429 protein-coding genes, 5 tRNA genes, 1 pseudogene and 2 riboswitches (2 of these 437 only partly in view) are annotated in these 455,510 nt (G+C 71.3%); of the genes and pseudogenes, 275 read left to right on the top strand and 160 right to left on the bottom strand.

From position 1 onward, the window contains the following. The 3 genes in view from bagB to EV382_RS24105 are tightly spaced (at most 53 nt apart) and all read right to left on the bottom strand, a layout consistent with a single transcriptional unit that may run on beyond the window. Nucleotides 1-772 carry the 5' portion of an ArsA family ATPase gene (bagB, locus tag EV382_RS24115; protein ID WP_130405435.1) on the bottom strand. 380 nt of this gene lie to the left of the window's left edge, so 772 of the gene's 1,152 nt are visible here — the first part of the coding sequence; its start codon is at nt 770-772; the stop codon falls past the left edge of the window. Between the two features lie 53 nt (nt 773-825). Then, nucleotides 826-1,803 (bottom strand): ATPase BagA, encoded by a 978-nt coding sequence (gene bagA / locus EV382_RS24110; RefSeq protein ID WP_130405433.1) that lies wholly within the window; start codon nt 1,801-1,803, stop codon nt 826-828. Between the two features lie 26 nt (nt 1,804-1,829). Continuing rightward, nucleotides 1,830-2,468: an Rv0361 family membrane protein gene (locus EV382_RS24105; RefSeq protein ID WP_130409146.1), complete on the bottom strand. Its 639-nt coding sequence runs from the start codon at nt 2,466-2,468 to the stop codon at nt 1,830-1,832. Between the two features lie 434 nt (nt 2,469-2,902). On the opposite strand from EV382_RS24105, the gene EV382_RS24100 reads away from it, so the two are divergent. The 7 genes from EV382_RS24100 (at nt 2,903) to EV382_RS24075 (ending at nt 10,858) form a co-directional block, all read left to right on the top strand. Continuing rightward, nucleotides 2,903-3,385: a hypothetical protein gene (locus EV382_RS24100; RefSeq protein WP_130405431.1), complete on the top strand. Its 483-nt coding sequence runs from the start codon at nt 2,903-2,905 to the stop codon at nt 3,383-3,385. Nucleotides 3,386-3,429: 44 nt separating this feature from the next. Beyond that, nucleotides 3,430-3,585 carry a Sp36 family protein gene (sp36, locus tag EV382_RS32890; RefSeq protein ID WP_165435850.1) on the top strand — a complete coding sequence of 52 codons (156 nt, stop codon included), beginning with the start codon at nt 3,430-3,432 and terminating at the stop codon, nt 3,583-3,585. Next, nucleotides 3,582-4,043 carry a RidA family protein gene (locus tag EV382_RS24095; RefSeq protein WP_130405429.1) on the top strand — a complete coding sequence of 154 codons (462 nt, stop codon included), beginning with the start codon at nt 3,582-3,584 and terminating at the stop codon, nt 4,041-4,043. The genes sp36 and EV382_RS24095 overlap by 4 nt, the downstream gene beginning before the upstream one ends. Nucleotides 4,044-4,165: 122 nt before the next feature. Continuing rightward, nucleotides 4,166-5,002 carry an MBL fold metallo-hydrolase gene (locus tag EV382_RS24090; RefSeq protein ID WP_130405427.1) on the top strand — a complete coding sequence of 279 codons (837 nt, stop codon included), beginning with the start codon at nt 4,166-4,168 and terminating at the stop codon, nt 5,000-5,002. After that, nucleotides 4,999-8,631, top strand: a complete 3,633-nt coding sequence (locus tag EV382_RS24085) for an adenylate/guanylate cyclase domain-containing protein (RefSeq protein ID WP_130405425.1) — start codon at nt 4,999-5,001, stop codon at nt 8,629-8,631. Before EV382_RS24090 ends, EV382_RS24085 begins: the two co-directional genes overlap by 4 nt. A gap of 199 nt (nt 8,632-8,830) precedes the next feature. After that, nucleotides 8,831-9,334, top strand: a complete 504-nt coding sequence (locus tag EV382_RS24080; RefSeq protein WP_130405423.1) for a hypothetical protein — start codon at nt 8,831-8,833, stop codon at nt 9,332-9,334. A 30-nt stretch (nt 9,335-9,364) separates the two neighbouring features. Beyond that, nucleotides 9,365-10,858, top strand: a complete 1,494-nt coding sequence (locus EV382_RS24075) for a serine/threonine-protein kinase (RefSeq protein WP_130405421.1) — start codon at nt 9,365-9,367, stop codon at nt 10,856-10,858. On the opposite strand, the gene EV382_RS24070 is transcribed toward EV382_RS24075, so the two are convergent. After that, the gene (locus EV382_RS24070) at nt 10,845-11,177 is read right to left on the bottom strand and encodes a hypothetical protein (RefSeq protein ID WP_130405419.1); all 333 of its coding nucleotides are present in this window, start codon (nt 11,175-11,177) and stop codon (nt 10,845-10,847) included. The genes EV382_RS24075 and EV382_RS24070 overlap by 14 nt on opposite strands. A gap of 177 nt (nt 11,178-11,354) precedes the next feature. Between EV382_RS24070 and EV382_RS24065 the strand changes: the two genes are divergently transcribed. Further along, a complete protein-coding gene (locus EV382_RS24065; RefSeq protein WP_130405417.1) occupies nt 11,355-12,296 on the top strand; it encodes a transporter substrate-binding domain-containing protein in 942 nt (313 codons plus the stop codon). Continuing rightward, entirely contained in the window at nt 12,293-13,498 is a 1,206-nt protein-coding gene (locus tag EV382_RS24060) for a hypothetical protein (RefSeq protein WP_130405415.1), read from the top strand. Before EV382_RS24065 ends, EV382_RS24060 begins: the two co-directional genes overlap by 4 nt. Before the next feature lie 119 nt (nt 13,499-13,617). Here EV382_RS24060 and EV382_RS24055 read toward each other — a convergent pair whose 3' ends face one another. The 9 genes from EV382_RS24055 to EV382_RS24015 all read right to left on the bottom strand — a co-directional run bounded on the left by EV382_RS24055 (nt 13,618) and on the right by EV382_RS24015 (nt 24,727). After that, the gene (locus EV382_RS24055) at nt 13,618-14,781 is read right to left on the bottom strand and encodes an acyl-CoA dehydrogenase family protein (protein WP_130405413.1); all 1,164 of its coding nucleotides are present in this window, start codon (nt 14,779-14,781) and stop codon (nt 13,618-13,620) included. Further along, entirely contained in the window at nt 14,778-16,814 is a 2,037-nt protein-coding gene (locus EV382_RS24050; protein WP_130405411.1) for an ATP-binding protein, read from the bottom strand. Before EV382_RS24050 ends, EV382_RS24055 begins: the two co-directional genes overlap by 4 nt. An 11-nt stretch (nt 16,815-16,825) precedes the next feature. Continuing rightward, a complete protein-coding gene (locus EV382_RS24045) occupies nt 16,826-18,427 on the bottom strand; it encodes an acyl-CoA carboxylase subunit beta (RefSeq protein WP_130405409.1) in 1,602 nt (533 codons plus the stop codon). Beyond that, nucleotides 18,424-19,620: an acyl-CoA dehydrogenase family protein gene (locus EV382_RS24040; protein ID WP_130405407.1), complete on the bottom strand. Its 1,197-nt coding sequence runs from the start codon at nt 19,618-19,620 to the stop codon at nt 18,424-18,426. Before EV382_RS24040 ends, EV382_RS24045 begins: the two co-directional genes overlap by 4 nt. 55 nt (nt 19,621-19,675) lie before the next feature. Further along, entirely contained in the window at nt 19,676-21,340 is a 1,665-nt protein-coding gene (locus EV382_RS24035; protein WP_130405405.1) for an acyclic terpene utilization AtuA family protein, read from the bottom strand. Continuing rightward, the gene (locus EV382_RS24030; RefSeq protein WP_130405403.1) at nt 21,337-22,134 is read right to left on the bottom strand and encodes a TIGR03084 family metal-binding protein; all 798 of its coding nucleotides are present in this window, start codon (nt 22,132-22,134) and stop codon (nt 21,337-21,339) included. Before EV382_RS24030 ends, EV382_RS24035 begins: the two co-directional genes overlap by 4 nt. Before the next feature lie 37 nt (nt 22,135-22,171). Further along, nucleotides 22,172-22,777 carry a TetR/AcrR family transcriptional regulator gene (locus EV382_RS24025; RefSeq protein ID WP_130405401.1) on the bottom strand — a complete coding sequence of 202 codons (606 nt, stop codon included), beginning with the start codon at nt 22,775-22,777 and terminating at the stop codon, nt 22,172-22,174. A gap of 415 nt (nt 22,778-23,192) precedes the next feature. Next, nucleotides 23,193-23,936, bottom strand: a complete 744-nt coding sequence (locus tag EV382_RS24020) for a metallophosphoesterase family protein (RefSeq protein ID WP_130405399.1) — start codon at nt 23,934-23,936, stop codon at nt 23,193-23,195. A gap of 113 nt (nt 23,937-24,049) precedes the next feature. Further along, nucleotides 24,050-24,727: a Crp/Fnr family transcriptional regulator gene (locus EV382_RS24015; RefSeq protein ID WP_007073398.1), complete on the bottom strand. Its 678-nt coding sequence runs from the start codon at nt 24,725-24,727 to the stop codon at nt 24,050-24,052. A 143-nt stretch (nt 24,728-24,870) separates the two neighbouring features. Here EV382_RS24015 and EV382_RS24010 point away from each other — a divergent pair, with 143 nt between their 5' ends. From EV382_RS24010 to EV382_RS23985, 6 genes are all read left to right on the top strand, one after another. Next, on the top strand, nt 24,871-25,533 hold the full coding sequence (locus EV382_RS24010) for an adenosylcobinamide amidohydrolase (protein ID WP_130405397.1): 663 nt from the start codon (nt 24,871-24,873) through the stop codon (nt 25,531-25,533). Between the two features lie 56 nt (nt 25,534-25,589). Then, nucleotides 25,590-26,768, top strand: coding sequence for a CapA family protein (locus EV382_RS24005; protein ID WP_130405395.1), 1,179 nt, complete (start codon nt 25,590-25,592; stop codon nt 26,766-26,768). 41 nt (nt 26,769-26,809) lie between these two features. After that, nucleotides 26,810-27,598 carry an endonuclease III gene (gene nth, locus EV382_RS24000; RefSeq protein ID WP_130405393.1) on the top strand — a complete coding sequence of 263 codons (789 nt, stop codon included), beginning with the start codon at nt 26,810-26,812 and terminating at the stop codon, nt 27,596-27,598. Further along, entirely contained in the window at nt 27,595-28,272 is a 678-nt protein-coding gene (locus EV382_RS23995) for a TlpA family protein disulfide reductase (RefSeq protein ID WP_130405391.1), read from the top strand. The genes nth and EV382_RS23995 overlap by 4 nt, the downstream gene beginning before the upstream one ends. Continuing rightward, entirely contained in the window at nt 28,269-28,961 is a 693-nt protein-coding gene (locus EV382_RS23990; protein ID WP_130405389.1) for an NUDIX hydrolase, read from the top strand. The genes EV382_RS23995 and EV382_RS23990 overlap by 4 nt, the downstream gene beginning before the upstream one ends. Nucleotides 28,962-29,024: 63 nt before the next feature. Further along, on the top strand, nt 29,025-30,203 hold the full coding sequence (locus EV382_RS23985) for a MarP family serine protease (protein WP_130405387.1): 1,179 nt from the start codon (nt 29,025-29,027) through the stop codon (nt 30,201-30,203). A 12-nt stretch (nt 30,204-30,215) separates the two neighbouring features. On the opposite strand, the gene EV382_RS23980 is transcribed toward EV382_RS23985, so the two are convergent. The 3 genes from EV382_RS23980 to eccCa form a co-directional block, all read right to left on the bottom strand. Next, nucleotides 30,216-31,007: a phosphatase PAP2 family protein gene (locus tag EV382_RS23980; protein ID WP_130405385.1), complete on the bottom strand. Its 792-nt coding sequence runs from the start codon at nt 31,005-31,007 to the stop codon at nt 30,216-30,218. A 52-nt stretch (nt 31,008-31,059) separates the two neighbouring features. Next, entirely contained in the window at nt 31,060-32,400 is a 1,341-nt protein-coding gene (gene mycP / locus EV382_RS23975) for a type VII secretion-associated serine protease mycosin (protein ID WP_165435849.1), read from the bottom strand. A 74-nt stretch (nt 32,401-32,474) separates the two neighbouring features. After that, nucleotides 32,475-36,455 (bottom strand): type VII secretion protein EccCa, encoded by a 3,981-nt coding sequence (gene eccCa, locus EV382_RS23970; protein ID WP_130405383.1) that lies wholly within the window; start codon nt 36,453-36,455, stop codon nt 32,475-32,477. A 101-nt stretch (nt 36,456-36,556) separates the two neighbouring features. Here eccCa and eccD point away from each other — a divergent pair, with 101 nt between their 5' ends. Continuing rightward, a complete protein-coding gene (eccD, locus tag EV382_RS23965; RefSeq protein ID WP_130405381.1) occupies nt 36,557-37,960 on the top strand; it encodes a type VII secretion integral membrane protein EccD in 1,404 nt (467 codons plus the stop codon). Nucleotides 37,961-37,991: 31 nt separating this feature from the next. On the opposite strand, the gene EV382_RS23960 is transcribed toward eccD, so the two are convergent. Continuing rightward, entirely contained in the window at nt 37,992-38,498 is a 507-nt protein-coding gene (locus EV382_RS23960; RefSeq protein ID WP_130405379.1) for an inorganic diphosphatase, read from the bottom strand. A gap of 542 nt (nt 38,499-39,040) precedes the next feature. Between EV382_RS23960 and dacB the strand changes: the two genes are divergently transcribed. The 3 genes from dacB (at nt 39,041) to tilS (ending at nt 42,675) form a co-directional block, all read left to right on the top strand. After that, entirely contained in the window at nt 39,041-40,516 is a 1,476-nt protein-coding gene (dacB, locus tag EV382_RS23955) for a D-alanyl-D-alanine carboxypeptidase/D-alanyl-D-alanine endopeptidase (protein ID WP_208758649.1), read from the top strand. Between the two features lie 94 nt (nt 40,517-40,610). Further along, nucleotides 40,611-41,681 (top strand): zinc-dependent metalloprotease, encoded by a 1,071-nt coding sequence (locus EV382_RS23950; RefSeq protein ID WP_130405375.1) that lies wholly within the window; start codon nt 40,611-40,613, stop codon nt 41,679-41,681. A gap of 10 nt (nt 41,682-41,691) precedes the next feature. Next, nucleotides 41,692-42,675 (top strand): tRNA lysidine(34) synthetase TilS, encoded by a 984-nt coding sequence (tilS, locus tag EV382_RS23945; protein WP_130405373.1) that lies wholly within the window; start codon nt 41,692-41,694, stop codon nt 42,673-42,675. 9 nt (nt 42,676-42,684) lie between these two features. Here tilS and EV382_RS23940 read toward each other — a convergent pair whose 3' ends face one another. Continuing rightward, nucleotides 42,685-43,647 carry a GlxA family transcriptional regulator gene (locus EV382_RS23940; RefSeq protein ID WP_130405371.1) on the bottom strand — a complete coding sequence of 321 codons (963 nt, stop codon included), beginning with the start codon at nt 43,645-43,647 and terminating at the stop codon, nt 42,685-42,687. Between the two features lie 150 nt (nt 43,648-43,797). Between EV382_RS23940 and EV382_RS32885 the strand changes: the two genes are divergently transcribed. The 4 genes from EV382_RS32885 to folE all read left to right on the top strand — a co-directional run bounded on the left by EV382_RS32885 (nt 43,798) and on the right by folE (nt 47,861). Next, nucleotides 43,798-43,935, top strand: a complete 138-nt coding sequence (locus EV382_RS32885; protein WP_165435848.1) for a hypothetical protein — start codon at nt 43,798-43,800, stop codon at nt 43,933-43,935. 100 nt (nt 43,936-44,035) lie between these two features. After that, nucleotides 44,036-44,611: a hypoxanthine phosphoribosyltransferase gene (gene hpt, locus EV382_RS23935; RefSeq protein WP_030328005.1), complete on the top strand. Its 576-nt coding sequence runs from the start codon at nt 44,036-44,038 to the stop codon at nt 44,609-44,611. 530 nt (nt 44,612-45,141) lie between these two features. Then, nucleotides 45,142-47,160, top strand: coding sequence for an ATP-dependent zinc metalloprotease FtsH (gene ftsH, locus EV382_RS23930; RefSeq protein ID WP_130405369.1), 2,019 nt, complete (start codon nt 45,142-45,144; stop codon nt 47,158-47,160). A 35-nt stretch (nt 47,161-47,195) separates the two neighbouring features. Beyond that, nucleotides 47,196-47,861 carry a GTP cyclohydrolase I FolE gene (gene folE / locus EV382_RS23925; protein WP_030328001.1) on the top strand — a complete coding sequence of 222 codons (666 nt, stop codon included), beginning with the start codon at nt 47,196-47,198 and terminating at the stop codon, nt 47,859-47,861. Between the two features lie 80 nt (nt 47,862-47,941). Here folE and EV382_RS23920 read toward each other — a convergent pair whose 3' ends face one another. Both EV382_RS23920 and EV382_RS23915 read right to left on the bottom strand, forming a co-directional pair. Further along, complete coding sequence (locus EV382_RS23920; protein ID WP_130405367.1) at nt 47,942-48,655, bottom strand: hypothetical protein; 714 nt, start codon at nt 48,653-48,655, stop codon at nt 47,942-47,944. A 19-nt stretch (nt 48,656-48,674) separates the two neighbouring features. Then, a complete protein-coding gene (locus tag EV382_RS23915; protein WP_130405365.1) occupies nt 48,675-51,236 on the bottom strand; it encodes an FtsK/SpoIIIE domain-containing protein in 2,562 nt (853 codons plus the stop codon). A gap of 195 nt (nt 51,237-51,431) precedes the next feature. Here EV382_RS23915 and EV382_RS23910 point away from each other — a divergent pair, with 195 nt between their 5' ends. After that, nucleotides 51,432-51,995 (top strand): hypothetical protein, encoded by a 564-nt coding sequence (locus EV382_RS23910; protein WP_130405363.1) that lies wholly within the window; start codon nt 51,432-51,434, stop codon nt 51,993-51,995. A 2-nt stretch (nt 51,996-51,997) separates the two neighbouring features. Here the strand turns inward: EV382_RS23910 and EV382_RS23905 are convergent, their stop codons facing one another. The 7 genes from EV382_RS23905 to EV382_RS23875 all read right to left on the bottom strand — a co-directional run bounded on the left by EV382_RS23905 (nt 51,998) and on the right by EV382_RS23875 (nt 60,513). Continuing rightward, entirely contained in the window at nt 51,998-52,597 is a 600-nt protein-coding gene (locus EV382_RS23905) for a hypothetical protein (protein ID WP_130405361.1), read from the bottom strand. A gap of 13 nt (nt 52,598-52,610) precedes the next feature. Next, on the bottom strand, nt 52,611-53,786 hold the full coding sequence (locus tag EV382_RS23900) for a M23 family metallopeptidase (RefSeq protein WP_130405359.1): 1,176 nt from the start codon (nt 53,784-53,786) through the stop codon (nt 52,611-52,613). Next, nucleotides 53,783-54,340 (bottom strand): hypothetical protein, encoded by a 558-nt coding sequence (locus EV382_RS23895; RefSeq protein ID WP_130405357.1) that lies wholly within the window; start codon nt 54,338-54,340, stop codon nt 53,783-53,785. Before EV382_RS23895 ends, EV382_RS23900 begins: the two co-directional genes overlap by 4 nt. Then, complete coding sequence (locus tag EV382_RS23890; RefSeq protein WP_244236801.1) at nt 54,337-56,343, bottom strand: MFS transporter; 2,007 nt, start codon at nt 56,341-56,343, stop codon at nt 54,337-54,339. The genes EV382_RS23895 and EV382_RS23890 overlap by 4 nt, the downstream gene beginning before the upstream one ends. Before the next feature lies 1 nt (nt 56,344). Then, nucleotides 56,345-59,752 carry an ATP-binding protein gene (locus EV382_RS23885; protein ID WP_130405355.1) on the bottom strand — a complete coding sequence of 1,136 codons (3,408 nt, stop codon included), beginning with the start codon at nt 59,750-59,752 and terminating at the stop codon, nt 56,345-56,347. 70 nt (nt 59,753-59,822) lie between these two features. Next, nucleotides 59,823-60,185: a hypothetical protein gene (locus EV382_RS23880; protein ID WP_053654782.1), complete on the bottom strand. Its 363-nt coding sequence runs from the start codon at nt 60,183-60,185 to the stop codon at nt 59,823-59,825. 13 nt (nt 60,186-60,198) lie between these two features. Beyond that, entirely contained in the window at nt 60,199-60,513 is a 315-nt protein-coding gene (locus tag EV382_RS23875) for a hypothetical protein (protein WP_053654780.1), read from the bottom strand. Between the two features lie 345 nt (nt 60,514-60,858). On the opposite strand from EV382_RS23875, the gene folP reads away from it, so the two are divergent. The 7 genes from folP to EV382_RS23840 all read left to right on the top strand — a co-directional run bounded on the left by folP (nt 60,859) and on the right by EV382_RS23840 (nt 65,452). Then, nucleotides 60,859-61,755 carry a dihydropteroate synthase gene (gene folP / locus EV382_RS23870; protein ID WP_130405353.1) on the top strand — a complete coding sequence of 299 codons (897 nt, stop codon included), beginning with the start codon at nt 60,859-60,861 and terminating at the stop codon, nt 61,753-61,755. After that, nucleotides 61,752-62,120 (top strand): dihydroneopterin aldolase, encoded by a 369-nt coding sequence (gene folB, locus EV382_RS23865; RefSeq protein ID WP_130405351.1) that lies wholly within the window; start codon nt 61,752-61,754, stop codon nt 62,118-62,120. Before folP ends, folB begins: the two co-directional genes overlap by 4 nt. After that, nucleotides 62,117-62,644, top strand: coding sequence for a 2-amino-4-hydroxy-6-hydroxymethyldihydropteridine diphosphokinase (folK, locus tag EV382_RS23860; RefSeq protein ID WP_130405349.1), 528 nt, complete (start codon nt 62,117-62,119; stop codon nt 62,642-62,644). The genes folB and folK overlap by 4 nt, the downstream gene beginning before the upstream one ends. Before the next feature lie 19 nt (nt 62,645-62,663). Beyond that, a complete protein-coding gene (locus EV382_RS23855) occupies nt 62,664-63,200 on the top strand; it encodes a DUF3180 domain-containing protein (protein ID WP_130405347.1) in 537 nt (178 codons plus the stop codon). Between the two features lie 118 nt (nt 63,201-63,318). After that, entirely contained in the window at nt 63,319-64,533 is a 1,215-nt protein-coding gene (locus tag EV382_RS23850) for an ABC transporter permease (protein ID WP_130405345.1), read from the top strand. A gap of 53 nt (nt 64,534-64,586) precedes the next feature. Beyond that, on the top strand, nt 64,587-64,895 hold the full coding sequence (locus EV382_RS23845) for a hypothetical protein (RefSeq protein ID WP_130405343.1): 309 nt from the start codon (nt 64,587-64,589) through the stop codon (nt 64,893-64,895). 125 nt (nt 64,896-65,020) lie between these two features. Further along, nucleotides 65,021-65,452: a hypothetical protein gene (locus EV382_RS23840; protein ID WP_341870173.1), complete on the top strand. Its 432-nt coding sequence runs from the start codon at nt 65,021-65,023 to the stop codon at nt 65,450-65,452. A 37-nt stretch (nt 65,453-65,489) separates the two neighbouring features. On the opposite strand, the gene EV382_RS23835 is transcribed toward EV382_RS23840, so the two are convergent. Beyond that, a complete protein-coding gene (locus EV382_RS23835) occupies nt 65,490-66,494 on the bottom strand; it encodes an ABC transporter ATP-binding protein (protein ID WP_425271926.1) in 1,005 nt (334 codons plus the stop codon). 2 nt (nt 66,495-66,496) lie between these two features. Between EV382_RS23835 and EV382_RS23830 the strand changes: the two genes are divergently transcribed. From EV382_RS23830 to EV382_RS23815, 4 genes are all read left to right on the top strand, one after another. Continuing rightward, nucleotides 66,497-67,183, top strand: a complete 687-nt coding sequence (locus EV382_RS23830; protein ID WP_130405339.1) for an ABC transporter permease — start codon at nt 66,497-66,499, stop codon at nt 67,181-67,183. After that, nucleotides 67,180-67,920: an ABC transporter permease gene (locus EV382_RS23825; protein ID WP_130405337.1), complete on the top strand. Its 741-nt coding sequence runs from the start codon at nt 67,180-67,182 to the stop codon at nt 67,918-67,920. The genes EV382_RS23830 and EV382_RS23825 overlap by 4 nt, the downstream gene beginning before the upstream one ends. Before the next feature lie 201 nt (nt 67,921-68,121). Further along, on the top strand, nt 68,122-69,126 hold the full coding sequence (locus EV382_RS23820) for a glycine betaine ABC transporter substrate-binding protein (protein ID WP_130405335.1): 1,005 nt from the start codon (nt 68,122-68,124) through the stop codon (nt 69,124-69,126). Nucleotides 69,127-69,235: 109 nt separating this feature from the next. After that, nucleotides 69,236-70,741, top strand: coding sequence for a hypothetical protein (locus tag EV382_RS23815; protein WP_208758487.1), 1,506 nt, complete (start codon nt 69,236-69,238; stop codon nt 70,739-70,741). Nucleotides 70,742-70,759: 18 nt separating this feature from the next. Here EV382_RS23815 and EV382_RS23810 read toward each other — a convergent pair whose 3' ends face one another. The 3 genes from EV382_RS23810 to EV382_RS23795 form a co-directional block, all read right to left on the bottom strand. Continuing rightward, a complete protein-coding gene (locus tag EV382_RS23810; RefSeq protein WP_208758486.1) occupies nt 70,760-71,947 on the bottom strand; it encodes an NADH-quinone oxidoreductase subunit D in 1,188 nt (395 codons plus the stop codon). Then, on the bottom strand, nt 71,944-73,227 hold the full coding sequence (locus tag EV382_RS23805; RefSeq protein WP_425271999.1) for an SAM-dependent methyltransferase: 1,284 nt from the start codon (nt 73,225-73,227) through the stop codon (nt 71,944-71,946). Before EV382_RS23805 ends, EV382_RS23810 begins: the two co-directional genes overlap by 4 nt. A gap of 101 nt (nt 73,228-73,328) precedes the next feature. Further along, nucleotides 73,329-74,240 carry an SDR family oxidoreductase gene (locus tag EV382_RS23795; protein WP_130405331.1) on the bottom strand — a complete coding sequence of 304 codons (912 nt, stop codon included), beginning with the start codon at nt 74,238-74,240 and terminating at the stop codon, nt 73,329-73,331. Nucleotides 74,241-74,361: 121 nt separating this feature from the next. Here EV382_RS23795 and EV382_RS23790 point away from each other — a divergent pair, with 121 nt between their 5' ends. From EV382_RS23790 to EV382_RS23755, 8 genes are all read left to right on the top strand, one after another. After that, the gene (locus tag EV382_RS23790) at nt 74,362-74,928 is read left to right on the top strand and encodes a TetR family transcriptional regulator (RefSeq protein ID WP_130405329.1); all 567 of its coding nucleotides are present in this window, start codon (nt 74,362-74,364) and stop codon (nt 74,926-74,928) included. Between the two features lie 175 nt (nt 74,929-75,103). After that, nucleotides 75,104-76,069 (top strand): Rossmann-like and DUF2520 domain-containing protein, encoded by a 966-nt coding sequence (locus tag EV382_RS23785; protein WP_130405327.1) that lies wholly within the window; start codon nt 75,104-75,106, stop codon nt 76,067-76,069. Beyond that, on the top strand, nt 76,066-76,929 hold the full coding sequence (gene panC / locus EV382_RS23780) for a pantoate--beta-alanine ligase (protein ID WP_130405325.1): 864 nt from the start codon (nt 76,066-76,068) through the stop codon (nt 76,927-76,929). Before EV382_RS23785 ends, panC begins: the two co-directional genes overlap by 4 nt. Before the next feature lie 44 nt (nt 76,930-76,973). Further along, nucleotides 76,974-77,402 (top strand): aspartate 1-decarboxylase, encoded by a 429-nt coding sequence (panD, locus tag EV382_RS23775; protein ID WP_030327945.1) that lies wholly within the window; start codon nt 76,974-76,976, stop codon nt 77,400-77,402. Between the two features lie 96 nt (nt 77,403-77,498). Beyond that, complete coding sequence (locus EV382_RS23770) at nt 77,499-78,395, top strand: septum formation family protein (RefSeq protein WP_130405323.1); 897 nt, start codon at nt 77,499-77,501, stop codon at nt 78,393-78,395. 108 nt (nt 78,396-78,503) lie between these two features. After that, the gene (locus EV382_RS23765) at nt 78,504-80,201 is read left to right on the top strand and encodes an L-aspartate oxidase (RefSeq protein WP_130405321.1); all 1,698 of its coding nucleotides are present in this window, start codon (nt 78,504-78,506) and stop codon (nt 80,199-80,201) included. A gap of 53 nt (nt 80,202-80,254) precedes the next feature. Then, nucleotides 80,255-81,151 carry a carboxylating nicotinate-nucleotide diphosphorylase gene (gene nadC, locus EV382_RS23760; RefSeq protein ID WP_130409136.1) on the top strand — a complete coding sequence of 299 codons (897 nt, stop codon included), beginning with the start codon at nt 80,255-80,257 and terminating at the stop codon, nt 81,149-81,151. A 17-nt stretch (nt 81,152-81,168) separates the two neighbouring features. After that, nucleotides 81,169-81,927, top strand: a complete 759-nt coding sequence (locus EV382_RS23755) for a type III pantothenate kinase (RefSeq protein ID WP_130405319.1) — start codon at nt 81,169-81,171, stop codon at nt 81,925-81,927. A gap of 35 nt (nt 81,928-81,962) precedes the next feature. On the opposite strand, the gene EV382_RS23750 is transcribed toward EV382_RS23755, so the two are convergent. Then, a complete protein-coding gene (locus EV382_RS23750) occupies nt 81,963-82,703 on the bottom strand; it encodes a class I SAM-dependent methyltransferase (protein ID WP_130405317.1) in 741 nt (246 codons plus the stop codon). An 87-nt stretch (nt 82,704-82,790) separates the two neighbouring features. Between EV382_RS23750 and lysS the strand changes: the two genes are divergently transcribed. From lysS to EV382_RS23735, 3 genes are all read left to right on the top strand, one after another. Then, the gene (gene lysS / locus EV382_RS23745) at nt 82,791-84,299 is read left to right on the top strand and encodes a lysine--tRNA ligase (RefSeq protein ID WP_130405315.1); all 1,509 of its coding nucleotides are present in this window, start codon (nt 82,791-82,793) and stop codon (nt 84,297-84,299) included. A 111-nt stretch (nt 84,300-84,410) separates the two neighbouring features. Further along, nucleotides 84,411-84,755 (top strand): histone-like nucleoid-structuring protein Lsr2, encoded by a 345-nt coding sequence (locus tag EV382_RS23740; RefSeq protein ID WP_036392792.1) that lies wholly within the window; start codon nt 84,411-84,413, stop codon nt 84,753-84,755. Nucleotides 84,756-85,316: 561 nt separating this feature from the next. Next, nucleotides 85,317-87,860, top strand: coding sequence for an ATP-dependent Clp protease ATP-binding subunit (locus EV382_RS23735; protein WP_130405313.1), 2,544 nt, complete (start codon nt 85,317-85,319; stop codon nt 87,858-87,860). Between the two features lie 95 nt (nt 87,861-87,955). Here the strand turns inward: EV382_RS23735 and EV382_RS23730 are convergent, their stop codons facing one another. Then, the gene (locus EV382_RS23730; protein ID WP_130409134.1) at nt 87,956-88,867 is read right to left on the bottom strand and encodes an HhH-GPD family protein; all 912 of its coding nucleotides are present in this window, start codon (nt 88,865-88,867) and stop codon (nt 87,956-87,958) included. Between the two features lie 96 nt (nt 88,868-88,963). Here EV382_RS23730 and EV382_RS23725 point away from each other — a divergent pair, with 96 nt between their 5' ends. The 3 genes from EV382_RS23725 to EV382_RS23715 all read left to right on the top strand — a co-directional run bounded on the left by EV382_RS23725 (nt 88,964) and on the right by EV382_RS23715 (nt 90,868). After that, nucleotides 88,964-89,476, top strand: coding sequence for a glycine cleavage system transcriptional repressor (locus EV382_RS23725; RefSeq protein ID WP_130405311.1), 513 nt, complete (start codon nt 88,964-88,966; stop codon nt 89,474-89,476). Next, on the top strand, nt 89,473-90,045 hold the full coding sequence (locus EV382_RS23720) for a peptide deformylase (RefSeq protein ID WP_130405309.1): 573 nt from the start codon (nt 89,473-89,475) through the stop codon (nt 90,043-90,045). Before EV382_RS23725 ends, EV382_RS23720 begins: the two co-directional genes overlap by 4 nt. Nucleotides 90,046-90,151: 106 nt before the next feature. Further along, complete coding sequence (locus tag EV382_RS23715; RefSeq protein ID WP_130405307.1) at nt 90,152-90,868, top strand: hypothetical protein; 717 nt, start codon at nt 90,152-90,154, stop codon at nt 90,866-90,868. 27 nt (nt 90,869-90,895) lie between these two features. Here EV382_RS23715 and disA read toward each other — a convergent pair whose 3' ends face one another. From disA to EV382_RS23695, 4 genes are all read right to left on the bottom strand, one after another. Beyond that, nucleotides 90,896-92,080, bottom strand: a complete 1,185-nt coding sequence (gene disA, locus EV382_RS23710) for a DNA integrity scanning diadenylate cyclase DisA (RefSeq protein ID WP_130405305.1) — start codon at nt 92,078-92,080, stop codon at nt 90,896-90,898. Nucleotides 92,081-92,211: 131 nt separating this feature from the next. Beyond that, on the bottom strand, nt 92,212-93,669 hold the full coding sequence (radA, locus tag EV382_RS23705; RefSeq protein WP_130405303.1) for a DNA repair protein RadA: 1,458 nt from the start codon (nt 93,667-93,669) through the stop codon (nt 92,212-92,214). An 85-nt stretch (nt 93,670-93,754) separates the two neighbouring features. After that, the gene (locus tag EV382_RS23700) at nt 93,755-94,510 is read right to left on the bottom strand and encodes a hypothetical protein (RefSeq protein WP_130405301.1); all 756 of its coding nucleotides are present in this window, start codon (nt 94,508-94,510) and stop codon (nt 93,755-93,757) included. Between the two features lie 140 nt (nt 94,511-94,650). Next, complete coding sequence (locus tag EV382_RS23695) at nt 94,651-95,490, bottom strand: UbiA family prenyltransferase (protein ID WP_244236799.1); 840 nt, start codon at nt 95,488-95,490, stop codon at nt 94,651-94,653. A 46-nt stretch (nt 95,491-95,536) separates the two neighbouring features. On the opposite strand from EV382_RS23695, the gene EV382_RS23690 reads away from it, so the two are divergent. The 4 genes from EV382_RS23690 to EV382_RS23675 all read left to right on the top strand — a co-directional run bounded on the left by EV382_RS23690 (nt 95,537) and on the right by EV382_RS23675 (nt 99,333). Then, the gene (locus tag EV382_RS23690) at nt 95,537-96,310 is read left to right on the top strand and encodes a methyltransferase domain-containing protein (RefSeq protein WP_130405297.1); all 774 of its coding nucleotides are present in this window, start codon (nt 95,537-95,539) and stop codon (nt 96,308-96,310) included. A 40-nt stretch (nt 96,311-96,350) separates the two neighbouring features. Further along, entirely contained in the window at nt 96,351-97,517 is a 1,167-nt protein-coding gene (locus EV382_RS23685; RefSeq protein WP_130405295.1) for an acyl-CoA dehydrogenase family protein, read from the top strand. 94 nt (nt 97,518-97,611) lie between these two features. Then, nucleotides 97,612-98,661, top strand: a complete 1,050-nt coding sequence (locus EV382_RS23680; RefSeq protein WP_130405293.1) for a type III polyketide synthase — start codon at nt 97,612-97,614, stop codon at nt 98,659-98,661. A gap of 33 nt (nt 98,662-98,694) precedes the next feature. After that, entirely contained in the window at nt 98,695-99,333 is a 639-nt protein-coding gene (locus tag EV382_RS23675; RefSeq protein ID WP_130405291.1) for a hypothetical protein, read from the top strand. A gap of 9 nt (nt 99,334-99,342) precedes the next feature. On the opposite strand, the gene EV382_RS23670 is transcribed toward EV382_RS23675, so the two are convergent. Beyond that, nucleotides 99,343-100,035, bottom strand: a complete 693-nt coding sequence (locus EV382_RS23670) for a hypothetical protein (protein WP_130405289.1) — start codon at nt 100,033-100,035, stop codon at nt 99,343-99,345. Nucleotides 100,036-100,363: 328 nt separating this feature from the next. On the opposite strand from EV382_RS23670, the gene EV382_RS23665 reads away from it, so the two are divergent. The 4 genes from EV382_RS23665 to EV382_RS23650 are packed head-to-tail and all read left to right on the top strand — an operon-like array spanning nt 100,364 to nt 103,142. Next, a complete protein-coding gene (locus EV382_RS23665) occupies nt 100,364-100,849 on the top strand; it encodes a CarD family transcriptional regulator (RefSeq protein ID WP_007073334.1) in 486 nt (161 codons plus the stop codon). A gap of 56 nt (nt 100,850-100,905) precedes the next feature. Then, a complete protein-coding gene (gene ispD, locus EV382_RS23660) occupies nt 100,906-101,601 on the top strand; it encodes a 2-C-methyl-D-erythritol 4-phosphate cytidylyltransferase (RefSeq protein ID WP_130405287.1) in 696 nt (231 codons plus the stop codon). A 16-nt stretch (nt 101,602-101,617) separates the two neighbouring features. Beyond that, nucleotides 101,618-102,100 carry a 2-C-methyl-D-erythritol 2,4-cyclodiphosphate synthase gene (ispF, locus tag EV382_RS23655; RefSeq protein ID WP_130405285.1) on the top strand — a complete coding sequence of 161 codons (483 nt, stop codon included), beginning with the start codon at nt 101,618-101,620 and terminating at the stop codon, nt 102,098-102,100. A gap of 10 nt (nt 102,101-102,110) precedes the next feature. Further along, the gene (locus EV382_RS23650; protein WP_130405283.1) at nt 102,111-103,142 is read left to right on the top strand and encodes a tetratricopeptide repeat protein; all 1,032 of its coding nucleotides are present in this window, start codon (nt 102,111-102,113) and stop codon (nt 103,140-103,142) included. Between the two features lie 123 nt (nt 103,143-103,265). Here the strand turns inward: EV382_RS23650 and EV382_RS23645 are convergent, their stop codons facing one another. Beyond that, a complete protein-coding gene (locus tag EV382_RS23645; protein ID WP_130405281.1) occupies nt 103,266-104,432 on the bottom strand; it encodes a homogentisate 1,2-dioxygenase in 1,167 nt (388 codons plus the stop codon). Between the two features lie 94 nt (nt 104,433-104,526). Between EV382_RS23645 and EV382_RS23640 the strand changes: the two genes are divergently transcribed. From EV382_RS23640 to EV382_RS23615, 6 genes are all read left to right on the top strand, one after another. Continuing rightward, complete coding sequence (locus EV382_RS23640; protein ID WP_130405279.1) at nt 104,527-105,396, top strand: hypothetical protein; 870 nt, start codon at nt 104,527-104,529, stop codon at nt 105,394-105,396. After that, entirely contained in the window at nt 105,393-106,589 is a 1,197-nt protein-coding gene (fahA, locus tag EV382_RS23635) for a fumarylacetoacetase (RefSeq protein ID WP_130405277.1), read from the top strand. Before EV382_RS23640 ends, fahA begins: the two co-directional genes overlap by 4 nt. Before the next feature lie 176 nt (nt 106,590-106,765). Then, nucleotides 106,766-106,975, top strand: a complete 210-nt coding sequence (locus tag EV382_RS23630; protein WP_130405275.1) for a DUF397 domain-containing protein — start codon at nt 106,766-106,768, stop codon at nt 106,973-106,975. 144 nt (nt 106,976-107,119) lie between these two features. Beyond that, nucleotides 107,120-107,602 carry an SRPBCC family protein gene (locus tag EV382_RS23625; RefSeq protein WP_130405273.1) on the top strand — a complete coding sequence of 161 codons (483 nt, stop codon included), beginning with the start codon at nt 107,120-107,122 and terminating at the stop codon, nt 107,600-107,602. An 81-nt stretch (nt 107,603-107,683) separates the two neighbouring features. Continuing rightward, on the top strand, nt 107,684-108,940 hold the full coding sequence (locus EV382_RS23620; RefSeq protein WP_130405271.1) for an outer membrane protein assembly factor BamB family protein: 1,257 nt from the start codon (nt 107,684-107,686) through the stop codon (nt 108,938-108,940). A gap of 99 nt (nt 108,941-109,039) precedes the next feature. Beyond that, nucleotides 109,040-109,402 carry an LPXTG cell wall anchor domain-containing protein gene (locus EV382_RS23615; protein ID WP_165435847.1) on the top strand — a complete coding sequence of 121 codons (363 nt, stop codon included), beginning with the start codon at nt 109,040-109,042 and terminating at the stop codon, nt 109,400-109,402. Between the two features lie 122 nt (nt 109,403-109,524). Here the strand turns inward: EV382_RS23615 and EV382_RS23610 are convergent, their stop codons facing one another. The 6 genes from EV382_RS23610 to hppD all read right to left on the bottom strand — a co-directional run bounded on the left by EV382_RS23610 (nt 109,525) and on the right by hppD (nt 115,400). Further along, nucleotides 109,525-110,313 (bottom strand): hypothetical protein, encoded by a 789-nt coding sequence (locus tag EV382_RS23610; protein WP_208758485.1) that lies wholly within the window; start codon nt 110,311-110,313, stop codon nt 109,525-109,527. Nucleotides 110,314-110,575: 262 nt separating this feature from the next. Further along, entirely contained in the window at nt 110,576-111,130 is a 555-nt protein-coding gene (locus EV382_RS23605; RefSeq protein WP_244236798.1) for a hypothetical protein, read from the bottom strand. Between the two features lie 140 nt (nt 111,131-111,270). Further along, nucleotides 111,271-112,374, bottom strand: a complete 1,104-nt coding sequence (hisC, locus tag EV382_RS23600; protein WP_130405265.1) for a histidinol-phosphate transaminase — start codon at nt 112,372-112,374, stop codon at nt 111,271-111,273. After that, the gene (locus tag EV382_RS23595) at nt 112,371-113,390 is read right to left on the bottom strand and encodes an RDD family protein (protein WP_130405263.1); all 1,020 of its coding nucleotides are present in this window, start codon (nt 113,388-113,390) and stop codon (nt 112,371-112,373) included. Before EV382_RS23595 ends, hisC begins: the two co-directional genes overlap by 4 nt. A 76-nt stretch (nt 113,391-113,466) precedes the next feature. After that, complete coding sequence (locus EV382_RS23590; protein ID WP_130405261.1) at nt 113,467-114,183, bottom strand: RDD family protein; 717 nt, start codon at nt 114,181-114,183, stop codon at nt 113,467-113,469. Nucleotides 114,184-114,194: 11 nt separating this feature from the next. Next, nucleotides 114,195-115,400 (bottom strand): 4-hydroxyphenylpyruvate dioxygenase, encoded by a 1,206-nt coding sequence (gene hppD / locus EV382_RS23585; protein ID WP_130405259.1) that lies wholly within the window; start codon nt 115,398-115,400, stop codon nt 114,195-114,197. Nucleotides 115,401-115,540: 140 nt separating this feature from the next. Between hppD and EV382_RS23580 the strand changes: the two genes are divergently transcribed. The 5 genes from EV382_RS23580 to EV382_RS23560 all read left to right on the top strand — a co-directional run bounded on the left by EV382_RS23580 (nt 115,541) and on the right by EV382_RS23560 (nt 124,044). After that, nucleotides 115,541-116,044 carry an Lrp/AsnC family transcriptional regulator gene (locus tag EV382_RS23580; protein WP_130405257.1) on the top strand — a complete coding sequence of 168 codons (504 nt, stop codon included), beginning with the start codon at nt 115,541-115,543 and terminating at the stop codon, nt 116,042-116,044. A 73-nt stretch (nt 116,045-116,117) separates the two neighbouring features. Further along, the gene (locus EV382_RS23575; RefSeq protein ID WP_425271925.1) at nt 116,118-117,563 is read left to right on the top strand and encodes an outer membrane protein assembly factor BamB family protein; all 1,446 of its coding nucleotides are present in this window, start codon (nt 116,118-116,120) and stop codon (nt 117,561-117,563) included. Between the two features lie 127 nt (nt 117,564-117,690). Continuing rightward, complete coding sequence (locus tag EV382_RS23570) at nt 117,691-119,358, top strand: fumarate hydratase (RefSeq protein WP_130405255.1); 1,668 nt, start codon at nt 117,691-117,693, stop codon at nt 119,356-119,358. Nucleotides 119,359-119,617: 259 nt separating this feature from the next. Next, complete coding sequence (locus EV382_RS23565) at nt 119,618-122,599, top strand: AfsR/SARP family transcriptional regulator (RefSeq protein ID WP_130405253.1); 2,982 nt, start codon at nt 119,618-119,620, stop codon at nt 122,597-122,599. Between the two features lie 35 nt (nt 122,600-122,634). After that, nucleotides 122,635-124,044 (top strand): class II fumarate hydratase, encoded by a 1,410-nt coding sequence (locus EV382_RS23560; RefSeq protein ID WP_208758484.1) that lies wholly within the window; start codon nt 122,635-122,637, stop codon nt 124,042-124,044. Nucleotides 124,045-124,069: 25 nt separating this feature from the next. Here the strand turns inward: EV382_RS23560 and EV382_RS23555 are convergent, their stop codons facing one another. After that, nucleotides 124,070-124,360, bottom strand: coding sequence for a hypothetical protein (locus tag EV382_RS23555; protein WP_130405249.1), 291 nt, complete (start codon nt 124,358-124,360; stop codon nt 124,070-124,072). 552 nt (nt 124,361-124,912) lie between these two features. Between EV382_RS23555 and EV382_RS23550 the strand changes: the two genes are divergently transcribed. The 3 genes from EV382_RS23550 (at nt 124,913) to EV382_RS23540 (ending at nt 126,562) form a co-directional block, all read left to right on the top strand. Further along, nucleotides 124,913-125,725 (top strand): helix-turn-helix domain-containing protein, encoded by an 813-nt coding sequence (locus EV382_RS23550; RefSeq protein WP_130405247.1) that lies wholly within the window; start codon nt 124,913-124,915, stop codon nt 125,723-125,725. Continuing rightward, nucleotides 125,716-125,898 (top strand): DUF397 domain-containing protein, encoded by a 183-nt coding sequence (locus EV382_RS23545; protein ID WP_130405245.1) that lies wholly within the window; start codon nt 125,716-125,718, stop codon nt 125,896-125,898. Before EV382_RS23550 ends, EV382_RS23545 begins: the two co-directional genes overlap by 10 nt. A 64-nt stretch (nt 125,899-125,962) precedes the next feature. Then, nucleotides 125,963-126,562: a GNAT family N-acetyltransferase gene (locus EV382_RS23540; RefSeq protein ID WP_130405243.1), complete on the top strand. Its 600-nt coding sequence runs from the start codon at nt 125,963-125,965 to the stop codon at nt 126,560-126,562. Here the strand turns inward: EV382_RS23540 and EV382_RS23535 are convergent. Then, the gene (locus EV382_RS23535) at nt 126,529-127,074 is read right to left on the bottom strand and encodes a CGNR zinc finger domain-containing protein (RefSeq protein ID WP_208758483.1); all 546 of its coding nucleotides are present in this window, start codon (nt 127,072-127,074) and stop codon (nt 126,529-126,531) included. The two genes, EV382_RS23540 and EV382_RS23535, sit on opposite strands and share 34 nt — an antisense overlap. 86 nt (nt 127,075-127,160) lie before the next feature. On the opposite strand from EV382_RS23535, the gene EV382_RS23530 reads away from it, so the two are divergent. Both EV382_RS23530 and EV382_RS23525 read left to right on the top strand, forming a co-directional pair. Then, nucleotides 127,161-128,132, top strand: coding sequence for an EamA family transporter (locus EV382_RS23530; protein WP_130405239.1), 972 nt, complete (start codon nt 127,161-127,163; stop codon nt 128,130-128,132). A gap of 100 nt (nt 128,133-128,232) precedes the next feature. Further along, nucleotides 128,233-129,933: a S8 family serine peptidase gene (locus EV382_RS23525; RefSeq protein WP_130405237.1), complete on the top strand. Its 1,701-nt coding sequence runs from the start codon at nt 128,233-128,235 to the stop codon at nt 129,931-129,933. 262 nt (nt 129,934-130,195) lie between these two features. Here the strand turns inward: EV382_RS23525 and EV382_RS33580 are convergent, their stop codons facing one another. After that, nucleotides 130,196-130,774: an endonuclease domain-containing protein gene (locus EV382_RS33580; protein ID WP_244236797.1), complete on the bottom strand. Its 579-nt coding sequence runs from the start codon at nt 130,772-130,774 to the stop codon at nt 130,196-130,198. 878 nt (nt 130,775-131,652) lie between these two features. Next, the gene (locus EV382_RS23515; protein ID WP_244236796.1) at nt 131,653-132,261 is read right to left on the bottom strand and encodes an IclR family transcriptional regulator; all 609 of its coding nucleotides are present in this window, start codon (nt 132,259-132,261) and stop codon (nt 131,653-131,655) included. Nucleotides 132,262-132,663: 402 nt separating this feature from the next. Between EV382_RS23515 and cysS the strand changes: the two genes are divergently transcribed. Continuing rightward, nucleotides 132,664-134,079 (top strand): cysteine--tRNA ligase, encoded by a 1,416-nt coding sequence (gene cysS / locus EV382_RS23505; protein ID WP_130405229.1) that lies wholly within the window; start codon nt 132,664-132,666, stop codon nt 134,077-134,079. Continuing rightward, entirely contained in the window at nt 134,079-135,209 is a 1,131-nt protein-coding gene (gene rlmB, locus EV382_RS23500) for a 23S rRNA (guanosine(2251)-2'-O)-methyltransferase RlmB (protein ID WP_130405227.1), read from the top strand. Before cysS ends, rlmB begins: the two co-directional genes overlap by 1 nt. A 54-nt stretch (nt 135,210-135,263) precedes the next feature. Here the strand turns inward: rlmB and EV382_RS23495 are convergent, their stop codons facing one another. Beyond that, a complete protein-coding gene (locus EV382_RS23495) occupies nt 135,264-135,863 on the bottom strand; it encodes a hypothetical protein (protein ID WP_130405225.1) in 600 nt (199 codons plus the stop codon). A gap of 169 nt (nt 135,864-136,032) precedes the next feature. Beyond that, the gene (locus tag EV382_RS23490; protein WP_130405223.1) at nt 136,033-137,124 is read right to left on the bottom strand and encodes an ABC transporter ATP-binding protein; all 1,092 of its coding nucleotides are present in this window, start codon (nt 137,122-137,124) and stop codon (nt 136,033-136,035) included. A gap of 337 nt (nt 137,125-137,461) precedes the next feature. On the opposite strand from EV382_RS23490, the gene EV382_RS23485 reads away from it, so the two are divergent. Then, nucleotides 137,462-137,538 (top strand) — tRNA-Thr (locus EV382_RS23485). Nucleotides 137,539-137,723: 185 nt separating this feature from the next. On the opposite strand, the gene EV382_RS23480 is transcribed toward EV382_RS23485, so the two are convergent. After that, nucleotides 137,724-138,179: a hypothetical protein gene (locus EV382_RS23480; RefSeq protein WP_130405221.1), complete on the bottom strand. Its 456-nt coding sequence runs from the start codon at nt 138,177-138,179 to the stop codon at nt 137,724-137,726. 110 nt (nt 138,180-138,289) lie between these two features. On the opposite strand from EV382_RS23480, the gene EV382_RS23475 reads away from it, so the two are divergent. The 4 genes from EV382_RS23475 to EV382_RS23460 all read left to right on the top strand — a co-directional run bounded on the left by EV382_RS23475 (nt 138,290) and on the right by EV382_RS23460 (nt 140,101). Further along, nucleotides 138,290-138,514, top strand: coding sequence for a hypothetical protein (locus tag EV382_RS23475; protein ID WP_130405219.1), 225 nt, complete (start codon nt 138,290-138,292; stop codon nt 138,512-138,514). A gap of 17 nt (nt 138,515-138,531) precedes the next feature. Continuing rightward, entirely contained in the window at nt 138,532-138,933 is a 402-nt protein-coding gene (locus tag EV382_RS23470; RefSeq protein WP_130405217.1) for a helix-turn-helix domain-containing protein, read from the top strand. 35 nt (nt 138,934-138,968) lie between these two features. Further along, complete coding sequence (locus tag EV382_RS23465; protein ID WP_130405215.1) at nt 138,969-139,388, top strand: VOC family protein; 420 nt, start codon at nt 138,969-138,971, stop codon at nt 139,386-139,388. Nucleotides 139,389-139,456: 68 nt separating this feature from the next. Continuing rightward, nucleotides 139,457-140,101, top strand: coding sequence for a histidine phosphatase family protein (locus EV382_RS23460; protein WP_130405213.1), 645 nt, complete (start codon nt 139,457-139,459; stop codon nt 140,099-140,101). Here EV382_RS23460 and EV382_RS23455 read toward each other — a convergent pair. Continuing rightward, the gene (locus EV382_RS23455; RefSeq protein WP_130405211.1) at nt 140,089-140,622 is read right to left on the bottom strand and encodes a hypothetical protein; all 534 of its coding nucleotides are present in this window, start codon (nt 140,620-140,622) and stop codon (nt 140,089-140,091) included. The two genes, EV382_RS23460 and EV382_RS23455, sit on opposite strands and share 13 nt — an antisense overlap. Before the next feature lie 191 nt (nt 140,623-140,813). On the opposite strand from EV382_RS23455, the gene EV382_RS23450 reads away from it, so the two are divergent. Together EV382_RS23450 and EV382_RS23445 are read left to right on the top strand one after the other, a co-directional pair. Further along, complete coding sequence (locus tag EV382_RS23450; RefSeq protein ID WP_130405209.1) at nt 140,814-141,581, top strand: enoyl-CoA hydratase/isomerase family protein; 768 nt, start codon at nt 140,814-140,816, stop codon at nt 141,579-141,581. Nucleotides 141,582-141,691: 110 nt separating this feature from the next. After that, nucleotides 141,692-143,293, top strand: a complete 1,602-nt coding sequence (locus tag EV382_RS23445) for a serine/threonine-protein kinase (protein WP_244236795.1) — start codon at nt 141,692-141,694, stop codon at nt 143,291-143,293. A gap of 68 nt (nt 143,294-143,361) precedes the next feature. Here EV382_RS23445 and EV382_RS23440 read toward each other — a convergent pair whose 3' ends face one another. From EV382_RS23440 to EV382_RS23425, 4 genes are all read right to left on the bottom strand, one after another. Further along, the gene (locus EV382_RS23440) at nt 143,362-143,805 is read right to left on the bottom strand and encodes an HNH endonuclease (protein ID WP_124818902.1); all 444 of its coding nucleotides are present in this window, start codon (nt 143,803-143,805) and stop codon (nt 143,362-143,364) included. Nucleotides 143,806-144,048: 243 nt separating this feature from the next. Further along, entirely contained in the window at nt 144,049-145,257 is a 1,209-nt protein-coding gene (locus EV382_RS23435) for a hypothetical protein (protein ID WP_130405207.1), read from the bottom strand. A gap of 67 nt (nt 145,258-145,324) precedes the next feature. Beyond that, nucleotides 145,325-146,878, bottom strand: coding sequence for an FAD-dependent oxidoreductase (locus EV382_RS23430; protein WP_130405205.1), 1,554 nt, complete (start codon nt 146,876-146,878; stop codon nt 145,325-145,327). A 24-nt stretch (nt 146,879-146,902) separates the two neighbouring features. Next, nucleotides 146,903-147,391: an MSMEG_6728 family protein gene (locus EV382_RS23425; protein ID WP_130405203.1), complete on the bottom strand. Its 489-nt coding sequence runs from the start codon at nt 147,389-147,391 to the stop codon at nt 146,903-146,905. A 95-nt stretch (nt 147,392-147,486) separates the two neighbouring features. Between EV382_RS23425 and EV382_RS23420 the strand changes: the two genes are divergently transcribed. From EV382_RS23420 to EV382_RS23365, 12 genes and pseudogenes are all read left to right on the top strand, one after another. Next, entirely contained in the window at nt 147,487-149,457 is a 1,971-nt protein-coding gene (locus EV382_RS23420; protein ID WP_130405200.1) for a potassium channel family protein, read from the top strand. Nucleotides 149,458-149,517: 60 nt separating this feature from the next. Next, nucleotides 149,518-150,093 carry a type 1 periplasmic-binding domain-containing protein gene (locus EV382_RS23415; RefSeq protein WP_130405198.1) on the top strand — a complete coding sequence of 192 codons (576 nt, stop codon included), beginning with the start codon at nt 149,518-149,520 and terminating at the stop codon, nt 150,091-150,093. A gap of 109 nt (nt 150,094-150,202) precedes the next feature. Beyond that, nucleotides 150,203-161,773 (top strand): LamG-like jellyroll fold domain-containing protein, encoded by an 11,571-nt coding sequence (locus tag EV382_RS23410; protein WP_130405196.1) that lies wholly within the window; start codon nt 150,203-150,205, stop codon nt 161,771-161,773. Beyond that, nucleotides 161,751-162,269: an Imm21 family immunity protein gene (locus tag EV382_RS23405; protein ID WP_130405194.1), complete on the top strand. Its 519-nt coding sequence runs from the start codon at nt 161,751-161,753 to the stop codon at nt 162,267-162,269. The genes EV382_RS23410 and EV382_RS23405 overlap by 23 nt, the downstream gene beginning before the upstream one ends. Before the next feature lie 234 nt (nt 162,270-162,503). Continuing rightward, a pseudogene (locus EV382_RS23400) lies at nt 162,504-162,629 on the top strand (NUDIX hydrolase); the annotation flags it as partial. A 186-nt stretch (nt 162,630-162,815) separates the two neighbouring features. Next, a complete protein-coding gene (locus EV382_RS23395; protein ID WP_130405192.1) occupies nt 162,816-163,262 on the top strand; it encodes a NucA/NucB deoxyribonuclease domain-containing protein in 447 nt (148 codons plus the stop codon). Then, complete coding sequence (locus tag EV382_RS23390) at nt 163,243-163,926, top strand: SMI1/KNR4 family protein (RefSeq protein ID WP_130405190.1); 684 nt, start codon at nt 163,243-163,245, stop codon at nt 163,924-163,926. Before EV382_RS23395 ends, EV382_RS23390 begins: the two co-directional genes overlap by 20 nt. Nucleotides 163,927-164,138: 212 nt before the next feature. Continuing rightward, nucleotides 164,139-164,429, top strand: a complete 291-nt coding sequence (locus EV382_RS23385; RefSeq protein ID WP_130405188.1) for a type II toxin-antitoxin system TacA family antitoxin — start codon at nt 164,139-164,141, stop codon at nt 164,427-164,429. After that, nucleotides 164,426-164,947 carry a GNAT family N-acetyltransferase gene (locus tag EV382_RS23380; protein ID WP_130405186.1) on the top strand — a complete coding sequence of 174 codons (522 nt, stop codon included), beginning with the start codon at nt 164,426-164,428 and terminating at the stop codon, nt 164,945-164,947. The genes EV382_RS23385 and EV382_RS23380 overlap by 4 nt, the downstream gene beginning before the upstream one ends. A gap of 68 nt (nt 164,948-165,015) precedes the next feature. Then, nucleotides 165,016-167,859 carry an AfsR/SARP family transcriptional regulator gene (locus EV382_RS23375; RefSeq protein WP_130405184.1) on the top strand — a complete coding sequence of 948 codons (2,844 nt, stop codon included), beginning with the start codon at nt 165,016-165,018 and terminating at the stop codon, nt 167,857-167,859. Nucleotides 167,860-167,889: 30 nt separating this feature from the next. Beyond that, a complete protein-coding gene (locus EV382_RS23370; RefSeq protein WP_130405182.1) occupies nt 167,890-168,879 on the top strand; it encodes an ATP-binding cassette domain-containing protein in 990 nt (329 codons plus the stop codon). After that, nucleotides 168,876-169,661 carry an ABC transporter permease gene (locus EV382_RS23365; protein WP_130405180.1) on the top strand — a complete coding sequence of 262 codons (786 nt, stop codon included), beginning with the start codon at nt 168,876-168,878 and terminating at the stop codon, nt 169,659-169,661. The genes EV382_RS23370 and EV382_RS23365 overlap by 4 nt, the downstream gene beginning before the upstream one ends. Here the strand turns inward: EV382_RS23365 and EV382_RS23360 are convergent. Next, a complete protein-coding gene (locus EV382_RS23360; RefSeq protein WP_130405178.1) occupies nt 169,651-170,904 on the bottom strand; it encodes an APC family permease in 1,254 nt (417 codons plus the stop codon). The genes EV382_RS23365 and EV382_RS23360 overlap by 11 nt on opposite strands. 9 nt (nt 170,905-170,913) lie before the next feature. Continuing rightward, the gene (locus tag EV382_RS23355; RefSeq protein ID WP_130409126.1) at nt 170,914-171,651 is read right to left on the bottom strand and encodes a phosphatase PAP2 family protein; all 738 of its coding nucleotides are present in this window, start codon (nt 171,649-171,651) and stop codon (nt 170,914-170,916) included. Between the two features lie 119 nt (nt 171,652-171,770). Here EV382_RS23355 and EV382_RS23350 point away from each other — a divergent pair, with 119 nt between their 5' ends. Continuing rightward, nucleotides 171,771-172,994 carry a DUF4032 domain-containing protein gene (locus EV382_RS23350; RefSeq protein ID WP_130405176.1) on the top strand — a complete coding sequence of 408 codons (1,224 nt, stop codon included), beginning with the start codon at nt 171,771-171,773 and terminating at the stop codon, nt 172,992-172,994. Nucleotides 172,995-173,016: 22 nt separating this feature from the next. Here EV382_RS23350 and nagA read toward each other — a convergent pair whose 3' ends face one another. From nagA to EV382_RS23335, 3 genes are read right to left on the bottom strand one after another with little or no spacing between them, the layout of a single operon-like run. Then, nucleotides 173,017-174,126: an N-acetylglucosamine-6-phosphate deacetylase gene (gene nagA, locus EV382_RS23345; protein ID WP_130405174.1), complete on the bottom strand. Its 1,110-nt coding sequence runs from the start codon at nt 174,124-174,126 to the stop codon at nt 173,017-173,019. Beyond that, nucleotides 174,123-175,076 (bottom strand): ROK family protein, encoded by a 954-nt coding sequence (locus EV382_RS23340; protein WP_130405172.1) that lies wholly within the window; start codon nt 175,074-175,076, stop codon nt 174,123-174,125. The genes nagA and EV382_RS23340 overlap by 4 nt, the downstream gene beginning before the upstream one ends. After that, a complete protein-coding gene (locus EV382_RS23335; RefSeq protein ID WP_130405170.1) occupies nt 175,073-176,005 on the bottom strand; it encodes an SIS domain-containing protein in 933 nt (310 codons plus the stop codon). The genes EV382_RS23340 and EV382_RS23335 overlap by 4 nt, the downstream gene beginning before the upstream one ends. Before the next feature lie 199 nt (nt 176,006-176,204). Between EV382_RS23335 and EV382_RS23330 the strand changes: the two genes are divergently transcribed. The 9 genes from EV382_RS23330 (at nt 176,205) to EV382_RS23290 (ending at nt 183,037) form a co-directional block, all read left to right on the top strand. Next, nucleotides 176,205-176,990, top strand: a complete 786-nt coding sequence (locus EV382_RS23330; RefSeq protein WP_130405168.1) for a DeoR/GlpR family DNA-binding transcription regulator — start codon at nt 176,205-176,207, stop codon at nt 176,988-176,990. A 122-nt stretch (nt 176,991-177,112) separates the two neighbouring features. Then, entirely contained in the window at nt 177,113-178,123 is a 1,011-nt protein-coding gene (locus EV382_RS23325) for an ATP-binding cassette domain-containing protein (protein ID WP_130405166.1), read from the top strand. Further along, a complete protein-coding gene (locus tag EV382_RS23320) occupies nt 178,120-179,136 on the top strand; it encodes an ABC transporter permease subunit (RefSeq protein ID WP_130405164.1) in 1,017 nt (338 codons plus the stop codon). The genes EV382_RS23325 and EV382_RS23320 overlap by 4 nt, the downstream gene beginning before the upstream one ends. 111 nt (nt 179,137-179,247) lie before the next feature. Continuing rightward, on the top strand, nt 179,248-179,652 hold the full coding sequence (locus EV382_RS23315) for a DUF3263 domain-containing protein (protein ID WP_130405162.1): 405 nt from the start codon (nt 179,248-179,250) through the stop codon (nt 179,650-179,652). A 216-nt stretch (nt 179,653-179,868) separates the two neighbouring features. Further along, nucleotides 179,869-180,507 carry a hypothetical protein gene (locus EV382_RS23310; protein ID WP_130405160.1) on the top strand — a complete coding sequence of 213 codons (639 nt, stop codon included), beginning with the start codon at nt 179,869-179,871 and terminating at the stop codon, nt 180,505-180,507. After that, on the top strand, nt 180,504-180,899 hold the full coding sequence (locus EV382_RS23305; RefSeq protein WP_130405158.1) for a phage holin family protein: 396 nt from the start codon (nt 180,504-180,506) through the stop codon (nt 180,897-180,899). Before EV382_RS23310 ends, EV382_RS23305 begins: the two co-directional genes overlap by 4 nt. 22 nt (nt 180,900-180,921) lie before the next feature. After that, nucleotides 180,922-181,521, top strand: coding sequence for a DUF3618 domain-containing protein (locus EV382_RS23300; RefSeq protein WP_130405156.1), 600 nt, complete (start codon nt 180,922-180,924; stop codon nt 181,519-181,521). Next, nucleotides 181,490-182,410 (top strand): hypothetical protein, encoded by a 921-nt coding sequence (locus EV382_RS23295; RefSeq protein WP_130405154.1) that lies wholly within the window; start codon nt 181,490-181,492, stop codon nt 182,408-182,410. Before EV382_RS23300 ends, EV382_RS23295 begins: the two co-directional genes overlap by 32 nt. A gap of 117 nt (nt 182,411-182,527) precedes the next feature. Then, nucleotides 182,528-183,037 (top strand): GNAT family N-acetyltransferase, encoded by a 510-nt coding sequence (locus EV382_RS23290; protein WP_130405152.1) that lies wholly within the window; start codon nt 182,528-182,530, stop codon nt 183,035-183,037. A gap of 74 nt (nt 183,038-183,111) precedes the next feature. Here the strand turns inward: EV382_RS23290 and EV382_RS23285 are convergent, their stop codons facing one another. From EV382_RS23285 to EV382_RS23250, 8 genes are all read right to left on the bottom strand, one after another. Further along, nucleotides 183,112-184,044 (bottom strand): NHL repeat-containing protein, encoded by a 933-nt coding sequence (locus EV382_RS23285; protein ID WP_130405150.1) that lies wholly within the window; start codon nt 184,042-184,044, stop codon nt 183,112-183,114. A gap of 93 nt (nt 184,045-184,137) precedes the next feature. After that, nucleotides 184,138-186,351, bottom strand: a complete 2,214-nt coding sequence (locus EV382_RS23280) for an AAA family ATPase (RefSeq protein WP_130405148.1) — start codon at nt 186,349-186,351, stop codon at nt 184,138-184,140. A 36-nt stretch (nt 186,352-186,387) separates the two neighbouring features. Continuing rightward, the gene (locus tag EV382_RS23275) at nt 186,388-186,900 is read right to left on the bottom strand and encodes a hypothetical protein (protein ID WP_130405146.1); all 513 of its coding nucleotides are present in this window, start codon (nt 186,898-186,900) and stop codon (nt 186,388-186,390) included. Nucleotides 186,901-186,938: 38 nt separating this feature from the next. Continuing rightward, complete coding sequence (locus EV382_RS23270) at nt 186,939-187,697, bottom strand: GTP-binding protein (protein WP_208758482.1); 759 nt, start codon at nt 187,695-187,697, stop codon at nt 186,939-186,941. Continuing rightward, nucleotides 187,675-188,163, bottom strand: a complete 489-nt coding sequence (locus EV382_RS23265) for a DUF742 domain-containing protein (protein ID WP_130405144.1) — start codon at nt 188,161-188,163, stop codon at nt 187,675-187,677. Before EV382_RS23265 ends, EV382_RS23270 begins: the two co-directional genes overlap by 23 nt. Continuing rightward, nucleotides 188,160-188,636 (bottom strand): roadblock/LC7 domain-containing protein, encoded by a 477-nt coding sequence (locus EV382_RS23260; RefSeq protein WP_208758481.1) that lies wholly within the window; start codon nt 188,634-188,636, stop codon nt 188,160-188,162. Before EV382_RS23260 ends, EV382_RS23265 begins: the two co-directional genes overlap by 4 nt. Further along, the gene (locus tag EV382_RS23255) at nt 188,633-191,113 is read right to left on the bottom strand and encodes a sensor histidine kinase (protein ID WP_130405142.1); all 2,481 of its coding nucleotides are present in this window, start codon (nt 191,111-191,113) and stop codon (nt 188,633-188,635) included. Before EV382_RS23255 ends, EV382_RS23260 begins: the two co-directional genes overlap by 4 nt. Next, a complete protein-coding gene (locus EV382_RS23250; RefSeq protein ID WP_130405140.1) occupies nt 191,100-192,278 on the bottom strand; it encodes a hypothetical protein in 1,179 nt (392 codons plus the stop codon). The genes EV382_RS23255 and EV382_RS23250 overlap by 14 nt, the downstream gene beginning before the upstream one ends. 367 nt (nt 192,279-192,645) lie before the next feature. Between EV382_RS23250 and EV382_RS23245 the strand changes: the two genes are divergently transcribed. Together EV382_RS23245 and EV382_RS23240 are read left to right on the top strand one after the other, a co-directional pair. After that, nucleotides 192,646-195,510 carry an alpha/beta fold hydrolase gene (locus tag EV382_RS23245; RefSeq protein ID WP_130405138.1) on the top strand — a complete coding sequence of 955 codons (2,865 nt, stop codon included), beginning with the start codon at nt 192,646-192,648 and terminating at the stop codon, nt 195,508-195,510. Then, on the top strand, nt 195,510-196,376 hold the full coding sequence (locus EV382_RS23240; protein WP_130405136.1) for an ABC transporter permease: 867 nt from the start codon (nt 195,510-195,512) through the stop codon (nt 196,374-196,376). Before EV382_RS23245 ends, EV382_RS23240 begins: the two co-directional genes overlap by 1 nt. Here the strand turns inward: EV382_RS23240 and EV382_RS23235 are convergent. The 5 genes from EV382_RS23235 to EV382_RS23215 form a co-directional block, all read right to left on the bottom strand. After that, nucleotides 196,366-196,959, bottom strand: coding sequence for a DUF4232 domain-containing protein (locus EV382_RS23235; RefSeq protein ID WP_279636539.1), 594 nt, complete (start codon nt 196,957-196,959; stop codon nt 196,366-196,368). The genes EV382_RS23240 and EV382_RS23235 overlap by 11 nt on opposite strands. Before the next feature lie 292 nt (nt 196,960-197,251). Further along, a complete protein-coding gene (locus tag EV382_RS23230; protein WP_130405132.1) occupies nt 197,252-198,724 on the bottom strand; it encodes a plasmid pRiA4b ORF-3 family protein in 1,473 nt (490 codons plus the stop codon). A 55-nt stretch (nt 198,725-198,779) separates the two neighbouring features. Further along, the gene (locus EV382_RS23225; protein ID WP_208758480.1) at nt 198,780-199,034 is read right to left on the bottom strand and encodes a hypothetical protein; all 255 of its coding nucleotides are present in this window, start codon (nt 199,032-199,034) and stop codon (nt 198,780-198,782) included. Continuing rightward, on the bottom strand, nt 199,022-199,285 hold the full coding sequence (locus tag EV382_RS23220) for a DivIVA domain-containing protein (RefSeq protein ID WP_130405128.1): 264 nt from the start codon (nt 199,283-199,285) through the stop codon (nt 199,022-199,024). The genes EV382_RS23225 and EV382_RS23220 overlap by 13 nt, the downstream gene beginning before the upstream one ends. A 144-nt stretch (nt 199,286-199,429) precedes the next feature. After that, nucleotides 199,430-199,984: a hypothetical protein gene (locus EV382_RS23215; RefSeq protein ID WP_130405126.1), complete on the bottom strand. Its 555-nt coding sequence runs from the start codon at nt 199,982-199,984 to the stop codon at nt 199,430-199,432. A gap of 229 nt (nt 199,985-200,213) precedes the next feature. On the opposite strand from EV382_RS23215, the gene EV382_RS23210 reads away from it, so the two are divergent. Then, the gene (locus tag EV382_RS23210; RefSeq protein ID WP_130405124.1) at nt 200,214-200,447 is read left to right on the top strand and encodes a winged helix-turn-helix domain-containing protein; all 234 of its coding nucleotides are present in this window, start codon (nt 200,214-200,216) and stop codon (nt 200,445-200,447) included. Nucleotides 200,448-200,638: 191 nt separating this feature from the next. Here EV382_RS23210 and EV382_RS33575 read toward each other — a convergent pair whose 3' ends face one another. Further along, the gene (locus tag EV382_RS33575) at nt 200,639-201,214 is read right to left on the bottom strand and encodes a hypothetical protein (protein ID WP_244236793.1); all 576 of its coding nucleotides are present in this window, start codon (nt 201,212-201,214) and stop codon (nt 200,639-200,641) included. Further along, a complete protein-coding gene (locus tag EV382_RS23200) occupies nt 201,211-201,852 on the bottom strand; it encodes a hypothetical protein (protein WP_130405122.1) in 642 nt (213 codons plus the stop codon). The genes EV382_RS33575 and EV382_RS23200 overlap by 4 nt, the downstream gene beginning before the upstream one ends. A gap of 138 nt (nt 201,853-201,990) precedes the next feature. Between EV382_RS23200 and EV382_RS23195 the strand changes: the two genes are divergently transcribed. Then, nucleotides 201,991-202,413: a hypothetical protein gene (locus EV382_RS23195; RefSeq protein ID WP_130409118.1), complete on the top strand. Its 423-nt coding sequence runs from the start codon at nt 201,991-201,993 to the stop codon at nt 202,411-202,413. Nucleotides 202,414-202,468: 55 nt separating this feature from the next. Here EV382_RS23195 and EV382_RS23190 read toward each other — a convergent pair whose 3' ends face one another. The 3 genes from EV382_RS23190 to EV382_RS23180 all read right to left on the bottom strand — a co-directional run bounded on the left by EV382_RS23190 (nt 202,469) and on the right by EV382_RS23180 (nt 204,052). Further along, a complete protein-coding gene (locus EV382_RS23190) occupies nt 202,469-203,269 on the bottom strand; it encodes a hypothetical protein (protein WP_130405120.1) in 801 nt (266 codons plus the stop codon). Between the two features lie 5 nt (nt 203,270-203,274). Next, nucleotides 203,275-203,727 carry a hypothetical protein gene (locus EV382_RS23185; protein WP_130405118.1) on the bottom strand — a complete coding sequence of 151 codons (453 nt, stop codon included), beginning with the start codon at nt 203,725-203,727 and terminating at the stop codon, nt 203,275-203,277. Between the two features lie 61 nt (nt 203,728-203,788). After that, complete coding sequence (locus EV382_RS23180; protein ID WP_130405116.1) at nt 203,789-204,052, bottom strand: hypothetical protein; 264 nt, start codon at nt 204,050-204,052, stop codon at nt 203,789-203,791. Nucleotides 204,053-204,484: 432 nt separating this feature from the next. Here EV382_RS23180 and EV382_RS23175 point away from each other — a divergent pair, with 432 nt between their 5' ends. Continuing rightward, nucleotides 204,485-204,940 (top strand): DoxX family protein, encoded by a 456-nt coding sequence (locus tag EV382_RS23175; RefSeq protein ID WP_130405114.1) that lies wholly within the window; start codon nt 204,485-204,487, stop codon nt 204,938-204,940. Nucleotides 204,941-205,143: 203 nt separating this feature from the next. On the opposite strand, the gene EV382_RS23170 is transcribed toward EV382_RS23175, so the two are convergent. Continuing rightward, complete coding sequence (locus EV382_RS23170) at nt 205,144-205,449, bottom strand: ArsR/SmtB family transcription factor (RefSeq protein WP_130405112.1); 306 nt, start codon at nt 205,447-205,449, stop codon at nt 205,144-205,146. A 91-nt stretch (nt 205,450-205,540) separates the two neighbouring features. Here EV382_RS23170 and EV382_RS23165 point away from each other — a divergent pair, with 91 nt between their 5' ends. The 4 genes from EV382_RS23165 to paaN all read left to right on the top strand — a co-directional run bounded on the left by EV382_RS23165 (nt 205,541) and on the right by paaN (nt 211,033). After that, complete coding sequence (locus EV382_RS23165; protein ID WP_130405110.1) at nt 205,541-206,503, top strand: DMT family transporter; 963 nt, start codon at nt 205,541-205,543, stop codon at nt 206,501-206,503. A gap of 67 nt (nt 206,504-206,570) precedes the next feature. After that, nucleotides 206,571-206,706: riboswitch (SAM riboswitch) on the top strand. Nucleotides 206,707-206,716: 10 nt separating this feature from the next. Next, a complete protein-coding gene (gene thrC, locus EV382_RS23160) occupies nt 206,717-208,003 on the top strand; it encodes a threonine synthase (protein ID WP_130405108.1) in 1,287 nt (428 codons plus the stop codon). Between the two features lie 236 nt (nt 208,004-208,239). Next, on the top strand, nt 208,240-209,259 hold the full coding sequence (locus EV382_RS23155) for a GNAT family N-acetyltransferase (RefSeq protein ID WP_130405106.1): 1,020 nt from the start codon (nt 208,240-208,242) through the stop codon (nt 209,257-209,259). 100 nt (nt 209,260-209,359) lie between these two features. Continuing rightward, nucleotides 209,360-211,033, top strand: a complete 1,674-nt coding sequence (gene paaN / locus EV382_RS23150) for a phenylacetic acid degradation protein PaaN (protein ID WP_208758479.1) — start codon at nt 209,360-209,362, stop codon at nt 211,031-211,033. 165 nt (nt 211,034-211,198) lie between these two features. Here paaN and EV382_RS23145 read toward each other — a convergent pair whose 3' ends face one another. Next, nucleotides 211,199-211,729 (bottom strand): GNAT family N-acetyltransferase, encoded by a 531-nt coding sequence (locus EV382_RS23145; RefSeq protein WP_130405102.1) that lies wholly within the window; start codon nt 211,727-211,729, stop codon nt 211,199-211,201. 201 nt (nt 211,730-211,930) lie between these two features. On the opposite strand from EV382_RS23145, the gene EV382_RS23140 reads away from it, so the two are divergent. The 3 genes from EV382_RS23140 to groL all read left to right on the top strand — a co-directional run bounded on the left by EV382_RS23140 (nt 211,931) and on the right by groL (nt 215,083). Beyond that, entirely contained in the window at nt 211,931-212,134 is a 204-nt protein-coding gene (locus tag EV382_RS23140; RefSeq protein ID WP_130405100.1) for a cold-shock protein, read from the top strand. Between the two features lie 94 nt (nt 212,135-212,228). Then, nucleotides 212,229-213,188 (top strand): hypothetical protein, encoded by a 960-nt coding sequence (locus tag EV382_RS23135; protein ID WP_130405098.1) that lies wholly within the window; start codon nt 212,229-212,231, stop codon nt 213,186-213,188. 272 nt (nt 213,189-213,460) lie between these two features. Further along, on the top strand, nt 213,461-215,083 hold the full coding sequence (gene groL, locus EV382_RS23130; protein ID WP_124860372.1) for a chaperonin GroEL: 1,623 nt from the start codon (nt 213,461-213,463) through the stop codon (nt 215,081-215,083). 58 nt (nt 215,084-215,141) lie between these two features. On the opposite strand, the gene EV382_RS23125 is transcribed toward groL, so the two are convergent. From EV382_RS23125 to EV382_RS23115, 3 genes are all read right to left on the bottom strand, one after another. Next, a complete protein-coding gene (locus tag EV382_RS23125; RefSeq protein WP_130405096.1) occupies nt 215,142-215,390 on the bottom strand; it encodes a hypothetical protein in 249 nt (82 codons plus the stop codon). 78 nt (nt 215,391-215,468) lie between these two features. Further along, nucleotides 215,469-216,407, bottom strand: coding sequence for a GNAT family N-acetyltransferase (locus tag EV382_RS23120; RefSeq protein ID WP_130405094.1), 939 nt, complete (start codon nt 216,405-216,407; stop codon nt 215,469-215,471). Between the two features lie 78 nt (nt 216,408-216,485). Further along, nucleotides 216,486-219,140, bottom strand: coding sequence for a S8 family serine peptidase (locus tag EV382_RS23115; protein WP_130405092.1), 2,655 nt, complete (start codon nt 219,138-219,140; stop codon nt 216,486-216,488). 141 nt (nt 219,141-219,281) lie between these two features. On the opposite strand from EV382_RS23115, the gene EV382_RS23110 reads away from it, so the two are divergent. The 3 genes from EV382_RS23110 (at nt 219,282) to EV382_RS23100 (ending at nt 222,889) form a co-directional block, all read left to right on the top strand. Continuing rightward, a complete protein-coding gene (locus EV382_RS23110) occupies nt 219,282-220,307 on the top strand; it encodes an IS30 family transposase (protein WP_130399851.1) in 1,026 nt (341 codons plus the stop codon). Between the two features lie 139 nt (nt 220,308-220,446). Beyond that, a complete protein-coding gene (locus EV382_RS23105) occupies nt 220,447-222,264 on the top strand; it encodes a glycerol-3-phosphate dehydrogenase/oxidase (RefSeq protein WP_130409116.1) in 1,818 nt (605 codons plus the stop codon). A gap of 88 nt (nt 222,265-222,352) precedes the next feature. Further along, the gene (locus EV382_RS23100; RefSeq protein WP_130405090.1) at nt 222,353-222,889 is read left to right on the top strand and encodes a hypothetical protein; all 537 of its coding nucleotides are present in this window, start codon (nt 222,353-222,355) and stop codon (nt 222,887-222,889) included. A gap of 10 nt (nt 222,890-222,899) precedes the next feature. On the opposite strand, the gene EV382_RS23095 is transcribed toward EV382_RS23100, so the two are convergent. After that, a complete protein-coding gene (locus EV382_RS23095) occupies nt 222,900-224,300 on the bottom strand; it encodes an FAD-binding oxidoreductase (protein WP_130405088.1) in 1,401 nt (466 codons plus the stop codon). Nucleotides 224,301-224,368: 68 nt separating this feature from the next. On the opposite strand from EV382_RS23095, the gene EV382_RS23090 reads away from it, so the two are divergent. Next, nucleotides 224,369-224,653 (top strand): DUF4031 domain-containing protein, encoded by a 285-nt coding sequence (locus EV382_RS23090; RefSeq protein WP_130405086.1) that lies wholly within the window; start codon nt 224,369-224,371, stop codon nt 224,651-224,653. Here the strand turns inward: EV382_RS23090 and EV382_RS23085 are convergent. Then, nucleotides 224,625-225,281 (bottom strand): HD domain-containing protein, encoded by a 657-nt coding sequence (locus EV382_RS23085; RefSeq protein ID WP_244236791.1) that lies wholly within the window; start codon nt 225,279-225,281, stop codon nt 224,625-224,627. The genes EV382_RS23090 and EV382_RS23085 overlap by 29 nt on opposite strands. A gap of 104 nt (nt 225,282-225,385) precedes the next feature. Here EV382_RS23085 and EV382_RS23080 point away from each other — a divergent pair, with 104 nt between their 5' ends. After that, entirely contained in the window at nt 225,386-226,621 is a 1,236-nt protein-coding gene (locus EV382_RS23080) for an FUSC family protein (RefSeq protein WP_130405081.1), read from the top strand. 25 nt (nt 226,622-226,646) lie between these two features. Here the strand turns inward: EV382_RS23080 and EV382_RS23075 are convergent, their stop codons facing one another. Continuing rightward, entirely contained in the window at nt 226,647-227,915 is a 1,269-nt protein-coding gene (locus EV382_RS23075; protein WP_425271922.1) for an aminotransferase class V-fold PLP-dependent enzyme, read from the bottom strand. A 46-nt stretch (nt 227,916-227,961) separates the two neighbouring features. Then, nucleotides 227,962-228,082, bottom strand: a riboswitch (SAM riboswitch). Nucleotides 228,083-228,105: 23 nt separating this feature from the next. Here EV382_RS23075 and EV382_RS23070 point away from each other — a divergent pair. After that, entirely contained in the window at nt 228,106-229,596 is a 1,491-nt protein-coding gene (locus EV382_RS23070) for a PrsW family intramembrane metalloprotease (RefSeq protein WP_130405079.1), read from the top strand. An 11-nt stretch (nt 229,597-229,607) separates the two neighbouring features. On the opposite strand, the gene EV382_RS32880 is transcribed toward EV382_RS23070, so the two are convergent. Both EV382_RS32880 and EV382_RS23065 read right to left on the bottom strand, forming a co-directional pair. Next, nucleotides 229,608-229,775, bottom strand: a complete 168-nt coding sequence (locus tag EV382_RS32880) for a hypothetical protein (RefSeq protein ID WP_165435845.1) — start codon at nt 229,773-229,775, stop codon at nt 229,608-229,610. Nucleotides 229,776-229,868: 93 nt separating this feature from the next. Beyond that, entirely contained in the window at nt 229,869-230,207 is a 339-nt protein-coding gene (locus EV382_RS23065) for a GroES family chaperonin (RefSeq protein WP_130405077.1), read from the bottom strand. 108 nt (nt 230,208-230,315) lie between these two features. Here EV382_RS23065 and EV382_RS23060 point away from each other — a divergent pair, with 108 nt between their 5' ends. After that, complete coding sequence (locus EV382_RS23060) at nt 230,316-231,677, top strand: AI-2E family transporter (protein ID WP_244236987.1); 1,362 nt, start codon at nt 230,316-230,318, stop codon at nt 231,675-231,677. Nucleotides 231,678-231,684: 7 nt separating this feature from the next. Here EV382_RS23060 and EV382_RS23055 read toward each other — a convergent pair whose 3' ends face one another. After that, nucleotides 231,685-233,889, bottom strand: coding sequence for an ATP-dependent DNA helicase (locus tag EV382_RS23055; RefSeq protein WP_208758478.1), 2,205 nt, complete (start codon nt 233,887-233,889; stop codon nt 231,685-231,687). A gap of 101 nt (nt 233,890-233,990) precedes the next feature. Between EV382_RS23055 and EV382_RS23050 the strand changes: the two genes are divergently transcribed. The 4 genes from EV382_RS23050 to EV382_RS23035 all read left to right on the top strand — a co-directional run bounded on the left by EV382_RS23050 (nt 233,991) and on the right by EV382_RS23035 (nt 237,270). Further along, nucleotides 233,991-234,497: a DUF402 domain-containing protein gene (locus EV382_RS23050; RefSeq protein ID WP_130405071.1), complete on the top strand. Its 507-nt coding sequence runs from the start codon at nt 233,991-233,993 to the stop codon at nt 234,495-234,497. 53 nt (nt 234,498-234,550) lie between these two features. After that, nucleotides 234,551-235,492: a PPK2 family polyphosphate kinase gene (locus EV382_RS23045; protein WP_130405069.1), complete on the top strand. Its 942-nt coding sequence runs from the start codon at nt 234,551-234,553 to the stop codon at nt 235,490-235,492. 139 nt (nt 235,493-235,631) lie between these two features. Then, entirely contained in the window at nt 235,632-236,258 is a 627-nt protein-coding gene (locus tag EV382_RS23040; RefSeq protein ID WP_130405067.1) for a DUF47 domain-containing protein, read from the top strand. A gap of 4 nt (nt 236,259-236,262) precedes the next feature. Then, entirely contained in the window at nt 236,263-237,270 is a 1,008-nt protein-coding gene (locus EV382_RS23035; RefSeq protein WP_130405065.1) for an inorganic phosphate transporter, read from the top strand. 57 nt (nt 237,271-237,327) lie between these two features. On the opposite strand, the gene EV382_RS23030 is transcribed toward EV382_RS23035, so the two are convergent. Further along, entirely contained in the window at nt 237,328-238,296 is a 969-nt protein-coding gene (locus EV382_RS23030; RefSeq protein WP_130405063.1) for a Gfo/Idh/MocA family protein, read from the bottom strand. Between the two features lie 219 nt (nt 238,297-238,515). On the opposite strand from EV382_RS23030, the gene EV382_RS23025 reads away from it, so the two are divergent. Further along, nucleotides 238,516-239,349: an NUDIX hydrolase gene (locus tag EV382_RS23025; protein WP_130405061.1), complete on the top strand. Its 834-nt coding sequence runs from the start codon at nt 238,516-238,518 to the stop codon at nt 239,347-239,349. A gap of 107 nt (nt 239,350-239,456) precedes the next feature. Here the strand turns inward: EV382_RS23025 and pstB are convergent, their stop codons facing one another. From pstB to EV382_RS22990, 7 genes are all read right to left on the bottom strand, one after another. After that, nucleotides 239,457-240,233: a phosphate ABC transporter ATP-binding protein PstB gene (gene pstB, locus EV382_RS23020; protein ID WP_112584183.1), complete on the bottom strand. Its 777-nt coding sequence runs from the start codon at nt 240,231-240,233 to the stop codon at nt 239,457-239,459. A 17-nt stretch (nt 240,234-240,250) separates the two neighbouring features. Beyond that, entirely contained in the window at nt 240,251-241,339 is a 1,089-nt protein-coding gene (gene pstA, locus EV382_RS23015) for a phosphate ABC transporter permease PstA (RefSeq protein WP_130405059.1), read from the bottom strand. Next, a complete protein-coding gene (gene pstC / locus EV382_RS23010; RefSeq protein ID WP_030327778.1) occupies nt 241,336-242,427 on the bottom strand; it encodes a phosphate ABC transporter permease subunit PstC in 1,092 nt (363 codons plus the stop codon). Before pstC ends, pstA begins: the two co-directional genes overlap by 4 nt. 34 nt (nt 242,428-242,461) lie before the next feature. Next, on the bottom strand, nt 242,462-243,568 hold the full coding sequence (pstS, locus tag EV382_RS23005; RefSeq protein WP_130405057.1) for a phosphate ABC transporter substrate-binding protein PstS: 1,107 nt from the start codon (nt 243,566-243,568) through the stop codon (nt 242,462-242,464). A 298-nt stretch (nt 243,569-243,866) separates the two neighbouring features. Further along, nucleotides 243,867-244,793, bottom strand: a complete 927-nt coding sequence (gene mshD / locus EV382_RS23000; RefSeq protein WP_130405055.1) for a mycothiol synthase — start codon at nt 244,791-244,793, stop codon at nt 243,867-243,869. 55 nt (nt 244,794-244,848) lie between these two features. After that, the gene (locus EV382_RS22995) at nt 244,849-245,718 is read right to left on the bottom strand and encodes a polysaccharide deacetylase family protein (protein ID WP_130405053.1); all 870 of its coding nucleotides are present in this window, start codon (nt 245,716-245,718) and stop codon (nt 244,849-244,851) included. A 154-nt stretch (nt 245,719-245,872) separates the two neighbouring features. Then, nucleotides 245,873-246,592 (bottom strand): winged helix-turn-helix transcriptional regulator, encoded by a 720-nt coding sequence (locus EV382_RS22990; RefSeq protein WP_208758645.1) that lies wholly within the window; start codon nt 246,590-246,592, stop codon nt 245,873-245,875. Between the two features lie 242 nt (nt 246,593-246,834). On the opposite strand from EV382_RS22990, the gene EV382_RS22985 reads away from it, so the two are divergent. From EV382_RS22985 to EV382_RS22960, 7 genes are all read left to right on the top strand, one after another. Further along, a complete protein-coding gene (locus EV382_RS22985) occupies nt 246,835-247,893 on the top strand; it encodes a hypothetical protein (protein WP_130405049.1) in 1,059 nt (352 codons plus the stop codon). 105 nt (nt 247,894-247,998) lie between these two features. Then, nucleotides 247,999-248,787 carry an LmeA family phospholipid-binding protein gene (locus EV382_RS22980; protein WP_130405047.1) on the top strand — a complete coding sequence of 263 codons (789 nt, stop codon included), beginning with the start codon at nt 247,999-248,001 and terminating at the stop codon, nt 248,785-248,787. A gap of 105 nt (nt 248,788-248,892) precedes the next feature. After that, a complete protein-coding gene (locus EV382_RS33995; RefSeq protein ID WP_310503780.1) occupies nt 248,893-248,970 on the top strand; it encodes an Ms5788A family Cys-rich leader peptide in 78 nt (25 codons plus the stop codon). 206 nt (nt 248,971-249,176) lie between these two features. Then, complete coding sequence (locus tag EV382_RS22975) at nt 249,177-250,025, top strand: sulfurtransferase (RefSeq protein WP_130405045.1); 849 nt, start codon at nt 249,177-249,179, stop codon at nt 250,023-250,025. 2 nt (nt 250,026-250,027) lie between these two features. Then, nucleotides 250,028-250,348, top strand: coding sequence for a DUF1416 domain-containing protein (locus EV382_RS22970; RefSeq protein ID WP_130405043.1), 321 nt, complete (start codon nt 250,028-250,030; stop codon nt 250,346-250,348). 196 nt (nt 250,349-250,544) lie between these two features. Beyond that, nucleotides 250,545-250,997, top strand: a complete 453-nt coding sequence (locus EV382_RS22965; RefSeq protein WP_244236986.1) for a winged helix-turn-helix domain-containing protein — start codon at nt 250,545-250,547, stop codon at nt 250,995-250,997. 72 nt (nt 250,998-251,069) lie between these two features. Next, the gene (locus EV382_RS22960) at nt 251,070-251,933 is read left to right on the top strand and encodes a hypothetical protein (RefSeq protein ID WP_130405039.1); all 864 of its coding nucleotides are present in this window, start codon (nt 251,070-251,072) and stop codon (nt 251,931-251,933) included. A gap of 19 nt (nt 251,934-251,952) precedes the next feature. Here the strand turns inward: EV382_RS22960 and EV382_RS22955 are convergent, their stop codons facing one another. From EV382_RS22955 to EV382_RS22945, 3 genes are all read right to left on the bottom strand, one after another. Next, nucleotides 251,953-254,007: an amylo-alpha-1,6-glucosidase gene (locus tag EV382_RS22955; protein ID WP_130405037.1), complete on the bottom strand. Its 2,055-nt coding sequence runs from the start codon at nt 254,005-254,007 to the stop codon at nt 251,953-251,955. Next, on the bottom strand, nt 254,004-254,384 hold the full coding sequence (locus EV382_RS22950; RefSeq protein WP_130405035.1) for an SCP2 sterol-binding domain-containing protein: 381 nt from the start codon (nt 254,382-254,384) through the stop codon (nt 254,004-254,006). The genes EV382_RS22955 and EV382_RS22950 overlap by 4 nt, the downstream gene beginning before the upstream one ends. A 79-nt stretch (nt 254,385-254,463) precedes the next feature. Beyond that, nucleotides 254,464-254,838 (bottom strand): DsrE family protein, encoded by a 375-nt coding sequence (locus EV382_RS22945; protein ID WP_130405033.1) that lies wholly within the window; start codon nt 254,836-254,838, stop codon nt 254,464-254,466. A 12-nt stretch (nt 254,839-254,850) separates the two neighbouring features. On the opposite strand from EV382_RS22945, the gene mtfM reads away from it, so the two are divergent. Beyond that, on the top strand, nt 254,851-254,955 hold the full coding sequence (mtfM, locus tag EV382_RS33845) for a small membrane protein MtfM (RefSeq protein ID WP_279636498.1): 105 nt from the start codon (nt 254,851-254,853) through the stop codon (nt 254,953-254,955). Between the two features lie 114 nt (nt 254,956-255,069). After that, nucleotides 255,070-255,657 carry a heme-binding beta-barrel domain-containing protein gene (locus EV382_RS22940; protein WP_130405031.1) on the top strand — a complete coding sequence of 196 codons (588 nt, stop codon included), beginning with the start codon at nt 255,070-255,072 and terminating at the stop codon, nt 255,655-255,657. Nucleotides 255,658-255,660: 3 nt separating this feature from the next. On the opposite strand, the gene EV382_RS22935 is transcribed toward EV382_RS22940, so the two are convergent. Then, nucleotides 255,661-256,542 (bottom strand): aminotransferase class IV, encoded by an 882-nt coding sequence (locus EV382_RS22935; RefSeq protein WP_130405029.1) that lies wholly within the window; start codon nt 256,540-256,542, stop codon nt 255,661-255,663. Between the two features lie 93 nt (nt 256,543-256,635). On the opposite strand from EV382_RS22935, the gene EV382_RS22930 reads away from it, so the two are divergent. The 4 genes from EV382_RS22930 (at nt 256,636) to EV382_RS22915 (ending at nt 260,054) form a co-directional block, all read left to right on the top strand. Further along, a complete protein-coding gene (locus tag EV382_RS22930; RefSeq protein WP_130409112.1) occupies nt 256,636-257,040 on the top strand; it encodes a Fur family transcriptional regulator in 405 nt (134 codons plus the stop codon). Then, complete coding sequence (gene ygfZ, locus EV382_RS22925; RefSeq protein WP_130405027.1) at nt 257,037-258,149, top strand: CAF17-like 4Fe-4S cluster assembly/insertion protein YgfZ; 1,113 nt, start codon at nt 257,037-257,039, stop codon at nt 258,147-258,149. The genes EV382_RS22930 and ygfZ overlap by 4 nt, the downstream gene beginning before the upstream one ends. A 23-nt stretch (nt 258,150-258,172) precedes the next feature. After that, entirely contained in the window at nt 258,173-259,000 is an 828-nt protein-coding gene (locus EV382_RS22920) for a beta-keto acid cleavage family enzyme (protein WP_130405025.1), read from the top strand. Nucleotides 259,001-259,094: 94 nt separating this feature from the next. Further along, nucleotides 259,095-260,054 (top strand): asparaginase, encoded by a 960-nt coding sequence (locus EV382_RS22915; protein WP_130405023.1) that lies wholly within the window; start codon nt 259,095-259,097, stop codon nt 260,052-260,054. Nucleotides 260,055-260,057: 3 nt separating this feature from the next. Here EV382_RS22915 and EV382_RS22910 read toward each other — a convergent pair whose 3' ends face one another. Continuing rightward, the gene (locus EV382_RS22910; protein WP_130405021.1) at nt 260,058-260,855 is read right to left on the bottom strand and encodes an alpha/beta fold hydrolase; all 798 of its coding nucleotides are present in this window, start codon (nt 260,853-260,855) and stop codon (nt 260,058-260,060) included. A 112-nt stretch (nt 260,856-260,967) separates the two neighbouring features. On the opposite strand from EV382_RS22910, the gene EV382_RS22905 reads away from it, so the two are divergent. The 6 genes from EV382_RS22905 to EV382_RS22880 all read left to right on the top strand — a co-directional run bounded on the left by EV382_RS22905 (nt 260,968) and on the right by EV382_RS22880 (nt 265,185). Beyond that, nucleotides 260,968-261,567: a helix-turn-helix domain-containing protein gene (locus EV382_RS22905; protein WP_130405019.1), complete on the top strand. Its 600-nt coding sequence runs from the start codon at nt 260,968-260,970 to the stop codon at nt 261,565-261,567. Beyond that, the gene (locus tag EV382_RS22900; RefSeq protein ID WP_130405017.1) at nt 261,564-262,196 is read left to right on the top strand and encodes a hypothetical protein; all 633 of its coding nucleotides are present in this window, start codon (nt 261,564-261,566) and stop codon (nt 262,194-262,196) included. The genes EV382_RS22905 and EV382_RS22900 overlap by 4 nt, the downstream gene beginning before the upstream one ends. A 71-nt stretch (nt 262,197-262,267) precedes the next feature. Next, nucleotides 262,268-262,582 (top strand): DUF2516 family protein, encoded by a 315-nt coding sequence (locus EV382_RS22895; protein ID WP_130405015.1) that lies wholly within the window; start codon nt 262,268-262,270, stop codon nt 262,580-262,582. Beyond that, a complete protein-coding gene (locus EV382_RS22890; protein ID WP_130405013.1) occupies nt 262,579-263,466 on the top strand; it encodes an alpha/beta fold hydrolase in 888 nt (295 codons plus the stop codon). Before EV382_RS22895 ends, EV382_RS22890 begins: the two co-directional genes overlap by 4 nt. Nucleotides 263,467-263,477: 11 nt before the next feature. Beyond that, nucleotides 263,478-264,215 carry an alanyl-tRNA editing protein gene (locus tag EV382_RS22885; RefSeq protein ID WP_130405011.1) on the top strand — a complete coding sequence of 246 codons (738 nt, stop codon included), beginning with the start codon at nt 263,478-263,480 and terminating at the stop codon, nt 264,213-264,215. 55 nt (nt 264,216-264,270) lie between these two features. Further along, nucleotides 264,271-265,185: an SDR family oxidoreductase gene (locus EV382_RS22880; RefSeq protein ID WP_130405009.1), complete on the top strand. Its 915-nt coding sequence runs from the start codon at nt 264,271-264,273 to the stop codon at nt 265,183-265,185. Here the strand turns inward: EV382_RS22880 and EV382_RS22875 are convergent. Continuing rightward, the gene (locus EV382_RS22875) at nt 265,176-266,144 is read right to left on the bottom strand and encodes a helix-turn-helix transcriptional regulator (protein WP_130405007.1); all 969 of its coding nucleotides are present in this window, start codon (nt 266,142-266,144) and stop codon (nt 265,176-265,178) included. The genes EV382_RS22880 and EV382_RS22875 overlap by 10 nt on opposite strands. A gap of 68 nt (nt 266,145-266,212) precedes the next feature. Here EV382_RS22875 and EV382_RS22870 point away from each other — a divergent pair, with 68 nt between their 5' ends. Beyond that, a complete protein-coding gene (locus EV382_RS22870) occupies nt 266,213-267,043 on the top strand; it encodes an EI24 domain-containing protein (RefSeq protein ID WP_130405005.1) in 831 nt (276 codons plus the stop codon). A 2-nt stretch (nt 267,044-267,045) separates the two neighbouring features. Then, a complete protein-coding gene (locus EV382_RS22865; protein WP_130405003.1) occupies nt 267,046-267,570 on the top strand; it encodes an O-acetyl-ADP-ribose deacetylase in 525 nt (174 codons plus the stop codon). A gap of 199 nt (nt 267,571-267,769) precedes the next feature. On the opposite strand, the gene EV382_RS22860 is transcribed toward EV382_RS22865, so the two are convergent. Then, nucleotides 267,770-268,501: a helix-turn-helix domain-containing protein gene (locus tag EV382_RS22860; protein WP_244236790.1), complete on the bottom strand. Its 732-nt coding sequence runs from the start codon at nt 268,499-268,501 to the stop codon at nt 267,770-267,772. A 193-nt stretch (nt 268,502-268,694) separates the two neighbouring features. Here EV382_RS22860 and EV382_RS22855 point away from each other — a divergent pair, with 193 nt between their 5' ends. Further along, nucleotides 268,695-269,003 carry a hypothetical protein gene (locus tag EV382_RS22855; protein ID WP_130405001.1) on the top strand — a complete coding sequence of 103 codons (309 nt, stop codon included), beginning with the start codon at nt 268,695-268,697 and terminating at the stop codon, nt 269,001-269,003. 296 nt (nt 269,004-269,299) lie between these two features. Here EV382_RS22855 and EV382_RS22850 read toward each other — a convergent pair whose 3' ends face one another. Together EV382_RS22850 and EV382_RS33840 are read right to left on the bottom strand one after the other, a co-directional pair. Then, a complete protein-coding gene (locus EV382_RS22850) occupies nt 269,300-270,196 on the bottom strand; it encodes a GNAT family N-acetyltransferase (protein ID WP_130404999.1) in 897 nt (298 codons plus the stop codon). Nucleotide 270,197: 1 nt separating this feature from the next. Then, nucleotides 270,198-270,326 (bottom strand): hypothetical protein, encoded by a 129-nt coding sequence (locus EV382_RS33840; protein WP_279636496.1) that lies wholly within the window; start codon nt 270,324-270,326, stop codon nt 270,198-270,200. A gap of 122 nt (nt 270,327-270,448) precedes the next feature. On the opposite strand from EV382_RS33840, the gene EV382_RS22840 reads away from it, so the two are divergent. Beyond that, the gene (locus EV382_RS22840) at nt 270,449-270,739 is read left to right on the top strand and encodes a contact-dependent growth inhibition system immunity protein (RefSeq protein WP_130404997.1); all 291 of its coding nucleotides are present in this window, start codon (nt 270,449-270,451) and stop codon (nt 270,737-270,739) included. A gap of 42 nt (nt 270,740-270,781) precedes the next feature. Here the strand turns inward: EV382_RS22840 and EV382_RS22835 are convergent, their stop codons facing one another. The 6 genes from EV382_RS22835 to EV382_RS22810 all read right to left on the bottom strand — a co-directional run bounded on the left by EV382_RS22835 (nt 270,782) and on the right by EV382_RS22810 (nt 277,352). After that, on the bottom strand, nt 270,782-271,789 hold the full coding sequence (locus EV382_RS22835) for a LacI family DNA-binding transcriptional regulator (RefSeq protein WP_130404995.1): 1,008 nt from the start codon (nt 271,787-271,789) through the stop codon (nt 270,782-270,784). A gap of 19 nt (nt 271,790-271,808) precedes the next feature. Continuing rightward, complete coding sequence (locus EV382_RS22830) at nt 271,809-273,188, bottom strand: GH1 family beta-glucosidase (protein ID WP_130404993.1); 1,380 nt, start codon at nt 273,186-273,188, stop codon at nt 271,809-271,811. After that, entirely contained in the window at nt 273,185-274,018 is an 834-nt protein-coding gene (locus EV382_RS22825) for a carbohydrate ABC transporter permease (protein ID WP_130404991.1), read from the bottom strand. Before EV382_RS22825 ends, EV382_RS22830 begins: the two co-directional genes overlap by 4 nt. After that, nucleotides 274,015-275,007: a carbohydrate ABC transporter permease gene (locus EV382_RS22820; protein WP_130404989.1), complete on the bottom strand. Its 993-nt coding sequence runs from the start codon at nt 275,005-275,007 to the stop codon at nt 274,015-274,017. The genes EV382_RS22825 and EV382_RS22820 overlap by 4 nt, the downstream gene beginning before the upstream one ends. Nucleotides 275,008-275,076: 69 nt before the next feature. Next, nucleotides 275,077-276,381, bottom strand: a complete 1,305-nt coding sequence (locus EV382_RS22815) for an ABC transporter substrate-binding protein (RefSeq protein WP_130404987.1) — start codon at nt 276,379-276,381, stop codon at nt 275,077-275,079. Between the two features lie 218 nt (nt 276,382-276,599). After that, a complete protein-coding gene (locus EV382_RS22810) occupies nt 276,600-277,352 on the bottom strand; it encodes a maleylpyruvate isomerase family mycothiol-dependent enzyme (protein WP_130404985.1) in 753 nt (250 codons plus the stop codon). 69 nt (nt 277,353-277,421) lie between these two features. On the opposite strand from EV382_RS22810, the gene EV382_RS22805 reads away from it, so the two are divergent. Beyond that, on the top strand, nt 277,422-278,504 hold the full coding sequence (locus EV382_RS22805; protein WP_208758477.1) for a UDP-N-acetylmuramate dehydrogenase: 1,083 nt from the start codon (nt 277,422-277,424) through the stop codon (nt 278,502-278,504). Nucleotides 278,505-278,794: 290 nt separating this feature from the next. On the opposite strand, the gene EV382_RS22795 is transcribed toward EV382_RS22805, so the two are convergent. Together EV382_RS22795 and EV382_RS22790 are read right to left on the bottom strand one after the other, a co-directional pair. Continuing rightward, complete coding sequence (locus tag EV382_RS22795; protein WP_130404981.1) at nt 278,795-279,583, bottom strand: class I SAM-dependent methyltransferase; 789 nt, start codon at nt 279,581-279,583, stop codon at nt 278,795-278,797. Nucleotide 279,584: 1 nt separating this feature from the next. Next, entirely contained in the window at nt 279,585-280,349 is a 765-nt protein-coding gene (locus EV382_RS22790; protein ID WP_130404979.1) for an SDR family oxidoreductase, read from the bottom strand. A gap of 205 nt (nt 280,350-280,554) precedes the next feature. Here EV382_RS22790 and mshA point away from each other — a divergent pair, with 205 nt between their 5' ends. From mshA to EV382_RS33890, 3 genes are all read left to right on the top strand, one after another. Next, nucleotides 280,555-281,919, top strand: a complete 1,365-nt coding sequence (gene mshA, locus EV382_RS22785) for a D-inositol-3-phosphate glycosyltransferase (protein WP_130404977.1) — start codon at nt 280,555-280,557, stop codon at nt 281,917-281,919. 87 nt (nt 281,920-282,006) lie between these two features. Beyond that, nucleotides 282,007-282,522 (top strand): type III secretion system chaperone family protein, encoded by a 516-nt coding sequence (locus EV382_RS22780; protein WP_130404975.1) that lies wholly within the window; start codon nt 282,007-282,009, stop codon nt 282,520-282,522. Nucleotides 282,523-282,772: 250 nt separating this feature from the next. Further along, nucleotides 282,773-283,672, top strand: a complete 900-nt coding sequence (locus tag EV382_RS33890; RefSeq protein ID WP_341870188.1) for a hypothetical protein — start codon at nt 282,773-282,775, stop codon at nt 283,670-283,672. 364 nt (nt 283,673-284,036) lie between these two features. Here the strand turns inward: EV382_RS33890 and EV382_RS22770 are convergent, their stop codons facing one another. Together EV382_RS22770 and EV382_RS22765 are read right to left on the bottom strand one after the other, a co-directional pair. After that, on the bottom strand, nt 284,037-285,332 hold the full coding sequence (locus tag EV382_RS22770; RefSeq protein WP_130404971.1) for an MFS transporter: 1,296 nt from the start codon (nt 285,330-285,332) through the stop codon (nt 284,037-284,039). 76 nt (nt 285,333-285,408) lie between these two features. Further along, nucleotides 285,409-286,683 carry an MDR family MFS transporter gene (locus EV382_RS22765; protein ID WP_130404969.1) on the bottom strand — a complete coding sequence of 425 codons (1,275 nt, stop codon included), beginning with the start codon at nt 286,681-286,683 and terminating at the stop codon, nt 285,409-285,411. Between the two features lie 152 nt (nt 286,684-286,835). On the opposite strand from EV382_RS22765, the gene EV382_RS22760 reads away from it, so the two are divergent. Continuing rightward, nucleotides 286,836-287,603 carry a phosphoglyceromutase gene (locus EV382_RS22760; RefSeq protein WP_130404967.1) on the top strand — a complete coding sequence of 256 codons (768 nt, stop codon included), beginning with the start codon at nt 286,836-286,838 and terminating at the stop codon, nt 287,601-287,603. Between the two features lie 84 nt (nt 287,604-287,687). Here EV382_RS22760 and phoU read toward each other — a convergent pair whose 3' ends face one another. Continuing rightward, nucleotides 287,688-288,341, bottom strand: coding sequence for a phosphate signaling complex protein PhoU (gene phoU / locus EV382_RS22755; protein ID WP_130404965.1), 654 nt, complete (start codon nt 288,339-288,341; stop codon nt 287,688-287,690). 205 nt (nt 288,342-288,546) lie between these two features. On the opposite strand from phoU, the gene EV382_RS22750 reads away from it, so the two are divergent. After that, nucleotides 288,547-289,827, top strand: a complete 1,281-nt coding sequence (locus EV382_RS22750; protein WP_130404963.1) for a sensor histidine kinase — start codon at nt 288,547-288,549, stop codon at nt 289,825-289,827. A 24-nt stretch (nt 289,828-289,851) separates the two neighbouring features. Continuing rightward, nucleotides 289,852-290,535 (top strand): response regulator transcription factor, encoded by a 684-nt coding sequence (locus tag EV382_RS22745; protein WP_130404961.1) that lies wholly within the window; start codon nt 289,852-289,854, stop codon nt 290,533-290,535. Nucleotides 290,536-290,597: 62 nt separating this feature from the next. Here EV382_RS22745 and EV382_RS22740 read toward each other — a convergent pair whose 3' ends face one another. Genes EV382_RS22740 through EV382_RS22730 form a run of 3 tightly spaced genes read right to left on the bottom strand, consistent with a single transcriptional unit; the run spans nt 290,598 to nt 292,018 of the window. Continuing rightward, nucleotides 290,598-290,984 (bottom strand): type II toxin-antitoxin system death-on-curing family toxin, encoded by a 387-nt coding sequence (locus EV382_RS22740; RefSeq protein WP_130404959.1) that lies wholly within the window; start codon nt 290,982-290,984, stop codon nt 290,598-290,600. Beyond that, a complete protein-coding gene (locus tag EV382_RS22735) occupies nt 290,981-291,181 on the bottom strand; it encodes a ribbon-helix-helix domain-containing protein (RefSeq protein WP_208758475.1) in 201 nt (66 codons plus the stop codon). The genes EV382_RS22740 and EV382_RS22735 overlap by 4 nt, the downstream gene beginning before the upstream one ends. A gap of 30 nt (nt 291,182-291,211) precedes the next feature. Beyond that, nucleotides 291,212-292,018 (bottom strand): DUF3109 family protein, encoded by an 807-nt coding sequence (locus tag EV382_RS22730; RefSeq protein WP_130409106.1) that lies wholly within the window; start codon nt 292,016-292,018, stop codon nt 291,212-291,214. An 80-nt stretch (nt 292,019-292,098) separates the two neighbouring features. Between EV382_RS22730 and EV382_RS22725 the strand changes: the two genes are divergently transcribed. Both EV382_RS22725 and EV382_RS22720 read left to right on the top strand, forming a co-directional pair. Next, nucleotides 292,099-293,043, top strand: a complete 945-nt coding sequence (locus tag EV382_RS22725) for a Ppx/GppA phosphatase family protein (RefSeq protein WP_130404957.1) — start codon at nt 292,099-292,101, stop codon at nt 293,041-293,043. A 75-nt stretch (nt 293,044-293,118) separates the two neighbouring features. Further along, a complete protein-coding gene (locus EV382_RS22720; protein ID WP_208758474.1) occupies nt 293,119-293,925 on the top strand; it encodes a sugar phosphate isomerase/epimerase family protein in 807 nt (268 codons plus the stop codon). 32 nt (nt 293,926-293,957) lie between these two features. Here the strand turns inward: EV382_RS22720 and EV382_RS22715 are convergent, their stop codons facing one another. The 3 genes from EV382_RS22715 to EV382_RS22705 are packed head-to-tail and all read right to left on the bottom strand — an operon-like array spanning nt 293,958 to nt 296,016. Further along, nucleotides 293,958-294,545, bottom strand: a complete 588-nt coding sequence (locus EV382_RS22715) for a CGNR zinc finger domain-containing protein (protein WP_130404955.1) — start codon at nt 294,543-294,545, stop codon at nt 293,958-293,960. An 18-nt stretch (nt 294,546-294,563) separates the two neighbouring features. Continuing rightward, the gene (locus EV382_RS22710; protein WP_130404953.1) at nt 294,564-295,730 is read right to left on the bottom strand and encodes a glutathionylspermidine synthase family protein; all 1,167 of its coding nucleotides are present in this window, start codon (nt 295,728-295,730) and stop codon (nt 294,564-294,566) included. 1 nt (nt 295,731) lies between these two features. After that, entirely contained in the window at nt 295,732-296,016 is a 285-nt protein-coding gene (locus tag EV382_RS22705; RefSeq protein ID WP_244236789.1) for a hypothetical protein, read from the bottom strand. A gap of 106 nt (nt 296,017-296,122) precedes the next feature. Here EV382_RS22705 and EV382_RS22700 point away from each other — a divergent pair, with 106 nt between their 5' ends. From EV382_RS22700 to EV382_RS22660, 9 genes are all read left to right on the top strand, one after another. Further along, nucleotides 296,123-297,043: a proline dehydrogenase family protein gene (locus EV382_RS22700; RefSeq protein WP_130404951.1), complete on the top strand. Its 921-nt coding sequence runs from the start codon at nt 296,123-296,125 to the stop codon at nt 297,041-297,043. A 159-nt stretch (nt 297,044-297,202) separates the two neighbouring features. Beyond that, nucleotides 297,203-298,492, top strand: a complete 1,290-nt coding sequence (locus EV382_RS22695) for a hypothetical protein (protein WP_130404949.1) — start codon at nt 297,203-297,205, stop codon at nt 298,490-298,492. A 44-nt stretch (nt 298,493-298,536) separates the two neighbouring features. Beyond that, nucleotides 298,537-299,913 (top strand): efflux RND transporter periplasmic adaptor subunit, encoded by a 1,377-nt coding sequence (locus EV382_RS22690; RefSeq protein WP_130404947.1) that lies wholly within the window; start codon nt 298,537-298,539, stop codon nt 299,911-299,913. Beyond that, entirely contained in the window at nt 299,910-300,929 is a 1,020-nt protein-coding gene (locus tag EV382_RS22685) for an ABC transporter ATP-binding protein (RefSeq protein WP_244236788.1), read from the top strand. The genes EV382_RS22690 and EV382_RS22685 overlap by 4 nt, the downstream gene beginning before the upstream one ends. After that, on the top strand, nt 300,926-302,110 hold the full coding sequence (locus tag EV382_RS22680; RefSeq protein ID WP_130404945.1) for an ABC transporter permease: 1,185 nt from the start codon (nt 300,926-300,928) through the stop codon (nt 302,108-302,110). The genes EV382_RS22685 and EV382_RS22680 overlap by 4 nt, the downstream gene beginning before the upstream one ends. Before the next feature lie 212 nt (nt 302,111-302,322). Beyond that, a complete protein-coding gene (locus EV382_RS22675; protein WP_007465625.1) occupies nt 302,323-302,532 on the top strand; it encodes a helix-turn-helix domain-containing protein in 210 nt (69 codons plus the stop codon). A gap of 270 nt (nt 302,533-302,802) precedes the next feature. Next, the gene (locus EV382_RS22670) at nt 302,803-302,904 is read left to right on the top strand and encodes a 30S ribosomal protein bS22 (protein WP_007465623.1); all 102 of its coding nucleotides are present in this window, start codon (nt 302,803-302,805) and stop codon (nt 302,902-302,904) included. 122 nt (nt 302,905-303,026) lie between these two features. Next, nucleotides 303,027-304,103 (top strand): NAD-dependent epimerase/dehydratase family protein, encoded by a 1,077-nt coding sequence (locus EV382_RS22665; RefSeq protein WP_130404943.1) that lies wholly within the window; start codon nt 303,027-303,029, stop codon nt 304,101-304,103. A gap of 253 nt (nt 304,104-304,356) precedes the next feature. Continuing rightward, nucleotides 304,357-305,238 (top strand): lysophospholipid acyltransferase family protein, encoded by an 882-nt coding sequence (locus EV382_RS22660; RefSeq protein WP_130409100.1) that lies wholly within the window; start codon nt 304,357-304,359, stop codon nt 305,236-305,238. 87 nt (nt 305,239-305,325) lie between these two features. Here EV382_RS22660 and EV382_RS22655 read toward each other — a convergent pair whose 3' ends face one another. From EV382_RS22655 to EV382_RS22645, 3 genes are all read right to left on the bottom strand, one after another. Next, nucleotides 305,326-306,195, bottom strand: coding sequence for an HAD family hydrolase (locus tag EV382_RS22655; RefSeq protein WP_130404941.1), 870 nt, complete (start codon nt 306,193-306,195; stop codon nt 305,326-305,328). 127 nt (nt 306,196-306,322) lie between these two features. Beyond that, nucleotides 306,323-307,201 carry a DUF5667 domain-containing protein gene (locus EV382_RS22650; protein ID WP_425271921.1) on the bottom strand — a complete coding sequence of 293 codons (879 nt, stop codon included), beginning with the start codon at nt 307,199-307,201 and terminating at the stop codon, nt 306,323-306,325. Nucleotides 307,202-307,481: 280 nt separating this feature from the next. Then, on the bottom strand, nt 307,482-308,438 hold the full coding sequence (locus tag EV382_RS22645; RefSeq protein WP_130404937.1) for an ECF subfamily RNA polymerase sigma factor, BldN family: 957 nt from the start codon (nt 308,436-308,438) through the stop codon (nt 307,482-307,484). Between the two features lie 586 nt (nt 308,439-309,024). Here EV382_RS22645 and EV382_RS22640 point away from each other — a divergent pair. The 3 genes from EV382_RS22640 to EV382_RS22630 are packed head-to-tail and all read left to right on the top strand — an operon-like array spanning nt 309,025 to nt 311,559. Beyond that, complete coding sequence (locus EV382_RS22640; protein ID WP_130404935.1) at nt 309,025-310,632, top strand: AMP-binding protein; 1,608 nt, start codon at nt 309,025-309,027, stop codon at nt 310,630-310,632. Then, nucleotides 310,622-310,876, top strand: a complete 255-nt coding sequence (locus EV382_RS22635; RefSeq protein ID WP_130404933.1) for a glutaredoxin family protein — start codon at nt 310,622-310,624, stop codon at nt 310,874-310,876. Before EV382_RS22640 ends, EV382_RS22635 begins: the two co-directional genes overlap by 11 nt. Before the next feature lie 20 nt (nt 310,877-310,896). Continuing rightward, nucleotides 310,897-311,559: an HAD family hydrolase gene (locus tag EV382_RS22630; protein WP_130404931.1), complete on the top strand. Its 663-nt coding sequence runs from the start codon at nt 310,897-310,899 to the stop codon at nt 311,557-311,559. Here the strand turns inward: EV382_RS22630 and EV382_RS22625 are convergent. Beyond that, a complete protein-coding gene (locus tag EV382_RS22625) occupies nt 311,540-312,196 on the bottom strand; it encodes a response regulator (protein ID WP_130404929.1) in 657 nt (218 codons plus the stop codon). The genes EV382_RS22630 and EV382_RS22625 overlap by 20 nt on opposite strands. A gap of 117 nt (nt 312,197-312,313) precedes the next feature. After that, nucleotides 312,314-313,618 carry a sensor histidine kinase gene (locus EV382_RS22620; protein WP_130404927.1) on the bottom strand — a complete coding sequence of 435 codons (1,305 nt, stop codon included), beginning with the start codon at nt 313,616-313,618 and terminating at the stop codon, nt 312,314-312,316. Nucleotides 313,619-313,988: 370 nt separating this feature from the next. On the opposite strand from EV382_RS22620, the gene EV382_RS22615 reads away from it, so the two are divergent. The 6 genes from EV382_RS22615 to EV382_RS22590 all read left to right on the top strand — a co-directional run bounded on the left by EV382_RS22615 (nt 313,989) and on the right by EV382_RS22590 (nt 320,696). After that, complete coding sequence (locus EV382_RS22615; RefSeq protein WP_130404925.1) at nt 313,989-314,759, top strand: redox-sensing transcriptional repressor Rex; 771 nt, start codon at nt 313,989-313,991, stop codon at nt 314,757-314,759. Beyond that, the gene (locus tag EV382_RS22610) at nt 314,756-316,135 is read left to right on the top strand and encodes a glutamyl-tRNA reductase (RefSeq protein ID WP_130404923.1); all 1,380 of its coding nucleotides are present in this window, start codon (nt 314,756-314,758) and stop codon (nt 316,133-316,135) included. Before EV382_RS22615 ends, EV382_RS22610 begins: the two co-directional genes overlap by 4 nt. After that, nucleotides 316,132-317,100: a hydroxymethylbilane synthase gene (gene hemC, locus EV382_RS22605; protein ID WP_130404921.1), complete on the top strand. Its 969-nt coding sequence runs from the start codon at nt 316,132-316,134 to the stop codon at nt 317,098-317,100. Before EV382_RS22610 ends, hemC begins: the two co-directional genes overlap by 4 nt. Further along, nucleotides 317,097-318,677 carry a bifunctional uroporphyrinogen-III C-methyltransferase/uroporphyrinogen-III synthase gene (locus EV382_RS22600; protein ID WP_130404919.1) on the top strand — a complete coding sequence of 527 codons (1,581 nt, stop codon included), beginning with the start codon at nt 317,097-317,099 and terminating at the stop codon, nt 318,675-318,677. Before hemC ends, EV382_RS22600 begins: the two co-directional genes overlap by 4 nt. Nucleotides 318,678-318,697: 20 nt before the next feature. Next, the gene (hemB, locus tag EV382_RS22595; RefSeq protein WP_130404917.1) at nt 318,698-319,681 is read left to right on the top strand and encodes a porphobilinogen synthase; all 984 of its coding nucleotides are present in this window, start codon (nt 318,698-318,700) and stop codon (nt 319,679-319,681) included. A gap of 469 nt (nt 319,682-320,150) precedes the next feature. Further along, a complete protein-coding gene (locus EV382_RS22590) occupies nt 320,151-320,696 on the top strand; it encodes a helix-turn-helix transcriptional regulator (protein WP_130404915.1) in 546 nt (181 codons plus the stop codon). Between the two features lie 67 nt (nt 320,697-320,763). Here the strand turns inward: EV382_RS22590 and EV382_RS22585 are convergent, their stop codons facing one another. From EV382_RS22585 to EV382_RS22575, 3 genes are all read right to left on the bottom strand, one after another. After that, a complete protein-coding gene (locus tag EV382_RS22585) occupies nt 320,764-324,042 on the bottom strand; it encodes a lamin tail domain-containing protein (RefSeq protein ID WP_130404913.1) in 3,279 nt (1,092 codons plus the stop codon). Between the two features lie 91 nt (nt 324,043-324,133). Then, on the bottom strand, nt 324,134-325,150 hold the full coding sequence (locus EV382_RS22580) for a GNAT family N-acetyltransferase (RefSeq protein ID WP_130409098.1): 1,017 nt from the start codon (nt 325,148-325,150) through the stop codon (nt 324,134-324,136). 72 nt (nt 325,151-325,222) lie between these two features. Continuing rightward, complete coding sequence (locus EV382_RS22575; protein ID WP_130409096.1) at nt 325,223-326,587, bottom strand: lytic transglycosylase domain-containing protein; 1,365 nt, start codon at nt 326,585-326,587, stop codon at nt 325,223-325,225. 54 nt (nt 326,588-326,641) lie between these two features. Here EV382_RS22575 and EV382_RS22570 point away from each other — a divergent pair, with 54 nt between their 5' ends. Further along, nucleotides 326,642-326,845 carry an FmdB family zinc ribbon protein gene (locus tag EV382_RS22570; RefSeq protein WP_130404911.1) on the top strand — a complete coding sequence of 68 codons (204 nt, stop codon included), beginning with the start codon at nt 326,642-326,644 and terminating at the stop codon, nt 326,843-326,845. 153 nt (nt 326,846-326,998) lie between these two features. Beyond that, complete coding sequence (locus EV382_RS22565) at nt 326,999-329,839, top strand: ATP-binding protein (protein ID WP_130404909.1); 2,841 nt, start codon at nt 326,999-327,001, stop codon at nt 329,837-329,839. A gap of 162 nt (nt 329,840-330,001) precedes the next feature. On the opposite strand, the gene EV382_RS22555 is transcribed toward EV382_RS22565, so the two are convergent. Together EV382_RS22555 and EV382_RS22550 are read right to left on the bottom strand one after the other, a co-directional pair. Then, a complete protein-coding gene (locus EV382_RS22555; RefSeq protein WP_130404907.1) occupies nt 330,002-330,535 on the bottom strand; it encodes a phospholipase in 534 nt (177 codons plus the stop codon). Between the two features lie 180 nt (nt 330,536-330,715). Further along, entirely contained in the window at nt 330,716-332,371 is a 1,656-nt protein-coding gene (locus tag EV382_RS22550) for a glycoside hydrolase family 10-like protein (protein WP_130404905.1), read from the bottom strand. Between the two features lie 202 nt (nt 332,372-332,573). On the opposite strand from EV382_RS22550, the gene EV382_RS22545 reads away from it, so the two are divergent. Next, nucleotides 332,574-334,034, top strand: coding sequence for an amino acid permease (locus tag EV382_RS22545; RefSeq protein WP_130404903.1), 1,461 nt, complete (start codon nt 332,574-332,576; stop codon nt 334,032-334,034). On the opposite strand, the gene EV382_RS22540 is transcribed toward EV382_RS22545, so the two are convergent. The 3 genes from EV382_RS22540 to EV382_RS22530 all read right to left on the bottom strand — a co-directional run bounded on the left by EV382_RS22540 (nt 334,031) and on the right by EV382_RS22530 (nt 336,989). Continuing rightward, nucleotides 334,031-334,756: a methyltransferase domain-containing protein gene (locus EV382_RS22540; protein WP_130404901.1), complete on the bottom strand. Its 726-nt coding sequence runs from the start codon at nt 334,754-334,756 to the stop codon at nt 334,031-334,033. The two genes, EV382_RS22545 and EV382_RS22540, sit on opposite strands and share 4 nt — an antisense overlap. 248 nt (nt 334,757-335,004) lie before the next feature. Then, entirely contained in the window at nt 335,005-335,313 is a 309-nt protein-coding gene (locus EV382_RS22535) for a hypothetical protein (RefSeq protein ID WP_130404899.1), read from the bottom strand. 38 nt (nt 335,314-335,351) lie between these two features. Then, nucleotides 335,352-336,989 carry an ABC-F family ATP-binding cassette domain-containing protein gene (locus EV382_RS22530; RefSeq protein ID WP_130404897.1) on the bottom strand — a complete coding sequence of 546 codons (1,638 nt, stop codon included), beginning with the start codon at nt 336,987-336,989 and terminating at the stop codon, nt 335,352-335,354. 62 nt (nt 336,990-337,051) lie between these two features. On the opposite strand from EV382_RS22530, the gene EV382_RS22525 reads away from it, so the two are divergent. The 4 genes from EV382_RS22525 to EV382_RS22510 all read left to right on the top strand — a co-directional run bounded on the left by EV382_RS22525 (nt 337,052) and on the right by EV382_RS22510 (nt 340,415). Further along, the gene (locus EV382_RS22525) at nt 337,052-337,822 is read left to right on the top strand and encodes an ROK family protein (protein WP_130404895.1); all 771 of its coding nucleotides are present in this window, start codon (nt 337,052-337,054) and stop codon (nt 337,820-337,822) included. A 149-nt stretch (nt 337,823-337,971) separates the two neighbouring features. After that, nucleotides 337,972-338,340 (top strand): tetratricopeptide repeat protein, encoded by a 369-nt coding sequence (locus EV382_RS22520; protein WP_130404893.1) that lies wholly within the window; start codon nt 337,972-337,974, stop codon nt 338,338-338,340. 182 nt (nt 338,341-338,522) lie between these two features. Further along, on the top strand, nt 338,523-338,777 hold the full coding sequence (locus EV382_RS22515; RefSeq protein WP_030329768.1) for a Smr/MutS family protein: 255 nt from the start codon (nt 338,523-338,525) through the stop codon (nt 338,775-338,777). A 189-nt stretch (nt 338,778-338,966) separates the two neighbouring features. Then, nucleotides 338,967-340,415 (top strand): ATP-binding protein, encoded by a 1,449-nt coding sequence (locus EV382_RS22510; protein WP_130404891.1) that lies wholly within the window; start codon nt 338,967-338,969, stop codon nt 340,413-340,415. 171 nt (nt 340,416-340,586) lie between these two features. Here EV382_RS22510 and EV382_RS22505 read toward each other — a convergent pair whose 3' ends face one another. Further along, complete coding sequence (locus tag EV382_RS22505) at nt 340,587-342,959, bottom strand: M28 family peptidase (RefSeq protein ID WP_130409094.1); 2,373 nt, start codon at nt 342,957-342,959, stop codon at nt 340,587-340,589. A gap of 321 nt (nt 342,960-343,280) precedes the next feature. Here EV382_RS22505 and EV382_RS22500 point away from each other — a divergent pair, with 321 nt between their 5' ends. From EV382_RS22500 to EV382_RS22470, 7 genes are all read left to right on the top strand, one after another. Next, nucleotides 343,281-344,498 carry a PP2C family protein-serine/threonine phosphatase gene (locus EV382_RS22500; protein ID WP_130404889.1) on the top strand — a complete coding sequence of 406 codons (1,218 nt, stop codon included), beginning with the start codon at nt 343,281-343,283 and terminating at the stop codon, nt 344,496-344,498. Continuing rightward, nucleotides 344,495-346,228, top strand: coding sequence for a sensor histidine kinase (locus EV382_RS22495; RefSeq protein ID WP_130404887.1), 1,734 nt, complete (start codon nt 344,495-344,497; stop codon nt 346,226-346,228). The genes EV382_RS22500 and EV382_RS22495 overlap by 4 nt, the downstream gene beginning before the upstream one ends. Then, a complete protein-coding gene (locus EV382_RS22490; RefSeq protein WP_030329776.1) occupies nt 346,225-346,677 on the top strand; it encodes a response regulator in 453 nt (150 codons plus the stop codon). The genes EV382_RS22495 and EV382_RS22490 overlap by 4 nt, the downstream gene beginning before the upstream one ends. Then, on the top strand, nt 346,670-347,476 hold the full coding sequence (locus EV382_RS22485) for an inositol monophosphatase family protein (RefSeq protein ID WP_130404885.1): 807 nt from the start codon (nt 346,670-346,672) through the stop codon (nt 347,474-347,476). The genes EV382_RS22490 and EV382_RS22485 overlap by 8 nt, the downstream gene beginning before the upstream one ends. Nucleotides 347,477-347,670: 194 nt before the next feature. Next, a complete protein-coding gene (locus tag EV382_RS22480) occupies nt 347,671-348,687 on the top strand; it encodes a coiled-coil domain-containing protein (RefSeq protein WP_130404883.1) in 1,017 nt (338 codons plus the stop codon). Between the two features lie 36 nt (nt 348,688-348,723). After that, on the top strand, nt 348,724-350,286 hold the full coding sequence (locus EV382_RS22475) for a fused MFS/spermidine synthase (protein ID WP_244236787.1): 1,563 nt from the start codon (nt 348,724-348,726) through the stop codon (nt 350,284-350,286). Nucleotides 350,287-350,357: 71 nt separating this feature from the next. After that, nucleotides 350,358-352,013: a serine/threonine-protein kinase gene (locus tag EV382_RS22470; RefSeq protein ID WP_130404881.1), complete on the top strand. Its 1,656-nt coding sequence runs from the start codon at nt 350,358-350,360 to the stop codon at nt 352,011-352,013. A gap of 51 nt (nt 352,014-352,064) precedes the next feature. Here the strand turns inward: EV382_RS22470 and EV382_RS22465 are convergent, their stop codons facing one another. Together EV382_RS22465 and EV382_RS22460 are read right to left on the bottom strand one after the other, a co-directional pair. Then, complete coding sequence (locus tag EV382_RS22465) at nt 352,065-352,733, bottom strand: potassium channel family protein (RefSeq protein WP_130404879.1); 669 nt, start codon at nt 352,731-352,733, stop codon at nt 352,065-352,067. A 17-nt stretch (nt 352,734-352,750) separates the two neighbouring features. Next, nucleotides 352,751-354,085, bottom strand: coding sequence for a TrkH family potassium uptake protein (locus EV382_RS22460; protein ID WP_130404877.1), 1,335 nt, complete (start codon nt 354,083-354,085; stop codon nt 352,751-352,753). 572 nt (nt 354,086-354,657) lie between these two features. Here EV382_RS22460 and EV382_RS22450 point away from each other — a divergent pair. Continuing rightward, nucleotides 354,658-355,413 (top strand): DUF5131 family protein, encoded by a 756-nt coding sequence (locus EV382_RS22450; RefSeq protein ID WP_130404873.1) that lies wholly within the window; start codon nt 354,658-354,660, stop codon nt 355,411-355,413. A 24-nt stretch (nt 355,414-355,437) separates the two neighbouring features. Here the strand turns inward: EV382_RS22450 and tcmP are convergent, their stop codons facing one another. Together tcmP and EV382_RS22440 are read right to left on the bottom strand one after the other, a co-directional pair. Next, on the bottom strand, nt 355,438-356,613 hold the full coding sequence (gene tcmP / locus EV382_RS22445; RefSeq protein WP_130404871.1) for a three-Cys-motif partner protein TcmP: 1,176 nt from the start codon (nt 356,611-356,613) through the stop codon (nt 355,438-355,440). A gap of 247 nt (nt 356,614-356,860) precedes the next feature. Further along, nucleotides 356,861-357,091 carry a GntR family transcriptional regulator gene (locus tag EV382_RS22440; protein WP_130404869.1) on the bottom strand — a complete coding sequence of 77 codons (231 nt, stop codon included), beginning with the start codon at nt 357,089-357,091 and terminating at the stop codon, nt 356,861-356,863. Nucleotides 357,092-357,378: 287 nt separating this feature from the next. On the opposite strand from EV382_RS22440, the gene EV382_RS22435 reads away from it, so the two are divergent. The 10 genes from EV382_RS22435 to EV382_RS22395 all read left to right on the top strand — a co-directional run bounded on the left by EV382_RS22435 (nt 357,379) and on the right by EV382_RS22395 (nt 367,073). Further along, a complete protein-coding gene (locus EV382_RS22435) occupies nt 357,379-357,618 on the top strand; it encodes a hypothetical protein (protein ID WP_130409090.1) in 240 nt (79 codons plus the stop codon). 217 nt (nt 357,619-357,835) lie between these two features. Beyond that, nucleotides 357,836-359,032: a substrate-binding domain-containing protein gene (locus EV382_RS22430; protein WP_130404867.1), complete on the top strand. Its 1,197-nt coding sequence runs from the start codon at nt 357,836-357,838 to the stop codon at nt 359,030-359,032. Nucleotides 359,033-359,034: 2 nt separating this feature from the next. Next, complete coding sequence (locus EV382_RS22425) at nt 359,035-359,778, top strand: ABC transporter ATP-binding protein (protein WP_130404865.1); 744 nt, start codon at nt 359,035-359,037, stop codon at nt 359,776-359,778. Further along, on the top strand, nt 359,778-360,506 hold the full coding sequence (locus tag EV382_RS22420; RefSeq protein WP_130404863.1) for an ABC transporter ATP-binding protein: 729 nt from the start codon (nt 359,778-359,780) through the stop codon (nt 360,504-360,506). Before EV382_RS22425 ends, EV382_RS22420 begins: the two co-directional genes overlap by 1 nt. After that, the gene (locus EV382_RS22415) at nt 360,506-361,396 is read left to right on the top strand and encodes a branched-chain amino acid ABC transporter permease (protein WP_124815814.1); all 891 of its coding nucleotides are present in this window, start codon (nt 360,506-360,508) and stop codon (nt 361,394-361,396) included. The genes EV382_RS22420 and EV382_RS22415 overlap by 1 nt, the downstream gene beginning before the upstream one ends. Next, a complete protein-coding gene (locus tag EV382_RS22410; protein WP_130404861.1) occupies nt 361,393-362,490 on the top strand; it encodes a branched-chain amino acid ABC transporter permease in 1,098 nt (365 codons plus the stop codon). The genes EV382_RS22415 and EV382_RS22410 overlap by 4 nt, the downstream gene beginning before the upstream one ends. 104 nt (nt 362,491-362,594) lie before the next feature. After that, entirely contained in the window at nt 362,595-363,341 is a 747-nt protein-coding gene (locus tag EV382_RS22405) for an SDR family NAD(P)-dependent oxidoreductase (RefSeq protein ID WP_130404859.1), read from the top strand. A 109-nt stretch (nt 363,342-363,450) separates the two neighbouring features. Beyond that, nucleotides 363,451-365,607: a RecQ family ATP-dependent DNA helicase gene (locus EV382_RS22400; RefSeq protein ID WP_130404857.1), complete on the top strand. Its 2,157-nt coding sequence runs from the start codon at nt 363,451-363,453 to the stop codon at nt 365,605-365,607. Between the two features lie 229 nt (nt 365,608-365,836). Continuing rightward, a complete protein-coding gene (locus tag EV382_RS32875; RefSeq protein ID WP_165435844.1) occupies nt 365,837-365,995 on the top strand; it encodes a hypothetical protein in 159 nt (52 codons plus the stop codon). Between the two features lie 4 nt (nt 365,996-365,999). Beyond that, nucleotides 366,000-367,073 carry a hypothetical protein gene (locus EV382_RS22395; protein WP_244236786.1) on the top strand — a complete coding sequence of 358 codons (1,074 nt, stop codon included), beginning with the start codon at nt 366,000-366,002 and terminating at the stop codon, nt 367,071-367,073. A 217-nt stretch (nt 367,074-367,290) separates the two neighbouring features. Here EV382_RS22395 and EV382_RS22390 read toward each other — a convergent pair whose 3' ends face one another. Further along, nucleotides 367,291-367,707 (bottom strand): helix-turn-helix domain-containing protein, encoded by a 417-nt coding sequence (locus EV382_RS22390; RefSeq protein ID WP_130404855.1) that lies wholly within the window; start codon nt 367,705-367,707, stop codon nt 367,291-367,293. A 248-nt stretch (nt 367,708-367,955) separates the two neighbouring features. On the opposite strand from EV382_RS22390, the gene EV382_RS22385 reads away from it, so the two are divergent. Further along, on the top strand, nt 367,956-368,405 hold the full coding sequence (locus EV382_RS22385; RefSeq protein ID WP_130404853.1) for a hypothetical protein: 450 nt from the start codon (nt 367,956-367,958) through the stop codon (nt 368,403-368,405). A 20-nt stretch (nt 368,406-368,425) separates the two neighbouring features. Here EV382_RS22385 and EV382_RS22380 read toward each other — a convergent pair whose 3' ends face one another. Further along, on the bottom strand, nt 368,426-369,574 hold the full coding sequence (locus EV382_RS22380) for a class I SAM-dependent methyltransferase (protein ID WP_130404851.1): 1,149 nt from the start codon (nt 369,572-369,574) through the stop codon (nt 368,426-368,428). A 128-nt stretch (nt 369,575-369,702) separates the two neighbouring features. Then, nucleotides 369,703-371,379, bottom strand: coding sequence for a DEAD/DEAH box helicase (locus EV382_RS22375; RefSeq protein ID WP_130404849.1), 1,677 nt, complete (start codon nt 371,377-371,379; stop codon nt 369,703-369,705). 394 nt (nt 371,380-371,773) lie between these two features. Between EV382_RS22375 and EV382_RS22370 the strand changes: the two genes are divergently transcribed. Next, a complete protein-coding gene (locus EV382_RS22370) occupies nt 371,774-372,409 on the top strand; it encodes a ferritin-like fold-containing protein (RefSeq protein ID WP_244236785.1) in 636 nt (211 codons plus the stop codon). A 104-nt stretch (nt 372,410-372,513) separates the two neighbouring features. Here EV382_RS22370 and EV382_RS22365 read toward each other — a convergent pair whose 3' ends face one another. Both EV382_RS22365 and EV382_RS22360 read right to left on the bottom strand, forming a co-directional pair. Continuing rightward, nucleotides 372,514-372,741 (bottom strand): DUF3107 domain-containing protein, encoded by a 228-nt coding sequence (locus tag EV382_RS22365; protein ID WP_030329796.1) that lies wholly within the window; start codon nt 372,739-372,741, stop codon nt 372,514-372,516. Nucleotides 372,742-372,805: 64 nt separating this feature from the next. Further along, nucleotides 372,806-373,444, bottom strand: a complete 639-nt coding sequence (locus EV382_RS22360; protein WP_130404847.1) for a TetR/AcrR family transcriptional regulator — start codon at nt 373,442-373,444, stop codon at nt 372,806-372,808. Between the two features lie 1,565 nt (nt 373,445-375,009). Between EV382_RS22360 and EV382_RS22355 the strand changes: the two genes are divergently transcribed. The 6 genes from EV382_RS22355 (at nt 375,010) to EV382_RS22330 (ending at nt 381,860) form a co-directional block, all read left to right on the top strand. Then, the gene (locus EV382_RS22355) at nt 375,010-376,794 is read left to right on the top strand and encodes a hypothetical protein (RefSeq protein ID WP_425271998.1); all 1,785 of its coding nucleotides are present in this window, start codon (nt 375,010-375,012) and stop codon (nt 376,792-376,794) included. A 23-nt stretch (nt 376,795-376,817) separates the two neighbouring features. Continuing rightward, the gene (locus EV382_RS22350) at nt 376,818-377,792 is read left to right on the top strand and encodes an alpha/beta fold hydrolase (protein WP_130404845.1); all 975 of its coding nucleotides are present in this window, start codon (nt 376,818-376,820) and stop codon (nt 377,790-377,792) included. A 5-nt stretch (nt 377,793-377,797) separates the two neighbouring features. Continuing rightward, nucleotides 377,798-378,649 (top strand): DUF3152 domain-containing protein, encoded by an 852-nt coding sequence (locus EV382_RS22345; RefSeq protein WP_130404843.1) that lies wholly within the window; start codon nt 377,798-377,800, stop codon nt 378,647-378,649. 102 nt (nt 378,650-378,751) lie between these two features. Continuing rightward, the gene (locus EV382_RS22340) at nt 378,752-379,573 is read left to right on the top strand and encodes a DUF3152 domain-containing protein (RefSeq protein WP_130404841.1); all 822 of its coding nucleotides are present in this window, start codon (nt 378,752-378,754) and stop codon (nt 379,571-379,573) included. A gap of 123 nt (nt 379,574-379,696) precedes the next feature. Next, a complete protein-coding gene (gene moeZ / locus EV382_RS22335; RefSeq protein ID WP_130404839.1) occupies nt 379,697-380,878 on the top strand; it encodes an adenylyltransferase/sulfurtransferase MoeZ in 1,182 nt (393 codons plus the stop codon). 145 nt (nt 380,879-381,023) lie between these two features. Next, complete coding sequence (locus tag EV382_RS22330; protein WP_244236784.1) at nt 381,024-381,860, top strand: prenyltransferase/squalene oxidase repeat-containing protein; 837 nt, start codon at nt 381,024-381,026, stop codon at nt 381,858-381,860. A 9-nt stretch (nt 381,861-381,869) separates the two neighbouring features. On the opposite strand, the gene EV382_RS22325 is transcribed toward EV382_RS22330, so the two are convergent. After that, entirely contained in the window at nt 381,870-383,111 is a 1,242-nt protein-coding gene (locus EV382_RS22325) for a glutamate-5-semialdehyde dehydrogenase (protein ID WP_130404836.1), read from the bottom strand. A 36-nt stretch (nt 383,112-383,147) separates the two neighbouring features. After that, nucleotides 383,148-384,305, bottom strand: a complete 1,158-nt coding sequence (proB, locus tag EV382_RS22320; RefSeq protein ID WP_130404834.1) for a glutamate 5-kinase — start codon at nt 384,303-384,305, stop codon at nt 383,148-383,150. 13 nt (nt 384,306-384,318) lie between these two features. On the opposite strand from proB, the gene EV382_RS22315 reads away from it, so the two are divergent. From EV382_RS22315 to EV382_RS22305, 3 genes are read left to right on the top strand one after another with little or no spacing between them, the layout of a single operon-like run. Continuing rightward, on the top strand, nt 384,319-384,633 hold the full coding sequence (locus tag EV382_RS22315; RefSeq protein WP_130404832.1) for an MGMT family protein: 315 nt from the start codon (nt 384,319-384,321) through the stop codon (nt 384,631-384,633). 32 nt (nt 384,634-384,665) lie between these two features. Then, a complete protein-coding gene (locus EV382_RS22310; RefSeq protein ID WP_130404830.1) occupies nt 384,666-386,051 on the top strand; it encodes an MFS transporter in 1,386 nt (461 codons plus the stop codon). Between the two features lie 27 nt (nt 386,052-386,078). Then, nucleotides 386,079-387,575, top strand: coding sequence for a pyridoxal phosphate-dependent decarboxylase family protein (locus EV382_RS22305; protein ID WP_130404828.1), 1,497 nt, complete (start codon nt 386,079-386,081; stop codon nt 387,573-387,575). A gap of 59 nt (nt 387,576-387,634) precedes the next feature. On the opposite strand, the gene EV382_RS22300 is transcribed toward EV382_RS22305, so the two are convergent. Beyond that, entirely contained in the window at nt 387,635-388,840 is a 1,206-nt protein-coding gene (locus tag EV382_RS22300) for a hypothetical protein (protein ID WP_130404826.1), read from the bottom strand. Next, on the bottom strand, nt 388,833-389,399 hold the full coding sequence (locus EV382_RS22295; RefSeq protein WP_208758471.1) for a SigE family RNA polymerase sigma factor: 567 nt from the start codon (nt 389,397-389,399) through the stop codon (nt 388,833-388,835). Before EV382_RS22295 ends, EV382_RS22300 begins: the two co-directional genes overlap by 8 nt. 209 nt (nt 389,400-389,608) lie before the next feature. Here EV382_RS22295 and EV382_RS22290 point away from each other — a divergent pair, with 209 nt between their 5' ends. Continuing rightward, a complete protein-coding gene (locus EV382_RS22290) occupies nt 389,609-390,190 on the top strand; it encodes an NADH-quinone oxidoreductase subunit B (protein ID WP_130404824.1) in 582 nt (193 codons plus the stop codon). Nucleotides 390,191-390,244: 54 nt separating this feature from the next. Here EV382_RS22290 and EV382_RS22285 read toward each other — a convergent pair whose 3' ends face one another. Next, nucleotides 390,245-391,171 carry a hypothetical protein gene (locus EV382_RS22285; protein WP_130404822.1) on the bottom strand — a complete coding sequence of 309 codons (927 nt, stop codon included), beginning with the start codon at nt 391,169-391,171 and terminating at the stop codon, nt 390,245-390,247. A gap of 177 nt (nt 391,172-391,348) precedes the next feature. Between EV382_RS22285 and EV382_RS22280 the strand changes: the two genes are divergently transcribed. Continuing rightward, entirely contained in the window at nt 391,349-392,665 is a 1,317-nt protein-coding gene (locus EV382_RS22280; RefSeq protein ID WP_130404820.1) for a DUF2252 domain-containing protein, read from the top strand. 16 nt (nt 392,666-392,681) lie between these two features. Here EV382_RS22280 and EV382_RS22275 read toward each other — a convergent pair whose 3' ends face one another. Beyond that, entirely contained in the window at nt 392,682-393,728 is a 1,047-nt protein-coding gene (locus EV382_RS22275) for a glucose 1-dehydrogenase (RefSeq protein WP_130404818.1), read from the bottom strand. Nucleotides 393,729-393,833: 105 nt separating this feature from the next. Between EV382_RS22275 and EV382_RS22270 the strand changes: the two genes are divergently transcribed. Then, complete coding sequence (locus EV382_RS22270; protein WP_130404816.1) at nt 393,834-394,577, top strand: NADH-quinone oxidoreductase subunit C; 744 nt, start codon at nt 393,834-393,836, stop codon at nt 394,575-394,577. Beyond that, the gene (locus EV382_RS22265; RefSeq protein ID WP_130404814.1) at nt 394,577-395,539 is read left to right on the top strand and encodes a complex I subunit 1/NuoH family protein; all 963 of its coding nucleotides are present in this window, start codon (nt 394,577-394,579) and stop codon (nt 395,537-395,539) included. The genes EV382_RS22270 and EV382_RS22265 overlap by 1 nt, the downstream gene beginning before the upstream one ends. A 216-nt stretch (nt 395,540-395,755) precedes the next feature. Here the strand turns inward: EV382_RS22265 and EV382_RS22260 are convergent, their stop codons facing one another. Further along, nucleotides 395,756-396,775 carry a glutathione S-transferase family protein gene (locus EV382_RS22260; protein ID WP_130404812.1) on the bottom strand — a complete coding sequence of 340 codons (1,020 nt, stop codon included), beginning with the start codon at nt 396,773-396,775 and terminating at the stop codon, nt 395,756-395,758. 81 nt (nt 396,776-396,856) lie between these two features. Between EV382_RS22260 and EV382_RS22255 the strand changes: the two genes are divergently transcribed. Next, the gene (locus EV382_RS22255; RefSeq protein ID WP_130404810.1) at nt 396,857-397,285 is read left to right on the top strand and encodes an ester cyclase; all 429 of its coding nucleotides are present in this window, start codon (nt 396,857-396,859) and stop codon (nt 397,283-397,285) included. Here the strand turns inward: EV382_RS22255 and EV382_RS22250 are convergent. Then, entirely contained in the window at nt 397,266-397,841 is a 576-nt protein-coding gene (locus EV382_RS22250) for a Uma2 family endonuclease (protein WP_130404808.1), read from the bottom strand. The genes EV382_RS22255 and EV382_RS22250 overlap by 20 nt on opposite strands. Before the next feature lie 103 nt (nt 397,842-397,944). Between EV382_RS22250 and EV382_RS22245 the strand changes: the two genes are divergently transcribed. From EV382_RS22245 to EV382_RS22210, 8 genes are all read left to right on the top strand, one after another. Continuing rightward, nucleotides 397,945-398,541, top strand: a complete 597-nt coding sequence (locus tag EV382_RS22245; protein ID WP_425271920.1) for a NuoI/complex I 23 kDa subunit family protein — start codon at nt 397,945-397,947, stop codon at nt 398,539-398,541. A gap of 25 nt (nt 398,542-398,566) precedes the next feature. Next, nucleotides 398,567-399,127 carry an NADH-quinone oxidoreductase subunit J family protein gene (locus tag EV382_RS22240; RefSeq protein WP_130404804.1) on the top strand — a complete coding sequence of 187 codons (561 nt, stop codon included), beginning with the start codon at nt 398,567-398,569 and terminating at the stop codon, nt 399,125-399,127. Beyond that, a complete protein-coding gene (gene nuoK / locus EV382_RS22235; protein ID WP_130404802.1) occupies nt 399,124-399,486 on the top strand; it encodes an NADH-quinone oxidoreductase subunit NuoK in 363 nt (120 codons plus the stop codon). Before EV382_RS22240 ends, nuoK begins: the two co-directional genes overlap by 4 nt. Then, entirely contained in the window at nt 399,483-401,414 is a 1,932-nt protein-coding gene (locus EV382_RS22230; RefSeq protein ID WP_130404800.1) for an NADH-quinone oxidoreductase subunit 5 family protein, read from the top strand. Before nuoK ends, EV382_RS22230 begins: the two co-directional genes overlap by 4 nt. A 55-nt stretch (nt 401,415-401,469) precedes the next feature. Next, nucleotides 401,470-402,978: a complex I subunit 4 family protein gene (locus EV382_RS22225; RefSeq protein WP_130404797.1), complete on the top strand. Its 1,509-nt coding sequence runs from the start codon at nt 401,470-401,472 to the stop codon at nt 402,976-402,978. Next, nucleotides 402,975-404,462: an NADH-quinone oxidoreductase subunit N gene (locus EV382_RS22220; RefSeq protein WP_130404795.1), complete on the top strand. Its 1,488-nt coding sequence runs from the start codon at nt 402,975-402,977 to the stop codon at nt 404,460-404,462. Before EV382_RS22225 ends, EV382_RS22220 begins: the two co-directional genes overlap by 4 nt. A 103-nt stretch (nt 404,463-404,565) precedes the next feature. Continuing rightward, nucleotides 404,566-405,441 (top strand): zinc metalloprotease HtpX, encoded by an 876-nt coding sequence (htpX, locus tag EV382_RS22215; protein WP_130404793.1) that lies wholly within the window; start codon nt 404,566-404,568, stop codon nt 405,439-405,441. 136 nt (nt 405,442-405,577) lie between these two features. Next, nucleotides 405,578-406,837 carry an MFS transporter gene (locus EV382_RS22210; RefSeq protein WP_130404791.1) on the top strand — a complete coding sequence of 420 codons (1,260 nt, stop codon included), beginning with the start codon at nt 405,578-405,580 and terminating at the stop codon, nt 406,835-406,837. Nucleotides 406,838-407,094: 257 nt separating this feature from the next. On the opposite strand, the gene EV382_RS22205 is transcribed toward EV382_RS22210, so the two are convergent. Continuing rightward, the gene (locus EV382_RS22205; RefSeq protein ID WP_030329827.1) at nt 407,095-407,589 is read right to left on the bottom strand and encodes a YajQ family cyclic di-GMP-binding protein; all 495 of its coding nucleotides are present in this window, start codon (nt 407,587-407,589) and stop codon (nt 407,095-407,097) included. 147 nt (nt 407,590-407,736) lie between these two features. Between EV382_RS22205 and EV382_RS22200 the strand changes: the two genes are divergently transcribed. The 3 genes from EV382_RS22200 to EV382_RS22190 all read left to right on the top strand — a co-directional run bounded on the left by EV382_RS22200 (nt 407,737) and on the right by EV382_RS22190 (nt 410,770). Next, nucleotides 407,737-407,820: transfer RNA gene (locus EV382_RS22200), tRNA-Tyr, on the top strand. Nucleotides 407,821-408,405: 585 nt separating this feature from the next. Continuing rightward, on the top strand, nt 408,406-409,248 hold the full coding sequence (locus tag EV382_RS22195; protein WP_130404789.1) for a hypothetical protein: 843 nt from the start codon (nt 408,406-408,408) through the stop codon (nt 409,246-409,248). 637 nt (nt 409,249-409,885) lie between these two features. Further along, complete coding sequence (locus EV382_RS22190; protein ID WP_130404787.1) at nt 409,886-410,770, top strand: DNA adenine methylase; 885 nt, start codon at nt 409,886-409,888, stop codon at nt 410,768-410,770. Between the two features lie 31 nt (nt 410,771-410,801). Here EV382_RS22190 and EV382_RS22185 read toward each other — a convergent pair whose 3' ends face one another. Together EV382_RS22185 and EV382_RS33990 are read right to left on the bottom strand one after the other, a co-directional pair. Further along, the gene (locus EV382_RS22185; protein WP_130404785.1) at nt 410,802-412,337 is read right to left on the bottom strand and encodes a ParB N-terminal domain-containing protein; all 1,536 of its coding nucleotides are present in this window, start codon (nt 412,335-412,337) and stop codon (nt 410,802-410,804) included. 430 nt (nt 412,338-412,767) lie between these two features. Next, on the bottom strand, nt 412,768-413,190 hold the full coding sequence (locus tag EV382_RS33990; protein WP_165435843.1) for a GntR family transcriptional regulator: 423 nt from the start codon (nt 413,188-413,190) through the stop codon (nt 412,768-412,770). 550 nt (nt 413,191-413,740) lie between these two features. On the opposite strand from EV382_RS33990, the gene EV382_RS33570 reads away from it, so the two are divergent. The 4 genes from EV382_RS33570 (at nt 413,741) to EV382_RS22160 (ending at nt 416,145) form a co-directional block, all read left to right on the top strand. After that, entirely contained in the window at nt 413,741-414,073 is a 333-nt protein-coding gene (locus tag EV382_RS33570) for a hypothetical protein (RefSeq protein ID WP_244236783.1), read from the top strand. A 91-nt stretch (nt 414,074-414,164) separates the two neighbouring features. Further along, nucleotides 414,165-414,410 (top strand): precorrin-4 C11-methyltransferase, encoded by a 246-nt coding sequence (locus EV382_RS22170; RefSeq protein ID WP_130404781.1) that lies wholly within the window; start codon nt 414,165-414,167, stop codon nt 414,408-414,410. Between the two features lie 149 nt (nt 414,411-414,559). Then, nucleotides 414,560-415,381: a GntR family transcriptional regulator gene (locus EV382_RS22165; RefSeq protein ID WP_130404779.1), complete on the top strand. Its 822-nt coding sequence runs from the start codon at nt 414,560-414,562 to the stop codon at nt 415,379-415,381. Beyond that, a complete protein-coding gene (locus EV382_RS22160; RefSeq protein WP_244236782.1) occupies nt 415,369-416,145 on the top strand; it encodes a glycosyltransferase family 2 protein in 777 nt (258 codons plus the stop codon). The genes EV382_RS22165 and EV382_RS22160 overlap by 13 nt, the downstream gene beginning before the upstream one ends. On the opposite strand, the gene EV382_RS22155 is transcribed toward EV382_RS22160, so the two are convergent. Then, the gene (locus EV382_RS22155) at nt 416,129-416,575 is read right to left on the bottom strand and encodes a hypothetical protein (protein WP_130404777.1); all 447 of its coding nucleotides are present in this window, start codon (nt 416,573-416,575) and stop codon (nt 416,129-416,131) included. The genes EV382_RS22160 and EV382_RS22155 overlap by 17 nt on opposite strands. A 568-nt stretch (nt 416,576-417,143) precedes the next feature. Here EV382_RS22155 and EV382_RS22150 point away from each other — a divergent pair. From EV382_RS22150 to rplV, 41 genes are all read left to right on the top strand, one after another. Then, nucleotides 417,144-417,539: a hypothetical protein gene (locus EV382_RS22150; RefSeq protein WP_026267676.1), complete on the top strand. Its 396-nt coding sequence runs from the start codon at nt 417,144-417,146 to the stop codon at nt 417,537-417,539. Nucleotides 417,540-417,813: 274 nt separating this feature from the next. Next, the gene (locus EV382_RS22145) at nt 417,814-419,430 is read left to right on the top strand and encodes an FtsK/SpoIIIE domain-containing protein (RefSeq protein WP_208758470.1); all 1,617 of its coding nucleotides are present in this window, start codon (nt 417,814-417,816) and stop codon (nt 419,428-419,430) included. Next, complete coding sequence (locus tag EV382_RS22140) at nt 419,427-419,681, top strand: hypothetical protein (protein ID WP_130404775.1); 255 nt, start codon at nt 419,427-419,429, stop codon at nt 419,679-419,681. Before EV382_RS22145 ends, EV382_RS22140 begins: the two co-directional genes overlap by 4 nt. A 3-nt stretch (nt 419,682-419,684) precedes the next feature. Beyond that, complete coding sequence (locus tag EV382_RS22135; protein ID WP_130404773.1) at nt 419,685-419,876, top strand: hypothetical protein; 192 nt, start codon at nt 419,685-419,687, stop codon at nt 419,874-419,876. After that, the gene (locus EV382_RS22130; protein ID WP_130404771.1) at nt 419,873-420,415 is read left to right on the top strand and encodes a DUF2637 domain-containing protein; all 543 of its coding nucleotides are present in this window, start codon (nt 419,873-419,875) and stop codon (nt 420,413-420,415) included. The genes EV382_RS22135 and EV382_RS22130 overlap by 4 nt, the downstream gene beginning before the upstream one ends. After that, complete coding sequence (locus EV382_RS22125) at nt 420,412-422,166, top strand: replication initiator (protein WP_130404769.1); 1,755 nt, start codon at nt 420,412-420,414, stop codon at nt 422,164-422,166. The genes EV382_RS22130 and EV382_RS22125 overlap by 4 nt, the downstream gene beginning before the upstream one ends. Continuing rightward, on the top strand, nt 422,163-422,348 hold the full coding sequence (locus tag EV382_RS22120; RefSeq protein WP_030329852.1) for a helix-turn-helix transcriptional regulator: 186 nt from the start codon (nt 422,163-422,165) through the stop codon (nt 422,346-422,348). Before EV382_RS22125 ends, EV382_RS22120 begins: the two co-directional genes overlap by 4 nt. After that, complete coding sequence (locus EV382_RS22115) at nt 422,345-423,781, top strand: tyrosine-type recombinase/integrase (RefSeq protein ID WP_130404767.1); 1,437 nt, start codon at nt 422,345-422,347, stop codon at nt 423,779-423,781. The genes EV382_RS22120 and EV382_RS22115 overlap by 4 nt, the downstream gene beginning before the upstream one ends. Nucleotides 423,782-423,823: 42 nt before the next feature. Next, nucleotides 423,824-424,039, top strand: coding sequence for a hypothetical protein (locus EV382_RS22110; protein ID WP_130404765.1), 216 nt, complete (start codon nt 423,824-423,826; stop codon nt 424,037-424,039). A gap of 678 nt (nt 424,040-424,717) precedes the next feature. Then, nucleotides 424,718-425,197 carry a hypothetical protein gene (locus tag EV382_RS22105; protein WP_208758469.1) on the top strand — a complete coding sequence of 160 codons (480 nt, stop codon included), beginning with the start codon at nt 424,718-424,720 and terminating at the stop codon, nt 425,195-425,197. A gap of 380 nt (nt 425,198-425,577) precedes the next feature. Next, complete coding sequence (locus EV382_RS22100) at nt 425,578-426,768, top strand: epoxide hydrolase family protein (protein WP_130404763.1); 1,191 nt, start codon at nt 425,578-425,580, stop codon at nt 426,766-426,768. A gap of 772 nt (nt 426,769-427,540) precedes the next feature. Continuing rightward, a complete protein-coding gene (locus tag EV382_RS22095) occupies nt 427,541-430,090 on the top strand; it encodes a putative bifunctional diguanylate cyclase/phosphodiesterase (RefSeq protein ID WP_130404761.1) in 2,550 nt (849 codons plus the stop codon). A 93-nt stretch (nt 430,091-430,183) separates the two neighbouring features. Further along, a tRNA-Thr gene (locus EV382_RS22090) sits at nt 430,184-430,256 on the top strand. Nucleotides 430,257-430,280: 24 nt separating this feature from the next. Further along, a tRNA-Met gene (locus EV382_RS22085) sits at nt 430,281-430,353 on the top strand. Nucleotides 430,354-430,485: 132 nt separating this feature from the next. After that, nucleotides 430,486-430,653 (top strand): 50S ribosomal protein L33, encoded by a 168-nt coding sequence (gene rpmG / locus EV382_RS22080; RefSeq protein WP_007073056.1) that lies wholly within the window; start codon nt 430,486-430,488, stop codon nt 430,651-430,653. 127 nt (nt 430,654-430,780) lie between these two features. Further along, nucleotides 430,781-431,227 (top strand): FAS1-like dehydratase domain-containing protein, encoded by a 447-nt coding sequence (locus tag EV382_RS22075; protein ID WP_130404759.1) that lies wholly within the window; start codon nt 430,781-430,783, stop codon nt 431,225-431,227. 1 nt (nt 431,228) lies between these two features. Further along, nucleotides 431,229-431,621, top strand: coding sequence for a MaoC family dehydratase (locus EV382_RS22070; protein ID WP_130404757.1), 393 nt, complete (start codon nt 431,229-431,231; stop codon nt 431,619-431,621). A gap of 129 nt (nt 431,622-431,750) precedes the next feature. After that, a tRNA-Trp gene (locus EV382_RS22065) sits at nt 431,751-431,823 on the top strand. A 213-nt stretch (nt 431,824-432,036) separates the two neighbouring features. Continuing rightward, entirely contained in the window at nt 432,037-432,429 is a 393-nt protein-coding gene (secE, locus tag EV382_RS22060; protein ID WP_130404755.1) for a preprotein translocase subunit SecE, read from the top strand. A 38-nt stretch (nt 432,430-432,467) separates the two neighbouring features. Continuing rightward, nucleotides 432,468-433,190 (top strand): transcription termination/antitermination protein NusG, encoded by a 723-nt coding sequence (gene nusG, locus EV382_RS22055; protein ID WP_130404753.1) that lies wholly within the window; start codon nt 432,468-432,470, stop codon nt 433,188-433,190. Nucleotides 433,191-433,376: 186 nt separating this feature from the next. Then, on the top strand, nt 433,377-433,808 hold the full coding sequence (gene rplK / locus EV382_RS22050) for a 50S ribosomal protein L11 (protein WP_130404751.1): 432 nt from the start codon (nt 433,377-433,379) through the stop codon (nt 433,806-433,808). 78 nt (nt 433,809-433,886) lie between these two features. Continuing rightward, nucleotides 433,887-434,603, top strand: a complete 717-nt coding sequence (gene rplA, locus EV382_RS22045; protein WP_130404749.1) for a 50S ribosomal protein L1 — start codon at nt 433,887-433,889, stop codon at nt 434,601-434,603. 80 nt (nt 434,604-434,683) lie between these two features. Further along, on the top strand, nt 434,684-435,574 hold the full coding sequence (locus EV382_RS22040) for an ABC transporter ATP-binding protein (RefSeq protein WP_130404747.1): 891 nt from the start codon (nt 434,684-434,686) through the stop codon (nt 435,572-435,574). Then, nucleotides 435,571-436,260 (top strand): hypothetical protein, encoded by a 690-nt coding sequence (locus EV382_RS22035; RefSeq protein WP_130404745.1) that lies wholly within the window; start codon nt 435,571-435,573, stop codon nt 436,258-436,260. Before EV382_RS22040 ends, EV382_RS22035 begins: the two co-directional genes overlap by 4 nt. 341 nt (nt 436,261-436,601) lie before the next feature. Next, nucleotides 436,602-437,147: a 50S ribosomal protein L10 gene (rplJ, locus tag EV382_RS22030; RefSeq protein ID WP_030329872.1), complete on the top strand. Its 546-nt coding sequence runs from the start codon at nt 436,602-436,604 to the stop codon at nt 437,145-437,147. Nucleotides 437,148-437,201: 54 nt separating this feature from the next. After that, nucleotides 437,202-437,591 (top strand): 50S ribosomal protein L7/L12, encoded by a 390-nt coding sequence (rplL, locus tag EV382_RS22025; RefSeq protein ID WP_099848686.1) that lies wholly within the window; start codon nt 437,202-437,204, stop codon nt 437,589-437,591. A gap of 568 nt (nt 437,592-438,159) precedes the next feature. Beyond that, a complete protein-coding gene (gene rpoB, locus EV382_RS22020; RefSeq protein WP_130404743.1) occupies nt 438,160-441,591 on the top strand; it encodes a DNA-directed RNA polymerase subunit beta in 3,432 nt (1,143 codons plus the stop codon). Nucleotides 441,592-441,671: 80 nt separating this feature from the next. Next, nucleotides 441,672-445,559 (top strand): DNA-directed RNA polymerase subunit beta', encoded by a 3,888-nt coding sequence (locus tag EV382_RS22015; protein ID WP_130404741.1) that lies wholly within the window; start codon nt 441,672-441,674, stop codon nt 445,557-445,559. A 94-nt stretch (nt 445,560-445,653) separates the two neighbouring features. Beyond that, complete coding sequence (locus EV382_RS22010; protein ID WP_130404739.1) at nt 445,654-446,022, top strand: hypothetical protein; 369 nt, start codon at nt 445,654-445,656, stop codon at nt 446,020-446,022. 687 nt (nt 446,023-446,709) lie between these two features. Continuing rightward, on the top strand, nt 446,710-447,090 hold the full coding sequence (locus tag EV382_RS22005) for a hypothetical protein (protein ID WP_130404737.1): 381 nt from the start codon (nt 446,710-446,712) through the stop codon (nt 447,088-447,090). Between the two features lie 507 nt (nt 447,091-447,597). Next, complete coding sequence (gene rpsL / locus EV382_RS22000) at nt 447,598-447,972, top strand: 30S ribosomal protein S12 (protein WP_007465318.1); 375 nt, start codon at nt 447,598-447,600, stop codon at nt 447,970-447,972. Nucleotide 447,973: 1 nt separating this feature from the next. Further along, a complete protein-coding gene (gene rpsG, locus EV382_RS21995; RefSeq protein ID WP_007465317.1) occupies nt 447,974-448,444 on the top strand; it encodes a 30S ribosomal protein S7 in 471 nt (156 codons plus the stop codon). Nucleotides 448,445-448,518: 74 nt separating this feature from the next. After that, nucleotides 448,519-450,615, top strand: coding sequence for an elongation factor G (gene fusA, locus EV382_RS21990; protein WP_130404735.1), 2,097 nt, complete (start codon nt 448,519-448,521; stop codon nt 450,613-450,615). A 212-nt stretch (nt 450,616-450,827) separates the two neighbouring features. Next, a complete protein-coding gene (tuf, locus tag EV382_RS21985; RefSeq protein WP_130404733.1) occupies nt 450,828-452,021 on the top strand; it encodes an elongation factor Tu in 1,194 nt (397 codons plus the stop codon). Between the two features lie 350 nt (nt 452,022-452,371). Continuing rightward, complete coding sequence (rpsJ, locus tag EV382_RS21980) at nt 452,372-452,680, top strand: 30S ribosomal protein S10 (protein WP_007073037.1); 309 nt, start codon at nt 452,372-452,374, stop codon at nt 452,678-452,680. An 11-nt stretch (nt 452,681-452,691) separates the two neighbouring features. After that, nucleotides 452,692-453,357 (top strand): 50S ribosomal protein L3, encoded by a 666-nt coding sequence (gene rplC / locus EV382_RS21975; RefSeq protein WP_130404731.1) that lies wholly within the window; start codon nt 452,692-452,694, stop codon nt 453,355-453,357. After that, a complete protein-coding gene (rplD, locus tag EV382_RS21970) occupies nt 453,354-454,004 on the top strand; it encodes a 50S ribosomal protein L4 (RefSeq protein WP_030489587.1) in 651 nt (216 codons plus the stop codon). The genes rplC and rplD overlap by 4 nt, the downstream gene beginning before the upstream one ends. Continuing rightward, nucleotides 454,001-454,303 carry a 50S ribosomal protein L23 gene (gene rplW / locus EV382_RS21965; RefSeq protein WP_007465304.1) on the top strand — a complete coding sequence of 101 codons (303 nt, stop codon included), beginning with the start codon at nt 454,001-454,003 and terminating at the stop codon, nt 454,301-454,303. Before rplD ends, rplW begins: the two co-directional genes overlap by 4 nt. A gap of 12 nt (nt 454,304-454,315) precedes the next feature. Further along, nucleotides 454,316-455,155, top strand: coding sequence for a 50S ribosomal protein L2 (gene rplB, locus EV382_RS21960; protein WP_030329891.1), 840 nt, complete (start codon nt 454,316-454,318; stop codon nt 455,153-455,155). Nucleotides 455,156-455,167: 12 nt separating this feature from the next. Then, a complete protein-coding gene (gene rpsS, locus EV382_RS21955) occupies nt 455,168-455,449 on the top strand; it encodes a 30S ribosomal protein S19 (RefSeq protein ID WP_007465299.1) in 282 nt (93 codons plus the stop codon). Nucleotides 455,450-455,490: 41 nt separating this feature from the next. Next, a protein-coding gene (rplV, locus tag EV382_RS21950) for a 50S ribosomal protein L22 (protein ID WP_007465297.1) crosses the window boundary here: on the top strand, nt 455,491-455,510 show its 5' end (the start). Its footprint extends 439 nt past the window's final position; the window shows 20 of its 459 coding nt (coding positions 1-20); its start codon is at nt 455,491-455,493; the stop codon falls past the right edge of the window.

The following is a 455,510-nucleotide window of genomic DNA, read 5'->3' as shown; positions in this document are numbered from 1 at the left end:
CCGTCTCCCGTGCCTGCAGGATGCGGTACGTCTGCTCGGCCCGCTGCCGGAAACCACCGAACATCGAATCCAGTGCCGCCACGAAGCCGGACAGGTCGGTGAGCAGCTGCGCGCCGAGCACCTTCTGCACCACCTTCGAGAACATCCCGAACGAGGCCGTGACCAGGCTGAACATGCTCTTACCGCCGCTGCGCGCCGGTGCCAGCAGCAGTCGCAGCATGCGGCCGTCGAGGAACCGGGAGAGTCGAGCCGGCGCGTCCAGGAAGTCCAGTGCCGAGCGGGACGGTGGCGTGTCCACCACGATCAGGTCCCATTCGCCCCGGGCGTGCAGCTGGCCCAGCTTCTCCATCGCCATGTATTCCTGCGTGCCGGCGAAGGTCGAACTCATCGCCTGGTAGAACGGGTTCGCGAAGATCTCCGCGGCCTTCGTCGGGTCGGTGTGCTGCAACACCACGTCGTCGAAGGTGCGCTTCATGTCCAGCATCATGGCGTGCAACTCGCCGCCGTTGCTCTCGACGTCGATCCCCTTGACCTGGCGAGGGGTGTTGTCCAGCTCGGTCAGGCCCAGCGACTGGGCCAGCCGGCGGGCCGGATCGATGGTGAGCACCACCGTGCGTCGGCCGTGGTGCTCGGCGGCCCGCAGCGCCAGCGCCGCGGCCGTGGTCGTCTTTCCCACCCCGCCCGCACCGCAGCACACGACGATCCGTACGCCGGGGTCGGCGAGGATCTGGTCGACGTCCAGCTGCGGCGCCGCGTCTTCGGAAGGCACCAATCGAGCGTATCGGGCCGGTGGGTCCGCGCGCCCGCGCTGCGCTCAGGTGTGAGTCATTCGGCGCGGACGAGGGCCTGGGCCAACGTCGCGAGCCCTGCCCGGTCCACCCCGTCGGGCAGCAGCGGCAGCTCGATCATCGGCAGCCCCAACTCCACCAGGTCGGCGCGGAGCGAATCCTCCAACTCGCGTCGGATCAGCTGGTCACGTGCCTCATCGTGCAGCCCGGCCACGATGTCCCGATCGGCCGGCAGCCCGGCGGCGACCAGCCCGCGCGCCAACTCCGCGGCGGTGACCGCCGGTCCGGCCGGCAGCGGGGGTCGGGCGCCGTTGACGAGCACCTTCCCGATGCCGAAGCCGAGGGCGGTCAGGTCGGCGATGGCGTCGACCGTCTCCTGGATCGGCATCTCCTCCAGCAGCGTGACCACGTGCACCGCGGTCATCGGGGACCGCAGCAACGCGGCGACCCCCTCGCTCTGGGTCTTGATCGGGCCCACCTTGGCCAGCCGAGCGGTCTCCGCCGTCACGTTGAGGAACCGGCCGATCCGCCCGGTCGGCGGGGCGTCCAGCACCACCGCGTCGTACGCGCGCCGCTGCCCGGTGGTGCGGGTGGTCGCCTCCTTCACCTTGCCGGTGAGCAGGACATCGCGCAGGCCGGGGGCGATGGTGGTGGCGAAGTCGATGGCGCCGAGCTTGCGGAGTGCCCGGCCCGCCGCGCCCAGTTTGTAGAACATGTCCAGGTACTCGAGCAGCGCCTCCTCGGCGTCCACCGCGAGCGCGCGCACCTCACCACCGTCCGGCGTGTCGGCGAGGTGCCGCTCCTCGTAGGGGAGCGGGTCGATGCCGAACAGCTGGGCGATGCCCTGCCGCCCCTCGACCTCGACCAGCAGGGTGCGCCGGCCACCGGCGGCGAGCGCGAGGGCGAGCGCCGCCGCCACGCTGGTCTTACCGGTGCCGCCCTTGCCGGTCACCACATGGAGACGGGCGGGCCATCCGGCACCGGCCGGGTCGATCGGGCGCTCAGCTGCACACACCCGTCGAGCCTATCCAGGCGCGGCGGTCACGCGACCTCGCAGACCCACCAACCCGCCTTCTGCACCACCGTGAAGCGCAACTCCTGGTCGGCCACCTTCTCGTCGGTGGTGGTCATGGTGAGCCGCGTGGAGACGGTGGCCCGGTCTCCGGTCTGGTTGTCCACCTTCGGGGTGGTCCACCGGAAGCGCGGGTTCTGGTAGGTCGAGGCGTACTTCTCCACCTCGTCCACCTTCGCGGCGATCTTGTCGTCGTCGCGGGCGGCGGCGCAGACGCGACCGGCCGCCTTGGCCGCGTCGCGATCCTTGTAGACCGCGGTGAGGAACTCGTCGACGGCGACCGCCGGATCCTTCGCGCCCTCGCCGGTCTCCGCGTTGCGCAGGGTCAGGAAGGCCGCCACGCCGCCGCCCACGCAGAGCACCATGATCACGGCCAGAGCGATTGCCGCGATCAGCAGGCCGCGCTTCTTCTTCGGCTCGGCAGTGCCCTGGTACGGCGGGTAGGCCGGCGGGGGCACGGGGATCGACGAGGGGTTCGGGCCGGCGGGCTGCCCGGGGAAGCCCGGTGAGGTGGGCGCGGCGGGGAGCGCCGGCTGGGCGGGGGATGCCGGGAGGGCGAGCTGCTCCGGCGGCGGGGCGGAGGTCGGCTGGCTGGGGATGGCCGGCATGCCGGGCTGACCGGCGGGATTCGGGTGGGCCGGCGGGTGGGCGGGTGTGCCGGCCTGGTCGCCGCCGGGCGGGTGGGTCATGTCGTTCCCCCAGGGGTGCGGCGCCCGCCGCCACCCCTGGCGCCGAGCGTGATCGAGCGGGCGGCCGGGCGCTGCGCGACCGTCCGACCGGAAGGGTAGCGGTCGATGACCGGATCGGTGTCTCCGCGGCCGTGCCGCACGGCCGATCCATCCGGCCGGCGGACCAGCGTCCGATCCGGTGTCGGGCCCCCGACCTGCGGTGTGTCGCATATGTGACTGTTGGTGACACCTTGTGCGCGTCCTGTTGGCGGGACTGCGGCCACACACCTACCTTCGTCCCGGTGCGGGGGCCGGAACGGACGAATGGGTCCGGGCCGGAAGCATGATCCGAGAGGTACGACCGGAGGCAGTGCATGCGCGACGCGGACAACATCCCTCGCACCCAGTTCCCGACGAACGACCGGCCCCGCCGGCCCGGGTCCGTGGTCGAGGCCGGCGGGCAGGTCAGCAACCAGCCGATCAACGAACGGTCGTACCGCCGGATGCCGGAGCAGGCGGAGGTGGCCCGGGTGCCGAACCGGCCCGCCGAGCGGACCCGCGACGACGAGGAGCCCGGCTTCGTGATCCACCTGCCGATCCGGGTGCCGAACCTGGCGGCGGCGACCGTGCTGGCCGGCCGGGTCGCGGTCTCCCTGGGGTTCCTGCCCGAGCTGGACGCCGGCGAGACCACCGTGTCCAACGCCGACGATCAGAACAACCGGCACCGGGTCTTCTGTGATCTGCTGCTGCCCGACCGGTCCCGCTGCCCCCAGGGGTACGAGCACGAAGGGCGCTGCGGGGAGTTGCCGACCGCGCCGGAGCAGCGTCCCGTACCTCGTCCGGCCAGCGGACCGTAGGCTGTCCCTCGAACAATTCCGCACCGAGAGGGAGCCCTTCAGCGATGCAGAAGTGGGAATACTCCACGGTCCCGCTGCTGGTCCACGCGACCAAGCAGATCCTCGACAACTGGGGCGAGGACGGGTGGGAGCTCGTCGCCGTGGTCCCCGGCCCGAATCCGGACCAGCTGGTCGCCTACCTGAAGCGGCCCAAGCAGTGAGCAACGGTCCGCACGCCAAGCTCGCCGAGCTGGGTCTCGAACTGCCCGACGTCGTGCCGCCGGTGGCCAGTTACGTCCCGGCCGTGCAGTCCGGGCAGCACGTGTACGTCTCCGGCCAGCTGCCGATCGCCGAGGGCAAGCTGCTCGCGACCGGCAAGGTCGGCGCGGGGGTCTCCGCCGAGCAGGCGAAGGACCTGGCCCAGCGGTGCGCGCTCAACGCGCTGGCTGCGGTCGACTCGTTGGTCGGCCTGGAGAACGTGGTCAAGGTGGTGAAGGTGACCGGCTTCGTGGCGTCCGCGCCCGGCTTCACCGGTCAGCCCGCCGTGATCAACGGTGCCTCCGACCTCTTCGGCACCGTCTTCGGGGAGGCCGGCCGCCACGCCCGTAGCGCGGTGGGCGTGGCCGAGCTGCCGCTCGACGCCCCGGTGGAGATCGAACTGATCGTCGAGGTCGCCTGACGCGTCCCCAGCGCCCGCGATTTTGCACTGCCGCCTCGGACGAAAGCCCTGAACGGGGATGAATCAGGGGCGGCATGTGCAAGATCGTGGGGAGTGGCGGGCGGGGTCGTACGATCGCACCCATGAGCGGGCACGTGACGGGGGCGGTAGCGGCGCTTGCCGACGAGTTGCCCCGCTGGGTTGCGCTGCTGCGCGCGCCGAATCCGGGGCCGATGACCCTCGACGGCACCAACACCTGGGTGCTGCGCGCCCCGGCGGCCGAGTACGCCATCGTGGTCGACCCAGGCCCGGCGGACGAGGGGCACCTGACCCGGATCGCCGAGCACGGCCCGATCGGCCTGATCCTGATCACCCACAGCCACCCCGATCACACCGAGGGTGCGGCGCGGCTCAGTGAGCTGCTCGGCGGGGTGCACGTCCTCGCCGCCGACCCGGCGCACACCGTCGGCGGTGAGCCGCTGACCGAGTCGGGCGAGCAACTCGGCGGCTTCGGTCTGGAGATCCGCCTGCTGGCCACGCCGGGGCACACCGCCGACTCGGTCTGCTTCCTGGTCGAACACGACGACGAGCGGGTGGTGCTCACCGGTGACACCATCCTCGGCCGGGGCACCACCGTCGTCGCTCACCCCGACGGGCACCTCGGTGACTACCTGAGCAGCCTGGAGCTGCTCTCCGCGTACCGGGGGATTCCGGCGCTGCCCGGACACGGCCCGGCGCTGGCCGACTGCGCCGCCGCCGCCGACTTCTACCTCGCCCACCGCCGGGCCCGGCTCGACCAGGTCCGGACGGCGGTCGCCGCCGGCGCCCACACCCCCGCCGACGTGGTGGCGACGGTCTACGCGGACGTGGACCGTTCGCTGTGGTGGGCAGCTGAGTGGTCGGTCCGTGCCCAGCTGGAGTATCTGGGCGTCGACACCGGGGAATCCGCGCCCGGGGTCAGTGGGTTGGAGCACATGTGACCTGCCCCGTGTGTGGAACCGTTGCCGTTCCCGGCGCGCGGTTCTGCCACAACTGTGGTGCCGCGCTGCCCGCCGCCGCCACGTTGCCGGCGGCCGAGCGTCGGGTGGTCACCGTGCTCTTCGGTGACCTCTCCGAGTTCACCTCCTGGTCGGAGGACCTCGACCCGGAACGCGTCGGCGCGGTCACCGACCGGGTGCTCGCCGCCCTCGCCGGTGCGGTGAAGACGTTCGGCGGGCACGTCGACAAGCTGACCGGTGACGGCATCATGGCGGTCTTCGGTGCCCCGGTGGCGCACGAGGACGACGCCGAACGCGCCGTCCGGGCCGCCCTGTCCATGCAACGGGCCGTCCGCCGGGTGCTCGACGACGAGCGGGGCGGCGGCGCGCCGCTCGGGCTGCGGGTCGGGCTGAACACCGGCGACGTCATCGCGGGCATCCAGGCCGCGATCGAATACACGGTCATCGGCGACACGGTGAACACCGCGGCCCGGCTCGCCGACGCCGCCGCGGTCGGGGCCGTCTACGCCGGTGGACGCACCGCCGCGGCCACCCGGCACGTCTCCTCCTGGCGGGCGCTGCGTCCGCTGCGGCTCAAGGGCAAGCGTGAACCGGTCGAGGCGTACGAGCTGCTGGGTCTGCTGGACGCGCCGGGCACTCGCTCGGGGCTCGGCGACGAGGCGCCGTACGTCGGCCGGGAGACCGAGATCGGCCGGGTGGCCGGCCGGCTCGCCGAGGTGATCGACCAGGGTGACCCACGGGTGCTGCTGATGACCGCCGAGGCGGGCATCGGCAAGTCCCGGTTCGCCGCCGAGGTGGAACGCCTCGCCGCCGGGTACGACGTCGGTGCCGGCCGGTACGCGGCGCACACCGGGGCCCGGGTGCTCTCGGTGCGCTGTGCCGCGTTCGGTGAGCGGCGACGGCTCGCGCCCCTGGCCGACCTGGTGCGGGCGGCCGTCGGCCTGCCCAGCGACGCGTCCACCGCGTTGACCCGCCCGGCGGTGGAGGAGCGGCTGCGCCGGCTCGGGCAGCGGCTCGCCCGCTCCGGTGCGGAGACCGCGCCGATCGCCACGGAGCAACTGCTCGCCCTGCTCGGCTACGCCGAACTCCCGGTGCACGGTGGCACCGACAGCGGCGAGTGGGGTGGATCGGGCACTCCGGCGGCGGATGCCGAGGTGGTGCCGAACGCGGTCGCCGACCTGCTCAGCGGGCTCGCCTCGGAGGCGCCGCTGGTGATCGTGGTGGACGACCTGCACGACGCCACCGCCGAGACGATCAGTGCCCTCGGGTTGACCCTGTCCAGGCTCACCGGCCCGGTGCTGGTGCTGCTGCTCGGCCGCCCCGAGTTGGTGCGCACCGCCGGCGCGCTGACCCGGGTCGCGGACGCCGAGGTGCACTCGCTGCCCCCGCTGCGCGGTGCGGACGCGGCCCGGCTGCTCACGAGCTACCTCGGCGGCGGCAAGCTGCCCCAGGCCGACGCCGACCGTTTGCTCGCCACCGCGCAGGGCAATCCGTTCTACCTGGCTGAGCTGGTCACTCTGCTGATCGAGCGCGGAGCGCTCACCACCGAGTCAGCACGTGCCGGCGCTGGGGTGGAGCGGCCTGGCTCGGGGGAGCGGGAGCAGAGCGGGTCGGCCGGCTGGCGGTTGGTGCCGGGCTCGCTGGGCAGCCGGCTGCTCTCCCGGGACCTCGCCGCCGTGCTCGCGGCCCGGATCGACGCGCTGCCGCCGGACGCCCGGTCGGTGTTGCGCGACGCCGCGGTCACCGGTGACACGGTGCCGACCGGCGCGTTGGAGGCGATGCGGGAACAGCGCGCCGGCCGCGACGGCCGGCCGTCGGCTGTGGTCGCCGTCGAGCTCGACCGGGCGGTCGAGGAGTTGCTGCAACGCCGGATGCTGCACCGCTCGCGGGCCGGCTACTCGTTCGCGACACCGCTCATGCGGGAGGCCGCGTACGCGGGGGTGAGCAAGGCCGAGTTGGCCGAGCGGCACGCCGCGCTGGCCCGCTGGGCGGCACCGGCGGACGACGCCACGACCAGCACCGTGGGCGGGTTCACCGACGAGGCCCGCGACGACTTCGTGGCGACGCACGTCGAACGGGCCGCCCGGCTCGCCGACGCGGTGAAGCTGCGCCCGGACGCGTCGGCCCGGGCGGTGGTTCCGCTCGGCATCGCCGCGCTCGGTCGGGCCGCCCGCCGGTCGCTGTCCGCCGGTGAGCCGGCGATGGCCGTCGAGTACGCCGAGCGGGCCACCGAACTGGCCCGTGACGGGGTGCCGGCCGCCGATCAGGTGGTGCACGCCCGGGCGTTGCTCCAGGTCGGCCGCGTCTCCGACGCGTTGGCGTACGCCGAGAAGATCGCCGCGAACGCGGGGGACGGAGCTACCCGGGTCAGCGCCCTGCTGCTGGCGGGGCAGGCGCAGGAGACCCTCGGTGATCAGGGCCGGGCGGTGACCGCCTGGCAGGAGGCATTGCAGGTGGCCACGGAGGGTCGGCTGCCCACCCAGCGGGCCACGGCGATGCGCCGGCTCGGCATGGCCGACTTCGTGGCCGGACGGCTGAGTCAGGCGAGCAGTCGGTTGGCCGCCGCGTACCAGGTCAGCCTCGGTGCCCAGGACCGGCGCGGGCAGGCGTGGTCGCTACAGAACCTGGCCTGGGTGACCACCACCCGGGGTGACTTCGCCGGCACCGACGCGGTGCTCGGCCGGGCCGCCCGGCTCTTCGCCGAGCTGAAGGACCCGTACGGGCGGGCCTGGCTGCGCGGCACCACGGCGTTCGCCCGGCTGCTCGCCGGCCGACTGCGCGAGGCGTGTCGGATGGCTCAGGTGTTCCTGCCGTTCGGCGAGCGGGTCGGCGAGGCGTGGGCGGTGGGGACGTTGCGCGCGGTGGCGGCGTTCGCCACCGCCGAACTGGGTGACCTGGCCGAGGCGGACCGGGAGGCCCGGCGGGCGTACCGGGAGTTCGCCGCCGCCTCCGACGACTGGGGGCGCGGGTTCGCCCTGGTGGTCCGGGCGGTGGTGGCGCGCGGGTTGGGCGAGCCGGAGCACGCGGCGGACCTGCTCACCGATGCCCTGGCGTACGCGGAGCGCACCTCGCATCCGCTGCTCACCGGGATGGCCGGGACGCTGCGGGGTTTCGTGGCGTTGGACGTGGGCGACTGCGAGACGGCCGAGCAGATGGCCCGCGCGGTGCTGACCACTGTGGAGCCACACAACCCGCAGGCCCCGGCGCAGGTGGCGCCCCGGGTGCTGCTGGCGACGGCCCGTCTCGCTGCCGGCGACTCGGCCACCGCGGTCGGGTTGCTCGCGCCGGTGGCCACCGCCGCCGCGAGCGCGCCCTCGCTGCTCTTCTCCCGCCGTCAGACGATGGCCCAGTACGCTGCGGCGTTGCTGGCGCACGGCCAGCGGGAGCAGGCGTTGGACTGGGCCCGGCGGGCGGTTGCCGCACCGGCCGAGGATGTGCGCAGCCAGGTGATCGCGGCGAGTGTGCTGGCCGAGGCGCTGGACGCCTGTGGGAGCCCGGCGGAGGCGTTGTCCTGTGCGCAGGAGGCGGTCCGCCTGGCGTACGCCACCGAACAGCGCAGCGAGAGAGCCGCAGCCGACGCCCTGCACACCCGCCTGACAAGCGCGCGCTGACCGCCCAACCTGTCGCCGTTGATCATGAAGTTGTTGCCCTGCGCGTCGGCGTGTCGCGGCAACAACTTCATGATCGAGAGGTTGGGGTGGGGAGGTTTTGACGGTTTCGGGGATGTGGTGGCTGGGGTGAGCGGCTAGCGTGTCACCACCGCGTACGGGTCCACAGTGGTGACCGTCGCCGTGCCTGGGGAGGCCCCTCATGAAGCTGCCGCGTTCCATCGCGGGCTGGACCATCGCGGTCTTCGGCGTGTTGGCGCTGGTGATGGGCGCGGTTGGGCTGCTCTGGCCGGAGGCGCAGCTGCGCATGCTCGGCTTCGAGGTGCCGGCGACGAGGGCCGTTGGTGATCACACCGGGACGTTCCTGCTGGCGTCCTCGATGGCGGCCTTCAACATGGGCGTCTACTACCTGCTCGCCACGGTGACCGAGTGGCGGGCGTTCTACCGGTTCACGGTGGTCTTCCGACTGGTCACGTTCACCGTGTTCACCATCGCGGTGCTGGCCGACATCGCGCCCGACCGGTTCTTCGGGGTGGCGGCGTGGGAAGGGCTGGGCGCCGTGGCCACCGCCATCGGCCTGCGTCTGGACGCCCGCCGAGGCATTCCGAACGGTGGCGTCGCGTCGTCCGAACCGGCCGGGACAGCCGTGGTCGCCGAGGAGGGTACCGGCCCTGCCGGTGCGGCTCCGGCGGACGCGGTGCACTGAGCCATCGGTCGGGTTGGGTATTTTCGAGCGGTGACCGACACCCCGACCGGCGGCCTACGAGTGCCGATCGTGCCCGGTCTGACCGACTTGCGGGTCTTTGCCCGAGGCGGGTACGCGACCGTCTACCAGGCCACCCAGATCTCGGTGGGCCGTGAGGTCGCCGTCAAGGTGGAGAACCGGACGCTGGACAGCGAGCGGGATCAGGCCCGCTTCCTGCGCGAAGCCCGGGCGGCCGGGCGGATGTCGTCCCACCCGCACGTGGTGGACCTCTTCGACGTCGGGGTCACCGTCGACCAGCACCCCTACCTGATCATGGAACTCTGCGACGGCTCGTACGCCGAACGGATGCGCACCTCGCCGCTGGGCCCGGTGGAGGCCCGCGACCTGGGCATCAAGATCGCAGACGCGTTGGCCCACTCGCACGCCGCCGGGGTGCTGCACCGGGACGTGAAACCGGCGAACATCCTCCACTCGCACTTCAACTCGGCGGTGCTCGCCGACTTCGGGCTCGCCGTCCTCGCCGAGCACCGGGACGCCTCGGTCACCCTGGAGGTGCTCACCCCGGCGTACGCGCCACCGGAGATGTTCAGCCACAGCCCACCATCGCCGGCGGTCGACGTCTACGCGCTCTGCGCCACCCTCTACGCGGTGATGCACGGCCGGCCGCCGCGCTGGCAGTCCGAACGCAACCCGAGCCTGGTCACCGTGCTGGAGATGTTCAACCAGCCGGTGCCCGCCCTGCCCGGCGTACCGGACGAGCTGATCGACGTGCTGCGCGCCGGCATGGCCAACGACCCGGCCGAACGTCCCTCCGCGCTGGAGTTGCACGACCTGCTCGCCAGCCTGCCGCTCGGGTCGCCGGCGACCCCGGTCAGTGGCGCTCCGATCAGCGGTGGCGCGACGCTCTCCGGCCCGTACGCGGCCAGCCAGCCGGTGCCCCGACCGCCCATCGAGGACACCCAGCGGGCGGTCCCCACCAGTCGGCGTTGGCGGCGCTGGCTGTTCGGCGGTGCCGGGGTGCTCGCGCTCGCCGCCTCCGCGACCGCCGGGGCCTGGGTCGCCGACCGCGCGCCACCCACCCCGTACCCGTCGGCCACCCAGATCGCCGCACCGGCGACCGGGCCGCTGCCCGGCTGCGCGACCGACACCGGTGCGCCCACCGCCCTGCCCGAGGGCGCCCGGTGCATGCCCGAGCTGGAGTGCTTCGGTCCGATGCGGATCCGCGGCAGCCGGGCCGAGGCGGCGCGGCTGCCCTGCGCCGGCCGACACACCTGGGAGACGTACGCCGAGGGCATCCTGCCGGTGTCGCTGGTCGGCGCCGACTACGACGAGGTGGCCGCCGCCGAGTCGGTGCGGCAGGTGTGCAGCGTCATCACGTTCCGCTTGACCACCGGGATCGCCGAGGCGGCCGGGTGGCACCTGGAGGTACTACCGCCGGTCGACGGCAGCATCGACCGGACCTACCGGTGTCTGGCGGGGCGCGGCGCGGACGCGCTCACCGCACCGACGCTCACCGGCCGCTGAGCCCGTTCGACCCGCGTCGACGGTCACGCACCGCACGCAACGCATCCCGGCTGTCCAGGGCGTCGAGGGTGTCCGCGTCGATCCCGTACGGCATCAGCTCGGGCGGCCCGACGGCTGCCGACCGGTCCACCGGATCCGGCTCGTCGACCTGACGAGCGGCGGAGATGGCGACCCCGGCGACCATCAGCATCAGCACGCAGAGTAGTGCGAGAACCACGCCGAGGAGATCCTGTCGGCGCCACACGAGCAGCATGACCAGCGGCGCGAGGGCGCCCAGCGCCGCTAGCACCGCGACTGTGCGCGCATCGGGTCTGGACATTCGGCTCACCCGTCCAGCATGTCGTGACGAGGCCGGCTGTCAACCGCACAGCCCACCTCCGCGCCGATCGACGTCTATCCGACCGACGCGCTCGACATGGTCCACGGCACCCGCACGGAATGGACAAGAACGGCTACTCTCGGTGTCCCGCAGGCTCTCCCGGCAGCGAGGTCGCCCATGAACTCACGCAGTTCGCAGTCTCGGCTCCGCTCGGTCGCCACGACACTGGCGGTCGCCCTCACCCTCGTGCTCGCCGCCGCTGCCGGCTGCGACAGCCGGAGGGAACCAGACCTGCCCTCCGTGCAGGAGAAGATGCGCGAGACGCACATCTACGGTCAGTCGAAGCTCCGGATCGGCGTCGCCACGAACGAGCCGCTCATGGGCGACCTGCGAAACGGCCAGCACGTCGGGTTCGACGTGGAGATCGCCCGGTACGTGGCTGCCTCCCTCGGCTACGAGGGCGACCAGCGGCTGGAGTTCGTCTCGGTGGCCACCGAGGACCGGATCCCGTCGCTCCAGGGCGGCACCGTCGACCTCGTGGTGTCCAGCTTCTCGATGACCGAGGACCGCAAGAAGCTGGTCAGCTTCGCCGGGCCGTATTTCGTCACCACCCAGGAGGTGATGGTGCCGGTCCGGCTCAAGGACAAGATCCGCACCATCGAGGATCTGCGTGACCCGGCCTACAAGGTCTGCACCAGCGGTGGCTCCACCACCGAGGCCGAATTGGAGAAACACCAGGTCAGGACGTTCGTGGTCAAGGACGTCGGCGACTGCGTCGACGGCATCCGGAAGGGCCGGTACGACGCGGTCAGCTCCGACGAGTCGATCCTCGCCGGTTTCCTGGCCAGCTACCCCAAGGAGTTCGAGATCGTGGACATGCCGTTCGGCACCAGCGAGTTGCTGGGCATCGGCGTCCCGATCGGTGATCCGGCGCTGCGCGACCTGGTCGCGTTCTTCCTCCAGAAGAGCTACGAGCAGGGCCGCGACGGGGACGCCAGCCCCTGGCAGACCGCCTACAACCGGACTCTGGGCCCGTGGCTGAAGGCCGAGAAGCGCCAGCCGCAGCCGCTGGAGGTGCCGAAGCTGGTCGACTTCGACGACAAGGCGCCCGCGAAGTGAGCGCGGCGACGACCGCCACCGGCGGCGACGGACCCGTCCCGCCGCCCCGCGCGTCCGCGCCCGGCGACGTCGCCGACTCGCCGCCAATCGACGGTACGACCACAGCGCCGCCCGTCGTCGACCGTCCCGCCGCCGGTGGGGTCGCCTGGCCGGCCGGGGTGCCGGTCGCCGAACCGGCCGAGCCGGTGGTCGCCGACGTCGAACCCGGGCGGGTCCGCTGGGATCCGGCCGAGCGGCGGGCCCGGGCCAGTCAGTCGTTCTGGACGGCTGTGGTGGGCGTACCCGCGATCTTCTCGGTGCTCCGCCTCGGCGTGGAGGCCGGCGGCGAACTCCAGACCACGCTGCTGCTGGTGGCCAACGTCGGGCCGGTCAACCTGCTCGCCGGGTTCCTGACCACGGCGGCCCGGCTGCTCTCCACCGGCCTGGTCGCCGTCTTCGCGCTCGGCGCGGTGCTGGCTGTCAGCGCGGACCAGCTCCCACCGGGCACCCGTCGCCGCCCGCTCTTCGCCCGTTGGGCCGACATCACCCCGGCCTGGGTGGTGCTGGCCAGCTTCCTGCTCGCCCTGATCACCTGGCCGCTGCTCTACCTTCCGCTGCTGCTGCCGGCGTTCGTGGCCGCGTTCCAACTGCGCCCCGGGCGGCTGCACGAGCGGGTCGTGCCTCGGCTGCTGCTGATCGGTGCGCTGCTCGCCGGGTACGGCTGGTTGATGCTGCCCACCCTGCGCGAGGCGATGCGCCAAGGCGACGAGTGGCTGGTGCTGGCGCTCATCGTGGTGCCTCCGCTGCTGGCGCTGTTCATCACGGGGCCGCTGCCGGGCATGGTGATCCGCCCGCTGGCGTCGGTGACCGAGGTGGCGGTGCTGGCCACCCTGGTCTGGGCCGCGGTGCCTGTGATCAGCACACCGGTGTTGCCGCTGACCGTCACCACGGTGGGCCCGGAGAGCGGGCCGACCGAGGACGTACGCGGGCACGTGGTCACCACCGACGACGTCAACATGGTGATCCTCCAGGAACGGGGTGGCGTCCGGTACGTCCCGGTCGATCTGGTCCGCGCCCAGGTGCTCTGCCCCAGCGAGGAGGAGTTGCCCCGGCACCAACTGCGCATTCACGACTTCCACGTCGAGGATTCGCTGTTGGAGGGCATGGGTCGTCGGGTCCGCCCGGTCCACCGCATCGACGCCGCCTGCCGTACCCCGGCCTGAGCGCCGCCACCACCGGCACCGGCCCGGCTTGATCGACTCGGTTTTCAGGAAGTTGGGGTGTAGCTGCTTCCCGAACACCCCGGAATCAAGAAACCCGAGTCGATCAAGCCGCGCGGGCGTCAGTACGACTTGTCCTGGCCGAGGACGTGCTGGGCCACGAAGTTGAGGATCATCTCCCGGCTGACCGGGGCGATCCGGCCGGCCCGCACCGCGCCCAGCAGGGTCGCCACCCCGTACTCGGTGGTCATGCCGGCCCCACCGAGCACCTGGACGGCGGTGTCCACGGCGAGCGCGGCGGCCTCCCCGGCGGCGTACTTGGCCATGTTGCCGGACACACCCGCCTCCAGGTCGCGGCCGGCGTCGTACAGGGTGGCCGCCTTCTGGATCATCAGGCGGGCCAGCTCCACCTGCACCGCCGCGTGCGCGAGCGGGTGTGACACGCCCTGGTGGGAGCCGATGCTGCGGCCACCCCAGACCTTGCGGGTGGCGGTGTACTCGCTGGCCCGCTCGATGGCGTACCGGCCGGTGCCGGCACCCATCGCGGCCACCGTGATCCGCTCCGGGTTGAGCCCGGCGAAGAGCGCCGGCAGCCCGGCGTCGAGCGACTCACCGAGCAGCGCGTCGGCGGGCACCCGCACGTCGTCCAGGTAGAGCAGGAACTGGTTCTCCGGAGACACGATCTCCATGTCCAGCTTGGACCGGGTCAGCCCGACCGCGTCGGTCGGCACCAGGAACAACGCCGGCTTCAGCTTGCCGGTCCCGGAATCCTCGGTTCGCGCCACCACCAGCACGTGACCGGCCTCGTCGACCCCGGAGATGTAGCACTTGCGGCCGTTCAGCACCCAGTCGTCGCCGTCGCGGCGGGCCACCGTGCCGAGCCGGTGGAAGTTGGAACCGGCCTCCGGCTCGGTGATCGCGAAGACGATCTTCTGCGAACCGTCGGCGAGGCCCGGCAGGTGCCGCTTGCGCTGCTCCTCGGTGCCGTGCCGGTTGAGCACTGTCGCCGCGATGGCGGGGGAGACCACCAGCAGCAGCAGCGGGCAACCCGCCGCCGCCAGCTCCTCGCAGACGATGGCCAGCTCGGTGATGCCACCGCCCCCGCCGCCGTACTCGGTGGGGATGTTGACCCCCAGGTAGCCGAGCCGTCCGGCCTCCGCCCACAACTCCGTGGTGTGCTCACCGGCCTTCGCCTTCTCGACGAAGTAGCCGTGGCCGTAGCGGCGACCCAGGGCCCGCACGGCGTCGCGCAGCTGGTCCTGCTCGGGGGTGAGGTCGAAGGTCATCGGGGGTCCTCCTCGGAATTCGACGGCTCCGGATCGCCGGGTGCGACGCGGTCGTCGACGACGGCCAGCACGGCGCCCGTCCGTACCTGACCGCCGGTCGGCACCGGCAGCTCGGTGACCACGCCGTCGATCGGGGCGAGCACGGGATGTTCCAGCTTCATGGCTTCCACCGTGAGCAACGGATCGCCGGCCCTGACCCGCTGGCCGACCTGGACGTGCACCCGGGTCACCACGCCGGGCAGCGGCGCGAGCAGCGACCCGGCCGCCACCGCCGCGCTGGGCAGCGGGAGACGCGGAAGCTCGGTCAGGCTCGCCGCCCCGTCCGGGCCGTCCACGAAGACAGCCGACCCCACCCGGTGTACGCGGTACGCGCGCCGAACCCCGTCGACGTCGAGCACCACCCGGTCCGGGGTGGCCTCCACCAGCGCCACGGTGGGTGGCGTCGGCCGCTCGGCGGAGTCCTTGGCTGGCGGGATGCTGGACCAGTCGGCGAGCTGGCCGGTCCGGTCCAGGCGGTAGCGGATCTCCATCTCCTCACCGTCCGGCCCGACGAAGCGGGTGAACTGGGAAACGGCGGGCACGTTGCGCCAGCCGGAGGGGAGCCCGGCGAGCACCGGCGCGGTCGCCCGACGTCGGGCGGCAGCGGCCAGTGCCGCGGCGAGCGCGGTGATCGGCAGCCGGTCGGCGGGGAGCAGCGGGGCGAAGACCTCCCCGTGCCGGTCCAGGAAGCCCGTGTCGATCTCCACGGCGGCGAATGCGGGGCTGCGCAACACCCGGACCAGCAGGTCCCGGTTGGTGGTCATTCCGTGCAGCTCGGCCCGGGCCAGGGCGCTGGCCAGCAGCCGGGTCGCCTCCGCACGGGTACGACCCCAGGCGATCACCTTCGCGAGCATCGAGTCGTAGTGCACCCCGACCACCGAGCCGGCCGCCACGCCCGAGTCGAGCCGCAGACCCGGCCCGGCCAACCCACCGAACTCGGTCGCCACCCTGCCAACGGCGAACCGGTGCAGGGTGCCGGTCGCCGGTCGCCAACCCGCCGCCGCGTCCTCGGCGCAGAGGCGTACCTCGATCGCGTGCCCGGTGCTCGCCGGCACAGCCGCCGGCAACGGCTCACCCTCGGCGACGAGCAGTTGCCACCCCACCAGGTCCAGTCCGGTGCACAACTCGGTGACCGGGTGCTCCACCTGAAGCCGGGTGTTCATCTCCAGGAAGAAGAACTCACCACCCGGGGCGAGCAGGAACTCCACCGTGCCCGCGCCGAGATAGTCCACCGCGCGCCCGGCGGCCACCGCCGCCTCGTGCAACGCCGCCCGCACCCGGTCCGCAACGACCGCCGGGGCCTCCTCGACAACCTTCTGATGTCGCCGCTGGATCGAGCACTCCCGGTCACCGACGGCCACCACCCGACCGTGGGCGTCACCGAAGATCTGCACCTCGACGTGCCGGCCACGCTCCACGTACCGCTCGATGAAGACCGTCCCGTCGCCGAACGCGGCAGCCGCCTCGCGGCGCGCGGAGGCGACGGCCTCGGCCAGGTCGTCCGTAGCCCGGACGATCCGCATGCCCCGGCCACCGCCACCAGCGGACGCCTTCACCAGCACCGGGAAGTCCGTGACATCGTCGATGTCGGTCCAGCTCGGCAGCATCGGCACACCCGCCTCGGCAAGCAACGCCTTCGCCGCCAACTTGTCGCCCATCGCGGCGATCACCTTGGCCGGCGGCCCGACCCAGGTCAGACCGGCGTCGGTCACCGCCGCCGCGAACTCGGCGTTCTCGGCGAGGAACCCGTAACCCGGGTGAACGGCGTCCGCGCCGCTGCGCCGGGCCGCGTCCAGGATCAGGTCGACCCGCAGGTACGTCTCGGCCGGCGTGTTCCCCGGCAACCGCACCGCCTGGTCGGCCTCGGCGACGAACGGTGCGGCGGCGTCCGCGTCGGAGTGCACGGCGACCGTCTCCACGCCGAGCGCTCGGCAGGTCGCGAAGACCCGACGCGCGATCTCGCCTCGGTTGGCCACGAGCAGTCTGCTAATCATTGGTGGCCTCTCTACATCCGGAAGACGCCGAAACCGTCGGCGCCCTTCACCGGTCCGTTGTGGATCGCCGAGAGGCAGAGCCCGAGGACGGTCCGGGTGTCCCGAGGATCGATCACCCCGTCGTCGTAGAGCCGGCCGGACAGGAAGAGCGCGCCGGACTGCGACTCGATCTGCTGCTCGACCATCATCCGCATCGCCGCGTCCGACTCCTCGTCGTAGTCGCGCCCCCGCGCGGCGGCCGCCTGCCGGGCCACGATCGACAGCACGCCCGCGAGCTGCGCCGGGCCCATCACCGCCGACTTCGCGTTCGGCCAGGTGAACAGGAACCTCGGCTCGTACGCCCGACCGCACATGCCGTAGTTGCCGGCCCCGTACGAGGCGCCCAGGTTCACCGTCAGGTGCGGCACCGTCGAGTTCGACACCGCGTTGATCATCAGGGCGCCGTGCTTGATGATGCCGCGCTGCTCGTACTCGGTGCCGACCATGTAGCCGGTGGTGTTCTGCAAGAAGATCAACGGGGTGTTTGAGGCGTTCGCGAGCTGGATGAACTGGGCCGCCTTCTGCGCCTCCGCGCTGAACAGCACCCCTCGGGCGTTGGCCAGCACCCCCACCGGGTAGCCGTGCAGCTCACCCCAGCCGGTGACCAGCGCGTCCCCGTACGCCGGCTTGAACTCGTCGAAGTCGCTGCCGTCGAGGACCCGGGCCAGCACCTCCCGAGGGTCGAACGGCACCTTCAGGTCGGCGCTGGTGATGCCGAGCAACTCCTCCGGGTCGTACTTCGGCGGCTGCGGCACCGCCGTACGCGGCGACGGGCCCTGCTTACGCCAGTTCAACCGGCGGACGCACTGCCGGGCCAACCGGATGCCGTCCCGCTCGTCGGCGGCCAGGTAGTCGGCGAGCCCGGACGTGCCGGCGTGCATTGCCGCACCACCCAACGACTCGTCGTCGGTGACCTCGCCCGTCGCCATCTTCACCAGCGGCGGACCGGCCAGGTAGACCTGAGACCGGTCCCGAATCATGATCACGTGGTCGGACATCCCCGGCACGTACGCGCCGCCCGCCGTGGCGTTGCCGAAGACCACGCTGACCGTGGGGATGCCGGCCGCCGAGAGCCTGGTGAGGTCGCGGAACACCCGCCCGCCGGGGATGAAGATCTCCGCCTGGGTGGGCAGGTCCGCCCCGGCCGACTCGACCAGGTTGACCATCGGCAGCCGGTTGGCCAGGGCGATCTCGCCGGCCCGCCGGGTCTTCGCCAGCGACCACGGGTTGACCGCGCCGCCGCGTACCGTCGGGTCGTTGGCGACGATCAGACACTCCACGCCCTCGACCACGCCGATCCCGGTGACCACGCTGGCCCCCACCGGAAAGTCCGAGCCGTACGCGGCCACCGGCGACAACTCCAGGAACGGGCTGTCGGCGTCCACCAGCAGCTCGATCCGCTCCCGGGGGAGCAACTTGCCGCGGTCGTGGTGCCGGGTCACGTACTTCGCGCCACCACCCGCCCGCGCCTGGTCCAGAGCGGCGTCCAACTCGGCCAGCCGCTCCAGCAACGCCGCCCGGTTCGCCAGGTACGCGGGCGCGGACGGGTCGACAGCGCTGTCCAGAATCGTCATAGGCCCATGCCCTTCGCGATGATCTCGTTCATGATCTCGGTGGTGCCGCCGCCGATGCCGAGGATCCGCGCGTCGCGGTAGTGCCGCTCCACCTCGGCGTCGCGCAGGTAGCCGAAACCCCCGTGCAGCTGCAACGCCTGGTCGACGACGTGGTCGCAGGCGGCCACCGCCATGTTCTTCGCCATCGCCACCTCGGTCACCACCGGCTCGCCGGCAGCGACCCGACCCGCGACCTCGTGCACGTACGACCGGGCCGCCTCGGCCCGCGTGTGCATCTCGGCCAACCGGTGCCGGATCAGCTGCCGGCTGGCCAGCGGACGGCCGAAGGTCTCCCGATCCCGGCACCAGCGCACCGCCAGCTCGACGCAGCGCTGCGCGGTCGCGTACGCCTGCGTCGCCAGCGACAACCGCTCCGCCGCGAAGTGCTGCATGATCGCCAGGAAGCCGGTGTTCTCCGCGCCGATCCGGTTGGTCACCGGCACCCGTACGTCGACGAAGGACAGCTCGGCGGTGTCCGAGCAGTGCCAGCCCAACTTCTCCAACCGGCGTCCCACGGTGAACCCGGGCGACCCCTTGTCGATGACCAGCAGGGTCAGCTGGCCGCTGCCGGGGAAGTCGGTACACACGGCGGTGGTCACGAAGTCGGCCCGGTGCCCGCTGGTGATGTAGGTCTTCGACCCGTTCACCACGTAGTGGTCGCCGTCGCGGCGGGCGGTGGTGCGGATGCCGGCCACGTCCGAACCGCCGTCCGGTTCGGTGATGGCCAGTGCGCCGATCATCGTGCCGGCCAGGGTGGGTCGGACGTACCGCTCGACCAGGCTGTCGTCGCCCGGCGGCGAGGTGCCGGCGAGCCGGCCGCCCAGCGAGCCACCGGTGCGCGCACCGGCCGCCGCGACCATGTGCGGCAACGCGATTCCGTGCGTGAACAGGGCCGCCACCAGCCCGGACGAGCCCCCGGAGCGGATCAGCTCCTCGGTCACGATGATCGAGTCGAGCAGGTCACCGCCGCTGCCACCGACCGACTCGGGGAAGCCGATGCCGAGCAGGCCGATCTTCGCGGCGCTCGCGTGCAGCGCCCGGGGCACCTCGCCGGCCCGTTCCCAGTCGTCCAGGTGCGGCAACACCTCCCGGGTCACGAACGCCCGGGTCAGCTCGCGCAGTTGCCGGCGCTCGGGGGTGTCCAGGATGCTCACGGCAATCCCTTCGTTCGCGACTGCGGGGCTCGCAGGACCGGCTCACTCCTCGCGCTCACGGCACCTCCTCGGCTGGCAGGTCGACGATCCGGGCGCGCAGCAACTCGCCGAGCGCCTTGGCCTGCGGGTCGAACCGGGTGGACGCGGCCACCCCCGCACCGAGCAGGCCCTCGATCACGAAGTTGACCGCGCGCAGGTTCGGCAACTCGTAGCGCCGCACCGACAGCGGCGCAGTCTCCGGCAGCAACTCGGCCAGCCGGTCGACGGTCAACCAGGTGCGCAGCCACGCGTACCCGGCGTCGGAGCGTGCCCAGACACCGAGGTTGGCGTCCCCGCCCTTGTCGCCGGAGCGCGCGCCGACCACCTCGCCGAGCGCCCCACGCCTGGTCGGGCCTTCGACGGCGACCCCGCCGCCCGGCGCGGACTCGTCCGGGACTGTGGGGGCGGTGCGGCTCGGCGGGGCGATCGGCACCCGCTCCCCGTCGGGTAGCACCGCGACGTGCCCCACCGCGTCCTGTGGCACCGCGTCGGCGGTGAAGACGCCGTACGGGGTCGCGTCGCCGGGCAGGGTGGTCAGCGTGCAGCCCGGGTACGAGGCCAGCGCCAGCTCCACCGCAGCGGCCGAGAAGGCCCGCCCGGCCCGCGTCCGGTCACCGTCGCGCAGGTGTACGTGCAACAGGGCGCTGGCCGCCTCGGTGTCGGCGGCGTCCGGATGGTCGGTGCGAGCGAGGGTGAACTCCAGCCCGTCCTTGCCCACCGCCTCCTCGACCTGCCCCCGGACCAGGGCCGCCTTCGCCTCGATGTCCAGTCCGCAGAGCACGAACGTCATCGAGTTGCGGAAACCGCCGAGGTTGTTGACGCCCACCTTGAGCGTGGGCGGTGGCGGCGTGCCCCGCACGCCGGAGACCCGGACCCGATCCGGCCCGTCGGGGTGCAGCGTCACCGTGTCCAGTCGGGTGACCACGTCCGGCCCGAGGTAGGACGGCCCGCCGATCTCGTAGAGCAGTTGGGCGGTGACCGTCTCCACGGTGACCGCGCCACCGGTGCCCGGATGCTTGGTGAGCACGGATGAGCCGTCGGAGTACACCTCGGCGATCGGGAACCCGGGCCGATGACCGCCGTCGGGCAGCTCGGTGAAGAAGCTGAAGTTGCCGCCGGTGACCTGTGCGCCGCACTCGACGAGGTGCCCGGCGACGGTGGCCCCGGCCAGCTCGTCGAGGTCGTCACGGCCCCACCCGTACCGCGCGATCGCCGGGCCGACCACCAGCGACGCGTCGGTGACCCGACCGGTGACCACCACGTCCGCACCGGCGTCGAGGCAGGCGGCGATCCCGAACGCGCCGAGGTAGGCGTTCGCGCTCAACGCGTCCGGCCGCTGGATCGTGTCGCCCTCGACGTACCCCACCTGGGCCGGCAGGCCGAGCCGGCGGGCGAGCTTCTCGATGGCGGCGGCCAGACCGGCCGGGTTCAACCCGCCGGCGTTGGTCACGATCCGCACCCCTCGGTCGAGGGCGGTGCCGAGGCAGGTCTCCAGCTGGCGCAGGAACGTCTTCGCGTACCCCAGGTCGGGGTCGCGCAGGCGGTCCCGGGCGAGGATCAACATGGTCAACTCGGCCAGATAGTCGCCGGTCAGCACGTCCAGCTCACCGCCGTCGAGCATCTCCCGCCAGGCAATGAAGCGGTCGCCGTAGAAGCCGGAGGCGTTGCCGATGCGGATCATGCCGGTACCCCGTTCCGGCCGGCTGGCTTCCGGCCGTCACCCGGCGGCCCGGCGAAGGCCTGCGCCACGTCGAGCCACTCGTCGGCGACCGGTCCGGTGGCGACCAGGGCGAGGTCCGCGCGGTGTCGGCGCTGGGTGACCAGCAGGCAGAAGTCCCGAGCAGGGCCGGTGAGCCGGTCGGCGGCGTCCGCCGGACCCCAGCTCCACATGTCGCCGCCGGGCCCGACCAGCTCAACCCGGACCGGCGCCGTCGGCACCTCCCGGCCGTGCGCGGCGAAGCCGTGCCCGAGGGTACGCACACCCAGGTGCGCCACGTGCCGGAGTCGGTCGCTGTCGGGGCGGACCACGTCAAGGGCGTCGGCCACGTCCGCGCCGTGCGCCCAGGTCTCCATGAGCCGGGCGGTGGCCATCGAGGTGGCCGACATCCGGGTGCCGTACCAGGGCAGCTTGCCGCCGGCCGGCACGGCCGCCAGCGCGTCGACGAGGGCGGTTCGCCCGGCCCGCCAGCGGGCCAGCAGTTCGGCCGGTGGGGCGAGGAACTCCTCGGCACCGTCGTCGACGAGTCGGGTCACGTCCGGCGCTGTGGTCACCGTCGCGTAGAACGCCTCAGTATCGGTCGCGGCCAGCAGCGCGACGTGATCGGTCCAGGCGAGGTGGGCGATCTGATGCCCGATGCTCCAACCCGGCGCGGGGGTCGACCGCGCCCAGTCGGCAGCGGGCAGCGGCGCCACCAGGGCGTCCAGCTGAGCGGACTCGTCGGCCAGGTCGGTGAGCAGGTCGCTGAGGTCGACCATGGTGCCTCCGGTCGGTGGTGGCCGCTGCGGCCGGCGGTCAGGGCGTGAGCAGGGTGGCGAGCTGGCGCTTCCAGGTGGTCAACAGGGCGGCGCGACGCGCCGAGTCGTCGCTGAGCAGGTTGGCCACGCCGAGCCCGCGCATCAGGTCGAGGGTGGCCTGCACCGCTTCGCGGACGCCGGGCCGACGTTCGTCGACACCGAGCAGGGCAACGGTGAGCCGGTGCATCTCCCGCCCGACGGTCGCCTCCAGCGGCACCAGGGCGTCCCGGAGCTCACGATCGGTGCGGGCGGCGACCCAGAGCTCAAGCGCGGCCACGAACAGCGGACCGGTGAACGCCACCGCGAGCAGGTCGACCACCCGGTCCAACCGCTGTGGGCCAGCCGGCAGCGCCTCGGCCTCGGTACGCAGCTCGTCGGCCCGACGCTCGGCCAGATGGGCGACGGCGGCCGTCACCAGCGCTGCCTTGGTCGGGTAGTGGTGCAGCTGGGCCCCGCGCGAGACACCGGCCCGCGCCGCGACGACGGTGGTCGTGGTGCCGGACCAGCCGTGCTCGATCAGGCAGTCGACGGTCGCCTCCAGCAGCCGGGCCTGGGTGGCGCGGCTGCGTTCCTGCTGAGGGACGCGCGTCGATGGGGCTGACATGGGGGACAGCCTGCCGCCCTCGAAACAAACAGTCAAGACTGACTTTTTCTAGGATTGGGCGCTCGGACTCGGATGGACACGGTCACGGTTCGGCTCGCGGGGCGCGGCGGGTCTTGTGCGCAGCGGGCGGCGTGCGCTTGGCGCGGTGCTTTGTTCGCGGTGCTGGCGCGGCACCGGAGGTGGCCTGGGTGCTGCTCTCGCTATGGAGCTGATGCCACAGACGAATCGTCCGTCGGCCGCACCCCGCCTGTCGCGCCCCGTCGGCTGCGTCCCGTCGATCGGCCTGCTGATCACTTACGGCTGATGCCGCAAACGATTCAGCTCCAAAGAATCTCTGACCAGTATCCCGGCTCCACTCGGCGGCCATCTGGCCGGCCGTCTGGCTGGCCCGCTCGGCGGCCGTCCGGCTGCCCGTTCAGCGGCCGTCGCGGGGGCCGAAGGCAGCCAGCGCGTCGGCGTCGCTGTGCTGGGAGCGCAGGTACTCGTCGGCCCAGGCGACGGCGTCGGGGAAGGTCGACTCCGCCGCCACCCGCGCGCAGGCCGCGTCCACGTCGAAGGCGGTCCGGCGCAGCTGAACGCCCGGCCCGAGCAGAGCCCACCACGCGCCCACGCCCCCGTACGGCATGCCGATGCTGCCCGGGTTGACCACCAGACGCCGGTCGACCAGCCGCGTGAAGGGCATGTGCGTGTGGCCGCAGACCACCGTGGAAATCGCGGCGGGAAGACCGTCGAACACCTCCGCCCAGCGCGCCATCCGGGAGTCGACGAGCACGACCTCCTCGTCATCGCGGGGCGTCGCGTGGCAGAACAGCGTCGGCCCGAGGCCATCGATCTCCAGCGTCGCCGTCGCCGGCAGCGCGGCGAGCCGGGCCACCTGGTCGTCGCGCAGCTGCCCGGCGGCCCAGTTCGACACCTCGATCGAGGCCGGGCGGCCGGCGCGGGCCTCGACCAGCTCGCGGTCGGCATTGCCGCCGACCCAGCACACCCGGTCGCCCAGGTCGGCCAGCACGTCCAGCACCTCGACCGGTTGCGGGCCCGCGGCGATGTCACCGGTGAGCACGATCAGGTCGGCGGCGGCGACGTCCGGCTCGGCCAGTACAGCCTCCAGCGCCGGCAGAACGCCATGGATGTCGGAGAGCACGGCAACACGGTTCACCATGGCCCCACCCTCACCGCTGACACCGCCGGAGGCCAGCGATTCTGCGCCAGGCAGATAGCAAAAACGTCCCCACCTGCGGCCAGTGCCGGCAGGCGGGGACGTCCTTGGGCTACTCAGACGCGGGCGCGACGGGCCAGACGCTCCGGGTCCAGGATGATGATGCTCTTGCCGTCCAGCCGCAGCCAACCGCGCGAGGCGAAGTCGGCCAGCGCCTTGTTGACGGTCTCCCGGGAGGCGCCGACCAGCTGGGCGATCTCCTCCTGGGTGAGGTCGTGGGTCACCCGCAGAACGCCGCCGTCGCGGGTGCCGAAGCGGCCCGCCATCTGGAGCAGGTTCTTGGCGACCCGGCCCGGCACGTCCGTGAAGATCAGGTCGGCGAGCGAGTCGTTGGTCCGGCGCAGCCGCCGGGCGAGCACCCGGAGCAGCTGCTCGGCGATCTCCGGGCGGTTGTTGAGCCACGGTCGCAGCGCCTGCTTACGCAGCCGTACCAGCCGGGTGTCGGTCACCGCGGTGGCGGTCGCCGTACGCGGACCCGGGTCGAAGAGCGACAGCTCACCGACCATGTCCGACGGCCCCATCACCGCGATCAGGTTCTGCCGGCCGTCCGCCGCGCGGCGACCAACCTTGATCTTCCCGGACAGCAGGATGTAGAGGCTGTCACCGGGCTCGCCCTCATTGAAGACGACCTCGCCCTTGCGGACCTCGATCGTCTCCATCTCCTTGGCAAGCGCCTCGGCAGCTTCCGGGTCAACACCCTGGAAGATCCCGCTGCGGGCCAGTACCTCGTCCATTGCGCACCTCCGGTTGCGCGTGCCGTCCGTCGGCCGGGGCCGCCGTCCGCTGATCCCCTCGCGCGCCGCCAAGTCTAGGCGCACGTGAGCATGAATCAGAGGTCGGCCCTGGAATCTTGATCGGTGGGCGTAACCTGCCCGACGTGCTGAGCGACCCGATTCTGACCAGCCGCGCCGAGGAGGGGCGGCAGGTGCCGCTGCTCGTCTGGCGGGCGGACGTGCCCCTGCGGTCGGTCAGCAGCGGCCCGCTGGGCGGTGGCATCGGGTTCCGGCGGTGGGTGCTGAACGCGACCGTACCGATGTCGTACGACCGGGACGACCCGGCCGCGCACCTGGCCGCGCTCGCCGGTGAACTGGCCCTCGACGGCCCCGGGGTGGGTCTGCTGACCGGCGTCGATGTGACCGAGGTGGTGGCGCGGACCGACACCGGGGTGCGGGCCTGGGCGACGGTCGGGCTCGGCACGCCGGTGCCCGCAGCCGCGCCGACGCCCGCCGCGCACGCGCAGCGCGTCGGCACGGTCAACATCGTGGTGTACGTGCCGGCCCGGCTCGCCGACTCGGCACTGGTCAACGCGGTGGCCACCGCGACCGAGGCGAAGACCCAGGCGATCACCGAGCTGGGGGTGCCGGGGACCGGTACGCCCACCGACGCGGTCACCGTGCTCTGCCCGGTGGACGGGCCGGAGGCCGCGTACGGCGGCCCACGCTCCACCTGGGGTGCCCCGCTCGCCCGGGCGGTGCACGCGGCGGTGCTCGCCGGTGGCGCCCGGACCGTGGTGCCGTGGTCTGAGCAGCTCACGGGCTGAAAGTCCAACCGATCGGCTGGCGTCGGCGCGTTTAACGACCGGTAGGGTCGCGGACGATGTACGCTGCCTCCCCCCTCGCGCCCCGCCCGCGCCGCCGCGTCGCCCTCGGCCTCGCCGCGCTGCTGGCCACCCTCCTCGCCGCCGGCTGCGCCGACCCCGGTGGTGAGGCACCCGTGTGGCAGCCCGGCGCCGGCGGTGGTGGCACCGGCGCGCCGGTCTCCACGGCCGGCCCGAAGGACACCGGGGCCGACTCCTCCGGTCCGGGCGCCGCGATCTCGCTCTCCGCCACCGGCGACATCATCATGGGCAACGCGCCCAGTCGACTGCCCGCCGCCGGCGGTAAGGGCTTCTTCAACTCGGTCACCGAGGCGCTCAAGGCCGACCTCGTGATGGGCAACCTGGAGGAGCCGCTGACGGTCGACACCGGCACCGGCAAGTGCGGGGCCAACTCCACCCGCTGCTTCCAGTTCCGCGCCCCGCCGGAGTACGCCGCGCACCTGCGTGACGCCGGCTTCGACGTGCTCAACCAGGCCAACAACCACGGCTACGACTACGGGCCCAAGGGCTACGAGAACACCCAGAAGGCACTGAAGAAGTACGACCTGGAGCACACCGGCGCACCGAACGAGATCACCGTGGTCGACGTGAAGGGCGTCAAGGTCGCGGTCGCCGGCTTCTCGTCGTACGTCTGGTCCAACAGCCTCGTCGACATCACCAAGGCGAAGGCGGTGGTGGCCAAGGCCGCCACCATGGCCGACCTGGTCGTGGTGCAGGTGCACATGGGCGGCGAGGGTGCCGACAAGACCCGGGTGAAGCCGGGCACCGAGATGTTCCTCGGCGAGAACCGGGGCGACCCGGTGAAGTTCTCGCACGCCATGATCGACGCTGGCGCCGACCTGATCGTCGGGCACGGTCCGCACGTGCTGCGCGGGATGGAGTTCTACAAGGGGCGCCTGATCGCGTACAGCCTGGGCAACTTCGCCGGCGGCGGCAACTCGCTGAGCAACGCCGGTCGGCTCGGCTGGGGCGGGGTGCTGAAGGTGTCGCTCAAGCCGGACGGCAGTTGGGCCGGCGGCTCGTTCACCTCGACGTACATGAACTCCGCCGGAAAGCCGACGATGGATTCGGACGACCGGGGCCTGGGTCTGGTCACCGAGTTGAGCCGCACCGACTTCCCGAAGACCGGTGCTCGCCTCGACGGGCAGGGGAAGATCTCGCCGCCGACCGCCGGCTGACCGGAGGAGGACCGTCCGGGGTGCGACGTAGGCTGACCGTCGTGACCAGTAGCCCTCCCGGTGCCAGCGAGACCGATCTCGGGCGCAAACGCCGCGCCCGCAAGATCGGCCGGGTGCTGGCCGAGACGCACCCCGACGCGCACTGTGAGCTGGACCACTCAAACGCTCTGGAGCTGGCCGTCGCGACGATCCTGTCCGCGCAGTGCACGGACAAGAAGGTCAACGAGGTCACCCCGAAGCTCTTCGCCCGCTACCCGAGCGCCGCCGCGTACGCCGCCGCCGACCGGGGCGAGATGGAGGAGCTGATCCGGCCCACCGGCTTCTACCGCAACAAGACCGACTCGCTGCTCAAGCTCGGTCAGGCCCTCCTCGACCGGTACGACGGCCGGGTCCCGGGCCGGCTCGTCGATCTGGTGACGCTGCCCGGCATCGGCCGCAAGACCGCCAACGTGATCCTCGGCAATGCCTTCGACGTCGCGGGCATCACCGTCGACACGCACTTCCAGCGGCTGGTGCACCGGTGGCGGCTGACCACCGAGACCGACCCGGTCAAGATCGAGCACGCGATCGGCGCGCTGTACGAGAAGCGCGACTGGACCATGCTCTCGCACCGGATCATCTTCCACGGTCGACGGGTCTGCCACGCCCGCAAGCCGGCCTGCGGCGCGTGCACGCTCGCTAAGCTCTGCCCGTCGTACGGCACCGGCCCGACCGAGCCCGCGGCCGCCGCCAAGCTGCTCAAGGGCCCTCGGGCGCGCGACCTCGCGGTCGCTGCCGGGGTCGACCCCGAACTGGTGCCCGCCCAGGCGATCGCCGCGGAGGTGCCGTGAAACGCCGTCTCGCCCTCGTCGTCCTGCCGCTGCTGCTGGCCGTCGCCGGTTGCACCAGCGGCCCGACCGACGACAAGCCGGCGCCCCGACCGGCCGCCGCTGAGCGACCCTCCCCGTTCCGGGACTGCGCCACGCTGAGCACGGCACCCACCGCCGGGTCGCCGAACTCGGGCACGGCCACCCCGGCGTCCCCCGGCTCCGGCACGACGACCCCCGACCCGTCCGGTCCGACGGCTCCCGCCGTCGGCGGGGAGGCCCTGCCGGAGCTGACGCTCTCCTGCTTCACCGGCGGTGCCCCGGTCGAGCTGCGGGAGGTGGCCGGGCCGGCGGTGGTCAACGTGTGGGCTTCCTGGTGCCCGCCGTGCCGCAAGGAGCTGCCCGCCTTCCAGCGCCTCAGCGAGCGCGCCGCCGGTCAACTCCAGGTGGTCGGGGTCAACAGCCGGGACAGCCCGTCCGGTGCCCAGTCCATCGGTGAGGACTTCGGCGTCCGGTTCCCGATCCTGGTGGACCAGGGCGAGGCGCTGCAGCGTGAGCTGAAGCGCAACGCCATTCCGCTGACCCTCTTCGTCGACGCCGACGGCCGGGTCCGGCACATCGACGCCAGCGGCGCTCTCGACGACGCCAAGCTCGCCAAGCTGGTCCGCCAGCACCTCGGCCTGGTGGTGCCGGCGTGACCCGTCGGCCACCCGAGTGGATCGAGCCGTTGCTGACCCGGCTGGGCACCGCCCGCGCCGAGGACTTCACCCGGCTGACCACCCCCGCCGAGGGCGGACGGGAGAGCGCGGTGCTGGTGCTGCTCGGCGAGCAGCCCGGCGGCGGCCCCGACGTGCTGGTCCTGCAACGCGCCGCCACCCTGCGCAACCACGCCGGGCAGCCGGCCTTCCCCGGTGGCGCGGCCGATCCGGAGGACGCCGACGTCCGGGCCACCGCCCTGCGCGAGGCGAACGAGGAGGTCGGCCTCGACCCGGCCAGCGTGACCGTGCTGGCCGAGCTGCCGAAACTCTGGATCCCGGTCAGCGACTTCGTGGTCACGCCGGTGCTGGCCTGGTGGCATGATCCGCACCCGGTGCACCCATGCGAGCCGGCCGAGGTGGCACACGTCGCCCGCCTGCCGGTCAGCGAGCTGGTCGATCCGGCCAACCGACTGCGGGTCCGCCACCCGAGCGGCTGGATCGGGCCGGCGTTCTCGGCGCGCGGGATGCTCGTCTGGGGCTTCACCGCCGGGGTGCTCGCCACCCTTCTCGAGATGGGTGGCTGGGCTCGTCCGTGGTCGCCCGGCCGGGTGGTCGAGCTTCCGCCGAGCGGGGCGACACCGGCCCCGTCGGCCGGCACCGACGACGTCGACGAGAACGCCCTGCGCTGACCGCACGGTCACCATCCGCAAGCGATCGTCATCCGGCGGGCACACTGCCCGTAGTCTTGACCCGTGTCCGTCGTGGATCTCGTCCTGCTGCTGCTCATGCTCGTGTTCGCGATCAGCGGATACCGCCAGGGTTTCGTCATCGGCGTCACGTCGTTGTCCGGCTTCTTCCTGGGTCTGCTGCTGGGTCTCCAGCTCGGGCCGCTGTTCGCCAGACAGTTCGTGGACGCCGGCACCCGCGTGCTGATCTCGCTCGTGGCCATCTTCGGGCTGGCGGTGGTCGGGCAGGCACTCGCCGGCTGGCTCGGCTCGCACCTGCGTAAGACGATCACCAGCGACGTGGGCAAACGGGTCGACGACGTCGGTGGGGCGTTCGTCTCGCTGTTCGCGGTGCTCCTGCTCGCCTGGCTGGTGGCCGTGCCGCTCGGCTCGTCCTCGGTGCCCTGGCTCGCCGCCTCGGTGCGCAACAGCGCGCTGATCACGGTGGTCAACCGGGTGCTGCCGGAGCAGGCCCACCAGTTGTCCACGGCGTTGGAGGACACCGTCGACACCGACGGGTTCCCGGACGTCTTCGGTAATCTCGCGCCCACCCGGGCCCGGCAGGTCGACCCGCCGGACCCGGCACTGGCCGGCTCGCAGGTGGTGGTCAGCGGCCAGCAGTCGGTCGTCAAGGTGCTCGGCTCCGCGCCCAGCTGCTCACGCCGGATCGAGGGTTCCGGCTTCGTCTACGCGGACGACCGGGTGATGACCAACGCGCACGTGGTGGCCGGCACCCGCTCGGTCGCGGTGGAGTTGGGCGGCGAGCGGTACGACGGCAAGGTGGTGGTCTACGACCCGAACCGGGATCTGGCGGTGCTGCTCGTGCCCGGGCTGCCCGGGCCGTCCCTGCGGTTCGCCGCTGGGAACGCGGGCAGTGGCGCTGACGCCATCGTGCTCGGCTTCCCGCTCGACGGCCCCTACAACGCGCAGTCGGCGCGGGTGCGGGACGTCGACCGGATCAAGGGCCCGGACATCTACTCGTCCAGCGAGGTGACCCGGGAGATCTACACGATTCGCGCGTTGGTCCGCAGCGGCAACTCGGGCGGCCCGCTGCTCTCCGCCAACGGCCTGGTGCTCGGCGTGATCTTCGCGGCGGCGTCCGACGACCCGAACACCGGCTTCGCGGTGACGGCGGCCGAGGCTCGGCCGGTGGCGTTGGCCGGCGCTGAACGCAACCGGCAGGTCGGCACCGGCGAGTGCACCTGAGCGACGCGCGGGTCAGGGTGCGGTACGCCCCGCCACCTTCGGGTCAGCGGCACCGTCAGCGGCCAGGCCGACCGGCCGGAGGCCGGTGTCTGCCCGCCAACTGGTGAACGCGGCGGTGGTAGCCGCGACCACCGCCACACCGAGCAGCCATCCGGCCACCACGTCGCTGGTGAAGTGCACGCCGAGCGCCACCCTGCTCAGCCCGGTCACCACGGTGAGCAGCACCGCCGCGACCCAGAGCGCGGTCCGCGTCGCCCTCCGCCCGGCGTACGGAACGAGCACCACCAGCAGCACCCCGGCGGCCAGGGTGGCGTTCAGCGCGTGCCCGGAGGGGAACGAGTAGCCGGCGGCCCGGGCCACCGGGTCCAGCAACTCTGGCCGGTCCCGGCCGACCAGCAGCTTGAGCAGCGGACCGGCCAGACCGCCGACGATCATGGTGGTGGCCGCCCAGAGGGCCAGGCGGCGGGCTCCCCGGCGCAGCAGCCAGACCACCAGAAGCAGGGCGACGGCGCGTAGCGGCATCGGTGCGAACACCTCGGTCCAGACCCGCATCAGCACGACCCAGGCCGGGTGGTCCTGTGCGTAGCCGTGCAACGCGTCGGTGACCGCCGTGTCCAGTCGGTGCAGTGGTGCCCAGACGCCGAGCACCAGCAGTGTGAGCAGCGCGAAGGGCACCAGCACCAGGAACGCCGCCGCCGCGGCCAGGGTGAGCCGCAACCCCAGCGCGTGGTCCGGGTCGAGCCGGCGGTGCCGCCAGGACGGCTGGCCGCTGGGTGCGAGGGTGGGCGGCCGGTGCGTACTCATGGGTCCGTCCTACCCGACCGGGCGGCCGATCAGGCCTGCCGATCGGTCGGGATCAACGGATCCGCCGACGAAGCCGGCGGACCGCCAGGGCCGCACCGCCGACCAGAGCGACAAGGAGCACGACAGTGGTCCACAGTTGCTCCGGCGCGGAGGTGTCCTGACCGCCAGCCGCCCGAGCCGTCCACCGGCTCTGCTGGCCGGCTGCGGCGAGACCGAGTGGATCGCTACCGGCGCCAGCCACCGGATCGTCATCGACCGAGCCGGGCGCCGGACCGAACCCGGTCACACCCGGCGACCTCTGGTCGTCCAACGGGTTGGCGGTCACCGGCGGCACCTGAGCGGTCAACGCGGCCACCGGGTCGACCACCCCGTACCCGAAGCGGTCGTCCCGCCCGGTCGGGCCCAGGTCGCGGGCGGTGGCCAACAACCGGTTGACCACCTCACCCGCGGGCATCTGCGGATAGCGGGACCGAACCAGCGCGGCGGTCGCGGCCACCAACGGCGCGGCGAAGCTGGTGCCCTGCACCCGCCAGTACCCGCCGGGCGGCTTCGCGCCGACCAGCCCGCTGGCGGGGGCGGTGAGTACCGTCGCCCGGCCGGTGATCGAACCCGACCACAGGTTGTCGCTGCTGCGTTCGAGACCGGCGACCGCGATCACTCCCGGCTCACGAGCCGGGTACCAGACCTTGCTGTCGGTGGAGGTGGCCAGGTTGCCGGTGCAGGCGACCACCACCACGTCCCGGACGAACGCGTAATCCAGGGCGGCGGCCAGGGCCGGGCTGTCGCCGCTGCCACCCAGAGACAGGTTGATCACGCGGGCACCGTTGTCGACCGCCCAGCGGACCCCCTGAGCGACGATCAGTGCGTCGTCGTAACGGTTCTCCTCGTCGAGCACGCGGACCGGCAGGATCCGGGCGTCCGGCGCCAGGCCGACCACGCCCCGCTTGTCGTCGTTACGTCCGACGATCAGGCCGGCGACAGTGGTGCCATGGCCCACCGGATCCGGGCCCGGAGCGCCGCCCGGGGCCACCAGATCCTTGCCGGGCAACACCTGGCCGACCAGGTCGGGGTGGTTGCCGTCCACCCCGGAGTCGACCACCGCCACCGTCACGCCCCGGCCGGTCGAGCTGCGCCACGCCGTCTCGGCCTGCAACTCGTCGAGCTGCCACTGCTCGTCGCGGACCTGGTCGGTGCGGGCGACGGCGTCACCGGGGGTGAACGCCATCGGCGCGCCGGCGAGCTGTCCACCGTTCGTGGGCGCGGCGACGGGCACGGCTGCCGCGGTCGGAGCCACGACGGCGAGCGCCGCGGCCACGCCGAGCAGCGCCCGGCCGGTCGCTCGTCGGGCCGCTGACGGACCGCTGTACCGCACCCCAGTCACATCCCCAGCCATTCATCCCGACGGAACCATGACGATCGGAGATTACCGGTTTCCCCACCCGTCACGGGAAGAACCGGCGAGTCAGGTCATGGCGGCGGCAGTTGCGCCAGCTGAACGAGGCGTACGCCCTCCCGTCGGCTGACCAGCCGACCACGCCCCGGCGGCAGCGGTCCGGGCCGCACCGGCCCGACGAGTGCGCCCTCCTCGGGGCTGCCCGCCATCACCAGGCCGGCCGTGGAGAGCTCCCGAAGGCGCTGCACGATCGGCTCGTACTGGGCGCGGCCCGCACCACCGGACCGGCGGGCCAGCACCAGGTGCAGGCCGATGTCGCGGGCGTGCGGCAGGTGCTCCTCCAGGGCGCGCAACGGGTTCGCCGGCCCCGCCGCCACCAGGTCGTAGTCGTCCACCAGCACGAACAGCTCCGGCCCGGACCACCAGGACCGGTCCCGCAGCTGCTGCGGGGTGACCTCTGGCCCGGGGGCTCGCCGCTCCAGGTAGCCGGCGGCCGACTCGATCAGGTCGGCGGTGTGTGCCGCGGCGGTGCCGTACCCGATCAGGTGCGGTGTCTCGATGACGCCGAGCAGGCTGCGCCGGTAGTCGACGAGGATCACCCGGGCCTGCTCGGGAGTGAACCGGGTGATGATCGAGGTGGCGAGGGCGCGCAGGAACGACGACTTGCCGCACTCCGAGTCCCCGAAGACCACGAAGTGCGGCTCGGTGGCGAAGTCGAGCAGCACCGGGCGCAGGTCCGCCTCCGCGATCCCGATCGGCAGCCGCAGCCCGGTCGTCGACGCGAGGTCCAGATCGGCGTACGGCAGCACCGGCGGGAGCAGCCGCACCCGGGGCGCCGGCGGACCCGCCCACCCGTCGGCGGCCCGCTTGACCAGGTCGGCGGTGTCCCCGCTGGCGGCAGCGAGCTGCGGCAGCGCGGTGAGGAAGTGCAGACCCTCCGCGGTCACCCCTCGACCGGCGCGCTCCGGCACGTTCGCGGCGGCCCGCCGGGCCACCAGCGAGTCGGCCGGGTCACCGAGGCGCAGCTCCAGCCGGGAGCCGAACAGGTCCCGGATCGCCGGGCGGAAATCCAGCCAGCGCAGCGCGGTGGCGACCACGTGCAGCCCGTACGACAGACCCCTGGTGGCCAGGTCGGTGACGAGGGGTTCCAGGTCGTCGTACTCGCCGCGGACGGTGCTCCACCCGTCGATCACCAGGAACACGTCACCGTACGGGTCGGCCCCCGGCTGACTGGTCGTCCCCGCTGCCGCCCGGCGCTGCCGGTACGCGGCCATCGACTCCACGCCCAACTCCGCGAAGCGGCGTTCCCGATCGACCAGCAGGGTGGTCATCTCGCCGACGGTCCGTCGGACGGCGGTCGGGTCGGCGCGGCCGGTCACCCCGCCCACGTGCGGAAGGTCGCGCAGCGCGGCCAGCCCGCCGCCACCGAAGTCGAGACAGTAGACCTGCACCTCGGCCGGTGTGTGGGTGAGCGCCAGCGCGCAGATCAGCGTGCGCAGGGCGGCGGACTTGCCGCTCTGCGGCGCACCCACCACCGCGACGTGCCCGGCGGCGCCGTCCAGCGCCAGCCAGAGCAGATCCCGGCGCTGCTCCAACGGTTTGTCCACGACCGCCATCGGCACTCCGAGTGCGCCGTGCAGCTCCGGGTTGCCCACGGTGAGCCCGCGCGTCGGGTGCACCTCGACCGGGCCGAGCAGTTCGTCCAGGGCCGGCGGCTGACCGAGCGGCGGAAGCCAGACCTGGTGTGCCGGCGGGCCCTGCCCGACAAGCCGGTCCACCAGCAGGTCGAGCAGGGTCCCGCTGCCCTCCTCCGCGACGACCGGCACGACCGGGGAGGCCGGCTCGGGCACCGGTACGAGGTGGGTGGTGAAGGTGAGCAGCCGCGCGGCCCCGTCGGCGGTGCCGCCACCCGGCGCGGTCCGACGGCGGACGGCACCGGAGACGTACGCGGCCTTGAACCGGGCCAGCGGGTCGGTGCCGGCGCGCAGGTAGCCGTGGCCCGGCGAGCGGGGCAGCTCGTGCGCGTCCGCCACGCCGAGCACCGTCCGGGACTCCAGCGCCGAGAAGGTGCGCAACCCGATCCGGTACGACAGGTGGGTGTCCAGCCCGCGGAGCCGGCCCTCCTCCAGGCGCTGGCTGGCGAGCAGCAGGTGTACGCCGAGCGACCGGCCCAGCCGGCCGATCTGCACGAAGAGGTCGATGAAGTCGGGCTTCGCGGAGAGCAGTTCCGAGAATTCGTCGCAGATCAGCAGCAGTGACGGCAGGGGGGCCAGCGGGCTGCCGGCCGCGCGGGCGCGTTCGTAGTCACGCACGCTGGCGAAGTTGCCGGCCCGCCGCAGCAACTCCTGGCGGCGGACCAGCTCCCCGTTGATCGCGTCCACCATGCGATCGACCAGCGGCAACGCGTCGGCCAGGTTGGTGATCACGGCCGCGGTGTGCGGCAGCCGGTCGAACGAGGTGAAGGTGGCGCCACCCTTGAAGTCGACGAGCACGAAGTTGAGCTGCTCGGAGCTGTGCGTGGCGGCGAGCCCCAGCACCAGCGTGCGGAGCAGCTCGGACTTGCCGGAGCCGGTCGCCCCGATGAGCAGGCCGTGCGGGCCCATGCCGTCCTGGGCGGACTCTTTGAGGTCCAGCTCGATGGCGCCACCGTCCGCGCCCACCCCGATCGGCACCCGCAGCCGGTCCCGCGCCGAGCGGGGCAGCCAGCCCTGTTCCACGGTGAAGCTCTCCGGGTCACCGAGACCGAGCAGCTCGGGCAGGCCCAGGTCGGCCTGGAACGGGGCGTCCGGCCCGCGCGCCGCCCCGGCGAGCCGCAGCGGCGCCAACCGTCGGGCGACCGCCTCGGCGTCCGCCAGGTCCAACTGGTCGGCGGTGCCCACCTCGGCGTGACCGTCGGACGACCACGAGTGCAGCCGCGGGCCGTGCAACTCCAGCAGCAGCGCGTACCGGTCCAGCAGGCGGGGCGGCGGGGTGTCCAGGTCCAGCACGGTGACCGCGTCGATGCCGCCGTCGCCGGTCAGGTCACTGGCACCGGTCAGGTCGCCGCCGTCGAGGACCACCACCACGTGTGGGCCGTCGGTGGCCGGACCGGCCGGGCTGAACCGGGACCGGGTGGCCAGCACGTCGGCGAGCAGCGACTCCAACTCGGCGGCGGAGCTGGTGACCAGCCGTACCGGGCCGAGCGCGTCGGTGCGGCCGGGATGGTGGGCGTGCGGGAGCCACTTCACCCACTCCCAGCAGGCGCGGCGCTCCGGCCCGGCGCAGATCGCGACGAGCAGTTCGTCGGGGGCGTGGAAGACCGCCAGCTGGGTCAGCACGGCGCGGACCAGCGCCTGCGCCGCCGGGTCGCCGGTGGGTGGCCCGCCGGTGGTCGGGGTGGTCGCCCGGCCCCGGCCGGCGGGTCGGATGTGCACCCGGGCGAAGCTGCGCAGCGACAGGGCCACCGGCAGGTCCGGCACCACGGAGTACGCGTCCAGGAAGCGACGTAGCGCGCCCGCGGTCATCGGCTCAAGCTCCTCCAGCGGCCGGGTGACCGGTGGGACGAGTGGAGTGGCCAGGGTCTGCGGTCCGACGGCGACCCGCACCACCGCGAAGTCCGGGTCGGCGGGTCGCCGCTCCCAGACCCGGTGGCTGTCCACGGTCGACCAGAGCCGGCCCGGGTCGGGGTGCCGGTAGTAGAGCCCGGCCCGTTGCTGGCCCGCGGTCCGGCGGACCCGTCGCCGCAGCGTGGCCAGGTGCCGCAGGTACTCCCTGCGGGCCGCCATCATCTCGGACTTCTTCGGGGTGCCGGAGGCGCTGCCCCAGGACGTCACCAGCATCGCCAACGAGGAGAGCCCGAACATCCCGCCCACCACGTACGAGTAGGCGCCCCCGCCCCGGCCGAACATCATCGCCATCGCCACCGTGCCGCCGAGCATGGGCAGCAGCATGAGCATCTGCTGCCACCGTCCGCCGGTGACCGCGGGGATCTCCGGCGGTGCCTCGACCGACAGCTCGCCGGCGGGTATCTCCGGCGCTGCTCGGCGTGGTGGGCGCTTGATGACGACGGTGGACACTCGGCCTCCTGACAGCGCTGGGTAACCCGAGCCTGGCTCATGGTAGGTAAAGTCCTGTCGTCCGCGCAGCCTCCGATCCCCCTCGATATGGAGACCAGTCGATGACTACCGGGCTGGCACGCGTCACCATCAGCGCGCCGCAACGACGGGTGGACGTCGCCCTGCCGGAGCAGGTGCCCCTGGCTGAGCTGCTGCCCGACGTGCTCCGGCACGCCGGGGTCGGGCTGGCCGACGACGGTGAGCAGCACGGCGGTTGGGTGCTCCGCCGCACCGACGGGGCGTTGCTGGTGACCGCACAGGCGCTGCTGCCGCAGGGGGTCCGCGACGGGGAGGTGCTGCACCTCGTGCCGGCGCGCGCGCACTGGCCCGAATTGGAGTACGACGACGTCATCGAGGCGATCGCTGACGGTGCTCGCCGCCGGGGCGGGGCCTGGTCGCCCACCGCCACCCGCGCCGCCGGTCTGGCCGGTGCCGGCGTACCGCTCGCGGTCGGACTGCTCGCGCTGCTCGCCGGTGGCCCGACGCACCGGGCCGGTTGGCTGGCGGCGGCCACGGTGGCGCTGGTGCTCACCGTGGCCGGCACGGTGGCGTCCCGCGCCAACGGCGACGGCGTCGCCGGGGCGACGCTCGGCGGCTACGCGCTGCCCTACGCGTTCACGGCCGGTGCCCTGGCGGTCGGCTCCGGCGACCCGGTCGGGCCGTTCGGGCCGGCCCGCTGGGTGGGCGCTCCCGAACTGCTGGCCGGCTCGGTGGCGCTGCTGCTGGTGGCGTTGATCGGTCTGCTCGGGGTGGCCAGCCGGCTGCGGGTCTTCGTGGCCGGTGTCGCGGCCGGCCTGATCGGCGCGGGGGCCGCGCTCGGTGGGCTGCTGATGACCACGGCCGGTACGGCGGCGGTGCTGCTCAGCGCCCTGGTCTTCGCCGTCGGCGTGATCCCGCTGCTGGCCATCCGGCTGGGCAAGCTGCCGCTACCGCCGATCACCCTGCCGGCCGCGACGCCCGCGGAGGAGCCGCAGCGGGCCCGGGACCTGCCGGACCGGAGCCGGGTGCACGCCGCGGTGATCCGTACCGAGGAGATGCTCACCGGAATGCTGATCGGCCACGCCCTGCTGGTGGTGGCCACCGCGGTCGTCCTCGTGGTCGCCGGTGGCACGGCCGGTCGGGTGCTGGTGGCGGTCACCTCGGCCGTGCTGCTGCTGCGGTCGCGGCTGTTCGTGGCGCTGCGGCACCGGGTGCCCACGGTGCTCGCCGGGCTGGCCGGCTACGCGGTGCTGGGTGCGGTGCTGGTCGGTCGGGCCGACGAGGCCGGGCGGCTGGTGCTGGTCCTCGGCGGGGCGGCGCTGGCCCTGGTGGCGGTCGCCAGCGGCACCGGGTACGCCCGCAGGCCGGTCTCGCCGTACCTCGGGAGGGTCGCGGACCTCACCGACACGGCCCTGGTGGTCGCCGTGGTGCCGATCGCCTGCGCGGTGCTCGACCTGTACGACCGGGCCCGAGGGCTGCTCGGTTGAGCGACCCTCGGGCCCGGTGCGTCAGTTGTCGTCAGTGGGCGGATTCGCCGCGCGCCTCGGCGTCCCGGGCCCGCTGGTAGGAGGCCTGGATCTCGGCCTCGGCCTCGGTGCGGCCGACCCAGGTCGCGCCCTCCACCGACTTGCCGGGCTCGAGGTCCTTGTACACCTCGAAGAAGTGCTGGATCTCCAGGCGGTCGAACTCGCCCAGGTGGTGGATGTCGCGCAGGTGCTCCTGGCGGGGGTCCTCGTAGGGCACGCAGAGGACCTTGTCATCCCCGCCCTTCTCGTCGGTCATCCGGAACATGCCGATGGTGCGGCAGCGGATCAGGCAGCCCGGGAAGGTCGGCTCGGGGACCAGCACGAGGGCGTCCAGCGGGTCGCCGTCCTCGCCCAGCGTGCCCTCGATGAACCCGTAGTCGGCCGGGTACTGGGTGGACGTGAAGAGGGTGCGGTCCAGCCGGATCCGGCCGGTCGCGTGGTCCACCTCGTACTTGTTCCGGTGACCCTTGGGGATCTCAACCGTCACGTCGAAATCCATCTGCACGCTCCCTCGTCTGCCCACGCTGGCTAACGGAACCACTGGCGGCCCTCCGGTCGGGTGAATGCCCACCCGCCGACTCCGGCCGCCGCATAGTCTTCGGACCGAAGTAGTGTCACCCAAGCCGATTTTCGCTGGGGGAGGAGGGGGTCGTGGGGAGGGAAGATTCACACTACCGCCCGAACGGGGGCTCCGCGCACGGTACCGGACGATCCGGCTCCGGCAGCGCCAAGGGGCGGGTCCCGGTGCCGGAGGCGCACCTCCCACGGGCTCCCGAACCACCGACGCCGGCGCCGGCGCCGGTGCCCGAGCGGCCGCCGCCGCTGCCCTGGCGCCCGCCGACCGGTCCGGTACCGCCCACCCCGAACGTCGGTCACTTCCCGGTAGGCGGCGGTGAGCCGCCGGTGAGCGGCCCGCCGCGGGGCAGTGCCGCGGTCCCGGTCAGCCCTGCGCCGGTCAGCCCTGCGCCGGTCAGCCCGTCGTTCGGCCCCGGGCCGGCTCGTCCCGGTGGCGTCCCGCCGTTGGGCCCGCCGATCTCCGCGTTGCCGGCGCCCGCCGGCGCCGCACCCGTACCCCCATCCGCACCCGCCGCACCGCGCCGCCGGCGGCGACTTCCGGTGGTGCTGGCCGTCGTGCTCCTGCTGGTCCTCGCCAGCGTCGGAGTCGTGATCACCCGTCCCGGCCCGGTGGCTGGATGGCTGGGCGACGACGCCGCGTCCGGGCCGAACGCGGCCGGCGTGACACCGGACCCCGCCCCGTCGGATGTGCTGGGCGGTCCGGATGCGAACGCCCCGGTGCCCACCCCGGACGGGGTTCGTGCCGTGCTCGATCCACTGGTCGGCGTCGCCGCCCTGGGTGACCGGGTCAACGTCTCGGTCGCCGACGTGATCACCGGCCAGACGTTGTTCGCGAAGGGGGCGGACGACGGCACCGTCCCCGCCTCGGTGACGAAACTGGCGACCGCGGTGACCGTGCTGGCGGCCCGGGGGCCCGGTTACCGGATTCCCACTCGCGCGGTGGCCGGCGAGAAGCCCGGCGAGGTGGTGATCGTCGGTGGCGGCGACCCCACCCTCGCGATCAACAAGAAGGGCTACTACCCGGGCGCGGCGCGTCTCGACGAGCTGGCCGCCCAGGTGCGTACGGCGCTCGGCGGCACCTCCCCGACCAGCGTCACCGTCGACGGCTCGCTCTACTCCGGCCCGGTCTACGGCCCCGGCTGGGACGACGACATCCCCACCGGTGGGTCGGGTGGCGCGGTGACCGCGTTGATGACCGACGGCGCGCGGACGGACCCGGGCGTGGGACACGGGTCCGCCCAGCGGTTCGCCGAGCCGGACCTGGCCGCCGGCAAGGCGTTCGCCCGGTTGCTCGGTGTGCCGACCGACGCCGTGAAGCGGGGCACGGCGCCGGCCCCAGCCGCGGCCGGCGCCAGCCCGGCACCCGGCACCGAGTTGGGTGTGGTGCAGTCTCCGCCGCTGATCCGGCTCGTCGACGTCATGATCAGCGAGAGTGACAACCTGGTGGCTGAGGCGCTCGCCCGGCAGGTCGCGTTGGCCCGCAACCAGCCCGCCTCGTTCGACGGGGGCGCCGCGGCGATGGACGCCGAGGTGGCGGAGTTGGGCCTGCCCGCCGACGAGATCAGCGTCTCCGACGGCAGCGGGCTGTCCCGCCGTAACCGGATCAGCCCGTCGCTGCTGACCGACCTGATCCGGTTGGCTGCCAGCCCGGATCACCCGGAGCTGGCCGGCGTCTTCGGTGGTCTGCCGGTGGGTGGATGGTCCGGGACGCTGAACGAGCGCTACCGCAACACGGCGGGCACCGCGGCGGGCGCGGGCAGCGTCCGGGCCAAGACCGGCACGCTGACCGGCGTGCACGCCATCGCGGGCCTGGTGACCACCGCCGAGGGTCGGCTGTTGACCTTCGCGGTGCTCACCGACAAGGTCCCTGGTGACCGGGACACCGCCCAGCCGGCGCTGGATCGGATCGCCGCCGCCCTGGCCGGCTGCGGGTGCGGCTGACCGTCGCCGGTCCGGGGGTGGCGACGGTCGCCATCGGTGTCGGTCGAGGGCGCGAGCCCGGGCCGGGGTGTCGCGGCGCGGGTACGGTGGGTCCATGGCGCAGTTCGTGGACTGGGATCTGGCCGCCGCCACCGCGGGGGCGTTGAGCAAGTCTGGCCCCCGCGTGTCGTACGCCGAAGCCACCGACGTGGTCGGCGACCTGCGCCGGCTGACCGACGAGGCGGCCGGGCACGTGGCCGACTACACCGGGCTGCGGGCGCAGGTGTCGCATCCGCCGGTCCGGGTGGTCGATCGTCGTGACTGGGCCGCGACCAACATCGCCGGGCTCCGTGAGGTGATCTCGCCGCTGATGAGCCGGCTCTCCGGCGACAAACAGCCGGGCGCGTTGACCGAGGCGATCGGGTCCCGGTTGACAGGTGTGCAGGCCGGCACGGTGCTGGCGTACCTCTCCGGTCGGGTGCTCGGCCAGTACGAGGTCTTCTCGGCGGAGCCGGGCCAACTGCTGCTGGTCGCGCCGAACATCGTCGAGGTGGAGCGCAAGCTCGGTGCCGACCCTCGGGACTTCCGGCTCTGGGTGTGTCTGCACGAGGTCACCCACCGCACCCAGTTCACGGCCGTGCCGTGGATGCGGGCCTACTTCCTCAGCGAGGTGCAGGCGTTCGTGGACGCCTCGTCCAGCGGGAGCGAGCACCTGGTCGAGCGGTTGCGGCGCGGGGTGGCCACGTTGTCCGAGGCGATCCGCGACCCGGAGAGCCGCACCAGCGTGCTGGACATCGTGCAGACCCCGGCGCAGCGGGCCGTACTGGACCGGCTCACCGCGCTGATGACCCTGCTGGAGGGGCACGCGGAGTTCGTGATGGACGGCGTCGGCCCGCAGGTGATCCCGAGCGTCGAGCGGATCCGGGCGTCGTTCAACCGACGCCGGGAGGCGGGCAACCCGTTGGAGAAGGCGATCCGCCGGCTGCTCGGGGTGGACGTCAAGATGCGCCAGTACGCCGAGGGGCGCAAGTTCGTGCACGGCGTGGTGGAACGCGTCGGCATGGACGGGTTCAACTCGATCTTCAACTCCCCGTTGACGCTGCCTCGGCTGTCGGAGTTGGGCGACCCGGACGCCTGGGTCGCCCGCGTGCACGGCCCGGCCGGCACCATTCCGGCCGCTGGCTGACCACCCGCCGGTGGCCGCGCTCGCTCCGCCGGTGGCGGCCGTCCGGGTGGCGGTCCGCCGCGCACTGACCGGGCTGCCGTCCGGTGGTCCGGTGCTGGTCGCCTGCTCCGGTGGTGCCGACTCGCTCGCGCTCGCGGCGGCCACCGTGTTCGTCGCGCCGCGGCTGGGCCGCAGCGCGGTGCTCGTCAGCGTCGACCACGGCCTGCAGGACGGCTCCGCGGAGCGCGCGGAGGCGGTGGCCGCCTGGGGGCGGGAGGTCGGGTTCGCGTCGGCGACGGTGGTCCGGGTGGAGGTGGCCGGGCGTCCCGGCGGGCCGGAGGCGGCCGCCAGGGAGGCCCGCTACCAGGCGCTGACCGAGGTGGCCCGGCAGCAGAACGCGGTCGCGGTGCTCACCGGGCACACCCGCGACGACCAGGCGGAGACGGTGCTGCTCGCGCTCGCCCGGGGCGCCGGCCCACGAGGGCTGGCCGGGATGCCCGCCCGGCGGGATCTGGGCGGGGTGCCGCTGCTGCGCCCGCTGTTGGAGATCGGTCGGGAGCAGACGCGCGCGGCGTGCGCGGTGCTCGGGCTCAACCCCTGGCAGGATCCGCACAACACCGACCCGTCGTACGCCCGGTCGCGGGTGCGGGCCGATCTGCTGCCGGCGCTGGTGCGGGTGCTCGGGCCGGGTGTGGTGGACAACCTCGCGCGTACCGCCCGGCTGGTGGCCGCCGACAACGCGGCGCTCGACGAGTTGTCGGGGACGGCGCTGGCGGGGGCCCGCTGCCCCGACGGGGGGCTGTCCGTGCCGGCGCTGCTCGGCCTGGTCCCCGCCGTACGCGGCCGGGTGCTGCACTCCTGGGCCCGCGAGCTGGGCGCGCTGCCCGCCGCCCTGTCCCATCGGCACATCGCCGCGCTGGACGCCCTGGTCACCGATTGGCACGGTCAGGGTCCGACCGACCTGCCCGGCGGTGTCCGGGTGCGGCGCCGGGCCGACCGGCTGATCCCGGGCTGAGGCGTCCGGTCAGCTGCTGTGCGCCCGATCCCGGAAGGTGGTCCGGTAGCTGTGGGGGGTGGCGCCGACCCGGCGGCTGAAGTGGTGGCGCAGCGCGGCGGCGTCGCCGAAGCCGGCCTGGTCGGCGACCGCCTCCACGCTCAACGGGGTCTCCTCCAGCAGCCGCCGGGCGAGTAGCACCCGCTGGTTGGTGAGCCAGTCGTGCGGCGTGGTGCCGGTCTCGGCGCGGAACCGGCGGGCGAAGGTGCGGGGCGCCATGCCGGCGCGGGCAGCCAACTCCTCCACGGTGATCGTCCGGTCCAGGTGGCCCATCAGCCACTCCAGCACCGGTTCGAGGGTGGGTGCCTCGGGGGCCTTCGGGATAGGCGCCTCGACGTACTGGGACTGGCCGCCGTCGCGGTGCGGCGGAACCACCATTCGCCGGGCCAGCCGGGTCGCGGTGGCCGAGTCGTGCTCCTGGCGGATCAGGTGCAGGCACGCGTCGATGCCGGCGGCCGTGCCGGCGCTGGTGAGCAGCCGGCCGTCCTGGACGTAGAGCGAGTTGCAGCGCACCCGGGCGCGCGGGTGCCGGCGTTGCAGCTCGTCCACGTGCCGCCAGTGGGTCGTGCACTCGCGGTCGTCGAGCAGCCCGGCCGCGCCGAGCAGGAAGGCTCCGGAGCAGACGCTGAACAGGTATGCGCCCCGGGCGTCGGCGCGGCGGAGCGCGTCGAGCACCGGACCGGGGACGGTGGTGCCCTGGCTGTGCGCGGGAACGGCCACCAGGTCGGCCTCGTCGACCGGGCCGAGGCCTGCGTGTGGCGTGAGGTGGAAGCCGGACGAGGTACGCACGGGAGCGCCGTCCGGGCTGCACACCTGGAAGCGGTAGGCGGGGAAACCGTCGGCTGTCCGGTCGGTGCCGAACACCTCGGCGAGCACGCCGAGCTCGAAGGGAGCGACCTGGTCAAGGACGAGCACGGCAACGGACCGGAGCATGTGACGAGGGTAACCCGACAGGTGGCAGTAAATCGATGGTCGATGGCATTCCTGCCACTGTCCGGCCGCTCTGGCACGGCGCAGACTGGTCTCAGTCCGGTGCGCACCGGCGGCGAAACCGACAGCAATCATGCGAAAGCGAGCGCCGCCATGGAGTTCCTGTTCCTCCTCCTGTTCCTCGTCCTGCTCGCCGCCGCCTCGGCGGCCGGCCTCACCGTCGACAGCCACGACTCGGCCGACTGGAAGCCCAGCGACGACGGCCGCCGCTGGCGGTCACGCACCAACTGATGTGGTTAGCGTGATTTGCGGAGAAAATCCTTGGCGGGACCGCGCCAAAAGGTGCGGCCCCGCCGACGGAGGCCATCCGACGTACGGCAGGCTAGGAGTCATGGCTGATGGCTCCTGGTACGACGCCGACATCGACCACGTGATCATCTCCGAGGCGCAGATCCGCGAGAAGACGGCGGAGCTGGCCAAGCAGGTCTCCGCCGACTACGCCCACGTGGGCGACGGGCTGCTGCTGGTGTGCGTACTCAAGGGTGCGGTGATGTTCATGGCGGACTTCGCCCGGGCGCTGGGTCGTAACGGCCCACCGGCGGAACTCGACTTCATGGCCATCTCGTCCTACGGCCAGGGCACCACCTCCTCCGGGGTCGTGCGCATCCTCAAGGACCTGGACCGGGACATCGCCGGTCGGCACGTGGTCGTCGTCGAGGACATCGTCGACTCCGGGCTCACGCTCTCCTGGCTGCTGCGCTACCTCGAGTCGCGCTCGGCGGCGAGCGTCGAGGTGGTCGCCCTGTTCCGCAAGCCGGACGCGGTGAAGGTGCCGGTCCCGGTGAAGTACGTCGGCTTCGACATCCCCACCGAGTTCGTGGTCGGGTACGGCCTCGACTTCGGTGAGCGCTACCGGGAGTTGCCGTACGTCGGGGTGCTCAAGCCCGAGGTCTACGCCCGCTCCTGACGCCCGGCCCGACCCGTCGGGATGGCCCGGGGTCGGCATGAGCCCGACTCGCATCGGCATCCATCGAGCCGACGTTCAGCGCGCTCTCAGCTGTTGCGGTTACCGTGTAGCACGGTGGCCCGGAGGTAACTCCGCGCTCGACCCCCTCGATCGCGTGACCGGGCGCTCGGGTGGCCGAGCCGGACTCCCCGCCACGCCGGCTTCCACCCGGACTCGCCGCACGTTGGTTGCGAGGCTGGTGGGCCTGCCCGCGGTGCGTGTCGTCGATGTCGACGGCGGGCCGAGTGCGGGGGCTCACAAGTTCGCTGTTGGCGTACACGGTCTTTTGATGGCGCACGACTGCGGGGCTCGCAAGCTCACTCCTCGCGTACACGGTGTACCGTCGAATGACCGCGGCGCGGCAGTTTTCGCGCTTCGGGGTCGAGGCCGGCCCGCACGGCGGCTCCGGCCGCCGCTCACCGCGGCGACACCATCAGACGGTCAGGACGTCGATCAGGAGGATGCGGGCGCCCCCGGCGCTCGACAACAGTATGGAACGTACGCGTTTCTTCCGCCGACCGGTGGTCTGGATCATCCTGGTCATCCTCGGCGCCGTTGTGCTCAGTCAGCTGTTCACCGCTGGTCCCAGCTACCACCGCGTGGACACTTCCGTTGCGCTCGATCAGCTGCACACCGCCAAGATCAATAAGGTTGTCTTCCAGGACAAGGAGCAGACGCTCCAGCTGGACCTGGCCGAGAAGACGAAGTTCGGCAAGACCGAGACCGACCGGATCGAGGCACAGTTCCCGTACCAGGTTGGCGAACAGATCTGGAACGAGGTGGAGGCCGCCAAGGCGGCCAACCGGGTCACCGGCCCGGCCGACACCAAGGTCTCCTCGGACAGCATCTGGGTGAGCCTGCTCGTCAACCTGCTGCCGATCGCGCTGCTCGTGCTCCTGCTGCTGTTCTTCATGTCGCAGATGCAGGGTGGCGGCTCCCGGGTGCTCAACTTCGGCAAGTCCAAGGCCAAGATGATCACCAAGGACACGCCGAAGACGACCTTCGCGGACGTCGCGGGTGCCGAGGAGGCCGTCGAGGAGCTGCACGAGATCAAGGACTTCCTGCAGAACCCGGCGAAGTACCAGGCCCTGGGTGCCAAGATCCCGAAGGGCGTGCTGCTGTTCGGCCCGCCCGGCACCGGTAAGACCCTGCTGGCCCGCGCGGTCGCCGGCGAAGCCGGCGTGCCCTTCTACTCCATCTCCGGCTCCGACTTCGTGGAGATGTTCGTCGGCGTCGGCGCCAGCCGGGTCCGCGACCTGTTCGAGCAGGCCAAGACGAACGCCCCGGCGATCGTCTTCGTCGACGAGATCGACGCCGTCGGCCGGCACCGTGGCGCCGGCATGGGCGGCGGCCACGACGAACGGGAGCAGACGCTCAACCAGCTGCTCGTCGAGATGGACGGCTTCGACACCAAGGGCGGGGTCATCCTGATCGCCGCCACCAACCGGCCGGACATCCTCGACCCGGCGCTGCTGCGCCCGGGCCGGTTCGACCGGCAGATCCCGGTGGACGCCCCCGACATGGAGGGCCGCAAGGCCATCCTGCGGGTGCACGCCAAGGGCAAGCCGTTCACCCCCGACGTCGACCTCGACTCGGTGGCACGGCGTACCCCGGGCTTCAGCGGTGCCGACCTGGCCAACGTGATCAACGAGTCGGCCCTGCTCACCGCCCGTAAGGATCAGCGCGCGATCTCGAACGACTCGCTGGAAGAGTCGATCGACCGGGTGATCGCAGGTCCGCAGCGACGGACCCGCGTCATGAGCGACCAGGAAAAGAAGATCACCGCGTACCACGAGGGTGGCCACGCGCTGGTCGCCTGGGCGCTGCCGCACGCCGCGCCGGTGCACAAGGTGACGATCCTGTCCCGTGGTCGCTCGCTGGGCCACACCCTGGTGCTCCCGACCGAAGACAAGTACACCCAGACCCGCGCCGAAATGATCGACACCCTGGCGTACGCGCTGGGCGGTCGCGCCGCCGAGGAACTGGTCTTCCACGAGCCCACCACCGGTGCCGGCAACGACATCGAGAAGGCCACCCAACTGGCCCGCGCGATGATCACCCAGTACGGCATGAGCTCCAAGCTCGGCGCGATCAAGTACGGCACCAGCGGGGACGAGCCGTTCCTCGGCCGCAACATGGGCCACGAGCGCGACTACTCGGACTCGGTGGCCGCCGAGATCGACGGCGAGATGCGGGCACTGGTCGAGCTGGCGCACGACGAAGCCTGGGAGATCCTGGTGGAATACCGGGACGTCCTAGACAACATCGTGCTCGAGCTGATGGAGAAGGAGACCCTCTCCACGGCCGACATGGCGCGGATCTGCTCCCGGGTGGTCAAGCGCCCGCCGCTGGCGCCGTACAACGGCTTCGGCAAGCGTCAGCCCTCCACCGAGCCACCCGTGCTCACCCCGGCGGAGAAGGACAAGCTCAAGGCGCAGGCCCAGGCCGATGGCGCGCAGGCGTCGGTCGGCGGTGGGGCGCCGTCCAACAACTCGGACGGCACGCACTGAGTAACGACCCGACGGCCAGCTCCCCGCACCGGGAGCTGGCCGTCTCCGCGACCGAACCCGACGGCGACGACGAACTGGACTACGTGGCCGCGCGGCTGATCAGCGGCAAGCTGACCGGCCGCCCCGTCGAGGACGCGGTCGACCTCGGCCGGATCGAGAAGGCCGTCCGCGAGATCCTCATCGCGGTCGGCGAGGACCCGGACCGCGACGGGCTCCAGCAGACCCCGGCCCGGGTCGCCCGCGCGTACGCCGAACTCTTCGCCGGCCTGCGGGTCGACCCGGCCCAGGTGCTCAGCACCACCTTCGAGGCCAACCACGAAGAGCTGGTCATCGTCCGGGACATCGACGTGATGAGCCTCTGCGAACATCACCTGCTGCCCTTCCGGGGCAGCGCGCACATCGGCTACATCCCCGGCCCCGATGGGCGGATCACCGGCCTGTCCAAGCTGGCCCGGCTCGTCGAGGTCTTCGCCCGCCGGCCCCAGGTGCAGGAACGGCTCACCTCGCAGGTCGCCGACCTGCTGATGAGCAAACTCGCACCACGCGGCGTCGTCGTCGTGCTCGAATGCGAGCACATGTGCATGGCGATGCGCGGCATCCAGAAATCCGGTGCCAAGACCATCACCTCGGCCGTACGCGGCATCCTCCAGACGGACTCCAAGTCGCGGGCCGAGGCGATGGCGTTGATCATCCCCCGCTGACACCCCGACGCACCGCGGCCGGCCACACCCTCCCGGGACGGCCGGCCGCTCCGTTCCCGGGCCTCCTACCGCAGGTGGTGTCAGCCCGCGAGCAGGGCCAGCAGCAGACCGGCCGTGGCCAGCACGGCCGGCACCAGGCACACCAACGCGCCGAAACGCACCGTGCGGTCCAACCGCTCGGTGGGGCCGACCCGGAACAACCGCCCGATGGCGATCCAACCGGCGACGAACGCGACCGCCGGCATCGGCAGCCCGCAGATCAACGCCGCCACGCTCGCCGGCCCCACCCCCGTCGCCGCCAGAACCAGGACCTGAATCAGCGGCACCAGCAGCGCAAACGGCCCGTACACCAGGAGGTTGCGGGCCCGCGCGGGCCAGGAGCCCGGCCGGCGGCGGGCGGCCAGCGCCGCGTCCGCCGCCTCGGCCCAACCACGCGCGGAGCGCAGCGCCGCCAGCACCGCCGCCGGACCACCCGCCATCGACCGGGCCGCCTCGGTCAGCTCCGGCGGCGACGGCACCAGGGAGATCGCCGGTACGCCCAACTCGCGCAACCGATCCTGCTGACTCGCCAGCCCGGTACGGACCACCGTCAACTCCTCCCGGGCGGCCTCCGCCGACCGGGCCTGCTCACCGGCGGCGGCAGCCGCGCCACGGCGTACCCCGTCCAACTGGCGGGCGGCCGCAAGGTACTCCGCCCAGGCCGCGCCGGACCCGACCGCCGGCGACGTGGCATCCCCGGTCGCCGCGGCGACCCGCTGCCGCCCCGGCCCGGTCACCGTCGCGTTCGGACTCACCTCGGACACCCCCACCCGGTCAGCCGGCCTCGTCGGCGAACGGCACCAGGACGGTGCCCCGCTCGTCCGGACCGTCAAAGAGGATCGCCCGGTCGGGGCGCACCTGCCACTCGACCGGCCGACCGAAGACCGCGGTCAGCTGCACGACCGGCACGTCCAGCACGGCCACCGCAGCCAGCTTGTCGACCTCGCCCGCCGGCTCGAACAACGCGGCGAACGGCGGCACCGCACGCCACCAGCCCAGCAGATGCCGCCCCGCCGGAGGCCCGTCCCGCAGAAGCGACCGCAGCCGGTCCACCGGCAACTCCCGAGGACCAGGCCGATCCAACCCGAAGACCACCAGGTACGTCGGCAGGTCATCGGCTGTGTCCGCGAGCAGCGTCGGAAGATCCACCAACTCGGCCGCATGCCGGGTCGCCAACTTGGCCGTCAACGCCTCCGCCAACGCCCGGGCACCCGGGTCCGGTGCCGCCACCAGAAAGCGGGCGCCGCCCGGTGCGTGGTGAGCCGACGTGCTCCGGGCTGCCGTCGCCAACAGCCCGCCCGCCGGGGCACCCGAACCCAGCACCGCGAGGTTGCGCCCCGCCGCCGGCCCCAACGGCACGGCGACCGTCGACCGGGCCACGTCCACCGCACGGCCCAGCAGCGCGGCCGGCCCGCGCGCCTGCCCCGCCAGCGCCGCCCGGTGGCGCGGATCGTTGGCCAGCAGGGGGCGGGCGTAACCCGCGAAGACCACCGGCGGCGCCGACCCGGCCGGTCGGGCCGCCCACAACTCGTGCCGCAGCTGCTCCACGACCTCCGGATGATCCTGCGGATCCGGGTGACGGATCAACCGCTCGTGACCCCGGATCGCACCCCGCGGACCACCGAGCCCGCCGGCCGTGTTCACCACCGCACTGCCCACCGGCAGACCGGCCGCCGAGTCGTTGGTCGGCTCCAGCACCGGGCTGCCACCCGGCAACGCCACCCGCACCGGGAACTGCCCGAGCACCGAATCCCGATGACCAGCATCCGCGCGGGCACTCAGCCCCAACTCGCCCGCGCCGGCCAACACCAGGTGCACGCCGTACGCCCGACCCGCCCGGGCCAGCCCATCCAACTGGGCGGCCACCTCGGCGGCCAGCCGGTCCCGTTCGGCGAAGAGCAGCGGCACATTGTCCACCACACAGACGATCCGCGGCAGCGGCTGATGCTGACGCAGCTCCGCGAAGCGTTGCCCCCCGGCCCGGGCACCCGCCTCCGTGCGGCGCTGGACCTCGGCCGCCAACTCGTCGAGCAGATCCCGGACATACTCCCGGTCGGCGGCCATCGCGGCCGCCCGCACCTGCGGCACCCACGACCGGTCCCGCTCAGTCTGCAGAAACTCCACGAAGGACTCGCCGTCGCCAAGATCCGCCAGGTAGAACGCCAGGTCATCCGGGCCGTACCGGGCCGCCAAACCGAGCAGCGCGGTGGTCAGGAACGCGGCCCGGCCCGCGGCGGACCGGCCACTCACCAACCAGTGCGGGGTCAACTCGGTGAAACCCAGCGGCACCGACCGGCCCCCGGCGTCGCCGACGATCGTGGTCAACCCGTCGGCCGAATCCGACTCCCACAGGCGATCACCCGTCGGCGGCAGCAGCGCGGCCAACGCCAACCGGGAACCCGCCTCCACCTGTTCGGCGAGCCGCCGACAGACCGCGTCGACCAGATCCGCCGGCGGGTCCGACTCGACGAAGACCGGCGAGTTCAAACCGCCCGGCGGATCAGCGCCCGGCCCGGCGAACGACGCCCCCGGCGGATCGCCGAGCAGCGCGTACGCGTTACGCAACGCCAGCGGCGTGGCACGCGGCAGCGGTGCCCGAGCCGAGAACGGGCCCGCCGGCGGCCAACCCGCCACCACCAGGTGCAGCCCGGCCGCAGGCCCCTGCTCGGCCAACGTCTCAATACGCGCCAGATCACTCGGGCCGGTCGCCTCCGGCAACGCCGCCACCACCAGCAACAGTGTCCGATCGTGACGGCGTCGCCCACTCGCCCCCGGCGTGACCCACTGCTCCGCCTCGGTCAACACCGCACGCAGACCCGCCACGTCCACCGCAGGCGGCGGCAGCAGGCCAGCATCCCCCAGCGCCCCGAACGGCGTCAGCACCGCCCCGGTGGCGTCCACCGCGCGAATCAGCAGCGCACCCGCCGGTGCGGCAGCCAACAACCGCAGGAGTACGGCCCGGAGCAACCCCGCCACCCTCGGCTCCCGGGCATCCGCGTCCACGCTCAGGTGACCGGTGCCGACAAGTGGCACCAACGCGGGGAAACGAGCATCGTCCAACGGCGCCGCCGTGCCGACCCGAACGAACAGCGGCGGACCATCACCCGCCGGCGCGTCCACGGTGAGCGAGTCCAGTGCCGCGCCCGACCAACCCGGAGCCAGCAGAGCGGCAGCCGTCCGCAGTCGGTCAGCCACCTCGTACTGACGGCGCTGATCAGCCGGCGCCGGCCGCGTCTCGTCCAGGATCCCCGCAGCCGCGGTCGCGACGGCCGTGGCCCGACGATGCAGGGCTGCGGCGCGGTTCGTGCGAGCCTTCGGACCGGCCACCGCGTCCACCCCCTCTACCCGAGGTTGGCAACCCCTCCCCAAGCAGAGACGGTATCCCAGCCGAGGGCGCACCTCCGGGAGGTACCTCGGCGCTGCGCCGGTGATGTCGTGGATCTCACCGGTGGGGAGGGGTCCGTCACGATCCGCTGGATCTGAGGCATTGGCTCCGGAGCGTCCACCCGATAACTTCAGGAGGTGGAATCAGTGCAGCCCCCCGCCGGTTCCCAGGTCTCCCGCGTACCGGCCCAGCGGACACCGTCGGAGCAGCTGCCGCCCGCCCCGGTGCCGCCGGCACCGCAGCCGCCACGCCGCCGAATGCGGACAGTGCTCACCGTCGTCGCGGGTGTGCTCGCCCTGCTCTGTCTCGGCGGGGTCGCCACCGCCTACGTTTGGTACACCCGCGCCTCGGCCCCCGACCGCAGCGCACCCGACGTGGTCGTGGACAACTACCTACGCGCGTTCCTCGTGGATCGCAATGACACGAGAGCAGACCTCTTTACCTGTGAGAGCGGGGCCGACCTGCAGGCCATTCGAAACTTAAGAGCTGAAATTGAGCAGCGTGAGACAAAATTCGGCGTCACCGTGCGAGTTAGTTGGGGGCAACTGACTCGCACGCCGTTTGGTGAGGCAGAGTCGGTCGGCGTCACGCTGACCATTTCCGGGTCTGCCGAGGGCGTTGTCCGAAGTAGCCGCCGAGAAGACTGGACGTTCACTGTCGTCGAGGATGGCGAGGCTTGGCGAGTTTGTGGCGGCACGCGAGCTGGCTGACGTCATTCAATCCACAGGAGATGAACCGGAACCTCCAGCGTGCTGGGTGACTGGCCGCGCCAGGCCCAGCGGTACCACTCCACCTCCGGTGTGATCCGCACGCAGATGTCCCCTTCGGCTCCCGAGTAGGTCTCGGTGACCGCTCGAAGGTCCCGGTGCTCCAGGCCGCCCTCGACGTGCACCACCCGCCGCCCGGTCACGGCGTCCGCTTCGAAGACCGGTGTCGGGGTGGGATGCGTGGGACCGTCCAGCGAGACCAATCGGATGCCGGTGTCCCGGACACTCTCCACCCCTGGTCGGTTGCCGACCGTCTCCACCCAGACCCGCTCGACCGGCACCAGCGGCGCGAACACCTCGACCTGCTCGGCTTCGGCCCGGTACCACTCGTGCTCGGGGATCACCGGTACGTAGGTCCGGGCGTTCTGCACCACCCGGTCGTCGGCGCGCAGGTCACCGCGCCAACCCATCCCGGGCAGACCGACCAGCACCCGTCGCCCGCGCAGCTCGACCCGCTCCGTCGCCGGGACGATGGCAAGTGGCCTGGGCGGCTGCGGTGCCCAGTCGGGCTGGTCGGCGAACGGGTCGGGCAACGGTCCGGTCATGCCCGCGGTGGCCTCACTCGGCGGCGCGCAGCGGGGCACCCCGCTCGCGCATGAACGGGACCGGGTTGACCGCGCCGGAGGCGCTGCGGTCGTTTTGCAGGTGCACCTCGAAGTGCAGGTGCGGGCCGGAGGAGTTGCCGCTGCTGCCGACCTTTCCGATCACCTGACCGGCCGTTACGATCTGGTCTTTTCTGACGAAGGGCTGGACAACCATGTGGCAGTACCGGGTGATGTAGCCGCCCGCGTGCAAGAGGTCGACGAACCAACCACAGCCCCCCTTGCCGGGGAATCCGTCCACGTTGCAGTCCTGGCGGCCGCGGTGGTCCTCGTCGCAGGTCGACACCAGCACCCGGCCGGTCGCTGCCGCGCGGATCTCGGTGCCTTTGGCCGCGCCGATGTCGACTCCGTTGTGGCTGGGTCGGCTGGTGGTGCGGAAACCGGAGCCGACTCCGCCGGGGATCGGCGCGGTCCAGCCGGAGGCGGCGATCTGGCCGCGCTCCGCCGCGTCGCACACCGCCTTGCCGTTGATCTCGACGGTGCGGGCCGCGCCGCCGGCGAGCGCGTCCACGATCCGGCTGGCTACCTCTTCGTGTTTGGCGTACGCGTCCGGGTAGGCGCTGACCTGCACCCGCTGCGCGACCACGGTCAGCGGTTGGCGCTGCCAACTGCCTACCTTGACGAGCTTCTCGTAGAACTTGCGGGCCGCGTACGCGGGGGTCAACCGCTCGGCGACCGTGCCCCACCCGGGCCGTTGCTGGAACAGGCCCAGCGAGTCGTGGTCCGCGCCGACGCCTTCGTGCGGCAGGGCCAGGGACTCGGGCACCCCGCTGTTGGCGAGATTGCGCAGGGCCGACTCCTGCATCGCGGTGGCGAGGGCGATGACCCAGCCTCGCGAGGGCACCCCCATGTCCTGGCCGACCTTGATGATGATCGCGGCATTGCGGACCTGGCTGTCGCCGTACTCGCTGAATCGCGGCAGCTTGCCCGCGATGTTCACCGCTCGGACCGGTCCGCACTCCGGGCCCGCCAGGGCCCCGGTTTCGGCGTCGTCGCCGCCGAGCCCGGTGAGGAAGAACGCGGCGGTGCCGCCGGTGCAGCAGAGCAGGAGCAGCATCCCGGTGAGCGCTGCGGCGATCACACCGAGCCGGAGGGGACGGCGGCGGGTTTCGGCGCTACCAACGTCGCTCATGACCGCTCCCAGTCCAGAACGTCGACCAGCCAACCATCGTCGGAGGTGACCAACTCCAACCGGAGTCGGCCAGCATCAAGGGGGAGCAGCAACTCGACGAACGTCTCGGTCCGCTCCCGCATGGTTGGCGGACCGGTGACCTTCTCGGCGGGCACACTCTCGGGCTCGGCGCCGGTCAGCTTTTCCTTCAGCGCCGGTGTGGAGAGCGGCCGTAGGCCAGCCTGCCAGTCTTCGGTGGTCATCCCGGGGCGGCCCAGCCAGGCTGCGGCGAAGCGGTCGGCGGTCTGCTCGGGGGTGCGGGCACCGGGCGACGTCACGGGTGACGGCGGAGCTGCGCTGTTGAGCAGACCGTCGTCGCCTGCCGTGGGATCGACGGTGATGATCGGTCCATCCGGGCGGCTGCTCAACCCATCCGCCGAATCAACCGGGTTGCCGATCAGCCGGGCCGTCCCGAGCACGCCGACGACCACCACCCCGATCACCAGTGCAATGCCCAGCCGGGACCGCAGCGCCCGGGTGAAGAGGAATTCCAGCGCCCGTCGCATGGCCGTCACCTTGCCTCAGAGCGCACCCGAGGTCCGGTGCGATCCGGTGCACGTTCTGCGGAGCCGGGACGGTAGACCACGAACGACGGGTTCTCCGCCGGTACATCCGGCTCGGTCCAGGTCGCCGGCGCTCGGCGTCGGGGCTGCGGAGCGACCGGGCGGCTGCGCCCTCTACCCTCCTGCGCCGGTGTCTCGTCGGGCCGCTCTCGACCGTCGGGCCGTGCGGCGTCCGCGCGCCGCCCTTCGGCCGCAGCGGTTGGCACCGGGTCCTCCCGCCGCGCCTCCGGTCGTAGCCGGGTCTGCGCCGCTTCGGGTGACCGTCGACGTCCGCCCACCGGTTCGGCGGTGCCGCCCGGCTCAGCCACGTCCAGCCGCGCAGCGGTCCGCATGTCGCGGAAGAACCGACGGTGCCAGGAACCGGCCGAACTGACCGCCTCGCTACTGTCCTTGCCGCCGAGTTGGGTGATCCGCCGGTACGGCCGCAGCAGCAGCCATCCGACCACTCCGCAGAGCCAGACCAGCACCACCTGAAGCCAACCCGGCAGGGTGGGGGTACTCATGATCAAATCAACCGCGAACAGGTAGATCGCTGCGCCAGTGCCGAAGATGGCGATGTTGAATACCGCAGCGACCACGGCGTTCGCCAACCGTCGCAGGCCTGCACTGGCCGGCCGGAGCAGACCAATGGTGCCCAGGATGGGTGCCGCGATCACCGCCCACCGGAAGATTAGGAAACCCAGCAGGACCAGCAGCGACGCGGTCAGGTCGAACATCGCGAAGAGTACGGCCGCGAGCACGGCGATGAACCCGGAGCCGATTCGGTCCATGTCGCGAGATCCCGTCAGAAACTCGTACGCCTCCGGGTCTTCGGTTTCGATCTGCTCCGCGACCGTCATCCATTGTTGCTGCTTGGCCTTGATCGTCGCTGCCCGGGTTCCCGGGTTGGCACGTAGCTTCTCGGCCTCCTCCCAGGAAAACGCCTTAGCGTCGTACAGGGCGGGGCCATACTTGCGGGCAGTCTCGCTATCCGCCGAGCCGAGCACTCCACGCAGCCAGTTGCGGTAAAGCATGGCCTCGGTGGCAGTGTCGCTGGCCCGAACGGCAGGCGGCCGATTGTCCTTGCATGCCTTGGGATCCGGATCATCGCACTGATCAGGCGGGGTGTCTCTGGAAGCCGGGCCTATGGCGTCGTGCACGACGCCGAGGGAGGTGATCAGGGTGCCGTCGGCGATGTTCGCCGACTTGACCGGCCAAGCGGCCAGCGCCGTGACCGCGACCATCACCAGCAATGCCCAGCCTGCGGTGGTCATCGCATTGCTCATGTCCGACTGGCGGGAGCGCCAGAGCAGATAGAGGCCCACCACGCAGAGCGTGACGATTCCGAAGACGCTGAATACCTTCTGGTAGATGGCTTTGGTGGCCTTTTCCACCAGCGGGTCGGCCCAATCCCACATCGAGCGAGGGTCCCAGGCCCGCTCCCGCAGGGCGTTCGAGGCACCAACGACCGCCGTGGCGATCATGAGCTCACCGTTGGCGACGGTGGTGGTGAACTTGTAGTCCGGGTGGAGGACAGCGGAGGCACAACCACCATCCGGTCGATAAGTGTTGAAGCTGTAACCGCCGTAGCCGTAGTCGCTGTAGATGCCCTTCGGCCCGGGCAGCTTGGACGAGTCTGGGCGGGAGGCGAACCAGCCGGCCAGGCCCGAATCCGGGGCGGACGGTACGGGCGGCTTCCGACACTCGATCTCCCCCTCACCGACCTGCTTCAGCTTCCCTACGCAGGCGCGGAAGTCGGCTTGCCATTCGGCGGTGGTGCAGAGGTCGGCGCGGGCCTGGGCGGTGGGCGGTGCGGCGGCTGCGGCTTCCGCTCCGATCAGTGGCCAGGTGAGGGTGGCCCCGGCCAGTACGCCGAGGGCCAGCAGGAACGACGTGATCCTTCCCCGTAGCCCAGGGCCTGGGCCACGGCGCTCCGCCTCGGCTCGACCGAGGACCCTGACCCAGGCCCTAGCCATGTCACGCCTCCAGATCCGGCAGGGGGATGCTCGGCAGGACTCCGGCCGCCGCGGCGATCGCGGCGGGCGTTGTGTCGAGGTGGTCCAGCAGCCCTTCGACGTACGAGACGTCGACTCGGACTTTCTGTACCCGGCCGTCGACGTCGCGCATCACGAATTCGCGGAAGCCGAGGCGGGAGGCTGAGTTGGAGTCGGCGGCGGAGAGCGAGGCGAGCGTGGCCTCGTATCCGTCGTTGACCGGCACCCGCAGCAGCCGCAGCGCTTCGGAGGCGATCTCGGTGTCTTCGGCGATGCGGCCGACGAAGACGGTGGAGACGAGGTTCTGCACGTCGAGGCCGAGGATGTCGCGCGGGTTCTGCGAGGCGACCAGCGCGGCGAGGTTCCACTTGCGGGAGTCGCGGGCGAGCCGGACCAGGAAGGAACGCCCGGACCGCCAGCCCTCCATGAAGTGCGCCTCGTCGAGGCCGACGAGTTTGCGGGACGACATCGAGCCGCCGTAGCAGCGCCGCACGGCGAGCCGGTGCGCGGTGTGCAGCATCGGCAGGGCGAGCGCCTCCTCGGCTGACCAGTACTCCCGTTCGATCTTGAGGTCGGGCAACCGGAGCCCGGCCATGGTGATCACGGTGAGTGCCGCGTCGGCACCGAGCAGCCCTTCCGGTGGTCGGCCGAAGAAGAGCATGGCCAGCGGCATCTCGGCGGTGTCGAGCAGAAGGTTGGCCAGTTCCTTGCCGGCGTCGTCGTCGAGGCGCCCGAGGCAACTCACCACGTCGTCCAGGGTGGAGGTCTCCTCGGCGGGGACCTGGCGGACGGCGTGGCGGAAGAGGGTGGCGGTCGACGCCTCCCGGGCGACCTGCGGCGGGACGAGCATCATGCAGATGTCCTGGACCAGCATCCGCCGCTCGGCGCGGGCGTTGGAGACCGCGATTTCGAACTCCCGGTCACCGGCGGCCCCGGTGCCGAACTCGGTGCGCAGGGGTGTCGGGATGAGCGAGTAGGGCGCCAGGGTGCCGTGCTCCGAGCCGGTCAGGTTCAACACCCGGGAGTACGGCCGCAGCTCAGGCATCGCGCAGAGGCGGGCCAGCGGGCCGGACGGGTCGAGCAGGGTCACCTGGACACCTCGGCGGGCGGCCAGGTAGCCCAGGGCACCGAGCAGTGTCGACTTTCCACCGCCGGGCTCGGCGACGAAGACCGCGAGCCCGGAGCGTTCCCGGACCTCCATGGGGAAGTGCAGGTCGAGGAAGACCGGGCGGCGGCAGGTGCCGGCGGTCCGGCCGATCAGGTCGCCCCGCCGGTCGCCGACGTTCGATGCGGCCTGGGGCAGCGCGGCGGCGAGCAACGGCACCGGCATGCGGCGGACGTAGCCGGTGTTGGCGATCGGTTCGCCGGGGATGAATTCGCGGGCCAGCCAGTCCTGGTTCTTCGGGTGTTGCAGCGAGATGCGCAGCTCTCGGGAGTAGAGCTGGATGAGCCGGCGGGCTCGCTCCAGGCATTCCTCCCTGGTCCGGCCGCCGACCGCGATCCGGTGCCAGCCGTGCGCACGGGCCGAGTCGACCGGCAGGCCGGTGGTCATCTCGTCGCCGATCACCAGGGCGCGCTTGGCCAGTCGTTCCAGCTCAGGGGGCGCGTCGATGCCGTGCTCGGCGTAGTCGAGCTGTTGCGAGCGGATCATCCGCAGCCGGTGTTCGAGATTGCGGAAGGAGTCGCCGGAGCCGAGGATGTCGACGCGGGTGGAGATCTCCATCGGCCAGGGCAGGCGCTCGTGAAAGTGCAGCCAGGGCTCGTGCCGTTCCGGGATCTCCAGTGGCTCCATCCGGCCGACCGCGAGTACGGCGACGTGCCGCTCCTCGCCGGTCATCCGATTGACCAGCTTGACCGTCGAGCCGTACGGGGTGCGGTAGCGCTCGACCTGTTCGGTCATGGCGAGCAGGTCACCGCGTTCCCAGCGCCCGTCGGTCACGGGGGAGAGGGTGCTCGGCGGTGACATGCACAGCGCCACCGAGCGGTAGAGCAGCCACTCCAGCTCCTGGGCGGTGACCCGCCGGCCGCGCATGCCGAACGCGCCGAGCACCTCGTCGAACTGTTCCACGGTGCGGCCCAGCTTGCGGCGTTCGCCGTCGGCGGTGCCCCGGCCGAAGGTGCGTAGCAGCCGCTCGGTGAGCGAGTCGCCGAGGGAGCGGCGGGCGAAGGTGACGCCCAGGTAGGTCTGCCCCTCGGCGTGGTTGACCGCCATCAGGTGTCGTTGGGCGGCGACCAGGTGATCGGCCCAACCGATGGTGCCGGGTACGTCGGGCAGCGGCGCCGCGGTGTGGGTGTCGATGGTGCGTGCCCACTCGTCGGCGGGGAACGGCCGGGTGGTGCGGCGCAGGTGCAGCCGGAAGCCGGCCAGGCCGGCGTACTGCTCGGAGATCGCCGACAGCAGCGCCTCGCGTTCGGCGTCCGGCCGGAACGCCCAGCGGACCTCGGGTAGCCAGTACCAGGCCGTGACGGTGTTCGGGGTGAAGGTCAGGTGGCCGGCGATCTCGGTGATGGCCAACTCGACCGACGGGTCCCGATCCCCGAATTTGATCTTCGGGGCCCGAACCCGGGTCGGCTTGATCGGTCGGTCCGGGCGGCTCGCGGCACGCTGGCGGGGTGCGGCGACCTCCTTCCCGGTGGACGCGGCGCCAGTGCTCCTGGACCTCTCCGAGCCGGTGGCCCGCCGGGCCGTATGCTCCAGCGCTGGCCGCTCCGAGGCGGTGATGCTGGCCGGCTGCTCGGCCGGTGCCGGATGAGCCACCGGTGTGACCGTCGGCCGGGCTGCGTGAGGTGCCGGCGTGGCCGTGGGTCGGCTGCCCGGCAGGGTGCCGGCTGTCCGGCTGGCGGGGCCGGTGGTCGTCGCTGAGGAGCCACGGCCAGTGGACGGGTCGGGCTGGTCCGGCGGGCGCAGCATCGGCCGTCGATCGCCGGCCTGATGCGGCACCCGGGATTCGCCGCCTGCGTGCCGTGGTTCGACGGGTCGGCCACCGCCGCCGGGCTGGTCGGCGGGTGTCCACGGGGGTTCCAACTCGGGAACCGCACGGGCTGGCGTCGAGCTGACGGCGGGTGGCGGCTGGCGGGGGATCGCCGGCTGCTCACGGCCGGCCGTGCCGGTGCCGGGTCGGGCTGCGCCGCCGAAGAGGTCAAGGAAGGGGGAGTCGATGTCGGCGTTATCGCCGGCCGACACGGCGGTGGGCTCGGCTGCTGGCGTCCGGCGGGACACCGGCCGGGGTGCCTGGAACACGCCGACGGCACCGTGGCCGGGCGACGTCACCAGCGCGGGGTCGAGGGCGACCTCGTCCTCGTCCTCGGTGTAGTCGAATGAGTGCGCACGGTGACCTGCCGGCGCGCCCGGGCGGCCGGCCGGGGATCCCGGCGTGGAGGAGCGGCTCATGCGACCGCCTCGACGGATGTGGGCAGAGTCCTGCCCGCGCCCTGCGACGGACCGTTCGACGTACGTCCGGTCATGCCAGCTCCTCCCGAATCCTGATCCGGCTGCCGACCAGGCGCGGATCACGCTGCTCGACCGCCGGCTCCCGGGTGCGTCGCCAGTCGGTCAGCGCGGTGCGGATGACCACCCGCGCCGGCCGGTCGGGGTCGACGTGCCGGAAGATGAACGACGTGGTCACGATGGCGAGCGCGATCTCCCAGGCGGGGAAGAGCTCGACCGTCAACGTGAACAGCCAGTGGATGAACATGTAGAGGGGGACGAGCAGCATGAAGAGCCCGTACTGGGCGTAGGGCAGGTGGACCGGAAGGGTGTAACCGGGCGGCCCGAGGTAGACCAGGCGGGCCCGGTAGATGTCGTCGTCGGTGCGCAGCCGCATCTGGTGAACGCGCCTATTCGAAGATCAGGTCGATCAGGTAATCGCCGACGAAGAAGAGTGTCGCGGCCCCGGCGATGAAGGCGAGCCCGACGATGGCGATCGCGGAGCTGGTCAGCACCTTGGAGATCTCGCCCCGGCTGGCCCGGCCGATGAAGATGACGCCCAGGACGGCGAGCAGGATCGGCGCGATCTTGCTGGCGAAGAAGGTGACGACACCGTTGGTGTCGATCCCCTTCGGTGCCGGCTCGGCGAGTGGAGCCGACGCCAGGGTGGAGAGCGCGTGGGCGACGCCGGACGACGCCGTCTCCATGAGCTCGAAGGCGATCACTGGAACCTCCCCATAGCGCGGCCGGCGGTGCCGCGGCGGTGCAATAGGCAAGCCTGGCGGGAAAAGTGCTCCACAGGGCAGGGCGTTCTTGACCCTGTGTTCGTTACTCACCACAGAGGGTGGCGAGGTTTGGGCGGTTTTCCCCCGCTTCGGCCCTCCCTCCAAGCTTCGCCATCTCGATGCTGGCCAATTCCAAAGCGTACGGGCCGCCCCGGATTGCGACAAGCCGCGAAGGGGCTGCCCGATCCTGCCCGGATGACCGATCGTACACCTGTTCTAACAAGCACGTCAGGAGGGCCGACCCGGGTCGGTGGGCACCGCCGCCCCGACCGGTACCGTCTAGTCGTGACCGATCTGGTGCGGGCTTCGGGCCCGGTGGTGATGGGCGTCCTCAACGTCACACCGGACTCCTTCTCCGACGGCGGACGGTACGCCGACCTGGACGCCGCCGTCGGACACGGCGTCCGTCTGCGCGACGCTGGCGCGCACCTGGTCGACATCGGCGGCGAGTCGACCCGCCCGGGCGCTGCCCGGGTCGACGCCGCGACCGAGGCCGAGCGGGTGTTGCCGGTCATCCGTGAGCTGACCGCGGCCGGCGTGGCGGTCAGCGTCGACACCAGCCGGGCCCGGGTCGCCGAGGCCGCGCTCGCGGCCGGCGCGGCGGTGGTCAACGACGTCTCCGGCGGCCTGGCCGATCCGGACATGGCCCGGGTGGTCCGCGACGCGCACTGCCCCTGGGTGCTGATGCACTGGCGCGGGCACTCCCGTGGGATGCGTGAGCTGGCCACCTACACCGACGTGGTGGCCGATGTCCGGGCCGAGTTGGCCCAACGGATCGACGCGGCGCTGGCCGCCGGGGTGGCTGCCGACCGCCTGATCGTCGACCCCGGTCTCGGCTTCGCCAAGACGGCCGCGCACAACTGGGAGCTCAGCGCCCGCCTGCCGGAGCTGCTGGATCTCGGCTACCCACTGCTCTTCGGGGCCAGCCGCAAGTCGTACCTCGGTGGGTTGCTCGCCGCCCCGAACGGCACTCCGCGACCGACCGCCCAGCGGGAGGCGGCCACCGTGGCCACCAGCGTGCTGGCGGTCGCCGCGGGCGCCTGGGGCGTCCGCGTGCACGACGTGCGGGCCACCGCCGACGCGCTCGCCGTCTGGGCCGCGACCGGCAGCCCCCGCCTGGCCGCACCGCCGCGCGATCAGAGACCACCGCAACACGATCATGAGCAGGAGGTACGGCGATGACGCCGGACCGGATCCAGCTGACCGGCCTGCGGGCGCGCGGCCGGCACGGGGTGTACGACTTCGAACGCGCGCAGGGGCAGGACTTCGTGGTCGACGCCGTCCTGGAATTGGACCTCGGCCCGGCCGCCAGTAGCGACGACGTCACCGCCACCGTGCACTACGGCGAGTTGGCCGAACGTCTGGTCGCGGTGGTGACCGGCGAGCCGGTCAACCTGATCGAGACCCTCGCCGACCGGCTCCTCGCGGTCTGCCTCGCCGACCCTCGGGTCGACGCGGCGACGATCACCGTGCACAAGCCGGAGGCGCCGGTGCCGCACACCTTCACCGACGTGGCGGTCACGATGACCCGGCGGCGTACCCGGTGACGCGGGCGATCCTCTCGCTCGGCAGCAACCTGGGCGACCGCCTGGAACACCTGCGTACGGCCGTGGCCACCCTCGGCGACGTCGTGCTCGTGCGCTCCGGGGTGTACGAGACTCCACCGTGGGGCGACACCGACCAGCCCGCGTACCTCAACGCGGTGGTGCTCGTGCAGGACGACAGCGCGACCCCGCGCGACTGGCTGGAACGGGCCCGCGACGCGGAACGCGCGGCCGGCCGGGTCCGTGACCCGCAGCGTCGGTTCGGGCCGCGCACCCTGGACGTGGACGTGATCGCGGTCTGGGGCGACGACGACGAGCCCGTGCTCAGCGACGACCCGGAGCTGACCCTGCCACACCCCCGAGCGCACCTGCGCGCGTTCGTGCTGCGTCCGTGGATCGACATCCAGCCGTACGGTCGGCTGCCCGGTCACGGCTGGCTGACCGATCTGCTGACCACCGGACCCGCCGCCGACGAGGCGTTGGAACTGCGTCCCCGGCCGGAGTTGGCGTTAGAGTCGACGGCATGACCGAGCGGAACCGGCCGGCATGACGCAGGCGAAGCCCCCACCCCGCGGGTCGGGCCCGGACGGCTCCCGGATGGGCCCCACCCGGATCTCGACCCTGGTCGTGGCCGGGCTGGCTGCGGCGGCGCTGGCCTGGCTGCTGATCAGCACCCTCTACTACAGCGGCATTCCCCGGCTGCCGTGGCTACCGGTGGTGACGCTGGCCGGGCTCGCCGTGCTGGAGGCGTACGCCGCGATCAACACCCGGGCTCGGATCGAGCGCAAGCCCGGCCGCGACCCGGTCAACCCGCTGATGGTGGCCCGTTTCGTGGTGCTGGCCAAGGCGTCGGCGCTGGCTGCGGCGATCTTCGCGGGCTTCTACGCGGGGCTCACCGGCTGGCTCTTCGTGGAGACCACCCGCGCCGCCCTGGACGATCGGCCGGCCGCCGGCGGGGGCCTGCTCGCCTCGCTGGCCCTGGTCGGCGCCGCGCTCTGGTTGGAGCGCTCCTGCCGGGTGCCGGAACGCCCGGACGACGAGCGCGAGCAGGACCCACGGGAGAGCCGCCCCGGCCAGCGCTGAGCAGGGGGTTACGCCCGGCTGCGGGCGCGGGTACGGTGCCTGCGATCGGAGAGCAAGGGCCGCCCAGGGTACGTCCGCGGGCCGGACGGGACGGCCGGGCCACTGGGGAGGCGGCGTCATGGCGTACGAAGAAGCGGGCCGGGACCGGTTGGCCGAACCCTCGTCGGGGGTGCCGGCCGCCGTACTGGAGAACGTCTTCGACGACCCCACCCACGGTGAGCCGGGTCGGGACCGCATCGGCGTCCACCTGGGGTGGGAGCTGTTGTTGCTGGCCGGGTTGGCGGCCGTGAGCTGGCTGCTCTGGCAGGAGAATTCGGCCGCTGTGCGCGACGGCAACCTGCGTACGCTGCTGATCGACGCGGTCGGGCTGGGGTTGCTCGCGCTGGCTGCCGGGCTGAGCCTGCGGACGGCCGCGCCGAACCTGGCGATCGGGCCGATCGCGGTCGCGGCCGCCCTGCACTATGCCGAGCAGGGTGACCGGGGCCTGCCGGTGTCGATCGGCCAGGCGGTGGCGGTCGCCGCGGTGGGCGGGCTCGCGCTGGCGCTGGTCGTGGTGGTGCTGCACGTGCCGGGCTGGGCCGCCAGCCTGGCCGGCGCGGCCGCCGTGGTGGTGTACATCGAACGCCGTTCGGCACCCGTGCTGATGCAGGGCGACTACGACCCGACCGGCAGCGCCGGGTACCTCTTCGCCGGGTTCGCCGCGGTGGCGGTCCTGGGTGGGCTGTTCGGCGCGGTCCGCGCGATCCGCCGCCTCGTCGGCCGGTACCGGCCGATCGCCGACCCGGCCCGCCGACGGGGCGCGGCGGCCGCCGTGGTGACCGCCGTCGCGCTGATCATTTCCACGGTGCTGGCCACGCTCGGCGGCGTGCTGCTCGCCGCCAACGACCCCGGGCCGGTGGCACCCACCTCAGGGCTGGACGGGACGGTGCTGGCGATCGGTGTGGCTCTGCTCGCCGGCACCAGCGCGTACGGTCGCCGAGGTGGTGTGTTCGGCACGCTGCTGGCGGTCGGCCTGGTCACCGTCTTCCGGGTGTACGCGTCGGAGCGCGGCTGGACGCTCAGTGACTGGGTGGTCGGCGGGGCGGCGCTGGGCGTCGGGCTGCTGGCCACCCGGCTGGTCGAGACGCTCGGGCGGCCCCGGTCCGGCAGCCCCGACAAGCCCGAGCCGGTCAGCGACGGCACGATCAGCTCGGGTTGGACGATGCCGCAGCCGCAGTCGGTCGACAACTGGCCGCCGACGCTGCCGACCCAGGCCGCGCCCCAACCGGTCGACCCGTGGCGGGACCCGCGCTGGGAGGACGGCCCTCGGCGGTGGGACACCGACGAGCGGTGAGCCGTGTCGCGTCCGCCGGGCCGCAGCTGATCTCGACCGTTAGGCTCGGCGACATGACCGACACACCTGCCGCCACCCCCGGCGGAACCTCGTTCGAAGAGCTTGACGCGCTGTCCACCGAGGAGCTGCGGGAGCGGGCGTTCGCCCGGGCCCGGGAGCGTCGGGACGTGGGGTTCTACTGGTCGGTGATCCGCCACCTGCCGAACGCGGATGAGGCCACGGTGCTGGACGGCGCTCCGAACTCGATCGGCCCGACGATCGACGAGGCCAACGCGCTGTGGCGGGAGCTGACCGGCCACGGCTACGAGGAGTCGGCACCGCTGCTGCGGGCCGCCTTCATCGACTACCTGCTGAAGCACTGAGCCGCTCGGGGCAGCCCAGGTCGGCCCGGGTCACCGGTTCGCGGCCTGGGCGGATCGCGTCGCTCATCCGCCGCTCCGGCCCGGTCAGCCGCTACGGCACGGCTGCCGGCACCGGCGCGCTCGCCGTGTTGCTGCTGGTCGGCATCTGCGGCAGCCCGGCGTACACCGGGTGGGCGGTCACCCTGACCGACCCGGAGTCGGCGGGCGCGTTCTACGCGCGCCTGCTCGCCTGGCCGGCGTGGCGGCTCGACGCGGACGGGCAGGCCGGCGGGTTGTTCGCCGCCGACCTGCGGGCCGTGCTGCTGGTGGTCCTCGCGGTGGCCCTGCTCTACCTGTTGCCCGCCGCCCAGGTCGCCCGGGTGCCCGGCCCGGTCAGCCAGTTCTTCTCCGGCTGGGCCGCGTACGTGCTGGCCGGCGGGCTGGCCGCCGTGCTGGCGGTGCTGCTCGGACCGGCACCGTCACTGCTGGGGGCTCTCCAGGACGCCAGCGCCGGTGCCGGCTACGGCTTCCTCACCGGTTGGATCATCGGCATCGCCAGCCTCGGCGGTCGCGCCTGACCCGGCCGAGACGGGGCCTGCGACCAGCTGAGGCGGGTCAGCTGGTCGGGCGGCCGAGGTCGAGGAGGCGCTGCCGGGTGAGCGCGCCCACCGGCCGGCCGGCCTCGGTCACGAGGAGCCGGTCCCGACCCGAGGTGAGCAGGGCCGCCAACGCGTCGTACGCGGAGCCGTCCACCGCGACGGTGGGCAGGTCCGGTGCGGCGTCCTCGGGCACCGGCTCCAGTGCCGCCCGGTCGAGGGGGGTGACCGCCAGCCGGCGGATGCCCCGGTCGGTGCCGACGAACTCCTGAACGAACGGGGTGGCGGGTGCGCCGAGCAGCGCGGCCGGGGTGTCGTACTGCTCCAGGTGCCCGCCCGCGGAGAGCACCGCGATCCGGTCACCGAGTCGGACCGCCTCGTCGAGGTCGTGGGTGACCAGCACGATCGTCTTGCGCACCTCGGCCTGAAGGCGCAGGAACTCCTCCTGCAGGCGGGCCCGGACGATCGGATCGACGGCCGAGAACGGCTCGTCCATCAACAGCACCACCGGGTCGGCGGCGAGCGCCCGAGCCACCCCGACCCGCTGCCGCTGGCCACCCGACAGCTCGTGCGGATAACGACCCCCGAACTCGGTCGGGTCGAGCCCGACCAGGTCGAGCAGCTCGTCGACCCGCGCCCGGGTCTGGCCCTTGGGCCAGCGGAGCAGGCCCGGCACGGTGGCCACGTTGGCCCGCACCGTCTGGTGTGGAAAGAGGCCGACGTTCTGGATGACGTACCCGATGCGACGGCGCAGTCGCACCGGGTCGACGTCGGTGACATCCTCGTCGCCGAGCGTGATGCGGCCGGCGGTCGGTTCGATCAGGCGATTGATCATCCGCAGCACTGTCGACTTGCCGCAGCCGGACGGGCCGATCAGCACCACCAGTTCGCCGGCGCGGACATCCAGGCTGAGGCCCCGGACGGCCTCGGTGCCGTTCGGGTAGCGCTTCTGGATGCCCTGTAGGGAGATCGATGCCGCGCGAGGGGATTGGGCCACGTCGGCAGCCTCCGGGGTAACGTCCACGTATGTCCTTCCGCCTGAGCTACCGGGCCGACCCGGGTAACCCCTGGTTCTCCTGGCAGTACGTGCGGGACAACTCTGACACGATCCTCGCCGCGGTGCGTGAACACGCCTCCCTCACCGGGCGGGCGGTGCTGATCGCCGTGCTGATCGCCCTGCCGTTGTCCGTGCTGGCGTACTGGGTTCGTCCGCTCGCCGGCCCGATCCTCGCCGTCAGCGGGGTGGTGTACACCATCCCGTCGTTGGCGCTCTTCGCGTTCATCGCCCCCTACCTGGGCACCGGGACGACCACGGTACTGGTCGGGCTGGTCCTGTACGCGCTGCTGCTGATCGTGCGCAACGTGGTGGCCGGCCTCAACCAGGTGCCCCCGGAGGTTCGCGAGGCCGCCGAGGGCATGGGGTACGGCCGGTGGGGGCGCCTGTTCCGGATCGACCTGCCGCTGGCGTTGCCGGGCATCGTCACCGGCGTACGGCTGGCGACCGTCTCGACGGTGGCGTTGGTCACGGTCGGGGTGCTGGTCGGGCACGGCGGGCTCGGGCAGCTGATCTTCGCGGGTTTCCAGAACAACCTCTACAAGGCCGAGATCATGACCGCCGCCCTGCTCTGCGTGGCGCTCGCGGTCGTACTCGACCTGCTGCTCATCCTGGTTGCCCGGCTGGTGACCCCCTGGTCCACCCGGAGGGCGCGGTGACCGTCGCGGCAAACCCGATCGGCCAGGCGATCACCTGGATCAACGACCCACTGAACTGGACCAACCCCGGCGGCATGCTGGACCGGCTCGGTGAGCACCTGACGATCTCGGCCCTGGCGGTGGCGCTCGGCTGCCTGGTGGCCTGGCCGCTCGGGCTCTGGTTGGGGCACCTCGGTCGAGGTGGCGGCCTGGTGGTGCTGGTCTCCAACGCCACCCTGGCCATCCCCACCCTGGCGCTGCTGACCATCCTGCCGGTGGTCTTCGCCAGCGGCTTCGGCAAGACGCCGGTCGTGGTGGCCCTGGCCGTCTTCGCGGTGCCGCCGCTGCTGGCGAACGCGTACATCGGGGTGCGGCAGGTGGACCCGGAGGCCCGCGACGCGGCCCGGGGGATGGGTCTGTCCAGCGCACAGCTGTTGCGCCGGGTGGAGTTGCCGCTCGCGGTGCCCTACCTGGCGGCCGGCTTCCGCACCGCGGCGGTTCAGGTGATCGCGACCGCGGCGCTGGCGTCCTTCGTCAACGGCGGTGGCCTCGGCCAGATCATCCGCACCGGTTTCGGCATCGGTATCGCGGCCGGCGGCGGGCAGATCGTCGCCGGCGGTGTGCTGGTGGCCGGGCTCGCTCTGCTCGCCGAGGTGGTCCTCGGCGGCGTCGAACGGCTGGTCACCCCCAAACCACTGCGGCGTGGGCGGCGGCGACCGGGGCGGCCCCGGGCCGCCGACGCCACCGGGAGCGCCTGACCCGTCCGGGTGAGCCCGGCGTCGAGCCGCCGACCCGCGCCCGGCCGATCGGTGACGATGCGGTGACGAAGTCCACCTCAAGTTGTCGGTCGCTCCCGGACGATGTTGGGTGGATATTCGCGGGCGGCCGACAGTCAGGATCGCCCGTCGGACACGCGGCCGGCCCGGAACGGGTCGCGCCGGGACACGGAAGGCGGGCACATGCGCGCACGTACACGTCTGGCCATCGGCGCGGTCAGCGCCGTCGCCGGGGCGGCACTCCTCACCGGCTGCGGTGACGCCGGCTCCTCCGGCACCGACGCACCCCAGACCAGCGCCTCCGGCGCGGGGTGCGCCCCGGTCGCCGGCCAGCAGCTCATCGCTCTGCAGGACGACAAGAAGCTCCAGAACTCCGACAACGTCATCCCGGCGGTCAACAGCAAGGCGGCCAACCCGCAGCTGATCGCCGCACTGGACAAGGTCTCCGCCGCGCTGGACACCCCGAAGCTGATCCAGCTCAACAAGGCCGTCAACGAGGACCGCAAGACCCCCAAGGTCGCGGCCGAGGAGTTCGCCACCGCGAACAACCTCACCGCGGGCATCGCCAAGGGCCCCGGCGGCGACATCACCGTCGGCGCCGGCAACTTCGCCGAGAGCCAGATTCTGGGCGAGCTCTACCGGATCGCGCTCACCGCCGCCGGCTACCAGGTCAAGGTGCAGCAGATCGGCAACCGGGAGCTCTACGCGCCGGCCCTGGAGAAGGGCGAGATCCAGGTCGTCCCGGAGTACGCGGCGACCATGGCCGAGTTCCTCAACACCAAGGCCAACGGCCAGAACGCGCAGCCGATCTCCTCGCCGGACATCAACACCACGGTGACCGCGCTCAAGGCCGAGGGCGACAAGGCCGGCCTCACCTTCGGCACCCCGGCCGCCGCGCAGGACCAGAACGCCTTCGCGGTGACCCAGGCCTTCGCCGACAAGCACGGCGTGCGGACCCTCTCCGAACTGGCCGCGAAGTGCTCCGGCAGCGCGACCGTGCTGGGTGGCCCGCCGGAGTGCGAGCAGCGTCCGTTCTGCAAGCCGGGCCTGGAGAAGACGTACGGGCTGTCGTTCGGCAAGTTCTCCTCGCTGGACCAGGGCGGACCACTGACCAAGAGCGGGCTGCGCGACGGGTCGATCAGCGTGGGTCTGATCTTCTCTTCGGACGGTGCCTTCGCCACCAGCTGAGCCCTCTGCGTACGCGCCGCCGACGCCCCCGCCCACGACCGGGCGGGGGCGTCGACGCGTGCCGGGGACCCGTTCCCTCCGCTGCATATCGTGGGTAGGCTGCACATCCATGCCAGCCCCGGCCACCTCAGACGCCCGGCGTCAACCACCGCTGCTGACCATGCTCTTCTGGGCGGGCGTCGCGCTCGCGCCGGTGGCGGCGCTGATCCTGCTGGTGGCCGACGGTAACGGCCCGCTGCGCTTCGCCGCGGTGCTCGCCATTCTCGCGGTGGTGTTGATCGGCCTCTCCATCGCGCTGCGGCCCGACGGCGAGGGCGACTCGGCGCGGACCGACGAACTGCTGGACGAGATCGAGGGTTTGCGCCGGGAGTTGCGCGGCGAGATCGTGGCTGCCGCGCAGCGCGGTAACCAGGCACTCGACCAGGCACAACGGGCCCAGGAGGGGATCGCCGCGCTGCGCCGCCGCCTGGACGCCACCGGCGCGGCCCTCGCCGGTGCCGCACCCGCCGTCGAGCCGGCCGGCGCCGGGCGGGCGCGGGTGGCCCCCGCCGAGCCGCCGGTGGACGACGTGCCGGTGGCGCGTAGCCGGGTGCCGGTGCCGGGTGACGCATCGGCCGGCCGCGCCCGGGTGTCGAGCCCTGACGACGCGCCCCGGTGGGGGCGCTCCGAGCAGGACGACGAGCCGGCGTACGCACGGGAGGCCCCCGAACCGCCGGCCGCCGGGATGTACGGCGGGGAACGGCCCGCCACCACCGCGTACGGCTCCGCCCGTTCGCGGGAGCACGACCGCCCCGAACCGGCACACCGGCCGGGTGGCGTGGTCCGACACACCGAGACCGTGCACGTCACCACCCGGCACACAGTGGTGGACGGCGGCCCGGCCGAGCCGGCTGGACGCTACGGCGGTGGGTACGCCGGTCAGTGGACCCCGCCAGCGCAGGAGTGGACAGATCGGCGCGACGCGTACGCGCAGGCCGACGAGCCCGCCCCGGTGGCCCGGTCGCACCGCACACCGGAGCGGCCGGCGGCGGGCTCGTGGGACAACCCGGACGATCAGGGCTGGCCGGAGCAGCGCGACCGGGCGGGCGCGGCAGCACCGCAACCGGGGCCGCCGCTGCGAGCCGACGACACCGGCGAGTACTGGTCGCAGCTGCGGGCCGGTGACCGGTGGGCCGCCGTCCGCGACGACGAGAACGGCCGCGAGTTGCGGGTCGGCGAACGCCGGGCTGAGGTGCACGCCGACGACACCGGCACCGAGTACCGGGTGGCCGACCGCTGGGCCACCGTCCGCCACGAGGAGCCGCCCCACTACCAGGACGCCGGCCGCTACGAGGACCCCGGCCGCTACGAGGAGCGCGACGCGTACCCCCGGGACGAGCCGGCGCGCCGACACGACCGCGACGGTGGCTGGCGGGCCGAGCCGGGACGACCCGCGCTGCCGGCGGGTGGTGTGCCGGTACCGGACGAGTGGCGACCACCGCGCCAACGCGGCCACCAGGCGGAACCCGTGCCCGAGCGGACCGGCCGGCGGCGGGTCGACGAGCGCTACGGCTACCCGCCCCAGGACGACGTGCCGCGTGCCGGGGGCACGCCGCCCACCGACCGGTGGCGCTGACCGGTCAGCCGGCCCCCGTCACTTGTCGATGTCGCCGACCACGAAGAACATCGAGCCGAGAATCGCGATCAGATCGGGGACCAGGCAACCGGGGAGTAGGGTGGACAACGCCTGCACGTTCGCGTACGAGGCGGTGCGCAGCTTCAACCGCCACGGAGTCTTCTCGCCCCGGGACACCAGGTAGTAGCCGTTGATACCGAGCGGGTTCTCCGTCCAGGCGTACGTGTGCCCCTCCGGCGCCTTGAGCACCTTCGGCAGCCGGGTGTTCACCGGCCCGGTCAGCCGGTCCACCCGCTCGAGGCACTGCTCGGCGAGGTCCAGCGACGCGTACACCTGGTCGAGCAGCACCTCGAAACGCGCGTGGCAGTCCCCGGCGGTCCGGGTGACCACCGGCACGTCCAACTCGTCGTAGGCCAGGTACGGGTCGTCGCGGCGCAGGTCCAGGTCGAGCCCGGAGGCGCGGGCCACCGGCCCGGACGCGCCGAACGCGGCAGCGTCCGCGGCGGACAGCACGCCCACCCCGACGGTACGGGCCAGGAAGATGTCGTTGCGCCGGATCAGCTGGTCCAGGTCGGGCAACCGGCGGCGCACCTCGCCGATCGCCGCGCGGGCCCGGCCGGTCCACCCGTACGGCACCTCCTCCTTGAGGCCACCCACCCGGTTGAACATGTAATGGATCCGGCCGCCGGAGACCTCCTCCATCACCGCCTGGATGGTCTCCCGTTCCCGGAAGGCGTAGAAGATCGGCGTGATCGCCCCGATCTCCAACGGGTACGAGCCGAGGAACATCAGGTGGTTCAGCACCCGGTTCAGCTCGGCGAGGGCCATCCGCAGCCAGGTCGCCCGCTCCGGCACCTCCATGCCCATCAGGCGTTCCACCGCGAGCACCACACCCAGCTCGTTGGAGAACGCCGACAGCCAGTCGTGCCGGTTGGCCAGCACGATGATCTGCCGGTAGTCGCGCACCTCGAAGAGCTTCTCCGCGCCCCGGTGCATGTAACCGACGATCGGTTCGCAGGCGACCACCCGCTCGCCGTCGAGCACCAACTTCAACCGCAGCACACCATGGGTGGAGGGGTGCTGCGGGCCGATGTTCAGCACCATGTCGGTGCCGAGCTGCTGATCACCGGTGCCGGCCACCAGGCCGGCCCCGGTGCCGACGGTCAGTTCACGGAGGTCCCCGGCGTCGGTGGTCATGCCCGTCATCGTGCCACGGCCGGCCCGAGTGGGATGCCGACCGGCTGGCGCAACCACCAGTGCCCGCCGAGCCCGGCCGGGTCGGTCAGCTCGGCCACCGCCGACGCGGCGGCCAACGCCCGCACGTAACCGGCCGGGTCGGTGCCGGCCAGGCTGAGTGGCGGTCGCCCGCCGTCGGCCCCGAGCGCCCGCAGCGCCTCCCGCTGCGAGACCAGGGAGTACGGGCACTGGGCGACCTCCGCACCGGCGGAGGCGACCGAGTCCATGGCCACGTGTGCGGTCACATCGCTCGTACCGTCCGGCACCGGAGGCACCTGCCGCCCACCGCGGTACCCGGTCAACGTCCCGTCTGTCGGTCGGTCCTCTTTCAGATGCCCGTAGTCGACGGCGACTGCGAGCCCTCGGCTGATGTGCCGCACCGCGTCGGCCCATGCCTCATCTCTGCTTCGGCCGATCTCGGCTCGTGTGTGGTTGCGGTGGGGGGTTTCCGGGCAGCCCGGCCGGCTCCGGGCGGTCAGGCTTGATCCCTGCGCCGGCCGGGCTGCCCGGAAACCCGACTCGCTTCCGCTTGTCGCGTCAGTCGAGGTCAAGGCCCTGTCCGGGGCACGGTCCGCGTTGTGAGGGCTCTCGGGACTGGGCCACCAGGTCGTCAGCCAGTCGAGATCATCGGGGCCGACCAGCTCACCAATCGATTCGGCGCCGCTGTCGGGATCGACCAACACATATCGCCAACCATCGGCGGTGTGAACCGCCACATCAAGCGGGACGTTGTCCAGCCACTCGGTGGCCAGCAGCAGCCCTGTGATCTCGTCGGGGATCTCGGACACCCAATTGATCTCGTCGGGCAGGTTCTCGGGGCGGTTCGCGTACTCGACTGCTGTGAAGCGCACGCGGTCCTTGAGCGACAGGCGGGCGGCGACCGGCGACGGATCGGAGGCCAACGCACGGGCGGCGGCCGTGGGAGTCAGGGTTTCCGGGGAGCCCACCCGCGCAGGGATCAAGCCTGACCGCCCGGAGCGGGTGGGCTCCCCGGAAACCCCCACCGCAACCCCGACGGATCGCAGCAGGCCATGCAGGAGTTCCCCCCGCCCGGCGCCCACGTCGACCACGTCGAGACAGGATGGGTGGCCGAGGGCGGCGTCGACCTCCGCGACAAGGCGTAGCAGTGCGGTGGCGAAGGCGGGGGAGGCGTGCACGCTGGTGCGGAAGTGGTCGGCCGGCCCGGTGCCGGCCACGAAGAAACCGTCCGGCCCGTAGAGGGCCTGGCCCATCGCGTTCCGCCACGGGATCGCCATCAGTTCACTCCGGGTTCGGGAGGCGTCACCGTGCCGACCCTACGGCCACCCGCTGGTGCGACCGACTCTGATCCCCGCCGGGCCGCGTTCGTGGTTCAGGCCCGGAAGTAGTGCCCTTCGTCCAGGTCGGCGATCAGGCCGGGGTGGGAAGGAACCCAGCCCAGGAGTTCGCGGGTGATCGCGGACGACGTCGGATTGTCCATCTGCACGAACGTTCCGAGGAAGCCGAAGTGGTCGTTGGCCTCGTCGGCGCTGATGCTGCGGACCGGGAGGTCGAGGTTGCGGCCGATGGCGGTGGCGATCTGCTGGAAGGGAACTCCTTCGTCGGCGGCGCCGTGCAGGCGCACGCCGGCCGGGGCCTTCTCGAGGGCGAGCCGGTAGAGCTTTGCCGCGTCGAGGGTGTGCACGGCCGGCCACCGGTTGGCGCCGTCGCCGACGTACGCGGCGTACCCGTGCCGCCGGGCCGCCGCGATGATCATGGCGATGAAGCCGTAGTGGTCGAGCGCACTGTGCACGGTGGGTGCGAGCCGGACGATGGAGGAGCGCACCTCGCGGGAGGCGAGGGCGGCCACGAAGTTCTCGGCGTCGATCCGGTAGCCGCCGGCCGAGAAGGTGTCGCGTTCGGTGCCGGGGCGGCCGACGATGCCACCCATGACGAGCATGGCCGTCCCGCCCGTGCCGACCAGCGGTTTGCCGGAGCCGGCCAAACCGTCGGCGAGCGCCTTGAGGGCGTCCAGGTCAACGGCGGCGGCACCGGCCAGGTCGCCATTGATCATGAGGTCGTGGCGGAACGCCAGGTGGATCACCCCGTCGGACGCGGCCGCCTGTTCCCGAAGTACGTCGAGGTCGGACAGGTCGCCGCGGTGTGCCCGAGCGCCGCTCTTCTCGATGGCGGCGGCGGACGCGTCGGAGCGGGCCAGGCCGACGACGTCGTGTCCGGCGGAGAGCAACTCCGGCACGACCGCAGAGCCGAGGTGGCCGGAGGCGCCGGTGACGAATACGCGCATGGTGGTTCCTTCGTGGGAGTGCTGATGTCACTTGACGACATCACCGTAGCTCCTGATGTCACTGCGCGACATCCCTGAGGACGCAATAATGTCGCGATGTGACATCGGATACCATCGCCGGATGGCCCGCTGGCAACCGGACGCGCGCGGCCGCCTGGAGGCGGCCGCTTTCGAGCTGTTCCGCGAGCGCGGCTTCGAGCAGACGACGGTCGCCGACATCGCCGCCCGCGCCGGCCTGGACAAGCGCACCTTCTACCGGCTCTTCGGCGACAAGCGCGAGGCGCTCTTCAGCGGCGGCGCACACCTGGAGGAGGTGCTGGTCAAGGCGGTGGCCGAGACGGACGCCACCCCGTTCGAGGCGGTCGTCGCCGCCTTCCGCCGGGTGGCGGAGGACATCTTCGCCGACCGCCTCGAACTGGTCCGGGCCCGCCAGGCCATCATTGCGAGCAGCCCCGAGCTACAGGAGCGTGAGCTGCGCAAAGGGACCTCAATGGTCGCTGCGGTCAGCGCCGCCCTGCGTGCCAAAGGGCTGGGCGAGACCACCGCCACCCTGGCCACCGAGTCGGGTGTCACGGTCTTCCGGGTCGCGTACGCCCGCTGGGTCGCGCCCGACAGCGACGCCCCGCTCACCGACCTGATCGCCGAGGTGGCCACCGAGCTACGCGCGATCACGTCGGCAACCGGCTGACGCACTCCTGGGCCTGGCCATGCCCTGCTCGGCAGTGGTTTCCGCTACCCACCGGATGCGGTCACAAACGCCGTTCCGGCAGTGGTGAACGTTTTCACACATCCTGTTTCGCTCTGTGGGGCGGGCGCATACTTGCGATCGACCGGTACCCCTTCTCGAGGACTGGATCGTCGTCATGAGCGCACCGTTGCGCCCGCGTCCGGCCGCCCCACAGGGGCCCGCCGTTCTCGGTGCCTCCGCCAATCCCGCCACCTCCCGCCTGCTCACCGTCGGCGTCGTCGGCGCCGGCCGGGTCGGTGCCGTGCTGGGTGCCGCACTCGCCGCCGCCGGCCACCGGGTGGTCGCCGTCACCGGCACCTCCGGAGCCAGCCGGGCCCGGCTGGCCCTGCTGCTGCCCGAGGTGCCCCGCCGCCCGGTCTCCGCTGTCGCCGAGGCCGCCACCGACCTGCTGCTGATCGCGGTGCCGGACGACGCGCTGGCCGGTGTGGTGGCCGACCTCGCCGACCAGGGCGCGCTGCGCCCGGGCCAGGTGGTCGCGCACACCTCCGGTGCCCACGGGCTGGCCGTGCTGGCCCCGGCCGTCGCGGTTGGCGCCCGTCCGCTCGCTCTGCACCCGGCGATGACCTTCACCGGTACGCCGGACGACCTGGCCCGGCTCGCCGGCATCTCGTACGGCGTGACCGCCCCGGCGGAGTTGCGCGCCCTGGCCGCCCGACTCGTCGCCGACCTCGGCGGTGTGCCGGAGTGGGTGGGTGAGACGGACCGTCCGCTGTACCACGCCGCGCTGGCCCACGGCGCGAACCACCTGGTGACCCTGGTGAACGAGGCCACCGACCGGCTGCGCGACGCCGGAGTGGCCCGGCCGGAGAAGGTGCTGGCCCCGCTGCTGCGGGCCGCCCTGGAGAACGCGCTGCGGCTCGGCGACGACGCGCTCACCGGCCCGGTCTCCCGCGGCGACGCGGGCACCGTCCAACGGCACCTGGCCCGGTTGGCCGCGACCGCCCCGGAGTCCGTTCCCGCGTACCTGGCGCTGGCCCGGCGTACCGCCGACCGGGCGATCGCCGCCGGCCGGCTGCGGCCGGTGGACGCCCAGTCGCTGCTGGGTGTGCTCGCCGACACCACCCGGCAGGTGACCGCGTGAGCGCGGGGAGCGGGCTCCAGCTCGTGCACACCCGGGCCGATCTGGCCGAGGCGCGCGCCGGGCTGAAGGGCACGGTCGGGGTGGTGATGACCATGGGCGCGCTGCACTCCGGGCACGAGACGCTGCTGCGCGCGGCCCGGGAACAGGCCGATCACGTGCTGGTGACGATCTTCGTGAACCCGTTGCAGTTCGGGCCGAACGAGGACTTCGACCGCTATCCGCGCACTCTTGAGGCTGACCTGGAGGTGTGCCGGCGGGCGGGCGCCGACCTGGTCTTCGCCCCGTCGGTGGCGGACATGTACCCGGACGGGCAGCCCCGCGTACGCCTCGATCCGGGCCCGCTCGGCGCTGAACTGGAGGGCTCGAGCCGCCCCGGCTTCTTCCACGGGGTGCTCACCGTGGTGCTGAAGCTGCTTCAGCTCACCCGGCCGGACCTGGCGTTCTTCGGCGAGAAGGACTACCAGCAGCTCACCCTGGTCCGGCGGATGGCCCGCGACCTGGATGTGCCGGTCGAGGTGGTCGGTGTGCCGACCGTCCGGGAGCCGGACGGGTTGGCGCTGTCCAGCCGCAACCGTTACCTGAGCGAGCCGGAGCGGGCCGCCGCGCTGAGTCTGTCCGCCGCGCTGCGCGCCGGTGCGCGGGCCGCCGACGACGGCCTGGACGCGGGGGCGGTGCTGACCGCCGCGCACGCCGCGTTCGGTGCCGGTACGCCCGGTGCCCGCCTCGACTATCTGGTGCTCACCGATCCCGAGTTGGAACCGGGGCCGGTGTCCGGGCCGGCCCGGCTGGTGATCGCCGCCTGGGTGGGCGCCACCCGGTTGATCGACAACGCGGCGATCCACCTCGCCCCGCGTCCCTGACCCGGCCGCACCACCCTCCACCATTCCCGCGAAAGGCCACTGCGATGTTGCGGACCATGCTCAAGTCGAAGATCCACCGAGCCACGGTGACCCAGGCCGACCTGCACTACGTCGGCTCGGTGACGGTGGACGAGGACCTGCTCGACGCCGCCGACCTGCTCCCCGGCGAGCAGGTGGCGATCGTGGACATCACCAACGGCGCGCGGCTGGAGACGTACGTGATCCCGGGCGAGCGGGGCAGCGGTGTGATCGGCATCAACGGTGCCGCCGCGCACCTGGTGCACCCCGGTGACCTGGTCATCCTGATCTCGTACGGGCAGATGGACGACGCCGAGGCCCGGTCCTACCGGCCTCGGGTCGTGCACGTCGACGCCGACAACCGGGTGATCGAGTTGGGTGCCGATCCGGCTGCGGCAGCCCCCGGCACCGCTGGCAACCCCGTGCCCAGTCCGCTGGCCGTGTCCGGAGTCTGATTCCGGGTACCGCGATTCCGGTCTGTCACCAGAAGGTCATTTCCGGTTACCCTGGGCACGCTGGCGGAAGCCGGTCGGTGGCTGGGGGAGGCCGCGATGCGCCGTGCCATGACGACCCTGTTCGCCGCTGCCGTGACGGCAGTGCTGGTGGTGGGCTGTGCCGGGTCCGGCGGCCTGGACGGTGATCTGACCGACGACTGGGCGGCGCTGCCGGCACCGTCGGCGTTCACTCCCGCCGCTGGTGTGTGTCACGCCGCCGATTTCACCGATCTGGTCAGCCTGGCCAGCTACGAGCCGGTGGACTGCGCCGGGCCGCACCGACTGGAGACCGTGCACGTCGGGGTGTTCCCGCCGGAGCGGACGACCGCTCCGGCGGGTGGTTCGGCCGAGCTGCGGGGCGCGTTCGCCGAGTGCGACACCCGGGCGAGCGGCTACGTGGGTGACGACTGGCGGTCCGGCCGGCTACGGCTGTCCGTGGCGCTGCCCAACGCGCCAGGCTGGGCGGCGGGTTCCCGGTGGTTCCGCTGCGACCTCACCGAGTTGACCACGGTCGAGGCGGCGGCCACCGTGGTGGTCCGGTCGGGCAGCCTGCGGGACGCGTTGAAGGGGCCCACCGGGCTGCGCCTGGGTTGCCAGCAGACCCGCAGTGGCACCGGCCGGGGTGTGCAGACGCTGATCCCGGTGGAGTGCGGCACACCACACAACGCCGAGTTCGTCGGGGTGTGGCGCGCCCCGGACCGGGCGTACCCGACCCGGGAGGCCGACTGGGTGCCGCTCTACACGGGTTGTCGCAGCGTCCTCGCCCGGTATGCGGGCGTACCCGACGATGCCGGGCTGCGCTTCCGCAGCGGTGTGGTGGTCCGACCGCCGGGGGCGGGGCGTTGGAAGGTCGGTGACCGCGGTGTCCGCTGCTACCTGTGGCTCAGCGACCGTACGGTGACCGCCTCGCTGAAGGGCGCCGGCCCGGCCGGTCTGCCGCTGCGCACGAAGTGACCACCGCCGGACGGTCGGCGTGGCGCGGGGCGTCCCGGACAGGGTCGCCCAGACCACTCGTCCCGCCCCCGCCGCCCCGGGCGAGGATGGTTCAGGTTGACTGGGGGGATGGACCTCCCGACCGTGGACCTGCCTGCCCTGCCCGCGTTGCTGGCCGCGCCCGCGCCCGGCTGGGTGGAGACCACCGACGTGATCGTGGTGGGCTCCGGCGTGGCCGGGTTGACCGCGGCGCTGCATCTGCGCGAGGCGGGTCTGCACGTCACGGTGGTCACCAAGGTCAATATTGACGACGGCTCGACCCGGTGGGCGCAGGGCGGCATCGCCGCCGTGCTCGACCCGGCCGACACCCCGGCTGCGCACGCCCGGGACACCGAGGTAGCCGGGGTCGGGCTCTGCGACCCGGCGGCGGTCCGGGTGCTGGTCGAGGAGGGCCCGACCCGGCTCCGGGAGTTGATCCGGATCGGTGCCGAGTTCGATCGCCACCCGGACGGCTCGCTGATGCTGACCCGCGAGGGCGGGCACCGGGCGGACCGGATCGTGCACGCCGGCGGGGACGCCACCGGCGCGGAGGTGCAGCGGGCCCTGCACGCCGCGGTGCAGCGCGACCCGTGGATCCGGCTGGTCGAGCAGGCCCTCGTGCTGGACCTGCTGCGCGCGCCCGGCGACGGCCCGGACGGGCTCGGTCCCGCCTGCGGGATCACCCTGCACGTGCTGGGCGAGGGCAGTGAGGACGGCGTCGGCGCGCTGCTGGCCCGGGCGGTGGTGCTCGCCACCGGCGGCATGGGACAGATCTTCTCGGCCACCACCAACCCGGCCGTCTCCACCGGGGACGGGGTGGCGTTGGCGATGCGGGCCGGCGCGGCGGTGACCGACGTGGAGTTCGTCCAGTTCCATCCGACCGCCCTGATCACCCCGTCCGGCGCGGGGGTGCCCGGGGCCGGGCACGCGCAGCAGCCGCTGGTCTCGGAGGCGTTGCGCGGCGAGGGCGCGTACCTGGTGGACTCCGACGGCAAGCGGTTCATGGTGGGCCAGCACGAGTTGGCCGAGCTGGCACCCCGGGACGTGGTGGCCAAGGGCATCCACCGGGTGCTGCTGGCCAGCGGCGCGGACCACGTCTTCCTCGACGCACGGCACCTGGGCGGCGACTTCCTGGCCGGCCGGTTCCCCACCATCGTGGCGTCCTGCCTGGCGATCGGGGTGGACCCGGCGACCGATCTGATTCCGGTGGCCCCGGCCGCCCACTACGCCTCCGGCGGGGTCCGCACCGACCTGCGCGGCCGTACCTCCATCCCCGGCCTGTACGCCTGCGGCGAGGTGGCCTGCACGGGCGTGCACGGGGCGAACCGGCTGGCCAGCAACTCGCTGCTGGAGGGTCTGGTCTTCTCCCGGCGGATCGCCGAGGACATCGCGGCCGGTCTGCCCGAGCAGGCCCAGCCAGCGGAGACCGGTGCCTGGCGTGGGGGTGCCGGTTGGGTGTTGCCGGCGGAGGTGACGCCGGCCCTGCAACGGGCGATGACCCGGGGGGCCGGGGTGCTCCGGTCCGCGGCGACGCTGGCCGAGACGGCCGGGACGCTGACCGAGCTGGGTGTCGCCCGGGGCCGGCCGCGGACCGCGGACTGGGAGGCGACGAACCTGCTCACCGTGGCATCGACGCTGGTTTCCGCCGCGTACGCGCGTGGCGAGACCCGGGGTTGCCACTGGCGGGAGGACTTCCCGACGGCCGATGAGCGGTGGCTGGGCCATCTGGTCGGTGCGGTCGGGGCACAGGGCCGGGTGACGCAGCAATGGGAGGGAAGGTCACAGTGAGCGCGAGGAGTGAGCCGGTGTTGCGAGCCCCGCAGTCGCGAACGGAGACGGCACTGATCGAGTCGACGCGGCACGCGTTGCAGGCGGCCGGGCTGGATCCGGCGCAGGTGCGGCAGGTGATCGAGGGTGCGCTCATCGAGGACCTGGGCCCGGACTTTCTCGACGTCACCAGCGTGGCCACCATTCCGGCGGAGCAGACCGACACCGCCGACCTGGTGGCCCGTGCGGACGGGGTGGTGGCCGGGATGGCGGTGGCCGCCGCCGTGTTCGAGCTGGTGGGTGAGGTGACGGGCTTCGGTCGTACCGTCGAGGTGTCGGTGCTGGCCCGCGACGGCGAGCGGGTGGCGCGCGGCGAGGTGTTGGCGACGGTGACCGGCCCGACCCGGCTGCTGCTGACGGCCGAGCGGACGGCGCTCAATCTGCTCTGCCGGATGTCCGGGGTGGCCACCCACACCCGCGCCTGGGCGGACGCCCTCGCGGGCACGAAGGCGATGGTGCTGGACACTCGTAAGACGACGCCGGGCCTGCGGGCGCTGGAGAAGTACGCGGTGCGGGCCGGCGGTGGCACCAACAAGCGCATGGGCCTCTACGACGTGGCCATGATCAAGGACAACCACAAGCTGGCGGCCGGGGGCATCACGGCGGCCTACCGGCGGGTCCGGGAGGCGTTCCCGGAGGTGCCGGTGCAGGTCGAGGTGACAACGGTCGCCGAGGCGGTGGAGGCGGTGGAGGCCGGGGCGGACTTCCTGCTCTGCGACAACATGACGCCGGAGGTGCTGGCCGAGGCGGTGACCGCGGTGGGTGACCGGGCGGAGCTGGAGGCGACCGGCGGGCTGACCCTGGAGGTGGCCGGCCGGTACGCGGCGACCGGGGTGGACTTCCTCTCGGTGGGCGCGTTGACGCACTCGTCGCCGATCCTGGACATCGCGCTGGACCTGCGCACCGAGTAGTTGTCTAGGCTGCGTGCGTGCTGCTCTGCATCGACATCGGAAACACCAACACCGTGCTGGCGACCTTCGACGGCGACAAGCTGGTGCACTCCTGGCGGATCAAGACCGATGCCCGCTCGACGGCGGACGAACTGGGGCTGATGTTCCGGGGTCTGCTCGCCGCCGACAACGTCGAGATCACCGGTGTGGCCGCCTGTTCCACGGTGCCGGCGGCGCTGCGGTCGCTGCGCACCATGCTGGGCCGCTACTACGCCGACGTGCCGAGCGTCGTGGTCGAGCCGGGAGTGCGGACCGGGGTGCAGTTGGCGATCGACAATCCGAAGGAGGTCGGCTCCGACCGAGTGGTGAACACCCTGGCGGCGTACACCCTCTACGGCGGGCCGTCGATCGTGGTGGACTTCGGCACGACCACCAACTTCGACGTGATCAGCGAGCGCGGTGAGTTCCTGGGCGGGGCGTTCGCCCCGGGCATCGAGATCTCCTTCGACGCGCTGGCCGCCCGCGCCGCGCAGCTGCGCAAGGTCGAGGCCACCAAGCCGCGTTCGGTGATCGGCAAGAACACCGTGGAGTGCCTCCAGGCCGGCCTGTACTTCGGTTTCGCCGGTCAGGTGGACCGCATCGTCGAGCGGATGACCGAGGAGTTGGGCGAGGTGCGGGCGGTGATCGCCACCGGCGGGCTCGCCTCCCTGGTGATGAACGAGTGTCGCAGCATCACCCACCACGAGCCGATGATCACGCTGATCGGTCTGCGGATGGTCTACGAGCGCAACCGGTGACCCCGGCCGCCGTCGGGGCCGCCCGTCGGCGGGCTTCAGCGGCGTCGGGCGCGCAGCACCAGCGTCCGGTACGGCAGCTCGACGGTGTCCCGGCCAGCGAGGGCGGGGTGGGTGTTCAGGAGTTCGGTCAGTTCCCGCTCGACCCGCTGCTGATCGTCAGTGGTGGCGGTGAGCCAGTACGAACGGGTGCGGACCACTCCGCGCAGCTCGTCCGGCGTGAGCGTGCTGTGGTGCCGGAACTCGCGCCGCTCGATGGGGTCGAAGGCAGGGCCGAAGTCGGGGTGGTCGTTGCCCGCCAGGCTGGCCGAGTTGTCGCCGAAGTGGGCGATACGACCCAGCTCGGCCACCCAGTCGACGCTGTCGTCCCGGATGTTCCAGATGGGGGCGAAGGTGCCACCGGGACGGAGCACCCGGGCGATCTCGGTGTGCGCGGGCTCCCGGTCGAACCAGTGGTACGCCGTCCCCACCAGCACCGCGTCCGCGGCCGAGTCGGGCAGCGGCAGGGCCTCGGCGGCGCCTGCCAGCGCCGTCGTGCCCGGGGTGCTGACGGCGAGTTGCGCCCGCATTCCCGGATCGGGCTCGACCGGTACGACCTGGTGGCCCAGGGCCAGCACGGCGCGGGTCAGGATGCCCGTGCCGGCTGCGAGATCCACCACCTGGGCCGCCCGCAGCCCGTCGAGGGCCCAGCGGACCGCAGCACCGGGATAACGTGGCCGAAAGCGGTCATAGTCACTCGCCGCGACGCCGAAGGAGAGGGCGTGAGTGTGATCGACCATGACGGGCAGGTTATCCCGTAACAGCCTCCGGCAGGCTTGAGTACGCTCGGCCCTGACCCCTGTATCTCCGTGACGAGGAAGCGTGCCGTGAGCGAGCAGAACCCCGTGCCAGTGGACCCCGCCGACGACCTTCCCGAGCAGATGAAGGTCCGCCGGGAGAAGCGGGACCGGATGCTCGCCGAAGGCATCGAGCCCTACCCGGTCGGCTTCCCCCGCACGACCACCCTGGCGCAGGTCCGGGCGAACTACGCCGACCTGCCGACCGACACCGCGACCGGCGACCAGGTCGCGGTCACCGGTCGGGTGATCTTCGTACGCAACACAGGCAAGCTCTGCTTCGCGACCCTGCGGGACGGCGACGGCACCGAGTTGCAGGCGATGCTCTCCCTGGACCGGGTCGGGCCGGAGCGGCTGGAGGCGTGGAAGCGCCTCGTCGACCTCGGCGACCACGTCGGCGTCACCGGTGAGGTGATCACCAGCCGCCGGGGTGAGCTGTCGGTGCTGGCCCAGCAATGGGAGATGACCGCCAAGGCGCTGCGACCGTTGCCGGTGGCCCACAAGCCCCTCTCCGAGGAGGCGCGCGTCCGGCAGCGCTACGTCGACCTGATCGTCCGGCCGCAGGCGCGGGAGATGGTCCGCACCCGGGCCGCCGCCGTACGCAGTCTGCGCGACTCACTGCACGGGCAGGGCTTCATCGAGGTGGAAACGCCGATGTTGCAACTGCTGCATGGTGGTGCGACGGCTCGACCGTTCGTGACCCACAGCAATGCATTGAACACCGATCTGTATCTGCGAATCGCCCCGGAACTGTTTCTCAAGCGCGCTGTGGTCGGCGGCGTCGACCGCGTCTTCGAGATCAACCGCAACTTCCGTAATGAGGGTATCGACTCTTCGCACTCGCCGGAGTTCGCGATGCTCGAGACGTACCAGGCGTACGGCGACTACGACACGATGGCCGAGTTGACCCGCAATCTCGTGCAACAGGCGGCGATCGCGGTGAGCGGCTCGACGGTGGTGACCCATGCCGACGGGCGGGAGTTCGACCTCGGCGGCGAGTGGCGGTCCGTGACGTTGTTCGGTGTGCTTTCGGAAGCGCTCGGTGAGGAGGTCACGGTCCGCACCGAACGCTCCCGTCTGGTGGAGTACGCGGACAAGGTGGGATTGGCTGTGGACCCGAAGTGGGGCCCGGGCAAGCTGGCCGAGGAGTTGTTCGAGGAACTGGTCGTTCCCGGCCTGGAGGCACCCACCTTCGTCCGGGACTACCCGGAGGAGACGAGCCCGCTCACCCGGGCGCATCGCAGCGAGCCGGGGCTGGCCGAGAAGTGGGACCTCTACGTGCTCGGCTTCGAGTTGGGCACCGCGTACTCCGAGCTGGTGGACCCGATCGTGCAGCGGGAGCGGCTGGTTGCCCAGGCGCAGTTGGCCGCCCGTGGCGACGACGAGGCGATGCGTCTCGATGAGGACTTTCTTCGGGCGATGGAGTATGGAATGCCGCCGGCCGGCGGTATGGGAATGGGAATCGACCGGCTGTTGATGGCCCTGACCGGGCTCGGAATTCGGGAAACGATCCTCTTCCCGTTGGTCCGCCAGGAGTAGTCCCGCCTGGTTCACGGCAGGCCGTAACGGGGTCCTATTGACGCGACGAGCGGCACGCGGGTTATTGTGCTCTCGTTAGCAGGAGCACCCTGCTCGAAAGGAATGTGGGACGTGGCCAAGCAGATCATTCACAAGCTGGTTGATGACCTGGACGGCGGGGACGCGGACGAGACCGTCAAGTTCGCCCTCGACGGTGTTCAGTACGAGATCGACCTGTCGAGCGCCAACGCCGCGAAATTGCGCGATGCATTTGCCTCGTACGTGGGTGCCGGCACCAAGGTCGGCCGGGGCGGCGTGGTGATCGGTGGCCGGGCTGCCCGCGGTCGGGGTGGCGCGACCGCCGATCGGGAACAGAACAAGGCGATCCGGGAGTGGGCCAAGAAGGCCGGCAAGGACATCTCGGACCGGGGTCGTATCCCGCAGGAGATCGTGGACGAGTTCCACGCGAAGCGCTGATCCGTCAGCAGCGTGGTGGCGAGCCGCCACCGCAGGCGACACCGACGCCGGGCCGGAGGAGTTCTCCGGGCCGGCGTCGCCGTATCTGCTGAGCGTGCGGGCGGCCGCGGTGCCGGGGTGGGGCCGGTGTCACGGTTTCGGGGCCGGTGTTCGTGGTGTCCGGTTCTGTCGGGCGGGAAGCATTCCGGGCCGACGGGAGTTATCCACAACCAGTGGAACAGCTATCCACAGCCTGTGGACAACCTCCCCCAGGGTGGGGGTCGGCGTTCGTGGTGACCACCGGTCCGCCCTCGCGGAGCCTTCCGGACCCCGGATCGGGCTTCCGTCGAGCCGGTCGGATTTCGCTCTGCGCGTAGCGGCAGGGCTACCGGAACACCTCCTGAGCGCGGACGGTTGTTCAAAACGACGTGGAACCGACCCTGCGCAGAGACACACGACCTCAGCTGAGTCGGTCAGCGACGATAGAGTAAGGAGGCACGGACGCCCGTCCTGGACGTTCGCGCACCGGCCCCGCCAAGATCTTGACCATCAAGGCGCACGGCACGTGAGGAGCACGAGGGCATGTTCGAGCGGTTCACCGACCGAGCGCGACGGGTTGTCGTCCTGGCCCAAGAAGAGGCCCGGATGCTCAACCACAACTACATCGGTACGGAACACATCCTGCTGGGCCTGATCCACGAAGGTGAAGGCGTCGCGGCCAAGGCCCTGGAGAGCCTCGGTATCTCCCTGGAGGGCGTCCGTCAGCAGGTCGAGGAGATCATCGGCCAGGGCCAGCAGGCGCCGAGCGGGCACATCCCGTTCACGCCGCGGGCGAAGAAGGTGCTGGAGCTGTCGCTGCGCGAGGCGCTGCAGCTCGGCCACAACTACATCGGCACGGAGCACATCCTGCTCGGGCTGATCCGTGAGGGCGAGGGCGTCGCCGCCCAGGTGCTGGTGAAGCTCGGCGCCGACCTCAACCGGGTCCGCCAGCAGGTGATCCAGCTGCTCTCCGGCTACCAGGGCAAGGAGCCCGCCGCGGCGGGCGCCGCAGCGGGTGAGGCCGCGCCGTCGACCAGCCTGGTGCTGGACCAGTTCGGCCGTAACCTGACTCAGGCCGCCCGCGAGGGCAAGCTCGACCCGGTCATCGGGCGCGAGAAGGAAATCGAGCGGGTCATGCAGGTGCTCTCCCGCCGTACCAAGAACAACCCGGTCCTGATCGGTGAGCCCGGCGTCGGTAAGACCGCCGTGGTGGAGGGCCTGTCCCAGAAGATCATCAAGGGCGAGGTGCCCGAGACCCTCAAGGACAAGCAGCTCTACACGCTTGACCTCGGCGCGCTCGTCGCCGGTTCCCGCTACCGCGGTGACTTCGAGGAGCGCCTCAAGAAGGTGCTCAAGGAGATCCGCACCCGCGGCGACATCATCCTGTTCATCGACGAGATCCACACCCTGGTGGGTGCGGGTGCCGCCGAGGGCGCGATCGACGCCGCGAGCATCCTCAAGCCGATGCTGGCCCGTGGCGAGCTGCAGACCATCGGCGCCACCACGCTCGACGAGTACCGCAAGCACCTGGAGAAGGACGCCGCTCTCGAGCGCCGGTTCCAGCCGATCCAGGTGGGTGAGCCGTCGCTGGCCCACACCATCGAGATCCTCAAGGGTCTGCGCGATCGGTACGAGGCCCACCACCGGGTGAGCATCACCGACGCCGCTCTGGTGGCCGCCGCGACCCTGGCCGACCGGTACATCTCCGACCGCTTCCTGCCGGACAAGGCGATCGACCTGATCGACGAGGCCGGTGCCCGGATGCGGATCCGTCGGATGACCGCGCCGCCAGACCTGCGGGACTTCGACGAGCGCATCGCCCAGGTGCGTCGCGACAAGGAGTCCGCGATCGACGCGCAGGACTTCGAGCGCGCCGCGCAGCTGCGTGACAAGGAGAAGCAGCTGCTCGGTCAGAAGGCTCAGCGGGAGAAGGAGTGGAAGGCCGGTGACCTGGACGTCGTCAGCGAGGTTGACGACGAGCAGATCGCCGAGGTGCTCGGCAACTGGACCGGCATCCCGGTCTACAAGCTGACCGAGGAGGAGACCTCGCGCCTGCTGCGCATGGAGGACGAGCTGCACAAGCGCGTCATCGGCCAGGAGGACGCGGTCAAGGCGGTCTCGAAGGCGATCCGGCGTACCCGCGCCGGCCTGAAGGACCCGAAGCGTCCGTCGGGCTCGTTCATCTTCGCCGGCCCGTCCGGTGTGGGTAAGACCGAGCTGTCCAAGGCGCTGGCCGAGTTCCTCTTCGGCAGCGAGGACGCCCTCATCCAGCTGGACATGTCCGAGTTCCACGACCGTTACACGGTCTCCCGGCTCGTGGGTGCCCCTCCCGGCTACGTCGGCTACGACGAGGGCGGGCAGCTGACCGAGAAGGTGCGGCGTCGGCCGTTCTCGGTGGTCCTCTTCGACGAGATCGAGAAGGCCCACCCGGACGTGTTCAACACGCTCCTGCAGATCCTCGAAGACGGTCGGCTCACCGACGGCCAGGGTCGGATCGTGGACTTCAAGAACACGGTCATCATCCTGACCACCAACCTGGGCACCCGAGACGTCGCCAAGGCGGTGTCGCTGGGCTTCCAGCAGTCGGAGGACTCCGAGTCCAACTACGACCGGATGAAGCAGAAGGTCAACGACGAGCTCAAGCAGCACTTCCGGCCTGAGTTCCTCAACCGGATCGACGACACCATCGTCTTCCACCAGCTGCGCCAGACCGAGATCCTCTCGATCGTGGACATCATGATCCAGCGGATCGAAGGCCAGCTGCGCAACAAGGACATGGGTCTGGAGCTGACCGACAACGCCAAGAAGTACCTGGCCGCGAAGGGCTTCGACCCGGTGCTCGGTGCCCGTCCGCTTCGTCGCACGATCCAGCGCGACATCGAGGACAACCTCTCCGAGCGGATCCTGTTCAACGAGCTGACCCCCGGTCAGATCGTGGTGGTCGACTGCGAGGGCGACCCGGACGACATCGACAAGTCCAAGCTCGTCTTCCGGGGCTCGGACAAGCCGGTCGAGGTTCCGGACGCCGTCCCGGCCGATCTCGGTGGCACGGCCGCTGGCACCGCCACTGCGGGCGTGGACGAGTAGCACAACAGGCAAGGGGCGGGGCCCCGGTGGCGCAAGCCACCGGGGCCCCGCCTTTTTGGCGTGTGGGTCGTCCGGTGCGCCGCCGGTGGTGCGGGTCAGGTGGTGAGGTCGGCGGTTGGCAGCGACGGGCCGTCACCGACCAGGCGGAAGGAGTCGGCGCCGGTGGGTTCGACCAGCCCGTCCTGCACCAGGCCGGCGAGGGCGCGGGCGCGCTGCACGTCGTCGGTCCAGACCTGATCCAGCCGCTGGTGCGGGACCGGCCCGGTGCTGTCCCGCAGCACTCCCAGCAGCAGACCGCGAACCTGGCGGTCGGTGCCCGCGTACCGCTGGGGTCGGCGGGTCGGGCCGACGGGCGCCTCCTGCCCGGACGCCCGCCACGCACAGACCGACTCGACGGGGCAGGCCGTGCAGCGCGGCGACCGGGCGGTGCAGATCACCGCGCCCAACTCCATGAACGCGGCACTGGCCAGCGCCGCCGCCGCCGGTTCCGTGGGCAGCAGCACTTCGGTGGCGGCCAGGTCGGCCGGTCGGGTGACGGGCCCGGCATCCGGCTCGCCGGCCACGGCCCGGCAGACGACCCGGCGTACGTTGGTGTCGACCACCGGGTGCCGCTGCCCGTACGCGAAGGCAGCCACCGCCCGCGCCGTGTAGGTGCCGACGCCGGGTAGTGCCAGCAGTTGTTCCAGCCGGTCCGGCACCTGGCCGCCGTGCCGGTCGACGATCGCCACCGCGCATTCGCGTAGCCGGACCGCGCGCCGGGGGTAACCGAGGCGTCCCCACATCCGGATCGCCTCGGCGGGGGTGTCCGCCGCCAACGCGGCCGGGTCCGGCCAGCGGGCCAACCACGCCTGCCAGGCCGGCACCACCCGGACCACGGGTGTCTGCTGGAGCATGACCTCGCTGACCAGGATGGCCCACGGGGTGACCCCGGGCTCGCGCCACGGCAGGTCACGGGCGTTCTGCTGGAACCATCGGCTGACCAGGGTGGCGAAGTCGGGTTGAGTCATGGCGTCGTCGATGATGTCACGTGCCACGTTCCCGTTGGTTGGGCGGCTCGGGCGGGGTGCCACATCGTCGCCCGGCGGACGGGGGAGAATGCCCGGATGAACGAGCTGGCGATCACCGTCATCGGTCGGGACCGGCCGGGCATCGTGGCCGACGTCGCGGAGGTGCTGGCCCGGTTGGGCGCGAACCTCACCGACAGCACGATGACGCGGCTGCGGGGGCACTTCGCGATGACCCTCATCTGCACCGGGCCGGCCGCCGCCGAGGTCGAGGCCGCCCTGGCGCCGCTGGCCGCCGAGGGTCAGCTGCTGGCGACGGTACGCGCGGTCACCCCGGACGGCGATGTGCCTGCGGCGGGTGAGCCGTACGTGATGGCGGTGCACGGCTCGGACCGGATGGGGATCGTCGCGGCGATGACGCGGGTGCTGGTGGATGCCGGGGGAAATGTCACCGACCTGAGTACCCGGTTGACCGGTGCGCTCTACGTGGTGTTGGCGGAGGTCGAGTTGCCGGCCGGGGTGGCGGACACCCTGATCGACCGGCTGCACCGGACGGCTGCCGAGCTGGGCGTGGAGGTCACCCTCCGGCCAGCGGACCCGGATCTGCTGTGAGCGGCGAGGAGCGCGGGCCGGAGTTCGGCCTGGGGGACTGGACGCCGGATTCGCTGGCGGTGCCCGGTGTGGTGCGGACGGTGGTGTCCGCTCCGCATCCGGTGTTGAGCCGGGCGGCGGACGAGGTCGATCCCACGGCCGAGGAGACGGTCCAGTTGGCGGCCGACCTGGTGGCCACGATGAAGGTCTCGCCGGGCTGTGTCGGGCTGGCCGCGCCGCAGGTCGGGGTGGGCGCGCAACTCTTCGCCGTCGACGTGACCGGGCACCCGAAGTCGGTGACGGTGCACGGCACCTTCGTGTTGTGCAACGCCCGGGTGGTCGAGGCGACGCGATGGAAGCCGGGCCGGGAGGGGTGCATGTCGGTGCCGGACCTGACCGGGGATGTGAAGCGGGCCAGTCGGCTGGTGGTGGCGGGTGACCTGCCGGGCAGCGGCGAGCAGGTCCGGCTGGTGACCGACGGCTTCGAGGCTCGGGCGTTGCAGCACGAGATCGACCATTGCGCGGGGCTACTCTTCCTGGACCGGGTGGCCGGTGCACACGCGGTCTATCAGCGCAAGGTCTACCTGTGACCGGTGAGCTGTCTGTCCTCAGTGGAGGATTGGGCGTGCCCCTCGAATCGGTTCCGGCGCGTCGCGCCGCGCTGCCGGGTACGGCGCGGCTACGGTGGAGGGCATCATGCGTCTGACGGTCGGCCCCCTGCCACCCGCCGTGTATTGGCGGCGTCGCGCCGTCGTACTCGGAGCGGGGCTTCTGTTCCTGATTGTCCTGCTCTACTCCTGCACCGGTTCGGGTCGTTCCGGTGGACAGAAGCCGACGGCGGGAGGTTCGCCGTCGGCGACGTCCGCCGCCCCGGCGGGTCCGGACGGGCCGGTGCTGACCCCGCAGACCGGGGTTCCGTCAGCATCCACGTCCGCTGACCCGGGTGCGACGAATCCGGCCCCGGCGATCACCAGCAACACACCGCCGTTGGGTGCGGCGGCCGGTGCGGAGGACGACGGCACCTGCACCGACGAGGAGATCAGCGTGGTCTCGTCGGCGAGCTCGACCTCGGTGCAGCGCGGCGCGGTGGTCGAGCTGCAACTGAAGATCAAGAACACGTCGGACCGGACGTGCAGTCGCAACGTCGGTGCCGACCTTCAGGAGATCTTCATCAAGTCCGGTGCCGAGAAGGTCTGGTCGTCGGACACCTGCGGCAAGGTTCAGGGCTCCGACGTGCAGTCGTTCACGCCGAACTTCGAGCGCTCCTACCGGGTGCCGTGGAACGGGCGGGACACCAGCCGCTGCGACGGTGCGCTGGCCGGCGGGCCGCTGGCACCGATCGGGTCGTACCAGGTGTTCGCCCGGGTCGGCACGAAGCACAGCGAGCCGGCGAAGCTCACCGTCACCGGCTGAGCCGGGTCAGCCGGTGACGCTGCCCGGTCAGACGTAGCGTTCCAGGATGGATGCCTCGGCGAGCCGGGACAGCCCCTCCCGGACGCCACGGGCCCGGGCGTCACCGACCCCCTCGACGGCCTGCAGGTCCTCCACGGTCGCGCCGAGCAGGCGCTGGAGGCTGCCGAAGTGCAGCACCAGGCGATCGACGACCGCCACCGGGAGCCGGGGCACCTTGGCCAGCAGGCGGAAGCCGCGTGGGCTGACCGCGGCGTCGAGCGCGTCGGACGCGGCCGGGTAGCCGATCGCCTTGGCGACCGACACCAGGTCGATCAGCTCGGTGGCGCCGAGCAGGTCCAGCTCGACGAGCGCCTCGTCCAACGTGCGTGACTTGCGGCCGACGGGGAGGTAATCCCGGATGACCAGAGTCCGGTCGGCGTCCACGCCGGCCATCAGCTCGTCGAGTTGCAGGGCCAGCAGCCGACCGTCGGTGCCCAGCTCGACCACGTAACCGGCGATCTCGTCGGCGATCCGGCGGACCATCTCCAGTCGCTGCACCACGGCCACCGCGTCCCGTACGGTGACCAGATCCTCGATCTCCAGGGCGGAGAGCGTGCCGGAGACCTCGTCCAGCCGGAGCTTGTAGCGCTCCAGGGTGGCGAGCGCCTGGTTGGCGCGGGAGAGGATGGCCGCCGAGTCGTCGAGCACGTGCCGTTGGCCGTTGACGTAGAGGCTGATGATCCGCATGGACTGGCTGACCGAAATGACCGGATAGCCGGTCTGGCGGGCGACCCGCTCAGCGGTGCGGTGCCGGGTGCCGGACTCTTCGGTCGGGATGGACGGGTCGGGCATCAGGTGCACGGCCGCCCGGACGATCCTGGTGCCGTCGCTGGAGAGCACGACAGCGCCGTCCATCTTGCACAGCTCGCGCACCCGGGTCGCGGAGAACTCGACGTCCAGTGGGAAACCGCCCGTGCACAGGCCCTCGACCACCTTGTCGTAGCCGAGCACGATGAGCGCGCCCGTGCGACCCCGCAGGATGCGCTCCAGGCCGTCGCGCAGGGCGGTGCCCGGGGCCATCAGGGCGAGGTTGGCCCGTAGCGGATCTCCGGCGCTTCCGGCGGCTCCCACGGTCACGTTCACGCTGATCGGGCGGGCGGGCGAGCCCACGGCGCCGGTGCGGGCCTGGGGCGGCGCGCCGGCTGGCTTGGTGGTATCGCGGTCGATCGGCACGGGCACAGTCTACGGACTGCCGTGCGGTGGGTGCTGTCGTGGTTACTGTGATGTGTCACGATGCCGCCCTCATCAACGTTTCCCGGTTGCGACGTGCTGTCCGGTTTCGCCGCCCGCGTCGGCACGGTGGGTCATTCGGCGGACGCGCGGGCCGCATGGTGCAGCGCCGAACGGACGTCGGTGACCTCGGTCACTCGCATCTGCTCGGGGCCGGCGCCGGTGCTGGCCGGGCCGCAGCCGGGCGGCACCAGGGCCACCTTGAACCCCAGCCGGGCCGCTTCGGCCAGCCGACGTGGCACCGCCCCGACCCGGCGCACCTCGCCGGTCAGGCCCACCTCACCGATCGCCACCAGGTGCGGCGCGATCGCCAGGTTGAGCCCGCCGGAGGCGACCGCCAGCGCCACCGCCAGGTCGGCCGCCGGCTCCACCACCCGGATCCCGCCCACGGTGGCGGCGAAGACCTCCCGGTCGTGCAGGGTCAGCCGCTCGGTGCGCCGTTGCAGCACCGCGAGCACCATCGCCAGTCGCGCCGAGTCGAGGCCGGAGACGGTGCGTCGGGGAGAGCCCGCCACGGTCGCGCCGATCAGCGCCTGCACCTCGGTGACCAGGGCCCGCCGCCCCTCCATGGCCACGGTCACGCAGGTGCCCGGGACCGGCTCCGCGTAGCGGGTCAGGAACAGCCCGGACGGGTCGGCCAGGCTGCTGATGCCGCCCTCGTGCATCTCGAAGCAGCCGACCTCGTCGGCTGCGCCGAACCTGTTCTTCACGCCGCGCACCAGGCGCAGCGACGAGTGCTTGTCGCCCTCGAAGTGCAGCACCACGTCGACCAGGTGCTCCAGCACCCGGGGCCCGGCCACCTGGCCGTCCTTGGTGACGTGCCCGACCAGCACCGTCGCGATGCCCCGCTCCTTGGCGACCGAGACCAGCGCGGCGGTGACCGCACGGACCTGGGTCACACCACCGGGCACCCCCTCGGTGCCGGTGGTCGAGATGGTCTGCACCGAGTCGAGCACCAACAGGCCCGGCTTGACCGCGTCGAGGTGACCGAGCACCGAGGCCAGGTCGCTCTCCGCGGCGAGGTAGAGCTGCTCGTGCAGGGTGCCCATCCGCTCGGCGCGCAGGCGCACCTGACTGACCGACTCTTCGCCGCTGACCACCAGCGAGGGGCTGCCGGCGCCGACCGCCCACTGCTGCGCCACATCCAGCAACAGGGTCGACTTGCCCACCCCGGGCTCGCCGGCGAGCAACACCACGGCCCCGGGGACCAGGCCACCGCCGAGCACCCGGTCCAGCTCGCTGACCCCGGTGGGACGAGCCCGCGCCGGGGCGGCGCTGATGGTGGCGATCGGTCGGGCCGGCTCGGACGGCATCCGGGAGCTGACCACCCGACCGGAGACGGTCGGGCCGGTCACCGTGCTCTCGACCACCGCCCCCCACTCGCCGCACTCCGGGCAGCGCCCCACCCACTTGGGCGGCTGGTGCCCGCAGGCATCGCACTGGTAGGCCGGACGCGGCTCGCGGGCGGTGGAGCGACCACGGGCGGCACCCGCCGTGCCGCCCCGCGCGGGGGTCGATCGGGAGGTGGTCACATCAGGACGCTAGTCCTCGCGTACGACGAAAACACCCCGGCGTGGTGGTCACCACGCCGGGGCGTTCGTCGATGTGCGGGTCGGGTCACTCGTGGGTCGTGCCGCCCTCGTCGCCCTCGTAGCCGCCCTCGCGCTCGATGATCGGCGACGGCGGGGCCGCCGGGGTGAGCGGCACCGCGACCGGCGCCTGACCGGTGACCGTGTTGCCGTTGCCGAAGTCGAAGGTCACGACGACGTTCTGGCCGGAGCGCAGCGCCTCGGTCAGGCCGATCAGCCGGAGCTGCGTGGTGGCCTCCGAGTTGAGCTGGATGTAGCTCAACGGCGCCAGCTCGATCCGGGCCGGCTGGCCCGGGGCGGCCGGGCTGGCCGAACCGGACGCCCGCGCCGACTCCGGCGCGGACGGGGTGGCCGAGGACGACCCGGTCTCGGACGGCGTCACCGACGGGCTGGCCGAACCGGAGGGCGGGGTCGACGGGCTCATCGAGGCGGACTCCGAGGCGGTCGGTGACGGGCTCGCCGAGCCGCCGCTGATCACCACCTCGCGGGCGCTCTCGGTGGTGACGGTGACCGTCACCGTCTCCTTGGAGTCGTTGTAGATCACGGCGCTGAGCCCCGCGTCCTGCCCGGCCCGGTAACCCTCGGTGCCCGGGAAGTCCACGAGCAGGCCCCGCACCGAGAAGGAACCGTTGTCGGTCGTGAGGTTGACGCCCTGGACCGACGGCTCCTTCAACGCGGTCTCGGCGATCTGACCGGTGCCGCATCCGGAGGCCAGCAGGCTGGCCGCCGCAATCCCGGACAGCAACAGGGCCGCCCGCCGGGATCCTCTGATCGAGCGCGTCACGTCGGTCCTCCTCGTCACAATCCCCACCCGGGCCGTACGCCGGGCACGGTGGCCATACCCGCGCAGACCGCGCTCCAGGGTAGTTGGGACTGATCGAGGCCCGCACGCGGACCCGGCAATGCCACCTGGCTGGGTGGCGTTCACACCACCCGACCACTCGCCACCAGCAGAACCACGTCGATGAGGGCCACCAGCATCACCGCCCGGAAGGCCGCCACCGGCCGCCGGCCGGCCCGGGTCGCCGAGCGTCCGGCGTACCAGCTCAGCGGCGGCACCACGGCGGCCGTGGCGACCGCCGCCCAGCCGAGGACCGACGGCGGGCCGGGTGGTCCGAGGACCAGGGTCGCGGTCGCCGCGAGGAGGAGACCGGCGGCGGCCACCCGACTGCCGGCGGCCCCCAGCCGGTGGGGCAGCCCGCGCACACCGGTGCGGGCGTCGTCGGCCAGGTCGGGCAGCACGTTGGCGAAGTGTGCGCCGGCGCCGAGGCAGGCCGCCGCCACCACCAGCCAGACGGGTGGGGTCGGCTGGCCGGGCAGCGCCAGGACCACGAAGGCGGGCAGGGCCCCGAACGACACGGCGTAGGGCAGCACCGAGAACGCGGTGGCCTTCAGCGGCCAGTCGTAGAGCAGGGCGGAGACCAGGGCGAGCGTCAGCCAGAACGCCGCCGCCGGGTTCGTGGTCAGCGCCAGCAGCGGGCAGGCCACCGCGGCCGCCGCGGCGGCCCAGGCCGTGGCGCGCCGACCGACCGCGCCACTGGCGACCGGCTTGTCGGTACGCCCCACAGTGGCGTCCCGCTCGGCGTCCAGCGCGTCGTTGGTCCAGCCGACGGAGAGCTGGCTGGCCAGCACGGCGAGCACCACCGACACGATCCCGGCCGGACGGTGGCCCACGCCCCAGGCCAGCAGACCGGCCACCGTGGTCACCGCTGCGCCCGGTTCCGGATGGCTCGCTCTGACCAGCCCTAACACCCTCGACGACATAAGGGAAGTCTGGTCGTTACCGAGCAGTCGTGCCACGCTCGGTTCCATGCGAGACGTGGCTGCGGCCGGGGCGTCCACCGGTCCGAGGGTGCTGCCGCGAAACGATCCGCGCCAGTACGACGATCTGGCCGGTGAGTGGTGGCGACCGGATGGCGCGTTCGCGATGCTGCACTGGCTGGCGGAGGCCCGCGCGGCGCTGGTGCCGCCGGCCACCCGGCCGGACGCGCTGCTTGTCGATCTGGGCTGCGGCGCCGGCCTGCTCGCGCCACACCTGGCCGGTAAGGGCTACCACCACGTCGGGGTCGATCTGACGCGCTCGGCACTCGTCCAGGCGGCCGAGCACGGGGTGCGGGTGGTCCAGGGCGATGCCACAGCGGTCCCGCTGCCCGACGGCTGCGCCGACGTGGTCTCCGCAGGCGAGTTGCTGGAACACGTGCCGGACTGGCCGCGCGCGGTGGCCGAGGCGTGTCGCCTGCTGCGCCCCGGTGGGGTGCTGGTGCTGGACACCCTGAACGACACGGCGCTCGCCCGGCTCGTCGCGGTCCGGCTCGCCGAGCGGCTGCCGACGGTGCCGCGCGGCATCCACGACCCTCGGTTGTTCGTGGACGCGCGGGCGCTGGTGGCGGAGTGCGCCCGGCACGGTGTCGAGCTGCGGTTGCGAGGCATCCGTCCGCAGGTCGGCGGCGTGCTCGCCTGGCTGCTGCGCCGTGCCCGTGCGAGCCGGACGCCCGGTGTGGTGGCCGCCGGCCGTGCGCCGCGCATCGTGCCGACCCGATCCACCGCCGTGCTCTACCAGGGCCGGGGGGTCCGCAAAGGATAGTCGGGCCGGGGCGGGGTATGGAACGCCGAGGAGGAACGAGATGACGGTGCACGCGCTTGAGGCAGCACGCCGGTTGGCACCGCGGTTCGCCGCGCGGGCGGCCGAACACGACCGGGACGGTTCCTTCCCTGTGGACGACTTCGCCGACCTGCGAGAGGCCGGCCTGTTCGGGCTGATGGTGCCGCGGGCGCTCGGCGGCCTGGGTGCGACCTTCGCCGAGTACGCGGCGGTGGCCACTGAGCTTGCCCGGGGCAACGGCGCGACGGCCCTGGTGTTCAACATGCACGCCTCGGTGACCGGGGCGCTGGGCGCGGTCACCGAGGAGTTGGCCGAGGCGCTGGGCATACCGGCCGAGGCGCTGGCCGCCCGCGACCGGCTGCTCCGCGCGGCGGCGCAGGGCTCCTGGTACGCGGTCGCGATGAGCGAACGTGGCGCGGGCGCGCGGCTGTCCCAGCTGACCACGGCGTACGAGGCGACCGACGAGGGTTGGCATCTCAAGGGCAGCAAGACCTTCTGCTCCGGCGCCGGGCACGCGGACGGCTACCTGGTGGCGGCGCGCAGCGCGGCCGACCAGTCGGTGGTCTCACAGTTCCTGGTGCCGGCCGGTGACGGGCTGACCGTGGAGCCGACCTGGGATTCGCTCGGCATGCGCGCCACATCCTCGCACGACCTGCACCTGGACGTCAGCGTCCCCGCCGACCGGCTGCTCGGCGGGGTGGAGGGGTTGGCGTTGGTGGTCGCCCAACTGATGCCGCACTGGTTGGTGGCCAGCTACGCGGCCGTCTACGTGGGGGTCGCGCGGGCGGCGATCGACGCGGCGGCCGAGCACCTCAACGCCCGCAACCTGGCCGGTCTGCCGGCGGTGCGGGCCCGGCTGGGACGGGCGGACGCGGCGACGGCCGCCGCGCAGCTGGTGGTCGCGGAGGCGGCCCGCCGGGTGGACGAGGCGCCCGGTGACGAGGAGACCAACCGTTGGGTGTGGCGGGCGAAGCTGCTCGCCGGCACCACGGCCGCCGAGGTGGCGGCGTCGGTGCTGGAGGCGGCGGGCACCTCGGCGACCCGCCGTGGTCATCCGCTGGAGCGGCTCTACCGCGACGCCCGCTGTGGCTCACTGCACCCGGCCACGTCGGATGTCTGCGCCGACTGGCTCGGCATCGCCGCGCTGGGCGGCGACCCGGATCGTGACGGATCGGCACCGCGTTGGTGAGCCCGCCGCACCGGACTCGCACGACATTGCGGCCGGCCGTGGCGGCTGAAGGAACGGCCAGGGGGAGGACAGCATCTGACGAGAGGTGGGGATCGTGTCCGTACCAGTGATCGCGGGGCTCGGGACTGCGCAGCCGCCGTCCGCCTCGCAGGATGAGTTGTGGGAGGGCTTCTTCTCCCGGCACTTCTCCGGCACCACCCGGTCGTTGGCCCAGCGGATCTTCGCCAACTCGGGGGTGACCCGGCGGCAGGCCGCGGTCAACCCGCTGCTGGAGGACGTCTCGGACTGGCCGACCGAGCGCCGGATGCGCCGCTACCAGGTGGAGGCGCTGCCGTTGGGCAAGGAGGCGGTGGGTCGCGCGTTGACCGCCGCCGGGCTGAGCGCTGGCGACATCGGGCTGTTCATCGTCTGCTCCTGCACCGGGTACGCCACCCCGGGGTTGGACATCCTGCTCGCCCGGGACCTGGGCATGGCCCCGGACACCCAGCGGATGTTCATCGGCCACATGGGTTGTTACGCGGCGTTGCCGGGGCTCGGCGCGGCGAGTGACTTCGTCACCGCCCGAGGGCGTCCGGCGCTGTTGCTCTGCGCGGAGCTGACCAGCCTGCACATTCAGCCGTCCAGCGCCCGGGTGGACACCCAGCAGATCGTCTCGCACGCGCTCTTCTCGGATGCCGCGGTCGCCGCCGTGGTCGCGCCGGGCGGCAAGGGGTACGCGGTGCGCGAGGTCACCGCGGTCACCGATACGTCGACCGCCGACCACATGACCTGGGACGTCACCGACGCGGGGTTCCGGATGGGGCTGTCGCCGAAGGTGCCGCAGGTGTTGTCGAGACACGTCCGTGGGCTGGTCGATGACCTGTTGGCCCGGCACGGCGTCGCCAGCTCCGAGGTGGACGGTTGGGCGGTGCACCCGGGCGGGCCGCGGATCCTCAACGTGGTCGAGCGGGAGTTGGCGTTGCCGCCGTTGGGGCTGGCGGCGTCCCGGGCGACGCTGGACGAGCACGGCAACTGCTCGTCGCCCACGGTGCTGCTGATCCTGGACCGGCTGGGTCGGGCGACACCGGCGGCCCGGCGCATCGTCATGCTGGCCTTCGGCCCCGGTCTCACCCTGTACGCGGCCCTGCTCGATCGACAGGACTGAACCCCCCCATCGTTCGGCCGGTACGCTCTGGGGGTGGATGCGACGGCGGACGACCGGCTGCGCTCGGCGGTTCTGTGTGGTGCCGCCGTGGTCGTCCTGGCCGTCGGCGGCTGGTGGTGGCGCTCTGCCGCGCCCGCGTCGACGACCGGGTCGGCTGCTTCTCCGTCGCCGAGTGCCGAGCAGAGCGTCAGCACCCCGATCGAGCGGGTCCTGGCGCGGGCGGAGCCCAATGAGCGGGTGACCATCCGGGTGGATTCGGAGACCGGCGAGGTCACCCGGGTGCGGCGCGGCCCGACGGCGGTGCTCGACCCGGCTACGGGCCTGATCGCCGACATCGAGGGCGATCCTGACGTGCTCTTCCCCACGGGTGACCTGCCCTCGTTCCACGAGACGATCTGGCGGGAGGGGCGGAGCCTCGATCCCGGTCAGGGGTTGACCCGGCAGGCCGGCAACGGTGGTGCCCGCTACCTGCTCCAGTACCGGTGCACCCGGCCCGGCACGATGGTGGTGACGAGCACCGGGGCCGAGATCGCCGGCCCGCCTCGTGTCGACTGCGACGGCATGATCGCCAATGCCGAGGTGCTGCCCGGTGCCGGGCCGTTCCGGGTGTCGCTGTCGGCCGTCGACGGGCCCATCGACGTCCAGGCGCAGCTCGTCGCGCTGCCCCGGTAGGCGCTCCGGTCAGCCGGCCAGGGCGCTCAGGTCGCTCCGGTAGGACTCGATTGTTCCTAGTTCGGGCAGCACCCGGGTCACTGTGCCGGTCCGGTCGACCAGTAGGGCGGTCGCGGTGCCGGGTCGGGCCGGTTGGCGCAGGAACGCGCGCAGCCCGCCGGCCGGGTCGGCCAGGGCGCGGGCCTGCCCCTGGGCGGTGGGCCCCGTCGAGGCGGTCCGTCCGGCGGTGACGGTGACCACGGAGACACCGGCGGGCGCGGCCGCCAGGGCGTCGGTGATCCGGTCCGGGCAGGGGCAGCCGTCCAGCAGAATGATCATGGCGGGTAGCAGGCCGCGCAGCGGCACGGGCTCGTCGTCCGGGTCGACCAGGTCCAGGGCGGGCAGGGCCCGACCGGCGAGGGTCGCGGGTGGCGCGTAGGGGGCCGGGGTCGGCCGGTCGGTGCCGCGGTTGGCGCGGGGCCAGGTGACCACCAGCAGGCCGGCCAGCATGGTGAGGATCGCCACCAGCAGGACCAGCAGCGGCAGACCCAGAGCCCGGTGGTCGCCGGGGCGGCCGCTGGCACGGCGTAGCTCACGGCGGACCTGGGCGGCCTCGGCGGCGAGCGCGGACGCGTCGTCGGGAACCACCACGCGGCCCCATTCGGGCGGCAGGCCGGGCAGGCCGTCGGCTGGCCCGTGCCCCTCGGCGTCCGGCTTGCCCATCGGACCCTCCTGGAAGCGTCTCGAGAGCGGAGTGCGGCTCGGTCTCCAGGGTCGCGCACCGGGGGCTCCTCCCGCTACATCTGGGCGCGGTCCGGCTGGCCGGGCTACCATGGAGGAGCGCATAGCCCTTGATCTCGACGTTCTGTTCACCCGTACCGGGCAGTCATTTGTGCGTTACGGAGCGTGTTCGAACCATCGGTTTGACCGCCTGTCAAGCTGAAGCAAGACCTCTCACAGGGCCCCTGAGCTGCGCCAACGGTCAGGACATCGGTGAGACATCGGTGCCTGAGCGTGTTACCCTAGACACAGCGAAAGGGGTTTCGAACCTATGGTTTTCAGTGTCGGCGAGACCGTTGTTTACCCCCACCACGGGGCCGCACTCATCGAGGCAATCGAGACTCGGGTCATCAAGGGCGAGCCTAAGCAGTACCTCGTCCTGAGGGTCGCGCAGGGTGACCTGACGGTCCGGGTGCCGGCCGAGAACGCCGAGATCGTGGGCGTGCGTGAGGTGGTCGGCGAAGAGGGCCTCGGCAAGGTCTTCGACGTTCTGCGGGCTCCGCACACCGAGGAGCCGACCAACTGGTCGCGGCGTTACAAGGCCAATCTGGAAAAGCTGGCTTCCGGCAACCCGCTGAAGGTCGCCGAGGTCGTGCGTGACCTGTGGCGTCGGGAGCGGGAGCGGGGCCTCTCCGCGGGCGAGAAGCGGATGCTCGCCAAGGCCCGCGACATTCTCGTCGGCGAGGTCGCGCTGGCCGAGAAGAGCACCAAGGATGAGGCGGAGACGCTGCTCGACAAGGTTCTCACCGAGGCCTAGTCCGCACAGCATCGTCGTACCCACTTCGTAGTGAAGAAACCACCGAGGACCGCGACGTGACCGCGCAGCTCAATCCGCGCGGTGACGTCGCGGTCCTTGTGCCTGCGGCGGGTGCCGGCGTACGGCTCGGCCCCGGCCGACCCAAGGCGCTGCGCCTGCTCGCCGGTGAGCCGCTGTTGGTGCATGCCGTGCGTCGACTGGCCGCCGCGCCCTCCGTGCACACCATCGTGGTGGCCGCGCCGGTCGCCGAGGTGCAGGCCGTCCGTGAGTTGTTGGCCCCGGTCGCGCCGGTGATCGTGGTGCCGGGCGGTGCGGAACGGCAGGCGTCGGTCGCCGCCGCGCTGGCCGCGGTTCCCGCCGGCCCGACGATCGTCCTGGTGCACGATGCCGCTCGGGCACTCACGCCGCCTGAGCTGGTCGAATCCGTCGCGGCGGCGGTCCGGGACGGGCGGGACGCGGTGATTCCGGTCCTGCCGGTCGTCGACACGATCAAGGAAGTCGACGCCGGCGAGGTGGTGCTCGGCACCGTCGACCGTTCCGCCCTGCGCGCGGTGCAGACCCCGCAGGGTTTCCGTCGAGCTGTGCTCAGCGCGGCACACGCCGCCGCCGGTGACCCCCTGACCGACGACGCCGGGCTGGTCGAGAAGCAGGGCGTCGCGGTGAGCTGCGTGCCCGGCTCGGAGTACGCCCTGAAAATCACCCGACCGTTCGACCTGGCTCTGGCGGAGCATCTGCTCGCCGCCGGTGGTTGACGCGTACCCTCTGGTCATGATCGTTCCCCGGGTGGCCATCGGCACCGACGTGCACGCCTTCGAGCCGGGCCGGCCCTGCTGGGTGGCTGGGCTGCTCTGGCCCGACCAGGACGGCCTCGCCGGGCACTCGGATGCTGACGTGGTCGCGCACGCCGCCTGCAACGCGTTGCTCTCCGCCGCCGGTCTCGGTGATCTCGGTTCCGCCTTCGGGGTGGACCAGCCGGAGTGGGCCGGCGCGTCCGGGGTGGCGCTGCTGACCGAGACGGCCCGCCGGGTGCGGGCCGCCGGCCTGGAGATCGGCAACGTGTCTGTGCAGGTCATCGGCAATCGCCCCAAGATCGGCCGGCGTCGTGCGGAGGCGCAGGAGGTCCTCTCCGCAGCCGTCGGCGCGCCGGTCACCGTTTCGGCGGCGACCACCGACGGGCTGGGCTTCGCCGGCCGCGAGGAAGGGTTGGCCGGGGTCGCGGTGGCCCTGGTGTACGACGCGCCGGCCGCCTAAGCTCGCCGCGATGTCCAGCGATCCCGCCCCCGACCAGTCCGCCGCCGACGGTTACGTCCAGCGGGCCCAACTCCTCGCCGAGCTCGGCCGCTACGACGAGGCGGCCGACGAGCTGGCCCACGGGCTGGCCCTCCAGCCGAATGACGTGGACGCGCTCACCATGCTGGCCCGGGTGCATCTGGCCGCCGACCGCCCGGCTGAGGCGCTCACCGCCGCCGACACGGCAGTGACCGCCGCACCGGAGGCCCTGCCGCCGCTGGTCGCCAGGGGCATGGCGCTGGCCGACCTGGAGCGCTACACCGAGGCGGCGGCAACCGCCGACCGGATCCTCGCCCTCGGCCCGACCGACGCGTACGCCCAGTGGAGCGCGGCGGCGATCCTGGCCGGCGCCCGCAACGGTCAGCCGGCGCTGAACGCGGCCTGGCGGGGTGTCGAACTCGCCCCCCAGGAGCCGCAGGCGCACCTGGTGCTCAGCCTGGTCGCCGCCCGCCTGGACCTGTTCGACCTGGCGGAGCGGGCCTACCGCGAGGCGCTGCGACTCGACCCCCGGATCGGCGAGGCCGGCCACGACGTGGGGGTCATGCGGCTGGAGCAGCGCCGCTGGTCGGAGGCGTTGGAACACATCGCCGAGGCGGTGACGGTCAGCCCGCGCCGGATCGAATCGCCGCGGACCCTCGCGTACGGGCTGCACCGCCTGGTGCTCTACGGCGCGGGTTGGTCGCTGGTGGCGGCGGTGCTGATCGCGTTCGCGGCGTCGGCGAGCGGCGGATTCTCCCGCGTCCTGGCGGTGCTCGCCGCGCTCACCGGCGGGATCGTCGTCTGGCAGCTCGGGGCCCGGCTGCCGGGGCTGACCCGGACCGTCCTGCCCGCCCTGCTGCACGCCGACCGCGCGATGGCACTGGCCGTCTACGCGGTGGCCGCCGCGCCGCTGCTGCTGCTGGTGTACGCCATGGTCGGCTCCCCGTGGCCCCTGGTGCTGGCCATCGCCGTAACAGCGGTAGCCGAGTTCGCCGTCTTCACGCGTACCGCGATCCGCCCGTGACATCAAGATCAACAAGCGTCGTGTGGCTCGACCACGTCAGGGTTTCGCCGGAGCCCGACCCGCGTCGGGATCAAGCCTGACCGCCCAGAGCGGGTCGGGCTCCGGCGAAACCCCCAAGGCCGACTACACAGAACGCGCCCACGTCCAGGCGTATCCCTCGTCTTCGCAGGCGCTGGCGGCGTCGCAGAGATCCAGCGGTCGGAAGGTGTCGACCATGACGGCCAGTTCGTCGAAGTAGTCCGCGCCGATCGAACGCTCGGCGGCGCCCGGCTGGGGGCCGTGGGTGAAGCCGGACGGGTGCAGCGAGATCGAGCCCTGCTCGATGCCGGAGCCGCGCCGCGCCTCGTAGTTGCCCCCGGTGTAGAAGAGCATCTCGTCGGAGTCGACGTTGTGGTGGTTGTACGGCACCGGGATCGACTGCGGGTGGTAGTCGACCTTGCGGGGCACGAACGAGCAGATGACGAAGTTGGGCCCCTGGAAGGTCTGGTGCACCGGCGGGGGCTGGTGGATGCGGCCGGTGATCGGCTCGAAGTCGTGGATGGAGAACGCCCACGGGTAGAGGTGGCCGTCCCAGCCGACCACGTCGAACGGGTGGTGGGCGTAGACGTGACGGGTCCATCCGCGCCGGTGCCGGACCAGCACCTCGACCTCCTCGCCGTCGACCAGCAGCGGGGCGTCGGGCCCGCGGACGTCCCGTTCGCAGTACGGCGAGTGCTCCAGGAACTGGCCGCGTACGGAGAGGTAGCGCTTGGGTGGGCCGATGTGCCCGGACGCCTCGACGGCGAGCAGTCGTACGGGCTGGTCGCCGGTGGGCACCAGCCGGTGGATGGTCGACGTGGGGATGACGATGTAGTCCCCGGCCACCGCGTCCAGCACCCCGAACGGGGACTCGACCCGCAGGGTGCCCGACTCGACGTAGAGGCAGTGGTCGCCGGTGGCGTCGCGGAACAGGGGTGAGGGCTGGTCGGCGAGGACGTAGCCGATCCGTACGTCGTCGTTGGCGAGCAGGTACTGCCGGCCGAGGATGGGGTCGCAGCCGCCGGTGTCCAGTTTGTGGGTGCGCAGGTGGCGGGGCTTGAGCGGCAGGTTCGGCACCCGGGTGAAGGCGGGTGGGGTGAACTCGTCGGCGGCCAGGATCGCGGTGGGCGCGTGCCGGTGGTAGAGCAGGGACGAGTCGGAGGAGAAGCCCTCCTGGCCCATCAGCTCCTCGGCGTAGAGGCTGCCGTCGGGCTGCCGGAACTGGGTGTGGCGCTTGCGCGGCACCTCGCCGACGCTGCGGTAGTACGGCATCTCGCCTCCCGATATGTCCCGTGCACCGGCCGGGAGCGTCCGATAATCGGACGCTGTTGTCCGTTCCTCGTAGCGTCCCGTACATTCTTGTTCCGTGTCAACGCAGGTGCCCGCCCTCCTCCACGGCCTGGTGGACGACGCCGCTGTCTTCCCACCGGGCAGCGCCGCGCTGCACGAGGCCCTGGCCGCCCACCGCCAGCACCGCACCGCCTGGTACGCCGACCTGGTCGGCCCGCTGCTGATCCCCGCCTCGGACGTGGCCGCCGGTGCGCTGAGCGGCCTCGTCGACCCGGGTGAGGGCCTGGTGGTCGGCGTCATCGGTGACACCGGGATCGGGCGCCTGCCGTACGCGCTGTCGTTCCTCGCCCCGGACGGCGTCACCGCGCGTCAGGTCGAGGTGGCGGTCGCCAAGCGCGGTGAGGACCCGCTGCCCGGCATCGCCGAGTTGCTGCGGCTGACCGACTCGCTACCGGGTGTGGAGGCCATCTACGCCGAGCTGCCGCTGACCTTCGGGCTGATGGGCGCGCTGGACGCGCTCGTCGCCGCGCGGGCCGACGGGGTGCCGATCGCGGCCAAGTTCCGCACCGGCGGCCTGGCCGCCGAACTCTTCCCCACGCCGACCGAGCTGGCCGCTGTGATCTGCGCCTGCCGGGACCGGGGCCTACCGTTCAAGCTCACCGCCGGGCTGCACCAGGCGATCCGACACCTGGACCCGACGACCGGGTTCACCCACCACGGCTACGCCAACGTGCTGGCCGCGACCCTGGCCGCCGCTGACGGCGACGGTGTGCGCCCGGTCGCCGAGCTGCTGACCGTGGTCGATCCGCGTCCGCTGGTGGAGCGCACGACGGCCCGGCTGGACGCGCCCCGGCCGCTGTGGGTGGGCTTCGGCTCGTGCAGCATCCTGGAACCACTGACCGATTTGATCCGGCTTGGGCTGGTGAACGGGGGCTACGACGCATGACCTGGGTGACCGGCGCCGACGGTTCGCCGTACGGGGTGACGAACCTGCCGTACGGGGTGTTCCGGCGAGACGGGGGTCCGGCGCGGATCGGCGTACGGATCGGGTCCTGGGTCTTCGACCTCGCCGCAGCCGAGACCGCCGATCTGGTCTTGGCCGCCGGCACGCTGTGCCGGCCCGTGCTCAACGACTTCATGGCGCTGGGTCGTCCGCAGTGGACGGCCGTGCGGCAGCGGATCACCGAGCTGCTGACCGACCCGGCGCACCGTGCCGCGGTGGAACCGCTGCTGGTGCCCCTCGCCGACGTCGAGCTGCTGCTCCCCTTCGAGGTGGCGGACTACGTCGACTTCTACTCCTCCGAGCACCACGCGGCGAACGTCGGGCAGATCTTCCGCCCCGGCCAGCCGCCGCTGCTGCCCAACTGGAAGCACCTGCCGATCGGCTACCACGGCCGGGCCGGCACGGTGGTCGTCTCCGGCACGCCGGTGACCCGGCCGACCGGGCAGCGGGCCTCCGCCGAGGGTCCGGTCACCGGCCCATCGGTACGCCTCGACATCGAGGCCGAGGTCGGTTTCGTGGTGGGCGTACCCAGCGCGTTGGGCGACCGGGTGTCCGTGCAGGACTTCGCCGAGCACGTCTTCGGGGTGGTGCTGGTCAACGACTGGTCGGCCCGGGACATCCAGGCCTGGGAGTACCAGCCGCTCGGCCCGTTCCTCGGCAAGTCGTTCGCCACCTCGGTCTCGGCCTGGGTGACACCGCTGGACGCGCTCGCCGACGCGTTCGTGCCCGCCCCCGACCAGGACCCGCCGGTGGTCGACTACCTGCGGGACGTGCCGCACCTGGGCCTGGACCTGCGCCTCGCGGTCGAGTGGAACGGCGAGCGGGTCAGCGAGCCCCCGTTCGCCACCATGTACTGGACTCCCGCACAGCAGTTGGCGCACCTCACCGTCAACGGCGCGTCCCTGCGTACCGGTGACCTGTACGCCTCCGGCACCGTCTCCGGCCCGGACCGGGGGCAGGTCGGATCCTTCCTGGAGCTGACCTGGGGAGGGGCCGAACCGGTCAAGGTCGGCGACGAGAGCCGCACCTTCCTCGACGACGGTGACACGGTGACCATCACGGCCACCGCCCCCGGCCCGGACGGCACCACCATCGCCCTCGGTGAAGTGTCCGGCACGGTTCGTCCGGCCCGCTGAGCGGGCACCCGCCGTCCGTCTCGTGCACGGGACCTGTGATCGCACCGGCTGTGCGACCGCCGGCCCTGGTTGACCCGTTGATCGTCCGGATTCCGTTGCCACACCGCGCAATCCGAGCCGGGTTCCGCCCGGCTCAACAGCGGTGGGGCATCCCGACGCACACGGAGGTAACGACGATGCACGATCTCGCGGGCGCGGTCTGGCGTACCAGCAGCCGCTCAAACGATCAGGGGCTCTGCGTGGAAGTGGCGGACAACCTGGTCGATGTCCATGGTCTGGTCGGGGTCCGCGACTCCAAGGACCAGACCGGTCCCACACTCGCGGTCAGCCCGCCGGGGTGGACGGCGTTCATCGGCGCGATTCGGGCCGGTCGCTTCGAACGCTGACCGGCGCTTCGGCACCGGTCAACGACGACCGGTGCCGAAGCGACCGCCCAATCGGACAGTGTGGCCTCCGGGAGGTGGAAATTCCGTCCCGGGGGCCCCGTCCGGCCCTCACTCCGCGTACCGTCGGGGACACGGGAGGGCGGCATGTCGACGGTGGCGATTACCGGGATCATCGAGGCGCACGCTGTCGACGTCTGGCGTCTGCTCACCGACCTGCCCGGCCGGGCGGCCCGGCTGACCGCCGCCGGCCCGGTCGAGGTGCTCACTCCCGGTTCGTTCGGGCCGGGCACCTCCTGGCGTGAGGAGCGTGTCCAGCCGGGCGGCGGCACGCTGACCGAGGAGTTCCTGGTGGTGGAGGCGCTCGCACCCCAGCGACTGGTGCTCTGTTCCTCCGGTGCCGGCGCGGACTACCGGCTCACCTGGAGCCTGCGCCCGGTCCGCCGTCGCCGTCGCGGGTGCACGGCGATCACTGTCACCCAGGAGGCGGTGCCGACCGCTCCGTACGGTCGGGTGGTGGCGCTGCTGCTCGGCGGCCTGGCCGCGCGGGCGGTCGAGGCGGCGCTCTGGCGCGATCTCGCCGATCTTGCCGTCGCGGCAGGTGCCACCGGCTCCGTCGAAGCCGCCTGAGTGCCCGCCGGGCATCTCTCGTCGTGACCTGTTCGGGCCCCGGCCCCCTCCGCTGGGTAGGGTGCCGGGCGGAGGTGCGGCATGAGGTTCCCGAGAGGCCGGCGACGGCTCGTGATCGCGGTCGCGGCGCTGCTCGCGACGGCGGCCGTCGTGGTCATCGTCCACCGGGTCCTCGCGCCGGCCGAGGTGAGCACTGTGGCGCGGGCCGACTATCCGGCCCCGGCGCGACCGGCTGCCGGTGTGATCGGTCGCTTGCCGGTGGCCCCGTTGATCGTCGACGGGAGGCTGCGGGTGTACGCCGCACACCGCCAGCTGTACGCCGACCGGCCGGTCGACGGGCGGTACCGGACCAGCCCGTACTGGTCGTACCGGCGGTGGCCGGCGGAGCTGACCGGGGTGGTGGCCAGCGGCAGCACGGTGGTCAGCCGCTGGTCCGATGGGCGCCTTGTCGCACTCGACGCCCGGACCGGTGGGGTGCTCTGGCGAGCCGACGGCCCGGAGCCGACCGAGAGCGTGACGCCGGTACGGCGTACCGGGGCGGCGACCGTCTGGGATGCGCCCGGGCTCCAGCTCGCCGACCTTCCCGACGGGCGGACCGTGCTGGTGGTGACCGGGGAGGCCCAGGCGCGTGGGGTCGAGCTGAGCGGCGGCCGGGAGCTGTGGCGGGTCGAACTGCCCGGCCGGTGCCGTAGTGACCTCGGCACCACCGCCGCCGGTCAGCTGATCGGTCTGGACACCTGCGCCGGACCGGCCACGGTCGAGTTCCGGGACGCGGCGACGGGGACGGTGGCTGAGCGTTGGCGACCGTCGAACGGCCCGGACGCGTTGGTGGTGACGCCGCTGGGCTGCCGTACCGGCCGGTCGGACTGCCGAGGGCTGCGGACCGCCGGCCCGGGCGACGAGGGTGGTCAGGGTTGGTTGTTGGGTGCCGGCCCACCGGTGGCCGCCCCGGCGCTGGACCCGGCCGGCGCCGTGCTGGTCGGCGAGCAGTCCGTCGCCGTGCTCGACGGGGTTGTGGTGGGTCGGTCGGCGCGTACCGGCACCGAGCTGTGGCGGTCCGGGGGCCTGGGCGCGGCTCGGGTGCTGGCCGGGCAGCCTGGCCGGGTGCACCTGCTGACCGAGGCGAACGATCTGGTGACGCTGGAGCCGGGGACCGGCAGGCAGTTGTCCCGCTTCGTGCTCAATGTCGGCTCGGACGGGACCGGCTGGGCACCCGGGGCGGTGACGGCCGAGGACGGTTTCGTCGCGGTCGAGCGGCTCCGCAAGCCGGTGGATCCGGTCAGTGACGACCGGCGCTACTACTACACCGGCGAGGCGGTGATCCTGGCCGCCACCTGATGGTGGCGTCTTGCCGCGGGAACCTTGAACCATCCATTCCCTTTGTCCGAAAAGGGTATGTTTTTCATGGTTCAGGTTTCCGGTGGAGGGGGTCGTCGCATGGCCAGGACAGCAGCCAGCTACCTCGTGGGCGGCGCGCTCGCCGCCACCGCGAGCCTGGCGTTGGCGGTGCCGCCGATGCTGGGCCCCGCCTCCGCCTCGGCGCGCGGGTTCAGCGTCGCCCCGGCCGAGCCGTCGGCGCGCGGCGGCGTGACCTTCGAGATCCTGCCGGCCTCGCCGACCCCATCCCCGACCCAGCCGCCACCCACCCCCACGTCGACGACACCACCCCAACCCACGCCCAGTCACGGCGGTGAGTTGCCGGTCACCGGACCGGGCGGATCGGCGCTGCTGCTCGCCGCGCTGGGCGTAGCCCTGACGCTCGTCGGCTGGTTCGCCGCCCGCCGGCGGCGGCCGAGCTGACGAGCCCGCCGCCGGTGGCCGAGGTGCCGAGCCCGCCGCCGGTGGCCGAGCTGACGGGCGCGGTGAGCAGCGGCCGAGCTGACGGGCCCGGCCCGGGCCGGCCGCCGGGCTGCCGGCCGGGGTCAACGACCGGCCGGCACGCGCTCCCTCGGACGAGCGGTGGGCGGCCGACCGGACCGGCGGGAACGGCGCGCCAGCATGGCGAGGCCAACGATCAGCAACAGGCCCGCGACGGCAGCCACCACGGTCCACCCGGAGAAGATCCGGGAGACGATGCTGCCCCGTTTCCCGACCTGACCGGCGTCCGGGAACGTGATCTGCGCGGTGATGCTCCGCTTCACCAGGCCGCTCTCCAGGTTCACCTCAGCCTTCCAGGGGCCGTTCGGCAGCGCGCCGGGGAACCGGGCGACGACCTGCCCGGACGCGCCCGGTGCCAGGGTGACGCCCTGCCCGACCGGAAACGGGCCGGCCCGGCTGCCGGCTGGGCCATCGGCGAGGGTGACCGCGCCGGTCAGGTCGATGGCGCGGCCTCCGGTGTTGGTGACCTGGACGGTCATCGACGGTTCACCCTCGGGGCTTCGGGCCGGTAGCACCTCGCCAATCGAGAAGTCGGAGGCGGGTTCGCCGCCGAGCCCGATGTCGAGGTACATCCGAACCCCGACCCGGTGGACCTGAGTGATCTCACCGCCGGCCCGGGGCGTCGAGGCGGTGGACGCCCAGACCACCCCGTACCGCTCCCCTCGAGAGGCGGTCGGCGGCACCGTGATGGTTGCGCGGACCCGAGCCTCGGCCCACGGCTCCAGCTGGACGGAGCGCTCGTCCAGGGTGACCCAGGAGGTCAGCTCGTTCTCGGCGCGACCCTCGCCGAAGCGGAACGCCGCCCCCTCCAGGGTCGCGGCTGCCGGGTACACGTCGACGCGACGGGTCTGGTCGGTGCGGTTGACGATCAGCAGTTGCCGCTTGATGGTGGTGCCCGGCGGTAGGTGGTCGACGATGTAGCGCCGCGCCCGGGGGTCGTTGCGGCGTTCGGTCGGGGCTTCCAGTAACCGGATTCCGATGGTGCCGTCGTCCGATCCCGCGTCCGGTTCGGCCGCACCGGCCCGGGTCGACAGACCCGGACCGGCGAGGCAGAACAGGGCGAGCGCGACCGCGATGGTCGACCGCCCCCGGCGGCTACGCCACGGAATGTGTCACCGTGCCGGTGTAGACGCCCGCGATGCTGTCCAGCGGAACGTTGACCACCAGGGTGGGGTTCCAACTGGCGGTGTTACCGCCGGTGCCGCCGCTGTGCGTGAACGCGGTGAGCGGGGTGACGCTGGACAGCGGTTGGGCGTCGCCGGCGGCGGTCTGGCCCTCCGTGAAGGTGCCGTCGCCGGTGGTCGCCGTCGCCGGGCCGGACCAGTAGTCGATCTCCTCGGGGAGGACCGTCTCGGGCGGCGAACCACCACCGGTCTGGAAGACGGTCGCGGTCACCGAGGCGACCCAGGAAGCGTCGGCCTCGCCTCGGGAGTCGTCGACCGTCACCGTGCCGAGTTGGCCGCTGATGACTCCACCGGGCGGGCCGCCACCGAGGTCGGCGGTGGCTGGCGCGACGATGTCGAGGGTGCCGGCGAGCACCTCGAAGGTGGTGCTCGTGGTGTCGGTGGGATCGGCGGCAGCGGGCGCGGCGAGGAAGCCCACCATCGCCACGGCGGCCGCCCCGGCCAGACAGATCTTGGCAGTACGCACTGTTCGTTACCCCGTTTTCTCGAAGTGAGCCGACGCGGTCCTCGGCGCGTCGGCTACTTCGGAAGATAGGGCAAATAAGGTGCCAAACCAGACAAATAGCCCATCTGTCACCATTTGGCCACAGACGGGCCGAGCGGCCCTCAGGCCAGCGCCGCCTCCGCAGCCGCCAGGAAGGCGTCGTTCTCGGCCGGGGTGCCGATGGTGACCCGGACCCCGTCTCCGGCGAACGGCCGCACGATCACCCCGCGCGCCTCGCACGCCTTGCCGAATGCCACCGCCCGCTCGCCCAACGGCAGCCAGACGAAGTTGGCCTGGCTCGTCGGCACCTCGGGCACGAACTTGCGCAGCGCCTCGGTGACCCGGTCCCGCTCGGCGATGACCAGGGCGCAACGACGCTCCATCTCGGCCACCTGGGTCAGCGCGGCGAGCGCCCCGGCCTGGGCGGCCGTGCTGCTGGAGAACGGGGTCGCCACCTTACGGATGGCGGCGGCCACCACCGGCTGGGCGACCAGCCAGCCCATTCGCAGCCCGGCGAGGCCCCACGCCTTCGACAGGGTGCGCAGCACCGCCACGTTGGGCCGGTCCAGGTAGTCGAGACCGTCCGGCACCCCCGCATCGGTGACGAACTCCCGGTACGCCTCGTCGATCACGACCAGCACGTCGTCCGGCACCGCGTCGAGGAACTGGTTCAACTCGGCCCGGCGCACCGCCGTACCGGTGGGGTTGTTCGGGTTGCAGACGAAGATCACCCGGGTCCGGTCGGTCACCGCCGCGGCCATCGCCGCCAGGTCGTGCCCGTGCGCGGCGTCGTTGGGCACCCGCACGCTGGTCGCGCCGCTGGTCGCCGCGATGATCGGGTACGCCTCGAACGACCGCCACGAGTAGAGCACCTCGTCCCCGGGCAGGCAGGTGGCCCGCACCAGGTGCTCGGCGAGCGCCACCGAACCGCAGCCGGTGGCGATCCGGTCGGCGTCCACCCCGTACCGCTGGGCCAGCGCGTCGCGCAGCGCGACCACGCCCATGTCCGGGTAGCGGTGCGAGGTGGTGATCGCTTCGGTGACCGCCTCCACCACGCCGGGCAGCGGCCCGTACGGCACCTCGTTGCTGGCCAGCTTGATGGCCTCCGGCAGGCCCAACTCCCGGGCCAGGTCGGCGGGGCTGCGCCCTGGCACGTAGTTGGGCAGCGCGTCCAGGTCGGCGCGGGTCAGCCGCAGCGCCGGCTGGTGACGTCCGGAGTCGGTCATGGGGTGTCTCCCGAGGGCTGGTTGCGGTCGTTCGAGGGGGCGGAATCAATCTGGTGGGGGACTTCGACAACCACCGTCTGCGCGCGCTTGTCGTGCAGCGCCTGGCGCAGGGGATGGTCGAAGAGGGGGGAGAGCGCGTCGACCAGTTGCAGCACCAGGCCGAGCCCGGCGCAGGACCAGAGCAGGGTTGGCAAGCCCAGCGTGGTCCACCGGCTCAGTGCCCGGCCCATGCCCAGTGGCTCGTCGGCGGCGAGCGGTACCGCTCGGATTCGCATCACCCGCTTGCCGACGGTCTGCCCGCCGGAGGCCATGGTGGGCACCTCGTACGCCGCCCAGAGCGCGGTGGCGATCAGCAGGATCACCAACAGTAGGGACCGGACCTGTTCATCGGGTAGCGGCAGGCCGTCGGAGGAGGTCTCGCCCCGCGCCATGCGCCGGAAGGCCTCCTTCCAGAACGGTGCCCACTCCTGTATCCAGCGCCAGATGAACCAGCCGTTGACGACCACGTTCAGTGCGAAGAGGATGCCGAAATCGATCAGCCGGGCGGCGAATCTCCGGCCGTAGCCGGCCAGCCGGTGGCCGTGCGGTCGCGGCTCGGGCGGTCGTCCGGGCCAGCCGGGGTGGCCGGTTGGTGGTCCCCAGCCGGGCGGGCCGGTCTGCGGTCCCCAGCCGGGCGGGCCGGTCTGCGGTCCCCAGCCGGGCGGGCCGGTCTGCGGTCCCCAGCCGGGCGGGCCGGCCTGTGGTCCCCACCCGGGGTCGTGGCCCGGTTGCGGGCCGTACCCCGGGGGTGGGCCTTGCCGCGGCGGCCAGCCCGGCGCGCCGGTCGCCGAGTCGGGGGTCGTCGACGCCGCGGGCGCGGCGGGGGTGACCGGCGCGGGCGGTGGCTCGGCCGGCGGCGGGCCGTCCGGCACGGTGGCGTCGACGGGAATGGGCGCACCGAGCCAACCCTCGCCGTCCCAGTAACGCCGGGTCTCGGTGTCGGCAGGGTCGACGTACCAGCCAGGCTGAACGCTCACGCCATCGCTCCGCTTCGCTGCACGACGGCGCGAGCCGCCATGCTACTGAGCCTGCTGGTCCGCTCGCTGCGCTCGCTCACGAGGACACCTTAACGACGACCGTTCCGGCGACCTTGTCGTGGAGGCACTGCTGCCAGGGCTTGTCCCAGAGCTGCCACAACCCGTCGAGATAGCTGAGACCGGGAATCAGGCCGGTGCCCTGCTGCACCAGGTACCGCTTGGCGGCGGCCCGACGGTCGAGGGTGCGCGTCGGGTCGAGCGGAACGATGCGCAGCTTCATGCTCTTCTTGCCGAACGTCTGGCCGGTCTTGAACATCATCTCGACGTAGTAGACGTACCCGATCACCAGCGAGATCGCGAAGACCGCGAGCTCGATCCACAGCATCGGCAGCAGGAGGTCCCTGACGAAGTCGGGCTCGATGGCGGTGCCGTCCGGCGCGACCCGGATCAGGTCGGGCAGCACGATGGCCATGAAGATGATCACCGCGGGCACGGCGAGCACCATGCCGATCACCAGGAAGACCGCGGCGTCGATCAGAACGGCCAGCAGTCGGTCGGTGAAGCTGGCCAGCGGCTGTCCACCCGGGGTCAGCGTCGGGGGCGGGGCCGCAGGTCGCGGTGGTCCGCCATAGAACTGCGGCGGGGCGTACCCAGGCGGCGCGTACTGCGGCGGGGCGTACTGCGGCGGCGCGGCGTACCCGTGGGGGTGTGGTCCGGGCTGCGGCGCGACGCCGCCGGCGGCGGGGTGGGGCCCACCGACCGGCGGCGTCGGGTACGACGGAGGTTGCGTCACGCTTGCAAGTGTTACAGGTTGCCGCGGGCTTCCTGCTCCCGCTCGATGGCCTGGAAGAGCGCCTTGAAGTTGCCCTTGCCGAAGCCCAGCGAGCCGTGCCGCTCGATCAGCTCGAAGAAGACCGTGGGACGGTCCTGCACCGGCTTGGTGAAGATCTGGAGCAGGTAGCCGTCCTCGTCCCGGTCGACCAGGATCTTGCGGGCCTTCAGCTCCTCGATCGGCACCCGCACCTTGCCGATCCGCTCGCGCAGCTCCGGGTCGTCGTAGTACGAGTCCGGGGTGTCCAGGAACTCCAGACCGGCCGCGCGCATCGCGTCGACGCTGGCGAGGATGTCGTTGGTGGCGACGGCGATGTGCTGCGCGCCCGGGCCCTGGTAGAACTCCAGGTACTCGTCGATCTGGGACTTCTTGCGGGCGATCGCCGGCTCGTTGAGCGGGAACTTCACCTTGCGGGTGCCGTTCGCGACGACCTTGCTCATCAGCGCCGAGTAGTCGGTGGCGATGTCGTCGCCGACGAACTCCGCCATGTTGGAGAAGCCCATCACCCGCTTGTAGAACTCGACCCACTCGTCCATCCGGCCCAGCTCCACGTTGCCGACCACGTGGTCGACGGCCTGGAAGAAGCGCTTCGGCTGGATGCCGGCGTCGATCATCGGCTGCCGGTCCACGATCGGGCCGCGGGCCACGAAGCCGGGCAGGAACGGGCCGGTGTAGCGGGACCTGTCGACCAGGGTGTGCCGGGTGTCGCCGTACGCCGCGATGGCGGCCATCCGGACCGTGCCGTGCTCGTCGGTCACCTCGTGCGGCTCGACGACGCTGGCGGCACCCTGCGCGATGGCGTGCGCGTACGCGGCGTCCACGTCCGGCACCTCCAGCGCGATGTCGCTGATGCCGTCGCTGTGCCGGGCCACGTGCTCCGCGCCGTCGGCGTCCGGGCGCACCGCGCCGGTCAGCACGAACCGGGCCGACCCGCTGGTCAGCACGTACTGGGCGTGGTCCCGGTAGCCCTGCTCGGGGCCGCGGTACGCCACGCAGGTCATGCCGAAGGCGGTGGAGTAGTAGTGGGCGGCCTGCTTGGCGTTGCCGACCAGGAAGTGCACGTGGTCGAGGCCCCGGACCGGGAACGGGTCGCGGCTGATGTCGTGGTCGACAGCGCCGACGAGACGGTCGATGTCGACGTCCTCGGTCGACTGGGGTCGGTCGATCGCCTGGGTCATGATGGGCTCCCTCGCGTACCGGCCGGCCTTGTGGGCCGCCGTGGGTCGGTTCTTGTGGCGAGGATCGCTGCCCCGGCCTCGGGTGGGCAACTGTTGCCGGAAATGCTGGTCAGGTTGCGCATTCGGTATGGTCGTCACTCATGAATGGTGAGCAGAATGTACAGCTCGACGCGCTCGACGTGCGCTTGATCGAACTGCTCGCCGAGGAGCCGCGGATCGGCGTGCTGGAGTGCTCCCGCCGGCTCGGGGTGGCGCGGGGCACCGTGCAGGCGAGGCTGGACAAGCTGGTCGAGCGGCGGGTCATCGAAGGTTTCGGCCCCGAGATCGCGCCGGCCGCGATCGGGTTCGGGGTGACCAGCTTCGTCACGCTGGAGATCAGTCAGCGGCACGGCCACGACCCGGTCACCGCTCACCTCGCGGCCATCCCCGAGGTGCTGGAGGCGCACACCATCACCGGCTCCAGTGACCTGCTCTGCCGGATCGTGGCCCGCTCCAACACCGACCTGCAACGGGTCATCGACCAGATCGTGTCGTCCGCGGGCATCACCCGGGCCTCGACGATCATCGCGCTGGCCGAGCAGATCCCGTACCGCACGCTTCCGTTGGTGCGCAGCGCCGTTCGGGCCGACGGAAGGGCGCTGTAACACCTCCGCGCCCAGAAAGCGCGACGACACGACGGCGCGGGCGCACGGAAGATCCGCGAATCGTGGCTACGGTGTGCGGGTGGCGAAGGGGAGCGTGCGCGGTGGGCTGCTGCTCGGCCTCGCCGTGGTCGTCGCGCTCGCCGCGACCGGCGTGTGGAACCCGTTCCCCGGCCTGTGGGACTGGGTGGACCGCAGCGAACCCATCTCCGAGCCCGACGTGGTCTGGCAGCAACGGGTCGGCGGCACCCCGCGCAGCGTGACCATCGCCGGCGACGCCGTCGTGGTCGAGCAGCGCACCCGGGTCGAGGCTCGCAGCCTGGCCACCGGCAGCCAACTCTGGGAGCGCAAGGCGGACTGGGCGGCGGTCGCCGGCGGCGACCGCGACCCGGTCGTGGCCGTGGGCAAGCTCCTGGTCAAGGGGTACGAGCTGCTCGACCCGACGACGGGAGTGACCCGGCGACGCGACGACGACGCGGTGGCCGTCTGGACGTACCGCAACCTGCTCCTCGACGCCCGGTGCACGGACGCCACCGACTGCACCCTGAGCGCCTGGGACCCGCGCGGCACCACGCCGCTCTGGACGGCCTTCCTGCCCGGGGTGCACAGCGGCCTGCTCGCCGACAACCCGGGTCTGCGCGGCACCCGCCGGTTCACCGCCAACCGGATCGACGACGGCGTGGCCGGGGCGGAAGCCGCGCCACCGCTGCTCGGCTTCCCCGTCGACGGTCGGGTCCACGTGGTCGACACCGCCACCGGCCGGGTGTTGCAGAACGTCGAACCCGCCCGGGACGAACGGCTCTCCGTGGTGGGCGGCCGACTCCTGCGGATCGCCGCCCGATCCCAGGACGGCGCCTGCTACTTCGCCATCTCCGCCCGGGACCCGGCGACCGGGCAGGAGGCGTGGCAGCGCGCCGGCATCAACCTGCGCACCGCCGACTCCGCCGGCTGTGTGCAGCGCGAGGACCCGCAGGGTGCACGGAACGTGCTGATCGGCGTCGCCCCGGACGGCCGCGAGGCGGTCATCGACGGGTACGACGGACGGCTGCTCTGGGTCGGTGAGTCGGGCACCAAGTTGATCGCGGTGGACGACCGGCTGGCGATGTTCCGGGCCGCCGACAAGCGGTCGGTGATCGCCCGTGAGCTGGGCACCGAGAAGGTGCTCTGGACGCGGCCCGCCAGCGGCAAGGCCGGGGCCGCGCTCACCCCGTACGCGGCGGTGGTGGCTGACGAGAAGCCGGCCCGGCTGGCGGCACTGGACCCGCGCACCGGCCGGGAGTTGGCCGTCCTGCGCACCTCGGCGAACGCCCTCGCCGTCGGGTCGCAGGGCATGATCATTGGCGAGGGGCGGGAGATCGGGTACGTCCGCTTCGGCGCGTCCGGAAGCTCACCCACCCGCCCGCCGGGCAACGGGGGGAATCCCGGCCCGGGCGGTCCCGGCCCCGGCCCCGGCGGGCCGAACAACGGCGACTGCGGGCCGAAGGGGGAACTCTGCCCCGAACCGGGTGGCAAGGACGGCTGAGCGGGCGGTTCGCTCCCAGCATCCGGACGGCCGCCGGGCACCGGGCGCCCGGTGGGATGAGAGCGGCGTCCCAGGACCCGCCCGGCGGGTGGGAGTGATCGACCGGTCTGCCCTAGGCTTGCCGCTCATGAGCAGTGCCGCCGCATTCTCGTACGCCCCTCTGCTGCCGACCGGCCCGGACCAGACGGACTATCGCCTGGTCACCGACGAGGGCGTGGACGTCGTACACGGCCCGGGAGGCCGCCGGTTCCTCACCGTGGAGCCGGCCGCGCTCACCGCGCTGACCGCCGAGGCGATGCACGACATCGCGCACTTCCTGCGCCCCGCGCACCTGGCGCAGCTCCGAGCCATCATCGACGACCCGGCCGCCTCGCCGAACGACCGGTTCGTCGCGCTGGATCTGCTGCGCAACGCCAACATCGCCGCCGGCGGTGTCCTGCCCATGTGCCAGGACACCGGCACCGCCATCGTGATGGGCAAACGTGGACGGCACGTCCTGACCGACGGCGCCGACGCCGAGGCCATCTCCCGGGGCGTCTACCAGGCGTACACCAAGCTCAATCTGCGCTACTCCCAGCTCGCCCCACTGACCATGTGGGACGAGCGGAACACCGGCAGCAACCTGCCCGCCCAGGTGGACCTGTACGCCGAGGACCCGGACGGGCACCCCGACGCGTACAAGTTCCTGTTCATGGCCAAGGGCGGTGGCTCGGCCAACAAGTCGTACCTCTACCAGGAGACGAAGGCGCTGCTCAACCCGACGCGGATGATGCAGTTCCTGGAGGAGAAGCTGCGGCTGATCGGCACCGCCGCCTGCCCGCCGTACCACCTGGCCATCGTCATCGGCGGCACCTCCGCCGAGTACGCGTTGAAGACCGCGAAGTACGCCAGCGCCAAGTACCTCGACGCGCTGCCGACCTCGGGTTCGATGAGCGCACACGGCTTCCGCGACCTGGAGCTGGAGGCGGAGGTGCTGGAGCTGACCCGCAACTTCGGCATCGGCGCGCAGTTCGGTGGGCGGTACTTCTGCCACGACGTACGGGTGGTCCGGCTGCCCCGGCACGGCGCGTCCTGCCCGGTGGCGATCGCGGTCTCCTGCTCGGCGGACCGCCAGGCCGTCGCCAAGATCACCCCGTCGGGGGTGTGGCTGGAGCGCCTCGAAACCGACCCGGCGCGGTTCCTTCCCGACGTCACCGACGATTCGCTCGACGCCGAGATGGTCGTCCGGGTCGACCTGAACCGGCCGATGGACGAGATCCGCGCGGAGCTGTCGAAGTACCCGGTGAAGACGCGCCTCTCGCTCTCCGGGCCGCTCGTGGTCGCCCGGGACATCGCGCACGCCAAGATCGCCGAGCGGTTGGACGCCGGTGAGCCGATGCCGCAGTACCTGCGTGACCACGCGGTCTACTACGCCGGCCCGGCGAAGACCCCCGAGGGGTACGCGTCCGGCTCGTTCGGCCCGACCACCGCCGGTCGGATGGACGCCTACGTGGAGAAGTTCCAGGCCGCCGGCGGCTCACAGGTGATGCTGGCCAAGGGCAACCGGTCCCGTCAGGTGACCCGCTCCTGCCAGCAGCACGGCGGCTTCTACCTCGGCTCGATCGGCGGCCCCGCGGCCCGTCTCGCCCAGGACTGCATCAAGCACGTCGAGGTGCTCGAGTACGCCGAGCTGGGCATGGAGGCGGTCTGGAAGATCGAGGTGGAGGACTTCCCCGCCTTCATCGTGGTCGACGACAAGGGCAACGACTTCTTCGCCGAGGTCACCAAGCCGGTGCTCACCGTCGGCCGCCGCTGACCTGACAGGTACGCGAACGGGCGCCCGGCGAACTCGCCCGGCGCCCGTTCTGGCGTCCGTGCTCCTCCGACATCGGTGCGCCCGCCCCGCTGGGGTGGGACGGGCACACCGCCCCCGTCGGATGTCGTCACCGACAACCCGTAGCGAGTGTGCGGCGCACCGCTGTCGATCCGCTCTCAGATCACTATCGCCTGACCGAGGCGATCTGTTACCACCGGACTACGCTGCTGGAAGTTGCACCATTGACGCGGGAGAGCAGATGCGGTTCGGGATCCTGGGCCCCCTGCGGGTGGGTGGTGGCGAGTCCACTGTCACCGCGGGGCGCGACCGGATCGTGCTCGCCATGCTGCTGTTACGGGCCGGCCGGCTGGTGCCGGTCGACGAGCTGGTCGACGCGGTGTGGGAGGACCGCCCGCCGGCCACCGCCCGCGCGCAGTTGCAGACCTGCGTGTCGCGGTTGCGCCGCCGGTTCACCGAACTCGGGCTGGCCCCGGAGCTCATCGTCACCGACCCGGCCGGGTACGGCGTGCGTACCGGCCCGAACGACGTGGACGCCGAGGTCTTCGCCCGGGGCGTGGAGGCCGCCCGTGCCTCGGTTGTCGCCGGCCGGCTGGCCGAGGCACGGGCGGGATTCCGCGCCGCGCTGGCGCTGTGGCGGGGGCCGACACTCGGTGGCATCCCGAGCCGGAGCATCCGCCGCCGCGCCCAGGCGCTCGACGAGCAGCGCCTCACCGCGTTGGAGGAGTGCGTCGACGTCGAGCTGCGTCTGGGTCAGGCGGCCGAGCTGATCGAGGAACTGGCGGAGTGCGTCGACCAGCATCCGTTGCGGGAGCGCCTGCGCGGTCAACTGATGCTGGCGCTGTCCTCGGTCGGGCGGCAGGCCGACGCGCTCGCCGTCTACCGCGAGGGCCGGCGGACCTACGCCGACGAGCTGGGCATCGAGCCAGGGGCCGAACTGCAGGAGCTGCACCAACGGGTGCTCGCCGGCGACCTGGCGCTGGCGGGTCGGGAGGCCCGGCCTGCCGCTCGGGTCCGCTCGCTGCCCCGAGCGATCGGCGACTTCATCGGTCGGCAGGAGACACTGGCCCGCCTGGTCAAGGAGATCGACGGGGACGGCAGCCAGATCCAGGTGATCGACGGGATGCCGGGGAGCGGTAAGACCACGCTCGCCGTGCACGTCGCCACCGCGCTCGCTGACCGCTATCCCGACGCCCAGCTCTTCATCGACCTGCACGGCTACAGCGAACGCCAGCCGTTGACGCCGGCCACCGCCGCGGCGGCCCTGCTCCGCCAGCTCGGCGTGCCGGCGGAGCGGGTGCCGGAGAACCTGGACGACCGGCTGGCCCTCTGGCGGATCGAGCTGGCCGGCCGGCGGGCGGTGGTGGTACTGGACAACGCGGCCACCGCCGACCAGGTGGCACCCCTGCTGCCCAACGGCTCGCACTGCCTGGTGCTCATCACCAGCCGTCGTCGGCTGATCGGGCTTGACGAGGGCCGACCCTCGTCGCTGCCGGTCCTCGACGCCGACGAGGCGATCGAGCTGCTCGCTCGGGTGGCCGGGGCGGAGCGGGTCGCCGCCGAACCGGAGGCGGCGGCCGAGGTGGCGCTCCGCTGCGGGCACCTACCGCTGGCCATCCGTTTGGCCGGCGCACGACTGGCGCACCGGCCGCGCTGGCGGGTCGCCGACCTCGCCGAACGGTTGGTCGCCGGGGCGGGCCCGCTGGCCGAACTGACCGCCGGGCAGCGCTCGGTGGGGCAGGCGTTCGCCCTGTCGTACGCGCAGATCTCACCGCCGGCGCAGCGACTGTTTTCGCTTCTCGGGCTGCACCCGGGTGGACGCCTGGACAGTCGGGTGGCCGCTGCTCTCGTCGACCTGCCGCTGACCGACACGCAGGATCTGCTGGACGAGTTGGTGGACGCGCACCTCGTGGAGGAGGTGCAGCCGGGTCGGTACCGGTTACACGATCTGCTCCGCGAGTACGCCCGGCTGCTTCTCGCCGGACCGCAGTGGCAGACCGAGCGCCGGGCCGCCCTGGAACGGTTGTTGGACCACCACCTGTCCGTCACGCTGGCGATGGCACGGCAGACCGAAGCGGCGGGCAGTCGGCGCAACATCCCCCCGCACACACCGGGCCGCCCCGATCTGCTGGCCGCCCCGGTGTTCGAGGGGCGGGCCTGGTTCGAGGAGAACCACGCCGGGCTCACCGCGCTGGTCCGGATCGCCGAGGAGGAGGACTTCCCGGTCCAGTGCTGGAAGCTGGCCCGGGCCTGCTGGCGGCTCAACTTCGAAGGCGGGCACCTCGACGAGCTGATCGAGACCCACACGATCGGGTTGCGCGTCGCCGAGCGGCTGGGCGACGAGGCGGCCTCCGCCACCATGCTGAACTACCTCTCGTCGGCGTACTTCCGGCTGGCCCGCTTCCCGGAGGCGATCAGCGCGATGGAGGTGGCGCTCACGGTGCGCCGTCGGCTGGGGCTCCGCGAGGACACGCTCAGCACGTTGTGGAATCTGGGCATCTCGTACGCCGCGAACGGCGATCACCGCAAGGGTAAGGCGAAGTTCGACGAGGCCCTCGGCATGATCGAGCGTTCGACCGACCCTTCCACGCTGACCAATCTGTTGAACAACCTGTCCTACGCGTTGATCGCCTGGGGCCGGTACGACGAGTCGCTGCGCCTGACCCGGCTGCACATCATGCTGGCCCGGCAGACGAAGGACCGCCGGCAGATCGAGAACGCGGTGGGACACCTCGCCATGGTCCGGCACCGGATGGGTGACCTGGGCCCGGCCCGCCGTCTGCTGCGGGTGGCGTTGTACCTCAAACGCCAGGCCAACAACCGATTCGGTGAGGGGGAGGTGCTCAACGAGATCGGTGTGATGGAACGTGTCGCCGGCGAGCCGGAGCGTGCCGCCGCCCTGCACCGGGATGCGCTGGTGGCGATGGTGGAGGCCGGCGACCGGATCGGTCAGTGTGCCTCCCGCAACCTGCTGGCCCGGTCGATGCTGGAACAGGGCGATGTCGCCAGCGCGCTCGACCTGCACCGCCGGGTGCTCGCCGACGCCGATCGACTCGGGGCCCGTTACGAGAAGGGCCGGGCGTTGGAGGGCATCGCCCGGTGCGTACGGGCCACTGATCCGGCGGCGGCTCGACTGCACCTGGAACAGGCGGTGGCGCTGTTCCGGCAGGTCGAGTCGCCGGATCAGCACGAGGCGGAACGGCTGCTGGCCGAGTTGGGCTGACGGATCATCTGCGAGTCGGCCACGGGCGCGGCAGGATGGTACGCGTGACGACTCCAGAGGCGACCGGTTACCGCATCGAACGCGACTCGATGGGCGAGGTGGAGGTGCCCGCCGAGGCGCTGTGGCGGGCCCAGACCCAGCGTGCGGTGCAGAACTTCCCGATTTCCGGCCGGGGCCTCGAACCGGCCCAGATCAAGGCCCTCGCCCAGATCAAGGGCGCGGCGGCCGAGGTCAACGGCGAGCTGGGCGTGATCGACGCCAACGTGGCCGCCGCCATCGCGGCTGCCGCCGCGCACGTCGCCGACGGCGGTTACGACGACCAGTTCCCGGTGGACGTGTTCCAGACCGGTTCGGGCACGTCGTCGAACATGAACACCAACGAGGTGATCGCCACCCTGGCGACCCGTGAGCTGGGCTCACCCGTGCATCCGAACGACCACGTCAACGCGTCCCAGTCGAGCAACGACGTGTTCCCGTCCTCGATCCACCTGGCGGCCACCCAGTTCATCGTGGAGGACCTGCTGCCGTCGCTGGCGCACCTGGCGGCCACGCTGGAGGTCAAGGCCGCGGAGTTCGAGACGGTGGTGAAGGCCGGGCGTACGCACCTGATGGACGCCACGCCGGTCACCCTCGGCCAGGAGTTCGGCGGGTACGCCGCCCAGGTCCGCTACGGGATCGAACGGTTGGAGGGCGCGCTGCCCCGACTGGCCGAGCTGCCGCTGGGCGGCACCGCCGTGGGCACCGGGATCAACACCCCGCTCGGCTTCGCCGCCGCCGTGATCGACAAGCTGCGCGAGTCGACCGGGCTGCCGCTGAGCGAGGCGCGTAACCACTTCGAGGCGCAGGGCGCGCGGGACGCGCTGGTGGAGACCTCGGGGCAGTTGCGGACCCTGGCGATCGGCCTCTACAAGATCGCCAACGACATCCGCTGGATGGGCTCAGGCCCCCGTGCCGGCCTGCGTGAGCTGCGCATTCCCGATCTCCAGCCCGGCTCGTCGATCATGCCGGGCAAGGTCAACCCGGTGGTCGCCGAGGCGATGCGGCAGGTCTGCGCCCAGGTGATCGGCAACGACGCGACGGTCGGGTTCGCCGGCTCACAGGGCGACTTCGAGCTGAACGTGATGCTCCCCGTGATGGGCCGCAACCTGTTGGAGTCGATCCGGCTGCTCTCCGCGGTGAGCCGGCTCTTCGCCGACCGGCTGGTGGCCGGCCTGGTCGCGGACGCCGCGGTCTGCCTGGCGTACGCCGAGGGCTCGCCGTCGATCGTCACCCCCCTCAACCGCTACCTGGGGTACGACGAGGCCGCGTCGATCGCCAAGGAGGCGCTGGCCAAGCAGATCTCGATCCGCGAGGTGGTGATGTCGCGGGGCCACGTCGACTCCGGCAAGCTCACCGAGACCCAGCTCGACGAGACGTTGGACCTGCTGCGGATGACCCACCCCTGAGCCACCCTGACCCGGCCTGCCCTGCTCAGCGCAGGTGTCGCGGTCTCGCCCAGCCGAGGAAGCGGGAGAAGAGAGCCGCGGGGTCCGGGCCGTCGTGCGGGTTGAGCCGGTGAAGGTCAGCGGCGGCCTCGTGCAGAACCGTGCACAGGTAGACGCTCAACCCGACCCGGTCGTGCGCGTACTCCTGGCGCAAGGTGAGTCGGGCGACCGGGCACGGCCAGGGCGCGGCGCAGACACGGCAGAGCCAGAGCGGACGCAGCGGCAGGTGCGGTCGACTCGGTGTGGTCGCGCGGTTGGGCACGGTGGTCCGGGACATGGTGTTGCGGTCCTTTCGAGCTGACTCGTTTGTGGCATCACCGCGCGCCCCGCGCCCCCGCGTCCGCGCGTCCCCGCGTCCGCGCGTCCCCGCGTCCCCGCGTCCCCGCGTCCCCGCGTCCCCGCGCCCCGGCGTGTGTCTGAGGTGGCCGGAGGGTGAGGGATGGTCGTTGTCGTCCTTTGCTCTGCACCCGCGGGTGCGACGGCCACGGTCTGTGACTGGTGCCTATTGGGGTGCAGAGCAAAGGACGGTGGCCTGTGCCCATCAGCACGGTGCGGGGGCGGTGGTGATCAAGGTCTTGCCTGGTTGGCCGCCGCGCGAACGCAATGGCTTGGTCTGAGGGTGGGGCCGCCCGGCACGGGAGATCGGGCGGCCCCGTACGGCGCCGCTGGCCCGGGGGACGGGGAGCGGTGCCGCGCTTCACAGTCTGGTGATTGGACGACTACGGTCGGAAGGGTTCGACCTGCCTGTCGTAGCTGCCCTGTTCCGGGGGTGCGCCGGCTCTGGTGGTCGGCTGGAGTTGATCGTCGGCGGGTTGGAGAGTGGCTGGGCATGGCCGATGGACAGATGACGGCGGCGGCATTCCTGATCGCGGAGCTGCGCCGGGCGCGAATCCGGCGCGGCTGGAGTCAGGACGAGCTGGCCAAGGCGGTCAACTACTCGGCGTCGATGGTCAGCGCCGTCGAGCTGGGTCAACAGCCGCCCACCGCCAAGTACCTGGAACTCGTCGACCGGGCCCTGGACACCGGCGGCCTCTTCGGTCGGATGTCCACCGAACTGGTCAGCCTGGACCGGGCCCAGCCCTGGCTACGCGGCTGGCAGGCGATCTTCGAGCAGGCGCGCACGGTCCGGTGGTACGAGCCTCGCTACGTGCCTGGGCTCTTCCAGACCGAGGCATACGCGCGAGCGGTCTTCGAGGCTGGGAGCCTGCTCGCTCCCGAGGAGGTGGACCGGCGACTGGCCGACCGGATGGATCGCCAGGGAGTGCTGCACAGCGAACGTGCGCCGCAGATCGTGGCGGTGCTGGACGAGGCGGTGCTGCGGCGACGGGTGGGCGGGCGGAAGGTGATGCGCGAGCAGACGCTGCACCTGGCCGGCATCGCCACCGGGCATCCTCGGGTCCGGCTGCACGTGGTGCCGCGATCCGCCGAGGAGTATCCAGGGCTCGGCGGGCAGTTCGCGCTCGCCGCCCTGCCCGACGGCACGGAGTTGGCCTATATGGAGTGCCAGGTTCGCGGCCAGGAGTTGGACCAGCCGCGGGATCTTTTGCGATTGCAGCGGGTCTGGGAGGCTACCTTGGGCGAAGCCCTGCCCCCGCAGGCGTCCATCGAATTGATCAGCGAGGTGGCCGAGTCGTGGAGTTGACCGACGCTCGATGGCGCAAGAGCAGCCGCAGCAACCAGGACAACAACTGCGTCGAGGTGGCTACGAATCTTGGGGGTGTGGTCGGGGTGCGAGACAGCAAGGACTCGGACGGACCCGTGCTCGTTGTCGACGCGTACTCCTGGCGGCTCTTCGTGGCCGCGCCCCCGCGCTGACGCGACCGCCTCGCCCGCGACGGCGGTCGGGTAAACGGCTCGACGGAGCCCTTGGGTGGGGCGGATGATCCGGCCTGTGGCGGAGTATCCGGCGGGGACCGAGCGGCTGCGGTTGCGGCGGCTGACCATGGCCGACGTGGACGCGTTGGTCGAGTTGGACAGCGACCCCGAGGTGATGCGCTTCCTCACCGGTGGCGTCGCCACCCCGCTGGCCACCGTGCGTGACGAGCAGGTGCCGAGGTTGTTGGCCCAGTACGACAGGCATCCCGGCCTGGGTCGGTGGGCGGCGCACGATCGGGAGTCCGGCGAGTTCCTGGGTTGGTTCGCGCTCGACCCGTCGGAGGACGGCACCGAGGCCGAGTTGGGCTACCGGCTGCGCCGCTCGACGTGGGGGCGGGGGCTGGCCACCGAGGGTGCGCGGGCGTTGGTCCGGTACGCCTTCGACACCGTCGGGGTGCGTCGGGTCTGGGCCGAGACGATGACGGTCAACGAGCGGTCCCGGCGGGTGATGGTGAAGGCCGGGCTGCACTACGTGCGGACCTTCCACCTTGAGTGGGACGACCCGATTCCGGGCACCGAGCAGGGTGAGGTGGAGTACGAGGTGCGGGCCGAGGAGTGGGCGACCGTCAGTCAGGAGCGGCCGGCGGCGCGGCGGGCGCGGTAGGCGGTCACCGCCGCACGGTTGCCGCAGCCGGCCTCGCAGAACCGCCGGGACCGGTTGCGGGACAGGTCGACGACCACGTTGTTGCAGTCCGGGTATTCGCAGATCCGCAGCCGGCTCAGCTCGCCCGCGCGGACCAGGTCGGCCATCGCCATCGCGGCCTCCACCGCCATCCGGGTGGCCAGCGGTGCGTCGCGGGGCACGGCGTGCAGGTGGTACGGCTCGTCGTCGTGCTCGATGAGCTGTGGCAGCGCCTTGTGTTCCAGCAGCAGGCCGTTGACGATCGCGACGATCTCGGGCGGCTCGGCGTGCCAGATGCGGCGCAGTTCGGGCCGCAGCTCCCGGACGGCGCGCAGCTCGGCGTCAGTGTGCTCGTGCCGGCCGCTATAGGCGTGGCGGACGAAGAACACGTCCAGCGCCGCGACGTCGGGCAGCAACTCGCCGTCCCGACCTGCGGTGTTGACCAGCGCCGCGGCGGCGATCAGCGAACACTCGGTGTCATGAGCGAATAGCAACTTGACTCCTGTCATGGCTTCCGCTTAGCGTCATCAGCACAAGGATAGTTTGCCCATGACACGGCGCCCATTGCGAGGAGCGCGACATGCACTCACGACCTGCTGCTGGCGTCGGGTTGGCGCTGCTCTCCGCAGTCACCTTCGCCACCTCCGGCACCTTCGCGCGGTCGCTCATCGAAGCCGGCTGGTCAGCCGAGTCCGCGGTGATCGCCCGGGTCGGCGTGGCCGCCCTCGTCCTGGCGATCCCCGCCCTGCTGTCCCTGCGCAACAAGTGGCAGGTGCTGCCGAGCAACGCGGCGGCCATCGGGCTGTTCGGGCTCCTCGGGGTGGCGCTGGCCCAGGTGTGCTTCTTCAACGCCGTGCGCTACCTGCCGGTCGGTGTGGCGCTGCTGCTGGAGTACCTGGGCATCATCCTCGTCGTGGTCTGGATGTGGCTGCGACACGGGCAGCCACCACGCCGGCTCACCATCGCCGGGTCGGTTGCCGCGCTGGCCGGGCTGGCGTTCGTGCTCGACCTCGCCGGCACCGCCGACTTCCACCCGGTGGGCGTGCTCTGGGGACTGGGCGCGGCGTTCGGCCTGGCCGGCTACTTCGTGCTTGCCGGCCGGGTCGACCCCCGGCTGCCCTCCGTCGCCATGGCCAGCGGTGGAATGGCCGTCGGCGCGGCCGTGCTGCTCCTCATCGGGCTGACCGGCCTGCTGCCGCTGCACGCCACCTTCGGCGAGGTCACCTTCGCCGGGCAGCCCACCAGCTGGTTGGTGCCCATCGCCGGACTGTCGCTGGTGGCCGCCGTCATCGCCTACCTCACCGGTATCGCCGGCACCCGGATCCTCGGCCCGCGACTCTCGTCGTTCGTCGGGCTGACCGAAGTGCTCTTCGCCGTGCTGATCGCCTGGCTCTTCCTGAACGAGCTGCCCACCGGCTGGCAGTTGTTCGGCGGTGCGCTGATCGTCGCCGGCGTCGCCCTGGTACGCCTCGACGAACTGCGCGGGTCACCGTCGTCTTCGACGCCCGCGCCAGCCCCACCCGAGCCCGAATTGGCGCTCGACGGTCGGTGAGACTGACGGGATTCACGGCCATAACGGGCGTTCAGGTGGCGCAATCTGGATCCTTGCTGTGTGATGGCTGCCACGTCCCTCAACGAGAGGATCCGATGTGGTGAGCAAGCGCTTCACCGCCCGTACCGTCGCGACCGCGGCGGTACTGGCACTGACGGCCGCGGGGTTGGGTGCGCCGGCCAACGCCGCGCCGAGCAACGCCCGCACCTTCACCGTCGTCGCCGAGGACGGCGTCGCCGCCGACACCGCCATCGCCGCTATCAAGGCGGCTGGCGGCACTGTGGTGTCGCGGTCCGACGAGGTCGGCATGTTCCAGGTCAGTAGCGACCGGGCCGACTTCGCGGCCAGGGCGACCGCCGCGCCGACGCTGATCGGTGCCGCCGAGCAGAAGGCCATCGGCCGCAAACCGAAGCTGGACCGGGTCGAGCAGGAGCACCTGACGGCCGGCGCTCGTCCCGGTGCTGGTGCCCGTCCTGGTGCTGGCGGCAAGAAGGGTGCCAAGCTCGATCCGCTCGATGACAAGCTGTGGGGCCTGGAGATGATCCGGGCCGACAAGGCCCGCAAGATCGAGGCGGGTGACCGCCGGGTGACCGTCGGCGTACTGGACACCGGCGTCGATGCCAGCAACCCGGACATCGCGCCGAACTTCAACTGGTCGCTGTCGCGCAACTTCGCGCCCGACCTGACCGACGTGGACGGCCCCTGCGAGGTGCCGAGCTGCCTCGACCCGGTCGGCACCGACGACGGCGGGCACGGCACCCACGTGGCCGGCACCATCGGTGCCGCAGCCAACGGCTTCGGCCTCTCCGGCGTCGCCCCGAACGTCTCGCTGGTCGAACTCAAGGGTGGCCAGGACTCCGGCTACTTCTTCCTCGACCCGGTGGTCAACGCCCTGGTCTACGCCGGCCGGTCCGGGATCGACGTGGTCAACATGTCGTTCTACGTCGACCCGTGGCTCTACAACTGCACCGCCAACCCGGCCGACTCGCCCGAGGACCAGGCTGAGCAGCGGGCCATCATCAAGGCGATGAAGCGGGCGCTGACCTTCGCGCACAACAAGGGCGTGACCCTCGTCGGTGCGCTCGGCAACAACAACGAGGACCTGGGCGCGCCGCGTACCGACGTCACGAGCCCCGACTACGGCGCTGACCCGTACCCCCGACCGATCGACAACGAGAGCTGCTGGGACCTGCCCACCGAGGGCCCGCACGTGATCGGTGTGTCGTCGGTCGGCCCGTCCGGCAAGAAGTCGGACTTCTCCAACTACGGCACCGAGCAGATCTCCGTCGCCGCGCCGGGTGGTTGGTTCCGGGATGGCTTCGGCACCGACACCTTCCGTACCGACGCCAACATGATCCTCTCGACGTACCCGAAGCATGTGCTCCAGGAGGAGGGATCGGTCGACGCCGACGGCAACATCGTCGCCGGCTTCGAGAACTCCGTCTTCAAGCAGTGCAAGGCCAACGGTGAGTGCGGCTACTACACCTACCTCCAGGGCACCTCGATGGCGTCCCCGCACGCCGCCGGCGTCGCCGCGCTGATCGTCAGCCGGTACGGCAAGGCGCAGGGTCGGACCGGCTTCGGCATGTCGCCGGACCAGGTTGAGCAGCACCTCTACCGCACGGCCGCCGAGCACGCCTGCCCGGAGCCGCGCCTCCAGCAGTACCGCAACGAGGGCCGCGACGAGACCTACGACGCGTACTGCGCCGGTGGGGTCAACTTCAACGGCTTCTACGGCTACGGAATCGTCGACGCCTACGCGGCGGTGAAGACCCCGCTCAAGCCGAAGGCCCGCCCGTAACGCACATCGCAGTACGGAGGTGGCCCACCGCCACCACCCCCGGGGCCCGGTCGACACTCGTCGACCGGGCCCTGTGCTCGTCCGAGCTGGCCGCCTCGTCGTCACCTGGGCTGCGCTCGCGCGGGCTGCGCTCGCCTTGGCTGCGCTCGCGCGGGCTGCGCTCGTCTGGGCTGAGCCGGTCATGATCGACTCGGTTTCCTTGAAGACGCGGTGTCCCGGCTTGAAGGATGGCCCGGTTTGCAGGAAGCCGAGTTGATCATGGTCATGCGGGCGATCCCCGTCGCCAGCCGCGGCTGACCAACGCGTTGCGTACCTCCCGAAGCACCGCCGGGAACTCGCTGTGCAGCCGTCGACTGGTCACGTGCAGGACCAGCCAACCCTCGCCGACCAGCTGATTCAGTCGACGGCGGTCGCGGTGCAGCTGCTCCGCGTCGGAGTGCCACTTCCCGTCGTACTCGACCGCCACCCGATATCGCGGCCAGGCCAGATCGGGGTGCAGAACAATGCCGCTGGGCAGGCGTACCGGATGTTGAACCACCGGGCGCGGTAGCCCACCCAGCACCAACCGCACGCGTAGGTGCGACTCCGGCGGAGATTCTGCCCCGCCCTCGGCCAGGTCGAAGATCCAACGAGCTCGTCGTCCACCGGGCCGGTCCGCGTTGCGGGCAGCCAGGGCGGCCAGGGTGTCGCGATCGGTCAGCCCCTGCCCGAGCAGCGAGTCGACGATGGCGACTGCCCGGACGGGGTCGAGCCAGACAGCCGTCTCCCAGGCGGCCCGCCCGGGATCGGACCGGGGGATCGGGCCGTCCCGCTCGCTGGCCCCGACCGGGCTGGCCGACACCCAACCATCGCTCCGACGGGCCGTCCCCAGGCCCCCTGCTCCGACGGGCGCTGCCGCAGGGCGGGACAGCTGTCGTGCGGGGCGTGGTGACATGCCCCCGGTGGGTGGGCGCCCTGCTCCGGTAGGCCGCGCTGCATCACGCGCTCGGCCTGCTTCCGGTAGTCGTCCTGTGTCCGGCGCTCGTCGTGTCGTTGGTGCGGGTGCGGTCGACTCTGGGAGGTCTCTTGAGGTGAGCGGGGTGATGGCGTTGACGTGCACGATGAGGCCGCGCTGTGGGCCGACCCGCAGCGAGCGGGGCACGAGGACGTGCACATCATCGGTGAAGCTCGCGGCGTGTAGAACCCCGTGCAGGTAGGCGGCCGACGGACCGCCGACAACCACTCCGGGCGGTAGCCGGAGGAGGGCGGCGCGACACGCGAGGGCGTGGTCCCGGTCCAGCCGCGCATCGGCGTAGATGTCGTGGCGCAACCGCACCCAGGCCGAGTTGCGCAGCTGATGTTCGGTGAGCAGGCCGTCCCGGACAGCGTCGGAGCCGCGGAAGACCTGCCAGGTCAGGGCATCGGGGCGATGCGGACGTGGTGGCATACCGAGCAGCCTGCCGACCACCGATTGGCCACCGGTACCCCTGTGGACAACCCGACCTGCGGACGTCGCCGAGCCTGTGGACAACCACGAATCCGCCTGCTGATCGTGCTATTGCACCGGCCGGATCGCCCGGCTGATGGGCTATTCGGGCCGCCGACGGGTGGTGATCCACTCGCGCTTCTGAAAGTCGGGCGGTCCCTGGCGCTGGGATACCGCGACTTTCACGAACCCGAGTCGATCAAGCCGGGCGGGGGAGACGGTGACGTGACGTGGCGGGGCGGGGCAGAACAGGGTCAGCTGAGGGCGGTGGCGATGGCCCGGGCGGCGGCCAGCACCTGGGGGCCGATCGTGGCGACGTCCAGTGGGGCGAGCGCGACCACGCCGACACTGGCCTCCAAGCCGGGTACGTCGAGCACCGGCGCGGCCACCCCGTACGCCCCGGCCTGCAACTCTCCGCTGCTACTGACCGGCTCTGCCACCCCGGCTCGACCGGCCAGGATCGCCCGGCCGGCCGCTCCCCGGTCCAGTGGATGCCGTGCCCCGGCCCGGTACGCGACGTGGAACGACGTCCAGCTCGGCTCGACCACGGCGAGGGCGACGCCCTCCGCGCCTTCGACGACGGTCAGGTGAGCGGTCGCCCCGGCCTGCTCGGCGAGGCGGCGCAGCGCGGGCAACGCACCCTCGGCGAGCAGCGGTTGGGCCCGTCGGGCCAGGTGCAGCAACCCTGCCCCGAGGCGCAGCCGACCGTCTCCGTCGCGGCGCAGCATGCCGTGTCCGGTCAGCGCGCTGACCAGTCGGTAGACGGCGGCCCGGCCGATGCCGAGCCGATTCGCGGCCTCGGTGACGGTCAGACCGCCAGGGGCGTCGGCGACCAGGTGCAGCAGCCGCAACCCCCGGTCCAATGTCTGCGACGTCTCCCCGCCCCGCCCCGCAACCGTGTCGCCCCGGCTCGGGCCAGCATCGCCCCGGCTCGGGCCAGCATCGCCCCGGCTCGGGCCGGGGTCGGACGAGCCGACGGCCGCGTCCGCCCGGCCCACGCCGGCGTCGGGCGAGCCGACGGCCGCCCCGGTCGCGGCAGGCCGGGCTGACGTGTCGCCCGAACCAGAGCCGCCCGAGCCCGAGCCGCCCGAGCCCGAGCCGCCCGAGCCCGAGCCGCCCGAGCCCGAGCCCGAGCCCGAGCCCGAGCCTGAGCCGCCCGAGCCTGAACCGCCCGAGCTGCCGGAGCGTGCGGTCGCATTCACGCCTGGCAGCGTACGACCCGGCACCGGCGGACCCGGACAGGCACGGACAGCTACCCTTGTACGGTGACGCTACGCCTGTATGACACCGCCACCCGTTCGGTGCGGGACTTCGTCCCGCGGGAAGCCGGCAAGGTGGGGGTCTACCTGTGTGGTCTCACTCTTCAGGCCCCGCCGCACATCGGTCACCTTCGCTCCGGCGTCAACTATGACGTCCTGCGTCGCTGGCTGCTGGCCGCCGGCTACGAGGTCACCTTCATTCGCAATCTGACCGACATCGACGACAAGATCCTGGTCAAGGCGGGCGACCAGGGTCGACCGTTCTGGTCGATCGCGTACGCCAACGAGTTGTTGCTCGCTGAGTCGTACCGGGCGTTGAACGTGCTGCCGCCCACCTATGAGCCGCGTGCCACGGGGCACATCCCCGAGATGCACGAGCTGATCACGAAGTTGATCGCCGACGGGCACGCGTACCCGGCGAGTGACGGCTCCGGCGATGTCTACTTCGATGTGGCGTCCTGGCCGGCGTACGGGTCGCTGTCGGGTCAGTCTCCGGACGCCATGCAGTCCGCCGGGGACGCACCGGATCGGGGTAAGCGGGATCCGCGCGACTTCGCGCTGTGGAAGGGTGCCAAGCCGGACGAGCCGGCGGACGCCTACTGGCCCTCGCCGTGGGGGCTGGGCCGTCCGGGTTGGCACATCGAGTGCTCGGCGATGTGCTGGCGCTATCTCGGCCCGGAGTTCGACATTCACGGCGGCGGCCTGGATCTGACGTTCCCGCACCACGAGAACGAGATCGCCCAGTCCCAGGCGGCCGGGTTGCCGTTCGCCCGCTACTGGGTGCACCACGGGTTGCTGAGCATCGGCGGGGCCAAGATGGGCAAGTCCGCCGGCAACGCGCTGGGCTTGGCGTACGTGGATTCGCTCGGGGTGCGACCGGTGGAGCTGCGCTACTACTACGCCGCCGCGCACTACCGCTCGGTGATCGACTACTCGGAGGATTCGCTGCGCGACGCGGCCACCGCGTACCGGCGGATCGAGGGTTTCGTGCAGCGGGCGGCCGAGCGGGTGGGTGCCGGGCAGCTCGGTGAGTTGCCGGCCGGCTTCGTCGCGGCGATGAACGACGACCTCAACACGTCCGCCGCGCTGGCCGTGCTGCAACAGCACATTCGGGACGGCAACACCGCGCTGAGCGTCGGCGATGATGTGACCGTCCGCACCACGCTGCCCGTGGTGCGGGCAATGCTGGATATTCTCGGGATCGACCCCCTCGACCCGGCGTGGACCGGTGGCGGCCGATCGGACGATCTTCGTGCCGTGGTGGACTCCCTGATCGCGTTGGCCCTGGAGCAGCGTGCGCAGGCTCGGGGCCGCAAGGACTGGGCCGCCGCGGACGCGGTGCGTGACCAGCTCAAGCTGGCCGGCGTGGTGGTCGAGGACACCCCCCAGGGCCCGCGTTGGACTATTGGAGAGCAGGACTGATGGCCGGCAACTCGCAGCGCCGTGGCCGGCGACTGACGTCGAAGGCAGGTGCCCCCAAGGGCAGCGGCGGCAAGAACAAGGACTCGTTGGCGGGGCGGGGCCGTACCCTGCCCGCGGACGAGCGGCCGTGGCACAAGGGCTACTCGGGCACCGAGAAGCTGCCCCAGCGCACCGCCTGGAAGCAGGACAAGGAGCGCCGCGCGGCGGCCGAGGAGGGGCGTGCCCCCAAGATCGGGCAGCCCGGCAGCAAGGACACCACCTGGGGTCGGGGCGGCGGTCGGGGCGTACCGGCCGGTCGGGGTGCCACCGGCGGTCGGGGCGGCAAGCCCACCGGGCGGTCCGGCCCCCGGGTCACCCCGGGGCGCAAGTCCAACCCGTCCAAGGACGCCCCGGAGCTGTTGGTCGGGCGTAACCCGGTGCTGGAGGCGCTGCGCGCCAACGTGCCGGCGACGGCGCTCTACACCGCCCAGGGCATCGACATGGACGACCGGATCAACGAGATCATCCGGACGGCCGCCGACCGGGGCATCGCCAACCTGGAGATCAGCCGCGCCGAGTTGGACCGGATGACCGGCGGGGTGCTGCACCAGGGTGTCGGGTTGCAGGTGCCGCCCTTCGCGTACCAGCCGTTCGAGGACATGGTCGCCGCTGCCCTGGAGCAGCAGGCCCCGCTGCTGGTCGCGCTGGACGGGGTCACCGACCCGCGCAACCTGGGCGCCGTGATCCGGTCGGCCGCCGCGTTCGGCGCGCAGGGTGTCTTCGTACCCGAGCGTCGTGCCGCCGGGATCACCGCGACCGCCTGGCGGACCAGCGCCGGTGCGGCCGCGCGGGTGCCCGTGGCCCAGGTGACCAACCTGACCCGGTCGTTGAAGGCGTGCCGGGACGCCGGCTTCATGGTCGTCGGCCTGGATGCCGACGGCGACACCGACCTCTACAACCTGGAGGCCGCGGTCGGTCCGCTGGTGGTGGTGGTCGGTTCCGAAGGGCGCGGTCTTTCCCGCCTGGTCGGGGAGACCTGCGACCTGACCGTCAGCATTCCGATGATCTCCGAGGTCGAGTCGCTCAACGCCAGCGTGGCGGCGGCGGTCGCCCTGGCCGAGGTCGCCCGCCGGCGCTCCGTCGAGCAGTAGCAGCACGTCCCACGAAGGCCCCCTCCCGTCGAGCGCGGGAGGGGGCCTTCGTGGTCAGATCTGATGGGTCCACGCGATGAAGAGCAGCGTCGCGGCGAGCGCCATCAGCAGCACGGTCGGAAACAACCAGAGCGGGCCACGCTCGCCGTCCAGGCGTCGGGTCAGCCGCTGGTGCACGGCGGCGATGCCGATCAGGGCGGCCAGCCCGGCGGCGGCTATCGGCAGGCCGATGAGGAAATGCGCCAGCCATGCGCCGGCCAGGGTCGGACCACCCCAGGCATTGTCGTACGGTCCCGACTCCACCACGCCGTACAGCACGCCCCGCAGCACCATCAGCAGTTCGACGCCGAGCGGCAGCAGGGCCACCAGACCCACGAGCAGGCTGAGCACCGCATGGCCGAGCACCGCGACAGCGCCGGGCCGTCGGTCGGGCACGGCCGTCGGTGGCATCCCGAGCAGTCCGGTACGCAGAGCTCGCCAGCGCGCGACGGCGGCGCCGGCACCGCCCAGCGGGGTGGTCACCAGCGCGAGGACGGCGACCGGGATCAGCGTCGCGCAGTAGGCGAGGCTGCGGCCGGTCCTGCGGACCAACCGGTGCGACCGGGAACGCGTGCTCGGCTGGTGAGCGGTGGGCTGGGCGAGATCGGTGGGCACGGTGCCTCCTCCGGTTGGGGTCACCGCGACGCTACGAGGACGGCCAGCCGTGCCGAATCACCCCGCAGAGCCACTTACGCACTAGCTCCACAGGGTGAAGGGCTGCCTCCGGTACGACGAAGGGGGCGGCCCGCCGAAGCGGACCGCCCCCTGTCGGTACGGCGTTACGTCAGATCCGGCTGCCGGTGGAGGCGTGGAAGACGTGGCTACGGCCGGCGACCGGCTTGACGAACACGGTGTCACCCATGTTCGGCATGTTGCGCCGGTCGGTGCGGACGACGAAGCGCTCCGAGTTGCCACCCAGCGCGGCGTGGCCGTAGATGTTCGCGTCCGAGCCGAGGTCCTCGACCAGCTCGACCACGACCGGCATGCCGCCCTCGGTCGGGCTGACCAGCTCGCAGTCCTCCGGGCGGAAGCCCACGGTGACCTTGCCGTCGCCACCCTCGGCGCGGGCCGCGGCGACCTGCTCGCGGGTCAGCGGGATGTTCAGCTCGGCGAACTCGGCGCCCCGCTCGTTCAGCGCAACGGTCTTGATGTTCATGGCGGGAGAGCCCATGAAGCCGGCGACGAACACGTTGGCCGGGGTGTCGTAGAGCGCACGCGGGGTGTCCACCTGCTGAAGGACACCGTCGAGCAGCACCGCGACCCGGTGACCCATGGTCATGGCCTCGACCTGGTCGTGCGTGACGTAGACCGTGGTGACGCCCAGCTTGGCCTGCAGGGACGCGATCTGCGTACGGGTCTGCACACGGAGCTTGGCGTCGAGGTTCGACAGCGGCTCGTCCATGAGGAAGACCTGCGGCTCGCGGACGATCGCCCGGCCCATCGCGACACGCTGACGCTGACCACCGGAGAGCGCCTTCGGCTTGCGGTTCAGGTACTCCTCCAGCTGGAGCAGCCCGGCCGCCTCCTTGACCCGCCGGTCAATCTCCGACTTGGAGGTCTTGCGGAGCTTCAGGGCGAACGCCATGTTCTCGTACACCGTCATGTGCGGGTAGAGGGCGTAGTTCTGGAAGACCATCGCGATGTCGCGGGCCTTCGGGGGAAGGTGGGTGACGTCGCGCTGGTCGATGTAGATCGAACCGGCGTCCACGTCCTCCAGGCCGGCGAGCATCCGCAGGCTGGTGGACTTACCACAACCGGAGGGGCCGACCAGGACGAGGAACTCGCCGTCGCCGATTTCGAGGTCCAGCTCGTTGACGGCGGGACGCTCTTGGCCCGGGTAGACCCGGGACGCCTTGGAATAGGTGACCGTAGCCATGGTGAAGCGCTTCCTTTCACCGGCAGGAACGTGCCGGACGATCCGAGTGAAGGAGCAACCGGCACGTGTCCGTGCCGGTCATCGGACGGCGCTCGGTCGCGGGGGCGCCCGGTCGTCGTCCGTCAGTGAACCGTAAACGCGTTTACCCGCGCTGCCAAGGTCGGGGGCGGCCAATCCCGACAGGCGGCCTACGCATTCCGGTCACTCGGGCACGGTCAGCCATCAATCGACACCCTGTCAAACCGGCATGCGTCGGGTTGTTGACGATTCCCATGCCCGGGAGGCCTCGCGATCGGGATAACCGGACGTCAGTCGCTATGCTGGCCTCGACGCACGCGCCCCTGTAGCTCAGCTGGCCAGAGCACTCGCCTTGTAAGCGAGATGTCGCCGGTTCGATCCCGGCCGGGGGCTCCAATTCCATCAGGCATTTCGCAACCGGCCCCGCCGTGAGTCGACCGGTTGACAGCAACGGCAGTCATGAGCGGACCTTCAGGGTCACCTTCCAGGTCAGAGCCTGAGGGGTTGAGGTCAGACGAACGAGCTCTTCGAGGGCCGAGCCTTGACGACCCCACCAACCGCTCAACTGAACGGCGTTGGTGCTAACTCCTGGAGCCGCGGGGTCGGGTAACGATGCCAGGCTCGCGGATCAGGTCTGTGTCGACTCCGGGACGGCGCGGGACCAGCCACCAGCCCTGCGAAGTGTCCGGCTCGTAGTGGGCGACCGCATCCTGTTCGGCCACGTTGTCCAGCCAGCCCCGGAGCTGTCTCAGCCGGTCGGGCGGGACCGGCTGACCCGCGCGGCGGCGAGCCTCGGTGCGCAGCATCTGCAGCATGTGGTTGTTGCGGTGCTCGGGCTTCACCGCCCACGGGATCAGCTTGCTGTCGCGTACGGAGCGCTTCCTCAGTCCGAGCTGGTGGCGCCAGTTGGAGATGGTTCCGTACCCGATCTGCAAGTCGTACTTGCGCCGGTACTCGTCCATGATCCAGGAGTAGGTCTTCCCCTCCCCGTACCAGCGAATAAACTCATCCGGGTCCACGAGCTTGCTTGCGGCCATGCCCACCTCTCAGAACCGAGCAGTGGGAGATGCTAGGAACTGATCAGACAAGGTTGCAAGTGCGGATCGAAATCAACGTATGCGACGTCTGCCGGAACCCTTCACTTCCAGTGAAGACTTACACCGTCAGCGCCGACGACCGCCGAGGCATCACCGACTGCTGCGCGGCGCACTCGGATGAGTTCGAGGCGATCCTGACCGGGCACGTTCCCTTCTCAGATGAGCTGGAGGCGCTCCTGTCGCCAGATGACCGCCCGTACGCGCGTCGCCGGGGTAGGCGGGGTATGCAGGTCGTGGACATGGACGAGGTCGAGAAGGCCAAGGGACATCACTAACGCCTAGGCGGGAGCCGATGAGTCGCGCGGTAGAGGAGTCGAACCGGGCGATGTTGCGTGCCCGGGACGCGATGGACCGGGCGTACGCCGAGCCACTGGACATTCCCGCGTTGGCCCGGATCGCGCACGTGTCGCAGGCGCACTTCATCCGTACCTTCCGGGCCACCTTCGGGGAGACCCCGCACCGCTACCTGCAACGTCGCCGGGTGGAGCGGGCGATGGCGTTGCTGGTGGAGACCGACCGGGACGTGACGGACATCTGTTACGCCGTCGGCTTCAGCAGCCTGGGTACGTTCAGTCGGACGTTCCGGCAGATCGTCGGCGAGTCACCCTCGGATTTTCGGCGTCATCGTGTCGCCGCGGCCAACGTGCCGTCCTGCTTCGCCAAAGCCTGGACCAGACCCAGCAGTTTTGGATAAGCCGCAGGTCACGGCCGGCCTCTAGCGTTGTGGGCATGACGATGAACGCGATCAGCCGCTCCCAGATCTACGTCCTCGACCAGGACGCCGCGCTTGACTTCTACGTCAACAAGCTCGGCATGGAGGTCAACACCGACCAGGACCTCGGTTTCATGCGGTGGTTGACGGTCAACCTGCCCGGCGACCCGGAGCGCGAGATCCTGTTGGAGAAGCCGGGCCCGCCGGCGCTGGACCCCGCCACCGCCGAGCAGGTCCGGGAGCTGCTCACCAAGGGTGCCCTGGGTGGGTACCTCTTCATTACCACGGACGATGCCCACAAGACGTACGAGGATCTGGTGGCGAAGGGCGTCGAGATCACCGACGAGCCGACCGAGCGCCCGTACGGGATCGACTTCGGCATCCGGGACCCGTTCGGCAACCGGATCCGCATCGGCCAGATGTTCCCCCGGGCGTAGGGGGCGCGGTCGCGGGGCCGGGAGGTGCGGGTCGAACCCGTACCTCCCGGTGTGTTGAGGTGGGTGCCATGGTGACCCGCTTGCTTTACCTGGCCCGACACGCCGAGCAGGATCTGTCCGAGGTGAGTGGGACCGCGCCCGGGGAACCGGACACCGGCCTGTCGGAGCGCGGCCGGCGGCAGGCCATCCTGCTGGGCGAACGCCTGCGGGCCCGTCGGTTCGCCGCCGTCCATCACGGGCCGCTGCGCCGGGCCGCGCAGACCGCCGAGCTGATCGCCAAATCGCTGCCCGAGGTTCCGGTGTACGAGACGGAGTTGGCCGGCGACCACCTCCCACACGACACCGATCCGGTTGGCCTGCCGCCCGCGTACGCCGAGTTTCTGGCCCAGTTCTCGGCGGCTGGGCGGGTCGACGGGCCGCGAGTGACGGCGGAGGCGGTGCGGCGGTTCGCCGGCCCGGTCGGCGAGGGCCCGGCCGGCGGTGAGCCGGTCCGCGAGCTGGTCGTGACGCACAGCTTCCTGATCGCCTGGCTGGTGCGGCACGCCCTCGACGCGCCGGAGTGGCGGTGGCTGGGCTTGAACTCGCACAACGCGGGCCTGACCGTCATCCGGTACAGCGCGGCCGGCCCACCGACTCTGGTCGCCGTCAACGACGTGGCCCACCTGCCGCTGGAGCTGCGGGCCACCGGCCTGCCCCCGGACTATCTGACGTAGGTGCTGGTGGCCCGCAGAAGCAGCTTGACCACCGCCTGGGTGGCCGGCGGCGGTGGGCCCTCGTCCGGGCAGTCGGCGTACCCGGATTCGTCGCTGCCCACGGTGAGGCGGTAGTGCATCACGTCCGCGCAGGTCGTCGGGGTGGTCGGCTGCCGCGCCTCGGCGGCGAGCCGGGGGTCGGCGGCCAGCCCCGCCAGGAGGCCCCGATCGGCGGGCGTGAGCCGGCCGCTGCGCCGACTGCCGGCCCGGTCCGTCACCGTCCACTGGCCGTCCGGCTCGACGACGATGGAGTCACCGCGCCCGGCGAAGCCGCCAGAGCTTCGCAACGCCACCCGGAGGGCCCCGCCGGTGGCCCCGGCGCTGACGGTGGGGGCGGTGGCCGGTGGCGAGGTGCCGGTGGCCGGGCCGGCCGGGTCGGTAGTGGTGGTCCCCGAGGGCTGGGTCGGGGTGGCGGTCGGGGCTCGGTCGACGGTGCATCCGGTCAGGAGCACGGCCAGGAGCGCGACCGTGACGGCGGTCATCGATGCGTGTCTCATCCCGGTCGGACGTACCCCCGCAACCGTAGGTTCCGTCCGCCGCCGCGCCCGCGCCCCCTCGGCAGTGGACGTGCCACGGCGTGACCGAGGCTCTTCGTTATGGTCGCCGTGCCGGCGTCGCGACGTCGGCGGCCAGATTCGCGGCGTCGCTCCGGGTGCCGTGGGAAGGAGCAGATGTGTCGGACGCGGAGTTGACCGTCGAGGTGGCCGGGCCGGTCGCCACAGTGGTGATGCACAACCCGGCCCGCCGTAACGCGATGACCGCCGCCATGTGGCGTCAGCTCCCCGAACTGCTCGACCGGTTGGAGCCCGACCCCGCCGTACGGGCGTTGGTGCTCACCGGCGCGGGCGACACCTTCTGCGCGGGTGCCGACCTCGGTGACCTGGCCGAGCTGCTGGACGCCGGTGACGCCAGCATCGCGGTGGCCGCCGAGGAACGGTTGGCCCGGTTCGCCAAGCCGACCGTCGCGGCCATCCGGGGCGCCTGCGTCGGGGGTGGGGCTCAGCTCGCGGTCGCCTGCGACCTGCGGATCGCTGCGGATGGTGCCCGTTTCGGCGTACCGCCGGCACGGCTGGGGCTGGTTTATCCGGCACCGACGACGCGCCGGCTGGCCCGGCTGGTCGGGCCGTCCGCCGCCAAGCATCTGCTGTTCACCGCCGAGCTGATCGACGCCGAGCGGGCCCTGCGGATCGGCCTGGTCGACGAGGTGCTGCCGGTCGGCCGGCTCGCCGCCCGGGTGGACGAGCTGACTGCCACGATCGCCCAACGGTCGCCGCTGAGCATCGCCGCCGCGAAGGAGATCATCGATGATCGGGCCGAACCCGCCCGGATCGCCTGGTGGCACCGGAAGGTGACGACGACCGGCGAGGCGCGGGAGGGGGTCGCGGCGATCACCGAACGCCGGCCGCCCCGCTTCGCCTGGCAGCCACCGGCCGGCGACTGACGGCAGGCGCTCCCGGGTGACCACCCGGGCCGACCGCTCGGCGTCGCACCCATTGCAATACCTCTATCCCGGGTGGCCCGCTCCCAGGTCCGTACGGCAGGCTGTCCGTCGTGCAGCGTGATCAGTTGCTTGCGGGCCGCTACCGGCTCCTGGAGCGCCTCGGCAGTGGCGGCATGTCGGCGGTGCACCGGGCGTACGACGAGGTGCTCGAACGGGACGTGGCGGTGAAGGTGCTGGTCGCCTCGGACGCCAACGCCCGACAGCGGATCCGGGGTGAGGCCAAGGCCGCAGCCCGGCTGTCGCATCCGCACGTCACCAGCGTCTACGACTACGGCGAGTCGGTGTTGAACGGTGCCCAGGTCCCGTTCGTGGTGATGGAGCTGCTCGGCGGTCACACCCTCGAAGACCGGTTGGTGGCCGGGCCGTTGCCGCCGCGCGCCGGTCTGCGGGTGTGTGCCGAGGTGGCTTCGGCGCTCGCGGCCGCGCACGATCAGGGGTTGGTGCACCGCGACATCAAGCCGGGCAACGTGATGCTCACGCCGACCGGCGCGAAGGTGCTCGACTTCGGCATCGCGGCAGCCGCCGGTGCCCCGGAGATCGACTTCGAGGGACGGCTGCTGGGCACCCCGGCGTACCTGGCACCGGAGCGGTTGCTGGCCGGCGAGGTGCTGCCGGCCAGCGACGTGTACGCCCTCGGCCTGCTGCTGCACCGGGTGCTCACCGGCCGGCTGCCCTGGCCCACCGAGGCGCAGACCGGGATGGTCCGCGCGCATCCGCACGTCGAGCCGGACCCGCTGCCCCCGAGCGGCGGCGTACCGCCCGAGGTGCACCGGCTCTACCGCTGGTGCCTGGCCGACGACCCCGCCGATCGGCCGTCGGCCGCCGACGCGGCCCGCATCCTGCTCGCCGCGGCCAGCGCGACCGCGCCCGAGGCGGCCGCCGTCGCCGCCGACCCGGCGGCAACCACCGCCGCCCCGACCAGCACCGCGACCGGGTCCGAGCCGATCGGGTCCGAGCCGATCGGGTCCGAGCCGATCGGGGTTGGGCCGACCGGGTCCGAGCCGATCGGGTCCGAGCCGACCGAGGTTGGGCCGACCGACGCCTGGCTGAGTGGCGGTTCGGCGGGGCGGATGAGGCGCGGGCCGGGCCGTCGGGGGCGGGCCATCCTGACGGTCGGCGGGGCCGTGATCGCCGCGGTGGCGCTGGCCGGGTCGCTCGGCGACTCCAGCATTCGTCGACAGGGACAGGGCGCTGTGCCGCCCGGCAATGGTCCGGGCACCACCACGGTGGGGATGCCCCGCACGGAGGCGTCGACCGACGCGGTCGACATCGGACCGTCCGCCGCACCGTCCACCAGGACGCCGGCGCCCGCTGCCCGGACCGGCCCACCGACCGGTCCGGGCGGGACAGTGACCCCGGGCCCGACGGCCACCACGCCGGGCCCGCCCTTGACCCGGCCCGCGCCGACTCCGACCCCTGCCGTCGGGGAGCCCGTGGACTCGCGCGGCGGCACGGTCACTGCTCGCTGCGTGGGGAATTCGGTGGAGGTGCTCACGGTGGCCCTCGCGCCCGATTTCCGGGTCGAGGCGTACGACCCGGGCCCGGCGAAGCAGATCGTGGTCGAGCTGACCTCCACCGAGCACCGCAGCGAGATCCGCGTGCAGTGCCCCGCTGGCCAGCTGAAGTCGAAGGTCAAGGAACGCGCCGCCTGACCGGGGCCGACGGGTGCCGCGCCCGGGATGTACCCGGTCGCGGCCCCCCGTTCCCGCCGGCCGGTCCGTCACCGCCCGGCCAGCGCCCCCCAGCCCGGGTTCACCGGCTCCCGACGCAGCGGCATGCCTGCCTCCGCTGGTGTCCGGTCCCCCTTGCGCTGGTTGCAGGCGTAGCAGGCGGCGGTGGTGTTTCGCCAGGTGTTCCGGCCGCCGCGCGAGCGGGGCAGGATGTGGTCGATGGTGGAGGCCGGGCCACCGCAGTAAGCGCAGCACCGGTCGTCGCGGCGCAGCACACCGGCACGCGACCAGGCCGGCCCGGAGTTGAACCTCCACCGGGTGACCACGAAGCGGACCAGCCGCACCACGCGGGGCATCGGGAAGACCCCGATCACCCGGTCCGGCTCGGCCTCGTGGATCTCGGCCACCCGACGGCAGAGCATTCGTACGGCGTGTTGAACGGTGACCCGGTGCAGCGGGCCGAGGTCGGCGTTGATGACGAGGACGGCGTCCACCGGGATCTCCCTTCATGTTGGCGACGAACGAGCTGACGACGGACCGGGTGCTGACGGACAGCAAGAAGCCGCCCGGTCCGGCGGTCGGACGGGGCGGCTCAGCGCGTACGGGTACGCGTCAGTCGGGCCGGCCCGCCCGGGGACCTTCCGCTCGGCAACCGTCACCGGGCAGCGTCGACGGCACGGTGGTGACGTGCGACATCGTCATGAGCTGCTCCCGCGGTGGTGGTTGACCTTGCGCGCTCACGGTAGGTCGACGCGGGTGACACGGGCAACGTATTTCGATCGGCCGGTCTCCTCGGGGCCCCGCTGACGGCGGGTGCGGGGAGCTGCTTTCGCCGAGGTCTGCGCGGTGGTCAGCGGCCGGTTCAGCCGCAGGGCCATCCGTGCGGTCAGTTCGCTGTCCAGCAGGGGTCGGTTGACCTCACCGGCGACCGCCAGCGCGGGCCCGGAGACCGACCGCCAGATCGCGGCCAGCCCGGCGCCGAGGCCCACCAGGGCGACGGTGGCCCGGGTGGTCGGTGAGCCGGCGGCCGCGGCGGCGCTCACCCCGACGACCGCGAAGAGCACCAGCAGCAGGGGTACGAGCACCGGCCAGAAGATGCCCCGGGCCGCCTGCGCGACCAGCCGGCGGTCCCGGATGATCAGGTTCCGGGCGATCACCGCGTAGTCCTCCTCGTCGAGCAGGTCGCGCGGGTGCAGACCGCCGGTGAGCACGTCCCGCCAGAGGTCACCCTGACCGCGCAGCGCCCGGCTCAGTGCAGCGGGCGTGGGCGCGGTCGGGTCTCCGTGGCCGGCGCGGTCGACCGCGCTCGCCCAGGCTGCCAGCGACCGGCGCACCACCGCCGCCGAGTACGGCGGCAGCACGCTGGCCAGCTCATCCAGCCAGCGGCTGATCTGCACCTGCCGACCGCCGAACTGTCGCAGCAGTTGGGTGACGTCGCCGGCGCGGACGGTGTCGGCCACTGACCGGCCCAGTCGGTACGCCAGCCCGACCCGGTGGTTGGTGGCCATCGCCCAGCGCAGCACCTCCACGTTGAGGTCGTCGAGGGCGAGCAGCAGCGGCACCGGGTCGGCGGGGTCGGGCTGGCCCAGGTCGGGCAGTAGGGTTCGGGCGGCCGACGTGTCGGGCACCGGCCCGGTGTGCCGGGTGAGGTCGGCGATCTGGGCCAGGGCCACGTCCACCCCGTCGAGGTACATCCGCATCCGCCGGTGGGCGGACATCTCGGTGAGGTTGGAGAGTTTGGCCGGCGGTACGGCTGGGCGGGCGTCGACGAAGGCGCGGGGCTCCGCGTGCTGCCCGTGGTGGTAGGCGTCCGCCATCCACCAGCCCAGGCGGAGCGCGGTGACGATGCAGGCTCGTTCGTCGCGGATCAGCGGGTACGCGTCGTCGCGGCTGATTTCGTCGTCCGACGGGCCGTCCTCCGCGCCGGCGCGGTGCAGTGGTGACATCTCCCGCTGCCCTCCCGCCCGGCCGATCGACGGTTGATCATTCGAGCGTACGGCAGCGTACCGTGGCTTATGTCAGGTTTTGTCGATTTGCCCTGGCCCGGCCGGCCAGCAGCCCGCGCGGACGGATCGAGTGCACCGGCTCGGCCGCGCCACCCTCGGCACGCAGGATGTGGTTCGCGGCGATGATCCCGGTCGCGGCCGAGCGTTCCATCAACGCGGTCGGAAAGTCCGTGGCGATGCCGTCGCCGGCCAGGTAGAGGCCGTCCGCGTCGGTGCGTACCCCCGGTCGCCAGGCGTGGCTGCCCGGCGTGAACGCCGGCGCCTGCGCCTGGACCCGGGCCCGCAGCTCGCGGACCCGCAGGTCGCCGGCCTCCGGCCAGAGCGCGACCAACTCGCGGCGCATCCGCTCGGCCAACTCCTCGGCCGGCACACCGGGCTCGCAGGCGTACGCGTGCAGCTCGACGACCGACCCGCCGGTCCGCTGTGCCCAGCGCCGAGGCTCGTTCTCCAGCCGGTGGTACAGCGTCACCGAGTCCAGCGTGGGCTGGCGGGACACCCCGCTGAACACCGCCCGGTCGGCGGCCACGTCGCCGGCACACCAGTAGCGCGCCACCGCGTACGGCGGGCCGGGGGTGCCAAAGGCCGGCATCCGTGCCGCCAGCTCCGGTGCCTGCTCGGCCAGGTCCGGCGAGGCCGCGACCAGCGCGGCGAGCGCCGGCGGGTCGACAGCGAGCACGACGTGACCGGCCGGGTGGCTGCCGCCGTCGGTGGTCGTCACCCGCCAGCCTGCGGCGTCGCGGTGCACCCCGGTCGCGGCGCAGTTGGTGCGGACCCGGCCGCCGTGCCGCTGCACGTGCCGGGTCAGCGGCTCCCAGATCGCCGTGGCGTAGTCCTCGTCGGGACAGTCGAAGGCCAGCCCTTCCGGGTTGCCGAGCAGATAGAAGTGGAACTGGGCGACCATCTCGGCGGCCGACATCTCCGCCTCGTGGTTGAAGAACGAGTGCGAGAAGACCTCGAACAGCATCGCCCGCGCCCGGTCCGGCAGTCGCAGCGACGCCAGCAACTCATCAGCGGTGGTGTCGTCCAGGTCGGCGTAGGTGCGCACCGGGTCGTAGCTGAGCAGCGGCAACGCGGCGTCCCGGTCCATCAGTCGAAGGTCGGCCAGGCGCAGGCTGGGGCTGCGCAACAGCAGCGCGAGCAGGTTCGCCGGCGGCGCGGGCGGCAACCTGCCGAACTCCTCGGTCGGCCACTGCTCGCTGAGAATCGGGTAACCCCGGATGGGCTTGAGGAAGCCCAGGTCACTGTCGATCCGGCGGAGGATGGACCGCCAGTTGTAGTACTGCCGGAAGAACGCGTGGAAGCCGTGCTCGTTCTGCTGGCTGCCGTCGACGAGTGCCTCCGGCCAGGCGCCCAGTCGACCGCCGAGCGTCGGTGCCGCCTCCAGCACGGTGACCGCCACCCCCCGCTCGGCCAGCACCACCGCCGCCGACATGCCGGCGATGCCGCCACCCACCACCAGCGCCGTGACCGGTCGCGGCACCCGGTCGGCGCCACCACCGCCCGGGTCCACCTGGTGCCGCCGTACGCCGATCAGCCGACCCACCACTTGCGACAGCGCCATTGGGTCAGTCTCCCGCAAAGTGGCTCACTCGGCTGGCAGGCAACGGCGGGGGCGGTCGGAGGCGGGCCAGACGTACTCCAGGTCCGCCGGCACGTCGTCGCCGAACAGTGGGCCGTAGTGAGCCGGATCCTTGCGCAGCAACGACGAGCGGTGACTCAGGTGCAGGTCGTCACGGCCCAGCCAGGGTGGCAGCTCACCGGCTCGGGCCAGCTCGGCCTGGGTCCGGACGACGCCCGCCCCGCAGGCGGCGGCGAGGTCGACCGTCATCGTGCTGGCGCAGGTGTCGGCCCGCCCCGGTTCGGTCCAGACCGCACACATGTCCAACCCGTAGCGGACCAGCGCCTCCTCGTACCCGGCCCACATCTTCACCGCCGGGTGGTTGCGCCAGCCGTACCCGGGTCGGGTGAGCCCCCGCAGCACCTGGATGGTCTCCACCCGCTGTTTGCCCAGCCGCCTCTGGTCCAGCGTCCGGGCGCTGGCCAGGAAGTCCGGGTACGGGAGGAAGGTCTGCATGTCGCTGCTCTACCCGCCGTCGAGGCGGACATACCTGGTCTCGGGATGATCCGGACGGGGTCGCCCAACAAGGTCGTGCTGATTACGATCCGGGCATGGCGGAGCCGTGGCGGGACCGGGCGCGACGGGCGGTCGAGTGGAACTGGCGGCTACGGTCCGTCGGTGATCCGCGCCCGCACTACGTGGTCTGCGGTAAGGACGCGCTCGCCTACTACGTGGCCCGGGCGATGCTCGAATCCGAACTGCCGGCGGGCGGAGCCCGGGTGACAGTTGTGGTGCCGGAGCGTTACCGCAGCAACGGCCCGGACGTGGCCGGGCTGCGAGGGGTCCGGGTGGTCCGCTCGGACCGGCTGGACGTGGCCACCTTCGAGGCCGCCGGCCTGGCCGGCGCGACCGGGCTGGCCCTGCTGCACCAGGACGACGTGGGCAACCTGCACGCCGCGCTCTGCGCCCAGGCTGTCGACCAGCAGGTCCGCCAGGTGCTGCGAATGTTCAACGGCACCCTCGCCGACGGCGTACGGAAACTGCTCAAAGCCCCGGTCGAGGTGCTCTCCGACGCCGAGATGGCCGCGCCGGCCTTCGTGGCCGCCGCTCTCAACGAGGTCGACCCCAGTTCCTTCCAACATCGGGACAAGACACTGCGGGTGGCCCGGCGGGCCGACGTCCGACCGCAGGACGTGGTCTGCGCGTTGGCGCATTTCAGCGAGGCGCAGGGGGTGAAGCTGCTGCCGGCCGAGCAGGCCGGCGCCGACCTGGTGCTCGCCGAGGCGACCGGCCAGCCACCGGGCACCGAGGTGGCCGCCCGTCGGCTGGTCCGCGCCCGTCGGCGGCGTCGCCCGGTCGCGGTGGTGCTGGGAGCGGTCCGCGGTTTCGCCACCCGCAAGATCGGCATCGCGGTGATGGTGGTGCTCGCGCTGATCGCCGTGCTGGGGGCGCTGATCTCCCGTGCCGAGGACGTCTCACCGCTGGAGGCGCTGTACCTGACGCTGGTCACCACACTCAGCGGAGCCGACCCGGACACCACCAAGCCACCGGACGCGCAGATCATGCAGGTGGTGCTCAACCTGGCCGGGCTGACGCTGATCCCGCTGATCACCGCCGTCGTGGTCGACGGCATCGTCAACGCCCGGCTGGCCCTGCACACCGGCCGGATGCAACCCGCGCGGGTCGGGCACGTGGTGGTGATCGGCCTGGGCAACGTCGGCACGCGGGTGATGGCCCAACTGCGCGAGTACGACGTCGAGGTGGTGGCGATCGACAAGGCGCCGGAGCCGCGCGGCGCAGCCCTGGCCCGGCAACTGGAGGTGCCGCTGATCGTCGGCGACGCCGCCCTGCCGGAGACGCTGGTCGCCGCCTCGGTGGCCGACTGCCAGGCGCTGGTGGTGGCGTCCACCGACGACGTGGCCAACCTGGAGGCGGCGCTGGCCGCCCGCGACCTCCGTGCCGACCTGCGCGTGGTGCTTCGGCTCTTCGACGGTGACTTCGCCGAACGGGTCGAGGAGACCTTCGCGCTCGGGGTGTCCCGGTCGGTGTCCTACCTGGCCGCCCCGGCCTTCATCGGGGCGCTCACCGAACGCGCCGTGATCAGCACCATTCCGGTCGACCGGCACGCGCTGCCGGTGGCCGAGGTGCCGGTCGCCCCCGGCTCGGAGTTGGACGGCCGCCCGCTGCACATGGTCAACCGGGACGGGCAGGTCCGGTTGATCGCCCGCACCCCGGCGGGTGGCGCCAAGACGATCTGGTGGAAGGAACTCGATCATCGGCAAGTGATCTTCGCCGGTGACCGGTTGACCGTGGTCGCCCGGCGGCGCGGGTTGGACTGGCTGACGGGGCAGTGCGCCCCGCCGGCCCGGCCGAACCCGGTTCCCCGGCCGGCCGGAACGGTCCACGGCGGGCTGCACACCCCAGCGGCGGCGTCCCCCTCGGTGCCGGGCCAGACGGGCTCGGGGGCCGGCGCGGCACATCCCGCTCCTCCGAGCGGGGAGGCGCCCTCGACGAGCAACGGCGGCCCGGTTCACGACATCGAGCTGACCCGCCGGCAGGACAGGACGGGCGAGGCGGGCTGACAGCACCCGGTATGGCCGGTGCGGCACCCACCGGTGCGCACGGCCGAGTATGGTGCGCCGGTGCTTGGTGGTGGGGTGGGCCGACGCGCCCGCGACGCGCAACGGCCGCGGCGCGACACGGCGGTCGTCCGGTGGCTGCGTGCTCAGCCCAGGTGGTGGCCGCTCGCGGCCGTCGGTCTGATCGTGCTGGTGGTCGTCGGCTGGGCGCTGTGGCCCGAGGCCGAACCGGAGCCGCGCCAGCGGGAGTACCGGGCCGAGACGGCGTGCCTGCTCACCGGCGCGGCGGGCGTGGCGGCTCCCGAGGCCCGTCCGGTGTGGACGGGAATGCAGGACGCCTCACTCGCGACGCAGGTCAAGGTGCAGTTCCTTGAGGTGGACGGCCCCCAGACCGGCGAGAACGCGGAAACGTTCCTCGCCAGCCTGGTGCAGAGCCGATGTGGGGTGATCCTCGCCGTCGGCGAGGCGCCGGTACGGGCGGTGGGTCCCACCGCGGCGCGATTCCCCGCTGCGAAGTTCGTCGCGTTCGGTGTCGCGACCCCGGGCCCCAATGTGGTCGTCGAGGAGGCCACCGACCCGGAATCGGTGCAGCGTAGGGCACGCGACGTGGTCGCTGCGCTCGCCTCCGTCAAGGACTGACGCTCCAAGGTTCCTCTCAGGTTTGGCCGTTCGGGCATCTTGTGCCGTAGATCGATGAACCCTCACACTCCGCGTTGGTAATTTCACTTCACGGGGGAGGGGACCGGCCATGCGCCGATCCGTTACCACTGGCGCGCGCCGCGCGGCATTTGTGGTGGCCGTTGTCTTCGGGCTGACGGTCGCCATACCGGCCGACGTGGTGCGCCCGGGCGGCGAGTTTCCACTGACGTGGCTCAGTTGGCTGGCGCAGCGCCCCGCGTGGTCGGCGACCGCGGCGTTCGTGGGCCTTCCCGTGCAGCAGAGGGGGAAGCCGGTCACGGTCGACCCGCACGTGCCGGCTTCGGCGACCGACGCCGGCACGGGCACCGGCCGCGCACCCCAGCCCGCGCCCGGCACCCTGGAGGCGTACCAGCCGCACCAGTTGGCCACCACCCCCGAGGTCACGGCTGTGGCCGAGCCGGGCTTCGACGCCCGGACCAGCACCCGGGACTCCCGCAAGTCGAGTGCGCGCTCGGACGTCTTCGCGAACGCCGACGGTTCCTTCACCAAACGCACCTACAACCGCCCGGTCAACTACCGTGCAGCCGACGGCAGCTGGCAGAAGATCAACTCGAACCTGACCCGCCGCGACGGCCGTCTGCACGTCACGGCGAACCGGCTCGGCGTGTCGGTGGCCGACGGACCTGCGGGTGCGACCGCGCGCGCCACCAACTCGGCCGCCGCCGGTGACCTCGCCCAGCTCACCCTGCCCGGCGGCGAGAGCGTCGGCTACCGGCTCGAGGGCGGCACCGTCGCCGCGCCCGAGGTGACCGGGCCGACCGCTCGCTACCGGGACGTCCTGCCGCACACCGACCTGGAGCTGACCACCTTCGACGCCGGCATCAAGGAAACCCTGGTGCTGCGCTCGCCGGAGGCGGCGTCGACCTGGGTGTTCCCGCTGCGGCTCACCGGCCTGACCCCGCGTCTCACCAGCGCGGGCTCGGTGGAGCTGCTCAACGCCGACGGCAAGGCCGTGGCCTGGTTCCCGCACGGCTCGATGCAGGACTCGAAGGTCGACCCCCGCTCCGGCGCCCCGGCCGAGTCGGACGCCGTCACGTTCGAGATCGTCACGGTCGACGGCGCGCCCGCGCTGAAGGTCGTGGCGGATCCGGCGTGGCTGCGGGACCCGGCCCGCCAGTACCCGGTGCGGGTGGACCCGACCACGACCACCGGCACCACCGGCGACGTCTACGTCGACAGCGACAGCGAGACCACCAACCACAACGGCGACAACCTGCCCGTCGGCACCTACGACGGCGGTGGCGTCAAAGCGCGCTCGTTCATCCACTTCGACGAGTTCACCAGCGACGGCCTCGCCGGCAAGCGGTTCAGCGCGGCCAAGCTGCGCCTCTACCACACCTGGTCGTTCGACTGCACGTCCCACAAGGCGTTCAACGTGCACCGGGTGACGCAGGCGTGGACGGTCGCCGGCCTGACGTCCGCCGCGCACCCCGGGCCGAGCATCTCCTCCTCGATCGGCTCGCTGACCATCAGCGACAACTACCCGGCCTGCACCAACAACCCACCCAACCGGAGCACCGGCAAGTGGGTCACCGTGCCCCTCGCCGTCGACACGTTCAACGACTGGTCGACCGGTGGCATGAACGAGGGCCTCGCGCTGACCGCCTCGGAGACGGACTCGACGGCCTGGAAGCGGTTCACCGCCGCCAACTACTCGGACGGCAGCTACAAGCCGTACCTGGAGCTGACGTACACCAACAACGTCGCGCCGCAGGTCAACGTCCGCTATCCGACGAACAACGCGGTCGTGCAGACCCTCACCCCGGAGCTGCACTCCCGGGCGGTCGACCCGGACAAGTGGCCGAACAAGGGATTCACCTACAACTACGTGGTGGCCGACGCCGGCACCGGCGCGTTGGTGGCCAACTCGGGCTGGGTCGCGACGGCGAGTTGGACCGTCCCGGCCGGCAAGCTGACCTGGAACAAGAGGTACCTCTACACCGTCCAGGTCAACGACAAGGCCGGCTCCAGCGCGGTCTACCCGGCGTACGCGTTCACCACGTCCGTGCCGCAGCCGTTGCTCAGCGGGAGCCTGACGCAGAACTCCGGCAAGGGCTACGACCCCGGCATCGGCAACTACACCACCTCGGCCACCGACGCCAGCGTCGCCACGGTCGGCCCGTCGCTGGCGATCACCCGTAGCTACAACAGCCTGGATGCCCGGCGCAGTAACGCCTTCGGCACCGGCTGGTCCAGCATGCTCGACACCCGGGCCACCCAGGTACGCGACGTGGCGGGTCAGGTGCAGTCGGTGCTGATCACGTACCCGACCGGCCAGGACGTGGCGCTCGGCCGCAACGCCGACGGTACGTTCACCCCGGCCGCTGGTCGATTCTCCGTCCTGAAGGAGAACAAGGACGTCAGTGGCGCGGTCACCGGCTACACGCTGACCGACAAGGACGCCTCCCTCTACGTGTTCGCGCAGCCCGCCGGCAGCGATGTCTTCAAGATCACGAGCATCACCGACGCCAACGGTCGGGCGATGACGTTCACGTACGACGGCAACGCGAACGCCACGAAGGTCACCTCCGCCTCCGGCCGGTCCCTGTACGTCACCTGGTCCACCCCGGCCGGATCGGCGTACGCCCACCCGGCGACCGTCTCCACCGACCCGGCGGTCCCCGGTGACCCGAGCACCGCGACGACCTGGCAGTACACCTACGGCACCAGCGACCAGCTCGCCAAGGTCTGCCCGCCCACCAGCTCCACGGCGTGCACCACCTACCAGCACGACACCACCTCGCAGTACGCCAACGCGACCCTGAACGCCGGGCCGTACTCGTACTGGCGGCTGACCGAGGCGTCCGGCGCCACCACGGCGGCGAGTTCGGTGCTCGGCAACGCGGGCGTCGACAACGCGAGCTTCACCAACGTCGCGCTGGGGCAGCCGGCGGCGCTGCCCGGTTCCACGGCGACGACGGCCGGCTTCAACGGCACCAGCTCGTTCGTGCAGCTGCCGGGCAACCTGGTCAGCGACGGTCAGTACCAGTCGATCAGCATGTGGTTCAAGACGACCACCCCGAACGGTGTGCTGTTCAGCTACCAGGCCGACCCGATCACGAACGGCACCACGGCGGGCAACTACACCCCGTCGATCTACATCGGCACCGACGGCAAACTGCGCGGCTCGTTCTGGAACGGCAGCCCGTCGCCGATCAACACGAACGTGACGGTCACCGACGGTGCCTGGCACCACGTGGTGCTGACCGGTGCCGGCGACACCCAGAAGCTCTACCTCGACGGGGTCGACCGGGGCAGCCTCGCCGGCACCGTCGCCCAGATCCCCGGCGGCTCGGCGAACGTGCTGGTCGGTGCCGGTTTCGTGGGCGGCGGTTGGCCGAACCACGTCAACAGCGGCGTCACCCCCGCGCGGGCCACCTACTTCACCGGCTCGATCGGCGAGGTGTCGTTCTTCAACCAGGCGCTGACCGGCACCACGGTGTCCGCGCTGAACAGCGCGGGTCGGACGGCCCACCCGGTGCTCACCACGGTGACCCGCCCCTCCGGCGGGGTCACCGCGCAGGTCGGCTACGACAAGACCACCGGTCGGGTGTCCACCGTCACCGACGAGAACGGCGGTGTCTGGACGATGGGCACCCCCACCGTCTCGGGCAGCAGCGACGTCTACGCCGCCTCCGTGCTGGGTGGCAAGCCGGCCGACTACTGGCGGCTCGGTGACGTCGAGGCGACGGACGCCGCCAACGAGGTGCAGGGCGGTACGGCCACCTACAGCTCCGCCACCCTCGGGGTCGCCGGACCGTTCACCGACAGTCGGGCCGCGTCGTTCAACGGCACGACCTCCTACCTGCAACTTCCGTCCGAAGACGCCCCGGCCACCGGGCCCAACTCGGTCGAGATGTGGTTCAAGATGCCGGCGGGCAACACCGCCGGTGGGGTTCTCTACGGATACCAGGTCAGCCCGCTGGCGGATCCGACCGTCATCGGCAACTGGACCCCGGCGCTCTACGTCGGTACGGACGGCAAGCTGCGGGGCGGATTCTGGACCGGTAGCGCCACCCGGGTCATCACCAGCGCGGGCGCGGTCAACGACAACAAGTGGCACCACGTGGTGCTCTCCGCGGCAACCACGACCCAGTCGCTCTACCTGGACGGCGTCGCGGTCGGCAAGCTCGACAACGCGCTGGTCGCCGCCGACGGGCCGAACGTGTACGTCGGCGCGGGCAAGTGGGCCGGCGCCTGGCCGATGCACGGCACCCGCGACGTCGGCTACTTCACCGGGTCGATCGCCGAGGTGGCCTTCTACCGCTCGCAGCTCTCCGCCGATCAGGTCACCGCGCACTTCCAGGCGTCGAAGCAGACCGCTCCGGTCGCCGTGACCATGGTCAACGGTGCCGCCAGCGCGATTCCGATGCCGGTCTCCACCGTCGCGGTGACCGGACCGTCGGGTGAGAAGATCAGCTACAGCTACGACCTGGTCAACGGCAGCCGGATGGTCGCCCAGACCGACGGCCTGGGCAACACCACCAAGTTCGGGTACGACGTGGGCGGCTACGGCAACCTGACGTACGACCCGCGCGGTGTGTGGACTCAGGAACTCCAGGACGCCCGGGGCAACACGAAACAGGTCATCACCTGTCAGGACCAGGCGGCCAACAAGTGCTCGTCGGTCTACTACACCTACTACGCCAATTCGGCCGACCCCCTGAACTGGGGAACCGCCGCGCTGCCGATGATGTTCGAGGACTTCAACGGTGACGGCGCACCGGACGTGGTCTACCGCGAGGCCGACAACACGATCCAGATGGTGCAGGGCAACGGCACGGGCGGCTGGCTGACCAGCCTGCCGGTGCAGATCGGCACCAGCATGGCCTCGGCCAACCTGGCGGTCGCGGCCAAGGACTTCACCGGCGACGGCAACCCGGACCTGATCTGGCGCAGCGCCTCCGACAGCAACCTCTACGTCCTGCCCGGTAACGGCAAGGGCGGGTGGGTGAGCAGCACCTCGACGAAGATCGGCCCGAGCGTCGGTGCCGCTGACCTGATGACCTTCTCGAAGGACTTCAGCGGTGACGGCAAACCGGACGTCATCTTCCGCAGTTCCGTGGACAAGAACCTCTACCTGCTCAAGGGCAACGGCTCGGGTGGCTGGTTGAGCACCACCGCCACCCTGATCGGCCCGAACGTCAGCGCCGCGAACCTGCTCGTGTCACCGGGTGACTTCGACGGCGACGGCAAGGCCGACGTGATCTACCGCAGCGGTGCGGACAACAACCTCTACCTGCTCAAGGGCAACGGCTCGGGCGGGTGGCTGAGCACCACCGCCACCCGGATCGGCACCGGTTGGGGCAGCGCCAAGGCCCTCCTGTCCGCAGGCGACTTCGACGGCGACAAGAAGCCCGACATCGTCTACCTCAAGTCGACCGACAACGAGATGTACCTGGTGTCGGGCAACGGCACGGGTGGTTGGGCGACCGGCAGCTCCATCAAGATCGGTGGCACGCCGGACCCGCGTAACGACGTCATCCTCACCATGCGCGACGGTCGGTCGTCCTCGGCCACCGACAACCGGTACCTGACCAGCTACGGCTACGACGGCAAGGGCAACCAGACCGCCATCACCGATCCGCTGGGCCGGGTCACCCGCACCACCTTCACCGACGGCACCACCGTGGCGGCGAAGGACGGCGGGTTCGCACCAGCCGGTCTGCCGGCGACCGTCACCACGGCCGGCGGGCAGACCCAGACGATCACCTACTACGCCAGTGGCGACGTCGCCGAGATGGTCGAGCCGAGCGGGAAGGTCACCCGCTACACGTACGACGGGCTGGGCCGGCTGCTCACCGAGACCGAGGTGACGAGCAGCTACCCCGCGGGTCTCACCACCAGCCACACGTACGACCGGTTGAGCCGGGAGATCACCGAGACCGAGCCGGGCGTCACGAACCGGGTCACCGGCGCGGTCCACACCGCCCGCACCTCCACCACGTACGACGACGACGGCAACATCACCGAGGTGACGGTCAGCGACCTGACCGGAGGCGACGCGTCCCGCACCGAGCGGCACGCCTACAACTCCTACGGGCAGGAGTCGTCGACCACCAACGGCGTCAACCAGACCACCAGCTTCGAGTACGACAGGTACGGCCGGGTGGTCAAGGAGACCGAGGCCGACGGCGGGGTGACCACCAGCACCTACGACGTCGAGGGCAACCTGCTCACCTCGACGGTGAAGAACTTCACCGGCGACCCGAACAACCCCTCGACGCCCCGCGACCTGGTCACGACCAGCCGGGCGTACGACCCGGCGGGCCGGCTCGCCAGCGAAACCGACGCGATGGGCTGGACCACCAGCTGGACGTACACCGACAACGGCCTGGAAGCGAAGATCAGCCGGACCGACGGCACCCGGACGTTCGTGGTGGAGGAGAACGTCTACGACGCTGCCGGCAACGTGATCAGCGAGATCACCAACAACGGTCACACCGTCACCGCCACCGAGTACGACGCGGCGGGCCGGACGACCGCCTCGGTCGTCGACCCGAACGGGTTGAAGCGACGGACCGCGTTGACCTACGACGCCGACGACAATGTCATCTCCACTGTCTCCTCCGGGCCGGACGGCACCGTCACCAGCGTCTCCGACGCGCTCTACGACAGCGCCGGCCGCGCCATCGCCGAGACCGAGTACCCGTCGGCGGCGCTGACCCCGGTGGGTCGCTGGAAGCTCGACGAGACCAGCGGCACGAAGGCCGCCGACTCCACCGGCAACAGCCCGGCCACCGCGATCGGCAACGTCGCCTGGTCCACCGACCGGGGCGGCTCGGCCGTCCTCGACGGCACCGGCGCGTACCTGAAGACCGGCCCGGTGGTGGACACCAAGCGCGCGTACACGGTCTCGGCCTGGGCGAAGCTCGCCTCGAAGAACCCCGCCCTGGGCAACACCGAGCAACTCGTCTTCAACAGCCCGGGCGCCATCGGCGCCTCTGCGCTGAAGGTCTTCTACGCACCCGGTGACGACCGGTGGTACGCCGGCGTGGCGGTTCGTAAGGCGGACGGGACCAGCCACTTCGTCCAGGGCGGAGGGGCGGCCGGTTCCGCGTCGCCGGTGGGGGTCTGGACCCACCTCGCGCTCACCGTGGACCCGGCGAGCAAGACGATGAAGCTCTACGCCAACGGCGCGGTGCAGGCCACGGCGACCACGACGGAGACGTTCAACAACTCGGCCACCGCCTTCACCGTCGGCGGCGCGGACGGTTGGGGCTGGTTCCCGGGCGCGGTCAGCGACGTGCAGGTCTACCAGAAGGCGCTGACCGACGCGGAGGTCTCGCAGGTCAGGGCGGGAACCGCCCCGGCGGCGGACGCGTACGTCATCCGTACCTCGCAGGTGCTGGACTCCGACGACCTGCCCACCTCGGTCACCGACCCGAACGGCAACACCACCAACTACGGGTACGACGAAGAGGGTCGGGCGGTGAAGACCACCGCCCCGGCGGCGATGACCGAGCAGCCCGGCCAGGTTCCGGCCCTGGCCAACGCGGTGAGCCTGGTCGGGTTCAACACCTTCGACGAGCCGACCGACACCCGGGACGCGAACGGTAACTGGTCGGTGGTGGAGTACGACGCGGTCGGCCGGACGGTGTCGGAGAAGGCACCCGCGTACACCCCGCCGGGGTCGGCGACGCCGATCGTGCCGGAGACCCGGCACAGCTACGACGCGAGCGGTCAACTGGAGGCGGTCACCGATCCGCTGGGCAAGGTGACCCGTTACGAGTACGACCAACTCGGCCGGGTGTCGAAGGAGATCGCACCGAACGACGGCGCCACCACCTACACCTACGACGACGCGGGCAACGTGTTGTCGTCGACCGACCCGACCGGTGCGGTCAGCGCCGCGACCTACGACTACCTGGGTCGCACGGTCACCTCGACGGAGGTGGTGCGGCAGGAGGGCAAGAGCCACACCACCACCTACACGTACAACGCGCAGGGGTGGCCGTCGCAGGTCACCACGGCCGCCGGCGTGAACAGTTCGACGACGTACAACGTGCTCGGTGATCCGTTGACGGTCACCGACGGCGCCAACAACGTGAGCCGCTACGAGTACGACTCCGAGGGTCGGACGACGAAGACGATCCGCCCGGACGGCTCGTACGCCTCGGTGACCTACGACCGGGCGGATCGGCCCACCCGCACGGCGGAGTACAGCCCGACGGGGACGTTGCTGTCGGAACAGTCGGCCCGCTACGACCGGGCCGGCAACATCCTGGCCAGCACCGACGCCCGCCGGACCACGGTGACCTACGAATACGACGCGACCGGCGTGGTCACGAAGGAGACGCAGCCGATCTCCGCGTCGGACTCCATCGTCACCACGTTCGGTTACGACCTGGAGGGCAACCGCACCCGGTTCACCGACGGCCGGGGCAATGCCTTCCACACCAGGTACAACTCGTGGGGGTTGCCGGAGGCGATGATCGAACCGGCGACCGCCGCGCACCCGGACCCTGCGGACCGGACCTTCATCGTGGCGTACGACAAGTCCGGTCGCCCGGCGAAGCAGACCATGCCGGGTGGGGTCGAGGTCATCAACGAGTACGACGAACTGGGGCAACTGGTCCGGCAGTCGGGTACGGGAGCCGAGGTCGCCACGGAGGAGCGGACCTTCGGCTACGACATCGCCGGCCGGATGACCTCACTGTCCGGCTCGGGTGGCACGAACACCATCGCGTACGACGACCGGGGCCTGCCGAGGTCGGTAACCGGCCCGTCGGGCAACTCGACGTTCGGCTACGACCCCGACGGCCGGCTGGCCTCCCGGCAGGACGCGGCCGGCACCACCTCCTACACCTACGACGGCGCGGGCCGCCTCTCGGCGCTGGCCAACTCGTCGGCCGGTGTGCAGATGGCCTACACCTACAACACGCTCTCCCAGGTCTCGAAGATCACGTACGGGTCGAACGGGAACACTCGCAACTTCACCTTCGACCCGCTGCGGCGGCTGACCGGCGACGAGTTGAAGTCGTCCGCCGGGGCGTCGCTCGCGAAGATCACCTACGGCTGGGACGAGAACAGCAACATCACCTCGAAGTCGACGACCGGCTTCGCCGGCTCGGCCGCGAACACCTACACCTACGATCTGGCCGACCGGCTGACCTCCTGGAACGACGGCGTCAACACCACGGTGTACGCGTACGACAAGTCCGGCAACCGGGTGCAGAACGGTTCCAAGCTGTTCACCTACGACCAGCGGAACCGGTTGTTGACCGCCGACGGGGCGAGCTACACGTACACGGCCCGGGGCACCCTGGCCAACGCCGGGGGCAACACCACACACACCGACGCCTTCGGGCAGGTGGTGTCGCAGCAGTCGGCGGGCGGCACACAGACGTACACGTACGACGGCCTGGGACGGGCGATTCGCCCCGGTCACTCGTACACCGGTCTGGGTAACGACCTGGCGGCCGACTCCAGCGCGAGCTACGTGCGGGGGCCGTCCGGCGAGGTGGTCGGGGCCACCGGCGGTGGCAACCAGCGGATGGTCTGGACGGACCTGCACACCGACGTGGTCGGGCAGTTCACCCCGACCGGGACGGCGCTGGCCGGCTCGGTGACCTACGACCCGCTGGGTAAGGCGCTCACCACCAGCGGCCTGCTCGGCCAACTCGGCTACCAGTCGGAGTGGACCGACGCGCTGACCAGCCGGGTGAACATGCACGCCCGCTGGTACAACACGGACACCGGCCAGTTCGACACCCGGGACACGGCGAGCAACAGCCCGCTGCCGGACTCGATCAACGCCAACCGTTACCAGTACGGCGACGCGAACCCGATGACCGTCACCGACCCGACCGGGCACTGGGGTCTGGGCAGCCTGAAGAAGTCCTTCTCCCGCGCGGTCAGCTCGGTCACCTCAAGCGTCCGCTCGTACGCGTCGTCCGCCTACTCGTACGCCTCGTCGGCCTACTCGTACGCGTCATCGGCCTACAGCGCCGCGAAGTCCACGGTGAAGAAGACGGCCTCCCGGGCCAAAGCGGCGGTGAAGAAGAAGTATCACCAGGCCAAGAAGAAGTACAACCAGGTCAAAAAGCAGGTCAAGAAGAAGTACAACCAGGCGAAACGCGCGGTCAAGAAGAAATACAACCAGGCCAAGAAGTACGTCGCCAAAAAGGCCGCAGCGGTCAAGAAACGCGCCAAGCAGGCGGCGGCGAAACTGAAGCAAGCTGGTAAGAAGGTCGCCGCCAAGGCGCAACGGGTGGTCAAGAAGGCCAGCACCGCCGTACGCGACGCCGCCAACGCCACAACCAAGTGGGTCAAGGAACACAAGGACGTCCTGCTGGAGGTCGCCGCGATCGGCGGCGCGATCCTCGCGGGTATCGCCTGCACGGCGGTGACCGCCGGTGTCGGCGCGATCGCCTGCATGGCCGGTGCCGGTGCGCTGATCAGCCTGGCCAAGGACGCCGCGCAGGGCGACATCCACAGCATCGGTGACGCGCTGGGCTCCCTCGGCACCGGTGCGATCACCGGCCTGATCGGCGGTGCCGGCGGCGCCATCGCGGCGCGGGTCGGTGCGGCGGTGGCGAAGAAGGTCGGCACCGGCCTGGTGGGCCGCCTGGCGACCGAGGCCGCCGAGAACGGCATCGAGGACGCGGTCGGGCAGTTGGCCACCTCGGGCACCTACAACCCGCGGGCTGCCGTGGAGAACATGGTGCCGGGGCTCGGCGGGTTGAGCCGCAAGGGCGGCGGTGGTGCGCGCTCCGGCGGGGCCTCTTCGGGCGGCTCCGGTGGTGGGGGTGGGTTCAACCCGCTCGGCCTCGCCGTAGGTGGCGGGGGTGGCGGGTGTTCGAATTCACCGAAGCCTGGCCGGCACAGCTTCGACCCGAAGACCCAGGTCCTGATGGCCGATGGCAGCAGCCGGCCGATCGAGGACGTCAACGTCGGTGACAAGGTCATGGCCACTGACCCGGTGGCGGGCAAGTCGGAGCCGAAGCAGGTCACCCAACTGCACCGCAACACCGACAAGGACCTGACCGACCTCACCGTCCGCGATCAGGGCGGCAAGGTGACGAAGGTCGAGACGACCTGGCACCACCCGTTCTGGAACGCCTCGAAGCGGAAGTGGGACGACGCCAAGGACCTGAAGCCTGGCACCAGGCTGCTGGTCAAGGGCAAGGGCGCGGTCACCGTCGTCGCGGTGCTCAACAAGCTCGGCGTCGAGGAGATGCGAGACCTCACCGTCGCCGACATCCACACGTACTATGTAATCGCCGGCGACGAGCCAGTTCTCGTCCACAACGTCGGTGGTCGCAGCAACCCTGAAGAAGTCTGCACAATTGGTCCCTTTGCTCAAGAGTCGATCCCGGCAAAAGACAAGTCCCAAAAGTTCGATGCGGAAACGCGGCAGAAGATCAATGAGTTGGGTCAGAAGTTTGGCTGTCACACCTGCGGCTCGACCGACCCATTCTCGAAGAAGGGCAATTTTGTTCCGGACCACCAGCCGATCAGCTCGTGGGTTCCGGACGGTACGCCACAGAGGCTTTTCCCGCAGTGTCTACCTTGCAGTCGCAAACAGGCTGGATGGGCAAAGCAGCTGGCGCCAATAATGAAACCTCTCTATTCGCTGCAATTTGAGGTGGATTATGCAAGCAGACATCAACGCTAATGTGGATGACGTTGGATGGATTGAATCAGCGGGCGGTCCTTTCGTCGCGCTAAGTGCTTCGGAATTGCAATACTGGACCGGTAGTTCGGGGTCTGATTACGACGATGCATGCGAGGTCGACGACTACCTCGGGCTGCTTAGATGGGGTCAGGGGGCGCGCAGAGGGATCGCTCTAGTTGTTGGTGACGAGCCGCTGCCAACGACTTTCCTGCCGGACATCGGATGCTTGTTGCAATGGCAGTATGCTCCCTCTGACGCTGATCTGATTGCAGCTGCCCGAAGTGCTTTTGATGCGGGCCTCCGATGGGAGGAGGGGCCTATCTACGAGTTTGCTGATCGTCTGGTGCTGATCGACGCGGCAGCCACGGCGGAATCGCTCGATAGAAATGAGATGCTTGACTTGCCTCTAGTGCCTGGACGCTATCAGTGCTCCAGCGCTGGCTTTTCCGAAGGCGGAGAGGTTGCAGGGCGATTGCATAGATTTAGCCGTCTTTGATCGCACGAATGCTTACGCGATACCGCCGACGTCATGATGATGGCAGTGAGGATGATCCTGGCCGTTGTTGTTGTCATGGATCAGTTTATTGGTACCGCTACTTCTCGCTGCAGCAGGCGATTGCGAGGAGTGAGCGAAAGGTTCGCGCTGTGCGCTACGGGGCATAGGTGTTCGCCTGGGTTGCCGTCTCCGTTGCCGTCAAGAACACATGTAACATGCCGATGGATCGATAGAAGCGACGAGTCCACCGAGGTCCGCTTCATCCACCCCACCGAGTTCGACCACATCCCCATCCACGACACCGTCCGACTCCGCCTCCACCACCACGCCGAGCACCGCGACACCCCCTACCTCGGATAACGCCACCCATCGATGCCCTGATCGCTCAAGGGCGTGGACGTCTCCCCAGGTTGCCGTCACCGTCGCCGTCAACACCGATAGATATCGATGCGGCGAGTTGGTACCACACGCGTAAGGCCAGGTGAAACGCCATGAACACCTAAGTCGCACTGCGTGACGGGGTGAAAATCCCACACGTACTACGTCATGCCGGACAACGAGCCGCTACTCGTGCACAACTGCGGTGGCGGTCTGGACGCCAACGGCAACTCCTGTTCCTGCTCCAGCCCTCGCCCGATCGCAGCTGAGGTCGATGCGGTCGAGCACCCAGACTTCGCGATCCATGCCCATGAGCAGGGGTTGAACGGTGCGAAATTGACGGTCGACCGTGCCGGCGCGGAGAGCCGTCGGAGAGATTCGCTTCGCGGCATTCCTACGCAGACTGGGTTCGACCGGGATGAGTTGCCGCCAGCAATGACAGTAGAGGGTGGAACAGGAGCCCACGTCAAGTACATCAACCCGCGAGATAACCGGGGTGCAGGCTCGGTAATAAAGGCGCAGGTCAAGGATGTTCCCGACGGTGGTACCTTCATCCTTCGTATCGAGAACCTGGATCTGATAGGGGTGACACCGCGTGGAAGGCGCTCTCGCTAAGCTGCTCGCGGCGGGTTCGGCGGCACTGTCGTCCGCGGTGCTGCGCCGTGAGGCCCTCCCTCTCGGCGCAATCTGGGATGAATTACACGCCGTGCTGGTCGAGAGGAATGGTTTCTTCGCCTTCGAGTCGGCATTATTGTTCCGTCCGCTCGGTGGGTCTGGCTCACATGTTCTGGACATCGAAGAGTGGAATGATCCAGGGCTGTGGAAGTCATCGTTCGCCGGCCTCGCAGATGAGATCACGTTTTTCGCCGACGACATCTTCGGTGGCCAGTTTGGCATACGTGGACCTTCGATCGTGCGATTCAATCCGGAGACCGGAGAGTTCGAGAACTTTGCTCAAGGTTTTGACGAGTGGGCCACCACGCTGATCGCCGATTACAATGTGTTGACCGGTTACCCGATAGCGCACAACTGGCAGCGGATCTTCGGTCCCTTGAAGCCGGGAACGCGGCTCGTTCCGCTTATTCCCTTCGTGGTGGGCGGAGATTTCGTGATTGAGAATCTGCGGGCAGCGCCGGAGGTGCGCGCAATGCGCTTCTACGGCGGCCTGGCAAGCGCTGTTGCTCAGGTGCCCGACGGAGGCGAGCTGCAGATTGACATCAAGAATCTTGGTCAGGTGCTTGATCGGGAGGAGCCTTCTGGGCCGGCGACGAACGGATAGGTCGCCGTTGCTCCTTCCACACACTTGAGGCGTCCCGCCACGGTCCCTGTGGCGGCCGTGCCGCCGGAGGCGCTGCACCTGTGGCGCGGCCCGGCCCTGGCCGACGCCATCGGCGCGCCCACGCAGGCGTCGTGGGGTTGAGCTGTGCCTGTATCAATCACCACCGACCGATCCAGCCTTGCGATGGCGTACGTTGTGCGTACACTTGGCCTGTGAGCGCGAAGGCGGAGCGGCTGCACCTGCGGGTGGATGAGCAGCAGAAGGCGTTGCTGGAGGCGGCCAGTCAAGCGGCCGGCGACAGCGTGTCGACGTTCGTGTTGAAGGCGGCGACCGAAGCAGCGGCGGATGTGCTCGCCGACCGGCGGGCGTTCCTGCTGAACGAGGACGCCTGGCGGGTCTTCGACGAGGCGTTGCAGGGGCCGGCGCAGGACGTCGCCGGGCTGCGGGAGTTGCTGACCGGTCCGACGGTGCTCGACCCGCCGACTGATGGTGCGCCACGGTGAGTTCCCGCTTCTCCCTGGTCGAGCCACTGTCGGCCGAAGTCGCGGTTACCGGGTTCGACTGCGGCTCCCGCGCACAGTCGGTGTGGCTGGCCGAGCATGCCCTGCAAGCCCATCGGGCGGGCTTGTCCCGGGTGTACGTGGTGCGGGACAACGAGCACCCCGATCAGCGAGTGGCCGGGTACTACGCCCTGGCTGCCGGCAGTGTCGCGCCCGCCGATGCCTCGCCCCGCTTGCAGCAGGGAGCGGGCCGCTACCACCAACCGGTGGTGATCCTGACTCGGCTCGGGGTCGACCGCAGCGCCCAGGGCGTCGGGCTGGGCCGAGCCCTGGTGGTCGACGCACTGCGGCGGATCGCCGCCGCCTCCGAGGTCATCGGCGTACGCGCGGTGCTCATTCACTGTGAGACGGAAGCCGCCCGCGACTTCTACCAGGGGCTGGCGAAGTTCGAGGCCAGCCCCACCGATCCCATGCACCTGTTGCTGCTGATGAAGGACCTTCGCCGCGCGCTCAGCGGTTGACCCTCCGACCCGGAAGGTCGGCCGATCGGTGCGCAGGGACCGGCCGGCAGTGGGCGACAATCGGTGCCATGCGTTTCCGCATCCTGGGTCCGACCCAGGTGGTGCTGGCCGACGGGCGAGAGGTCCCCGTCGGCGGTCCGCGGTTGCGTGCCCTGCTGACGCTGCTCCTGCTCGACGCGGGCCGGGTGGTCTCCGCCGAGCGGCTGATCGACGGCCTGTACGGGGAGCATCCGCCCCGGGGCGCGGCCAACGCCCTCCAGTCGCAGGTGTCGCGGCTGCGCCAGGCCCTGCCCGCCGAGCACGACCCGATCGAACTCCACCCGGCCGGCTACCGCCTGGCGGTTGATCCGGACGACGTCGACGCGTACCGGTTTGAGCGGCTCGCCGACGCCGGGCGCCGCGCGCTCGGCGGCGGCGACTGGCCCCGGGCAGCGGCGGTGTTGCGCGAGGCGCTGGAGCTGTGGCGTGGTCCAGCCCTGGCCGATGCCACCGGTGTGTCCGCCCAGGCGGCCCGGCTGGAGGAGCTGCGGTTGGCCGCCATCGAGGATCGGGTCGACGCGGATCTGGCGTTGGGCGCGCACGCCGCGCTGGTCGCGGAGCTACGGGAGTTGGTCGTCGCGCACCCGCTGCGGGAGCGGCTACGCGGCCAGCTCATGCGCGCCCTGGCGGCACTGGACCGGACGGCCGAGGCGCTGGCCGAGTTCGAGGATGCCCGACACACGTTGGCCGAGGAGCTTGGCGTCGACCCGTCGGCGGAGCTGGCCGCGGTCCACCTGGCGCTGTTGCGTGGCGCGGAACGCGGGCCGGCCGAACCGGCGCTGCCGAGCCAGCTCACCACGTTCGTCGGCCGGGAGGAGGAACTGACGCGTGTCGGCAGCCTGCTGGGCGAGCGCCGGCTCGTCACCCTCACCGGCCCCGGAGGTGCGGGTAAGACGCGCCTGGCGATCGAGGCGGCCGGCCGAGTCGACGGCGAGGTCCGCTTCGTCGAGCTGGCCGGGCTGGCCGACGGTACGGACGTACCGCAGGCGGTGTTGAGCGCGCTCGGCCTGCGCGACGCGGGCCTGCGGGCCCCCGCCGAGCCGGGTCGGCAGACCACCGATCGGCTGGTCGAGGCGCTCGCCGAGCGGCGACTGCTGCTGGTGCTCGACAACTGCGAACACGTCCTCGTCGACACGGCCCGGCTTGCGGCCCGGTTGCTGAGCGCCTGCCCGGCGTTGCGCGTGCTGGCCACGAGTCGGGAGCCACTCGGGCTGGCCGGCGAGGCGCTGTGCCCGCTGTCCGGGCTCACCCTGCCCCCGCTCGGTGCGTCCGCGCGGAACGCCGACGACTACGCGGCGGTCAGCCTCTTCGTCCAACGGGCCGTCGACGTCGCGCCCGACTTCACCGTCACGCCGGCCAACGTCGAGTTGGTGCTGCGGATCTGCCGCAGCCTCGACGGTCTGCCGTTGGCGATCGAGTTGGCCGCCGCCCGACTGCGGGCGCTGTCCGTCGCCGAGGTGGCCGCCCGTCTCGACGACCGGTTCCGGCTGCTGTCGACGGGCAACCGGGCCGTGTCGCCGAGACACCGCACGCTGCGGGCCGTCGTCGAGTGGAGTTGGGATCTGCTCGACGACGCCGAACGGCGAGTGGCCCGACGGCTCACCGTCTTCGCCGGTGGGGCCACGCTGGAGGCCGCCGGGCAGGTCTGCGACCTGCCCACCGCCGAGTTCGTCGACGCCCTCACCGGCCTGGTCGACAAGTCCTTCGTGGAGATGACCGGCGGCCGATACCGGATGTTGGAGACCGTGCGGGCCTTCTGCGCCGAGCGTCTCGCCGAGGCCGGCGAGGCCGACCAGCTCCGCCGCGCGCACACCGCGTACTTCCTCGGGTTCGCCTGGACCGCCAGCGAACACCTCCGGTGCGCGGAACAGCTGCACTGGCTGCGACTGCTCGACGCGGAACGGGACAACCTGCACGCGGCGCTGCGCCGGGCCACGGCCGCCGGTGACACGTCCGACGCGGCCGGGATGGTCGCGGCCCTGTCGTTCTACTGGTGGCTGCGCGGCATGCGCGGGGAGGGGGCGCGGCTCGCCGCCGACGTCCTCGACCTGCTCGGCCCCGAAGCACCGCCGGGGCTGAGCGAGGAGTTCGCCCTCTGCGTTTACAACGCCTCGCTCGGCGGCTCCGGGCAGCTGCCGTCCCTCGGCACACAGCAGTCCGTGATCCACAGCCTGGACCGGCCACCGCGACAGCCGTTCCTGCTGTACCTGTCGGGGATCTCGACCGGCCCGCCGTCCGACGGCGCGCCCGACGTCGACGAGCTGATGGGTGAGCTGCGCCGACTCGTCGGCCCGGACGCGTGGATCGACGCGCTCGGCGCGATGGGCATCGGCTCGGCACTGATGTGGCGCGGCGAGTGGGAACGGGCCGGGACCATGCTCGCCACCGCGCTCGACGGCTTCCGTAGCACCGGCGACCGGTGGGGCAGCATGATCACACTCGGTGCGCTCGGCGAACTGGCCGCCTGGCAGGGCGACCCGCAGACGGCGGGCGTCCACATGGACCAGGCCATGGAACTGGTCGAGGCACTCGGGTCGGCCGTCGACCAGGCCGACATGCTTCGTACCCGGGGCGAGATAAGGCTGCGCGCCGGTGACCTCGCGGCGGCGCACGACGACTTCGCCGCCGCGCTGCTCCTCGCGCAGCGCGGCGGCGCGCCCGAGTTCGTGGCCAGCGCCCGGCTCGGCCTCGCCCAGGTGGCCCGGGTACGCGGGGACCTGGCCGCCGCGAGACGGTTCTGCGAGGAGGCGTTGACCAGCGGACTCACCGGCTGGTACGTCGGCGAGGCCACCCGCGCGGAGATCGCTCTCACCCTGAAGGAGATCACCGAGGCGGAGAAGGCCGGTGCGCCGCCGTCAGCGGACGGTGCGTGATCCGTCAGCGCCCGACCGCACCGTGGGGGCATGACAACATTCGAGGTGGTCGCCGAGGGGCTGGGCAAGCGGTACGGCCCCACCCGCGCGCTCGACACATTCGACCTGACCGTGCCGGCCGGCACCGTCCACGGCCTGCTGGGTCCGAACGGCGCGGGCAAGACGACGGCGGTACGGATCCTGACCACGCTGCTGCGCTTCGACACGGGACGGGCGACCGTGGCCGGGTACGACGTGCGGCGCCGGCCGGACGAGGTGCGCGCCCGGATCGGGCTGACCGGGCAGTACGCCGCCGTCGACGAGATCCTCAGCGGGCGGCAGAACCTGGAGCTGTTCGGCCGGCTGTTCCGGCTCGGCCCACGGGAGGCCCGTCGCCGCGCCGGTGAACTGCTGGAACGGTTCGGGCTCGACGAGGCGGCGAGCCGGTCCGCCGGTGAGTACTCCGGCGGCATGCGCCGCCGACTGGACCTCGCCGCCAGCCTGATCCGTACGCCGCGCGTCCTCTTCCTGGACGAGCCGACGACCGGCCTGGACCCGCGCAGTCGCAACCAGGTGTGGGATCTGGTTCGTGGTCTCGTCGCGGACGGGACCACGGTGCTGCTCACCACGCAGTACCTGGAGGAGGCCGATCAGCTCGCCGACCGGATCTCGGTGATCGACGCCGGCCGGGTGGTGGCGGAGGGCTCGCCCGACCAGTTGAAGTCGATGACCGGCGGCGACCGGGTCGAGGTGGTGGTCCGCGAGGCGGCCGAGCTGAGTCGTGCCGCCCGGCTCGTCGCGTCGGTCTGCGGCGCGGAGCCCGAACTCGACGCGGAGGTCCGACGGCTCAGCGTGCCGGTGGTCGATCGCGTCGCCGGCCTGGTCGACGTCGTACGCGCGCTCGACGACGCCACCATCGCGGTCGAGGACATCAGCCTGCGGCGGGCCACCCTGGACGAGGCGTTTCTGCACCTGACCGGGCACCGGCCCGACGAGGCCGGCGAGCTTGTCGCCGCCGCGCGAAAGGCGGATGTGGCATGAGCACTGCGATCGCTGACGGCTGGACGATGACCAGGCGGAACATGACCCACGTGGTCCGCGCGCCGGAGGAGCTGATCCTCTACTTCTCGCTGCCGATCATGTTCGTGCTGGTCTTCGGGTACGTGTTCGGCAGCGGCATGCAGGTGTCCGGTGGTGGCGACTACCGCGAATTCCTGCTGCCCGGGGTCTTCGTGATGACCATGCTGTACGGGCTGGGGGCCACCGCGACCGGTGTGGCGCTGGACCTCAGCCGGGGTGTGGTCGACCGGTTCCGGTCGATGCCGATGGCGCGGTCCGCCCTGATGACCGGTCGCAGCGCCGCCGACCTGCTGCGCGGACTGCTGGAGATGTCCACCCTGTTGATCTGTGGGCTGCTCGTCGGGTGGCAGTGGCGACAAGGGGTCGGCAAGGCGTTGCTCGCCGTCGGGCTCCTCCTGCTGCTGCGAATCGCCATCACCTGGGTCGGGATCTACCTGGCGTTGCTGGTCCGCAACCCGGACACGGTCGGTGTGATCGTCTTCCCGGCGGCGTTCCCGTTCACCGCGATCTCCAACGTCTTCGTGTCACCCGAGCTGATGCCGTCGGTCATCGGGACGATCTCCGAGTGGAACCCGTTGTCGGCCACCGTCGCGGCGATCCGCGAACTGTTCGGCAACCCGGGCCTGGGTGGCGACTCCTGGCCGGCGGAGCACGCGATGCTGTTGGCGGTGCTGTGGCCGGTGCTGTTGATCGCGACGTTCGCCCCGCTGGCCGTACGCCGCTACCAGCGACTCAGTCGCTGACTGGGCCGCCGGCGACCCGCCGTAACCCGAACACGGCGGCACCGACGGCGAGCACGCCGAAGCCCGCGAGGACGCTGCCCAACGGCAGGTTGACCGCCAGCAGCAGACAACCGAAGAGCCCGAGGCCGGCGAGGACCTGGACCGGCAACCGCCGGTCCGGGTCCCGGCCCAGGGTGAGCGCCGCCGCGTTGGTGATCGCGTAGTAGACGAGCACCGTGCAGCTGGAGAAGCCGATCGCCTGCCGTACGTCGCCGAGCAGCACCAGCACGATCACCACGGCGGCGACCGCCAACTCGGCCCGGTGCGGCACCTGGTGCACCTGGTGCACGGCCGCCAGCGCGGCGGGCAGGTCACGGCGGCGGGCCATGGCGAGGGCCGTCCGACCGACCCCGGCGACCAGGGACAGCAGCACCCCGACGACCGCGACGGTGGCACCGGCACGGACCGCCCAGGCCAGGCCGGGCAGCCCGGCTGTGGTCACCACGTCGACCAGGGGCGCGGCGGAACCGGCCAGCCGGTCGGCACCGAGCACGCCGAGCGTGACCACGGCCAGCACCAGGTAGATCACGAGCACCACCCCGAGCGCCAGCGGCAGCGCACGCGGGATGGTCCGCTGCGGGTCGCGGACCTCCTCACCGAGCGTGGCGATCCGGGCGTATCCGGCGAAGGCGAAGAACAGCAACCCGGCGGCGGTGAGCACGCCCCGCGCCGAACCGCCCGGCTCGCCGAGCCGGCTCAGGTGCACCGGCCCGCCCACCACACCGACGATCGTGACCAGGGCCAGCACCGCGAGCACCAGCGCGACCAGTGCCCTGGTCACGGCTGCGGTCTTGCCGATGCCGCGCAGGTTCACCGCGGTCACCGCGAGCACCGCGCCGGCGGCGACCAGCCGGGCCTGGCCCGGCCACAGGTACGCCCCGATGGTCAACGCCATCGCCGCGCAGCTCGCCGTCTTGCCGACCACGAACCCCCAGCCGGCCAGGAAACCGGCGAACGGACCGAGGCGTTCCCGGCCGTAGACGTAGGTGCCGCCCGACTCCGGGTAGCGGGCCGCCAACCGCGCCGAGCTGGTGGCGTTGCAGAAGGCGACGAAGCCGGCCAGCACCAGCGCGGGCAGCAGGCCGACGCCGCCGGCCGCCGCCACGGCCGGGCCGAAGACCACGAAGATGCCCGCACCGAGCATCGAGCCCAACCCGATGACAACCGCATCGGGTACGCCCAGCCGCCGCGCCAGTCGATCCACGACCAAACCCTAGGGGTACGAGGTGAACGGCCGGTCCCACGCGCGTAGCCGACCGGGGAGCGGCAGGCCGTCCCAGGGCACCCGGTGCAGCAGCCGGTCCAGGAGCAGGCCCAGCAGCAGCCCGGCCACCGAGTCGGTCAGCCAGTGCCAGCCGAGGTAGGTGGTGGTGGTGAGGACGACCAGCGGCGGCACGATGCGGATCACGGTGACCAGCCGATCCGGTAGACGCCGGCCGAAGCTGCGGGCCAGTGGGGCGAGCAGCAGTGCGATGACGCCGTACCAGACGATGGCGTTGGCGACGTGGCCCGACGGGTAGGACTGCGCGAACCGGACCGGCAGGTCGTCGTGGAACAACGGCAGGGTCTGCTCGGGCGGCAGGAAGGGATCCTTGACGCTGGCGCTCGGTGCCGCCCGCGCGGTCCAGACCTTGAGCGGACCGATCGTGAAGGTGGTGATCACGAATCCGACCACCGGCAGCAGGATGGGCCGCACCGACCGCAGCCGAACGGCCAGCAAGACGCCCAGCCCGGCGCCTATCAGGGTCAGCGGGGTGCCCTGCCCCAGGAAGTTCAGCACCCGGGCCACCCAGTACGCGGCGGCCGGTCGGTGCCCGTCGGCCCAGTCGGCGACCGCCCGGTCCACCCCGAAGAGCTGGTCGGCGGCGAGCGCCACCGTCAATCCGACCAAACCGACCAGCAGCAGCGCGTCGAACCACCACCCGGCCGGCCGGACGGGCCGTAGCCGCAGGTCACGTCGTACCGCTGGGGTGTTGAGCACGCGACCACGCTACCGGCCCGGGGCGAGGCCGGGGTGTGCGGCGCTGTGGGCCCAACCACGATCAGAGGCGGATGCGAGGGGGACCAGTCATGCTTGTGCCCGTGCGGATCACGTCTGCCCTCGTGGACCCGGCGCTGCTCGACCTGCCCTGGTCGACACCGCTGGAGGAGTGGCCTGCCCAACACCTGGTCGCGCTGCCGCAGGGCATCTCCCGACACATCGTCCGGTTCGTCCGGTTGGGCGACTACGTGTACGCGTTCAAGGAGACCCGCGAGCGGATCGCCGAGCGGGAGTACGACCTGCTCCGCTCCCTGGAGCGGATCGACTTTCCCTCGGTCGAGGCGGTGGCGGTCGTCGCCGACCGGCAGACCGAGGACGGGGAGCCGCTGGAATCGGTGCTGATCACCCGGCACCTGCAGTTCTCGCTGCCGTACCGGGCGCTCTTCTCGCACACCCTGCGGCCGGAGACGATGAGCCGGCTGCTCGACGCGCTCGCCGCCCTGATCGTGCGGATGCACCTGACCGGCTTCTTCTGGGGCGACTGCTCGCTGTCGAACACCCTGTTCCGGCGGGACGCGGGCGCGTTCGCCGCCTATCTGGTGGACGCGGAGACGGGTGCCCTGCACAACTCGCTCTCCAACGGTCAACGGGGCGAGGACCTGGAGATCGCCCGGGTGAACATCTTCGGTGAGGCGCTGGACCTGCAGGCCGCCGGCCTGCTGCACGAGTCCATCGACCCGGAGGTGGTGTGCGAGGAGGTCGTGCAGCGCTACGAGCGGCTCTGGCACGAGATCACCTACGAGCAGGCGATCGAGCGGGAGGCCCGGCACGACATCGAGGGCCGGATCCGGCGCCTCAACGAGCTGGGCTTCGACGTCGCCGAGGTGGCCATGTCGTCCATCGACGGTGGGCGTTTCCTGGTCCGGCCGAAGGTCGTCGATGCCGGTTACCACACCCGCCGCTTGCTGCGGCTGACCGGGCTGGACGCCGAGGAGAACCAGGCCCGCAAGCTGCTCAACGACCTGGACGCCTACCGGGCGGAGAGCGACCTGAGCGACGAGCAGCAGGCCGCCCACCGCTGGCTCACCGAGGTTTTTGAGCCGGTGGTCCGGGCCGTCCCCGCGCACCTGCGCCGCAAGCTGGAGCCGCAGGAGCTGTTCGCCCAGATCATCGAGCACAAGTGGCTGCTCTCCGAGCAGGCCGGCCGGGACGTCGGGATGCGCCACGCGGTCCAGTCGTACCTCACCGACGTGCTGGTGCACCGCCCGGACGAGCAGGCCGTCCTCGGCGTGGAAGTCGACAGCCTGACCTGAGCCCCAGCCCGGGTTCCGGGCGTCACTCCACCCAGGAGCCCCCGCGCAGCACGCGCACCACGTTGAGGTCGTCGTCGAGCACCACCAGGTCGGCGCGGAGACCCACCTGGAGGGCCCCGACCCGGTCGCCCAGGCCGATGGCCCGGGCCGGGGTGGTGGCCACCATCCGTGCGGCGTCGGCGATCGGGATTCCGGCGTTCACGGCGTGCCGCAGCGCGGCGTCCATGGTCAGCGTGCTGCCGGCGATCGCGCCGTCGCGGGCGAGCCGGGCCACCCCGTCGGCGACGGTGACGGACTGGCCGCCCAGTTCGTACTCGCCGTCGGGCATTCCGGCGGCGGCCATCGCGTCGGTGATCAGCGCGGCGCGGTCCGGGCCGGCGGTCGCCGTGGCGAAGGTCAGCATGCCGTCGTGCAGGTGCACCCCGTCGGCGACCAGTTCGCAGATGACGGTTGGCGCGTCGAGCAGGGCCACCACCGGCCCCGGCTCACGGTGATGCACCGGCCGCATCCCGTTGAACAGGTGGGTGCCGACGCTGGCGCCGGCGGCGACCGCGGCGCGGGTCTGGTCGTACGTGGCGTCGGTGTGGCCCACCGCCGCCACCACCCGCTGCGCGGTGAGCAGCTTGATCGCCTCCAGCGCGCCGTCGCGCTCCGGGGCGAGGGTGACCATCCGGATCGCGCCCCGGCCCAACTCGATCAGCTCGGTCAGTTCCTCGGTCGACGGGTCGCGCAGGTACTCGGGGTTCTGCGCGCCGCAGCGGACGGCCGACAGGTACGGCCCCTCGAAGTGGACCCCCGCCAACACCCCCTCCTCGACCAACGGGGCGAACGCCTCGGTGGCCGTACGCATCAGCGGAAAGGGCGCGCTGACCAGACTGGCCAGCAGCGTGGTGGTGCCGTGCGTCAGGTGGAAGTCGGCCGCCGCGCGGGCCTCGTCGGCGTCTCCCGTGGTGAAGGTGTGGCCGCCGCCGCCGTGCGTGTGCATGTCGACGAAGCCGGGCAGGATCCAGTGCCCGTCGCGCACCGACGGGTACTCGGCCACCGCCGTGATGCGGTCCCCGTCCCACTCGACGCAGCCCTGGCGGATGACTCCGGTCGGGGTCACCACTCGGCCGTTCACCCGTACGGTCATCGCTTCTCCTGATGGTCACGGACACCCACGGCGTCCAGGGCGAGCAGGGCGGCACCGAGGCAACCGGCCTCGTCGCCGAGGGCTGCCGCCACCAGCTGCGGCTCCCGGTGGAAGGTCAGTCGTTCGTGCAGCGCCGCCCGCAGCGGGGTCAGCAGCCGCTCCCCGGCCTGGGCCAGGCCGCCGCCGAGCACGATCGTCGCCACGTCGAACAGCGCCTGCCCGCTGGCGAGGCCATCGGCGAGCGCCTCGATGGCCTCCTGCCAGACCTGGCTGGCGAGAGGTTCCCCGGCCGCGGCCCGTTCGGCCACCTGGGCCGCCGTCACCGGAGCGTCGGCGGTCTCGCCGGCGAGTTCGGCGTAGCGGCGGCCGATCGCGGCGGCTGACGCCACCGCCTCCAGGCAGCCGGGACGGCCGCAACCGCAGCGCGGACCCCCGGGGCGGACCAGGATGTGGCCGATCTCCCCGGCGGCGCCGTGGGCTCCCACGGCGGCCGTGCCGTTGACGACGTGCGCGGCGGCGATGCCGGTGCCGATCGCCACGAACAGCACGTGGCCGGTGCCGCGTCCGGCACCGAGGCGGGCCTCGGCGAGACCACCGACACGCACGTCGTGGCCGAGCGCCGTCGGCAGCCCGAGCCGCGTCACCGTCAGGTCCCGCAGGGGTACGTCCCGGAAGCCCACGTTCGCCGACCAGACCGCGACCCCGCGCGCCTCGTCCACCACCCCGGGCACGGCGATGCCGACCGCGATCGGGGTCAGCCCGTCGGCGCGGGCCTTGTCGGCCAGCCCGCCGGCCACGTCGAGGATGGTGCCGACCACGGCGGCCGAGCCGCGCGCGGCGTCGGTGGGGTGCCGCTCGGTGCGTACCACCACGCCGTCGGGTCGAACCAGGGCACACTTCATGCCGGTGCCGCCGACGTCCACCGCAACGACCACCCGGTCGTCGGTCATGACGCCAGTACCACTGACCGGGTCAGGTGCCGGGGCGCGTCCGGGTCGAGGCCCCGGCTGGTCGCCAGCGCGACCGCGAAGCGTTGGGCCAGGATCAGGTCGGCCATCGGGTCGACCGGGGTACGCCCGGCGGACCAGCTGCCCAGCACCGTGCGCCAACCGTGCGTGCGGCTGTGCACGAAGGCGGCGCCGGTGGCGGCCACATCCTCGGGCAGCCCCTCGGGCAGCTCACCGAACGCCCAGACCAGTCGGCCCGGCGCGGCCACCGAGATGGGCCCGTGCCGGTAGTCCATCGCGGGGTACGCCTCGGCCCAGAAGGTGGCCGCCTCGCGGCACTTCAGCGCTGCTTCCTGGGCCAGCCCGACCGTCCACCCCCGACCGAGGAAGGTGACCTGCTCGATGCTGGCCGGGTCGATCGGCAGCGGGGACCGCACCGCCACCTCGGCGTCGGCGGCGAGGGCGGTGACCGGGTCGCCGAGCTGGGCCCGGAGCAGGGCCAGCGCGGTGGTCGCGAAGCGGGTCTGCACCACCGACCGCTCGTCGGCGAAGGGCAGGGCCACGGTGGCGCTGGCCAGCTCGACCGCCGGGGACGCGGGGTCGCCGACGATGACGGTGCTGGGTGTCCGCCCGCGCAGCGCGGCGAGCAGGTCCAGCACCTCGGTGGTGGTGCCGGAACGGGTGATCGCGATCAGCCGGTCGTAGCGGCGGTCGGCGGGGAACTCGGACGCCTGGAACGCGTCGGTCTCACCCTGGCCGGCCTGTTCGCGGCGGGCCGCGTACGCCATCGCCATGAACCACGACGTGCCGCAACCGACGACGGCGACCCGCTCGCCGGGGTGGGGGAGGTCGCCGCGTACCACCTCGGCCAGCCCGGCCGCCTCCCGCCAGCAGTCGGGTTGACTCGCGATCTCCGCGTCCACGTATGCCATGGGAACTCCTCGCAGGGCCGACCGATGCGCAATACGGCTCGTTAGACCCGCATTTCGCGCGTTATTCTGCGCGAGCGCGGGTGACCATGGCAACCGACCAGCCGATCGCGCAGGTCAGTCTTTTGCGCCAGCCTAGTTTCGCGCACTAGTGTGCACGCAATCAATCACCGTCCGTGCAGTTGCTGGGAGGGCCCCCGCGGTGGACCGGTACGCCAGATGGAACGCCCTGCTCGAGATGCTGACCGACAACGGCCGGGTCAGCGTCGAGGCGGCAGCCGAGCGGCTGGACGTCTCCCAGGCCACCATCCGGCGTGACTTCGACCAGCTCGCCCAGCAGCAAATGATCACGAGGACCCGGGGCGGCGCGGTCGCCAACGGCGTGTCGTACGACCTGCCCCTGCGCTACAAGACGGCCAAGCACTCGGCCGAGAAGCAGCGGATCGGGGCTGCCGCCGCGGCGCTCGTCACGCCGGGCACCGTGGTCGGCCTGAACGGCGGCACCACCAGCACCGAGGTGGCGAGGGCGCTCGCCGTCCGACCGGATCTGAACACCAGCGCCGAGGGCGCCCAGCTCACCGTGGTGACCAACGCGCTGAACATCGCCAACGAGCTGCTGGTCCGATCCCGGATGAAGGTCGTGGTGGCCGGCGGCGTGGTGCGCCCGAAGTCGTTCGAGCTGGTCGGCCCGCTGGGCGGGGCGCTGCTGCGTGAGGTCACCCTGGACGTCGCCCTGCTCGGTGTGGACGCGGTCGACCCGCAGCTCGGGGCCGCCGCCCACCACGAGGGGGAGGCGGCGATGAACAACCTGATGGTGGCCCGCGCCAAGCGCGTGGTGATCATCGCGGACTCGTCCAAGCTGGGCGGTCACGCCTTCGCCCGGATCTGTCCGATTGAGCGGGTGGAGACGCTGGTGACCGACTCCGGTGCCGCCCCGGAAGTGGTGGACGCGTTCCGCGCTGCCGGCGTCCAGGTCATCTGCGCCTGAGTGGTCACGTTCCGTCGATAAATTAGCCCGATCGGCGCGTCGATGCATACCGCGTATTGCGCAGCGCTGCATACCGCGTATGGTGTCGGCTGTCACGCCCACCCATCGGGGGAGGTGCAGCCTTGCCAGCTGTCCTGGAGATCGAAGGTCTACGTAAGACGTACAAAAGTCGTCGACGCGGCACCCGCAACGCGCTCGACGGCTTCGACATGCGGGTCGACGCGGGGCAGGTGCACGGCTTCCTGGGTCCCAACGGGTCCGGCAAGACCACCACGCTGCGTACGCTGCTCGGCCTGATCCGACCCGACGGCGGCCGGATGGCGCTGCTCGGGCACGAGGTCCCCGACGCGCTGCCCGTGGTCGCCGGTCAGGTCGGCGCGATCGTGGAGAGCCCGCAGTTCTTCCCGCACTTCACGGCACGGGACACGCTGTCCCTGCTGGCTGGTGCCGGCGAAGTGCCCGCCAGCAGGGTCGACGAGGTGCTGGAACTCGTCGGGCTGCGCGACCGGGCCGGCGAGCGGGTCAAGACGTACTCGCTGGGCATGAAGCAGCGGCTCGCCGTGGCTTCGGCCCTGCTGAAGAACCCGAAGCTGCTCATCCTCGACGAGCCGGCCAACGGCCTCGACCCGGGCGGCATCCGGGAGATGCGCACCCTGATGCGTACCCTCGCCGAGTCCGGAATGACAGTGGTGCTGTCCAGCCACATCCTCGGCGAGATCCAGCTGATCTGTGACTCGGTCACCATCATCTCGCTGGGCCGACGGGTCGCGTTCGGCCCGGTCGACGAGGTGCTCGCGCAGCACTCGTCCGGTGCGGTCCGGATCCGGCTGGAGGCGGTCAGCGACCTGCCGGTGGCCACCGAGGCGCTCACCCAGGCGGGGATCCGGGTGACCGGTCACCCGGACCACCTGATGCTGGCCGGCGTCGACAAGCCGGCGTCGGTGACCCGGCTGCTCGCCGAGAAGAACCTCTATGTCAGCGAGTTGGCGCCGATCGCCGTCGATCTGGAGAGCGTCTTCCTCGAACTGACCGCCACCGCGCCGGTACCCGGTCAGCACCGGCAGGTCGACGAGTCCATGAAGGTCGGTGGCACGGGTCAGCCCGGCCCCGCCGGGGGAGGGTGGGGCGCGTGAGCCTCTTTCGTACGGAGTTGCGCCGGCTCACCAAGCGGCGCTTCACCCGCTACTCGACGCTGCTCGGCCTGCTGGTGCTGGCCGCGGTCGTGGTCGGCGTGTTCTTCACCAACCAGAAGATCGACGCCGGCCAGCTCGCCAAGGCCGAGCGTCAGGCCGACCAGCAGTACCAGGAGCAGGTGCGCTGGAGCGAGCAGGAGCGCGCCAACTGCGAGCAGGCAAAAACGGCCGGTACAGCGGACGCCGGCCGTTACCCCGAGGACTGTTCGGTGATCACGGGGCCGCCGCGGGAGGACATCAAGGCGGAGTGGTTCCTGCCCTCGACGTTCAACTTCAAAGACACGTTCGACGAGACGCTGATCCCGTTCGCGGCGATCCTCGCCCTGGTCGGGTTCGTCATCGGGGCCTCCTTCGTCGGCGCCGAGTGGAGCACCGGCGGCATGATGAACCTGCTGCTCTGGCGGCCGAAGCGGCTCACCGTCCTGCTCACCAAGCTGGCCGCGCTGCTCACCGGCATCCTGGCGGTGACGCTTCCCGCCGCGGTGCTGTGGTTCGCCGGGTTCTGGGCGGTCGCCACGTTCCGGGGCAGCACCGAGAAGATGACCTCGGGGGTCTGGCAGTCGTTCCTGCTGACCGGCGTACGCGGCGTGGCACTGGTGCTGGTGCTCACCACCATCGGTTTCGCCCTCGCCTCGTTGGGTCGGCACACCGCGATGGCCCTCGGTGGCGTGGTGGCGGTGATGGTGGTCGGCCAGTTCGGCCTCGGCATCCTGCTGTCCATGGCGGGCGTGCGGTTCGCCGAGGCCTGGCTGCTACCCACGTACGTCCTGGCCTGGATGACGAAGAAGATCACGTTGCAGGACTGGAACTCCTGCAACGCGACCTACTACGGGGAGTGCAAGCCGGCGACGATGGACATCACCTGGCAGCAGTCCTCGGTACTGCTCTCGGTCGGGGTGGTGGTGATCCTCGGGGCGGCGCTCTGGACGATGCGTCGCCGCGACATCTCCTGACCTGACCGACGTGACGCGGCGCGGTCGGCCCGGCCGTCGGGGTTCCCGGCGGCGCGGGGCCGGCCGCGCCGCTTGCTGCGTCCCTGGTCGCCGCTGGCTAGGCTGGGCGGCATGTCCGCCGACGCCACCCCGGCCGCCCCCGAGCCGTCCATCGACGCTCGTCCGGGTGAGGCCGCGGGTGCCGCCGGGCCGACCGTTCCGAACCCCCGACCGGCACCGCCCATCGAGACCGCCGACGAGGCGGTGCCGCCCGCCGACGAGTCGGCGCCGGCCACCGATCCGGCGCCGGGGCTGACCGAGCGGGAACGGGCCATCCTCGCCTTCGAGCAGCAGTGGTGGCGGCACGCCGGTGCCAAGGAGCAGGCCGTCCGGGACACCTTCGGCCTCTCGTCGACCCGTTACTACCAGCTGCTCAACGCTCTGCTGGACAATCCGGCCGCCCTCGCCGCCGACCCCGTGCTGATCAGCCGACTCCAACGACTGCGCTCGTCGCGCGCCCGCAACCGCCGCCGCTGACCCCTTCCGAGGTCCGTCCGTTCCCGCACAACCCTGGGCGATCCTGCATCTTCTGTGGTCGATTCGCGGTCTTTGAGCATTTGCCGGGACACCAAGTGCAAGATCGCGGAGGTGGTCAGCCGGGTGGCAGTGCGGCCGCATGCCGGCTGGCCCGGCGGGTAGGCGAGAGGCGCGCCGAGGCCGCTTGCGACCTCGGGCCCAGGAAGGGAGCGGGGTATGACGGCAACGAACCAGAGCGGCAGAGGACAGCAGGCCCGCCAGGAAGCCTCGCGCGTCGGCCAGCAGGCCGCGCAGGCCGGGGGTCAGGTCGCCCACACCGCAGCTGAACAGGGTGGGCAGGTGGCCGCAGAAGCGCGGCGACAGGCCCAGCAGTTGACCGGTGAGGCGACTGGGCAGCTCCGGGAGCAGGCGCAGTCGCAGCAGCGGCGGGCCGCTGAGGGTCTGCGTGACCTGGGGCAGAACCTCAGTTCGATGGCCGAACGGGACGGCGATTCCGGGCTGGCCGGCCAAGTTGTACGCAAGGCGGCCGACGCCGCCCAGCAGGCCGCAGGTTGGCTCGACGAGCGCGAACCCGGCGAGGTGCTCGACGAGGTGCGCACGTACGCGCGGCACCACCCGGCGACGTTCCTCGCGGGCGCGGCGGTGGCCGGGCTGCTGGTCGGGCGGCTCACCCGTGGCCTGACCGCTCCGGCCTCGGGCAACGGTCAGGGTGGCAACTCGTCCGGTGCTCCGTCACCGGCGCAGGGCGCACCGGTGGACACCGGTGAGCAGCCGTACGTGGGGACGGCACGGGCGCAGAACGTCTCGCCCGCCGGTGAACAGGCACGGGACCTGCCCGGCGGGGTGGCACCGTGAGCGCCCCGGAGAAGGAGCGGACCCAGGCCTCCGTCGGCGAGCTGATCGGCGATGTGACCCGGGACATGTCCACTCTGGTGCGCAAGGAGGTCGAGCTGGCCAAGGCCGAGTTGCGCGAGGAGGTCAACCAGGCGGGTAAGGCCGGCGGTATGTTCGGCGGCGCCGCGTTGGCCGGGTTCCTGGCGGTGCTCTTCGTGTCGTACGCCCTCTGGTGGGGGCTGTCCAACACGATGGACCAGGGGTGGGCTGCGCTGATCGTCGCGGTCCTCTGGGCCGCCGTGGCCGGTGGTCTCTTCATCAACGCCCGGACCCAGCTGAAGCGGGCTCGTGCGCTTCTGCCCCGGACCAAGCAGACCGCCCGGGAGCTACCGGACGCCCTGCGGGGTCGGTGAACGAGTCGGGAGGGAACAGGTCATGTCCAGTGATCCGGATCGGATCCGGCGGGAGATCGAGACCACCCGCAACGAGTTGAGCAGTGACGTCGACGCGCTGACCGACAAGGTCAACCCGCGTCGGATCGCTGGTGACCGCGTCGGGCAGGCCCGCGGCGCGCTCACCCGAGCGAAGGAGAAAATGATGGGCAGCTCGAACCACCTGGGGCACGAGGCTGGCCAACGGATGTCGCACGCGGCCGGTTCGGTACGCAACGAGACCCGTTCACTCGGGCAGCACTCCCGCGAGCAGGCTCAGGGCAACCCGATGGCCGCCGGCCTGGTCGCCTTCGGAGTCGGTCTACTGGCCGCCTCCCTGATCCCGCCGAGCGGACGTGAGCGACAACTCGCCGGGCGCGCGCGGAGCATGGTGAGTGAGCACTCCGGTGAGCTGCGCGAGCAGGCGAGCCAGGTTGGCCACCAGATGCAGGACAACCTGCGGGAGCCTGCGCGGCAGGCGGCGCAGTCGGTCCGGTCCAGCGCCCAGCAGGGCGTGTCCGCGGTACGCGACCAGGGCCGTTCGGCCGCCGGTCAGGTGCAGGGAGAGACGCATGCGGCCGTCGACGACCTTCGACAGCACTGACCCGACCGCTGCGCCGGGGCCGACGCCGGTGATGCGGGTACGCTCCGCGTCCGCGCCGGCCCCGGGCCGGCCGGTCAACGAGGACCTGGTCTTCCGGTTCGGCCCGCTGGTGGGTGTCCTGGACGGCGCGACGGTGCCGGACGGCTTCGACACCGGCTGCGTGCACGGGCCCGAGTGGTACGTCCGGCACCTGGCCGCCCGGCTCGGCGTCGCCGAGGCGGTACGCCCCGCCGCCCGGCTGACCAGCAACCTGGCGGCGGCCATCCTCGCGGTACGCGCCGACCACGGCGGGCAGTGCGACCTCGACCATCCGGGCACCCCGTCCAGCACGGTCTGCCTGCTGCGGGAGTGCGGAGACCAGGTGGACTACCTGGTGCTCTGCGACAGCCCGCTGGTCCTCGACGTCGGCGGGCAGGTCAGCGTGGTCACCGACAACCGGCTGGACGCGGCGATGGCGGAGCTGCGGGAGACCGTGGCCATCGTGCCGGGCGGCGCGGCGGACCCGGTGACCCGGTTCCGGCACGCGGTGAGCGTGCAGCGGGAGCGGATGAACCGTACCCACGGCTACTGGGTGGCGGCTTCCGACCCGGACGCGGCCTTCCACGCGGTGACCGGGAACGTGCCCCGACACGGTACCGGGGCGATCCGGCGGGCGGCGCTGCTCAGTGACGGAGCGTCAAGCGCGGTGGAGCAGTTCGAGCTGACCGACTGGGCTGGTCTGCTGGACCTGCTCAGCGCCGACGGCCCGGGCGCGTTGATCGACCGGGTCCGGGACGCCGAGCGCGACCACCCGGACCGGCTGCGGCGACACAAGTCCACCGACGACGCGTCGGTAGTGTTCTGCGAGTTCGAAAGCGGCGGTTTGAGCGTTCGACACCCGGTCGGGTGACAACGCAGCGTGAGGTGGAACACCCGGACCGCCCGACCGGCCGGTACCGCTGTCCGGACCGGCAGTGGATGGCCAATGGGGTGGACTTCGCCCGATGAGGGCGGCAGACTGCGGCACGTGGCGGGTGCGGTCCGGCTGGAGCCGGTGGACGAACGGAACCTGGAGCCGTTGCTCTCCGTAGCGGCTGCGGAGGCGGAGCCCGGTGATGTGATGCCTCCGGTGGAGGCACCCGCCGGCTGGTCGCTCGCCCGCCGCGAGGCGTTCCGCGAATTCCACCGGGCGAGCTTCGGCGGGCTGGACGGCCCGACCCGCTCACAGATGTACGCCATTCTCCTCGGCGGCGAGGTGGTGGGCATGGTCCGGATGACGCGCTGCGACGAGCCCGGCACGGTGGAGACCGGGATGTGGCTCGGCCGCTCGGCGCGGGGGCAGGGGGTCGGCGCGGCCGCCCTGCGGGAGCTGCTGAATTGCGCAGCTCGGGCGGGTATGCGGGCGGTGGTCGCCGAGACCACCTCGGACAACATCGGCGCGGTGGCCGTCCTGCGGAAGTGTGGCGCGAAACTGCGCGAGGACGACGGCAAGGTACGCGCCGAAATCTGCCTCGACTCGACGCCACCCGCCCGCTGAGCGGACCGGTCCGCCCGTTGAACGGGCCGGCGGGGCCGGCGGCGACCGTGCGGGCCGCCGCCGGACCCCCACGGTTAGGCCGGTAGCCGGACGATGTCGTAGTCGGTGCTCGGCGTCGACTCCACGTCGAAGCGGCCGTTCACCACGTACAACGCCGAGCCGAACAGGTCGCCGGTGGCCAGCGACCGCAACTGCGGGCCGGTGATCTCCCGCTGCACCACTCCGGCGGTGTAGCCGGCGTTCAGCCGGACCACCGCGATGACGTTGCTCAGGTTCCGGATCACGTGCAGGGTGCGACCGCGCAGCACCAGCCCGTCGGCCCGGTCCACCGAGTAGCCGCCCAGGTCGAAGAGGCGGCTGTCGCCGGTACGCGGATCGACGCGTACCAGCTGACCGGTCAGCATCTGCGCGACCAGCAGATCACCGTTCGGCAGCGCCACGATCCCGTTGTTGAACGCGTCCGGCGTCGCGCCCGGACCGCGCAGCGGCAGCACCCGGAAGGCGTCGGAGGCCGGCAGTCGATGACCCGGGCCCAGCGGCACCACGTACAGCACGGGCCGGACGGAGTCGGTGAAGTAGATGGCCCGCTTGGTGATCACCAGGTCGTTGACCAGTGTGTTCGGGTCGGTGGTGAACTGGTAGTGGGCCAGCCGGGCGCCGGTGTTCGGGTCGTACACGCTGGCCCCGCCACCGAAGAAGTCGGCGGTCCAGAGCCGGCCCTGCGGGTCGAGTTTGAGGCCCGCCTTGGCGGTGCCCGGTGTGCCGGGAATCAGCACCGAGCCGCGCCCGGTGCGTAAGTCACCCCGCCACACCGCACCATCCAGGACGGAACCCACGTAGACGGTGGTGCCCCGACCGATCGTCAGTCCTTCCGGGGTGAACCCGTCCGGCAGCGCGATTCGGGCGGGGAACTGTCGCACCGGATGGGCCGGTGCCGGCGCGCCGACCGAGACCAGGGTCGCCGCCGCCACGAGGGGGGCGAGGAGGAGAGAGAGCTTTCTGCGCAAGGAACACCACCTGACGTCGCAGTGGATGTCTCCACTGAGGAGTGTGACGTCTAAGGGACGTCCGGGGCGCGCCAAAAGGTTGTGCTGGGTTGATCACTCACGGTTGGCGGCGTACGCGGCCAGCCCGGCGACCTGGGCCGGGTCCAGCGAGGGGCGTACCCGGGCCCGTGCGGTCGACACGTGCTCGGCGGTGACCGTGGCGGCGGCGAGCGACTCCCGCATCGCGGCCAGGGCCGCCTCGCGTACCAGCGCCGCGCAGTCCGCGGCGGAGAAGCCGGTCAGCTCGTCGCCGAGGGCGGCCAGGTCGACGTCCGGCGCCAACGGCACCTGCCGGGACGCGGCCCGCAGGATCTCCGCGCGGGCGGGCCCGTCCGGCGGCGGCACGTAGACCAGCCTCTCCAACCGGCCCGGCCGCCGCAGCGCCGGGTCGACCAGGTCCGGCCGGTTCGTCGCGCCGATCACCACCACGTTGCGCAGCGTCTCCACCCCGTCCAACTCGGTGAGCAGGGCGGCGACCACCCGGTCCGTGGTGCCACCGTCGGTGGCCTGGCCGCGTACCGGTGCCAACGCGTCCACCTCGTCCAGGAAGATCAGCGTGGGGGCCGCCTCCCGGGCCCGACGGAACAGTTCGCGAACCGCGCGTTCGCTCTCACCCACCCACTTGGAGAGCAGTTCGGCACCCTTGACCGACAGCACGTTGGCCCGCCCCGAGCCGGCCAGCGCGGTGACCAGGTACGTCTTGCCGCAGCCCGGTGGCCCGTAGAGCAGAACGCCGCGCGGTGGCTGCACCCCGAGCCGGGCGAAGGTGTCCGGGTAGGTCAGCGCCCACAGCACCGACTCGGTCAACGTCTGCTTGACCTCGTCCAGGCCGCCCACGTCGTCCAGGGTCACCGAGGCCAGGTCCAACGTGGACGACGCCATGGTGGTGGGCCGGACCACCTCCCGGGCGGCGTCGAAGTCGGCCATCGACACCGTCGGCGTCTCGGCGGACTTCTGCCGCAGCGCGGCGCGTACCCCGGCCTCCCGGACCAGGGCGGCCAGGTCCGCCGCGACGAACCCGGGGGTACGCGCGGCCACGTCGTCCAGCCGGACGTCGTCGGCCAACGGCACCTGCCGGGTCAGCACGGTGAGTTGTTCGCGGCGCAGCGCCTGATCGGGGAGCGGAATGCTGATCCGCAGCGACAGCAGGTCGGGCGCGCGCAGTGCGGGGTCCACCGCTTCCGGCCGGCTGGAGGTGCAGACCACGGCGAGGCCGGCGCTGATGCTCTCCGCGAGCACCTGGCGGAAGACCGTCGCCACCGGGCCGGGTTCGTCCGCGGGTGCGAGCGCCTCGACGTCGGTGACCAGCAGGACCGCCGGCCCGCCGGCGCGGGCCGCCGTCGCCGCGGCGCGCAACCGGTCGGCGGCGGCCCGGCTGGTCAGGGCGGCCACCTCCGGCCCCCAGAGTGGGTGGACGCGGGCACCGACCCGGGCCGCGACGGCCCGGACCAGCGCCGACTTCCCGGAGCCCGCCGGGCCGACCAGCAGCACCCCCAACGAGATGGTGGTGCCGAGCCGGCCCAACACCTCCCGGTGGTGGAAGCCGAGGTCCAGCAGTTCGGTCAGCTCCTCGGCCTGGGCCCGCAGCCCGGGCAGTTCGTCCACGTCGGGGGCGTCCTCCGCCGCCACCGCGTCGGCGGGCGCACCCGGCCGGTCCGTCGCGGTGTCGACCGGGGCCGGCCCACCGTGGGTGGTCGCGCCGTGTTCCCACCCGACCACCGTGCCCATGGTGACCAGCGCGCCCGCCGCCGGGTCGATCGAGACCACCCTGAGCAGGGTGCTGGTCCAGGCGACACCGACCGTGTTGGCGAGGCTGTGCCGCGCCGCCTCGACCAGGCTGCGCACCGAGGCGTCCGGCAGTACGTCCTGCGGCAGCAGCGACACGTCGTCACCGGCGGTGAGCACCTTGCCCAGCAGGGCGAGCCGGAGCATCTCCGGGCTGACCGCCGCGACGACCTCCACCGGCCCGGCCAGGACGACCCGGCCCGCCGGAACCAACGGCACCGGGCTCACCCGCACCTGCCCGCCGTCGCGCAGACCCAGGTTGCCCAACGTCAGGTCGTCGGCGTACAGCAGGGCGCTGCTCGCGCCCGGTCCGGCCGCCGCCGCGATGCCCGCCGTCTCCCGGCGGCCGGCAAGGCGGACCGGGTCCCCGGGGCGTAGCCCCAGCGCGGTCAGTGCCTCCGGGTGCAGGCGCACGATGCCCCGTCGGGCGTCCAGCGCCGCCGGCCGCAGGCTCGCCGTCAGGGTCAGGTCTGGTTGCGCCACTGCCCGACCGTAGCCGTCGGCAGCCAGCCCCGCCGGTCAGCGACCCGGATCCAGCTCGTCCAGCAGCGTCGGGTCGCGTCGGATCAGCTCGGCCAACCGGGCCGCCGGGTCCGGGGTCAACCCGTCCGGGCCGGGCGCCCAGGCGGGCACCGTCCGGCCGGAGAGCGGCCAGGCCGGCGGGGGTTCCACCGGGGCCGGCGGGGGCACCGGACCGACCGTGACGGTCGGCCCGTCCCAGGAGACCCGCATCGGGTACGTCCGCCCGGCGTGCTCCACCTGCACGGTCACCGCCAGCCCGGGGTGGGAACCGACGACCTGGCGGACCGCCTCGGCCACCTCTTCGACCGGCCCCCAGCCGGGCACGTCGCTCGGGGCCTCCACCCCCGCGTGCCGCGGGCCGTGCCGACCCGGCCGGTCGTTGCGGGTGCCGCCGTCGAGGGCGGGCGGGCCCGACGGTGCGGTGGTGTCGTCACGGTCGGTGGCCCGACGGCGCGACGCCTCCTCACGTCGGGCCAGCCGGGCCAGCGTCTCGTCCAGGTCGCCCCTCACCAGATCACCTCTTCCCGCCACGGCCGGAGCTGGTCGGCTCAGGCCCTCCTGTCCCGGGTGGCGCGATCCAGCGCGCGGTCCAGGACGACCAGTAGGGCGTCGCGGACCGAGAGCCGGTCGCGGGCATCGAACTGCACCAGGGGAACATGATCGCCGATGGCCAGCGCCCAGCGGATCTCGCCGAGTTCCAGGGCCAGTCGCCCGTCGAAGGCGTTGACCCCGACGACGAACGGCAGCCCGGCCCGCTCGAAGAAGTCGATGGCCGGGAAACAGTCGTCCAGCCGTGAACTGTCCACCACCACCAGCGCGCCCAACGCGCCCCGGGCCAGGTCGTCCCACATGAAGCCGAACCGGGTCTGCCCCGGCGTGCCGAACAGGTAGAGCTTCAGGCTGCGGTCGATCGTCACGCAGCCGAAATCCATCGCCACCGTGGTGGTGGTCTTGGTGGACCGGGCACCCGGGTCGTCCACGCCGATCCCGGCGCTGGTCATCTCGGCCTCGGTGGTCAGGGGCGCGATCTCGGAGATCGCGCCCACGGTGGTGGTCTTGCCCACCCCGAACCCACCGGCCACCAGGATCTTGACCGGGATTGGCGGTGCGGCCGGCTTACCCGCCGGAGGCGGCACCGACCCGGTGGCAGACGACGGCCGGTACGGCGGCGGCGCGGTCGGCGGTGGACCGGCCCGCCCCACTATCGGCCCGATGCCCGGGGACATGCCGTAACGGGCGGCGGCGCTGTTAGCGGTGGCCCCGCCGAGCGGGGCGACCGGCCATTCAGGAGATCGCACGGAGTCCATCAATCACTCGCAGGATGAGATCGGGGTCGACAGCGTCGTCGGTGTCGGTGATGTGCACGTCCAGGTGCCCGGCGGCGCGGAGGTCCCCGACCAGGACCCGCGCCACGCCGAAATGCAGTCGGGCGCGGGCCGATATCTCGGCCACCGAGATCGGTTCGGCGCAGAGCGCGATGATCATCTGGAGCTCCGGCGCCAGCAGGGTGCCGGGTGGGCCGGCCCACCAGCCGCTGTCCGTACGGGCCGTCACCTGGGTCTCCAAGCCGATCGCCGGGTCGGCACCCGCCACCCGCCCGGAGGTCAGCACGAACGGACGGGGACCGGCCGGCTGGCCCCCGTCCGGCTCCGGCTCGGGCAGCGCCGGTGTCGCCGCCGCGCTCTCCCCCCTCGGGGGTGGAGTGCGCAGGTACGGGCGGATCCGAACCCTGGGGTCCGGATCCGGATCCTCGCCGGCGACGTCGGGAGTCACTGCTGAACGGCGTTCTTCAACTCGACGATCAGTCGCGGGGTCAGGGCGCCACCGGCCCGCCCGGCGAAGAGCGTCATCTCGTACGCGACGGTGCCCAGGTTCGCCGAACGGTCGGCGACCACCCCGAGCACGGAACCGCTGCTGATCGCGCTGATCAACAGGTAGCCGTCGGCCATGTCGACGATCACCCGGTTCAAACCGCCGAGCGCGTACCAACTGGCGGCCCCACCGGCGAGGCTGGTCATCCCGGACACGACGGCGGCCAGTCGCTCCGCGTTGGACCGGTCCTTGATCGCCGACATGGCCATCAGCAGGCCGTCCGAGGAGACCGCGATCGCCTCCAGGACCCCTGCGGTGCTGGAGGTGAAGGAGTCCAGCAACCAGTTGAACGTACGGGCCTCGGGGCTGAGGTCCCCAGGGGTGCTGGGTGGCTGACTCTGGTCGACATTGTCGTGCAGGAAGGGGCTGGTCACCGTGATGATCCTTCTTCGTTCCGGTGGTCGGGGCTGACGTCGCGGAGAGCGCGGGCGACGCCCGCCTCGAACTCGCTGATGAGGTCGCGGACCTCGGTCGGGTCACCGAGGTGCGTACTGGGCGGTTGGCAGGCCGGGATGGTGGTGAGGTTCGCCCCCGGTACCCGTCGGCTCAACCGGGGCCGCTCCACCGCGCCGTCGAGGCCCGCCGCCACCCGCAGTTCGGCGCGGCGTACGCCGGCCTGGAACGCCTCGACCAGCGCGCGGGCGGCGGCGGGGTCCGCGCCGGTGGCGTCCACCGGCCGGGTGGGCGCGGCGGTGGCGTGCAGCGTGGCCCCAGGTACCCGCTGTCGGACCCGCGGCCCGGCCGGCTTGCCCGCCGGTTCCGGGCCCGGAGGTTCCGCGACGTCCGGCTCCGGCTGGCCCCGACCGAACGCGTTCCAGGACGGGCCGGCGTCCAGGCTGCGGGTGGCCCGGTTGAGCAGGTCCGAGTCGAAGTGGGCCGGTGCGGTGCCGGCCGTCGGCTGAGGCCGCGCGTCGGGCTCGGGGTCGAGCGTCACCGTGGCACGCCGATCCCGGGCCGGCACCGCGGCGCGGGCCACGGCCGCCCCGGCGCGGTCGGCGCGGCGCAGCACCAGCGACGTCGACGGGATCTCCACCTGTGCGGTGACCCCACCGCCGCCGGTGGCGGCGAGGGTGACCTGCCAGTTGTGTCGACGGGCCAACCGGCCGACCACGAAGAGGCCGAGCACCTCGGTCGGGGCCAGGTCGAGTCGTTCCCGGCGGGTGAGCCGGGCGTTCTCCTCAGCAAGCCGTTGCTCGCTCATGCCGATGCCGTGGTCCACCACGGTGAGCCGCGCACCGAGGCCGGACGTTTCGGCGGCCACCAGCACCCGGGTGTGTGGCGGGGAGAAGACGGTGGCGTTCTCCATCAGCTCGGCCAGCGCCAGGACGAGGTCACCGACCACCGCCGGCGCGGCCGACACACCCGCCGGCACCTGCACCTCCACCCGGGTGTAGTCCTCGATCTCACCGAGCGCCAACCGGACCACGTCGGCCAACGGCACCGGCGCGGTGTGCGCGTCGGCCCCGGCCGAGCCGGAGAGCACCACGAGGCTGCCGGCGTTGCGCCGCAACCGGCTGGAGATGTGGTCGAGTCGGTACAGGTGCTCCAGCCGGCCGGGGTCGGCCTCCTGCTGCTCCAGCCGGTCGATCAGCGCGAGCTGCCGACCCACCAGGTTCTGGGTACGTCGCCCGACGTGGCCGAACATCTGCGCCACGTTGCGCCGACCGGCGACCTGCCGCTCGACCAGCCGCGCCGCCGTGTTCTGCACCCGGTCGAAGGCGCGCGCCAGGTCACCGATCTCGTCGTTGGCGCGGATGTCCACCGGCTCCAGCCGGACCGCCTGAGGTCGTTCCGTCTCGTCGTCGGTGACCCGGACCAGCTCCGCCTCGGCGACCCGGGCGACCCGGTCGGCCGAGCGGGTCAGTCGGGTCAGCGGTCGGGCCACCGTCCGCGCCACCGCCACGCTGAGCAGCACCACCAGCGTCAGGATCAACGCCGCCACGGCACCGACCAGGTACGCGGCGGTCAGCGCGCGCCGCTGCTCGGCGGTCACCTCGGCGAGTACGTCGGCGACCAGTTTCTTCTCGACGAACTGACCGAGCCGGATCATCGTGCGGACGGCCGGGAACAGCGCCTCCATCGGCACGTCGCGGACCGCGGCGGCCGGATCCCGTGCGCTGGTGACCAGGAAGTCGGGGCTGGTACGCGCCGCCACCGCCGCCTCGTTGAGCTGGGCCACCGTGAGCTGCTCGGGCGTGATCAGGCTACGGAAGCGCGAGTTGTCCACCTGGAGCGCGGCGATGCACGCCACGTACCCGGCGGTGGTGTCCGGGGTGCCGATCGCCTTGACCAGCAGGCTCAGGGTGGCGCAGGTGCCCAGGCCCTCGTCGGCGCGGAGCAGCCCGTCGAGGGCGAGCACCTGACGGCCCGGCAACGTGTTGGTGTCCACGCTGAACGGCAACCGCAGCGACTCGATGATCTCCTTGTTGACCGGGCCGAACGTGTCCATCACCTGGCCCGGGTTCGCGGTCCGGGCCAGCACGGCCGTCCGCAGGTCGATGAGGCTGGACACCCCGCCGAGGGCGCTGTCGATCCGGTCGGTCAGCGCGTCGCTGCGGGCCGCCCGGAGGTCGGCCACCCGGTCGTCCACGTCGGCGGACTTGCGGACCAGCTCACCTCGTTCGATGCGGCCGAGCAGGTAACCGACGGAGAGGATGCGTTCCTGCTGGAGATCCTGGACGAGGCTGCCGACCCGGCTGGCGAGCCGCACCCGTTCCGCGGTGTCGCCGGCCCGCTGCGCGGCGGCGACCCGGTCGAGCATCACCGGGACGGCCAGGCCGACCATGCTGAGCAGCGGAATCACCACGAGCAGTGCGAGTTTGCCGCGGATCCGGAGCCTACCGAGCAGCATCGAACGCTCCCCACTGTGCGGTGTCCGGGTCACCGGCCGTGCCGACCGGTTGCAGCGAACGCGGCTCGTCGGTCGGCGGTTGCCAGGGGTCGCGGTGCGGCAGGGTTTCGGGGTTCTCCGCGTGCGTCGCGGCCGGGGCGGCCCGACGCCGTGCCCGCCGACCGGCGGCGACCAGCAGCGCGGCGAGCCAGCCCAGCAGCAGGGCGGCGGCGGCCCCGGCCCCGGCGGTCAGCCAGCGGTCCCGGTTGAGCCGGTCGATGCGCTCGACGAGCAGAGCGTCCAGCTCGGCGAGGATGACCGGCTGAAGCTGGCGGGCGGAGCGGTGCGCGTTGAGGGCGGCGGCACTCAGCTGGCTCGGGTTGACCACGCCGGTGTCCTTGCCCGGCACGGAGTAAGCGGCCAGCGCCTCCACCGAACGCTGGTAGGTGTCCAGCGGGGTCAGCACGTTGGCGCCGAGGTTGGTGCTCTCCGAACCGTCCACGGCCGAGCGGAGGTTGTCGACGAGGTCGGCGGCGGGTGCCAGGGCGGACACCCGCAGGCCGGTCAGCTCCATCAGGCCGCGCGGTTGCTCGGCGGCGGGTCGGCGGGAGACCAGCGTGCCCAGGTCGGCGAGCCGGCCGGCGGCGACCACCGCCTCGGGCAGTTCCTGGCCGGCGCTGTCCTGGAGGAAGAACGAGTCGGCCTCGGGGTCGCGGACCAGCCCGGAGCTCTCCCGGACCTTCCGGTGCAGGGCCAGCAGCAGGTCCGAGGCCTCGCCGTAGGCGGTGTAGGCGGCCTCGGGGTCGGCCGTGCTGCGGCCACGCAGCGCCTCCAGCTTGGCCCGTACGCCGGCCCAGCGTTCCTGGCTGAGCAGGTCCCGACCGATGCGGGCATCCACCGCCGCGGCCTCCTCGACCGCCCGGTTCAACGCCTCCCGTGCGACGGGGCGGCCGTTGACCGCGTTGGACTGGGCCTCCACGAGGGCGTCGGTGACCGCCGCCAGAGCGGTGAGGTACTGCACACCGAGCCGTTCCCGGGCGGCGAGGTCCCGGTCGTCGGTGCTCTGCCGCCAGTTCGACGTGACGAGCAGGCCCAACGGCGCGAACAGTGCTCCGATGAGCAGCAGGGGCAGCAGTCGGCCCAGCGTGGACGGCCGTCGACGGGCCCGCGGCGCGGGGACTGTCATGTGTGTCTCCTCGGGGGCGCGGATCGGCGCGGCGTCGGGCTGGCCGACAGGTCCCGTGCACCGGACCGGAAAACTAATCGAACCCTCGGCTGGTCAGACCGCACTCAACGAGTCAGGTTCGCGTCAGTTCGAGCCATGTCACCATTTGCCCCCGTTACCGGCACGCTCGGTGTCGGCTGTGGGTGTGACATGGAGGGATCGAGGTGGATATCTGTGGTAGATCGGAATTCACGGAATCCGAAGTCAACTCGCTGCGCCGCGTCGCACGGTGCGCGCTCGCACGCCACCGCGCACCGATCGGGGCAACCGGACGGACGTACGGCGGATCTCAGCCAACGCTCAGCCGCCGGGCCGTACCGTGTGCCGCATGACATCGCCGTCGCCGGCCGCGTGGTTCCGGCGTGCCCTGCCCACCCGCCGCCGAACGATCGCCGCCGCGCTGGCCGTCGTGCTGTTGGCCGTCGCCGTGACCTGGGCGGTGTGGCCACAGGGGCCGGGCGTACGCACCGAGAGCGCGATGCTCACCGTCCGCTCCGGACCTTCCGGGGATGAGCCGGTGAACCTGGACACCACCCTCTACCTGCCGGACGACGCCTCCGCCGCGCGGAAGGTGCCGGCGGTGCTGCTGGCGCACGGGTTCGGTGGCACGAAGGAGTCGGTGCGCTCCGACGCGGAGGAGTTCGCCGGGCGCGGCTACGCGGTGCTCACCTGGACCGCGCGGGGTTTCGGCCGCAGCGGTGGCGAGATCCACCTGGACAACCCGGACTACGAGGTACGCGACGCTGAGCGGTTGCTGGACTGGCTGGCCGTGCGACCGGAGGTGCGCACCGACGCCGCCGGTGATCCGACGGTCGGTGTGGTCGGCGGCTCGTACGGCGGTGGGTTGGCGTTGCTGCTGGCCGCCCAGGACCGTCGGGTCGACGCGATCGTGCCCATGATCACCTGGAACGACCTGTCCCGGGCGTTCCTGCCGGAGAGCACCGGCGCGGCACCGACCGAGGGCGTGTTCAAGAAGGGGTGGGCCGGCCTCTTCTTCGGCGGGGGCGGCAACGTGGGCTCCGGCCCGGCCGGGCTCTCCGGCACGACGGCGGCCCAGCCGCAGGGCGCGCCGGCGTCGGCCGGTCCGCCCAGCCCGGGGCCGGGTGCCGGCCCCGGCACCGGCTCCGGTGGCGTCCCGGCCGGTGCCGCCGACCCGTCCTGCGGTCGGTTCGCCGCCGACGTGTGCGCCGCGTACCTCCGGATCGCCACCACCGGCCGCGCCGACCAGGCGGCCGTGGACCTGCTGCGCCGGTCCAGCCCGGCGGGTGTGCTGGACCGGATCAAGGCCCCCACCCTGCTGGTGCAGGGCGAGGCGGACACGCTCTTCCCGCTCGGCGAGGCGGACGCGAACGCCCGCGGCATCGCCGCCACCGGCACCCCGGTACGCGTCGCCTGGTTCACCGGCGGACACGACGGGGGCAGTGGACCCCGCTCGGACTCCGACCGGGTGAAGTTCCTGACCGTCCAGTGGCTCGACCATTACGTCAAGGGCGAGGGGGACGCGCCCGGCGACGACTTCACCTGGTCGCGGATCGCCGGCTTCGACGCGCTCGACCGGGGTCTCGTCGCCACCGGCTTCCGCCGCGCCGACTACCCGGGCCTGGCCGGCAACAGCCGCCGGGAGGTGCCGGTCACCGGTCCGGCGCAGCCGATCGCGAACCCGCCGAACGGCAACCCGGCCGCCATCTCGTCGATCCCGTTCGCGGGTGGGCTGGCCTCGCTGCTGGACGGGGTGGCCGGCGACGTGCCCGGCCAGCACGCCCGGTTCGAGTCGACCCCGCTGACCGAGGCGGTCGACGTGGCAGGTGCGCCCACCGTCACCCTGCGGGCCGCGTCGCCGACCGGTGAGGCGGTGCTCTTCGTCAAGCTCTACGACGTCGACCCGGAGGGCGCCGCCACCCTGCCGAACGGACTGGTCGCCCCGATCCGGCTCACCGGCCTGCCACAGCAGGTGCAGGACGCCCGCCCGGTCACCGTGACGCTGCCCGGGATCGTCCGCCGGGTGGAGGCCGGGCACCGGCTCCGGCTGGTGGTGGCCACCTCCGACCAGGCGTACACCACGCCCGCCGCGCCGACCGTCTACACCGTGGCCGTGGACGGCGCGGTCAGCCTGCCCACGGTCAACGGTGAGCCGATCCCCACCGCGGCGACGATCTGGCGCTGGGTGCTCGCCGGCCTGCTCGCCGCCATCGTGATCGGGCTCGTCGTGGTCGTCGCCCTGGTCCGACGCCGGCACCGCCGCCAGGACCGGTCGGTGCATCCGGAGTACGCGGACACCCCGTTGGCCGTGCGCGCACTGCGCAAGGAGTACGCGGACGGCTTCGTCGCCGTGTCGAACGTGGACTTCGAGGTGCACCCCGGTCAGGTCGTGGGTCTGCTCGGGCCGAACGGTGCCGGTAAGACCACCACCCTGCGGGTGCTGATGGGGCTAACCCAGCCGACCGCCGGGGAGATCTACGTCTTCGGTCGTCGCCTGGTGCCCGGCTCGCCGGTGCTGTCCCGGATCGGGGCGCTCGTCGAGGGGCCGGGCTTCCTGCCGCACCTGTCGGGTCTGGACAACCTGAAGGCGTACTGGCGGGCCACCGGGCGGCCGTGGGAGGACGCCCAGTTCGACGCGGCGTTGGAGATCGCCGGGCTGGGTGACTCCGTGCACCGGAGGATCAAGAACTACAGCCACGGGATGCGCCAGCGTCTCGCCATCGCCCAGGCCATGCTCGGCCTCCCCGAACTGCTGGTGCTGGACGAGCCGACCGACGGGCTCGACCCGCCGCAGATCGCCGAAATGCGCCGGGTGCTCCAGCGGTACGCCACGGACGGCCGGGCGGTGCTGGTCTCCAGCCACCTGCTGGCCGAGGTGGAGCAGACGTGCACGCACGCGGTGGTGGTGAACAAGGGTCGGATCGTGGCGTCCGGGCCGGTGGAGGAGATCGTGGGGGAGTCGCCGAGCGTGCTCTTCGACGTCACCGACCCGGTGGCGGCGCGGGCGGTGCTGGACCGGCTGCACGGGGTCCGCGTGTTGCCGGAGAGCGACGGTCAACTGGTCGTCGACACCAACGGCACGGCCCGCAGTGAGGTGGTGGCGGAGCTGGTGCGCGCCGGCATCGGGGTGGACCGGGTGGTGCCTCGGCGCCGCCTGGAGGACGCGTTCCTCGCCCTGGTGGGCGAGAACTCTCGGGGAAGCGGTGACCGGTGATGGTTGTTTCTGACGCGGGTGAGGCCCGTGGCTACCGGCCGTCGGCCACCCTGCCGTTCGCGGCGGAGTTCCGTCGGCAGGCGTCCCGGCGGCGGACCCAGTTGGCGCTCGGGTTCATGGTGTTGCTGCCGCTGATCATCCTGATCGCCTTCCAGTTCAACTCCGGTGGCGACGACGACAACGGCAACAACGAGTTCGCCAGCCTCGTCGACCTGGCCACCTCCGGCGGGCTCAACTTCACCCTGTTCTCGATATTCGTGTCGGCGTCGTTCCTGCTGGTGGTGGTCGTCGCGCTGTTCTGCGGCGACACGGTGGCCAGCGAGGCGAGCTGGGGCAGCCTGCGGTATCTGTTGGCGATCCCGGTGCCTCGGGCGCGGTTGTTGACGGTGAAGCTGGTGGTCGCGCTCGCGTACTCGGGACTGGCCCTGCTTCTGTTGGCCGGCACCGCGCTGCTGGCCGGCACCCTGCGTTACGGCTGGTCGCCGCTGCGCAGCACGGTCGCCGCCGAGTTGGAACCCACCGAGGGGCTGCTCCGGTTGTTGGCCGTGCTGGGCTACCTGGCGGTCGTCCTGCTGGTGGTGGCCGGTCTGGCGTTCCTGCTGTCGGTGGTCACGGACGCCGCGCTGGGCGCGGTGGGCGGCGCGGTTCTGCTCTGGATCCTGTCCAGCATCCTGGACCAGATCACCGCCCTGGGCGCGCTGCGCGACTTCCTGCCCACCCACTTCAGCACGGCCTGGCTGGGATTGCTCTCGACCCCGGTGCAGACCGACGATGTGGTGCGTGGCTGCATCTCGGCGATCAGCTACGCGACGCTGTTCTGGGGGTTGGCGTTCTGGCGCTTCACCCGCAAGGACATCACGTCGTAGGCGGCGGGGCCGGCCGCGACGGCACCGGCGTGGCCGGGTCGGCCTTCTTCCAGGCGCTGACGCCGATCCGGCCGGTGTTGCCGAGGTCGATCGGCCCGTCCGGGTCGACCTCCTCGGTTGGCTGCCCGGCGGCCGGTGCCACGGTCAGGAACTCGCCGTTGGTGGCCACCACTGTCGAGTCGGTGACCAGGTTGCGCCAGAGCACCACGGCGGTGGCCCGCTCCCCGGGGGCGAGGGTGACCTCCCGGGGCGGTTGGTCGAAGCCCGAGGTGATCTCCTTGGCGCCGTTGACCACCCGCAGCAGGACCGGCTCGCGCTCTTCGTCGAACACGTGCAGCACCGGGTACCCGTTGAGCTGGTAGGGCCGGTCGCCGCAGTTGACCAGCTCGAGGCCGAGGGCGCGGAGGCCCATGGCCGCGTCTCCGCCGGTCGACCGGATCCGAACGCCGGTGGCCGGGCACTCGGGCGGCGGCTCGGTGCTGGCGGACGGGCCTGCTTCCGCCCTCGACCCGGGGGGCGGCTGGCTCGGGTCTCCGGACTGCCCTTGATGGTCACGAGTGCAGCCGCCAAGCACGAGAGTCATCGCGACGGTCGCGGTGATGCGTCGCAGTGCTGCCCTGTCGCGGGAGATCATCCGTTGATCCTCGCCCACGTGCACAGCACAGCGTCGCCCGGCCTCGGCTTCGCCGGCTCTCCCCGCGCGGACACGCGAACTGGCGGGGAACCTTTCCTGGTGCGCCTTTAGAGCTGAATCGTTTGCGACATCGCTCGCCGGATCACGCAACGCCGTCTGGTGGTTCAACTCGCTGATCTCGTCCGCACCTGCCGACCACCCTCGACGCGAACTACAAACTCAGAGTTAACAGTTGCCCCGGTCACCGGTGGTTCGCTTCGGTTAGGGCTTGGGTGATCTCGGCGGCGTCGAACCGGGCGGGCTGGAAGTCTGCGGCGGAGGCGAGTCCGAGCCAGTCCAGCCGGTCGCCGTGTTCGGGGTGGCTGGGATCACCCAACACCTCGACAAGTTCGGCGTAACCCCAGACGCCGCCGCAGTCATCCGGCGGGGCCGCCCGCCGCCCGCCGGTGCATCGGGGGTACGCGATGGCCTGGCGAGGCAGCACCTTCTCCACGACGATCTCGTGTTCCCAGCCGTCGCCGAAGTCGTACGTGTAGCTGAACCGGTCACCGACGCCGGAAGCGACCTGTTCCAGCGTCACCGGGGCTTCGGCGCGATAGCCCAGTTCCCGGTCGGCGACCCCGAAGTCGCCGTACGCGGTCTCAAAGACGTGCAGGTGGGAGTCGTTCCAGCCGAATGCCACCTGGATGATGTCGTGTAGGGCGGCCAGGCTGGTGTCGGCGGGCAGTTCCAGGCGTCGCCAGATCGGCGGCTTCGCCCCGCGAAGGCCAACCTTGATCTGGTAGACCGGCGCAGGCGGCGCGGACTTCCTCCGTTTCGCCGGCAGCTTCGCGGCCGGGCCGTCGTGGTGCCGGGCGGCTGGCCGGGTCGGCTCGGGCAGCGCTCGGATCCAGGCCCGCAGGAGTACGGCCAGCAGGTGGTAACCCGGCCCCTCCTCGTCCTCGTCCTCGAACTCGTCGGCCAACTCGGCGGGGTCGACCTCGCGGTCGTGGTCCGCGCGGGCGTCGAGGGCACGTTCGACCTGCCAGCGAAGTTCGGCAGGGTCCAGCGACTCCTCCGTGACTGTCACGCCCGCGCGGCGGCTGTTCTCCGCAAGGGTGCTGACGACCTCGTCCAGGACCTCGGCGGGAAACAGCACCAGGTTCGCCGCAGCATCACAGTCGAGATGGTCGATGTGGATGACGAACCCGTACGACCGTCCGGCCCGGTCGAAGGTGCAGACAAGCATCGCGGCGCTGCCCGCCGGGTCAGCGAACCGTCGACATTGACCGACCTGGAGTGGTTCGCGCACCTCGTCGGCCCAGCTCGGGGCTGGCACGCCCGCGCTCAGCAGACGCCGGGCGGCGTCGGCGGCGACCGAGCTGGCATGTACGGCGTCGAGCGCGAGCAGCACCGCGAGGGATTCCGGGGTGGCGATCTCGGCCACGGCCGGAACGATGCCGGCGTCGAGCGCCTCGGCGAACCCGTCACCGGCGAGGTCCCCGGCGGCCACGAACGATGCGGCGAACAGCTCCGCCTCAATGGGATCGTCCGTCTTGAGGAGGTCAGCGGCCCCGGCGACCAGGGTGTCGATGAGATCCTGCGGGTCGAAGTCCGCATCCGAGCACGCCGGGCAGTCGCACGGTTCCGGGTTGACAGGCTCGGCCAGCCGCAGGACCCGCTGGCCGGATCGACTGGACGTGGCGCGTTTGCGACGACGGCTCACCGGGCTCATCCGAGCATGTCTACACGGGGCCGACCGGTCCCGCAATCGACCCGCCGAGGCCGTGTCACGGTGCCAGGCACTGTCCGTCGTGGTCGACCGGGCGTCCGCAGCGGCCGGTCCCGTCGAGCCGGGCGTCGCACCAGACCCGGGTACGCAGGAACTGGCGATCCTCCTCGCTCAGCGTCGTCTCGCCGAAGTCGATGGCGAGCACGTGGCCGAGGGAGTGGCGCAGCGCCATGGCCAGCGCCGCCGCGTCGTCGACCCGCCGCAGGGTGGTCGGCAGGTGGATGATCCAGTGCGGTTCGGTCACCGGGACCACCGGCTGTTCGGTGCCGTCGAGGTGTGCCGACAGTCGGTGTGCCGCGACTGCCACTGCCGCAGGGCCTGCCGGATGCGTTCACCCTCGGTGTTGGCGGTGGTGAGATCGCGGGTGAGCCGTTCCAGTTCGTCGGCGACAAGGGCGAGGTAGCCGTACACCTGGGTGGGGTCGAGGCCGCGCCACCGGCGGACGCCGAAGGTGGCAGCGCGGACGTGCTGGGGGAGCAGGCGCCGCCTGGTCAGGTAGAGCACTGCTGAACCGCCTTCCGTTCGATGCTGAGGCTGGGCGGCACCGGGGCGGGCGGGGTCGGCCGACACGACCGCGCGTGACGTACCGGCCGGAGCCCGGCACCCACCCCGGGCCCTTTCCTTCCCACGGAGGTCCGCGGGCAGGCTTCAGGCGGTCGCGGCTTCCGCGCCGGACAACCCGCCGGTGTACGACGTGAGCGCGGCGACCGCCGCGGACAGGCTCTCGGTCATCAGCCCGAGTTGGTCGGCGGCCTGGTGCCACTGCCCGGCCGCCGTCTCGGTCGCCGGGTGGCTGGGCCGGTCGTGCTGGTCGGGGCCGATCAGCTGCTGCCCGGCGGTGGTGATCCGGGCCGGGAGCGCACCGATTCGGGCGCTTGCGCCAGCCAACTGGTCCCGGACGGTGTCCAGTACCTCGACCAGAGCGCCGATGGTGGCCCGATCCTGGTGGCCGGCGTCAGCGCGGAGCAGGTGAACGCCGTCGCTGAGTTGCCGTTCGGCATCACCGGCCAGGTCGAGCGCGTCCTCGCCGCTGCGGCGCGCCAGCCGGATCGCCGGGTGGGCGCAACCCGCCCCGGTCCGTTCCAGCAGCACAGCGGCGGCGGCGACGGCGAGGTACGTCTCGCGCAGCTCGGCCGTCACCTGCTCCACGGACCAGATCGCGCTCGCCGCCGGCACTTCCATCGCCGTGTCCGACACGGTCACGGGTCGACTCCTCTCGTGGGGTTACGGGGGTGCCGGGGCAGCACAGGGGGGTGCCGCCCCGGCGAACCGGGCGTACCCGGGGGTGAGTCGCCCCTTGTTTTGCCGACGAGGGCCGTCTCGGCATCAACATATGATGCCTAGTGTCACTAGTGCAACCCTTGGAACACCAAGAACTTGATGTCATAAGCGAAGAGTGGTCAGATGGTGGTGCCGACGAGGGAGTACCACCATGTCAGTCACGCCGTTCTACGAGCGCATAGCCACCGAGATCCGCGATCGGATCAAGTCGGGCGACCTGAAGCCTGGCGACAAGCTGCCGTCCATTTCCGAACTGTGCGCCCACTACGGGGTTTCTACCCAGGTCATCCGCTCGGCCATGCTGACGCTTCGCGCCGAGGGCCTGGTCGAGGGGCATCAGGGTCGCGGCGTCTTCGTACGGGATCGAGCCGACGGCCAACGGTAGGTGTGTTGCCTCCGGGCGGGTCCGGCGCGACCTCCTGGCTGGCGTGGTGGGTGCGCCAAGTCAGTGCCGCAACCAGCCCGTTCGGGCCGCTGGTTACTAACCTGGCATCCTGCTCAACCGGATGCTTGTGAAACCACGAGGGCAGGGCACCCACGTCGAGGGGGAGCCCAGACGCACCGCGGAAGATCACGTCAGATGGTGCGAAGATAACCGCGCAGGTTGTCCTTTGACAGCCGCAACAGGGTGCAAGCTTCCTCCACAGCCCTGCGTGCACCCGTCAGTTGTCCGTTGACCTGCTGCAAGACCGTCGGGCTCGCTCCCGCGAGCACCGTCATCAACCAGGCGTGGTTGTTACCGATTCGGTCTACCACTCCACGCAACGCGTCGTGGTTGCGCTCGGTAAGGGCGATGATCTGTTCGATTTCCATGGCCAAACCGCCGACGCTAACACTCCCGCCGTTGTCTGCCAGACTTGCACGGCGACGTTCCTTGATGGTGTCGAAGGCTGCGGTTACCGCTGCTTTGGCCATCGCGCCTGATGCTGCTCCCAGCACCAGCCCGGAGCCGGCCAGGACGGTTGGGGGCACTGCTACCCCTTGCTTGGCGACGGCCGTCGCCGCCGCGAGGCCGACCGCAGCACCGCCCCACTCGCTGAGCTTTTCGATGAGTTTGCCGAGGCCCTCCTTCGGAGCCTCATAGCGCAGGCTACGAAGGTAGCCGTCCTGCCGGCGAGAGCCGTTGCGGTAGCCGCGACGCCGGTAGCTCACAGCACTGCGACTGGGTCCAGGAACGCGCACTGAGTAGCGATCATCATCGGCAGATTCATCGCCACCTCCCGCGCAACGCTTTCGGCGCTGAGGCCGATCGGAGCCTCGCCCTCGTTCAACTCCTCGTCATCCGCCCTGGCGAAGTAGGAACAGGCATCCCAGAGATTGGGGTGCACGAACGAGAACGCCCACATCACATATGTGTCGTTCTGGACGGCGACCAGTGGGCGGTTGTGGTGACCCATCCGGTGGAAGTGAGGTTCCTCGGACGTGGTGCCCATGCCCTCGGCGGTGGGGAACAGGCGGTAACGCCGGAACAGCTCCTCCAGCGGACCCTCCGGGTCGAACTCCAGCAGCAGACCCCGGCCGATCAGGCTGTCGACCAGGCGCTCGGCCTCTACCTGCGGCGTCGGTGCGTTCAGCAGCGTCTGGACCAGGGCCGCGCGGTCGACGCGGAGCTTGGAGTGCCCTTCCACGTCGAGGAACGCGGCACCGTAGACGCCGACCTCGTCTTCGCTGAGTTCGAGCATGTCGCTGCCGAGATGGACTTCCCACGACTCAGGCGTCGGATCGGCGGGGCGCACGTACCGGTGCTGCGGACCGAGGCTGAAGCCCACCGGGATGATGACGCGAGGCATGAGCGATCCCTTCGGCGTTGCGAACGCCGCCGACCCTACCGAAGTCCGTACCCTCAGTCAGCCCCTGAACAACCCGCAGTTACCTGCTGGCGTAGCGGGCCAGGAGCAGGCTCGACGCCTGAGGAAAGCGGCTTGAAGATGATCAATCCAGACATGCCGGAGTACGTCCGGACCATGGTTCGAGGCGACTACGCGGCCAGCGTCGCTGTCGAGGCGAGGCTCGACGCGGCTGGCTGGGACGGCTTCCCTAGGTTCCTTGCCGCTCTGTTCTTCGTCGCGGTCGACCGACGATTCGGCGAAACCGCAGACCGGCCCGGCGTTATCAAATTTGTCGCAGACCTACGCGCCCAGTATGACGGTGGCCCTGAGATCCGAGCTGACGACGCCGAGTCATTGATCCTCTCGACCATCGACCCCTCGCTTGACTATTCGATCAGTCAGGAGATGATCGGACGGATCCAGGCGGCGACGGTCCAGAAGGTCTTCACTGACGAGGCTCTTGCTGACGCCGAGTTGGAGGCGCTCCTCGCGGAGGCAGCCCAACTCGCTTCGCGGAACTGAGGAATACCACCGACAGAACAACCCACTGTGGCTTCGTCAGAGAGTTGACGACCAGCTACGCCCGCAGTGCAGGCTGCGGTGGGGGCACCACCTTGTCGAGTTGTCGCTCCAAGCTCAGGGGGTCGTCGAAGAACTCGACATCGCTTACGGTCTGAAGCTCCGTCACGATTGCCGCTGGCCAGTCCCGCTTCGAGCCGGCCAAGGCGGCGATCCGGCGCTCCTTGGCGATCGTCGAGAGACCGAAGACGTGGTAGCAGTGCTCGGCCGCCTGGTCCGGGTCTCGCAAGCTGAGCGCCTGAACGTATGCCGCCTTGCCATCGTTGGTCACTCGCACCGTCACCGAGCGGGTACGACCGGATCCGAGCGGGATCGGCGCATCCCGTTGGAGGTGGCGAGTGCGACCGGCCCAGACGGTCACTCGATCGGCAACCCGATCGACGAACCTCATGCCCGCCTGTCGGGGTGCGAGCCACCGAAGCTGATCGGCCCGCAGGGATGCCTGGGCGACGGCAAGAATCAGGCGGCCCAGGTCATCGGCCGTGCCGAAGGTGGCAAGCTCACCCGGGACGGCATTGACCCCGTTGAGCCCAGCACCGCGGGTGATTTCTGCGAACGCCTCTGCTGCGCGACCGGCGAAGAGGTTAACGCCGGCCATCGCCAGCAGAGTGGCCGCCGTCGCGCGATCGCTGACCCGGAATCCGCTGCCCATCGGCTCGACCAGCACGCGCACGCCGTCGCCGTCGCCGTAGGTCAACGGCAGATCAACAAGCAGACCATCGCCGTACGGATGCGCGACAGTGTTGTCATTGGCGGCCCGCAGGACCGCGCCGATCACGGTCGTAGCGTCCACGATCATCCCCCTCACGGTTCTGACCAGCCGAAGTCGGTGCCGAACGTGATGAAGCATTCCGCAGCGAACGCTTCCAGGATCGCACGGTAGGTCCCAGGAGGCACCCGTGGTTGCAGCGGAACGAATGGGATGTCGTCAGGCTCGTAAGCGGCCTCCTCGCCCCCACCGGGCTCGACCCGGTGCTTGTGGGTGCCGGCAAACGGGCGGTGTGGCGTGTTGATGCACAATCGGCGAGCCGAGAACGCCAGCCGACCGTCACCGGCGAGGTACTGGAGTGCTGGCTCGCTGGGCTTCAGCTCGTTGATGAGTACTCGGAGTCGGCATGGGGCGAGCGCGGGGATCGAGGTGTGCACCCGGACCAAGCCCTCCCGTGTGACGTGGTTTCTCGTGGCCCAGGTGATGCGGCCGACGGTCACTGCTTCCGCCAGGGGCGACAACAGGGCACCCAGGTGGCCAGCCGTCATTAGCTGGGACCTCTGCTGACTCAAAACCTCGCCCTCCCCACTTGCGCTGTTCTGGCGGAGATCAGCCGAGCACGTTCATGTAGCTGCGAGCGGCTTGGGAACTGCCCTGGAGCAGGGTCATCGCCTCGACGAGACGCTGTTTGCTCTGCTCGCCACGCGCGATGGCCTCGGCGATGGTCGGGTGGCCGGTGCCAGCGGCGACCGCGCGTAGCCGGGCCAGCGTCTGTTCGGTCGCCTCGATGGCCGCGCGGATCTGCTGCTGAGTGCTGTTGCCCTGCTCGGCGGCCTGGGCGAGCGCGGCCTTGACTTCCTCAATGCTCGCCACATGGCCTCCCCGGCTGGTAGGCGAGACACTCTCGCTCCCTGTATTGGGCCGGACACTATCGGACACTGCCGTCTCGCCGCTGCCCCGAAAAGTCGCCACAGTCGGCAAGGTGATACCGCGTCGAAGATGCCGAACGCCGGGTTCCTCGGGTGGATGGATGAAGGGCTTGGGCCGGTCCTGTGGCGGAGGTGGCGTAGCGGGCTGCACCCACAGTGTGGGAGCGCGCCCACGGCGGTCGGCGCGGCTCGAATCTTTCTCTTTTCGCAGCTCAGGGACCTCGGTCGGCCCGCTGGCGAGGCTGCGAGCGCTCGACGCGGGCCCTGGACGCCGGTACATTCCGACCGGGGACTTTCCCACTAACAAGGAATTTATAAGCGTCGATACTTTCATGCCTCACATTGAAGAGATCCGTTTCCTTCGATGGAGGTACCGATGAACGTCTCTCGGCTCGGCGGGCCGATCCTGTCCCTGTTCCGCATCGTGATCGGTCTGCTGTTCGCGTTGCATGGCTTGACCTCGGTGTTCGGGTTGTTCGGCGGCAACCCGATGACCGGCCAAGCGGTGCCGGTCGGCACCTGGCCGGGCTGGTGGGCCGCCCTGATCCAGCTGGTCTGCGGCGCACTGGTGCTGGCTGGGCTCTTCACCCGACCCGCCGCTCTTCTCGCATCCGGCTCGATGGCGTACGCCTACTTCGTCGTGCACCAGCCCGATCATTTGCTGCCGTTGCGCAACGGTGGTGAGCTGTCGGCGCTCTTCTGCTGGTCATTCCTGCTGATCGCGGCCCTCGGCCCGGGTTCTTGGGCGCTCGACACGCTGCTCGCACGTCGCCGCGACGTTCAGTCCGCGCCGGCGGCGTCGATGGCCGAGAGCACCTCGATCGTTGTTTGACCGCACCCGTACTGCGTCGCCGGGGCCGCGACGAGGCGGCCCCGGCGACGCGCCCGGTCAGGGGTCGCCCCCGCCGCGCAGCGAAGCCCAACTCGGCGCTGATGTCGTAAACGATTCAGCTCTAAAGCGTGCGCGGTTGGCAGGTCCTACCTGCCCCGCAGCGGTGCCGGCGGCGACGCAGCGGGAGGGCCGAAGCGGGAGCGTCAGGCCGACGTGCGGGTGCCGAGGACCGCGTCCAGCAGGCCGGGGTAGAGCTTGTCCAGCTCGTCGCGGCGCAGCCGGACCAGTCGGCTGGTGCCGGCGGCCCGGGTGCGGGTCAGGCCCGCCTCGCGCAGCACCTTGAGGTGGTGACTGCGGGTCGCCTTGGAGACGCCGAAGTCGAAGCTGCCGCAGGCGGCCTCGCCGCCCTCGGCGAGCGCCCGGACGATCTGTAGCCGCACGTCGTCGGCGAGTGCGGCCAACACGCTGGTGACCGGTACGGCGGTCAGGTCGGGCTCGTGCGGCTCCATGTGAGCAGTGTAACCCTTGTTCGACAATATTCGAACAACACCCTATGGTCGGTGTCGTTGGTTCGATGATACTCGAACATTGGAGTTGCCGATGCGATCCCGCGCCACCGCGTACCCACTGGTCGCCGTGCTCGGTTGGGGCGTGATGTTCCCGATCCTGGCCAGCGCGCTCAACTGGGTCGACCCGCTCAACCTGACCACCGCGCGCTACCTGCTGGCCGTCGTCGTCCTGGTCGCCATCCTGCTGCTCCGCGAGGGTGCCGGCGCGCTGCGGCCTGGTGGCCGGGCCCGGGAGGTGGTGGTCCTCGGAGTGGTCGGCTTCGCCGGCTTCAACCTGCTCACCAGCCTTGCGCTCGAACACGCCGCCCCACAGCAGATCTCACTCTTCGTCGCCACCACCCCGGTGATCACCCAGCTCGTCCGTTGGGCCCGCGACGGCGTACGCCCGAAGCCCCTCCTGCTGGCCCTCTCCCTGGTGGCGCTCGTCGGAGTCGGCCTGGTGATCACGCGGGGGAGCCTGGCCGGGCTCGGCCAGTTCGGCCTCGGTGGGCTGATGATGATCGGCGCGGTGCTGGGTTGGGGCATCTACACCCACGGTGCCAGCCGGTTCGGCGAGTGGTCGCCGCTGCGCTTCACCACCCTGACCGCGCTCGCCGGCACGGTCGCCATGCTCGTCCTGAGCATCGGCGCCGACGCCGTCGGCTGGCAGCACGCACCGGGCGCCGCCGACCTCGCGGCGGTCGCCCCGCAGTTGGCGTACGCCGCGCTCGTGGGCGCCGTGATCGCGGTCCTGGCCTGGAACACCGGCGTGCAGCGACTCGGCGCCGCCAACGCCGCGCTGTTCATGAACCTGGTCCCGGTGATCACTTTCGCGGTGCAGATCGTCCGCGGCTACCGCCCCGAACCCGTCGAGCTGGTCGGGGCCGCCATCACGATCGCCGCCCTGATCGCCGCGAACCTGGCCGCCCGGCCCCGGAGCGCATCGCTGCCCCGGCCGAGCGCGGTAACGGACCCGATCGCGGTGACCGACCCCGTGGCCGTGAGCGCCCGGTGACCCACTCCCTGGGATCCGCCCTGGAGGCCGCGCCCGGCTTTGCCTAGACTCGACGGCACAACTGAATACCTCATCCAGAGGGGCTGAGGGATACGGCCCGACGACGCCCCGGCAACCACCCCGCGCGCTCACCGCTGAGCGACCCGCGGGGCAGGTGCCAATTCCGTCCCCGCCGCACCGTGCGATGCGGGGAAAGATGAGAGGACTCTCGACATGACGTCGACGCTCGTCCCCGCTGGCATCGACACCTCGGCCAGCCCCGCCCGCGCCCTGGTCTGCCGCGCCTGCTCGGCGCGCTACCCGCTCGCCGCCCAGCACGCCTGTTACGAGTGTTTCGGCCCGTTGGAGGTCGACTACGAGGCCGCCGCACTGGCCACCGTCACCCGCGAGCAGATCGAGGCCGGCCCGAACAACATCTGGCGGTACGCCGCCCTGCTCCCCGCCGGTCAGGACCCGGCCACCCGGGTCACCCTCGACCCGGGGCTGACCCCGTTGGTGGCGGCCCCGCACCTCGCCGCCGAGCTGGGCATCACCGCGCCGCTCTGGGTCAAGGACGACAGCGCCAACCCCACCCACTCGTTCAAGGACCGGGTCGTCTCGGTGGCGCTCACCGCCGCCAAGGCGCTCGGCTTCACCCGGTTCGCCTGCGCGTCGACCGGCAACCTGGCCAACTCGGTGGCCGCCCACGCCGCCCGCGCCGGGGTGCCCTCGGTGGTCTTCATCCCCAGCGACCTGGAGCAGGGCAAGGTCATCACCACCGCCGTCTACGGCGGCGAACTGGTCGCCATCGACGGCTCCTACGACGATGTCAACCGGCTCTGCGGCGAGCTGGTGGAGACGGACGAATTCGAGGACACCGCGTTCGTCAACGTGAACGTGCGGCCGTACTACGCGGAGGGCTCCAAGACCCTCGGCTACGAGGTGGCCGAGCAGCTCGGCTGGCGGATCCCGGCGCAGGTGGTCATTCCGATGGCCAGCGGCGAGCTGCTCACCAAGATTGACAAGGCGTTCTCCGAGCTGGTGGAGATCGGCCTGGTCGAGGCGCCAGCCGACGGCTGGAAGGTCTTCGGCGCGCAGTCCGCCGGCTGCAACCCGATCGCGACCGCCCTGCACGCCGACACCGACACGATCATCCCGGTCAAGCCGACCGGCATCGCCAAGTCACTCAACATCGGCGACCCGGCGGCCGGCCTCTACGCCCTGGAGGCGGTCCGCCGCACCGGCGGCTGGATGGAGTACGCCGACGACGACGAGATCCGCGCGGGCATCCGCGATCTGGCCCGCACCACCGGGGTCTTCGCCGAAACCGCAGGTGGGGTGACCGTGGCGGTGCTGCGCAAGCTGGTCGAGTCCGGTCGGCTCGACCCGACGGCGGAGACCGTCGTGTTCAACACCGGCGAGGGTCTGAAGACCATCGACGCAGTGGCCGGTCAGGTCGGGCCGACCCACCACATCAAGCCCTCGCTGCGCGCCGCCCGCGACGCCGGCCTCCTCGGCTGATCCGCCCGGTAACTGGGTTTTCGCTGTGAGTGTGGAAAACCCGCCGCTACGGACTTGACGGCAGGAACCGGACGGCGCAAGATGCTCCGTGCGGGAGGGCATTTCGCCGAAGACTTTTGAAGTTCTTGCGACCCAACGCCGGAGGCGTTGTGCGAGTGTCCCTCCCGACCACGTTCGATCGGGCCAGCGATTAATTCGCTGGCCCGATCGCTTTTCCGGGGTGCACGCTCACCGGTATGAGCATCACGATCGCGTCGTTCGACGGCGCTGACCGGGCGTCGGTCGACGAGGCGTACCGGATCGGGTCGGCGGCCAACGACGCCGATCTGCCGGACTTCCCGCCCTTCTGCCGGCGTCGCTTCGACGCCCTGTTCCACACGCCGATGCCCGGCACCCGGTCGCTCTGGGCGCTGGCCCGACTGGATGGCGTGCCGGCCGGCTACCTCCAACTGGACCTGCCGCAGCTCGACAACACCGACAACGCCACCGCCGAGCTGCTGGTGCATCCCGAGCTGCGGCGACGGGGGGTCGGCCGGGCCCTGCACGAGTACGGGGTGCGCCTGCTGCGCGCACACGGGCGCAAGCGGGTGGTGGCGATGGCCGTCTCCGCGCTGCCCGACGGGCCGGCCCGCAGCGTGGCCGGCGATGCGTTCGCCGCCGCGACCGGAGCCGAACCCGCCCTCGCCGAGGTGCGTCGCCGGCTCGACGTCGGCGCGATCGACCGGGTCGCGTTGCGGGCGGCGCTGGCCGAAGCCCGCCCGCGGGCCGAGGGCTACCACTCGGTCTGCTGGCAGGGGGCGATCCCACCGGAGTACGTCGCCGACGTCGCCTACCTCGACGGCCGGCTGCTGATCGACGCGCCCATGGGCGACGTGCAGTGGGAGCCGGAGCAGATCGACGCCGAACGCATCCGGGGCAACGAACGGGCGCTGGAGGCCCGGGGTCGGCGGCGCTACCACCTGGGGATCCGGCACGAGGAGTCCGGCCGGCTCGTCGCCTGGACCCTGCTGGACGTGGGCGCCGCCGCCGACTGGCACGCGTTCCAGCAGATCACCATCGTCGACCCGGCGCACCGGGGGCACCGGCTCGGCCTCATCGCCAAGGCGGAGAACCTGCACCATCTGCTCACCCACGAACCGGCGGTACAGGTGATCGACACCTGGAACGCGGCCAGCAACAGCTACATGGTGGCGATCAACGAACAGCTCGGCTTCCGTCCGGTGGACGCCTGGACCGACTGGCAGCTCACGCTCTGACGGGTATCGGCGCTACTGCTCGCGGACCTCTGTCATGCGTGCGCCGCTGCCGGGCATTCGCGCTACTGCTCGCGGACCTCTGTCATGCATGATGGCGGGCATGACGGAGACCCCGCATCCCCTGTACGACAGGCACGCCGACACCCTCAACCGCGCGCTGACCGCGATCACGGAGCGGGGCTACTGGTCCGCCTACCCGGAATCCCCCAGCCCCCGGGTGTACGGCGAGACCGCCGCCGCCGACGGTAAGGCCGCCTTCGAGGCGTACCTCGGTGGCGACTTTCCGCTCGACCAGCCCGGCAGCGGCGCACGGGTCGCGACCGAGACGAGCCCGTTCGGGTTGGAGTTGGCGGTGCGTTACCCGCACGCCGGCACCGGCGAGCTGGTCAGCGCCGCTTCCGCCGCGCTGCCGACGTGGCGCGACGCCGGCCCGCAGGCCCGGGTGGGCGTCTGCCTGGAGATCCTCGACCGGCTGCACAAGCACATCTTCGAGCTGGCCAACGCGGTGCAGTTCACCAGCGGGCAGGCATTCGTGATGGCCTTCCAGGCCGGCGGCGCGCACGCGCTGGACCGGGCGCTGGAAGCGCTGGCGTACGCGTACGCCGAGATGACCCGGCATCCGGGCACGGCGGGCTGGGAGAAGGCCGCCGGCAAGGGTGACCCGCTGCGGATGACCAAGACGTTCCACGTGGTGCCGCGTGGGGTGGCGCTGGTGATCGGGTGCAACACCTTCCCGACCTGGAACTCGTACCCCGGCCTGTTCGCCTCGCTGGTCACCGGCAACCCGGTGATCGTCAAGCCACACCCGCGCGCGGTGCTGCCGCTGGCCATCACCGTGAAGTACGCCCGGGAGGTGCTCGCCGAGGCCGGGTTCGACCCGAACCTGATCATGCTGGCGGCCGAGGCGCCCGGTGAGAAGCTCGCCAGCGACCTGGCCCTGCACCGCGCCGTCAAGATCGTCGACTTCACCGGCTCCACCGAATACGGCGACTGGTTGGAGACGCACGCCCGGCAGGCGTCGGTCTACACCGAGAAGGCCGGCCTCAACACCGTCGTCATCGACTCCACCGACGACTTCGCCGGCATGTGCCGCAACCTCGGTTTCACGCTGACCCTCTACAGCGGGCAGATGTGCACCACCTCGCAGAACATCCTCATCCCGGCCGGGGGCATCGAGACCGACCAGGGGCACAAGAGCTTCGACGAGGTGGCCGGCGGGATCGCCGCCGCCGTCGGCAAGCTCACCGCGGACCCGGCCCGGGGCGTGGAGCTGACCGGGGCCATCGTCAACGACGGTGTGCTGGAGCGGCTGGCCGAGGTGACGAAGGTCGGCGAGCCGGTGCTGGAGTCGCGGGCGGTGGCCCACCCGTCGTACGCCGACGCGGTGGTGCGTACCCCGACGATCGTGAAGCTGACCGCGGACGACGCGGAGACGTACGGCCGGGAGTGGTTCGGGCCGATCTCGTTCGCCATCGCGACCGACTCCACCGCGCACAGCCTGGAGTTGCTGCGCCGGACGGTCGGCGAGAAGGGCGCGCTCACCGCCGGGGTCTACTCGACCGACGAGGCGGTGCTGGACGCCGCCGAGGCGGTGGCGGTCGAGGTCGGGGTGCACCTGTCCTGCAACCTCACCGGCGGTGTCTTCGTCAACCAGTCGGCGGCGTTCTCCGACTTCCACGGCAGTGGGGCCAACGCGGCGGCCAACTCGGCCCTGACCGACGGCGCCTACGTGGCGAACCGGTTCCGGATCGTGCAGTCGCGGCGTCACGTGTAGTGGTTGCGGTTGGGGGTTTCCGGGGCAGCCCGACCCGCTCCGGGCGGTCAGGCTTGATCCCTGCGCGGGTCGGGCTGCCCCGGAAACCCTGACGTGGACCGGTTGTCGCTGACGCATCCGGCTTTGGGACATCACCGGGGTTCTGCCTTGGGTTGGTTCCCGGGTTTAGGCGGTTCTGCGCATCTGTAGTTCGGTCAGGGCGGGGATGGTGGGGTGGGGGACCCGTACGCCGGTGTCGGTGAAGCCCAGGCGCTGGTAGGCCCGGTAGGCGCGGTCGTTGCCGACCACCACCTCCAGCAGCAGCTCCGGTCGGCCGCAGTCGCGTGACCAGGCGGCCACGCCGTCGATCAGCTCGCCGAGCAGGCCGCTGCCCCGCCAGTTGGGCGTGACGTACACGGCGTAGATCACGGTCAGCCCGGGTTCGTTGGGAGCTGTGGTCCCGCCCGCGTGCCCGACCAGCCGGCCGCCGCCCAGGTCCGCGACGAACTGTCCGTTGTTCGGGCCGGCGGAGGTGTAGGCGACCCGCGCGGCGTACTCGTTGTGCGGTCGGGCTGCCGCGTCCGCCAGGGTCTCCAGGAAGGCCAGCGGTGCGTCGGCGAGCATCTCCAGGCGCAGCGCCCGCATCCGGGCGGCGTCCGCCGGCCGAACCCGGCGGATCTGCGCCTGCCGCAGGGGCGAGCCCGTGTCGGTGGTCATGTCGCATGCCTATCACAGGGGTGGGCTGCGGCTTGAAATATGCCTGATTTGTGGTCGTGCGCGGCCGTCACTCCTCGTGTAGCGTGCGATTTCGGTCACCTGTTCAATGGCGGTCATCGATCGCTGAATCGGTGGTCTGGGGCGCCCGGCTGCGCCGTGCGCCGGGTCAGGCAAGACCGCGCAGAGTGAGGGAAGTGCACCGTGGCACAGGGCACCGTGAAATGGTTCAACGCCGAAAAGGGCTACGGCTTCATCGCCGTCGACGGCGGTCAGGACGTGTTCGTCCACTTCTCCGCGATCGAGATGGACGGTTACAAGGCGCTGGACGACGGTCAGCGGGTCGAGTTCGAGATCGCCCAGGGCCAGAAGGGTCCGCAGGCGGAGCGGGTTCACGTCATCGGCTGACCTTCCTGGCCGAGCGGCCCCCGAGGCGGGGCTGCGGCAGGGGCGCGCAGCCGGGAAGATCGTGAACCGTTCCAGCCGATGCTGAGGAGCGTTCATGACCGACCAGTCACCCCCGCCGACTCCGCCCTTTGGGCCGGGTAGCCCCTACGGCGGGCCGCCGTGGTACCCGGGGCCGCCGTTCGGCTGGTACCCGCCCGGTTACGGGTTCGACCCGAACGACGCGCTGGTCACGCCGCCCGGTGCCGGCCTCGGCGGGTGGTTCAACCGGTGCGGGGGAGCGCTGCGCCGGGGCTGGCGGCAGTTGCTGCCGATCATGCTGCTCACCCAGGTGCTGCCAGCGGCGGTGTTCTCGGTGATCTCGCTCGGGCTGGACCCGACGGCGAAGTGGGCCGTCCAGACCGGGTCGAACCCGAGCCCCGCGCTGCCGGACAACTTCGTCGCCGATCTGCTGAGCCTCCTGGTCCTGCTGGTCGGCGGCAGCCTGGTGATCGGGTTGGTGCAGGCCGTCGGGTGGGCCGCCGGTAGCTGGGTGATCACGCGGCAGGCGGTCGGTCAGCCGGTCAGCCTGGAGTCGGCGCTGCGCTACGGCCTGCGTCGGGCGCTCGGGCTGTGGGGTTGGACGCTGCTGGTCAGCCTGCTGGTCGGCGTTGGCATCTGCTTCTGCGTGCTGCCGGGCATCTACCTGGCCTTCGCGTTGAGCATGGCCGGCCCGGTCTATCTCTTCGAGCGCAACAACCCGATCGGTCGGTCGTTTCGGATGTTCCACGACCGGCTCGGTCTGCTGCTCGGGCGGGTGGCTCTGGTGGTCCTGGCGGTGATCGTCGGCACCCTGATCCCCGGTGGCCTGGAAGGGGTCGTCACCTCCGCGCTCGGAACGGATCCGTTCGCCGCACCGGGCACCGCGGTCGTGGCGGTGGTGGTGATCGGGATCACCGCTCTGCTGGCCCTGCCCGCTCACCTCGCCCAGCTGATCGGCCTGCTGGTGACGTACGCCGAGCAGCGCGCCCATGAGGCGCCGGTGAACGCCGCGGGACTGGCCGCGGAACTCGGCTGAGCGGCGGCATCGTGCTTGCACTCGGCAGGGGAGAGTGCTAAACAAGTCATTGGCACTCGCATACCGTGAGTGCCAATGGTCGGGACGGTGGGGCCAGGTTGCACCGGCGTGGAGACGCCGGGGCAGCACATGGCCGGTCGTCGCGGGCTATCCGGCCCGGCCGAAGGACGTCGTCGTCGCCAGGTGGCGACGTCCCAAGGTGCGTACACCAGGCGGCCCATCCGGGGCACACATCTCGGGTGGCCCGTGAGTGTCCAGGAGGACAACGCCGTATGGCCAAGATGATCGCGTTCGACGAAGAGGCGCGCCGCGGCCTCGAGCGGGGCATGAACCAGCTCGCCGACGCCGTAAAGGTGACCCTCGGCCCCAAGGGCCGCAACGTCGTGCTCGAGAAGAAGTGGGGTGCCCCCACCATCACCAACGATGGTGTGAGCATCGCCAAGGAGATCGAGCTCGAGGACCCGTACGAGAAGATCGGCGCTGAGCTGGTCAAGGAGGTCGCCAAGAAGACCGACGACGTTGCCGGTGACGGCACGACGACGGCGACCGTCCTGGCCCAGGCCCTGGTTCGCGAGGGCCTGCGCAACGTGGCCGCCGGCGCCAACCCGATGGCCCTGAAGCGGGGCATCGAGGCTGCGGTCGCGAGCGTCTCGGAGGAGCTGTCCAAGCTCGCCAAGGACGTCGAGACCAAGGAGCAGATCGCCTCCACCGCCTCCATCTCTGCTGGCGACAGCACCGTCGGCGAGATCATCGCCGAGGCGATGGACAAGGTCGGCAAGGAAGGCGTCATCACCGTCGAGGAGAGCAACACCTTCGGGCTGGAGCTGGAGCTCACCGAGGGTATGCGCTTCGACAAGGGCTACATCTCGGCCTACTTCATGACCGACCCGGAGCGTATGGAGGCCGTCTTCGACGACCCGTACATCCTGATCGCCAACAGCAAGATCTCGTCGGTGAAGGACCTGCTCCCGATCCTGGAGAAGGTCATGCAGTCGGGCAAGCCGCTGCTGATCATCGCCGAGGACCTGGAGGGCGAGGCGCTCGCCACCCTGGTGGTCAACAAGGTCCGTGGCACCTTCAAGTCGGTCGCCGTCAAGGCGCCGGGCTTCGGTGACCGCCGCAAGGCCATGCTGACCGACATCGCCATCCTCGCCGGTGGCCAGGTCATCAGCGAGGAGGTCGGCCTCAAGCTCGACGCCGCCAGCCTCGACATGCTGGGCCGCGCCCGCAAGGTCGTGGTGACCAAGGACGAGACCACCATCGTCGACGGTGCCGGTGACGCCGAGCAGATCCAGGGCCGGGTCAACCAGATCCGGGCCGAGATCGACAAGAGCGACTCCGACTACGACCGGGAGAAGCTGCAGGAGCGGCTGGCCAAGCTGGCCGGCGGCGTTGCGGTCATCAAGGTCGGCGCGGCCACCGAGGTCGAGCTCAAGGAGCGCAAGCACCGCATCGAGGACGCCGTTCGCAACGCGAAGGCGGCCGTCGAGGAGGGCATCGTCCCGGGTGGTGGCGTCGCGCTGGTGCAGGCCGGCAAGACCGCCTTCGACAAGCTCGACCTGGTCGGCGACGAGGCGACCGGTGCGAACATCGTCAAGGTCGCGCTGGACGCCCCGCTGCGGCAGATCGCCGTCAACGCCGGCCTTGAGGGCGGCGTTGTGGTGGAGAAGGTCCGCAACATCGAAGCGGGTCACGGTCTCAACGCCGCCAACGGCGAGTATGTCGACCTGCTGGCCGCGGGCATCATCGACCCGGCCAAGGTGACGCGCTCGGCGCTGCAGAACGCCGCCTCCATCGCGGCGCTCTTCCTCACCACCGAGGCTGTTGTCGCGGACAAGCCGGAGAAGACCCCGGCTGCCCCGGCTGGCCCGGGTGGCGGGGACATGGACTTCTGAGTCCAGTTCCGACACACCGAACGGGGCGGGCCGCTGACGCGGTCCGCCCCGTTCGTCGTCAGGTCGGCAGGGGGCGCTGGTTGCGCCGTTTCTGTGCCCGGTCGTACGGCGGAAGCAGTTGGATCGGCGCGTCCACCATCTCCTGCGGCTCATCGGCCGCCGCCGACTCACCGTCGGTGGTCATCTCGGCCAGTTGCTCGGCGTCGCCGTAGTCGAGCCGGTCGAACGGCAGCTGGCCGGGGAGCTCGCCGACCGGTTTCCAGGTGATCGGCGGGCCGTCCTCGGTCTGGTTGTCATCCGTGGTCATGGCTGCCTCCTCTACCGAAACGGTAGGGGGCGTCGATGGCCGCTGCGGGCAAACGGATCTACGTCCTGTTTGCCCCGGTTACGCCTTCGGTAGGGTGCGCCGGTACAGGAAGAAGACCCGTTCGATCCGCGCACCCGCGCTGCCCGAATAGAACGGCACCGGACCCACCCAGCCGATCTGTGCCCGGTCCAGCCCCGCCGCCCGCTGGTCGCGCAGGCAGCGCCGCAACAGCACCCCGCCGATGCCCGACCCCTCCGCGGCCGGCGCGGTGCCCATCGGCCCGAACCAACTCGGCCGGGACGACCCGTACGCGGCGAAGCCGAGCACCTCGCCGTCCCGCTCCGCCAGGTGGCAACCGACGTCGGCGCGCCCCACCGATCCGGCCAACTCGCCATCCCACGTGCCACCGAAGGTGGACCGGGCGAACGCCGTCAGCGCCGGCAGGTCCGTCGGCTCCGCCCGCCGAACGGTGACGCCCTGATCGGCCAGCCGCCGCTCCGCCGCCTCGGTGGACCGCAGCGCCGGCGACCCGTCGTACGACAGGTCCGCGGTCATGTTCCAGGCGGTCCGGTCCTGCTGGTAGCCGAGCGCGAGGGCCGCGCAGACCGCCGGGGTGTAGCGGACGTCGATGCCCGGCCACGCGTAGTACGGCGGATTCCCGGCCAACAGCACCTCGGTCGCCCCGCGCTCGGCGAGCACCTGCTCGGCCCGCTGGAGCAGCGCCCGGCCGATGCCCCGACGGCGTTGATCCGCACGGACCGCGACCAGGTCCACGTGCCCGATCCCCGGCTCGGCCGACGACATCGAGCAGAGCAGCACCCCGACCAGGTCCGCACCCCGGTACGCGCCCAGCCCGACCACCGGCCGGTCGGCGGCGGCGGCCCGGGGCCAGAGCACGTCCACGATGGCTGCCGCTTCGGCGGCGTCCTCGGGCAGGTCCAGCGCCTGCTGGCAGAGCTGCACGACGCTGGGGACCAGGTCGGCGGTCAGCTCGGTGAGGGTGATCTCGGCGTCCATGGTCGCCGACCCTAGATCACCGGGGGTCGGGTCGCACCCCCGCTCGCGCGGCGTCGATCACTGCTTCTGCTGGGGCGATCATTGCTGGGCGGCGCGAACGGCGGCGTAGGCGTCCACCTGGCCGGCACCTGTCACGTTCGACGGGGTGCCGCAGGCGTCGGACGGATTGCGGGAACGGTAGGTGGGCGTCGCCGCCGTGGCGGTGTCCCGGAGGATCTGCCGGGTCCGGTTCACGTCACCGACCAGCGCCGGGTTCGCCGACCACATCAGCGCGACCACCCCGGCCACCTGCGGGGTCGCCATCGACGTGCCGTCCAACGCGGCGTACGTGCCGCCCGGCATGGCCGACACCACGCCCACCCCCGGCGCCAGCACGTCGGGCTTCCCTGAGCCGCCCGGCACCGGCCCCCGCGAGGAGAACTCGGCGACCCTCCGCTGGTTGTCCACCGCGCCCACGGTCAGCACGTCCGGGTACGGCGCCGGCGGATCGTCGATCGACGCGCACCACGGGCCGGTGTTGCCGGCCGCGGCGACCACGAAGATCCCGGCGGCGTCCAGCGCGGCAGTGGCCGGCCGCAGGACGCGCTGGTCGCAACCCTCGATGGGCGGGCAGCCCCACGAGTTGGTCAGCACCTGCGGGGCGCGCTCCGGACGGCCGTCGGTGAACGGGTCGCCGCCAGCCGGAAAGGGCGCCAACATGAACTGGAGGCAGTCCAGGTAGTGCCCGGGGCTGCCGAGGTTGCGGTCCAGGTTCACGCAGCCCACCCACTGCGCGTCCGGGGCCACCCCGATGCCGTCGCGCCCGACCGCGCTGCCCACCGTGTGGGTGCCGTGCCCACCCTGGTCGGTCGGGCTCCGGGTGCCGTCCCACGGGTCGTACCAGGAGTCGTCGCCCCCACGGAACCCGGCCTGTAGCGCCGGATGGGTGCCGTCCACCCCGGAGTCGGAGCTGCCCACCACGATGCCCGCGCCGGTGACCCGGAGTTGGGACCACACCCGGTCCGCGCCGATCTGGCGGATGTTCCACTCCGGGCCGGTGGGCCTGGGTGCGCTGCCCCGGCTCTGCCCGGCCGGGGCCGGTAGCGGGCGCAGACGCTGGCTGACCAGCACCCGGGCCACCTCCGGTCGGCGGGCGAGCCAGGCCCGCACCGCCGGCCCGCCGTCCACCTCGACGGCGTTGACCAGGTAGTACGACACCGGGTCGAGTCGAAGCCGGTTCACCTCGCGGAGCAGGTCGCCCTGGCTCTGCTCGGCGGTCGTCACGAGTCGCCGGTAGACCTCCGTCGCGCGGGCGTCCCGGCCGGCCCGGCCCGGCGTACCGGCCGGAAGGCCGCTCAGGTCGGCCTGCGCGCGCAACACCACGAACAGTCGCTCGCCGTACAGGCCCGGGTGCCCGGGGCCGAGGTCGACCACGCCGAACGCCACCAGCAGTACCACTGCCGCCACCGCGGCCACCCGCCTGTTCGGGGTACGTGCCGTCGGCCGGGCGAGCAGCACCGCGTACCCGATGGCGACCAGGACCGCGACGGCGAGCCCGACGCCGGCGGTGGCCGCCACCCAGAACGGAACGTCGCGGGTGTCGACCAGCAGCAGGGTGATCTCTTCCGGGTCGGTGAAGGCCAGCGGGCCGAGCGCGGCGAGGCCCACGAGCCAGCCGGTCGCGGTTCGGCCGGCGCGCGCGGCCTCGGCCTGGTCGGTGGTGGGCCGCCAGGCCGCCGCCCAGAGCGCGGCCAGCGCGAAACCCACCGGCGGCAGGGTCAGCAGCGCGGGCAACTGCGCGCCGGCCTGGCCGGTGCCGGCCGCGAGCAGCAGCAGCGCCACCCCGGCCACCAGACCGCCGACCAGCACCAGCCGAGCCGGCCGGGGCGGTCGCCCGAGGGCGAACCGGGACCAGAAGGGGGCATCCAGCAGAGTCGCGGCCAGCACCCCGAGCGCGGCCGCCGCCAGCACCGCGAGCACGGTCTCCAGGAGGCCGCCGAGCGCGCCCAACCAGGCCCACGGCAGCAGCAACGCCAACCCGGCGGCCACCGCGAGCAGCGGCACCGGGCCGAGCCGGCGCAGGCGTCGCCCGACCAGCGCCGGCTCTCCGACAACCTCGGGCCGCGCGGTGTCGCCGTTCGCGGTGGCCTCCGGCCGGGCGGTGGTCTCGGGCCGCGTGGCGTCGCTGTTCGCGGTGGTCTCGGGCCGCGTGGCGTCGCTGTTCGCGGTGGTCTCGGGCCGCGTGGCGTCGCCGTGCCCGGTGGCCTCGGGTCGCGCGGTGTCGCCGTTCCCGGCGGGTGCCGGGCCGCCGACCGCGCCGACCGGCCCGGGGTACGCCGACCCGCGCGCCGACCAGCGCACGGCGAGCGCGCAGAGGACCGCCACGCAGGTCAGCGCGGCGAGGTACGCCTCGTGGTGCACCTGCGGCACGATCCGCAGCAGCGTGAGCACACCGAGAGCGAGTGCCCCGATCAGCCAGGCCCGCCCGGTGGCCCGGACCGCGAGCGACCGGGGCAGGACGGCCAGCAGCAGGGCGGGCGTGCCCACCAGTACGACGGTGACCAGGCCGAGCACCGGCCAGAGCCAGCCGATCCGGTCGCGCCCGAAGCCCAGCAGCAGCTGATCGGTGAGCCAGCCCCCGGTCTGGGTGCCCACGGTGACCGCAACCGTCCAGAAGCCAGCCAACACGGCCGCGACCACCGGCCAGGGAGAATTGCGAGCGCTGATTCCGGGGTACGCGGGCTGACCATGCATCCGAGAACCTTACGACCACGGTGAACGGTTTCGAACCGACTGCCACGTTGAAGAACCGTCGAGATCTTGGACAGTTTCCGTTAGCAGGGCGGGCTCAACCGGTGGTTGCAACACCCTTCGGTGATTGTCGTTGGGGTGGTTATGGCGTCGAGGTTGAGCCCGCTGGAGCGGGAGCAGATTGGGTTGGGTCGGGCTGCGGGTGAGTCGTTGCGGTCGATCGCGCGAAGGTTGGGGCGGTCGGTGTCGACGATCTCGCGGGAGGTGGGTCGGTTCGAGCGCTATGGGCAGCGGTATCAGCCGTTGATGGCGCAGTGGGCGTCGTTTCTGCGGCATAACCGGTCCGGGCGGGTGCCGCGGTTGGCTGTTGACGGGCCGTTGCGTCAGGTGGTGCTGGATATGCTGCGACGACGTCGTTCGCCGCAGCAGATCAGTGCCCGGCTGCGGACGCAGTTCCCGGACACGCCGGAGATGTGGGTGTCGCACGAGACGATTTACCAGGCGATCTACCTGCAGGCGCGGGGCAATCTGCGTGCGGACTTGACGCGGCAGATGGCGTTGCGCTCGGGTCGGGCCGCCCGCCGCCGCCGGCCGGCGAGCGCCGGGGCGGTGCGTTCAGCTAGGCCCTGGGTGAACCTGCGCATCGCTGACCGGCCAGCCGAGGTCGCTGACCGGGCGGTGCCGGGGCATTGGGAGGGTGACCTGCTCGAAGGGGTCCGTCGGGGTGGGCGCGGTGGTTCCGCGATCGCCACGTTGGTGGAACGCGCTACCCGGTTCGTGATCCTGGTCGGGCTGCCCGAGGGCAAGGTCTCCGAACACGTCGTGTCCCAGCTGGCCACCGCGATGACCTGGCTCCCACAACGGTTGAGGGCCTCGCTGACCTGGGACCAGGGCGTCGAGATGGCCCGCCACCGTGACTTCACCATCGCCACCGACTGCCCGGTCTACTTCTGCGACCCCCACAGCCCCTGGCAACGCGGCAGCAACGAGAACACCAACGGGCTGCTGCGCCAGTACTTCCCCAAGGGCCAATTCGACTTCACCACCATCGACCAGGCCGGCCTCGACCACGTCGCCGACGAACTCAACGACCGCCCCCGCATGACCCTGGGCTGGGCCACCCCAGGTGAGAAGATGACCCAGCTACTCGGTGTTGCAACCACCGGTTGAGCCCGCCCAGCTAACGGAAACTGTCCAAGATCTCCGTGGGGCGGTGGTTGTGAAACGGGCATTTGGGGCCAGGTGGGGCGGGCGGCGAATGTCGACGCGGTGACACGGCGGTTACGGTGGACGGGTGCGTGACCCCAATATCTCCCGATCCGTCGCCGGTCAGCTCTCACCGGTCCGCCGTGTGTCCGACCTGCGTCGACTGCGTGCCGAGCGCTTCGACGTGCTGGTCATCGGTGGTGGGGTGACCGGTGCCGGCGCCGCCCTGGACGCGGCGTCCCGGGGCCTGAAGGTGGCGCTGGTCGAGGCGCGTGACCTGGCCGCCGGAACGTCCAGCCGGTCCAGCAAACTCATCCACGGTGGCCTGCGTTACCTGGAGCAGTTGGAGTTTCACCTGGTCCACGAGGCGCTCACCGAGCGGGGCCTGCTGGCCACCCGGCTCGCGCCGCACCTGGTCCGCCCGGTGCCGATCATGGTGCCGCTGCCGGCCGGGCGGGGTCTGCGGGACCTGCCGGCCCGGCTCTTCCGCCGCTCGTACTACGGGGCCGGGGTGGCCGCCTACGACGCCTTCGCCGGGGTCTTCGGCGGTGGCCGGGGCATGCCCCTGCACCGGCACCTGACCCGGGAGGGTGCTCGGCGGGTCTTCCCGAGTCTGCGGGCCGACGCGCTGGCCGGGGCGATCCGCTACTACGACGGGCAGGTGGACGACGCCCGGCTGGTGGTCACCCTGGCCCGCACCGCGGCCAGCCTCGGGGCCACGGTGGTGAGCAGTGCCCGTGCCGTGGGGCTGATCCGGCAGGCGCGCGAGGTGACGGGCGTCCGTGTCCGGGATCTGGAAGCCCCGCCGGGCTCGCCGGACGCGGAGTTCGAGGTGCAGGCCCGCACCGTCATCGCGGCCACCGGTGTGTGGAGCGACGACATGTCCCGGATGCTCAACGACGTGGGTCTGCGGCCCGGCGTCCGGGTGCGCGCGTCCAAGGGGGTGCACCTGGTGGTGCCCCGTTCCGCGATCACCGGCGAGACGGGGCTCATCCTGCGTACGGCGAGTTCGGTGCTCTTCGTCATTCCGTGGGGCGGGCACTGGATCATCGGCACCACGGACACCGACTGGCGGTTGGACCGTTCCCACCCGGCCGCCTCGGCCCGCGACATCGACTACCTCCTTGAGCAGGTCAACACGGTGCTGGACCGGCCGCTGACCACCGCCGACATCGAGGGGGTGTACGCGGGGCTGCGGCCGTTGCTGGCCGGTGAGGCCGATTCGACCTCGAAGCTGTCCCGTGAGCACGCGGTGTTCGAGCCGATGCTCGGGTTGCTGCTGGTCGCCGGCGGCAAGTACACGACGTACCGGGTGATGGCGTCGGACGTGGTGGACCGGGCTGCCCGCCGGCTCGGGGGCGCGCGCCCGTCGCGCACCGCCGACCTGCCGCTGCTCGGTGCTGACGGGTACCCGGCGATGTGGCGGGACCGGGCCGACCTGGCCCGCCGGCACGGTGTGCCGGTGGGCGTGGTGGAGCACCTGTTGGAGCGGTACGGCACCCTCACGCTGGACCTGTTGGCGCTTGTCGACGCCGATCCGCTGCTGGGGTCCCCGCTGGCTGGTGCTCCGGAGTATCTGGCGGCGGAGGTCGCGTACGCGGCGCGGGCCGAGGGTGCGTTGCACCTGGAGGACGTGTTGACCCGGCGCACCCGGATCTCGTTCGAGACCAGTCATCGGGGGTTGGAGTCGGCGGAGCACGCCGCCGAACTGATGGGCGCGGTGCTCGGCTGGGATGCGGCGACCCGGGAACGCGAGGTCGCGCACTACCGCGCCCGGGTGGAGGCGGAGCGGCAGTCCCAGTTGATGCCGGACGACGCGGCGGCGGACGCGGCCCGACTGGACGCTCCGGACGTCCGGGGTTACCCGGCCGATCGGGGTGGCGACGACGATCAGGCGGAGCTGCGCCCATCCGCTAGATGACGAATTGCGACGTTACCAATGGGTAACCATCGATACCGACCCGGATGGTGGTTTCGGACGCTACCTACGGTGGGGTAGGTTTCCGCGCGTGCTTCCCCGCGCGCGCCAACGCCTGCTCCTACCCCTGCTCGCCGTCGCGCTGGTCGGCGCCCTGACCGGGTGCTCGCTCTTCGACCGGGACAAGCCCGGCACCCCGTTGGCGCAACCGTCCGCCGGCGTGGCGGGTGGTGGAACGCAACTGGAGATCCCCACCACGGTCGCCGCCGGCCAGGTCAGCCTGCTCCAACGGCTCGGCGAGGACGGGCCAATGCGCACCCTGAGCGTCGAGCGCAACGGCGCGTGGCAGTGCATCGACTGCGCCGGCGACGGCGTGACCTCCCGGGGCACCCTCGCACCGGAGCTGACCGAACGGCTCCAGGTGCTGCTCGCCAACCCGGCGCTGGCCGACGAGACCGATCAGGCCCGGCGGTACCGGACCACCTGCATCGACGCGCTGACGTCCAGCCTGATCACCTCGACCGGGCTGATCACCTCGCAGGACTGCCCGGGGGAGGAACTCACCCCGGTCGCCGGGGAGATCCTGCTGCTGCTCACCCAGGCGACCCCGGCCGAGGTCAAGGGCTGACCACAGCCGCTCAGAGCACCTTGCCCGGGTTGAGCAGGCCGGCCGGGTCGAGCGCCGACTTGATCGCCTGATGCACCCGGACGCCGACCGGTCCGATCTCCTGGGCCAGCCAGTCCCGCTTGAGCAGGCCCACCCCGTGCTCGCCGGTGCACGTGCCGCCCAGGTCCAGGCCGAGCCGCATGATCTCGTCGAACGCCCGCCGGCCCCGCTGCACGCTCGCCGGGTCAGCCCGGTCGACCACGATGTTCGGGTGCATGTTGCCGTCTCCGGCGTGCCCCACCACGCCGATCGGCACCTCGCACTCGGCCGCGATCCGGGCTACCCCGTCCAGGAGCGCGGCCAGTGCGCCGCGCGGCACCGCCACATCGTCAATCACCAGACCACCGTTGCCGCCCGGGTAGGCGTCCGCCGCGAACTTCTCCATCGCCGGGTGAGCCAGCCGGCGAGCCTGTAGCAGCGCCGCCGCCTCCAGCGCGTCGGTGGCCGCGTAGACCTCATCGGCGCCGACGGCCTCGCACACCTCGGCCAGCGCGGCCAGGTCGTCCGCCGCCCGGGTGCCGGTGTCGGCGGCGGCCAGCAACAGGGCCTGCGCCTCGGTCCGCAACCCCATCGGCTGGTACGCCTCGATCGCCCGCAGGTGGGTCTGGTCCAGCAGTTCCAGCAGACTGGGGGTGAGCCCGCGAGCCGCGATCTCGGCCACCGCCGCGCCGGCCGTGGCGGTGGAGGGGAAGACCGCCACCAGGGTCAGCGAGTCGGCCGGGGCGGGCCGCAGCGCCACGGTCACCTCGGTGATCACGCCGAGGGTGCCCTCTGAACCGACGAACAGCCGGGTCAGGTCGTAGCCGGCCACCCCCTTGGCCGTACGCCGCCCGGTGCGCAGCACCTCGCCGGAGGCGAGCACCACCTCCAGGCCGAGCACGTACTCGGTGGTCACGCCGTACTTCACACAGCACATGCCGCCGGCGTTGGTGGCCACGTTGCCGCCGATCGTCGACGACTCCCACGAGCCGGGATCCGGCGGGTACCAGAGGCCCTGCTTCGCCACTGCACCGGCCAGCGCCGCGTTGACCACCCCGGGCTGGACCACCGCGATCCGGCTCACCGGGTCGATCTCCCGGATCTCGGTCATCGCGACGGTGCTGAGCACCACCGCGCCGTCCACCGCGTTCGCCGCGCCCGCCAGCCCGGTCCGCGCGCCCTGCGGCACCACCGGTACGCCGTGCCGCGCTGCGGCCTGGACCACGGCGACCACCTGCGCGGTGGTGCGTGGCCGAGTCACCACCAGCGGGGTGCCGGCGGCGCACAGGTCGGCCTCGTCCCGCTGGTGCAGGTGCAGCAGGTCCGGGTCGGTGAGCACGGCGTCGTCACCGAGCGCGGCGCGCAGGTCGTCGAGGAGCGCGGTGGGGGCCATGCAGCCGAGGCTAGGTCGCCGGCCCGCGATCATCAACATGATCGACTGGACGGGATAACTTGGGCAGCATGCTCTACCTGGACCGGCCTGCCTGGCCGTGGCGTGGTCGGCTCTGGTCGCACCTGGTCAGTGACGTCTCGTACGCCGAGCTGCACGCCTTCGCCGAGGCGCTGGGCGCGCCCCGGCGCGGTTTCGACCGGGACCACTACGACATTCCGGCCGACCGGTTCGCGGCGGCGGTGTGGCTCGGCGCCCAGGTGGTGCCGAGCCGGGAGCTGGTCCGGTTGCTCCGCGACGCCGGCCTGCGTCGCCCGAAGCACCTGGTTAGCCCCCGTTCGCCGGCTCCCCGGTGAGGGCAACCAGCTCGCGGCGCACGTTGTCACGGGCGGGCTGCTCCCAGCGGCTCGCCAGCGGGGGCAGCCGGAACAGCGCGGGCAGTGCCAGCAGGCCGGTCAACACAGCGGCCCGTCCGGCCCGGAACGCCGGCTCCGGCACATGGGCGTACTCCTGGCGGATCGCCGTCGCGTAGCGCTGGTAGCGGGCCGGCGGCGCGGCCAGTACGGCCAGGTCGGCGTCGCAGAGCAGCGCGCCGTCCCGGTCGTCCGGTGCCACCGTGTGCCCGGCGGTGAGCAGCACCAGCCGGCGTACCTCGGTCACCGTGGGCATCGGCACCCCGAGCCCGGTGAGTACGCTCTCGGCCAGCGCGGCGCTGTCCCGTTCGTTGGCGTCGCCAGCGGCCCGGGGGTCGTAGACCGCGTCGTGGAACCAGGCCGCGAGCCGGACCACGTCGGCCCGCGCGACCAGGTCGGCGTGCTGGTCGACCAGATCGAGCACCGCCGTCAGGTGGGCCAGCGTGTGATAGTGCCGGTGCGGCTCGCGCCACCGGGCGAGCAGACGCTCCCCGGCCCGGGTGGTGTCCGAATCAGGTCCCGCGCCGGCATCCCGGGCCGTTGCCCGCCACCGGTCCAGCAGATCAACCACCGCCCGAGTCTGCCGCATCCGCCCACGGCGCGGCAGGGGAGGATTCAGCCGGCCCACCATGGGTAGTCGCGCCCATGGCCGTGGCCCGGGACAAGCGACCTCCGATGGTGCGACGTACCGCGCTGCGCGACGGGCTGGTGGACATCGATGGCGCGCGGATCGCCGAGGCCACCGAAGAGTTGCGCCATCGCAGCCGAGCCACCCTGCACGACCGGCTGCACCGGGTCCGGATGGCCGGCGGACTCGCCGTGCAGGCGGGGCTGGCTGCTGGTATCGCGTACCTGATCTCGCACAAGGTGCTCGGCAACCCGCAACCGGTCTTCGCACCGATCTCCGCGGTCGGCACCCTGGCCGCGTCGGTCGGCCAGCGGTTCCGCCGGACCGTGGAGTTGATCGCCGGGGTCGGGATCGGGGTGGCGATCGGTGACTTCCTGATCTACCTGCTCGGCACCGGGGCGTGGCAGCTCGGGCTGGTGGTCACGGTGGCGATCCTGCTAACGATCTTCGCCGGGGCGAGCGTGGCGATCGTCATCCAGGCGGCCGCCACGGCGGTGCTGATCGTCACGCTGAGCCCCTCCACCCAGAATCTGGAGATCCCCCGGTTCGTGGACGCGTTCCTCGGCGGTGGGGTCGCGTTGCTGGTCACGGCGGTGCTGCTGCCGCTGAACCCACTGCGAGTGATCAACCGGGCGGCCCGGCCCGCGCTGGACCTGCTGGCCACCCAGCTCGATGTCACCGCCGACGGGTTGCGCAGCCGGGACCGGGCCGGCATCCAGCGGGCACTGGACCGGCTGCGCAACAACAAGGAGGAGCTGGCCACGCTGTCCGAGGCGATCGAGGGCGCGAAGGAGACGGCGACCCTCTCCCCGGCCCGCTGGCACCGGCGCAGCGAGCTGATCCACTACGCGGAGGCGGCCGACCCGATCGACCGGGCGATGCGCAACACCGGCACGCTGATCCGTCGTTCCGTCACGTTGATCGAGGACGAGGAGCCGGTGCCCGACCCGATGCCGGACGCGATCAACCACCTCGCCGAGTCGGTCCGGCTGCTCAAGCACGAGTTCGCCGCCGGCGAGGAGCCGGAGAAGGCCCGGGAGCGGTCGCTGCGGGCGGTCAGCGAGGCCGGCCGGGCGTACGGCGCCGGGGTCGGCTTCTCCGGCAGTGTGGTGGTCGCCCAGATCCGGACGACCGCGAGTGACCTGCTGGTCGCCTCCGGGATCGAGCAGGAGGAGGCGAACCGGTGCATCCGCTCCGCCTTCGGGGAGCAGGAGCGCCCGGTCGGTGAGCCCGTCGAACCCACCGAACCACCGAAACCACCCACCGCCCCACCGATCGGCTGAGCGCGGGCCACCGCCGCCCCCGGCCTCAGCCCAGTTCGGCCAGCGCCGCGAGCAGCCGGTCCACCTGGGCTGCCGTGCTGCCCAGCCCGATGCTGGCGCGGAGCGCGGTGGGAGGCAGGTCCCGCCGGCCGGTACGCGCCGCCGCCTCGGTGAGTAGACGCCGGGCCAGCGGATGGGCACAGAACAGCCCGTCCCGTACGCCGATGCGGTGCTCGGCGGCGAGCCGCGCCGCCACCTCGCTGGAGTCCCATCCGGCGACCACGAAGGAGACGATCCCGACCCGTGGCGCGTCCGGGCCGAAGGTGCGCAGCTCGACCACGTGCGGCAGGGCGGCGATGCCGGTCCGCAACCGGGCCAGCAGGGCCTGCTCGTGGGCGGCCAGCGCCTCCCGGTCGGCGTCATCGAGCGCCGTGCAGACCGCCGCCAGCGCGACCGCGCCGAGCAGGTTCGGAGTGCCGCCCTCGTGCCGGGCCGGGCCGGTCGTCCAGGTCACGTCGTGGGTGGCCGGCCCGACGTGGCTGGTGGCCCCACCGCCGGCCAGGTACGGCGGGGCGGCGTCCAGCCAGTCCGACCGGCCGATCAGCACGCCCGCGCCGAACGGGGCGTACAGCTTGTGGCCGGACACGGCCAGGTAGTCGACGTCGAGCGTGTGCAGGTCGACCGGGGCGTGCGGGGCGAGTTGCGCGGCGTCCAGGGCGATCCGGGCACCGTGCCGGTGGGCCACCTGGGCCAGTTCGGCGACCGGCCACAGTTCACCGGTGACGTTGCTCGCTCCGGTCACCGCGACCAGCACCGGCAGTGCCGGACTGCTGCCCCGGCGCAGCTCGGTGAGGGCGGCGGCGAGATCGCGTACCGCCCCTTCGGGGTCGGTGGGCACCGGCAGGCGCACCGACCCGCGCGGCCAGGGCAGCAGGTTGGCGTGGTGCTCACCGGCGAAGGTGACCACCGTCGTGCCGGCCGGCACGGCCCGGGCCAGCAGGTTGAGCGCGTCCGTGGTGTTCCGGGTGAAGATCACGTGATCGTCGGCGCGCGCGCCGAAGAAGTCACCGATCGTCTGCCGGGCCTGCTCGTACGCGAGGGTGCAGCGCCGCGACAGCGCTCCCGCGCCACGGTGCACGCTGGCGTACCAGGGCAGCAGCTCGGCCACCGCGTCGGCGGCGGCCCGCGCGCACGGCGCGCTGGCCGCGTAGTCCAGGTTGATCTCACCGGGTACGCCGAGGACGTCGAGCGGCGCGGCCGGCGTCGACGGCACGGTGGGCAGGGTGGGCAGCGGGCGGACGAGAGTGACGGACACGCCGGAACCTCCGGGGTCAGGGACCCCGGGTGCGACATCGGGACGGGGTCCGCGCTTGCCCAGCACACCGATCGGGCTGGGCCCGGTCATCACCCGGGGCACCCCACCGCGAACTCGACGAGGGTTGCCGGCCAGCAAGCCGGGGCTTGACGCTGGCGCTCGTGACCTGCCGGCAGCATAGCGGCTACCGATGCGACCGAACCAGCCGGCAGTGGATGGCTACGCTGACCGCATGGCCGACACCCCGCCCGGTTCACCGCTGCCGCCGTCGCCGGCCGCCCCGCCTGCGCCCGCCGCCCCGCACATGGGCGAGACGCCCCGGATGCCGCTGCGCCGACTGGGCTGGCGACGGTTCCTGGTGCTGGCCGGGGTGGTGCTGCTCATCGCGGCGTGCGCGGTGTTCATGGTCTTCACGCTCGGCCAGTCGCTCGGTGCGCAGGCCCTGCTGATCGGGGTGGTCGCCGCCATCCTGCCGGTGCCGGTGCTGGTCGCCTGCTTCCTCTGGCTGGACCGGTACGAGCCCGAGCCGCTGAAGTATCTGATCTTCTGCTTCGCCTGGGGTGCGTTCGTCTCCACCGCCGCCTCGCTGACGGTGAACGACTTCGCGGCCAACCGGTTCGACGACTGGGGCCTGCCGTCGGCGCTCACCGGGGTGCTGGTGGCGCCGTTCATCGAAGAGCTGACCAAGGCGCTGGGCCCGATCCTGCTGTTGGTCTTCCGCCGCCGCGAGTGGTCCGGGATCACCGACGGTCTGGTCTACTGCGGGCTCGCCGCGGTTGGTTTCGCGATGGTGGAGAACATCCTCTACCTGGGCGGGTTGGGGTACGCGTCGGGCGCCGACCGCTACGGCCCGGCCACCGGCATCCAACAGGTCATCGCGATCTTCATCCTGCGGATCCTGCTGTTCGGGTTCGCCCATCCCCTTTTCACCTCGATGACCGGTGTGGGGTTGGGTATCGCCTCCCGGACGGCCGACCGGCGCATCCGGGTGCTCGCCCCGATCGCCGGCCTGCTGCTGGCGATGATGCTGCACGGCACGTGGAACCTGCTGCCCACGCTGACCCAGGCCACCGGCGAGGCCATGATCATGCTGTACGGCTTCCTGGGCCTCATGGTGCCGGTCTTCTTCGGCACCGTGGGGCTGGCGCTGTGGCTGCGGGCCTGGGAGGGGCGGCTCACCGAGCGGGCCCTGCCCGACTACGTGCGCGCCGGCTGGCTCAGCCCGCCCGAGGTGGCCGCCCTGAGCAGCCTCGGGCGGCGGCACGCGGCCCGCAGTTGGGCGCGGCGGGTGGCCGGCGACGCCGGGGTGCGGGCGATGCGGGGTTACCAGGCCGCCGCCACCCGGCTGGCCCTGCTGCGCGACGGGACGCTGCGCGGCCTGGACCGCAAGCCCGCCGACCAGGAGCGGACCGCCCGTGAGGAGCGGGAGCTGCTGGACGCGATCAGCGCGTACCGGTCGTTCTTCGTCGGTCGGGACCCGCAGGCCCCGGCGGGGGTCTGGGACGGCAGCCGCTACCACCTGCGTTTCCCGGACGGTACCCAGCGCCCGGTGGACGCGCCGGACGAGCCGGTGGTGCCGATCCCGGTGGTGCTGGCTCCCGCACCGGCTCCGGTGGGGTACGCCCCGCCCGGCTGGGCGGGTCCGCGATCCGCGCCGCCCTGGCCACCGGCGCGCCCCTGACCGCGCCCGGCTCAGGTCATCAGCGAGGTGAGGAAGTCACCGAACCCCTGGAACATCGCCATCAGCCCGGCCCCGATCCCCCGGAACACCTGCGCGGCGCCGTCCGGCCGGAAGGCCATGAAGTAGATCAGGAACGCGACACTGCCCCAGGTCAACAGCTTCTTCACGAATACCGGCATTGTCCCTCCCCAGGGCCACGGTCGCCGGATGGCTTCCCGCCGTGCGGCCGGGCAAACGGTGCGCGACGGGGCCCGGTGGCCGGGGGAGGCGGGTCAGAGGTAGAGGCCGGTCGAGTCGTTCTCGATCCGCTCGGCGGCCACGGCGTGCACGTCGCGCTCCCGCAGCAGCACGTACCCGCGGCCGTGCAGCTCGACCTCGGAGCGGTCGTCCGGGTCGAAGAGGACCCGGTCGCCGGAGACGATGGCGCGGACGTTCGGCCCCACCCCGACCGCGGTGGCCCAGGCGAGGCGCTTGCCGACCGCGGCGGTCGCCGGAATGACGATGCCAGCGGTGGAGCGGCGTTCGCCCTCGCTGCCCTCCATCCGCACCAGCACGCGGTCGTGCAGTAGGCGGATCGGCAGGCCGGCGTCGATGTCGTTGTCGGCGGTCACGCCGCAGACGCTACCGTGTGGCCGACGGTGGCCTGCCAGTGGTTACGCCGAAGGTGGTCGGGGCATTGGGTGGCTGAACCGCCCTACGGTGTGCGGAACGGACGTACACTGTCCGACCGGTCGCCGTGGGCGGGCCGGTTTTTCTGCCAGGAGGTGCGCTTGAGCCGCTTCGAGCAGGTACGCGAGCGGCTTCGCCGCGTCTACCAGTCACGACGGGCCGCGGTGCGCGCCGACCCGGGCGCATCGGGTGACGCGCTGAACGACGTGTCGGAGGCGGCCCGGGTGGCGTCGCCGGCGGTGCCGGGTCCGACCGCGCCGCCCAGCGCCTCGGTCTACGGCGCGGAACCTCCGACGGATCTGCACAGCTCCACCTCCAGTCGGGACGACGCCGACGTTCCGCACGGGCTGCGGATCGCCGCCGCGTGGTGTTGGCGACTGATCGTGATCGGCGTGGTCGCCTGGGCACTCCTGCGGATCGTCGGCACGGTCAAGATCGTGATCATTCCGCTGGCCATCGCGCTGCTGCTCTCCGCGTTGCTCGCCCCGGCGGTGGGCTGGCTGCTGCGGGCCCGGTTCCCCCGGTCGTTGGCGACGGCGGTGGTGCTGGTCGGTGGTCTGGCCGCGGTGATCGGCACGCTGACGCTGGTGGTCAACGAGTTCATCCGCGGCGTACCGGAGCTGAGCGAGAAGTCGTCGGAGGGTGTCCGGCAGATCCAGAACTGGCTGAAGACGGGTCCGCTGCACCTCTCCGACACCCAACTCGACCGCTACATCGACGAGGCGCAGCTCTGGATCAACAACAACACCTCGAAATTCACCAGCGGCGCGCTGAACACCGCCGCGACGCTGGCCGAGGTGCTGACCGGAACGCTGCTGGTCCTGTTCGCGACGTTCTTCTTCCTGCGCGACGGCAACAAGATCTGGCGTTTCCTGGTCCGGCTGCTGCCGGTGGCCGCCCGGTGGAAGGTCGACGACGCGGGCCGCGCCTCCTGGCAGACGCTTGTCGCCTACGTCCGCGCGACCGTGCTGGTCGCCTTCATCGACGCGGTCGGCATCGGCATCTTCCTGGTCATCTTCGACATCCCGTTCGCCTTCCCGCTGGCCGCGTTGGTCTTCCTCGGCGCGTTCATCCCGATCGTCGGTGCGGCGCTCTCCGGCGGCGTGGCGGTGCTGGTGGCCCTCGTCGACAGCGGCCCGGTCACCGCCTTGATCATCCTGGGCGCGGTGATCGGCGTCCAGCAGATCGAGGGGCACGTGCTCCAGCCGCTGATCATGGGACGGGCGGTCGCTCTCCACCCGCTCGCGGTGATCATCGGGATCGCCGCCGGTGTCGTGCTCGCCGGCATCACCGGCGCGCTGGTCTCCGTGCCGCTCATCGCGGTGCTGAACACCGCGGTCCGCAGGCTCGCCGCCCGACGGGTCCCGGACACCCCGCCCGACGCCGTGGTCGTCGCCTCCCAGGCACCGTAGGGCCTGCTCAGGACTTGGCCAGGCGTTCCAGGGCGCCCCGGGCCACCTCGGGACGGGTCGTGTACCAGAACGGTGGCAGCGACCGGCGCAGGAACGGCCCGTAGCCTCGGGCCGTCTCCAACCGGGAGTCGAGCACCGCGACCACGCCCTTGTCGCCGGTCGCCCGGATCAGCCGGCCCACGCCCTGCGCCAGCCGGACCGCCGCGATGGGCACGCTGACCGCCGCGAAGCCAGAGCCACCGCCCGCGTCCACGGCCGCCGCCCGGGCCGCCGCCAGCGGTTCGTCCGGGCGGGGGAAGGGCAGCCGGTCGATGACGACGAGCTGGCAGGAGTCGCCCGGCACATCCACCCCCTGCCAGAGCGACATCACCCCGAACAGGCAGCTGGCGCGCTCCTCACGGAAGCGACGCACCAGCAGCGGCAGCGCCTCCTCGCCCTGGAGCAGCACCGGCAGGTCGGTCCGCGCGCGCACCAGCTCCGCCGCCTGCTGCGCGGCCCGCCGGGAGGAGAAGAGCCCGAGGGTACGACCACCGAGCGCCTCGACCAGCCCGAGCAGCTCCTCCCCGGCCGCCTCGGGCAGCCCGGAGACGCTGGGACGGGGAAGGTGCGCGGCGACGTACAGGATGCCCTGCCGGGCGTAGTCGAACGGTGAACCGACGTCGAGTGACCGCCACCCGGGGCCCTCGGTGGCCGGCACGACGGCGTTCAGGGTGACGTCGCCCGCGAGGCGACGGGCCGGCGTCTCGGCGGCCGGCCGACCCGGGCCGGTGCGGGCGGCCAGCGCGGCCGCGGCGGGGGTCGGCGGGGCGGGCGGTGGCGCGTCCAGCCCGAGGGCGCGGGCGACCGTGTCGAACCGGCCGCCCAGCGCCAGGGTCGCCGAGGTGGCGACGACGGTGCGTTCGTCGTACAGGTGGGTGGCGAGGGTGCCCGCCACCGACAGCGGCGCGACCACCAGCGCCCGACGGCTGCCACTGTCGTTCTTCTCCACCCAGGCCACGTCGTGGTCGGCCTCCTCCAGCAACCGCTGCGCGGTGGTGGACAGCTCGTCCAGGGCGGCCTTGGCCTGCTGCTTGCGGACCGGGTCGGGGTCGTCGGACTTGACCTCACCGATCGCGTCCAGGGCGGTGCGGGTCGCCGCGTCGAGCAGCGTGCACGCCTCCCGCAGCGGCGTCGGCAACCCCGCGGTCAGCCGCCCGGCCGGGGCTTCGGCCAGGCCGACCGCGAGGGCGTCGCCGGCGGCGGTGAGCGCCTCGGCCGTCTCCGGTCGCAGCAACGTACGGGCCCGTCGGGCGGTCCGGTCGACCAACTCGGGCACCAGCTCCGCCTGCGCCGCCGAGGAGACCCGGTCGGCCAGCTCGTGCGCCTCGTCGACGATGAGCAGCTTGTGCGGTGGCACGATGTGCCGGTCGGCGAGCATGTCGACAGCGAGCAGGCTGTGGTTGGTCACCACGATGTCGGCCTCCCGGGCGCGGGCCCGGGACGCCTCCGCGAAGCACTCCTGCCCGAACGGGCAACGGGTCGCGCCGACGCACTCGCGGGCCGGCATCGACACCAACCGCCAGGCCTGGTCGTCGACGCCCGGGTCGAGTTCGTCCCGGTCGCCGGTGGCGGTCTTCTCGGCCCAGTCCCGCAGCCGCTCGATCTGCTTGCCCAACCGGCCCGCCTCACCGAGCCACTTCGTCCCGCCACCGGGACGCGCCGCGGGGGCGTCGAAGAGGGTGTCCTCCGGCTCCTCCTCGGTGGAGTTGTCCAGTCGGGCGAGGCACAGGTAGTGGTGGCGGCCCTTGAGCACGGCGAAGGTGGGCCGACGGCCGAGCACCGGCTCGACCGCGTCGGCGAGCCGGGGCAGGTCGTGGTCGACAAGCTGGGACTGCAACGCCAGGGTGGCGGTGGAGACCACCACCGGGCCGTCCACGGTGAGCGCCGGAGCGAGGTACGCCAGCGACTTGCCGGTGCCGGTGCCGGCCTGCACGAGCAGATGCTCACCGCCGGCCACGCACTCCTCGATCGCGGTGGTCATCTGCAACTGGCCGGGACGCTCCGCGCCGCCGGGCACCGCGCCGACCGCCGCCGCCAGCAGCTCGGTGCCACTGGGCCGGGCACCCCGCCGCCGGCCCTTCGCACGGGCCGACGGGGTGGCGGAACCGGTGGCGGTGCGGGGCGGAGTCACCGTGCGACGGTACCCGGCGCCGCCGACACCGGCCGCGCCCATCCGCCGCGTGGCGTGCGGTCGACCGGGCCGGGCGTACGGCCGACGCCGCCCGGTTACGGCCGCGCTACGACGCGTGGGCAGTATCGGTTAGGGTGCGAATCATGCCGAGCGACGTGGTCCGCGTGATCTACCGCAAGTACGACGGCAGCGCCCACCGCGACTACCCGGCACGCCGGCTCACTGAGGATGATCTCGGCATCTGGCTCGGCGTGCCCGAGGGCACCGAGTCGGTCTACCACGGCCGGCCCTCGGTGGAGAAGATCCCGTTCGTGCTGCTGGTGCCGCATCGCGCCTGGTGGACGGCCATGTTCAACCCCCCGCCCCGGACCAGCGAGGTCTACTGCGACATCACCACCCCGGCCCGCTGGGAGTCCGACGACACCGTCCACCTGATCGACCTTGATCTGGACGTGGTCCGGCGTCGAGCCACCGGCCTGGTGGAGTTGCTCGACGAGGACGAGTTCGCCGAGCACCGGGCCCGGTTCGGCTACCCGGACGACGTGGTGGCCGAGGCCGAGGCTGCGGCCCAACGGCTGCTCGGGGCCCTGGGCGACGGCACCGAGCCGTTCGCCACCGCGTACCGCAAGTGGTTGGCCCTGGTGGTCTGACGCCGCGCGGCGCTCGGCGGGCGCAGCGGCGGTGGTTGGGCGATGATCCGTGCATGAGCGCACCCCAGCAAGGGCGGATCGTGGCACCGGACGGCGGCTCCGTGCGGGAGGTGCTGCGGGTCAGCGCGCCGGTGGACCTCGGCGCGATCGACCCGCGTTCCACGCCCGGCCTGCCGGCGTCGGTGGGCCGCGGCGAGCACCGCAAGACCTGGGCGCGGGAGCAGGTGGAGCTGGTCGACGAGGAGTTGGGCCGGCAGCAGGAGATGCTCTTCGCGATGGCCAGGACCGGGTCGCGGCGGCCGGTGCAGCGGGTGCTGGTGGTGCTCCAGGCCATGGACTGCGGCGGCAAGGACGGCACGATCAAGCGGGTGGCCGGCGCGATGAACCCGCTCGGCCTGCACATCCGCTCGTTCGGGCCGCCGACCAGCGAGGAGCTGCGGCACGACTTCCTCTGGCGGATTCGCCGGGAGCTGCCGCCGCCCGGGTACGTGGGGATGTTCAACCGTTCGCACTACGAGGACGTGCTGATCGCCCGGATCGGCGCGCTGGTGCCGGAGGCGACCTGGCGAGCCCGCTATGACGAGATCAACTCGTTCGAGCGGGAGCTGACCGAGGACGGGGTGACAGTGGTCAAGGTGATGCTGCACATCTCGTACGCCGAGCAGGGCGAGCGCCTGTTGGGCCGGCTCGACGACCCGCGCAAGCACTGGAAGTACGACCCCTCCGACCTCGACTCCCGGGGGCACTGGGACGACTACCAGGCCGCGTACGCGGAGGCTCTGAGCCGATGTGGCACGGACGCCGCGCCCTGGTTCGTGGTGCCGGCGGACCGCAAGTGGTACCGGGACTGGGCAGTGGCCCACCTGTTGCGTGAGACGTTCGACACGCTCGATCTGGGGTATCCGGCTGCCGATTTCGACGTGGCGCGGGAGCGTGAGCGGCTGCTGGCTGGGGGCGCGGGTGCGGGTGGGGCGGTCGAGATGAACGGCAGGTGAACGAGCGGTGAATGGTGCCTGGCCAGGGGTGGGCCGGCGAATTCCCGGTTCGGCCGTTTTCTAGCATTCACCGAGCGGGCACCCGTAAGGCACCCGCCGGGCACCGCCACCCTTCCACCAACGCGACGAGGTCTGTGCTGTGAAGTTTTCCTTCCGCCCCACCGAGGGCGCCTTCTACGAGCTCTTCACCAGGGCCGCGCAGAACCTGGTCCGGGGTACCGCGCTGCTCAACGAGCTGGCCCTGCCGGGCGTGGACGTGCAGTCCGTCAGCGAGCGGTTGACCGAGGTCGAGCACGACAGCGACCAGATCACCCATGAGCTGTACAAGAAGATCAACTCGACCTTCATCACCCCGTTCGACCGGGAGGACATCTACCGGCTCGGCTCGCTGCTGGACGACGTGATGGACCATCTGGAGGCGGTCGGCGACCTGCTCTACCTGTACGGGCTCACCGAGCTTCCGGCGCTGCCCCGTGAGCTGCACGAGATGGTCAACGTGCTCGACCAGCAGGCCAAGCTGACCGCCGAGGCGATGCCCCGGCTGAAGTCGATGAAGGATCTCGACGACTACTGGATCGAGTGCAACCGGCTGGAGAACGAGGGCGACCGGATCAACCGGCAGCTGCTCGTCCGCCTCTTCTCCGGTGAGTACGACGCGTTGACGGTCCTGAAGATGAAGGAGGTCGCTGACGAGCTGGAGGCCGCCTGCGACGCCTTCGAGCACGTGGCCAACACCGTCGAGACCATCGCCGTCAAGGAGTCCTGAGCCGGTGTCCCCTGAACTCATCGCCGTGCTGGCGGTGATCGCGGTGGCCCTGGCGTTCGACTACACCAACGGCTTCCACGACGCCGCCAACGCGATCGCCACCAGCGTCTCCACCCGGGCGCTGACCCCCCGGATCGCGCTCGGGCTCGCCGCGGTCGGCAACTTCGTCGGCGCCCACTTCGGCGCCGGTGTGGCCAAGACCGTCGGCGACGGCCTGGTCACCCTGCCCACCGGCATCAGCAGCCTGGGGGTGGTCTTCGCCGGGGTGCTCGGCGCGATCGCCTGGAACCTGATCACCTGGTACTTCGGCCTGCCCTCGTCGTCCTCCCACGCCCTGTTCGGCGGGCTGGTCGGCGCGACCCTGCTGTCCACCGGCGGAATCGTGCAGTGGGTCAACATCGGCGAGAAGGTCATCCTGCCGATGGTGCTCTCGCCGATCGTCGGCCTCACCCTCGGCTACCTGCTGATGCTGGCCATCCTGTGGCTGTTCCGGAAGGGGCAGCCGGGCAAGCTCAACCGGGGCTTCCGCTGGGCGCAGACCGCCTCGGCGGCAGCCATGTCGGTCGGCCACGGCATGCAGGACGCCGCCAAGACCATGGGCATCGTGGTGCTGGCGCTCTACACCGGTGGTTTCCAGGAGAGCAAGACGCACATCCCCGGGTGGGTGTTCTGGACCTCGGCGACGATGCTGGCCCTCGGCACGTACGCCGGTGGTTGGCGGATCATCCGGACCCTGGGCCGCAAGATCATCGACCTGGGGCCGCCGGAGGGCTTCGCCGCCGAGACCGTCGCCAGCGCGGTGCTCTACTTCAACGCCCTGGTGCTGAAGGCGCCGATCTCCACCACCCACACCATCACCTCGGCGATCATGGGCGTGGGTGCCACCAAGCGGCTCTCCGCGGTTCGCTGGAACGTGGCCGGCAACATCGTGCTCGCCTGGATCATCACGTTCCCGGCAGCCGCACTTATCGCGTGCATCATGTACCTGCTGGTCCGGCCGCTCTTCGGCTGAGTCGCGCGAACGGGCCCCCGGTCACGGTCTCGCCGTGGCCGGGGGCCCGTCGTCTGTTCAGACGTAGCGCACGCCAATCTGCTCGCGGACCATGTCCAGCAGGGCCATCACCTCAAGGGTGGTGGCGTGCGACACCGCCGGGCTCTCGGTCAGCCCGGCGGCCAGGCAGCGCTGCACCTCGATCGCCTCGTACTGGTAGCCGTTGCCGGCCCCGTCGGCGACGAGGGTCTCCGGCTCCGCGCCGGCCCGGTGCAGGGTCACCGAACCCGGCCGGAAGAACGGCTCCGGCAGGTCGATCCGCCCGGTGGTGCCCGTTATCGAGGCGGTCTGCCCGCTCAACCCGACCATGCCGCAGCTCAGGGTGGCCAGGGCGCCGGTGTCGTAACCGAACAGGATGCCGGTGTTCTCGTCCGTGCCCTCCGGGCCGAGCTGTGCCCAGGACCGGATGTGCTGCGGCACCCCGAGCAGCAGGTGAGCCAGGCTGATCGGGTAGATCCCCAGGTCGAGCAGGGCACCCCCGCCCAGCGCCGCGTTGCGCATCCGGTGCTCCGGCGCGAACGGCCCGGCCACTCCGAAGTCGGCCCGGACGCCGGTCACCGCGCCGATCGCCCCGTCCGCGATCAGCTCAACCACCCGCAGGATCATCGGATTCAGCCGCATCCACATGGCCTCCATCAGGAAGACCCCGGCGGCGCGGGCGGTCTCCACCAACTCGGTGCTGGTGGCCAGGTCGAGGGTGAACGGCTTCTCCAACAGCACCGCCCGCCCGGCGGTGAGGCAGGTCATCGCCGCCTCGTAGTGCGCGGAATGCGGGGTCGCCACGTAGATCGCGTCCACCTCCGGGTCGGCGGCCAACTCCACCCAGGAGCCGTAGGCGCGCTTCGCGCCGTACGTGTCGGCGAAGCGCCGCGCGCTCTCCACGGCGCGGGAACCGACCGCGACCAGCTCGGCGTCCGGCACCAGCCGGAGATCTTCGGCGAAACGGCTGGCGATGTGGCCGGTGGCCAGGATGCCCCAACGAGTCATGCCGGAACGCTAGCCCAGCCAGGTGAACCGCCCGATGCCCGGCCTGCGGCGCAACCACATCCCGGCCCGGCGCGTGGGGCCTTGCGCCCTGATGAGCGTGATGATTCTGGGGCATATTGATGTCTCAGAGTCATCACGCTCGAATCGCCGACCGCGCCGACCGCTCCATGGCCCAGCGCGCGGCCGGCGTTCCCCCAGGCGGGAACTAGGCTCGCGAGCATGACGATCGACAGTGCCGGCTTCGCCGCCCCGGCCGCCCTGGTCGAGCACGCCCGCCGGTTCCAGGCCGAGGGTGGCACCCCGGCCACCCCCCGGGTCGCGGCCACCGTGCTGCTGCTGCGTCCGACCGACGCCGACTTCGAGGTGTACGTCATCCGCCGGGTCGCCGCCATGACCTTCGGCGGGATGTACGCCTTCCCCGGCGGCGGGGTGGACCGCTCCGACTCGGCGGCCCACCTCGACTGGGCCGGCCCGCCGCCGGGCGAGTGGGCGGACCGGCTCGGGGTGGCCCCGCAGGCCGCGCAGGCGGTGGTCTGCGCCGCCGCCCGGGAGGTCTTCGAGGAGGCCGGTGTGCTGCTCGCCGGCCCGGACCGGGAGACCGTGGTGGGCGACGTCAGCGGCGACGCCTGGGAGGCGGCGCGGCAGGACCTGGAGGGGCGTCGGTTGGGCTTCGCGGCGCTGCTCGCCGACCGTCAGCTCACGCTTCGATCGGATCTGCTGCTGCCGTGGAGCCGGTGGATCACTCCCGAGTTCGAGCCGCGCCGCTTCGACACGTACTTCTTCATCGCCCTGTTGCCGGCGGGGCAGCGGACCCGCGACGTCTCCGGCGAGGCCGACCACACCCTGTGGATCCGGCCGGCGGACGCCCTGGCCCGGGCCCAGGCCGGCGAGCTGACGATGCTCCCACCGACCCTGGTCACGCTGGCCCAGGTGGCGGCGGCCGGCGACCTGGCCGGGGTGGCGCGCGCGGCGGCTCATCGGGACGCCGCCACCCCGGTCACCCCACGCCTGGACCTGCCCCCAAACGGCCAACCCCGCTTCGTCCTGACCTGAGCCCGAGCGCCTCCCCCTCCCCGCGCCCCCGGCACGGGGTTGACACCGGAAATGACACCGGCGCCCACGCCGGGAGGGCGGGGCGCCGGTGACCGGTCGTGGTCGGCTCAGCCGAAGCGGCCGGTGATGTAGTCCTCGGTCTTCTTCACGCTCGGGTTGCTGAAAATCTTCTGGGTGTTGTCGTACTCGATCAGCCGGCCCGGGTCGCCGGTCTTCTCGATCGAGAAGAAGGCGGTCCGGTCCGACACCCGTGCGGCCTGCTGCATGTTGTGCGTCACGATGATGATCGTGAACTTGTCCTTGAGCTGGAACATCAGGTCCTCGATCGCCAGCGTGGAGATCGGGTCCAGGGCGGAGCACGGCTCGTCCATCAGGACTACCTGCGGCTCGACCGCGATGGTCCGGGCGATGCAGAGCCGCTGCTGCTGACCGCCGGAGAGGCCCGCGCCGGGCTTGCCGAGCCGGTCCTTGACCTCGCCCCACAGGTTCGCGGCGCGCAGGGCCTTCTCGGCCGCGTCCTCCAGGATCGACTTCTTGCGGACCCCGTTGAGCTTCAGCCCGGCCACCACGTTCTCGAAGATGCTCATGGTGGGGAACGGGTTCGGTCGCTGGAAGACCATGCCGATCGTGCGCCGGACCGCGGTGACGTCCACGTCCCGGTCGTAGATGTCCTGGTCGTCGATGGTCAGGCTGCCCTCGACCCGGGCTCCCGGCAGCACCTCGTGCATCCGGTTGATCGACCGCAGGAACGTCGACTTGCCGCAGCCGGACGGCCCGATGAGAGCGGTGACCGTCTTCGGTTCGACAGTCAGGTTGATGTTCTCGATCGCCTTGAAGCCGCCGTAGTACGCGGTGACGTTCGAGGCGGAGACGCGCTTGGCCATGGTGGTACCTCCGGGGTTCATCGGCTGAGCCGGTTGCGACGGGCCAGCAGCTTCGCCGCGATCGTCAGGATGAGCACGAGGGCGACCAGGGTGAGTGCCGCGGTCCACGCCCGTGCCGGGGCGTACTTCGACGCGTCGCCGGCCTGCTGGTAGACGAAGAGGGACAGCGACGACTGGTTGTTCTCGAAGGGGTTGGTGTTGATCGCGGCGCCACCGCCGGCGACCAGCAGCACCGGCGCGGTCTCACCGGCCGCGCGGGCGATGGCGAGCATGACGCCGGTGACGATGCCGGGCAGCGCCGTCGGCAGCACCACCCGCAGGATCGTCTTCCACTTGGGTACGCCGAGCGCGTACGCGCCCTCGCGCAGTGGCGCCGGGACGAGGCGGAGCATCTCCTCCGTGGACCGGACGATGGTGGGGAGCATGAGCACGCTCAGCGCGAGCGCGGCGGCGAAGCCGGAGAAGCTGGGCCGGCCGTCGTTGAACCACGGCGACACGATCAGCACCCAGAACGCCAGCACGAAGAGGCCGGAGACGATCGACGGGATGCCGGTCATCACGTCCACGAAGAACCGGATCACGAAGGCGAACTTGCCCCGCCCGTACTCGACGATGTAGATCGCGCAGAGGACGCCGAGCGGGACGGTGATCAGGGTGGCGATACCGACCTGCTCCAGCGTGCCGACGATCGCGTGGTACGCGCCGCCGTTGGCGTCCCGGGCCCCGATGTTGTTCATCGAGGTCTGGAAGAAGTTGCCGTCGAGGCGGCTGGCGCCCTTGCTGACCAGCGTCCAGACCACCGAGACGAGCGGCAGCACCGCCAGCACGAAGGCGGAGTGGATCAGCGCGCTCCAGGTGCGGTTGCGGGCCGAGCGGCGCCCCTCGACCGCGTTCGCGGCGGCGAAGAGCCCGACCAGGTAGAGGATCGCACCGAGGACGACGACCAGGACCGGGCCGCCGACGCCGGCGCCGTAGACGATCACGGCGGAGAGCGCCAGGGCCGCCACGGCGATGGCCGGGGCGGCGTACCAGGGCAGCCGCTTGGCCCGCAGCGAGTCGGGCTGGGCCGGCGGCCGGGTGCGGTGGGAGGTGGCGGTTGTGGTCATGCGGCCGACTCCGTGAACTCCCGGCGGCGGTAGATGATGGCCCGCGCAGTGATGTTGACGATCAGCGTGATGGCGAACAGCACCAGGCCGGAGGCGATCAGAGCGCCCCGGCCGGTCGCGTTCGCCTCGCCGAACGCGTTGGCGATGTTGGCGGCGATGGTGTTGCCGCCGTTCTGGATCAGGTTGAACGAGATGCCGAAGGTGATGCCGAGGGTCAGTGCCAGGGCGATGGTCTCACCGAGCGCCCGGCCGAGGCCGAGCATCATCGCGGCGATGATGCCGGGGCGGCCGTAGGGGAGCACCGCGGTGCGGAGCATCTCCCAGCGGGTGGCGCCCAGGGCGAGGGCGGCCTCCTCGTTCGCGGTGGGCGTCTGGAGGAACACCTCGCGGGAGAGCGAGGTGATGATCGGCAGCACCATGATGGCGAGCACCAGGGCGCCCAGCATGACGGACGCTCCGAAGGGGCCGTCGCCGCCGAAGAGCGGGATCCAGCCGAAGTGCTGGTTCAGCCAGACGGAGAAGTCCCGGACCGGGCTGCTGAAGACGTCCCGCCCCCAGAGGCCGAAGACCACGCTCGGCACGGCGGCGAGCAGGTCGACCAGGAAGCCGAGTGTGGTGCCCAGCCGGCGGGGTGCGTAGTGCGAGAGGTAGAGGGCGATGCCCAGCGCCACCGGCACCGCCATGAGCAGTGCCAGCGCCGAGCTGAGCACGGTGCCGAAGGCGAGCGCGCCGATGCCGAACTTCGGCTGTGTCTCGTTGGGCGACCAGCCCTCGTAGGACCAGAAGTTCTCGGTGTTGGCGCGTAGGGCCGGCACCGCCTTGACGACCAGGAAGATCGCGATGGCGGCGATGATGACCAGAACGGCGGTGCCGGCGGCCAGTGTGAGACCGCGGAAGGCCCGCTCGGCGCCGAACCTACGGCTGCGCGGCAGCGCGCCGCCGCCGCCCAGCCCGGTGCCGCCCGGGGTACGGGTGCTGACTGGTGCCTCGGCCACACGCGCCGAGGCACCGGCGGGCCACTCGTGACTCTGGGTCACGCGCGTCCCGCCGGTGCCGGCGTCGGCCGAGCGGTGGGGGGTTTCACCCATCTGCTCGCTCGATTCGATTGCGGAGTGGTGTCGGTCAGGAGATGTTCTTGACTGCGGCCTCGACCTTGGTGCGGACGCTCTCCGGCAGCGGGGCGTAGCCCAGCTCGGTCATGGCAGCCTGGCCCTCGGTGCTGGCGGCGTAGCCCAGCAGACCCTTGACCAGCGGCAGCTTGTCGGCGGCGAGGCCCTTGCTGCAGACGATCTCGTACGTCGCCAGGACGATCGGGTAGGCCCCGGCCTCCTTGGTGTTGTAGTCGATCGACAGCTTGAGGTCGTCGCCCTGGCCCTCGACCTTGGCACCGGCGATGGTCTTGCCGGCCGCCTCGGCGGTCAGCGCGGCGAACTCGCCCGCACCGTTACCGATCTTGGACATCTTCAGGCCGGCGTTCTCGGCGAACGACCACTCCATGTAGCCGATGGAGCCGTCGGCACCCTTGACCCGGCTGGCCACGCCGTCCGAACCCTTGGCGCCGGTGCCGCCCGGGGCCTTCCACGCCTTGGCCTTGCCGAAGGTCCAGTCCGCCTCGGCGGTCTTGGAGAGGAAGTTGGTGAAGTTGTCGGTGGTGCCCGACTCGTCCGAGCGGTGGACGGTCTGGATGGTGGTCGCCGGGAGCTTGGCGTCCGGGTTGTCGGCCTTGATCGCGGCGTCGTCCCACTTGGTGACCGTGCCGGCGAAGATCTTCGCCAGGGTGGCCGGCTTGAGCTGGAGGTTGTCCACGCCGCTGACGTTGTAGGCGACGGCCACCGGGCCGATCACCATCGGCAGGTGGATGGCCTTGCCGCCGACGCACTTGGCGTCGGCCTGCGGCTGCTCCTCCGGCTTGAGCGCGGAGTCGGAGCCGGCGAAGTCGGCGGTCCCGGCGATGAACGCCTGGATGCCGGCGCCCGAGCCGCTGGGCTCGTAGTTGATCGTTACACCCTGGCACTTCTGCTGGTACGCCTTGATCCACTCGGCCATGGCGTTCTTCTGCGCCGACGAGCCCTGGGCGTTCAGCGTGCCGGTAGCGCAGTCGACCGCGGCGGCCGAGCCCGAAGCGCTGGCGCCGGAGGCGGGCTCGTTGTTGTCCGAGCCGCATGCGCTGAGACCGAGCGTCGCAGCAAGGGCGAGGCCGGCAATCGCGCCGTACCGCTGGAGCTTCACCTGAGGGGTTTCCCTTCGCGTCTGACTTGGCGCCCCGATCCCGGGGCCCGAGGACCGGCACTGACCGGCTGACACGAAAGTTAGAAGTGCCAGGTAGCCGGTTCGCCGGTCGCAAGTGAACGCAAGGTGAACACGTACGGCCGCTCAGGTGACCGCTCGCTGAGGGTGAGTTGTCCGTTAAGTGAACCCGGATACACCTGTCGGAACTATGGGCATATTTCCGGTCTGCCGTTATGTCGCCGACGCTCGGCCGTTACCCACCGGTGACCCGGTCAGGGCGGCGGTCGCCGGCCGACGGTCAACCCAGGTGGTAGTTGATGTGCGCGGACCAGCGGGCGAAGCCCAGCCGCTCGTAGAGCGCGACCGCCCCGGTGTTCGAGTCGTCCACGTAGAGCATCACCCGGTCCAGACCGCGCTTGTCCCGTAGATGTGCCAGTCCAGCGGTGGTCAGGGCCCGCCCGAGCCCGCCACCGTGCGCGGTCGGCTCCACCCCCAGGACGTACACCTCGCCGATCCGGGCCGACCCCGGCCGCTCGTGCACCTTGGTCCAGTGGAAACCGAGCAGCCGGCCGGTCGCGGTCTCCTCGGCGAGCAGGAACCCCGCCGGGTCGAACCACGGCTCGGCGAGACGGACCCGCAGGTCGTCCGACGTCCACCGACCCTGTTCGGGGTGCTCGGCGAAGGCCCGGGCGTTGAGGGCCAGCCAGGCCGCGTCGTCCGCCCCGGGCCGGAACGCGCGCAGCGCCACCCCGTCGGGCAGGCGCGGCTCGCCCAGCGGGGCAGCCAACGGCCGGCGCAACTGCCAGAGCACCCGGGCGCGGGTGAAGCCGAGGTCGACGGCGAGCGCGGCGGCCGAGGGGTGGTCGCCGTGCGCCCACGCCCGCAGCGGCCCGGTGGCCGAGGCGAGTACGCCCCGGGCGAGCGCCCGCCCAGTGCCCCGTCGTCGGTACCCGGGGTGCACCACCAGCTCGACTCCGATTCCGCCGACCGGGTCGGTGGTGTCCAGGTGCGCGTACCCGGTGAGGGTGCCATCGTCGGAGCGGGCCATCAGGTGCACGGCGGGGGCGTCGGGGTCGCGGAGCCGGAGCAGGACGTGTTCGTCGAGCGGGTCGGCGCCGTCCGTGTCACCCGCGGCGCTGGCCAGGGCCAGTACGTCGGCGATCTCCGCCGACGCCAGTCGGTCGCTCCGGGTCACCTGGTCGCTGGTCGGCTCCGCGCTGCTCATTCCGCCACCGTATCCGCTGCGTGTCGGGACGCCGGGATCGTCACCGTAAAGCCGCTCACGTCGGGTCGGTGGGGAGTGCCTCCAGCTCGAACCGGGCGGTCAGGTCGGGCAGGATCCGGCGCAGCGCCTCCACCGTGCCCTGTCGGTTCCCACCCGCGTCGTGCAGCAGCACCACCGAGCCCGGTTCCGCCTGGTCCAACACCGTCGCGGTGATCTTGCCGGCGCCGGGCACATCCCAGTCCGACGGATCCACCGACCAGTGCAGCGGGGTCATGCCGAGCTGCCGCGCCACCGACACCACCGGGTACGTCCAGGCCCCACCCGGCTGGCGGTACCAGACGATCGGGGCGTTCGGCACCGCCGCCCGGATCGCCGCGTTGGTGCGCAGCAGGTCGGAGCGGATTGCGTCGGCCGATCGGGTGCCCAGGCCGACGTCGTGATGCCAGGAGTGGTTGCAGAGGGTGTGCCCGGCATCCACGATCGACTGGATCAGGTCGGGATGGTTCTGCGCGTTCTCGCCGACCACGCAGAAGGTGGCTCGTACGTCGTACTCGTTCAGGAGGGCGAGGACCTGCGGGGTGTAACGCGGGTCCGGTCCGTCGTCGAAGGTCAGCGCGAGCCGCGGGGTGCCGGTGGTGGCGTGCGCGCCGAACAGCTTGTCGCCCCCGGCGTCCCGCCCGGACCCGTCCTGGCCGGTCTCGACCGGGCCGGCGTTGCTGCTGGCACTCGGGGTGCCGCCCGGCTCGGCAAGGCTCGGTTGGTCGGCGTAGTGCGGCCCGTCGGCGTTCGTGGTGACACCGGGGGTGTCCCGAGGCTGCTGGTCGGGGATGAGGCTGCGGCCCAGCACGTACGCCGAGCCGAGCAGCCCCACCACCACCAGTGTCACGATCCCCGCGGCCCGCGCGGTGGAACTGACCCGCGTCACGACGTCCGCCCGGCTCGCCGGTCACGCCGGCCCGTCGCCCCCGTGTGCAGTGCGCGCACCGTCGCCCCTTTCTCCGACAAACCCGGCAGTCAGAATAGAGCCGCCAAGCTGCGCAAAAAGGGCATATGGGAAATCGCTCGGAGCGATGGGCGGATCAGACCGGCAGCGGCGCGTGCTCCGCCTCGGAAAGCGACCGCGACGGCGGTACGACGAACTTGTAGCCGACCTGGCGGACCGTGCCGATCATCGACTCGTACTCCGAGCCGAGCTTGGCGCGCAGTCGCCGGACGTGCACGTCCACCGTGCGGGTGCCGCCGAAGTAGTCGTAGCCCCAGACCTCGCGCAGGAGCTGGTCGCGGGTGAACACCCGACCCGGGTGCTGGGCCAGGAACTTCAGCAGCTCGAACTCCTTGTAGGTGAGGTCGAGCGGACGGCCCTTCAGTTTGGCCGCGTACGTGTCCGGGTCGATGGTCAGCTCGCCAGCCCGGATCGAGCCACCCGCACCGGCGGTCGCGTTGCTGAGCCGGCCCACCGCCAGCCGCAGCCGGGCCTCGACCTCGGCGGGGCCGGCTGAGGCGAGGATGACGTCGTCGACGCCCCAGTCGGCGTTGAGCGCGATCAGCCCGGCCTCGGTCACCACCGCGACCAGCGGCACGCCGAGCCCGGTGGCGTGCAACATCCGACAGGTCGCCCGGGCCTCGCTCAACTCCGATCGGGCGTCCACCATCACCGCGTCCGGGCTGGGGCCCGCGACGAGGGTGCGAACGTCGCGCGGCGCGGTGCGGACCGAGTGCGGCAGCAGGTCGAGTGCCGGCAGCACAGCCGACGGTTCCCCTGCGCGCGCGGTCACCAGCAGCAGGATCTCCACGATCACCTCCGTCCCGGCGGCGTGAGGCCGCACGCGACCAGTCGCACTCATCGAGGAGTGCGCTGAGAAATTGCGTGGTCCCGGCGTCGCTGACGGGGCGGGTAACGCGTTGAGCGTAACCGATCGCCTCGGCCGCGCCGTCAGGCCATTTCCCGTTTGTCTATCTTGCCCCTGATCGTGGCATGGTTTTTAACGTCGCTGAAACCCTTGACCACCGCGTCGGGCGGTCGGTCTGGCACGATCGGGTCGTGTTTCCCTCCACCTCGCCCGAGGCCGGCCGCGAATCGTGGCCCAGCGGGCCCCAGCCGGGTCCGGCCGCCGCACCGACGCGCGGCCAACCGCCCGCGCCGCGTACCGGTCCGGCCACCGTCGATGGCGATCGCCGCGAACGGGGCGGGCCTCGCCGGGCCCGTCGCGCCGGCGAACCGGCCCGCCGATCCGAAGACGAGATCGACGAGCCGGACGAGGAGGTCATCGCCCCGGTCGAGGTGCACCGCCAGCTGGCGCTGACCATCGCCGGCTTCGCCGCGCTGCTCGGCGTCGGTCTGGTGCTCGCCGCGCAGACGTCCGGCCCCGGTCACCGGCTGCCGTTCGCCTTCATCATCTTCGGCGTCCAACTGCTGTTCGTGCTCGCCTGGACGATGGCCATGCGTCCGCCCGCGTTGCTGGTGGTCGCCGGGATCAGCGCCGCCGTCGCGGCGCTGGTCGACATCGCCGCGGTGCAGACCGACGTCGCCGGCCTGGCGCCGCTGGGTTACCTGGCCGCCGGCGGGTTCCTCGCCGCCGTGCTCGGCCAGCTGGTTCGCCGGGTCGACCGGGTTCGGGTCACCGATTCCCTCGGCGCCACGCTGCTGATCGTCGTCGGGGTGGTGGCCTTCGGCACCCTGATCGTGCTCAGCCGGATTCCGGCCGGCACCCAGGCGATCACCGTCTGCCTGACCGCGAGCGGTGTCGCGCTCACCGTCGCCCGACTCACCGACGCCGTGCTGCCCTGGCCCCGGCTCGCCCCGCAGGTGCCCCGGGGCGCCGCCGGCGTGGTGGGTGGCGCGATGGTCGGCACGCTGACCAGCGCCCTGCTCGGCAGCTACCTGGTGGCGCCCTTCACGCCGACCCGGGCCGCCGTGATCGGCCTGGTCGCGGCGGTCACCGCCGTCCTCGCCGACCTCGCCGTGGGGTACGCGGAGGCGGGCCGGCTGATGGCCGGTGAACCGCCCACCATGTGGGTGGCCCGGCACATGCAGGGTCCGCTCGGCGGATTCGCCCTGGCGGCACCCGCCGCGTACGCCATGTGCATGCTCTTCCTCTGACGCCACGGTTGAGCGCGGAGCCGGTCGGGTACCTACAGAGTCGCCGCCCTGCGGCGTCGGTACGAACGACCCGTCGCGGTGCGGCGGGCGGAGACAGGAGGCGGCGTGGCGCAGGACTATCCGGTGCACGAGGCGCGACCCCGGCGGCGTGGCCGCAAGCTGCTCATCGGGCTGTTCGTTCTGCTCCTGCTGCTGGCGGGGTTGCTGGTGGTCGCCGATCGGGTGGCGGTCGGGGTCGCCGAGCGGATGATCGCCGACCGCGTGCATCAGGAAATCACCAAGCAGGGTGCGCAGTCCGCCGCGCCTGATGTGGAGGTGGGCGGAACTCCGTTCCTCACCCAGGTGCTGGATGGCCGTTACCAGCGGATCACCATCAACCTGCGGGACGTGCAGGCCTCGGTCGCGGGCGACGCCGTCCGGCTGCCGGTGCTCGACGTGACCGCCCGCAACGTGCGGGCCTCACTGGACACGCTGCGCAGCGGGCAGGGTGACGTCGTGGCGGACACCGTCAACGGCGCCGGCACGATCAGCTACGAGAGCCTGGCCGCGCTGCTGAACCGCCCGGGGCTGACGCTCGGCGAGCAGAACGGCAAGCTCACCGTCACGGCCCCGGCGGACATCCTCGGTCAGAAGCTCACCATCAGCGGCACCGCCGACGTCACCGTCGCCGACAACGGCGCGGTCGCCCTACGCTTCAACGACCTGGACGCCGCGGGTCTGCCGAACCTGCCGCTGGCCCGCGCCTTCCTGAGCAACTACGCCAAGAGCATCTCCATCGACGTGCCCCTCCCGGAGTTGCCGTTCCAGCTCGCGGTCCGGGAGGTCCGTCCACTGCCGGAAGGGCTGGCGGTCACCGCCGACGCGAAGAACGTGCCGATCAACTCCGTTGGCTGACTCCGCAGGCGCGGTGGGACGCCGACATCCCCGGCGGCCCTGGCGATTCCCGGATGGTGGTCGGCTGAGTGGCAGCACGGTCACTGGCTGGTAGGCTCCGTGCCCATGGGGACCCACCTCACCAAACGGCGCGCGGTCGACCTGTGCCGCGTGGCCACCTGCCTGTGTCGCCCCGTCATCTGACGGCGGGGCTGTCTCCGGCCGCCTGACGGCGGCCACCGGCACAGGGTTCTCGCACCCTCCGGTTATCCCACCGAACGCCCGGCAGCGGCGCCGTCGCACGAACCCGTGATCCCGTCCTTCCGCTGGGTCCCGCGCGTGGTGCGACAGAGATACCCATCGATTCACGCGCGTTGGCTCACCATCCATCCTCACCAGGGAGTGATTCGATGAGTCGCGACACCGCACTCGTTTCGGCCGAGTGGGCCGAGAAGAACCTCGACGCCCCGGGCGTCGTCTTCGTCGAGGTCGACGAGGACACCTCGGCCTACGACACCGGCCACATCGCCGGTGCCATCAAGATTGACTGGAAGACCGACCTTCAGGACCAGGTCCGCCGGGACTTCGTCAACAAGACGCAGTTCGAGGCGCTGCTCTCCGAGCGGGGCATCAGCAACGACGACACCGTCATCCTGTACGGCGGCAACAACAACTGGTTCGCCGCGTACGCCTACTGGTACTTCAAGCTCTACGGTCACCGCGACGTGAAGCTGCTCGACGGCGGCCGCAAGAAGTGGGAGCTGGACGCCCGTCCGCTCGTCACCGACGCGGTGTCCCGCCCGGCGACGCAGTACGTCGCGCAGGAGCCGGACACCTCCATCCGGGCCTTCCGGGACGAGGTCGTCGCCGCGATCGGCACCAAGAACCTGGTCGACGTGCGCAGCCCCGACGAGTTCGCCGGTCGCCTGCTCGCCCCCGCCCACCTGCCGCAGGAGCAGGCGCAGCGGGCCGGCCACATCCCCACCGCGATCAGCGTGCCGTGGTCCAAGGCGGCCAACGAGGACGGCACCTTCCGGTCCGACGACGACCTGCGCAAGATCTACGGCGACGCGGGGCTCGACGACAGCAAGGAGACCATCGCCTACTGCCGGATCGGTGAGCGCTCGTCGCACACCTGGTTCGTGCTCCAGGAGCTGCTGGGCCACCGCAACGTCAAGAACTACGACGGCTCGTGGACCGAGTACGGCTCGCTGGTCGGTGTGCCGGTCGCGCTCGGCGACGAACCGGGGGAGGCGTGATCATGACACTTCCCATCGCTGCGGGTTGTGCCGCACCCGACCAGGCCGCGCCGCTGCCGGCCAGCCTGGATCTGGAGAAGGAAACCGTCATCACCGGCATCGTCCGCTCCGCCGAGGCCGAGCCGGTGCCGGGCGCGTACGTCCGGCTGCTCGACTCGACCGGTGAGTTCACCGCCGAGGTGGTCACCTCGGCCGCCGGGCAGTTCCGGTTCTTCGCCGCGCCGGGCTCGTGGACGCTGCGGGCGCTGTCCCGGCACGGCAACGGCGACACCGCGGTCACGGCCGGCCGAGGTGTCAACGAGGTTGCTGTCACCGTCGCCTGACCCACCGCTCTGATCGACCGGGGCCGGTCACCCTGCCGGGTGGCTGGCCCCGGTCGTTTCCCCGCCCGCCGACGCGCCGCGACGGGTGCCGAAATCCATCGGCATGCGTCACTATCTACGGGTGGAATTCAGGGATGAAAGTGGCGGGTCCGACGAAGTGGTCCCCATCGTCCTCTGCGTCGGCGCGAACGCGTCGATGCGGGAGCGGGTACTGAGCCAACTCGACGGGCTCACCCCGGTGCTCAGCTGCGCCGACCTGGCCGAGCTGCGCGAGCTGCTGTCGTCGCCGACCGGCCGGGCGCCGGCCGATCCCTCCGGCCGTCCGCACGCCGGGGCGCAGGGCCCGGTCGAGTGGGGTGAGCTGGTCGTCGACCGGACCGGACACCGGGTCACCTGGCGCGGCGACCCGCTCCCGCTGACCCCCACCGAACGGGAACTGCTCGCCCTGCTCATCAGCCCACCACTGGTGGTGCGCAGCTACGAACAGCTCTGCGCCGCCGCCCCCGAGGCCGTGGACATCGCCGCGTTGCGGACCACAGTCAAACGGCTCCGCCGCAGGCTGCGGGGCCTGCCCGGCGGGCCGCAGGTGCACACCGTACGAGGGATCGGCTATCGACTCGACCCGCCGCCTCGGCGCAACGGCCGCTGACCCGCGGTTCGCCCCGCCCCGCCGACCGCCTCCGCCGCCGGCCCGCCGGCGGGCGCGTGACACCATGGCCGGGTGAGCGGTGCTGTCCAGACGGGTTCGGCCTCTTCGACCGGAGCCGCCGCGCCGGCACCGACCCGGCCGCGGCGACGGTGGCTGCTGGCCGTGACCGTGGCCTGGGCCGTGTTGCTGGCCGGGCTCACCTGGTTGTCGGTGCGGAACGACCCGCCGACCGTCCGCGAACAGCGTTCCCTCGATCAGGCCGGGCCGGTCGTCGACCGGGCGGTCGGTGAGTTGGCGCGCGCGGCCGGTGCGGCCAATCTGCTGGAGCTGAGCCCGGCACGAATCTCGTCCGGCTGCCGCGTCACCCCGTTCGCCGACGGGGCGAGGCTGCGACGCGAGGTCGTTGTGCTCGGGGCCACCGGCGACGAGCGGGCCGTGCTGGCCGGCATCGCCGATCGGCTGCCGGCGAGCTGGCGGGCCGGGGTCGGGCCCGGGGTGGACGGCCCCGAACTGCGCGCCGACGCCGGAGAATTCGTGGCCGTCGAGGGGCGGCCGACCGTCGACGGCCGGGTGCGCCTGGTCGTCGACACGGGCTGCCGGCCGATCGGCACCGGCTACATCCCGGCCCTGGTCACCTCTGATGGGCCGGAGACCGCCGCGCTGACCGCCGCGCGGCAAGCACTTCACCAGCCCGGTGACGCCGTGCCGGAGCTGGTCATCGCGCCCTGCCCGGGCGGCGGGCTCGCCCGCACCGCATGGTCCGCGACCGGTCCCGGCCCGGCGGCCTCCACGACCGCCCTCGCCGCACTGGCCGGCAATGCCCCCCTGCTGGACCAACCCCCGGTGTACGCGTACCGCAGTGGCGCCGTCACGGTGCTGGCCGAGCTCGGCGCGGACGCCACCCGACTGGCCGCCACCGTCGGCTGCCCGGACTGAGCCGCGCGACCCGCCCGGGTCAACCGTTGCCCGGCTGATCCTCCGGGTCACGGCTGCGGCCCAACGCGTCGACCGTGCCCCACCGGCCGGGGATGTCCAGCAGCTCGAGCCGACCCATCCCCGGTGGCACAGCCGGGTCGATGATCAGGTGCTCGCCCTGCGGCTCCAACCCCAGCATCACCCGCAACAGCAGCAGGGGGGTGCCGGTCGACCAGGCCTGCGGGCTGCATGCGGTCGGGTACTCGACCGGGTAGTCGGTGAGGTCCCGGGCGTAGCCGGCGAACGCCTCCGGCAGCCGCCCCTCGAAGTACCGCGACGCCGCCAGCATCCGCTCGCAGATCAACCCGGCCTCCTCCCGGAAGCCGTACCGCCACAACCCCCACGCGATGATCGAATTGTCGAACGGCCAGACCGTTCCCACGTGGTAGCCGATCGGGTTGTACCGTCCCTCGTCGGCGGCGAGCGTCCGCACCCCCCAGCCGGAGAAGAGCCGCGGCCCGAGCAGGTGCTCGACCACCTTGCCGGCGCGCGACTCGTCCACGATGCCGCTCCACAGCAGGTGCCCGATGTTCGAGGTCAGCGCGTCCACCTGCCGGCCGTCGGCGTCCAGCGCGAGCGCGTAGTGCCCCCGGTCGGAGATCCAGAAGTCGCGGTCGAACCGCTGTTTCAGGTCGGCGGCCTGGCGCTCCAACTCGTCGGCGAACTCCGGATCGTTCCAGAAGTTCCGGGCCAGTCGGGCGGCCCGGATCTTCGCGTCGTACGCGTAACCCTGCAACTCGCAGGTGGCCCGGGGAAAGCCCGGCAGCTCGCCGTCGGCGTACGAGATGGCGTCCCAGGAATCCTTCCAGCACTGGTTCTGCAGACCGGTCTCCGGGTTGCGGGTCTGGTACCAGAGGTAGCCGGTGCCGAGCAGGTCACCGTAGGTGTCGATCCACTCCAACGCCTTGCGGACCTGCGACTCCAGCCGACGGACGAGCGCGGCGTCGCCGGTCCACCGCTCGTACTCGTCGATCAGGATGATGAACAGGGGTGTCGAGTCGGCCGACCCGTAGTAGGGCGAGTGTGGCTGCTCCTCGAAGCCGGCGGTCTCCCCGTACCGCAGCTCGTGCAGGATCTTGCCGGGTTCCTCGTCCCGGAAGTCGTCCACCCGCTGTCCCTGTAGTCCGGCGAGCATCAGGATGGTCGGCGGGACCAGCTCCGGCAGGAACGGCAGCACCTGCAACGAGGTGATGATGCTGTCCCGGCCGAACAGGGTCATGAACCAGGGCAGACCCGCCGCGATCAGCCGTACGCCCAGGGCGATCGACTCGTAGCGCAGTGCGGCCAGGTCGTTGAGACTGCGCCGGTACGCCCCGGCCAGCGGTTCGCAGTCGCAGCCGAGCTTCGGCGCCCGGTCGATCAGTTCCTGCTGCTCGGCCCGGATGGCGTCCGCGCTGCGGCTGCCGCCGTACGGCAGGGTGGCCCGGATGTCCTCGCCACGGGCACCGAAGACGACGCTGGACACGTGCAGCCGGGTGGTCCACGTGCCGTTGCGGGCTATCCGGACCCGGAAGGTCATCCCGGTGTCGTCGACCTGTGCCGGCTCGGTGGTGCTGACCACCGTCTCCCGGTGGAACGCCTCCCGCCGGTAGGACAACCGCAGCTCGTTCTCCCCGACCGTGATGGTGGTCCGGCCCCGCTTCTGCCGGGCGTTCTTGATCTCGAACAGGTCGGCGAAGTCGGCCGCCATCTCTATCCGGAGAGTGCACTCGACCTCCGCGCCGAGGTGGTTCAGCACGGTCAGCTCCTCCTCGAAGCTACCCACGATCTCCCGGCTGCGGATCACCGACGCCTTGGCGTCCAGATAGTGCGTGGGTTCCCCAGGGGCCAGGAAGAACTTGGTGCGGTACGACTCGGAATCGTCGACGGAGAGGGCGTGCAGCCGTTCACCGTCCAGGGTGAGCACCCAGGTGGACAGAAAGCGGGTATCGAAGGAGAACAGCCCGGTGGGGAAGTCGTAGGACGGCTCGATGTCCCCACGCCGGTCGCTGACCAGGAAGGTGTTGCCGTCCAGAATGCTGACGAGTTGTCTCACCGGAGTCGCCCAGTTGCCCGACGGGCGGTTTCGCGCGGGTCGCGGGTGCCGGGCGGGTCCGGGAAGAAGCGGCGGAAGGCGAGGAAGAGCACCACGTTCCCGCTGAACGTGCTCTCGTTGCGCAGCACCGCCGCGACGCCCTGGGCCTCACCGGTGATCAGTCGGTCGAAGAGGGCGGCGCTGCTGTACCAGATGGCGTCGGCCGGGCCACGTTCACGGCTGACCTGCACCGAACCGGGCCGCATCCGGACCAGCCAGTGTTCGCTCCGGTGGTCGTCGGTGAGGTCGATTTGGAGCGTGCCGTCGGCCAGGCCACCCAGGACCTCGGGGGCGCGCGACGGCAGTGCCTCGAAGAATTTCTCCGCCGCCTCGGTCACATCCGAATCGTAGGCAGCCGTCCGAGATGTCGGGTCGGTATCGGCACTCCGCCCGAATCGACCCGGTGCCGTTGTGCGGTCAGTACACGAGTGCCTGCGCGCCCTCGGCTACCGCCTCCTCGACGAAGACCGCGGCACCGGCGATCCGCACCCCGGGGAGTACGTCGTCCGGGCCGATCCCCCGCCGGGCCGCGCACTGCGTGCAGGCGGTCACCCGACCGGTGGTCAGGATGGTGTGCAGCAACTCGGCCAGCGGCGCGGAGTGCGGCAGCTCGAACTGCTGGGCACGACCGGGCAGCGCGAACCAGGTTGACTCACCGGTCAGCCAGAGCGAGACGTCCACCCCGGCCGCGACCGCCGTCGCGGCGACGGTGAATGCCTGCGCGCACCGCTCCGGGGCGTCCGCCCCCGCGGTGGCCTTGACGACGAGAGTGCGGGCCATGTGGCCCAGCATAGGATGGTCGGGATGGTTACCGAGATCGGGTTTGTCAGCCTGCTGGTCGCTGGCCTGGGCGGGCTCGCCGGTGGCCTGGTCTACGTTGCCGTACGCATTTCGAGAGGACGCTGGTGAGCGCGAGGAGTGAGCCGGGGTTGCGAGCCCCGCAGTCGCGAACGAAGGTGGCCCAGTGAGCGCGAGGAGTGAGCCGGGGTTGCGAGCCCCGCAGTCGCGAACGAAGGTGGCCCAGTGAGCGAGAACCCGCTGCAGCCGCCGTGGCTGAACGCGCCGCCGGTCGAGGAGTACCCGTTCGAGGAGAGCCACGACCTGCGGGTCGGGCCGAAGCTGCACCCCGCGCTGGATGCCCTGCTGCCGTACATCGGCCTGTGGCGCGGTCGGGGCAAGGGCGGCTTCCCCACGATCGAGGACTTCGACTACGCGCAGGAGATTCGGATCAGCCACGACGGCCGGCCGTTCCTGCACTACGAGTCGCGCGCCTGGATCCTGGACGAGCAGAGCAAGCCGGTCCGTCCGGCCGGTCGTGAGGTCGGCTGGTGGCGGCCGGTGCTGGTGGACGGGCGGGCGACCGACGAGCTGGAGGCGCTGCTGACCACCCCGTCCGGGGTGATGGAGCTGCACCTGGGCAAGCGCACCGGCACGCAGGTCGAGTTCGCCACCGATGCGGTCGTCCGGACTCCGACCGCCAAGGAGGTCACCGGCGGGCACCGGCTCTTCGGCATCGTCGAGGGCGCGTTGCTCTACGCCCAGGAGATGGCGGCCATGGGGCACGGGCTCAGCCCGCACCTCTCCGCCCGACTCGTCCGGGTCGGCGGCTGACGCTCAGTCGACGGGGAAGCCCAGCACGGCGTGCAGGGCGGGGGTGCGCGGGCAGTGGTCCCGACGCACCCCGTCGAGCTTCCGGACCTCGGCGAGCCCGCGGATGGACGAGCTGAACCACACCCCGTCGGCGTCGTGCAGCTCGGCGGGTGTGACCAGCCGTTCGGCGGCGTCCAGGCCGAGTTCACCGGCGTGATCGAGCAGCCAGGCCACGGTGGTGCCGGGCAGGATGCCGGTGCTGGCGGCCGGCACCGTGCAGAGCGTGTCGTCGGTGAGCCACACCACGTTGGCGGTGGGGCCCTCCAGCGCGTACCCGTCGGAGGAGACCCAGAGCACGTCGTCCACGCCGGCTTGGTGGGCCCAGCGGCGGGCGGCGCTGTTGACAGCGAATGAGGTGGACTTGATCCCCGTCGGCAGCCAGCTCAGCCCGTTGCGGGCGGCGGCGGGCAGCCCGAGCGGCAGGGCGGCCACGTCGATTCCGTCCCGCCGGGCGGCCCGGGAGGACGCCGGCACCTCGGCCAGCGTGGCGTAGACCGTGGGCGGGCCGCCGGCCGCCGGGCCTCGCGTGCAGACCAGCCGGAGCGCCCCCTCCACCGGCGCTGGCCAGCCTGTCCGTACCTCGTCCAGCAGGTCGATCAGCGCGTCGGTGGGGGGCAGGCTCAGGTCGACGGCGGTGGCCGCCGCGGCCAGGCGGGCCAGGTGTTCGTCGCGCAGCCACGGCTGGCCGTCGCGCAGGTGCATGGTTTCGAAGAGGCCGTCGCCGTGCAGCACCCCGAGGTCGTCACCGCGGAGCACCGGCTCGTCGGGCGGCACCAGGCCGCGCCCCAGAACGGCGATCCGCGCGGTCGCGTCGGTCGCGTTCGTCCCGACCGACGACCTCACCATGACCGTCGAGCGTAGCGGTGATCGATCGCGGTGCGGGGAACAGCCCGTGGGCCGAACTATGATCGGACGGTGTCCGAATCCTCCCTCGCGGAAATGCTGCGGGCCCGTGGGCTGCGGCTGACGCCCCAGCGGCAGCTCGTCCTCCAGGCGGTGCTCGATCTGAGTCACGCCACACCGGAGCAGGTGCACACCGCGGTCCGGGAGGTCGCCGCCGGCGTCAACATCACCACCATCTACCGCACGCTGGAGCTGCTGGAACGGCTCGGTCTGGTTACCCACACCCACCTGTCGCACGGCTCACCGACCTATCACGCCGCCGGTGAGCACCAACACGTCCATCTGGTCTGCCGGGAGTGCGGCGCGATCGACGAGATCGAACCGGAGCTGCTCCGTCCCCTCGCCGACCAGTTGGCCGCGCAGCGCGGGTTCCGGGTGGACATCGGGCACGTGTCACTCTTCGGCGTCTGCGTACGCTGCGAGAACGGGGACGAAAAATGATCGACATCGCGGGTGCGGTGGCCGTCGAGAGCATCGACGAGGCCAGCCGTGACCAGCCGGATCCGGCGCATGTCGCGGTCGGCGTGCGGGGGGTGGCCGCGCACTACGGCGACCCGCTGCGGGAGCAGCGCACCCTCGACACCGCTGTCGGTCTGGTCGACCGGTCGCATCGGGGGGTCATCGCGGTGCCCGGCGAGGAACGGGCCGGCTGGCTGCACACGATCACCTCGCAGCACCTGAGCACGCTCTCGGCGGGTGAGGGCACCGAGTTGCTGGTGCTGTCACCACACGGCCACGTCGAGCAGCACGCCATGGTCGCCGAGGACGGCGAGACCGCCTGGCTGGACACCGAGCCGGGGGCGACCGAGGGCCTGCTGGGCTACCTGGAGAAGATGCGGTTCTTCAGCAAGGTCGAACCACGCGACGCCACGGCTGAGCGGGCCCTGTTGTCGCTGGTCGGGCCGGCGGCCACGGAGGCGCTCGGCACGCTCGGCGTGACCGGGCTCGCCGCGCCGGACGTGGTCGAGGTGCCGGGTCCGAGGTTCCCGCACGGTGCCGTACCACCCCGGGCGAGCGTTCGGTACGACGTACGGCCGCTGCCGATCGGCGGCTGGGCTCGACGTGGTCCGCTCGGGGTGGACCTGCTGGTACCCCGCTCGGCGATGGACCAGGTGGTGGCGGAGCTGCGCGGCGCAGGTGTGCCGGTCGCGGGGCTCTGGGCGTACGAGGCGATCCGGGTGGCCGCCCGGCAGCCCCGCGTCGGGGTGGACACCGACCACCGGACCATTCCGGCCGAGGTCGACCTGATCGCCCCGGCGGTGCACCTGGACAAGGGCTGCTACCGGGGGCAGGAGACGGTGGCGCGGGTGCACAACCTGGGCCGGCCGCCGCGTCGCCTCGTACTGCTGCACCTGGACGGGGTGACCACCGATCAGCCGCCGGCGGCCGGTACGCCGGTGACCCTCGACGGCCGGGCGGTCGGCTTCGTCGGCACCGCCGTGCTGCATCACGAGCTGGGCCAGGTCGCCCTGGCGGTGCTGAAGCGGAACGTCCCGGATGACGCCGCGTTGCTGATCGGCGAGACCGCGGCGGCGATCGACCCGTCCTGACCGGGACGTCTAGGATCGCCGGCATGACGACAGGGACGTTGATCACGGTGGCCCCGACCGGCGCTGAGTCGGCCAAGGCGGAGGTGCCGGCGCTGCCGGTGACCCTCGACGAGTTGCTGCTCACCGCCAAGGAGTGCGAGGCGCTCGGCGCCGCCGTGATCCACGTCCACATCCGGGACGACGAGGCCCGGCCGACGCTCGACCCGGTGCGTCTGGCCGACACGGTGGCGGCGCTGCGGGAGAGCACCGACCTGATCGTGCAGCTCTCCTCCGGCGGCGCGGTGACCGACCCGGAGGCCGCCCGGCTCGCCGTGCTCGACGCCCGTCCGGACATGGCCTCCTGCACCATGGGCACTGTCAACTTCGGCGACGACGTCTTCCTTAACCGCTGGGAGTTCATCGTCGACCTGCACACCCGGATGCAGGAACGCGGGATCGTGCCGGAGTACGAGATCTTCGACCTCGGCCACCTGTCCGCGTTGCAGCGGTTGCTCGGCAAGTACGGGCTGCCGGCCGGTGGGCACGTGCACGTCGACTTCGTGATGGGTGTGCCGGGCGGTATGCCGGGCACCACCGAGACGCTCGTCGCGGCCCACCGGATGCTGCGGGACCTGCCGGAGGGCACCACGTTCTCGGCCACCGGCGTCGGCCGGAGCACGATCCCGGTGCTGCTGGCCTCGCTGTCGGCCGGCGGGCACCTGCGGGTCGGCATGGAGGACACCGTGACGTACGCGAAGGGCCGCCCGGTGGAGTCCAACATGCAGTTGGTCGCCCGCGCGGTGGGTTTCGCCCAGCTCGCTCAGCGCCCGCCATTGACCACGACCGAGGCCCGCGAGCTGCTCGGGCTGTAAGGCCGGGTCTGTCCCGCGCCCCTGTCACCCGGGCGGTGGACCTGCTGGTCACCCCGCCGTCGGGCACCCCCGGACCGTCGGTACCGTCCAGCGCGTGACGAAGACGTACGAGGGCGGCGCGCCGCTCGCCGAGGTGGTCCGGTCCGGGTTCGTGGAGGGTGCGCACCGGGGCTCGGTGGTGGTGTTGGACGCGGCCGGGGTCGCGGTGGCGTCCGCCGGGGACGTGACCTCGCCGGTCTTCCCCCGCTCGGCCAGCAAGCCGATGCAGGCCATCGGGATGCTGCGGGCCGGCCTGGCCCTGACCGACCCGGCCGACGTGGCGCTGGTCTCGGCGAGCCACGCGGGTGAGGAGTTCCACCTGGCCCGGGTCGGTGCGCTGCTGGAGCGCGCCGGGCTCGACGCGTCGGCGCTGCACTGTCCGCCGGATCTGCCGGTGGGCGCCGCGGCCCGGGAGGCGGTGCTGCGTGCCGGCGGCGGCCCGAGCAGGGTGCAGATGAACTGCTCCGGCAAGCACAGCGGGATGTTGCTGACCTGCGAGGCCGCCGGTTGGTCGCGGGAGGGCTACTGGCGGCCGGAGCATCCGCTCCAGCAGCGGTTGCGGGCCGCGATCGAGGAGTTCACCGGCGAGCAGGCGGCGGCGGTGGGTGTCGACGGCTGTGGTGCCCCGGTGCTCGCGGTGTCACTGACCGGCCTGGCCGGGGCGTACCTGCGGCTGGTCGACGCCGAGCCCGGCTCGGTGCCGCGCAGGGTGGCCGACGCGATGCGGGCGTACCCCGAGATCGTGGGTGGCACCCGGGCCGACGACACCCGGCTGATGCGTGGTGTTCCGGGGCTGCTGGCCAAGGTCGGCGCGGAGGGCGTGATCGCGGTGGCGCTGCCGGGCGTCGGCGCCGTCGCTCTGAAGATCGACGACGGCGCCGACCGGGCCCGGATGCCGGTGCTGGTCTCCGCGTTGCGCCGGCTCGGTGTGGACGCCCCGGTGCTGACCGAGTACGCCGAGGTGCCGCTCTTCGGCGGCGGGGTACCGGTCGGGGCGGTCCGCCCGCTCTGGTGAGGGTCAGCGCAGGAAGTCGAGCAGCGCGGCGTTGATCGCCTCCGGACGCTCCAGCGGCAGCAGGTGCGCGGCGTTCGGCACGTCGGGCAGTCGTACTGCGCCGGGGACCTCGGCGGCGATCCGGTCGGCGAGCCGACTGATGTCCGGCACGTCCGCGGCGCCGGCGGTGACCAGGATGGGGACCTTCAGCTCCCCGAGGCGGCCGATCGCCGGGGGCGTCAGCTCTCCCACCTCGACCGCACCGAGCGCCAGCTCGGCGGCGAGGGCCCGCCGGTCCATCTCCTCCGCGAACGCGATCAGCTCGGGGTCGACGTCCTCTGGCTGGCGTCCCGGGCCGACCACCCAGAACCGCACCTCACCGGCCGCGGCGGCGGCGAAGTCGTCGGGGTCGACCTCTCCGACCAGGCCGTCCCAGAGGTCGTTCGCCTCGTCGGACCACTCGTTGCCGGAGACCGCGCTGTCGAAGAGCGCGAGCGCGCTCACCCGGTCGGGGTGGGCCAGCGCGGTGTCGATGGCGACCGCTCCGCCGAAGGAGCAGCCGACCAGGGCGGCCTGGGGCAGGTCGAGGGCGTCCAGCAGCCCGGCCACGTCGTCGTGGTGCGCGAACGGGGCCGGGGGGAGTTCCGAGTCGCCGTAGCCGCGCAGGTCCGGGACGATCACCCGGTGCCGGGCGGCGAGCGCGGACACCTGGCCCCGCCACATCCGCCGGTCGGCGATGCCGGCGTGCAACAGGACGACGGGCGAACCGGTGCCGGCCTCGTCGTACGCGATGCTTGTTCCATTGACTGTGATCTTGTGCACGAACGGACCGTACGGATGTGCAGCGCGGCGCGCAAACGGAACGCTGAGACCTTGCTAACTATGGTTAGCGTTTTGCTTGCAGGAGCTAGCGCAAGCGATTAGCGTCGCTGCCATGGCCACACCCAAGGACCTTCCCGACGTCGGCGGGTTCATCCGCGATCTGCGGCGCAACGCCAAGATCTCGCTACGGCAGCTCGCCGAGCAGGCCGGGGTCAGCAACCCCTACCTCAGCCAGATCGAGCGGGGTCTGCGCAAACCCAGCGCCGAGGTGCTCCAGCAACTGGCGAGCGCCCTGCGGGTCTCCACGCCGGCGATGTACCTGCGCGCCGGTCTGCTCGACGACAAGGAAGGCCACGGGGTGCTCGCCGCCATCGCCGTGGACGCCGACCTGACGATGGCGCAGAAGCAGTCGCTCAGCCAGATCTACGAGACGTTCCGCCGGGAGAACACCCGGCTGGCCGAGGCGCAGGCCGAAGCCGAGGCGGCCCAGGCCGAAGCCGGCGCAGCTCAGGCCACCGACCAGCCCGCCAGCCAGGCCGCCGACCTGGCCAATGTGGCCGCCACCGGCCCCACCACCGTGGGCGGCACCCCGACCGAGGCCGTGCTCGAGTCGGTCGCCGTCACCGAGGCGGGCACCGCCCCCGCTCCGGGCAGCACCACCATCCCCCAGAAGAAGAAGGCCGCCGAGGCGGCCGAAGAGGAGACGTCATGAGCGAGCCGAAGACCAACCGCATCCCCGCCCCGATCTACGCCGCCGCCGGTGCCGGTGAGCTGGCCATCGAGCAGCTGCGCAAGCTGCCGGCCGTGGTCGGCGTCCTCAGCACCCGGGTCGTCGCCGACCTGGGTGGTCGGGCCGTGCTGACCGGCTTCGAGCTGAAGCAGAAGGCCACCGAGACGCTGCGGACCGCCAACGAGACCGCCGACCTGGCGAAGCTGCGCGAGGTGGCCGACATCGACAAGCTGCGGGCCGCCGCGACCCGTAACGCCGCCTTGGTGGTCGCGGGCGCCCAGGTCGCCCAGGAGCGCGCGTTCGCTGCGTACGGCGCGCTGGTCGCGCGGGGCGAGCGGGTCGTCGGTGCCGGCGTGCTGGAGGCCGCCGACACGGTCAACGCCGACATCGAGGCCACCGAGGCCGTGACGCCGGCTGCCACCACCACCCCGACCGCCCCGGCCGTGGCCCCCGCCGACGCGCCGACCCCGGCCGACGTGGCCGAGATCGCCGAGGCCAAGCCGGCCGCGGTCAAGAAGGTCGCCCGCGCGCCGAAGGCCGCCAAGTCGGCCGAAACCCCGTCGGCGAAGCTTCCCCGGGCCACCAAGCGGACCCGTCCGGCCGCCGAGTAGCCCGTGGTGTCGGCGACCCCGGCGGCGTCCTTGTCGGACGTAGCCGGGGTCGTGGACATAAACTTGCCGACATGGCCAACGCCGCGCCGATCTTCGCGTTCGAAGTCCGCTACGTGATCGAGCTGATTCTGCTCGTCTTCGCGCTGATCATCCAGGGTGTCGCGCTGGTGCACGCCGTCACGCAGCGCTCCGACGCCTTCCCCGCCATCGGCACGCTGCCCAAGGGCGGCTGGATCGCCATCCTGGCGGTCTGCCTCGTGCTCACCCTGCTCGGCTTCGGGCCGATCAGCCTCTTCGGACTGGTCGGCATCGCCGCCGGTCTGATCTACCTGCTCGACGTCCGGGTCGGTCTGCGCGACCTGAGCGACGGTAAAGGGTTCTGGTGAGAGGTTTTCGCTGGCCGCCCCCACCCGACAGTGGGCCCCGCACCTGGGGGCCCGGGCCGGGCGGGCCGCGTACCGGCCGGCCGGCACTGCCGGAGCCGGAGACCGAGATGGTCACCACCCCACACGGCGTCCGGCTGGAACGGCTGGTCACCGGCACCGGTGACCCGGTCACCGTGTTCGCGCACGGGCTGGGCAACGGCATCGCGACCACCCGTCCGTTCGGCAGTGGGGTGAACGGGCGCAAGGTGTTCTTCCAGTTCCGCGGGCACGGGCGTTCCGAAGCCCCGGACGGGCCGTGGGACTACCTCGACCTGGCCCGGGATCTGCGGGCGGTCGCCGACCTGGCAGGCGCCAGCCGGGCGTTCGGCGCGAGCCTCGGCGCGGGTGCTCTCTGCCGACTCCTCGCGGAGAGCCCGGAGCGCTTCGACAAGCTGGTCTTCTTCCTGCCGGCGGTCCTCGACGAGCCACGCGGGCCGCTCGCCTGGGAACGCATCACCGACCTGCTGGAGGCGGTGGAGAGCGGCGACGCCTCGGCGGTCGCCGACATCGTCACGTTGGAGTTGCCCCCGGCGGTGCGCAACACCCCGGCCGGCTGGGCCTACCTGCGGCAACGGCTCGATCAACTGCTCCGCGACGGTCTGGCCGACGGTCTGGCCACGCTCGCCGACCAGACACCGCTGCGCCAGATCGGTGACCTGACGGCGGTCACCGCACCGGCGTTGGTGATCGGTTGCGTGGGCGACGACCTGCACCCGGTCGAGGTCGCCGAGCGGCTCGCCGTCGCGCTGCCCCAGGCCACCCTGCACGTGTACGACCGGCCCGGCGTGCTCTGGTCGGAACGCGCCGATCTGCGGGACCGCATCTCGGGCTTCCTGAACGAGTAACCTGCCCTGTCATGGGCGTCACACAGCATGGCCGAACGCACCGGCTGGACCTTGCCGACCCGACCCTGCGCGAGTGGACCTGCACGGTCCTGCACGCCGACGCGGAGCAGGGCATCGTGCTGGACCGTTCGGCGTTCTACCCGGGCGGCGGGGGTCAACCGCCCGACCACGGGGTGCTGCTCTGGCAGGGCGTGCAGACCCGAATCGTCGGCACCCGCAAGGGCGACGACCCCTACCTGATTCCGGCCGAGGGTGACCCGTTGCCGCCGGTCGGCACCGAAGTCGTCGGCGCGGTGGAGGACGAGCGCCGCACCCGGCTGATGCGTACCCACTCCGGGCTGCACGTGCTCTGTGGCGTGGTGTTCCGCGACTTCGGCGCGCTCGTCACCGGCGGGAACATGGAACCCGGCGAGGCCCGGATGGACTTCAACCTCCCCGAGGTGCCCCCGGACTTCAAGGCCCGCATCGAGGAGCTGGTCAACGCCGAGGTGGCCGCCGACCGCTCGGTCGCCACGCGAGTGCTGCCGCGCACCGAGGCGCTGGCCCTGCCGGACATCATCCGTACCCAGTCCAACCTCATCCCGGCGGACGAGCAGGAGGTCCGCATCGTCGACATCGTCGGGCTGGACGTGCAGGCCGACGGCGGCACCCACGTCGCCTCCACCGCCCAGATCGGCAAGGTGCAGGTGGTCAAGGTGGAGAGCAAGGGCCGGGCCAACCGGCGGGTCCGGGTCCGACTGGTGGATTAGGTCGAGTACCGAATTCGGACGTCGGTTGTCAGGTATTCCTGACACCGTCGCAGGCATGACACAACCACTAACCGGAAAGATCGCGCTCGTCGCCGGTGCCACCCGTGGTGCCGGACGGCAGATCGCCGTTCAGCTCGGCGCGGCCGGCGCCACGGTCTACGCCACCGGCCGCAGCACCCGGGCCGGCCGCTCCGAGATGGACCGACCGGAGACCATCGAGGAGACCGCTGAGCTGGTCAGCGCGGCCGGCGGCACCGGCATCGCCGTCCAGGTCGATCACCTGGTGCCCGAGCAGGTCCGCGACCTGGTCGCTCGGATCGACGCCGAGCAGGGCCAACTCGACGTGCTGGTGAACGACATCTGGGGCGGCGACCCGCTGGTCACCTGGGACAAGCCGGTCTGGGAGCAGCCGCTCGACGCCGGTTTCCGTACCCTGCGGCTGGCCGTCGACACGCACATCATCACCAGCCACTTCGCGCTGCCGCTGCTGATCCGCAAGCCCGGCGGACTGGTGGTGGAGATGGGCGACGGCACCAAGGCGTACAACGACGAGAACTACCGGCTGTCGGTCTTCTACGACCTGGCCAAGGTCTCGGTCAACCGGCTCGCCTTCAGTCAGGCGCACGAGCTGAAGCCGCACGGCGGCACGGCGGTGGCGCTCACCCCCGGCTGGATCCGGTCCGAGGCGATGCTGGAGCACTTCGGCGTGACCGAGGAGAACTGGCGTGACGGTGCCGCCACCGACCCGAACTTCCTCATCTCGGAGACCCCGGCCTTCGTCGGCCGGGCGGTGGCCGCGCTCGCCGCCGACGAGGACAAGGGCCGCTGGAGCGGCAGGTCCGTCGACGCGGGCAGCCTGTCCAAGGTGTACGGGTTCACCGACCTGGACGGCAGCCAACCCGAGGGATTCCGCTACATCACCGAGGTGGTCGACGCGGGCAAACCGGCGGACGTGACCGGCTACCGGTAGAGCGCACCGAGCCGGGCGGCTGCCTCGGCGAGGAGCGCCCGCAGCTCGGGCGGATCGAGAACCTCCACCTCGGGGCCGAGCCCCAGCAACTGGCGGTACGCCACCTGGGTCGACTCGACGGGCAGGCGGGCCACCACCCAGCCCTGCCCGTCGGGCTCGCTGGCGGCGGCAACCAGTTCGTCGTACACGAAGGGGGCATCGACCAGGTGTCGGAGCTGGCGCAGGCCGGCGGGGCTCAGCCGGACGGTGACCGCGGCCCGCAGCATCGTCCGCAGGAACGACCCGGCCTGCTCGCGCCAGTGCCCGGCCAGGTCGAAGCCCTCGTCGCGGTCGAAGTGCTCGTCACCCACCTCGACCCCGGTGACCCGGTCCACCCGGTAGGTGCGTACGTCGTCGCCGACCCGGGCGACCAGATACCAGACCCCGTTCTTGAGCACCAGGCCGTACGGCTCGACGTGGCGGGTCACCTCCCGGTCGCCGCGTCGGTAGCGCAGCTCCACCACCTGGTCCGCCCAGACCGCCCGCGCCAACTCGGGCAACCAGAGCGGTGGCGCGGCCTCGCGGAACCAGCCCGGCACGTCCAGGTGGAACCGCTGCCCGGCCCGGGCCGGCGCGTCGCGCAGGGCGGGTGGCAGTGCGGCGAGCACCTTCAGCTCGGCGGACGCGACCGCGTCGGCGAGCCCCATCTCGCCGGCCGGCCCGGGTAACCCGGCGAGGAAGAGCGCCTCCGCCTCGTCCCGGGTCAGCCCGGTCAGTCGGGTGCGGTAGCCGCCGAGCAGGCGGTAACCGCCGGCCCGACCCCGATCGGCGTAGACCGGCACCCCGGCCGCCGAGAGCGCCAGCACGTCCCGGTAGACGGTCCGCTCGGAGACCTCCAACTCCCGGGCCAGCTCGCTCGCGGTCATCGACCCGCGCGCCTGCAACAGCAACAGCAACGAGATCAGTCGGGACGCGCGCACCCGCCTATCCTGCCCGGCCCCGTCCGCCGTCCGGCGGAACCGATCACGGCTGGTTAGGCTGCTCGATCGTGGATGTCAGCAGAATCGCCAGCCCGGTGACCGGGGTCGTCGGACGCTTCCTCGCCGGGGCGGGGCTGCTCCTGCGCGGATTGGGCCTCTATGTCCGCAGCCCGGGGCTGATGCTGCTCGGCATCGTGCCGGCGCTGATCTCGGGCGTGCTCTTCCTGGCCGCGTTCGCCACGCTGGTGTACTTCGTGGACGACCTCGCCGCGCTGGTCACCCCGTTCGCCGACGACTGGTCGCGCACTGGCCGCAGCCTGGTCCGGGTGGCCGCCGGGCTGGCGTTCCTGGGGGTCGGCGGCCTGCTCGGCGTGCTCACCTTCACCGCGGTCACCCTGGTCATCGGTGACCCGTTCTACGAGAAGATCTCCGAGCAGGTCGAGCAGCGGTACGGCGGCACGCCGGGCGCGGTGGAGGTGCCCTTCTGGCCGTCGCTGCGCCGCAGCCTCGCCGACTCGGTACGCCTGGTGGCGCTCACGGCGCTGGTCGGCATCCCACTCTTCCTCGCCGGGTTCATCCCGGTGCTCGGCCAGACGGTCGTTCCGGTCATCGGGGCGGCGGTGGGCGGGTGGTTCCTGGCCGTGGAGCTGGTCGGCGCGCCGTTCTACCGACGCGGGATGCGGCTGCCGCAACGCCGGGCGATCCTCAAGGCGGACCGCCCCACCGCGCTCGGCTTCGGCGTGGCGGTCTTCCTCTGCTTCCTGATTCCGCTCGGCGCCGTACTGATCATGCCGGCCGCGGTCGCCGGTGCCGCCCTGCTGGCCCGCCGCTCGCTGGGCCAGCCGATCGACGGCCCGCTGTCCGCGCCGCCCGCCGGCCACCGCGTCGAGAGGAGCTAGCCGTGGAGATCACCCTGGTCGAGGGGGACATCACCACCCAGCGGGTGGACGCCATCGTGAACGCCGCGAACTCGTCCCTGCTCGGCGGCGGTGGGGTCGACGGTGCCATCCACCGCCGTGGCGGGCCGGCCATCCTGGCGGAGTGCCGGGCGCTGCGGGCGTCCCGCTACGGCAAGGGCCTGCCCACCGGCCAGGCGGTGGCGACGACGGCGGGGGAGTTGCCGGCCCGCTGGGTGATCCACACCGTGGGGCCGGTCTGGTCGGCCACCGAGGACCGGTCGGCGCTGCTGCGCGACTGCTACGCCAACAGTCTCGCGGTCGCCGACGAGCTGGGCGCGAGCACTGTGGCGTTTCCGCTGATCTCCGCCGGCATCTACGGCTGGCCGGTCGACGACGCGGTCCGGCAGGCGCTGTCGGTGTTGCGCTCGGCCACCCCGGCCAGCGTCACCGAGGCCCGCCTGGTGCTGTTCGGGGCGGACACCCACGCCACCGCCCGCCAGGTGATCGGGGAGCTGCCCTCCCTGTGATCACTTGCCTTCGCCTTGATCACTTGATGCTGCGTAGTCCAACACCCGCGCTGCCGCGTCGATCATGGAGTTGTGGTGGGTGACAAAGTGCCCGTGTAGCACCAAAACAGGCACCACAACTCCATGATCGACGAGCCTGGGCTGCGCCCGCGCAATCCCGGAATACCGGTCAGGTCATCGTGACTGCGGGACGGTGCGCCTACGCCGCCCGTGCGTCATCCCACAGGGACTCGAAGTGCTCCACGTAACGATCAAACGGACCGCCGGCTTCCCGGCGTCGGAAGTGCATCGTTACCGAGTCCTGCCCCAGCCCCGCGCCGATGTGCGTAGCCACAATCGCCTCGTCATCGAAGACCCAGACGGACATGGCAACGTGTCGTTCTGACATTCGGGCGGCAAGGGGTGCCGGAGACTTCGCGATCTCTGCCTGGGTCATGGCGATGCGGGTCGCGAGTGTCAGCGGAGTTGCCTCGATACGCTCTCGCGCCGTAGTGACCTCGCTGCCCGGATCGCCGAGGAGGAAACGCACGTCGGCGCCGTTCTGTGCCTTCGCGCTGAGCGTGGTGGCGGCGTTGGGAACCTCAAGCCATACGAAGTAACTCGTGTATCCGCCGAACCACAACCTGGTGCCCGCTTTGTCGATCAATTCGCGGAACAGTGAACGCGGAAGGTCGGATCGGCGCGCGTACATGCCGACCAACTCACGGTCTGAACCGACCTTGACAGCGCGGCGGACGACTTCGGGCCATAGCACCTCTACATCCTGACCCAACACCCCCGCAGCCCGCATCCGGGAGCGAGGGTGAGGAATGCGGCCCCTGCTGATCCACCGCTCAACCGTCTTCGGGTCCACCCCGCACTTCTCGGCGAGGTCAGCAACGGTCAGGCCCGTCGATCGTAGGGCGTGTCCGAGGGTGTCGTTTCGCGTCATCGTAAGGGGTCTTTCCTAGACGTCCCCGATGGTCGCACGCGGACGGTGCAGGCGTCCGATACGCGCTGAGACCGTGCAGTTGAGCAGTACCGCTGGTGGAGGCGACGCCCCGCGGCGGTGCTAACCACCCAGGGCCGCCACTTGGGCGAGAACGCAGTGTGGCCCCTCCTAACGATCAGAGAGGAAGGCGTCGATGGGTGGCCGGGCGAGGGGATCTGGGCGGGAGGTGAAGTCGGGCGACGTGTTGCACCTGACTCGCGCGGCAAGTGTGCAGTTCCTCCGGCCGATCTTCGTCCGCGTGATCCGGCTTCCCGACTGGGTGACGTATGACGGCTGGCTCTGGATTGAGGGCTACGAGCTAGGCCCGAAGGGCGAGGCGGTCGTACGGCGGTCGCTGTTCGTGCAGAAGGCGGCGGGGCTGATCTGGCAGGCCCCTCCGGCACCGGCTGCCCGGCCGACGGCCCGCCGGCAGGTACGCCGTGGACCGGTGAGGGTCGGATGACCGCCCGCCCTCGGCCGCACCTGCCGATGCGCCCCGTGTGGCTGTGTCGCAACTGCGCTGCGCCGTGGCCCTGCGGTCCAGCTCGACTCGACCTCATCGCCGAGTTCTACGGTCACTCGATAGCTTTGGCGTTCTACTTGGCCTCGTCGATGCAGGACGCCGTCGACGACATGTACGGCTGGGCGGTCGCCCGGATCTCGCCGTGCTGCACACCCGCTTTCTCGGCTGGCTGTCCCTGGCCCGCCGGTCACGTCGGACAGATCGCCGTTGAGGGACGGGCCCAGGGTGCCTGCGGATCAGGTCAGGTCGGCCAGGCAGGTCCACTGGGACGCCACCGGGCGGTAGCCCAGCCGGGCGTTGATCGCGAGCATCGGTGCGTTCGCCTCGTCGTTCGAGGTGTACGCGACCCGTACGCCGTGGGCGGCGGCCCGGTGCAGCGCCGCCGTCTTGGCCAGCCGGGCCAGCCCGCGCCCCCGGTACGCCGGGACGCTGCCGGTGTAGTCCGACCACATCCGGTCCCCGTCCCGCTTCACCAGGCTGAAGGCGACAACCGCACCATCGGTCTCGGCGGCGACGCTGGCCGCCTTGTCCAGCCCGAGGTTGTCCCACACGTCGTACTGCCAGCTCTCGTAGCTCTTCGCGTCGACCGGCACGTCGCCCGGTTCGTCGACGGCCGAGGCCACGTCGGCCACGTACAGCAGGTGCGGGTCCACATCGACGATCGGGCGCAGCTTCACGCCCGGGGGCGGGTCGGGTAGCGCGGGTGCCGGGTTCAGATCGAGCGCCGAATAGCGCACCTCGCGGCTCGCCTCGTAGCCGTGCCGGCGCGCGAACGGCAGCGCCTCCGGTTGGGCCGTGGCACGCACCCGGCGGATTCCCAGGGGGCGGAGATAATCGGTCGCGGCCGCCAACAGCGCACTGCCGATGCCGCGTTGGCGGTGCTCGGGGTGCACGTGCAGCAGGTTGATGCCACCGACGTTCGCCACTGACGTGTTGACGATGCGTTCGGCGGACACCCACCCGACCACCTGGTCGTCGACCTCGGCCACGAAGGCCGTCCAGTCCTCCCCGGGCGGCGGTTCGGCGATCATCTTGCGGGTCGAGGCGACCCCGCGCACCAGATACGGGAAGACCGTCGTCCGCAACGCCACCACGCCCGGGGCGTCGTCCGGCTGTGCCACCCGGATCCGCATGTCAGGCCCCCGTCCGTACGGCGGCGACGGTGAACACCAGTCGGACGGGTGCGTCGACGGTGGCCGCGTACGCGTACCCGGCGGCGTCGGAGAGGGCGGGGACGTGCAGCAGTGCGACAGGATCCGGCATGTCGGCGAGACTAACCACGATCTCCCACCGCGGCGACGCATTAACGGCTGCGGTGCGCTGCGGAGCCAACTGTCGAGCGGCTAGCATGCCGCGACGTCGATTCCCGATCGTGGAGCACTCACATGCCGTTTGAGACGCTCACTTACCTGGCGCAGTGGTTTCACCAGGACTACGACCTCTTGGCGCCGACGCCGGCCGACCTGGTCCGCGATTTTCTCGCCACGGAGGAGCCGCAGACAGTGGAGGAGCTTCGACGCGATCTGGATCAGCTGGCTGCGACGGATCCCACCGAGGAGGAGGTACGGGCCCTGTGGCTTGACCACGCCCGCTCGTCCTATGACCCGGTGCAACACGGTTCGAGTTATCTGGAGTGGATCCGCCAGATCCGGGAGATCGTTGCTGCCGGTTCCTGACCGGCGGGTCAGTGGGCGCGGGTCCTACCCCCGTGCGACGCGTCAGGCGGAGGCGCGGCGGATCAGCTCGGTGGGGAGCATGACGGCCTGCTCGATGGTCTCCCCGGCGGCCAGCCGGAGCAGTTGGCGGGTCATCCGACGGCCGAGTTCCACGATCGGCTGCCGGACGGTGGTCAGCGGCGGCTCGGTGTAGGCGGCGGTCTCGATGTCGTCGAAGCCGACCACCGCCACGTCCTCCGGCACCCGCCGGCCGGCCTCGCGCAGCGCCCGCAGCGCGGCGTGCGCCATCAGGTCGGAGGCGGCGAAGACACCGTCGAGGTCGGGGTGCTCGGTGAGCAGGTGGCGCATCGCCGCCGATCCGGATTCCCGGGTGAAGTCACCGATGGCGATCATTTCGGGCAGCCCCGCGTCGGCGACCGTGCTGCGGTAGCCGCTGAGCCGTTCGATCCCGGCGACCATGTCCTGTGGCCCGGCGATGGTCGCGATCCGCCGCCGACCGCTGTCGATCATGTGCCGGACGGCTGCGGTCACCCCGGCCACGTGGTCGACGTCGACGTACGGGACGGGCACGTCGCCGAGCGGCCGGCCGCTGACCACCACCGGGATGCCGAGGCGGGCCAGCGTGCCGGGCAGCGGGTCGGCACCGTGCAGCGACGCGAAGAGCACGCCGTCGACGTGCCGGCCGGTGGTGTACCGCTCGACCCGGTGGTGCCCGGCCGGCGAGCCGGCGAGCATCAGCACCAGTTGCTTGTCGGCCGCCTCCAACTCCTGGCTGACGCCCCGGATGATGCCGGGGAAGACCTGGTCGTCGGAGAAGACCCGGGTGGCCGCCTCCGGCATGACCAGGGCGATCGAGTCGGTGCGCTGGGTGACCAGGCTGCGGGCGGCCAGGTTGGGGACGTACCCCAACTCGGCGACCGCCCGGGTGACCGCCTCGCGGATCGGTTCGGCGACGGTGGTGGACCCGTTGACCACCCGGGACACGGTGGCGCGGGACACCCCGGCCCGCGCCGCCACCGCTTCGAGCGTCGGCCGCTGCGCCGTCGTCATCGCGCCTTCCCCCCGCTCATCACAGCCCGTTCCGGGAGATCACCTCCTGGTACCACCGGGCACTGGCCTTCGGTGTGCGCCGCTGCGTCAGGTAGTCGACGTGCACGATCCCGAACCGCTTGCGGTAACCCTCCGCCCACTCGAAGTTGTCCAGGAATGACCATACGAGATAACCACGCAGGTCCACGCCCCGGGAGATCGCCTCGTGCGCCGCGCGGAGGTGCCCGTCGAGGTAGGCGATGCGATCGGCGTCGATCACCTGCGCCGGACCGTCGGGCGAGTCGGCGCCGGCCTTGTCGGGGAACGCCGCACCGTTCTCGGTGATCAGCAGCGGGACCCCGGGGTAGTCGGCGGCGATCCGCTCCAACAACCGGGTCAGCCCGGCCGGCTCGATCATCCAACCCATGTCGGTGAGCGGCCCGGCGGGCGGGAGGAAGTGCACGGCCCCCTCGGTGCCCGGGTACGCGGGGTTGCCGGCGCCGTCGGGCCGACCCGCCACGTAGCCGGGCGCGTAGTAGTTGATGCCGAGCAGGTCGATCGGGGCGGCGATCACCTTCTCGTCGCCGTCGCGGATGAACGTCGGCTCGACGATCCGGGCCACGTGCTCCCGGACGTCGTCCGGGTACCCGCCGGCCAGCAGCGGGTCGAGGAAGATCCGGTTGTGCAAACCGTCGACCAGCCGGACGGCGGCGGCGTCGGCCGCGCTCTCCGGGTCGGCCGGTCGTACATCGGCCGGGTTGACGGTGATGCCGACGCTGCGCGCGCCGGCCGCCCGCAACGCCCGCGCCGCCAGGCCGTGCCCCAACAGCAGATGGTGTACGGCGGTGAAGGCCGCCGCCGGATCCTGCTCGCCCGGAGCGTGCACCCCGTTGGCGTACCCGAGGTACGCGGAGCACCACGGCTCGTTGAGCGTGGTCCACACGTCGACCCGGTCGCCGAGGCGGGCGTACACGGCGGTGGCGTAGGTGGCGAAGTGTTCGGCGGTGTCCCGGTTGGTCCAGCCACCCCGGTCACCGAGGGCCTGCGGCAGGTCCCAGTGGTAGAGGGTGACGATCGGGTCGATTCCCCGATCGAGCAGCGCATCGGTGAGCCGGTCGTAGAAGTCCAACCCACGCGGGTTGGCGGGGCCGGTGCCGTCGGGCTGGATCCGTGGCCAGGAGACCGAGAACCGGTACGCCCGCAGGCCCAGCTCGGCCATCAGCGCCACGTCGTCGGCGTACCGGTGGTAGTGGTCGCAGGCGACGTCGCCGGTGTGACCCTGGTACACCTTGCCCGGCGTACGGCTGAAGGTGTCCCAGATGGACGGGCCGCGACCGTCGTCGCGGGCCGCCCCCTCGATCTGGTACGCGGCGGTGGCCGCCCCCCAGAGGAAACCGTCGGGGAAGTTGATTTCACTCACGCCTTGACCGCACCTTCCATGATTCCGCCGATGATCTGCCGGCCGAACAACACGAAGACCAGTAGCAGGGGCAGCGTCGCGATGGCCGTTCCGGTGAACACCTGCGACATGTCCTGGTAATACCCGTCCGACAGTGCTCGTAGGGACAGCTGCACGGTCGGATTCGCCGGATCGTTCAGCACAGCGTACGGCCACAGGAAGTCGTTCCAGGTGGTCATGAAGGTGAGCAGACCGAGGACGGCGGCGGCGGGGCGCAGAGCGGGTAGCACGACGTGCCACCAGATCCGGGCGGTGCCGCAGCCGTCCATCCGGGCGGCCTCGATCAGCTCGTCACTGACCGCCTGGCCGGCGTACTGCCGCATCATGAACACCCCGAACCCGGTGACCAGGGCCGGCACGATGACCGCGGGCAGCCGGTCGTTCCACTGCAAACGGGTCATCAGCAGGTACAGCGGGATCACGCCGAGTTGGGTCGGCACCATCATGGTCGCGATGATCACCAGCAGCAGGGCGTTGCGGCCCCGGAACCGGAGCTTGGCGAAGGCGAACCCGGCCAGGCTGGAGAAGAGGACCACGGACACGGTGACCGTGGTGGCCACGATCGTCGAGTTGATCAGACCGGTCAGGAAGTACGCGTCGGTGTTGTCGAACAGCCGGGCGATGTTGGCGCCCAGGTTGCCGCCCGGCGTCATCGGTGGTGGCAGTTGCCCCATCGCGTCGCTGGAGCGGCTGGCCACCACGAACATCCACCAGATCGGAAAGACCGAAAGGCCGGCGGCGACGAGCAGGGCGAGGTAGGTGAGCGGGCTGGCCCGCCAGAGTCGGCTCATCGGGCCGCTTTCTTCTCAGGGCGGTTCCCGCCGCCGAGGCGGCGCAGGAGCAGCACGTTGACCGCCGCGACGATCGCGATGAGCGCGAAGAGCAGCCAGGCGACCGCCGAGCCGTATCCGAAGTTGTAGTGCGGCGCGAAGGCGTTCTCGAACATGTACATGGTCAGCGTCTGTGATTCGCGCATCGGGCCGCCCCGGATCGGGTTGGTGCCGGAGTGGAACAGCCGGGGCTCGGTGAAGAGTTGCAGTCCGCCGATGGTGGCGATGATGGCGCAGAAGATGATCGTCGGTTTGAGCAGCGGCACGGTGATGGACCAGAACTGGCGGGTTCGGTTGGCGCCGTCGATGGACGCCGACTCGTACAGGTCGCGGGGGATGGCCTGCATCGCGGCCAGCAGGATCAGCGCGTTGTAGCCGGTCCACCGCCAGTCGACCATGGCGGAGATCGCCACCCAGGAGGCGAAGCGGTTGGACTTCCAGCCGATCGCGTCCAGCCCGACCAGGTCGAGCAGCCAGTTGATCATGCCGAACTCGCGGCCGAAGATCACCCCGAAGACGATCGCCACCGCGGCGGTGGACGTGACGTTGGGGACCAGCACCGCCATCCGCCAACCGGTACGCGCCCGCAGGCCACGGTTGAGCAGGTTGGCCAGCCACAGCGCGGCCAGCAACTGCGGGACTGTCGAGATGACGAAGATCCCCAGTGTGTTGACCAGCGCGTGCCAGAAGTCGGCGTCGGCCAGCAGCCGGGTGTAGTTCTCCGCCCCGACAAAGGGATGCTCGGCTCCGAGCAGGTCCCAGTCGTGCAGCGAGACCCAGAAGGTGTACGCCAGCGGGTAGACCCCGAAGACCGCGAAGAGCAGGAAGAACGGGGCGATGTAGAGGTACGGCGAGAACCGGGTGTCGAGCCGGCTGAGCCGACCTGACGAGCGGTGGGGGTTGTCGGCTTTCGGCGCGACCGGTGGGCGGGCGTCGAGCTGGACGGTCATGCCCGGGAACTCCTTTCGCCGTGCGGGCGGGACTCCGGTCGTCGGAGCCCGCCCGCACGTTCGCTCGGGCTACTTGGCGGCGGCCTTCTTGGCATTGGTCACCGCGTCGGCCCAGCCCTGCGTGGGGTTGCGCTGGCCCAGCTCCACCGTCCGTACGGCGTTCTCCACCTCAGTCCGTACGGCCTGGTTCTTCGGGCCCATGTAGACCGGCTTCAGGCTCTTCGCGCCGGTGCCGAAGATGGCGCCGACCGGGGCTCCCGAGAAGTACGCGTTGGTCGCACCGGTGATTACCGGGTCGTCGAGCGCCTGCGGCGAGGACGGCAGTGGACCCTTGGCCTGGAACGCGCCGATCTGCCCCTTGGCGCTGGTCAGGAACTTGGCCAGCTCGATCGCCTCGGCCTGGTGCTTGCTCTGCTTGGGCACGGCGAGGTGCGATCCACCCCAGTTGCCGCCGTTTCCGGGCACCCGGGCGATGTCCCACTTGCCCTGGGCGGCCGGGCCGGCGTTGGCTTCGATGACACCGGTCATCCAGGCGGGGCAGGCGATGGTGGCGAACTTCGACTGTTTGAAGGCGGAGACCCACTCCTCCGACCAGGAGCCGTACTTTCCGGAGAGGCCCGAGTCGATGATGTCCATGGTGGTGTCCCACGCCTGGCGTACCGACGGGTTGCTGTCGACGACCAGGTTGTCGCTGGTGTCGTAGTAGCTGTAGCCGGTCGTGTTTCCGGCCGTCTGCAACAGGATCGTGTTGAAGGTGTTGGTGGCCGCGTCGAGGAAGGACGCCCCGGTCTTCGCTGCGGTGAACCGCTCGCCGGTGGCGATGTAGTCCGGCCAGGTGGGCCAGAGCTTGGAGACGGCGTCCCGCTCGGTGGGCAGGCCGGCCTTCTCGAAGAGGTCCTTGCGATAGCAGATGGCGATGCCACCGACGTCGGTACCGAGGCCGATGAGGTGTTTGCCGTCGGCGGTCAGACCGGCGTTCCACTTCCACTCCAGGAAGTTGCCCTTGAGGTCGGCGGCGCCGTGGTCCAGCAGGTTGACGAAGTTCGCCGGGTTGGCCTTGTACTCGACCAGCAGCCCCTCCTCGATGGCGACCACGTCGCCGGCGCCTCGGCCGGCGGCGAGCCACTGGGTCAGCTTCGGCGAGTACTCGTCGAGGTTGGTGCCGGTGCCGCGCTCGACGATCTTCACGCCGGGGTGGGCGTCCATGTACTCCTGGTAGAGCTGCTCGTAACCGAACTGGCCGAAGACGTCGACGGTCAGCGTGACCGTTCCGTCGCCTGGCTCGTCGCCGCCGCCGCAGCCAGCGGTGACGAGCAGGGCGGTGGCGGCGGTGAGGGCCACCGCGGCGAGGCGGCGGCGCGGGAAGACAGCCATGGGTTTCGACCTCTCTCAAGGCGGGCGGGTGCTGACAGGTGGCTAAGAGAGCGCTCTCACGACAGGGTGGTGGGTCACTCCTCCGCTGTCAAGAGAGCGCTCTCTCGCCGCCGCGTTCCCGTCCCCGACAACAACGAGGGCACCACCCGCGCCGGGTGGTGCCCTTGTCGTGCCGGGCGCCGTCCGCGTGGATGGTGCCCTCGTCGTGCCGGGTGGCGTCAGCCGGTGCGCAGACCGTCCAACAGGGTGCGGTCGCCGACCACGTCCAGCGTCTCGAAGCTCACCCGCCCCCAGAGCGCCAGCAGCAGGTCGCTCGCGGTGCCGCTGACCTGGGCGCGGGCGTGGTGATCGTCGTGGTCGAAGATGGTCGCGGTGTCGAGCAGCGCCATCCCCTCACCGCGCAGCCGCAAATACCACTCCTGGGCCGCGTCCGTCGCGCAGAGCTGCACCACCCCGTGCCAGTTGCCCGGCACCTGCCGCCGGCCCGCCGGCAGCCAGGTGTCCAGCACCTCGCTCACCCCGTCGGCCGCGAGCTTCGCCTCCACCGGGTCACCAGCCCCGATGGCGAGCTGGGCGTCCCAGCGGTGCACAGCCGTCTCGTGCGCCATCCGACGCGGCCAGAAACCGGCCTTCTTCGGCTGCGGGGCCCAGTTCCACGCCGGCGCCTCCGGGTCCAGCCCGTCGAAGAGGGTCATCAGCCGGTCGTAACCCTGCTGCCACAGCTGGCGCGCGTCCACGCTCGCGTCGGCCTGCTCCCGGCGAGGCGGTCGGTTGACCTGGCCGGAGCCGGCGAACGACGAAACCCAGTGGTAGATGCCGGCCATGTGCAGGGTGAGGTCCTTGACCGTCCAGCCCGGACAGGACAGCACCGGTGTCTCCGGTGGCGCCTCGGCCACCGCTGCCGCGAAGGCCGGACCTTCCGTCCGGAGCGCGCCGATCCAGAAATCCTTGCTGCCCTGCAGTCTGCTCATCGCCATCCTCCCGGGGGTGCCGGGCGACCAGTGGGTGCCACGGCTAATTGTCAGCCTAAGGTGAAGGGCGTGCCAGACGCCTCCGCCCAGCCGACAACCGACGCCGATCGTGCCATCCCCAATCCACTCGCCGGCTACACCACCCTGCGAACGGGCGGGCCGGCCGAGCGGATCGTGGCCGCCGGCAGCGCCGACGAGATCATCCAAGCGGTGCGGACCGCAGCGGACCCCATCCTGGTCCTGGCCGGGGGCAGCAACGTGGTGATCGGCGATGCCGGCTTCCCCGGCACCGTCGTCCTGGTGCGCTCCCGTGGCGTGCAGGTCATCGCCGAGGACGCCGCCTCGGTCACCGTACGTGTCGACGCCGGTGAGCCCTGGGACGACCTGGTCGCCACCACGGTCGCCAACGGCTGGGCCGGGCTGGAGTGCCTGTCCGGCATCCCCGGCTCTACCGGTGCCACCCCGATCCAGAACGTCGGCGCGTACGGCCAGGAGGTCGCCGAGACCATCACCGGCGTCGAGGTGTACGACCGGGTCGAGGGCACCCGCCAGGTCATCCCCGCAGCCGACTGCGGCTTCGCCTACCGGGGCAGCATCTTCAAGTACGTCGACCGCTGGGTGGTGCTCTCGGTCGACTTCCGGCTCACCAGGTCTCCGCTCAGCGGCCCGGTGCGCTACGCAGAGTTGGCCAGAGCCCTCGGTGTCGAGGTGGGCGACCAGGTGCCGCTGGCGGACGCCCGGGCGGTGGTGCTGCGGCTGCGTGCCGGCAAGGGCATGGTGCTCGACGCCAACGACCCGGACACTCGCTCGGTCGGCTCCTTCTTCACCAACCCGGTGCTCGACCGTGCGACGTACGACCAACTCCTGGAACGCTCCGTGGAGCTGGGCGACCCGCCCGCCTGGCCCGGCGCGGACGGCCTGGTCAAGGTGAGCGCGGCCTGGCTGATCGACAAGGCCGGCTTCACCAAGGGCCACCCCGGCGCGGGCGGAGTGGCGATCTCCAGCAAGCACACCCTCGCCCTGACCAACCGCAGCGGCACCGCCCACACCGAGGACCTGCTGACCCTGGCCCGCACCATCCGCGACCAGGTCCACGCCCGATTCGGCGTAACCCTGCACCCCGAACCAGTCCTCATCAACTGCACCCTCTAACGCCCAGCCCCCACCCCACCCACCCGTCCCGTCCCGCTCGCCCCACCCCGCCCAACCGGGTCGATCACCCCGCCCCGCCCAACCGGGTCGATCACCCCGCCCCGCCCAACGGGTCGATCATGGAGTTGTGGTGGGAGACAATTGCCTCGCTCGGGTGTAAAACGCCCACCACAACTCCATGATCGCCGGGCCGGGCCGGGGCGGGCCGGGCCGGGCCGGGGTGGGCCGGGGCGGGGTGGGCCGGGGCGGGGTGGGGCGGGGCGGGGCGGGCCGGGTCGGGTCGGGGCGGGTTAGGGGATCGGCCAGGGGAGGGTTAGTTCGCCCTGGCGCCAACGGGTGGGGTTGTCGAGGATGGGCCAGCCCGTTTCGCGGAGCCGGGTCACCGCTCGCAGCCAGCGTTGGCGGGGGCCGAAGGTGGCGTACGGGGCGGCGGCCTGCCAGGCCTCGTCCAGCGCCCGGATCAGAGCGTGCACCGGCTCACCGGGAACGTTGCGATGGATCAGCGCCTTGGGAAGCCGCTCGGCCAGTTCGGCGGGGCTGCCCAGCGTGGTGAGCTTCGCGGCCAGGGTCAGCGTCCGGGGCCCCTCGGCGTCGATCAGCAGCCAGCTGGCGAGCCGCCCCAACTCGTCACACGTCCCCTCGACGAGCACCCCACCGGGGGCCAGTGCGGCGGTCATTGTCCGCCAGGCTTCGGCCACCTCGCTCTCGTCGTACTGTCGCAACACGTTGAACGCGCGAACCAGGACCGGCCGGAGCCCGGCCAACTCGAACCCACCCCGGGCGAACGTCAGCCCGGGTGGGTCGGCGGCCGGGGCGGCGGCCGCCACCCGGGCCGCGTCGATCTCCAACCCGACCAGGCGTACGTCCGGACGTACCCCGGCGGCCAGCCGGGCGCGCAGCTCGACAGCTGTCACCGGGGTGGCGCCGTAGCCGAGGTCGACCACCAGCGGATCGTTCGCCGCCAACAGTCGGTCGGCGCAGGTGGCGACGATCCAGTTGTCCACCCGCCGGAGCCGGTTCGGGTTGGTCGTGCCGCGGGTGACCACGCCGAACGGCCGCCGCCGCGCCGCAGGGCTCATGTCAGGAGACTCGGTACACCTTGTGCTGGGCGGCCTGCGCCCGTGGCCGGACCACCAACCGGTCGATGTTGACGTGCTCCGGGCGGGTGGCGCACCAGGCGATGCAGTCGGCGACGTCCTCGGCGACCAGCGGCCCCGGCACCCCGGCGTAGACGGCGGCCGCGCGTTCCGCGTCGCCCTCGAAGCGGACCAGCCCGAACTCCTCGGTCTTCACCATGCCCGGATCGATCTCGATGACCCGCAGCGGCCGGCCACACAGTTCCAGGCGGAGCGTGCCGGCGATGGCGGTCTGCGCGTGCTTCGCGGCGGTGTACCCGCCACCGCCCTCGTACACGGTGAGGCCGGCGGTGGAGGAGACCACCACGATGGTGCCGGAACCGGACGCCTCCAGAGCCGGCAGCAGCGCCTGGGTGACCCGGAGGGTGCCGAGCACGTTCACGTCGTACATCCACTGCCAGTCGGCGACCGAGCCGGACTCCACCGGGTCCAACCCTCGCGCGCCGCCAGCGTTGTTGACCAGGAGGGTGACCGGCCCGGGTGCCTGGGCAGCAGCCTCGGCAAGCCCGGCCACCGACTCGTCGGAGGTGATGTCGCAGGTCACTGCGGTGGCCTGCCCGCCAGCGGCGGTGATCTCGGCGACCAGGTCGGTGAGCCGTTCGGCGCGGCGGGCGGCGGCGAGCACGTGGAAGCCCTCGGCGGCGAGCCGGCGGGCAGTGGCCGCGCCGATCCCGCTGGACGCTCCGGTGACGATGGCGACTGGGGTCATTCCGACATTGTCCCCCGGCCGGGGGAGCCGCCCCGACCGGGCGGGCGGCAGCGATTGGCAAGCGTTCGATTCATGAGGTCCGTCACCCCGAGGGGCCGCGCCGGGGAATTTCCGAAGCCCGATGGGGAAGATGACATCCGGCGTACAGGTTGACCGAGAAGCGCCGGTCGTGCGAGACGGCATCAACCGTGACGAAGGAGCGGATGTGGCGGAAATGCACACCGGTGTCGGGCGTCAGCGAGGTGCCCAGCCGTGGCCCCGGCCGCGCCGCATCGCCACCCTGTCGGTACACACCTCACCCCTGCACCAGCCGGGCACGGGCGATGCCGGCGGAATGAACGTCTACATCCTCGAAGTCGCCCGGCGTCTCGCCGAGGCGAACGTGGAGGTGGAGATCTTCACCCGGGCCACGTCCGGTGACCTCCCCCCGGTGGTCGAGATGGCGCCCGGCGTGCAGGTCCGACACATCACCTCCGGCCCGCTGGAGGGCCTCACCAAGGAGGATCTGCCCGGTCAGCTCTGCGCCTTCACCGCCGGGGTGCTGCGCGCGGAGGCGTCCCGGCCGCCCGGTCACTACGACCTGATCCACTCCCACTACTGGCTCTCCGGTCAGGTCGGCTGGCTGGCCAAGGAGCGGTGGGGAGTGCCGCTGGTGCACACCGCGCACACCCTTGCCAAGGTCAAGAACGCCCAGCTCGCGGCCGGTGACCGGCCAGAGCCGAAGGCCCGGGTCATCGGCGAGGAGCAGGTGGTCGCCGAGGCCGACCGGCTGGTCGCCAACACCCGGGTCGAGGCCAGCGACCTGCTCGACCGGTACGACGCCGACCCGGCTCGGGTGTCCGTCGTGCAGCCGGGCGTCGACCTGGCCCGGTTCCGGCCCGCGCCGGGTGACCGGTCCACGGCGGCCCGCGAGGCCCGTCGCCGGCTGGGGCTTCCGGTCGACGGGTACGTGGTTGCCTTCGTCGGTCGGATCCAGCCGCTCAAGGCCCCCGACGTGCTGATCCGGGCGATCGCCGCGCTGCGGGAGCGCGACCCGGCGCTGGCGGACCAGGTGACCGTGGTGATCTGCGGTGGGCCCAGCGGCAGTGGGTTGGACCGGCCGACTGCCCTGATCGAGTTGACCGCCAAACTCGGGGTCACCGACGGGGTGCGGTTCCTGCCTCCGCTCACCGGGGACGACCTTCCGACCCTGTACCGCGCGGCGGATCTGGTGGCGGTGCCGTCGCACAACGAATCGTTCGGGCTGGTCGCCCTGGAGGCGCAGGCGTCGGGTACGCCGGTGCTCGCCGCCGCAGTCGGAGGGCTGGTCACCGCCGTACGGGATCAGGTCAGCGGCGTACTGATCGACGGGCACGACCCGGTCGACTGGGCCCGCGCGCTGGGCCACCTGCTGCCGAACCGGGCCCTCCGGTCGGTGTTGGCCCGAGGTGCCGAGCAGCACGCCCAGCACTTCTCCTGGGACCGTACGGTCTCGGGTCTGCTCGGGGTCTACGGCGAGGCGATCGCCGGGCACCGCGCCCGGCTCGCGGCCGACCTGGCGGGCGACGCAGCGCTCTCCTGCTCCTGGTGACCCGGCGTTCCCGCTGGTCCTGCTCCTGGTGACCCGGGCGACGGTCGCCACCCGGTGCGTGGGCCAGGTCGGTCGTAGAGTGGTCCGGTGAGCCCGAAGAGCGATCTTGCGACCCTGATCGAGTCGGTCTGCGCCGAGCGGGACCTGGCCTGGGAACCGACCGGCCCCGCCTCGTACGCGGTGACGCTGCCGGGCACCCACAAGCTCAAGACGGTCTGCAACCTGATCGTCGGCGAGCACGCGCTGCGGATCGAGGCGTTCGTGATGCGCCAGCCGGACGAGCGCCGCGAGGAGCTGTGGGCCTGGCTGTTGCAGCGCAACGCACGGATGTACGGCGTCTCCTTCTCCACCGACGCGGTCGGCGACGTGTACCTGACCGGTCGGGTCAACCCGGCCGGTGTGGACGCCGACGAGTTGGACCGGCTGCTCGGCGCGGTGCTCACCTACGCCGACGAGTCGTTCGACACGATGCTGGAGATCGGCTTCGGCAGTTCGATCCGGCGCGAGTACGAGTGGCGGGTCAAGCGCGGTGAGTCGACCGCCAACCTGGCCGCGTTCGCCCACCTCTTCGAGCCCTCCGGCACCGGCCCCGACCGGGCCTGATCAACGCTCCACACCCGTCCCGCGGGCTCATGACGAACTCGTGGTGGTTCGGAGTGCTCCTGGCGGGTATGCCGCACCGCGCGGTGCGGCGAGGGACCCCCGCGCGCCGATGACGGAGTGCCAAGGAGCGGAGCGTCCCATGGCTCAGCGGAACAGCTCAGGTCGCGGCGCGACTGCGACCAGGACCAAGCGACAGGCCGGCAACCAGACGCCGGGTACGCCCGGAATCTCCGAGTCGGAGATCTCCCGGATGCGGGTGGATGACATCCGCGGCCAGCTGCGCAAGCGCGGAGTCTCCGGGATCTCCGCACTGCGCAAGCCCGAACTGGTGAAACAGTTGGTGCGCTCGATGCGGGCGGGCGCAGGTCGGAGCAGCACCGGCCCGTCGGGCCGGGCCACCGGCACCCGGGCCTCGGCGGGTCGTGCCGCCGCTACCAAGAAGTCGGCGGCCAGACCGGCATCGAGCCGCGCGAAGGCCGCGCCGGCGAACAAGAGCGCGCCGGCGAAGCGGGCCGCCGCGACGAAGGCGACCGCCGCGCGGAAGTCGGCGGCGGCGAAGAAGACGGCGGCGGCGACGAAGGCAACCGCCGCGAAGAAGACAGCGACGGCGAAGAAGACGGCCGCCGCGAAGAAGACGACAGCGGCGGCGAAGCGTGCGGCACCGGCCAAGAGGGCGGCCGCGAAGCGTGCGGCACCGGCCAAGAGTGCGGCGGCGAAGCGTGCGGCGCCGGCCAGGCGCACGCTGACGCGGTCGACCGGTGGCGGGACGACGACCGGTGGGATCCGTACCGGACGGGGCACCGGCCGGTCGGTGCGCAGTTCGCAGGTGATCTCGTCGATCACGGACCGGCCGGAGCGGCCGGGGCGGAGCCTGATCACGGCGAACCACGAGGTGATCCGGCGTTGGGCCCGGGAGCGCGGGGCGAAGCCGGCGACCATCGCGGGCACCGAGCGGGACGGTCGGGCGGGTGTGTTGACGTTCCACATTCCCGGATATCGGGAAAGCAGCCGGATCCGTGAGATCACCTGGGATGAGTGGTTTCACACCTTTGACCTGCGGCGGCTGAATCTGATTTATCAGGAACAGTTGCGGGACGGTCGGCAGAGCAGCTTCTTCCGGACCGAGTCACCCGATCGGGAAGACGGTTGACGTGTTTGCGGGAATGGGCGACGGGTAACCGGCTGTTGCCAACGGACGAGGCCGGAGCAGCGGATACTCGCCAGTTGTGACCGGCGAGACAGCGTTCTGGGTTGAATCCAGAATCCGGGCGAACTAGCTTTATTGCACCGCGCCACGTTTGGAAACGTTCGGGGGAGCGGCGGATCGATCAGATCCGCGCACCAGACGAGGCGCGAGGGGACGGGTGGATTAACCGTTGGGGGACGGTGCCCACCTGTTTGGACCGGCGGCGTGAGCGGGCGATGCTTACGGGGGTGAGTGTTGCCCGCCGCCGCCGGCCCCACCGGCGGGCGCCCACCACGACCTCAGGGACGTGGTGGGCGCTTTGCGTCGGTCATCCGATCGGTACCTGGCCTGCGGGGGTCTTCGGCTGCGCGTCGGCGGCCCGGCGCAGCGCGGCGACGTGTCGTTCCCGGGGTGGTCCGGCGAGCAGGTGCCCGAGGGCGGCCAGCAGGCCCAGCCCGGCCAGGATCAGCCAGTGCCGGTCGCCGAGGTGCTGGAGGCTCACGCCGCCGAGGGTGGGGGCGATGAACGCCGCGGCCGGAAACGTCAGGTAGAAGACCGACTGGTAGCGCGCCCGTAGCTGCGGTGGCGCCAGGTCCGCGTTGATCTGCGCGTTCGGCGGGGCGGCGAGCATCGAGCCGACCGTCCACACCACTGCGGCACCCAGGTAGATGGCCAGTTCGTCGGCGACGGCGAGCACCCCGAAGCCGAGCGCGAGCAACGCGGTGGAGGCGGCCAGCACGACGTCCTTGCGGTGCCGGTCGATCAGCCGGGGCACGAACAGTTGCCCGATCACGATCAACGCGCCGCCGAGCGCCACCACCACCCCGTACGCCGATGGGCCCAGGCCGTCCGCGCGCATGGCCAGCGGCATGATCGTGGACGTCTGCATGGTGAGGACGGCCAGCACGAAGGTGAGTCCGACGAAGATCAGGAAGGTGCGGTCGGTCAGCGCGGTGTGCAGCCCCGGCCGGCGGATCCGAACGGACTCTGACGCCGCGCGGGTGGCGGGCGGAAGGTTGGCTGCTGGGCGGGTCAGCCGCAGGGTTTCGGGCACCTTCCAGCCGATCACCGCGGCGGCGGTCAGTGTGGCACCCGCGTCGACCAGGAACAGCGCGGTGAAGCTCGCCTCGGCCAGGACCCCGGCGAGCAGCGAGGCGACCGCCATGCCCAGGTTGAACGCCCAGAACTGAAGGTTGAACGCGCGCGAGCGGCGTTCGGCCGGCACCACGTCGACGATCGCCGCCACGAATGCGGGACTGGGCATCGAGTGGACCACGCCGGTCAGCGCGGCGAGCACCGCGATCAGGAGCAGGGGCCGACTGAAGGCGAGCGCGACCATCAGGCCTGCCGTGGCCAGGTGTGCGGCGAGCAGTGTCGCCCGGCGGCCCCACCGGTCGGCGAGCACCCCGCCGAGCAGTACGCCAGCCGCCCCGCCAGCCCCGTACGCGCCGACCACCGTGCCGGCCAGGCCTTCGCTCGCGCCGCGTACGTCGGTGAGGTAGAGCGAGAGGAACAGCATGGCGAACGCGCCGGCCCGGTTGATCAGTAGGCCGGTCCAGAGGTACCAGAAGGTGGCGGGGAGCCCGCCTGCGGTGTCGTGCCACCAGCGCCGCAGGGCGTGCACCCGACCTCCCGACAGTTCGGAGTGTTAACTGTTTCCACTGCACAGTAGTAGAAACGTCGGCACCCCGCGCCAGCCCCTAAGCCTCAGCGGGTTGCGGCGTCCGGGTCGCGGCGGCCGGTGCCAGTGCCTCGCCGGAGCGGCGCAGCGTGGCGGCACGGCGCTCCCGGGCCGGCCCCGACACCAGGTGGGCCACCGCGGTCAGGAGGCCGAGCGCGGCACAGGCGTACCAGAGCGTGTCGTTGCCGGCATGCTCGCGCACCAGGCCACCGAGGATCGGCGCGCTGGCCCCGGCGATCTGCCACGACAGGGAGAACACGCCCTGGTAGCGACCGCGCAGCTCGGCCGGGGACAGCTCGGCGATCAGCGTGGAGTTGGAGGGCGAGTTCAGCATCTCGCCGACCGTCCAGATCAGCACGGTCAGCCCGTAGAACCAGGCGGTGCCGGCGAACGCGGTCAGCCCGAACCCCACGCCCATCACCACGGATGCCAGCGCGAGCACATGTGAGCGACTCCGCCCCCGGATCAGCCGAGGTACGAAGAGTTGGCCGACCACGATGAGGATGCCGTTCAGTGCGATCACCGAGCCGTAGGTGGCCGGGCTCAGACCGTCGTCGCCCATCGCGATCGGCAGCATCGAGATGTGCTGGAGGAACACCAGCGCGGCGAACAGGTTGAGGGCCACGAAGCCGAGGTAGACCCGGTCGGTGAGGATCGTGCGCAGGGCGCCGCGGGGGGCCGTCTTCGCGGCGGTGGCGGGGCCGGCCTGTCGGGTCTCCGGCACCTTGCTGAAGATGATCAGCGCGGTGATCAGCATGGTGCCGGCGTCGACCACGAACAGCAGCAGGTAGTTGGCCTGTGCGGCGAGGCCGGCGAGGACCGCGGCGCAGGCGAAGCCGAGGTTGATCGCCCAGTAGTTGAGCGAGAAGGCGCGCAGCCGGTCCTTCGCCGGCACCACGTCGATCATCATCGCCCCGAACGCGGGCCGGGCCGCCTCGGCGAAGGCGCCGAGCAGCAACGCGCCCAGCGCCACCGCCCAGAGATCCCGGGCCAGCCCGAGCGCGAGCATCATGGCCGCCGCGCCCACGTGGGCGGTGAGCAGCGTCGGTCGGCGCCCCCACCGGTCGGCGAGAGTGCCGCCGGCGGTCGTGCCGAACGCGCCGCCGACACCCCACAGGCCGATCACCAGGCCGGCCTGGGAGGCGGAGAAGTCGCGTTCCTGGGTCAGGTAGATGGCGAGGAAGACCAGGACGAACGAGCCGAGTCGGTTGATCAGGGTCCCTGACCACAGGTACCAGAAGGTGGTCGGTAGGCCGCCGGTGGTGTCCCGGAACCAACTCCGCATCGTCCGCATATGGCGCCCCGCTTGCAAGTAATGACCGATCTGAGTGTCGAGCCTTACAAACCCTAGCGGCGGGCGGATCCGCTGGTCACCGCTTTTTCACGTGGTGGTCGTCACGACGGCTGCCCGCGTGTCCATTCGGCGGTTGAGGCAGGATGATCCGCATGACTGCGAGCGAAGGGCCCACCGTCGGGACGCTGGTCCTGCTGCGGCACGGTGAGAGCGACTGGAATGCCAAGAACCTCTTCACCGGCTGGGTGGATGTCGACCTGACCGAGAAGGGCGAGGGTGAGGCGCGCCGCGGCGGCGAGCTGCTCCGCGAGCACAGCCTGCTGCCGGACGTGGTGCACACCAGCGTGATGCGCCGGGCGATCCGCACCGCCGAGCTGGCGCTCAGCGCCGCCGATCGGCACTGGATCGCGGTGCGCCGGTCGTGGCGGCTCAACGAGCGGCACTACGGCGCCCTGCAGGGCAAGAACAAGAAGCAGACCCTTGACGAGTACGGCGAGGAGCAGTTCATGCTCTGGCGTCGGTCGTACGACACGCCGCCTCCGCCGATCGACGACAACGACGAGTGGTCGCAGGTGGGTGACCCGCGCTACGCGCTGCTGCCGACCGAGCTGATGCCGCGTACCGAGTGTCTCAAGGACGTCGTCGAGCGGATGCTGCCCTACTGGTACGACTCGATCGTGCCGGACATCCTGGCCGGCCGGACGGTGCTGGTGGCCGCGCACGGCAACTCGCTGCGTGCCCTCGTCAAGCACCTCGACCAGATCTCCGACGAGGCGATCGCCAAGCTGAACATTCCGACCGGCATTCCGCTGCGCTACGACCTCGACCCGCAGCTGCGCCCGCTCACCCTGGGCGGCACGTACCTCGACCCGACCGCGGCGAAGGCAGCCGCCGCCGCGGTGGCCAACCAGGGCCGCTGAGCTACGACGAAAGCTGAGCTACGACGAGAAGGGGCCCCTCGTCATCGCGGAGAGCGATGACGAGGGGCCCCTTTCTGAATCGGGTCAGAAGCTGCTGGGCGCGCTCTGCCCGGTGATCAGGTAGATCACGTGCTCGCCGGCGTTGACCGCGTGGTCGGCGAAGCGCTCGTAGTAGCGGCCCAGCAGGGTGGCGTCGATCGCCGTCTCCACCCCGTACGGCCAGTCATCACCGAGCAGCACCGCGAACAGGTTCTTGTGCAGCTCGTCCATGGCGTCGTCGTCGCGGTCCAGCTCGCTGGCGAGGTCGGCGTCGGGCTTCGCCAGCACCGAACCGATCTTCACGGCCATCCGGTCGGCGATCTCGGACATTTCGGTGAACACCGTCCGCAGCTCCGCCGGGACGGCGGGGGAGGGGTGTCGGCGCAGTGCGGTCTTCGCCACGTGCTCGGCGAGGTCGCCCATCCGCTCCAGATCGGCGGCCACGTGCAGCGCGGTGATCATCGCCCGGAGGTCGGAGGCGACCGGCGCCTGTCGGGCGAGCAGGTCGCAGACCCGCTCCTCGACGTGCCGGTAGAGGTCGTCGGTCTCGGCGTCCCGCTCGATGACCGTCTCGGCGGCCTGCCGGTCGGCGGTGAGCAGGGCCCTGGTGGCCTGGCGCATGGCGGCGCGGACGCCCTCCGCCATGTCCACCAGCAGTTGGCTGACGATCTGGAGGTCGGCCCGGAACTCGTCGCGCATCATCACGTCCTGTGGTCGGTCGCCGCCGACGGGTGTCGGCGCAGGGGGGTTGAGCAGGTGCGACACCAACGGTAGGGCGCGCGGACGGACCCCTGATGAACCACGGTGAACGACGCCAGACGTGCGGGTGAACACTTCCGTAAGTGAGGGTGTTTCGTCCCGATCTGTGTGGTAGCCAGGTTAACAATGACCCTACGATCGCCGGGTGGAATGGGCGGTGGCGGTCGTGGTGGCCGTGGCGTTGGTGGCCGGGACGGTCGCCGGCTTGTTGCTGCCCCGGTTCCTGCCCAAGCGGGATCGCTCCACGTCGACGGGGAGCGACAGCTCCCGCCAGAGCAGGGGGAGGCCCGCGATAGCCGACGAGCAGCAGACCGGGCTCGGCCGCCGGACGATCGACTCACTCCGGGCCGGTGTCGTGGTACTGGACAACGACGACGTCCCCGTGCTGATCAACCCGGCCGCCCGCGCGATGGGGCTGCTGCGTACCGGCAGCACCCCCGGCTCGATCGCCGCGCACCCGCTGATCCGTACCCTTGCCGGTCAGGTGCGACGCACCGGCGTGCGGCGCGAAATCGAGCTGGACCTGCCCCGTGGTCGCGACAGCGCCGGGGAAAACCCGCTCGGCGTGCACCTGCGGGCGATGGGTCTCGGCAACGGCTTCATCGCGGTCGAGGCGGTCGACGTGACCGAGTCGCACCGGCTGACCCGGGTACGACGCGACTTCGTGGCCAACGTCAGCCACGAGCTCAAGACCCCGATCGGGGCCCTGCAACTGCTCGCCGAGGCGTTGCTGGACGCGACCGAGCCGGCCGACGCCGCGGCACCCGACCTCTCCGAGGACCTGGTGGCCGCCCGCCGGTTCGCCGAACGGATCCAACACGAGTCGACCCGGCTGGGTCGGCTGGTGCAGGAGTTGCTGGAGCTGACCCGGTTGCAGGGCGCCGAGCCGCAGCCACCACCGGAGCCGGTCGCGTTGGACTGGGTGATCGCGGAGGTGGTCGACCGGACCCGCACCACAGCATCTGCCCGGGGTATCGAGGTGAGCGTGGAGGGTGATCGCGGACTCACCGCGTACGGCAGCGACGCCCAACTCGCCACGGCGGTGGCGAACCTGGTGGAGAACGCCATCAACTACTCGGGCGAGGACACCACCGTACGGGTGACCCTCCGCGGCGACGACGAGCACGTCGAGGTCGCGGTCGCGGACCAGGGCATCGGTATCGCGCCCACCGACGTGGACCGGATCTTCGAACGGTTCTACCGGGCCGACCAGGCCCGCTCGCGTGCCACCGGCGGCACCGGGCTCGGCCTGGCGATCGTGAAACACATTGCGAGCAACCATGGCGGACGGGTCGAGGTGTCGAGCACTCTTGGTGGTGGATCGACGTTCACCCTCCGGCTGCCCGCCAGTCCACCGGACGACCTCCTGGCGACACTGCCGCCGGCTGGGATCGAGTCCGGTCCGACTGGGCTACGGCAGGTCTGACAGCAAATGGAAAGGAAATCCCCGTTGAGCCGCGTTCTCGTGGTCGAGGATGAGGAGTCGTTCTCCGACGCCTTGTCGTACATGCTCCGTAAGGAGGGCTTTGAGGTTTCGGTCGCCGCGACCGGCACCGACGCCCTCACCGAGTTCGACCGAACCGGCGCCGACATCGTGCTGCTCGACCTGATGCTGCCCGAGATGTCGGGGACCGAGGTCTGCCGGCAGCTGCGGCAGCGCTCCGCCGTGCCGATCATCATGGTCACCGCCCGGGACAGCGAGATCGACAAGGTGGTCGGGCTGGAGATCGGCGCCGACGACTACGTCACGAAGCCGTACTCGCCACGGGAGCTGGTCGCCCGGATCCGGGCGGTGCTGCGCCGGCAGAGCCCGGAGGTCGCTGAGGCGGGTGCGCCGACGCTGGCCGCCGGGCCGGTGCGGATGGACATCGAGCGGCACGTGGTGACCGTCGACGGCGCGGCCGTTCAGCTGCCGTTGAAGGAGTTCGAGCTGCTGGAGCTGCTGCTGCGCAACGCCGGCCGGGTGCTCACCCGCGGCCAGCTCATCGACCGGGTCTGGGGCGCCGACTACGTCGGTGACACCAAGACGCTGGATGTGCACGTCAAGCGGCTGCGTTCCAAGATCGAGCCAGAGCCGTCCGCGCCGCGCTTCATCGTGACCGTCCGAGGGCTGGGCTACAAGTTCGAGCCGTGATCGGCGTACCTGAAGGGGGTCCGCGCTCGGCGCGGGCCCCCTTCGGGCTGACCGGCACCGGGTCAGAACAACTTGCGCAACGCCTCGGCGATCTCGGCGACTTCCGTCAGCCGGCTCTCGGCCACGCCGATGACCAGGTCGTACGCGACGTTCTGGTCGGTCTCGTCGAGCTGCGCGATGGTGACGGCGTGATTCTGAAGCAGGAAGGCGATCGCCACGATCCAGCCGATCCGCTTGTTGCCGTCCACGAACGGGTGGTTGTTGACCAGTGAGTGCAGCAGGGCCGCGGCCTTGGTCCACAGGTCGGGGTAGGCGTCTTCGCCGAACAGGCTGGTCTGCGGCCTGGCCACAGCCGACTCCACGAGGCCGGCGTCCCTGATCCCCACGCCGAGCTTTCGGGCGATGCCGGCAACGTCGGCGAGGGTCGGGTAGCGAACCTCCGCCGTCATTCCGCGAGCCGGGCGAGCAGCGTGGCGTGGCGTTCGATGATCTCGTCGGCGAGGCCGCTGAACTCCTTGGCGTTCCGCCGGGCCAGATAGTCCTCGATGGCGGTGACGACGACGGCGTGCATCGACCGCCCCTCCTCTTCTGCAGCGAGACGGAGTCGCCGTTCGCCTTCGTCGTCAAGTCGGAGCGTCATGGCCATCCCCGAATGATAGCAAGATTGCTACCAAGATCAGGGAAGCTGGACCTCGTCGGCGGGGTGCGGGGCGATCATGCCCTGCTTCGTCCTCGTCGCGCACAGCTCGGCCAGCCGCTCGTAGGCGGCAGCGCCGATCAACGCGGTCAGCTCCGGCCCGTACGACAGGTACATCGGCTCGGTGCCCACGTGCGCGTCCGTCGAGGAGGTGCACCACCAGTCCAGGTCGTGCCCGCCCGCTCCCCAACCCCGCCGGTCGAACTCGGACAGGGTGGAGACCAGCACCTTGCTGTTGTCCGGCCGCTTCACCCAGTCCTGATCGCGGCGGATCGGCAGCTGCCAACAGACGTCCGGCTTGTACTCCAACGGGTGCACCCCGTCGCGCAGCGCCTGGGCGTGCAGCGCGCAACCGCCCCCGCCCGCGAAGTCGGCGTCGTTGAGGAAGACGCACGGACCGTCGGCGCCCTGGGTGGCGGTGCGGCGGGCCGGGTTCTTGCCGTCGATGGTGTCCTCGTCGGTCCAGTTCTTGAACCCGCGCCGGAAATGCTGCCAGGTCGCCGGGGCGAGCCGCTTGACGGCGTTGCGAACCCGCTTCTCGTCGTCCGAGTCGGTGAAGAACGCCCCGTGCGAGCAGCAACCGTCGGCGGCCCGGCCGGCGATGATGCCGTGGCAGCCCTTGCCGAAGATGCAGGTCCAGCGGGAGAGCAACCAGGTCAGGTCGGCCCGGATCAGGTGCGTCTCGTCGGCGGGGTCGGTGAACTCGATCCACTCCCGAGGGAAGTCCAGGGGCACCTCGCGGCTGCGCGGGTCACCGGGGTCGTCCACCAGCACACGGAGCTCCATCGTCACCCGGCCCAGCGTACGCGCGGTCCCGTCCGCAGGCCGGTGAGCCGCGCAAACGTGTTGCGCCTAGGGTCTTCAGCATGCGACTGGGTGTCCTCGACGTCGGATCCAACACGGTGCACCTCCTCGTGGTCGACGCGCACCACGGCGCGCACCCGTGGCCGGCGCACTCCGAGAAGGTGGTGCTCCGGCTGGCCGAACAGCTCGGGCCCGACGGCGCGCTGACCGAGGCGGGCGCGGACGGCCTGGTCAAGGCCGTAGGCATGGCCAAGGCGGCAGCCGCCGGGCTGGAGGCGGACGACCTGATCGCGTTCGCCACGTCCGCGGTGCGCGATGCCACCAACGCGGCTGACGTGCTGGCCCGGGTCCGGGACGAGACCGGCGTACGCCTGGCGGTGCTCTCCGGTGCGGACGAGGCGCGAATGACGTTCCTGGCCGTGCGGCGGTGGTTCGGCTGGTCGGCGGGCCGGCTGCTGGTGCTCGACATCGGCGGCGGCTCGTTGGAGATCGCCGCCGGCATCGACGAGGACCCGGACGTGGCGGTCTCCCTGCCGCTCGGCGCCGGCCGGTTGACCCGCGAGCGGCTGCGGGTCGATCCGGCCAGCGCGGCCCCGCCGTCGGCGGAGGCCGTCGAGAAACTCCGGGAGTACGTGGACGGTCGGCTGGACAAGGTCGTCGGCCAGATGACCGAGGTGGGCTGGGGTCGGGCGGTGGCCACCTCGAAGACGTTCCGCACCCTGGCCCGACTGGCCGGGGCGGCCCCGTCCGGCGCCGGGCTGTGGGTGCCACGCAGCCTCACCCGGGCCGGCCTGCGGCAGGTCATGGGCTTCATCCGGCACATCCCCCCGGCGCAGTTGATGGAGCTGGAGGGGGTCAGCGCGGGCCGAGCCCACCAGTTGCTGGCCGGTGCCGTGGTCGCCGAGGCGGTGATGCGCCGTCTCGATCTCGACTCGCTGGACATCTGCCCGTGGGCGCTGCGGGAGGGCGTCATCCTCCGCCGACTGGATCAACTCGAACCGATCTGACCGGAGTGCCGTTTTCGGTCGTTTTGCCGGCGCTCGTCACGATGCCCCCGGCGCTACCGGGCTACGCTGGCTGATGTGACTTCCCGCGTTCCCGTGCTCCTGTCCAGCTCGTCGGTCTTTCCCGAGCCGACCGCGGCGGCGTTCCAACTGGCCGCGGCGCTCGGCTACGACGGCCTCGAGGTGATGGTCTGGACCGACGTGGTCAGCCAGGACGCGGGCGCGCTACGCGGCCTCTCCACGCACTACGGCGTGCCGGTGCTCTCGGTGCACGCGCCCTGCCTGCTGGTCACCCAGCGGGTGTGGAGCCCGGACCCGTGGGAGCGCCTGCGCAAGGCCGCCGAGCTGGCCGAGACGCTGGGGGCACCGACCGTCGTGGTGCACCCACCGTTCACCTGGCAGCGCGACTACGCGCGGAACTTCGCCGACGGCCTGGCCGGCGTCGCGGACCGGTTCAGCGGGTTGCGCTTCGCCGTAGAGAACATGTACCCGGTGCGGATGGCGGGCCGACAGTTCGTCCCGTACGTGCCCGGCTGGGACCCGACCGACACCGGCTACCCGTCGTACACCCTGGATCTGTCGCACTGCGCGGCCTCGCACAGCGACCCCCTGGAGATGGCCGACCGAATGGGCACCGGGCTGGCCCACGTCCACCTCGGCGACGGCACCGGCGAGGGCCGCGACGAGCACCTGGTGCCCGGGCGCGGCACCCAGCCGTGCGGAGAACTGCTCTCCTCGCTGGCCGGCCGGGGATTCACCGGGGCGGTGGCGGTGGAGGTTGCCACCCGGGGCGCGAAGAGCCGCGCGGTGCGCGAGGCGGACCTGCGCACCGCGCTGGAGTTCGCCCGCCAGCACCTGACCGCCTCGTCACCGGTCGACGCCTGACCCCACCACCCGCCCCGGGGGCGGCGGCGGTGTCAGCTGACCGGTGAGAGGGAGTCGACGCCGGAGGTCGGCTGCGCGGCGACGGTGACCTGCTCGCCGACCGCCGCCCGCTTGCGGGCCCGGTGCGCCGCGACGTGCGAGCGGGTGGCGCACCGCTCCGAGCAGAACCGCCGGCAGCAGTTGGACGACGTGTCCAGGTAGACGTTGCCGCACCGCTCGTCGGCGCAGACCCCGAACCGGGCGCTGCCGTACTCGCAGAGCCAGACCGACAGCCCCCAGACCGCGCCGGCCAGGTACTCGGCGCTGACCGAGGCGCCCCGGCTGGTCACGTGCATGTGCCAGTCACTGGAGTCGTGCCCGGATATGCGCGGCTGCACCGGGAACGCCTCAAGCAGCGCGTTCAGCTCGGTGACCGCCTGGGCGTCCCGCCCCGAGGTGCCGTACTCGAAGACGTCGCGCAACCGTTTCTGTGCCCGCCGGAAGATCGCGACGTCCCGGTCCGCGACCTCGTCGCGCATCCAGGCGTTCTCGTCGGGGAAGAGGGCTCGCAGGTCGTCGAGGTCGTCCAGGCGGGCGTTGACCAGGTCAACGCCGGTCCGGGCGTACGCGTCGAAGTTCACGCCCCAACGGTAGACGACTCAGGGGGTGCGCGGCGCGTCGATGTAGTGCGGCAAGAACCGCGCGTAGCCGTCGGTGATCAGACTGGCGCTCTCCCGTACCCCCAGGCCGGCCGATTCGCCGTCGACGATCCAGCTGCCCAGCACCGTCCGGTAGTCGCCGAACTGCGGCAACGCCCGGAACTCCTGGTAGCACCAGCCCTCGTCGCCGTAGATGCCCGGATTGGTGATTTCCTCATCGGCGGTGACGATGCGTACCGAACCGCCCTCACGGCCCAGCAGGGGCTTGGCGACGTACTCCGGCATGCCGCGCGGCGAGTCGAGGTACGCCGGGAGCAGGTACTCGTGGCCGGGGTACAGCTCCCAGAGGACCGCGAGCAGCGCCTTGTTGGAGAGCAATAGTTTCCAGGCAGGCTCGATCCAGGTGGTCGGGGTGCCCGGGGCCAGGGCCGCCGGCCCGTACGGCTCGGCCAGCATCCACTCCCACGGGTAGAGCTTGAAGCAGGTGGTCACCGGGCGGTCGTCGGCGTCGACGAAGCGCCGGCCGTCCCAGCCGATCTCCTGGATGGGCTGGAGCTCGGCGGTCAGGCCGGCCTGTCGCGCGGTCTCGGCGAGGTACCCGGCGGTCATGTGGTCCTCGCCGGACTCCTCCTCGTTCGACCAGAGCACGTGCACCCGGGGGTCGTGCAGCCCGGCCCCGATCTTGGCCCAGGCGCCGACCAGCCGCTCGTGCAGGCTGTTCCACTGGTCCAGGTCCGGCCGGGTCTGCTCCAGCCAGTACCACTGGATGATGCTCGCCTCGACCAGCGCGGTGGGGGTGTCCGCGTTGTACTCCAACATCTTCGGGGGCCAGGTGCCGTCGTAGGCGAGGTCGAAGCGCCCGTACAAGGTCGGTGGCGCCTCCCGCAGCGACCGGGCCACCGCGTCGGTCGCCCACTCCGGGATGCCGAACTCGGCGTACCGGCGCTGCGCCACCACATGCTCGGCGGCGGCCACCGACATCCGGTGCAGCTCCTCGGTGGCCTCCTCCAGCCGCAGCACCTCGTCCAGGTCGAAGGCGTACGCGGCGGTCTCGTTCCAGTACGACATGATCCCGCCGTCGGGCAGCTCGGTGTCGACGTAGACCAACCCCTGCGACCGGATGGTGGCGTCCCAGTCGGGGCGCGGCGTGACCGTCTCGCGGCGCACCTCAGCCCCCGCAGGAGGCGAGGTGGGTGCCGAAACCGCCGCGCTCGGGCAGGGCCGTGGCGGTCGGCTCCGGGGCGGTGCGACCGGCGGCCGGGTCGGTGACCCGCATCGCCAGCGCGACGGTTCCGCCGCCGCCGACCGGCCCGAGGGCGCAGTCGTCGTCATCGTCGTCGTCCGAGGTCATGTTGCAGCCGGAGAGGGCGAGCGCGAGGGCGGTGAGCGCGCCGAGCTGCACGGAGGCCGACCGGAGCCGGCGGTGGGGGCGGGGGCGGAGGCGTTGGTCCACGGCATCGTTGTAGCCGATCGATGCCACCGCCGCCGCCCCGACCCCTTGTCGAGGTAGCCCGGCCGCCCCTCGGCGGGGGCCCTGGCAGGGGCGTTACGCTCGGCTCATGCTCCGTTCCGTCATCCTCGCCGCCTCCCGGTCATCCCAGGTCGAGCGGCTCGTCGCGACCGCCCCGTACACCCGGGACGTCGTCCGCCGGTTCGTCGCCGGCGCCGCCACCGACGACGCGTTGCGCGCGACCCGCGGGCTCGTCGACGACGGCCTCGCGGTCACCCTCGACCACCTCGGTGAGGACACCGTCACCCCCGAGCAGGCCACCGCCACCCGGGACGAATACCTGAAGCTGCTGAAGATGCTCGCCGCCGCGGGGCTCACCCCGGCCGCCGAGGTGAGCGTGAAGCTCTCCGCCCTCGGGCAGATGTTCGACGAGCAGTTGGCGTACGACAACGCGCGGGCGATCTGCGCGGCGGCCGACGCGGCGGGCACCACTGTCACCCTGGACATGGAGGACCACACCACCACCGACTCGACGCTGGAGGTGCTGAGCCGGCTGCGCAAGGACTTCCCGTCGACCGGCGCGGTGCTCCAGGCGTACCTGCGGCGGACCGAGTCGGACTGCCGGGAGCTCTCCTCGGCCGGGTCGCGGGTGCGGCTGTGCAAGGGCGCCTACAAGGAGCCGGAGTCGGTGGCGTACCAGTCGGCCCGTGAGGTGGACAAGTCGTACGTCCGCTGCATGAACATCCTGATGTCCGGCGACGGCTACCCGATGCTGGCCACCCACGACCCCCGGATGATCGCCATCGGTGAGGACCGGGCCCGGTGGTTCGACCGGGGGGCGGAGCGCTTCGAGTTCCAGATGCTCTACGGCATCCGCCCGGAGGAGCAGGCCCGGCTGGCCGGCGAGGGCTACACCGTGCGCACCTACGTCCCGTACGGCGACGAGTGGTACGGCTACCTGATGCGCCGGCTCGCCGAGCGCCCCGCCAACCTGGTCTTCTTCGGCCGGGCCCTGATTTCCAAGAAGTAGTTTCCCCGGTTCGGTCGACGGGCCGGCGGTGCCCCTACGGTCACCGCCGGCCCGTCTCGCACTCCGCTGCTGGCGGGCTTCGGCAGGTGAGCGAGCGGACGCGCCGACCGGCCCGGGCCGGCCGCACCGCACCCAGGTAATGGTCGTACCCTTCGGCGGGTGACGGACGAGGTGCAGCAGCCAGCACCACGGCGGCTCTGGCCGTTGTGGACGGTGCTCGTGGTGGTCTTCGTGCTGTTGGGCTGCGGCCTGCCGGCCGCGCTCGTCGTCGGGGCGATCCGGGAGTCCGGGACGCGTCCCACCGTGCGAGGGGTCGGTGGCTCGGCGGCCGACGACCCGGCCACCGCCGTGGCTCGCGGATTGTCCGACCGGATCACCGCCCAGCTGCACCGCCAGTCCGCGGCGCTCCTCGCCGGGGACCGCGCCGGGTTTCTCGCCGTCGCCGATCCCGCCGCTCACAACGACCTGCGTCGACGCTTCGCCGCGCTACGCGAGCTGAAGGTGACCGGCTGGCGGGCCGAGCCGAGTGGCCTGCCCGTGCCGGTCCTCGGCAAACCCGGCGAGTGGCGGTTGCTGGTGCGTTTCCAGTACTGCTTCGTCACGCCGAACTGCCGGCCCAGCCCGGTGCTGATCGGCACCCGGTGGCGGGAGAACGGTGACCAGCCCCGGATGGTCGCCATGGAGGAATCCAAGTCGGTGGAGACCGGCACCCGACCGTGGGAGATCAGCGACCTGGCGGTCGCCGTCGGTCCGCGGACCATCGTCGCCACCACCCCGGCTCTGCGCGGCAAGCTGCCCGGCCTGCTCGCGCAGGCCGAATCGGCGGCGAAGGTCGCCGACGGGTACGCGGTGACCGGATCACCGCCGGACCGATACCGGATCTTCTACGCCGGGCGCGCCGAGTGGCAGAGCTGGTACGGCGGGGAGCGCCCAGAATGGACCGGCGGTTACGCGGTGACCGTGGGCGGCGGCCACCACGAGGTGGTCCTCAACGCCGAAGGGCTCACCAGCAGTGGCACCGACGATCTGCTCCGGCATGAGCTGACCCACGCGGCGTCGTTACCGGAGCGCGGGTACCCGGGCAACCGCACCTGGTGGTTGGTGGAGGGGCTGGCCGAGTTCGCCGGTGCCGGCGGCCAGGCGGTCGACCGGTACGAGGGGGTCGCCGACGTCCGCAAGATGGTCCGGGGCGGCTGGGACGGCAAGTTGGAGGGCATCAACCCCGCCGACGACGCCTCCGCCGAACGGGTCGCCGGCAGTTACGGCATCAGCTACCTGGCCGTTCGGCACCTCGTCGACAGGTACGGGCCGCTGCGGCTGCTCACCTTCTTCAAGACCGTGGTGCATGATGGCCGGACCATCGACGCGGCAGCCGAGAAGGCGTTCGGTGAGCAGTGGTCGACGCTGCACGACGAGTGCGTGGCGTACGTCCGCGCCACCGCCAGCTGACGCAGCCCGGGGGTGGCGCGACGGTGCGCCGTACCATCGATGGGGTGCGCCGCCCTCATCCGCCGCGGCCCGCCACGCGGCCCCGCCTGCTCATCGCCCTGACCGCCGTCGCCGTCCTCACCGTCACCACCGCCGCGTCCTGTGGCGACGAAGACCCGGACCTCGCGCTTGCGTCGGCGGCCCGCAACCCGGTGACCGAGGTGATTGACGCCCCGGCCACGGTGACCGCCCGCGCCGCCGCCACCCTCACCGCTCCCGCCGACGGCACCCTGGCCAGCCTGCGTGTCCATCCTGGACAGCGGGTGAAGCGCGGTCAGGTCCTCGCCGTGGTCGACTCACCGAACGCGCAGCAGCGTCTCCGTCAGGCGAAGGAGGCGCTGGCCGCCGCGAAGCGCGCCGGCCGGGGCGTCGGATCGGGGAACCTGACCAGCAGTCGGCGCGGCACCGACAAGGCGGCCAACGAGGCGTTCGACGCGGCGCGGAAGGCCGCCGACAAGATCTCCGACCCGCAGCTGCGCGACGCGCTGTTGACCCAGGTGACGTCCGCGCAGAAGCAGTACACCGCCGCCGCGCGCAGCGCCGACCAGGCGGTCCGCGCGGTGCAGCGGGGGATCAACGGGTTGGGTTCCGCCGTCGGCGCGCTCTCCGCGGCGCAGCGGCTCCAGGCCCAGCAGGCGTACGACCTGGCGAAGGCGACGGTCGACGCGCTTACTCTGCGGGCCCCGATCGCCGGGGTGGTGCAGCCGGGCGGCACCCGGGCCGGCGGTGGTGCGAACGCCGGTCTGGCGGGGCTGCTGGAGCAGGCCGGTGGGGCTGGTCTCGACCCGTCCGTGCTGGCCCCCAGTCAGGGCGGGCCGCCGGCCGGGGTGGACGACGCGGTGGTGGTCGGCGGGCTGGTCACCGCCGGCACGCCGGTGCTGACCGTGGTGGACACCGGGCAGTTGGGCCTGCTCGCCGAGGTGGACGAGACCGACGTACTCCTCGTCAAGGCCGGCGTGAGCGCCACTGTCGAGTTGGACGCCGTCACCGGCGCCAGCTACGACGCCACCGTCCAGTCGGTCGACGTGCTGCCCACCAGCTCCGCGCAGGGCGGGGTCACCTATCGGGTACGCCTCGCGCTGGGTGCCGGGAAGCTGGCCGAGGACGAGCCAGCCCCGACGCCCCGTCCCGGCATGAACGCGGTCGTGCACCTGCGGGTCCGCGAGGCCGCCGACGCGGTGACCGTCCCCGCCTCGGCGGTGTTCTCGGTCGACGGCCGGGACGCGGTCTGGGTGGTCCGGGACGGTAAGGCGGGTCGGGCGGCGGTGACCGTGGGCGTCCAGGGGGCCGACCTGGTGCAGATCCTCAACGGTGTGCAGCCCGGCGACCGGATCGTGGTGCGCGGCGCTGACCAGGTCCGCGACGGCCAGGAAGTCCGGTGACCGAACCCGCCGTTTCAGGTCCGCACGACGGGCGGGTCCCGGCCATCGAGGCGGTGGACGTGTCCCGGACGTACCAGCTCGACGGGGTGTCGGTGCAGGCGCTGCGCGGGGTGTCGCTCACCGTGCAGGCGGGGGACTACGTGGCCCTGGTCGGGCCGTCCGGCTCGGGCAAGTCCACCCTCATGCACCTCCTCGGTGCGCTGGACCGGCCGACGGGCGGCAGATTGGTGATCGGCGGGCGGGACGTCAACGCCCTCGCCCCGCCGGAGATGGCGACGCTGCGCAACGAGACGATCGGCTTCGTCTTCCAGGCGTTCCACCTGCTGCCGCGCACCTCGGCAGTGGAGAACGTGGCGTTGCCCCTGGTCTATCGGGGGGTGTCGGCCCGGCAGCGGCGGGAGCGGGCGGCGGCGATGCTCGGCCGGGTCGGCCTCGGGCACCGGCTGGACCATCGACCCAACCAGATGTCCGGCGGTGAGCAGCAGCGGGTGGCGATCGCCCGTGCGCTGGTCACCGAGCCGACGGTGCTGCTGGCCGACGAACCGACCGGCAACCTGGACAGCGTCACCGGTGCCGCCGTCCTGGAACTGTTGGAGCAGTTGAACGCAGAGTCCGGGGTGGCGCTGGTGATGGTCACCCACGACCAGGAGGTCGCGGCCCGCGCCCAGCGTCGGATCACCATGCGCGACGGAGTGGTCGTGGCGGACAGCGCCGCGAGCCCACACCCGCCGGTCACGGCCAGCGCCGACCCACGCGCCGCCCATGATCGACCGCCGTCCGTTGATCACGGTCGACCTGCGACACTGGTCCCCGCTCCCAGCGCGGAGCCCCGGTCCGCGTCCGGAAGCGGCCCGGGGCACCCGTCCGGTGGCTCCGGTGGCGCCACCGGAGCCACCGGGCGCCTTCCGTCCGAGGTCGAGCGATCCGACACCGACCCGCGCGACGCCGCCCCGGGTGAGGCGCGCGACGTGGCTGCGGGTGAGCGGGCAGCCGACCAGCCCGGAGGTACGGCGTGAGAGTCGCCGAGGCGTGGCGGGTGGCGCTGGACGCCCTCCGGGCCAACCGGCTGCGCAGCGCGCTGACCATGCTCGGAGTGATCATCGGGGTGGCCTCGGTGGTGCTGCTGGTGGCCATCGGCACCGGTACCAAACAGAAGGTCGAGCAGCAGGTCGAGGGCCTCGGCTCCAACCTGCTGCTGGTCGTCCCCGGCCGGATCGAGGTGGGCAACGCGCCGGTCGTCTCGCCGTTGACCCTCAAGGACGTGGACGCCGTCACCCGGGTGGTCGGCGACCCCGACCGGGTGGCGGTCACCATCGCCTCCGGGGCGACCGCTCGGGCCGGCGCCCGGTCCGACTTCACCACCGTGCAGGGCGTCCTGGAGACGACCCCGGCGGTGTTCACCCGCTCGCTGGCCCGGGGGCGCTACCTCACCGGCACCGACGTGGACACCAGCCGGCGGGTGGCGGTGCTCGGCGACTCGGTCGCCCGTGCCCTCTTCCCCGACCGGGACCCGCTCGGGCAGCAGGTGGCGCTGGCCGGGGTGCGGTTCCGGGTGATCGGTGTCTTCGCGCCCCTCGGGCAGAGCCTCGGTGTCGACCGGGACGACGAGGTGCACGTGCCGGTGACCGCCGCGCAACGACTGTGGGGCACCCAGCGGGTCGACGGCATCGCGGTGAAGGCGCCGGACCGGGAGCGGATCGACGAACTGGGCGAACGGATCGTCGCCGAGCTGAACCGCCGCCACCCGGACACCGAGTTCAGCGCGGTCACCCAGCAGCAGATCCTCGGCGTGCTCGGCGACATCCTCGGTGTCCTCACCGGCGTACTGGCGGCCATCGCCGGCATCTCGCTGCTCGTCGGTGGTGTCGGGGTCTCCAACATCATGCTGGTCAGCGTCCGGGAGCGGACCCGGGAGATCGGGCTCCGTAAGGCCGTCGGCGCGCGTCCCCGGGACATCGGGGTGCAGTTCCTGCTGGAAGCGGTGCTGCTCACCACGATCGGCGGGCTCACCGGGATGGCGCTGGGGGTGGGAACAGCCCTGCTGGTCGACGCGCTGTCGCCCATTCCGGCCGCGATCACCTGGTGGTCGTTGGCGCTCGCCTTCGGTGTGTCGGCGGTGGTGGGCATCGTCTTCGGGGTGGTCCCCGCGCAGCGCGCCGGACGCCTCGACCCGGTGGTCGCGCTGCGCACCGAATGAGCAGCGCCGCACCAACCGGACGGCGCACGCGCGCGGGCGGAAACCGGGAGCGCGGATCGGGTGAACCGGCCACCGAAACATGATCAGTTGCACGAAGGGATCGCGCCGGTCACAACCGCCCCGCTACCGTACTGGTAACACGCGCGTCGCCGGCCCGGCCCGGAGCATCCGTCGGGTTGGCACGCGCCGGGCATGGGATGGGTCGGTGAGCCATGGCCGGGTCACAGTCCGACGGGCGGCTGTCGGAGGTCAAGTTCCTGACCGTTGCGGAGGTGGCGACGGTCATGCGGGTGTCGAAGATGACTGTCTATCGCCTGGTGCACAGCGGTGAGCTCACCGCCGTCCGGGTCGGCCGGTCATTCCGGGTGCCCGAGCATGCGGTGCACGAATATCTCCGTGGTGCCTTTCAGGAGACCGCCTGAGTCACCGCGGCGCCCGCCGATCGCCGGTTGACGGGCATCGGTGAGCGTAGGTAGCGCGCTCGCGAGCTCCGCAGTCGCGCACCGTGGGCGGCCACGACGGGGGCGCGTTGGTCCGGCTGACGCCCTGCGGCTACCCTGGAGCCCGACCGAGACCCCACCGGTGCGCCCCGCCGCCCAGACTGGTCCGGTCCGTTGTCCGCAAGCGGTCGCCGTCGCCACCTGCGTGGTGTCATCCGGTCCGCCCCGCACGTTGTATCGAAAGGCTGTCGTATGGGCTCGGTGGTCAAGAAGCGCCGTAAGCGCATGGCTAAGAAGAAGCACCGCAAGCTGCTGCGCAAGACCCGCGTCCAGCGTCGCCGTCTCGGCAAGTGATCGCCGCCGGGCGCACAGCCCGGCGTGCGGCGTCACTTGCCTAACTGTCGATCTCCGGAGGCTCAGGTGATCAGGCCGTGGTCGTCCCGGCTCGGTCCTCCCTGCCGGGGTAGGTGCGTCAGATGACCCCCGGTGGCACCTCAGGTGCTCCGGGGGTCGTCGTCGTCACCGGAGTGGGTCGTTACCTGGGTGCCCACGTGGCGGCCCGACTGGCCGCCGACCCGCGCATCGGACGGGTCATCGGAGTGGACGCACCGGATTCCGGCACCGAGTTCACCGACCTGCTGGACCGGGTCGAACGGCTCCGCGTCGACAGTGGTTCGCTCGGTGGTCTCCTCGCCGACCTGGACGTCGACGCGGTGGTGCACCTCGCGCTGGTCAGTTCACCCGACCCGCAGCACGGTGGCCGGTCCGCGATGAAGGACCAGAACGTCATCGGCAGCATGCAGCTGCTCGCCGCCTGCCAGCGGGCCCCCCGGCTGCGCAAACTCGTGGTCCGCTCGTCGACCGCCGCGTACGGGGTGTCGTTCCGGGACCCGGCCGTCTTCACCGAGGAGACCGAACCCCGCGAGGTGCCGCGTGGCGGTTTCGGCCGCGACATCCTCGACCTTGAGGGGTACGTCCGTGGCTTCCGGCGTCGCCGGTCCGACGTCACCGCCACGGTGCTGCGCTTCGCCCCGTTCATCGGCTCGACCGCCGACACCACGCTGACCCGTTACTTCTCGCAGCCGTTCGTGCCGACCGTCTTCGGCCGTGACCCCCGCTTGCAGTTCCTGCACTTCGACGACGCGTTGGAGGTGCTGCACCGGTCGATCGTGGAGGACCATCCCGGCACGTACAACGTCGCCGGCCCCGGGGTGCTGTCGCTGTCCCAGGCGATCCGGCGGGCCGGTCGGGTGGCCGTGCCGGTGCTGGAGCCGAGTCTCTCCGGGGCCGCCGCGCTGGCCCGCACCATGGGCTTCGGCCGCTACGGCCTGGACCAGGTCGACCTCTTCGTGCACGGCCGGGTCGTCGACACCAGCCGGCTTGAGCAGGAGTACGGCTTCACGCCCCGCTCGACCGCGGCGGCGTTCGAGGACTTCATCCGCGCTCACCGTGGTGGGGTGGTGGTCACCCGGGATCAGCTGGCCGCCGCCGAGCAACTCGTCCTGGACGGCATCCGGCAGGTCCGCTCCGCGGTGCGGGAGCGTTCATCGTGAGCGCGAGGAGTGAGCCGGTCTTGCGAGCCCCGCAGTCGCGAACCCAGGTGACGCTGTGAGTGGGCCGGAAGAGGGGCGCGACCCGCGGTCGGTCGGGCGTTTCGACGTACCCCAGCAGGTGCCCGCGCCGGACGCGGAGCCGGCGCGGCGCAACGGTCATCGACCGGCCGCGCAGGTCGCGCCGACCCCGACCCCGACCCCGACCGCAACGCCGACCTCCGCCCCGACGCCCTCGGACGAGGTCGACGCCGGCGTGTCCGGCGGCACCGAGCCGGCGGTGTCGGACCGGCCCGGGGACCACTGGGACCGCAAGGTCGCGAACGGGCTGGCGTTCCTGCGCCGGCGGCTCTCCGGTGACTACGAGGTCGACGAGTTCGGCTTCGACTCGGAGCTGACCGACGCGGTCTTCCACCCGCTGCTGCGGCTGCTCTACCGGGACTGGTTCCGCACCGAGGTCAGTGGGGTGGAGCACGTGCCCCTGGACGGGCCCGCCCTGGTGGTCGGCAACCACTCCGGGACGGTGGCGCTGGACGCCCTGATCCTCTCCGCGGCGCTGCACGACAAGCATCCCGCCCACCGCTACCTGCGGCTGCTCGGCGCCGACCTGGTCTTCCGGATGCCGGTGGTCTCCGAGCTGGCCCGCAAGACCGGCGGCACGGTGGCCTGCAACCCGGACGCCGAGCGGCTGCTCCGCGGCGGCGACCTGGTCGGGGTGTTCCCCGAGGGCTTCAAGGGCATCGGCAAGCTCTACGCCGACCGGTACAAGCTGCAACGCTTCGGGCGGGGCGGATTCGTCTCGGCGGCGCTGCGCACCGGCACCCCGATCGTGCCCGTCGCCATCGTCGGGGGCGAGGAGATCTACCCGATGCTGGCCGACATCAAGCCTCTGGCGCGGCTGCTCAAGCTGCCCTACTTCCCGGTCACGCCGACGTTCCCGCTGCTCGGCCCGCTGGGCATGGTGCCGCTGCCCAGCAAGTGGCTGATCGAGTTCTGCCCGCCGATCCCCACCGCCCACCTGACCGACTCGGCGGACGACCCGCTGGTGGTCTTCAACCTCGCTGACCAGGTGCGGGAGACGATCCAGCAGACCCTGCACACGCTGCTGGAGCGACGGCCCGACCCGTTCGGCCCCTGAGCCAGCCGGCGCGACGACATCGCGTGAAGCCAGCCGGCGCGATCGGCGTCGCGTGACGTCAGCCGGCGCGATCGGCGTCGCGTGACGTCAGCCGGCGCGGCGGCGTCGCTGGAGGGCCAGGCCGGCGGTGACCGCGCCGGCGACCAGCCCGGCCGCCGCGGTCGACGGTACGGCGATCTTGACCGCTCGGCGGCCGGTCCGGAAGTCCCGCACCTCCCAGCCGTGCTGGCGGGCCTGCCGCAGCAGGGCGCCGTCCGGATTGACGGCCACCGCCCGGCCCACCGCGCGCAGCAGCGGCAGGTCGTTCGCCGAGTCGCTGTAGGCCGCACAGCGGGCCAGGTCGAGCCCTTCCACGGCGGCGAGCTGGGTGACCGCCTCGGCCTTCGCCGGCCCGTGCATCAGGTCACCCACCAACCGCCCGGTGTACGCCCCGTCCACCACCTCGGCCACCGTGCCGATGGCGCCGGTCAGACCGAGCCGGGCGGCGATCACCCGGCCGATTTCGACGGGCGCGGCGCTGACCAGCCAGACCCGCTGACCGGCGTCCAGGTGACGCTGAGCGAGCTGGTGGGTGCCGGCCCAGATCCGGGGGGCCATCATCTCGTCGAAGATCTCCTCGGCGAGGTGCTCAACCTCCTTGACCCGCCAGCCCTGGACGAAGGCCAACGCCGCCTCCTTGGCCAGGGACATGTCACCGGCGTGTTCCCGGGCCAGCAGCCGGAAACGGAGCTGCTGCCAGGCGAATCGGGCCAGGTCAGCGGTGGTCACGTAGTTTCGGGAGGCGAGCCCCCGGGCGAACCAGTAGATCGACGCGCCCTGCATCATGGTGTTGTCCACGTCGAAGAACGCGGCGGCGGTCGGGTCTGGTGCGCGGACCGGGGCCAGATCGGTCTCCGCCCAGCCTGCGGTATGCCCCTCGGCGTCGGTGCTGACCGTCACCTTACGGCTACGCGCCACGCGATTCCCCTTCTCGCCGATGCCACGGATGCTTCCCCCGCGAGGGTATCCGCCGCAGACGGTCAACCGGCCGGGCACACAGCGAACTGTGGCGCGGCCGGTCGGACGTGCGGTAAAGGGGCGCGGGTCAGCGGGCCCCGGGGCAGGCGCTCGGGTTCGGGCCGAGGGCGTCGCTGGTGCTCGGGGCCGGCAGGCCGCAGGCGATCGCCGCGCGCACCTCGTCCGAGCGCTCCCGGATGGTGTCCAGCAGCAGCAGCGACCGCTGGGTGCGCTCCCGGTCGACCCGGCTGGTCCCGTCGAGCAGGCCACGTACGGCCCGGCGCTGGCTCGACACGAAGGCGTTGAGGGTGTCCAGGCTGCCCGGTTCGGCCCGCTGCACGGCGGCCGAGGCCAGCAGGCGAACTCCCTGCCGGGTGTCGGCGTCCATGTCGTCGAGGACCGCGCTGTAGCCGATCCGGTCACCGCGCAGCTTGGCGGCCTCGCCGACCCTGGTGCGGGCGAAGTCCAAAAAGAGCTGACCCCGGCTGATGTCGGAGCTGGCCAGGGCGAGCTGCGCTCGTTCGGTCGAGCGCTTCATGCCGTACAGGGCGTCACCGGGCACCGCGTTCTCGCTGGCGGCCGAGATCCCGGAGACGGCGATCGCCCCGGCGGCGATGCCGATCAGGATGGCGCCTCGGGCTCGGACCCGCCGGGCGGTACCCACCGGCAGTAGCCGCCCACGGGCGGTGGTGGCGGCCGGTTCGCTGACGGCCGCTGGTGTGGTGCCCAGCCCTTCCCGCTCGGCGGTCGCGAGCAGCATCGCCCGCAGGCCGGTGCGGAACTCCTGATCGACCTCGACAGCCGGGGGGTCGACGCTGAGCCGTTGACCCACTGCGACCAGCGGCGCGAGGTGACCGTCCACCCTGGACCGCACGTGGTGTCGCCGAGCGCCGTTGGCCTCGTCGAGAAGCTGCGCGAAGCGCTCCGCGCGCCGGCGGGAGAAGAGGGTGTTGTCCACCGCAGGCACCTCCTCTCGCTGGTCACGGCCGGTCGGCCGCCGTCGTTGCCAGCGACCGGGCGGCAGTGTGACACCACGGAGGTGAGGTGCCGCCGGCGTACCGGTCGGACCTCGGTGACCCGGGCCTGCCGGGACATCCACCGGTCGCACCCGGAGAAACGCGGCGCACCGGGCACGGGTTACGGGCCGGGCGGAGCCGAAATTACAGAAAGTGATCGGCATCACCGGGCGGGACCGAGCCTGACCTGCGCGGACGTTGATCGACGCCCGTCGGCCCCGCCGTAACAAACTACGGCTGGAAGCCGTCGGGCAGGAGTCGAGCCAGGGCGCGGACGGCGCGGTACTGGAGGGCCTTGATGGCCCCCTCGTTCTTGCCCATCGCGCGGGCCGTCTCGGCCACCGAGAAGCCCTGGAGGAAGCGGAGCACAATGCACTCCTGCTGCTCCGGGTTGAGCTGCTTCACGGCGGTGAGGAGCGCGACGTTGGTGATGTGCTCCACCACCGCCGCCTCCGGGCTGCCCTCCGGGCCCCGGTCCTCCCGGTCGGCGTCGAGCACGTCGCCGGTGGTCACCTCCAGCCGGTAGCGGCCCGACTTGAAGTGGTCCGCCACGAGGTTGCGGGCGATCGTCACCAACCAGGCGCCGAGGTCGCGACCCTGCCAGGTGAAGCTGCCGATCCGCTTGAGCGCGCGCAGGAAGGTGTCCGAGGTGAGGTCCTCGGCGAGTTGCCGGTTGCCGACCCGGAAGTAGACGAACCGGAAGACGGTGTCCACGTACCGGTCGTAGATCAGGCCGAACGCCTCGGACTCGCCGGCCTGGGCCCGTTCGATCAGCGTCCAGACCTCGGTCGCCGGGTCGGACGGGTCCGGGCGGCTCGGGAAGCCGGTCGGGGTGGTGGCGGTGGTGGCCGGCACCGCCGGGATCACCGCTGTCTCACCCGCCGCCGGGTCGGTGGTGACCGCCGGTGTGTCGCTTATCCGACGCCCCTGCACGGGCATGGTGGGTCGGGGCGGTACGGCGACGCGGCCACCGGCCGGCTTCGCGTTTCCACCGGGCACCGCGGGCCGTGGCGGTGGCTCGTTGTGGTGCGGCCGGCTGCGGATCCGTTGCGCCGCGCCGTCACTGCGTACGACGCCGCCGTGCTGCTCGTCCATGGGTGCACGGGCTGCTGGCCGCTCGTTGACGTGGGAGCGGGCCGGTAGACCGGTCAGGCCGACCGGGCGTTCCGCGTAACCAAAGGTGGTCACCGTGGTGCCCCCGTCCCGTTGGATGCCGGGCGGGCCGGTCTTGGTCTCGTCGGGGCGGACCGACCGGATGATCGGCCGGGCAGGACGGTCACGGGGGTTGCCGACGGGCGGCAAGTCCCCTGGAGGTGCTGGTCCAATGCGCTCACAGGCACGGGGGCCTCCTCGGGCTGAGGGGTGTCGACTCACGGCAAATGGGGTGACCCGACCCGAGTGATGATAGGGCCAACGTCACCCGCGCGTGGCAAGTCCGTTACACAAGGCGGAAGTATTTCCCGCTCTGTCGCACCGTTGGCGGACCGGTTGTCCGTCGTGTGCGATTGACTTTCCGTCGACCCGGTGTTCCGGGATGGATGCCCAGGTCGAAGGCGTGTCGCCCGTTCGGCTGGCCCGGTCCGCCGGCCGGTCGGCCGGGCCGGCCGAACTACCCTCGGCCGGCGTCGCGCGTCCCATCGGCAGGACCTGATCGGATCGCCGGTGGCACAGCGGACAGTCCCGTACACGGGACTGTCCGGGCGGCGCCCTCCGGGCCCGGCCCCCGACCGTCGGGCGTGGCCCGTCGCCGTCCGCTGTGCCAGACTCGAGCACCGTGCAGGACGCCTCGGAAAGCCCCGCGCCGAACCTCGCCGACCGGGTCCGCCGGGCGGCCCTCGACCGCGGCGACCAGCCCGCGCTGCACTGGCGTGAGCACACCCTCAGCTGGTCCGAACTGGACGCGGCGGTGGACGCCGCCGCCCGCGGACTCACCGCCGCCGCGCCACCCACCGACCCCGGCGGTACGCCGCCACGCGTCGCCATCGCACTGCCCAACACGCCGGACTTCGTGATCGCCTGGCTCGGTACCCTCCGCGCCGGGTTGGTGGCCGTGCCGGTCAACCCCGGCTTCACCGCCCCGGAGCTACGGCACGTGCTGGCCGACTCCGGCGCGTCGGTGCTCATCGCCACCGACCGCGTTCGGGACCTGGTCGCCGAGGTGGCCACCGAGCTTCCCGCGCTCGTCGCCCGGTTCGGCGCGCCACCCACCGCCGAGGCGCCCGGAGCCGCACCCCGTCCTCGACGAGGCGGCACCGACCTGGCGGTACTGCTCTACACCTCCGGCACCGAGGGGCGGCCCAAGGGTGCGATGCTCTCGCACCACGCGCTGCTCGCCAACAACGAACAGGTCGCCGGGATCGACCCACCGGTGATCGGGCCGACGGACACGGTCCTCCTCGCGTTGCCGCTGTTCCACGCGTACGGGCTCAACTCGGGGCTCGGTGCGGTCGTGCACCACGGGGCAACGGGCGTGCTGCTCGACGAGCCAGGCCCGACGGCGGGGCTGGACGAAATCGCGCGGCACCGGGTCAGCGTGCTGGTCGGCGTACCGTCGATGTTCCTGACCTGGGCCGATGCGGCCACGGCCCGCGCGGCGACCGGGTCGGTGCGGGTGGCGGTCTGTGGCGCGGCGCCGCTCGAACCCGGGGTCGCGGCGCGCTTCACGGAGCGCACCGGCCATCAGGTGCACGTCGGGTACGGCCTCACCGAGACCGCGCCGGTGCTCACCTCCACCCTGGTCGGCGGCGTGGCCAAGCCCGGTTCGATCGGCCGGCCGCTGCCCGGTGTGCGGTTACGCCTGGTCGACGCCGACGGGATGGAGCTGTGGCGCGACGGGCTGGCCGTCCCCGACGACGACCCGGATGAGCTGGACATCTCCGACGTGGCGCCCGGCACCGACCCGGGGCAGATCGTCGTGCACGGCCCCAACCTCTTCACCGGCTACTGGCCCGACGGGCGGGGTGGCCCGGACGCCGACGGGTGGTGGGCCACCGGTGACATCGCCTACGCCGACTCCGACGGCGACCTCTTCCTGGTCGACCGGCTCGGCGAGCTGATCCTGGTCAACGGGTTCAACGTCTATCCGCACGAGGTCGAGCTGGTGCTCGGCGGGCACCCCGGGGTGGTCGAGTCGGCGGTACTGGGTGTGCCGCACCCACGGACCGGCGAGACTGTGCGGGCGTACGTGGTGCCGGCGCCAGGGCGACCGGTGACCAGCGAGGAGTTGCTCGCCCACTGCGCACGGAACCTGGCCCGGTTCAAGTGCCCGACCGCCGTCGAGTTCGTCGACGCCCTGCCGTACTCGGCGATCGGCAAGGTACGCAAGACCCAACTCCGGTCGGCGACGCCGACCGACCGCACGGAGGTAACCGATGTCCACTGACGCCCGGCTCGCCCTGATCACCCGACCCGGTTGCCACCTGTGCGACGACGCCAAGGCGGCGCTCGACCGGGTGGTGGCGGTCACCGGCGACAAGTGGGTCGAGTGGGACGTCACCGACGACGAGGGGTTGGAGCGGGAGTACGGGGACCGACTGCCGGTGGTGATGCTCGACGGCAAGGAGCACGGCTACTGGCGGGTCGAGGAGGACCGACTGCTGCGGGACCTGACCACGCCGCAGCTCTGAGGGGTGCCTATGGTGCTCGGATGACCTCTGCGCCCCCGCACCTCGTCTGGGACTGGAACGGCACCCTGCTCAACGACCTCAGCCTGGTGGTGTCCGCCACCAACGTCGTGTTCGCGAGCCTGGGCGGGCCGACGGTGACCCCGGAGGAGCACCGGGTGCGGTTCCGCAGGCCGATCGCCGAGTACTACGCCGAGGTGCTCGGGCAGGCCGTGGACGCCGACGAGTTCGGTCGACTCGACAAGATCTTCCATGACGCGTACCGCACCGGGTTGACCACCTGTGAGCTGGCCGCCGACGCGCGCGCGGCGATGGCCACCTGGCCGGGCAGCCAGAGCCTGCTGTCCATGTGGTTCCACGAGGAGCTGGTCCCGACCGTGCACAGGTACGGGTTGACCGGCCACTTCGCCCGGGTCGACGGGCTGCGGGCCACGGTCGGCGGGGACCGCAAAGCCGAGTCGCTCAAGCTGCACCTGGCCGAGTTGGGCGTGGACGGGCCCTCGGTGGTGCTGATCGGCGACTCCATCGACGACGCGGACGCGGCGCTCGCGGTGGGCGGCCGGGCCGTGCTCTACACCGGCGGGTTCACCGACCCGACCCGGCTGCGCGCCTCCGGTCACCCGGTGGCCGACACCCTCACCGACGCGGTGGCCCTGGCCCGGGAGGTCAGTTCCGCAGGTAGGTGAGGACGGCCAGCACCCGCCGGTGCTGTTCGGTGTCCGGCGGCAGGGTGAGCTTGGTGAAGATGTTGCGCACGTGCTTCTCCACCGCCCCGTCGCTGACCACCAGGGCGCGCGCGATGGCGGTGTTCGAGCGCCCCTCGGCCATCAGGGCGAGCACCTCACGCTCGCGGGGGGTCAGCTCGCGCAGCGGGTCGTCGCGGCGACGCCGGGCGAAGAGCTGACCGACCACCTCCGGGTCGAGCACCGTGCCTCCGCCGGCCACCCTGCGCAGCGCGTCCAGGAACTCGTCGATCGCGGCAACCCGGTCCTTGAGCAGGTAGCCGATCCCGCCGCCGCCCGCGCCGCCGGTGGTGGCGAGCAGATCATCGGCGTACGAGACCTCGACGTACTGGGAGAGCACCAGGATCGGGGTACGCGGCACCAGCCGGCGTGCCTCCACCGCGGCCCGCAACCCCTCGTCGGTGTGCGACGGCGGCATCCGGACGTCGACGATCGACACGTCGGGCCGGTGTTCGACGACCGCCTCGACCAGGGCGTCGCCGTCCCCGACCGCGGCCACCACCTGGTGTCCGCTCTCGGTCAAAAGCCGGACCAACCCCTCCCGGAGCAGGACGGCGTCGTCGGCGATCACGATGCGCATGGCTGTGTTGTCTACCACGTCCGGCCCGTCGTACCGGCTCGCAGTGGTGCCGGAACCCTCACGGCATTGCCTTCGTTCGCGACTGCGGGGCTCGCAAACCCGGCTCACTCCTCGCGCTCACAGGGGAAGCTCGGCGCGGATCTCGGTGGGGCCGCCGGTCGGGCTGACCACCAGCAGTTCGCCACCGGCGGCCCGGACCCGGTCGGCGATGCCGGCCAGCCCGTGCCCCTTGGCCAGGTGCGCGCCGCCCTGCCCGTCGTCGCCCACCCGCACCTGGAGGTTTGTGCCCTGCCGGGCCACGGCCACCGTGGCCTCGGTGGCCCGGCTGTGCTTGGCGACGTTGGTCAGCGCCTCGGAGACCACGAAGTACGCGGTGCTCTCCACCGCCGGGTCGAGCCGCCCGGCCGGGGTGCCGAGCTGCGGGTCCACCTGGAGCTCGATCGGGATCAGCCCGCGGCCGGCGATCGCGGCCAGGGCGCTGGGCAGGCCCCGGTCGACCAGGATCGGCGGCGCGATGCCCCGGGACAGCGCCCGCAGCTCGGCCAGGGTGTCCCGGGTCTGGGCGACCGCCTCGTCGATGGTGCGGCCGGCCGCCGCCGGGTCCGAGGCGAGCTGCATCCGGGCTCGGCTGAGGTCCATCGCCAGCCGGACCAGGCGCTGCTGGGGGCCGTCGTGGATGTCGCGTTCCAGCCGGCGCAGCGCGGCGGCCTCGGCGGACACGGCGGCCCGCTTCTGCTCCTCCAGCACGGTGATCCGGTCGCGCATCTCGGCCACCCCGGTCAGCATGGCCTTGGCGAAGCTGGCCTGGAGCAGTGCGCAGCCCCGCACCACGATCGGGAGGGTGATCAGGAAGAACACCCCGAGCGCGGTGTACAGGCCGATCCGGGCGGTGGTCGAGTCGCCCAGGCCGAGCAGCTGCGCCAGGTCCTGGTCACCCTCGCCGTCGGCCCGGGGCAGGGCCCAGTCGTAGGCCCAGTAGAGCGAACCGGTGATCGCCGCGGCCCACCAGGCCAGCGTCACCACGAAGGTGCCCAGTGCCGCGATCAGCCGCAGGATGCCGTGCGCCAGGTCGAGCCAGGACTGGGCGTCCCGCATCGGCACGAAGATCCGCCGCCAGGCGTTCGCGCCCGCCTCGGGCAGCCGGTAGTGCGGCCGGATCCGGGGCTGGTGCAGCACCGCGGGTAGCCGCAGCCGCTCGATGTCGGCCAGCCCACGGGCGGCGTACAGGGTGCCGCTGACGATCGGCAGGCCAATCACCGTGACCACCAGACCGATGCCCACCGCGAGGCCCACCATGAGGACGACGAAGCTGGCCAGCGCCAGGGGCAGGCCGAGCAGCACGTACCCGGAGTCGACGAAGAGTTGGCGGGGGATGCTCGGTGCCAGCGTCGGTCGGTCGCTGGTGGCGGCAACGGCGGTCATGCCCAAAGGCTAGGCAGCCGGGCGGGCTGCCCCCATCCCGAAACCCCGCCTCTCCTCCGTAGTGCTGCCCCTACCACCGCCGGAACGACCCGAGCCGGGGTCGGCGCGGGATTGGTCAGAGAAGTCGGGATTGAGCAATAATCGCCCGGGCGGCGCGCGGACCAGGCCGTTTAATCGATCTTGTGGAATGGAGGTGCTGGTGAGGTCGCGTCACGCAGCGGCAAGATCGCGATTTGTGCACGTCTTCACAAGCGCCTACGCTGTGACTCCGACGCGCCCTGCTAGCACAGCCGGCAATCTCGGTCGCCAGCGGGAGTCCACAAACGGCCGACCAGCGGAGTTGGCCGAGGATCGCACCGCACGGAGTCTCATGAGTCAGCACCGTTACCCAGGCGCGCCCGGCCGTGCCGGTGCCGTACCGGCGCTCCCGGACCTGCCCGAGGCGACCGTCGCTCGGCTCCCGGAATACCTACGCGCGCTGCACAACCTCGCCGACACCGGGCATGAGACGGTCTCCAGCGAGGGTCTCTCCGCCGCCGCCGGGGTCAACTCCGCCAAGCTCCGCAAGGACCTCTCCCACCTCGGCTCGTACGGCACCCGGGGCGTCGGCTACGACGTCGCGCTACTGATCGAGCAGATCGAGTATGTGCTCGGGCTCACTCAACGCCGGGCGGTCGCCCTGGTCGGCGTGGGTAATCTCGGTCACGCTCTGGCCGGCTACGACGGCTTCGCCAGCCGCGGCTTCCGGATCGCCGCACTGCTCGACGCCGATCCCTCCCGGGTCGGTGAGGAGATCAACGGCCTGGTGGTCCGGCACGTCGACGACCTGCCGACCGTCGCCGCGGAGGAATCCCTCGCGATCGGCGTGATCGCCACCCCGGCCGCCGCCGCCCAGCAGGTCGCCGACCAACTGGTCGCCGTCGGCGTGACGAGCATCCTCAACTTCGCGCCGTGCGTACTCTCGGTTCCGGAGGGGGTCGACGTGCGCAAGGTCGACCTCGCCATCGAGCTGCAGATTCTGTCCTTCCACGAGCACCGCAAGGCGTCGCTGACCGCGCTGCCCGCCACCGGCGGGTCCGCTCTCACCGCTCTGCCGGGCGGGTTCGCGGCCACCGACACCCAGGAGGCGATCGGCACGTGAAACTGCTCGTCGTCGGCGCGTCCTACCGGACCGCCCCGGTCGCCACGCTGGAGCAGCTGGCCGTGCCCCCCGCCGACCTGACCCGCACCCTGGACCGCCTGATCGCCCAGCCGTACGTGGCCGAGGCGGTGATCGTCTCCACCTGCAACCGGGTGGAGGTCTACGCCGCCGTGTCCGGTTTCCACGGCGGGCTCGGCGACGTCTGCGCCGTGCTGGCCGAGCAGGCCGGCAGCTCGCCGACGGCGCTCGCCAGCCACCTGTACGTGCACTACGACACCGCCGCCGTGGACCACGTCTTCCGGGTCGCCACCGGTCTGGACTCGATGGTGGTCGGCGAGGCCCAGATCCTCGGCCAGCTGCGCGACGCGTACCACTGGGCCACCGGCGCCGACTCGGCCGGCCGGCTGCTGCACGAGCTGATGCAGCAGGCGTTGCGGGTCGGCAAGCGGGCCCACTCCGAGACCGGCATCGACCGGGCCGGCCAGAGCGTCGTCACCGCCGCACTGGAGCTGGCCGCCGGGCACCTCGACGGCGACCTCGCCGGCCGTCCGGCCCTGGTGGTCGGCGCTGGCGCGATGGGGTCGCTCGGAGTGGCCACGCTGTCCCGGCTGGGCGCCGGGCCGCTCACCGTCAGCAACCGGGGTGCCGACCGGGCCGTCCGGCTCGCCGAGTCGTACGGGGCGAGTGCCGCGCCGATGACCGAGCTGGCCGACACCCTGTCCACAGTGGACATCGTAGTGGCCGCCACGGCGTCCACCGAACCGGTCCTCACCCGGGCGGTGGTCACCACGGCGCTGGCCGAACGCGACCCGGCCCGGGGCCCGCTGGTCCTGCTCGACCTGGCCGTCCCGCGCGACGTCGAGGAGGGCGTCGCCGAGCTGCCCGGCGTCGAGGTGATCGACATCGACCGGATGGCGGCGCTGCTCGCCGACGGTCCGGCGGCTGCCGACGCCGCAGCCGTCGAACGCATCGTGCTCGCCGAGGTGGAGGGCTTCCTCACCTGGTTGCGCGGCACCGACGTGGCACCCACCGTGGCCGCGCTGCGGGGCCGGGCCGACGACGTGGTCACCGCCGAGCTGCGCCGACTGGCCCAGCGCCGCCCCGACCTCAGCGACGACCTGCGGGCCGAGGTCGCCCGGACGGTGCACCGGGTGGTGCAGCGGCTGCTGCACCAGCCCACCGTCAAGGTCCGCCAGTTGGCCGCCGAGCCCGGTGGCGACCAGTACGCGGCACTGCTGCGCGAACTGTTCGACCTGGAGGTGCCGCAGACCTCGCCGGTGGACACCGTTCCGGACGTGCTGACCCCCGACCTCGGCCCGGCGCTCCCCGGCACCGACGCCGCCGAGCCCACCCCACCCACCGGAGGTGCGCGATGACCGCCCCCCTGCGCCTCGGCACCCGGGGCAGCGCCCTGGCGATGGCCCAGTCCGGCCAGGTCGCCGAGGCGCTGACCGCCGCCACCGGCCGCCCCGTCGAGCTGGTCGAGGTGGTCACCGCGGGCGACCGCTCCAACGCGCCGGTGCACCGGCTCGGCGTCGGGGTGTTCGTCTCCGCGCTGCGCGACGCGCTGACCGCCGGGACGATCGACTTCGCGGTGCACTCGTACAAGGACCTGCCCACGGCTGCCGCCGGCGGGCTGCACATCGCGGCGGTGCCGGCCCGGCAGGACCCCCGAGACGCTCTGGTGGCCCGCGCCGGCCGGACGCTCGCCGAGCTGTCGCCCGGGGCCACCGTGGGCACCGGTGCGCTGCGCCGGATCGCCCAGTTGCACGCCCTCGGCCTGCAACTGGAGGTCACCCCGATCCGCGGCAACGTCGACACCCGCCTGGCGCGGGTGCTCGGCCCCGAGGCCGACCTCGACGCGGTCGTCCTGGCCCGAGCCGGTCTGGCCCGACTCGGCCGGCTCGACGTGATCACCGAATCGCTGGACCCGATGCTGATGCTGCCCGCGCCCGCTCAGGGTGCGCTGGCCGTGGAGTGCCGGGTCGACGACCAGAACCTGGTCGAGCTGCTCGCGGTGCTCGACCACGCACCGTCGCGTGCCGCGGTCACCGCGGAACGCGCGTTTCTGGCAACCCTGGAGGCCGGGTGCAGCGCACCCGTCGCCGCCTATGCCGAGCTCGCCGAAGGCGAGAGCGGCGATGAGATCTACCTGCGCGGGGCGGTGATCAGCCCGGACGGCACTCGTGACCTCCGGCTGTCCCGCACCGGAACGCCCGCCGACGCGGCGGAGATCGGTAAGGCACTCGCCGCCGAACTCCTCGACCTCGGCGCCGACTCGATCCTCGGCCACGAAGGACACACCGGCCCGGGGACCCAGCAATTTGGGAGCACAGAATGACCCGCACCCGTAAGCCCGTCGGCCGTATCGCGTTCGTCGGGGCTGGCCCCGGTGACCCGGGCCTGCTGACCCGTCGGGCCCACGACGCCCTGGTCGACGCCGACCAGGTGATCTACGACCGGGGAGTCCCGGAGTCGTTGCTCGCCGTCGTGCGCGCCGAGGCCTCCGACGATGCCGAGTTCACCCCGGCCGAGGGCGCGCCGGGGGACGTGGCGAAGGTGCTGATCTCCGCGGCCCGCTCTGGGCTGAACGCGGTGCACCTGGTCGCCGGCGACCCGTTCGGGCACGACTCGGTGGTCAAGGAGGTGCAGGCGGTGGCCCGCACCGCCGCCCACTTCGAGGTGGTGCCCGGCGTCGGTCAGGCCGAGGGTGTGGCCACCTACGCGGGGGTCCCGCTGCCGGGTGTGCGTACCGCCGCTGACGTCGAGGACGTCAGCGCACTGGACTTCGAGGCACTGGCCACGGCCGTCGGCCGGGGTTCGCTCGCGCTCGCCGTGGACGCCGGTGACCTCGCCGCCGTCCGGGACGGGCTGCTCGCCGCCGGGGTCGACGGCACCACCGGCGTCGGGGTGACCGGCGACGGCACCGGCGAGACCCAGTACACGACCACCTCGACGGTGGACAGCTTCGTGGCCGCCGCGCTCGGCTTCACCGGTCGGGTGGTGCTCACCGTCGGCGCCGGGGTGGGGCAGCGCGACAAGCTGAGCTGGTGGGAGAACCGCCCGCTGTACGGCTGGAAGGTGCTCGTACCCCGGACCAAGGAGCAGGCCGGCGCGATGAGCGCCCGGCTGCGCGCGTACGGGGCGATCCCGTGCGAGGTGCCGACCATCGCGGTCGAGCCGCCGCGTACCCCGGCGCAGATGGAGCGGGCGGTCAAGGGCCTGGTCGACGGCCGGTACGCCTGGGTGATCTTCACGTCGGTCAACGCGGTCCGCGCGGTCTGGGAGAAGTTCGCCGAGCACGGCCTCGACGCCCGGCACTTCGGCGGCGTCAAGATCGCCTGCATCGGCGAGGCCACGGCGGACGCGGTCCGCGCGTTCGGCATCCAGCCGGAGCTGATCCCTGCCGGGGAGCAGTCCTCCGAGGGTCTGCTGGCCGAGTTCTCGCCGCACGACGAGATCCTCGACCCGGTGGGCCGGGTGCTGCTGCCGCGCGCCGACATCGCCACCGAGACGCTCGCCGCCGGGCTCACCGAGCGCGGCTGGGAGGTCGACGACGTGACCGCGTACCGGACGGTGCGGGCCGCTCCGCCGCCCGCCGAGATCCGCGACGCGATCAAGTCGGGTGGCTTCGACGCGGTGCTCTTCACCTCGTCCTCCACCGTGCGCAACCTGGTCGGTATCGCCGGGAAGCCGCACGCCCGGACGGTTGTTGCCGTCATTGGGCCCAAGACGGCGGAGACCGCGACGGAGTTCGGCCTGCGGGTCGACGTCCAGCCGCCGCACGCCTCGGTGCCCGACCTGGTGGAGGCGCTCGCCGCCTACGCCGTCGAGCTGCGCGAGAAGCTGGCCGCCATGCCGGCCAAGCAGCGCCGTGGCTCGAAGGTGCAGGGCCCCACCGCCCTGCGCTTCCGGTAGTCGTTCGAGGAGGCCCTTCCATGTCGTACCCCGAGATCCGGCCCCGCAGGCTGCGCCGCACCCCGGCGATCCGCCGGCTGGTGTCCGAGACCCGGGTCGACCCGGCCGAGCTGGTCGTGCCAATGTTCGTCAAGGAAGGGCTGACCGAGCCCCGGGCCATCGGGTCGCTCCCGGGGGTGCTCCAGCACTCCCGGGACTCCCTGCGCAAGGCGGCGGTCGAGGCGGTCCAGGCCGGTGTCGGCGGGATCATGCTCTTCGGTGTGCCGGAGCAGCGGGACCCGACCGGCTCCGGCGGTATCGACCCCGACGGCATCCTCAACGTCGCGATCCGTGACGTGGTGGCCGAGGTGGGCGACGCCACCGTGGTGATGAGCGACCTGTGCCTGGACGAGTTCACCTCGCACGGGCACTGCGGGCTGCTCACCCCCGACGGCGAGGTCGACAACGACGCCACCCTGGGCGCGTACGCCGAGATGGCGGTGGCCCAGGCCGCCGCCGGGGTCGGCATGGTCGGGCCGTCCGGGATGATGGACGGCCAGGTCGGCGTGGTACGCCGGGCGCTCGACGACGCCGGTTACCAGCACGTCTCCGTGCTGGCCTACGCCGTGAAGTACGCCTCCGCCTTCTACGGCCCGTTCCGCGAGGCGGTGGAGTCGGCGCTGGAGGGCGACCGGCGCACCTACCAGCAGGACCCGGCCAATCTGCGTGAGTCGCTGCGGGAGGTCGCGCTCGACGTCGCCGAGGGCGCGGACCTGGTGATGGTCAAGCCGGCGTTGCCCTACCTCGACGTGGTGTCGGCGGTGCGGGCCGCGGTGGACGTCCCGGTCGCCGCCTACCAGGTCTCCGGCGAGTACGCGATGGTCGAGGCGGCTGCCGCGAACGGCTGGATCGACCGGGAGCGGGTGATGCTGGAGACGCTCACCTCGATCAAGCGGGCCGGCGCGCAGGTCATCCTCACCTACTGGGCCGTCGAGGCCGCCGGGCTGCTCCGCGAGCGCTACTGAGCGGCCCGCCTGCGACCACCACCCGTCCGCGCACCGGTCGGGGCGCGCGCAGGACGTTTCCGTGACGCGCTGAGGCCCGCCTTCCGTCGGACGGACGCCTGGCCTCGACGCCTCCATCCCAGGCGTCCCCTTTGCTCTGCACCCGCGGATGCGACGCGACGGCCTCCCTTTGCTCTGCACCCGCGGACGCGACAGCCCTCCTTTGCTCTGCACCCGCGGATGCGACGGCCGGTTAGGGTCCGCGCGACCCGGTGCTTATCCGGGTGCAGAGCAAAGGGGATGGGTTGGGGGTTGGGTCCCTGCTCCGTTCACGCTGAGGACGTGCTGCTCAACGCCCATGGTTCTGCCGTCCGGGCGGAAGCCACCCTGCCCTGCCGCGCAGGCACCCGGTTGTCCACAGGCCCTTCCGTTGTCCACAGGCCAGCCGAACGGGGCTGCGAGGAACGGGGCGAGCCGGGACGGTGGCGGCATGGACGACTCACCGACACCCCCGGATCCGGGAGCCAGCACCGACGGTTGGATCTCCGACGGTCCGAGCCCCAGCGAGCCCTCCACCAAACCGTGGCCGGTCGTCGGCATCGTCCGGGCGGTCCGTCGCCACGCCGACCTGAGCCAACGTGAGCTGGCCCGGCTAGCGAGCGCGCACCATGCGACCATCGGCCGCATCGAGGCCGGTCGCACGGTGCCGAGCATCGAGATGCTCCGCCGGATCGTCGGGGCCGCCGGATGTCGGCTGGCCGTCGTCGACGAGTTCGGCCGGGTGCTCAGGCCGATGCGGGACTGGGAGGACACGCGCGACGGCGCCGGGCGTCGCTACCCGTCGCACCTGGACACCATCCTCGACCCCCGGCCGGGGGAATGGTGGGCGGACATTTACGGGCTGGCCCGCCCGCCCGAGACGTTCTACCGCAATCGGGAGGTCCGGGACGCGATGCGTCGGCGCAGCCAATGGGAGGTGCGGGTGGCCAAGCACCGGGGCGATCCGCCGCCCCCACAGGTCTGGCGCTACCGCTGACGCAGGACGGACGACGGCCCGCCGTCCCCGGTGGGTTCGGCGGGCCGTCGTCGACCACATTCCAGGATCAGTCGTCGTTGGTGATCGTCCCGGTCGCGAGCGGGTCGGCCAGCCGAAGGCCGGGCACTCCGGCCACCAGCAGCGTCAGCTTCTCGTCCGCCTCCCGCTTGCGGTCACCGCGCACCGTCACCGGGAACGCCACCGACGTCTGCCCGGCGGGCAGCACCTTGCAGCCGGCGTACGGGTCGAAATCCGAGCCCGCGTGCGCGGTGAGGCCGACGGTGGCGGCGCAGACCAGCACCGGCTGGGACAGCGGTCGGGAGACGGTCGCGCTGAACGTGAGCTGCTTGGTGCCCTGGTTGCCCTCGGTCACCGTCGCGTCGGCCACGGTCAACGACGCGCGGGACCGGAACCGGGCCACCTGCGGGTCGTGGTCACTGGAACCCCGGGACCCGTCACCGCCGAACTCGGCCGGCCAGTCGGCGTTGATGTGCGCCGCCCGTACCTGCACCAGGTCGGCGTAGAACGCGTCGTTGACGAACAGGTGGTCCAGTGTCTGCGCCTGCCCCTCGAAACTGTACGAGTAGGCCGACGCCGGCACGTCCGCGACGAGGTCGTCCCACAGGTTGCGCAGGCCCGCCTCGTACAGCGGGGCGAGCTGATCCGACGGCGTGGGCTGACTGCCCGTCGCGACGGGGTCGTCCGGGCGGGGGAAGACGTTCAGGTCCCCGCCGTAGACCACCCGGGCGTTCTGGTCGGCCGCCTCGATCGCGGTGACGATCGCCGCGCCGTAGCGCGCCTGCTCCCGCCGCTGCCCGACCCGGCTGTCCGGACCGGACGAGTAGTGGTTGCTGAGCACGTACAGCGTGAACCGTTCGGTCGAGCCGGGTGTCGCGGCCACGCTGAACTTGCCCAGCTGCGGGGCACGGGTGAAGACGTTGGTGCCGTCCCGACCGGTCGAGGTGTCCACATCCGCCGGCAACACCGCGTTGAGGGCCTTCGGGTTCTGCACGTCGGTGTTGGACGGCAACCCTGCGGCCCGGTACTGGACGGTCGGTGCCGAGCCCAGCACGGGGTCGTCCGCCGTCGCGGCCGCCAGCGACACCCGGTCGGTGCGGTACAGGAAGGCTGCGGTGATACCGCGGGCGTCCGCGCCGGTCCGGTCATAGGCGGCGGCGTACGCCGGCCCACCGGCCGTCGCCACCGCGAGCGCCAACTCCTGGATGGTGTCCGGAGCGCCATCGGCGTTGTTGCTGTCACCGCAGCTCAGCGCGGCCCCGGAGACCGTGCAGATGTCCTGGTCCTCCGCCTCCTGCACCAGGATCAGATCCGGTGCGTGCAGGTCCTTGACGATCTGGTCGGCGAGCGCCGCCAACTGCTCGCGGTACTCCGCCTCGCTGCTCGGGACGTAGTCGAACGGCGGGTTGACGCCCACGCAGCCGGCGTTACCGGTGAAGTCGCAGCCGTCGAACGGGTCGTCGCGGTAGTCGTACAGGTTCTCCACGTTGTAGGTGGCGACGGCCACCTCCTGCGACCGGTCGGCCGGCTTGGGCGGGTTGTTCTTCGACGGGTCGGCCCCGGCGGCGAACTCCGCCCGCTCCACCTGGACGCCGTACTTCTCGAACGAGTAGTAGACCCCGCCCACCGCGTCCGCCCGCAGCGTGTCGAAGGTGTGCGCGGGCGGGAGCAGCGCGGCGCTGTCCCCGGCGGTGGCCTTCACACCCATGCTGCCGAGCAGCGTCCGCTGGCCGTTGCCGTCGTCGAAGCGGCGGGTCGGGTCGTTGTCCAACGGGTGCGAATCGCGGAAGACCCGCCGGGAGTACGGGTCGGCGCGGTCCAGCAGCGGATCGTCGCGGTCGACCACCCACAGTTCCGCGTCGGCGGTGGAGGAGAAGACGTCCCGGCCGCTCACCGCGCCGCTGCCCGCGCGTACCCGCATCCGGGAGCCCTCGTGCCGCTCCCAGAAGCGCTGCGCGTCGGCCAGCACGGCTGGCGGCACCGCGTCGGTCACCGCGACGGCGGTCTCCACGTCCAGGTCGCCAGCGATCCGGCGGACCAGTGACGCCCCGGAGAGCTGGGTGAAGTTGTAGTACTCCGACACGCGGGCCCGCAGGACGACCTCGTCACCGACCGTCGGCACGTAACCGCCGATCAGCGAGGTGAACGCGCCCATGAATACGAAGATGCCGTCGGAGCTGGTCGGGTCGCCGTCGGTGTCACCAACGCGGCTCTGGAGGAAGAACCCGTGCTGGTCCGCCCCGGCCGAGGTGCGGGCCAGGGTCAACTGGGTGATCACGCCGCGTACGTCGTACAGCGTGCTGCTCGTGCCGTTGCCGCTCGCCGGTGCGAGCGGTGACCGGTCCGTCGGACCGGACTCGGCGTCGGTGGTCGGACCCTGCACCTCGCCGACGGTCAGCTCCCGGGTCACCTGCACGGCGAGCGCGCAGCTGGCGGTGCCACCGCCCGCGTCGGTCGCGGTGAGGGTGACGGTGTACGCCCCGGCGGTGAGGTCGGCGCTCACGCCGACCGTGGCGCTGGCGGTGCCGCCCACCCCGTCGGCCGGGGTGAACGCGGTACGGGTGATCGAGCCGGAGGTCGGGCTCGGGCTGACCCCGGTCACCGCCAGGTCGACGATGGTGTCGTCGGGATCGGTGGCGGTCACCTCCCGGCTGGTGGCCGTGCCGGCGGCGGTGACCAGCGGCCCACCACAGGTCAGCGTGGCCGGCACGTCGACCGGGCCACCGCCGTCCATGGTGTGCGCGCCCAGCCCGTCGAACGTGTCGACGGGGAAACCGGCCCACTGGGCGGCGGGGTCGAACGCGTCCGACGGGTCGGTGTCACCTGCGGCCACGCTCGGCAGCCGGCGCAGGGTGTTGTCCGCGGTGCTGGTGACGCCGGCACCCCACTCGGTGCCCGGGTCGACGCCGACCTGGCCGATCGAGTCGAGCACGGTGGTGCCCCGGCGCAGCACGATCGCGTCGTCACCGTTGAAGAGGCTCGCCCCGGTGGTCTGGTCGGCCTGGGCGAGGATGGCCGCCCCGGCCGATGCGCTGGCGAACACGAACGCGTCGCCAGCGGCCACGCTGCCGGTCAGGGCGATCGTGGTGGCCGTGGTGGAGCCGTTGAAGTAGAGCTGCAACTGGTAGCCGCCACCGGCCAGGTCGACGGCGGCGCCCGTGCCGTTGAACAGCTCGATCGCCTTGTTGTTCGACGAACCCTCGACGTACTCCGAGATGAACAGGTCGGTGGGCGCGGCGCTGGCCGCGGTGGGTGCGACGCCGAGCGCCGTGATGGTCACGGCGGCGGTGGCGATCGCGAGCGCGGCGGTGGAACGGCGCGGGCGCATAGGGCCTCCACGATGGGTGGACGGGGTCAACGCACGTTAAGGTGCGCGACTGGCCACCGTCCATCCCCTAGTGGACAGTTTCGTGAATTCCTCAGCGCGGCGGATCGAGGCGGTGCACCAGCTCAGCGACGTCGACGCTGTATTCGCACCAGTCCCGGTCGGGGCGGTAGCCCAACTCCGCGTTGACCTTCAGCATCGCCTCGTTGGCCTGCGCGTTCCAGGTCTGCACCTCGATCAGCTCCGGCTCGGCCGAGCGCAGCTCCAGCAGCATCCGGGCCTTGATCGCCCGATCGATGCCGTAGCCCCGGTGATCCTGCGCGACGATCGTGTCGTACTGGTCGGCGCGGGTCGGGTGCTGCGCCGGCACCACCACCTCGGTCAGGCCGGCCACCTCGCCGCTCTGCTCGTGCCGGGCGAGCACGATGTACGGCTTCATGCCCCGTCGGTGCAGCGTGTCGAGGCTGTCACGCAGCCGCTCCGGGTCGTAGGAGCTGGGGCGCAACTCGCCGTCGTCGACGTCGCGCACCTCGGCCTTGGCCCGCGCGTACGCCTCGATCAGGTCATCCGGCGGCCCGCCCGGGAAGAACTCCAGCTGGTAGCCCGACCCGACGCCGGTGGCCATCTCGGCCAGCTCGGCCCAGTCCACCGCGGTCAGGTCGAGCACGCTGCGCGTCTCCACGTACTCCCGGGTGAAGCCGAGCGACTCGTAGAACCCGACGGCGGGCGTGTCGCCGACGACCTCGACCCCGATCGACTGGAAGCCCTCCTGGTAGACCCGGCGAGCGGCCCGCAACACCAGGTCACGGCCGAGACCGCTGCGCCGGGCGGACGGGTGCACCAGCACCTCGAGCACGCCGATGTCACCGAGCAGGAGCACATGCACCTGGCCGAGCACCGCGCCCGTCTCACCCGGGGCGGTCGGCTCGGCCTGGGCGATCCAGGAGATCCGCCGCTCGCCAGGCATCACCTCGGCGAGGTATTCGCGCATCGACGTCTCCCGCCAGGGCGGATCCTGCGGTAGATCGGCCGCCAGGACCGCGTTCAGCGTGGCCAGCAGCGACGCGATCTCGGCGGACGACGCGGTCCTGGGGTCCCACTCGCGCACCATCACCCGTCTAGCTTGCCGCTAACAGAGGCCCGGGGGAAGTGTCCAGTTCTCCAACGTATCGAGACGATCACTTCACGACCGACTGGCCCGTCCGTACCGGTTCGCGGTGTCGTAGACGTCCTGGGCGTACCGCCGCACGTCGTTGTAGGAGAGGATCGCGTTCCACCAGTCGCCCGGAATGCTCAGATTCCGGCCGCCCTTGCAGAGGTAGTTTCCCGCTGCCAGGGCGGCGTCGTCCAGATCGTGGGGGTCCTTGCGACCGTCGTTGTCGGCGTCCGCGCCGATCTCCTGCCAGGTGGTCGGGATGAACTGCATCGGCCCGATGGCGCGGTCGAGGATAGGGTCGCCGTCGAGCGCGCCACGGTCGGTGTCGATGATCCGCATCCGACCACCCTTCCCGTCCAACGGCAGCCCGATGATGGGGGGCAGCGCCTTGCCGTCCTGCCCCAACCGCGCGCCGTTGGCCGAGCCGTGTCCCGATTCGACCTGACCGATCGCGGCCAGCGTGGTCCAGCTCAGCGCACAGCTGCGGTTGGTCTGGGCGAGTACCAGCTCGGCGTAGCCGTACGCCTGCATGGCGACCGGGGGGATGCCGACCTTGGCGCCGACCTGCTGCGCCCAGCCGGCCAGGGCGTCCGACGGCCGACCACCGACCACCGACCCGGTCGGCAGTCCGTTGCCGGGCAACCCGCCGGTGGGCAGCGGGAGGGTCGGCAGCGGCCCGGTGGGCAGCGGCCCGGTGGGCAGGCCGGACGGCACCCCCGACGGCGTGACCCCGGGCGGCGCGGCCGAGGCGTCGACCGCGACCGGGCGTGGTGCGCGGACCGTAGCCGGTACGAGCACTGCTCCCGCCGCGGCGGTCGCGGCTACCAGGGCCAGCAGGAAGACCCCGGGCAGGGTCAGTCGACCACTCGGCCGGCGGGACCAGGCGCGGGTCGCTCGGGCCGCGGAGGCCGCTGCCCGGCCCGGCGACAGACGCACCGCGTGCGCGAACTGCACCCGCCGCCGACGGGCCGGGTCGGACGCCGACACGGCCGACAGCTCATCCACAGTGGTCTTCGCCGGATCGGCGGCCACGGCGGCGGCCTTCGCGGAGTCAGCCGGCGCGTCGGCGCCTGATCCGTCGGCCGGCTTCGGCGTGGCCACGCCACTGGCGTCGCCGTCCGCCGTCGGGCCCTCGCCCTTCGCGGCGTCGGTCGCGGTGGCGTCGGTCGTGGTGGCGTCAGCCCGGGGTGCCTCGGCTTTGGGTGCCTCGACCTTGGCGGTCTCCGCTGGTGGGGTTGGTGTGTTCGCCGAACGCCCACTCAGCCATGGGCGGCGGGGCCGGGGAACCTTGCGCGCCGGGTCGGGCGCGGCCCCCGAGCCTTCGAGCGGCCCGTCCAGCGGCGCGGCCGGTCGTAACGGTTGCACACGCGTGTCGTCCTCGCCGTCCACCACCCGTCGAGTATCACCCATGCTCCGCCGAACGTCAGATCCACGTACCCTGGGTGCATGCCCCGGTACGAGTTCCGCTGCCGCGCCTGCGGCGACACCTTCGAGGTCAACCGTTCGATGGCGGCGGCCGGTGAGCCGGCCAACTGCCCACAGGGACACGCCGACACGGTCAAGCTTCTTTCCGCGGTCGCGGTCACCGGCCGGGGTGGTGCCCCGGCACCCGCCGGTGGTGGGTGCTGCGGCGGTGCCTGCGGCTGCTGATCGGGCCGACAAGCCGCCGCCCGGGTGGGCTGACCTTGCCGGGCGGGGGTCCGAGTGGCACGTTGAGGCGGCACTTGCCCGACCGTTCTCACGATGCGTGATCGTTCGGACTCAGGCAGCATGAACCCGACGTCACGGGCGGAGGTTCCTCGCATGTCGCCACGGATCCAGCTCCCGAGCGGTTGGGTGACCTTCGTGTTCACCGATATCGAGGGTTCGACTCGGCTGGCCCAGCTGCTCGGCCCGGACTACCGTCCGGTTCTCGCCGAGCATCGACGGCTGCTGCGTCGCACGCTGGCCAGCACGGGCGGCGCGGAGCTGCTGACCGAGGGCGACTCGTTCTTTCTGGCCTTCGAGGACGCGACCGCGGCGCTCACCGCCTGCCTGACCGCCCAGCGGGCCCTGCGCAGCCACGACTGGCCCACCTCCGAAGCCACTCCCCGGGTGCGGATGGGGTTGCACACCGGCTACGCCGAGCCACGCGACGGCGAGTACGCCAGCCCCGAGGTGCACCGGGCCGCCCGAGTTGCCGCCGCCGCGCACGGCGGACAGGTGCTCTGCACGGCGTCGACCGCACGTCGCGCCGAGCCGCTGCCACCGGGTGCGACACTGCTCGACCTGGGCCTGCACCGCCTGCGCGGCTTCGACGACCGGGAGCGGCTGTTCCAACTGGTCGCACCCGGTCTGGAGCGGCAGTTCCCGCGACCCCGCACCGCCGACGCCGTGGCGCACAACCTGCCCACCCAGGTGACCTCCTTCGTTGGCCGGCAGGCCGAGCGCATCGAGCTGGACCTGCTGGTACGCCAGCACCGCCTGGTCACCGTGCTGGGCGCGGGCGGCGCGGGCAAGACCCGGCTCGCCGTGGAGTTGGCCAGCGGAGTTGTCGAGGCGTACCCGGACGGGGTCTGGTTCGTCGACATCGCCTCGGTGACCGACCCGGGGCTGGTGGCGTTCGCCATCGCCGCCGTGCTCGGCCTGCGACCCGAGCCCGGCCGACCGATGCTGGACACCCTTGTCGAGTACGCGGCCGGCCGCCGGATGCTGGTCGTACTGGACACCTGCGACACCCAACCGGCGGCCTGCGCGGAGGTGATCGCGCGGTTGCTGTCCGGCGGGGGTGGCGTGCGGGTGCTAGCGACCAGTCGCGAGTCGTTCAGCCTGCCCGGCGAGGTGGTGTGGCGGATTCCGCCGCTCTCGGTCGACCCGCGCCCGGATGGTGTGGAGAGCGACGCGGTGGCGCTGTTGCTGGACCGTACGGCGGCGGCGCGTGGTGGTCGGCAGCCGGACCCGGCCGAGTCCGCCGATCTGCGCCGGGTCGTGCAGCGGCTGGACGGCCTGCCGTTGGCCATCGAGTTGGCCGCCGCCCGGCTGCGGGTGCTCTCCGTTGGTCAGCTCGCCGAGCGGCTGGACGATGTCCTGGGCACCCTGGACGCCGGCCGGGAGGACCCGGATCCGCCGCCGGTGGAGCGGGGCTGGTCCGGCAACCAGCAGGACACCGTGGACCTGGTCGCGGCGGCGGCCGGGGCATCGCCGCCCACCCCGGCGAGTCGGGCGGTGCAGCGCTCGGCCACCGAACGGCACCTGACCATGCAGGCGACCGTCACCTGGTCGTACCGGACGTTGGGGCCGCGGGCGGCCCGCCTGCTGCGCTGGTTGGCGGTCTTCGCCGGCCCGGTGGATCTGGCCACGGTGGAGTGGCTGTTGGGTGACGATCCGCTGGACCCGCTCTCGGTCCTGGTGGACAAGTCGATGGTGCTGGCCGAGCCGCGTGCCGCCGGCAGCACCTACCGGATGCTCGACCCCATCCGGGCGTACGCGGCGCGGCGGTTGGCCGAGGCGGGTGAGGAGCAGGCCGCTCGGGACCGGCACGTGGCCTGGTCGGCGCACGCCCTGGACCGGGCCCACCTGGGCCCGGACGGCCGGCCGGTGACGCTGTCGCTGTACGCCCTCGACCCCCTGGCCGGGGAGCTGCGCGCCGCGCTGCGGTGGTGCGCCACCGGCGGCAGCGCCCGCGCCGGTCTCGGTCTGGCGGGCGGGCTGGACCAGTGGTGGTTGGAGCGGGGCCTGGCCCGGGAGGGGCGGCTGTGGCTGTTTCGGCTGTACGGGCGGATCGCGGAGACGGGGGAGCGGATCCCGGAGGCGGAGCTGGCGGCGGCGTACCACATGCATTCGCTGCACGCCGGCGCCGACGGCGAGTTCGCGGAGGAGCTGCGCTACTCCCAGCGGGCCGAGGCGGCGGCCCGACAGGCCGGTGACGCCGGGTTGCTGGCCCGGGTGCTCGCCGGCAGGGCCGCGCCGCTGGTGGACATGGGGCAGTTCGTCGAGGCCGAGCGGGTGTGCCGGGAGGTCATCGACTGGGCACACGGGCAGGACGTGGTCGGCGAGGCGCTGTTCGCGGTGTTCAGCCTGGCCGAGCTGCTCTGGCGGCGGGGTGCCCTGGAGGAGGCGGCAGAGCTGCTGGGCGCGGTACGTCCGGTCGAGGCGGCCCGGCCCGCGGAGCGGGGTCGGCGTTCGGTGGACATGCTGCTCGGGATGGTCGCGTTGGCCCGAGGTGACGTGATCGCCGCACACGAGCATCTGCTGGTGGCGCTGCGCTCCCGGATGGGCCACGGCTACCACGGTCGGGCGTGCGACACCTTGAACGCGATCGCGGTGCGCTGCGCGATCGGCGGGGAGCGGCTGACCGCGGCTCGACTCTTCGGCGCGGCGCAGGCCACCCGGGCGAGCATGCGCGCCACCCCGGGGATCTACGGCGGTTACTGGGCGGAACAGCAGGCGGAGTTGCGCGCGGCGCTGGGCGACGCGGCCTTCGACGACGCGTACGGCGAGGGTGCCGAACTGGGGCTGGACGAGGCCGCGGCGCTGGCCCTGGACGTGGAACACCCGGATCTGGCGGCGGACTCGACCCGGTTCGGCACCAGCCTGTCCCAACCAACCCCGCGCCTTCCCGCCGACCCCGACCGCCACCCCGCCACAAGAACCGAACGCGCCTAGCTCCCCCAACCCACCCCCACCCCCCTGGGTCCTGCCCGATCCTGTGCTGTTGATCAAGAGGTTTGCGTCAGGAAATTGCGCCTCCGGTGACCGAAACCTCTTGATCAACACCGTGGGGTGGGGTTGGGGTTGGGGTGGGGTGGGGTTGGGGTGGGGTTGGGGTTAGGTGCGGGCTTTGGCTTCGGCTTCGGCCTTCATTCGGGCGGCGCGGTCGATGTCGGCCTGCTGGACGGCTGCTACCGAACCGAAGATGCTGACCGCCTGGTAGTAGGTCCAGGCCAGGCTGTAGCAGGCCGGCCGGACAACCGAGTTGTACGTGGCGCAGACGCGCTTCAGGTCCTCGTAGAAGGCGCTGTCGAGGCGGGACTTGTTGGCGGAGAACTGGCCGACCGCCTTGTAGTTGCGGTAGCCGAAGTCGTGCCGGTAGCAGCCCAGGTTGAAGGTGAACCCGAGCGGGTTGTCCGGGCTGGACGAGCAGTAGTCGGTGGACCAGTTGAAGTTGTACTCGGCCCAGGGGGCCCGGTTGACCCGGGCGTTGTTCCACGAGTTGTAGCTGGACGCGCTGGTCTGGGTCCAGCTGGACAGCACGGAGAGCCGTTGCGCGGGGGTGACGGCGGCGGCGGGGGAGGCGATGGCGAGGGTGGTGAGCAGCGCTAACGCGCCCGAGGCGAGCAGGGTGGCGATACGTCGGGGCACGGGTTACCTCCGCGGGGGTGAGCGGGTGGGACGGAAGTTACCGGCGGGTTACCGGATGTCGATGAGTGTCGATCAGCTGATCAACTAGGCGGTATGCGTATCGCCAACTATTGGTGACATGCGTTGAAACAGACGAATGCCCCGGACGCCTCACGCGTCCGGGGCATTCAGCGAGCGAGGTCAGCGCAGCACGAATGCCGGCGGGCTCGTGGGGCTCTCGTTGGCCGACCGGTCCAGTGCGGTCAGCTGGTAGGTGTAGCGCCGGCCGGGCTCGGCCGACGTGTCCACCCAGGACTGGACGCCGCCGGGCGTGGCCCGGACGGTGTCGACGAGGTGCGCGGCGTCGGCCGTGGCGCACCGGCCCGGCAGTGTGGTGCCGTCGAACCGGTAGATCGCGTACGAGGTGGCGGTGCCGAGCGGCCCGACGCCGTCGGCGGGCTGCCGCCAGGTGAGCCGGACCCCGTCGGCCTGCCGGGTCGCCGTGGTGACCACCGGGAAGAGCAGCGGCCGGGCCGGCAGGTGGGGCATGGTCGGGACCAGCGCCGGGCGGGAGTAGTGCTCGCTCGCGTAGATGTCGGTGGCGCCGAGCCGGTTGGCCCGCACCTGCACGGCGGAGAAGTGCACGTTGCCCTGCACCTGAGGGTACGACCGGTTGAGCGTCAGGTGGTCGGACAACTCACGCGGGTTCTGCCAGTACGTCCCGTACGCCGGGTCGCCGCTCTTGTAGTCGGCCTGGCCGATGTAGAGCTGCACGCGGGTGCCGCGCACCGTCTCGGCCCACCACGGCACCAGGCGCGCGTAGTCGGCGGCCGGGTACTGGCCGATGTACCAGTAGAGCTGCGGCACGACGTAGTCGATCCACTCCTGCTTGATCCACTTGCGGGTGTCGGCGGAGATGATGTCGTACGACTGGCTGCCGGTGGTGTCCGAACCGAGCGGGTCGGCGGTCTTGTTGCGCCAGATACCGAACGGGCTGACGCCGAACTTCACCCACGGCTTCGCCGCTTTGATCTTGCCGTTCATCTCCTGGATCAACAGGTTGATGTTGTCCCTCCGCCAGTCGGCCCGGTCGGTGAAGCCCCGGTTGTGGGCCGCGAAGGTCGCGTCGTCGGGCACCTCGTACGTGCCGCTGGGGTAGGGGTAGAAGTAGTCGTCGAAGTGGACGCCGTCGATGTCGTACCGCTTGACCGCGTCCATCATGGCGGTCTGGACGAACTCGCGGACCTCGGGGATTCCCGGGTTGTAGTAGAGCCGGCTGCCGGCCACGCCGGCCGGTGGGTAGGCGAACGTCCAGTCGGGGTGCTGCTGGGCCGGGTGCCCGGGGGCGAGCTGGGCGAGGTCCGCCCCGGCGCCGCCGGGGGCCGGCATGGACACGCGGTACGGGTTGAACCAGGCGTGGAATTCCAGGTTCCGCCGGTGCGCCTCGTCGACCAGGAAGGCCAGTGGGTCCCAGCCCGGGTCCTGGCCGCGTACCCCGGTCAGGTACTCCGACCAGGGCTCGTACGGCGAGGGCCAGAGCGCGTCGGCGGTCGGTCGGACCTGCACCACGACGGCGTTGTGGTGCAGGCGCTCGGCCAGGTCGAGCAGCTGGCGGTACTCGGCCTGCTGGGCCGCGATGCGGTCGGGGTTGGTCTGGGACGCCTTGCTGGGCCAGTCGATGTTGACCACCGACGAGATCCACATGGCGCGGAACTGTCGCTTGGGGGTGGCCGGGTCGGTGGCGCAGGTGACGGTGGTGTCGGCCGCGTCGGGTGCGGCGCTCGCGGGGGTGGCGGTGACCAGTGTGCCGAGCAGGGCTGCGGCCAGTCCGGCCGCGGCGAGACGAGTTGCCTTCATGCGGTGTGTCCCTTCGGTGGGGCTCCCGTGTGATCAGCGCGACGTGCGGCAAGATCTGCCGCTGCCTATCTGTCGATGGTAGGAAATTTTCACACTCGGGTCGCAACCGCAAGACTTTGCGGTTGACCTTTCCCGCCGCTGGGTAGCAACGGCGGTCACCGGCCGCCACGGAGGTGGTCGCACGGTGGGAGGGGGTGACCGGGTGTCCGTGCTGCGCACGAAACCGATCAAGGACGTGATCGCCCAGGGCGAGGTGGACGGCAGCGACGGCCAACTGGGGCTGAAGAGACGGCTCGGCGCGGTCGACCTCACCGGCTTCGGCATCGGCATCGTGATCGGCACCGGCATCTTCACGCTCACCGGGATCGAGGCGCGCGACAGCGCCGGGCCGGGTGTGGTGATCTCCTTCGCCATCGCCGGCGTGGTGGCCCTGCTCGCCGCCCTCTGCTACGCCGAGCTGGCCTCCAGCGTGCCGACCGCCGGCAGCGCCTACACCTACGCGTACGCCACGATGGGCGAGATCGTCGCCTGGATCATCGGCTGGGACCTGCTGCTGGAGTTCGCGCTCGGCGCCGCCGTGGTGGCCCGGGGCTGGTCCGGCTACCTCGCCGAACTGCTCGACCTGCCGACCCGGTGGTTCGGCGAGGAGGGCAGCACGGTCAACGTCGGTGCCATCGCCATCGTGCTGATCCTCGGCATCGTCGCGATCGTCGGCATCCGGGAGTCCGCGCGGATCACCAACCTGCTGGTGCTGGTCAAGGTGGCCATCTGCGTCTTCGTGGTGGTCGCCGGGCTGTTCTTCGTCAGGGCCGCCAACCTCACCCCGTTCATCCCGCCGGCCGAGCCCGCCGGGAGCGGCGACGACGGTATCAAGCAACCGGTCACGCAGGCCCTCTTCGGGCTGGAGCCGTCGGTCTTCGGCTTCGTCGGGGTGCTCAGCGCCGCCGCCGTGGTCTTCTTCGCGTACACCGGCTTCGAGGCCGTGGCCAACCTGGGTGAGGAGACCAGGAAGCCCAAGCGGGACCTCACCCTGGGTCTGCTCGGCACGCTGCTGATCTCCACCGTGCTCTACATCGGCGTCTCGCTGGTGGTGGTCGGGATGGTGCCGTACACCGAGATCGACCGGGGCGCCCCGATCGCGTCGGCCTTCGAGTCGGTCGGCGCGGGCTGGGCGGCCGTGCTGGTCTCCATCGCCGCCGTCGCGGGCCTGACCAGCGTCATCCTGGTCGACCTGGTGGCGATGGGCCGGATCGGCTTCGCCATCGCCCGGGACGGGTTGATCCCGCCCTCGATCGCGAAGGTGCACCCGCGCTGGGGCACCCCGTACCGGATCTCGGCGATCATGACGGTGGCGGTGGCGCTGCTGGCCGGCCTGCTGCCGCTCTCCGCGCTGGCCGACCTGGTGAGCATCGGCGCGCTCTGCGCCTTCGTCCTCGTGTCGATGGCGGTGCCGATCCTGCGCCGTCGGCGCCCGGACCTGGAGCGGCCGTTCCGGGTGCCGTTCTCGCCGGTGCTGCCGATCGTCTCGGCGCTGGCCTGCTTCTACCTGATGCTCAACCTGTCGGTGGAGACCTGGCTGCGGTTCCTGGCCTGGATGCTGCTCGGCGCGTTGATCTACTTCGGCTACGGCTACCGCCGCAACCGGCTGGCCCGCGCCTCCTAGTCGAAGAAGCGGGCCAGATGGGACTGGGGGGCCGGGTCGGCGTCCGGTGGCAGGGGAGTCAGGTCGGCGAAGATCGACGCGCCGTCGCAGCCGGCGTGCAGCGGATACCACCGCGGCGTGCCGGGCGGTCGGAGCTGACAGATCCCCTTGAACGTCTGCACGTCCATCAGTCGGACGTGGGTCGGGTCGGCCACCGCGTTCACGTGCCCCCACCAGGGGCTCATCACGTGCAGCACACCACCCGGGCGGAGCACCCGATGACACTCGTCGACCAGCGGCAGGAAGTCGATCAGGTGCTCCAGGATGTGCACCGCGAAGAGGACGTCCACCGAGTTGTCGGCGAGCGGCAGCGAGCCGGACAGGTCCGCGACGGCGTCCACGCCGGGCGCCGGGTAGATGTCCAGCCCCAGGTTGCTCGACCACTGCTTGGTCGGCCCGCAACCGAGGTCCACGACCACCGGTGCCCGCCCGCCGATGCCGACCCGGCACCAGACGCCGTAGACGCCGGCCAACTGCCCCACCAGGTCCCGGACCAGCCGGAGCTGGGCGGGCTCGGCCACGTCGCCGCTCAGATGGGCCACCCCCCGGTCGAAGTGCACCTCGACCGCCAGGTTCCGCAACCGATCATCGTGCTGGACCTGCTCCGCCCATGCCTGGGCGAGGAAAACATCGATCGCCCGCAGCCGGTCGGCCGAGGGTGGAGTCTGCGCCAAAGCGACCATTCGGGCCACCTCCCGCCGCGCGATACCCGCAATCGCGCCCGTTATGCCCTGCTCGCCGGCCCTGTCGCCTGCTCCGGCGCGGCGGGCCATGGGCGTGTCGCAGGATGCGAGGCAGGATCGCAATCATCGTGATGCCACACAGGCATCACGATGACTGTGTGGCATCACGCTCGAAGGGAACACCGCCGGCACGGGCCGAGCCGCGAACGGCCGCGAGCCTCGTCGTCGCGAGGCCGCGCTCGGTCGGGTCAGCGCGAGATGGTACGGCGGCCCCCACGCATCCGCTGGCGCGGCGGCGGGTCGGCCGGCTTCGGCCGCTTGAGGTGGTAGCGGTGCAGTTCGTGGTTGCCGGGCAGCGACGGGTCCTCGCTCATCGCGACCAACTCCCAGCCCTGGTCGCCGGCCCGGTTCAGGTGGGCCAGCGAGGTGTCGCCGTACGGCGTGACGTCGACCATCGAGCCGTCCGGGCCGTACCAGACGAAGACGACCTCCCAGCCGAGGTCGTTGGTCGCGGCCTGGCGTCGGCGGACCAGCAGGGCGTACTCCCACTTGAGCATGGCGTCATTCTCACCCCACGCCGGCCCGGGGACCCGGATCAATCCTCGGCGATCCGCCCCGCGTCGACCCGCAGCCGCCGGTTGGTCTCGATGGCGGCCAGCATCCGCCGGTCGTGGGTGACCAGTAGCAGCGTTCCGGGGTAGCTGGCCAGCGCCGACTCGAGCTGCTCGATGGCCGGCAGGTCCAGATGGTTGGTGGGCTCGTCCAGCACCAGCAGGTTGACCCCACGGCCCTGGAGCAGCGCCAGCGCCGCCCGGGTCCGCTCGCCTGGGGAGAGGGTGGCCGCCGGCCGGGGCACGTGCGCCGCCCGCAGCCCGAACTTGGCCAGCAGGGTCCGCGCGTCCGCCGGCGACAGGTGGGGTACGGCCGCCTGGAACGCGTCGATCAGCGGTACGTCGCCGAGGAACAGACCCCGGGCCTGGTCCACCTCGCCGATCACCACGCCCGGCCCGAGCGAGGCGGTGCCCTCGTCCAGCGGCAACCGCCCCAGCAGCGCGGCCAACAGGGTGGACTTGCCCGAGCCGTTCGCCCCGGTCACCGCGACCCGGTCCGCCCAGTCGATCTGGAGGTCGACCGGGCCGAGGGTGAAGCCACTGCGGCGTACCACGGCACCGCGCAGCGTGGCCACGACGGCGCCGGCGCGGGGCGCGGCGGCGATCTCCATCCGCAGCTCCCACTCCTTGCGGGGCTCCTCGACCACGTCGAGCCGTTCAATCAGCCGTTCGGTCTGCTTGGCCTTGGCGGCCTGCTTCTCGCTCGCCTCGCTGCGGAACTTGCGGCCGATCTTGTCGTTGTCGGTGGCCTTGCGGCGGGCGTTCTTCACGCCCTTCTCCATCCAGCCCCGCTGGGTGCGGGCCCGTGCCTCCAGGCCGGCCTTCGTGTCGGCGTACTCCTCGTAGTCCGCGCGGGCGTGCCGGCGGGCCACCTCGCGCTCCTCCAGGTAGGCCGCGTAACCGCCGCCGTAGTGGTTGACCTGCTGCTGCGGCAGGTCCAGCTCCAGCACCCGGGTCACCGTGCGGGTGAGGAACTCCCGGTCGTGGCTGACCAACACCGTGCCGGCCCGCAGCCCGGTGACGAACTCCTCCAGCCGCTCCAACCCGGCCAGGTCCAGGTCGTTGGTCGGCTCGTCGAGCAGGAACACGTCGTACCGGCTGAGCAGCAGCGACGCGAGCCCGGCCCGTGCCGCCTGACCGCCGGACAGCCCGGTCGTCGGATGGTCCAGGTCGACCGCGAGCCCCAGGTCGGCGCTCACCTGCTCGGCGCGTTCGTCCAGATCCGCGCCACCGAGAGCGAGCCACCGCTCCAGCGCGTCGCCGTACGCGTCGTCGGCACCCGCCACCCCCGCGGTCAGCGCCTCCGTCGCCGCGTCCAGCGCTGCCTGCGCGGCGGTCACCCCGGTCCGGCGGGCCAGGAAGTCCCGTACCGTCTCGCCCGGTCGCCGTTCCGGCTCCTGCGGCAGGTGCCCGACGCTCGCCGCGGGCGGGCTGAGTCGCACGCTGCCGGCCTCGACCGGCAACAACCCGGCGAGGGTACGCAGCAGCGTCGACTTGCCGGCCCCGTTCGGCCCGACCAGCCCGACCACGTCGCCGGGGGCGACCACCAGGTCCAATCCGGCGAAGAGCGAGCGGTCGCCGTGCCCGGCGGCCAGGTCCTTGACGATCATCGTGGCGCTCATCAGGACGGCAGCCTATCCGGCCGCCCGCATACGCCCGGCCGGCAGCGGGCAGACTCAACGACGTGGTGACCACACTGGCGATCGACTGCGGCGGCGGAGGCATCAAGGCGTCCGTCCTCGACGAGGCGGGAACGATGCGCGCCCGGCCGTTGCGGGTGCCCACCCCGTACCCGTTGCCGCCCGCGCTGTTCGTCCGGACCCTGCTGGATCTGGGCGGGCGGCTGCCGACGGCGGACCGGCTCACGGTCGGCGTACCCGGGATGATCCGGCACGGAGTGGTGGTCTCCACCCCGCACTACGTGACCCGCAGCGGCCCGCGTAGTCGGGTCGACCCGGACCTGCTCGCCGAGTGGTCCGGGTGGGACGCGCGGGGCGCGCTGGCCGACGCGTTCGGGGTGCCGGCCCTGGTGCTCAACGACGCCGAGGTGCACGGCGCCGGGGTGGTCGCCGGCACCGGCTGCGAGCTGGTGCTGACCCTGGGGACGGGGCTGGGCAGCGCGCTCTTCGACGGCGGGGTGCTCGCACCGCACCTGGAGCTGTCGCACGCGCCGGTGCGTTGGGGCACCACCTACGACACGTACGTCGGCGAGCCGGAACGTCGGCGGCTCGGTGACGCCTTCTGGTCCCGGCGGATCCGGCAGGTGGTGGACGGGCTGCGTCCGGTGTTTCGCTGGGACCGGCTCTATCTGGGTGGGGGCAACTCCCGACTGATCCGGCCCGAGCAGCTGACCCGGATGGGCGACGACGTGGTGGTGGTGCCGAACACCGCCGGAATCGTCGGCGGTGTTCGCGCCTGGGAACTCGCCGCCGGACGGCGGGACGCCCGCACCTGACCGCTCGACGCCGCTCGACGCCCCTCGGCGGCCCTCGGCGGCCATCGGCGGCCGGAACTGACCCGATCTCGGCCCCGGGAACAGTCGCCAAACGTCCGGTGTTGTGCCAGCGTCGGAACAGGTGACGGTGCGACCCGAGGAGGTGGCAGATGGATCTTCTGGCGGACTACCGGCGGGCGACCATGTTCTTCGAAACCGGTGACCCCAGCGGGGCGGCCCGACTGCTCGAGCCGATCATCGACGCCGAACCTGGCAACGCGGCGGTCCGGCAACTGCTGGCGCGGGCGTACTTCCAGTCGGCCCAGCTCAACCGGGCCGAGCAGCACCTGCGTGAGCTGATCGAACGGGACCCGAGCGACCACTACGCGCACCACGTCCTCGGTCGGACCCTGGAGCGGCTCAACCGGCACACCGACGCGCTGCGGCACCTGCGCATCGCCGCCGCGATGTACGCGGCCAACGACGACTACCAGGCCGCACTGGAACGGGTGGAGACCCGACTGGGCGGCCGGCGCTGATCGTGCGCCACGACATGGCAGGGGCGGTCCTCCGGGGCCGCCCCTTCGGTCGTCGTCCACGGCCGCCCTGTGGCCGTCTTCGGTCGATGCGTGGGTCGGCCGCCCTGTGGCCGTTCGGTGGGCCGCCCGCGCGGCGTGCCTAGGATGGCGGACATGGGACCTGACCGGCCGGGGGCTGCGGCATGAAGCTCAAGCTGGACCTGCACGAGATCTTCAACAAGGGCCACGACATCGACCGCGCGCTGCGCGGGATCATGGACGAGGCGGTGGCGAAGAAGGCCACCCTCGTCGAGATCATCCCCGGTAAGGGGTCCGGCCAGCTCAAGAAGCGGGTGCTGCGGTTCCTCGACCAGAAGGACGTCAAGCAGCTCTACCACCGGGTGGAGAAGGACTCGAAGAACTTCGGCCGCCTCTTCGTGCACTTCCGCTGGAAGTAGCGACGGCACGGCCTCTGACCGGCGTATCTGCTTGATCCACTCGGGTTCCTGAAAGTCGCGGTGTCAGGGCGCCGAGGATGCCCCGACTTCCTGAAAGCCGAGTGGATCAACCCTGCGTGCAACAGTACCGGCCCCGACTTTAGGTAGACTGCTCCGAAGTAAGATTCAATCTAGCTTCGGGGAGGGTCGGTGTTCGTCGGTCGGCGCACGGAACTCGCCCAGCTCACCAAGCAGCTTGATCATGTGAAGCGCACCGGCGAGGGCCGTGCTGTCGCTATCCGCGGCCGCCGGCAGGTGGGCAAGTCACGGTTGGTGCAGGAGTTGTGCGACCGGGTCGGTCTGCCGTACTGCTTCTACACCGCGGTCAAGGGCGCGTCGAGCATCGAAGCCGTCAGCTACTTTCTCGGTGCCTTGCGCGACTCGTCGCTGCTCAACGCTGGCGGTCGTGACCTTCTGCCGTCCCAGCCACCTGCCGGTGGTTGGGGAGACATGCTGCGGGTCCTGGCGGGTGTCCTGCCCGATACGCCGAGTGTGGTCGTCCTCGACGAGCTGCCCTGGATCTCCGAGCAGGACACGACGTTCGACGGGCACCTTCAGGTCGCGTGGGACAGGCTCATCTCCAGTAAGCCAGTCCTATTACTCCTGCTCGGCAGTGACCTGCACATGATGCGGCGGTTCACCGAGTACGACCGCCCGTTCTACGGCAGGGCCACGAACATGGTCCTCGGCCCGTTCAACCTTGCCGAAACCGCCGCCGTGACCGGGTTGAGCGGCGCGGAGGCCATCGACGCGCATCTGATCACCGGTGGTTTGCCTGGTGTGGCTTTGGAGTGGTCCCCGGGAACGCCTCCCACCGATTTCCTGAGTCAGGAGATCGCCAACAAGACGTCCGCGTTGTTCACCGTTCCTGAACAGTCCCTGGCATCGGAATTTCCCGCCCCGGACACTGCCCGGCGCATCTTGGAAGCGGTCGGCGGGGCAGGTAGCCGCACGTTCAGCAACATCGCCGCCGCCGCCGGGGACCGTGGCGGCCCGGTCAGCTCCGGCACCCTCTCCCCGCTGCTTCACCGGCTCGTCGAGGAGAAACAGGTTCTCGCTGTGGACAAACCGCTGTCCACCAAGCCCAGCAAACTGGCCCAATACCGGATCGCCGACAGCAACCTGCGCCTGTATCTGGCCATTCTGCGCGACGTGCATCAACTGGTTCTGCGCGACCGGTCAGCGGCCGCTCGCGCCGTTCTCGACAGTCGGTGGTCCTCCTGGCGGGGCAACGCCGTCGAACCGATCATCCGCGATGCGCTCGCCATCTCCGCTGGTGCCGGAGGCCTGCCCTGGACCGACACGTGGGAGGTCGGCGGCTGGTGGAACCGGCAGTCCAACCCGGAGATCGATCTTGTCGGAGCCGATCGTGCCCCGATCGCTTCCCGCATCGCCTTCGCCGGCTCCATCAAATGGCAGGACGGCCCGTTCGATCGGCACCACCTCGACGAACTGCGGCGGCAGGCCCCGCTGATCCCCGGTTTTCAGCCCGGGGGCAGCGGTCTGGTCGTGGTCAGCCGCTCCGGAGTCGACCTCCCGCCGGAGGCCGTGGACCTTATCTGGGGGCCTGACGACGTCATTCAGGCATGGTCGGCCTGACGTTGTCGAGCGCTGCGCTGGCCGGTGGTGCTGGGGTCATGCGCGGATGTCGAGGTCAGTCACCGCCGAAGCCTCGCACACAAGATCGGACAGTGCCTCAGCCCACCGTGGGTGGCGTCGTGGACGGTGGTCCGGCGGAGCGGTCTTTTTCCGCCGGACCACCGTTCTGGTTCAGAGGGGGTAGGTGCGGGCGACCGCCAGCATCTCCGAGCTGTGTGATCCGACGACGCCGACGGCCGGCGGCCGAGGGCGGAAGCCGGGCAGCGCGTCCAACCCGTCACTGGCGTCCATCGCCCGCAGCGCCACCTGCCCGGCGATCGGCCGCACTGTCAACGTGACCTCGATTCCCTCGGCCGGCGGGGCGTGGAACACCAGCCCGAAGCCCCACTTCCCGTCCCGGGGCTCCACCGGCACCGACCGCCCCGCCACCTCGGCGCGCAGCACGGTGGCGGTCGACGTGTCGACGTGCAGGGTGGCGAGCCGGGCCACCCGCTGCGGGGTGAGCCGCAGCCGCAGCGTGCGCTCGCCGCCGGCGGTGGTGTCGCTTAGCACGTCCAGCTTCGGGGCCGGCAGGTTCGCCGCCTGCGCCGGGCCGGCCCGCAGCTCACCGCCGCCCAGCCCGGGGAAGTCGTCGCCGACGTCGGTGACCCCGTCCACGTAGCCGTCGGTCCACGGCTGCGGGTCGCTCTCGTGGCTGAGCCACCGGGCCTGGCCGGTGGCGGCGTCCATGGCGTACATCAGGTGGGTGGGAGCGGGGTGGGCGGCGTCGAAGCGGTCCACCGCGAGCCCGACCCCGGCGAGCACCACCGCCGCCACGGCGGCGGCCCCGGCCGGCAGCATCGCGAGCCGCCGGGCCCGCAGCGCGAGCAGGCCGCGCTGGCCGCCGGCCTGCGGGTGCAGCAGGTCGACCACCGGCAGGGCGACCAGGCCGAGCAGCACCGCGACCAGCGCGGCCACCCCACCCATCGCCATCCCCAACGCGGGGAAGAGCAACACCACGGTGGGCAGCAGGATGACCACACCCACGGCCGCGGCGGCCGTCACCGCCACCACCGGCCACGGTCCTTCCTGCCGGGTACGCAGCGCGATCAGCCCGCCGAGGGCGCCGGCAAGCGCCGGCAGGGTGGTGAGGTACGCCCCACCCGGCACCGCCACGGCGAGCAGCACCCCGAACAGGGCCAGCCAGGCCAGCCCGCCGACGGCGAGCGCGGCCGGGCCGATCCGGCGGCGGGTCAGCGCGTACCAGGTGAACAGGATGGCGGCGGCGAGCGCCACGACGGCCAGCCGGTACCAGGTGGGCCGGTACGGGTCGAGCAGTTCCGCGTACCCCGGTCGGATCGTGGTGATCGCCAGCCAGAGCAGTTGGGCGGCGATCGGCGCGACGATGATCGGCACCAGGGCCAGCGCGAAGCCGGCGGCCAGCCGGCCGGTGCTGGCCCGGCCGCTGCGCCGCGTCAGCCAGCCCAGGGCGGCCACCGCGACCACCGCGAGCAGGGCCAGCGGCAGGATGAGCCAGCCGGGGTAGCGGACCAGCCCACCGGGGACGGGGAAGTAGGTGGCGTCGTTGCCGGAGCGCAGGTCGGTCAGGTCGGTGCCACCGAACTCCCGGGCCAGACCCAACGCGTTGTCCCCGTGCTGCTGGAGGCTGCCCTGATCGATGGCGGCCGGAGTGTCCAGCGGCGTGTGGTAGATCGCCCCTCCGTCGATGTACGCCGAGTTCAACCCGACGAACTTCTGATCAAGGAAGGCGGTGAAGTCGGTGTCGTTGGGCAGCGCGCGGTAGATCTCCACCGCGAACGAGGTGCCCACCGGGTGCGGGGCGGCCCGGCCGAAGATGTCGACCAGCTTCGCGTTGTTCCGGGACGTCTCGAACATGATCACCGGCCCGGTGGAGCCCCGGGCCTCCAGGTTGAGCACCACTCCGCCGTCGACGGCCAGCGGGTGACTGGCGGCGAACGCGGACGCGCCGCAGAGGCACGCCTCCTCGGCGTCGGTCAGCACGAACACGATGTCGTTGCGGGGCCGCGGGCCGGTGGTCAACGCGCGGGCCACCTCCAGGATGGCCGACGTGCCGGCCGCGTCGTCGTTGCCACCCGGCCCGGTCTGCACCGAGTCGTAGTGGGCGACCAGGAAGACGCGGCCCGTCGAGTCGGTGCCGGGCAGCCGGGCCACCACGTTGCGGACCCGGGCCACTGTCGCCCCGCCCGCCGCCCCGCTGAGCTGACCGGCCTCCGGCGCCACCGTGTCCTGCACCTCGGTCTCCAGGCCCAGCCCGCGCAACTGCTGCTCGATGTGCGCGCGGACCTGGTCGTTGGCCGGGCTGCCGGCGACGTGCGGCCGGGCGGCGATCACCTTGGCGTCCTCGTACGCCCGGCCGGCGCTGAACTCACCAACCGGGGCGTCCGCCGGCTTTGGAGCCGGGGTATGCAGGTCGAGCAGGCTGCCGGCGCCGACCGCGGCCAGCGCGACCAGAGCCGCTGCGGCGGCCACGAGCCGCCGACGCGGTCGGGTCAGGGCCCGGTTGGCCGGGGGTACGCCCCGAATCGGACGGGACGACGTGCCCGTTGCGGCCGGGGTGGTGGGTGCGCCCACGGGAACTCCTCGGGGGGTGGTGGGGCCTGGGGTGGGATCATCCTGCCCGGGCGCGCCCACGGATGGGATGGCCGGTACGCCCGGCGTCCACCAGCCACCCGGTCGGTCCTCGGCCGGGGCAGTGATCCGGCCCATCCCCGCCCGCGCCGTAGGCGTCGTGTTGTGTCCGACCGTTGTGTAATACAGGATCAGCAGGGCACTCGGAAGGAGCCCGACATCACCAGCGAACTCCCGCGTCTCGCAGCGGTGACCCGGCCGCACCGGGGGGCCGGCATGGCCGGTTCCCCAGTTGTGCCGTACCCGCACGGTGGCCTGGCGCGGCACGCCAACCTGCCGCCGGGTGAGCGGTTGCGGGTGCTGCTGGTGGAGGACGACGAGGGCGATGCCTTCCTGGTCGGTGAGCTGCTCGCCGAGACGAACTCGATGATCGATCTGCTGGTCGCCACCAGCCTGCGGGAGGCCCGGCAGCGGATCGGCGACGTCGACTGCGTCCTGCTCGATCTGGGTCTGCCCGACGCGCAGGGGTTGGACGGGCTGCGCCAGGTGCTGGAGATGTCGAGCGGTGCGGCGGTCTGCGTGCTGACCGGCCGCACCGACGAGCACCTGGGCGTGGTGGCGGTCGCCGAGGGCGCACAGGACTACCTGGTCAAGGGCCAGGTCGACGGGGTGCTGCTGACCCGGGCGCTGCGCTACGCCGTGGAACGTAAGCGCGCCGACGAGAACGCCCGCCGGTTGCGTGAGGTCGAGTTGCGCCAGGCCGAGTCGGCCCGCCTGGAACGCGGCCTGCTGCCCCAGCCGCTGATGACGACCGACCAGGTGGCGGTGCACACCTTCTACCGGCCCGGCCGGCATGCCGCGTTGATCGGCGGGGATTTCTTCGACGTGGTGCAGACCCACCCGGACCGCCTCGACCTGATCGTCGGCGACGTCTGTGGGCACGGGGTGGACGAGGCCGCGCTCGGGGTCGAGCTGCGGGTGGCCTGGCGGGCCCTGGTGCTCGCCCGAGTGCCGGACGACGAGGTGCTGCCGGCGCTGGAGCAGGTGCTGATGAGTGAGCGCCGCCTACAGGAGATCTTCGCGACGGTGGCCACCATCAGACTTAACCTGGACGCCAACCGGGCCACCGTCCGACTGGCCGGGCACCCGCCACCGCTGCTGCTCGCCGGCGGCCGGGTCACCCCGGTGCCCGCACCTGGCGGCCTGCTGCTGGGCGTACGACCTCGCCGGCCGATCGCCTACGACCTGGAGTTCGAGACCGATGACTGGTCCCTGCTGATGTACACCGACGGCCTGATCGAGGGGCGGGTGGGCGACGGCGACGAACGGCTCGACGTGCCGGGCCTCAGCGGGTTGCTGGACGAGCCGGACAACCGCTCGGTGTCGCTGCCCGAGCTGCCTGCCTGGCTGGTCGGCCGGGCCGAGCGGCTCAACGGTGGCCCGCTCGCCGACGACGTGGCCATGCTGCTGGTCAGCCGGGGTGATGGTCGGTGAAGCCGGTTTTCGACGGCTGGAGCCTGCGCCGCCGGGTGATCACCCTGCTCACCGTCGTGGGCGTGTTGCTGATCGGCCTGGCGGCGGCGGAGGCGGCGATGGCCGCCCGCAACCGCACCCAGATCGACGCGGTGCTGAACCAGACCGGCCCGTTGCGGGTGCAGTCGCAGGAACTGCTCAACGCGCTGCTCGACCAGGAGACGGCGATCCGGGGGTACGCGGTCAGCGGTGACCCCGCCGATCTGAACCCCTACCGGGAGGGCCTCAAGCAGGAGGAGGCCGTCGTTCGCTCGATGCGGACGTTGCTTCACGACTATCCGCAGATCGGCCAGGAGCTGCGGATCGTCGAGGAGCGGACGGCGCAGTGGCGACAGTCGGTGGCCGAGCCGGTGATCACCACCACCGAGCGCGACGGCACCAGCGCCGGCCAGGCACTGGTCACCGAAGAGGCCCGGCAGCAGTTCGACCAGGTGCGGTCGGCGGTGGACGACCTCCAGGAGGAGATCCTGTCCGCCCGGGAGCAGGCCGCTTCCAACGTGCGGACCGGCAGCAACGTGCTGGTCGTCCTCCTGATCATCGCTGCGCTCGTGGTGGTCGTGGCCGGGGTGTTGCTGTTGCTCTCCCTGGACCGGACGGTCATCCGGCCCCTGATCGGGCTGGCCGACCAGGTCCGTGAGGTCGCCGAGGGTGACTACCAGCACCGCATCGCCACCACCGGCCCCCCGGAGTTCGTTCGTCTCGGCGAGGACGTGGACGCGATGCGGCAGAAGATCGCCGCGGACCTGGCCGAGGTCCGGGCCGCCCGCGAGCGCATCGAGTGGGTCAACAGTCAGCTCCAGAAGCAGGCCGAGGAGTTGACCCGGTCCAACCGTGACCTGGAGCAGTTCGCGTACGTGGCGTCGCACGATCTGCAGGAGCCGCTGCGCAAGGTCGCCAGCTTCTGCCAGCTGCTCCAGCGCCGGTACGCGGGGCAGCTCGACGAGCGGGCCGACCAGTACATCGCCTTCGCGGTGGACGGCGCGCAACGGATGCAGCGCCTGATCAACGACCTGCTCGCGTTCTCCCGGATCGGGCGACTCACCACCGGCTTCGTCGAGGTCGACCTCAACAAGGTGATGGGCGACGTGGCCGGCCAGACCGAGGCCGCCCGGCAGTACGCGGACGCCGAGCTGACCTGGACCGAGCTGCCGGTGATCTCGGGCGAGGAGCCCCTGCTCACCAACCTGCTGGCCAACCTGGTCAGCAACTCGATCAAGTTCCGCCGTCCGGACGTACCGCCGAAGGTGCACATCTCGGCCCGGTTGGTGGGTGTCGAGTGGGAGATCACCTGCCAGGACAACGGCATCGGGATCGAGTCGGAGTTCGCCGACAAGATCTTCGTCATCTTCCAGCGGCTGCACTCGAAGGACGCGTACCCGGGCACCGGCATCGGGTTGGCGATCGTGAAGAAGATCGTCGAGTACCACGGCGGACGGGTCTGGGTGGACACCGACGTGCCGGAGGGCACGGCGATCCGGTTCACGCTGCCGGCGCTTCCCGGCGACGTCGAGGCGGCTGCCGCCGCCGAGGCCGCTGAGCAGCCGAGCGTTGCCAACGGGGGCGACCCGACACCGTCGACCGAGGCTCCGGCGGCGCTGACGGAGCAGACCGGCGGGTCGGACCAGCCGGACCGGGCCGACGAGGGGCCGGAAAGCGGTAGAACGGGTGACATGAGGGAGACGGTGGGATGACCGCGCCGGCGGATGGCAAGAGCCCGATCGAGGTCCTGCTCGTCGAGGACGACCCGGGTGACGTGCTGATGACCCAGGAGGCGTTCGAGGAGCACAAGCTGCGTAACCGGCTGACCGTCGTGTCCGACGGGGCCGAGGCGCTCGCCTACCTGCGCCAGGAGGGCCAGTACGCCGACGCGGTGGCGCCCGACCTGATCCTGCTCGACCTCAACCTGCCCCGGCGCGACGGCCGGGAGGTGCTGGAGGAGATCAAGAAGGACGAGACCCTGCGGCGGATCCCGGTGGTGGTGCTCACCACCTCACAGGCCGACGAGGACATTCTGCGCAGCTACCAGCTGCACGCCAACGCCTACGTGACCAAGCCGGTGGACTTCGAGCGCTTCATCTCGGTGGTCCGTCAGATCGACGAGTTCTTCGTCAGCGTGGTCAAGCTGCCGCCGCGTGGCTGACACCCTGCTCGACGACGTTGGCGACCTGCTCTGGGAGGCCGCCGACCAGGTCGTGCTGCCGCTGTTCCGCAAACTCGACGACGATGACGTGTCGGAGAAGGCGCCCGGCGAGGTGGTCACCGTCGCCGACCGCCGGGCCGAGGAGCTGCTCTCGGCGGGGCTGCGCCGGTTGCGGCCGGGCTCGATGGTCGTCGGCGAGGAGGGTGTCGCCGACGATCCGGGGTTGCTGCGGCACCTGCGCGACGGCGGGGACGTCTGGCTGGTCGACCCGGTCGACGGCACCGCCAACTTCGCCGCCGGTCGCCGGCCGTTCGCCCTGATGGTGTCCCTGCTGAGCGAAGGGCGGCCGACCGCCGGCTGGATCCTCGACCCGCTCGCGGACACCCTCGCCGTCGGCTCGGCGGACGAGGGCACCCTGCTCAACGGCCGGCTGGTGGACGGCGTCTCGGTGCCCTCCTTCGGCGAGCTGCGCGGCGCGGCGATGACCAAGTTCCTGCCGCCGGAGACCCGCGACCGGGTCCGCGCCGGCGGTCGGCGCCTCGGTGAGCTGCTGCCCGGCCAGCACTGCGCCGGTCGGGAGTACCTGGACATCCTCACCGGCGAGCAGCAGTTCGCCCTCTTCTGGCGCACCCTGCCGTGGGACCATGCCCCGGGCACCCTGCTGGTCCGTGCCGCCGGGGGTGTCGCCCGACGGTTCGACGGTGTCGACTACCACCCCGCCGACGACGGCCGGGGTCTGCTCGTCGCGGCCAACGAGCAGGTCTGGGCCGAGGTGCGGGACGCTCTGCTGAGCACCTGATCGGCGCTCTGCGCAACCGGGCTGGGACGCTGCGTCGACATCGAGACAGCTCGGGGGGTCAGGGGGCTGGCCACCGGCCCGCAGTCCGGTATCGTGACCGGCGGTCTCCGCCAGCAGGCCGCCGACCGGCGCCGGCGGGGACGCCGCCGCGTAGTGGTCAATCGGGGGCCGGCGGTCGACGGAAGGACGCTTTCGTGCCCAGGACCAGGCTCAGCCCGCGGCTCGGTCGCCGCGCACTGTTCGCCGTGCTCGCCGCCGTCGCGCTGGTGCTCGGCGGGACCGCCGTGCCCGCGTACGCGGAGCCCGGCGAGGGTGGCACCAAGAAGCTGCGGGACGCCCTGGAGTTGACCGCCAGGGGGCACATCGAGGCCAAGGCCAAACTGGACAATTCCAAGCGTCGCCAGGCGGCGCTGACCGGCGAGCTGACCACGCTGGAAGGCCGGCTGGTCGGGCTCACCGCCCAGGTGGGCGAGGTGGCCGCGCAGTCGTACCGGTTCGGTCGGCTGAGCGCGGCCTCGATGCTGCTCAACACCGCCACCCCGGAGGCGTTCCTGCAACGCGCCAGCGACCTGGACCTGATGGCCCAGCGGGACGGCAAGCGGCTGCGTGATCTCACCGAAGCCCGGCAGCAGGCGCAGCAGGCCAAGATCGCCATCGACGCCGAGGTCCGCGAGCAGCAGAAACAGCTCGCCGTGATGGCGAAGAAGAAGAAGGAAGCCGAGGAGGCGCTCGCCGAGGTCAGCTCGGGTGGCAGCAACGGTTTCAGCGGTGCCAACTCGGCCTCGGCGAAGCCCGCGCCGCGTAACCCCGACGGATCCTGGCCGTCGGAATCCTGCTCGGTGAAGGACCCGACCACCTCCGGATGCATCACCCCGCGCACCCTCAACGCGCTCAAGCAGACCCAGGCGGCCGGCTACAAGCGGCACGTCTCCTGCAAGCGCAGCGGCGGCAGTGGCGAGCACCCGAAGGGACGGGCCTGCGACTTCTCGGCCGCCACGAACGGCTTCGAGGACAAGAACGCGACCGGCGGCGACAAGGCGTACGGGGACAGTCTGGCCGCCTGGCACGTGCGCAACGCCGATCGGCTGGGCGTGCTCTACGTGATCTGGTACCGGCAGATCTGGCACCCCGGCACCGGGTGGCGCTCGTACAGTGGGAGCGGCAGCCCGGCCGCGTCCCACACGAACCATGTTCATCTCTCGATGTACTGACCCGAAGCACCAGCTTCGCTGCGTACCATCGCGACGATGAGCTCCCCACCGTCCGACGTAGCGGCCCCGCCGGCTTCCCCGGCCCCGCCCGTGCCGACCACCGGCCGGGCGCTACCCAACGGCCTGGCCGCCTTCCTGGTCTTCTTCTCCAGCGGCGCCGTGCTGGTGCTGGAGACCGTCGCGCTGCGCCTGGTCGGCCCGTACGTGGGGGTGACCCTCCAGGTGACCAGCTCGGTGATCGGCATCGCGCTGGCCGCGATCGCGTACGGGGCGTGGTCCGGCGGCTGGTTGGCCGACCGGCGCAACCCGCGCGGGCTGCTGGCACCGGCGCTGGTGCTGGCCGGCATCGCCACCGCGGTCACCCTGCCGATCGTCCGGTACGCCGGTGAGGTGTTGCGGGGTGGTGCGGCGAGCGGCATCCTGCTGCTGGTCGCGCTGGCGGTGTTCGTGCCCGCCGCGCTGCTGGCCGCGGTCACCCCGTTGGTCGTGAAACTCCAGCTCGCCGACCTGCGTCGGACCGGCCAGGTGGTCGGTCGACTCTCCGGGATCGGCACCCTGGGTGGCATCACCGCCACCCTGCTCACCGGGTTCGTGCTGGTCGCCGCCCTGCGCAGCACCGTCATCCTGCTGGCACTGGCGTTCGCGCTCGGGCTGGTCGGCATCGGCCTCGGCTGGTATCTGCGCCGGCAGGAGCCCACCGAACTGCCCGGTCCGGCCCGGGTTCGGGCGGGGCTGGCCGTGCTCGGCCTGGTCGGGGCGGGGCTGAGCACCGTGGCACCCAACCCGTGCGACATCGAGACGGCGTACCACTGCGCCCGGGTCACCTCGGACCCGGCCCGGCCCAGCGGGCGGACGCTGCTGCTCAACTCCGCCCAGCACTCGTACGTGGACCTCGCCGACCCGAAGCACCTGGAGTACGCGTACACGAAGTGGATCGGCGCGGTCGCGGACGTCGCCACACCGGCCGGTCAGCGCCTGGACGCGTTGCACCTGGGCGGGGGCGGGTTCACCGTGCCGCGCTACCTGACCGCCACCCGACCGGGCACCGACAACCTGGTGTTCGAGATCGACGGCGGGCTGGTCGAGCTGGGCGAGCAGGAGTTGGGCGTACGGCCGGGGCCGGAGCTGCGCGCGGTGGTCGGTGACGCCCGGATGCTGGTGGCCGGCGAGCCCACCGACAGCCGGGACCTGGTGGTCGGTGACGCGTTCGGGCACCTGGTGGTGCCCTGGCACCTGGCCACCCGGGAGATGGCCGCCGACATCCGGCGGGTGACCCGGCCCGGCGGCGTGTACGTGCAGAACGTCATCGACTATCCGCCGCTGCGGTTCATCCGCGCCGAGTTGGCCACGGTGGCCGCCGAGTTCGGGCACGTCGCGTTGATCGCGCCACCGGAGGCGCTCGCCGAGGAGCAGGGCGCCAACTTCCTCATCGTCGGCTCCGACGCGCCGCTGCCGTTGGAGGCCGTCCGGGCCCGGCTGGCCGAGGTGGACCCGACGGTCAGCCTGCTCTCCGGCGCGGCGCTGACGGACTTCGTCGGTGCGGCGATGGTGTTGACCGACGACTACGCCCCGGTGGACCAGCTGCTGGCCACCGCCTGAACGGGTGACAATCCTGACCGATTCCGATACACCAGGTGTAGGCGGTCGGTTCCTGGGCAACAACGCTCACCATGGGTGGTGGGGACCGAAACGGCGCGCAGCTGCTCGATGAGCGGTACCGGCTGATCGAGCAGCTCGGCGCGGGCGGGATGTCGGTGGTCTGGCGTGGTTACGACGAGGTGCTCGGCCGCCAGGTCGCGGTGAAGGTGCTGGCCTCCCGGCTGGCCAGCGACCGGGCGTTCCGCCACCGAATCCGCATCGAGGCGCAGGCCGCCGCGCGGCTCTGCCACCCCAACATCACCAACGTGTACGACTACGGCGAGTCCGAGCAGGTCGGTCTGACTGTCCCGTACGTGGTGATGGAGCTGGTCGACGGTGCATCGCTGGCCAGCCGGTTGGGCCGGGAGAGCCGGCTGCCGTGGCGGGAGGCGGTGACCATCGGCGCCGAGGTCAGCTCGGCGCTGGCCACCGCGCACGCCCGCGGTGTGGTGCACCGCGACGTCACCCCGGGCAACGTCATGCTCACCTCGACCGGGGTGAAGGTTGTCGACTTCGGCATCTCCGCGCTCGTCGGGGAGAGCGAGAAGGGGCCGGACGGGGCGCTGTTGGGCACTCCCGCGTACCTCGCCCCGGAGCGGCTGGACAACGGTCAGGTCTCCCCGGCCACCGACGTGTACGCCGTGGGGCTGCTGCTCTACCGGATGCTCATCGGACGACTACCGTGGCAGGCCAGCACGACCACCCAGATGCTGCGCGCCCACATGTACAACGACCCGGAGCCGATGCCCCCCGTCCCGGGGTTGCCCGCCGGGGTGGCCGACCTGGTCGGACGCTGCCTGGCCAAGCGGCCTGCGGACCGACCGACCACGGCCGAGCTGACCCGGACGTTGGCGGACGCGGCCGGAATGCTGGCGGCGGTGCCGGTCTCCCCGGCCGCCGGGCCCCTGGACGCGGCCATGCTCGGCAGTGCGCGTACCACGATCCTGCCCTGGTCGGCGGCGACCGACGCGTTGCCGTTGTCGCGGACCCGCAACCGTCGGACGCGGCAGCGGGTGACCCGACGCCGGCGGGTCGAGGCGGGAGTGGCCGCCGTCGGGTTGATCGCGGTCACCGGGGCGATGTGGGGGTTCACCTCGCGCAGCCCGGCCAGCGGCGGGGACCGGCCGACGACCCAGGCCCGGATGGGTCTGCCCGCGGCGGCGCCCTGCGAGGTGGCGTACGCGCTGCGCGCCGACTCCGGCACCGAGTTCGCCGCCGAGCTGACCCTGACCAACACCGGTGGCCGTGAGCTGCGGGACTGGACGATGAGCTTCACCTTTCCCGGGCAGCAGAAGGTGACGAAGGCGGAGCCTGTGCCCGTGCACCAGCAGGGGAGCACGGTGCTGATCCGGCCGGCGGCCCAGCGCACCACGCTGGCTCCCGGTGCGGCCGCGAAGGTTTCCCTCACCGGCACGTACAGCGGGGCGAACCCTCTGCCGGTCGAGTTTCGGCTGGGCGAGGCGACCTGCGGCGCCCGGGTGTCCGGGGTCGCCGGCAGTGCGCCGTCCACGGCCCCGCCGAGCAAGGCCGCCACCGCGAAGGCCCCGCCCAAGGCCGCGACGGTGCGCAGCGGTGCCGGGGCGGGTGGCGGTGCGCCGAAGGCCAAGCAGCCGAAGTCGCCGAAGGCGCCCGCGAAGCCGAAGGGGGCGAAGCCGGGTGGTGGTGGCTCGGGAAAAGCGGGAAGTTGACCAAGGGGCCGGGTGGTCACCGGAAATGACCAGGTGACCCGGCGCGTCAGGTCACTGCATCCCGGCGAATCGCTGCACCTGGTCGATTCCACCCTCGACGATGAGCACCCCACCCTGCGGAAGTGTTGTGTCGTCGGACGCGTACTGGAAGCGTTCGCCCGGCAGCTTGGCCCCGACCACGCGTACCCCGAAACGCTTCTCCGGTCTCAGGTCGAGCAGGGTCCGACCGACCAGGGAATCCGGCACCCGGACGGTGGCGATGGCGAAGTCATCGTCGAACTCGATGAAATCGAGCAACCGGCTCACGATCAGGTGCGCGACCCGCTCTCCGGTCTCCGCCTCCGGAAAGATCACGTGGTGCGCTCCCACCGACGCCAGGATCTTGGCGTGTTTCTGCGAGGTGGCCCGCGCCCAGATCTGCGGCACACCCAGCTCGACCAGCGCCAACACGGTGAGCACACTGGCCTCCACCGAGGCCCCGATGGCCACCACCGCCCGACCGAAACCGTCGATGCCCAGCTGCCGCAGCGCCCCGTCCTCGGTCGAGTCGGCCTGAACCACCCGGTCCAGCTGCGCCGACCAGCGCTGCACCGTCGCCGGGCTCCGGTCGATCGCCAACACCTCGCGGTTCATCCGGGCCAGCGACCCGGCCAGGTGGCAACCGAATCGACCCAGACCGATCACCACGATGCCGCCGCTGTCCGCACGTCTAGCCGACACCTCGGCCCTCCCTGCTGCTAGCCGACAATGGGTTGCTCCTGGGGGTAGCGGTAGAGCCGACGTCGGGTGTTCAGGGCGATCGCCGACCCCAGGGTGAGCGTGCCGACCCGGCCGATGAACATCAGCACGGTCAGCACCAGTTGGCCGCCCGCCGGCAGCTCGGCGGCCAGGCCGATGGTCAGACCGGTGGTGCTGAACGCGGAGGTGATCTCGAACAGCGCCGCCACGAAACGGACGCCCTCGGTGAGCAGCAGCAACACCATGGTTCCCGCCGTCACCAACGCGACGCTGAGCAGTGCCACGGTGACCGCCTGCCGCTGGCTCGCGGTGGCCACCCGCCGGTGCCCGATCGTCACGTCGGGCTCACCCCGCAACTCCGCCCAGATGGTGAACGCCAACAGGAAGAACGTGGAAACCTTGATGCCACCGGCCGTGCTGGCACTGCCGCCACCGATGAACATCAGGACGATCAACAGGGGGTAGCTCTCCTCCTGGAGGGCGGCGATGTTCAAGATGCTGAAGCCGCCGGTGCGACTCAGCGCGATCTGACTGAACGACGCGAGGATCTTTCCCGGCACGTCGTACTGGCCGATCGTGGCCGAGTTGGTCCACTCGGCGGCGAGCAGGCCGGCGAAGCCGACCAGCAGCAGCGCGGCGCTGCCCCAGATGGTCAACTTCGTCGCCACCGCCCAGCGCGCGGGCTGACGCCACTCCCGGACCGCCTCGAACAGCGCGGGAAACCCGAGCCCGCCGATGATCGAGCCGATCGCCAGGGTCAGCGACACCCACGGGTCACGGCCGAAGGCCAGCAGCCCATCGCTGTACAGGGCGAAACCACCGTTGTTGAACGCCTGCACGGCGTGGAAGGCGCCCGACCAGAGGGCCCGCCCGACGGGGTAGTCGTACGCCAGCCAGAGCCGACCGGCGACCAGCACCGTCATCACCGCCTCGCAGGCGAAGACGGTCACCGCGATCCGGCGGAGCAGCCGGCCCACCTCACCGATGCCGAACTCCGCCGACTCGGCCTGCACCAGCAACCGGTTGCGCAACCCAAGCTGACTGGAGACCACCAGGATGACCAACGCCGCGACGGTGAGGATGCCGAGGCCGCCGAGCTGGGTGAGCAGGGTGATCACCAGGAGTCCCCAGCCGGACCAGTAGTTCGGCGTGTCGGTGATCGCCATGCCGGTGACCGACACGGCCGAGGTGGCGGTGAAGAGCGCGGTGACCACGGGTGGGCGTCCGTGCTCGACGGTCGCCCAGCGCGCCATGAGCAACCCGGTACCGAGCAGGATCGGCACCAGGAACGCGAACGGCACCAGCCGCACGGGATTGCGGAAAAACCGGCGCACCAGACAATCTTCCTGTTCGCCCGCGACCCTGGAGTGGGAACGGGCATTCCGGAGATTCACCTGCCGGCCGGCCATCGGCCAACTCCTGGCGCGCGGCGACATCACCGTTGAGTACGAACTCTTCTTTGGCCTGGGCCTCGACGGTGTCTTCAGCGACCATCCGGACGCCGCCCTCTCCACCCGCCCCGGCCACTGAGCCACTCCGACCCTCGGCGCCGAGCTGACCCGATCCCGGCCGGTCACCGGGCCGACCTGGCTCGGTCTCACGCGCTGGCCCGTCGTCCGCCACGGGACGGCGGGCAGCACCTCGCGGACGCTATGGAGTTGATGCCGTAAACGAATCGCACTCGCTCCGAAGGTCGCATCGAGCGTGGATGTAGTGGCCGCCGACGTCTAGTGACACCACTGCGCAGGTCTCAATTGATTTGGCCCCCGAGTTGGCCTGCGTGCTTTGCCGGCCCCTGGCTGGCTGCATCGTTGCCAGCGAAGATGGCGGGCCGACACGCCGCGCAACCCTTCCCATGCGTACGGTTGTTCGACAGTATGGGCCCGTCGAGCGGAAGGAGAGGCGCATGGCGGACAAAAGCGCCATCGAGTGGACGGAAGCAACCTGGAATCCCACCACTGGTTGTGACCGCATCTCGTCGGGCTGTGACAACTGCTATGCGATGACTCTCGCTAAGCGCTTGAAAGCCATGCGCTCGGCCAAATATCAGACCGATGGAGACCCACGCACCTCCGGCCCCGGTTTTGGCGTCGCCCTGCACCCTGATGCCCTCGATATTCCTCGTCGCTGGCGAGACCCACGGACCGTCTTCGTCAACTCCATGTCGGATCTGTTCCACGCCCGGGTTCCACTCACCTACGTGCAACAGGTTTTCGCTGTCATGCGCGAAACCCCCAGGCATACCTTCCAGGTGCTCACCAAGCGCGCCGCCAGGCTGGCGAAGGTCGCCCATCAGATCGACTGGCCGGCGAACGTCTGGATGGGCGTGAGCGTCGAGGATCACGCTCAGCGGGAACGGGTCGCCCAGCTCCGCGAGGTGCCCGCTGCGGTACGTTTCATCTCGGCTGAGCCGCTGCTGGGGCCACTGGTCGACCTGGATCTCGACGGCATCGACTGGCTGATCGCGGGGGGCGAGTCGGGGCAGGGGTGCCGCCCGATGGAGCCGACGTGGGTGCGTGACCTCCGGGATCAGTGCGTGTCTGCTGGCACCGCCTTCTTCTTCAAGCAGTGGGGCGGGCGTACGCCGAAACTTGGCGGTCGGCATCTCGACGGTCGGACCTGGGACGAAATGCCGGCCCCGCGCCTACTTGTGCAGGCATAGGGCCGCCGCGGATGGGGCCCCGGCTTAAGGCCGCCAGAGGACTTCCTTCCAGAAGTCACCCGTGCCGGGGCTGCTGATCCGGCCCTGTCGATGCAGCGACTTGACGGCCTGTCGTACGTGTGGTGCCCAGGCGTGTCCAAGTACGTCACCGTAGATCTCTGGCACATGATCGACGATCTTGAGCGTAGAAGTCTGTTCGAGCAATTTGACGATGTTCCGCTCGATCGCACCCGACCAGCGAGGGGCGTTCTCGGCCTTGTACTGCTCGGCATCGAAGACGGGACCGTCGCCGAACAGCGTCCCCGCTACGTGGTCGCCCCGGCGGATCTGCTCCCGGACCCACGCCTCCTCCCATTCGACGCCAGCCTTACCGAGGGTGTCGGCAAAATGCCAGGCACCTTCGCCGTGGGTGGTGAACAGGGCGAGGACGTATTTCGGGGCGAGACCGGGGCGTGGGCGCACCGGCATCTGCACCGCCTGGTAGTTGGACCCCTGGGTGAGATCTCGGGCGTACCTGTCCGCAACCCGGAGTGCGACGTCCGTGGCGCGCTGGTCATCGCCGGCATCCGACACCTCGGCGAAGTAGCTGCGCCACCAGCCGCCACCCAGGAATCGATCCAATCGCGCGGCTGTCCTCCGGTCGCTCTCCGACAGCCCACCCGATCGACTCTCGGCAACGTGGACGGCCCGTCCCATCCGAGCCACGGTGGAAACGCTGAAGTGCAGTAGCAATTCGGTTGGTGGCCAGTTGGGGCGCCCGAGCAGCCGCGTCCGGATCAGATCGAAGTCAAGAGCCGGCCCGAAGGGATCGAGAAAGGCGAAGAGCGAGGCACCCTTGGCTAAAGCCAGCACCTCGGGCAGGTGCTGGTCAAGGGTGCCCTGGCGAAGTTCACGTCGAACCACCCCGCCCTTGTCGCGGAGCACCTGCTCCAGGTTTGCGTAGCTGTCCGGATCCTGCTCGACGAAGAACGCGAGCACGTCGCGGAAGCCTTGAACGAACTCGGCGCACCGGGACAACAGCAGCGGAGATCCTGGCTCTCCGCCGTCGTACTCGCCTCTGCCGGCGTAGCCGTCGAGGAAGACGATGGGGTTGCCCTGCCCCGTCTTGGAGGCGAAGACCACGGGATAGCGCTTGAGGATGCCGTGCTTCAGTACGGCCGCTGCCTTCTTTGACCGGAAAAATTCGTCGTTGTTGGACAACGGCCCTCCCGTGACGATCACTTGCGGTCATGAGAAGGTAGCGCTGTGTTCTTGAGTCCGCTGCCCCACGGAAGGGGTCACTCGGAGCGGATTTGATCGGGGGGACGCCCAGTGAGCAGCGCCGACGACTTCCTAGTTGATTGGCCGTCGCGCAGTCCTCAGTCCATGATCTGACACAGGCGTAGCGCTGACGCGGGATTCGGGTGCGCTGGAGCCCTCATTGGCCATTCGGGAGTCGCCGGAGTGCCTACCGGCGGGGTTGTTCGGCGACGTAGGTGCCACGCCCGGGCTGTCCGATGATCAGCTCACGGTCGTGCAGCAGGGAGAGCGCCCGCGACGCGGTGTTCATGTGCACGGCGTAGGTTTCGGCGAGTTCCCGAGTGGAGGGCAGCTTCTCTCCCGGCTTCAACTCGCCGCTCTTGATCTTCGCGGCGATCTCGTTGGCGATGAGTCGGTAGGGCGCTTCTGCTGTGGGCATGGTGAGGACTCCGGCTGGTTCGGCTCCTCGATCATGCCGGCCTGCACCAATAACTGCAACAGGCTGCGATGTCGCTGCCGCACACCATCGACCTACACAAGTAATTGGTGTAGGTTGCTGAGTGTCCGGCTCTGGTTGGTTCGGCAAACCCCGGAGTTTGGGCCTCTGGTGGGCTCCGCGTTCGTACCGCCGCTGTTGAAAGCTGTGGGCGTGGGGCCGGGTGGTCCGGTGCGCGTCCCCTACCCGCGCGCCGGATCGCCCTCCAGGGCAACGGATCGAGGGTGAGCATGGCGATTGGACGCTTCGTGGTGCACCTGCCGGTGGTGGCGGCTGATCTGCCGGGGGCGTTGCGGTTCGCGCGGGCGATAACGCGCGCGCTGGGTTTCCTCGCGGACGTGGACCGGGCCGAGACCACGGTGTCGGAGGAGGACGCTCAGTGCGTACGACATCGGGTTTTCTGTGACCATTTGCTCGACGGTCGGCGGCGGTGCCCGCGCCCGGCGGACCACGACGGGCCGTGCGGCTAACGCCGGATGGTCCGGGGAGACACATGGGTCGTTCCACCGGTGGCGCTCCAGGCTATCGGGAGGCCTGGGTCGGGGATGGTAGGGCGGCCCGTTGTAACCCCCGGCCACCTCATTCCTGTTACTTGTGTGTTTCCGCCACATAGCTCGTGGGTGACGTCACTTCTACCGTGGGCCGTCACGAAGAAGTTCTCCCTCCGAGTCCTCATGTGGAGTCGCAATGACGGTCCGGACGACGCGGCGGGTGTTCCTCTCCGCCGCCACGATGATGGCCGCGGCGTTGGCCGCCACGGCCTGTGGTAGCCCGCAGGACACCGCCACCGGCGGCGGCGACAGCGCCGCGCCGGTCAAGGTCGGCCTGGTGTACTCCCAGTCGGGAGCGCTGGCCAGCTATGGAAAGCAGTACATCGAAGGGTTCAAGGCGGGGCTGGATTACGCCACCAAGGGCACCGGCAAGGTCGGTGACCGCACGATCGAGCTGACCGAGGCCGACGACGCCGGCGACCCGGCCAAGGCGGTCTCCGCGGCGAAGGATCTGATCGGCAAGGGCACGAAGATCATCGCCGGTTCCACCGCCTCCGGTGTGGCGCTCCAGGTCGCCCCGATCGCGGCGCAGAACAAGGTCCTGTTCATCTCCGGCCCGGCCGCCACGGACGCGGTGACCGGCGCGAACAAGTACACCTTCCGCTCCGGACGGCAGTCCTACCAGGACGTGGTGACCGCCAGGTCGTTCATCGAGCCGGCCGGCAAGAAGGTCGTGGTCTTCGCCCAGGACGGCGCGTTCGGCGACGCCAACGAAGCGGCCGTCAAGACCGTCATCGGTGGCGCAGGCGCGACCGTGAGCAGTGTGCGGGCCCCGGCCAGTGCCACCGAGTTCACCCCGTTCGCCAGCCAGATCAAGGCCGCCAAGCCGGACCTGCTCTTCGTGGCGTGGGCGGGTACGACCGCCCCGGCCATGTGGCAGACCCTCGACCAGCAGGGCGTGCTCTCGTCCACCACGGTCGTCACCGGCCTGGACATCCGCGCCTCCTGGCCCACCTTCGGCGCGGCCGGCGCGAAGATCTCCTTCCTGTCGCACTACTTCGACGGCGCGAGCGACACCGAGGCCAGCAAGGCGCTGAAGGCCAAGGTCAACACCATCGACCTGTTCCACCCGGACGGTTTCGCCGCCGCCCAGATGGTGGTCCGCGCCGTCCAGGAGGGTGGGGACGACGTCGACAAGATGGTCACCGCGCTGGAGGGCTGGAGCTTCGACGGGGTCAAGGGCAAGATGACCATCCGGGCGGCCGACCACGCGCTGCTCCAGCCGATGTTCCAGGCCAAGCTGACCGGCAGCGGGACCGACTTCACGGCCACCGCGCAGAAGAGCCTCACCGGCGACGAGTCGGCGCCGCCGGCCGTGGCAATGAAGGGCTGACCATGCTCGCCACCCGCGGTCTGACCTGGCGGATCGGTGAGGTCGCCATCGTCGACAGCGTCTACCTCGATGTGGCGCCCGGGGAGTTCCTGGGCGTCATCGGGCCGAACGGCGCCGGCAAGACCTCACTGTTCAACCTGATCACCGGCCTGCGCCGGGCCACGGAGGGCCGGATCACCCTGGACGGGCAGAACATCGGGGAGCTTCCGCCGCATCGGCGGGCCCGCCTCGGGATGGGCCGTACCTTCCAGGCGTCCTCGGTCTTCGGCTCGCTGAGCGTGCGGGAGAACGTCCGGCTCGCCGTGCAGGCGCACCGCGGGGGCTCGATGGCGTTGTGGCGGCGGGCGGCGGCCGACCGCGAGGTCGCCGCCGCCGCCGACGCGGCGCTCGACCGGGTCGGCCTCGCCCACCGGGGTACGGCGCTCGCCGGCACCCTGGCCCACGGCGAGAAGCGCAAGCTGGAGATCGCCCTGCTGCTCGCCGGTGAACCCCGCGTGATGCTGCTGGACGAGCCGATGGCCGGGGTCAGCGCCGAGGACGTACCGGAGCTGGTGGCCGTCATCAAGTCGTTGACCGGTGACAGCCGCCGGGCGGTGCTGATGGTCGAGCACCACATGGACGTCATCCTGGAGTTGGCCGACCGCATCGCCGTCATGCACCACGGCGCACTGCTGGCGTGCGACACCCCGGAAACGGTGATGGCCAACCCCACCGTGCAAGAGGCCTACCTGGGGGAGTCGCTCTGATGGTGGAACCGATCCTCAGTGTGGAGGAGTTGTCGGTCCGGATCTCCGGGCTGCACATCCTCCAGGGGGTGTCCTTCACGGTCGCTCCGACCGGCGTGACTGTCCTGCTCGGCCGCAACGGCGTCGGCAAGACCACCACGCTGCGCGCGATCGTCGGCCTCACCCCGCCCGCCGGGGAGGTCCGCGGCAGCATCCGGATGGGCGCGCAGAGCCTGCTGGCCCGGCCGACGCACCGGCTGGTCCGGGGCGGTCTCGGCTACGTGCCGGAGGACCGGTGTGTGTTCGCCGGGCTCACCGTCGCCGAGAACCTGCGGCTCGCCGAGCGGCGCGGCACCAGCCCGGCGTACGACAAGGTCTTCGCGCTCTTTCCGGAGCTGGACCGGCGCGGACGGCAACGGGCCGGTTCGCTCTCCGGCGGGCAGCAGCAGATGCTCGCCATCGGTCGGGTGCTGCTCAACGACAACCGGCTGCTGCTCGTCGACGAGCCAACCAAGGGGTTGGCGCCGAAGGTGGTGACCGAGGTGGCCGAGGTGTTGGAACGGGTCGCGGAGTCGGTGCCGGTGCTCCTCGTCGAGCAGAACCTGGCGGTGGTACGCCGACTGGCCCGCGACGCGGTGGTGCTGGCCGCCGGCAAGGTGGCCTGGACCGGTGACGCCCGTGAGCTGCTGTTGGAGACCGCGTTGACCAAGTCGCTGCTCGGGGTCGGCTCGGCGGAGGTGAAGCACTGATGGGCACCGTGATCCTGCTGGCGTTGACCGGGCTGGGCCTGGCGGCGCTGTACTTCCTGGTCGCCTCCGGCCTGTCCCTGGTCTTCGGCCTGGCCGACGTGCTCAACTTCGCGCACGGGCTGTTCCTCGGCGTCGGCGCGTACGGCACCTGGTGGGCGGCGGGCAACCTGCCGGGCGCCGGGCCGGACGGGTTCGGCTTCGTGTTCGCGGTCGCCTTCGGGGTGGCCGCCGGCACGCTGGTCGCGATCCTGGTCGAGTTGGTGCTGATCCGCCCGCTGTACTCCCGCACCATCGAGCAGGTGCTGGTCACCGTCGGGTTGTCGCTGGCCGGGGTGGCGTTGCTCCAGGCCACCTGGGGTGCGGACGCCCGGCCGTTCCCGCGTCCGGACTGGACCCGGCAGGTGACCGGGATCCTCGGCGCGCAGGTGCCCAACGGTGGCCTGCTGCTGATCATCGCGGCGGTGCTGGTGCTCGGTGCGATCCTGGCGTTCCTGCGCTGGACCCGGTACGGCCTGGTGATCCGGGCCGGGGTGGAGAACCGGGAGATGGTGACCGCGCTGGGCATCGACGTCCGCAAGGCGTTCACCCTGGTCTTCGCGATCGGTGGGGCGGCTGCCGCGCTCGCCGGCGCGCTCGGCGGGGTCTACTTCGGCACCGTCTCGCCCGGGCAGGGCGGCTCACTGCTGATCTTCGCGTTCATCGTGGTGGTGATCGGTGGGATGGGCTCGGTGGTCGGCTCCGCGTACGCGGCGGTCGTGGTCGGGCTGGTGCAGCAGTTCGTCAACTACTACGGCACGTCCGGGCTGGGCGACATCTGCGTGGTCGGGCTGCTGGCTGTGGTGCTGCTGCTGCGTCCGCAGGGCATCGCCGGAAAGGTGGCAACGGCATGACGCTTCTCGACGTGACCCCGGCACCGGCACCCACCGCGCCGCGACCAGGCCGGGTGCACCGGGTCCGCCCGTTCCTGCCGCTGGTCGCGCTGGTGGTGTTGGCGATCCTGCCGTACTCGACGATTTCCCTGCCGGGGATCTTCGAGGGGCCGGTCAACTCACCCGGCACCCTGCAACTGCTCGCCATCTGCCTGATCTTCGGCGGGTTGGCGGCCGGGTACGACCTGCTCTTCGGCCGAACCGGGATGCTCTCCTTCGGGCACGCGCTGTACTTCGCCGCCGGCGTCTACGGCACCGACGTCCTCATCACCCGGGCCGGTCTGCCGCTGTGGCAGGCGGCGCTGCTGACCGTCACCGGCGGCACCATCCTCGCGGCGCTGCTCGGTGCGGTGGCGCTGCGGACGGTGGGCATCGCGTTCGCCATGGTCACGTTGGCCTTCGCCCAGGTGGGCGCGATCCTGGTGGCCCGGGACTTCGGCGGGCTCACCGGCGGTGAGGAGGGCCTGCCGCTGGACGTGTCCGGGCTGCCCGCCGGGCTGGTGGGGGTGACCAACACGGTCAACCTGTACTGGTTGGCGCTGGCGTACCTGACGCTGGTGGTCTTCGTGGTGCACCGGGTGAGCGGTTCACCGACCGGGCGGGTGCTCGCCGGTCTGCGCGACGACGAGCGGCGGATCGGGGTGCTCGGTCTGGACCCGTACCGCTACAAGCTGGTGGCGTTCACCCTGGCCGGTGGTCTGGCGTCGGCGGGCGGGGTGGTGTACGTCCTGATCGTCGGCGGCGCGTCGCCGCACATCACCTCGTCCGAGCTGACGCTGTCGCTGCTGGTCATGGTGGTGCTCGGCGGGCCGGGTACGCGCTGGGGTCCGGTGCTCGGTGGGGTCCTCTACATGTACCTGGACCACCGGCTCACCGCCTTCGGCACCAGCGACGCGGTGGACAACCTGCCGGCCGTCCTGAGCCGCCCGCTGAGTCAGCCCCTCTTCGTCCTCGGCACGGTGTTCATCCTGGCCGTCTACTTCTTCCCCGGCGGCCTGACCAGCCTGGCCCCCCGCCTGTCCCACCTGACCCGCTCCCTCCGCCCTCGGCCCTAACCCCCGACTGAACCCCGTCGATCATGATGTTGCTGCCATGACACGCCGTGTTCAATGGCGATAACGTCATGATCGACGGGGTTTTTCACAAGGGGAGGTCAGGGATGGAGTCGCGGGTTGCGGTTGTCAGCGGGGGCGGGACGGGGATCGGGGCGGCCGTTGCGGGGGTGCTCGCCCGGGACGGGTACGACGTCCTGATCGTTGGCCGGCGGGCGGACGTGTTGACGGCCGCCGCCGAGCAGATCACCGCGGACTGCGGGCGGCCCGACGCCGTCCTCCCCGTGACCGCGGACCTGACCGATCCGGAGCAGCTCGACGCGGTTCTCGCCGCGATCGGCGATCGGCCGGTCGACGTGGTGGTCAACAACGCTGGCGGCTACCTGGGCGGGGAGACCGACACGTTGGCCGGGACCGCCGCGCACTGGCGGGCCAACCTGGACGCCAACGTGCTCACCGCCGTGCTGCTGACCGAGGCTCTGCGGCCGGCTCTGCGTCGACCTGGCGGGCGGGTGATCCTGGTCAGTTCGATCGCCGCCCAGCGTGGCGGCGGTGGGCCGTACTCGGCGGCGAAGGCGGCCCTGCACGGTTGGGCGTACGACCTGGCGGCGCAGCTTGGTCCGGAGCAGATCACGGTCAACGTGGTGAGCCCCGGGTACGTCGCCGAGACCGAGTTCTTCGGTGACCGGATGACCGCCGAGGGGCACGCCAAGCGGGTGGCGGCGACCCTGGTGGGGCGGGCTGGGCTGCCGGACGACATCGCCGAAGCGGTCCGCTATCTGGCCAGCCCGGCGGCCGGCTATGTCACCGGTCAGGTCCTGGGCGTGAACGGCGGTTCCGTCCTCGGCCGCTGATGACGTCCACCGGTGTTGATCAAGAGGTTTGCGTCAGGATTCGACCCGAGAATGACGCAAACCTCTTGATCAACACCGGGATGACGGGCGGCGCTGGTAGACATGTCGGGTGGAAACAGCAGAGCGGGCAGCGGTACGGGAGCGGGCCGAGGCGGTGTTGCGCCGCCTGGCCGGCGACCAGGCCCGGCTGCGCGAGGATCAGTGGCGCGCCATCGAGGCGTTGGTCGTCGACCGGCGACGGGTGCTCTGCGTGCAGCGCACCGGTTGGGGCAAGTCGGCTGTCTACTTCGTGGCCACCGCCCTGCTCCGCGACCGTGACCAGGCCGGGCCTGCCGACTCCGGGCACGCCGGCCCCGCCGGGCCGACGGTCATCGTCTCGCCGCTGCTGGCGTTGATGCGCAACCAGGTCGAGGCGGCCGCCCGGGCCGGCATCCGAGCCCGCACCATCAACTCGGCGAACCTCGACGAGTGGGACGAGATCACCGCCGAGATCCAGAGCGGCGCGGTGGACGTGCTGCTGATCAGCCCGGAACGGCTCAACAACCCGGACTTCCGCGACGGCGTCCTGCCGAAGCTGGCCGCCACCACCGGGCTGCTGGTGGTCGACGAGGCGCACTGCGTCTCCGACTGGGGGCACGACTTCCGGCCGGACTACCGGCGGCTGCGCACGTTCCTCGCCGAGCTACCCGAACGCACTCCCGTGCTGGCGACCACCGCCACCGCCAACGCCCGGGTCACCCAGGACGTGGCCGAGCAGCTCGGCGACGCCCTCGTCCTGCGCGGCACCCTGGACCGCGAGTCGCTGCGCCTGGGAGTGCTCGACCTGCCCAGCCCGGCGCACCGGCTGGCCTGGCTCGCCGACCACCTGGATCAACTGCCCGGCTCGGGCATCGTCTACACGCTGACCGTGGCGGCAGCGGGGGAGACGGCCGAGTTCCTGCGCTCCCGGGGCTACCCGGTCGCCTCGTACAGCGGGCAGTCCGACGACGCAGACCGCCGGGCCGCAGAACAGGACCTGCTCGACAACAAGATCAAGGCGTTGGTCGCCACCAGCGCCCTCGGCATGGGCTTCGACAAGCCCGACCTGGGCTTCGTCGTTCACCTCGGCGCGCCGCCCTCACCGATCGCGTACTACCAGCAGGTCGGCCGCGCCGGCCGCGCTGTCGAGCACGCCGAGGTGCTGCTGCTGCCCGGCGTCGAGGACGCCGCGATCTGGCGCTACTTCGCCTCGCTCGCGTTCCCACCCGAGCAGCAGGTCCGCGCCGTGCTGGCAGCCCTGCACACCGACCGCCCGCTCTCCACCCAGGCCCTCGAACCCCTCGTCGACCTGCGCCGGGCCCGGTTGGAGCTGATGCTCAAGGTGCTCGACGTGGATGGCGCGGTCCGCCGGGTGCGCGGTGGGTGGCTCGCCACCGGCGAGCCGTGGGTCTACGACGAGGCCCGGTTGCGCCGCGTCGCCCAGGCACGCACCGTCGAGCAACAGGCCATGCGGGAGTACGCGACAACGTCCGACTGCCGGATGCGGTATCTACGGGAACGCCTCGACGACACCGGGGCGGCCGCCTGCGGCCGATGCGACAGGTGCGCCGACCCCCTCTTCGCCGCAGACGTGTCGACGGCCGCACTCGCCGCCGCGCAGACCTTCCTGGGTCGACCCGGCGTGGAGATCGCGCCGAAGAAGCTCTGGCCGACCGGGCTCGACGCGGTGGGCGTACCCCTCAAGGGCCGGATCGCCCCCGCGGAGCAGGCGCTGCCCGGCCGGGCCGTCGGGCGCCTCTCCGACCTCGGCTGGGGTGGCCGGCTGCGGGATCTCGTCGGCCCGGAAGCGCCGGACGCGCCGGTGCCCGACGACGTCGCCGGCGCGGTCGTGGAGGTGCTGAAGGCGTGGGCGCACGGTGACGACCCGTGGCCCCGCCGGCCGGTGGCAGTGGTAGCTGTCGGTTCCCGGCGGCGGCCCCGGCTGCTCGGCTCGCTCGCCGAACGGATCGCCACCGTGGGCCGGCTGCCACTGCTCGGCGAGGTCAGCGCCGCCGGCCACGGCGGGACAGCCGGGCCGCGCGGCAACAGCGCCCAACGGGTACGCGCGCTGCACGACACCTTCACCGTGCCGACCGACCTGGCCGACGCGCTGGCCGGGCTGGACGGCCCGGTGCTGCTCGTCGACGACCTGATCGACTCGGGCTGGACGATGACGCTGGTGGCGCGGGCGCTGCGCCGGGCCGGCGCGACCGACGTGCTCCCGCTCGCCCTCGCCGTGGCCGGCTGACCCGGCGCCGTTCAGTCCGGCTGGAGCGGGACGGGTCGATGGGTCGGTCTCGAAGTCCGGTGCCGCGCCGCTGCCCGTGCCCTCGGGCATGGGCTCTGCCCGGTCGGGGTTGTGCCCTCGGGTTCCGGCTCTGTCCGGTTGGGTCGTGCCTTCCGGTCCCGGCTTTGTCCGGTTGGGTCGTGCCCTCGGGCTCGGCTCTGCCCGGTCGGCGGAAAGTTCCCGGGCGTCGGTGAGTGCGACCGTCGCCACGCTGTTCGGGCGTCGGCAGGGGCCCGGCACCGACGGCGGTAACGTGGGTGCCATGACCGACCAGCAGCCCGTCACCCGCGCCCCGGGCAGGACCGCCGTCGACGAGGCCGGCCACCCGCTGGGCGCTGGCGGTGCCTGACCAGGTGTCCGCAGAACCGGTGCGGGACCAGGCGTCCGCAGTGCCGACGATGGACCAGGCGCCTGCGGTGCCGGTGCCAGATCAGGCGTCCGCGGTGCCGGGGTCGGACCAGGCGCCCGTGGTGCCGGTGCCGGACCAGGTCTCCGGGGCGTCGGTCGTCGATGGGGTCTCCACCGGGCTGGACCGGAGCACTCTCCGGCTGGCGCTGGTGGTCGGCGGGCTGGTGCTGGCGGTGCTGCTCGGCTTCGGGCTCGGCCGGCTGAACACCAACGGTGCCACCGGCAGCCCGCTGCCAGCGGTCGAGCACACCGATCCGCCGGGCGTCGCCCCACACAGCCACGGCTCGGCCACGGCCGCCGATCAGGGCGCGGCCACCGAACCGGGCGGCCTGGCGGTCAGCTCGGCCGGGCTCACTCTGGCACCTCTGGCCACCGAGTTCGCGGCAGGCCGCCCCGGCCAATTCCGCTTCCAGGTACGCGACGCGCAGCGCCGGCCGGTCACCCGGTTCGCCATCGTGCACGACAAGCCGATGCATCTGATCGTCGTCCGGCGGGACCTCACCGGTTACCAGCACCTGCACCCCACCATGACGGCGGACGGCACCTGGTCGGTGCCGTTGACCCTCGCGCAGCCCGGCCTCTGGCGCGCGTACGCCGATTTCACCATCGTCGCCGACAACGGCGCGCAGACCGCGGTGACCCTCGGGACGGACCTGGTGGCGCCCGGCGACTACCGCCCCCGCCCGCTGCCGGGCCCGGCCACCTCGACGACCGTGGACGGCTTCACCGTCGGCTACCAGGGCACTCCGCAGGTCGGGGCGACCGTGCCGCTGACCTTCCGGGTCGACGGTGCTGGCGGTGCCGCACCGCTGGAGCGGTACCTCGGGGCGTACGGGCACCTGGTGGCGTTGCGCGAGGGCGACCTCGGCTACCTGCACGTGCACCCGGAGACCGAGCTGGTGGACGGTCAGATCAAGTTCTGGTTGACCATTCCCAGCCCAGGCCGCTACCGCCTCTACCTGGACTTCCAGGTGAACGCCCAAGTCCAAACCGCCGAACTAACCCTAACCCTCCCCTAACCCCACCCCCACCCCCTCCGCCCCACCCCTCCCGCTCCACCGCGGCCCCATCCCCTCCCGCCCACCGCCGCCCCATTTTCGCGTCGATCATGGAGTTGTGGTGCCTCGCAAAAGGTGCAAGCGGGATTCAACGGCCACCACAATTCCATGATCGACGAGGGCTGGCGCGGGGCGCGGGGCTGGCGCGGGGTGCGGTCGGGCGGGCGCGGGTGGGGGGTTAGCCGGCGCGGCGGATGGGGCGGCGGGCTAGGTAGCGGAGGAGGTCGCGGATGTGGTGCTTCTCCTCGGCGGGGACCGTCGGGTCGGCCAGTCGGTCCAGGATGGCCCGGACGTCGGCTTCGACCGGGCCGTCGTCGTGGCGTCGGCGGGGTGCGGGGCCGGCGTCGGGCAGCCCGAGGGCGCGGAACGCGGCGGCGACGGGCAGATCCAACGCAGCGCAGAAGCCGCGCACCTTGGCCAGTTCGGGATAATCCTGCCAATCACCGGCGAGCCAACGGAACACCGTGGAGCGACCCACGCCCGTGTGTGAGGCAAGATCAGTCACGGTCCAGCCACGTTCGTCGCGAGCGTCATCGATGGCGCGCCGGACGAAGCGGGCGAACGCCATCTGCGGTGTTACGTCGGCTGATCCCATCGCTGCGTGTCTTCCCCTCCTGCCGGAGCACCGGGGCGATGCGCCTTCCGAGGGTAGTACGCCCAGAGCCGGAAACAATTGACTGACCGCACAAACTGTCCCGTGGACGAGACTTTTCTCTGGAAGCGTGTGTGCAGAACGAAAATTGCACCGAGCGATCATCGTCGTTCTTCAATTAAGCTCGGTGCCCGTCCCGGCATGGCGTCTGTCGCCTGCCGCGTCCGACCGGACCACCGCCGAGGAGCACCATGGCCGATCCGAGCCGCCCCCAGCCGTACCAGCCCGGTGCGGTGAGCCTCTTCTTCGTCGCCAAGGCCGCCGTCTTCGCTGCCGCGTTCTGGGTCTGGCTGCTGGTCCTGGTGCTCCGCACCGACTCCGCGACCGGTCTGCACGTGTTGGCCGCCACCGGCACGATCACCACCACGCTGGTCACGGTCCTGCTCGGTGCCCGGATGGCGTTGCAACACAATGCTGCCATCCGGCACGCCGAGGTGAAGAAGCTGCTGGTGGACATCTCCTGGAACGCGTTCGCGGCAGCCGGTAACGCCGAGACCGGGGGCAAGGTCGTGCCATTCCCGGCCGCCCCGGGCGACGGTGAGTGGGGCGTACAGCGGCTCGGTGCCGACCGGGTGTCGGTCCTCGACCGCGGTGCCGGCGAGCGCAACGGTGGCCGCGACCGCGCGGATCGTCGGCGTTAGCCACCCGGGGCGGCTGGCCGCTACTCGCCGTCGGCCAGCAACGTCTCCAGCCGGGGAGTGACCTGCCACTGGTCCACCAGCTCGCGGTACTCGGCGCGCTGCGGCTCGGTCGCCCCCGCACCGGTACGACGTGCGCGGATCAGCAGGTTGCGGGGCGTGTGCTGCGAGTCCACGAACTCCACCACCTCGGCCTTGTACCCGTGCACCCGCAGCAGCCCGGCGCGCAGGGCGTCGGTGAGCACGTCGGCAAAGCGCTCGCGCAGGATGCCCTGCCGGGTCAGCAGGTCGTACGGGGCCGGGGCGGGGTGGGCGCGGAGCTGCTTCGCCAGGTCGTGGTGGCAGCACGGGGCGGCCAGCACCCAGCGGGCCTCCCAGCGCACCGCGCGGGCCAGCGCCTCGTCGGTGGCGGTGTCGCAGGCGTGCAGCGCCAGCACCAGATCGGGTGCCGGGTCGACGGTGGCGTCGGCGATCGTCCCGGCCACGAAGCTGACCTGGTCGGCCCAGCCCAGCCGCTGCGCCAGCTCGGTGTTGCGCCGCCGCTGGTCCTCTCGGACGTCCACGCCGACCAGCTGGACGTCGAGCCCCCGACCGGTCAGATAGCGGTAGGCGGCGAACGTCAGGTACGCGTTGCCGCAGCCCAGGTCGACCACCCGGAGCGGCCCGGTCAGATCGTCGGGCAGGGTCGCGGCCAGGGCGCGCAGGAACGCGTCCACCTGGCGGCGCTTGGCCGCCGAGCCGCCGATCTCCGCGAAGATCGGGTCCCCGGGGTCGAGCAGGTACTCCTTGGGCCGGTCATTTCCGGTGGGGGTCGCCGCCGGCCGGGGCGTCGCGGCCCGGTGCACCTGCGCTTCGCCGGATTTGGTCACCCGAAGCTGGAGCGTCGTGTCGGCCGTCTCGACGTGCCAGTTGCCGAACGGCTCGGCCAGCAGCTCGTCGACCGCCCCGGCGGCCTCCGCGCCGGGCGCGACGTTGCGGGTGTACGGGCGGGTGCCGTCGGACGTGGCGATCTGAAGCCGGGGCCCGGCCTTCAGTGTCACCGGCCGTAGCTCAGCCCGGACCACGGTGGGGCGGTGCCCGCGGCGGCGTCCGGCGGCGACCGCCCGGGTCAGCGCGGGGTCGAGCAGCAGGGCCCGAACCTCGGTCAGGGCGGCGTCCAGTGGTTGCGGCATCGTTCCATCTTCGGCAGGTGGGGTGGGAGAAGGGAACATCCCCCGTACCGCGCGAGGCGGTGCGGGGGATGTCGAACATCCCCCGTACCGCGCGAGGCGGTGCGGGGGATGTCAGGTGTGGCTGGTGGTCAGTCGGCGGTCGCCTCGGCCGGCGTACCCGCGCCGGAACCGCCACCACGGCGGCGTCGGCGGCGACGCGGCTTGGCCGGCTCGCCGTCGGACGCGGCGGCTGGCTCGGCGGGGCCGGCGTCGGCGGAGACCACAGCGGTGGTCTCGCCCGCGACCACCTCGCCGGCCCGGCGACGACGCCGGCGGCGGGGGGTACGCGGCCCTTCGTCGGCGGCGTCAGCGGCGGGCGCCTCGGCGCCGGCCGGCGTGCCGGCGTCGGAGCGGTCGCGGCGGGCATCGCCGCGTCCACGGCGCTCGCCACGACCCTCACCACGTCGGGAACCCCGACCACCGCTGTCGCCCCGGCGGGAGCGGGTCGTCCCACCCAGGTCCTCTTCGATCTCGGCGGACAGCCCGGCCCGGGTGCGCTCGGCCGTGGGCAGCGTGCCGCTGACCTCGGTGGAGATGTGCAGGTCGGTGTAGAGGTGCGGGGACGTGTGGTACGTCTCCGGCGGCTCCGGCATCTCCAGACCGAGGGTCTTGTCGATGATGCGCCAGCGCGGCATGTCGTCCCAGTCGACGAAGGTCACGGCGACACCCGTCGCGCCGGCCCGGCCGGTACGACCGATCCGGTGGGTGTACGTGTCCTGGTCTTCCGGGCAGTCGTAGTTGATGACGTGGGTGACGCCGGTGACGTCCAGCCCACGGGCCGCCACGTCGGTGGCGACCAGGATGTCGATCTTGCCAGCCCGGAATGCCCGCAGGGCCCGCTCGCGGGCACCCTGGCCGAGGTCACCATGGACCGCCGCGACCGCGAACCCGCGGAAGTCGAGGTCCTCGGCGACCCGGTCGGCGGCCCGCTTGGTACGCGTGAAGATCATGGTCAGCCCACGCCCCTCCGCCTGGAGGATGCGCGCCACCACCTCGACCTTGTTCATCGAGTGGGTGCGGTAGACCAGCTGCTGGGTCTGCGGCGACGGACCGGTCTCGGCGGTGTGCCCGGCGTGGATCGTCATCGGCTGGCGCAGGAAGCGCCGCGACAGGGTGACGATCGGGTCCGGCATGGTGGCCGAGAAGAGCATCGTCTGGCGGTCCTCCGGCAGCATCGCCAGGATCTTCTCGACGTCGTCGAGGAAGCCCAGGTCGAGCATCCGGTCGGCCTCGTCGAGGACGAGTGCGTGCACCCGGTCCAGCCGGAGGTGCTTCTGCTTCTGCAGGTCCATCAGTCGGCCGGGAGTGCCGACCAGGATCTCGACGCCCTTGCGCAGCGCGTCGATCTGCGGCTCGTACGCCACACCGCCGTAGATCGGCAGCACCCGGACGCCGCGCGTCCGGCCGGCGGCGGCCAGATCCTTGGCCACCTGGATGCCGAGCTCACGGGTGGGTACGACGACCAGCGCCTGCGGGACGCCGTCGCCGCCCTCGCTCGGGGCGAAGACGCGATCGAGCAGCGGTACGCCGAAGCCGAGGGTCTTGCCGGTGCCGGTCGGCGCTTGACCGATCAGGTCGACGCCGCGCAGCGCGATCGGGATCGCGTACTCCTGGATGGCGAAGGCGCGGGTGATGCCGGCCGAGGCCAGAGCCTCGACGGTTTCGGCGCGGGCGCCGAGTGCGGCGAACGTGGGGGCCTCCGGTCGAACCGGGGCGGTGGGGGCCAGTTCCTGGCCGTCCAGCAAATCGTGAGTCTGGTCGCTCATGTGGATGTGGGGGTGCCCTCTCGTGGGTGCGCCCGTCCTGTCCTCAGGGCGCGTTCGGTATGACGCGGGCCACACGGTCGGCGGCAGATTGCCGAGCCGGACCGGGCCGCACGCGCGCCGCGGGCTGAGCTTCGATCAGATCGGCGCCCACGGCAACTGCTCCATGCTACCTGAACAGGCATACCCCCGTCCCGATTCCCTGTCGCCCACCAGACACCCAGGGCAAGCAAATGTGACCCGCGCCACACCGCCCTGGCTGGCCTCACCCCTGACCCGCGTCGATCATGGAGTCGTGGTGGTTGACAAAAGGCGCAAAATGGTGCTAACCGGGCACCACAACTCCATGATCGGCGGGGGGCGGCGCGGAGGGCGGGCACGCGATAGCCTGCCGCTCGTGTCCGTTCCTGCCTACGCCGACCTGTTGGGTCTGGTCGCCTTCGGTGAACTGCTCGCCTTCGAGCGGATGGCCGGTGACGCGCGGCTCGCTCCGGACCTGAGCCGCCGCGCCGCGCTGAACGAGATGGCCGCTGCGGAGATCGCCAACTATCGACGCCTCGCCGACCGGCTCACCGCGCTGGGCGTGCTGCCGGAGGAGGCGATGGCCCCCTATGTCGAGCCGCTCCAGGCGTACCACGACTCGACCGAGCCGCGGGACTGGGCGGAAGTGGTCACCAAGGCGTACGTCGGCGACGCGATCACCGACGACTTCGTCCGCGAGATCGCCGACGCGCTGGCGGAACCGGACCGGGCACTGGTGCTGGACGTCCTGCACGACTCCCGGTACGCGGACTTCGCCGCGGAGGAGATCCGGGTGGCTGTCGCCGACGACCCCCGGGTGGCCGGTCGGCTCTCGATGTGGGCCCGACGACTGGTCGGCGAGGCGTTGTCGCAGGCCGGCCGGGTGGCCGCCGAGCGGGCCGCCCTGACCGCGCTGATCGCGCGGGACGGCCGGGTCGACGTGGCGGGGCTCTTCGGCCGGCTCACCAGCGCGCACACCGCGCGAATGGTCGCCGCCGGGCTGAACAACTGACCCGCCGGGCTGAACAGCTGAACAACCGACCACCGGGCCGGGTGGGGCCGACGCCGGCCTGCGGCAGGTAGGCCGGTGCCGACCTGCCGCGATGGCCGGACCGGTCAGCGGACGGTGAACCCGACGGCCCGGGGCGACGCCTCGGCGATCTCGACGTAGGCGACCTTCTCGACCGGAACGATGACCCGCCGGCCCTTCTCGTCGGTCAGGGAGAGCGTGCCGCCGTTGCCGGCGAAGGCGTCGGTCACGATCTGCTCGATCTCGGCCGGCGACTGCGCGCTGTCCAGTACCAGCTCGCGCGGCGCGTACTGCACGCCGATCTTGACCTCCACTGTGCCTCCTCAACTGGGGCGAAAGAACCGCCCTGCGAAGGCTATCCGATCACGGGGTCGGCGGTCAGGCTGACTCACCTTGCAGCGGGAAGCTCGCGATGCCCCGCCAGGACAGCGCGGCCACCAACGCCTCGGCCTCGGCCTTCGGCACCTGCCGGCCCCCGGCCAGCCAGAACTGCGCGGCCGTCTCCGCCGCGCCGACCAGCCCGGAGGCGAGCAGTTCGGCGTGCTCCCGGCTCACCCCGGTGTCGGAGATGATGGTGTCGGTGATCGCCGCGATGCAGCCCTGCTCGACCCGCTCCACCCGCTGCCGCACCGCCGGGTCGTTGCGCAGATCCGACTCGAAGACGAGCCGGAACGCCTCGCTCTCGTGGTCGACGAAGTCGAAGTACGCCCGGACCGACGCGCTGACCCGCTCCTTGTTGTCGCTGGTGCCGCGCATGGCATCTTGCACCTGAGCGACGATGGCGTCACAGTGCGTGTCGAGCAGCGCCAGGTAGAGATCCATCTTTCCGGGAAAGTGTTGGTAGAGCACCGGCTTCGAGACCCCGGCCCGCTCGGCGATGTCGTCCATCGCGGCGGCGTGGTAGCCCTGCGCGACGAACACCTCCTGCGCCGCAGCGAGAAGCTGCTTACGACGCGCGGAGCGGGGCAGGCGGGTTGGCCGGCCGGCGGTCTGTGCACCGTTCCCCGCAGCGGTCATGGGATCCTCCGAGTTGTCCGTACGAGCCGGCATTTTCCCCCCAGACCGGGCGAGGCCCGTGACCTCGGTCGTGGAAATGGCCCGCCGCTGTAACTTATCGCCACTCTCGGCACACGGTAGCCTCAGCGGGGGCGACCAAGGAGCGCGCGGTGAGTGAAACAGGGCAACCCGGAGCCGCCACCCCGGGAGAGCACGGTGACGGAGCGGGTCAGCACGACGACCCGAGCCGTTCCGTCAGCGGGTGGGCACCTCCGGCGGGTGGGTGGCCCCGAGCCGCCGACCACGAGGACGCCCGGGATGAGGCGCCGCGCTGGCAGCCCGACCCCGCGTCGGGCTGGCGGACCGCCTCCACCCGGCACGGCGACCTGCCATCGCCGCTGGTCGGCCGGTCGGACGAGGGGGAGTCGCCGGCCCGAGCCAACGGTCACCATGTCAACGGCGTGCACCCTCCGGACGACGTCAACGGCGTCCACCACCCCGGTCTCGAGCCGCCCGCCGCCCGCCCCACACCGGTGAGCGCGCCGCCCGGGCTGCCCGCCGAGGGTCGCCCCCGGCCCAGCGACCGGCTCGTCGTGCCGGCCCAACGCCCCGCGCCGCCGGCCGAGCAGGGTGGCACCGAGCCCGACCCGGGCCCCGCCCCACACTCCACCGTTGATCCGACCGCCGCGCACCGTGCCCGCTGGGCCGAGCCGGGGCTGCCCACCTCGGCCCCACCGGCCGTCCAGGTGCCGCCCGTCGGCACCGCCGCGTCAGGTTTCGAGGTGCCGCCCGGCTTCCACGCGCCGACCGGCGAGCGGCTGGCCGCCGACGAGAATCCGACCGCGCCACGCGACTGGCGGGGCCCGCTCGCACCGGAGCACGCGGCGACCTCGGGACGCACCCCGGGCCCGGCCGGGCCTGCCGAGGGGGACGAGCCCGGTCGCGCCACCGGGGGTGCCCGGCCGGCAGAGACGCACCGCGGCGGCGACGCGCACCGCGGCGGCGACGCGCACCGGGCCGTCGAGCCGCCGGCCGTCGAGCCCGACTGGTCGGGGCCGAGCTGGAACCGTCCGAGCTGGGGTGGCGGCTGGGCCCCGCCCTGGTCGCGTCAGGACGACGAGCCGGTGGACCCGCCCGCAGGGGACGAGTCGGCGTTGGGTTGGGTCGCCGAGCCCCATCAGCCGTACGAGCCGGTGCGCGCCGAGGTGCCCCGCCCGTACGAGCCGGTGCGTGCCGACCAGCCCCGTGCGTACGAACCTGGCCGGGGCGAATCCGAGTCCGCCCCGGAGCGCTCCGCCGAACCGACCAGCGGGCGCAGGGCCGACCGTCCGTCCTGGGCTGGCGGGGGCGACCCGGATCCTGCCGGCGCGCCACCCGCGCGGCCCTCCTGGGCTGCGGGGTCCGATCCGAGACCGACCAGCGTCCCGTCGGGGCCGACCAGCGGGCCGCCGGCGCGTCCGTCCTGGGCCGCTGGCTCGGAGGCCGCGACCAGCGTGCCGCCGGTACGTCCGCCCTGGGCCGGCGGGTCCGAACCGCCGGCGACCACCTCGGCGTCGACGCGGCCGTCCTGGGGCGGATCGGATCCGGTGCCGGTCAGCTCTCCGCCACCGCGACCCTCCTGGGCCTCCAGCCCGTCGTCGGCCGAGCCGCCCGCAGCGGCCGAGGCGTCACCTTCGAGCCCGGCCGGGCCGCCGCCAGCTCCGGCCGGACCACCTCCCCCGGTGACCGACGCGCCACCGGCTCCGGCCGGCCCGTCGCTGGTCGCGGAGCGCCCGACCTGGACCAGTGGCTCGCCGACGGCGAGCAGTTCCCCGGCCGAGCGGCCGGACTGGTCCGAGGGTCGGCTCCCCGCATCGCCGGTCGAGCGCCCGTCCTGGCCGACCAGCCGATCGGCCGGCACCGGTGGGGGCGACGGCGGTGAGACGTCCGGCCGGTCCCGGCCCGAGGTCCGCCCGACCGGACCGTTCCGGCTCCGGTCGGCGTCAGGCGAGCCCGGTCCGTCACCCGTCGAGTCGCCCCAACCCGCCACGCCAACCAGCGGCCCGCCATCGGGTGACCCGACACCGTCCACCACCGCGGCGGTCCCCTCCGCCGCCACGAAGGGTCCCGGCCGCCGCGATCAGCCAGCCTCGGCCTCCGCCGCGCCCTACGCGGCGCGCCGATCCGCCCCCGACCCGACGTCGCCGGTCGGCGACGGTCAGCAGTCGGCCCCGAGCGCGGTGGTGCTGCCGCAGCGCGTCCCCGCGGAACCGGACGTGCCCGTCGTGCCGGAGCCGCCAGCCGTGGAGCCACCCGCCGAAACCCCGGAACTCGCCCGCATCGCCACCCACCTGCGTCGGGACGACGAGCCGGCCCCGCTGCGGGAGCGTCCCGAGGGGTTCGATGTCAACGCCATCCTGGACGCCGTCCGGGAGGTCGCCGGTGTTCGCGACGCGGCCCTGCGCCGTACGCCGGCCGGGGCGCACAGCCTGCGACTGGACCTGGCCGACGGGGCCGACCCGGCCGAGGTGAGCCGGCAGGTGGCCCGGCTTCTTCAGGAGCGGATGGGGCTGGCTGCCGCCCCGCAGAACGTGCCCGGCCTGCCCAGCACGCCACCCCCGCCGGTTCGTCGCCGCGCGGCCGAACCCCGACCCGTCGAACGGCGTACCCCGGAAACGCGGCGTACCCCGGAAACCCAGAACGCGGCGTCGCGCGATGCCGGCGAGGTTCGGGCGGCCGAGTCGCCGACGGTCGTCCGCCCACCCGGCGGTCGGGCGGAGGCCACGCCGGCCGGCCCGGAGCAGACGCGCCGTCGCCGGTCGAACGCGCCGCACCGGGGTCGCGCCACGGTGGAGGAACCCGGCTCGGTGGCGGCCCCGGCCGGCGCCGCGACCGGTAGCCCGGCGACGCTGGGTACGTCGTACTCCGGTGGTCAGGTGACCACGACGGAGTCGGCGCCGTCCCGGCCGCTGGAGACCGGCGGCACACCGGGCCCCCGGGTGGTGATCGACCACGTGCAGGTCAGCACCTTCGGCCTGGACGCGAACGTGGAGGTCCGGCTGCTGGCCGGGGCCGACAGCGCCTCCGGGTACGCCACCGGGCCGGCGGTGGACGGCTACGTGCTGCGGCTCTGCGCGGTGGCGGCTGCCGCCGCGGTGGACGAGTTGCTGCGCGGCCCCGAGAACGCCGAGCGGGGGCGCTGCTTCGTCGAACACGCGGCGGTGGTGCCGTTCGGCAACTGCGAGGTGGCCACCGTGGTGGCGCTGTTGGTCTGTGAGGGCTGGGTCGAACAGCTCGCCGGGTCGGCCCTGGTCGCGGGTGACCCGCGTCAGGCGGTGGTCCGGGCGACGCTGGCGGCGGTCAACCGTCGGCTGGAGGCGCTGCTGTCCTGAGTGGTCCGGGGCAGACTGGAGCTATGAGATGCGCCACCCTCTGGCCGGATCACCTGCTCCCCGACGCTGCGGTCCCGCCGCCCTGGCCGGGCCGGGAAGTGCGCCTCGACGGCCTGGTCACGTACGTGCGGGACACCCCGGCCACCGCCGCGGGCGCGGAGCCGGCGCTGTACGTGCACGGGCTGGGCGGTTCGTCGCAGAACTGGACCGACCTGGCCGGGCTGCTCGCCGACCGGCTGGACGGTCAGGCCATCGACCTGCCCGGTTTCGGTCGTAGCGAGCCGGGCAGGCGCTACACGATTCCGGCCTTCGCGGATCTGGTCGTCCGCTGGATCGAGCATTCCGGTCGTGGCCCGGTGCACCTGTTCGGCAATTCCCTGGGCGGCGCGGTCGCGGTCCAGGTCGCCGGGCTCCGGCCGGACCTGGTTCGTACCCTCACCCTGATCAGTCCGGCGCTGCCGTTCCTGGATTTCCGGCGCTCGTTGCAGGGGCGGATGCTGCCGGTGCTCGCCATTCCGGGAGGTGAGCGGCTGGTCGCCCGACGGCTCACCCAGTTGGCGCCCGAGGTGATGGCCCAGCAGGTGCTGGCGGCCTGCGTCGCCGACCTCAGCCGGATCTGTGACCAGCGTCGGGCCGAGGCGCTGGAGGAGATCCGGGTGCGGTACGAGGCCGAGCACTACGCGGCCGCGTACGTCCGGACGTTCCGTGGGCTGGTTTCCAGCTTCGTGCGGGCGTACCTGCCGGGGCCGGGGTCGTTGTGGCGCCTGGCCCGGACGGTACGCGCGCCGACCCTGGTGGTGGGTGGCCGACAGGATCGCCTGGTCGATGTGCGGGTCGCGCCGCAGACCGCTCGGGTCATTCCGGACAGCCGATTGATGATGCTCGACGGTGTCGGCCATGTGGCGCAGTTGGAGGTTCCCCGGCTGGTTGCCCGTGCGGTGGTCGGCCTGCTCGCCGAAACGGGGGACGCCGCGGGGCGGTCTGATCTGGCACGCTGACCAGGATGCCCAGCTCAGCTCGCCATCCCGCGCGCCGTCGGCGACGTTTCGCGCTGCTTGCCCAACTGGTGGCGGTGGTGGTGGCCGTCGGCGCGGCGGTGACCGTGGTCGCCGAGGAGTCAAGTGGGCCGCCCGACGCCGACCGGTTGGCAGCCGAGCAGGTCGGCCCGCCTCCGCTGGTGGCCGGGCCGCTGCCGGTGTCGGCCGACCCGTCGCCCTCCGATGCGGTCCCGTCCAGTCCGCCGCCGGTGTTGCGGGTGCCCGGCGCGGTTCCGAGTGCCGGCACTGGCCGGTTCGGTTACGACGCCCGCTCCGGCCCGGTGCTGGGTCGGGCGGGTGAGTTGCAGCGGTACCGGGTGGCGGTGGAGTCGGGCAGCGGTGTGGACGCCGCCGAGTTCGCCCAGGTGGTTCACGAGGCGCTGGCCGGGCCGGGCAGTTGGGTGGAGAGCGGGCGGCTGCGGTTACAGCAGGTGGCGGGGGCTGCGCCTCGTGACTTCACCGTCTACCTGGCCACCGCCCGTACCGCGGGTCGGATGTGCGCCGAGGGTGGGGTGGACATCCGGGTCAACGGCCGGCCGTACACGTCCTGTCGGGCACCCGGCCAGGTGATCATCAATCTGGATCGGTGGCGGTTGTCCGTGCCGCACTTCGTGTCGGCCGGTGTGCCGCTGGCGGTCTACCGGACGTACGTGGTCAACCACGAGGTGGGTCACCAGCTCGGGCATCGGCATGAGCGCTGCCCGGGTAAGGGCCGGCCGGCGCCGGTGATGATGCAGCAGACGCTCTTCCTCAATGGGTGTCGGGTGAACCCGTGGCCGTACCTCGACGGGCGTCGTTACGCCGGTCCTGCCCTCTGAGCCGATCGGCCGACACGCCGACGATCCGCCCCTCCATCAGGCGTCTTGCGGCAATAGCTATAAAAACGGAGAAATGCCCGAATAATCTGGCAGGCTTGATTCATGACGCCGTCGTCCCCGCACGGGCCGCCCCGGCCGCCTGACCCGCGGCCGGCGTTGCGGGGTGTGCGTCCGGCGCTCCTGCGGATGCGTCGGCGTCGTCATCGCAGCGTGCTGCTCGCGCTGCTCGTGCTCGCCGCCGCCATCGGCGTGACGGTGAGTCGGGGCGGCGAGCCGTCCAGCGAACCGCCGGCCACCACCCAGGGCGGAATGGGCCACGGCGGCGGGGTGGCCGCGCACCCGACACCCACCAGCTACCCGTCGGTCGGAGCGGGACGGTTCACCGTGGCCGACGGTGAGACACCCGTGCACGGCGCGGACGGGCCGCTGCGCCGATACCGGGTCGTCGTCGAACGCGGCACCGGCCAGGACGCCGACGCGTTCGCCGCCAGGGTGGACGAGGTGCTGGCCGACCCGCGCAGTTGGATCGCGTCCGACGAGCTGCGGGTGCAACGGGTGGCCGACGCCCGGTCCGCCGACTTCACCATCTACCTGGCCACCCCGGTCACGTCCGAGCGGATGTGCGCCGAAGGCGGGTTGACCACCGAGCGCTACACCTCCTGTCGCCTGCCCGGTCAGGTCATCATCAACCTGGCCCGCTGGATGGAGGCGGTCCCCGACTACGGCGCTCCGCTCGACACCTACCGGACCTACGTCATCAACCACGAGGTGGGCCACGAGTTCGGTGAGAACCACGAGGCGTGCCCCGGCCCTGGGGAGCCCGCCCCGGTGATGCAGCAGCAGACGTACGGCCTGGAGGGCTGCGTCGCCAACGCCTGGCCCTACCTCGACGGCCGTCGTTATGCCGGGGACATCGTCCCCTGATCGGCCGGGTCGTCGGTTATTCCCGCTCCCGCATACCGGACCACGTGTCGTCCCTCATGGCCGAGCGGGGCTCCCGCGAGCAACAATGGCGCGGTTCACACCGCCGATCCCGGGGAGTCCACCGTGTCGTTGCCCCCGCTCGTCGAGCCCGCCGCCGAGCTGACCGTAGACGAGATCCGCCGCTACTCACGTCACTTGATCATTCCGGATGTCGGGGTGACCGGCCAGAAGCGGCTGAAGAACGCCCGGGTGCTCTGTGTCGGCGCCGGTGGCCTCGGATCGCCCGCCCTGCTGTACCTCGCCGCGGCCGGCGTCGGCACGCTCGGCATCATCGATTTCGACACCGTCGACGAGTCCAACCTCCAGCGTCAGGTCATCCACGGGGTGTCCGACGTCGGCCGGTCCAAGGCCGAGTCCGCCGCCGCGTCGATCCGCGAGATCAACCCCCTGGTCAACGTGGAGATCCACAACACCGCGCTGGATCGGGAGAACGTCCGCGAGATCTTCGCCCAGTACGACCTCATCGTCGACGGCACCGACAACTTCGCCACCCGCTACATGGTCAACGACGCGGCGGTGCTGCTGGGCAAGCCGTACGTCTGGGGTTCGATCTACCGCTTCGACGGTCAGGCGTCGGTGTTCTGGGCCGAGCACGGCCCCTGCTACCGCTGCCTCTACCCGGAGCCGCCGCCGCCCGGCATGGTCCCCTCCTGCGCCGAGGGTGGCGTGCTCGGGGTCCTCTGCGCGTCGATCGGCTCGATCCAGGTGAACGAGGCGATCAAGCTGCTCACCGGCATCGGTGAGCCGCTGGTCGGCCGCCTGATGGTCTACGACGCCCTGGAGATGGAATACCGCAAGATCAAGGTCCGCAAGGACCCGAACTGCGCGCTCTGCGGTGACAACCCGACCGTCACCGACCTGCTGGAAGACTACGAGGACTTCTGCGGCGCGGTCTCCGACGAGGCGCAGGAGGCGACGGTCGACTCGACCATCACCGCGCTGGAACTCAAGGAGTGGCAGGACGCCGGCAAGGACATCTTCCTCGTCGACGTACGGGAGCCGGCCGAGTACGAGATCGTCCGGATCCCCGGCGCCACCCTGATCCCCAAGGGCGACATCATCTCCGGCGAAGCCCTCGCGAAGCTGCCGCAGGACCGGCAGATCGTGCTGCACTGCAAGTCCGGCGTCCGCTCGGCGGAGGCGCTCGCCGCACTCAAGGCGGCCGGTTTCAAGGACGCCGTGCACGTGCAGGGCGGCGTGCTCTCCTGGATCAAGCAGATCGACCCGGCACTGCCCGCGTACTGACGATTGGGCCGGGGCGGCGCACACGGCCGCCCCGGCGAATCGACGCAGACGCCGCCGAGCGGCTGTCCGGTCGGAGCGACGCAGCCATTGCGGGCTGGCCGATTCTCTGAGGCGGCAGCACGTCTGCGCAGGTAGCGTCTCCGCCGTGGTCGACTTGGAAGCCGCGATCGGGTTCGTCGTGGCGCATGGGGATGCGGTGGAACGCGCCCGCCTCTCCTGGCTCCGCAACGGCACCGCCGTGCCCGCCGAGGTGCTGGAGACGGCTGAGGTCGGCCAGTCACCAGACGGCGGTTGGCCGGCCAGCTGGGGCGGTGAGATCGCCTCGATCGACGCCACCTGTTTCCGACTCGCCGAGCTGGACGATCTGGGCGCGCTCGGTCGTCCCGCCGCCCGCCGCGCACTGGACTGGCTGGCGTCCCGGCAGGAATCCGACGGCGGTTGGGAAGAGGACGAGTCGCTGGCCGACTCGGCACCGGAGTGGGCCCGGCCCGGCGACCCCGAGGCCGGGTTCCTGGTGTCGGCCAACGCCGGCTTCTGGCTCACCGTCGCCGGCCTGGACGCCCGGGCGTCGGGTCCGCTCGACCATCGGGTCGGTGGGGCGTACGCCGGGGTGGTGCAGGCCGCGGCCCACTCGCTCGCCGCGCGACTGCGCCCGGACGGCAGTTGGCCGTCGTTCCTCGCCGCGGGTTGGCTGAGCGCGGCCGTGCTGCACCGGCAGGAAATGTTCCAGGAGTCGGCCCGGATCCAGGTGGTGCTCGCCGAGCGGATGCCGAAGATGTCCCCTGGGGACGTGGCGTGGCTGGCGGCCACACTGCGCCGCGCCGGCATCGACCTACAAGACTGGATCATGGTGCGGGCGCTGCGCCGGCTGTCCGAGACGCAGCGCAGCGACGGCGGCTGGGAGAGCGACGACGGCCACCAGTTCGACGTGCACGCCACGCTGGCCGCGATCCGGGCGGCGCGGCCCGCGCCGCCCGGCTGAGCGGGGCCCCTAGCGCAGGTGCCCGTCCCCGGTGACGACGTACTTGGTGCTGGTCAGCTCGGGTAGGCCCATCGGACCGCGAGCGTGCAGCTTCTGGGTGGAGATGCCGATTTCCGCGCCGAAGCCGAACTCGCCCCCGTCGGTGAACCGGGTCGAAGCGTTCACCATCACCGCCGCCGCGTCCACCCGGGCGACGAAGTCGCGGGCCGCGCTCGCCGAGTCGGTCAGGATCGCCTCGGTGTGCCCGGTGCCGAAGCGGCGGATGTGCGCGACCGCCGCGTCCAGCGAGTCGACCACCGCCACCGAGATGTCGGCGGACAGGTATTCGGTGGCGTAGTCCTCCTCGGTGGCCGGGACCACGGCGGCGGAGTAGGCGGCAACCTCGGGCGAGCCGTGCACGGTCACCCCCGCCTCGGCGAGCGCGGCCAGCACCGGCGGCAGGAACGCGTCGGCGATGCCCGCATGCACCAGCAGCGACTCGGCGGTGTTGCAGGTGGAGAGGCGTTGCGTCTTGGCGTTCAGCGTCACCGCGACGGCCTTCGCCACGTCGGCGGCGGCGTCGACGTAGACGTGGCAGTTGCCCACCCCGGTCTCGATCACCGGCACGGTCGACTCCTCGACCACGGTGCGGATCAGCGACGCGCCACCGCGCGGAATGAGCACGTCGACGAGCCCTCGGGCGCGCATCAGCTCCTTGACCGAGTCGCGGGAGCTGGCGTCGAGCAACTGCACCGCGTCGGCGGGCAGGCCGGCCCCGGCCACCGCGTCGCGCAGCACCGCGACCAGTGCGGCGTTCGAGTGCGCGGCCGACGACGACCCGCGCAGCAGCGCCGCGTTGCCGGACTTGAGGCAGATCCCGGCGGCGTCCACCGTCACGTTGGGCCGCGCCTCGTAGATGATGCCGACCACCCCGAACGGCACCCGGATCTGGCGCAGCTCCAGGCCGTTGGGCAGGGTGGACCCACGGACCACCTCGCCCACCGGGTCGGGCAGCGCGGCCATCTGGCGCAGCGCGTCGGCGATGCCGGCCACCCGGCCCGCGTCGAGCGCGAGCCGGTCCAGCACGGCCGCGCTCAGCCCGGCCTCGCGGCCGGCCGCCAGGTCCGTCTCGTTCGCGGCCAGGATCTCCGGGGTACGCGCCACCAGCGCGTCGGCCATCGCCACCAGCGCGGCGTCCTTGACCGTACGCGTGGCGACGGCCAGCTCGGCGGCGGCGTCCCGCGCCCGTCGCGCCTGCTCAACGACGCTCATGCCAGCACTCCTCGGGAAGGTCGGAAGGTCCTCGGTTCACAGCAGCACCAGGTCGTCGCGGTGGACGACCTCTCGTTCGTACGCCGGGCCGAGCGCCGCGGCGAGTTCGGAGGTGGAACGGCCGAGCAGCCCGGGTAGCTCCACCGCGTCGTAGTTGACCAGCCCTCGGGCGACCGACGCGCCGGCGGTGTCCACCAGGTCCACCGGGTCGCCCGCCGTGAACGTGCCGTCCACCGCGGTGATGCCGGCCGGGAGCAGCGACTTGCGCCGCCCCACGACGGCGGCGACCGCGCCCGGGTCGAGGTGCAGCCGCCCCCGGGGCGAGGTGGCGTGGGCCAGCCAGAACAGCCGGGCCGTCGGGCGTTGCCGCTGGGGGTGGAAGAGCGTGCCGACCGGTTCGCCGGCCAGCGCCGGAGCGGCCAGGTCGGCGGAGGTGAGCACCACCGGGATGCCGAAACCGGTGGCGATCCGGGCGGCCTCGACCTTGGTCACCATGCCGCCGGTGCCGACGCCGGACCGACCGGCCCCGCCGATGGTGATGCCGGCGAGGTCCGTGTCGTCGCGAACCTCCGGGATGCGGGTCGACTGCGGGTTGGTGGGGTCGCCGGTCCAGAGCGCGTCCACGTCGGAGAGGAGCACCAGCAGGTCGGCGTGGACCAGTGCGGCCACCAGGGCGGCCAGCCGGTCGTTGTCGCCGAACCGGATCTCCTGGGTGGCCACCGTGTCGTTCTCGTTGACGATCGGCACCGCCCGCAGGTCGAGCAGCTTGCGCAGCGTCCGGTACGCGTTGCGGTAGTGCGCCCGCCGGGTCACGTCGTCGACGGTGAGCAGCACCTGCCCGACGGTGCGGCCGTGCCGGGCGAAGCTGGCCGCGTACCGGCCGATCAGCAGCCCCTGCCCGACGCTGGCGGCGGCCTGCTGGGTGGCCAGGTCGCGCGGGCGTCGGGACAGCCCGAGCGGGGCGAGCCCGGCGGCGATGGCGCCGGAGGACACCAGCACCACCTCGCGTCCTTCGGCGGTGAGCCGACCGAGGGTGTCGACAAGCGTGTCGACGCGCTCGTCGGCCAGCCCGCCGCTGGCGGTGGTCAACGAGGAGGATCCGATCTTGACGACGACCCGCCGGGCCGTCGTGACTGCGTCGCGCACCCGACCATTCTGCGTGGTCGCCGCCGCGCCGCCCGGCGGCGTTCCCATATGGTGGCGGATTGTGACTCCTGACGAGTACGTCGAGGCGGTGCTCGACCTGGTCGAGCGGATCCCGGAGGGCCGGGTCATGTCGTACGGCGGGGTGGCCGACGCGCTGTCCGAGCGCTCAGGGCGTGCCTCGGCCCGGCTGGTCGGCAGCATCATGGCCCGGCACGGCGGTTCGGTGCCCTGGCATCGGGTGGTGACCGCGAGCGGACGGCTGCCGCCGGGGCACGAGCGGGAGGCGCGGGCCCGCCTGCGCTCCGAGGGGGTGCCGCTGCGCGGCGAGGGTGTGGACATCGCGGCGGCGGGTTGGTCGCCTGATGAGGGGATGTGACCAACGTCCTAACGTGAGTAACATTCGGCCCCATGACATCGCCGCCGGGCACCGGCTCGTCAGCCACCGGCTCGCTGCCCCGCTCGGTGCACGCCGGTTACGCGCTCGGATCACTGGCCACCGGTGCCTTCGGCACCGTGCCCGGTCTGCTGCTGTTGCCGTACCTGACCGACACCCTGGGCGTGGCCGCCGGGCTGGCCGCCCTGCTGGTGCTGCTGCCCAAGGCCTGGGACGTGCTGGTGAACCCGGTCGCGGGGCGGATCTCCGACCGCACCCGGTCGCGGTGGGGCGCCCGCCGCCCGTACCTGCTCATCGCCGGCCTCGCGCTCGCCGTCCTGTTCGCGTCGATCTTCGCCGCGCCCTTCGGTAACAGTCCGACCGCCGCGGCATACGTGGCGTTCGCCTTCCTCGCCACCGCCACCGCGTTCGCCTTCTTCCAGGTGCCGTACGTGGCGATGCCGGCGGAGCTGACCAGCGACTACGCCGAACGCACCCGGTTGATGACCTGGCGGATCGCGGTGCTGGCGTTGGCCATCCTGGTGTCCGGCGCGGTCGCGCCGCTGGTGGTGAGCGCCGGTGGCGACGGCGTGGTCGGGCACCGCTGGATGGGCCTGTTCGTGGCGGTGCTGATCGCCCTCGGAGCGCTCGGCGCGTTCCTGGGCACCCGGTCCGCGCCGACCGGCACGGTGGGCGAGAGCGAGCCGACCCTGCGCGCCCAACTCGCCGTGGCCGGCGCCAACCGCCCGTTCCGGGCCCTGCTGATCTGCTTCGTGGTGCAGTCCGCCGGGGTGGCGACGATCCTGGCCGGGGTCAACTACTTCGCGGGGCAGATCCTGCGCGACGACAAGAGCGGGCCGACCCTGCTCTTCGTCTGCTTCGTGGGGCCGGCGCTGCTGGTGATGCCGATCTGGACCCGGGCCGGTTCCCGGCTGGGCAAGCGGACCGCGCTGGTCGTCGCCTCACTGATCCTCGCCGTCGGCGCGTTCGCCCTGATCGCGGCGCCGGTGCTGCCGCCGGTAGCCGTCTACCTGGTGGTCGCGCTGATCGGGGTGGGGTACGCCGGGCAGCAGGTCTTCGCGCTGGCCATGCTGCCGGACTGCATCGCGCACGAGACGGCGCGCACCGGTCGACGGCAGGCGGGCGTCTTCACCGGGTTGTGGACCGCCGGGGAGACCTTCGGCCTGGCGCTCGGCCCCGGCATCTACGGGCTGGTGCTCCAACTCTCCGGCTACGTCTCATCGGACACCGGCTCGGCAGCCGCCCAGTCCGACACGGCAAGGCTAGGCGTCCTCCTGGGCTTCACGCTGATCCCAGCCCTGCTGATAGCCCCGCCCATCCTGCTTCTCCGCCACTACACCCTCACGGCCCACACCGACCTGGTCGATCATGGAGTTGTGGTGGGGGATGAACGCCGTTAACCGTCACGAGAAGGGCACCACAACTCCATGATCGACGAGAACAGGGTTGAGGTCGGGGCGCTTTCCGCGGGTGTTCCCGCCGAGGTTGCGCTCTCCGAGGTTCGGCAGCTGCGCGGCGCGGACCGGCCCACCCACGGGGGACGGCTCTTCGCGTACGTCTACGACCCGGCCGTGCCGGGGCTGGACGAGCTGGCCGCCGCCGCCCACCGGGAGAGCGCGCACGTCAACGGGCTGGACCCGACCGCGTTCCCGTCCCTGCTGGCCATGGAGAACGCGCTGGTCGCCGCCGCCGGTCGGGTGCTCGGTGCCGGCCCGGGCAGCACCGCCCCGGACGTCGTCGGCAGCGTCACCAGTGGCGGCACCGAGTCACTGATCCTCGCCGTCAAGACGGCCCGGGACGCCCACCCGGAGATCACGGCACCCCGCATCGTGGTGCCGTCGAGCGCGCACGCCGCATTCGCCAAGGCGGCCCACTACCTGCGGGTGGCGCTGGACGTCGTGCCGGTCTCCCCGGACACGCTGCGCCCCGACCCGGCCGCGATGGCCGCCGCGATCCGCCCGGAGACGGTGCTGGTCGCCTGCTCCGCGCCGTCGTACGCGCACGGGGTGGTGGACCCGGTCACGCAGATCGCGGCCGCCGCGGCCGAGGCCGGCGTGCGCTGCCATGTGGACGCCTGCTTCGGCGGCTGGACCCTGCCGTACCTGCGGCGCCTCGGGGAGCCGGTGCCGCCGTTCGACTTCTCGGTGCCCGGGGTCACCTCCATCTCGGTCGACCTGCACAAGTACGCGTACGCGCCGAAGGGGGTGTCGGTGCTGCTGCACCGCGACGCCGCGAGACGCGCCCCGCAGTACTTCGCGTACGCCGACTGGCCCGGCTACACGATGATCAACCCGGTGATCGCGTCGACCCGCTCGGGTGGCCCGATCGCCGCCGCGTACGCCACCGTGCGGCACCTCGGCGACGACGGTTACCTGCGGCTCGCCGACGTCACCAGGGGCGCGGTCGCCGGGCTGGCCGACGCCGTCCGTGCCGTCGACGGGCTGCGGCTGATGGCCGAGCCGGAGTCGACAGTGGTCTGCTTCACCGCCACGGAGGGCGGCCCCGACCTGTTCGTCCTGATCGACGAGCTGACCGCGCGCGGCTGGCACACCCAACCCCAGCTGTCGTACGCCGGCCTGCCCGCCAGCGTGCACCTCACGGTGACCGCCGCGGTCGCGCCCCGGGTGGCCGAGTTCGGGCCGGACCTCACCGAGGCGGTGGCCGCGGCCATGGCCGCCGGCCCGGTGCGGCTGCCCGCCGAGCTGACGGCCCTGGTCGGCGCACTGACCCCCGAGGCGCTGACCCCGGACCTGGTCGTCGGCCTGGCCGCCGGGCTGGGTCTGGGTGGCGGGGCGGAGTCGCCAGCGGGTCCGCTGCCGGAGCGGATGGCGGTGGTGAACACGCTGCTCGACGCCGCGCCACCCGCGCTGCGCGAGCGGTTGCTGGTGGAATTCGTCAGCCTGCTCCAGCGGCCCACCTGGTGACCGGCTGACAGTGCGGCGCTGGGCCGGCCATCCGCCGATGGCCGGCCCGGTCAGCAGCGTCAGGAGACCACCCGCAGTTTCACGTGGTTGTCCTTGGAGGTCAGGTCCTTCCAGAACCGACCGTCCTCGTCGAAATGTACGAGTCGTGGGCTGGAGTCGGCCACCGTGGATGGGTTGACGAGGAAGCGGAACCGGTACGTGTGGCGTTCCCCGGCCCGCAACCCGGGCACGAGGCAGTCGGCCCCGGACCCGTCGCTGTGCCAGGGCGTGCACGCCGACCAGTCGCCACCATCCGGCGTCCCGATCAGCTTCAGCTCGCCGAAGCCGACCCGCGCCACGTCCACCGGCCCTTTGTTGGTCACCGTCAGGGTCAGGGTGCCCGGACGTCGACCGCCTGTTCCGGCTGGCCCCAGGACGAGATCACCCCCGGTCAGCACCAGGTCGGTCAGGCGGGTGTCCGGGCCGAACGCCGTCGGGCCGGCGCTCTGCGGGAACCGGTCCCCGTCCCAGCGGTACGTCCGCCACTGCGCCCGGGCCCAGTAGCTCGGCGTCGAGCAGCAGGGTTGAAGGTCCGCCACCTGTGCCCGTACCCGTCCGCCGTCGGTGACGGCGAAGTCGGTGATGTCCTCGACCCGGTCTCCGGTCCCGACGACACGACCCATGGTCACGATCGCGCCGTTCCCGTCGCGGTCGAAGGCGACGAGCTGTTTTGCCAGGGCCTCACCGAACCGGCAGGCGACCAGGGCCACCGTCTCGGAGGCGCCGTCGCCGTCCAGGTCGGTGTGCCGCAGCTCCAGGTCGGCCAGGATGGACACGTAGTCGGTGGACGACGGAGGGCGCAACCGTACGTCCGAGGTGAGGCAGGTCTCCGGCATGCCGGAGGGCCAGGCGGGCAGGTCGACGCGGGCGGCCAGCAGTTGTGCCCGGCTGATCCGGCCGTCCGGCGCGGCCGGGCTCGTACTCGTGGTGGTACTGGGTGTGAGCGGGGCGGACGGTGTCGGTGCGGGCGCGCTCGTCGGCGGTGTGATCGGCTCGCCGGTCTGCGCCGGCGGCGGCACCGACCCGTCACCGCGCAGGGCGGCGTTGGCGACGATCGGGGCGACCGCCAGGGCAACCGCCGCCACGGCCACCGCCACGGCCGTCGTCCGGCGACGCCGACGAAGGGTACGCCGGGCCTGGGCAGGTCCCGGACCGGCGATCTGGGGGAGCGTCTCGGCCCGGTACGCGGCGAAGCGATCCCGGAGCCGCTGGTCGATGTCAGACATTGCCGATCCCCTCGATGCTCTCGTCGAGCAGTACCGCCAGTGCCGCCCGGCCACGGTGCAGCCAGGACTTGACAGTGCCCTCGGCCACCCCCTCCTGACTCGCGATCTCGTTCACCGGAAGGTCGGCGAGGTAGTGCAGGATGACGGCCCGCCGGTGGTTGGCGGGCAGCTGGGCCAGCGCGGCGTCGATCGCCACCCGATCGGGCGTCGGGCCGGCAATCATGGCCTCGGTCCGGCGCTGTCGAAGCAGGTGGTTGCGCGCGGTCCGGAGCCGTCGCCAACGGCTCCGGGCGAGGTTCCAGGCGACCTGACGGACCCAGGCGACCGGGTCGTCGTACCGGGCCAGCCGGTCCCACCGGGCCAGGGCCCGGCAGAACGCCTCCTGCGCGAGGTCCTGAGCCTGCGAAAGGTCACCCGTGTAGGCGGCCAGTTGGCCGGTCACGTTGCGAAAGTGCGCGTGGTAGAAGTCATCGAAGCTCACCGCCGCGCTGTGCTCGCCCGCCACTGCGGCAATCGCCCCCGGCGGCTCGTTGGCACGGGCTCCTGTCGTCACCGTCACTGCCCCTCCCCGTTCGCGTCGGGCCGGTACCCGAGGCCGTCGTACCACTCGCCGCCGGTGGTGGCCGTCCGGTGGCGGATCAGCTCCCGTGGTCCCCGTTGTCGGCGGCCCTGCTCGCGCGCCCTGCCAGTTAGAAGTCCTCAACGGGCCTCGGGGTTGCAGCCGGACGCTGTGGTTGACTGTCGGGTGGGGGACAGGAAGGGGCGGTCGTGCAGCTACCGGCAGTGCTCGGTGAGCCGATCCGGTTCGTGCTGAACTGGGGGCGTCGCTACTCGCTCTGGGTGTTCAACTTCGGGCTGGCCTGCTGCGCGATCGAGTTCATCGCCACCAGCATGGGTCGGCACGACTTCATCCGGCTCGGGGTGATCCCGTTCGCGCACGGCCCCCGGCAGGCGGACCTGATGGTGGTCTCCGGCACGGTGACCGACAAGATGGCCCCGGCGATCAAGCGCCTCTACGACCAGATGCCCGAGCCGAAGTACGTCATCTCGTTCGGCGCCTGCTCCAACTGCGGCGGCCCCTACTGGGATTCGTACTCGGTGACCAAGGGCGTCGACCAGATCATTCCGGTCGACGTGTACGTGCCCGGCTGCCCGCCCAGGCCGGAGGCGCTGCTGCACGGCATCCTGCGCCTGCAGGAGAAGATCGCCGCCGAGCAGTCCGGCATCGGGGGTGTGCCGCAGCGGGACGTGCTCGCCGCGCCGCTGGACGCCCCGCCCCGTGAGGCTGCCGCGCCACGCTCGGTCGACTCGCTCACCGCCCCACCGGTACGCCCACCCGCCGCGAGCTGAGGACGACCGGCCGCCACCCGGAGCTGGTCCAGGCGGCGGCCGGCCCTCGGCAGGTCAGCTGGCCGGTAGGGCCAGGCTGAAGGTGACCGTGTTGTCGCTCGGGTCGACGTCCGGCACCGTCTCGTTCCAGTAGTGGGTGGCCAGTTCCACGGTGATCTGGGTCGACTCGTCCGCCGGGTCGGTTGGCCGGCTGATGAACAGCGCCACGTCGCGCTCCTCACCCGGCATCAGCAGCCCGCCCGGCACGAATGCCTGTGGGCCGTACACCGGGCCGTCGTGGGGATCGGTGAAGAGGATCATCGACCCGGCGGGCAGCTGAGTGGCGGTCAGCGAGTTGCCGAGCTGCCGGGCGTCACCCGCGTACCGGACCCGGAGCGGCACCCGTCGGGTGTTCTCGGGGCCGTCGGTAACCGGCCCGATCACCTCGACGGACGCGTTCGCCTGGGTGTCCTGCACGTACGTCTGCGGGCGGGCCAGCTTGCCGTCCAGGGAGCGGAACTGGGCGCTGAACGGCACGGTGCCCAGCGATCCGGTTTCGTACGAGTAGGCGGTGACCAGGCCGCCCGCCGCGATCATCGGGTAGCTCCGGGGGGTGGTCAGGACCTGGAATTCGACGGTTGCCCGGCGGGACTCACCCGGGGCCAGGTCGCTGCCCCGCGGCAGGGCGCAGGTGCGGACCAACAGCCCCTCCTCCACGCCGTCCGACTCGCAGCGTGACTCCACACCCCCGGAGAAGGAGGCCGCCACCGCCTCCCGGATTCGGAAGTAGAAGCCCTGCGTACTGTCGCTGTTGTTGGTGATGGTCACCCGGAGGCTGCCCCGGTAGCCGCGTTCGGTTGGTTCGAGCACCAGCCGGCTCAGCGAGAAGGTGGGAGCGTCGGCCGAGGCTGACGGTGCGGCAGCGGCCGGTCCGGCCCAGCCGATCGTCGCGGTCAGGCCGAGCAGTGCGGCGGTGAGCAGGGTCCCCGTTTTTCGGTACATGTATCTGGTCCTCCAAGGTTGACGCCCGGCGAGGGAACCTGCCGCCGCCCGTGGCGACGACAGAATCGACGGACGTAACCGAAAAATCCGGCCCCCGCGCCGTGACCCAGACAGCATCATCGATAGACGGATCGCTCGCCACCCCGTTTATGGACGCCCGGCGCTAGCCTGCGCACTATGAGCAGCTCAGCTGATCAACGGTCCGCCCACATCGTCGACGTGCTCACCGAGGAGTTCGGCGCGTCGATGGCGGTCGACCCGGCCGCCTTCCGCCGCAAGTTCCGCAAGATGGCGGCTTCTCCGTTCGCCTTCTACCGGGGCAGCGCCGCGCTGTTCTACGCCGACCAGCGCGGCGACTTCGCCGACGACCGGTTCCTGAACGAGCAGACCAGCCGGGTGTGGATCCACGGTGACCTGCACGCGGAGAACTTCGGCACCTACATGAACGCCTCCGGGCAGTTGGTGTTCAACGTCAACGACTTCGACGAGGCGTACGTCGGGCCGTTCACCTGGGACCTGCGTCGGCTCGCGGCCAGCGTGGCGCTGCTCGGTTACGGCAAGGCGCTCTCCGACACGGCGATCGGTGAGCTGGTGGCCGGGTTCGCCCGGTCGTACCTGACCGAGCTGCGGGCGATCGCCGCCGGTGGCGACGACGCGATCGGTTCGATCACCCTGGACAACGCCGACGGGGTGCTGCGCCGGGTGCTCCAGCGGGCCCGACTCAACACCCGCGTCGACCTGCTCGCCGCGCAGACCACCATCGACAACTACGAGCGACGTTTCTCCATCGTTGACGGGGTCTTCGAGGTCGACGACGCCACCCGCGACCTGGTCAGCGCCGCCTTCCAGGACTACCTGGGCACGCTGCCGACCACCTCGACGCAGCTCCGCCCGGTGGCGGCGCGGATCAAGGACGTGGTGCTGCGCAAGGGGGTGGGCATCGGGTCGGCCGGGCTGCCGTCGTACAACCTGCTGCTGGAGGGGCACACCCAGGCGTTGGAGAACGACGTCGTCATCTACATGAAGCAGGCGCAGGTGCCGGCCGTGGCGCGGTACGTCACCGACGAGTCGGTCCGTGGCTACTTCCAGCACCAGGGGCACCGGACCGCCGAGTCGCAGCGCGCGTTGCAGGCGCACGCCGACCCGTGGCTGGGCTTCACCGAGCTGAACGGGGCCGGTCAGCTCGTCGCCGAGGTCTCCCCGTACGCCGCCGACCTGGACTGGTCGGACGTGAACGAGCCGGAGGAGCTGACCGGGGTTCTCGTTGACCTGGGCCGGGCGGTGGCCCGGATGCACTCGGTCGCCGACGACGAATCCAGCCACGACCTGGTGGACTACTCCACCGAGGAGGCGATCGTCACGGCGGTGGACACCGACGAGTCGGGCTTCGTGACCCACCTGGTGGATTTCGCGCACGCGTACGGGGTGCGCGCCCGCCAGGACCATCAGCTCTTCGTCGACCTGTTCCGCAACGGCCGGCTGCCGGGTATCTGACCGGGCGCGGGGTCACTCAGGACGCGAACTCCAGCACCACCTTGATGTCGTCCACGCCGGGGGTGTACGCGTCGGCGTACCGGTTCACCGGGACGCGCCGGCTGATCAGTGACTCGAGCCAGACCTGGTCGGCGCGGGCGAGCGCCTGCGCGGCCAGGTCCCAGTGCCGCCGGTTGGCGTTCACCGAGCCGAACACCACGTTGTTCTCCAGCACCAGCGCCCGGTTGAGCGCCCCGGCGTCGAAGTCGATGGTCCGGCCGCCGCTGGACACCCCGGCCAGGCAGACGATCCCGGTCGGGGCCGCCTTGCACATGACGTCGAGGACCACAGTGGGCGCGCCGGTGCACTCGATCACCACGTCCGGGTCGAACGGCAGGTCGTTGACCGGCACCGCGTGGTAGGTGGCGCCGAGCCCGGCGACCAGCTCCGGTTTCGGCCCGTCGGTGGCCAGGTCCAGCACGTGGACGATGAGCCCGCGCTGGGTGCCGAGCAACGCGGCCAGCAGCCCGATCGGGCCGGCCCCGGTCACCAGTACGGTCTGCGGCTGCCATTCGGCTCGGTGGCCGATCCGCTCGATGTGGTCCCAGGCCTTCGCCACCACACTGGTCGGTTCCAACAGAACGCCGACCTGGGCCAGCATCGGGTCGAGGGCGATCGCGAACTGCGGCTCGATGCGCCAGCGGTCGCGGGCGAACCCGGGTAGCGCCTTGATGCCGTGCTCGGTGTACTGACCGTTGCGGCACATGTCCCACTCGCCGACGGCGCAGTTCGGGCAGGGCACCGGGTCCGGGTGTCGGACGACCCCGGCCACCAGGGCACCGGGTTGCAGGGTGCCGCTCGAATCCTCGATCACCCGGCCCAACGACTCGTGCCCGATGATCAGGCGGTCCGCGCCCGGCGGCGCCTCGCCGTACTCCCCGGCGATGATCTCGTGGTCGGTGCCGCAGATCCCGACCGCCAGCGCCTCGACCAGGACAGCACCTTCCTCGGCAGCCGGCTCGGGCTGGTCCTCAATGAGGCTCAGCGAGTTGGCGACCCCGGGTCTCACCGTCACAGCGCGCACGCCCTCATCTTTCCCCGCCGAAGCGCGCGCCGTGCGCAAAGCCGGTAGATCGTCGGGGATCGGCGGCGGCCAGGTGTGGGCCCGGTCGGCACTAGGATCAGCGGCATGACTCCCGAAGAGGTCGGCGCTCGACTGGTCGCGCTGCTCGCGCCGGTCGCGGCGACCCCGTCGGTCTCCGGCGGGCAACGGTTCGCCCGGGCCACCGTCGATGTGCCGCCGACGAGTTGGCTGACCGCGGTCTCCGCCGCCCGTGACGACGCCGAGCTGGCCTGCGACTTCTTCGACTGGCTCTCCGCCGTCGACGAGTTGGCCGAGGGCTTCGACGTGGTGGCGCACCTCTGGTCGACGCGACTGCGCCACGGCGTGCTGCTGCGTACCCGGGTGCCGCGCGACGCGCCGACGGTCGCCTCGGTGGTCGACGTCTACCCCGGTGCCGCCTGGCACGAGCGGGAGACGTACGAGATGTTCGGCATCGACTTCGCCGGCCACGAGGAGCTGCTGCCCCTGCTGCTGCCCCCGGAGTTCGAGGGCCACCCGCTGCGTAAGGAGTTCGTGCTCGCGTCCCGGGTGGCCAAGCCCTGGCCGGGTGCGAAGGAGCCGGGCGAGTCCGAGGCCGGCGGTGGGCGTCGACCGATCCGCCCGCCGGGGGTTCCCGCTCCGGGCGAGTGGGGGCCCACCCCCACCCCGGCTGGCGCTGGTGGCGTGGGGGAGGGCCCGCGTGGCGGCACCCCGGCCAGGCCGGCCCGCACCGACCGGTCCGCGCGCGGCGCGGCCGCACCTGGCGTCGAGCCGACCGCGGACCCGCCGGGCCGCGACGACCGGAGCGACCACGACGGGGGTACGGCCTGATGCCGCTCTGGGTGGAGCTGGTGCTCCGGATCGGCGGCGTGGTGGTCGCGTTCCTCACCCTGCCGTTGCTCGTCGGTCAGGCCGAGCACAAGGTGATGGCGCACATGCAGGGCCGGCTCGGCCCGATGTACGCGGGCGGTTTCCACGGCTGGGCGCAGCTCGTGGCCGACGGGGTCAAGTTCGTGCAGAAGGAGGACATCACGCCGCGCGAGGCGGACCGGGCGGTGTTCCGGCTGGCACCGGCAGTGGCCCTGGTGCCCTACCTGCTGGTGCTGCTGGTGATTCCGCTGGGCCCGAACGACCTGGTGGGGCAACCGTTGGACATCGGCCTGTTCTTCGTGCTGGCCGTGGTCGGCGTCGGGGTGGTGGCGGTGCTGATGTCGGCGTGGGCGTCGGCCAACAAGTACAGCCTGCTCGGTGGGTTACGCGGGGCCGCCCAGCTGCTCGGTTACGAGCTGCCGCTGGTGCTGGCCGCTGCGTCGGTGGCGATGGCGGCCGGCACGCTCAGCCTGTCGGGCATCGTCGAGGCGTGGCAGCCGTGGTGGCTGCTCTGGCAGGCACCCGCGATGATCGTCTTCTTCGTCGCCGGGCTGGCCGAGATCCGTCGGCCGCCGTTCGACATGCCGGTGGCCGACTCGGAGCTGGTCTTCGGCTACATGACCGAATACACCGGTCTGCGGTTCGCGTTCTTCCTGCTCGCCGAGTACGTCGGCATCGTGGTGATCGCCGCGCTGACGACGGTGCTGTTCCTGGGCGGTTGGCAGGGCCCGTTCGCCGATGACCAGTTGGGCTGGCTCTGGACGCTGCTCAAGATCTTTGCGGTGTCCTTCGTGATCATCTGGCTCCGGGTGTCCTACCCCCGGCTCCGCGAGGACCAGCTTCAACGACTCTGCTGGCTGGTACTGGTCCCCGCCTCCCTGGCCCAACTGGTCCTCACCGCAGCCGTCCGCCTAGCCCTCTAAACCCCCAAACCAACCCCGCCCGGCCCCGCCCCCGCCCGCCCCGCCCCGCCCCACCGCGCCGCACCCGCCCCACCGCGTCGATCATGGAGTTGTGGTGGGTGACAAATCGCCTGAGCGGCCCCAATCCGGGCACCACAACTCCATGATCGACGAGGGTCAGGACGACGAGGGTCAGGATGCGGGGGTCAGGACGACGGGGTCAGGAGCCAGGGCCGCTCAGCGCAGCGGGGTGTGTGCGGGGTTGACCGGCTCGGCTGGGGATGGGGGTGGGGTGCCGTCGCCGAAGGGGCGACCGCCGAGCGTTTCCCGGCCGTGCGGGATGAGCCAGTTGGACAGGTCGGGGCCGAGCGGAACGATCCCGGTCGGGTTGATGTCGCGATGCACCTCGTAGTAGTGCCGCTTGATGTGGTCGAAGTCGATGGTGTCGCCGAAACCGGGAGTCTGGAACAGGTCCCGCGCGTACGCCCACAGCACCGGCATCTCGCTCAGCTTCTGCCGGTTGCACTTGAAGTGGCCGTGGTAGACCGGGTCGAAACGGACCAGCGTGGTGAACAGTCGCACGTCGGCCTCGGTGATGGTGTCGCCGACCAGGTAACGCTGGTCGGTCAACCGCTCGGTGAGCCAGTCCAGCCGGTTGAAGAGCTGGTGGTACGCCTTGTCGTACGCCTCCTGGCTGCCCGCGAACCCGCACCGGTAGACGCCGTTGTTGACGTCCCGGAACACCACGGCGTTGACCTCGTCGATCTGCTCCCGCAGGTGCTCGGGGTAGAGCTGCGGGGCACCTTCGCGGTGGTAGGCCCGCCACTGCGTGGACAGGTCCAGGCTCATCTGCGCGTAGTCGTTGGTGACCACCTGCCCGGTCGGCACGTCCACGATCGCCGGCACCGTGATGCCGCGCTCGTAGCCGGGGAAGCGCTTGAAGTACGCCTCCTGGATGCGTTCGATGCCGAGCACCGGGTCCCGGCCGTCGGGGTCGAGGTCGAAGGTCCAGCTCCGGGCGTCGTGGGTCGGGCCGGCCACCGCCATCGAGATGGCGTCCTCCAGACCGAGCAACCGCCGTACGATGATCAGTCGGTTGGCCCACGGGCAGGCCCGGCTGACCGCCAACCGGTACCGGCCCGGTTCGACGGGGTATCCGTCGCGCCCGTCCTCGGTGATCCGAGTGGCGATGTACCGCTGGTCGCGGGTGAACTCGCCGCCCGGCTCGACGTACTTGCCGCCCTTTTCCTCGCCCACGTCGCCCTCCCGGTCTGATCAGTCTCTCTACCCAATCCTTGCGGATCTACGGCGCTCCGTGGTCCCGGATACCCTGCCGGGATGACGGATGTGGAGGCGGCGGCCCGGCGGTTCATCGCCGATGTGTGGAACGCCCGCCAGGAGGAGTCGGTGTACGAGCTGGTCGCCGGGGAGTGCCCGGGGCTGGGCGGCACCGGGCCGGAGGCGACGCTGGCCTGGCATCGGGAGCGCCGGGCGGCCTTCCCGGACCTGCGTTACAAGATCGTCGACGTGGTCGCGGCCGGCGAGCGGGTGGCCGTGCACTGGCGGGCGGCCGGCACCCACGTCGGGCAGTTCGGGCCGGTGCCGCCGACCGGGCAGGTGGTCAGCTACTCGGGGGCGACGTTCCTGCGTTTCGACCCGACGGGCCGGATCGTCGAGGTGTGGAGCTGCAACGAGCTGTTCCAGTTGCTGCAACAGCTCGGCGTCGAGATGCTCCCACCGACCGTCGTCAGCGGACCCGGGGCGTGATCCGGCTGATCGGCAGGTTGATCGGGAAGGGCTCGCCGGTGTCGACGAACTTCGTCCACCGCCCGGTCTCGGTGTAGACCTCGTTCACCGCGTCGATCCGGTAGGTCACGACCTCCAACTCGCCACCCTCGGTCTCGATCCGCCAGTAGTAGGGGATGCCCGCCTGGGCGTACAGCGCCGGCTTCAACACCCGGTCGATCGAACGGGTGTTGGGCGAGACGATCTCGACGGCGACGACCACCTCGTGCGGCTCGTACTTCGACGGCTCGCGGGCCGCCGCGGCGGCCGTGGTGATCAGTACGTCGGGGATGAAGGAGCGGGTGCGGTTGATCCGCACCTCGACCGCCTGGGTCACGTCGTAACCGTCGGGGCACTCCTCGTCGAGCGCGGCCATGAGTCGGCCCGCGATGCTCTGGTGGGTACGGGTGGGGGAGGGGGACATCAGCAGCACTCCATCGAGCAGTTCCCGGCGGCGGCCATCCTCGGGCAGCGCATCCAGATCGTCAGTCGTCCACTCGCTCTCGGGCGGGTAGTCGCTCTGCAGCGCGGCGGTCATGGCAGGTCCTTCCAGGTGCGTCGTTCTCCCCACGACCACCGTACCGCCCTGGACCTGTGGGTGGTGGTCGCGCGCGCCGTGGCCACAGGGCAGGATGGTCGGCATGAGCGACCCCAGCGAGCGCGGTGACACCAGCGAACGCGGCCTTCCCGGCGCGGGCCTGGTGAAGGGGTTGGCGGTCACCCTCAAGACGATGACCAGCCGCTCGACCACCCAGCAGTACCCGGACGTGGCCCCCGACCTGCCGCCCCGCTCGCGCGGCGTGATCGCGCTGTCCGAGGAGAACTGCACGGTCTGCATGCTCTGCGCGCGGGAATGTCCGGACTGGTGCATCTACATCGACTCGCACAAGGAGGAGGTGGCGGTGCCCGGTGCCGCCCGCCCCCGCCAACGCAACGTGCTCGACAAGTTCGACATCGACTTCTCGCTCTGCATGTACTGCGGCATCTGCATCGAGGTCTGCCCGTTCGACGCGCTCTACTGGTCACCTGAGTTCGAGTACGCCGAGTACGACATCAAGGACCTGCTGCACGACAAGGACCACCTCGGTCAGTGGATGGCGACCGTTCCGCCGCCGCCCGCGCACGACCCGAACGGCGAGCCGGCCAAGGAGGAGACGTCCGCCGCGCGCAAGGCGGCCGCCGCCCGTCCGGCAGTTCCATCGGTACGCCCCGACACCGACCAGGGGTCCGCGTCGTGACCGGCCGAGCCGCGGAGGCGGCCCGGTGACCGGGGCGGATGTGCTGCTGCTCGCCCTCGGCGCGGTGGCGGTCGGTGCCGGTGTGCTGGTGGTGACCACGAAACACCTGGTCCGGGCCGGGCTCTACCTGGTGGTGTGCCTGGGTGCGTTGGCCGGTGACTTCCTGGTGCTCAGCGCCGAGTTGGTGGCCTGGGTGCAGGTGCTGATCTATGTGGGCGCGGTGGTGGTCCTGCTGCTGTTCGCGGTGATGCTGACCCGCGCACCGATCGGCGCCTCCGACGACCTGGACCGGCCCGGTTGGCCGGCCGCCCTGATCGGCGGGGGCGCCGGGCTGGGGCTGACCGTCCTGCTGATCGACGCGTACCGCTGGAGCACCGTCACCCTGCCGCGGGCCGGCACGGCCGAGCGGCTGGGCGAGCAGATCTTCCAATCCTGGGTGCTGCCGTTCGAGGTGCTCTCCGTGCTGCTGCTCTCCGCCCTGGTGGGCGCGATCGTGCTGTCCCGGCCGGACATCGGCCGAGCCGCCGCGCAACGCGACGACACCGCAGCCAACCTGGTCGACAGCGAGCCCGGGGGGCGCCGGTGAGGCCGGTCATCCCGTACGTCACCGCCGCGCTGCTGTTCGGTCTCGGCGTGTACGGCGTGCTGCGTCGCCGCAACGCGGTGCTGGTGCTGATGTCTGTCGAGTTGATGCTCAACGCGGTCAACCTGATCCTGGTCACCGCGGACACCACCGCCCGCGCCGTGCTCCCGCACTCGGGGCAGGTCTTCGCGTTGTTCGTCATTGTCCTCGCCGCCGCCGAGATCGGGGTGGGGTTGGCGATCGTCCTTCAGCTCTACCGGTTGCGGGCGACAGTGGCGGTGGACGACGTGCCACTGACCGAGCCGACGCAGACCGTCGACGGGCGCGAGCCGGCCGTCCTGGACGTGGAGGCCGGCCGGTGACCGGGCTGCTCGGGGCGCTGCTGCCCGCCGTACCGCTGGTCGCCGGGCTGCTCGGTCTGCTGCTGCCAGCGGCCTCCCGGCGCGAGAACGCGACCGGCGGTGACCGGGCCCGAACGGCCGCCGTGACGCTCGGCGTCACCGGTGCGGCCGGGGCGCTGGCGTTGGCCGTCGCGCTGCTGCTCACCGTCGACCGGCCGACGGAGACGTCGAGCACCTGGGTCGACTTCGGCGGCCTGGCGGTGACTCTCGGGGTACGCCTGGATGGCGCCGCCGCGCTGGTCGCGGTCGCGGTCACCGCGGTCGCCCTGGCCGTGCAGGTCTACTCGATCGGCTACCTGCGGCGCGGTCCCCACGACGACGTCGACGTGGACCACCGCTACCCGCCGTACGCCGCCCAGATCAGCCTCTTCACCGGTGCCATGCTGCTGGTGGTGGTCGCCGGTGACCTGATCATGCTGTTGGTCGGCTGGGAGGTGATGGGCCTCTGCTCGTACCTGCTCATCGCCCACGACCGCCGACTGGCTGGCGCTCCCGCCGCCGCCATGAAGGCGTTCCTGGTGACCCGGGTCGGTGACGTCGGGTTCCTGCTCGGCATCGCGCTGCTGGGTGTGTCCACGGGCAGCTTCCGGATCGCCGACGTGCTCGCCCACGACCATTCCACCGCGACGCTGACCGCCGCCGGCCTGCTGCTGCTCGCCGGTGTGGCCGGCAAGAGCGCCCAGTTCCCGCTGCACACCTGGCTGCCGGACGCGATGGCCGGCCCGACCCCGATCTCCGCGCTGATCCACGCCGCGACGATGGTCGCCGCCGGGGTGTACGCCGTGGCCCGGCTCTACCCGCTGTTCACGGCCGCGCCGGTGACGTTGACCGTGCTGGGGGTGCTCGGCGCGGTCACGCTGCTGCTCGGCGCGCTCGCCGCCACCGCCCAGGACGACATCAAACGGGTGTTGGCCTGGTCGACCGTGTCCCAGTTGGGCTACATGACCGGCGCGCTGGCGGTCGGCTCACCGTCGGCCGCCCTGTTCCACCTGCTCACCCACGCCGCCTTCAAGGCGCTGCTGTTCCTCGCCGCCGGCGCGGTGATCCACGCGGTCGGCACCACCCTGATGTCGGAGATGGGCGGGCTGCGGCGCAGCATGCCGGTGACGTTCTGGTGCACGGTGGTGGGTCTGGGCGCGCTGGCCGGGGTGCCGCCGTTGGCCGGTTTCTGGAGCAAGGACGGCGTACTGACGGTCGCCGAGTCGGCCGCGCTGGAGGGCACCGGCCCGGCGCCGTCCTGGGTGGGTTGGCTCGTCTGGATCGCCGGGCTGGTCGGCGTGGCGGTCACCGCCTGGTACGCCGGTCGGCTGCTGCTGCGCGCCTTCTTCGGCGCTCCGCGCCTGCCGCTGGTCCGGCCGCACGACCCGCCGGCGGTGCTGCGCTGGCCGGTGTTGCTGCTGGCCGTGCCGGCCGCGCTGCTCGGTCTGGCCGGGTTCGTCGGGGCGTTCGCCGACCGTCTGCGGTTCCCCACCGTCCCGGTGGCGGGTTCCGAGGACGGCCTGGTCCACCTGGGGTCGGGGGTGCTTCTGCCACTCGCGTTCCTGCTGCTCGGCGCCGGGCTGGTGACCCTGGGGTGGCGGCGCGACCAGGCCGCCGATCCGGCGGCCGCGCTGGGTCCGCTGCGGCCGGTCTTCGCCCGCGCGTTCCGGCTCGACGACGTCCAGCACACCCTTGTGGTACGCCCCGTCCGCGCGCTGGCCCGCGCCGCGCGCGCCGGCGACGAGGTGGTGGTCGACGGTGTGGTCGAGGGCAGCGGGCGAGCCGCGTCCGGTCTGGGGGCCGGGTTGGCCACGCTGCACCGCGCGGCGCTGCCCCGAGCCGCCGCCGGCGTCCTGGCCGGCGCGCTGCTGATCGGGTTGGCCGCCGCCCTGTTTGGAGTTGGTCAATGAGCGCGAGGAGTGAGCCGGGTTTGCGAGCCCCGCAGTCGCGAACAGAGGCGAGTACATGACGGTTGGGCAGGGGTTGCTGGTTGCGGTGCTGGCGTTGCCAGCGCTGGGCGCGGTCGCGGTGGCGGCGACGCCCCGGGACCGGGCGGCCCGGCTGGTCGGCACTGTCGCGGCGGCGTTGACCCTGCTGGCCGCGGTGCCGCTGGTGTTCGGCGGTCGAGGCTGGGTCGCCTGGTCGGCCGGCGCGCCGGCGGTGCGCCCGTGGCACCACCTGGACCTGCCCTGGGTGCCCGGTCTGGAGTTGCGTTTCCACCTCGGCGTCGATGGCATCTCCTGGCCGCTGGTGGTGTTGACCGCGCTGCTCACGCTGCTCTGCTGCGCGTACACGATGTGGCGGGTCCCGGACGGCGGCAGCGGCCGGGCCCTTGTCGCGCTGCTCCTGGTGGTCGAGGTGGGCATCCTGGGCACCTTCCTCGCCCTGGATCTGGTGCTGTTCTTCCTCTTCTTCGAGGTCGTCCTGCTGCCGATGTACGCGATCATCGCCGGCTGGGGCGGCGCGGAGCGGCGTCGGGCGGCCCGCAAGTTCGCCCTCTACACGCTGTTCGGGTCGGTGCTGCTGCTGGTCGGCGTGTACGTGGTGGTCGCCGCCGCCGGCACCGCCGACCTGGTGACGTTGACCGGTGGCGCGGGGATGTCCCGGGGCACCCAGTTGGCCGCGTTCACAGTGCTCGCGGTGGCGTTCGCGGTGAAGAGCCCGCTGTGGCCGCTGCACTCCTGGCTGCCCGACGCGCACACGCAGGCGCCCACGGTGGGCAGTGTGGTGCTGGCCGGTGTGCTGCTCAAGATGGGCACGTACGGCTTGATCCGGGTCGCGGTGGGGGTGGCGCCGGAGGGTGCCCGTTGGGCGGCGCCGGTGCTCGGCGTGCTGGCCGTCGCCGCGATCCTGATCGGGTCGCTGGTCTGCCTGGCCCAGTCGGACGTGAAGCGGCTGATCGCGTACTCCAGCGTGGGGCACATGGGCTTCGTGCTGCTGGGCGTCGCCACGCTGACCGCCACCGGCATCCAGGCGGCGCTGATCGGCAACGTCGCGCACGGTGTGATCACCGGCCTGCTGTTCTTCCTGGCCGGGGCGGTGAAGGACCGGACCGGCACGGGCAGCCTCGCCGAGTTGTCCGGGCTGCGGGAGACCGCGCCCCGGTTGGCGGGTCTGCTGGCGTTCGCGGCGATCGCGTCGCTGGGCCTGCCCGGGTTGGCCGGCTTCTGGGGCGAGGCGTTCGCGGTGATCGCCGCCGTGCAGGTGGGCGGCCCGCTCTGGATCACCCTCGGGGTGTTGGCGGCGGTCGGCGGAGCGCTCACCGCCGCGTACTTCCTGCGGTTGCTGCGCCAGGTGACCCACAACCGGCCCAGCCCCGCCGTCGGGCAGGTCGGCCCCGGCCTGGCCGGTGCGGAGTTGACCGCCTGGGTGCCGCTGGTGCTGCTCGCGTTGGCCATCGGGCTGGCACCGACGTTGGTCCTCGGCGTCGCTGAGGCTCCCGTCGACGCCCTGATCGGGGTGGTCAAACCATGAACGTCGTGCAGAGCGTGGACAGCGTGGCGCTGCTGCCGGCCTACCTGGCCGCCGGCACCGCCGTGCTCGTCCTCATCACCGATCTGGTCGTGGCCAGGCCCCGGGCCACGATCGCGGTGGCCGCGCTCGGCGCGCTCGGCACCGCCGTCGGTTCCGCGCTGGTCGGGGTGGGTGCGCAGCGGCGGACGTTCTGCGTGGGCGCCGACTGCTCCTGGGTCTTCGGCGGTCGCGCGGCCCTGGTCGGCGTGGTGGTCGCGCTGCTCACCCTGGGCGTGCTCGGGCTGTCGGTGCCGGCGCTGCGGGCCGGGCGGTCACCGGTCGGCGAGTACGCCTTCCTGCTGGCCTGCTCGATGACCGGTGGCGTGGTGCTCGGCGCGGCCGGCGACCTGATCACGCTGATCGTCGCCCTGGAGACGCTGACCCTGCCGCTGTACGTGCTGGTCGGGCTGCGCCGGGGGAGCCTGGCGAGCGCCGAGGCGGCGTTGACCTTCTTCGTGGTCAGCGTGGTGGCGACCACGTTGACCCTGCTCGGCGCGGCGCTGCTCTACGCGGTCACCGGTGGGCTGCACCTGGACCGGCTCGGCGTGTTGCTCGCCGAGCAGCCGGAGTTGCGGGAGCTGCCGCTGACGACCGCGGCGGTGGTGGTGCTGCTGGTCGGGTTGGCGTTCAAGGTGGCGGCGGTGCCGTTCCACGCCTGGGCCCCGGCCACCTACGACGGCGCGCCGCTGCCGGTGGCCGCGTACCTGTCGACCGCGTCGAAGCTGGGCGGCCTGGTCGCCCTGCTCGCCGTGGTGCAGCGGGCGCTGCCGGCGGACCAGACCGGTCCGGTGCTCGCTCTGCTCGCCGTGCTCACCATGACCGTCGGCAACCTGGTCGCCCTGCGTCAGCGGCGGACCGTCCGGTTGCTCGCCTGGTCGTCCGTCGCGCAGGCCGGGTACATCCTCGCTCCCCTGGGGGCGTTGGCGCTGACCGCCGGACGCACCGACGAGGCACGGTCCGCCGCGTACGCGGCTGCCGTTGCGTACGCCGTCTTCTTCGTGGTGTTGGAGTTGGCCGCCTTCGCCGGAGTGACGGCCCTGCGCCCGGCCGGGGCGGACGGCGGCACGGTGGACGACCTGCGCGGGGCGGCCCGCCGGCACCCGTGGCGGGCCGCGGCGCTCGGTCTGGCGCTGGTGGGCCTGGCTGGTCTGCCGCCGGGGCTGGCCGGCCTGTTCGCGAAGGTGACAGTGGTCCGGGCGCTCCTGGACGGTGGCGCCGCCTGGCTGGCGCTGGTGGTGGCGCTGAACGCCGTGATCGGGCTCGCCTACTACCTGCGGGTGACCGCCGCGCTCTGGACGCCGACACCCCTCGCCGTCGGCAATGGGGGCGGCGCTGCGGCCGTACCCCTGGGGGGTGTGGTGGCGGTGGTGCTGGCGGTGGCGACGGTCGTCGCCCTGGTGCTCGGCGTCGCGCCGCAGGTGGTGCTCGACCTGGCCGGTCGCTGAAGCGGTCTCAGTCAACTCACAGCGTTGTAACGGATGGTTGGCGGGTACCGGGTTGTTACACCGGTCAGCGGATCCCGGCGATCCGTGCACCGAAGGAGAGATCGTGCACCACAACCGTCTGAAGACCGCAGCGCTGCTTGGCCTGCTCAGCGCCCTGATCCTGGCGGTGGGCTACTGGTTCGGCGGCAGTGGCGGTCTGGTCATCGCCGTCGTCGTGTCTTTGGTCATGAACGGCGTTACCTACTTTTACTCCGACAAGCTCGCCCTGCGCTCGATGGGGGCGCAACCGGTCACCGAGGCACAGTTCCCCGAGCTGTACCGGATGGTCCGGGAGTTGGCCACCGACGCCCAGCAGCCGATGCCACGGCTCTACGTCAGCCCGACCGCGCAGCCCAACGCGTTCGCGACCGGTCGTAACCCGCAGCACGCGGCCGTCTGCGTGACCCAGGGCATCACCGAGATCCTCGACTACCGTGAGCTGCGCGGCGTGATCGGGCACGAGTTGTCGCACGTCTACAACCGGGACATCCTGATCTCCAGCGTGGCGGCCGGCCTGGCGAGCATCATCAGCCTGCTGGCGAACCTCGCCTTCTTCATCCCGTTGGGCGGTGGGGACGACGAGGACCGACCCAACCCCGCCGTGCTGCTGCTCACCCTGATCCTGGGCCCGATCGCGGCCACGGTGATCCAGTTGGCGATCAGCCGGAGCCGCGAGTTCCAGGCGGACGAGTCGGGCGCCAAGTTGAGCCGCGACCCGCTGGCCCTGGCCAGCGCGCTCCGCAAGATCGACGCGGTGGCCCGACGTCGGCCGTTGCCGGCTCAGGGCCAGCTCACCAGCACCGCCCACCTCATGATCGCCAACCCGTTCCGGGGCGGCGGCATGGCCGCGCTCTTCTCCACGCACCCGAAGATGGAGGACCGCGTCGCCCGGCTGGAGCAGATGGCCCGCAACGCCGGGCCGGTCCAGTTCCAGCGCTGACCCGCTGATCCACCGCCTCCGCCCGTACCCGGCCGCGCCGGGTACGGGCGGAGTGCCGTATTTCCGTTGTCTACCGGCCGGGCGGTGGCGTTAGGGTCACAACGGCTCACGCTCATTACATCCTCGGAGGTTCACGGTGACCGCGCTGCGTCAGTACCAGGGTGTCTGGCGGATCCCCGGCGCGCCCATGCTGCTGATCACCGGCATCATCGGGCGGCTCGGAATCGGCATGACCCCGCTGGCGCTTCTCCTGGTGGTCGAGCAGGTGACCGGGCGCTACTCACTGGCCGCCATCGCCGGCGGCATCTACGCCCTCGCCGGCGCGGCCCTCAGCCCGATCGCCGGACGGATCGCCGACCGGGTCGGCCCCAGCCCCGTCCTGCTGCTCACCGCCGTCGCCCACCCGCTGGCGCTCATCGGGTTGCTGCTGGCGAGCCGCGCCGGCGACGACGCGCTCCCCGTCATCTACCTCGCCTCAGGCATGGCCGGCGCCACCTACCCGCCGCTCACCGCCGCCATCCGCGGCGCCTGGAACGACCTCACCAGCCCCAACTCCGGCCGGTACGCCCTGCGCAACACGGCGCTGGCCGCCGAGACCACGCTCTTCGAAATCGTCTTCGTGCTCGGCCCACTGCTCGTCGCCGGCTTCGTGCTCGTCGCCGACGCGGCAGCCGCACTGGTCGGCGCGGCCGTGGTCACCCTGGTCGGCACGACCGCCGTGGCCCTCGGCCGGGTCATGCGCGGCTGGCGCCCGCACCCGCAGGAGCACCACGCCCGCGGGCTCGGCCCGCTGCGGGTCCCCGGCTTCCCGGCCCTGCTGATCTGCGTGGCCGGCCTGGGCATCGCCTTCGGAGCCGCCGGCGTGACCGTGCCCGCGTTCGCCAGCGAGCACACCACCAACGACCCGGAGAGCCTCGCCGGCCTGCTGCTCGCGGTCTGGGGGATCGGCAGCGCCATCGGTGGGTTCTGGTTCGGCGTCCGCAAGCCGGCACCGAACATGACCCGACAGTTCGCCCTGCTGCTCGCCTCGCTGGCCGCCACCTTCGCCATCTTCGCGGTGATGCCCACCCCACTGGCCCTGGGCGTCGCCCTGGTCGCCGGCGGAGCCACCATCGCGCCCGCGCTCACCCTGGAAAACACCCTGGTCGGCCGGATCGCCCCGACCGGCATGCTGAACGAGGCGTACACCTGGGTGGTCACCGTCGCGGTCGCGTCCAGCGCGGCCGGCGGCTCGGTAGCCGGCGTGATCGTGGACCACGCCGGCGGCGTCCGCTGGGCGTTCCTGTTCGCCGGGGTGGCAGTCGCCGTCGGGGCTGCGGTCGCCGCACTGCCCGCCGGGCCCATCGCCCGCGCCGAAACCACAGCGGTACGCACCGAACACCCCGTCCCCGCCTGACCTCACCCCGCGCGGAGTCCTGACCGGCGCGGGCCTCGCGCGGCGTCTTGCCCCGCGCGGGTCTTCGCGGGGTCTTGCCTCGCGGGCCTCGCGCGGGGTCTTGCCTCGCGGGCCTCGCGCGGGGGCTTGATCGACTCGGGTTCCTGAAAGTCGCGGTGTCCCCATCGCCCGGATGCCCCGACTTTCAGGAACCCGAGTCGATCTCAGCCAGGTGCTTTGCGTCCGGGGGGCCGGTGGCGGGTCGGGATGGGCAGCCGTCAGCGGTAGTTGTTGAACTGGAGGGCGACGCCGAAGTCCTCGCCCTTGAGCAGCGAGATGACGGCCTGCAGGTCGTCGCGCTTCTTGCCGGTCACGCGCAGTTGGTCGCCCTGGATCTGCGCCTGCACGCCCTTGGGGCCCTCGTCGCGGATCTTCTTGCTGATGGCCTTGGCCTTGTCCGCCTCGATGCCCTGGATCACCTTGCAGTCGATCTTGAAGATCTTGCCCGACGGGCGCGGCTCCCCAGCATCCAGCGACTTCAGCGAGATGTTCCGCTTGACCAACTTCTCCTTGAACACGTCCAGTGCGGCGCGGACGCGCTCCTCGGTCTCCGCCTGAAGCCCGATCGCCTCCTCGCCCGACCAGGAAATCTCGGCGCCGGTGCCGCGGAAGTCGAACCGCGTCGCAAGCTCCTTCTCCGCCTGCCGAAGGGCGTTGTCGACCTCCTGACGGTCAACCTTGCTCACGATGTCGAACGACGGGTTCGCTGCCATGTTTCTGCTCCTGCTGTCCGGCGGTCTGGGCCTGCCGTCGGCCGCCGACCAGCGGCACGACCCCCTGACCGTACCCGGTTGCACCGGTACCGGGGGGAGCCGCTATCCTTGCTTCCGCCGCCGCGTTACGACGCGGTGGGGTGCCCTGGCGGGTTGCCCGAGCGGCCAATGGGAGCGGACTGTAAATCCGTCGCGAAAGCTTCAGAGGTTCGAATCCTCTACCCGCCACCAGGTGCAGAAACGGCCCCTGACCAGCAGAGATGCTGGTCAGGGGCCGTTGTCGTTGATCTAACCGAGTCTGGCTGAGTCCAGCCCGCGACGACTGGTTGTGGGCAGATGGTGGGCAGGTTGATCTTGCCCGGTGAGGACTCTTCTGGGGGCTGTGAACGCTGCGGCTGGTGGCTGGTCCTCACCTGGCGGAGTCCGTGGGTGTGGCGAGTGGCTGAGGGGTCCGCGGTGAGGTGTCGCCGGCTGCGGGAGATGGACCGGGGGCAAGCCAGTCCTGGGGTTGGACTGGCGCGGCAGTCGGAAGCCCTGATCGTCGCCGAGGCCGACCGGTTCGGCTTCCGTACCGCCTGGCCGTTGTCGTGCCGCTGGCCGGACCAGCAGGCTCTGGGCGGCGGTCCGGCGGCAGTCGGTGGCTCTCCGCCCCGGCGCCGGAGGCGGCCGGGGCGGCTTGCCGCCGGGCGGGTTACCGCCCCGCGCCGCGCGAAGCGCGGCGCCTTGATCTAATACAGGCCAATCCGGCAATTTACTTCAGCGGGAAGTGCCGATACTTTGACTACTTCCAGGATCGACGCCAACAAAGTAGGCCGGATGGTTGAAGTCAAGTACGCCGAGTATCGCGATTACCTGCAGAAGCGCCAAGCAGCGAACAGTTCCATCATGGCGCTCTTGGCGGGATCGAAGCTTGCGGGCCACCTGCTCTCCCTCACCGCAGGCTCGAATATGACTTTGTCCGAAATCTTTCCAAAAGTCGATCATATCCGTAGCTTCAACCTGAAGAGTCAGCTGGCGACGGATATTCTCGAAGACGCTGAGCATCACCTTGGCCTAATGGCGGTGCCCTACCTGCTCGCCATTCACGAGGATTACCTCAAGGAGTGCCTGTTTCTACTCAGCGATGCAGGGTTAATCAGGCGACGGCAGGCGAGAGACGCCAAGGCAGCAACGATCCACATGCTCTTCGAAACCCACTCATCGACCGCTCTGCCCGTTGAATCAATCGAGCTATATGACCTGATCAGACTGATGCGAAACTGCGTAATCCACAGGGGCGGCACCGCTAGCGAGGAGTTGGCGAAGGCGGCGTCTACCATGTCGACGTCGGCAGCCACCGCCTGGACGAAGATGACTACGCAGCCTCCGCCGGCCTTCGCGAAGCTGGATCGCGTGCGGTTGGGCTACTCGGAGACGGTCGCAACTCTCGCCGTCACAAAGAAGATTGCTCGTGCCGTCAACAGCGGTCTTGCTGTCTGTTGCCCAAGGGATATGTGGCTGGAGCGCCTTGTGGACGACTACGAGGCTCATGCAAATATACCGACCACTGCGGATAAGCGGATGAGGCTTGCCCGCGGCATTAGCAACTTCAACTATTTCCCGTTGCAGTTCAAGGACGTCGAGATTCGTGCCGCGCTGAAAGAGCGAGGCCACCTATAAAGCAAGTGAGGCACCGCTTGAGCGGTGCCTCACTTGGAAGTAAAAGCGGGGCTCTGCCAGTTGAGCTACATCCACCAAGAAAGGTGGCACTGGGATTCGAACCCAGATCTCCCGTTTTCGTGAAGGCTGGAACTTTGAGTCCCTAGGGCTGCACCCGCCTCCGAACTGAGCGATCGTACCACGGCGTGGCATGGAACCGCCAGGCTCTAGGTGCAGGAATCTTGGTGCTCATCCAAGCGGTCACGCTCGGCTGGCTGCCACCAGCAGTGGGCATGTCTGCACCAGCCACATCAAGCCGACTAAGCCAAGACGTGCGGGGAGCCTCCGGGGACCAGGCAACCTGCTCTGATGCGCGCGGTTGCTGCTGAGTAGCAAGCATGGAGGCGTGGCCGCTGTGGCCAGCCCATACCTTCCTAACTCGGCAGTGCTGCGGGCCGGCGTAAGAGCAGGCAGAGGTGATGACTCAGACGATCACGCGACGAATACTTGCGGTCCACGGGGAAGATCCATCAGTCTATGCAATACGCGGGGCGCGTTCTCTGTGTCCGCTCGTGGCTTGGCCGCCAAGGCATGCTGCCAGCGGCAGCTGTCGCATGGCTACCAAGTTCGTCAGCAATACTGCTCAGGGAGGTTGCAGGTGACAGAGTCGAGTACCGCGCCTCTAGAGGTTAGGGCATGGGGAAGAACCGCAGCGGCAAGCCCGCTGAGGTATCCAGGCGGTAAGGCTGCACTTGCTGGCCTCTTCAGAGGGCTCATCGGTCGGCTCGGAACCGACTCCGCCCGTTATGTTGAGCCCTATGCTGGCGGGGCAGGTGCTGGGATCGCCTTGCTGAAGAATGATGTGGTTCAGGAATTAGTCATCAACGACATTGATCCCGCCGTCTATTGCTTTTGGCTGGCAGTTACCTCTAAGTCTCAAGAGTTCGCCGCCAAAATTTCTGATACGCCATTGACCGTGGAAGAGTGGCGGAAGCAGAAACAGATTTACCGTGACGCCGACGAGTCAGATCCGCTATCGCTGGGTTTCGCTTTCTTCTATCTTAATCGCACTAATCGCTCCGGCATTCTTCATGCCGGCCCTATTGGTGGAGTCCGCCAGAACGGGAACTACAAGATTGATGCTCGATTTAATCGAGACCAGCTCGCTGAACGCGTATCTGTAATCGGAAAACTCGCCGCTCGTATCACTGTACTTGGCCGTGACGGAATGTCGATTGTGAAGGATTTCGTCAAGGACGCATCAACCTTCATTTACGTCGACCCGCCGTATGTTGAGATGGGTGGAAGCCTTTACCTGAATGCGTTCACCCATCGAGACCACTCGGACCTGGCCCAGGTACTTAATCGGCACCCCGATGGCAACTGGGTAGTAACCTACGACCCATCCGACCTGATTCGTCAACTGTACAAGGACAATCATGTCAGGGAGTATCAACTCAGTTACAGCGCTCATCGAGCGGGGAAGGCGCGAGAGCTCTTCATCGCCTCGCGCCCTATCGCTCGTCAGTTAAGTCCCGTCTAGCACGAGGTGGGCCTAGTGGTCGAGCGGCTTGCTAGCTTCCCACGATCTCGACCAGGATCGGCTTGATGCGATCCCATGCTTCGTGGACGTCTGCACCTGCAACAAATGTGTCGGGCTCGTGGTTGCTAGCATTCAGAGAAAAGGCGGTCCCGGCATATTGAGCTGCCGGCATTCTGCCTTTGCGGTTGATGGCATTGATAAGAGACGTCATTCGTTGGTCATTCTGGTATGCGGAAGCTAATTCGGTCATGCATGCGCCCAACTGCTTGCCGGTAAGCCGCACTTGCCGGACATTCACAAAATGGTCCTTGATGGAGCATTCGAGCACGGTGCGTAGCAGATCATGTCCAGCGTTAGGAAAGTCTCGGACATCCAGGCGTCGCAACTCCTCAAATCGCCGCCGCAAGCCCGCTGAAGACCCCTTGTATTCGAAGCCCTCCATGTCAAGTCTCGAACGGGTTTCGCCCCGGTTCGGTCCACGAGAGCCAGGCTGCTGTTCTGTGGACCCTGTCTGGTTCACGGTGCCGCCCGGCCCGGGCCCCGGCCCCGAGCTATGCCCTCCGCCAGCTTCGGCAGTCGCGCTGCTGGGGCTGCCGCCGATGCTGGGCTTTGCCTTGCCTGAATTGCCGTCATCGGCTACGTTCGTTGACTCGTTCCGGCTCGCCCTGCCTAATCCCTCAGCACCTGTGGCATCTGACGTTCCAGTTTCAACAACACCAACGAGTTGGCGTAACTGATCAACGAAAGTATCGTGCTCGTCCTTGGAAGACTTGAGCTCCGGGGATCGAGTATTCAGTCTCTTGGCGCGGAACTCGCCTAACAGGTAGATCAGGCCGCGACGCTGCCCCTCGGACAATTTCTTGCTGGCCAGTAGCCCGTCTTTGTTGAAGTTGAGGCCAAGCGCTTGCCGGATTTTAGGCAGTTCATAGGCGTACTCGAACGCAGTCATTTTCAACTGGCTGGTCTTGACGAACTTTTCGAGGTCGGGATCGTCGTATTTCATGCTGCGAATCAGCTCACGCATTTCACCCATGCGAATGAAGCTGGCTATCGAAGTGGTCCCGATGGGGTAAATTGTACGAAGGTCGTCGGCAGTGACCGAGGATGATAGTTGGGCATGGTAGAAAACAGCCTGCTGCTCACGCAACCAGGCCTTCTTCGCATTCCGCGTGTGCAGTCTCGCCAACAGTGGCTGAGCCGCCTCGCGAGATGGGGCCACCATCACGCGCACTTGCGTCGGCTTGTCAGCGTCGGGGAAACGGCTAAGTAGCCGCTCAATGCGCGGGGCGGACTTGCCCAACAACTCAGGGTTTTGGATAGCTTTGAGCGCAGTGATGCGCCGGTTCCCCTCTACGACAACGTGCCGCCCATTGTCTATCACTACAACGGGCAAATCGTTGTCCAAGTAACCGTCTCGGAGAATATCACGTACCAGGTCTAGGAGATCCTCTGCCTCGACGAGGTAGTTCGCGATCGCAGATTCGTCGATAGTTTCGGCTGGAATCCTGACGTTGCGGATGTCGAGCTCTAGCTCGTAAAGCTCTCGATCTTCGATCGGCCAACGCATACCCAATCCCTTGCCTCTCCTTACCGACCCGATTTTTGCTGGAGCCAACGTTGGCCCGCTATGGATTCGGGGCTTTAGGGCACCAAGCTCGATACCCTAGTCGAACGATAAGAGCTTCACCATCCCGTGTGTGGTGCTGATCCTGGACTGCCTCAACAAAAGGTTCGCCTCAGGTCAGCTGTCGAGTAACGGCCGCGTATTGTCGCGCATGCAGGAAGCCCTCGGGCTCTTCTGTCCGCTGGTCGACAGAAGTGCGGGCATCAAATCTGTCGCGTCGCCGCTGTCCAGCGGCCTCTGGGGGTCGGGCGCTTAGGTTGCCGTGGCACGTGAGCCGATGTCAGCCTGGCGCGCCTCGCTTGCGACGCGAGCGGGCCCTCAACGCAGGTGGCTCCTGGGGAGCAATTCGGGAGCAATTGGGGTGCAAGCAGGGCTATTGGTTTGGTCGAAGCAATCTGTACGTTCTGACGACTGCCTGGACGACTCCATCTCTCCGGTCAATACTCTGATGCTCGACCAGAGCTGTACCTACCTCGACGGAGAAGAGGGCTGCAAGCTCTGGGTCTGCGGCAACTTCCTGCGGTCTGGCCTCAGCGCGACCGCCTGTGACAGCCCTTCCGACCTTCGGGCGCAGGCTTGCGTAGGTGCCGCGGCCGTGTTCCGTGACGACCAGGGCGGCTTCGCGCAGTACCGCTATGGCTTGGCGGATGGTGCCGCGACTCGCTCGGAACTCAGCAGTAAGGATGCTCTCGGTTGGTAGTAGAGCGCCGGGCGGAATGGCGCCGCTCTCGATGCGCTCTCTCAACTCTTCGGCGATGGCGCGGTAGCGGGGCTGTCCGTAGTGCGGGGTGGGCACCTGCTCACCGTACCTGGCACTTGTCTTACCAAGTGCCAACCAAGTGACCTGTTTCGACGTCTGGACAAGTCGTTCACTTGTAGATACGTTCCCTGGTGTGCGGCCGGGGTGACGGCCCGTGTCAGGGGTGGTCTCGCGCTAGCCCTGATGCACCTGATGTGCGGCGTCCTGTCGGACCGGTTGCGGTAGCCGCGCTTACAAGTTGGCTCGGCGATACCCGACCCGTCCGGTGTCGGACGGTGCGCCGTGCCCTCATCCGGGCTGGTGGCCAGTCGCATTCCCCCGTGGCTGGCCACCGGCCCCCGCCTACCTGCGGAGGTGCGATGTCCGGCTCTCATCGTCGACACCATTGGCTCTCATCCTGGTGGTCTCAGAGGCGCTCATCTGCCCTGCGTGCCACCAGTAACGTTCAGTCGAGTCCACGCCCGGCACCTACTACCCCCTCGCCGAGATGGTCGGCGGCGGCCACCCGCGAACTGCCTGCGCTCCGGTATGCGCCCTTGATGACGCGAGCCCAGCTTTTTCGAGGCAACGGCGGGCGGTGGCCGCGATGAGTCGTACGAACAACCCCGCTCCCGTCACGAGCCACCCGGACTGGTGCGCCCCGGATCGCTGCGGCTACCTGGTGCCGCCAGTGATGACGCACATGGCCCGCCGTCACCGCGGCCCGATGCAGCGGGTCGGCGAGAACCGGGCGGGCGGACTCGTCGTCACCTACCTCATCAGTGACGCACTGGGCAGTCCCATGGTCGGTGTCCACGTGACGTGCCGGGCCGGGATCGCCTGGGCAGAGTTGCCCTTGCCGCAGGCGGCCCAACTGGTCGAGCAACTTCACGGATTGCTGGCACAGATCACAGGGCGGCAGAGGGCCGGCGATGAGTGAGGGTGCTGCCCTTCCAGAGGGCCGGTCGCCGTCGCCGATCGCGCCGGTCGTGTGCCCGGTCTGGTGTCGAGGCTGCGGACCGAACGACCCGATGCACCGCGGGTTTCTCACCACGATCGGGCGGGAGCGGACCGGGTGGGTCACCGTCCAACTGGTCGTCGACCGGTTCGCCCGCCGCGACCTGGCCGTGAAGCTCGACGCGACCCGTTACGGCGCGACGCAGACCGTACTCCTGTCGTGCGCCCAGGTGGACCGGCTCATTGACGAGCTGGTCTACGCCCAGCTGGAGATGCTGATACCGGCAGACGGTGGCGAGCAGGCCGGAGAGAGGCGGTGAACGCCAACACCCGTCGGGGCTCAGCCGTTCCTCGTACTCCTGGCCTGCGCCCTGCGCGGTCACCGCGAGCAGCGGTAGCCGTACCGCCGGTTCCTGAGCGGCCTGCCGGCGGGACCACCTGGCAGACGTTGGAACGTCTAGGGGGTACGGTGACCGGTGTGCAAGGCCGGGACTGGCGCCCTCGCTACCTGCAGCTCGCGGAAGAGTTGCGGGCGAAGATCGTGAGCGGCGAACTGGCCCCCGGCACTCTGATGCCTAGTGAGACTGAGTTGGCCGACACCTCGGGCCTGTCGCGAACGAGCGTCCGCAACGCCATCCGGCAGCTCCGGGAATGGGGCCTGGTTCGCGCGGAGCAGGGGCGCGGGACTTACGTGCGGGCACCCCGCCAGCGGGTACGCCGCCGCAACACCGAGCGGTACCAGTGGGAGAAGGAACGCGTCCTGCTCGACGAGGACGAGCGGCTCAAGACCGGCGCCACCGAGCATGACACCGGCCTGACCGTCGATGATCTCAAGTTTCACGCCGAGTACTCCCGGGTGGAAGCTGATGCGGAGATGGCGGCGGCGTTGCAGGTCGAGCCGGGTACGCCGCTGCTGCGCCGGGTCTACTGGACATCCTCGAAGCACGAGAACGCGCCGCTGACCATGTCGTACTCCTATCTGCCTTATGAGCTGGTGGCCGCGAACCCGGACCTGCTCGACGAGAGCAAGGAGCCGTGGCCCGGCGGTACACAGCATCAGCTCTACACGCTCGGCATCGAGCTGGATCGTATCGACGACGAGATCCGGGCACGTCCGCCGTCACCGGATGAGGCCGAGTTGCTGGACATCGACCCGGGCGTCTCCGTGCTCACCGTGCGGAAGACCTCCACCGACACCACCGGCCGGATCGTCGAGGTTGCCGACGTGGTGATGCCGGGCGATCGCACCGAGCTTGTCTACTCCCACAAACTCCAGCGGTGGAAAACTTGACGCAGCTCGTCTCGGTCATCACCCCGGTTCACGCGCCCAGCATCGAGTACCTGGCTGGCGCCTACGAGTCGTTGGCCAAGCAGGAAATGCCTGACGGCTGGGACTGGGAATGGCTCGTCCAGGAGGACGGGCAGGCCGCCGCCCTGGTCGACGCGCTGCCCCACGATCCCCGGATAAGTCTCGGCACCGGCCGTCCTGGTGGGCCTGGCGTTGCCCGTACCCTCGCGCTTGCTCGCGTCTCCGGTCAACTCATCAAGGTGCTGGACGCTGACGACCAGTTGACCCCCGGCGCGCTCGCCCGGGACATCGTCGCATTCGACGCACACCCGCAGATCGGCTGGACCACCTCGCGGGTACTCGACCTGCTACCCGACGGGTCGACCGCCGGTTGGGACAAGGACCCGGCCGGCGGTCTCATCGACCGCGGTTCGGTTCTGTCGTTCTGGCGGGCCAACGACTACCGGGCATCGGTGCACCCGGCGACGCTGTGCCTGCGGCGGGATCTCGTCTTCGCCCTGGGTGGCTGGATGGCCCTTCCCGCCTCCGAGGACACGGGCCTGCTGCTCGCGGCCAACGCCGTCAGCGCCGGCTACTTCACCCGCGAGTACGGGCTGCTCTACCGCAAGTGGCCCGGCCAGGTCACCAGCCATGCCGCGCATCGGGAACCGGCCGAGTATCAGGCCCGGATGAGGATCATCGAGGCCAGAGCCGACACCCTGGCCTCGATGCTGCCGAACGGTCTACCGCTCACTCCTCTGGCGTAGCCTCGTGCCCCGGCATGCCGTGTGTACGCCGCCGCTCCTTCATCTCCGCTTCGTAGATGTGCCGCCGACCGCCGGCTAGCTTCTCCCGCGCGTCCCGTTCGATCTCCTGGAACGCCGCGTAGTAGCCGTCGTCGAACTCCTCCAGGATTTGGAAGGTCCAACGGCCGGGTAGCAGATTTCGGCCTAGGAGTTCGCGCTCCACCCGGTCGGCGATCTCCTGATGCCCGGCCTCACGCATAAGCTCCACAACTTTGTCGAGCGTAAGGTCGGCGCCGCCCACGAGTTGATGTGCCGAGTAAAGGTGTCCCCGTACACGGTGCACCGTCTCCAGGGATTTACTCAGTTCACCCAATGCTTCAATGGTTTTGTCGTCGACATCGGGGGGCCTGTGGTGCTCCTGATCGACTGATCTGGCGTCATCGTCTCTCATGGTCTCTTAGTACCCCATGGGGCTACCACGACACCCGCCGGGGGATCGCTGGCCAGCAGCAATCCCCCCAATCATTGGCGGCTACAGAGGTAGGTGCTGCCGCAGCAGCACGATGACTAGAGTCATAATCCACATCAGATCCTTCTTCGAAATGCTAAAAGAGATTTTTGAATTAAATTTGAAGTCCAGCATAGATAAAGCTATCCTCTCTAGGGAGTGAGTTTGCGATTATTGGCCTCGGTTTGGCCGGCTGTCGCGACACCAGAACTTTAGCGCTCTACACCTACTTGGGTCAAGTGTCAAGTATAGTCTAATCAATCTATAGTTCCGCCTTCGCGCGCCATTTCAGGCGCCTACCTTTCGCCTGATTTATATGCCCGATCTAAATTAGTTAGACTAATTCTTTGGTGTCTTTATAAATGATTTAGAGTAAATTCTTGGGGCTGGATGATCGGATCGCCTGGCCGGCGCCCGCCTGCACCCCCGTGACTTGTTGACTTGTCTGCCAAGTGCCGTCTACCTTGGAGTCTCAACTTGGCAGACATGCCAACAACCTGGAGGTTGAGCGATGGCTCTGCGTGGCGGTACGAGGTTCGCCGTGCGTTGTGAGGACGTGTTCCCGGCGGGGTGCGCCCTGGTCCCCGAGTCCCTGGGTGAGGTCGAGGACTACGACGAGAAGACCGGCCGGCGCAGCCCGGCGAAGGACAAGCTGACCGGCCAGCGGGTGTGGCAGGTCCGCGTGATGGACCTGGACCCGGAGCTCGGCAAGCGCTCTCGGGAGACGACGGTCAAGATCTCCGCCGACTACCAGCCGGTCCCGCCGACGGGTGCGCCGTTCGAGGCGGTGGAGTTCGAGGGCATGACGGTCACGCCGTACGTGTCGAACAACAACCGGATGGCGTACTCGCTGCGGGCGACCGGGATGCGAGCGCCGGCGGGCGTGGCCAAGAAGGCGGCGGCATAGCCGTATCAGGTGGGGGCGGGGCTGTCAGGTCTTGGCGGACGGCAGCCCCGCCCTCTGTCTCTTCCCCCTGCTCTGTCGAGAGAGGTAGTGACGTGTCCAAGCGTAGGCGTTCGCCTGCCCCGGCTCAGCCTCGGTGCGGCGTGTGTCAGTCCCGGTTCGACCCGGCCGGCGGTGCGGCTGACCGCTGCCCACTCTGTGTCGGGCAGCTCGTTCTCCCGTTCCCTCCGGTCCGCGATGCGTCGGGCCGGTTCGTGTCGATGCGGGGTGCGCGATGATGCGCCGGCCGCGTGGCGAGGTGGTGCTGACGACCGCTGGGGATCTGCTGGTGCTCCGGCCGAAGCGGTTCGTCCTGCCGATGTGGGCGGTCGTGCTCGGCCTGGTGCTGCGCTGGCTCGCCCGGGGCTGCTGGTGGTGCCTGCGCCACCCGGTCACCGTCGGCCTAGTCGTGCTCGCCGTCGTCCTCTACGCCGACTACGGCTGGGCGGGCCTGGTCGTGCCGCTGGTCCTGGCCTCGGCGGTGTCGGCCGTGTGGCGGTGGCGCGATGAAGCGTCCTGGTGGCGGTGGGGCGCCGGGCCGCTGCTCGGCCGGTTCCGTCAGGTCTTCGTCTACCGGCGGGCCTGGCGGGAGGCCATGACCCTGTGCGGCCTGGCCGAGACGTACGACCGTCGCGCCGTCCTGCCCGAGCTGCTGCGCGTGCGCTCGGATCAGGCGCTCGACGTGCTGACCATCCGCATGGTTCGCGGGCAGACCCCGGCCGACTTCCAACAGGTCACGGCGAACCTCGCGTACGCCTTCGGCCGGCGGCACGCCCGGGTCTACTCCGAGCGGCCCGACGACCCGCCGACCCGTAGCGGCTACTGGGCGCTGCTGCTGCGGCTGGTGGACCGGGTGCGGTTCCGGGACCGGCCGACCGTGGTCTACCTGGTGCTCGTCCGCACCGATGCTCTGCGTCCGGTGGTGGCGCCGTTCGACGCTCCGGCCGTCCCCGACTTCACCGCGCTGCCGCTGGCTCGGCGGGAAGACCTGGGCACCTGGTCCCTGCACCTGCTCGCCACGCACATCCTCATCGGTGGGGCCACCCGGTCCGGTAAGGGCTCGGTGCTCTGGTCGCTGGTCCGGGCGCTGGCCGGCGGCATCACCTCCGGCCTGGTCCGGCTCTGGGTGATCGATCCCAAGGGCGGGATGGAGTTCGCCATGGGCCGGCCGTTGTTCGCCCGGTTCGCCTGCAAGTCGTTCGAGGCCATGGCCGACCTCCTCGACGAGGCCGTGGCCGTGATGCGAGAGCGGCAATCCCGGCTCGCCGGCAGGGTCCGGGTGCACACCCCGACCGAGGCTGACCCCCTGGTCGTGGTCGTCATCGACGAGATGGCCGCGCTGACCGCGTACCTACAAGACGTCGACCTGCGCAAGCGCATCGCCGGCTCGCTCGGGCTGCTGCTGTCCCAGGGTGCCGGGGTCGGCGTGCTGGTGGTGGCCGCGTTGCAGGACCCCCGCAAGGAGGTGCTGCCGTTCCGGGACCTGTTCCCGACCCGCATCGCTCTCGGCCTGACCGAGGCGGCTCAGGTCGACCTTGTGTTGGGCGACGGTGCCCGCAACCGGGGCGCCCTGGCCGACCAGATGCCCCGATGGGCCAAGGGCGTCGGCTACGTGATCCTCGACGGCACCCCGGAACCGATGCGGGTCCGGTTCTCCTACGTCACCGACGACCACATTCGGGAACTGGCCCAGCAGTACCCGGCCCCGGCCGACGCCGCGGACATCCTCGCCCAGGTCGGCCGCGAGTCGACGCCCGAACCGGTCCGGCCGGCCCTGCCCCGGCAGCGTCGCGGGCCACTGCTGCCCGACGCGCTGCGCAACATCCTCGACGCCGACGGGGATGAGTCGCGGTGACCGCCCCGACCTTCTACCGGCTCCGTGCACCCAACCCGGACGGCGCGAGCAGCACTGCGGTGTCCGTCCGCGTCGACCCCGCCCGGCCCGACCCGTACCCGGTCTATCTCGCCGTCGGCGGCGGTCGGCGCCGCATGTACCTGACCCCCGACGAGGCGTGGGCGCTGTGGCGCTGCCTCTCCGAAGCGGTGGCCTCCCTCGGCGAGCCACCCGACCACATCCGTACCCGCGTCGCCCCGGCCCGGAGGTAACCGATGTCCCTCAAGAGCTTCTTCCTCGGCGCCCACCGTCTCAAGCCGCTGCACATCGACCTGAACGGCTCCCCGGACCGACTCGCCGCCGCCCTGCACGGCTTGGCGCACATGGTCCGCCGCCGCAGTGACCTCGACGGGCAGCGCATCCGCATCACCGTCACCATTCGCATCCCGGAAGGTGACTTCGAATGATCCGCCACCGAGCCGAGTCGGGCATCCGGGTGCTGATCCTGCTCGCCATCGGCACCATGGCCGGCGCCGCCGCCTTCACCCACGTCCACGACCTCACCGTCGCCCACGGCCAACCCGACTGGATCGGCTGGGCCAACGCCGTAGCCGTCGAGCTGATGGCCATCTACCTCGGCCTAGAGATCCGCGCCCGCCGCCGTGATGGTCGACCCGCCGGCCTGGTCGGCGTGCTCCTGATCGCGTTCGCGCTGCTCTCCCTCGCCGCCCAGGTCGCCGAAGCCGAACCCTCCGTCTGGGGCTGGATCGTCGCGGCCGTTCCGTCGCTGGCCTTCCTCGCCCTGGTCAAGGTCGTCCTGTCCAGCGCACCCACCACCCCGCCGGCTCCCGAGCCCGACCAGCCGCAGGGTGACTGGTACGACGAGCCGCAGCCTGTCGAACCCGCGCCGCCGGCTTCGGTGATGCCGCCGGCATCAGTCCCGGTGCTGCCTCCGGCCGTTGTCGTCCCGTCCAACCGGCCCCAGGTCGTCGGGATCATCCGATGACGGCTCCAACCCTGCCCGGCCTCGAACCCGCCCCGGCCCCGGTTGCTCCTCGGCCGGGGTCGCGGGCGGCCCGCATGGCGCTACCCCGCTCGATCGACGTGCTGAAAGACATCGCCATCGAGTACGGCGTCTGCGTCCGCCCCCTGGCAATGCGCCGCACCGACCTCGACACCGGCCTGACCGAAGTCATCGACCTGCCCTGTGGCGCGACCCGCGAGGACAAGTGCCCGCCGTGCGCCAAGAAGAACCGCCGGCTACGGCAAGCCCAGATCCGCGAGGGCTGGCACCGGGCCGACGAGCCACTACCCGGCCCGGAACCCGCAACCGAGGCACAGAAGTCCCTGATCCTGTTCCGCGCACACCTGGAGTTCTCCCGCGACGAGGCCGTACGCGCCGCCCAGTGGGACCAGGTGACCGACCTCGACGAGGCAATCCGCGAGGTAGAGGAAGCCATCGCCGCTGAGGGCCTACGCGGCCGCGTCGGACCACCGCACGCCACCGACGACGAGGACCAGGACGACGAGCCCGGCCCAAGGCGCAAGCGCTCCACGAAGCGACGCCAAGATGCTCCCGAACTGCCCCGGCGCAAGGTCGAGCGCCGCACCGTCGGCAAGACCTACACCGCCCCCGACGGCGCCACCTACCAACCGTCGATGTGGCTCACCCTCACCCTCGACTCGTACGGCCCGGTCCGCCCCGACGGCACCCCCGTCAACCCGGCCAGGTACGACTACCGCCGCGCAGCCTGGGACGCCGTGCACTTCCCCCGGCTGCTCGACCGGTTCTGGCAGAACCTCCGACGGTGCGAAGGCTGGAACGTCCAGTACGCCGGCTGCGTCGAGCCGCAACGCCGTCTCGCCCCACACGCCCACTTCGCCATCCGCGGCACCATTCCCCGCGACGTCCTCCGCACCGTGGCGGCGGCCACCTACCACCAGGTGTGGTGGCCCTCGGTCGACGTCCAGCGCTACACCCTCGACCGGCTCCCGATCTGGGACGAGCAGGCAGGGGCATGGGTCGACGCCGACACCCGCGAGCAACTGACCACCTGGACGGAAGCCCTCGACGCCATCGACGACGACCCGGACGCGGACCCGGTGCACGTCGTCCGCTTCGGCGCCCAAGTCGATGCCCGCGGCGTCATGCCCGGCACCGAGGACGCCGAGCGGACCATCCGGTACGTCACCAAATACATCACCAAGCACACCGGCGACTGCCACAAGGCGACCACCGACCGGCAACGCAAGCACCTCGACCGGCTCTGGCAGCAACTCCAGCTGACCCCCTGCACCGACCGCTGCGCCAACTGGCTGCTCTACGGCGTCCAGCCGAAGAAGGCGCACGCCAAGCTCAAGCCCGGCCGCTGCAAGGGCAAGGTCCACCAGCGCGACACCCTCGGCATCGGCGGCCGGCGCATCCTCATCTCCCGCGACTGGTCTGGCAAGACCCTCGCCGACCACAAGCACGACGCGCGGGCCTGGGTGCGGGCACTGCTCGGCGTCACCACCGACGGCACCCAGCTCGTCGACGACCAGGGCGACACCACCGAACGGGTCCGGCACGCATGGGAACTCGCCCGACCCGACGACCCCGATGTCGGCCCGATGACCCACCGACTCATGCGGTCGATCAGCGAACGCGCGCGCTGGCGGTCCGAACTGCTCGCCGCCAAGGACCGGGCCGCGCAGGAGTCCCCAGATCTTTCGGCAACTCAGCACAGCGCACAGCACGACGGGGAGGAACCGCAGTGAACGAGGAGTTGTTGACCGTGCCGGAAGTGCTCGCCGAGCTGCGCGTACCGCGCTCGACCTGGTTCTACTGGCGGCAGACCGGCAAGGGACCACGGGTGATCAAGCTTCCGAACGGACAGCTGCGGGTCCGCCGGTCGGCGCTCGGTCGGTGGCTCGGGGACCTGGAGCAGGACGCGGCATGAAGAGCTACGAGGTCCAGATTTGGGAGATCGCCAAGCGCGCCGACCGGAAGGCTCGGCCGTGGCGGGTCCGCTGGGCGGTGAGCGGCCAACGCTTCGAGGACATGTTCCGTACCAAGGCCCTGGCGCACTCGTTCCGCGCCGAGCTGGTCCAGGCGGCCAACGCGGGGGAGCCCTTCGACCCCGCAACCGGGCGCCCGGTCTCCGAGGCCAGAACCAAGAACCCCACCACCTGGTACGCCCACAGCCGCGCGTACGTCGAGATGAAGTGGCCCCGGGCGGCGGCCAAGACCCGGCGCTCGATCGTCGAGGCGCTGACCTCGATCACGGTCACCCTGACCCGGCCGACAAAGCGCGGCCGACCGACTGACGCTCTGCTCCGTGAAGCGCTCTACCTCTACGGCCTCAACCCCCGCCGCTGGTCCGACGAGATCCCGCCCGACCACGCGGCAGCGCTTGCCTGGCTGGAAACCGCGTCCCTCCCGGTCGTCGAGCTGGACTCGCCCGCGATGGTCCGCCGCGTCCTCGACAGCCTGTGTGTACGCCTCGACGGCAAGCCCGCGGCTGCCTCCACCGTCCAGCGGAAGCGCGCCACCTTCTACAACGTGCTCGGGTACGCCGTCGAGCTGGAGCTGATCGCCTCCAACCCGGTCGACCGGGTCCAGTGGACTGCTCCCGAGGTCGCCCAGTCCATCGACCGGCGGGTGGTGGCGAACCCGGCCCAGGTCGCCACGCTGCTGGAGGCGGTGAAATCTCTCGGCAAACGCGCCGACAAGGTCACGGCCTTCTTCGGCTGTCTCTACTACGCGGGGATGCGTCCCTCCGAGGCCGCGGACCTACGGCGGGAGGACTGCGACCTTGCCGGCCGGTGCGCCGACTGCGGGGCCGACTTCGACGACCTGGCGGCGGTCAAGCCTTCCCGGTCCTGCGACCACGAGAAGATTGAATACCGCTGGGGCCGCCTGGTGCTCGCCGGTACCTCGCCGCGCGCCGGGTCGCACTGGACCGATGACGGCGGCTCCCACGAACGGCGCGGGCTCAAGCACCGGGGGAGGGCCGAGACTCGTACGGTCCCGATCCCGCCCCGGCTCGTCGAGCTGCTGTGCGTGCACGTCGAGAATCACGGTGTCGGCCCGGACGGTCGGTTCTTCCGGGGCCTGCACGGTGGGCCGCTCTCCGAGTCGGTCTACGACCGGTGGTGGAAGCTTGCCCGCGAGAAGGCGCTGACCGAATCGCAGGTCGCCTCGCCGCTCGTCCGCCGGCCCTACGACCTGCGGCACGCGGCGGCCTCGCTCTGGCTGAATGCCGGCGTGCCGCCGACCGAGGTCGCCCGACGCCTGGGCCACGGCGTCGCCGTCCTGCTCCGCGTCTACGCCAACTGCATCGACGGCGGAGACGACACCATGAACGACAAGATCGGCGACGCCCTCGGATGACTGACCGGGTTTGGCTCTGGGGTGGCGGGCGAGAATGCCTAGGTGATTTACGAAGTGATGTTCAACCTGGCGGTAGCGGTGGCGCTGGGCTTGGTCGCCGTGCTCGCAGTGGTACGCCTGACCATGTGGTTCTTGCGGGCGATGAGACGAGGTGCGGCCTCGCTGCCGGGGGCGCTGAAGTCACTGACGGTCGAGCCGCCGCAGGGACGGGCCTTCAACGACTCCCGCGACGTGTGGCCGATGCCGAAGGACGACTGAGGCGCACTACATGTGGGCGTGGGCAGATGGTGGGCGACAGAGCAACAGCGTTCGCCTGACAGGAGAGAAGTAGCAGCTCAGGCCGCCTGCCAACGGCAAGATCACGGACGCCCTGTAAATCCGTCGCGAAAGCTTCAGAGGTTCGAATCCTCTACCCGCCACCAGGTGCAGAAAGAGGCCCCTGACCAGCGTGAACGCCGGTCAGGGGCCTCTTTTGTGAGCCTCACTCAGTACCGCTCCAGCCTGCTCGATCTCGCTGGCTGTGTCGCATGCGTGTCACCGGGAAGTTGGCTACCCGAGGTGCTGGAGCAGGGCCTGCCCCCGCCCTCAGCCCGGGCGAGGTGGCGCGGCTGCGCGGGGCCCGACCAGCCGGACCACCTCCACAGCCTGCGGCCGGGCCGGTGCAGGTCCAGCGTCGCGCGTCCAACAGCGGCGCCGTCATGATCTTCGGGCAGAAAGTCGCCCTCGGCCGCGTCCACGCCGGCAAGACCGTCACCATCCACGTCACAGACACCGAACTGGCCATCGCCTGCGACGACGGCACCCGCATCGTCCGGCGCACCACCGACCAGCCCCGTCCGCAACCTCAAGGCCAGCCGACCCCGCAAGAAGCATCGGGTCACGCCATGGACGACGACGACCAAGCATCGCCGCCGGGCGAGTGCTTCAATCTGCGGCGTGGAGGATCAGCGGACCTGGTTGCAGCAGCTGCCGACCGACGTCCGCGACCGCGCACGATCGTTGTTGGAGGCGCTGGACCAGCTCGGCTGCGACGACCCAGACGGATGGGCCCGCTCCGAAATCGAGGAGGACATCCCGCAGCTGGCCAGATACCGCCTCCTGCGCACACTCTGGCCGCAGATGATTGACGACTGGCGCAACGGCATTACCAACATCCCCGCTGCCCGACGGGCCCTCGAAGCGGGAGCAGGCCAGCAAGATCTCACCCAGCTAGCCCGAGCCGTGGCCTACGAAACGGTGTTCGCCATGCTCTGCCACCTCGCCGACGACGACCACCGCATCGGCCAACTCCCGTCCTGGGCTCTGATCGAGGTCAGCTCTGCCGGCGAGTCGACGGGACGGTGCCTCGATGGCCTCCACGAAGACCTCCTCACCCTCGACCCCTCCGGCCGCGAAGGCCAAGACCTCTGGAGCTGACAGCCACGACCCCGCAAGGCCGGCCTATTCATTTAGGTCAACTGACAAGCATGTGGTGGGACGGATCCGTCAAGCATCAGGTGGGACTAGACACGTGAGGGCGGCAGGTGCCAGCGGGACCTCCCGTTGACATGCTCTGTGCACGTCGCCCGGTGTCGTCTGTCTGGGTTCGCGACCGGCGGCTGTTCCTGTACGGCTATCGGTCGGCATTGCTGTTCACAGCGGCTGCCCGGGCCAGCTGGAACCTGCTCCCTGAAGAGGGATTACCGGTGATCGGATTCGCGTTTTGGGTCCGGGGGAGCTGGCCCGCTGTGAGACTGGGCGAGTGCGAGCACCGTCGGTGCTCTGGCGCGAGCCGACGCAACCTGGCGGTGGGGAAGATGCCGAACGACACCGAAATTCGTCCCTTCCGGCTCGACACGTCGGAGGACGCGCTCGCCGATCTGCGTCGCCGGATTGCGGCTACCCGCTGGCCCAGTCGCGAGTTGGTCACCGACCGCTCCCAGGGGGTGCAGTTGGCGACGATGCAGGAGGTGGCCCGCTACTGGGTGACCGACCACGACTGGCGTGCGTTCGAGACGAAGCTGAACGCGTTGCCGCAGTACACGACGAGCATCGACGGCGTCGAGATCCACTTCATTCACGTACGGTCGCAGCACGAGGACGCGCTGCCGCTGATCATGACGCACGGTTGGCCGGGTTCGGTCGTCGAGCTGCTCGGGGTGGTCGGTCCGCTCACCGACCCGACCGCGCACGGTGGCTCTCCGGAGGACGCCTTCCACCTGGTGCTGCCATCCCTGCCCGGCTATGGCTTTTCCGGAGAACCGACCGAGCCCGGCTGGGACTCCAACCGCATGGCGCGGGCCTGGGCGGTGCTGATGCAGCGTCTCGGCTACTCGCGCTACGTCGCACAGGGGGGCGATGTGGGCGCTGCCGTCACGGACGCGATGGGCCGCCAGGGGCCCGAAGGGCTGCTCGGCATCCACGTCAACCTGCTCGCCGGGGCGATCGGCATCAAGGACCAACTGCCTGCGGAGTCGGCGCAGGAGCGCGCGGCGCTCGACGCGCTGAACCTGTTTGCGAAGGACGGCTTCGGCTACTTCCTGGAGCAGTCCACTCGACCGCAGACGATCGGGTACTCCCTGCTGGATTCGCCGGTCGGGCTGGCTGCCTGGATGTTCGACCATGACACGGACAGCTACTACAAGATGTCCCGGGCGTTCGTCGACGGTGCGACGACGGGCGGCCTCACCCGCGAGTCCATCGTCGACAACGTCACCCTGTACTGGCTGACCGCCACCGGCGCCTCGTCCGCCCGGTGGTACTGGGAGCTGGGACGGTTCCAGGCGGCGGCCATGGCTTCCGGTCAGGCTCCGCCGCCGGTCGCCGTTCCGGTCGGTTTCACCACCTTCCCCGGCGAGATCTGGGCCGCTCCGCGCAGCTGGGCCGAGGCGGTCTACCCCGGCCTGACGTACTTCAACGAGGCGGACCGCGGCGGCCACTTCGCGGCCTGGGAGGAACCGGAGCTCTTCGCTGCCGAGGTGCGGGCCGCGTTCCGGCCGCTGCGGTAGGTCCGAGCCGGTAGGTCCGAGCCCTCGCCATCTGGCCCTGGACGCGGGCCGTGCGGGTCCGTTCACCGCCACCGCCCGAACACCGACGACCAGACGCCAGCGGGAAACGTATGGAGTCCGTCGATCCGTCGCGAAGGCTACAGAGACTCGAAGCGCCTGCCTGTGGCTGTGATAATCGAGAGGCTCCGATCCTATGGATCCCGGAGGATTGTTGTGTTCAACTGGTCACCGGTTGCGAACCCGTCCGGCCGGTGTCATCGCAGTGGGGGAGTTGCCTGCCGGCTTTGCACGGGAGGCGGGCTTTGGGCCTGGAAGCGGCATCCATGACGTAGATGCAAATTGCGGCTATAACTTGAACACGCATCATCTGCGCGCCTCACCCGGCGAGCCAACGACCTTGCTGGGCATCCGTCGTTGAAACCCTCGGGCCGACTGGTCGGGCCCGCGCTGCTCAACCGTCCGACCGCTTTGCGGGTTGCGCCTCGTGTGGCACCATCGTGGAATCTTGCCTTCCCGACACCCCTGCCATGAGGAGCACACGATGTCTGGTCAAAGGCTGGCCCGGCGGGTCGGCATGGTGGTTGCAGTGCTGGCTCTCGCGGTAGTGGCTGGCGGGGCTTCCGGCTTCGGGGAGTTCCAAGCTTTCGATTTCGTCTGGACAGCACCACTCCGCTAGGCCGAGGCAGGCGGCACCCACGCCACGGCTGACGGTGTCGCCAGCCTCGTTCACCGGCAGTGCATGATTCTGTCGCAGTGACCGGTAAGGAGTGGTATGGCCGACCGCCGGTCCGCGTCAGGCGGCTCTGGGTCTCCTAGCCGCCCGGCTCAGTACGCGTGGTTCATCACCGGGCCGCTGGCGTTCGCGGCCGCGATCTTCTCAACGATCATCGGGTTGGTCAGTCAGGACCACTTCCGGTCCTGGGGCCTCGCCGCAGTTCTGCTGGCTGTGATGGTGGTTGCCGGCCTGCCGATGCTCAACTTCGTCATCGGGCGGCAGTCCTTCGGCTCGCGGCTCACCGAGATTCCCCTCGTGGTGGCGTTCTTCTTCCTGCCTCCACTGATGGTGGTGGCGGCGTACACGCTCTCGACGCTGATCACCCATCTGCGTTACCGCTTCGGCCCGGCGAAGCTGGCCTTCAACGTCGCCAACGCCTCCGCCGCCGCATCGCTCGCCGGCCTCGTGCTGCTGGCGCTCCCGCCGGTGGACGGCAACGTCGGGCCACGGACGTGGGCTGTGCTCTTCGTCGCTGCCAGCACGATCCTCATCTCGACCTTGGCCGGTGTGGCGGGCGTCATCGCGATCATGCACGGGTGGCAGGCGGCACTGGGCGTGCTGCGCAACGCGTTGCCGCCCCTGCTGACCTCCGGTGTCAACATCGTCGTCGGGCTGGTCGTCCTGATCGCGGTGCACACAACCTGGTGGTCGTCGGTGCTGATCGTCGTGCTCGCGGCGGCGCTCGCGAAGGTCTACCGGTCGTACGAGCAGTTCTTCCGTCAGCACCGGACCCTCGGCGACATGTACGAACTCACCCAGGCGATGACCGCCAACGGGCAGAGCGGCAACCTCGCCGACGTCCTCCTCGGTCGGATCCGGGGGCTCATGCAGGCCGAGTACGCGACGCTGTGGCTGCCGGCGCAGGGGCGTCACCCGGAGGTGATGCTGACCGCGCGGGTCGACGACGCCGGCCTGCTGGACACGTCGCCGACGCCGGTGATCCTGCGTGAGGAGGCCCGACGTCAGCGCCGCAGTCTGGCGATGGGGGTCCGCCTCGGAGGCGAGGAGGGCCTGCGGGCGTCGCTGCACAACACCGGCGTGAAGGACATCATCGTTGTGCCGCTCTACTCCGGCCAGGCGGTGATCGGCACGCTGGAGGTGGTCAACCGGCTCAGCGACGTCGGGCACTTCACGTCCGGAGACATTCCCGTCTTCGAGACGGTCGCCGCGCACGCGGCCGTGGCCCTGGAGAATTCGCGACTGGTCGACCGGCTTCGGCACGATGCGCACCACGACACGTTGACCGGGCTGCCCAATCGTCGGCGGATCACCGGGGCACTGGATGAGTCGGTCAAGATCCGCGCGCCGGGTGAGGTGGTGGCGCTGCTGCTCTTCGACGTCGACGGCCTGCGGCAGGTCAACGAGTCGCTGGGGCACGCGGCCGGGGACAAGGTCCTCATCGAGGTCGCCACCCGGTTGCGGGCCAGCGCGCCGTCGTCGGCTCTGGTGGGCCGTGCCGGCGGGGACGAGTTTCTGGTGACGCTGCGGTTGGAGAGCGCCGAGGCCGCGCTTGAGCTGGCGGCCCAGCTGCGCGACCAGATCCGTGACGAGATGGTCTTCGACGCGCTCACCCTCGACGTGAACACCGCCGTCGGGGTGGCCGTACACCCGGATCATGGCAGCGACGCGGCGACCCTGCTGCTTCGGGTCGACCTCGCCGCCACGGCGGCCAAGTCGGTGCCGGGCAGCGTGCAGCTGTTCAACCCGGCGCTGGAGTCCCGTTCGCTGCGCCGGCTGGGCCTGGCCGGCGATCTGCGCCGAGCCCTGGACCAGGGCGAGCTGGAGGTCTACTTCCAGCCCAAGGTGACTCTGCGGGATCGGCGCCTGGTGGGTGTCGAGTGCCTGGCCCGGTGGGAGCACCCGGCGCACGGCACGGTCGCTCCGGAGGACTTCGTGGCGGTGGCCGAGCACACCGGCCAGTTGAGCCGGCTCACCGAGGTGGTGCTCCGCGAGGGTCTTCGCCGCAGTCGGGACTGGGCGCTGGCCGACCAGCCGCTGCCCATCGCGGTCAACCTCTCGGCCCGTACGCTCATCGATCAGCACTTCCCGGACCGGGTCCAGGAGTTGCTGGCCGAGTACAAGGTGCCGGCGCAGCGCCTCACCCTGGAGATCACCGAGTCGGGGGTGCTGGACGGCACGGACCGGCCGATCCCCACCCTGCAACGGTTGCGGGATCTTGGCGTACGGCTGTCGGTGGACGACTTCGGCACCGGCGACTCGTCCCTGGCGCACCTGCGGCGGCTGCCGGTGCACGAGGTGAAGGTGGACCGCTCCTTCGTGCAGGGCATGGCGACCGATCCGGGGGACCTGGCGATCGTCAACGCGGTGGTGACTCTCTCCCAGCAGTTCGGCTTGGCCGTGGTGGCCGAGGGGGTGGAGAGCGAGCTGACCCTGGAGCTTCTCCAGGACATCGGCTGTGAGATCGGGCAGGGCTTCCTGTTCAGCAGGCCGCTGCCGTACGAGCGGTTGGCGGCCTGGTTCGGTGCGCAGGTGGAGCCGGAAACAATCTCCAACGGGGAGTTGCCGCGCCTTCGTGTCGTGCCCTGAGCAGGGCACGGACGATCACGGGGGATCCGATTTCACCTGTCGAGCCGGGCCGTGTACTCTTACTCCTGCGCGCCCCACGGGGAGATCGCGCAGGCCCCCTTAGCTCAGTCGGCAGAGCGTCTCCATGGTAAGGAGAAGGTCTACGGTTCGATTCCGTAAGGGGGCTCGAGGGTTCAGCTGGACCCATCGCAGCGGTGTAGCTCAGATGGTAGAGCAAGCGGCTCATAATCGCTGTGTCGCCGGTTCAAGTCCGGCCACCGCTACTCTCGTCTTCCGGGCTAGTTGCCGGTGGTCGTAAGAATGGGCGCTTCTGGCGCCCACTTTGCATGTCCGCGCTGTCAGCGTCTAGGCTGGCGCGTCGTAGTTGTTTCCGTTAGCGAGGAAGGCACTCCGCCGTGGCGAAGGCTACCGATGTCCGGCCGAAGATCACTTTGGCGTGTGTGGAGTGCAAGGAGCGCAACTACATCACGCGCAAGAACCGGCGCAACGACCCCGACCGCATCGAGCTGAAGAAGTTCTGCCCGCGTGATGGTCGGCACACGGTCCACCGCGAGACCCGCTGATCGCTGGCCGGCCTTTCGGGCCGGCCGCTGTCGAAGCTTTCCTATCGCCGATCTGACCGGTTTGGTGCGGCTCCGCCGCCACCTACCGGTCGGGTCGGCGATAGGGCTTTCCGTGTAGGTTCGCGGCATGCCTCTGGACCCTTCTTTCGTCGGCCGGACCTATCCGCCGACCGCCCCCTACCTGGTGGGCCGAGAAAAGATCCGCGAGTTCGCCAGCGCCATCGGCGCCACCGACGCGGCCCACCATGACCCGGCGGCCGCGCAGGCGCTGGGCCACCCCGACGTGGTGGCCCCGCCGACGTTCCCGGTGATCGTGACGATGGCCGCGAGCCGCCAGATCATCGAGGACCCGGCCCTGGGTGTCGACTACAGCCGTCTGGTCCATGGCGACCAGCGGTTCGCGTACACCCGGCCGGTGGTCGCAGGCGACGAGCTGGTCTGCACCAACACCATCGAGGACGTCAGCACCCGGGGTGGGCACGGCTTCCTGACCACGCGCACCGACGTGAGCACCGTCGGCGGGGAACCTGTGGTCGCGGTCTGGGCCAGGTATGTCATCCGTGGGGAGGCGTGAGATGGAGTTGCCAGCACAGACGTTTCAGGTGACCCGGGCGGACCTGATCCGCTACGCCGGGGCCTCGGGCGACTTCAACCCGATCCACTGGAGCGACCGGGTCGCCACCAAGGTGGGTCTGCCCGGGGTGATCGCCCACGGCATGTTCACCATGGCGCTGGTGGGGCGGGCGGTGACCGAGTGGGCCGGGTCGCCGGACGCGGTGGTCGAGTACGGCGTGCGTTTCACCCGGCCGGTGGTGGTCCCGGACGACGACCAGGGCACCGAGATCGAGGTCACCGCGCGGGTGCGGGAGGTGACCGAGGACGGTCTCACCCGACTCGAGGTGACCGCCACCTGTCTGGGTGAGAAGGTGCTGTCGCAGGCGCGGGCGACCATCCGGACGGCGCGCTGAACCGAGCCCGCCACGCGTGGCGGAGAGACCGGTTGGGAAAGTCGGGCGGCTACCCGTACACTGGTCCGCCGTGGGGCAAGTGACCCCTGCTCGGTCGTCTGTGGCCGCGTGGGGCGAGTGTTGCCGCATAGGGGTGTAGCTCAATTGGCAGAGCAGCGGTCTCCAAAACCGCAGGCTGCAGGTTCAAGTCCTGTCACCCCTGCGCCTCAGGCCTGACCGTTCCCGTGGGTCGCGCCGCCAGCTTGGCGGCGTCCGGCCCGTGGTGGTGGCATCGGCGGGGTGGTTCCGAGGCAATCGGGCCCTCCGGGTGATCCGCCGGCCGCGGCCCGTCGCGGGACGGTTGGGTCCGGCCGGCGTGACCAGCGCCGCGTACGCCGCTCGGCGTGCGACCCAAGATTCCGCGACGGAGGGCGAAGTGGCCGACAACAAGCGGCACGGCGAGGACGCCGGCGACGATCGTCTGGACGACGAGGTCGTCGACGAGGTAGCCGACGACGACGCCTCCAGCGCGGACGAGCCGGTTTCCCGGGGAGGCACCGCCACGCGGTCCCGTGCCCGGGCGGAGTCGGCGGACAGCCGGCCGACCACCCGGTCGGAAACGGGTCGGGTGGGCGTCTTCGGCCGCATCGCCCGGTTCTTCCGCGAGGTCGTAGCCGAACTGCGTAAGGTCATCTGGCCGACCCGCAAGGAGTTGCTGACCTACACCGCCGTGGTGGTGGCGTTCGTCGCGGTGATGCTGACGATCGTGGGTGTGCTGGACTTCGGCTTCGCCAAGGTCGTGTTGTTTGTCTTTGGCAACTCGGACTGACCGGCTGCCTCCAGCCATAGTGACGGAAGTGAGCGAGCGTGCCTGAGTACGACGAGACCGCCGGACCGGTGGACGATCAGTCCACGGTCGCGACGGCGGCTGGTGACGAGTCGGTTGAGGCCGCCAGCGAGCCGGAGTTCGCAACGACCGAGCCCGCACCGGACGAGGACTACGACCCCGTCGCGGAGCTGAGGCAGAAGCTGCGCTACGCGCCGGGTGACTGGTACGTGGTGCACTCGTACGCCGGCTACGAGAACAAGGTCAAGACCAACCTCGAGACCCGGATCACGAGCCTCGACATGGAAGACTTCATCTACCAGGTCGAGGTGCCGACCCGGGAAGAGGTCGAGGTCAAGAACGGTAAGCGTTCGCAGATCCAGGCCAAGGTCTTCCCGGGCTACATCCTGGTCCGGATGGAGCTGACCGCCGAGTCCTACTCCTGCGTCCGGAACACCCCGGGTGTGACCGGCTTCGTCGGTGCGACCGACCGGGCCGACCGGCCCGCCCCGCTCTCGCTCGACGAGGTGCTGAAGTGGCTGGCGCCGGCCGTGGAGACCGAGCAGAAGAAGGCGAAGCCGGAGATCAAGGTCCTCGACTTCGAGGTGGGCGACTCCGTCACCGTCACCGACGGTGCGTTCGCCTCGCTGCCGGCCACGATCAGCGAGATCAACGCCGACCAGCAGAAGCTCAAGGTGCTGGTGTCGATCTTCGGTCGCGAGACTCCGGTGGAGCTCAACTTCAACCAGGTCGCCAAGATCTGATTGGTCGTCGGCGGCGGGTCCGACCCGCCGCCGACGTCGGCGTACGCGCTCTCGCTCGACCTCGGCGGACGAGTGGGCTGCGGCCTGCGCTACTCTTGAATGTCGCCGCTGTCGCACCGCGCTGACCGTGCGCGCCCGAGGGCGGCGACAGCCGCTTTTTCCCAGCTCCAAGCCCCAGGAAGTGACATGCCTCCGAAGAAGAAGCTCGTCAAGACGTTCACGCTTCAGCTGCCGGCGGGCCAGGCCACGCCGGCGCCGCCGGTCGGCCCCGCGCTCGGCCAGCACGGCGTGAACATCATGGAGTTCTGCAAGTCCTACAACGCGCAGACCGAGTCTCAGCGGGGCGACATCGTCCCGGCCGAGATCAGCGTGTACGAGGACCGGTCCTTCACGTTCGTCCTGAAGACCCCGCCCGCTGCCCGGCTGCTGATCAAGGCCGCCGGCGTGCAGAAGGGTTCGGGTGTTCCGCAGGCCGAGAAGGTCGGCTCGGTCAGCCGCGCTCAGCTGCGTGAGATCGCCGAGAAGAAGATGGCCGACCTCAACGCCAACAGCCTCGACCAGGCCGAGAAGATCATCGCCGGCACCGCCCGGTCGATGGGCATCACCGTCAACGACTGACGTCGGTCCCGACCTTCGTTCCGACCGTGGGAGGGCTCGCGCCGAGCGGCCCGCCAGAGACCACAGGAGTAATCAGCAATGCAGCGCAGCAAGAGCTACCGCAAGGCCGCCGATGTCATCGACCGGTCGAAGCTCTACACCCCCACCGAGGCCGTGAAGCTGGCCAAGGAGACCACCAACGTCAAGTTCGACGCCACGGTCGAGGTCGCCATGCGCCTCGGCGTCGACCCCCGCAAGGCGGACCAGATGGTCCGCGGCACGGTCAACCTGCCGCACGGCACCGGTAAGACCGCCCGCGTGATCGTGTTCGCCAGCGGCGCGAAGGCCGAAGAGGCTGCCGCCGCGGGTGCGGACGAGGTGGGCACCGATGAGCTGGTCGCCCGGATCCAGGGTGGTTGGCTCGACTTCGACGCGGCGATCGCCACGCCGGACCAGATGGCCAAGATCGGCCGGATCGCGCGGATCCTGGGCCCGCGCGGTCTCATGCCGAACCCGAAGACCGGCACGGTGACCATGGACGTCACCAAGGCGGTGCAGGACATCAAGGGCGGCAAGATCACCTTCCGGGTGGACAAGCACTCCAACCTGCACCTGATCATCGGCAAGGCCTCCTTCACCGAGGGCCAGCTGGTGGACAACTACGCCGCGGTGCTCGACGAGGTGCTGCGGGCCAAGCCGTCCGCGGCCAAGGGCAAGTACCTCCGCAAGGTCATCCTGACCACCACGATGGGCCCGGGTGTCCCGGTCGACCCGAACCTGGTGAAGAACCTTCGGGAGGACCAGGCCGACGCCTGAGTCGACAGTTCGCCTCGCAGGGGCGCCGCCACGACTGTGGCGGCGCCCCTGCGCGTTCGAGGTGTGGCAGGCTCGGACCCATGCGACTGGAGAACGTCTGGTTGCGGTACCACCGGCGGGGGCCGTGGGTGCTGCACGGCGTCGATGTGCGGATCGGTCCCGGCGAGGTGGCGATCGTGCTGGGCCGCAACGGGGTGGGCAAGTCAACGCTGCTCCAGGTGGCCGCGGGGGTTCTCTGGCCGGGCCGGGGCCGGGTCACCGACCGGCCGGCGCGGGTGGGCTGGGTGCCGGAGCGGTTCCCCGCTGACCAGCCGTTCACGGTGACCCGCTACCTGACCGGGATGGCCCGGGTGGCGGGGCTGGGCCGGGCTGCGGCCGACGAGGCGGTCTCCTCCTGGACCGACCGGCTCGGGCTGTCCGCCTTCCGCTCGGTCCGGTTGCCTGAGCTGTCCAAGGGCACCGCGCAGAAGGTCGGCCTCGCTCAGGCGATGCTGCGCCCGCCCGGCCTGCTGGTGCTCGACGAGCCGTGGGAGGGGTTGGACGCCGCTACCCGCGAGTTGGTGCCCGAGTTGATCGACGAGGTGCTCGCCGCGAACGGGTCCGTCCTGGTCAGCGACCACCGTGGCGAGACGGTCCGGTTGCCGGGCGCGCGCCGCTGGTTGGTGGCCGACGGCACGCTCTCCGAGGAGACGCCGTCGACGGACGAGACGATCGCGGTGGTCGAGGTCGCGGTGCCGGCCGCGCGGGTCGCCGGCACCGTCGCCCGGTTGCGCGCCGAGGGCCACCAGGTGCTGCGGGTACGCGCCGACGCCTCCACCGTCGCATCTCAGGCGCGACCCGCCGAGCCGCTCCGGGTGGCCGGTGCTGCCCGACCCGCCGAGCCGTCGCTCGGGGTGGCCGGGGAGTTGGCGGCGGAGCAGCCGGAGGGCACCGACCCGGTGCTCGGGCCGGCGGCGGGGGAGGCCCGGTGAGCGCGCTGATCCGGATGCGGTTGGCCGGTTTCCTGCGCACCGGTCGGGCGGTGGCGCCGTTGCTGGCCGGCTTGATCGCGCTCGGCACCCTCTACGGCGGCGGCCGGGCCCAGCCGGCGGAGGCGTACGGCGTCTCCGCGGTGGTGCTCTTCCCGGTGCTCGCCTGGCAGACCAAGATCTTGTTGGACGTCGAGCCGGACGTGCAGCGTCGGTTGGCGCAGGTGACGCTCGGGGTGGCGCGGGAGCGGCTGGCCGGGCTGTTCGCCGCCGGAGTGGCGGCGCTGGTGACGGTGGCCATCGCGCTGCTCTTTCCGTGGTTGGTGGGCGGGGTGACCGGTCCGGTCGACCCGGGGGACCGGTCGATTCCGGTCGGGCTCGCGCTGGGTGCGTGGGTGCACCTGCTGGTCGTACCGGCGGCGGTTGCTCTTGGGGCGTTGGCGAGCCGGGCGTCGGTGGGTGGCGCCGGGTACGGCGTCGCGGTGTTGGCCCTGGGCGGAGTCGGCGCGGTGGTGTTCGGCCTGTCCGGTTCGGTGGTCCCCTGGCTGGCGCCGCCGATCATGGCCGCCGCTCGTGCCACGGGCGGGGAGGCCGCCGCGCTGACCCTGCTGGGGCTGAGCGGGTGGGCGCTGGCCTGGAGCGCTGCGGTCGCCGGCGGTTACCTGTGGCGGCGGCGCGCCCAGGGCTGACCGGCGCTGGCGGTGGTGGCGCGGCTCACAGGGCGCGATTTGGTGCTGGTGGCCGGGGCGCGTACTCTTCACACCGTCATCCGTGTTCTCATGGATGAGGAACCACCCAGAGACCGCTGGTCACCGTGCTTCGGCATGGTCGAAGGTCCCGCGACAACGGGCGACCCGCGTAGGGCGGCAAGCGTAACTCGGCAGTGAACCTGGTCCGCCGACCATGGTGATCCACCGGCCCTCGCCCCGTGCGCCCTGCGCCGGGGCTTTTTCGTTGTCGCGCTGCCTCCGCCCCCGTTCCGGCTTCGGCCAAGACGGGGACCAGCCTCGACTAACGAGAGAGGAGGGACATGGCGGACAAGCCGATCCGGGCCGACAAGGCCACGGCCGTCGCTGAGCTGACCGAAAGCTTCCGTAGCTCGGGCGCCACCGTGCTGACCGAGTACCGCGGTCTGACGGTTTCCCAGCTCACCCAGCTTCGGCGCTCGCTCGGCGCCGATACCAGCTACACGGTCGCGAAGAACACGCTGGCTAAGCGTGCCGCGACGGACGCGGGCATCACCGGCCTCGACGAGCTGTTCACCGGTCCTACCGCGCTGACTTTCGTTTCGGGCGACGTCGTCGAGGCGGCGAAGGGGCTTCGCGACTTCGCGAAGGCCAACCCGAAGCTCGTCATCAAGGGCGGTGTCTTCGAGGGCAAGGCCATTTCCGCGGCCGAGGTCACGAAGCTCGCCGACCTGGAGTCCCGCGAGGTGCTGCTGGCCAAGCTGGCCGGCGCGATGAAGGGCAACCTGAGCAAGGCCGCGGCCCTGTTCCAGGCCCCGCTGTCGAAGACCGCCCGTCTGGCGGCTGCACTGCAGGACAAGCGCGAGAAGGAGGGCGCCGAGGCGGCCTGAGGCCCCCACGGCGCACCAGTTCTTACTTAACAGAATCAGGAAAGGACGCCAGATATGGCGAAGCTCAGCACCGTCGAGCTGCTCGACGCGTTCAAGGAGATGACGCTGATCGAGCTCTCTGAGTTCGTGAAGCAGTTCGAGGAGACCTTCGAGGTCACCGCCGCTGCTCCGGTCGCGGTTGCCGCTGCCGGCGGTGGCGCCGGTGGCGCTGCTGCCCCGGCCGAGGAGGAGAAGGACGAGTTCGACGTCATCCTCGAGGCTGACGGCGGCAAGAAGATCCAGGTCATCAAGGTCGTGCGTGAGCTGACCGGCCTGGGCCTCAAGGAGGCCAAGGACGCGGTCGAGTCCGCGCCGAAGGCCATCCTGGAGAAGGTCAACAAGGAGACCGCCGACAAGGCGAAGGCCAAGCTCGAGGGTGAGGGCGCCAAGGTCACCCTCAAGTGACCTGACGTTCCACCAACGCGTACCCGGCTCATGAGCCGGGACACCAACGCGTCGCGGCGGGCGGTGATCCGACACGGATCGCCGCCCGCCGTATTGGTGGAGTTGGCTCCGATCGGCCTGAGCTGGCCTCCGACCAGCGACTCTGTCGACCGGATCGAGGGCGGTGGGTCGCTCCTCCGGGGGAAACACGGAGCGAGGCGAATACCGGCCCTTGACGCGGCCCGGGGCTGCCAGGCACGCTGACACCAGCAAGACACCGCGCTTGCGACGGCCACGACGTGGGTATGACAGCGGCGGCACCATCAGCCGCGGTAACCCGAGCGGCCCAGTGGGGAGTTGCGTTCTGAGCGGCCCGGCAGACCCCGGTTGACGGGGGCCGAGGCGCGCTCCGCAAACTACCTGCGGGGTGGGCTGGACAGCGGTTAGCCTCTCGGCTACACTGCTAGTTTGCGCTGCCTTCCGACTTGACCCCTGCTCGGAAATGTCCGTTTACGGATATTTCTGGTGGGGTCATTGGAGTGCACGCGTACCAGCCGTTCTGCAGCACCGGTCCTCGGAAGGACGCATCTTGGCAGCTTCCCGCCCTGCGAAGACCAGTCGTACGTCGAGCGCATTCGCTCCCCGCCGAGTTTCATTCGGCAGGATCACCGAACACCTCGAGGTCCCCAACCTCCTTGCCATCCAGAACGAGTCCTTCGACTGGCTCGTCGGCAACGAGGCTTGGCAGGGCCGGTCGGCGGACGACCCGCACGCACGATCGGGTCTCGCGGAGATCCTTGAAGAGATCAGTCCCATTGAGGACTTCTCCGGCACCATGTCGCTCTCCTTCTCAGCGCCGCGCTTCGACGAGGTCAAGGCCTCGATCGAGGAGTGCAAGGAGAAGGACCTGACCTACTGCGCTCCGCTCTTCGTGACCGCGGAGTTCACCAACAACACCACTGGCGAGATCAAGAGCCAGACGGTGTTCATGGGTGACTTCCCGATGATGACGCCCAAGGGCACCTTCGTCATCAACGGCACCGAGCGCGTCGTGGTCAGCCAGCTCGTCCGGTCTCCGGGCGTGTACTTCGACAAGCAGCCGGACAAGACCTCCGACCGCGACCTCTCCAGCGTCAAGGTCATCCCGAGTCGGGGTGCCTGGCTGGAGTTCGACATCGACAAGCGCGACACGGTCGGCGTACGCATCGACCGTAAGCGTCGGCAGGCCGTCACCGTCCTGCTCAAGGCCATCGGATGGTCGGCCGAGCGGATCCGTGAGCGGTTCGGCTGGTCCGAGCTGATGATGACCACGCTCGAGAAGGACCACATCGCCGGCGCCGATGAGGCGCTGCTCGACATCTACCGCAAGCTGCGCCCTGGCGAGCCGCCGACGCGCGAGAACGCCCAGACCCTGCTCGACAACCTCTTCTTCAACCCGAAGAGGTACGACGTCGCCAAGGTCGGGCGCTACAAGTTCAACAAGAAGCTCGAAGTCGACGTGCCGATCACCACCGGCACGCTGACCGAGGACGACATCGTCGCCACCGTGGAGTACCTGTGCCGGCTGCACGCCGGTGAGGACGGCTACGAGGCCGACGACATCGACCACTTCGGCAACCGGCGCCTCCGTACCGTGGGCGAGCTGATCCAGAACCAGGTTCGGGTCGGCCTGTCCCGGATGGAGCGGGTCGTCCGTGAGCGGATGACCACGCAGGACGTCGAGGCGATCACCCCGCAGACCCTGATCAACATCCGCCCGGTGGTGGCGGCGATCAAGGAGTTCTTCGGGACGTCCCAGCTGTCCCAGTTCATGGACCAGACCAACCCGCTGGCGGGCCTGACCCACCGGCGTCGGCTGAGTGCGCTCGGCCCGGGTGGTCTGTCCCGGGAGCGGGCCGGCTTCGAGGTCCGCGACGTGCACCCGTCCCACTACGGCCGGATGTGCCCGATCGAGACGCCGGAAGGCCCGAACATCGGCCTGATCGGCGCGCTGTCCACCTTCGCCCGGGTCAACCCGTTCGGCTTCATCGAGACGCCGTACCGGAAGGTCGTCGACGGTCGGGTCACCGACCAGATCGACTACCTGACCGCAGACGAGGAGGACCGGTTCGTCAAGGCCCAGGCCAACGCGCGCCTGAAGGCGGACGGCACGTTCGCCGAGGACCGGGTGCTCTGCCGTCGTAAGGGCGGCGAGACCGAGGACGTCGTCCCCGCCGCCGTCGACTACATGGACGTCTCGCCCCGGCAGATGACCTCGGTCGCGACCGCGATGATTCCGTTCCTCGAGCACGACGACGCCAACCGGGCACTGATGGGCGCGAACATGCAGCGCCAGGCGGTGCCGCTGGTCAAGGCCGAGGCGCCGCTCGTGGGTACGGGCATGGAGTACCGGGCCGCGGTCGACGCTGGCGACGTGGTGGTCGCCGAGGTCGGCGGTGTGATCGAGGATCTCTGCGCCGACTACGTCACCATCCACCAGGATGACGGCCACCGCCGGACGTACCTGCTGCACAAGTTCCGCCGCTCCAACGCCGGCTCCTGCGTCAACCAGAAGCCGGTCGTCTTCGAGGGCGACCGCGTCGAGGCCGGTCAGGTCATCGCCGACGGTCCGTGCACCGACGAGGGCGAGATGGCGCTCGGACGCAACCTGCTGGTGGCGTTCATGTGCTGGGAGGGCCACAACTACGAGGACGCGATCATCCTGTCGCAGCGCCTCGTGCAGCAGGACGTGCTCACCTCGATCCACATCGAGGAGCACGAGGTCGACGCTCGGGACACCAAGCTCGGTCCGGAGGAGATCACCCGCGACATCCCGAACGTCAGCGAGGAAATGCTCGCTGACCTCGACGAGCGCGGCATCATCCGGATCGGTGCCGAGGTCGTCCCCGGTGACATCCTGGTCGGCAAGGTCACGCCCAAGGGTGAGACCGAGCTGACCCCGGAGGAGCGGCTGCTCCGCGCGATCTTCGGTGAGAAGGCGCGTGAGGTTCGGGACACCTCGCTGAAGGTGCCGCACGGCGAGACCGGCACGGTCATCGGTGTGCGTACCTTCTCCCGCGAGGACGGCGACGAGTTGCCGCCGGGCGTCAACGAGCTGGTCCGGGTCTACGTCGCCCAGAAGCGCAAGATCCAGGACGGCGACAAGCTCGCCGGCCGGCACGGCAACAAGGGCGTCATCTCGAAGATCCTGCCGGTCGAGGACATGCCGTTCCTGGAGGACGGCACCCCGGTCGACATCGTGCTCAACCCGCTCGGTGTGCCGAGCCGGATGAACATCGGTCAGGTTCTGGAGACCCACCTCGGTTGGGTCGCCAAGACCGGTTGGAAGGTCGAGGGCGACGACGCCGAGTGGAAGCGCCAGCTCCGCTCGATCGACGCGCACGAGTCCGAGGGGGACACCAACGTGGCCACCCCGGTCTTCGACGGTGCCCGCGAGGAGGAGATCTCCGGTCTGCTCGAGTCGACCCTGCCCAACCGGGACGGCAAGCAGCTGATCGGTCGTACCGGCAAGGCGCAGCTGTTCGACGGTCGTTCCGGTGAGCCGCTGCCGGACCCGATCGCGGTCGGCTACGTCTACATCCTGAAGCTCAACCACCTGGTCGACGACAAGATCCACGCTCGGTCGACCGGCCCGTACTCGATGATCACGCAGCAGCCGCTGGGTGGTAAGGCGCAGTTCGGTGGTCAGCGTTTCGGTGAGATGGAGTGCTGGGCGATGCAGGCGTACGGCGCTGCCTACGCCCTGCAGGAGCTGCTCACGATCAAGTCCGACGACGTGCTCGGCCGGGTGAAGGTCTACGAGGCCATCGTCAAGGGCGAGAACATCCCGGAGCCGGGCATCCCGGAGTCGTTCAAGGTGCTGCTCAAGGAGCTGCAGTCGCTGTGCCTCAATGTTGAGGTGCTCTCCAGCGACGGTGTGGCCCTGGAGATGCGCGAGACCGACGACGAGGTGTTCCGGGCCGCTGAGGAGCTGGGCATCGACCTGTCCCGGCGCGAGCCGAGCTCGGTCGAAGAGGTCTGAGGTGAGCGGTCGGGGGCCGGCTCACCGGCCCCCGACCCCACCCGAGAATTAGCAGTACAGACGACGACATAGGGGACATAGTGCTCGACGTCAACTTCTTCGACGAGCTGCGCATTGGTCTCGCCACCGCCGACGACATCCGTCAGTGGTCGCACGGCGAGGTCAAGAAGCCTGAGACCATCAACTACCGCACCCTGAAGCCGGAAAAGGACGGGCTCTTCTGCGAGAAGATCTTCGGTCCGCAGCGGGACTGGGAGTGCTACTGCGGTAAGTACAAGCGCGTCCGGTTCAAGGGCATCATCTGTGAGCGCTGCGGCGTCGAGGTGACCCGCTCCAAGGTTCGCCGTGAGCGGATGGGGCACATCGAGCTCGCCGCTCCGGTGACCCACATCTGGTACTTCAAGGGCGTTCCGAGCCGGCTGGGCTACCTGCTGGACCTCGCGCCCAAGGATCTCGAGAAGATCATCTACTTCGCCTCGTACGTCGTGACGAGCGTTGACGCCGAGTCGCGTCACCGTGACCTCTCGACGATCGAGAACGAGATCCTGGCCGAGAAGCGGCAGTCCGAGAACAGCCGCGACTCGGAGATCGAGAAGCGGGCCGCCAAGCTCGAGGCCGACCTGGCCGAGCTGGAGGCCGAGGGTGCCAAGGCGGACGTCCGGCGCAAGGTCAAGGAGGGCGGAGAGCGCGAGATGCGCCAGATCCGCGACCGGGCCCAGCGCGAGATCGACCGCCTGGACGAGGTGCTGGACACCTTCCGCAAGCTGGAGCCGAAGCAGCTGGTCACCGACGAGCTGCTCTACCGCGAGCTGCGCGACCGGTTCGGTGAGTACTTCACCGGTTCCATGGGTGCCGAGGCGATCAAGGCGCTGGTCCAGAACATGGACCTCGACGCCGAGGCCGAGAGCCTGCGGGAGACCATCCGGTCCGGCAAGGGCCAGCGGAAGATCCGGGCGCTCAAGCGACTCAAGGTCGTCGCGGCGTTCCTGAACACCCGCAACTCGCCGCTCGGCATGGTGCTGGACTGCGTCCCGGTCATCCCGCCGGACCTGCGCCCGATGGTGCAGCTCGACGGTGGCCGCTTCGCGACCTCGGACCTGAACGACCTGTACCGCCGCGTGATCAACCGGAACAACCGCCTCAAGCGGCTGATCGACCTCGGCGCGCCCGAGATCATCGTCAACAACGAGAAGCGGATGCTCCAGGAGGCCGTCGACGCGCTGTTCGACAACGGCCGTCGTGGTCGGCCGGTCACCGGTCCGGGTAACCGCCCGCTCAAGTCGCTGTCCGACATGCTCAAGGGCAAGCAGGGCCGCTTCCGCCAGAACCTGCTGGGCAAGCGCGTCGACTACTCCGGCCGTTCGGTCATCGTGGTCGGCCCGAAGCTCAAGCTGCACCAGTGCGGTCTGCCCAAGCAGATGGCACTGGAGCTGTTCAAGCCGTTCGTGATGAAGCGGCTGGTCGACCTCAACCACGCACAGAACATCAAGTCCGCCAAGCGGATGGTCGAGCGTCAGCGCCCGGTCGTGTGGGACGTGCTGGAAGAGGTCATCGGCGAGCACCCCGTGCTGCTCAACCGCGCGCCGACCCTGCACCGCCTGGGCATCCAGGCCTTCGAGCCGCAGCTGGTCGAGGGCAAGGCGATCCAGATCCACCCGCTGGTCTGCACCGCGTTCAACGCCGACTTCGACGGTGACCAGATGGCGGTGCACGTGCCGCTGTCCGCCGAGGCCCAGGCCGAGGCGCGGATCCTGATGCTGTCGTCGAACAACATCCTCAAGCCGGCCGACGGTAAGCCGGTCACCATGCCCACCCAGGACATGGTCATCGGTCTGTACCACCTCACCCACCTCACCGCCGGTGAGAAGGGCGAGGGCCGGGCGTTCAGCTCGGACGCCGAGGCGCGGATGGCCTTCGACAACGGCGAGCTGCACCTGCAGGCGCCGGTGAAGATCCGTCTGCGTGACGTGATCGGGGTCGACAACGGATCCGGTGCCGAGGCGTGGACCGCCCCGGAGGGCTGGGTCGAGGGTGACCCGCTGACCGTGGAGACCACCCTGGGTCGGGTGCTGTTCAACGAGACGCTGCCGCAGGGCTACCGCTTCGTGAACTACGAGATCCGCAAGGGTCAGCTCTCCGCGATCGTCAACGACCTCGCCGAGCGCTTCCCCAAGGTGGCGCTGGCCGCCACCCTGGACGGGCTCAAGGAGGCCGGTTTCCACTGGGCCACCTGGTCCGGCGTGACGATCGGCATGGAGGACGTCATCGCTCCGCCGCGCAAGGCGGAGATCCTGGCGCGGTACGAGAAGGACGCCGACCAGATCGACAAGCAGTACCAGCGTGGTCTGATGACCGCCGAGGAGCGTCGCGGCGAGCTCATCGAGATCTGGACCAAGGCGACCAACGAGGTTGCCAAGGAGATGGACACCGCGCTGCCGCAGGAGAACCCGCTGTGGAAGATGATCAACTCGGGTGCTCGCGGTAACCTGCTCCAGCTCCGGCAGATCGCGGCGATCCGTGGTCTGGTGGCCAACCCCAAGGGTGAGATCATCCCGCGGCCGATCAAGGCCAGCTACCGGGAGGGTCTGTCCGTGCTGGAGTACTTCATCTCCACGCACGGTGCCCGTAAGGGTCTCGCCGACACCGCGCTGCGGACCGCCGACTCGGGTTACCTGACCCGTCGTCTGGTGGACGTCTCGCAGGACGTCATCATCCGCGAAGAGGACTGCGGCACCGACCGGGCGATCCCGATGCAGATCGGCGAGCGGCTGGACGGCAAGCTCGTCGTCCACACCCACGCCGAGACCAGCGTGCACGCCCGTACCCTCGCCGACGACATCAAGGGGCCGGACGGCACCGTGGTCGCCGAGCGCGGGCAGGACATCAACTCCATCGGGGTCGACAAGATCGTCGCCGCTGGCGTGGAGACCGTCCGGGTGCGCAGCGTGCTCACCTGTGAGTCGAAGCTGGGCGTCTGCGCGGCCTGCTACGGCCGGTCGCTGCCGACCGGCAAGTCGGTCGACATCGGCGAGGCGGTCGGCATCATCGCCGCCCAGTCCATCGGTGAGCCCGGTACGCAGCTGACGATGCGTACCTTCCACACCGGTGGTGTCGCGGGTGAGGACATCACCCAGGGTCTGCCGCGTGTGCAGGAAATCTTCGAGGCTCGGGTCCCGAAGGGTAAGGCGCCCATCGCCGACACCCCCGGTCGGATCCGGATCGAGGACGGCGAGCGCTCGCGGAAGATCATCGTGGTGCCGGACGACGGCAGCGACGAGATCGTCTACGACAAGATCTCGAAGCGGGTCAAGCTCCGTACCCACGACGGCGGTCACGTCGCGGTCGGCGAGAAGCTGACCGAGGGCACCATCGACCCGCACGAGTTGCTGCGGATCATGGGTCCGCGGGCGGTCCAGGTCCACCTGACCAGTGAGGTCCAGGAGGTCTACCGCTCGCAGGGTGTGCTCATCCACGACAAGCACATCGAGATCATCATCCGCCAGATGCTCAAGCGGGTGACGGTCATCGACTCCGGCTCGACCGAGTTCCTGCCGGGCGTGCTCGTCGACCGGGCGCTGTTCGAGTCGGAGAACCGCCGGCTCGTCTCGGAGGGCGGCGAGCCCGCCGCTGGTCGTCCGGTGCTGATGGGTATCACCAAGGCCTCGCTGGCCACCGACTCCTGGCTCTCGGCGGCCTCCTTCCAGGAGACCACCCGGGTGCTGACCGACGCTGCGATCAACTCGCGCAGCGACTCGCTGGTCGGCCTCAAGGAGAACGTGATCATCGGTAAGCTCATCCCGGCCGGTACCGGCATCAGCAAGTACCGCAACGTCCGGGTCGAGCCGACCGAGGAGGCCAAGGCCAAGGTCTACTCGATGACCGGTTACCCGGAGACCGACTACGGGTTCGGGCCGGCCAGCGGGCAGGCCGTGCCGCTGGACGACTTCGACTTCGGGTCGTACCGCTAAGCACCAGTCACACGACGAGGCCCCCGGTGAAAGCCGGGGGCCTCGTCGTGTCCGTGCCCACCCACCCCCGGGCCGGGTTCGGCATGATGGAGGGATGACGACCGCACCCGGGCAGGTGTCCGTCGCCCAGCAGGGGCTGCGCCACCCGCTGGACCCGGACCCGGCCCGCGCCACGAAGGCACGGGCGGTCTTCGCGCTGGGCCTGCTCGGCATGCTGACCGGGCTGTTCATCGGTGGCGTGGTGCCGGCCACGGTGGCCCTGCAACTGGCCCGGCAGGCGCGCCGCGAGGCGTACGCCTCCGGGGGTTTCCTGACCGGCAGCGTCTGGCTGCGACGGGGGGAGTGGATGGCCTGGGCCGGCCTGCTGCTGGTCGCGGTCAGCGTGGTGGCCGCGGTGGTGATCGGTGTGGTCCGGTTGGCCGGCACCCCGTTCGGTCACGACTACCCGACGAACATGGACTGAGTCGTCGGTGGCCGCGCCCGACGCGGGCGGCAGTGCGCGCGACGGTAGCCTGGCCGGTGTCCGCCGTGTGGCGTGGCGGCCTTTCGACAGGAGGACCTCGTGACGGAACCGGCGCGGCCCCCTGCGGACGAACCGGCCGGCCCACCGGACCCGCCGACCCCTCCGTCCGAGCCGAGTGACTGGGCGCGACCGGACCCGAGTGGCCCGTCACACCCGCCGGTGTCGCCCCCGCAGCCTCCGGCACCAGACACCGCGTGGGGCACGACCACCGCGCCTGGCTCCGGCCAGCCGTCCCCGGTCTCCAGCGCGCCGACGTCGACGCCGCAGGGATGGGGCCCGCCGTCGTCCGGGCCGGGTGCGCCGCCCGGGTGGGGTCCGCCCTCGTTCGGGCCGGGAACGCCGCACGGCTGGGGTCCGCCGCCGTCGAATCCCGGTGTACCGCCGGGCTGGAGTCCGCCGTCGTCCGGGCCGGGTATGCCGCCGGGGTGGGGTCCGCCGCCGGGTGCGCCGTACGGCTCGGGTCCGCCCTCGTCCGGGCCCGGTGCGCCGCCCGGGTGGGGTCCGCCGCCACCGCCGGGAGCGCCGTACGGCTGGGGTCCGCCGCCGGGGCACGCGCCCGGGTGGGGTGGCCCGCAGGGGGGTCCGGTAGCGCCGCCCACCGACGACCAACGCCGGCCGCCGAAGCGGGTGGAGGCGGTTTCGGGTACGCCGTTCGGCGTCGTGCACCTGGACGTGGCGCCGGTCACCTCCGGGCTGGCCATCGGGGCGCTGGTGGCGGGGATCGCATCGGTCCTGGTCTCGCTCCTGGTGATCTGCTTCGGAGTGGGCTTCTCGAACGACGGCGGGGCCTGGGCCTCCGGAGCGTTCACCGCGCTGGGGGTGCTGGCCGGCGGTGCGGCGGTCGTCATCGGGCTGCTCGGCCGGCGGCAGATCAGCCGGCCGGCCGCGCCCGGGACGGTCCAGTTCACCGGCCGTGGGCTGGCGATGGCCGGGATCAGCTGCGGCGCGGTGGGGGCATTGCTCAGCGTCCTTGGCCTGGGTCTGGCCCTGCTGCTCGCCCTGACCTGAGGGTGAGCACCGACAGCTGCGGCACCTGACGGTCGCCTGCGGCGGGCTTCCGGTGGCCCCTCGGGGCCGATGGGTGCTTCTGCGGGGTAGCCGGTACACTTGTCCGCGTAGGTGCCCATCGCGGGCGACGGGGCAGGACGAGATCCGGCCGGCGGGTGTGAGACAGTCGCCGGGCCATTCCGTTTTGACCTGGGCGGTTGTGGTAGGTACTCTTTCCCCTTGTGCCCGGGCGTGCCCGGGCAACTCGTGCGTGCGCTGTTTCCGGCTTACGGACGGCGGCACGGCAGGCCAAGGATCCGGGGCGGGGCGACCCGCGCGCCGGTGACAAAACCCGGTACGCACGCGAAAGCGTCGCAACCGGGCCGTGACGAGGGCGACACGCCCGACCGCGGGTGCCGGGGTCTCCGCAAGGCGACCCTGGTCGGAATGTAGGAGAGCCGGTCATCAGGCCGGCTAACGAGCAGACGGCGCGGTCGCGAATGCGGCCGAAGGGAGCGGAGAAACCCGGTGCCCACGATCCAGCAGCTGGTCCGAAAGGGCCGCCAGGCGAAGACGACCAAGACCAAGACCCCGGCGCTGAAGGGTTCCCCTCAGCGGCGCGGCGTGTGCACCCGCGTGTACACCACCACCCCGAAGAAGCCGAACTCGGCGCTGCGCAAGGTCGCTCGCGTGAAGCTCAGCAGCCAGATCGAGGTGACCGCCTACATCCCCGGCGTCGGTCACAACCTGCAGGAGCACTCGATCGTGCTCGTTCGCGGTGGCCGGGTGAAGGATCTCCCCGGCGTGCGTTACAAGATCGTTCGCGGCTCGCTGGACACCCAGGGTGTCCGCAACCGCAAGCAGGCGCGCAGCCGTTACGGCGCGAAGAAGGAGAAGAGCTGACATGCCGCGTAAGGGACCCGCTCCGCGGCGGCCACTGGTCGCTGACCCGGTGTACAACTCGCCGCTGGTCACCCAGCTGGTGAACAAGATCCTGCTGCGCGGCAAGCGTCAGCTCGCCGAGTCGATCGTGTACGCGGCCCTCGAGGGCTGCCGCGAGAAGTCCGGCACCGACCCGGTCGTCACCCTCAAGCGGGCGATGGACAACGTCAAGCCGACCCTCGAGGTGCGTAGCCGTCGAGTCGGTGGCGCCACCTACCAGGTTCCGGTCGAGGTCCGCCCGACCCGGGCGACCACCCTGGGCCTGCGCTGGCTGGTCACCTACTCCCGCGCCCGCCGCGAGAAGACCATGGTCGAGCGGCTGATGAACGAGCTGCTGGACGCGAGCAACGGCCTCGGTGCCGCCGTCAAGCGGCGCGAGGACACGCACAAGATGGCCGAGTCGAACAAGGCCTTCGCGCACTACCGCTGGTAACACCCTGGTTCCGGCGCCTCTGGGCGCCGGAACCGCCACCAGTTGAGTCGAGACGACGATAAGTAGGGATTGAAGTGGCCGCCGCAGACGCGCTCGCCAACGTACGCAACATCGGCATCATGGCGCACATCGATGCCGGTAAGACCACGACCACCGAGCGAATCCTGTTCTACACCGGCATCACGTACAAGATCGGTGAGGTCCACGAGGGCGCCGCCGTCATGGACTGGATGGAGCAGGAGCAGGAGCGTGGTATCACCATCACCTCCGCTGCTACCAAGTGTGAGTGGAAGGGCCACACGATCCAGATCATCGACACGCCTGGCCACGTCGACTTCACGGTCGAGGTCGAGCGGTCGTTGCGCGTCCTGGATGGTGCGGTAGCCGTTTACGACGGTGTCGCCGGCGTGGAGCCGCAGACGGAGAACGTCTGGCGGCAGGCCGACAAGTACAACGTCCCGCGTATGTGCTTCGTCAACAAGCTCGACCGCACCGGTGCCGACTTCTTCCGCTGCGTGCAGATGATGATCGACCGGCTGAACGCCACCCCGCTGGTTCTCCAGATCCCGATCGGGCTCGAGGGTGACCACATCGGTGTCGTCGACCTGATCGGCATGCGCGCCCTCACCTGGCGCGGGGAGACCCAGAAGGGTGAGGACTACGCGGTTGAGGAGATCCCGGCCGAGCTGGCCGACTCCGCCGCCGAGTGGCGCGAGAAGCTGATGGAGACCCTCGCCGACGTCGACGACGCGGTGATGGAGAAGTACCTGGAGGGCGACGAGGTCTCCGTTGAGGAGATCAAGGCCGCTGTCCGGCGTGCCACCATCGCCGGCAAGGCCAACCCGGTGCTGTGCGGCTCGGCGTTCAAGAACAAGGGCGTCCAGCCCATGCTCGACGCCGTTGTCGACTTCCTGCCGTCGCCGCTGGACGTTCCGGCCATCGAGGGTACGGCCCCCGACGGCGAGACCCCGCTGCTGCGTAAGCCGTCCAACTCGGAGCCCTTCTCCGGTCTGGCCTTCAAGATCCAGACGGACAAGCACCTGGGCAAGCTCACCTACGTGCGGGTCTACTCCGGCACGCTCGATTCCGGTTCCCAGGTGGTCAACTCCACCAAGGACCGCAAGGAGCGGATCGGCAAGATCTACCAGATGCACGCCAACAAGCGGGAAGAGCGTCCGTCGGCGCAGGCCGGCGACATCATCGCCGTGCAGGGTCTCAAGCAGACCACCACCGGCGACACTCTCTCCGACCCGGCGAACCCGGTCATCCTGGAGTCGATGACGTTCCCGGAGCCGGTCATCTCGGTGGCGATCGAGCCGAAGACCAAGTCCGACCAGGAGAAGCTGGGCACGGCCATCCAGCGCCTGGCCGAGGAGGACCCGACCTTCCGCGTCCAGTTGGACGAGGAGACCGGTCAGACGGTCATCTCCGGCATGGGTGAGCTGCACCTGGACATCCTGGTCGACCGGATGCGCCGCGAGTTCAACGTCGAGGCCAACGTCGGCAAGCCGCAGGTGGCGTACCGCGAGACCATCCGCCGCAAGGTGGAGAAGGTCGAGTACACCCACAAGAAGCAGACCGGTGGTTCGGGTCAGTACGCCCGCGTGATCGTGAGCGTCGAGCCGCTTCCGCTGGACAACGAGTCGCCGACCTACGAGTTCGCCAACGCCGTCACCGGTGGCCGCATCCCCCGGGAGTTCATCCCCTCGGTGGACGCGGGTGCGCAGGACGCGCTTCAGTACGGCGTCCTGGCCGGCTTCCCGCTGGTCGGCGTGAAGCTGACCCTGCTGGACGGCCAGTACCACGAGGTCGACTCGTCGGAAATGGCATTCAAGATCGCCGGCTCGATGGTGATGAAGGACGCGGCCCGCAAGGCCGATCCGGCACTGCTCGAGCCGATGATGGCCGTTGAAGTCACCACTCCTGAGGAGAACATGGGTGACGTCATCGGTGACCTCAACTCCCGCCGCGGCATCATCCAGGCGATGGAGGAGCGCAGCGGCGCCCGCATCGTCCGGGCCCTGGTGCCGTTGTCGGAGATGTTCGGCTACGTCGGCGACCTGCGGTCGAAGACCCAGGGCCGGGCTAGCTACAGCATGCAGTTCGACTCCTACGCCGAGGTTCCGCAGAGCGTCGCGAAGGAGATCATCGCGAAGGCAACGGGCGAGTAAAGCCCTGAGCAGGTGATTCGTGGTCGGTCGCGGGAGGTTTCACCCGCCCGCGGCCACCACGATCGGATCGCGTGAGACCGGGCCTGTAGGCTTCATCGCCGCAGAACCCACAAAGGCTCTCCGGCCGTCAGGCCGGAAAGGCTGTCGACAGAGTCCTAAGCGCCGACCGGCGCGCCGGGCGTACGAACCAAGAAGTCCACAGGAGGACACCAGTGGCGAAGGCTAAGTTCGAGCGGACTAAGCCGCACGTCAACATCGGCACCATTGGTCACATCGACCACGGTAAGACGACGCTGACGGCGGCCATCACCAAGGTCCTGCACGACCAGTACCCGGACCTGAACCCTTACACGCCGTTCGACGAGATCGACAAGGCGCCGGAGGAGAAGGCCCGCGGTATCACGATCTCGATCGCGCACGTCGAGTACCAGACCGAGTCGCGGCACTACGCGCACGTCGACTGCCCTGGGCACGCCGACTACATCAAGAACATGATCACCGGTGCCGCCCAGATGGACGGCGCGATCCTGGTGGTCGCGGCGACCGACGGCCCGATGCCGCAGACCCGCGAGCACGTGCTGCTGGCCCGTCAGGTCGGTGTGCCGTACATCGTCGTGGCGCTCAACAAGAGCGACATGGTCGATGACGAGGAGCTCCTGGAGCTCGTCGAGCTCGAGGTCCGTGAGCTGCTCTCCTCGCAGGAGTACCCGGGTGACGACCTGCCGGTCGTCCAGGTCTCCGCGCTGAAGGCGCTCGAGGGCGACCCGGTGTGGACCGCGAAGCTGCTTGAGCTGATGAGCGCGGTCGACACCGCGATCCCGCAGCCGGAGCGCGAGACCGAGAAGCCGTTCCTCATGCCCGTCGAGGACGTGTTCACGATCACCGGTCGTGGCACCGTCGTCACCGGTCGTGTCGAGCGTGGCGTGCTGCTCCCGAACGAGGACGTCGAGGTTGTCGGCATCCGCGAGAAGGGCTTCAAGACCAAGGTCACCGCGATCGAGATGTTCCGGAAGACCCTGGACGACGCCCGCGCAGGCGAGAACGTCGGTCTGCTGCTGCGTGGCACCAAGCGCGAGGACGTCGAGCGCGGCATGGTCGTCATCAAGCCGGGCACCACGACCCCGCACACGGAGTTCGAGGCGACGGTCTACATCCTCTCCAAGGAGGAGGGCGGCCGGCACACCCCGTTCTTCCAGAACTACCGTCCGCAGTTCTACTTCCGGACCACGGACGTCACCGGTGTCGTCACCCTCCCCGAGGGCACCGAGATGGTCATGCCTGGTGACAACACGTCCATGGCGGTGAAGCTGATCCAGCCCATCGCCATGGAGGAGAACCTCAAGTTCGCGATCCGCGAGGGTGGCCGCACCGTCGGCGCCGGGTTCGTCACCAAGATCGTCAAGTGAACTAGGTAACCCCGATTAGACCCGCCGCCGGTCGTGCGGCATACTAGTCAGGTTGCGTAACGACAGTTCGTCGCCTGTGTTCGGCTTCCGCTGAACCTCCGGGTGGCGAGACAGTCGAGCGTAGGGTGGTTGGCGGCCCAGTCGCCAACCACCCTCGCACGGCGTTCAGGTCGCGGTAATGCGATCGGCGCCTTGACCCACCGCGCGGTCAGCACCACTCCGGAACCACGGGGCGGAGCTCGGCCCGAGGGCGCGACACGCCCGACCGCGGGGGTCGGCGAAGTGGGCCTGTGCCAGCCGGTACAGGCGCCCGCAACACAGCGGCATCGAGAGAAGGAACAGAAGCCACCATGGCGGGACAGAAGATCCGCATCCGGCTCAAGGCCTATGACCACGAGGTCGTCGACTCCTCGGCTCGGAAGATCGTCGAGACGGTGACGCGCACCGGGGCGCAGGTCGCGGGCCCGGTGCCGCTGCCCACGGAGATCAACCGTTTCTGCGTTATCCGCTCGCCGCACAAGTACAAGGACTCGCGCGAGCACTTCGAGATGCGCACGCACAAGCGGCTGATCGACATCATCGACCCGACCCCGAAGACGGTCGACTCGCTCATGCGCCTCGACCTGCCGGCTGGCGTCGACATCGAGATCAAGCTGTAGGGACCGGACAAATGGACAGGCAAGTCAAGGGGATCCTGGGCGCCAAGCTCGGCATGACCCAGGTCTGGGACAACAACCGTGTTGTCCCCGTGACCGTGGTCGAGGCCGGCCCGTGCGTCATCAGCCAGGTTCGTAGCGCCGAGAAGGACGGTTACTCCGCGGTCCAGCTCGCGTACGGCACCATCGACCCGCGCAAGGTCAAGAAGCCGATCAGCGGGCACTACGCCAAGGCGGACGTGGCGCCGCGCCGGCACATCGTCGAGCTGCGCACCACGGACGCTGGGGAGTACTCGCTCGGCCAGGAAATCACGGTCGACGAGTTCCCGGCCGGCGTCACCATCGACGTCACCGGCAAGACCAAGGGCAAGGGCTACGCCGGCCCGATGAAGCGGCACGGCTTCCACGGTCTGCGCGCCAGCCACGGTGTCGAGCGCAAGCACCGCTCGCCCGGCTCCATCGGCGCCTGCGCCACTCCGGGTCGTGTCTTCAAGGGCACCCGGATGGCCGGCCGGATGGGTGGCGTGCGGTACACCGTGCAGAACCTCACCGTCCAGGCGGTCGACACCGAGAACAACCTGCTGCTCGTCCGGGGTGCCATTCCTGGTCCCAAGGGCGCGCTCGTTCTGGTCCGTACCGCGGCCAAGAGCAAGGTGAAGAAGGGCGGTGCGGCCAAGTGACCACCGTTGACGTGCGCACCGTCGAAGGCACCACCAGCGGCTCGGTCGAGCTGCCGGAGGACATCTTCGACGTGCAGGCCAACGTCGCGCTGATGCACCAGGTCGTGGTGGCCCAGCTCGCGGCGGCCCGACAGGGCACGCACAAGGCCAAGACCCGCGGCGAGGTCGCCGGTGGCGGCAAGAAGCCGTACAAGCAGAAGGGCACCGGTCGCGCCCGGCAGGGCTCGATCCGCGCGCCGCAGTTCGCCGGCGGTGGCGTCGTGCACGGTCCCGTGCCGCGCGACTACAGCCAGCGGACCCCGAAGAAGATGAAGGCCGCCGCTCTGCGGGGTGCCCTCTCCGACCGGGCCCGCGCCGGGCAGGTGCACGTCGTCGAGGCGTTCGTCTCGGGCGAGAAGCCGTCGACCAAGGCGGCCCTGGCCACGCTGACCAAGCTCACCGAGGCCCGTCGGGTCCTGGTCGTGCTGAGCAGCACCGACGAGCTGAACTGGGTGTCGCTGCGCAACGAGCCGCGGGTGCACCTGATCGAGTCCGGCCAGCTGAACACGTACGACGTGCTGGTGGCCGACGACGTGGTCTTCACCAAGGACGCCCTGGACGAATTCCTGGGCGTGCCCGCCGAGACCACCGAGGAGGGTGGCAAGTGAGCACCATCGCCGACCCGCGCGACATCATCGTGGCGCCGGTCGTCTCGGAGAAGAGCTACAGCGAGCTGAACCGGAACTGGTACACCTTCCTGGTGCACCCGGACGCGAACAAGACCGAGATCAAGATCGCTATCCAGCAGATCTTCAACGTCCGCGTCCTGACGGTCAACACGCTCAACCGCCAGGGGAAGCGCAAGCGCACCAAGACCGGCTTCGGTCAGCGCAAGGCGACCAAGCGGGCGATCGTGAAGCTGGCTGACGGTGACCGCATCGAGGCCTTCGGCGGCCCGGTCAGCTGAGGGGTGTAGACAATGGCTATCCGTAAGTACAAGCCGACGACGCCGGGCCGACGTGGCTCGAGTGTCGCTGACTTCGCCGAGATCACCCGGTCCACGCCGGAGAAGTCGCTGCTGGCTCCGTTGCCGAAGAAGGGCGGGCGTAACGCCCACGGCCGGATCACCACGCGGCACCACGGTGGCGGTCACAAGCGCCAGTACCGTCTGATCGACTTCAAGCGGGTCGACAAGGACGGCGTGCCGGCGAAGGTCGCTCACATCGAGTACGACCCGAACCGCACGGCGCGCATCGCGCTGCTGCACTACGCCGACGGCGAGAAGCGGTACATCATCGCGCCGAAGGACATGAAGCAGGGCGACCGCGTCGAGTCCGGTCCGGGCGCCGACATCAAGCCGGGTAACAACCTGCCGCTGCGCAACATCCCGGTCGGTACCACGATCCACAACGTGGAGCTGCGTCCGGGCGGCGGCGCCAAGCTGGCCCGTTCCGCAGGCGTCGGCATCCAGCTGCTCGGCCGCGAGGGCGCGTACGCGACCCTGCGCATGCCGTCCGGTGAGATCCGGCGGGTGGATGTCCGCTGCCGCGCCAGCATCGGCGAGATCGGCAACGCCGACCAGTCGAACATCAACTGGGGTAAGGCCGGCCGGATGCGGTGGAAGGGCAAGCGCCCGACCGTCCGTGGTGTCGCCATGAACCCGGTCGACCACCCGCACGGTGGTGGTGAGGGTAAGACCTCCGGTGGTCGCCACCCGGTCAACCCGCAGGGTAAGCCCGAGGGCCGCACCCGCCGTAAGGGCCAGCCGAGTGACCGGCTGATCGTCCGCCGCCGCTACGCCACGCGTAAGCGCGGCTGAGGGAGATAAGACATGCCTCGCAGCCTGAAGAAGGGCCCGTTCGTCGACGACCACCTGCTCAAGAAGGTGGAAGTTCAGAACGACAAGGGCTCCAAGAACGTGATCAAGACCTGGTCGCGGCGCTCGACGATCATCCCGGAGATGCTGGGGCACACGATCGCCGTGCATGACGGACGCAAGCACGTCCCGGTGTTCGTGACCGAGGCGATGGTCGGGCACAAGCTCGGCGAGTTCGCGCTGACCCGCACGTTCAAGGGTCACGAGAAGGACGACCGGAAGAGCCGTCGGCGCTGACGCCGCGGGCATACGGATAGAGGGAACAAGGGGTTACAGCGATGCCAGGAAAGGGCGACGC

Origin of the sequence: Micromonospora violae, assembly GCF_004217135.1 — a bacterium.
Classification (GTDB): domain Bacteria; phylum Actinomycetota; class Actinomycetes; order Mycobacteriales; family Micromonosporaceae; genus Micromonospora; species Micromonospora violae.
This window is presented reverse-complemented; position numbering and strand designations above follow the sequence as displayed.

What these genes read in the sequence shown, in the direction of transcription:
- EV382_RS22150 (WP_026267676.1), top strand. Translation starts at nt 417,144, where the DNA reads ATGGCTCTGCGTGGCGGTACGAGGTTCGCCGTGCGTTGTGAGGACGTG.
- EV382_RS23765 (WP_130405321.1), top strand. Translation starts at nt 78,504, where the DNA reads ATGGACCTCCCGACCGTGGACCTGCCTGCCCTGCCCGCGTTGCTGGCC.
- ftsH (WP_130405369.1), top strand. Translation starts at nt 45,142, where the DNA reads ATGGAACGTACGCGTTTCTTCCGCCGACCGGTGGTCTGGATCATCCTG.
- EV382_RS23880 (WP_053654782.1), bottom strand. Translation starts at nt 60,185, where the DNA reads ATGCGGCTGCGCACCGACGACGACATCTACCGGGCCCGCCTGGTCTAC.
- EV382_RS23735 (WP_130405313.1), top strand. Translation starts at nt 85,317, where the DNA reads ATGTTCGAGCGGTTCACCGACCGAGCGCGACGGGTTGTCGTCCTGGCC.
- EV382_RS32880 (WP_165435845.1), bottom strand. Translation starts at nt 229,775, where the DNA reads ATGCCGGTATTCGTGAAGAAGCTGTTGACCTGGGGCAGTGTCGCGTTC.
- EV382_RS23845 (WP_130405343.1), top strand. Translation starts at nt 64,587, where the DNA reads ATGACCGACACACCTGCCGCCACCCCCGGCGGAACCTCGTTCGAAGAG.
- EV382_RS24045 (WP_130405409.1), bottom strand. Translation starts at nt 18,427, where the DNA reads ATGACGATTCTGGACAGCGCTGTCGACCCGTCCGCGCCCGCGTACCTG.
- EV382_RS23350 (WP_130405176.1), top strand. Translation starts at nt 171,771, where the DNA reads ATGCTTGTGCCCGTGCGGATCACGTCTGCCCTCGTGGACCCGGCGCTG.
- EV382_RS23890 (WP_244236801.1), bottom strand. Translation starts at nt 56,343, where the DNA reads ATGGCTAGGGCCTGGGTCAGGGTCCTCGGTCGAGCCGAGGCGGAGCGC.
- EV382_RS23410 (WP_130405196.1), top strand. Translation starts at nt 150,203, where the DNA reads ATGCGCCGATCCGTTACCACTGGCGCGCGCCGCGCGGCATTTGTGGTG.
- EV382_RS22225 (WP_130404797.1), top strand. Translation starts at nt 401,470, where the DNA reads ATGACGGTTGGGCAGGGGTTGCTGGTTGCGGTGCTGGCGTTGCCAGCG.
- EV382_RS23080 (WP_130405081.1), top strand. Translation starts at nt 225,386, where the DNA reads ATGGTGCGACGTACCGCGCTGCGCGACGGGCTGGTGGACATCGATGGC.
- EV382_RS33995 (WP_310503780.1), top strand. Translation starts at nt 248,893, where the DNA reads ATGGGGACCCACCTCACCAAACGGCGCGCGGTCGACCTGTGCCGCGTG.
- EV382_RS23855 (WP_130405347.1), top strand. Translation starts at nt 62,664, where the DNA reads ATGACGCAGGCGAAGCCCCCACCCCGCGGGTCGGGCCCGGACGGCTCC.
- EV382_RS22965 (WP_244236986.1), top strand. Translation starts at nt 250,545, where the DNA reads ATGCGGGAGCGGGTACTGAGCCAACTCGACGGGCTCACCCCGGTGCTC.
- EV382_RS24030 (WP_130405403.1), bottom strand. Translation starts at nt 22,134, where the DNA reads ATGGTCGACCTCAGCGACCTGCTCACCGACCTGGCCGACGAGTCCGCT.
- EV382_RS23250 (WP_130405140.1), bottom strand. Translation starts at nt 192,278, where the DNA reads ATGACAGTCCCCGCGCCGCGGGCCCGTCGACGGCCGTCCACGCTGGGC.
- rplA (WP_130404749.1), top strand. Translation starts at nt 433,887, where the DNA reads ATGCAGCGCAGCAAGAGCTACCGCAAGGCCGCCGATGTCATCGACCGG.
- EV382_RS23185 (WP_130405118.1), bottom strand. Translation starts at nt 203,727, where the DNA reads ATGACGGCTGGCCACCTGGGTGCCCTGTTGTCGCCCCTGGCGGAAGCA.
- EV382_RS22130 (WP_130404771.1), top strand. Translation starts at nt 419,873, where the DNA reads ATGATCCGCCACCGAGCCGAGTCGGGCATCCGGGTGCTGATCCTGCTC.
- EV382_RS23025 (WP_130405061.1), top strand. Translation starts at nt 238,516, where the DNA reads ATGACGATCGACAGTGCCGGCTTCGCCGCCCCGGCCGCCCTGGTCGAG.
- EV382_RS22410 (WP_130404861.1), top strand. Translation starts at nt 361,393, where the DNA reads ATGACGCTTCTCGACGTGACCCCGGCACCGGCACCCACCGCGCCGCGA.
- EV382_RS22835 (WP_130404995.1), bottom strand. Translation starts at nt 271,789, where the DNA reads ATGACGACGGCGCAGCGGCCGACGCTCGAAGCGGTGGCGGCGCGGGCC.
- EV382_RS22040 (WP_130404747.1), top strand. Translation starts at nt 434,684, where the DNA reads ATGCGACTGGAGAACGTCTGGTTGCGGTACCACCGGCGGGGGCCGTGG.
- hemC (WP_130404921.1), top strand. Translation starts at nt 316,132, where the DNA reads ATGACCGCCCCCCTGCGCCTCGGCACCCGGGGCAGCGCCCTGGCGATG.
- EV382_RS23270 (WP_208758482.1), bottom strand. Translation starts at nt 187,697, where the DNA reads ATGGACTCCGTGCGATCTCCTGAATGGCCGGTCGCCCCGCTCGGCGGG.
- EV382_RS22675 (WP_007465625.1), top strand. Translation starts at nt 302,323, where the DNA reads ATGGCCGGGTCACAGTCCGACGGGCGGCTGTCGGAGGTCAAGTTCCTG.
- EV382_RS23395 (WP_130405192.1), top strand. Translation starts at nt 162,816, where the DNA reads ATGCCGGACAACGAGCCGCTACTCGTGCACAACTGCGGTGGCGGTCTG.
- EV382_RS22385 (WP_130404853.1), top strand. Translation starts at nt 367,956, where the DNA reads ATGGCCGATCCGAGCCGCCCCCAGCCGTACCAGCCCGGTGCGGTGAGC.
- EV382_RS23620 (WP_130405271.1), top strand. Translation starts at nt 107,684, where the DNA reads ATGAGGTTCCCGAGAGGCCGGCGACGGCTCGTGATCGCGGTCGCGGCG.
- EV382_RS23820 (WP_130405335.1), top strand. Translation starts at nt 68,122, where the DNA reads ATGCGCGCACGTACACGTCTGGCCATCGGCGCGGTCAGCGCCGTCGCC.
- rplK (WP_130404751.1), top strand. Translation starts at nt 433,377, where the DNA reads ATGCCTCCGAAGAAGAAGCTCGTCAAGACGTTCACGCTTCAGCTGCCG.
- EV382_RS22420 (WP_130404863.1), top strand. Translation starts at nt 359,778, where the DNA reads ATGGTGGAACCGATCCTCAGTGTGGAGGAGTTGTCGGTCCGGATCTCC.
- EV382_RS23175 (WP_130405114.1), top strand. Translation starts at nt 204,485, where the DNA reads ATGAACGTCTCTCGGCTCGGCGGGCCGATCCTGTCCCTGTTCCGCATC.
- EV382_RS23570 (WP_130405255.1), top strand. Translation starts at nt 117,691, where the DNA reads ATGAGCAGTGCCGCCGCATTCTCGTACGCCCCTCTGCTGCCGACCGGC.
- EV382_RS23210 (WP_130405124.1), top strand. Translation starts at nt 200,214, where the DNA reads ATGTCAGTCACGCCGTTCTACGAGCGCATAGCCACCGAGATCCGCGAT.
- EV382_RS23455 (WP_130405211.1), bottom strand. Translation starts at nt 140,622, where the DNA reads ATGACCGCCGTCACGGTCGCGCTCCTGGCCGTGCTCCTGACCGGATGC.
- EV382_RS22825 (WP_130404991.1), bottom strand. Translation starts at nt 274,018, where the DNA reads ATGAGCCGACTCTGGCGGGCCAGCCCGCTCACCTACCTCGCCCTGCTC.
- EV382_RS24005 (WP_130405395.1), top strand. Translation starts at nt 25,590, where the DNA reads ATGTACGCTGCCTCCCCCCTCGCGCCCCGCCCGCGCCGCCGCGTCGCC.
- EV382_RS22300 (WP_130404826.1), bottom strand. Translation starts at nt 388,840, where the DNA reads ATGTCTGACATCGACCAGCGGCTCCGGGATCGCTTCGCCGCGTACCGG.
- EV382_RS23950 (WP_130405375.1), top strand. Translation starts at nt 40,611, where the DNA reads ATGGCGCAGTTCGTGGACTGGGATCTGGCCGCCGCCACCGCGGGGGCG.
- EV382_RS23900 (WP_130405359.1), bottom strand. Translation starts at nt 53,786, where the DNA reads ATGAGCGACGTTGGTAGCGCCGAAACCCGCCGCCGTCCCCTCCGGCTC.
- EV382_RS23470 (WP_130405217.1), top strand. Translation starts at nt 138,532, where the DNA reads ATGAGTCGCGCGGTAGAGGAGTCGAACCGGGCGATGTTGCGTGCCCGG.
- EV382_RS23300 (WP_130405156.1), top strand. Translation starts at nt 180,922, where the DNA reads ATGTCCAGTGATCCGGATCGGATCCGGCGGGAGATCGAGACCACCCGC.
- EV382_RS22155 (WP_130404777.1), bottom strand. Translation starts at nt 416,575, where the DNA reads ATGAGAGACGATGACGCCAGATCAGTCGATCAGGAGCACCACAGGCCC.
- EV382_RS22135 (WP_130404773.1), top strand. Translation starts at nt 419,685, where the DNA reads ATGTCCCTCAAGAGCTTCTTCCTCGGCGCCCACCGTCTCAAGCCGCTG.
- EV382_RS22885 (WP_130405011.1), top strand. Translation starts at nt 263,478, where the DNA reads ATGGGCGTCACACAGCATGGCCGAACGCACCGGCTGGACCTTGCCGAC.
- EV382_RS22815 (WP_130404987.1), bottom strand. Translation starts at nt 276,381, where the DNA reads ATGGCTGTCTTCCCGCGCCGCCGCCTCGCCGCGGTGGCCCTCACCGCC.
- EV382_RS22880 (WP_130405009.1), top strand. Translation starts at nt 264,271, where the DNA reads ATGACACAACCACTAACCGGAAAGATCGCGCTCGTCGCCGGTGCCACC.
- mshD (WP_130405055.1), bottom strand. Translation starts at nt 244,793, where the DNA reads ATGAGCAGCGCGGAGCCGACCAGCGACCAGGTGACCCGGAGCGACCGA.
- panD (WP_030327945.1), top strand. Translation starts at nt 76,974, where the DNA reads ATGTTGCGGACCATGCTCAAGTCGAAGATCCACCGAGCCACGGTGACC.
- EV382_RS23530 (WP_130405239.1), top strand. Translation starts at nt 127,161, where the DNA reads ATGCACTCACGACCTGCTGCTGGCGTCGGGTTGGCGCTGCTCTCCGCA.
- paaN (WP_208758479.1), top strand. Translation starts at nt 209,360, where the DNA reads ATGACGGAGACCCCGCATCCCCTGTACGACAGGCACGCCGACACCCTC.
- EV382_RS22325 (WP_130404836.1), bottom strand. Translation starts at nt 383,111, where the DNA reads ATGAGCGTCGTTGAGCAGGCGCGACGGGCGCGGGACGCCGCCGCCGAG.
- EV382_RS23815 (WP_208758487.1), top strand. Translation starts at nt 69,236, where the DNA reads ATGCCAGCCCCGGCCACCTCAGACGCCCGGCGTCAACCACCGCTGCTG.
- EV382_RS22590 (WP_130404915.1), top strand. Translation starts at nt 320,151, where the DNA reads ATGGACGACTCACCGACACCCCCGGATCCGGGAGCCAGCACCGACGGT.
- EV382_RS23790 (WP_130405329.1), top strand. Translation starts at nt 74,362, where the DNA reads ATGGCCCGCTGGCAACCGGACGCGCGCGGCCGCCTGGAGGCGGCCGCT.
- EV382_RS22440 (WP_130404869.1), bottom strand. Translation starts at nt 357,091, where the DNA reads ATGCCCACAGCAGAAGCGCCCTACCGACTCATCGCCAACGAGATCGCC.
- EV382_RS23145 (WP_130405102.1), bottom strand. Translation starts at nt 211,729, where the DNA reads ATGACCACCGACACGGGCTCGCCCCTGCGGCAGGCGCAGATCCGCCGG.
- EV382_RS23480 (WP_130405221.1), bottom strand. Translation starts at nt 138,179, where the DNA reads ATGGCCGCAAGCAAGCTCGTGGACCCGGATGAGTTTATTCGCTGGTAC.
- EV382_RS22245 (WP_425271920.1), top strand. Translation starts at nt 397,945, where the DNA reads ATGAGCGACCCCAGCGAGCGCGGTGACACCAGCGAACGCGGCCTTCCC.
- EV382_RS23190 (WP_130405120.1), bottom strand. Translation starts at nt 203,269, where the DNA reads ATGATCGTGGACGCTACGACCGTGATCGGCGCGGTCCTGCGGGCCGCC.
- EV382_RS22115 (WP_130404767.1), top strand. Translation starts at nt 422,345, where the DNA reads ATGAAGAGCTACGAGGTCCAGATTTGGGAGATCGCCAAGCGCGCCGAC.
- EV382_RS22255 (WP_130404810.1), top strand. Translation starts at nt 396,857, where the DNA reads ATGACGGATGTGGAGGCGGCGGCCCGGCGGTTCATCGCCGATGTGTGG.
- EV382_RS23490 (WP_130405223.1), bottom strand. Translation starts at nt 137,124, where the DNA reads ATGGCTACGGTCACCTATTCCAAGGCGTCCCGGGTCTACCCGGGCCAA.
- nagA (WP_130405174.1), bottom strand. Translation starts at nt 174,126, where the DNA reads ATGACCGTACGGGTGAACGGCCGAGTGGTGACCCCGACCGGAGTCATC.
- EV382_RS23435 (WP_130405207.1), bottom strand. Translation starts at nt 145,257, where the DNA reads ATGTCACCACTGCACCGCGCCGGCGCGGAGGACGGCCCGTCGGACGAC.
- EV382_RS23195 (WP_130409118.1), top strand. Translation starts at nt 201,991, where the DNA reads ATGATCAATCCAGACATGCCGGAGTACGTCCGGACCATGGTTCGAGGC.
- EV382_RS22550 (WP_130404905.1), bottom strand. Translation starts at nt 332,371, where the DNA reads ATGAAGGCAACTCGTCTCGCCGCGGCCGGACTGGCCGCAGCCCTGCTC.
- EV382_RS22250 (WP_130404808.1), bottom strand. Translation starts at nt 397,841, where the DNA reads ATGACCGCCGCGCTGCAGAGCGACTACCCGCCCGAGAGCGAGTGGACG.
- EV382_RS24025 (WP_130405401.1), bottom strand. Translation starts at nt 22,777, where the DNA reads ATGTCAGCCCCATCGACGCGCGTCCCTCAGCAGGAACGCAGCCGCGCC.
- EV382_RS23115 (WP_130405092.1), bottom strand. Translation starts at nt 219,140, where the DNA reads ATGCATGGTCAGCCCGCGTACCCCGGAATCAGCGCTCGCAATTCTCCC.
- EV382_RS23460 (WP_130405213.1), top strand. Translation starts at nt 139,457, where the DNA reads ATGGTGACCCGCTTGCTTTACCTGGCCCGACACGCCGAGCAGGATCTG.
- EV382_RS22975 (WP_130405045.1), top strand. Translation starts at nt 249,177, where the DNA reads ATGAGTCGCGACACCGCACTCGTTTCGGCCGAGTGGGCCGAGAAGAAC.
- EV382_RS23715 (WP_130405307.1), top strand. Translation starts at nt 90,152, where the DNA reads ATGCGTCTGACGGTCGGCCCCCTGCCACCCGCCGTGTATTGGCGGCGT.
- EV382_RS22895 (WP_130405015.1), top strand. Translation starts at nt 262,268, where the DNA reads ATGGCCAACGCCGCGCCGATCTTCGCGTTCGAAGTCCGCTACGTGATC.
- EV382_RS22405 (WP_130404859.1), top strand. Translation starts at nt 362,595, where the DNA reads ATGGAGTCGCGGGTTGCGGTTGTCAGCGGGGGCGGGACGGGGATCGGG.
- EV382_RS22740 (WP_130404959.1), bottom strand. Translation starts at nt 290,984, where the DNA reads ATGACGGCGGAGGTTCGCTACCCGACCCTCGCCGACGTTGCCGGCATC.
- rlmB (WP_130405227.1), top strand. Translation starts at nt 134,079, where the DNA reads ATGGCCGGCAACTCGCAGCGCCGTGGCCGGCGACTGACGTCGAAGGCA.
- EV382_RS23665 (WP_007073334.1), top strand. Translation starts at nt 100,364, where the DNA reads ATGGTTTTCAGTGTCGGCGAGACCGTTGTTTACCCCCACCACGGGGCC.
- EV382_RS23750 (WP_130405317.1), bottom strand. Translation starts at nt 82,703, where the DNA reads ATGGTCGATCACACTCACGCCCTCTCCTTCGGCGTCGCGGCGAGTGAC.
- EV382_RS23785 (WP_130405327.1), top strand. Translation starts at nt 75,104, where the DNA reads ATGAGCGCACCGTTGCGCCCGCGTCCGGCCGCCCCACAGGGGCCCGCC.
- EV382_RS23095 (WP_130405088.1), bottom strand. Translation starts at nt 224,300, where the DNA reads ATGGCCCCCACCGCGCTCCTCGACGACCTGCGCGCCGCGCTCGGTGAC.
- rplC (WP_130404731.1), top strand. Translation starts at nt 452,692, where the DNA reads ATGGACAGGCAAGTCAAGGGGATCCTGGGCGCCAAGCTCGGCATGACC.
- EV382_RS23135 (WP_130405098.1), top strand. Translation starts at nt 212,229, where the DNA reads ATGACCGACCAGTCACCCCCGCCGACTCCGCCCTTTGGGCCGGGTAGC.
- EV382_RS22920 (WP_130405025.1), top strand. Translation starts at nt 258,173, where the DNA reads ATGACGACAGGGACGTTGATCACGGTGGCCCCGACCGGCGCTGAGTCG.
- EV382_RS23650 (WP_130405283.1), top strand. Translation starts at nt 102,111, where the DNA reads ATGTCCAGCGATCCCGCCCCCGACCAGTCCGCCGCCGACGGTTACGTC.
- EV382_RS23465 (WP_130405215.1), top strand. Translation starts at nt 138,969, where the DNA reads ATGACGATGAACGCGATCAGCCGCTCCCAGATCTACGTCCTCGACCAG.
- EV382_RS23560 (WP_208758484.1), top strand. Translation starts at nt 122,635, where the DNA reads ATGGTACGCGTGACGACTCCAGAGGCGACCGGTTACCGCATCGAACGC.
- EV382_RS22380 (WP_130404851.1), bottom strand. Translation starts at nt 369,574, where the DNA reads ATGCCGCAACCACTGGACGCCGCCCTGACCGAGGTTCGGGCCCTGCTG.
- EV382_RS23235 (WP_279636539.1), bottom strand. Translation starts at nt 196,959, where the DNA reads ATGACTCTCGTGCTTGGCGGCTGCACTCGTGACCATCAAGGGCAGTCC.
- EV382_RS22585 (WP_130404913.1), bottom strand. Translation starts at nt 324,042, where the DNA reads ATGCGCCCGCGCCGTTCCACCGCCGCGCTCGCGATCGCCACCGCCGCC.
- EV382_RS22840 (WP_130404997.1), top strand. Translation starts at nt 270,449, where the DNA reads ATGCCGTTTGAGACGCTCACTTACCTGGCGCAGTGGTTTCACCAGGAC.
- EV382_RS22520 (WP_130404893.1), top strand. Translation starts at nt 337,972, where the DNA reads ATGGATCTTCTGGCGGACTACCGGCGGGCGACCATGTTCTTCGAAACC.
- EV382_RS23670 (WP_130405289.1), bottom strand. Translation starts at nt 100,035, where the DNA reads ATGGGCAAGCCGGACGCCGAGGGGCACGGGCCAGCCGACGGCCTGCCC.
- EV382_RS22305 (WP_130404828.1), top strand. Translation starts at nt 386,079, where the DNA reads ATGATCGACGAGAACAGGGTTGAGGTCGGGGCGCTTTCCGCGGGTGTT.
- EV382_RS22535 (WP_130404899.1), bottom strand. Translation starts at nt 335,313, where the DNA reads ATGCTCAAGTGGGAGTACGCCCTGCTGGTCCGCCGACGCCAGGCCGCG.
- EV382_RS23240 (WP_130405136.1), top strand. Translation starts at nt 195,510, where the DNA reads ATGGTTGTTTCTGACGCGGGTGAGGCCCGTGGCTACCGGCCGTCGGCC.
- hemB (WP_130404917.1), top strand. Translation starts at nt 318,698, where the DNA reads ATGTCGTACCCCGAGATCCGGCCCCGCAGGCTGCGCCGCACCCCGGCG.
- hpt (WP_030328005.1), top strand. Translation starts at nt 44,036, where the DNA reads ATGGCTGATGGCTCCTGGTACGACGCCGACATCGACCACGTGATCATC.
- EV382_RS22310 (WP_130404830.1), top strand. Translation starts at nt 384,666, where the DNA reads ATGACATCGCCGCCGGGCACCGGCTCGTCAGCCACCGGCTCGCTGCCC.
- EV382_RS22665 (WP_130404943.1), top strand. Translation starts at nt 303,027, where the DNA reads ATGACCCCCGGTGGCACCTCAGGTGCTCCGGGGGTCGTCGTCGTCACC.
- EV382_RS22765 (WP_130404969.1), bottom strand. Translation starts at nt 286,683, where the DNA reads ATGCGGACGATGCGGAGTTGGTTCCGGGACACCACCGGCGGCCTACCG.
- EV382_RS23375 (WP_130405184.1), top strand. Translation starts at nt 165,016, where the DNA reads ATGCGTTTCCGCATCCTGGGTCCGACCCAGGTGGTGCTGGCCGACGGG.
- EV382_RS23200 (WP_130405122.1), bottom strand. Translation starts at nt 201,852, where the DNA reads ATGCCTCGCGTCATCATCCCGGTGGGCTTCAGCCTCGGTCCGCAGCAC.
- rplB (WP_030329891.1), top strand. Translation starts at nt 454,316, where the DNA reads ATGGCTATCCGTAAGTACAAGCCGACGACGCCGGGCCGACGTGGCTCG.
- EV382_RS22010 (WP_130404739.1), top strand. Translation starts at nt 445,654, where the DNA reads ATGACGACCGCACCCGGGCAGGTGTCCGTCGCCCAGCAGGGGCTGCGC.
- EV382_RS23685 (WP_130405295.1), top strand. Translation starts at nt 96,351, where the DNA reads ATGACGGTGCACGCGCTTGAGGCAGCACGCCGGTTGGCACCGCGGTTC.
- EV382_RS23055 (WP_208758478.1), bottom strand. Translation starts at nt 233,889, where the DNA reads ATGGGCGCGGCCGGTGTCGGCGGCGCCGGGTACCGTCGCACGGTGACT.
- EV382_RS22450 (WP_130404873.1), top strand. Translation starts at nt 354,658, where the DNA reads ATGGCGGACAAAAGCGCCATCGAGTGGACGGAAGCAACCTGGAATCCC.
- EV382_RS24015 (WP_007073398.1), bottom strand. Translation starts at nt 24,727, where the DNA reads ATGGACGAGGTACTGGCCCGCAGCGGGATCTTCCAGGGTGTTGACCCG.
- EV382_RS23120 (WP_130405094.1), bottom strand. Translation starts at nt 216,407, where the DNA reads ATGGACGCCGAGATCACCCTCACCGAGCTGACCGCCGACCTGGTCCCC.
- ispF (WP_130405285.1), top strand. Translation starts at nt 101,618, where the DNA reads ATGATCGTTCCCCGGGTGGCCATCGGCACCGACGTGCACGCCTTCGAG.
- folB (WP_130405351.1), top strand. Translation starts at nt 61,752, where the DNA reads ATGACGCCGGACCGGATCCAGCTGACCGGCCTGCGGGCGCGCGGCCGG.
- EV382_RS22760 (WP_130404967.1), top strand. Translation starts at nt 286,836, where the DNA reads ATGACTGCGAGCGAAGGGCCCACCGTCGGGACGCTGGTCCTGCTGCGG.
- pstA (WP_130405059.1), bottom strand. Translation starts at nt 241,339, where the DNA reads ATGACCACAACCGCCACCTCCCACCGCACCCGGCCGCCGGCCCAGCCC.
- EV382_RS23725 (WP_130405311.1), top strand. Translation starts at nt 88,964, where the DNA reads ATGAACGAGCTGGCGATCACCGTCATCGGTCGGGACCGGCCGGGCATC.
- EV382_RS24080 (WP_130405423.1), top strand. Translation starts at nt 8,831, where the DNA reads ATGAAGCTGCCGCGTTCCATCGCGGGCTGGACCATCGCGGTCTTCGGC.
- EV382_RS23580 (WP_130405257.1), top strand. Translation starts at nt 115,541, where the DNA reads ATGAATGGTGAGCAGAATGTACAGCTCGACGCGCTCGACGTGCGCTTG.
- EV382_RS33840 (WP_279636496.1), bottom strand. Translation starts at nt 270,326, where the DNA reads ATGCCGGATCCTGTCGCACTGCTGCACGTCCCCGCCCTCTCCGACGCC.
- mycP (WP_165435849.1), bottom strand. Translation starts at nt 32,400, where the DNA reads ATGGCTGGGGATGTGACTGGGGTGCGGTACAGCGGTCCGTCAGCGGCC.
- EV382_RS22790 (WP_130404979.1), bottom strand. Translation starts at nt 280,349, where the DNA reads ATGACCCCAGTCGCCATCGTCACCGGAGCGTCCAGCGGGATCGGCGCG.
- EV382_RS23795 (WP_130405331.1), bottom strand. Translation starts at nt 74,240, where the DNA reads ATGCGCGTATTCGTCACCGGCGCCTCCGGCCACCTCGGCTCTGCGGTC.
- EV382_RS22730 (WP_130409106.1), bottom strand. Translation starts at nt 292,018, where the DNA reads ATGGAGCTCCGTGTGCTGGTGGACGACCCCGGTGACCCGCGCAGCCGC.
- EV382_RS23960 (WP_130405379.1), bottom strand. Translation starts at nt 38,498, where the DNA reads ATGGATTTCGACGTGACGGTTGAGATCCCCAAGGGTCACCGGAACAAG.
- EV382_RS24035 (WP_130405405.1), bottom strand. Translation starts at nt 21,340, where the DNA reads ATGATCCGCATCGGCAACGCCTCCGGCTTCTACGGCGACCGCTTCATT.
- EV382_RS22075 (WP_130404759.1), top strand. Translation starts at nt 430,781, where the DNA reads ATGCCTCTGGACCCTTCTTTCGTCGGCCGGACCTATCCGCCGACCGCC.
- EV382_RS23255 (WP_130405142.1), bottom strand. Translation starts at nt 191,113, where the DNA reads ATGCTGCTCGGTAGGCTCCGGATCCGCGGCAAACTCGCACTGCTCGTG.
- EV382_RS22850 (WP_130404999.1), bottom strand. Translation starts at nt 270,196, where the DNA reads ATGCGGATCCGGGTGGCACAGCCGGACGACGCCCCGGGCGTGGTGGCG.
- EV382_RS22285 (WP_130404822.1), bottom strand. Translation starts at nt 391,171, where the DNA reads ATGTACCGAAAAACGGGGACCCTGCTCACCGCCGCACTGCTCGGCCTG.
- EV382_RS22935 (WP_130405029.1), bottom strand. Translation starts at nt 256,542, where the DNA reads ATGGTGAGGTCGTCGGTCGGGACGAACGCGACCGACGCGACCGCGCGG.
- EV382_RS22500 (WP_130404889.1), top strand. Translation starts at nt 343,281, where the DNA reads ATGGCCGGTTCCCCAGTTGTGCCGTACCCGCACGGTGGCCTGGCGCGG.
- EV382_RS22905 (WP_130405019.1), top strand. Translation starts at nt 260,968, where the DNA reads ATGGCCACACCCAAGGACCTTCCCGACGTCGGCGGGTTCATCCGCGAT.
- EV382_RS22360 (WP_130404847.1), bottom strand. Translation starts at nt 373,444, where the DNA reads ATGACCGCTGCGGGGAACGGTGCACAGACCGCCGGCCGGCCAACCCGC.
- EV382_RS22600 (WP_130404919.1), top strand. Translation starts at nt 317,097, where the DNA reads ATGACCCGCACCCGTAAGCCCGTCGGCCGTATCGCGTTCGTCGGGGCT.
- rpsG (WP_007465317.1), top strand. Translation starts at nt 447,974, where the DNA reads ATGCCGCGTAAGGGACCCGCTCCGCGGCGGCCACTGGTCGCTGACCCG.
- EV382_RS22540 (WP_130404901.1), bottom strand. Translation starts at nt 334,756, where the DNA reads ATGGTCGCTTTGGCGCAGACTCCACCCTCGGCCGACCGGCTGCGGGCG.
- EV382_RS22630 (WP_130404931.1), top strand. Translation starts at nt 310,897, where the DNA reads ATGACCTCTGCGCCCCCGCACCTCGTCTGGGACTGGAACGGCACCCTG.
- EV382_RS22375 (WP_130404849.1), bottom strand. Translation starts at nt 371,379, where the DNA reads ATGAGCGACCAGACTCACGATTTGCTGGACGGCCAGGAACTGGCCCCC.
- EV382_RS23420 (WP_130405200.1), top strand. Translation starts at nt 147,487, where the DNA reads ATGGCGGAGCCGTGGCGGGACCGGGCGCGACGGGCGGTCGAGTGGAAC.
- EV382_RS23315 (WP_130405162.1), top strand. Translation starts at nt 179,248, where the DNA reads ATGTCCGCCGACGCCACCCCGGCCGCCCCCGAGCCGTCCATCGACGCT.
- EV382_RS23340 (WP_130405172.1), bottom strand. Translation starts at nt 175,076, where the DNA reads ATGACCGACGACCGGGTGGTCGTTGCGGTGGACGTCGGCGGCACCGGC.
- EV382_RS22700 (WP_130404951.1), top strand. Translation starts at nt 296,123, where the DNA reads ATGCTCCGTTCCGTCATCCTCGCCGCCTCCCGGTCATCCCAGGTCGAG.
- EV382_RS33570 (WP_244236783.1), top strand. Translation starts at nt 413,741, where the DNA reads ATGAGTCGTACGAACAACCCCGCTCCCGTCACGAGCCACCCGGACTGG.
- EV382_RS22185 (WP_130404785.1), bottom strand. Translation starts at nt 412,337, where the DNA reads ATGCGTTGGCCGATCGAAGATCGAGAGCTTTACGAGCTAGAGCTCGAC.
- EV382_RS33890 (WP_341870188.1), top strand. Translation starts at nt 282,773, where the DNA reads ATGCGGGTGGATGACATCCGCGGCCAGCTGCGCAAGCGCGGAGTCTCC.
- EV382_RS23125 (WP_130405096.1), bottom strand. Translation starts at nt 215,390, where the DNA reads ATGACCACGGATGACAACCAGACCGAGGACGGCCCGCCGATCACCTGG.
- EV382_RS23940 (WP_130405371.1), bottom strand. Translation starts at nt 43,647, where the DNA reads ATGCTCCGGTCCGTTGCCGTGCTCGTCCTTGACCAGGTCGCTCCCTTC.
- EV382_RS23625 (WP_130405273.1), top strand. Translation starts at nt 107,120, where the DNA reads ATGTCGACGGTGGCGATTACCGGGATCATCGAGGCGCACGCTGTCGAC.
- ygfZ (WP_130405027.1), top strand. Translation starts at nt 257,037, where the DNA reads ATGATCGACATCGCGGGTGCGGTGGCCGTCGAGAGCATCGACGAGGCC.
- EV382_RS23565 (WP_130405253.1), top strand. Translation starts at nt 119,618, where the DNA reads ATGCGGTTCGGGATCCTGGGCCCCCTGCGGGTGGGTGGTGGCGAGTCC.
- EV382_RS24090 (WP_130405427.1), top strand. Translation starts at nt 4,166, where the DNA reads ATGAGCGGGCACGTGACGGGGGCGGTAGCGGCGCTTGCCGACGAGTTG.
- EV382_RS22390 (WP_130404855.1), bottom strand. Translation starts at nt 367,707, where the DNA reads ATGGGATCAGCCGACGTAACACCGCAGATGGCGTTCGCCCGCTTCGTC.
- fahA (WP_130405277.1), top strand. Translation starts at nt 105,393, where the DNA reads ATGACCTGGGTGACCGGCGCCGACGGTTCGCCGTACGGGGTGACGAAC.
- EV382_RS22530 (WP_130404897.1), bottom strand. Translation starts at nt 336,989, where the DNA reads ATGAGCGCCACGATGATCGTCAAGGACCTGGCCGCCGGGCACGGCGAC.
- EV382_RS22565 (WP_130404909.1), top strand. Translation starts at nt 326,999, where the DNA reads ATGTCGCCACGGATCCAGCTCCCGAGCGGTTGGGTGACCTTCGTGTTC.
- EV382_RS22945 (WP_130405033.1), bottom strand. Translation starts at nt 254,838, where the DNA reads ATGCTGGGCCACATGGCCCGCACTCTCGTCGTCAAGGCCACCGCGGGG.
- EV382_RS23070 (WP_130405079.1), top strand. Translation starts at nt 228,106, where the DNA reads ATGCGACCGAACCAGCCGGCAGTGGATGGCTACGCTGACCGCATGGCC.
- EV382_RS23615 (WP_165435847.1), top strand. Translation starts at nt 109,040, where the DNA reads ATGGCCAGGACAGCAGCCAGCTACCTCGTGGGCGGCGCGCTCGCCGCC.
- EV382_RS22580 (WP_130409098.1), bottom strand. Translation starts at nt 325,150, where the DNA reads ATGGTGCGCGAGTGGGACCCCAGGACCGCGTCGTCCGCCGAGATCGCG.
- EV382_RS23245 (WP_130405138.1), top strand. Translation starts at nt 192,646, where the DNA reads ATGACATCGCCGTCGCCGGCCGCGTGGTTCCGGCGTGCCCTGCCCACC.
- EV382_RS22970 (WP_130405043.1), top strand. Translation starts at nt 250,028, where the DNA reads ATGACACTTCCCATCGCTGCGGGTTGTGCCGCACCCGACCAGGCCGCG.
- EV382_RS22820 (WP_130404989.1), bottom strand. Translation starts at nt 275,007, where the DNA reads ATGACCGTCCAGCTCGACGCCCGCCCACCGGTCGCGCCGAAAGCCGAC.
- hppD (WP_130405259.1), bottom strand. Translation starts at nt 115,400, where the DNA reads ATGACCCAGGCGATCGACCGACCCCAGTCGACCGAGGACGTCGACATC.
- EV382_RS22350 (WP_130404845.1), top strand. Translation starts at nt 376,818, where the DNA reads ATGAGATGCGCCACCCTCTGGCCGGATCACCTGCTCCCCGACGCTGCG.
- EV382_RS22095 (WP_130404761.1), top strand. Translation starts at nt 427,541, where the DNA reads ATGGCCGACCGCCGGTCCGCGTCAGGCGGCTCTGGGTCTCCTAGCCGC.
- EV382_RS23630 (WP_130405275.1), top strand. Translation starts at nt 106,766, where the DNA reads ATGCACGATCTCGCGGGCGCGGTCTGGCGTACCAGCAGCCGCTCAAAC.
- EV382_RS23230 (WP_130405132.1), bottom strand. Translation starts at nt 198,724, where the DNA reads ATGAGCCCGGTGAGCCGTCGTCGCAAACGCGCCACGTCCAGTCGATCC.
- EV382_RS22340 (WP_130404841.1), top strand. Translation starts at nt 378,752, where the DNA reads ATGACGCCGTCGTCCCCGCACGGGCCGCCCCGGCCGCCTGACCCGCGG.
- EV382_RS23550 (WP_130405247.1), top strand. Translation starts at nt 124,913, where the DNA reads ATGGCCGATGGACAGATGACGGCGGCGGCATTCCTGATCGCGGAGCTG.
- EV382_RS22430 (WP_130404867.1), top strand. Translation starts at nt 357,836, where the DNA reads ATGACGGTCCGGACGACGCGGCGGGTGTTCCTCTCCGCCGCCACGATG.
- EV382_RS23905 (WP_130405361.1), bottom strand. Translation starts at nt 52,597, where the DNA reads ATGACCGGACCGTTGCCCGACCCGTTCGCCGACCAGCCCGACTGGGCA.
- EV382_RS22860 (WP_244236790.1), bottom strand. Translation starts at nt 268,501, where the DNA reads ATGACGCGAAACGACACCCTCGGACACGCCCTACGATCGACGGGCCTG.
- EV382_RS22265 (WP_130404814.1), top strand. Translation starts at nt 394,577, where the DNA reads ATGCCGCTCTGGGTGGAGCTGGTGCTCCGGATCGGCGGCGTGGTGGTC.
- EV382_RS23170 (WP_130405112.1), bottom strand. Translation starts at nt 205,449, where the DNA reads ATGGAGCCGCACGAGCCCGACCTGACCGCCGTACCGGTCACCAGCGTG.
- EV382_RS23045 (WP_130405069.1), top strand. Translation starts at nt 234,551, where the DNA reads ATGAGCGCACCCCAGCAAGGGCGGATCGTGGCACCGGACGGCGGCTCC.
- EV382_RS22435 (WP_130409090.1), top strand. Translation starts at nt 357,379, where the DNA reads ATGGCGATTGGACGCTTCGTGGTGCACCTGCCGGTGGTGGCGGCTGAT.
- EV382_RS23540 (WP_130405243.1), top strand. Translation starts at nt 125,963, where the DNA reads ATGATCCGGCCTGTGGCGGAGTATCCGGCGGGGACCGAGCGGCTGCGG.
- EV382_RS22855 (WP_130405001.1), top strand. Translation starts at nt 268,695, where the DNA reads ATGGGTGGCCGGGCGAGGGGATCTGGGCGGGAGGTGAAGTCGGGCGAC.
- EV382_RS24100 (WP_130405431.1), top strand. Translation starts at nt 2,903, where the DNA reads ATGCGCGACGCGGACAACATCCCTCGCACCCAGTTCCCGACGAACGAC.
- hisC (WP_130405265.1), bottom strand. Translation starts at nt 112,374, where the DNA reads ATGACCGACTCCGGACGTCACCAGCCGGCGCTGCGGCTGACCCGCGCC.
- EV382_RS23370 (WP_130405182.1), top strand. Translation starts at nt 167,890, where the DNA reads ATGACAACATTCGAGGTGGTCGCCGAGGGGCTGGGCAAGCGGTACGGC.
- EV382_RS24055 (WP_130405413.1), bottom strand. Translation starts at nt 14,781, where the DNA reads ATGACCTTCGACCTCACCCCCGAGCAGGACCAGCTGCGCGACGCCGTG.
- EV382_RS23885 (WP_130405355.1), bottom strand. Translation starts at nt 59,752, where the DNA reads ATGAGCCGCTCCTCCACGCCGGGATCCCCGGCCGGCCGCCCGGGCGCG.
- EV382_RS23310 (WP_130405160.1), top strand. Translation starts at nt 179,869, where the DNA reads ATGACGGCAACGAACCAGAGCGGCAGAGGACAGCAGGCCCGCCAGGAA.
- rplJ (WP_030329872.1), top strand. Translation starts at nt 436,602, where the DNA reads ATGGCGGACAAGCCGATCCGGGCCGACAAGGCCACGGCCGTCGCTGAG.
- EV382_RS22070 (WP_130404757.1), top strand. Translation starts at nt 431,229, where the DNA reads ATGGAGTTGCCAGCACAGACGTTTCAGGTGACCCGGGCGGACCTGATC.
- EV382_RS22930 (WP_130409112.1), top strand. Translation starts at nt 256,636, where the DNA reads ATGCTGCGGGCCCGTGGGCTGCGGCTGACGCCCCAGCGGCAGCTCGTC.
- EV382_RS22795 (WP_130404981.1), bottom strand. Translation starts at nt 279,583, where the DNA reads ATGAGCCCTGCGGCGCGGCGGCGGCCGTTCGGCGTGGTCACCCGCGGC.
- EV382_RS22900 (WP_130405017.1), top strand. Translation starts at nt 261,564, where the DNA reads ATGAGCGAGCCGAAGACCAACCGCATCCCCGCCCCGATCTACGCCGCC.
- EV382_RS22100 (WP_130404763.1), top strand. Translation starts at nt 425,578, where the DNA reads ATGCCGAACGACACCGAAATTCGTCCCTTCCGGCTCGACACGTCGGAG.
- EV382_RS23810 (WP_208758486.1), bottom strand. Translation starts at nt 71,947, where the DNA reads ATGACGGGCATGACCACCGACGCCGGGGACCTCCGTGAACTGACCGTC.
- EV382_RS22670 (WP_007465623.1), top strand. Translation starts at nt 302,803, where the DNA reads ATGGGCTCGGTGGTCAAGAAGCGCCGTAAGCGCATGGCTAAGAAGAAG.
- EV382_RS23830 (WP_130405339.1), top strand. Translation starts at nt 66,497, where the DNA reads ATGTCCTTCCGCCTGAGCTACCGGGCCGACCCGGGTAACCCCTGGTTC.
- EV382_RS22725 (WP_130404957.1), top strand. Translation starts at nt 292,099, where the DNA reads ATGCGACTGGGTGTCCTCGACGTCGGATCCAACACGGTGCACCTCCTC.
- EV382_RS23030 (WP_130405063.1), bottom strand. Translation starts at nt 238,296, where the DNA reads ATGACTCGTTGGGGCATCCTGGCCACCGGCCACATCGCCAGCCGTTTC.
- EV382_RS23730 (WP_130409134.1), bottom strand. Translation starts at nt 88,867, where the DNA reads ATGACTCAACCCGACTTCGCCACCCTGGTCAGCCGATGGTTCCAGCAG.
- EV382_RS22425 (WP_130404865.1), top strand. Translation starts at nt 359,035, where the DNA reads ATGCTCGCCACCCGCGGTCTGACCTGGCGGATCGGTGAGGTCGCCATC.
- pstB (WP_112584183.1), bottom strand. Translation starts at nt 240,233, where the DNA reads ATGGCCAAGCGCGTCTCCGCCTCGAACGTCACCGCGTACTACGGCGGC.
- EV382_RS24050 (WP_130405411.1), bottom strand. Translation starts at nt 16,814, where the DNA reads ATGATTAGCAGACTGCTCGTGGCCAACCGAGGCGAGATCGCGCGTCGG.
- EV382_RS23430 (WP_130405205.1), bottom strand. Translation starts at nt 146,878, where the DNA reads ATGGCGCTGTCGCAAGTGGTGGGTCGGCTGATCGGCGTACGGCGGCAC.
- EV382_RS23050 (WP_130405071.1), top strand. Translation starts at nt 233,991, where the DNA reads ATGCCGAGCGACGTGGTCCGCGTGATCTACCGCAAGTACGACGGCAGC.
- EV382_RS23555 (WP_130405249.1), bottom strand. Translation starts at nt 124,360, where the DNA reads ATGTCCCGGACCACCGTGCCCAACCGCGCGACCACACCGAGTCGACCG.
- EV382_RS23155 (WP_130405106.1), top strand. Translation starts at nt 208,240, where the DNA reads ATGAGCATCACGATCGCGTCGTTCGACGGCGCTGACCGGGCGTCGGTC.
- pstC (WP_030327778.1), bottom strand. Translation starts at nt 242,427, where the DNA reads ATGGGTGAAACCCCCCACCGCTCGGCCGACGCCGGCACCGGCGGGACG.
- sp36 (WP_165435850.1), top strand. Translation starts at nt 3,430, where the DNA reads ATGCAGAAGTGGGAATACTCCACGGTCCCGCTGCTGGTCCACGCGACC.
- EV382_RS22470 (WP_130404881.1), top strand. Translation starts at nt 350,358, where the DNA reads ATGGGTGGTGGGGACCGAAACGGCGCGCAGCTGCTCGATGAGCGGTAC.
- mtfM (WP_279636498.1), top strand. Translation starts at nt 254,851, where the DNA reads ATGGTTACCGAGATCGGGTTTGTCAGCCTGCTGGTCGCTGGCCTGGGC.
- EV382_RS23980 (WP_130405385.1), bottom strand. Translation starts at nt 31,007, where the DNA reads ATGAGTACGCACCGGCCGCCCACCCTCGCACCCAGCGGCCAGCCGTCC.
- EV382_RS23695 (WP_244236799.1), bottom strand. Translation starts at nt 95,490, where the DNA reads ATGTCGTCGAGGGTGTTAGGGCTGGTCAGAGCGAGCCATCCGGAACCG.
- phoU (WP_130404965.1), bottom strand. Translation starts at nt 288,341, where the DNA reads ATGCGCGACGAGTTCCGGGCCGACCTCCAGATCGTCAGCCAACTGCTG.
- EV382_RS23295 (WP_130405154.1), top strand. Translation starts at nt 181,490, where the DNA reads ATGCGGCCGTCGACGACCTTCGACAGCACTGACCCGACCGCTGCGCCG.
- EV382_RS23365 (WP_130405180.1), top strand. Translation starts at nt 168,876, where the DNA reads ATGAGCACTGCGATCGCTGACGGCTGGACGATGACCAGGCGGAACATG.
- EV382_RS22170 (WP_130404781.1), top strand. Translation starts at nt 414,165, where the DNA reads ATGCACCGCGGGTTTCTCACCACGATCGGGCGGGAGCGGACCGGGTGG.
- EV382_RS23165 (WP_130405110.1), top strand. Translation starts at nt 205,541, where the DNA reads ATGCGATCCCGCGCCACCGCGTACCCACTGGTCGCCGTGCTCGGTTGG.
- EV382_RS23090 (WP_130405086.1), top strand. Translation starts at nt 224,369, where the DNA reads ATGCTCTACCTGGACCGGCCTGCCTGGCCGTGGCGTGGTCGGCTCTGG.
- EV382_RS22625 (WP_130404929.1), bottom strand. Translation starts at nt 312,196, where the DNA reads ATGCGCATCGTGATCGCCGACGACGCCGTCCTGCTCCGGGAGGGGTTG.
- EV382_RS24105 (WP_130409146.1), bottom strand. Translation starts at nt 2,468, where the DNA reads ATGCCGGCCATCCCCAGCCAGCCGACCTCCGCCCCGCCGCCGGAGCAG.
- EV382_RS23425 (WP_130405203.1), bottom strand. Translation starts at nt 147,391, where the DNA reads ATGCAGACCTTCCTCCCGTACCCGGACTTCCTGGCCAGCGCCCGGACG.
- EV382_RS22415 (WP_124815814.1), top strand. Translation starts at nt 360,506, where the DNA reads ATGGGCACCGTGATCCTGCTGGCGTTGACCGGGCTGGGCCTGGCGGCG.
- eccD (WP_130405381.1), top strand. Translation starts at nt 36,557, where the DNA reads ATGACTACCGGGCTGGCACGCGTCACCATCAGCGCGCCGCAACGACGG.
- EV382_RS32885 (WP_165435848.1), top strand. Translation starts at nt 43,798, where the DNA reads ATGGAGTTCCTGTTCCTCCTCCTGTTCCTCGTCCTGCTCGCCGCCGCC.
- groL (WP_124860372.1), top strand. Translation starts at nt 213,461, where the DNA reads ATGGCCAAGATGATCGCGTTCGACGAAGAGGCGCGCCGCGGCCTCGAG.
- EV382_RS23770 (WP_130405323.1), top strand. Translation starts at nt 77,499, where the DNA reads ATGCGCCGTGCCATGACGACCCTGTTCGCCGCTGCCGTGACGGCAGTG.
- EV382_RS24020 (WP_130405399.1), bottom strand. Translation starts at nt 23,936, where the DNA reads ATGGTGAACCGTGTTGCCGTGCTCTCCGACATCCATGGCGTTCTGCCG.
- EV382_RS24070 (WP_130405419.1), bottom strand. Translation starts at nt 11,177, where the DNA reads ATGTCCAGACCCGATGCGCGCACAGTCGCGGTGCTAGCGGCGCTGGGC.
- EV382_RS23850 (WP_130405345.1), top strand. Translation starts at nt 63,319, where the DNA reads ATGGCGTACGAAGAAGCGGGCCGGGACCGGTTGGCCGAACCCTCGTCG.
- EV382_RS22475 (WP_244236787.1), top strand. Translation starts at nt 348,724, where the DNA reads ATGAGCTCCCCACCGTCCGACGTAGCGGCCCCGCCGGCTTCCCCGGCC.
- EV382_RS22280 (WP_130404820.1), top strand. Translation starts at nt 391,349, where the DNA reads ATGAGCAGCTCAGCTGATCAACGGTCCGCCCACATCGTCGACGTGCTC.
- EV382_RS23405 (WP_130405194.1), top strand. Translation starts at nt 161,751, where the DNA reads ATGCAAGCAGACATCAACGCTAATGTGGATGACGTTGGATGGATTGAA.
- EV382_RS23645 (WP_130405281.1), bottom strand. Translation starts at nt 104,432, where the DNA reads ATGCCGTACTACCGCAGCGTCGGCGAGGTGCCGCGCAAGCGCCACACC.
- EV382_RS22490 (WP_030329776.1), top strand. Translation starts at nt 346,225, where the DNA reads ATGACCGCGCCGGCGGATGGCAAGAGCCCGATCGAGGTCCTGCTCGTC.
- EV382_RS22620 (WP_130404927.1), bottom strand. Translation starts at nt 313,618, where the DNA reads ATGACCGCCGTTGCCGCCACCAGCGACCGACCGACGCTGGCACCGAGC.
- EV382_RS22635 (WP_130404933.1), top strand. Translation starts at nt 310,622, where the DNA reads ATGTCCACTGACGCCCGGCTCGCCCTGATCACCCGACCCGGTTGCCAC.
- EV382_RS22205 (WP_030329827.1), bottom strand. Translation starts at nt 407,589, where the DNA reads ATGGCAGCGAACCCGTCGTTCGACATCGTGAGCAAGGTTGACCGTCAG.
- EV382_RS22270 (WP_130404816.1), top strand. Translation starts at nt 393,834, where the DNA reads ATGACTCCCGAAGAGGTCGGCGCTCGACTGGTCGCGCTGCTCGCGCCG.
- EV382_RS23110 (WP_130399851.1), top strand. Translation starts at nt 219,282, where the DNA reads ATGGCGTCGAGGTTGAGCCCGCTGGAGCGGGAGCAGATTGGGTTGGGT.
- EV382_RS22570 (WP_130404911.1), top strand. Translation starts at nt 326,642, where the DNA reads ATGCCCCGGTACGAGTTCCGCTGCCGCGCCTGCGGCGACACCTTCGAG.
- EV382_RS23335 (WP_130405170.1), bottom strand. Translation starts at nt 176,005, where the DNA reads ATGGCATACGTGGACGCGGAGATCGCGAGTCAACCCGACTGCTGGCGG.
- EV382_RS22195 (WP_130404789.1), top strand. Translation starts at nt 408,406, where the DNA reads ATGGTTGAAGTCAAGTACGCCGAGTATCGCGATTACCTGCAGAAGCGC.
- EV382_RS22810 (WP_130404985.1), bottom strand. Translation starts at nt 277,352, where the DNA reads ATGAGCAGACTGCAGGGCAGCAAGGATTTCTGGATCGGCGCGCTCCGG.
- EV382_RS22515 (WP_030329768.1), top strand. Translation starts at nt 338,523, where the DNA reads ATGAAGCTCAAGCTGGACCTGCACGAGATCTTCAACAAGGGCCACGAC.
- EV382_RS23690 (WP_130405297.1), top strand. Translation starts at nt 95,537, where the DNA reads ATGCGAGACGTGGCTGCGGCCGGGGCGTCCACCGGTCCGAGGGTGCTG.
- rpsJ (WP_007073037.1), top strand. Translation starts at nt 452,372, where the DNA reads ATGGCGGGACAGAAGATCCGCATCCGGCTCAAGGCCTATGACCACGAG.
- EV382_RS22345 (WP_130404843.1), top strand. Translation starts at nt 377,798, where the DNA reads ATGCCCAGCTCAGCTCGCCATCCCGCGCGCCGTCGGCGACGTTTCGCG.
- EV382_RS22220 (WP_130404795.1), top strand. Translation starts at nt 402,975, where the DNA reads ATGAACGTCGTGCAGAGCGTGGACAGCGTGGCGCTGCTGCCGGCCTAC.
- EV382_RS22735 (WP_208758475.1), bottom strand. Translation starts at nt 291,181, where the DNA reads ATGGCCATGACGCTCCGACTTGACGACGAAGGCGAACGGCGACTCCGT.
- rplL (WP_099848686.1), top strand. Translation starts at nt 437,202, where the DNA reads ATGGCGAAGCTCAGCACCGTCGAGCTGCTCGACGCGTTCAAGGAGATG.
- rpsS (WP_007465299.1), top strand. Translation starts at nt 455,168, where the DNA reads ATGCCTCGCAGCCTGAAGAAGGGCCCGTTCGTCGACGACCACCTGCTC.
- thrC (WP_130405108.1), top strand. Translation starts at nt 206,717, where the DNA reads ATGACGTCGACGCTCGTCCCCGCTGGCATCGACACCTCGGCCAGCCCC.
- proB (WP_130404834.1), bottom strand. Translation starts at nt 384,305, where the DNA reads ATGGGAACGCCGCCGGGCGGCGCGGCGGCGACCACGCAGAATGGTCGG.
- EV382_RS22615 (WP_130404925.1), top strand. Translation starts at nt 313,989, where the DNA reads ATGAGTCAGCACCGTTACCCAGGCGCGCCCGGCCGTGCCGGTGCCGTA.
- EV382_RS22145 (WP_208758470.1), top strand. Translation starts at nt 417,814, where the DNA reads ATGCGCCGGCCGCGTGGCGAGGTGGTGCTGACGACCGCTGGGGATCTG.
- EV382_RS24065 (WP_130405417.1), top strand. Translation starts at nt 11,355, where the DNA reads ATGAACTCACGCAGTTCGCAGTCTCGGCTCCGCTCGGTCGCCACGACA.
- EV382_RS22125 (WP_130404769.1), top strand. Translation starts at nt 420,412, where the DNA reads ATGACGGCTCCAACCCTGCCCGGCCTCGAACCCGCCCCGGCCCCGGTT.